At 47.2% G+C, this 461,373-nt stretch carries 407 protein-coding genes, 6 rRNA genes, 5 pseudogenes and 7 riboswitches (2 of these 425 cut by a window edge); of the genes and pseudogenes, 109 read left to right on the top strand and 309 right to left on the bottom strand.

Translation table 11 applies throughout. The annotated features are described in order from the left end of the window. Positions 1–209 carry the 5' end (the start) of an SF0329 family protein gene (locus tag ABTV53_RS03460; protein WP_433750646.1) on the bottom strand. It extends 361 nt beyond the left edge of the window, so 209 of the gene's 570 nt are visible here — the first part of the coding sequence; its start codon is at positions 207–209; the stop codon falls past the left edge of the window. A 298-nt stretch (positions 210–507) separates the two neighbouring features. Here ABTV53_RS03460 and ABTV53_RS03455 point away from each other — a divergent pair, with 298 nt between their 5' ends. Next, the gene (locus ABTV53_RS03455; protein ID WP_433750643.1) at positions 508–1,563 is read left to right on the top strand and encodes an ankyrin repeat domain-containing protein; all 1,056 of its coding nucleotides are present in this window, start codon (positions 508–510) and stop codon (positions 1,561–1,563) included. Positions 1,564–1,675: 112 nt separating this feature from the next. Here the strand turns inward: ABTV53_RS03455 and ABTV53_RS03450 are convergent, their stop codons facing one another. Next, the gene (locus ABTV53_RS03450) at positions 1,676–2,650 is read right to left on the bottom strand and encodes a tRNA dihydrouridine synthase (protein ID WP_433750640.1); all 975 of its coding nucleotides are present in this window, start codon (positions 2,648–2,650) and stop codon (positions 1,676–1,678) included. Positions 2,651–3,036: 386 nt separating this feature from the next. On the opposite strand from ABTV53_RS03450, the gene ABTV53_RS03445 reads away from it, so the two are divergent. Beyond that, entirely contained in the window at positions 3,037–3,243 is a 207-nt protein-coding gene (locus ABTV53_RS03445; RefSeq protein ID WP_433750637.1) for a DUF2536 family protein, read from the top strand. Between the two features lie 131 nt (positions 3,244–3,374). Here the strand turns inward: ABTV53_RS03445 and ABTV53_RS03440 are convergent, their stop codons facing one another. From ABTV53_RS03440 to ABTV53_RS03410, 7 genes are all read right to left on the bottom strand, one after another. Continuing rightward, on the bottom strand, positions 3,375–4,049 hold the full coding sequence (locus ABTV53_RS03440) for a hypothetical protein (RefSeq protein WP_433750634.1): 675 nt from the start codon (positions 4,047–4,049) through the stop codon (positions 3,375–3,377). A 78-nt stretch (positions 4,050–4,127) separates the two neighbouring features. Continuing rightward, complete coding sequence (locus ABTV53_RS03435) at positions 4,128–5,726, bottom strand: type I restriction-modification system subunit M (RefSeq protein WP_433750631.1); 1,599 nt, start codon at positions 5,724–5,726, stop codon at positions 4,128–4,130. A 39-nt stretch (positions 5,727–5,765) separates the two neighbouring features. After that, positions 5,766–6,380, bottom strand: coding sequence for a protein adenylyltransferase Fic (gene fic / locus ABTV53_RS03430; RefSeq protein WP_433750628.1), 615 nt, complete (start codon positions 6,378–6,380; stop codon positions 5,766–5,768). A gap of 15 nt (positions 6,381–6,395) precedes the next feature. Continuing rightward, positions 6,396–7,553 carry a restriction endonuclease subunit S gene (locus tag ABTV53_RS03425; protein ID WP_433750625.1) on the bottom strand — a complete coding sequence of 386 codons (1,158 nt, stop codon included), beginning with the start codon at positions 7,551–7,553 and terminating at the stop codon, positions 6,396–6,398. Continuing rightward, positions 7,550–8,554 (bottom strand): RhuM family protein, encoded by a 1,005-nt coding sequence (gene rhuM / locus ABTV53_RS03420; protein WP_433750623.1) that lies wholly within the window; start codon positions 8,552–8,554, stop codon positions 7,550–7,552. The genes ABTV53_RS03425 and rhuM overlap by 4 nt, the downstream gene beginning before the upstream one ends. A 42-nt stretch (positions 8,555–8,596) precedes the next feature. Then, positions 8,597–11,809: a type I restriction endonuclease subunit R gene (locus tag ABTV53_RS03415; protein WP_433750620.1), complete on the bottom strand. Its 3,213-nt coding sequence runs from the start codon at positions 11,807–11,809 to the stop codon at positions 8,597–8,599. Then, on the bottom strand, positions 11,806–12,315 hold the full coding sequence (locus ABTV53_RS03410; RefSeq protein WP_433750617.1) for a restriction endonuclease subunit M: 510 nt from the start codon (positions 12,313–12,315) through the stop codon (positions 11,806–11,808). The genes ABTV53_RS03415 and ABTV53_RS03410 overlap by 4 nt, the downstream gene beginning before the upstream one ends. Positions 12,316–12,796: 481 nt before the next feature. Here ABTV53_RS03410 and ABTV53_RS03405 point away from each other — a divergent pair, with 481 nt between their 5' ends. Together ABTV53_RS03405 and ABTV53_RS03400 are read left to right on the top strand one after the other, a co-directional pair. Next, on the top strand, positions 12,797–13,678 hold the full coding sequence (locus ABTV53_RS03405; RefSeq protein WP_433750614.1) for a GNAT family N-acetyltransferase: 882 nt from the start codon (positions 12,797–12,799) through the stop codon (positions 13,676–13,678). A 283-nt stretch (positions 13,679–13,961) separates the two neighbouring features. Next, entirely contained in the window at positions 13,962–15,728 is a 1,767-nt protein-coding gene (locus ABTV53_RS03400; RefSeq protein ID WP_433750611.1) for a leucine-rich repeat domain-containing protein, read from the top strand. A 142-nt stretch (positions 15,729–15,870) separates the two neighbouring features. Here ABTV53_RS03400 and ABTV53_RS03395 read toward each other — a convergent pair whose 3' ends face one another. Further along, complete coding sequence (locus tag ABTV53_RS03395) at positions 15,871–17,544, bottom strand: GTP-binding protein (protein WP_433750608.1); 1,674 nt, start codon at positions 17,542–17,544, stop codon at positions 15,871–15,873. Between the two features lies 1 nt (position 17,545). Then, positions 17,546–18,445, bottom strand: a complete 900-nt coding sequence (cysD, locus tag ABTV53_RS03390; RefSeq protein WP_253430176.1) for a sulfate adenylyltransferase subunit CysD — start codon at positions 18,443–18,445, stop codon at positions 17,546–17,548. A 219-nt stretch (positions 18,446–18,664) separates the two neighbouring features. On the opposite strand from cysD, the gene ABTV53_RS03385 reads away from it, so the two are divergent. Beyond that, positions 18,665–19,003 carry a hypothetical protein gene (locus ABTV53_RS03385; protein ID WP_433750605.1) on the top strand — a complete coding sequence of 113 codons (339 nt, stop codon included), beginning with the start codon at positions 18,665–18,667 and terminating at the stop codon, positions 19,001–19,003. A gap of 208 nt (positions 19,004–19,211) precedes the next feature. Here ABTV53_RS03385 and ABTV53_RS03380 read toward each other — a convergent pair whose 3' ends face one another. Then, complete coding sequence (locus tag ABTV53_RS03380) at positions 19,212–19,805, bottom strand: TetR/AcrR family transcriptional regulator (RefSeq protein WP_433750602.1); 594 nt, start codon at positions 19,803–19,805, stop codon at positions 19,212–19,214. Positions 19,806–19,955: 150 nt separating this feature from the next. Between ABTV53_RS03380 and ABTV53_RS03375 the strand changes: the two genes are divergently transcribed. Next, a complete protein-coding gene (locus ABTV53_RS03375) occupies positions 19,956–20,894 on the top strand; it encodes a ketopantoate reductase family protein (protein ID WP_433750599.1) in 939 nt (312 codons plus the stop codon). Between the two features lie 112 nt (positions 20,895–21,006). On the opposite strand, the gene rlmD is transcribed toward ABTV53_RS03375, so the two are convergent. Beyond that, a complete protein-coding gene (gene rlmD, locus ABTV53_RS03370; protein WP_433750596.1) occupies positions 21,007–22,776 on the bottom strand; it encodes a 23S rRNA (uracil(1939)-C(5))-methyltransferase RlmD in 1,770 nt (589 codons plus the stop codon). Positions 22,777–22,804: 28 nt separating this feature from the next. Beyond that, entirely contained in the window at positions 22,805–23,686 is an 882-nt protein-coding gene (locus tag ABTV53_RS03365; RefSeq protein ID WP_017690659.1) for a diacylglycerol kinase, read from the bottom strand. Between the two features lie 524 nt (positions 23,687–24,210). Between ABTV53_RS03365 and ABTV53_RS03360 the strand changes: the two genes are divergently transcribed. Continuing rightward, positions 24,211–24,927, top strand: coding sequence for an NPP1 family protein (locus ABTV53_RS03360; RefSeq protein ID WP_433750593.1), 717 nt, complete (start codon positions 24,211–24,213; stop codon positions 24,925–24,927). Between the two features lie 95 nt (positions 24,928–25,022). On the opposite strand, the gene ABTV53_RS03355 is transcribed toward ABTV53_RS03360, so the two are convergent. Next, positions 25,023–25,439 (bottom strand): DUF4395 domain-containing protein, encoded by a 417-nt coding sequence (locus ABTV53_RS03355; RefSeq protein ID WP_433750591.1) that lies wholly within the window; start codon positions 25,437–25,439, stop codon positions 25,023–25,025. Between the two features lie 79 nt (positions 25,440–25,518). Next, complete coding sequence (locus ABTV53_RS03350; protein ID WP_433750588.1) at positions 25,519–26,442, bottom strand: ketopantoate reductase family protein; 924 nt, start codon at positions 26,440–26,442, stop codon at positions 25,519–25,521. A gap of 168 nt (positions 26,443–26,610) precedes the next feature. Between ABTV53_RS03350 and ABTV53_RS03345 the strand changes: the two genes are divergently transcribed. Beyond that, positions 26,611–27,180 (top strand): TetR/AcrR family transcriptional regulator, encoded by a 570-nt coding sequence (locus tag ABTV53_RS03345; protein WP_433750585.1) that lies wholly within the window; start codon positions 26,611–26,613, stop codon positions 27,178–27,180. 147 nt (positions 27,181–27,327) lie between these two features. Here the strand turns inward: ABTV53_RS03345 and ABTV53_RS03340 are convergent, their stop codons facing one another. Beyond that, on the bottom strand, positions 27,328–28,113 hold the full coding sequence (locus ABTV53_RS03340; RefSeq protein WP_433750582.1) for a sirohydrochlorin chelatase: 786 nt from the start codon (positions 28,111–28,113) through the stop codon (positions 27,328–27,330). Between the two features lies 1 nt (position 28,114). Next, entirely contained in the window at positions 28,115–28,405 is a 291-nt protein-coding gene (locus tag ABTV53_RS03335) for a YerC/YecD family TrpR-related protein (protein ID WP_017690665.1), read from the bottom strand. 451 nt (positions 28,406–28,856) lie between these two features. Between ABTV53_RS03335 and ABTV53_RS03330 the strand changes: the two genes are divergently transcribed. After that, positions 28,857–29,492, top strand: a complete 636-nt coding sequence (locus ABTV53_RS03330) for a tyrosine protein kinase (protein ID WP_433750579.1) — start codon at positions 28,857–28,859, stop codon at positions 29,490–29,492. 133 nt (positions 29,493–29,625) lie between these two features. Further along, positions 29,626–30,714 carry a DNA alkylation repair protein gene (locus ABTV53_RS03325; RefSeq protein ID WP_433750576.1) on the top strand — a complete coding sequence of 363 codons (1,089 nt, stop codon included), beginning with the start codon at positions 29,626–29,628 and terminating at the stop codon, positions 30,712–30,714. 187 nt (positions 30,715–30,901) lie between these two features. On the opposite strand, the gene corA is transcribed toward ABTV53_RS03325, so the two are convergent. The 4 genes from corA to ABTV53_RS03305 all read right to left on the bottom strand — a co-directional run bounded on the left by corA (position 30,902) and on the right by ABTV53_RS03305 (position 35,225). Then, on the bottom strand, positions 30,902–31,861 hold the full coding sequence (corA, locus tag ABTV53_RS03320; RefSeq protein ID WP_433750573.1) for a magnesium/cobalt transporter CorA: 960 nt from the start codon (positions 31,859–31,861) through the stop codon (positions 30,902–30,904). Between the two features lie 351 nt (positions 31,862–32,212). Then, positions 32,213–33,202 (bottom strand): anion permease, encoded by a 990-nt coding sequence (locus ABTV53_RS03315; RefSeq protein ID WP_433750570.1) that lies wholly within the window; start codon positions 33,200–33,202, stop codon positions 32,213–32,215. 14 nt (positions 33,203–33,216) lie between these two features. Continuing rightward, complete coding sequence (locus tag ABTV53_RS03310) at positions 33,217–33,834, bottom strand: DUF47 domain-containing protein (RefSeq protein WP_062836231.1); 618 nt, start codon at positions 33,832–33,834, stop codon at positions 33,217–33,219. 317 nt (positions 33,835–34,151) lie between these two features. Then, entirely contained in the window at positions 34,152–35,225 is a 1,074-nt protein-coding gene (locus ABTV53_RS03305; RefSeq protein WP_433750568.1) for a DUF3048 domain-containing protein, read from the bottom strand. A 337-nt stretch (positions 35,226–35,562) separates the two neighbouring features. Here ABTV53_RS03305 and ABTV53_RS03300 point away from each other — a divergent pair, with 337 nt between their 5' ends. Beyond that, on the top strand, positions 35,563–36,102 hold the full coding sequence (locus ABTV53_RS03300) for a DoxX family protein (RefSeq protein ID WP_433750566.1): 540 nt from the start codon (positions 35,563–35,565) through the stop codon (positions 36,100–36,102). Between the two features lie 163 nt (positions 36,103–36,265). Beyond that, the gene (locus ABTV53_RS03295; protein WP_433750563.1) at positions 36,266–36,478 is read left to right on the top strand and encodes a hypothetical protein; all 213 of its coding nucleotides are present in this window, start codon (positions 36,266–36,268) and stop codon (positions 36,476–36,478) included. A 166-nt stretch (positions 36,479–36,644) separates the two neighbouring features. Here the strand turns inward: ABTV53_RS03295 and ABTV53_RS03290 are convergent, their stop codons facing one another. The 3 genes from ABTV53_RS03290 to ABTV53_RS03280 all read right to left on the bottom strand — a co-directional run bounded on the left by ABTV53_RS03290 (position 36,645) and on the right by ABTV53_RS03280 (position 38,858). After that, on the bottom strand, positions 36,645–37,430 hold the full coding sequence (locus ABTV53_RS03290; RefSeq protein ID WP_433750560.1) for a DODA-type extradiol aromatic ring-opening family dioxygenase: 786 nt from the start codon (positions 37,428–37,430) through the stop codon (positions 36,645–36,647). 103 nt (positions 37,431–37,533) lie between these two features. Beyond that, positions 37,534–38,364, bottom strand: a complete 831-nt coding sequence (locus ABTV53_RS03285) for an alpha/beta hydrolase (RefSeq protein WP_036606057.1) — start codon at positions 38,362–38,364, stop codon at positions 37,534–37,536. Positions 38,365–38,624: 260 nt separating this feature from the next. After that, positions 38,625–38,858, bottom strand: coding sequence for a hypothetical protein (locus tag ABTV53_RS03280; protein ID WP_433750557.1), 234 nt, complete (start codon positions 38,856–38,858; stop codon positions 38,625–38,627). Between the two features lie 412 nt (positions 38,859–39,270). On the opposite strand from ABTV53_RS03280, the gene ABTV53_RS03275 reads away from it, so the two are divergent. Further along, positions 39,271–40,083, top strand: coding sequence for a DUF1129 family protein (locus tag ABTV53_RS03275; RefSeq protein ID WP_433750555.1), 813 nt, complete (start codon positions 39,271–39,273; stop codon positions 40,081–40,083). A gap of 26 nt (positions 40,084–40,109) precedes the next feature. On the opposite strand, the gene ABTV53_RS03270 is transcribed toward ABTV53_RS03275, so the two are convergent. Together ABTV53_RS03270 and ABTV53_RS03265 are read right to left on the bottom strand one after the other, a co-directional pair. Continuing rightward, on the bottom strand, positions 40,110–41,015 hold the full coding sequence (locus ABTV53_RS03270; RefSeq protein ID WP_433750552.1) for an AraC family transcriptional regulator: 906 nt from the start codon (positions 41,013–41,015) through the stop codon (positions 40,110–40,112). 413 nt (positions 41,016–41,428) lie between these two features. Further along, entirely contained in the window at positions 41,429–44,614 is a 3,186-nt protein-coding gene (locus tag ABTV53_RS03265) for a stalk domain-containing protein (protein ID WP_433750549.1), read from the bottom strand. A 291-nt stretch (positions 44,615–44,905) separates the two neighbouring features. Between ABTV53_RS03265 and ABTV53_RS03260 the strand changes: the two genes are divergently transcribed. Next, a complete protein-coding gene (locus ABTV53_RS03260; RefSeq protein ID WP_433750546.1) occupies positions 44,906–45,877 on the top strand; it encodes a hypothetical protein in 972 nt (323 codons plus the stop codon). Positions 45,878–46,025: 148 nt separating this feature from the next. Here the strand turns inward: ABTV53_RS03260 and ABTV53_RS03255 are convergent, their stop codons facing one another. The 24 genes from ABTV53_RS03255 to ABTV53_RS03140 all read right to left on the bottom strand — a co-directional run bounded on the left by ABTV53_RS03255 (position 46,026) and on the right by ABTV53_RS03140 (position 73,422). Further along, entirely contained in the window at positions 46,026–46,628 is a 603-nt protein-coding gene (locus ABTV53_RS03255) for a GNAT family N-acetyltransferase (protein ID WP_433750544.1), read from the bottom strand. Continuing rightward, on the bottom strand, positions 46,628–47,920 hold the full coding sequence (ilvA, locus tag ABTV53_RS03250; protein WP_124118557.1) for a threonine ammonia-lyase IlvA: 1,293 nt from the start codon (positions 47,918–47,920) through the stop codon (positions 46,628–46,630). Before ilvA ends, ABTV53_RS03255 begins: the two co-directional genes overlap by 1 nt. Positions 47,921–47,984: 64 nt before the next feature. Then, positions 47,985–48,875, bottom strand: coding sequence for an alpha/beta fold hydrolase (locus ABTV53_RS03245; protein WP_433750541.1), 891 nt, complete (start codon positions 48,873–48,875; stop codon positions 47,985–47,987). A gap of 379 nt (positions 48,876–49,254) precedes the next feature. Continuing rightward, entirely contained in the window at positions 49,255–49,860 is a 606-nt protein-coding gene (locus tag ABTV53_RS03240; protein ID WP_433754033.1) for an alpha/beta hydrolase, read from the bottom strand. Between the two features lie 14 nt (positions 49,861–49,874). Continuing rightward, positions 49,875–50,825, bottom strand: coding sequence for a ring-cleaving dioxygenase (locus tag ABTV53_RS03235; protein ID WP_433750539.1), 951 nt, complete (start codon positions 50,823–50,825; stop codon positions 49,875–49,877). Positions 50,826–51,082: 257 nt separating this feature from the next. Then, positions 51,083–52,165, bottom strand: a complete 1,083-nt coding sequence (locus ABTV53_RS03230) for a hemolysin family protein (RefSeq protein ID WP_433750536.1) — start codon at positions 52,163–52,165, stop codon at positions 51,083–51,085. A 274-nt stretch (positions 52,166–52,439) separates the two neighbouring features. Beyond that, a complete protein-coding gene (locus ABTV53_RS03225; RefSeq protein WP_433750534.1) occupies positions 52,440–53,777 on the bottom strand; it encodes a hemolysin family protein in 1,338 nt (445 codons plus the stop codon). Between the two features lie 649 nt (positions 53,778–54,426). Beyond that, positions 54,427–55,692, bottom strand: coding sequence for a phosphoribosylamine--glycine ligase (gene purD, locus ABTV53_RS03220; RefSeq protein ID WP_433750531.1), 1,266 nt, complete (start codon positions 55,690–55,692; stop codon positions 54,427–54,429). Positions 55,693–55,821: 129 nt separating this feature from the next. After that, positions 55,822–57,369, bottom strand: a complete 1,548-nt coding sequence (gene purH / locus ABTV53_RS03215) for a bifunctional phosphoribosylaminoimidazolecarboxamide formyltransferase/IMP cyclohydrolase (RefSeq protein ID WP_433750529.1) — start codon at positions 57,367–57,369, stop codon at positions 55,822–55,824. Positions 57,370–57,701: 332 nt separating this feature from the next. Then, positions 57,702–58,319 carry a phosphoribosylglycinamide formyltransferase gene (gene purN / locus ABTV53_RS03210; RefSeq protein ID WP_433750526.1) on the bottom strand — a complete coding sequence of 206 codons (618 nt, stop codon included), beginning with the start codon at positions 58,317–58,319 and terminating at the stop codon, positions 57,702–57,704. Beyond that, positions 58,319–59,359, bottom strand: a complete 1,041-nt coding sequence (gene purM / locus ABTV53_RS03205; RefSeq protein ID WP_433750523.1) for a phosphoribosylformylglycinamidine cyclo-ligase — start codon at positions 59,357–59,359, stop codon at positions 58,319–58,321. Before purM ends, purN begins: the two co-directional genes overlap by 1 nt. Before the next feature lie 129 nt (positions 59,360–59,488). Next, positions 59,489–59,932, bottom strand: a complete 444-nt coding sequence (locus ABTV53_RS03200; RefSeq protein ID WP_433750520.1) for an immunity 26/phosphotriesterase HocA family protein — start codon at positions 59,930–59,932, stop codon at positions 59,489–59,491. Between the two features lie 3 nt (positions 59,933–59,935). Then, positions 59,936–61,414, bottom strand: a complete 1,479-nt coding sequence (gene purF, locus ABTV53_RS03195) for an amidophosphoribosyltransferase (RefSeq protein ID WP_339239482.1) — start codon at positions 61,412–61,414, stop codon at positions 59,936–59,938. Next, the gene (gene purL, locus ABTV53_RS03190; RefSeq protein WP_433750518.1) at positions 61,399–63,642 is read right to left on the bottom strand and encodes a phosphoribosylformylglycinamidine synthase subunit PurL; all 2,244 of its coding nucleotides are present in this window, start codon (positions 63,640–63,642) and stop codon (positions 61,399–61,401) included. Before purL ends, purF begins: the two co-directional genes overlap by 16 nt. Then, entirely contained in the window at positions 63,620–64,309 is a 690-nt protein-coding gene (gene purQ, locus ABTV53_RS03185) for a phosphoribosylformylglycinamidine synthase subunit PurQ (RefSeq protein ID WP_036606071.1), read from the bottom strand. The genes purL and purQ overlap by 23 nt, the downstream gene beginning before the upstream one ends. A gap of 4 nt (positions 64,310–64,313) precedes the next feature. Beyond that, on the bottom strand, positions 64,314–64,559 hold the full coding sequence (gene purS, locus ABTV53_RS03180; RefSeq protein WP_017690695.1) for a phosphoribosylformylglycinamidine synthase subunit PurS: 246 nt from the start codon (positions 64,557–64,559) through the stop codon (positions 64,314–64,316). A 594-nt stretch (positions 64,560–65,153) separates the two neighbouring features. After that, positions 65,154–66,026: a phosphoribosylaminoimidazolesuccinocarboxamide synthase gene (locus ABTV53_RS03175; protein WP_433750516.1), complete on the bottom strand. Its 873-nt coding sequence runs from the start codon at positions 66,024–66,026 to the stop codon at positions 65,154–65,156. Positions 66,027–66,411: 385 nt separating this feature from the next. Beyond that, positions 66,412–67,710 carry an adenylosuccinate lyase gene (gene purB / locus ABTV53_RS03170; RefSeq protein WP_347399897.1) on the bottom strand — a complete coding sequence of 433 codons (1,299 nt, stop codon included), beginning with the start codon at positions 67,708–67,710 and terminating at the stop codon, positions 66,412–66,414. Further along, the gene (gene purK / locus ABTV53_RS03165) at positions 67,707–68,909 is read right to left on the bottom strand and encodes a 5-(carboxyamino)imidazole ribonucleotide synthase (RefSeq protein WP_433750513.1); all 1,203 of its coding nucleotides are present in this window, start codon (positions 68,907–68,909) and stop codon (positions 67,707–67,709) included. Before purK ends, purB begins: the two co-directional genes overlap by 4 nt. Next, positions 68,906–69,391, bottom strand: coding sequence for a 5-(carboxyamino)imidazole ribonucleotide mutase (purE, locus tag ABTV53_RS03160; protein ID WP_433750510.1), 486 nt, complete (start codon positions 69,389–69,391; stop codon positions 68,906–68,908). Before purE ends, purK begins: the two co-directional genes overlap by 4 nt. Positions 69,392–69,584: 193 nt before the next feature. Next, positions 69,585–69,686: riboswitch (purine riboswitch) on the bottom strand. A 270-nt stretch (positions 69,687–69,956) separates the two neighbouring features. Beyond that, positions 69,957–70,391: a universal stress protein gene (locus ABTV53_RS03155; protein ID WP_076215141.1), complete on the bottom strand. Its 435-nt coding sequence runs from the start codon at positions 70,389–70,391 to the stop codon at positions 69,957–69,959. A gap of 206 nt (positions 70,392–70,597) precedes the next feature. Beyond that, positions 70,598–70,861 carry a DUF1294 domain-containing protein gene (locus ABTV53_RS03150; RefSeq protein WP_017690702.1) on the bottom strand — a complete coding sequence of 88 codons (264 nt, stop codon included), beginning with the start codon at positions 70,859–70,861 and terminating at the stop codon, positions 70,598–70,600. A 134-nt stretch (positions 70,862–70,995) separates the two neighbouring features. Beyond that, positions 70,996–71,133, bottom strand: a complete 138-nt coding sequence (locus tag ABTV53_RS03145) for a hypothetical protein (RefSeq protein ID WP_278296959.1) — start codon at positions 71,131–71,133, stop codon at positions 70,996–70,998. 159 nt (positions 71,134–71,292) lie between these two features. Then, a complete protein-coding gene (locus ABTV53_RS03140; RefSeq protein WP_433750506.1) occupies positions 71,293–73,422 on the bottom strand; it encodes a DNA topoisomerase III in 2,130 nt (709 codons plus the stop codon). 372 nt (positions 73,423–73,794) lie between these two features. Here ABTV53_RS03140 and ABTV53_RS03135 point away from each other — a divergent pair, with 372 nt between their 5' ends. Then, complete coding sequence (locus ABTV53_RS03135; protein ID WP_433750504.1) at positions 73,795–75,729, top strand: amidase family protein; 1,935 nt, start codon at positions 73,795–73,797, stop codon at positions 75,727–75,729. Between the two features lie 177 nt (positions 75,730–75,906). Here the strand turns inward: ABTV53_RS03135 and ABTV53_RS03130 are convergent, their stop codons facing one another. The 11 genes from ABTV53_RS03130 to ABTV53_RS03080 form a co-directional block, all read right to left on the bottom strand. Next, positions 75,907–76,911, bottom strand: a complete 1,005-nt coding sequence (locus ABTV53_RS03130) for a ketoacyl-ACP synthase III (protein ID WP_433750501.1) — start codon at positions 76,909–76,911, stop codon at positions 75,907–75,909. Between the two features lie 364 nt (positions 76,912–77,275). Next, positions 77,276–77,392, bottom strand: a 5S ribosomal RNA gene (gene rrf / locus ABTV53_RS03125). 74 nt (positions 77,393–77,466) lie between these two features. After that, a 23S ribosomal RNA gene (locus ABTV53_RS03120) occupies positions 77,467–80,517 on the bottom strand. A gap of 310 nt (positions 80,518–80,827) precedes the next feature. Then, positions 80,828–82,380, bottom strand: a 16S ribosomal RNA gene (locus ABTV53_RS03115). Together the 16S, 23S and 5S rRNA genes form the textbook arrangement of a ribosomal RNA operon. Before the next feature lie 783 nt (positions 82,381–83,163). Beyond that, complete coding sequence (locus ABTV53_RS03110) at positions 83,164–84,540, bottom strand: NCS2 family permease (protein WP_105602335.1); 1,377 nt, start codon at positions 84,538–84,540, stop codon at positions 83,164–83,166. A 172-nt stretch (positions 84,541–84,712) separates the two neighbouring features. Continuing rightward, positions 84,713–84,812, bottom strand: a riboswitch (purine riboswitch). A 404-nt stretch (positions 84,813–85,216) separates the two neighbouring features. Beyond that, positions 85,217–85,468, bottom strand: a complete 252-nt coding sequence (locus ABTV53_RS03105) for a hypothetical protein (RefSeq protein ID WP_433750497.1) — start codon at positions 85,466–85,468, stop codon at positions 85,217–85,219. A gap of 209 nt (positions 85,469–85,677) precedes the next feature. Continuing rightward, positions 85,678–87,216, bottom strand: a complete 1,539-nt coding sequence (guaA, locus tag ABTV53_RS03100) for a glutamine-hydrolyzing GMP synthase (protein WP_091039079.1) — start codon at positions 87,214–87,216, stop codon at positions 85,678–85,680. Positions 87,217–87,593: 377 nt separating this feature from the next. Then, positions 87,594–89,882, bottom strand: a complete 2,289-nt coding sequence (locus ABTV53_RS03095; RefSeq protein WP_433750494.1) for a transglutaminase-like domain-containing protein — start codon at positions 89,880–89,882, stop codon at positions 87,594–87,596. Beyond that, positions 89,869–91,134, bottom strand: a complete 1,266-nt coding sequence (locus tag ABTV53_RS03090; RefSeq protein ID WP_433750491.1) for a DUF58 domain-containing protein — start codon at positions 91,132–91,134, stop codon at positions 89,869–89,871. The genes ABTV53_RS03095 and ABTV53_RS03090 overlap by 14 nt, the downstream gene beginning before the upstream one ends. Further along, entirely contained in the window at positions 91,134–92,120 is a 987-nt protein-coding gene (locus tag ABTV53_RS03085; RefSeq protein WP_433750488.1) for an AAA family ATPase, read from the bottom strand. The genes ABTV53_RS03090 and ABTV53_RS03085 overlap by 1 nt, the downstream gene beginning before the upstream one ends. 102 nt (positions 92,121–92,222) lie before the next feature. Beyond that, entirely contained in the window at positions 92,223–93,524 is a 1,302-nt protein-coding gene (locus ABTV53_RS03080; protein WP_433750485.1) for a polysaccharide deacetylase family protein, read from the bottom strand. 240 nt (positions 93,525–93,764) lie between these two features. On the opposite strand from ABTV53_RS03080, the gene ABTV53_RS03075 reads away from it, so the two are divergent. The 6 genes from ABTV53_RS03075 to ABTV53_RS03050 all read left to right on the top strand — a co-directional run bounded on the left by ABTV53_RS03075 (position 93,765) and on the right by ABTV53_RS03050 (position 99,824). Then, positions 93,765–94,412, top strand: coding sequence for a DedA family protein (locus ABTV53_RS03075; protein ID WP_433750482.1), 648 nt, complete (start codon positions 93,765–93,767; stop codon positions 94,410–94,412). A gap of 133 nt (positions 94,413–94,545) precedes the next feature. Next, positions 94,546–96,060: a spore germination protein gene (locus ABTV53_RS03070; protein WP_433754031.1), complete on the top strand. Its 1,515-nt coding sequence runs from the start codon at positions 94,546–94,548 to the stop codon at positions 96,058–96,060. A 20-nt stretch (positions 96,061–96,080) separates the two neighbouring features. Beyond that, complete coding sequence (locus ABTV53_RS03065; RefSeq protein WP_433750480.1) at positions 96,081–97,283, top strand: Ger(x)C family spore germination protein; 1,203 nt, start codon at positions 96,081–96,083, stop codon at positions 97,281–97,283. A gap of 4 nt (positions 97,284–97,287) precedes the next feature. Then, positions 97,288–97,527: a hypothetical protein gene (locus ABTV53_RS03060; RefSeq protein WP_433750477.1), complete on the top strand. Its 240-nt coding sequence runs from the start codon at positions 97,288–97,290 to the stop codon at positions 97,525–97,527. Between the two features lie 20 nt (positions 97,528–97,547). Next, on the top strand, positions 97,548–98,672 hold the full coding sequence (locus tag ABTV53_RS03055; protein ID WP_433750475.1) for a GerAB/ArcD/ProY family transporter: 1,125 nt from the start codon (positions 97,548–97,550) through the stop codon (positions 98,670–98,672). 48 nt (positions 98,673–98,720) lie between these two features. Then, complete coding sequence (locus ABTV53_RS03050; RefSeq protein ID WP_433750472.1) at positions 98,721–99,824, top strand: GerAB/ArcD/ProY family transporter; 1,104 nt, start codon at positions 98,721–98,723, stop codon at positions 99,822–99,824. Between the two features lie 91 nt (positions 99,825–99,915). Here ABTV53_RS03050 and bcp read toward each other — a convergent pair whose 3' ends face one another. From bcp to ABTV53_RS03030, 4 genes are read right to left on the bottom strand one after another with little or no spacing between them, the layout of a single operon-like run. Beyond that, positions 99,916–100,380, bottom strand: a complete 465-nt coding sequence (bcp, locus tag ABTV53_RS03045; protein ID WP_433750470.1) for a thioredoxin-dependent thiol peroxidase — start codon at positions 100,378–100,380, stop codon at positions 99,916–99,918. A 46-nt stretch (positions 100,381–100,426) separates the two neighbouring features. Continuing rightward, positions 100,427–101,212: an ABC transporter permease gene (locus tag ABTV53_RS03040; protein ID WP_433750468.1), complete on the bottom strand. Its 786-nt coding sequence runs from the start codon at positions 101,210–101,212 to the stop codon at positions 100,427–100,429. 5 nt (positions 101,213–101,217) lie between these two features. Then, positions 101,218–102,012, bottom strand: coding sequence for an ABC transporter permease (locus ABTV53_RS03035; protein ID WP_433750466.1), 795 nt, complete (start codon positions 102,010–102,012; stop codon positions 101,218–101,220). Position 102,013: 1 nt separating this feature from the next. After that, positions 102,014–103,060 carry an ABC transporter ATP-binding protein gene (locus ABTV53_RS03030; protein WP_433750464.1) on the bottom strand — a complete coding sequence of 349 codons (1,047 nt, stop codon included), beginning with the start codon at positions 103,058–103,060 and terminating at the stop codon, positions 102,014–102,016. A 128-nt stretch (positions 103,061–103,188) separates the two neighbouring features. Between ABTV53_RS03030 and ABTV53_RS03025 the strand changes: the two genes are divergently transcribed. Together ABTV53_RS03025 and ABTV53_RS03020 are read left to right on the top strand one after the other, a co-directional pair. After that, a complete protein-coding gene (locus ABTV53_RS03025) occupies positions 103,189–104,232 on the top strand; it encodes an LCP family protein (RefSeq protein ID WP_433750462.1) in 1,044 nt (347 codons plus the stop codon). 131 nt (positions 104,233–104,363) lie between these two features. Beyond that, on the top strand, positions 104,364–105,683 hold the full coding sequence (locus ABTV53_RS03020; protein WP_433750459.1) for a glutamate-1-semialdehyde 2,1-aminomutase: 1,320 nt from the start codon (positions 104,364–104,366) through the stop codon (positions 105,681–105,683). A 175-nt stretch (positions 105,684–105,858) separates the two neighbouring features. Here ABTV53_RS03020 and ABTV53_RS03015 read toward each other — a convergent pair whose 3' ends face one another. Next, a complete protein-coding gene (locus ABTV53_RS03015) occupies positions 105,859–107,253 on the bottom strand; it encodes a PLP-dependent aminotransferase family protein (RefSeq protein ID WP_433750456.1) in 1,395 nt (464 codons plus the stop codon). 160 nt (positions 107,254–107,413) lie between these two features. On the opposite strand from ABTV53_RS03015, the gene ABTV53_RS03010 reads away from it, so the two are divergent. The 4 genes from ABTV53_RS03010 to ABTV53_RS02995 all read left to right on the top strand — a co-directional run bounded on the left by ABTV53_RS03010 (position 107,414) and on the right by ABTV53_RS02995 (position 112,231). Continuing rightward, positions 107,414–108,346 carry a DMT family transporter gene (locus ABTV53_RS03010; protein ID WP_433750453.1) on the top strand — a complete coding sequence of 311 codons (933 nt, stop codon included), beginning with the start codon at positions 107,414–107,416 and terminating at the stop codon, positions 108,344–108,346. Positions 108,347–108,520: 174 nt separating this feature from the next. Further along, a complete protein-coding gene (locus ABTV53_RS03005) occupies positions 108,521–109,627 on the top strand; it encodes a GerAB/ArcD/ProY family transporter (RefSeq protein WP_433750450.1) in 1,107 nt (368 codons plus the stop codon). After that, complete coding sequence (locus ABTV53_RS03000; RefSeq protein WP_433750447.1) at positions 109,608–111,077, top strand: spore germination protein; 1,470 nt, start codon at positions 109,608–109,610, stop codon at positions 111,075–111,077. The genes ABTV53_RS03005 and ABTV53_RS03000 overlap by 20 nt, the downstream gene beginning before the upstream one ends. Then, the gene (locus ABTV53_RS02995) at positions 111,074–112,231 is read left to right on the top strand and encodes a Ger(x)C family spore germination protein (RefSeq protein WP_433750444.1); all 1,158 of its coding nucleotides are present in this window, start codon (positions 111,074–111,076) and stop codon (positions 112,229–112,231) included. Before ABTV53_RS03000 ends, ABTV53_RS02995 begins: the two co-directional genes overlap by 4 nt. Before the next feature lie 90 nt (positions 112,232–112,321). Here the strand turns inward: ABTV53_RS02995 and ABTV53_RS02990 are convergent, their stop codons facing one another. From ABTV53_RS02990 to ABTV53_RS02925, 14 genes are all read right to left on the bottom strand, one after another. Further along, positions 112,322–112,738 (bottom strand): sensory rhodopsin transducer, encoded by a 417-nt coding sequence (locus ABTV53_RS02990; protein ID WP_433750441.1) that lies wholly within the window; start codon positions 112,736–112,738, stop codon positions 112,322–112,324. A 408-nt stretch (positions 112,739–113,146) separates the two neighbouring features. After that, positions 113,147–114,355 carry a rhamnogalacturonan acetylesterase gene (locus tag ABTV53_RS02985; RefSeq protein WP_433754029.1) on the bottom strand — a complete coding sequence of 403 codons (1,209 nt, stop codon included), beginning with the start codon at positions 114,353–114,355 and terminating at the stop codon, positions 113,147–113,149. Between the two features lie 111 nt (positions 114,356–114,466). After that, positions 114,467–115,306 carry a carbohydrate ABC transporter permease gene (locus ABTV53_RS02980; protein ID WP_253442366.1) on the bottom strand — a complete coding sequence of 280 codons (840 nt, stop codon included), beginning with the start codon at positions 115,304–115,306 and terminating at the stop codon, positions 114,467–114,469. A gap of 5 nt (positions 115,307–115,311) precedes the next feature. After that, positions 115,312–116,214 carry a carbohydrate ABC transporter permease gene (locus ABTV53_RS02975; protein ID WP_253429934.1) on the bottom strand — a complete coding sequence of 301 codons (903 nt, stop codon included), beginning with the start codon at positions 116,212–116,214 and terminating at the stop codon, positions 115,312–115,314. A gap of 139 nt (positions 116,215–116,353) precedes the next feature. Continuing rightward, positions 116,354–117,637 (bottom strand): ABC transporter substrate-binding protein, encoded by a 1,284-nt coding sequence (locus tag ABTV53_RS02970; protein ID WP_433750438.1) that lies wholly within the window; start codon positions 117,635–117,637, stop codon positions 116,354–116,356. A gap of 222 nt (positions 117,638–117,859) precedes the next feature. Continuing rightward, positions 117,860–119,413, bottom strand: coding sequence for a response regulator transcription factor (locus ABTV53_RS02965; RefSeq protein ID WP_433750436.1), 1,554 nt, complete (start codon positions 119,411–119,413; stop codon positions 117,860–117,862). Continuing rightward, complete coding sequence (locus ABTV53_RS02960; RefSeq protein ID WP_433750434.1) at positions 119,388–121,175, bottom strand: cache domain-containing sensor histidine kinase; 1,788 nt, start codon at positions 121,173–121,175, stop codon at positions 119,388–119,390. The genes ABTV53_RS02965 and ABTV53_RS02960 overlap by 26 nt, the downstream gene beginning before the upstream one ends. Positions 121,176–121,424: 249 nt before the next feature. Beyond that, complete coding sequence (locus ABTV53_RS02955) at positions 121,425–122,747, bottom strand: stalk domain-containing protein (protein ID WP_433750432.1); 1,323 nt, start codon at positions 122,745–122,747, stop codon at positions 121,425–121,427. 399 nt (positions 122,748–123,146) lie between these two features. Next, complete coding sequence (locus tag ABTV53_RS02950; protein WP_433750430.1) at positions 123,147–123,437, bottom strand: hypothetical protein; 291 nt, start codon at positions 123,435–123,437, stop codon at positions 123,147–123,149. Between the two features lie 268 nt (positions 123,438–123,705). After that, a complete protein-coding gene (locus ABTV53_RS02945) occupies positions 123,706–124,569 on the bottom strand; it encodes an inositol monophosphatase family protein (protein WP_433750427.1) in 864 nt (287 codons plus the stop codon). Between the two features lie 107 nt (positions 124,570–124,676). Then, a complete protein-coding gene (uvsE, locus tag ABTV53_RS02940) occupies positions 124,677–125,678 on the bottom strand; it encodes a UV DNA damage repair endonuclease UvsE (protein ID WP_433750425.1) in 1,002 nt (333 codons plus the stop codon). Between the two features lie 155 nt (positions 125,679–125,833). After that, positions 125,834–126,157: a hypothetical protein gene (locus tag ABTV53_RS02935; RefSeq protein ID WP_062837611.1), complete on the bottom strand. Its 324-nt coding sequence runs from the start codon at positions 126,155–126,157 to the stop codon at positions 125,834–125,836. A 30-nt stretch (positions 126,158–126,187) separates the two neighbouring features. After that, positions 126,188–127,288, bottom strand: a complete 1,101-nt coding sequence (locus tag ABTV53_RS02930; RefSeq protein ID WP_433750422.1) for a D-alanine--D-alanine ligase — start codon at positions 127,286–127,288, stop codon at positions 126,188–126,190. A gap of 158 nt (positions 127,289–127,446) precedes the next feature. After that, on the bottom strand, positions 127,447–128,466 hold the full coding sequence (locus ABTV53_RS02925) for an amidase domain-containing protein (protein WP_433750419.1): 1,020 nt from the start codon (positions 128,464–128,466) through the stop codon (positions 127,447–127,449). A gap of 362 nt (positions 128,467–128,828) precedes the next feature. Between ABTV53_RS02925 and acnA the strand changes: the two genes are divergently transcribed. After that, positions 128,829–131,543: an aconitate hydratase AcnA gene (gene acnA / locus ABTV53_RS02920; RefSeq protein WP_421885335.1), complete on the top strand. Its 2,715-nt coding sequence runs from the start codon at positions 128,829–128,831 to the stop codon at positions 131,541–131,543. Between the two features lie 139 nt (positions 131,544–131,682). Here the strand turns inward: acnA and ABTV53_RS02915 are convergent, their stop codons facing one another. The 5 genes from ABTV53_RS02915 to ABTV53_RS02895 all read right to left on the bottom strand — a co-directional run bounded on the left by ABTV53_RS02915 (position 131,683) and on the right by ABTV53_RS02895 (position 135,237). After that, entirely contained in the window at positions 131,683–131,892 is a 210-nt protein-coding gene (locus tag ABTV53_RS02915; RefSeq protein WP_433750415.1) for a hypothetical protein, read from the bottom strand. Positions 131,893–131,905: 13 nt separating this feature from the next. After that, positions 131,906–132,466 (bottom strand): VanZ family protein, encoded by a 561-nt coding sequence (locus ABTV53_RS02910; RefSeq protein ID WP_433750412.1) that lies wholly within the window; start codon positions 132,464–132,466, stop codon positions 131,906–131,908. 28 nt (positions 132,467–132,494) lie between these two features. After that, positions 132,495–133,358 (bottom strand): M15 family metallopeptidase, encoded by an 864-nt coding sequence (locus tag ABTV53_RS02905; protein WP_433750409.1) that lies wholly within the window; start codon positions 133,356–133,358, stop codon positions 132,495–132,497. Positions 133,359–133,457: 99 nt separating this feature from the next. Continuing rightward, the gene (locus ABTV53_RS02900) at positions 133,458–134,546 is read right to left on the bottom strand and encodes an ATP-binding protein (RefSeq protein WP_433750406.1); all 1,089 of its coding nucleotides are present in this window, start codon (positions 134,544–134,546) and stop codon (positions 133,458–133,460) included. After that, on the bottom strand, positions 134,539–135,237 hold the full coding sequence (locus ABTV53_RS02895) for a response regulator transcription factor (protein WP_433750403.1): 699 nt from the start codon (positions 135,235–135,237) through the stop codon (positions 134,539–134,541). Before ABTV53_RS02895 ends, ABTV53_RS02900 begins: the two co-directional genes overlap by 8 nt. A gap of 346 nt (positions 135,238–135,583) precedes the next feature. On the opposite strand from ABTV53_RS02895, the gene ABTV53_RS02890 reads away from it, so the two are divergent. From ABTV53_RS02890 to ABTV53_RS02875, 4 genes are all read left to right on the top strand, one after another. Further along, on the top strand, positions 135,584–136,534 hold the full coding sequence (locus ABTV53_RS02890; RefSeq protein ID WP_433750400.1) for a helix-turn-helix transcriptional regulator: 951 nt from the start codon (positions 135,584–135,586) through the stop codon (positions 136,532–136,534). Positions 136,535–136,607: 73 nt separating this feature from the next. After that, entirely contained in the window at positions 136,608–137,426 is an 819-nt protein-coding gene (locus tag ABTV53_RS02885) for a zinc ribbon domain-containing protein (protein WP_433750397.1), read from the top strand. Between the two features lie 488 nt (positions 137,427–137,914). Continuing rightward, positions 137,915–138,082: a hypothetical protein gene (locus tag ABTV53_RS02880; RefSeq protein ID WP_017690769.1), complete on the top strand. Its 168-nt coding sequence runs from the start codon at positions 137,915–137,917 to the stop codon at positions 138,080–138,082. Between the two features lie 179 nt (positions 138,083–138,261). Next, positions 138,262–138,951 (top strand): aspartate/glutamate racemase family protein, encoded by a 690-nt coding sequence (locus ABTV53_RS02875; protein ID WP_433750393.1) that lies wholly within the window; start codon positions 138,262–138,264, stop codon positions 138,949–138,951. A 531-nt stretch (positions 138,952–139,482) separates the two neighbouring features. Here ABTV53_RS02875 and thiC read toward each other — a convergent pair. Both thiC and ABTV53_RS02865 read right to left on the bottom strand, forming a co-directional pair. Next, positions 139,483–141,267, bottom strand: a complete 1,785-nt coding sequence (gene thiC, locus ABTV53_RS02870) for a phosphomethylpyrimidine synthase ThiC (protein ID WP_433754027.1) — start codon at positions 141,265–141,267, stop codon at positions 139,483–139,485. A 423-nt stretch (positions 141,268–141,690) separates the two neighbouring features. After that, a riboswitch (TPP riboswitch) is annotated at positions 141,691–141,804 on the bottom strand. A 148-nt stretch (positions 141,805–141,952) separates the two neighbouring features. Further along, entirely contained in the window at positions 141,953–142,696 is a 744-nt protein-coding gene (locus ABTV53_RS02865) for an IclR family transcriptional regulator (protein WP_076216717.1), read from the bottom strand. Positions 142,697–143,055: 359 nt separating this feature from the next. Between ABTV53_RS02865 and ABTV53_RS02860 the strand changes: the two genes are divergently transcribed. Next, positions 143,056–144,081: an alpha/beta hydrolase gene (locus ABTV53_RS02860; protein ID WP_433750390.1), complete on the top strand. Its 1,026-nt coding sequence runs from the start codon at positions 143,056–143,058 to the stop codon at positions 144,079–144,081. A 156-nt stretch (positions 144,082–144,237) separates the two neighbouring features. Next, positions 144,238–145,518, top strand: a complete 1,281-nt coding sequence (locus tag ABTV53_RS02855; RefSeq protein WP_433750388.1) for a Fe-Mn family superoxide dismutase — start codon at positions 144,238–144,240, stop codon at positions 145,516–145,518. A gap of 154 nt (positions 145,519–145,672) precedes the next feature. Here the strand turns inward: ABTV53_RS02855 and ABTV53_RS02850 are convergent, their stop codons facing one another. From ABTV53_RS02850 to ABTV53_RS02815, 8 genes are all read right to left on the bottom strand, one after another. Continuing rightward, positions 145,673–145,897, bottom strand: a complete 225-nt coding sequence (locus tag ABTV53_RS02850; protein WP_091039003.1) for a hypothetical protein — start codon at positions 145,895–145,897, stop codon at positions 145,673–145,675. A gap of 71 nt (positions 145,898–145,968) precedes the next feature. Continuing rightward, the gene (locus ABTV53_RS02845) at positions 145,969–146,823 is read right to left on the bottom strand and encodes a lipoate--protein ligase family protein (protein ID WP_433750384.1); all 855 of its coding nucleotides are present in this window, start codon (positions 146,821–146,823) and stop codon (positions 145,969–145,971) included. 190 nt (positions 146,824–147,013) lie between these two features. Further along, positions 147,014–147,607, bottom strand: a complete 594-nt coding sequence (gene folE, locus ABTV53_RS02840; RefSeq protein ID WP_062837627.1) for a GTP cyclohydrolase I FolE — start codon at positions 147,605–147,607, stop codon at positions 147,014–147,016. Between the two features lie 95 nt (positions 147,608–147,702). Continuing rightward, complete coding sequence (locus tag ABTV53_RS02835; RefSeq protein WP_017690778.1) at positions 147,703–147,966, bottom strand: YneF family protein; 264 nt, start codon at positions 147,964–147,966, stop codon at positions 147,703–147,705. 165 nt (positions 147,967–148,131) lie between these two features. Further along, a complete protein-coding gene (locus ABTV53_RS02830; protein WP_433750381.1) occupies positions 148,132–149,163 on the bottom strand; it encodes an HD domain-containing phosphohydrolase in 1,032 nt (343 codons plus the stop codon). Between the two features lie 20 nt (positions 149,164–149,183). Then, the gene (gene queG, locus ABTV53_RS02825) at positions 149,184–151,064 is read right to left on the bottom strand and encodes a tRNA epoxyqueuosine(34) reductase QueG (protein ID WP_433750379.1); all 1,881 of its coding nucleotides are present in this window, start codon (positions 151,062–151,064) and stop codon (positions 149,184–149,186) included. Positions 151,065–151,233: 169 nt separating this feature from the next. Then, entirely contained in the window at positions 151,234–151,818 is a 585-nt protein-coding gene (gene lepB / locus ABTV53_RS02820; RefSeq protein ID WP_433754025.1) for a signal peptidase I, read from the bottom strand. A gap of 346 nt (positions 151,819–152,164) precedes the next feature. Beyond that, positions 152,165–152,590, bottom strand: a complete 426-nt coding sequence (locus ABTV53_RS02815) for a GNAT family N-acetyltransferase (RefSeq protein WP_145326471.1) — start codon at positions 152,588–152,590, stop codon at positions 152,165–152,167. Between the two features lie 418 nt (positions 152,591–153,008). Between ABTV53_RS02815 and ABTV53_RS02810 the strand changes: the two genes are divergently transcribed. Next, positions 153,009–153,620: a superoxide dismutase gene (locus ABTV53_RS02810; RefSeq protein ID WP_150364015.1), complete on the top strand. Its 612-nt coding sequence runs from the start codon at positions 153,009–153,011 to the stop codon at positions 153,618–153,620. Between the two features lie 314 nt (positions 153,621–153,934). On the opposite strand, the gene mutY is transcribed toward ABTV53_RS02810, so the two are convergent. Next, the gene (mutY, locus tag ABTV53_RS02805; protein ID WP_433754023.1) at positions 153,935–155,296 is read right to left on the bottom strand and encodes an A/G-specific adenine glycosylase; all 1,362 of its coding nucleotides are present in this window, start codon (positions 155,294–155,296) and stop codon (positions 153,935–153,937) included. Between the two features lie 29 nt (positions 155,297–155,325). Then, a complete protein-coding gene (gene acpS / locus ABTV53_RS02800; protein WP_433750375.1) occupies positions 155,326–155,724 on the bottom strand; it encodes a holo-ACP synthase in 399 nt (132 codons plus the stop codon). A 194-nt stretch (positions 155,725–155,918) separates the two neighbouring features. Here acpS and ABTV53_RS02795 point away from each other — a divergent pair, with 194 nt between their 5' ends. Beyond that, positions 155,919–156,734 (top strand): alpha/beta hydrolase family protein, encoded by an 816-nt coding sequence (locus ABTV53_RS02795; RefSeq protein WP_433750372.1) that lies wholly within the window; start codon positions 155,919–155,921, stop codon positions 156,732–156,734. A gap of 125 nt (positions 156,735–156,859) precedes the next feature. On the opposite strand, the gene nadE is transcribed toward ABTV53_RS02795, so the two are convergent. The 3 genes from nadE to ABTV53_RS02780 all read right to left on the bottom strand — a co-directional run bounded on the left by nadE (position 156,860) and on the right by ABTV53_RS02780 (position 160,158). Next, positions 156,860–157,669 carry an ammonia-dependent NAD(+) synthetase gene (gene nadE / locus ABTV53_RS02790; RefSeq protein WP_433750369.1) on the bottom strand — a complete coding sequence of 270 codons (810 nt, stop codon included), beginning with the start codon at positions 157,667–157,669 and terminating at the stop codon, positions 156,860–156,862. 138 nt (positions 157,670–157,807) lie between these two features. Beyond that, positions 157,808–158,242, bottom strand: coding sequence for a BrxA/BrxB family bacilliredoxin (locus ABTV53_RS02785; protein WP_215079381.1), 435 nt, complete (start codon positions 158,240–158,242; stop codon positions 157,808–157,810). Between the two features lie 221 nt (positions 158,243–158,463). Then, the gene (locus ABTV53_RS02780) at positions 158,464–160,158 is read right to left on the bottom strand and encodes a two-component system sensor histidine kinase NtrB (RefSeq protein WP_433750365.1); all 1,695 of its coding nucleotides are present in this window, start codon (positions 160,156–160,158) and stop codon (positions 158,464–158,466) included. 195 nt (positions 160,159–160,353) lie between these two features. On the opposite strand from ABTV53_RS02780, the gene ABTV53_RS02775 reads away from it, so the two are divergent. Continuing rightward, the gene (locus ABTV53_RS02775) at positions 160,354–161,622 is read left to right on the top strand and encodes an NAD(P)/FAD-dependent oxidoreductase (RefSeq protein WP_433750362.1); all 1,269 of its coding nucleotides are present in this window, start codon (positions 160,354–160,356) and stop codon (positions 161,620–161,622) included. Between the two features lie 141 nt (positions 161,623–161,763). On the opposite strand, the gene ABTV53_RS02770 is transcribed toward ABTV53_RS02775, so the two are convergent. The 13 genes from ABTV53_RS02770 to ABTV53_RS02710 form a co-directional block, all read right to left on the bottom strand. Beyond that, positions 161,764–162,147 (bottom strand): hypothetical protein, encoded by a 384-nt coding sequence (locus tag ABTV53_RS02770; protein WP_433750359.1) that lies wholly within the window; start codon positions 162,145–162,147, stop codon positions 161,764–161,766. A 112-nt stretch (positions 162,148–162,259) separates the two neighbouring features. Then, complete coding sequence (locus ABTV53_RS02765) at positions 162,260–163,507, bottom strand: ABC transporter permease (protein ID WP_433750356.1); 1,248 nt, start codon at positions 163,505–163,507, stop codon at positions 162,260–162,262. A gap of 26 nt (positions 163,508–163,533) precedes the next feature. Continuing rightward, complete coding sequence (locus ABTV53_RS02760) at positions 163,534–164,265, bottom strand: ABC transporter ATP-binding protein (protein ID WP_433750353.1); 732 nt, start codon at positions 164,263–164,265, stop codon at positions 163,534–163,536. Between the two features lie 153 nt (positions 164,266–164,418). Further along, on the bottom strand, positions 164,419–164,826 hold the full coding sequence (locus ABTV53_RS02755; RefSeq protein ID WP_433750350.1) for a type II toxin-antitoxin system death-on-curing family toxin: 408 nt from the start codon (positions 164,824–164,826) through the stop codon (positions 164,419–164,421). Beyond that, positions 164,823–165,086, bottom strand: a complete 264-nt coding sequence (locus tag ABTV53_RS02750; RefSeq protein ID WP_091018775.1) for an AbrB/MazE/SpoVT family DNA-binding domain-containing protein — start codon at positions 165,084–165,086, stop codon at positions 164,823–164,825. Before ABTV53_RS02750 ends, ABTV53_RS02755 begins: the two co-directional genes overlap by 4 nt. Positions 165,087–165,235: 149 nt before the next feature. Further along, complete coding sequence (locus ABTV53_RS02745) at positions 165,236–166,273, bottom strand: hypothetical protein (RefSeq protein ID WP_433750347.1); 1,038 nt, start codon at positions 166,271–166,273, stop codon at positions 165,236–165,238. A gap of 49 nt (positions 166,274–166,322) precedes the next feature. Next, positions 166,323–167,672, bottom strand: a complete 1,350-nt coding sequence (locus ABTV53_RS02740) for a hypothetical protein (RefSeq protein ID WP_433750344.1) — start codon at positions 167,670–167,672, stop codon at positions 166,323–166,325. Between the two features lie 213 nt (positions 167,673–167,885). Continuing rightward, complete coding sequence (locus ABTV53_RS02735; RefSeq protein WP_433754021.1) at positions 167,886–168,758, bottom strand: MFS transporter; 873 nt, start codon at positions 168,756–168,758, stop codon at positions 167,886–167,888. A gap of 348 nt (positions 168,759–169,106) precedes the next feature. Continuing rightward, the gene (locus tag ABTV53_RS02730; RefSeq protein WP_433750341.1) at positions 169,107–169,961 is read right to left on the bottom strand and encodes a hypothetical protein; all 855 of its coding nucleotides are present in this window, start codon (positions 169,959–169,961) and stop codon (positions 169,107–169,109) included. Between the two features lie 140 nt (positions 169,962–170,101). After that, positions 170,102–171,412, bottom strand: coding sequence for a PIN domain-containing protein (locus tag ABTV53_RS02725; RefSeq protein WP_433750338.1), 1,311 nt, complete (start codon positions 171,410–171,412; stop codon positions 170,102–170,104). Positions 171,413–171,686: 274 nt separating this feature from the next. Continuing rightward, complete coding sequence (locus ABTV53_RS02720; protein ID WP_433750335.1) at positions 171,687–171,992, bottom strand: hypothetical protein; 306 nt, start codon at positions 171,990–171,992, stop codon at positions 171,687–171,689. 24 nt (positions 171,993–172,016) lie between these two features. Beyond that, on the bottom strand, positions 172,017–172,313 hold the full coding sequence (locus tag ABTV53_RS02715) for a hypothetical protein (RefSeq protein ID WP_433750333.1): 297 nt from the start codon (positions 172,311–172,313) through the stop codon (positions 172,017–172,019). Continuing rightward, positions 172,279–172,542: a hypothetical protein gene (locus ABTV53_RS02710; protein ID WP_433750331.1), complete on the bottom strand. Its 264-nt coding sequence runs from the start codon at positions 172,540–172,542 to the stop codon at positions 172,279–172,281. Before ABTV53_RS02710 ends, ABTV53_RS02715 begins: the two co-directional genes overlap by 35 nt. Positions 172,543–172,860: 318 nt before the next feature. Here ABTV53_RS02710 and ABTV53_RS02705 point away from each other — a divergent pair, with 318 nt between their 5' ends. Next, positions 172,861–173,322, top strand: a complete 462-nt coding sequence (locus tag ABTV53_RS02705) for a MarR family winged helix-turn-helix transcriptional regulator (protein ID WP_433750328.1) — start codon at positions 172,861–172,863, stop codon at positions 173,320–173,322. A 98-nt stretch (positions 173,323–173,420) separates the two neighbouring features. Here the strand turns inward: ABTV53_RS02705 and ABTV53_RS02700 are convergent, their stop codons facing one another. The 3 genes from ABTV53_RS02700 to ABTV53_RS02690 all read right to left on the bottom strand — a co-directional run bounded on the left by ABTV53_RS02700 (position 173,421) and on the right by ABTV53_RS02690 (position 176,029). After that, a complete protein-coding gene (locus ABTV53_RS02700; RefSeq protein ID WP_433754019.1) occupies positions 173,421–174,926 on the bottom strand; it encodes an MDR family MFS transporter in 1,506 nt (501 codons plus the stop codon). A gap of 35 nt (positions 174,927–174,961) precedes the next feature. After that, positions 174,962–175,534: a GNAT family N-acetyltransferase gene (locus tag ABTV53_RS02695; RefSeq protein ID WP_433750325.1), complete on the bottom strand. Its 573-nt coding sequence runs from the start codon at positions 175,532–175,534 to the stop codon at positions 174,962–174,964. Positions 175,535–175,732: 198 nt separating this feature from the next. Beyond that, a complete protein-coding gene (locus ABTV53_RS02690; RefSeq protein ID WP_339239393.1) occupies positions 175,733–176,029 on the bottom strand; it encodes a hypothetical protein in 297 nt (98 codons plus the stop codon). 185 nt (positions 176,030–176,214) lie between these two features. On the opposite strand from ABTV53_RS02690, the gene ABTV53_RS02685 reads away from it, so the two are divergent. Beyond that, entirely contained in the window at positions 176,215–176,712 is a 498-nt protein-coding gene (locus tag ABTV53_RS02685; RefSeq protein WP_433750321.1) for a GAF domain-containing protein, read from the top strand. A gap of 151 nt (positions 176,713–176,863) precedes the next feature. Here ABTV53_RS02685 and ABTV53_RS02680 read toward each other — a convergent pair whose 3' ends face one another. The 8 genes from ABTV53_RS02680 to ABTV53_RS02645 form a co-directional block, all read right to left on the bottom strand. Continuing rightward, a complete protein-coding gene (locus tag ABTV53_RS02680) occupies positions 176,864–177,676 on the bottom strand; it encodes a MerR family transcriptional regulator (protein WP_433750319.1) in 813 nt (270 codons plus the stop codon). Continuing rightward, on the bottom strand, positions 177,634–177,954 hold the full coding sequence (locus tag ABTV53_RS02675; protein ID WP_433750316.1) for a hypothetical protein: 321 nt from the start codon (positions 177,952–177,954) through the stop codon (positions 177,634–177,636). Before ABTV53_RS02675 ends, ABTV53_RS02680 begins: the two co-directional genes overlap by 43 nt. 92 nt (positions 177,955–178,046) lie before the next feature. Then, positions 178,047–179,471, bottom strand: a complete 1,425-nt coding sequence (locus tag ABTV53_RS02670; RefSeq protein WP_433750313.1) for an aldehyde dehydrogenase family protein — start codon at positions 179,469–179,471, stop codon at positions 178,047–178,049. A 177-nt stretch (positions 179,472–179,648) separates the two neighbouring features. Beyond that, positions 179,649–180,071 (bottom strand): universal stress protein, encoded by a 423-nt coding sequence (locus ABTV53_RS02665; protein ID WP_433750311.1) that lies wholly within the window; start codon positions 180,069–180,071, stop codon positions 179,649–179,651. Between the two features lie 18 nt (positions 180,072–180,089). Then, positions 180,090–181,310, bottom strand: coding sequence for an MFS transporter (locus ABTV53_RS02660; RefSeq protein ID WP_433750308.1), 1,221 nt, complete (start codon positions 181,308–181,310; stop codon positions 180,090–180,092). Between the two features lie 229 nt (positions 181,311–181,539). Continuing rightward, the gene (locus tag ABTV53_RS02655) at positions 181,540–181,992 is read right to left on the bottom strand and encodes a MerR family transcriptional regulator (protein ID WP_433750305.1); all 453 of its coding nucleotides are present in this window, start codon (positions 181,990–181,992) and stop codon (positions 181,540–181,542) included. Between the two features lie 191 nt (positions 181,993–182,183). Continuing rightward, positions 182,184–182,546: an SdpI family protein gene (locus tag ABTV53_RS02650; RefSeq protein ID WP_433750302.1), complete on the bottom strand. Its 363-nt coding sequence runs from the start codon at positions 182,544–182,546 to the stop codon at positions 182,184–182,186. 128 nt (positions 182,547–182,674) lie between these two features. Beyond that, a complete protein-coding gene (locus ABTV53_RS02645; RefSeq protein WP_433750299.1) occupies positions 182,675–185,026 on the bottom strand; it encodes a heavy metal translocating P-type ATPase in 2,352 nt (783 codons plus the stop codon). A 227-nt stretch (positions 185,027–185,253) separates the two neighbouring features. On the opposite strand from ABTV53_RS02645, the gene ABTV53_RS02640 reads away from it, so the two are divergent. Then, the gene (locus tag ABTV53_RS02640; protein ID WP_433750296.1) at positions 185,254–185,625 is read left to right on the top strand and encodes an ArsR/SmtB family transcription factor; all 372 of its coding nucleotides are present in this window, start codon (positions 185,254–185,256) and stop codon (positions 185,623–185,625) included. A gap of 142 nt (positions 185,626–185,767) precedes the next feature. Here the strand turns inward: ABTV53_RS02640 and ABTV53_RS02635 are convergent, their stop codons facing one another. The 10 genes from ABTV53_RS02635 to ABTV53_RS02590 form a co-directional block, all read right to left on the bottom strand. Continuing rightward, positions 185,768–186,928 (bottom strand): AI-2E family transporter, encoded by a 1,161-nt coding sequence (locus ABTV53_RS02635; RefSeq protein ID WP_433750293.1) that lies wholly within the window; start codon positions 186,926–186,928, stop codon positions 185,768–185,770. A 314-nt stretch (positions 186,929–187,242) separates the two neighbouring features. After that, complete coding sequence (locus tag ABTV53_RS02630) at positions 187,243–188,277, bottom strand: LLM class flavin-dependent oxidoreductase (RefSeq protein ID WP_421885455.1); 1,035 nt, start codon at positions 188,275–188,277, stop codon at positions 187,243–187,245. Between the two features lie 157 nt (positions 188,278–188,434). Beyond that, a complete protein-coding gene (locus tag ABTV53_RS02625) occupies positions 188,435–188,746 on the bottom strand; it encodes an ArsR/SmtB family transcription factor (protein WP_017690814.1) in 312 nt (103 codons plus the stop codon). A gap of 114 nt (positions 188,747–188,860) precedes the next feature. Further along, the gene (locus tag ABTV53_RS02620; RefSeq protein ID WP_433750289.1) at positions 188,861–189,442 is read right to left on the bottom strand and encodes an NAD(P)H-dependent oxidoreductase; all 582 of its coding nucleotides are present in this window, start codon (positions 189,440–189,442) and stop codon (positions 188,861–188,863) included. Between the two features lie 163 nt (positions 189,443–189,605). Next, the gene (locus ABTV53_RS02615) at positions 189,606–190,028 is read right to left on the bottom strand and encodes a MarR family winged helix-turn-helix transcriptional regulator (protein WP_433750287.1); all 423 of its coding nucleotides are present in this window, start codon (positions 190,026–190,028) and stop codon (positions 189,606–189,608) included. A 190-nt stretch (positions 190,029–190,218) separates the two neighbouring features. Further along, the gene (locus ABTV53_RS02610) at positions 190,219–190,896 is read right to left on the bottom strand and encodes an NAD(P)H-dependent oxidoreductase (RefSeq protein WP_433750284.1); all 678 of its coding nucleotides are present in this window, start codon (positions 190,894–190,896) and stop codon (positions 190,219–190,221) included. Positions 190,897–191,098: 202 nt separating this feature from the next. Then, positions 191,099–191,269 (bottom strand): hypothetical protein, encoded by a 171-nt coding sequence (locus ABTV53_RS02605; protein ID WP_421885471.1) that lies wholly within the window; start codon positions 191,267–191,269, stop codon positions 191,099–191,101. A gap of 71 nt (positions 191,270–191,340) precedes the next feature. Further along, complete coding sequence (locus ABTV53_RS02600) at positions 191,341–192,618, bottom strand: hypothetical protein (protein WP_433750280.1); 1,278 nt, start codon at positions 192,616–192,618, stop codon at positions 191,341–191,343. After that, complete coding sequence (locus ABTV53_RS02595; RefSeq protein WP_433750277.1) at positions 192,615–193,193, bottom strand: RNA polymerase sigma factor; 579 nt, start codon at positions 193,191–193,193, stop codon at positions 192,615–192,617. The genes ABTV53_RS02600 and ABTV53_RS02595 overlap by 4 nt, the downstream gene beginning before the upstream one ends. Before the next feature lie 177 nt (positions 193,194–193,370). Further along, positions 193,371–194,105, bottom strand: a complete 735-nt coding sequence (locus tag ABTV53_RS02590; RefSeq protein ID WP_433750274.1) for a class I SAM-dependent methyltransferase — start codon at positions 194,103–194,105, stop codon at positions 193,371–193,373. Positions 194,106–194,268: 163 nt separating this feature from the next. Here ABTV53_RS02590 and ABTV53_RS02585 point away from each other — a divergent pair, with 163 nt between their 5' ends. Beyond that, a complete protein-coding gene (locus ABTV53_RS02585; protein WP_433750271.1) occupies positions 194,269–195,624 on the top strand; it encodes an MATE family efflux transporter in 1,356 nt (451 codons plus the stop codon). A 153-nt stretch (positions 195,625–195,777) separates the two neighbouring features. On the opposite strand, the gene ABTV53_RS02580 is transcribed toward ABTV53_RS02585, so the two are convergent. The 10 genes from ABTV53_RS02580 to ABTV53_RS02535 form a co-directional block, all read right to left on the bottom strand. Next, the gene (locus ABTV53_RS02580) at positions 195,778–196,131 is read right to left on the bottom strand and encodes a FlxA-like family protein (RefSeq protein ID WP_433750269.1); all 354 of its coding nucleotides are present in this window, start codon (positions 196,129–196,131) and stop codon (positions 195,778–195,780) included. 261 nt (positions 196,132–196,392) lie between these two features. Beyond that, positions 196,393–196,509: ribosomal RNA gene (rrf, locus tag ABTV53_RS02575) — 5S ribosomal RNA — on the bottom strand. A 79-nt stretch (positions 196,510–196,588) separates the two neighbouring features. After that, a 23S ribosomal RNA gene (locus ABTV53_RS02570) occupies positions 196,589–199,516 on the bottom strand. 308 nt (positions 199,517–199,824) lie between these two features. Continuing rightward, a 16S ribosomal RNA gene (locus ABTV53_RS02565) occupies positions 199,825–201,377 on the bottom strand. Positions 201,378–201,913: 536 nt separating this feature from the next. Further along, entirely contained in the window at positions 201,914–203,134 is a 1,221-nt protein-coding gene (locus ABTV53_RS02560) for a TraB/GumN family protein (protein ID WP_433750266.1), read from the bottom strand. Between the two features lie 164 nt (positions 203,135–203,298). Further along, a complete protein-coding gene (locus tag ABTV53_RS02555) occupies positions 203,299–204,594 on the bottom strand; it encodes an ABC transporter permease (protein WP_433750263.1) in 1,296 nt (431 codons plus the stop codon). Next, positions 204,587–205,489, bottom strand: a complete 903-nt coding sequence (locus ABTV53_RS02550; RefSeq protein ID WP_433754018.1) for an ABC transporter ATP-binding protein — start codon at positions 205,487–205,489, stop codon at positions 204,587–204,589. Before ABTV53_RS02550 ends, ABTV53_RS02555 begins: the two co-directional genes overlap by 8 nt. A 19-nt stretch (positions 205,490–205,508) precedes the next feature. After that, on the bottom strand, positions 205,509–206,405 hold the full coding sequence (locus ABTV53_RS02545) for an ATP-binding cassette domain-containing protein (RefSeq protein ID WP_433750260.1): 897 nt from the start codon (positions 206,403–206,405) through the stop codon (positions 205,509–205,511). A gap of 15 nt (positions 206,406–206,420) precedes the next feature. Then, positions 206,421–206,810 carry a GntR family transcriptional regulator gene (locus ABTV53_RS02540; protein ID WP_036613231.1) on the bottom strand — a complete coding sequence of 130 codons (390 nt, stop codon included), beginning with the start codon at positions 206,808–206,810 and terminating at the stop codon, positions 206,421–206,423. Between the two features lie 89 nt (positions 206,811–206,899). After that, positions 206,900–207,613: a hypothetical protein gene (locus tag ABTV53_RS02535; protein WP_433750257.1), complete on the bottom strand. Its 714-nt coding sequence runs from the start codon at positions 207,611–207,613 to the stop codon at positions 206,900–206,902. 190 nt (positions 207,614–207,803) lie between these two features. On the opposite strand from ABTV53_RS02535, the gene ABTV53_RS02530 reads away from it, so the two are divergent. After that, a complete protein-coding gene (locus ABTV53_RS02530) occupies positions 207,804–208,109 on the top strand; it encodes a hypothetical protein (RefSeq protein ID WP_433750254.1) in 306 nt (101 codons plus the stop codon). A 110-nt stretch (positions 208,110–208,219) separates the two neighbouring features. Here the strand turns inward: ABTV53_RS02530 and ABTV53_RS02525 are convergent, their stop codons facing one another. The 9 genes from ABTV53_RS02525 to ABTV53_RS02485 all read right to left on the bottom strand — a co-directional run bounded on the left by ABTV53_RS02525 (position 208,220) and on the right by ABTV53_RS02485 (position 215,835). Further along, positions 208,220–208,591, bottom strand: coding sequence for a hypothetical protein (locus tag ABTV53_RS02525; protein ID WP_433750252.1), 372 nt, complete (start codon positions 208,589–208,591; stop codon positions 208,220–208,222). Positions 208,592–208,733: 142 nt separating this feature from the next. Then, the gene (locus ABTV53_RS02520; protein ID WP_433750249.1) at positions 208,734–209,198 is read right to left on the bottom strand and encodes a DUF420 domain-containing protein; all 465 of its coding nucleotides are present in this window, start codon (positions 209,196–209,198) and stop codon (positions 208,734–208,736) included. A 34-nt stretch (positions 209,199–209,232) separates the two neighbouring features. Continuing rightward, positions 209,233–210,156 carry a cytochrome c oxidase assembly factor CtaG gene (gene ctaG / locus ABTV53_RS02515; RefSeq protein WP_433750247.1) on the bottom strand — a complete coding sequence of 308 codons (924 nt, stop codon included), beginning with the start codon at positions 210,154–210,156 and terminating at the stop codon, positions 209,233–209,235. A 108-nt stretch (positions 210,157–210,264) separates the two neighbouring features. Then, complete coding sequence (locus ABTV53_RS02510; RefSeq protein WP_421893030.1) at positions 210,265–210,585, bottom strand: cytochrome C oxidase subunit IV family protein; 321 nt, start codon at positions 210,583–210,585, stop codon at positions 210,265–210,267. A gap of 3 nt (positions 210,586–210,588) precedes the next feature. Beyond that, the gene (locus tag ABTV53_RS02505) at positions 210,589–211,215 is read right to left on the bottom strand and encodes a cytochrome c oxidase subunit 3 (protein WP_047840264.1); all 627 of its coding nucleotides are present in this window, start codon (positions 211,213–211,215) and stop codon (positions 210,589–210,591) included. After that, complete coding sequence (ctaD, locus tag ABTV53_RS02500; RefSeq protein WP_422395265.1) at positions 211,212–213,062, bottom strand: cytochrome c oxidase subunit I; 1,851 nt, start codon at positions 213,060–213,062, stop codon at positions 211,212–211,214. Before ctaD ends, ABTV53_RS02505 begins: the two co-directional genes overlap by 4 nt. A 71-nt stretch (positions 213,063–213,133) precedes the next feature. Continuing rightward, complete coding sequence (coxB, locus tag ABTV53_RS02495) at positions 213,134–214,186, bottom strand: cytochrome c oxidase subunit II (RefSeq protein WP_047840266.1); 1,053 nt, start codon at positions 214,184–214,186, stop codon at positions 213,134–213,136. A gap of 565 nt (positions 214,187–214,751) precedes the next feature. Then, positions 214,752–215,513, bottom strand: coding sequence for a type I methionyl aminopeptidase (gene map / locus ABTV53_RS02490; protein ID WP_433750244.1), 762 nt, complete (start codon positions 215,511–215,513; stop codon positions 214,752–214,754). A 133-nt stretch (positions 215,514–215,646) separates the two neighbouring features. Then, entirely contained in the window at positions 215,647–215,835 is a 189-nt protein-coding gene (locus ABTV53_RS02485; protein WP_017690840.1) for a hypothetical protein, read from the bottom strand. Positions 215,836–216,234: 399 nt separating this feature from the next. On the opposite strand from ABTV53_RS02485, the gene ABTV53_RS02480 reads away from it, so the two are divergent. Together ABTV53_RS02480 and ABTV53_RS02475 are read left to right on the top strand one after the other, a co-directional pair. Next, the gene (locus ABTV53_RS02480; protein WP_433750241.1) at positions 216,235–216,510 is read left to right on the top strand and encodes a transposase; all 276 of its coding nucleotides are present in this window, start codon (positions 216,235–216,237) and stop codon (positions 216,508–216,510) included. A 195-nt stretch (positions 216,511–216,705) separates the two neighbouring features. Next, on the top strand, positions 216,706–217,044 hold the full coding sequence (locus tag ABTV53_RS02475; RefSeq protein ID WP_047840268.1) for a DUF4870 domain-containing protein: 339 nt from the start codon (positions 216,706–216,708) through the stop codon (positions 217,042–217,044). A gap of 95 nt (positions 217,045–217,139) precedes the next feature. Here ABTV53_RS02475 and ABTV53_RS02470 read toward each other — a convergent pair whose 3' ends face one another. The 3 genes from ABTV53_RS02470 to ABTV53_RS02460 all read right to left on the bottom strand — a co-directional run bounded on the left by ABTV53_RS02470 (position 217,140) and on the right by ABTV53_RS02460 (position 219,415). Next, positions 217,140–217,322: a DUF418 domain-containing protein gene (locus ABTV53_RS02470; RefSeq protein ID WP_433750239.1), complete on the bottom strand. Its 183-nt coding sequence runs from the start codon at positions 217,320–217,322 to the stop codon at positions 217,140–217,142. Positions 217,323–217,464: 142 nt separating this feature from the next. Further along, on the bottom strand, positions 217,465–218,826 hold the full coding sequence (locus ABTV53_RS02465) for a nucleobase:cation symporter-2 family protein (RefSeq protein ID WP_433750236.1): 1,362 nt from the start codon (positions 218,824–218,826) through the stop codon (positions 217,465–217,467). Position 218,827: 1 nt separating this feature from the next. Beyond that, a complete protein-coding gene (locus ABTV53_RS02460) occupies positions 218,828–219,415 on the bottom strand; it encodes a xanthine phosphoribosyltransferase (protein ID WP_036613196.1) in 588 nt (195 codons plus the stop codon). Positions 219,416–219,715: 300 nt separating this feature from the next. Then, a riboswitch (purine riboswitch) is annotated at positions 219,716–219,815 on the bottom strand. A gap of 271 nt (positions 219,816–220,086) precedes the next feature. Between ABTV53_RS02460 and mscL the strand changes: the two genes are divergently transcribed. Beyond that, on the top strand, positions 220,087–220,581 hold the full coding sequence (mscL, locus tag ABTV53_RS02455) for a large conductance mechanosensitive channel protein MscL (protein WP_433750233.1): 495 nt from the start codon (positions 220,087–220,089) through the stop codon (positions 220,579–220,581). A gap of 242 nt (positions 220,582–220,823) precedes the next feature. Here the strand turns inward: mscL and ABTV53_RS02450 are convergent, their stop codons facing one another. After that, the gene (locus ABTV53_RS02450) at positions 220,824–221,126 is read right to left on the bottom strand and encodes a hypothetical protein (protein ID WP_433750230.1); all 303 of its coding nucleotides are present in this window, start codon (positions 221,124–221,126) and stop codon (positions 220,824–220,826) included. Between the two features lie 79 nt (positions 221,127–221,205). Here ABTV53_RS02450 and ABTV53_RS02445 point away from each other — a divergent pair, with 79 nt between their 5' ends. Then, a complete protein-coding gene (locus ABTV53_RS02445; RefSeq protein WP_433750227.1) occupies positions 221,206–221,859 on the top strand; it encodes an NUDIX hydrolase in 654 nt (217 codons plus the stop codon). 283 nt (positions 221,860–222,142) lie between these two features. Here ABTV53_RS02445 and ABTV53_RS02440 read toward each other — a convergent pair whose 3' ends face one another. Continuing rightward, positions 222,143–222,943: a TrmB family transcriptional regulator gene (locus tag ABTV53_RS02440; protein WP_433754016.1), complete on the bottom strand. Its 801-nt coding sequence runs from the start codon at positions 222,941–222,943 to the stop codon at positions 222,143–222,145. A gap of 73 nt (positions 222,944–223,016) precedes the next feature. After that, positions 223,017–223,832 (bottom strand): zinc ribbon domain-containing protein, encoded by an 816-nt coding sequence (locus ABTV53_RS02435; RefSeq protein WP_433750224.1) that lies wholly within the window; start codon positions 223,830–223,832, stop codon positions 223,017–223,019. Between the two features lie 398 nt (positions 223,833–224,230). On the opposite strand from ABTV53_RS02435, the gene ABTV53_RS02430 reads away from it, so the two are divergent. Continuing rightward, on the top strand, positions 224,231–226,810 hold the full coding sequence (locus tag ABTV53_RS02430; RefSeq protein ID WP_433750222.1) for a UvrD-helicase domain-containing protein: 2,580 nt from the start codon (positions 224,231–224,233) through the stop codon (positions 226,808–226,810). A 94-nt stretch (positions 226,811–226,904) separates the two neighbouring features. Continuing rightward, positions 226,905–227,273, top strand: a complete 369-nt coding sequence (locus ABTV53_RS02425) for a hypothetical protein (RefSeq protein ID WP_433750219.1) — start codon at positions 226,905–226,907, stop codon at positions 227,271–227,273. A 91-nt stretch (positions 227,274–227,364) separates the two neighbouring features. Here ABTV53_RS02425 and ABTV53_RS02420 read toward each other — a convergent pair whose 3' ends face one another. After that, positions 227,365–228,435, bottom strand: a complete 1,071-nt coding sequence (locus ABTV53_RS02420) for a Gfo/Idh/MocA family protein (RefSeq protein ID WP_047840275.1) — start codon at positions 228,433–228,435, stop codon at positions 227,365–227,367. A gap of 47 nt (positions 228,436–228,482) precedes the next feature. Further along, the gene (locus tag ABTV53_RS02415; protein ID WP_421893069.1) at positions 228,483–228,959 is read right to left on the bottom strand and encodes a GNAT family N-acetyltransferase; all 477 of its coding nucleotides are present in this window, start codon (positions 228,957–228,959) and stop codon (positions 228,483–228,485) included. A gap of 210 nt (positions 228,960–229,169) precedes the next feature. Here ABTV53_RS02415 and ABTV53_RS02410 point away from each other — a divergent pair, with 210 nt between their 5' ends. Continuing rightward, positions 229,170–230,240: a copper amine oxidase N-terminal domain-containing protein gene (locus ABTV53_RS02410; protein ID WP_433750216.1), complete on the top strand. Its 1,071-nt coding sequence runs from the start codon at positions 229,170–229,172 to the stop codon at positions 230,238–230,240. A 642-nt stretch (positions 230,241–230,882) separates the two neighbouring features. Here the strand turns inward: ABTV53_RS02410 and ABTV53_RS02405 are convergent. From ABTV53_RS02405 to ABTV53_RS02355, 11 genes are all read right to left on the bottom strand, one after another. Further along, positions 230,883–231,284: a RidA family protein gene (locus ABTV53_RS02405; RefSeq protein ID WP_433750213.1), complete on the bottom strand. Its 402-nt coding sequence runs from the start codon at positions 231,282–231,284 to the stop codon at positions 230,883–230,885. Between the two features lie 234 nt (positions 231,285–231,518). Continuing rightward, a complete protein-coding gene (locus ABTV53_RS02400; protein ID WP_433750210.1) occupies positions 231,519–232,487 on the bottom strand; it encodes a D-alanyl-D-alanine carboxypeptidase family protein in 969 nt (322 codons plus the stop codon). A 276-nt stretch (positions 232,488–232,763) separates the two neighbouring features. Continuing rightward, the gene (locus tag ABTV53_RS02395) at positions 232,764–233,576 is read right to left on the bottom strand and encodes a hypothetical protein (RefSeq protein ID WP_433750208.1); all 813 of its coding nucleotides are present in this window, start codon (positions 233,574–233,576) and stop codon (positions 232,764–232,766) included. A gap of 46 nt (positions 233,577–233,622) precedes the next feature. Further along, positions 233,623–236,826 carry a DEAD/DEAH box helicase gene (locus tag ABTV53_RS02390; RefSeq protein ID WP_433750205.1) on the bottom strand — a complete coding sequence of 1,068 codons (3,204 nt, stop codon included), beginning with the start codon at positions 236,824–236,826 and terminating at the stop codon, positions 233,623–233,625. A gap of 202 nt (positions 236,827–237,028) precedes the next feature. Then, the gene (locus tag ABTV53_RS02385) at positions 237,029–237,463 is read right to left on the bottom strand and encodes a chemotaxis protein CheW (protein ID WP_433750203.1); all 435 of its coding nucleotides are present in this window, start codon (positions 237,461–237,463) and stop codon (positions 237,029–237,031) included. A gap of 612 nt (positions 237,464–238,075) precedes the next feature. Then, positions 238,076–239,023 carry an aminopeptidase gene (locus ABTV53_RS02380; protein ID WP_433750200.1) on the bottom strand — a complete coding sequence of 316 codons (948 nt, stop codon included), beginning with the start codon at positions 239,021–239,023 and terminating at the stop codon, positions 238,076–238,078. Between the two features lie 93 nt (positions 239,024–239,116). Next, positions 239,117–241,075, bottom strand: coding sequence for an alpha/beta fold hydrolase (locus tag ABTV53_RS02375; RefSeq protein ID WP_433750197.1), 1,959 nt, complete (start codon positions 241,073–241,075; stop codon positions 239,117–239,119). A 60-nt stretch (positions 241,076–241,135) separates the two neighbouring features. Beyond that, the gene (locus tag ABTV53_RS02370; protein WP_433750194.1) at positions 241,136–241,702 is read right to left on the bottom strand and encodes a TetR/AcrR family transcriptional regulator; all 567 of its coding nucleotides are present in this window, start codon (positions 241,700–241,702) and stop codon (positions 241,136–241,138) included. A gap of 363 nt (positions 241,703–242,065) precedes the next feature. Further along, a complete protein-coding gene (locus ABTV53_RS02365) occupies positions 242,066–243,364 on the bottom strand; it encodes an ABC transporter substrate-binding protein (RefSeq protein ID WP_433750191.1) in 1,299 nt (432 codons plus the stop codon). A 561-nt stretch (positions 243,365–243,925) separates the two neighbouring features. Continuing rightward, the gene (locus ABTV53_RS02360; RefSeq protein WP_253429649.1) at positions 243,926–244,762 is read right to left on the bottom strand and encodes a carbohydrate ABC transporter permease; all 837 of its coding nucleotides are present in this window, start codon (positions 244,760–244,762) and stop codon (positions 243,926–243,928) included. Beyond that, a complete protein-coding gene (locus ABTV53_RS02355) occupies positions 244,762–245,643 on the bottom strand; it encodes a carbohydrate ABC transporter permease (protein WP_036607341.1) in 882 nt (293 codons plus the stop codon). The genes ABTV53_RS02360 and ABTV53_RS02355 overlap by 1 nt, the downstream gene beginning before the upstream one ends. Before the next feature lie 143 nt (positions 245,644–245,786). Here ABTV53_RS02355 and ABTV53_RS02350 point away from each other — a divergent pair, with 143 nt between their 5' ends. Together ABTV53_RS02350 and ABTV53_RS02345 are read left to right on the top strand one after the other, a co-directional pair. Next, positions 245,787–247,616 (top strand): cache domain-containing sensor histidine kinase, encoded by a 1,830-nt coding sequence (locus ABTV53_RS02350; protein ID WP_433750187.1) that lies wholly within the window; start codon positions 245,787–245,789, stop codon positions 247,614–247,616. 5 nt (positions 247,617–247,621) lie between these two features. Then, positions 247,622–249,250: a response regulator transcription factor gene (locus ABTV53_RS02345; protein ID WP_433750184.1), complete on the top strand. Its 1,629-nt coding sequence runs from the start codon at positions 247,622–247,624 to the stop codon at positions 249,248–249,250. 119 nt (positions 249,251–249,369) lie between these two features. Here the strand turns inward: ABTV53_RS02345 and ABTV53_RS02340 are convergent, their stop codons facing one another. Further along, a complete protein-coding gene (locus ABTV53_RS02340; RefSeq protein ID WP_433750181.1) occupies positions 249,370–250,335 on the bottom strand; it encodes an arsenic resistance protein in 966 nt (321 codons plus the stop codon). 225 nt (positions 250,336–250,560) lie between these two features. Between ABTV53_RS02340 and ABTV53_RS02335 the strand changes: the two genes are divergently transcribed. Further along, positions 250,561–251,319 carry a tryptophan-rich sensory protein gene (locus ABTV53_RS02335; protein WP_433750178.1) on the top strand — a complete coding sequence of 253 codons (759 nt, stop codon included), beginning with the start codon at positions 250,561–250,563 and terminating at the stop codon, positions 251,317–251,319. Positions 251,320–251,426: 107 nt separating this feature from the next. Here ABTV53_RS02335 and ABTV53_RS02330 read toward each other — a convergent pair whose 3' ends face one another. From ABTV53_RS02330 to ABTV53_RS02315, 4 genes are all read right to left on the bottom strand, one after another. Continuing rightward, positions 251,427–251,801, bottom strand: coding sequence for a RidA family protein (locus tag ABTV53_RS02330; RefSeq protein WP_017690870.1), 375 nt, complete (start codon positions 251,799–251,801; stop codon positions 251,427–251,429). Between the two features lie 147 nt (positions 251,802–251,948). Beyond that, positions 251,949–252,629: an oxidoreductase gene (locus ABTV53_RS02325; protein ID WP_433750176.1), complete on the bottom strand. Its 681-nt coding sequence runs from the start codon at positions 252,627–252,629 to the stop codon at positions 251,949–251,951. A gap of 130 nt (positions 252,630–252,759) precedes the next feature. Further along, positions 252,760–253,917: an MFS transporter gene (locus ABTV53_RS02320; protein WP_433750174.1), complete on the bottom strand. Its 1,158-nt coding sequence runs from the start codon at positions 253,915–253,917 to the stop codon at positions 252,760–252,762. 208 nt (positions 253,918–254,125) lie between these two features. After that, positions 254,126–255,541 (bottom strand): sensor histidine kinase, encoded by a 1,416-nt coding sequence (locus ABTV53_RS02315; RefSeq protein WP_433750171.1) that lies wholly within the window; start codon positions 255,539–255,541, stop codon positions 254,126–254,128. A 266-nt stretch (positions 255,542–255,807) separates the two neighbouring features. Here ABTV53_RS02315 and ABTV53_RS02310 point away from each other — a divergent pair, with 266 nt between their 5' ends. Continuing rightward, on the top strand, positions 255,808–256,461 hold the full coding sequence (locus ABTV53_RS02310) for a phosphatase PAP2 family protein (protein ID WP_433750168.1): 654 nt from the start codon (positions 255,808–255,810) through the stop codon (positions 256,459–256,461). 4 nt (positions 256,462–256,465) lie between these two features. Here the strand turns inward: ABTV53_RS02310 and ABTV53_RS02305 are convergent, their stop codons facing one another. The 6 genes from ABTV53_RS02305 to ABTV53_RS02280 all read right to left on the bottom strand — a co-directional run bounded on the left by ABTV53_RS02305 (position 256,466) and on the right by ABTV53_RS02280 (position 261,459). Then, positions 256,466–257,977 carry an HD domain-containing phosphohydrolase gene (locus ABTV53_RS02305; RefSeq protein ID WP_433750165.1) on the bottom strand — a complete coding sequence of 504 codons (1,512 nt, stop codon included), beginning with the start codon at positions 257,975–257,977 and terminating at the stop codon, positions 256,466–256,468. Between the two features lie 191 nt (positions 257,978–258,168). Then, positions 258,169–259,152, bottom strand: a complete 984-nt coding sequence (locus tag ABTV53_RS02300; protein WP_433750162.1) for an anti-sigma factor domain-containing protein — start codon at positions 259,150–259,152, stop codon at positions 258,169–258,171. Continuing rightward, complete coding sequence (locus ABTV53_RS02295; protein ID WP_433750159.1) at positions 259,149–259,745, bottom strand: RNA polymerase sigma factor; 597 nt, start codon at positions 259,743–259,745, stop codon at positions 259,149–259,151. The genes ABTV53_RS02300 and ABTV53_RS02295 overlap by 4 nt, the downstream gene beginning before the upstream one ends. Before the next feature lie 889 nt (positions 259,746–260,634). Next, a complete protein-coding gene (locus tag ABTV53_RS02290; RefSeq protein ID WP_433750156.1) occupies positions 260,635–260,940 on the bottom strand; it encodes a hypothetical protein in 306 nt (101 codons plus the stop codon). A 263-nt stretch (positions 260,941–261,203) separates the two neighbouring features. Beyond that, complete coding sequence (locus tag ABTV53_RS02285; RefSeq protein WP_201028111.1) at positions 261,204–261,311, bottom strand: sporulation protein YjcZ; 108 nt, start codon at positions 261,309–261,311, stop codon at positions 261,204–261,206. Between the two features lie 43 nt (positions 261,312–261,354). Further along, positions 261,355–261,459 (bottom strand): hypothetical protein, encoded by a 105-nt coding sequence (locus tag ABTV53_RS02280; protein WP_017690880.1) that lies wholly within the window; start codon positions 261,457–261,459, stop codon positions 261,355–261,357. Between the two features lie 443 nt (positions 261,460–261,902). Here ABTV53_RS02280 and ABTV53_RS02275 point away from each other — a divergent pair, with 443 nt between their 5' ends. Next, positions 261,903–263,027 (top strand): PsbP-related protein, encoded by a 1,125-nt coding sequence (locus ABTV53_RS02275; protein ID WP_433750153.1) that lies wholly within the window; start codon positions 261,903–261,905, stop codon positions 263,025–263,027. Positions 263,028–263,119: 92 nt separating this feature from the next. On the opposite strand, the pseudogene ABTV53_RS02270 reads toward ABTV53_RS02275, so the two are convergent. Continuing rightward, a pseudogene (locus tag ABTV53_RS02270) lies at positions 263,120–263,299 on the bottom strand (thiamine-binding protein); the annotation flags it as partial. A gap of 239 nt (positions 263,300–263,538) precedes the next feature. On the opposite strand from ABTV53_RS02270, the gene ABTV53_RS02265 reads away from it, so the two are divergent. Further along, entirely contained in the window at positions 263,539–264,060 is a 522-nt protein-coding gene (locus ABTV53_RS02265) for a stalk domain-containing protein (protein WP_433754014.1), read from the top strand. A 137-nt stretch (positions 264,061–264,197) separates the two neighbouring features. Here ABTV53_RS02265 and ABTV53_RS02260 read toward each other — a convergent pair whose 3' ends face one another. Next, positions 264,198–264,524: an MTH1187 family thiamine-binding protein gene (locus ABTV53_RS02260; RefSeq protein ID WP_421893138.1), complete on the bottom strand. Its 327-nt coding sequence runs from the start codon at positions 264,522–264,524 to the stop codon at positions 264,198–264,200. Between the two features lie 774 nt (positions 264,525–265,298). On the opposite strand from ABTV53_RS02260, the gene ABTV53_RS02255 reads away from it, so the two are divergent. From ABTV53_RS02255 to ABTV53_RS02240, 4 genes are all read left to right on the top strand, one after another. Beyond that, the gene (locus ABTV53_RS02255) at positions 265,299–267,632 is read left to right on the top strand and encodes a ribonucleoside-diphosphate reductase subunit alpha (protein WP_433750150.1); all 2,334 of its coding nucleotides are present in this window, start codon (positions 265,299–265,301) and stop codon (positions 267,630–267,632) included. A gap of 238 nt (positions 267,633–267,870) precedes the next feature. After that, positions 267,871–268,902, top strand: a complete 1,032-nt coding sequence (locus ABTV53_RS02250) for a ribonucleotide-diphosphate reductase subunit beta (protein WP_105601435.1) — start codon at positions 267,871–267,873, stop codon at positions 268,900–268,902. A 601-nt stretch (positions 268,903–269,503) separates the two neighbouring features. Continuing rightward, on the top strand, positions 269,504–270,478 hold the full coding sequence (locus ABTV53_RS02245; RefSeq protein WP_433750147.1) for an SMI1/KNR4 family protein: 975 nt from the start codon (positions 269,504–269,506) through the stop codon (positions 270,476–270,478). A gap of 21 nt (positions 270,479–270,499) precedes the next feature. After that, complete coding sequence (locus ABTV53_RS02240; protein WP_433750144.1) at positions 270,500–271,537, top strand: phosphotransferase family protein; 1,038 nt, start codon at positions 270,500–270,502, stop codon at positions 271,535–271,537. A gap of 166 nt (positions 271,538–271,703) precedes the next feature. Here ABTV53_RS02240 and ABTV53_RS02235 read toward each other — a convergent pair whose 3' ends face one another. The 17 genes from ABTV53_RS02235 to ABTV53_RS02155 form a co-directional block, all read right to left on the bottom strand. Further along, a complete protein-coding gene (locus ABTV53_RS02235) occupies positions 271,704–273,515 on the bottom strand; it encodes a S9 family peptidase (RefSeq protein ID WP_433750141.1) in 1,812 nt (603 codons plus the stop codon). A gap of 125 nt (positions 273,516–273,640) precedes the next feature. After that, the gene (locus ABTV53_RS02230) at positions 273,641–274,396 is read right to left on the bottom strand and encodes a 4'-phosphopantetheinyl transferase family protein (RefSeq protein ID WP_433750138.1); all 756 of its coding nucleotides are present in this window, start codon (positions 274,394–274,396) and stop codon (positions 273,641–273,643) included. Between the two features lie 29 nt (positions 274,397–274,425). After that, positions 274,426–275,643, bottom strand: coding sequence for a M16 family metallopeptidase (locus ABTV53_RS02225; protein WP_433750135.1), 1,218 nt, complete (start codon positions 275,641–275,643; stop codon positions 274,426–274,428). Positions 275,644–275,661: 18 nt separating this feature from the next. Beyond that, on the bottom strand, positions 275,662–277,020 hold the full coding sequence (locus ABTV53_RS02220) for an insulinase family protein (RefSeq protein ID WP_433750132.1): 1,359 nt from the start codon (positions 277,018–277,020) through the stop codon (positions 275,662–275,664). Between the two features lie 24 nt (positions 277,021–277,044). Continuing rightward, a complete protein-coding gene (locus ABTV53_RS02215) occupies positions 277,045–278,022 on the bottom strand; it encodes a hypothetical protein (protein WP_421893162.1) in 978 nt (325 codons plus the stop codon). Then, positions 278,019–279,152 carry an arginase family protein gene (locus ABTV53_RS02210; RefSeq protein ID WP_433750130.1) on the bottom strand — a complete coding sequence of 378 codons (1,134 nt, stop codon included), beginning with the start codon at positions 279,150–279,152 and terminating at the stop codon, positions 278,019–278,021. The genes ABTV53_RS02215 and ABTV53_RS02210 overlap by 4 nt, the downstream gene beginning before the upstream one ends. A gap of 33 nt (positions 279,153–279,185) precedes the next feature. Then, positions 279,186–280,571, bottom strand: coding sequence for an MATE family efflux transporter (locus tag ABTV53_RS02205; RefSeq protein ID WP_421893168.1), 1,386 nt, complete (start codon positions 280,569–280,571; stop codon positions 279,186–279,188). A 13-nt stretch (positions 280,572–280,584) separates the two neighbouring features. Continuing rightward, positions 280,585–281,538, bottom strand: a complete 954-nt coding sequence (locus ABTV53_RS02200; RefSeq protein ID WP_433750127.1) for a hypothetical protein — start codon at positions 281,536–281,538, stop codon at positions 280,585–280,587. Then, entirely contained in the window at positions 281,531–282,688 is a 1,158-nt protein-coding gene (locus ABTV53_RS02195; RefSeq protein WP_433750125.1) for an acyl-CoA dehydrogenase family protein, read from the bottom strand. Before ABTV53_RS02195 ends, ABTV53_RS02200 begins: the two co-directional genes overlap by 8 nt. Next, complete coding sequence (locus ABTV53_RS02190; protein ID WP_421893177.1) at positions 282,688–283,422, bottom strand: hypothetical protein; 735 nt, start codon at positions 283,420–283,422, stop codon at positions 282,688–282,690. The genes ABTV53_RS02195 and ABTV53_RS02190 overlap by 1 nt, the downstream gene beginning before the upstream one ends. Before the next feature lie 25 nt (positions 283,423–283,447). Then, on the bottom strand, positions 283,448–284,395 hold the full coding sequence (locus ABTV53_RS02185) for a 3-oxoacyl-[acyl-carrier-protein] synthase III C-terminal domain-containing protein (RefSeq protein WP_421893180.1): 948 nt from the start codon (positions 284,393–284,395) through the stop codon (positions 283,448–283,450). 19 nt (positions 284,396–284,414) lie between these two features. Next, positions 284,415–285,170, bottom strand: a complete 756-nt coding sequence (locus tag ABTV53_RS02180; RefSeq protein ID WP_433750120.1) for a hypothetical protein — start codon at positions 285,168–285,170, stop codon at positions 284,415–284,417. A gap of 116 nt (positions 285,171–285,286) precedes the next feature. Continuing rightward, positions 285,287–285,547: an acyl carrier protein gene (locus ABTV53_RS02175; RefSeq protein ID WP_215074751.1), complete on the bottom strand. Its 261-nt coding sequence runs from the start codon at positions 285,545–285,547 to the stop codon at positions 285,287–285,289. A 15-nt stretch (positions 285,548–285,562) separates the two neighbouring features. Continuing rightward, positions 285,563–286,852 carry a diaminopimelate decarboxylase gene (gene lysA, locus ABTV53_RS02170; protein ID WP_433750117.1) on the bottom strand — a complete coding sequence of 430 codons (1,290 nt, stop codon included), beginning with the start codon at positions 286,850–286,852 and terminating at the stop codon, positions 285,563–285,565. Next, positions 286,853–288,247, bottom strand: a complete 1,395-nt coding sequence (locus ABTV53_RS02165) for an ATP-grasp domain-containing protein (RefSeq protein WP_433750115.1) — start codon at positions 288,245–288,247, stop codon at positions 286,853–286,855. Continuing rightward, positions 288,183–289,190, bottom strand: a complete 1,008-nt coding sequence (locus ABTV53_RS02160) for a 3-oxoacyl-[acyl-carrier-protein] synthase III C-terminal domain-containing protein (RefSeq protein WP_433750112.1) — start codon at positions 289,188–289,190, stop codon at positions 288,183–288,185. The genes ABTV53_RS02165 and ABTV53_RS02160 overlap by 65 nt, the downstream gene beginning before the upstream one ends. Positions 289,191–289,306: 116 nt before the next feature. Next, positions 289,307–289,528: a hypothetical protein gene (locus ABTV53_RS02155; RefSeq protein WP_433750109.1), complete on the bottom strand. Its 222-nt coding sequence runs from the start codon at positions 289,526–289,528 to the stop codon at positions 289,307–289,309. 188 nt (positions 289,529–289,716) lie between these two features. On the opposite strand from ABTV53_RS02155, the gene ABTV53_RS02150 reads away from it, so the two are divergent. Continuing rightward, positions 289,717–290,967: a helix-turn-helix domain-containing protein gene (locus ABTV53_RS02150; protein WP_433750107.1), complete on the top strand. Its 1,251-nt coding sequence runs from the start codon at positions 289,717–289,719 to the stop codon at positions 290,965–290,967. 25 nt (positions 290,968–290,992) lie between these two features. On the opposite strand, the gene ABTV53_RS02145 is transcribed toward ABTV53_RS02150, so the two are convergent. Together ABTV53_RS02145 and fosB are read right to left on the bottom strand one after the other, a co-directional pair. After that, positions 290,993–291,187 carry a hypothetical protein gene (locus tag ABTV53_RS02145; protein ID WP_433750104.1) on the bottom strand — a complete coding sequence of 65 codons (195 nt, stop codon included), beginning with the start codon at positions 291,185–291,187 and terminating at the stop codon, positions 290,993–290,995. A gap of 137 nt (positions 291,188–291,324) precedes the next feature. Beyond that, positions 291,325–291,744 (bottom strand): metallothiol transferase FosB, encoded by a 420-nt coding sequence (gene fosB, locus ABTV53_RS02140; RefSeq protein ID WP_433750103.1) that lies wholly within the window; start codon positions 291,742–291,744, stop codon positions 291,325–291,327. Between the two features lie 155 nt (positions 291,745–291,899). On the opposite strand from fosB, the gene ABTV53_RS02135 reads away from it, so the two are divergent. The 4 genes from ABTV53_RS02135 to ABTV53_RS02120 all read left to right on the top strand — a co-directional run bounded on the left by ABTV53_RS02135 (position 291,900) and on the right by ABTV53_RS02120 (position 297,547). Then, positions 291,900–292,799: a glucose 1-dehydrogenase gene (locus ABTV53_RS02135; RefSeq protein ID WP_433750101.1), complete on the top strand. Its 900-nt coding sequence runs from the start codon at positions 291,900–291,902 to the stop codon at positions 292,797–292,799. A gap of 124 nt (positions 292,800–292,923) precedes the next feature. After that, entirely contained in the window at positions 292,924–294,534 is a 1,611-nt protein-coding gene (locus ABTV53_RS02130) for a gamma-glutamyltransferase family protein (protein ID WP_433754012.1), read from the top strand. Positions 294,535–294,854: 320 nt separating this feature from the next. After that, positions 294,855–295,868, top strand: coding sequence for a BMP family lipoprotein (locus ABTV53_RS02125; protein WP_433750098.1), 1,014 nt, complete (start codon positions 294,855–294,857; stop codon positions 295,866–295,868). Between the two features lie 26 nt (positions 295,869–295,894). Next, positions 295,895–297,547 carry a methyl-accepting chemotaxis protein gene (locus tag ABTV53_RS02120; protein ID WP_433750095.1) on the top strand — a complete coding sequence of 551 codons (1,653 nt, stop codon included), beginning with the start codon at positions 295,895–295,897 and terminating at the stop codon, positions 297,545–297,547. A 358-nt stretch (positions 297,548–297,905) separates the two neighbouring features. Here the strand turns inward: ABTV53_RS02120 and ABTV53_RS02115 are convergent, their stop codons facing one another. From ABTV53_RS02115 to ABTV53_RS02070, 10 genes are all read right to left on the bottom strand, one after another. Further along, positions 297,906–299,600 carry an NAD(P)H-hydrate dehydratase gene (locus ABTV53_RS02115; RefSeq protein WP_433750092.1) on the bottom strand — a complete coding sequence of 565 codons (1,695 nt, stop codon included), beginning with the start codon at positions 299,598–299,600 and terminating at the stop codon, positions 297,906–297,908. A 198-nt stretch (positions 299,601–299,798) separates the two neighbouring features. Then, on the bottom strand, positions 299,799–300,431 hold the full coding sequence (locus tag ABTV53_RS02110) for an NAD(P)-dependent oxidoreductase (protein WP_433750089.1): 633 nt from the start codon (positions 300,429–300,431) through the stop codon (positions 299,799–299,801). 263 nt (positions 300,432–300,694) lie between these two features. Next, positions 300,695–302,452: an alpha/beta hydrolase family protein gene (locus ABTV53_RS02105; protein ID WP_433750086.1), complete on the bottom strand. Its 1,758-nt coding sequence runs from the start codon at positions 302,450–302,452 to the stop codon at positions 300,695–300,697. Next, on the bottom strand, positions 302,434–303,900 hold the full coding sequence (locus ABTV53_RS02100) for a tetratricopeptide repeat protein (protein ID WP_433750083.1): 1,467 nt from the start codon (positions 303,898–303,900) through the stop codon (positions 302,434–302,436). Before ABTV53_RS02100 ends, ABTV53_RS02105 begins: the two co-directional genes overlap by 19 nt. Beyond that, positions 303,897–304,697 carry a hypothetical protein gene (locus tag ABTV53_RS02095; RefSeq protein WP_433750080.1) on the bottom strand — a complete coding sequence of 267 codons (801 nt, stop codon included), beginning with the start codon at positions 304,695–304,697 and terminating at the stop codon, positions 303,897–303,899. The genes ABTV53_RS02100 and ABTV53_RS02095 overlap by 4 nt, the downstream gene beginning before the upstream one ends. After that, entirely contained in the window at positions 304,675–307,419 is a 2,745-nt protein-coding gene (locus tag ABTV53_RS02090; RefSeq protein ID WP_433750077.1) for a lanthionine synthetase LanC family protein, read from the bottom strand. Before ABTV53_RS02090 ends, ABTV53_RS02095 begins: the two co-directional genes overlap by 23 nt. 118 nt (positions 307,420–307,537) lie before the next feature. Next, the gene (locus ABTV53_RS02085) at positions 307,538–307,675 is read right to left on the bottom strand and encodes a hypothetical protein (protein WP_307540224.1); all 138 of its coding nucleotides are present in this window, start codon (positions 307,673–307,675) and stop codon (positions 307,538–307,540) included. A gap of 186 nt (positions 307,676–307,861) precedes the next feature. Further along, on the bottom strand, positions 307,862–309,133 hold the full coding sequence (locus ABTV53_RS02080) for an MFS transporter (RefSeq protein WP_433754010.1): 1,272 nt from the start codon (positions 309,131–309,133) through the stop codon (positions 307,862–307,864). After that, positions 309,123–309,500, bottom strand: coding sequence for a hypothetical protein (locus ABTV53_RS02075; RefSeq protein WP_433750074.1), 378 nt, complete (start codon positions 309,498–309,500; stop codon positions 309,123–309,125). Before ABTV53_RS02075 ends, ABTV53_RS02080 begins: the two co-directional genes overlap by 11 nt. Positions 309,501–309,657: 157 nt before the next feature. Further along, entirely contained in the window at positions 309,658–310,071 is a 414-nt protein-coding gene (locus ABTV53_RS02070) for a GNAT family N-acetyltransferase (protein ID WP_433750071.1), read from the bottom strand. Between the two features lie 111 nt (positions 310,072–310,182). Between ABTV53_RS02070 and ABTV53_RS02065 the strand changes: the two genes are divergently transcribed. Beyond that, positions 310,183–311,070: a hypothetical protein gene (locus ABTV53_RS02065; RefSeq protein WP_433750069.1), complete on the top strand. Its 888-nt coding sequence runs from the start codon at positions 310,183–310,185 to the stop codon at positions 311,068–311,070. Positions 311,071–311,817: 747 nt separating this feature from the next. Here the strand turns inward: ABTV53_RS02065 and ABTV53_RS02060 are convergent. Then, positions 311,818–314,529, bottom strand: a complete 2,712-nt coding sequence (locus ABTV53_RS02060; protein ID WP_433754009.1) for an S-layer homology domain-containing protein — start codon at positions 314,527–314,529, stop codon at positions 311,818–311,820. A 363-nt stretch (positions 314,530–314,892) separates the two neighbouring features. Here ABTV53_RS02060 and ABTV53_RS02055 point away from each other — a divergent pair, with 363 nt between their 5' ends. Then, positions 314,893–317,214 (top strand): helix-turn-helix domain-containing protein, encoded by a 2,322-nt coding sequence (locus tag ABTV53_RS02055; RefSeq protein WP_433750066.1) that lies wholly within the window; start codon positions 314,893–314,895, stop codon positions 317,212–317,214. Positions 317,215–317,462: 248 nt separating this feature from the next. Beyond that, on the top strand, positions 317,463–319,100 hold the full coding sequence (locus ABTV53_RS02050) for an extracellular solute-binding protein (protein WP_433750063.1): 1,638 nt from the start codon (positions 317,463–317,465) through the stop codon (positions 319,098–319,100). 28 nt (positions 319,101–319,128) lie between these two features. Here the strand turns inward: ABTV53_RS02050 and ABTV53_RS02045 are convergent, their stop codons facing one another. The 8 genes and pseudogenes from ABTV53_RS02045 to ABTV53_RS02010 all read right to left on the bottom strand — a co-directional run bounded on the left by ABTV53_RS02045 (position 319,129) and on the right by ABTV53_RS02010 (position 326,643). Next, a complete protein-coding gene (locus ABTV53_RS02045; protein WP_433750061.1) occupies positions 319,129–319,368 on the bottom strand; it encodes a YezD family protein in 240 nt (79 codons plus the stop codon). Between the two features lie 179 nt (positions 319,369–319,547). Then, positions 319,548–320,423, bottom strand: coding sequence for a sulfate ABC transporter permease subunit CysW (gene cysW, locus ABTV53_RS02040; protein WP_433750058.1), 876 nt, complete (start codon positions 320,421–320,423; stop codon positions 319,548–319,550). Positions 320,424–320,490: 67 nt separating this feature from the next. After that, positions 320,491–321,327: a sulfate ABC transporter permease subunit CysT gene (gene cysT / locus ABTV53_RS02035; protein ID WP_433750055.1), complete on the bottom strand. Its 837-nt coding sequence runs from the start codon at positions 321,325–321,327 to the stop codon at positions 320,491–320,493. 87 nt (positions 321,328–321,414) lie between these two features. Then, complete coding sequence (locus tag ABTV53_RS02030) at positions 321,415–322,494, bottom strand: sulfate ABC transporter substrate-binding protein (protein ID WP_433750052.1); 1,080 nt, start codon at positions 322,492–322,494, stop codon at positions 321,415–321,417. A gap of 441 nt (positions 322,495–322,935) precedes the next feature. After that, a pseudogene (locus tag ABTV53_RS02025) lies at positions 322,936–323,205 on the bottom strand (rhamnogalacturonan lyase); the annotation flags it as partial. A 119-nt stretch (positions 323,206–323,324) separates the two neighbouring features. Then, a pseudogene (locus ABTV53_RS02020) lies at positions 323,325–323,516 on the bottom strand (rhamnogalacturonan lyase); the annotation flags it as partial. A gap of 435 nt (positions 323,517–323,951) precedes the next feature. Next, complete coding sequence (locus ABTV53_RS02015; protein ID WP_433750049.1) at positions 323,952–325,346, bottom strand: helix-turn-helix domain-containing protein; 1,395 nt, start codon at positions 325,344–325,346, stop codon at positions 323,952–323,954. Positions 325,347–325,587: 241 nt separating this feature from the next. Beyond that, complete coding sequence (locus ABTV53_RS02010) at positions 325,588–326,643, bottom strand: lactonase family protein (RefSeq protein WP_433750046.1); 1,056 nt, start codon at positions 326,641–326,643, stop codon at positions 325,588–325,590. A gap of 235 nt (positions 326,644–326,878) precedes the next feature. On the opposite strand from ABTV53_RS02010, the gene ABTV53_RS02005 reads away from it, so the two are divergent. Together ABTV53_RS02005 and ABTV53_RS02000 are read left to right on the top strand one after the other, a co-directional pair. Beyond that, positions 326,879–327,739: an AraC family transcriptional regulator gene (locus ABTV53_RS02005; RefSeq protein WP_433750042.1), complete on the top strand. Its 861-nt coding sequence runs from the start codon at positions 326,879–326,881 to the stop codon at positions 327,737–327,739. A gap of 117 nt (positions 327,740–327,856) precedes the next feature. Continuing rightward, positions 327,857–328,540: an S-layer homology domain-containing protein gene (locus ABTV53_RS02000; RefSeq protein WP_433750040.1), complete on the top strand. Its 684-nt coding sequence runs from the start codon at positions 327,857–327,859 to the stop codon at positions 328,538–328,540. 132 nt (positions 328,541–328,672) lie between these two features. On the opposite strand, the gene ABTV53_RS01995 is transcribed toward ABTV53_RS02000, so the two are convergent. Both ABTV53_RS01995 and ABTV53_RS01990 read right to left on the bottom strand, forming a co-directional pair. Then, positions 328,673–329,299, bottom strand: a complete 627-nt coding sequence (locus ABTV53_RS01995) for a nitroreductase family protein (RefSeq protein WP_076215923.1) — start codon at positions 329,297–329,299, stop codon at positions 328,673–328,675. Positions 329,300–329,579: 280 nt separating this feature from the next. Further along, on the bottom strand, positions 329,580–330,044 hold the full coding sequence (locus tag ABTV53_RS01990; RefSeq protein ID WP_433750037.1) for an RrF2 family transcriptional regulator: 465 nt from the start codon (positions 330,042–330,044) through the stop codon (positions 329,580–329,582). A 429-nt stretch (positions 330,045–330,473) separates the two neighbouring features. Between ABTV53_RS01990 and ABTV53_RS01985 the strand changes: the two genes are divergently transcribed. Continuing rightward, positions 330,474–331,205: an MBL fold metallo-hydrolase gene (locus tag ABTV53_RS01985; RefSeq protein WP_433750035.1), complete on the top strand. Its 732-nt coding sequence runs from the start codon at positions 330,474–330,476 to the stop codon at positions 331,203–331,205. Further along, positions 331,202–331,777, top strand: a complete 576-nt coding sequence (locus ABTV53_RS01980; RefSeq protein WP_433750032.1) for a TetR/AcrR family transcriptional regulator — start codon at positions 331,202–331,204, stop codon at positions 331,775–331,777. Before ABTV53_RS01985 ends, ABTV53_RS01980 begins: the two co-directional genes overlap by 4 nt. A gap of 356 nt (positions 331,778–332,133) precedes the next feature. Here ABTV53_RS01980 and ABTV53_RS01975 read toward each other — a convergent pair whose 3' ends face one another. The 3 genes from ABTV53_RS01975 to ABTV53_RS01965 are packed head-to-tail and all read right to left on the bottom strand — an operon-like array spanning position 332,134 to position 335,895. After that, positions 332,134–333,264, bottom strand: a complete 1,131-nt coding sequence (locus tag ABTV53_RS01975) for a hypothetical protein (RefSeq protein ID WP_433750030.1) — start codon at positions 333,262–333,264, stop codon at positions 332,134–332,136. Between the two features lie 53 nt (positions 333,265–333,317). Beyond that, positions 333,318–334,760 (bottom strand): glycosyltransferase family 2 protein, encoded by a 1,443-nt coding sequence (locus tag ABTV53_RS01970; RefSeq protein WP_433750027.1) that lies wholly within the window; start codon positions 334,758–334,760, stop codon positions 333,318–333,320. Beyond that, on the bottom strand, positions 334,741–335,895 hold the full coding sequence (locus ABTV53_RS01965) for a HEAT repeat domain-containing protein (RefSeq protein ID WP_433750024.1): 1,155 nt from the start codon (positions 335,893–335,895) through the stop codon (positions 334,741–334,743). The genes ABTV53_RS01970 and ABTV53_RS01965 overlap by 20 nt, the downstream gene beginning before the upstream one ends. A gap of 217 nt (positions 335,896–336,112) precedes the next feature. Here ABTV53_RS01965 and ABTV53_RS01960 point away from each other — a divergent pair, with 217 nt between their 5' ends. Beyond that, positions 336,113–336,598: a CcdC family protein gene (locus ABTV53_RS01960; RefSeq protein WP_339298992.1), complete on the top strand. Its 486-nt coding sequence runs from the start codon at positions 336,113–336,115 to the stop codon at positions 336,596–336,598. A gap of 123 nt (positions 336,599–336,721) precedes the next feature. Here ABTV53_RS01960 and ABTV53_RS01955 read toward each other — a convergent pair whose 3' ends face one another. Continuing rightward, positions 336,722–337,735 carry an NADP-dependent oxidoreductase gene (locus ABTV53_RS01955; protein ID WP_433750021.1) on the bottom strand — a complete coding sequence of 338 codons (1,014 nt, stop codon included), beginning with the start codon at positions 337,733–337,735 and terminating at the stop codon, positions 336,722–336,724. A gap of 173 nt (positions 337,736–337,908) precedes the next feature. Further along, positions 337,909–338,655, bottom strand: coding sequence for a type I methionyl aminopeptidase (map, locus tag ABTV53_RS01950; RefSeq protein ID WP_433750018.1), 747 nt, complete (start codon positions 338,653–338,655; stop codon positions 337,909–337,911). Between the two features lie 207 nt (positions 338,656–338,862). Between map (ABTV53_RS01950) and ABTV53_RS01945 the strand changes: the two genes are divergently transcribed. Continuing rightward, the gene (locus tag ABTV53_RS01945) at positions 338,863–339,072 is read left to right on the top strand and encodes a hypothetical protein (RefSeq protein WP_433750016.1); all 210 of its coding nucleotides are present in this window, start codon (positions 338,863–338,865) and stop codon (positions 339,070–339,072) included. 215 nt (positions 339,073–339,287) lie between these two features. Here ABTV53_RS01945 and ABTV53_RS01940 read toward each other — a convergent pair whose 3' ends face one another. Both ABTV53_RS01940 and ABTV53_RS01935 read right to left on the bottom strand, forming a co-directional pair. Beyond that, on the bottom strand, positions 339,288–340,109 hold the full coding sequence (locus tag ABTV53_RS01940) for a serine/threonine protein kinase (protein WP_433750013.1): 822 nt from the start codon (positions 340,107–340,109) through the stop codon (positions 339,288–339,290). 136 nt (positions 340,110–340,245) lie between these two features. Beyond that, positions 340,246–340,932 carry a hypothetical protein gene (locus ABTV53_RS01935; protein ID WP_433750010.1) on the bottom strand — a complete coding sequence of 229 codons (687 nt, stop codon included), beginning with the start codon at positions 340,930–340,932 and terminating at the stop codon, positions 340,246–340,248. A 545-nt stretch (positions 340,933–341,477) separates the two neighbouring features. On the opposite strand from ABTV53_RS01935, the gene ABTV53_RS01930 reads away from it, so the two are divergent. Continuing rightward, positions 341,478–342,431 carry an L-lactate dehydrogenase gene (locus tag ABTV53_RS01930; RefSeq protein WP_433750008.1) on the top strand — a complete coding sequence of 318 codons (954 nt, stop codon included), beginning with the start codon at positions 341,478–341,480 and terminating at the stop codon, positions 342,429–342,431. A gap of 151 nt (positions 342,432–342,582) precedes the next feature. Here the strand turns inward: ABTV53_RS01930 and ABTV53_RS01925 are convergent, their stop codons facing one another. After that, positions 342,583–345,291, bottom strand: coding sequence for a PAS domain S-box protein (locus ABTV53_RS01925; protein WP_433750005.1), 2,709 nt, complete (start codon positions 345,289–345,291; stop codon positions 342,583–342,585). A gap of 376 nt (positions 345,292–345,667) precedes the next feature. Here ABTV53_RS01925 and ABTV53_RS01920 point away from each other — a divergent pair, with 376 nt between their 5' ends. Further along, positions 345,668–345,907, top strand: a complete 240-nt coding sequence (locus tag ABTV53_RS01920; RefSeq protein ID WP_433750002.1) for a hypothetical protein — start codon at positions 345,668–345,670, stop codon at positions 345,905–345,907. Positions 345,908–346,021: 114 nt separating this feature from the next. Here the strand turns inward: ABTV53_RS01920 and ABTV53_RS01915 are convergent, their stop codons facing one another. The 5 genes from ABTV53_RS01915 to ABTV53_RS01895 form a co-directional block, all read right to left on the bottom strand. Further along, positions 346,022–346,756: an ABC transporter permease gene (locus ABTV53_RS01915; protein WP_433750000.1), complete on the bottom strand. Its 735-nt coding sequence runs from the start codon at positions 346,754–346,756 to the stop codon at positions 346,022–346,024. A gap of 1 nt (position 346,757) precedes the next feature. Continuing rightward, on the bottom strand, positions 346,758–347,474 hold the full coding sequence (locus ABTV53_RS01910) for an ABC transporter permease (protein ID WP_433749998.1): 717 nt from the start codon (positions 347,472–347,474) through the stop codon (positions 346,758–346,760). Beyond that, positions 347,471–348,385, bottom strand: coding sequence for an ABC transporter ATP-binding protein (locus ABTV53_RS01905; RefSeq protein ID WP_433749996.1), 915 nt, complete (start codon positions 348,383–348,385; stop codon positions 347,471–347,473). Before ABTV53_RS01905 ends, ABTV53_RS01910 begins: the two co-directional genes overlap by 4 nt. Before the next feature lie 85 nt (positions 348,386–348,470). Beyond that, positions 348,471–350,006 (bottom strand): HAMP domain-containing sensor histidine kinase, encoded by a 1,536-nt coding sequence (locus tag ABTV53_RS01900; RefSeq protein WP_433749993.1) that lies wholly within the window; start codon positions 350,004–350,006, stop codon positions 348,471–348,473. 26 nt (positions 350,007–350,032) lie between these two features. Further along, positions 350,033–350,716: a response regulator transcription factor gene (locus ABTV53_RS01895; protein ID WP_433749990.1), complete on the bottom strand. Its 684-nt coding sequence runs from the start codon at positions 350,714–350,716 to the stop codon at positions 350,033–350,035. Between the two features lie 224 nt (positions 350,717–350,940). Between ABTV53_RS01895 and ABTV53_RS01890 the strand changes: the two genes are divergently transcribed. Further along, entirely contained in the window at positions 350,941–352,701 is a 1,761-nt protein-coding gene (locus ABTV53_RS01890) for an alpha-glycosidase (RefSeq protein WP_433749988.1), read from the top strand. 170 nt (positions 352,702–352,871) lie between these two features. On the opposite strand, the gene sdaAA is transcribed toward ABTV53_RS01890, so the two are convergent. From sdaAA to ABTV53_RS01760, 26 genes are all read right to left on the bottom strand, one after another. Continuing rightward, positions 352,872–353,849, bottom strand: a complete 978-nt coding sequence (gene sdaAA, locus ABTV53_RS01885; RefSeq protein WP_433749985.1) for an L-serine ammonia-lyase, iron-sulfur-dependent, subunit alpha — start codon at positions 353,847–353,849, stop codon at positions 352,872–352,874. Further along, positions 353,839–354,528 (bottom strand): L-serine ammonia-lyase, iron-sulfur-dependent subunit beta, encoded by a 690-nt coding sequence (gene sdaAB / locus ABTV53_RS01880; protein WP_433749983.1) that lies wholly within the window; start codon positions 354,526–354,528, stop codon positions 353,839–353,841. The genes sdaAA and sdaAB overlap by 11 nt, the downstream gene beginning before the upstream one ends. A gap of 113 nt (positions 354,529–354,641) precedes the next feature. Beyond that, positions 354,642–354,777, bottom strand: a riboswitch (glycine riboswitch). Between the two features lie 4 nt (positions 354,778–354,781). Beyond that, a riboswitch (glycine riboswitch) is annotated at positions 354,782–354,906 on the bottom strand. 169 nt (positions 354,907–355,075) lie between these two features. Next, on the bottom strand, positions 355,076–356,167 hold the full coding sequence (locus ABTV53_RS01875) for a LolA family protein (RefSeq protein WP_433749981.1): 1,092 nt from the start codon (positions 356,165–356,167) through the stop codon (positions 355,076–355,078). 1 nt (position 356,168) lies between these two features. Beyond that, on the bottom strand, positions 356,169–357,659 hold the full coding sequence (locus tag ABTV53_RS01870; RefSeq protein WP_433749978.1) for an ATP-binding protein: 1,491 nt from the start codon (positions 357,657–357,659) through the stop codon (positions 356,169–356,171). Then, on the bottom strand, positions 357,656–358,366 hold the full coding sequence (locus tag ABTV53_RS01865) for a response regulator transcription factor (protein ID WP_433749975.1): 711 nt from the start codon (positions 358,364–358,366) through the stop codon (positions 357,656–357,658). The genes ABTV53_RS01870 and ABTV53_RS01865 overlap by 4 nt, the downstream gene beginning before the upstream one ends. Positions 358,367–358,558: 192 nt before the next feature. Next, positions 358,559–359,575, bottom strand: a complete 1,017-nt coding sequence (locus tag ABTV53_RS01860) for a phosphotransferase enzyme family protein (protein ID WP_433754007.1) — start codon at positions 359,573–359,575, stop codon at positions 358,559–358,561. Between the two features lie 145 nt (positions 359,576–359,720). Then, positions 359,721–360,476, bottom strand: a complete 756-nt coding sequence (gene pstB / locus ABTV53_RS01855; RefSeq protein WP_433749972.1) for a phosphate ABC transporter ATP-binding protein PstB — start codon at positions 360,474–360,476, stop codon at positions 359,721–359,723. Positions 360,477–360,488: 12 nt separating this feature from the next. Continuing rightward, positions 360,489–361,376, bottom strand: coding sequence for a phosphate ABC transporter permease PstA (gene pstA / locus ABTV53_RS01850; RefSeq protein ID WP_091038374.1), 888 nt, complete (start codon positions 361,374–361,376; stop codon positions 360,489–360,491). A gap of 2 nt (positions 361,377–361,378) precedes the next feature. Next, positions 361,379–362,314 carry a phosphate ABC transporter permease subunit PstC gene (gene pstC / locus ABTV53_RS01845; protein WP_433749969.1) on the bottom strand — a complete coding sequence of 312 codons (936 nt, stop codon included), beginning with the start codon at positions 362,312–362,314 and terminating at the stop codon, positions 361,379–361,381. A 115-nt stretch (positions 362,315–362,429) separates the two neighbouring features. Continuing rightward, positions 362,430–363,350: a phosphate ABC transporter substrate-binding protein PstS family protein gene (locus ABTV53_RS01840; RefSeq protein WP_433749966.1), complete on the bottom strand. Its 921-nt coding sequence runs from the start codon at positions 363,348–363,350 to the stop codon at positions 362,430–362,432. Between the two features lie 566 nt (positions 363,351–363,916). Then, positions 363,917–365,209, bottom strand: coding sequence for an arsenic transporter (locus tag ABTV53_RS01835; protein ID WP_433749963.1), 1,293 nt, complete (start codon positions 365,207–365,209; stop codon positions 363,917–363,919). Positions 365,210–365,398: 189 nt separating this feature from the next. Beyond that, positions 365,399–367,489 (bottom strand): methyl-accepting chemotaxis protein, encoded by a 2,091-nt coding sequence (locus tag ABTV53_RS01830; protein WP_433749960.1) that lies wholly within the window; start codon positions 367,487–367,489, stop codon positions 365,399–365,401. A 173-nt stretch (positions 367,490–367,662) separates the two neighbouring features. Beyond that, the gene (locus ABTV53_RS01825) at positions 367,663–368,721 is read right to left on the bottom strand and encodes an EAL domain-containing protein (RefSeq protein WP_433749958.1); all 1,059 of its coding nucleotides are present in this window, start codon (positions 368,719–368,721) and stop codon (positions 367,663–367,665) included. Positions 368,722–368,937: 216 nt separating this feature from the next. Further along, on the bottom strand, positions 368,938–371,187 hold the full coding sequence (locus ABTV53_RS01820; RefSeq protein ID WP_433749955.1) for a bifunctional 2',3'-cyclic-nucleotide 2'-phosphodiesterase/3'-nucleotidase: 2,250 nt from the start codon (positions 371,185–371,187) through the stop codon (positions 368,938–368,940). Between the two features lie 476 nt (positions 371,188–371,663). After that, complete coding sequence (locus tag ABTV53_RS01815) at positions 371,664–372,080, bottom strand: pyridoxamine 5'-phosphate oxidase family protein (protein ID WP_278297177.1); 417 nt, start codon at positions 372,078–372,080, stop codon at positions 371,664–371,666. 678 nt (positions 372,081–372,758) lie between these two features. Further along, on the bottom strand, positions 372,759–373,217 hold the full coding sequence (locus ABTV53_RS01810) for an NUDIX domain-containing protein (RefSeq protein ID WP_433749952.1): 459 nt from the start codon (positions 373,215–373,217) through the stop codon (positions 372,759–372,761). Next, on the bottom strand, positions 373,214–374,011 hold the full coding sequence (locus tag ABTV53_RS01805) for a LamB/YcsF family protein (RefSeq protein WP_433749949.1): 798 nt from the start codon (positions 374,009–374,011) through the stop codon (positions 373,214–373,216). Before ABTV53_RS01805 ends, ABTV53_RS01810 begins: the two co-directional genes overlap by 4 nt. Then, the gene (locus tag ABTV53_RS01800; RefSeq protein ID WP_433749947.1) at positions 374,008–375,042 is read right to left on the bottom strand and encodes a biotin-dependent carboxyltransferase family protein; all 1,035 of its coding nucleotides are present in this window, start codon (positions 375,040–375,042) and stop codon (positions 374,008–374,010) included. The genes ABTV53_RS01805 and ABTV53_RS01800 overlap by 4 nt, the downstream gene beginning before the upstream one ends. Further along, entirely contained in the window at positions 375,039–375,755 is a 717-nt protein-coding gene (pxpB, locus tag ABTV53_RS01795; RefSeq protein ID WP_433749944.1) for a 5-oxoprolinase subunit PxpB, read from the bottom strand. The genes ABTV53_RS01800 and pxpB overlap by 4 nt, the downstream gene beginning before the upstream one ends. A 57-nt stretch (positions 375,756–375,812) precedes the next feature. After that, positions 375,813–376,406: a histidine phosphatase family protein gene (locus ABTV53_RS01790; RefSeq protein WP_433749941.1), complete on the bottom strand. Its 594-nt coding sequence runs from the start codon at positions 376,404–376,406 to the stop codon at positions 375,813–375,815. Next, a complete protein-coding gene (locus tag ABTV53_RS01785) occupies positions 376,403–376,993 on the bottom strand; it encodes a DUF1572 family protein (protein WP_433749938.1) in 591 nt (196 codons plus the stop codon). The genes ABTV53_RS01790 and ABTV53_RS01785 overlap by 4 nt, the downstream gene beginning before the upstream one ends. Before the next feature lie 71 nt (positions 376,994–377,064). After that, positions 377,065–377,394: a DUF952 domain-containing protein gene (locus tag ABTV53_RS01780; protein ID WP_091038169.1), complete on the bottom strand. Its 330-nt coding sequence runs from the start codon at positions 377,392–377,394 to the stop codon at positions 377,065–377,067. A gap of 51 nt (positions 377,395–377,445) precedes the next feature. After that, entirely contained in the window at positions 377,446–378,003 is a 558-nt protein-coding gene (locus tag ABTV53_RS01775) for a GNAT family N-acetyltransferase (protein WP_421893385.1), read from the bottom strand. Between the two features lie 27 nt (positions 378,004–378,030). After that, the gene (locus ABTV53_RS01770; RefSeq protein WP_433749935.1) at positions 378,031–378,438 is read right to left on the bottom strand and encodes a DUF2809 domain-containing protein; all 408 of its coding nucleotides are present in this window, start codon (positions 378,436–378,438) and stop codon (positions 378,031–378,033) included. Between the two features lie 4 nt (positions 378,439–378,442). After that, positions 378,443–378,994: a GrpB family protein gene (locus tag ABTV53_RS01765; protein ID WP_433749932.1), complete on the bottom strand. Its 552-nt coding sequence runs from the start codon at positions 378,992–378,994 to the stop codon at positions 378,443–378,445. Positions 378,995–379,380: 386 nt separating this feature from the next. Next, positions 379,381–380,487, bottom strand: a complete 1,107-nt coding sequence (locus tag ABTV53_RS01760) for an Ig-like domain-containing protein (protein ID WP_433749931.1) — start codon at positions 380,485–380,487, stop codon at positions 379,381–379,383. Positions 380,488–380,667: 180 nt separating this feature from the next. On the opposite strand from ABTV53_RS01760, the gene ABTV53_RS01755 reads away from it, so the two are divergent. From ABTV53_RS01755 to ABTV53_RS01745, 3 genes are read left to right on the top strand one after another with little or no spacing between them, the layout of a single operon-like run. Beyond that, the gene (locus tag ABTV53_RS01755) at positions 380,668–380,871 is read left to right on the top strand and encodes a hypothetical protein (RefSeq protein ID WP_433749928.1); all 204 of its coding nucleotides are present in this window, start codon (positions 380,668–380,670) and stop codon (positions 380,869–380,871) included. Positions 380,872–380,887: 16 nt separating this feature from the next. After that, complete coding sequence (locus ABTV53_RS01750; protein ID WP_433749926.1) at positions 380,888–381,124, top strand: hypothetical protein; 237 nt, start codon at positions 380,888–380,890, stop codon at positions 381,122–381,124. 44 nt (positions 381,125–381,168) lie between these two features. Next, positions 381,169–381,360 (top strand): hypothetical protein, encoded by a 192-nt coding sequence (locus ABTV53_RS01745; RefSeq protein WP_433749923.1) that lies wholly within the window; start codon positions 381,169–381,171, stop codon positions 381,358–381,360. A 67-nt stretch (positions 381,361–381,427) separates the two neighbouring features. Here the strand turns inward: ABTV53_RS01745 and serS are convergent, their stop codons facing one another. Continuing rightward, positions 381,428–382,726 (bottom strand): serine--tRNA ligase, encoded by a 1,299-nt coding sequence (gene serS / locus ABTV53_RS01740; protein WP_433749920.1) that lies wholly within the window; start codon positions 382,724–382,726, stop codon positions 381,428–381,430. A 413-nt stretch (positions 382,727–383,139) separates the two neighbouring features. On the opposite strand from serS, the gene ABTV53_RS01735 reads away from it, so the two are divergent. After that, complete coding sequence (locus tag ABTV53_RS01735; RefSeq protein ID WP_433749917.1) at positions 383,140–384,375, top strand: MFS transporter; 1,236 nt, start codon at positions 383,140–383,142, stop codon at positions 384,373–384,375. Between the two features lie 774 nt (positions 384,376–385,149). Here the strand turns inward: ABTV53_RS01735 and ABTV53_RS01730 are convergent. Beyond that, positions 385,150–386,439 carry a phospholipase D-like domain-containing protein gene (locus tag ABTV53_RS01730; RefSeq protein WP_433749914.1) on the bottom strand — a complete coding sequence of 430 codons (1,290 nt, stop codon included), beginning with the start codon at positions 386,437–386,439 and terminating at the stop codon, positions 385,150–385,152. Between the two features lie 405 nt (positions 386,440–386,844). Beyond that, positions 386,845–386,957: riboswitch (TPP riboswitch) on the top strand. Between the two features lie 221 nt (positions 386,958–387,178). Here ABTV53_RS01730 and ABTV53_RS01725 point away from each other — a divergent pair. The 5 genes from ABTV53_RS01725 (at position 387,179) to ABTV53_RS01705 (ending at position 391,352) form a co-directional block, all read left to right on the top strand. Continuing rightward, positions 387,179–388,219, top strand: coding sequence for an ABC transporter substrate-binding protein (locus ABTV53_RS01725; RefSeq protein WP_433749912.1), 1,041 nt, complete (start codon positions 387,179–387,181; stop codon positions 388,217–388,219). Positions 388,220–388,443: 224 nt separating this feature from the next. After that, positions 388,444–388,734: a thiamine-binding protein gene (locus ABTV53_RS01720; RefSeq protein WP_433749909.1), complete on the top strand. Its 291-nt coding sequence runs from the start codon at positions 388,444–388,446 to the stop codon at positions 388,732–388,734. Continuing rightward, entirely contained in the window at positions 388,734–389,492 is a 759-nt protein-coding gene (locus tag ABTV53_RS01715) for an ABC transporter permease (protein WP_433749906.1), read from the top strand. The genes ABTV53_RS01720 and ABTV53_RS01715 overlap by 1 nt, the downstream gene beginning before the upstream one ends. Positions 389,493–389,529: 37 nt before the next feature. After that, complete coding sequence (locus ABTV53_RS01710; RefSeq protein ID WP_433749903.1) at positions 389,530–390,438, top strand: ABC transporter ATP-binding protein; 909 nt, start codon at positions 389,530–389,532, stop codon at positions 390,436–390,438. A gap of 107 nt (positions 390,439–390,545) precedes the next feature. Beyond that, positions 390,546–391,352, top strand: coding sequence for a TatD family hydrolase (locus tag ABTV53_RS01705; protein WP_433749900.1), 807 nt, complete (start codon positions 390,546–390,548; stop codon positions 391,350–391,352). Here ABTV53_RS01705 and nfsA read toward each other — a convergent pair. From nfsA to ABTV53_RS01635, 14 genes are all read right to left on the bottom strand, one after another. Beyond that, positions 391,349–392,092 (bottom strand): oxygen-insensitive NADPH nitroreductase, encoded by a 744-nt coding sequence (nfsA, locus tag ABTV53_RS01700; RefSeq protein ID WP_433749898.1) that lies wholly within the window; start codon positions 392,090–392,092, stop codon positions 391,349–391,351. The two genes, ABTV53_RS01705 and nfsA, sit on opposite strands and share 4 nt — an antisense overlap. Then, entirely contained in the window at positions 392,085–392,684 is a 600-nt protein-coding gene (locus tag ABTV53_RS01695; protein ID WP_433749896.1) for a TetR family transcriptional regulator, read from the bottom strand. Before ABTV53_RS01695 ends, nfsA begins: the two co-directional genes overlap by 8 nt. Positions 392,685–392,851: 167 nt before the next feature. Next, positions 392,852–394,009 carry a YhgE/Pip domain-containing protein gene (locus tag ABTV53_RS01690; protein WP_433749893.1) on the bottom strand — a complete coding sequence of 386 codons (1,158 nt, stop codon included), beginning with the start codon at positions 394,007–394,009 and terminating at the stop codon, positions 392,852–392,854. Positions 394,010–394,295: 286 nt separating this feature from the next. Further along, entirely contained in the window at positions 394,296–396,773 is a 2,478-nt protein-coding gene (locus ABTV53_RS01685) for a heavy metal translocating P-type ATPase (protein ID WP_433754005.1), read from the bottom strand. Positions 396,774–397,000: 227 nt separating this feature from the next. Then, complete coding sequence (locus ABTV53_RS01680; RefSeq protein WP_017691004.1) at positions 397,001–397,201, bottom strand: copper ion binding protein; 201 nt, start codon at positions 397,199–397,201, stop codon at positions 397,001–397,003. Between the two features lie 58 nt (positions 397,202–397,259). Next, positions 397,260–397,658 (bottom strand): metal-sensitive transcriptional regulator, encoded by a 399-nt coding sequence (locus ABTV53_RS01675; RefSeq protein WP_433749891.1) that lies wholly within the window; start codon positions 397,656–397,658, stop codon positions 397,260–397,262. Between the two features lie 122 nt (positions 397,659–397,780). Further along, positions 397,781–398,272, bottom strand: a complete 492-nt coding sequence (locus ABTV53_RS01670; RefSeq protein WP_433749889.1) for a GNAT family N-acetyltransferase — start codon at positions 398,270–398,272, stop codon at positions 397,781–397,783. A gap of 123 nt (positions 398,273–398,395) precedes the next feature. After that, entirely contained in the window at positions 398,396–398,581 is a 186-nt protein-coding gene (locus ABTV53_RS01665; protein WP_017691007.1) for a hypothetical protein, read from the bottom strand. 482 nt (positions 398,582–399,063) lie between these two features. After that, on the bottom strand, positions 399,064–399,822 hold the full coding sequence (locus ABTV53_RS01660; RefSeq protein ID WP_433749886.1) for a nucleoside phosphorylase: 759 nt from the start codon (positions 399,820–399,822) through the stop codon (positions 399,064–399,066). A gap of 1 nt (position 399,823) precedes the next feature. Next, on the bottom strand, positions 399,824–400,495 hold the full coding sequence (locus ABTV53_RS01655; protein ID WP_210109989.1) for a sulfite oxidase-like oxidoreductase: 672 nt from the start codon (positions 400,493–400,495) through the stop codon (positions 399,824–399,826). Between the two features lie 46 nt (positions 400,496–400,541). Then, positions 400,542–401,465 carry an ABC transporter permease gene (locus tag ABTV53_RS01650; protein ID WP_076332630.1) on the bottom strand — a complete coding sequence of 308 codons (924 nt, stop codon included), beginning with the start codon at positions 401,463–401,465 and terminating at the stop codon, positions 400,542–400,544. Beyond that, positions 401,449–402,516, bottom strand: coding sequence for an ABC transporter permease (locus tag ABTV53_RS01645; protein ID WP_017691012.1), 1,068 nt, complete (start codon positions 402,514–402,516; stop codon positions 401,449–401,451). Before ABTV53_RS01645 ends, ABTV53_RS01650 begins: the two co-directional genes overlap by 17 nt. Beyond that, a complete protein-coding gene (locus ABTV53_RS01640; RefSeq protein WP_433749880.1) occupies positions 402,513–404,012 on the bottom strand; it encodes an ABC transporter ATP-binding protein in 1,500 nt (499 codons plus the stop codon). Before ABTV53_RS01640 ends, ABTV53_RS01645 begins: the two co-directional genes overlap by 4 nt. A 108-nt stretch (positions 404,013–404,120) precedes the next feature. Then, a complete protein-coding gene (locus ABTV53_RS01635; RefSeq protein WP_017691014.1) occupies positions 404,121–405,152 on the bottom strand; it encodes a BMP family lipoprotein in 1,032 nt (343 codons plus the stop codon). 278 nt (positions 405,153–405,430) lie between these two features. Between ABTV53_RS01635 and ABTV53_RS01630 the strand changes: the two genes are divergently transcribed. The 3 genes from ABTV53_RS01630 (at position 405,431) to ABTV53_RS01620 (ending at position 410,013) form a co-directional block, all read left to right on the top strand. After that, on the top strand, positions 405,431–406,852 hold the full coding sequence (locus tag ABTV53_RS01630; RefSeq protein ID WP_433749877.1) for a hypothetical protein: 1,422 nt from the start codon (positions 405,431–405,433) through the stop codon (positions 406,850–406,852). 241 nt (positions 406,853–407,093) lie between these two features. Next, positions 407,094–407,684: a DUF5317 domain-containing protein gene (locus tag ABTV53_RS01625; RefSeq protein WP_433754003.1), complete on the top strand. Its 591-nt coding sequence runs from the start codon at positions 407,094–407,096 to the stop codon at positions 407,682–407,684. 496 nt (positions 407,685–408,180) lie between these two features. Further along, complete coding sequence (locus ABTV53_RS01620; protein WP_433749874.1) at positions 408,181–410,013, top strand: bifunctional diguanylate cyclase/phosphohydrolase; 1,833 nt, start codon at positions 408,181–408,183, stop codon at positions 410,011–410,013. A gap of 136 nt (positions 410,014–410,149) precedes the next feature. On the opposite strand, the gene ABTV53_RS01615 is transcribed toward ABTV53_RS01620, so the two are convergent. After that, the gene (locus ABTV53_RS01615; protein ID WP_017691019.1) at positions 410,150–410,317 is read right to left on the bottom strand and encodes a hypothetical protein; all 168 of its coding nucleotides are present in this window, start codon (positions 410,315–410,317) and stop codon (positions 410,150–410,152) included. A 304-nt stretch (positions 410,318–410,621) separates the two neighbouring features. On the opposite strand from ABTV53_RS01615, the gene ABTV53_RS01610 reads away from it, so the two are divergent. From ABTV53_RS01610 to ABTV53_RS01595, 4 genes are all read left to right on the top strand, one after another. Continuing rightward, positions 410,622–411,452 carry a sensor histidine kinase gene (locus ABTV53_RS01610; RefSeq protein ID WP_433749871.1) on the top strand — a complete coding sequence of 277 codons (831 nt, stop codon included), beginning with the start codon at positions 410,622–410,624 and terminating at the stop codon, positions 411,450–411,452. A 1-nt stretch (position 411,453) separates the two neighbouring features. Continuing rightward, positions 411,454–412,110: a response regulator gene (locus tag ABTV53_RS01605; RefSeq protein ID WP_017691021.1), complete on the top strand. Its 657-nt coding sequence runs from the start codon at positions 411,454–411,456 to the stop codon at positions 412,108–412,110. A 253-nt stretch (positions 412,111–412,363) separates the two neighbouring features. Then, complete coding sequence (locus ABTV53_RS01600; protein ID WP_433749868.1) at positions 412,364–414,079, top strand: copper resistance CopC/CopD family protein; 1,716 nt, start codon at positions 412,364–412,366, stop codon at positions 414,077–414,079. 55 nt (positions 414,080–414,134) lie between these two features. Next, a complete protein-coding gene (locus tag ABTV53_RS01595; RefSeq protein ID WP_433749865.1) occupies positions 414,135–414,911 on the top strand; it encodes a YcnI family copper-binding membrane protein in 777 nt (258 codons plus the stop codon). Positions 414,912–415,053: 142 nt separating this feature from the next. Here the strand turns inward: ABTV53_RS01595 and ABTV53_RS01590 are convergent, their stop codons facing one another. The 8 genes from ABTV53_RS01590 to ABTV53_RS01555 form a co-directional block, all read right to left on the bottom strand. Next, complete coding sequence (locus ABTV53_RS01590; RefSeq protein ID WP_341131890.1) at positions 415,054–415,326, bottom strand: hypothetical protein; 273 nt, start codon at positions 415,324–415,326, stop codon at positions 415,054–415,056. A 51-nt stretch (positions 415,327–415,377) separates the two neighbouring features. Then, entirely contained in the window at positions 415,378–416,712 is a 1,335-nt protein-coding gene (locus tag ABTV53_RS01585) for a lipase family protein (protein WP_433749862.1), read from the bottom strand. 15 nt (positions 416,713–416,727) lie between these two features. After that, entirely contained in the window at positions 416,728–417,009 is a 282-nt protein-coding gene (locus ABTV53_RS01580) for a hypothetical protein (RefSeq protein ID WP_433749859.1), read from the bottom strand. Positions 417,010–417,390: 381 nt separating this feature from the next. Beyond that, a complete protein-coding gene (locus tag ABTV53_RS01575; protein WP_433749856.1) occupies positions 417,391–419,610 on the bottom strand; it encodes a peptidase domain-containing ABC transporter in 2,220 nt (739 codons plus the stop codon). Continuing rightward, on the bottom strand, positions 419,603–422,953 hold the full coding sequence (locus tag ABTV53_RS01570) for a type 2 lanthipeptide synthetase LanM family protein (protein ID WP_433749854.1): 3,351 nt from the start codon (positions 422,951–422,953) through the stop codon (positions 419,603–419,605). The genes ABTV53_RS01575 and ABTV53_RS01570 overlap by 8 nt, the downstream gene beginning before the upstream one ends. 101 nt (positions 422,954–423,054) lie before the next feature. Beyond that, entirely contained in the window at positions 423,055–423,237 is a 183-nt protein-coding gene (locus ABTV53_RS01565; RefSeq protein WP_433749851.1) for a type A2 lanthipeptide, read from the bottom strand. A gap of 278 nt (positions 423,238–423,515) precedes the next feature. Then, positions 423,516–424,898: a sensor histidine kinase gene (locus ABTV53_RS01560; RefSeq protein WP_433749848.1), complete on the bottom strand. Its 1,383-nt coding sequence runs from the start codon at positions 424,896–424,898 to the stop codon at positions 423,516–423,518. Next, a complete protein-coding gene (locus ABTV53_RS01555) occupies positions 424,898–425,611 on the bottom strand; it encodes a response regulator transcription factor (RefSeq protein WP_074093207.1) in 714 nt (237 codons plus the stop codon). Before ABTV53_RS01555 ends, ABTV53_RS01560 begins: the two co-directional genes overlap by 1 nt. A 156-nt stretch (positions 425,612–425,767) precedes the next feature. Here ABTV53_RS01555 and ABTV53_RS01550 point away from each other — a divergent pair, with 156 nt between their 5' ends. Genes ABTV53_RS01550 through ABTV53_RS01535 form a run of 4 tightly spaced genes read left to right on the top strand, consistent with a single transcriptional unit; the run spans position 425,768 to position 428,560 of the window. Continuing rightward, positions 425,768–426,685: an ABC transporter ATP-binding protein gene (locus ABTV53_RS01550; RefSeq protein WP_307543362.1), complete on the top strand. Its 918-nt coding sequence runs from the start codon at positions 425,768–425,770 to the stop codon at positions 426,683–426,685. Further along, on the top strand, positions 426,685–427,434 hold the full coding sequence (locus ABTV53_RS01545; protein ID WP_091038114.1) for an ABC transporter permease: 750 nt from the start codon (positions 426,685–426,687) through the stop codon (positions 427,432–427,434). Before ABTV53_RS01550 ends, ABTV53_RS01545 begins: the two co-directional genes overlap by 1 nt. A 12-nt stretch (positions 427,435–427,446) precedes the next feature. Then, complete coding sequence (locus ABTV53_RS01540; protein WP_433749845.1) at positions 427,447–428,178, top strand: ABC transporter permease; 732 nt, start codon at positions 427,447–427,449, stop codon at positions 428,176–428,178. A 28-nt stretch (positions 428,179–428,206) separates the two neighbouring features. Continuing rightward, a complete protein-coding gene (locus tag ABTV53_RS01535; RefSeq protein ID WP_091038110.1) occupies positions 428,207–428,560 on the top strand; it encodes a YxeA family protein in 354 nt (117 codons plus the stop codon). A gap of 85 nt (positions 428,561–428,645) precedes the next feature. On the opposite strand, the gene ABTV53_RS01530 is transcribed toward ABTV53_RS01535, so the two are convergent. Beyond that, positions 428,646–429,902: a DUF445 domain-containing protein gene (locus tag ABTV53_RS01530; protein ID WP_433749842.1), complete on the bottom strand. Its 1,257-nt coding sequence runs from the start codon at positions 429,900–429,902 to the stop codon at positions 428,646–428,648. Between the two features lie 332 nt (positions 429,903–430,234). On the opposite strand from ABTV53_RS01530, the gene ABTV53_RS01525 reads away from it, so the two are divergent. The 3 genes from ABTV53_RS01525 (at position 430,235) to ABTV53_RS01515 (ending at position 432,701) form a co-directional block, all read left to right on the top strand. Further along, entirely contained in the window at positions 430,235–431,062 is an 828-nt protein-coding gene (locus ABTV53_RS01525; RefSeq protein WP_433749839.1) for an aldo/keto reductase, read from the top strand. Positions 431,063–431,331: 269 nt separating this feature from the next. Then, complete coding sequence (locus ABTV53_RS01520; RefSeq protein ID WP_433749836.1) at positions 431,332–431,850, top strand: sigma-70 family RNA polymerase sigma factor; 519 nt, start codon at positions 431,332–431,334, stop codon at positions 431,848–431,850. Then, positions 431,847–432,701 carry a hypothetical protein gene (locus ABTV53_RS01515; RefSeq protein ID WP_433749833.1) on the top strand — a complete coding sequence of 285 codons (855 nt, stop codon included), beginning with the start codon at positions 431,847–431,849 and terminating at the stop codon, positions 432,699–432,701. Before ABTV53_RS01520 ends, ABTV53_RS01515 begins: the two co-directional genes overlap by 4 nt. A 79-nt stretch (positions 432,702–432,780) precedes the next feature. Here ABTV53_RS01515 and ABTV53_RS01510 read toward each other — a convergent pair whose 3' ends face one another. Continuing rightward, complete coding sequence (locus ABTV53_RS01510; protein WP_433749830.1) at positions 432,781–433,242, bottom strand: cupin domain-containing protein; 462 nt, start codon at positions 433,240–433,242, stop codon at positions 432,781–432,783. 200 nt (positions 433,243–433,442) lie between these two features. Between ABTV53_RS01510 and ABTV53_RS01505 the strand changes: the two genes are divergently transcribed. Beyond that, the gene (locus tag ABTV53_RS01505; RefSeq protein ID WP_433749827.1) at positions 433,443–434,294 is read left to right on the top strand and encodes an AraC family transcriptional regulator; all 852 of its coding nucleotides are present in this window, start codon (positions 433,443–433,445) and stop codon (positions 434,292–434,294) included. Between the two features lie 154 nt (positions 434,295–434,448). Here ABTV53_RS01505 and ABTV53_RS01500 read toward each other — a convergent pair whose 3' ends face one another. Beyond that, complete coding sequence (locus ABTV53_RS01500) at positions 434,449–436,062, bottom strand: glycoside hydrolase family 28 protein (protein WP_433749824.1); 1,614 nt, start codon at positions 436,060–436,062, stop codon at positions 434,449–434,451. A gap of 464 nt (positions 436,063–436,526) precedes the next feature. Here ABTV53_RS01500 and ABTV53_RS01495 point away from each other — a divergent pair, with 464 nt between their 5' ends. The 4 genes from ABTV53_RS01495 to ABTV53_RS01480 all read left to right on the top strand — a co-directional run bounded on the left by ABTV53_RS01495 (position 436,527) and on the right by ABTV53_RS01480 (position 439,854). Further along, positions 436,527–437,279 (top strand): amino acid ABC transporter ATP-binding protein, encoded by a 753-nt coding sequence (locus ABTV53_RS01495; protein WP_433749821.1) that lies wholly within the window; start codon positions 436,527–436,529, stop codon positions 437,277–437,279. Positions 437,280–437,318: 39 nt separating this feature from the next. Then, positions 437,319–438,155: a transporter substrate-binding domain-containing protein gene (locus ABTV53_RS01490; RefSeq protein WP_433749818.1), complete on the top strand. Its 837-nt coding sequence runs from the start codon at positions 437,319–437,321 to the stop codon at positions 438,153–438,155. 102 nt (positions 438,156–438,257) lie between these two features. After that, positions 438,258–438,980 (top strand): amino acid ABC transporter permease, encoded by a 723-nt coding sequence (locus ABTV53_RS01485; protein ID WP_433749815.1) that lies wholly within the window; start codon positions 438,258–438,260, stop codon positions 438,978–438,980. Between the two features lie 223 nt (positions 438,981–439,203). Then, entirely contained in the window at positions 439,204–439,854 is a 651-nt protein-coding gene (locus ABTV53_RS01480; RefSeq protein WP_433749812.1) for an amino acid ABC transporter permease, read from the top strand. 534 nt (positions 439,855–440,388) lie between these two features. Here the strand turns inward: ABTV53_RS01480 and ABTV53_RS01475 are convergent. The 9 genes from ABTV53_RS01475 to ABTV53_RS01435 all read right to left on the bottom strand — a co-directional run bounded on the left by ABTV53_RS01475 (position 440,389) and on the right by ABTV53_RS01435 (position 449,255). Continuing rightward, positions 440,389–441,726 (bottom strand): FAD-dependent oxidoreductase, encoded by a 1,338-nt coding sequence (locus ABTV53_RS01475; RefSeq protein ID WP_433754001.1) that lies wholly within the window; start codon positions 441,724–441,726, stop codon positions 440,389–440,391. Between the two features lie 73 nt (positions 441,727–441,799). Then, on the bottom strand, positions 441,800–442,654 hold the full coding sequence (locus tag ABTV53_RS01470; RefSeq protein WP_433749809.1) for a carbohydrate ABC transporter permease: 855 nt from the start codon (positions 442,652–442,654) through the stop codon (positions 441,800–441,802). Beyond that, positions 442,638–443,552 carry a carbohydrate ABC transporter permease gene (locus ABTV53_RS01465; protein ID WP_433749806.1) on the bottom strand — a complete coding sequence of 305 codons (915 nt, stop codon included), beginning with the start codon at positions 443,550–443,552 and terminating at the stop codon, positions 442,638–442,640. The genes ABTV53_RS01470 and ABTV53_RS01465 overlap by 17 nt, the downstream gene beginning before the upstream one ends. Positions 443,553–443,637: 85 nt before the next feature. Next, a complete protein-coding gene (locus ABTV53_RS01460) occupies positions 443,638–444,339 on the bottom strand; it encodes a hypothetical protein (protein WP_433749803.1) in 702 nt (233 codons plus the stop codon). A gap of 30 nt (positions 444,340–444,369) precedes the next feature. Then, positions 444,370–445,665 carry an ABC transporter substrate-binding protein gene (locus ABTV53_RS01455; protein ID WP_433749800.1) on the bottom strand — a complete coding sequence of 432 codons (1,296 nt, stop codon included), beginning with the start codon at positions 445,663–445,665 and terminating at the stop codon, positions 444,370–444,372. A 103-nt stretch (positions 445,666–445,768) separates the two neighbouring features. After that, positions 445,769–446,536 (bottom strand): response regulator transcription factor, encoded by a 768-nt coding sequence (locus ABTV53_RS01450; RefSeq protein ID WP_433749796.1) that lies wholly within the window; start codon positions 446,534–446,536, stop codon positions 445,769–445,771. Between the two features lie 5 nt (positions 446,537–446,541). Continuing rightward, positions 446,542–448,365, bottom strand: a complete 1,824-nt coding sequence (locus ABTV53_RS01445) for a sensor histidine kinase (protein WP_433749794.1) — start codon at positions 448,363–448,365, stop codon at positions 446,542–446,544. A 242-nt stretch (positions 448,366–448,607) separates the two neighbouring features. Beyond that, on the bottom strand, positions 448,608–448,796 hold the full coding sequence (locus ABTV53_RS01440) for a Spo0E family sporulation regulatory protein-aspartic acid phosphatase (RefSeq protein ID WP_433749791.1): 189 nt from the start codon (positions 448,794–448,796) through the stop codon (positions 448,608–448,610). Positions 448,797–448,985: 189 nt separating this feature from the next. Further along, a complete protein-coding gene (locus tag ABTV53_RS01435) occupies positions 448,986–449,255 on the bottom strand; it encodes a hypothetical protein (protein ID WP_433749788.1) in 270 nt (89 codons plus the stop codon). Between the two features lie 415 nt (positions 449,256–449,670). Here ABTV53_RS01435 and ABTV53_RS01430 point away from each other — a divergent pair, with 415 nt between their 5' ends. From ABTV53_RS01430 to ABTV53_RS01420, 3 genes are all read left to right on the top strand, one after another. After that, positions 449,671–450,456: a hypothetical protein gene (locus tag ABTV53_RS01430; protein ID WP_133386966.1), complete on the top strand. Its 786-nt coding sequence runs from the start codon at positions 449,671–449,673 to the stop codon at positions 450,454–450,456. A gap of 174 nt (positions 450,457–450,630) precedes the next feature. Then, positions 450,631–450,999: a PadR family transcriptional regulator gene (locus ABTV53_RS01425; protein WP_237177740.1), complete on the top strand. Its 369-nt coding sequence runs from the start codon at positions 450,631–450,633 to the stop codon at positions 450,997–450,999. Further along, entirely contained in the window at positions 450,965–451,846 is an 882-nt protein-coding gene (locus ABTV53_RS01420) for a permease prefix domain 1-containing protein (protein ID WP_433749785.1), read from the top strand. The genes ABTV53_RS01425 and ABTV53_RS01420 overlap by 35 nt, the downstream gene beginning before the upstream one ends. An 18-nt stretch (positions 451,847–451,864) precedes the next feature. Here the strand turns inward: ABTV53_RS01420 and ABTV53_RS01415 are convergent, their stop codons facing one another. The 4 genes from ABTV53_RS01415 to ABTV53_RS01400 form a co-directional block, all read right to left on the bottom strand. After that, positions 451,865–452,038: a Spo0E family sporulation regulatory protein-aspartic acid phosphatase gene (locus ABTV53_RS01415; RefSeq protein WP_433749783.1), complete on the bottom strand. Its 174-nt coding sequence runs from the start codon at positions 452,036–452,038 to the stop codon at positions 451,865–451,867. A gap of 405 nt (positions 452,039–452,443) precedes the next feature. Continuing rightward, positions 452,444–453,673, bottom strand: coding sequence for a transcriptional regulator (locus tag ABTV53_RS01410; protein ID WP_433749780.1), 1,230 nt, complete (start codon positions 453,671–453,673; stop codon positions 452,444–452,446). A gap of 156 nt (positions 453,674–453,829) precedes the next feature. Next, positions 453,830–455,206, bottom strand: coding sequence for a transcriptional regulator (locus ABTV53_RS01405; protein WP_433749777.1), 1,377 nt, complete (start codon positions 455,204–455,206; stop codon positions 453,830–453,832). Positions 455,207–455,459: 253 nt separating this feature from the next. Beyond that, a complete protein-coding gene (locus tag ABTV53_RS01400) occupies positions 455,460–456,845 on the bottom strand; it encodes a transcriptional regulator (protein ID WP_433749775.1) in 1,386 nt (461 codons plus the stop codon). A gap of 264 nt (positions 456,846–457,109) precedes the next feature. Between ABTV53_RS01400 and ABTV53_RS01395 the strand changes: the two are divergent. Beyond that, a pseudogene (locus ABTV53_RS01395) lies at positions 457,110–457,623 on the top strand (LLM class flavin-dependent oxidoreductase); the annotation flags it as partial. A gap of 64 nt (positions 457,624–457,687) precedes the next feature. Here ABTV53_RS01395 and ABTV53_RS01390 read toward each other — a convergent pair. After that, on the bottom strand, positions 457,688–458,266 hold the full coding sequence (locus ABTV53_RS01390; protein WP_433749772.1) for a TetR/AcrR family transcriptional regulator: 579 nt from the start codon (positions 458,264–458,266) through the stop codon (positions 457,688–457,690). 300 nt (positions 458,267–458,566) lie between these two features. Here ABTV53_RS01390 and ABTV53_RS01385 point away from each other — a divergent pair, with 300 nt between their 5' ends. Then, complete coding sequence (locus ABTV53_RS01385) at positions 458,567–459,775, top strand: MFS transporter (protein WP_433749769.1); 1,209 nt, start codon at positions 458,567–458,569, stop codon at positions 459,773–459,775. Between the two features lie 143 nt (positions 459,776–459,918). Here the strand turns inward: ABTV53_RS01385 and ABTV53_RS01380 are convergent, their stop codons facing one another. Further along, complete coding sequence (locus tag ABTV53_RS01380; protein ID WP_433749766.1) at positions 459,919–460,287, bottom strand: VOC family protein; 369 nt, start codon at positions 460,285–460,287, stop codon at positions 459,919–459,921. Positions 460,288–460,412: 125 nt separating this feature from the next. Continuing rightward, positions 460,413–461,373 (bottom strand): annotated as a pseudogene (locus ABTV53_RS01375) (alkene reductase) (it continues 22 nt past the right edge of the window).

Below are 461,373 nucleotides of genomic sequence, written 5' to 3'. Positions count from 1 at the left end.
TCGTTCTTGATCTCCTGCTCCGTCTGATACCACCGAACAGGGGTGGTCGTATCAATCATATTCAGTATGTTCTTTTTATCTACGGTAATGTAACAATTTCCTGATTTATCAGGTGAATAGCGATAGCTGGTAGCACGGTACTCCACTCGTCCAACCAACGCAGGACTAAGAAAACTCTCCAGTTGTTGCTTCAATTTGCTCCAGGACATAGATCCTCCTATTATCAAAAGCCTACCGCATACATTGCGGCGATCATTTTAACTGTTTCAATCAATCTCCAAAATCAACATTCACCTAAAGTATATCACAGCCAAGCAAAGCGAAGTCTCATAACGATTGTGATGCAGGGCCAATTACTTGTGCCTCAAATCAGAAGTTTAAAATCCAGTTATTGGTTTTAAAAACGTCTATGTGATAAACTTGCAGAAAATTATCTGCTTACTATTAAATCGTCATAGCCTACGATTGGAACATACGTTGTTATTCACAAAGGAGAGGAAGAGTGTAATGGCTACGAAGGAAGCAACCTTACCTGCTCATATGGAAAAACTCGTTAAAGATAATGATATCGCAACCGTAAAAGAGGTTTTCGAGCAATGCGAATGGGATGCCCGTGGGGGCTACAGCAAAGGTACGACCCTCAGCTTTCGTCAAATATCGGATGAATTGGTTCGCTGGCTGGTAGCGCAAGGGGCAGACATTAATGCACGTGACAAATATCAACGTACGCCTTTACATGCCCATGCCTCACACTGGTCAGGAAATGTACCCCTGTTCCTTGAATTAGGTGCGGATGTGGACGCTGTGGATTACCAAAATGAAACACCGTTACATGCAGCGGTCAATGGGTATAGAAGCAAAGTGGTTCAAGAGTTGGTAAACCAAGGCGCTACTATTAACGTAGAAAATAAACAGGGTAATACGCCATTAGCTAAGGGGTTAGTCAATTGTAGGAATAGCGATATAGTTAATCTGGCAGAGATTTCCGCAATTCTTCTGGATGCCGGAGCATCGGTCACCCCGGATATGAAAGAATCGGTGAAGCGGATCGGTAAGGATTTTGAATTCGTCCGTGAGAAGTTCAATAAGGACAAGGTCGATGAAGTTTCAGATGCGCTGATCAAACTGTACCCGTTATTTGATGTCGAGCCGGTAGTGAGTCGGATCATGCACGATGGGACTACCCCCATTCAGGTAAAGGCAACCACTTGGACCAAACAGCACCAAGAGCTGTGGGAATATCTCATTCCGGCTCAGGGCCACGCTCAAACGGTGCAGGGAGAGGTCATCCGCATCACAGGACGTGTGTCCCATGAAGTATTGGATAATGGCGGTGGAAACTGGGATGCGGAGTATCGCCAGATGCTGGATGCACTGATTCGTCACCTGGGCACTGGTGCGCCACTAGCTCCGGCACTGCTCCAAGAGGCAGCAGACTTGGTCAGCAGGCTTCGCAATGGATACGATTTTGATGCGCCCGCCAGATTATCGGAGTTGGCGGTGTTATGGGTGCTTGCCAATCCTCAACCGGTCGCGATGGAGAAGCCAGAGTATACGCGTTAAACAGCAAAGCAAAAAAAGAAGCGGAAGAGTTACCGCTTCTTTTTTGCTATTAAATCTACCTGAATCATACTCCGTATCCATGATTACAACGATTCATTTTCTTCGTCTTACTCTACTCCGCCTGTTCATTACTTTCAAACTCATCGAGCAATTCGCGTACTTTAGAAGTCGTTTTAGCGTTCATCAAGCTGTTTCTCAGCTCACTAGCACCGCGGAAGCCGCGAACATAGATTTTGAAAAAACGGGCCAGCGGGCTGAACGAACGCGGTTCAAGCTCGGAATATTGATCATGGAGATCCAGATGCAGCCGTAGCAGATCAAGCAATTCCTTACTGCTGTGTTCCTTCGGCTCCTTCTCAAAAGCAAACGGATTCTGGAAAATACCGCGTCCAATCATAATACCATCCACGCCATATTGCTCCACGAGTCTCAGGCCTGTTTCACGGTCAGGAATATCCCCATTAATGGTCAGCAGAGTATTAGGCGCTATCTCGTCACGAAGTTTTTTAATCTCAGGAATCAATTCCCAGTGAGCGTCTACTTTGCTCATTTCTTCTCTCGTTCGTAAGTGAATGGACAGATTCACGATGTCCTGTTGCAAAATATGGGTTAACCAGTCGCGCCATTCATCGACCTCCGTAAATCCGAGACGCGTTTTCACACTGACCGGCAGCCCCCCGGCTTTCGCCGCCTGAATAATCTCCGCCGCAAGGGCTGGTCGGCAGATCAAGCCGCTTCCTTTTCCATTCTCCGCAACATTCGCTACAGGACAGCCCATATTAATATCGATACCTTTAAAGCCTTCTTTCGCCATACCGATACTCATCTCACGAAAGAATTCCGGTTTATCTCCCCAGATATGAGCCACAATCGGCTGTTCATCCGCTGTAAACGTCAATCGTCCACGCACACTATGGTGCCCCTCCGGGTGACAATAACTCTCTGTGTTCGCAAACTCCGTAAAAAACACATCCGGTCTGCCCGCCTCACTAACGACATGCCGAAACACAACATCCGTCACATCTTCCATCGGTGCCAGTATAAAAAATGGGCGTGGTAACTCACGCCAAAAGTTTTCCTTTGTCATCTCAAAAGCTCCTCTATACATTCCAGGACAGTTTTTGTCCTCATTAATAGTTAAAATAGTAAAACTCGTAACTCATGAATCTGCTTTCCTATCGACTACATTAGCATTAACAGTTTTCGTTGCAATTCACATTATCGTGTCATTGCTTCTTCACTTATACCATGCAAATGTAACTTTGTTCAAACATCAGTATCTGTTATTGCTTACATTTAATCTTCAGATTATTGAAAGTTCGATGATTTTCGAATAACTCTTTCCCAATTTTATCACGTCTTCATATGACTTTCAGCCCGATTGCTCTTGCCGAACTGGAAAAGCTCCTCTAAAATGAAGCTCGACAGGCTTTTAACCTGCAAATCGAGATTTTAAGGAGGCCTGAATTATATATGGAAATTTCACTGGATATGATTAAAGACAAAGTCGAATGCTTACAGGCTTATGACTTTCATGAACTGGCGCGAGCGATTGAAGAACGAATTGAAATCAATAAGGCATTAATGCTACGTGTGAAGCAAGTCCAACATCAAGTAACCTTTGACCCTATTCGTACCAAAATGTTATATAGTGCAATTGTGCATTTTGCCGTAGATTGATGGAGTATAGGTAAGTCGATGGGAAGAGCAAAAACCGGATTGATCTATGCTCAATCCGGTTTTTGCTCTGTTTCGTGAATAAGTATTTTTTCAAACTGTGCATTATAAAATTGATTCACTTAACTCAATGTTTATAACATATCTTCTGCAGGGTCAACCCTGTACCAGTGCTCATCTGAATTTCGCTTACACTCTAATGCAGGAACCTTTTTTGTAACTTTGCGCTTAATACTGCCATCATTGTTGGGTCTATTTATCCATTCCACTGGTTTATTATAATATTTCATCTCCCCACCACATTCAGGACATTTATGCAAATGTATTTTCTCTAATGTCAATCTATTACCATACCCATTAATTGCAAAATTAAAAAGCAAGGGATGCCTCGTTTGAGTTTTGGCAATTCTTCTAAGACTAAGAAGTGTCACAAGTAAGATAATCAGAATTACAAATGGTATTAAGTACATTGAAAATTCAAAGCCTACTACTGGCCTCGTTGTTCCACTGAAAATATCTAAACTGTTTTTTACCATTTTAGCAATAATAGGGATCAAGCCTCCGATTGCTATGACAAAGCTAATCCACGTTAAAATAGCCATAGTAACTGGGCTTCGCCATACTGGTTCAGCCGTATATTTTGCCTCTTGTTTATAAGTGTTTGGTATATGGTTAATTATATCTCTTGCAGCAATTTGTGCCGGCCCATGAAAATTTACTTTATCCTTAAAATTGTTTTGATTATTATTTTTTTGGCTTTTCCCCATACTTACCTCACTTTGTTTTATTGGTTTAATCGTCCCACCCATGAACCACTAGCTTTCTGATATGTACGGTTAGAGAGACAAGAAATAATATACCTGCCCCTCTTTACCCGCCTCTTACATTTACATATGAATACCTAAGATTTTCAACTTTTCATTAATCTTAGCCTCAAGTTCAGCAATTTCTTTTCGATCTTGCTCTAACAGCTTATTCACTTCGGCAAGGTCAATCGTTTGTTCTTCCTCAAACGTATCTACGTAACGAGGAATATTTAAGTTATACTCATTGGCTCTGATTTCTTCAAGTGACGCCACATGAGCGTATTTATCGACATCTACACGATTTTGATAGGTTTCTATAATCTTATTAATGTTTTCATTCGTAAGTTTATTTTGATTCTTACCTTTTTCGAACTCATTGCTAGCATCTATAAATAAGATATCTTTTATTTTACGATTTTTCTTAAATACCAAGATAGTCGTAGGGATGGATACGCCGTAAAATAAGTTAGCTGGTAATCCTATGACGGCATCAAGATAGTTTTTATCGATTATATTTTGGCGAATAACGCCCTCAGCTGCTCCACGGAATAAGACACCATGCGGCAGTACAATTGCCATGGTTCCTGTATCGTTCAGATGATACAAACTGTGTAGAATAAAGGCATAATCCGCCTTCGTTCTGGGAGCAAGTTTACCATATTCCTTAAAACGCGGATCTTTAAGTTTAGTCTCACTATTTTCCCAATGAGCAGAATACGGCGGGTTCGCAACCACTGCATCAAAAGAACGCGGGTGATCAATGCCTTGTCGGTCTACTCCATCCGGCCAATCGCTTTCGAGGGTGTCGGCATTAGAAAGCGTCATATTGTTAAATGAAACACCGTGCATCATCAGGTTCATACGAGCCAAGTTGTAGGTTGTCGTATTTTTTTCCTGACCATAGAACTTGATTGCTCCCGGCCGATCCCCATCAGGCAACTCACCTTTTACCGTTAGCAGTAGTGAGCCTGATCCACATGTCGGGTCATAGACAGCGAATGTATTATCAGATGCTTGGGCACCATCGGTTACAATTTTAGCGAGCACTTTAGATACTTCATGAGGTGTGTAGAACTCTCCACCCTTTTTACCAGCGCTTGCTGCAAACTGACCAATCAAATACTCGTAGATTGCGCCAAGTATATCCTTGTTATCTTCGCCTTTGTAGCTGATCCCATCAACGAGCTTCACAATGCGGTTCAAGGATTTCGCCCGTTCATTGGTGGAAGAACCCAGACGTGAATCCCCAAGGTTAATATCGTTAAATACACCGCGAAAATCTTTCGCCGCTTCCTGATTTAATTCAGCATTTTTATTGAAGTTATCGAAAAGCGTCTGGTAATCACTTGGGATCACCATGCTATTCTCAATCTTGTGAACTAACGATTCCCATGTATCCAGCGGGGCAATTGCATAACCCAGACTTGAAGAAATATCCTCCAAATAATCCTTCAAATCCTCACCATTCGCTTGTTCCAGATAGGCTTTATTCACAGATTCACCTTCTGCAACATCAAGAATGTTATTTTCAACCAGATATTGCTCCTGATGCTCGGACAGATAACGATAGAACATAAAAGCTAAAATATAGTTTTTATATTCTGCTGCGTCCATGCTTCCCCGAAGCTCATTCGCCATCGCCCACAGTTTGGTTGTAATCGTTTGTAGATTGTTACTCATTTTTTACTTCCTCCCAGATATACAATCGCTCCATATGTATTACTCGTCATGGAGATCTTCTGTCTTATACACGTAGTACCCCTCGTAATGATAACTCGCATCGATGCCTTTCATATAAATCTCACGGTCATGAATTCGATCTGTCAGAGCTGCTTTAAGAAGCACCTTGATCTCGACATCCTTAATTGGACTTCTTTCCATCGCAAGCAGATAGTCCTCTTTATCCACCTTACTCCAATCGACAACTTGTCTGATTTCCTTTTTCAAAATATAATCGAGCCATATTCTTGCACTTCTCCCGTTACCCTCGCGAAAAGGATGAGCCACATTCATCTCAACATATTTTTCGATGATTTCTTCGTAGGTAGATTGCGGCATATTAGAAATATTATCCAATGCAGCTTCAAGGTACATCACAGGTGCGAACCGAAAACCACCCTTGGCTATGTTAACCTCACGTACTTTTCCAGCAAAATCATAAATGTCTTCAAACAGACACTTGTGAATATGGGATAATGCCTTAAATGTACCAACTTCTAATTTATCAAGCATGCCTGTCTCGAACATTTCCAGCGCTTTTTTCTTACTGAGCTTTTCTTCAACACGAGCAAGCTCCGCAGCATCAGTGATACCTAGCTTGTTTTCCATAGCCATAGCTTTAACCTCCGATCAAACAAACATTTGTTGAAGCAAGGCACTCTTTTGTTGTTGTAAATGTTCGAGCTTGCGTTGGTGCAGGGAGATTAGGGTGTCGAGATGAGTAAAAAAGATTCCGATTTTTCTTTGTTCATCATAAATAGGAAATTCAATTTGTAAATCCTTTACGATTGAGCCAGATAAATTTCCTTGTCCGCCTTGCAGATATTTATCAATGATTTTCTGCTTTTGTTTACGTAACCATTGCATAATAAATTGAGCATCATACCCTTCATCTGGCAGAATTGCTAAGATTGCTTGGTTAATTGCACCGCTTACTTTGGATATACTAACCTCTCCACTTGTTGCCCCATACAGCGCATAGAGAATAACGCCCATTTCTACAATCTTAGCTGACGAATTATTTAAACCAGTTTCGGAGATAGATAATTCAGTGCTTTCACTATTAATTTCAGCAGAACGAATGAATGGAATATCGCCGTCATAGTAATCATAGTTACCAACTGATGGCGTGCCACCAGAGTAAGACTTAGTAACTTCCCCCAACTTACGTTTTTCCCAAGCATTAGAAAATCCCGGGAAACGAATTTCAGGGACATCTTCACCATTTTTCGGGAACATTTTTTGAAGCATTCCAGCCTTCAGATTTTTAACGTTATTTAACTTACTCTGATGGCCGGAAATAAGAAGGTCGAGTTTTTCAAAAAAAATTCCAATTTGAGCTTGTTCTCTAAAAGATGGAATTGTAGCCGTTAGTGCTATCAGTTTATTAACTGCCAATCCCGGCTGTGCAGATTGACCTGAATATTGACCGAGATTCATCTTGCCTAAAAGATAGTATAGAAATCTTGTATCGTTGTTATGATTACCTTTAACGGCAATAGCATGTTCGGTAAAATAGGCTTTTCCTTGGGAGATATTCATGTTTCCGCAGAGTGCCCCCTGCCTTCCGATAAGTGCATATAATCCATTGTGATTATATGTGTTTGTGTACCCACGAAGTCCATTACCACCAAACACGGGGTAACTGCCTTTATCCTTAATCTCCTCTGATTTAATATTCTTTCCACTTTGAAATACATCACATAAATCCCCCAACCTACGCTTTTCCCAAGCTCCACTAAATCCAGGAAACCTTAATTTAGGTACATTTTCTTTTTGTTCACTCATTGCTGCTCTCCCTGTATCGTCTTAATGACTCGATCAAAGTCAGAAACTATTTTTTGATGTTTGTTAAATTCATTATACTCGCCAATAGCCTTTTCCTTCGCTGCTTTTTGTGAAATACGTCCATTCCCATCTAAAACTTCATAACGATTAAAGGTTAGAAATTCATCGATGCTTTTGGCAAAATCCTTCATACCTAATAAAACCTCATCTTCGAGCAAACGCTCTACATAGTCAAAATAAGCAGATACGTTACGCTCCAAACTTCGAATTTGCTTTTCGGATAAGTAATTTTTTGCAACAGTTACATCAGACTGTAAGATGCGCCCATCCGGAGAGTTCTTCCAAGATGTAAGTCCCATGTGCTCTTTATCTTTATCGGCGCTATCATAAACAATCTCAGCAGCCGTTTTGCCAGTGATTGCATAGTGAAACTTGTTCTGAACGGTAGCATAAAACCTCTTTGTAATCTCTGCATTCTTATCATAGTCGTAAGATATTTCAGCAAATATATCTGATATCTGCTGCCAGATCCGCCGTTCACTTGCGCGAATGGAGCGAACCGTTTCTATCAGTTCACGGAAATAATCCTTACCAAACGCATGCTCACCCTGCTTCATACGTTCAACATCAATTTTAAATCCCTTGAGCATGTAGTCTTTCAGAACATCCGTGGCCCAGATTCGGAACCTTGTTGCCTTTTGCGAATTAACACGGTAACCAATCGAAATAATAGCATCCAGATTATAATATTTTACTGGCTTGGTTTGGGTTTTCCCTTCTATTGCCCCGTGTTGAGTGGTATGTGCAATTTCTGCACATGCCACTTTCTCATCCAGTTCCTTTGTTTCAAAAATATTTTTCAAATGACGAGAGATAGACGTTCTATCCACATCAAACAATTCCGATAGTACCTTCTGCGTGGCCCAGATCGTATCGTCTTGAACAAGAACTTCTACTTTCTCATCCCCATCATACATTAGAAATTGGATTTCTTTCATCATGATCTCCCACCTATGCACATGATTAAACCATATAGACAGCTATTAACTTTCCACCAATGCATCTGCCAGTTCATAAATTGCGTCACGCAAACCATTGCGATATTTCATTTTAGGTAAGGACTGGACATGTTCATCATGAGCAAGTGTCGTGTAGTTCGCAGCGGCTTGAGCGATAATATCACGGATTTGCCCCGTGTCATCCAGATCCTGCAAGCCGTAGCGATGGCGGCTGAACAATTCCCGCATTTGGGCACTTGTAATAATATCCGTAATTCCCCACTTCACTCGGAAGTCCAGAAACCTCCGATCCAGACTGATGTTGCTCGCTTGCTGGATAACCTGCTCACTATCTCCCTTTAGATCGGCAGGATATTGGAAATCAGAACCTGCAGGAGGGAAGTATCCTTCAACGATAGCCGTAGCCGCATTCATAATCTTGGTAGCATAGTTACGATCATCCAGCCCATTGGCAAACTGATTGATTTTTTCTTGTGTCTCTTTGGCTTCCTGATCCTTTCCTTCGTGAACCTGGTTTAACAAATCCTCGACGAGATCGGTCAAATAATCATAATCGACTTTAATATCCTTCACATGTGTCATTCGCAGCTCGATCTGATACACAGGAATTTTCTTCTCTTTGGCGATATGTGACTTGAGTTCATTCGTTAATACCGTGGTCAGCATCACTTCCTGCTGCGCTGTCATACCCAGCTTCTCTAATAACTGCTCTGGATCATCATAGTCAAATCCGACCTGTTCGCCATCGACTTCCTCTGGATTATATTGTTTTAATTTGGCCATGCCTCGGTTATATTCACGGAGCAGGTCAAACATCTCTTCCTTCTTCTTCTCTGATGGAGGTAACTGTTGAAAATCAGTCGTCATGTCTCCTAACTTTTCAACCACCTCTTTGACCCCCGCAAATACTTCATCAAAAGGTTTAGCAATAATTTCTTCTTTCTCATTAAATTCACGCATTTGTTCATCTGATAAAATGGCTGAATCCTTATTCGCATATATCGCAAGTGCTTTATTCATCAGCTTTTCATTCTGAGCCGGCCAACGATAATTCACCACACGTCCAAATGGTTTCAGTTGCAAATCCGCTATCCGATTTGTTCTTGAATACGCTTGAATTAAGCCCGCACCTTTTAGAGTTCGATCTACATACAACGTGTTCAGCTCAGGTGCATCAAACCCCGTTAACAACTGATCAACAACGATAACGAGATCAAGATACTTCTTATCATCCGATGATCTATTCAGGCGTAAAGCAACGTCTTGGGTATAACCAGGAATGTTATCCATTCCAAAAGCTGTACCAAATTCAGCATTATACGCTGTAACAGCCCTGAACAAACCTTGATTGGCTGCAAGCATACCGTCATTATTGGTTGTATTCAGACTGAATGTCACAGCAACCTTGAGTGTTAGTCCACCATTTTTCTTATTTTCTTCATTTACACGTTGAAACTCATCAAAATACATCATGGCCATTGGCGGGCTAGCTTTCTTTCCACCCACACGAGTTGTGAATAAGGCATTATACCTCCCCTCATTCGAGCGATTACGCCAGTGCTTGAAAATGTCTTCGACTACCAATCGCACATGATCCGGATTTTCGTCATAGAAACTCGGTTCAACAGCATCATCCATATCCTCCTGGGAGAGATTGTTGATTTTCTCTTGAATTCGTTCCTCACTCCACTTGGGATAACGTTCCCTGTAGAAGGCCGGAAGATATTTTTCTTTCATTTGATTCTCGTCAATCGTGGTCTCAAAATCCACCTTGAAACCTAATACATTGCGATCAGCAATAGCCTCCCGAATCGTATATGCATGTAATAGCGGGCCAAAAACATCTTCTGTTCGAACTCCAGTTGTTGTCTCATCAAATATCGGTGTTCCGGTGTATCCTACCCACGCGGATCTCTTGAAAGCTTTTTGGATACTACTAAACGAGTCACCACCAGTTGAACGATGGGCTTCATCTACAATAAACACAATATATTTATCGGGAGCGGTGAAGGTTTTGCGTTTCACCAGCGTATCCAGCTTCTGAACAGAAGTCACAATGATACTATTGTCTTTACTCTTAAGCTTCCGACTCAAGTCAGTCGTGTTATCCGTGTTTAGAACGCTACCAAGCATGTCATCAGTTGCATCAGGATCATAGGCCCGATACTTTTCATTGGTCTGATCCGTTAGAGCAATGCGATCAACAACAAAAACAACCTTGTCCACTTTCGGCATCCGGCTTGCGAGCCATGCTGTCTTGAAGCTTGTAATCGTTTTACCTGCGCCAGTTGTGTGCCATATGTAACCAATCTTATTCGTGCCAAGCTCAAAGTCTGTACGTTTCAAGCCTTCAATTACATTCTGCGTTGCATACACTTGATATGGGCGCATGACTTTCAACATCTGTTTATTTTTTGTCCCGTCCAGAATCATATAATTTGTGGCCATCTGGTGTGCCATCGGGATCGAAAGCATCGAATCTGCAAACTCTTTCCAGTTCCGTACAATGGTATTGTCACTCTTACGCTGCCAGTTAAAAGCAAAGTCCTTATTGAATTGTTCCGATGTTGTGTTCGCCATATACTTTACATTGTTTGGAGTTATCGCTACCAGAATCTGCACCGTTGAAAAAATATCACGATATTGATTTTCATCTACGTATTGACTCATTTGATTAAGCGCCTCATTCACATCGCGTGTATCACGCTTTAGCTCAATCTGAATAATGGGGAGACCATTAATTAATAGCGTTGTGTCAAACCGCCTATGCTCTTTGCCCGCGATCACTGGGGGGCGCTCGATCTGATTCACCACTTGATATATTGTGTCTCCTGCTCCAATCTGCTTTTGATCAAATACAGTTAGGAATACATGACGCCCATCGTCCAGATCAATCTCAATCTGGGAAACTCCGTTCAAACCATACAAAAACTGCCCTGCTTCATAAGGAGTCTGAATATCAGATATTATTTTCTTAACCTGGTTAAATTCCACAACACTTAACGGATGTTCAAGCGTATTTTGATTGTGTTGTTCCAATATAGCCTTGAAATTTTGCCAAAGATGCTCTGTTGTTTTAATCGTTGGTTCATACTTCCATCGTTTTGTCTTCACAATATATTCTACACTAGATTCGTTGACAACACCGTCGCTTGTCCCATTCGGATATTCCGGTTGTGTGATGGTTCCACTCGTAAGGTACTGAATAAATTCACTCTCGAACTGATTCTCTTTCATTTATTGCTGACCTCCTCAATGCTACTTAATACCAAAAGCGTTTCCAACTTCGTTATTCGATTTTTTAAAGCTTCCAACCTCAATTGATTAAAATACAGTTCACCAATGACCTTCTGCTTATCCATCAGGGGCAAATGAAATAATTCAAGGTCTTTTACTTGCTTTAGTGTATATTTTAGAACCTGTGATCCCTGTAAACCCAATAGCAACTGCTTTCTTATAAATTTATCTTCATTAAGCAAGTAAGCAAGATATTTGGAGTCCACATTCTCACACGTTACTAGCTTAACGTAGTTTTGTGTGTATAGATAACCCTCGTGTTTTGCACTAACGATTGTAGATTTTCCCGATACCAAACTAAACACAAGATCGCCCTGACATAACGTGTTCAGCTGATCAAAGGTTCGTACTTGTTTCCGATCACCAGGATTAGAACTCATACCAACAAGATCATTTTCGATCTCGGATTGCCTGTAATACGTATACAGTGGTGCTTTATGGTCCATTGCCTCAGCAATCCTGAACTGCGGAGATCCAATTACAAACTGAGCGATACGATCCAATCTTATCATATGTATTCGTGCCTTTCTAAAATTAAGTTTTATTGAATGTGTATACTTTACCAAATTCAAATTAGAAAATCAATACTATAATTTCGTAATTTTTATAAATTACAATCACTACAAAAGGAGAAGCCTAACGGGATTTACAGAAACTTATAGAATTATCACATTAACAATCACCTATTGCGAGTCAGAAATGGAGGTCATTATATGCCAGCATCCATGGATAAAGCCAAGAACTTTATATATGCTAATGGTTTGCTCTGGGAGCAAGCGTTTTATCTAATTTTACTCTCAACATTTATGGACTGAATGGTTCATATCTTCAAGAGGGGTTCAGAAACGTTTGTCGAATAATATTTGGTAGAATTGTAAGTTAAATCACTTGTTAATCCTAGACTTATCGAAAGCCGAGGGGAATACCATGCAAGAATTAACATTTATAAAGAATTATAAAAACAATGAAGTACTGCGCAAGAGTTTTTTCGAGCTTGCTGCCAACACGTTTGAGATTGATTTTGAAAACTGGTACCAACACGGATGCTGGGGCGAAAACTACATCCCTTTTTCATTTGTGGACGGAGATCAGGTTATTGCCAACGCTTCCGTTAACATCCTTGAGCTCATCATTCACGGGGAGAAGAAAAAAGCGATTCAAATCGGCACAGTGATGACACATCCCGACTATCGAGGGAAAGGACTATCCACTCGTTTAATGAACAAAATTTTAGAGGAATACGACAACAAGTACGATCTCATGTACCTTTTTGCCAATGAATCGGTCCTTGATTTTTACCCCAAGTTTGGTTTTAAGCCGGTGGAAGAACATCTTTTTTCAATGGATTATACGGCAAAAAAATCACCCAAACCTGCGAACATTCGGAAACTCGATGTTGCTAACGCGGATGATTTACATCTTATTCAGAAATTTGCATTGGAAAGACTGCCTGTTTCGCAACATTTCGGAACCGCCCATACTCAAGGAATACTCATGTTTTATTGCCTGAATGTCTTTAGTAATAATATTAATTACTTGGAAAACGAAAACGTCATTGTAATTTATCAGAAAGAAGACAATCATATTGAGCTCTTCGACGTTGTTAGCTTAAACAAAATAAATATGAAAGATATCTTGGATAAGATTGCAGATGAGTATACGGAGACAATAACCTTCCATTTCACACCAGATGCAACAGAACATCTCGTTCTAAAAAGTACCCTCACCAATGAAGGTTTATTTGTAAGAAGCCCTGATGAGCATCTCTACCCGGTGCAAGTTAAACATCCGATTACTTCGATCGCTTAATGACTTATGTAATATCCCACCACCAGCTAAACTTTAAAAAGATCAAAGAGGAGCAAGATTTCCCTGCTCCTCTTCGTTATGTGAAACTTCTTTCTTTCATTAAACGTAAATTCACAAGGTATAATGAAAACAGATGCCCGTTCAGCATGATCTTATCACAATCATAACGAAGGAGGGGACATTCGTGGCCTTTATCCCGTTAAACTGTCCCAATTGCAACGGTAGAATTGAATACAAAGAGGGTGAAATTTCAAAGTGCCCCTATTGTGAAACAGAGCTTTTATTGAAGCAAAATCATGTCTATTACGTGGACCAGACCATTAATCATTACCATGGAACGCCCCCTAAAGCACCGCTGAAGCAGACCGCCTCATTAAAGGTAATGCTGATACTGATGTTTGTCCTAACTGGCGCGATCGGTACATATTTTTATTATAGCAACAGCTCCACCTATTCAAATACAGAAGCCAATCTGCCTGTGCGAAAGATGCCCGAAAGCGAGGTTCTGCTCTCATTTTTGCGAGATATCTTTGATAAAGGGTCCGCCTTGCCAACAGAGGAGGAATTAGCTCGTATTCGCTATTTAACCGTAGAGCATTCGGAGAATGATCAGTGGAAGTTTACATATAGCCTCTCCGATCCCTTCAGCGATGAACAGGCCGAGAAGATCACTTATGTGACTCAGGACAAGAAATTGAATAGCCAGCGGATTGATCAGCGAGATTTTGAAGCTTTTACGGGACTGACGGCATTGGACCTGACAAATACCTATGAAATCTCCCAGACGGATCAAACCACTTTGGCCCATATGTCCGGATTAAAAAGTTATGGAGGCGCTTTTAACGAATCTTTTAGCAAGTTTTCGGGCTACTTTGGCGACAAGTCTAACATTACGGAGCTTACCACTCAGCTTCGCAGCAATGAGGAATTGGCCTTGCTACTGGAGTTTCCTAATCTGAGTTCTTTATCCATTACCTATGTGGATGAGTCCGTAACGGATTTCTTTCTGTTGAATCAACTGCCACTCAAGTCCCTGTCGCTCACCTTTGTCGATGAACTCGGATGGTTATCGTCCATGACCGGGCTGTCATCCTTGTCTATACAGCACAGTGAAACCACTGACCTGCAGCCGTTGTACGCCTTGACCCAGCTTCAGGAGCTTCATTTGTCCTTTTTAACGAATGTAAAGTCCATCGACTTTGTGCAAAATATGCCTGCTCTTCAAACGCTTGATCTCGAAAACGTAAACTTCTCAAGCCTGGAGCCCTTGGCCGGCAAAAACTCCATTACTACACTACGTCTGGCTTCACTAAGTCAGCTTAGCTCGGTAAAAGCCATAAACAGTCTGCCCTCTCTGCGGGAATTAACGTTGTCCGGTTATTACGAGAAAGCAGAAGTGCTGACCTTACCTAATGTGGGGCGAGTGGAAATCCCAAGCTCTTTTCTCCCCGGGCTAAAGGCCCAGGCTGCAACCAGTCTGACGCTCCGTGGCGGAAGCGGTGAATTGAACTTGGCGGCGCTGGGGAAATTTCCGAAGCTGGAGCAACTATCGCTCTGGGAGATCGATGAAATAACCCGTTTTGGCGCATTGGATGGCTTGTCCCGTCTAGAGACCTTAAACATTTACGACTCGTCACTATATAAGGAGAGCGATGCTTTATTTCGTTTGAAGCAGGTGAAATCTCTGATGTGCTCCGAGTGTAGGCTGAACTTTGAGAAAAAAACGGCCGCGGAGAATAACGTGCTTGAACATCTGACCCTAGAGCAGCCATATTTCAGCATAAACAACACCTCAGTTACTGAAGTTGACCAGATGATGTCTTACTTTGCCAACATGTCCGCTCTGCGTTCCTTCACTCTGCAAGACAGCAATTTGGCTTCTCTCGAATTCATGAGCAACTGGCAGGCCATAGAAGAGCTTCATCTCGAGAACAATGCCATTTCCAATATCGAGACCCTAAGCCAGCTGCCTGATCTACAAAAGGTATATCTATCCGGTAATGCCGTACAAAACAAATCCGTGCTTGGTACGGGTGTGCATGTGTATTAATTACCGTTTGGGATGATGGGAGTTTTAGACTACTGTAGTTAGTGGATGGTATCGGAACAAAGACAAAAAGGGTTCCCCTTATGCAGTTCTTCCTGCATGGGGAACCCTTTCGGTGTTTTAAGTCAAGTCAGAAGCCTTTAATTTAAATGTCGTAGTTATTCGAAGGACTGTGATCGATAACGGATTGCACGACTCGTTTAACCACGGATTTCGCGGCATCCTGGATGGACATTCCGCCGATCTCGTCCGCGTTAACTTCGATAAATCCTTTGCCCCCGATGATCTCTCGAGCTGTCTCAAGTTCGCCCTCACTGATAGAATCATGGGATACCAGTGAGATCAGGCCGGCGTCGTTCAACACCTTTGCCATCTCCGCCGTGCCGCGGAGCGTTTCTCCACTGACGCTCTCAAGCAGCATCGTATGGTAACCGGATGACATTAGTCGCTTCTCCACTTCCTTGGCGAGAGCTACCGTATCCGAGCCAGCAAACCATACCGTGAGCGGAGATTGTCCTTTCTGCTGGGCGCGAACATCTCTCGTGATCCCCGTATCCAGCGTGGCAAATCGGCTTTCTCCCTTCAGAGCTTGATCGATGACTCCGCAAGCAGACGTCATGTTGGTGACACGATCAATGAGGATAAAACCTCCGATGCTCTTATTGTGTTCAAAGGAATCGAAGACGATCTGATCCGACAGCGTGAATTCACACTTGGCCAATTCGTTCTTAACAATTTGATCGGCCGGAACGGTATGGCCCGTGTTAATGTCAATTTTATGGGTAATCGCCGTTACAGTGCCTGGAAGAGTCTTCGTTCCGACCTTTACCCAATAATGCTTGCCCGGAGTCAGGACGGAATCGTCCATCCACAGGATTGTAGAAGCGAAGCTGTCAGCTTCTTGGACTTGATTGTCCATCGTGAGCACGCAACCACGCGAGACATCAACTTCGCGGTCCAGTTGTATCGTAACTGGTTGGCCAGCATAAGCCGAATCCTGAGCTTGGTCCGTCACCAAAATCCGCTTAACCTTGGCTTTCTCCCGACTTGGCAGAGTCATGAGTTCGTCTCCGACCGAAATCTTTCCAGCCTCGATCTGACCCTGGAACCCACGGAACGTATGGTCCGGTCTGCTTACACGCTGAACTGGCATCATGAAAGGCTTCGTATCATCGGTAGTATGAACATCTATACTTTCCAAATACGGCAATAATGCTAACCCCTCGTACCAGGGTGCATTCGGCGACTGGGTTGTAATGTTGTCCCCTTCCGTAGCGGACACGGGAATGACCTGAATGCTCTTGATTTGGAATTCGGCCGTCGTTTGGATGAACTCTTCCTTGATTGCCTCGAACGTCCTCTGATCGAAGCCGACCAGATCCATCTTGTTCACAGCCAATACGAGATGCTTGATCCCCATCAGGGCGCAGATCCGGGCATGGCGTTTGGTCTGGGTAATGATGCCTTTGGTAGCGTCCACCAGAATGATGGCTAGATCGGCAAAGGAAGCGCCTACAGCCATGTTGCGCGTATACTCTTCGTGTCCCGGTGTGTCCGCCACGATGAAGGAACGATGAGACGTAGTAAAATAACGATATGCCACATCAATGGTAATCCCCTGTTCGCGTTCGGCCAGCAAACCATCCAGGAGCAGCGAGTAGTCGATTTTGCCGCCTCGGCTTCCCAATCGACTATCGAGCTCAAGCGCGCGTTCTTGATCGGCAAACAGCAGCTTGGCCTCATAGAGCATATGTCCGATCAGCGTGGACTTGCCATCATCCACACTTCCGCAGGTAATGAATTTAAGTAGACTCTTCATGTTAGAAATAGCCCTCCCGTTTGCGTCGTTCCATGCTTCCCGCCGCTTCTTGATCGATAACCCGACTGGTCCGTTCGGAAGATAACGCACCCAATGTCTCCTCAATGATCTCATCCAGCGTAACAGCATCGGACTCGACTCCGCCCGTGAGCGGGTAACAACCCAACGTGCGGAAGCGAATCTTCTTCATCTCTACCTTCTCGCCAGGCTCAAGCTTTATCCGCTCGTCATCCACCATGATGATATGCCCGTCACGATTAACGATCGGTCTTACGTCGGCGGAGTAAAGCGGAACGATATCGATGTTCTCCCGACGAATGTATTGCCAGATATCCTTCTCAGTCCAGTTGGACAGCGGAAAGACTCGAATGCTCTCTCCCTTGTTGATTCGCGTGTTGAACAGCTTCCACATCTCCGGACGTTGGTTCTTCGGGTCCCACGAGTGATTCTTGTTCCGGAACGAGAAAATCCGCTCCTTCGCACGCGACTTCTCCTCATCACGTCTTCCGCCACCGAACGCAACCGTGAATCCGTATTTGTCCAATCCCTGCTTCAGGGCTGTGGTTTTCATAATGTCGGTATATGCGGAACCATGGTCGAAGGGGTTAATTCCTTGTTGAATAGCCTCTTCATTGGAGTGCACGATCATCTCGATACCAAATTCCTTCGCCTTTCGGTCGCGGAACTCAATCATTTCCTTGAATTTCCAGGTTGTATCGATATGCATGAATGGAAACGGCGGCTTCTCGGGGTAGAAAGCCTTTAGGGCCAAGTGCAACATGACCGAGCTGTCCTTGCCGACGGAATACAACATGACCGGTTTCTCGCACTCCGCTGCTACTTCTCTGATAATGTATATCGCTTCAGCCTCAAGTTGATCCAGATGTGTTAATTCTTGCATGGCAAGGCGGCCTCCTTTTTAATCCTCACTAAAACCATCGTATTTATAAACTTATCCTATCAGATTCCATCTTTATTGCAAAGTGGAAAAAAGTAAAATTTATGATGTCTATGATTGAATCGACAATATTCAGCATTGAGTAGCGGTTCCTCCTATAATAAAATCGCCTGAACGAATGATTTGTGCTGAGCTGCAAATGGAATCGGAGGGACATGGAACTTGAAAAAGCTGCCGCCTGTAAAGTACAGACAGCTAGATGGCTTGCCCAACCTAGAGGCCCTGAACATTTACGACTCTTCACTATATATGGAGAGCGATGCTTTATTTCGTTTGAAGCAGGTCAAATCTCTGATGTGCTCCGAGTGCAGGCTGAATTTTGAACAAAAATCGGCCGCTGAGAACGGCGTGATTGAACATTTGACCTTAGAGCAGCCATATTTCAGCATAAACAATACCTCTGTTACTGAAGTTGACCAAATGATGCCTTACTTTGCGAAACTGTCCGCCCTGCGTTCTTCACTCTGCAAGACAGCAATTTGGCTTCTCTCGAATTCATGAGCAACTGGCAGGCCATAGAAGAGCTTCATCTTGAGAACAATGCCATTTCCAATATCGAGACCCTAAGCCAGCTGCCTGATCTGCAAAGGTTTATCTATCTGGGATGATGGGGATTTTTAGACTACCATGGATGATATTAAAACAAAGACAAAAAAAGGGGTTCGAGAATATATAAATACTCGAACCCCTTCTGTTTATGTTTCGCTTTCTAACCAACATCGCTACACTCCAGAGCGTTGCGGATTGACGTGCCAAAGATATGATACGGTGTTATCCCCTTTGTAAATAGACTATCGATCAGCTTGATCAATTCTTCCGACGATAGATCTTTGTCTCTGTGTATCCAAAGGCGAAACATGGATATTAATGTTGATATGTAAAACTCAATGATGTATGGTGCCAAGACATCATCTGTTGAAAAATCCATAATTAATCGCTCAAAGGGAATTTCTCTTTTCAACCGTTCCACAAAATGAACAGAACCATAGTCGCCCAATACAGCTTTAAGAACTGAAATTTCCTCTGCATTTTCCAAGCATTGAAGTGCATCTTGGAAAGTATGTGTAGAAATCTCTCTTCCTGCCATTTCTTCCTTGATCGATTTCAACATACGCTCTTCAACGCAGTCCAACAGATCATAGATATCTGTAAAGTATTGATAAAATGTACTCCGATTATATCCTGATTGGTTAGCAATCTCTTGAATGGATATCTTTTCGATTGGTTTTCGGCAATATAAATCACAGAATACATGTATAAATGTCTGCCTTGTTTTTTCCGTAATTTCAGGTTGCTTATTCATGATTGACCTCCATTTTCTGTTCCACCCGAGTATCCGACAGATATTAAAAATCTGATGGTTGATGACCGTATAGTGAATCAATACAATAACATTATACAACACGTTGTTGGATCATCAACAAGGATGAATATGAATATATAGGAGGCTAAGATGAGAATTTTATTTTTCGGTAGAGGTGTAATATCGACCCAATATGCGTGGGCTTTTGAACAGGCAGGGCATATCGTTGAGTTTTACGTTAGGAAAGGGAGGAAAGAAACGTTCGGAAGTCATATCGCGCTTGAAATGTGGGACGCACGAAGAGGGAAACAATTCATCCAAGAAAGCTGGAAAATCAATCTGCATGAGGAGATAAGCCCAAATTATGATCTCATTATTGCGAGTGTCAACACCGAGCAACTTCCCGAAGCAGCAAGAATACTTTCGACTACTGCTGGTAACAACCCGATCCTAATATTCAATAATATCTGGCAGGATTTAAAATCATCGATATTGCCCCTGTCTATGAACAATGTTGTCTTCGGGTTTCCAGGAGCAGGAGGCGGCATTGAGGACAACAGGCTTAGGGGCGGCTTTTTAAAAATGATATTTCTGGAGAAACCACGGGCAGGCACGGAACAAATAAACAAGAAAGTCAAAGAACTATTTGAGAGCGCTCATTTTAAGATCAATGGAATAAAGGATATGCAAAGCTGGTTATGGAATCACTATGCCATGAATGCGGCGATGGAGACCGAGGTGTTAAAACGGGGAAGTTTCCCAGCACTCTTGAATCATCGTGACTCATTCGCAAATGTCGGCAAGAGTATGCGAGAAATGAAGCCTGTTCTTAAAGCAAGAGGTGCAAAGATGGACGCGATTACTCTACTGTTGACCAAGATCCCATCGGCACTTCTCGGCCTGCTGTTTAACAAGGTTATTTTTGCAAAGGGCAGCTTACCACGACTTTTCATTGAATATAATAATAGTACGTCCAGTTTTGCTGTACTTGAAGTTGTGAGAGAAGCCAAAAAGTTAGGTATACCTTTGCCACGTCTTACCTTGGCATTAGAAAACACTGAACAACACACAGCTATTAAAAACGGATAAACTGGCAAAACCCTTCGCTGAATGAATTACTTTGATTATAACAATTATAGCCCGAACTCTAGAAGCTTCGGGCTAAGTAGCTATTTAAACAGGTAAATGTGGCTTCAAGACACTACTCTCTCACTAACATCGCCACCGACTCCACATGCACCGTATGCGGGAACATATCCACTGGCGTCACCTCAACCGTCCGATATCCGCCATCCTCCAGCACACGGAGATCACGTGCCAGCGTACTCGGATTACAGCTCACATACACCACGCGCTCCGGCTTCATCTCCAGAATGGTGTCCAGCAAACGAGGATCACATCCCTTACGCGGTGGATCGACAACGATCACGTCTGCTTCGATGCCTTGTTCTTTCCAGCGTGGGATAACGTCCTCGGATGCGCCAACTTCGAACTTCACGTTACGCATCTCGTTCAGGAGCGCATTGCTGCGAGCATCCTCAATCGCTTCGGGAACGATCTCAACCCCATATACCTGATCCGCATGCTGCGCGAGGAAAAGAGAGATCGTACCTATGCCGCAATAGGCATCAATTACGGTTTCTTTGCCGCTCAGTCCGGCGTACTCTACCGTCTTCCCATACAGCACTTCCGTCTGCACCGGATTCACCTGATAGAACGAACGCGCCGAGATCGCAAACTGCACATCACCGATATAATCGTAGATTACATCACGGCCCCAGAGAACGCGGGTCTCATCGCCAAAGATGACGTTGGTCTGTTTTTTGTTCACATTCTGGCAGATACTCGCTACATGCGGAATCGCTTCACGGATACTGCCAATCCATTCATCTTTGTACGGAATATCTCGACCATTGGTGACCAGTACGAGCATCATCTCACCTGTACGGAAAGCCTTCTTCACGACAACGTGACGCAGCAATCCGCGACCTGTCTCTTCGTTATAGGCACTAATTCCAAAATGACTGCCGATCTCCTTCACCTTCGCAACCACTTCGTCATTGTGCTCATGCTGAATGAGGCAACTCTCCATATCGATGATGCGATGGCTTCCTTTAGCGTAAAAACCACCTACCAGACCACCCTCGGTAACGCCAATCGGCACCTGTGCCTTATTCCGATAGCGCCATGGCTCGTCCATACCCATCGTAGGCAGTACGCGAATACCCTGCTCCGTATCTTCTTCGTTCATGACACCTTCAAGGCGAAGTCGAATACGATTGCTACCGATCATTTGCACTTCAGAAGTAGCCAATTCAGTTGTCTGATTCGCCTCACCAACTGAAGCGTCATTCTGCACACGCTGTTCGGCGCCCTCTTTATCTTCCGGCACGTTGGATGCCAGCGTTTCTGCATCCTCCACCATCACGTTCAATTTGCCAATGCGCTGCAAATTATCTACGACCAACTGGCGTTTCCACGCAAGCTGTCCGGCATAGCTCATATGCTGGATTTGGCAGCCGCCGCACTGATCGTAGATCGGGCATGGCGCGGATACTCGATCCGGGCTTGCCTTCACGATCTCAAGCAGTTTGGCGTAGCCGTATTGCTTCTTGGTCTTCATTACACGCACACGCACAGTTTCACCTGGAAGCGCACCCTGCACAAAGAGCGTGTATCCATTCGCACGACCTACACCCTCACCGTCATGGTTCATGCCAATGATGTCGATGACGGTCTCTTCATTTTTGCTAACGGGCAGTCCTTCGATAGGTGCAGATTCCCGCGCTCTCCCTTTTGGACGAACGGCAGAAAGAGATGCGCCTTGTGGTCGCACCTCTTTTCCCTGCTGACGTGGTGATGGACGAGATGATTGACTTGGCTGACGGGACGCTGAAGCGTTCCCTTGCCCTTGAGAGGCAGCCGAATTCCGGCGGTTTTTTCCACGACCGCTGCGGTTCGTATTAGACAACGTACATTCACTTCTTTCTTTTTAATATTTAACGATACAACATCAGATGATGACGCAGGTTCGTAAACGTGGCTGGCAGCGTGCCGCCCAACTCTCCATCGAGGTTCAGCTGCACATAACCCGGCGACGTAACTTCCATATGACTCGTCTGGAAATGAACTACTTTCTTGTCGTTCAGATGCTCCCCACGCAGCGCAAGCGTTACGAGGCGGATCATGTCAGCCAGATTACATTTGCGGACACCGATCACATCGAACAGACCATCATCAATGGTTGCACCCGGAGCCAGTTTCTCGAAGCCCCCGACCGAATTGGTATTGGCGATAAGGAATAACATGAATTCATCATGAATCTCTTCCTGACCGTCGGCGCGAATAATCAGCTCCTGAGGAGACAGGCTCGCCATTTTCTCAATACCCTTCATATAATAGGCCAGTTGCCCAATCATCGTTTTCAGACGACTCGGTACTTCATAGGTCAGTTCAGTTAATGATCCGCCACCGGCGATGTTGATAAAATATTTATCATTCGCTTTGCCCAGATCGAGCGGACGAAGCTGCTGGTTAATGACCAGATCCACGTAATCTTCCCACTGTCTCGGAATGCCGAGTGCACGCGCAAAATCATTCGTTGTTCCCAAAGGAAACACACCCAGCGGCGGACGATTCTCCCGCTCGGCCATACCGTTGATGACTTCGTACAATGTGCCATCGCCGCCAGCAGCAATAATCATGTCATATCCGCGTTCAATCGCGAGTTCAGCTTCGCGGGTTGCATCACCTTCACCTGTTGTTGCATGACATGAAGCTTCAATACCACCTTGATCCAAACGCTGCAAAATATCAGCCAGACGTTTCTTCATTTCTTCCCGGCCTGAGGTCGGATTATATATTAAGCGAGCCTTTTTCATCTCATACGCCACCTATTCCACATTATCCATGAGTCTATACGACCTCATAATCTTACCTTGCATCAGTCCACAAAAGGGCAAAATTTTAACACAACAATGAACTTCCGTTCATTCTGCTCTAATCTTTCGTCTTACCTATATCTATGCATCAGGAATTCCGTCTCATTCCAAAGCCTTTAACTCCTATCATATCATCAAATGTAAAGATGTCCTAGCCTATAATCCATAAGTATATTTTTTCATATAGGTACCTACTAACCTATCCATTACCCAATAAACCTCACGCACCGATCCTGAATCTTCCCCACTGCCTTTTATGTAAAATAGTCTCATTATTCAACCATTCTGCCCGCTTGCACAGGAATTAGTCTTCGGTTTCGATACCTTCATATGATTATGACATGGATATACTACAAATTTACAAATCTTAAGATAAAAATATAAATAACATAAACCTTTTTCCAATATAGTTTTAGTGCACCCTCAACTTCGCACCACATCATACCCGTGAAGGAGAACTGTGAATGAAAAAAATCGTGTTAATGCTCCTGGTCTTTCTTATGGCATGTATTCCTTGGGTCACCCTTGTTGAAGCAGCAGCAATTAATCATGATCAAGTTATCGGATTTCAGGAAGTCTCCCCAGTCACCGTGACACAACAAGCAGCCAAGCGTTTTCAGCCTTTTCTGAAAGTCTATCATGGTTGCGTACCTTTCCCCGCAGTGGATCAACAGGGCAATACCAGTGCTGGCTTGAATACATCCGGGTCATCGAATGGAAACTGCAGCTCAAGTACAGGGCAGATCTACTCCCGCTCGGCATGGCACAATGGGGTGTGGGCTATCATGTACTCGTGGTACTTTCCCAAGGACTCCCCCTCCCCTGGACTCGGACATCGTCATGATTGGGAAGGTATCGTCGTGTGGGTCGATAATCCGGCAGCGGCCAATCCCCAAATCCTCTCCATCGCTTATTCCGGTCACGGACAGTTCACCAATGTCACACCGAGCAATACCAATACACAAGGCAATCATCCGCTAATTTCCTATAATAGTACCTGGCCACTGAACCATGAGCTCGGCGTCACTAGCGCTGTTGGTGGAACTCAGCCTTTGATCGGATGGGACGACCTGACTCCTGCAGCACGAAATGCGCTCAATACTACGGACTTTGGCAGTGCCAACGTACCTTTCAACGATAACAATTTCACGAACAATCTGAACAAGGCTTGGTTTAGATAAAAAAATCCCCTTCAAGCGAACAGCTCACTTGAGGGGGATTTCGTTATGAAGCTATCGTAGTATCCCAGATACCTGTATCACTTCTTCAGCCAACCTCAAAATCCGATTTTTCGTCCTGCACGCAGCTGTTTGTACCAGAAATACACGGTGCAGCCCACACAATAACCCAGCAGTGCCGTGCTTGCAGCCGCGAGAAGCATAACGGAGAATACATAACCTGCGGCTACCCAGCCAAGCGAGAACGAGATGAGTGCCAGAGTCAGGAAGAGCACAGCCAGAATATTGTTGAATCGCTGCAGTTCCACTGCCTGCGTCTCTGTCCCTTTACCAGTTAACACAGCTTTCCCAATCTGCATAAACAGATTAAGCTTGCCACCAGAAGCCAGCCCAACTACCTGAATGATCCACAGCACGCCCAGAACTACAATTGGATTGAACACAAACGAGAGTAAAACAAACAATACAATACCGACCTGATTCGCTTTCACATAGCGCATGGGCACTTCTCGCATCTGTATATCTCCTTATCCCTATTTTATTAGTTGGTTTTATTGTAGTCGGTATTGGGTCAATGAGCAAGAGTTCACTTCATTATAGGATAGTAAAATCTCTTTTCAGCACGTCCCAATGGGGAGTCGGGATGCCTGTTGTCTTTTTCCAATCGGTAAATGCATGATTTAACGCCTCAATCTCTCCAAAAGAACCCGCGACCAGCTTATGAAACGGAAGCACACTATAGATCTTCAACAGAAGGTACAACATCCGTTGATGCTTGCGAATCATTTTAGCCTGAATCTCCGGTATTATCGTTATGCCCATAGCCTCAAGAACGCTGAAACCCTCATCCATCGCCCCAATCATAAGTTGGATTTGTTTTCTGTTCCCGTCCAACTTGATCAACTCACGTTTCTCATTAAAGCTCACCGCATTAAGCATCAGAATCGGCACAATATGGCTTTTCAGCCAGGCATCAATATCACTCAGAACATTTAGCTTGTATTTCACATGTTGGAAAGCTTGATCCAGCAAAGGTTTAAAGTTTATATCACCGTCCAGACTGCCAATCACCATTTGTCCGCTGCCTCCACCGATCGATAACATGCGGTCCTTGTCCCGCCTTCCTCCACTCACCTGGAATCCAAACGCGACCTGTTTTGCCACCTTACTGTTTTCCTCCAAAAAGTTTTGCATGCTTCGTGCATCTGCATTGTTTCCCACAATCACAATATTGCTACTCTGATTCTCTGCCAGAATAGGTAACACAGAAGGAAAATCGTTATATTTCATGACAACAAAAATCAGATCATATTGGTCATTTATCTCCAACGTTCTGGCTACCCGAACCGGATCAACTGTCGTTTTGAATTGAAAAACATGCCGGATGACTACTCCATCCTTCTCCAGCTCCTCTGCCCGCTTCCCTCTAGCCAGAATAGTGACATCATTGCCGCCGCGCACGAGAATATGCACCAGTTGACTGCCCAAAACACCTGCCCCATACACTAATATCTTCATTGGTTATCCCTCTATTTCATATTTTATCAATATTCGTTGCTTTATGAACATTTGTTGATAAAATAAGAGTATCAAAGCATCTGCCGTGCTTCAATCGCTAAAATATCCGTTTTTGTTGAATAATCAACGAATGATTCCTTATTGTTGAACACCATCATAGGAGGGGCCATGGACAGACGAGTACTCAAGACACGAAAGGCGATAATCGAAGCTTTTGTGGGGTTACTGGAGGAACAGGATTTCGAGCAAATTACGATAAACGAAATTGCTGATCGGGCTAATGTAAACCGAGGAACCATCTATTTGCATTACGCAGACAAGTTTGATCTGTTAGATCAATGCATTGAGACCTATTTGCAACAGTTGTTGGATGCCTGTATGATGGAAAGCCCTACTCCAACAACCGTTACCGCCAAGGATGCACTTCTCCGGACCTTTCGTTATCTGGAACAGCATGCCACTACCTATACCACACTTCTAACTAAAAAAGGTATTCCAGCGTTCCGGAGTAAGTTGATGACATTGTTGGTCCAGGGAGTACAGGAGCAAATGGATGCCTGTGGAATCCAGGAAGGCATGAAAAAAGAGATTACCATACAGTTTCTTGCTTCCGCTGCAGTCGGTCTCCTGGAGTGGTGGATTATGAATTCCATGCCTTATCCGGCCGAGGAGATCGTTGACCAATTAATAAATTTACTGGAGCTACATCTGCAATTGCACGCACCCATTAATGGATAACCTAATCTTCGGTTAAGTGATCTACAACAAACATAAACCACGTCCTTCGACGTGGTTTGATTGTTTATGAAGCTATGGAGTTCAAATCAACTTATGACGACATTACTACGAGTGATGCGATCACACACCTATGCTAAAGCCAATACTTCAAGAAGAAGCTTTAACCTCATTATATCTCTCCAGCAAAATCTGGATCTGCCTCTCCAGCCACTGCCCAAGCAATGGATGTGGCAACAGTGTCTCACCGCTGTACACATAGTTCAATTCTTTCAGCCGATCCGGGATAACGTTCCTCGTGAAATAACCGGCACTCAAAAACAGCGGCGCCACAATGACTCGGTTCCCCCGCTCTTCGCTCCAGTACTTCACTTTGTCGTACACACTCTCCGGATTCAGCAACGCATAATCCGTATGGGCTACACCACTAACTTCCTGCACAAGCTCTGCAAGGGAAGAAATTCCAGCTTCCCAACGCTCGCGAAAACCATCATGAATACTCCCATGGCCTACAAGCAGAATCGTTTCCTCCTCCGGTTGCTGCGACAGCAATCGGACTTTGTCCCACACCATCACGGCAATATCCGGATCGTTATCCACTGGATAACCGAAGTGAACCCGAGCCTTCACATCGAACGGTTCCAGATCCGTTTCGCGATCAGGTGTTTCCTTTGCACCAATGGCATATTCAATCTCATCCACATGTGTACTCCCGGACGAAACAAATAGAGGTACAACCAGAATATCGGTTACGCCTTGTGCTTCCAGTCGGTCGATACCGTCCTGGATCAGGCGTCCTTCCACAAGTTCAAGAAAACCGGCTTCAACTGGTAATGGAACAGGCAGATTCAACCGGTAGATCGCGTCATCGACGGATTCCACCCAGGTCTGCTCCTGTGAACCGTGACTGATGATGAGTACACCCGGCTTCTTCATGTTAGCGTCCCAGGCGTTCCAGCGTCATTTTATAACCATCATTGCCATAATTCAGGCAGCGTTTCACACGTGAAATTGTAGCTGTACTCGCACCTGTCTCTGCTTCAATCTGGTTATACGTATTGCCTTTACCCAACATACGAGCCACTTCCAGCCGCTGGGACATGGATTGGATCTCGTTGACTGTGCAGAGGTCATCAAAGAAAACATAACATTCTTCAATATCTTTTAGCGTCAAAATAGCCTCGAATAGTTGTTCAATGCTTTTATCATTTAGCTTTTTCAGCTGCATTTCATCATCATCCCCTAGCGGTTACTGTGTACCTACATTGTACTCACCCTGAGTTGGTATTTCAAGCGTTACCGATTTCACGCACTACAGAATAAAAATACATGTTACCGCTTACAAAAGGTACTATTGTCCTCCCCTCGCGTACATCAGGCGAATTTACCGCGCTATTTCCCAGTTTTCACCTGTATATATCCGATTACCTATGTAGGATTTCAACCCTCCTAAATGTTACAATTTTGTGTCTAAACTTCATTTTACTCTTCGGGAACCTGCCATCATACATGCGCCCAAATCCGCAAATATCCCGTTTTCCGGGATACCCGCCTACGCCGTCTCTCCGCGAATGACATACAGTATATCAAAAGGGAGTTCCACTGCCGTATACGATGTACACTGTCATGAAACTTGTGGAACGCAATTCCGAAATCCAATAGAAGGAACGTGATCGTTCATGCCACAGCATTATTATCACCGCCGGCCAGCACAAGGGCACCGACCATCTTCTCATGCACATCGGCAGGCACATACTTCTGCCTATGTGCCGCCCGGTATGGTTCAGCGGTCTTTAAATGAAACTCAGATTCAACCGATGTACCCTGGAGTAGAGCCCCATTACCCGGGCTTCGGTGAAGTCGAAGCATCTGCAGTCGTACCCTATGGGCAAGGTGTGGCTGGCGGGAACTTATATGGAAGTGCAGCTCAGGTTGTTCCCCCAGCTCCCGTACCGGCGCCTGCTACTGGCAGTTCCGGCTTTTCATTAGCCAACATCGGTGAGTTAAAAGGAATGATCGACCGCTTCGGCGGCATTGATGGAATCATGAGTGGAATAGGCAAAATGCAGAAGGTCGTTGGTGGGATCCAGCAGATGGCTCCGATGATGAAACTTGTTATGGGCATTCTGCCGTTCGGAAAAGGAAAAAGTAATAACAGTGCGGCTGACGCAGACTATGAGGAATATACGCCGCCCCGGAGACGGAAGCACAAGCGGACGAATAAACAAACGAGTACTCCACGTCGCCGCAATACAACTCCAGTCCGCCGTAAATCCAATTCCACGAAGCGCCGTCCCAAAAGTCGCAAAGGTTAATTTCATCCAGGCACCCCCATTCAGAAGGTGGGTGCCTTAACACCGTTCATCGGTATACAAATAAATTTCAGGAACTTACGTTCTTATTTCTGTAAATTGAGGTATACTGGATAGTAACTAAAGGAGGCGGACCATGGAACTTTTCAAAGACAAATACACTCCCGCATTAATTAATCGGACCGGCGAACAGTTACGTCAATTCTACCCGAAGCTGGATACACAGCAATTTCACGAATTGGTGTTCGCCGAAGGCTGGGAACTGTTGGAATTCAAAGCGCGCATTCGCAGAATCACACTGGCCTTGACTGCAGTACTGCCGGACAATTATGAGGAAGCATTACATATTATCGAACAAGCCGCACCAACTATGAGAGGTGTTGAATATCTGTTTGTACCGGATTTTATCGAAGTGAACGGACTTGATCCAGAGGAATACGAGTTATCCATGAAGTATCTAACCCTCTTCACACCTTATTCCAGTTCCGAGTTCGCGGTACGCCCGTTTATTGAACATTATCCCATCCAAACGATGAAACATATGATGGCGTGGGCAGAGAGCGACAACGAGCATATCCGCAGACTTGCCAGTGAGGGCAGCCGGCCACGTTTGCCATGGGGCGCCAAACTTCAGAACTTTATCACTGATCCAACACCTGTACTTCCAATTCTGCACGCATTGAAACAGGACGAGTCCCTCTACGTTCGCAAAAGTGTCGCCAATCATCTGAATGACATCTCCAAGGACCACCCTGAACTGGTTATGGATCTGGCCACGACCTGGTACGGACAACATGTACACACAGACTGGATTGTCCGGCATGCCAGCAGGTCATTACTGAAGAAAGGACATCGCAAAGCACTAAGTCTTTTTGGTTATAACGAGCAGGATTCGATTCACATTGAGCAGCTTCAGCTTGCTCATGATACAGTCGCTATCGGCGAAGATCTTCATTTTTCATTTGATGTCGTTAATGAGAGCGGCGAGTCACAGATGCTGCGAATTGAATATGAGATGGGTTATATGAAGGCAAACGGCAAGCAGGCCCCCAAACGATTCAAATGCTCCGATAAAATGTACCCGACAGGCAGAACCAAGGTAGACACTAAACAATCTTTCAAAATTATAACAACGAGAAAATATTACGCCGGACTTCATACGCTAACGATTGTTGTGAATGGTAAAGCGGCAGCAACAACTTCTTTTGTCCTTGAAGTCGAGTAACAGGAAATCGTCGTAAGTTATACACAGCTCGTTTCAGCAAAAACTTATTCACATGTGGATAGATAATTTCTAGTACATCTACAGAAGAATCAGAAAGGCCACCTGGCAATCTTCTCCCGACAGTTATATTACTGCCCGAGATCTTTGCTCAGTGGCCTTTTTCATGAAGACCGAAACACCTGATGTTCTACTTGAACCATCCCCGCTTCACAAACCAGGCCACCATACTCCCGCCAAGCACAAACATTAACAGCAGCACTGCACCATACCCAAACTTCCATTGAAGCTCAGGCATATAGGCAAAGTTCATGCCATAAATACCTGCGATCAGCGTGAGCGGCATAAATACAGTCGTAATCACCGTGAGTGTCTTCATGATCTGATTCATCCGGTTGGAGTTCAGGGAAATATAACTGTCGCGCAGGTCGGCCGTCATCTCCCGATCAGCTTCAATCATGTCCGTCAGCTTCAATAAATGGTCATAGATATCGGTAAAATAAGCCGTATGTTCGCCTGTCCGCTGCACATGCTGGGAATTGATCACCCGATAGAGCAGATCCCGCATCGGTACGACGGTGCGTCTCAGCTTCAGCAATCGACTTCGCAGGTCAAACACCTGATTCATCAAATCTTCGACTGATTCTTGGCTGCCCCGGTTCTCCAGTTCAGCCAATTCATCCTCAATCGCAAATAAAGACGGAAAATAATGATCGACCAGCTTGTCCATCACCGTATAGGCTGCTGCCACGGGGCCTCGCGCCCAGATGGTTCGTTCATGTGCATGATGCAACAAGCGTTCCCACGCTTCATTCACTTCCTCCAATACGCCATGATGAAAAGACACTAGGAAGTTTGATCCGAGAAACAAGTCAACCTCCTCAGCTTCCAGCGTCTTGGGATTCAGTGCATGTAGTACAAGAAACTGCAGATTTTCATAATAATCAAGCTTTGGCCGTTGCAATACATGCATACAGTCCTCAATAGCTAAGGGGTGAAAATGAAAATATGTATCCAGCAAACGGCTTTCCTCTTCCGTTGGCTGGTTAAAATCCGCCCATACCCAGGCGTAATCGTTCAGATCCAGCTGTGTAAGTGGTACGTTCACGGAGACTTGATGTTCTCGTGTAATGGCGAGTGTACGAATCATAAATTAGACCACGTCCTTGTCCTGTATCTTTACGTCATTGTACAACTTTAACCATAGGCACGTCTCCCACGTATTCAAAATATCCACAGACGTGCATTCAAACTCGACAACAAAAAAAGCCAACCCTGTTGGCTTCTCTCATTTCCCTATCCACAGTTCCCTGTATCCACAGGAATATCTTCTTTTGGTTTATCATTCCACGGATGGCTATCCACATATCCAGCCTGTCCACACGTTCATGCACAGGCGTTTCTTGGTTTTGGTTGTATAATTGTCCACATATCCCGATATTCACATCGTTATGAACAGGTTGTCCGTTAACCCCGAATTCATCCGGGATAACTTCTCTCTCTAGAAAATAATCCAGTAGAGTAAACCCGCCAGTGCAGCAGTAATTGGAATCGTAATGAACCACGTAATGATGATCCGTCCAGCAAGTCCCCATTTCACAGCAGAGAATCGTTTCGCGGAACCCACACCCAGAATGGCTGATGTGATCGCGTGCGTTGTACTAACCGGAAGGTGAAGCAACGTTGCCGTGAAAATAACGGAAGCAGCTGACAGATCGGCAGCAAATCCGTTAATCGGTTCAATTTTAAAGATCTTGGTACCCATCGTTTTGATGATCTTCCAACCACCGATCGATGTACCCAGAGCCATTGCTGTTGCAGCAGAGATTTTAACCCACAGCGGAACATCCAGATTATCCTGCACACCTGCTGCCACGAGGGCAAAGGTAATGATACCCATGGCTTTCTGAGCATCATTGGTACCGTGCGTGAATGCTTGCAATGCTGCCGTGAAAATCTGTACCGTACGGAAACCTTTGTTCACGTTATGCGGACTGCGTTTGGCAAAAACATATTTTAGAATTATCATGACCACATAACCGATCACAAATGCGATCAGAGGGGATAACAACAACCCTCCGACGATATCCGTAAATCCACTCCATTTCAACTTATCCGATCCGGCACCTACGAATACCGCGCCTGCCAGGGCTCCAATAAGTGCGTGTGATGAGGAAGATGGAATACCAAACCACCATGTAACCAGGTTCCAGATAATGGCTGCGATCAAGGTGACTATGACGACCTCGATCCCGTTATCCAGCGTGGTGGGGTCGGTTACACTACCCCCAATCGTCTTCGCAACGCCTGTAAACATCATCGCACCGACAAAGTTCATTACCGCTGCCAAAAGGATCGCGCGACGCGGCGTCAGTGCCCGTGTCGATACTGAAGTGGCAATGGCATTGGCCGTGTCGTGAAAACCGTTGATGAAGTCAAACGCCAGTGCAAGGAAGACGACTATACCTAATACCCAAATCGTTGTTTCCATTATTCTCTGGCTCCTTAAGAATTACGCATGATGATGGATTCGAGCACATTCGCTACGTGTTCACAAGCATCCGTTGTTGTCTCAAGACGTTCGTAAATTTCCTTACGTTTGATCAATTCAATCGGATCAGGAACGGTAGCGAAAAGGTTCTTGATACACATGCGCAACACTTCATCGCCCTGATTTTCCAGATCATTCAATCGAATCGTGTACTCACGAATCGCCAGCAATTTTTTCTGAGACAGCAAATGAATGGCCTTCTGAATTTCGTAAGCCGATTGGCGCAAAATTTCAGCGAATTGAACGATATATTCGTCTGGGTCAGTCAGTTGGTACATATAGAAACGGGAAGCCGTAGCTTCGAGTCCGTCCAATACGTCATCAAGTGTCGTTGTCAGCTCCATAATATCATCGCGTTCGATCGGCGTGATAAACGTTTTGTTGAGTTCCGTAATGATTGTGTGAACATAGTCATCACATTGGGACTCGTACTTCTTCATTTCATTGGCAAAAAGAGTCACATCCTGAAGGTTGGAAACATGCTGGGAGAAATAATCTGCCGCTTGAACAACCGTATCTGCCATGTTCTCCAGTGTCTCAAAAAATATATCCTTCTTCTTCTTAAGCTTCATAGCTCTATCCCCTTTACGGAAAAAATTGCCGATAACCGATGAAACATGAAATGACAACCTTTGATATCTTATCATATTTGTTTCATGGTTTGTACAAAAGGTGTGATCCTTTTTTATATTCTTATCACATTAATCTGAAATGAATCTTAATTATTTGGAATATTGGTAAATTCAAGTTGAGATTTTACACTGCGTTTACAATTCGACATCAAAATACAGAATCGACACCATTCTGCTTTTCACGGCAAGGTAAAATATAATGCCTTTTTGAGGACAAAATAGATACATGTTCCATCTTTTTCTTTCCTTACATCCTTCTATTGGACAGCCAGCTTCACATGACTAGAAAATTCCGGTTGATTGGGAACAATGCTAATAAATGTTTTACCTGGCACAAGAGCCACTTCACTGCCATCCTGAACAAACCGCATAATATCCCCCTGCTTCTTCACCCACTGCCCACGTATCATCTTGCCCTTCTGGAACAACATGGCTTCCCCGCCTTGTTCCAAGTTAACGGACAACCGACCTACACTATCGAGCACCTTGTGATCTGCACCTGCCACAATGATGTTTGCTGCGCCAAGTTGAGTTCCATTATCCAGATCCTGATCTGCCTTGCCATTCACTATTCTCATATATCGTCCGCTAACTTCATCATAATCATACGTCACCCGGTAACTATCCAATAAATAATGGATATCAAATTGCTTCACTGCCTCTCCTGCGGATGTCGCGCCTTCTTCGTTATAGATGTATACGGGAGACTTGAAATCATGGCTATAACCCTTGATATCTGACCCTTCTCTCAGCTTGTCCGCTGAAGTATACAGATTATGTGGGGCTTTACGATCCGAGGAACGCCAGAAGTAAGGTCCACCATTCGATATTTCATCCATATGCTGCTTCTGCTGCCTTTGCAAAATGGAATACGCCTCCGGACTGCCTCCGGCATGAACAAGTACCCCATCATAACTCTCGCCGAGCTCAATCAGGTATGGGCGTATACTGCGAACTGGTCCAACCGTCTCAGCACCGCCTTCACTCTGGAAGATGGCTATGAAACGGGTAATGCCCCCCTCTGCGAGAACTTCAAGAATGATATCGGCTGAACTTAGACCCGATTGGGGGCGAGCTGCTGGTGCATTATTAATCATTACGGCGAGTGGTCGACGCGTAATCGCTTCATCTACAGGCAGACCCGTCAGAGGTGCTGTATAGAGAGACGTGTTGGATTCTTCCACGTTCTGTTCTTCTTGCACAGGTGCAGGTGTCGGTTCTGGCTGAAGTGGCATCTGGGTCGCCTCTTGATTTTGGCAGGCAACAAGACTCAATGAGAGAATAAAAAGGGATGCAGCCGATGCTGCTTTGTTCCATTTAAAAAGCTTCAATATAGGACCTCCTGGACGATATGGCCTGGTTCTAAGTTGTGATATATGTCTCATGTAGGCAACCATTTCACGTTTTTCTTTCCATTTAATCACACCCCATCCGATTTGTCTGCGCCCAGAAGACCTTGATACAGCGTGAATCCCACATTTGAAACAGCTTATCGAGCGAAAAATATGTCCTAAATGTGAACTTCTTAAACCTTACTTAAAATTTGAACTAGATTGTGATTTTAATCACAAACAAAACAACTTTAGGACTATACAATAAAGACATCAAAGGTGATCACTTAGAAAAACAAAAACAACACACACTAGATTCCATGAAGGAGTGGTTTATATGTTCAGCTTCAACCAATGGCTTAGAGAAAACAAAGTGGCAATGTGGATTTTGACAGTACTTCGGGTGTATATCGGTTACGATTGGATGACTCACGGATGGAGCAAATTGACTGGCGGATTCGAAGCTGGCGGGTTCCTTGCTGGGGCACTGGAAAAAACAACGGGTGATCATCCAGCAGTTCAAGCATGGTGGGGAACGTTCCTGGAGAAATTCGCAGTACCAAACGCAGGACTGTTCGACTTCGTTATCCCAATGGGTGAATTCCTTGTAGGTTTGGGTCTCATCCTTGGTTGCTTCACTACACTGGCAGCATTGATGGCTATGGTCATGAACTTCGCGTTCCTCTTCTCGGGAACAGTAAGCACGAATGCTCAACTGGTTCTGATGCAAATCTTCCTGGTTGTTGCTGGTGCAAATGCAGGTAAAATCGGTCTGGATCACTGGGTACTGCCTTACCTTCGCGGATTGATCACTCGTAACAAAGGTAATCACCCTAAAGACACACCAACGATTAGCCCAACTCAAAAAACAGCTTAAGCAACAGCAATCATTCATCAAATTTCCAGTCCTGCTCTCCATCCCCCGGAGAGCAGGACTTTTTGCTTTCCATGATTAGCCCGGCTGCCCCAGCCTAACTTGCCCTGCCACAGAAAACCGTATTATGATGAACATAAAGTTGAACTTCGAAGGAGTACACGACATGCCAACCCAGCGACGTCTTGAGACGGATGCGGACTTTCAGGAAGCCATGAATATGAAGCATAAGATCCGAGTTTTTAAAGATAATCACCAGATTGACTCCGGTGGCATCATTATCCGCTTTGACAGCAACACCGTAGTTGTACAATCCAGTGTCAGTGAACTCGCTTATCATTCGCGTACAGACTGTGAATTGTTCGAAATCCGCAAATAAAGATCTATTCATAAACACGTCCTCGTATTGAAAGAAGGTTCCTTTAGCCCATCAAGGGTGTACAGGAACCTTCTTTTGTTTATATATTGTAATTGTATACATTTACACACTTTATCCGTACCAAACTAGCTTCAAACACCATAATCAGGCTGTTGTCTGTTCCAAGTTACACGCCGTCTCCAAACTGCCAACAGTTCAAACTGAGCGTTCCATAAGGGTACGACTGGAATAGACGCTTCGCTGATCGGGACATATCCGCTGTACCCATGGCGTAGAACAAAGGTGCAAGGTGTTCTGTACCATACGACGGAACTGCCGTGCGTGCATGAGGGGCTTTTTTATCATATTGAAACAGTTCTCTTGTGTTCCACTGCTCCAAGCGCTCCCCGATCCAGCTATCAAATTCCACCGCCCACTCTTGCGGTTCATCCGTATTCCCGAGCAATCGCAAATTGTGAACCGTTCCACCACTGCCAATGATCAGCACATCATCATGACGCAGCTGTTCCAGCATTCGGCCAATATCATACTGTTCCTGCGGCGTACGCAGCGAGTCTACCGATACAGCGATCACAGGGATATTAGCCTCAGGATACATATGGAGCAACGGTACCCATACACCATGATCCAGACCACGGCCTCGAATCGGCTGATGTGCCAGGTTGCTGCGGGTGAACAAAGCACATATCTCGTTCGCTAAATCTGGCTGCCCGCATGCAGGGTATTCCATCGTATACATCGTAGAAGGAAATCCATAAAAATCATGCAAGGTCTGATGTGTATCATCCATCGTCACGGACGGTTCAGGACAATCCCAATGCGCCGTAAATACGACAATGGCTTTCGGAGCCGGCAGCCTGTCTCCAAGCTGGTTCAAGAAGTGAGTGTAGTCATTGCTCTCCACCGCCAGAGCGGGAGAACCATGCGCAATGAAAAGTGCGGGTAATGTCATTGCTGCCAACCTCCAGACACGGATAGAATGCTTACTCCTCTATTTTACCCTTAAGAAGGCGCTTTTCCAAGCTGACATCCCCAAACAGTTGTAATCCTGCCACTTATATCATCCAGTGCTGCCAATCCTGCTCAATCTTCTGACGTTCGCCCAGCCACTCTCTGGTACGCGTAATTAGCTGTTCCCGCTCTTTACCTGAAGAGAAGGTGTGATCGCCCTGGAAGATGATTTCCTTGTCACAACGACCCTCCTGACGCATCCAGAATACCTTTTGATACAGGAATGCGTAGTCTACAGGAATAATCTCATCTGACGTGCCATGCACGACGAGAACATCACCGCTAAATTTGACTGCTTCCTGGAATGGCTGTTGTTCAGCGAGAGACTCGAAGAAGGTTGGTGTGAATTTGTATCCGAGATAATCAGCCGCACCCAGTTTCACGCCTTCATCGTATACTTCCCGTCCCGTAATCTTCACGATATCATTGAATGGATAACCCACGGAAGACCACATCACCAGATTCTTGACACGTTTGTCGCGCACAGCCGTTAGTAATGCAACGGCACCACCCAGACTATGACCAATCAGCGTAACGCGTGTAGGATCTACATCACTGCAATTCACCGCGTAATCCAGCACCGAGCGGGTCTGCAGCACCATGGACTCCAGTCCCTCTGCTCCATACTCCCCACTGCTCTCTCCGCAACCGATATAATCGAAACGCAGGACCAGATAACCGTCTTCAGCCAGCTCACGGGCAGTCTTTACAAACAAACGGTCCACGCCGATCCGACTACCAACGAAGCCGTGGCAGATGACTGCCAGAGGTACGCGCTGCTGGCTCTTCTCCTCCTTGATATCTTTCACAACCGGATAATGAATCGTGGCTGTTAATTCTTCCTGTCCATGACGGATACTGATCTGACGTTCCATGCCGATTTCCCCTTTCCACGCTAGCCTGTTAAGTTCCATTTATTAAATATATATAATCCGATAAGTTTAGTGTGTATTAAGATGTTATTCATATATTATCATCCCGTAACCCGCAAGTCAACGTAAGTAGGAACCCTGTCTATATCGAATGCTAGTCTACATTTCATCGGATGATAAGCGCAAAAAAATGAGCCACGCTGATGACAGCTGGCCCGGATATCTTTTATCTTTTTGGATTCCAACCAAGGGTTGCAGGATCTCTATTCGTAGCTTCTGCGGAACATCTCGTGGGTCTCCACCCGTCCATTCCACTCATGCTCATGACCCGAATCACTATTGTCCCAGAAACTTCTTCCCTTCAAATTGCCATCTGTCATTTCTTCTGCATACTCCGTATCCTCCAGGTTCTCCTCAAAGGATACAACCTCGTCTACGACTCCACGGGAGTTGCTGTTCAGTAGCAGCTTCCGCGTCAATTCTGTTTGTTTATCCATAACAAGCACACTCCAATCTTGGATTTCTGTTGGAAATGCTACTATTGTGATGGAATTGGCTGCTCTTTATGCATACTTCACACAATCGTTAGATCTGGGAAGCGTGAGGGTATTTTTTCACATCAACGGGGGAAAATAAACGAACAAACACAGGCAGCATATGCCTCGGAATCCTTCTGCCGAAAGGAATGAATTCATGGAACATCTACTGGAATGGTTTCAACTTCACGGTAAACTGGTGCTGTTATGCACCTGTGTCATACTTGCCTGTGTCTGGCTATGGGTCCACCATGAGCAGCTTTTTTATAAGGAGTGACTTTGCGAAACGACAGCCCTTCCCGTATACTAAAATACCGTCAGGGTCTTCAGACAATTGGAAGATCAGAACGTGTGTAGACAGGGGGAGCAATCATTGGGGATTTCCTATAAGAAACTGAAAGAAATACAGAATCGGCAAATAACCGAGATGAGTCGAATGACACCTGAACATGTGAAACTGTATGACCAGATCAGCACCATTGCGCGTCATGCGCCAGCGGATGAGAGAACACAGGAAGAATGGATTCTTTCCGCAGGAAAAGCAATCGTACAGGCTCAGCGGGATAACAAACCCGCTCGCGAGTTATACGGACCTGATCTGGAACAAGACATCCATGCACAGCTCGGGATAACAGATACAGCACCGGAGAAGACGGCTGCCGTTGAGGTGGGCAAATCCAGCCCAACCCATGGTCATAGTCCAACAGCTTCATCGAAAAAGAAAACCAACGCTGTAGAACCACAACCAACCGAGAATCCTGAGCCTGTGAAACGGACACCAAAGTGGTATGCCATGATCGCTTGGGCGGCTTTGTCTTTTGTCATGTTGATTCAAGGATGTGCGGGATTGTTCGTGGGTTGGACTGGCGGAGATACGGAGCCGTTCCAACACATTAGTCTGTTTTCCCTGATTGTTGCAGCAGTTGGCGGGATTGCATTGGTGGAGATGCTTCGCCGCCTTGCTGAGCGACCAGACGATGAAGGAGCGGACAGAAACACCGTACCTAGGGTTAACCTTAAGGGAATCATCATCTACATTGTCATCGTGGTCCTTGTACTGTTTGTCGGGTATCCACTGCGTGATACACTTCCGGTATTTGCACTGGCTCCGTGGGTGAGTGCGGTGATTGGAGTTGTAGGGCTTGCAACGTTAAGGCCTTTATTTGGACAAAAGAAAACTGCATAATACGTTATATAGTCGATTAAGGGACTTCACGAACTCGTGAGGTCTTTTTCCATTTGGAGCTGATTCCGATGTTTGATTCCTTTGCCTGGTGTCTCCCCGAACTCCCGCTTGAACATCCGGATAAAATAGTTCACTTCCATGCCTACGGTCTCTGCCGCCTCTCGTACACTTGCCCGCGGGTGCTTGTCCAGCCATTCCGAAGCCTTCTGCAAACGTAATCGCTGCATATATTGATGTCCTGTCACACCATAATGCTGGTGAAATAATCGGTTGAGATGCTGCACCGAATAACCCACTGCGTCAGCAACATGCCTCAATAACAGGTCATCCTGATAATGTGTATGCATCAATGCCACTGCTCGGACAAGTGCATCCTTGCCTGGGTCGGACTCCCGATTCGAACGTGTTACAATCTCCTCCTGCACCATAGATGATACAATTCCTACACGACCGACATCCGATGGAATTTTCGATTGTGCTATATCCAAAATGAGCTGGTAGATCAAGGCAGAAGTATTCCACATCTCCGTTACTCCTTGATTCAGCCCCTGCCAGAGATCTGTTAACCGCGACCAGATGAGTTCAAAACCGGAGATAGGGTACGGCTCGTTCTGAAGTAAACCTGCGCATTGAAGTACCGATCCAGCCGATGCACCACCGATGCCGATATAACCCAGTTCTCCTTTGGATTTGGAATGAGGCACATACTCATGCGCAACCTCGGGTTCCACGATGAATAACTGCCCTGCTCCCATCGTCCACGTCCCTTTTCCCGGAAACCTGAACTGCCCTTCACCGCCGCGTGACAAAAACAACTGATACACCGGAAATCCATCCGGTCTATGCAGAACTTTCTCTTCCTGCGTGCCCACACAATACAGGTACAGCGGCAACCGGGAATCCGGCAGGCCCGTCAAACGAAATGCAAGCATTCCATCATTCCTTTCGGCTCAGTGGCTTCTACATAAAGTGAACTAAAGATATTTACACTGGCCACTCCGATGACAGAACAACCTTCCGATCGCTGTTATCCCCAGATTTTTTGGTTTTCCTTTTTTAAATGGTAAAATCCGGGGATAAAGGCGCACGCTTCGCTTCCTCAGGTTATTTTTGCCCTCTCCGTTTCGTGTAAATGTCTAGTTCGATCTATATAGCCAACTTCCCTTTACCTTTATTATCGATTATTTGTTTCCAATGTAACAATGGTCTAAGGAACCTTTTTGGCGACAAGATTTTCAAAAAGCAAGTTTGAGATTCACGCCAAACGATTATTGTTCATACATAATGAAAACACCCTTTCTGGATGGAAAGGGTGTTCGAGTTTGTTTCAGTGTAAATTTTTACTTCAGCTCTGTGGTGTTTGCACCTCACTTGCTGCTGGTGGATTGGTAGCAGGTGCAGGCTCCTGTGTAGACGTAGACTGAGCCTTTTCAAGCTTAAATGTACCAGATTGGCCTGAAAGTGCATTTTTGTTCGTTGTTGTATTTCCAGCAACTGAAAGAATATACACCTTGTACTCGCTTCCTTCCACCAGATTGGCTCCTGTTGAATCTATAGCTGTTGTAGTCAAAGTAACTTCAACCGCTGAAGGATTTCCAACTTGGTAACTAGTGTTAGAGGTTGCTGTAGTGACATCCAAACTATCTGTTCCTTTAACAATAAAGAGTCGGTATGCAGAAATGCCAGTTTCAGAAGATGGCTTAGTAAAGGTAAGCTTATAACTTGCCGAAGTTACTGTACTTGTATTTTGCAAATCCGTGATAGCAGCAGCCTGAACGGGTGCTGGTTGTGCATTGATAATAAATTCATTGGAAGCAGGTGATAGATTAGACGCGCGAGATGTACTATTAGACACTGACATAACAAATACTTTGTATTTCTGTCCAACGGTAATTGGGCTGTTGTTAATATCTCGGTATCCATCGTTCAGTACGATTGAAGTGCCCGCACTACTTGTATCCAAGTCAGTATAGTAATTAATACCAAGTGCCGTACTTGTAGTGAAACCACTTACCTGATTTGCGGGCACGATGAAAATGCGATATTTAGCAATTCCCGTTTCATTCGACGCTTTGGCAAAATTGATAGTTACATCGGAAGGGTTACTTGCCTGTTGCCCCTGATCTTTGACGGTTACATTCACACTACTCGGTGCTGCTACAGCGGAATTGGAATTCAGTGTAACTATACCGGAGGCTGACGATAATGCATTCGTCAGAGAAGCATTGTTATTCACGGCCATTACGTAAACACGATAGCCTACATCGTTACGAATCGAGTCACCATCCACTGTTTTCGAACCATTAGATAAGGTAATCGTCTGGTTATTTCCCGTTCTACTTACATACGTATAATTCGAGCTGTTCACCCCATTGGCTGCGTTCAGATTGAAGCTGCCTGCATTCGCATTTTTCACCACAAACACCCGATAATGATTCACATTTGTCTCATCTGCGGATTTATTAAATGTCACACGCAGATCACGTCCATCTCCATTATCCCCAATATCCGTTGCAGCCACATTACTCGGAGCCGTTATAGCCGCATTCTGTGTCAGCGTAATCTGTGAAGAGTAACCGGACAAAGCATTTTGACTGGAGTTTCCGTTGTTATTCACCGACAGCACGAACACCCGATAAGCAACGTTATTCGTAATGGTATAACCATTGGTATCTACCGCATAGTTTGGAAGCGTAACGGACTGGTTACCACCCGTTTTGTTCACCTGTGTATAGTTGTTCGACGCATTAGCTGCGCTCAGCGTGAAGCTGCCCACATTAGCGGAACGAACTACATATACACGGTAGGCAGAGATTCTGGATTCATCCGCAGCTTTGTTGAAAGAAACCCGCAGATCACGCCCATCACCGTAATCACTAATATCCGCAACAGCCAGGTTGCTAATAACTCCCGCGTTACCGTTCGTTGTCAGTCTCAGCACAGTGGATGAAGCTGACAGCGCATTGGTGTATCCATTTTGCTGATTGCCCACCGCCATCACAAAGATGCGATAATCTTGCAGATTCGTTACGTTATAACCACTTGTGTCCTTCATGGATGAAGGCAAAGTTGTTGTAATGTTGTTGCCTGTTTTGTTCACCGTATAGTACAGACTGGAGGACAGATTGCTTGCTGTCGTCAGATTGAAACTGCTGGCAACTGAGTTACGCACCACGAAGATGCGATAGTTCGCTACCTTGGACTCATCCGATGAACGGTTGAAGCTCACCTGAATATCACGACCATCTCCATAATCCGAGTTATCCTTCACCTGCGTAATTACTGGAGACGTTGCTGTGTTCACCGACAGCGTAAGTGAAGATGATGCTGCGGACAGCTTGCTGTCTGTTGTTGTATTTGTGCTAACGGACAAAATGTACACTACATACGCTGTACCGCTTTTAATCAATTCGCCAGACGTATCCCGTGTCGAAGAAGTCAGCTGGCTTTTCACTGCGGTGCTGTTTCCTTTGTATATGATCGTGGAGTTAGCACTGGACACTTTGTTCGCTGCAGCCAGGTTGAATGCAGAAGAGTCCTTCGCTTTAACAACAAATGCACGATAATACGTAATGTTCGATGTTGTGCTTGGCTGCGTGAAGTTAATCTCCAGATCGCGGCCATCGCCATAGTCACTAATATCTGCGGCACGCAGGCTTGTAACCGCCTGTACTGTGGATTTCACATTATTGAGCTTCAATGCTTGGGAAGACCAGTTCAATGCATTTTTATAATTATTGCTGCTGTTTCCAACAGTCAGTACATACAGACGATACGTTTCATTGCTGTTAAGCAGATCCCCGTTTACGTCACGCGTCTGTGCATTAAGTGTCAGTTTCGGGTTGCTGCCATTTGGTGTAACCGATGTATAGTTCGCAGAAGGTACGGCAGTTGCTGAGGACTCCGTGAAGCTATTCACATCGCGTGTTTTCACCAGCATAATCCGGTAAGCAGATACCGCCTTCTCTGAAGTTGGACGTGTAAAGCTCACGGTCAAGTCCCGACCATCTCCGTTACTTCCGGATACCGAACCGTAGATGTTCCATGCAGCATATTGTGTCTCATCCACTGGAGGCGTTGCCGTTGTCTTGATATCTACACGCTGATTGCGCGAGTTCCAGAATACTTTTTCTCCAAAAGCTTCACTGACAAAACGGATGGGAACCATCGTGTTGCCCTTAATCGTGTTTGCAGGTACATCCAGCGAGATCGCTTCCCCGTTGATGTATGCCGTTTTGGAACCGAGTGTCAATTTAACTTCCTGATCGTCGCGAGTTGCAACAATCGTTTTGGTTCTGTTGGTGTACTGTACCTTCGCATCCAATCCTTCAAAAATCGACCGAAGCGGAACCAGTACGCGTCCACCTTTCATCACAGGTGCCTGAGCAGATGATAACTCTGCATCATTAATATATATGCTGATTCTCGCAGCTGCATCCATAACCGACGTTGGAAGTGCGGACATCAGCATGGCCGATACAGCCAGCGCTGACATGACCTTCTTCACTTGTTTTCCTCCCGGTTTCCTCATATCCCATATCCCCATTCTCGCAATTAGTTAACATCGAAATAGATTCGCTGTTCTTTTCATTATTCCTGTATTTTCCTATGCACAACTAAGACGTTCCGATCAGCTCAAAAGTTTCCAGTTGTACAAAAAATATTTTCGCAGAAACATTCCTCTCTCTTCCACCCTCCAAAAGTTAAAAATAACAGAAGAATTTGTCACCATTCCGCAACCACATCCTGCCCCAATTGGGTTAATGTAAAGTAACTAGTGAACAACGCCTATCATTTTCTCAACTACGGGAGGTTCATATCTATGACATCATCGTTCCAATCTGCCAATCGTAAAAGCATGCGCACCTTCATTACAGCCACCGCCATCCTCATGCTGCTCCAAACAGCTGTAGCCCCATTATCCGTAGTCGCTGCTGCCGCATCTTCCAGTACAGATACCACCAAAGTCACGACAGCCAGTTCAACAACCATATATAAAACATTTCAGTCCATGCTCTACAAAAAGAACGGCTTACCTGCCGCGGATGCTTATCTCGAATCTCATATCCAAAAGGTAACAAAGCATCACGCCACCCTGATGGTGCTTCAATTGGAGAATGCTCGCCTGAAGGCGCTAAGTGCCATGACAGACCGCCTGCTCGTTCCTAACGTTCAGGACAAGATGATCAAGGCTTACAAGTTGAATGATAGCTTCACCAAACTTATGGAGCGTACCCAGGACTCCAATCTGCGTGCACTGTTAAAAGAAGCCCGTGACAGCGGCTACCGCCTTGTCATGCTCGAAGGCTCTCTCTATCCCATTATGAATTATGCGGCACTCGTGAAATATACCTCTGTCATTAAAGAGGATATCTCAAGCTACATCCATATCATGACAAAGGAAACGAAAAACTTGCCTGCGGATGATGGTGCTCTGGTCATTGGCTATCAGGAGATTCTCCTTCGAGCACTCAGTCAGGAAAGATTCCTGGAGCTGCATCCGAAATCGAATCGGGCCAAGCAGGTGCAGAATCTGTTGAACAGTTATACCCTGTATACCTTTTATGGGCTGAACAACACACCGCTGTTTGATTATGATACGAACAAAATGGTGCCGAACGCTCAAAGAGGATACAACGGCGTCTTGCAGCGCCTTGCATCCGTCGATAGTGAATTCCTTACCAAGTTGGATGCCTTTATGGACGTGGTTAAAGAATCGAAGTATGAGAAAACGGCTGCTGTCGAGAAATGGCTGGAACAGAATGTGCCGGCCAGCGACTATGCAAACTATTGAGTTGATCCACTCCCACGGTTAACATCCGGTTCAAATTCAGGCTAAGTTCGAACATATCGCCATACCAAAAACCGCCGCAGGATTCGCTCCTGTGGCGGTTTCTTCTTGCTTCTATCGTCAAAACTGACTAAAGCGTCAGCGCTCTGTACTATTGAATCGGTTTGACCATATGATTATACTCATGTCCTGCGATGACAATCACATCGTCTTTGACATATCCCTGCCGTTCATAGAGCATTAGCGCACGGCCGTTGTCCCGTTCTACAATCAGGGATACCTGCGAGTGCCCCAGATCTCTGCCCTGCTGCTCAAAAGCAGCCATCAGTGCCCGGCCGATGCCCTGCCCCTGATAAGCTTCACTTACCGAGAGAGTATCCAGATAATACTCACCCGGACGGGTCTCTTTGACCAATGCATACTTCTCTTCCCGGCTTCGTCCAGGTCGATCCAGAATTGGCTGGTCCAGACGATCCGCTTCTCCGCCATCATAGGCTACCAGAATCCCCGCGATCAGTCCATCCTGCTCCATTACCGTCACATGACGATAGCTAATCCGGTTGTCTTCCTGCACATAGAACTCCTGCAAAATCTGCATCGCCTTCTCATGATCCGCCTCACCCGCGAGCGAGTAAGCAATATCCCCTATCGCCTGAACCAACAATGGGATGACCTGATGTGCATCTTCTATGCGTGCTGGTCTGATCAGAGGAGAGGTCTCGTGGTGATCTAATTGCGTACTGGAATTATTCATCAGATTAACATGTTGAACAGATTCAAGTTTTTGTTCAGCTCGGTATAGGCGATACCTTTGCGGTTCATACGTTCAATAAGCGGTTGGTAATCTTCCTTGTACATCAGCTCAATGCCCACCAAGGCAGGGCCATTTTCCTTATCATGCTTTTTCGTATATTCAAACCGGGTGATATCATCATTCTTCCCTAGAACTTCCTCCAGGAATTCACGTAAAGCTCCTGCACGCTGCGGGAAATTAACCATGAAATAATACTTCAGACCTTCATAAATCAAGGAACGTTCCTTGATCTCCTGCATCCGGTCAATATCGTTGTTCCCGCCACTAATGACACAGACCACCGTCTTGCCCACGATTTGCTCACGATATTGCTCAAGCGCCGCAACAGCCAAGGAACCCGCAGGCTCGACAACGATCGCATTTTCATTATATAGCTCCAGAATAGTTGTGCAGGCTTTGCCTTCTGGCACTTTCACAATGTCATCAAGTATACTATTGCAGATATCAAAGGTAAGATCGCCAACCCGTTTCACCGCTGCGCCATCCACGAATTTATCAATATCATCCAGCGTTACAACCTGTTTGCGGAACATCGCCTCACTCATGGAAGCTGCCCCAAGTGGCTCAACTCCAATGATGCGTGTCTCCGGACTCACCGTCTTCATATAAGTTCCCACGCCGGCTGCCAGCCCTCCGCCACCAATCGTCACGAATACATAGTCGGCATTCTCATCAAGACTTTCCATGATTTCCATCGCTACCGTACCATTACCTGCAATAATCTTTGGTTGATCAAAAGGATGGATGAACGTCATGCCCTGTTCGTCACATGCACGCATCGCTTCTGCATAAGCATCATCATACGTATCCCCAATCAGCACCACTTCAACGTTGTCACCGCCAAAGCGACGCACCTGTTTCACCTTCTGGTTCGGCGTTGTACTCGGCATGAAGATTTTACCGTTAATTCCAAGGGCATTACAGCTAAAAGCGACACCCTGAGCATGGTTGCCCGCACTCGCACAGACAATACCCTTCTCCATCTCGGCTGGTGTCAGACTGCGAATCATATTATAGGCACCCCGAATTTTGAACGAACGCACCACTTGAAGGTCTTCCCTTTTCAGATACACATTACAGTTATATTTGGCCGATAATACAGCGTCCCGCTGCAACGGCGTTCTTACAATGACTTCACGCAGCACATGATGTGCGCGCACGATATCTTCCATGCCAACACTGGCACGGCCGGGATTTGTGGTTCCCGTTGGTTCTTGTTCAACTGGTTTCATTTTCTTCTCCACACTCCGCTTATATGGTCTAGCAATGTCGCGCACTGCTTTTCTTTGTATTGTATCACTTTTGTTGTGTTCTTGCGCCTGAGCTCACTTCATTTATCATTCGTACAATTTCATCAATAATGACCTGTGGATCTGTATACATAACCATATGACCGGATTGATCTGCCCCAATCCATCTCGCATTGGATAGCTCGCTCACCGTCTGGCGATGCGCCGTGATAAGAGCTGGCCTGATTTTCCCCTCTCCCTTACCCGGTTTTGTACCCGAGATCACGCTGATTTCCAGATCACCCAGAGCCGGAGGATGTTTCAGCAGCTCTGCCATGTCATCCAGAAATGTTTTGCTTTCCGCAAGCATCGTGCTGGCTGCCTGTACAGTGAAATCCTCCTTAAGGTGATCTGCCGCCACATCGTCAGGCTGAACACGTCCAGCTTTGCTGCCGAGCAACCGGTATAAGCCCGTTCTCGCCATGATTGGAATGAGGAAACCATTGAGGGCAAAACTCTTTTTGGCCGTGTTCGAAAAATACAATTCACAATGCTCGTCTGATGGATCTACCAGGATAATGCCACGTAATCGAGATAGATGTGCAGCTGCCGCAGCCCGTACGATCGGGCCACCCCAGCTATGGCCTACCAGAATGAATGGTCCCGGGCCCAGCGCTGTCAGCAGATCCCCAAGATCCCCTGCAATGCGGTCAAGGCTACGAGGAGCCGAGTCGACATCACTTCGTCCCGCCCCTGCCCTGTCATACACGACTGCGCGTACATGCTCCGCAATGGCAGGTGCAACCAGTCCCCAGTTCGATCTGGAGGCGCCCATACCGGACTCAAATACAACCGTCAGTTCTCCTGTTCCCCTGGACATATAATGTAGTTTGCGACCATCGCGGGTCTGAACAAACGCACTTGAACCAAACGTATGTGAGCTAGGGTTAGGATTCATGTTCCCCTCCTGATTACATGCATAGTCATCTATCGCCGAATCTAATTGAAAATGATTATCAATTACTTCATTATAGAATAATCCATGCTTTACGACAACCATGTTGCTCAGCAAGCACAGCAGTACTGTCACCTCTGTCACGTTTCAAGGATCATCCCTCGCCCCACCGTTCTGCTATGCCTCCTTTTTCCTTATGAAAAAGAAAACCCGATCCATAATCAGATCGGGTAACTGTCCCAGCCATATGCGGCTGGCCATCATATATATAAATATACAAAAACAGCCCGATTTCAATTTCCATCAGGGCTGTTTTTAACTGCTTTAGCTTCACGATACCTAGGATTAAACATACCGCTCATTCAATAAGGAAACACCCAATTTACGCCTGTGTCTTATACCAAGCTGCCGCGGCTTCTGCCTCGGTACGAGTTAACTGATGACCCTGACGCTCCCAATGCATGTTTACATCGGCACCTGCACCGCTGAGTAGCGAAGCAAGTTCCTCGGTTTCACGTCTTGGTACAATCGGATCGTTTTCGCCCGCACCAATGAACACAGGCAGACCCTTCAGATCCGGCAATTCCAGTCCACGCAGCGGTACCATCGGATGATGCAGAATTGCACCTTTGAATACATCCGCTTGATGGAAGATCAGGCTCGCCGCAATATTGGCACCATTAGAGTAACCCAGTGCATACACGTTGGACCGATCGAACCTGTATTCTGCCGCAGCTGCATCTACAAAAGATCCCAACTCTGCCGTACGAGCAATCAGATCTTCTTCATCAAAAATACCTTCGGCCAAGCGGCGGAAGAAACGGGGCATCCCGTTCTCCGATACGTTTCCCCGCACCCCAAGGATGCCAGCTCCTGGCGCTATCATCTCCGCAAGACCGATCAGATCGTTCTCGGTTCCGCCTGTGCCATGAAGCAACAGGATTGTTGGCGCATCCGGCTGAGCACCTGCTTTATAGATATGTTTCATTGTATTGGTTGTGGTCATGATTTGGACTCCCCTTTCCATTCACGCACTTCAATTCGTGGCAACAATTGTTCAATCTGCTCGCGTTGCGGTTCATACCATTCAGGCAACATCAGTTTCTCACCCATGCTCTCTGCGGGTTCATCCCGTGCAAATCCCGGAGGATCGGTAGCCAGTTCGAACAGTATGCCTCCCGGCTCCCGGAAATACACAGCGTTGAAGTATTGACGGTCAATGACTGGTGTTGGATGATACCCGGATTGTTCAAGATCCTGCTGAATTTGTTCATGCTCGGTATAATCTTTCGCACGCCATGCAATATGGTGAACTGTTCCGGCTCCGCCAATCCCGCGTTGGATGCCTGTAGACTGAATATCGATGATCTGACCGATATCGCCGCTTGCCTGAAGACGAAGGAGTCCGTTCTCCTCGCCGACCTGCTCCAGACCCAGTTTGCTCACCAATACGTCCATGGTTTTCTCAGGAACATGGCTGAACAATACGGCACCACCGAATCCTTTGATGGCCTGCTCTGGTGTCACACCATTGAACGCCCAGCTGCTTGGCTGACCTCCTTCGCGCTCAACCAGTTCAAGCAGCAGACCGCCTTTGTCGAAGAAACGGATGTACTGCTCACCGAATCTGGTTTTATTTTCATATGGAATATCGAAGGAAGCAAGACGTTCTTTCCAGAAAGGCAGGCTTCCCACCGGGACCGCATATACGGTAACTCCAGTCTGACCTGACCCAATGACACCTCTTCTTGAATTCTGCTGCGGGAAGAAGGTGATGATTGTGCCCGGTGCACCCTGCTCATTCCCGTAATACAAGTGATACACGTCCGGTGCATCAAAGTTAATTGTTTTTTTCACGAGTCTAAGCGCCAACACACCTGCGTAAAAATCGACGTTTTTCTGCGCATCGTCCACAAAAGCTGTAATATGATGAATTCCTGAAGTTTTAAACATAATCTCCACTCCCTTGGTTTTAGTAATATCATAAGTTAGATGTGCTTCTTTTATTTATTGTATTGATTTTCGGTTTTATCTTTAATTTAAGATTCTTTAAATTTATATTAATCCATTGGAATACATTAAGCAAGCTTTTATTTTAAAATCAAGATATCTTAACCAAAAAACAGGCCCCGATTACACCGGGAACCTGTTTATCGTTACTATAATTACATTGCTTCGCTAATTCTGTAATATCTTTTTATCACTGCTTCTTAAACCAATTTCATTCTTTTTGGTGGATTCACCAAATCTTTGTGCTCGTATTCATCCTTGATATCTCCGACAATCTCTTCAAGGATATCCTCCATCGTAACCATACCTACCGTAGCACCTGCCTCGTTTTTCACAGTTGCAATGTGTACACGGCTTTGCTGCATCTGGATCAGTACATCCTTGATTGGAGAGCGCTCGGAGAAACTCGGCGTATTATGAACAAATGTCTCCATATTGAAGGCTCTTCCCGCAGCCACACTCGTCAGCATTTCTTTCGTGTTAATGAATCCAACAAAATGATCCTGATCCCCATTCGCAATAACCGGGTATCGCGTGTATTCATGTCGATTCAGCGTTTCAATGATCTGATCAAGCGGCATTTCTTTATTCAACGTAACGATTTTATCTCTTGGAATCATGATCTCCTGAAGCAGACGTTCATCAAAAGCAAAAATGTTTTTCAGATAGTCCAGCTCCGTCTGGTTGATCTCGCCACTCTCATAGCTCTGTGCCATGATCAGCTTCAACTCTTCTTCCGAGTGAACGGTATCATGTCCGGCAGGTTTTACACCGAATATGCCAAGCAACAGACGTGCAGCTCCATTCAGCGCATAGATGAACGGATTCATGATTTTACCGAACCAGTACAATGGTGGTGCCAGCAACAGCGTCATTCTCTCTGCAAACTGAATCGCCAGTGTTTTCGGTGCCAATTCACCAATAACCACGTGCAGGAACGTAATGATCGCCAGAGCAATACCATAGGAAAGCACGGTAGACAATGCCGCTGGTACTTCCATTCGCTCAAAGAGCGGATGCAGCATCTTCTCAACGGTAGGTTCACCCAGGGCTCCCAATACCAGCGCCGTGATGGTAATCCCCAATTGACACGCAGACAGATAATAATCCAGGTTGTGTGCCACTTTTTTGGCCAGTACTGCCTTTTTGTTGCCTTCCGAGATCAATTGATCGATTCGGGACATCCGTACTTTAAGAATTGCAAATTCAGCTCCAACGAAAAAGGCTGTCAGACCTATAAATACGGCTACTAAAAATAAATTCAAGGCTATTATTCCGTCCAATGATTTCCCTCAGGTTGAGGGATTCACCTCCATTAAAATTTAAAATAAGGTTGCACGAGTGACGTTCCGGTGACGGATCGTTCTTCCGATCGCCATTGCCTCCAAATTTTCCTGATTGTTGTTTAAAATTGGTTTGCAAACGCGAACGCTACGCTTCTTCAGAATCGATTCCGTCCCCTACACTGTTACGTTGCCAGAACGCTTCAAATTCTGAGGGCAGTAGCCAAATAGGCAATCAAACCCTAGATTGCAGTCATGATCGAACCAACCAACATCACGCCAGATCGCTAGTAGCTTCCTCAACTTGAGCGCCGTTTACCCGCTCCAGAAGAACTTGCTTGATGTGATAATTTTCGGTATCAACAACGGTCCAGACATAATCACCGTGTTCTACCGTGTCACCTTTTTCCACACCTACACCCTTCTGGTACTGAATCCATCCGGCCACAGTATCCATCTCTTCATTTCCTTCAAACATAAGTCCGAACTGCCGCTCCACTTCATCCAAAAGCACCCGGCCGTTGATGAGATATTGATTCTCTCCGGTCTCCTGAATATCCGCAACCTCATCATCATCGAATTCATCACGAATCTCGCCCACAAGCTCCTCCAGAATATCCTCCATCGTAATGATTCCCGAGGTACCGCCATATTCATCCACGACCACGGCCATGTGTACACGTTCCTGCTGCATTTTAATCATCGCATCCTGAATACGTGTAACTTCGGAAACGAATGGGATCTCACGAACGAACTCCCGTAGTTGATACGATCTTGCGGCAACCATGTCAGGCAAAATCTTTTTCACATTCACAACGCCGATAATGCGGTCCTTGTCCCCGTCCTCGATGACAGGGTAACGTGAATAGTTATGTTCATCCAATATAGGAATAATATCGTCATAGGTCATATCCTGATCTAATGTCACCAGTTCCGTACGCGGGACCATGATGTCTTTGGCATCACGTTCATCGAACACAAATACATTTTCCAGATATGAAAGCTTGGTCTTGTTGTTCTCGTCCCCTTCATAACTCTGGTTCATGATGATTTTGATCTCGTCCTCCGAGTATGCTTGATCATGTTTGACAGGCTTTACACCGAATCCCCGCAGAAGAACACGTGAGGTTCCATTAAGCGCCCAAATGAACGGATACATAATTTTACCAAACCAGTATAGCGATGGGGAGAGCATCAACGTCAGTTTTTCCGAAAACTGAATCGCCAGCGTTTTGGGTGCCATCTCACCAACAACCACATGCAAGAACGTGACGAGGATAAAGGCGATCGCATAAGAAGCAATCGACGAGATTGAAGCAGGTACGTCTAAATAATTGAATACCGGATATAACAATCTCTCAACCGTCGGTTTTCCGAGTGCACCCAGTCCCAGTGCGGTGACCGTAATACCGAGCTGACAGGCTGACAGATAATAATCCAGGTCCGAGACAACTTTTTTGGCGAGTACAGCCTTTTTATTGCCTTCCGCGACCAGTTGATCCACTCTTGATGTACGAATTTTGACTACAGCAAACTCCGATGCTACGAAAAATGCAGTCAATGCAATCAAGATAATAAGTAAAGCGATATTCAATATGGTAATTATGTCCAATGATTTCCCCGGTTCTCAGGGATTCACCTCCAGAGATAGTTGCAGCGTGATCCGTTAACTATGTTAACCATTCATCCGCTGTTTGTCGTTCATCATGGCTTATGCCTTATATGAAATCGAATAATGATCCTATTTGTATATGTCGTACTGTTTGACCTTGTAAAACCAAAACAGGAATTCAAGATGAAGTCAGTGACTTGCAGAAACTTCTCCATTCAAATCGGGTTACCCCTCATGCTGTCAATTGTTCCTCGCTTAACTCCACCTAGATTCGCCATTTGGACAATTTACAATATCGCCTACCCAATAGATATCCACCTCCCCTCGTACTCATTCCTGTTTCCGATAAGTATACCATGTTTCACTCTCAACCATCCAGTTGCACGTTATGGTTTGGAACAAGCTTACAGTATATTGTTCACAAAATAGTCTTTATGTATGTTACGTACGTTCTATAATATGATTGTTATTTCCTCATAATGTGATATTCTTCACATGTTTAGTATAGTCCAATTTATAAAAATACTACCCGTTACTTTAGGGCATTAAACATGTGTGTTTACATAGCATACATCTATATACGCAGCAAAGAGCCCGCAGGATGCAAATACCTTTCCGGTACACATCTTTACGGGCTCATGTGTTCATTCTATACCAGTGCTTTAGCAGCTATATCCGTCCGCTGATGTTTGCCATCGAATCGGATACGCTCCGCCTCTGCATAGGCTTTGTTTCTAGCTTCGGCAATATCCGCACCAAGGCCAACTACGCCCAGAATCCGTCCACCATTCGTGACCCAGTCTCCTGCTTCATTACGAGCTGTACCTGCGTGGAATACCACGGCATCGTCTACCTGATCGAGTCCTTCAATGACTACACCTTTGGCATAAGGACCCGGATATCCACCTGAAGCAAGTACCACACATACAGCGGCTTCATCGCTCCATTCAATCTCAATATCGGCCAGCTTGCCATGAACAGTGGCCCAGAAGATCTCAAACAAATCACTCTTCAAACGTGGCAAAACCACTTGTGTTTCCGGATCACCGAAACGTGCGTTGAACTCAATCGTTCTGGGTTTGCCATCAGGCGAGATCATCAATCCGGCAAACAATACACCCTGGAATGGACGTCCCTCAGACACCATTGCTTTAGCCGTTGGTTTGATGATCGTTTCCACAGCCTTCTCAATAATGGATGCAGGGATATGAGGCAATGGTGAGTATGTACCCATACCGCCTGTGTTTGGCCCCTGATCATTGTCGAATACAGGTTTGTGATCTTGTGCTGCGGCCATCGGACGAACAGTCTCCCCATCGACAAAAGCCAGAATGGACATTTCCTGTCCTGCAAGGAATTCCTCGATGATCACTTTCGCTCCCGCTTCACCAAACACTTTATCCACCATGATGCTGCGAAGTGCCTGATCAGCCTCATCACGGGAATAAGCTACCGTCACACCTTTGCCCGCCGCCAGTCCATCTGCCTTGATGACAACAGGAATCGCTTGCTCATTCAGGTAGGCTTGAGCCTGTTTGTAGTCGTCGAATTTCTCATAGGCTGCCGTTGGAATGTTGTATTTGTGCAGCAGATCCTTCATGAACGTTTTACTTCCCTCAATCTCTGCTGCATTGCGACGAGGTCCGAATACCGGAATACCAGTGGAGTCAAATGCATCCACGATCCCATCCGCCAGTGGATCATCCGGACCAATAACCACTAATCCTACTTGAAGCTCTAAAGCAAGAGCCGTTAGTTTATCGAATTCATTCACCGCAATCGCATGACACTCAGCGAGCTGAGCAATACCTGCATTTCCCGGTGTACAGTGAATCTTGCCTACCTTTGGACTCTTCGCCAGCGCCCAGATGATTGCATGCTCCCGGCCACCGCCGCCTACTACCAGAATATCCATTCGCTCTGTTCCCCTCCGTGCATAAATGAATTTGTTACGCTACTGCGTGTTAAAAAAAACTAAAAAAGAGGGGGTGTACCATAAGTCATTAGCATGACAGGCGACACCCCTTATTAAACCTTTTTCGTTCTAGTGTTTGAAGTGACGAACGCCTGTGAAGACCATGGCAATTCCGTATTCATTCGCTACTTTGATGGACTCTTCATCTTTGATCGAACCACCAGGTTGAATTACCGCTGTAATTCCGGCTTTTGCTGCCAGTTCCAGCGTATCACCCATCGGGAAGAACGCATCGGAAGCCAGAATAGCGCCTTTTGCTTGCTCGCCTGCTTGCTCAATCGCAATTTTGGCTGCACCCACACGATTCATTTGTCCAGCGCCCACACCCACCGTCATATCATTTGAAGCCAGGACAATCGCGTTGGATTTCACGTGTTTAACTACTTTCCAGCCAAACAACAGCTGTTTCAGTTCTTCTTCGGATGGTGCACGATCTGTTACCACGTTCAGTTCGCTCGCTTCGATGGAATGTACATCGGACTGTTGCACGATCATACCACCGTCGATAGACGTTACCACGAATTGGCTCTCCCGTTTACGAGCAGCATTCAGTTCACCCGTTTTGAGCAAACGAATGTTTTTCTTCTTCGTCAGGATATCGAGTGCTTCTTGCGTAAAGTCAGGAGCAAGGACGATTTCCAGGAAAATCTCGCTCAATTTGCCCGCTGTATCGCTGTCGATAATGCGGTTCGCTGCCACAATGCCGCCAAAGATGGACGTTGGATCTGCAGCATATGCCTTGCTGTAAGCTTCATAGATACTTGCGCCAATGCCTACGCCGCATGGGTTCATATGTTTAACTGCGACAACCGCCGGTTCTTCAAATTCTTTGACAATCTGCAATGCTGCGTTCGCATCGTTGATGTTATTGTAAGACAACTCCTTGCCATGCAATTGCTCGGCTGTTGTCAACGTATCTTGAGCCGCCAGCGGTTTGCGGTAGAATGCCGCCTGCTGGTGTGGATTTTCGCCGTAACGCAAATCCTGGAGTTTTTCGTAAGTAACCGTCAGACGCTCTGGCAACGGATCACCGTTCAGGTTGGAGAGGTAGTCAGAAATAACTGCATCGTAAGCCGCTGTATGACGGAACACTTTTGCTGCAAGCCGTTTGCGTGTTTCGAGAGTGGTATCTCCATTGCTGCGAACTTCTTCAAGCACCTTGCCGTAATCTGCTGTGTCAACAACGACACTAACATAAGCATGGTTTTTGGCAGCGGAACGAAGCATGGTTGGACCACCGATATCGATGTTCTCGATCGCGTCCTCGTATGTTACGTCCGGCTTGGCGATGGTATCCTGGAAGGGATAAAGGTTTACGACAACGAGGTCGATGTACCCCAGTCCGTTCTCCTCCATCTGACGCTTGTGCTCTTCGCTGTCACGAACAGCCAGCAACCCACCATGAACTGCCGGATGCAATGTTTTGACACGTCCGTCCATAATTTCCGGAAATCCGGTCACATCCGAAATACCGATGACAGGTACGCCTTCCTTCGACAACAGACTGCTTGTACCTCCTGTCGAAATAATCTCCACACCCATTTGCGACAGCTCGCGGCAAAAGTCCACGATGCCTGTTTTATCCCATACGCTGACCAGCGCTCTTTTGATACTCACAATATGCTCCTCCTTTAATGTCCCATGGCTTCGCGTTTCCTGACGAAACACAGCCGATTTATTTCCCGAGAAATATCACAAAATGCGTACCAATATTCGACTTCTGTTATACAGTTGATAAATGGATTTTCACACTAAAACACTACGAGGCCAGAATAATCTTTCAATCGCTGTTATTCCTAGATTTTTTTGAACAATTTCTCAATGGTAAAAATCCAGTAATAGCCTATGCTTCCGAAGCAGCTTTCTTTCAGAAAGCTTTTAGGCGAGCGCTTCGCTTCTACAGCTTATTTCTGTCCTCTCCGTTAATGTGTGAAAAAGTTAAAACTATATCAAACCGGTTTGTTAACCGTGACGTGACGTCCGTCTAATTGAACCAGACCTTGCGCGAACCAGGATACCACTTCAGGGTATAACTGCTTTTCGGCTGCATGGATGGAGCGGCTGATTGACTCAGGCGTATCCTCTGGCAGAATGGGAACCGGATGCTGGGCAATAATCGGTCCGGTATCCATACCTCCGTCTACGAAATGCACAGTCACACCCGTCACTTTCACGCCATACTCCAGTGCCTGTCCAATCGCATCTTTACCTGCAAATGCCGGTAGCAAGGACGGGTGAATGTTAATCAACCTCCCTGCGTAACGATCCACCACAACCGAAGTTAACAATCTCATATATCCGGCAAGAACGACCAAGTCGATCTCTTTGGATTCAAGCACTTCCACGATCTCTGCCTCATAGGCTTCACGGGAAGCATAATTTTTCGGAGTAAACAGATGACAATCCACGCCTGCGTCCTGTGCCCGCTGCACAACACGTGCAGACGGTTTATCACATACGAGCAGATCAACGGATGCATTCAGCCCACCGTTCCGTACTGCATCGACCAATGACTGAAAGTTAGTCCCTTCACCCGAGGCAAATACAGCTATGCGGTAGTTCGCCATTAAACATCCGCTCCCGTGAAGGTTACTCGCGCATCTCCTTCAGTAACACGTCCAATGATGTACGCTTCTTCACCAGATGCTTTCAGTTGTTGCAGTGCTTCGGCTGCATCTGCTTCATTAACGACCAGTACAAGCCCAACACCCATATTAAAGGTGGTGAACATGTCACGGTTCGAGACAGATCCCTTTTCCTGCAACAGGTTGAAGATCGGCAGGATCGGCCAAGAGCCGTAATCAATATCCACATTCACGTTGCTCGGCAACATACGTGGAATATTCTCGATGAAGCCACCACCTGTAATGTGTGCCATACCTTTTACTTTTACCTTTTCGAGCAGGGACAACAGGGGTTTAACATAGATCTTCGTAGGTTCCAGCAGGGAATCCCCCAGCTTACCGCCCAGTTCCGCTACTTCATCATGCAGATTAAGTCCCGCATCTTCCAACAAAAGTCTGCGCACCAATGAGAATCCGTTACTGTGCACACCGCTCGAAGCCAATCCAATCACTGTGTCGCCAGGGGCGATGGTTGTACCGTTGATGATCTTCGCTTTGTCCACAATGCCTACCGTGAATCCGGCAATATCGTATTCGCCTTCACTGTACATGCCCGGCATCTCTGCTGTCTCGCCACCGATCAGCGCACAACCCGATTGATGACAGCCTTCAGCGATACCCGCAACAATAGATTCGATCTTCTCAGGGATAACTTTGTCACAAGCCAGATAGTCAAGGAAGAAGAGTGGTTCTGCACCCTGTACCACAATGTCGTTCACACACATGGCTACCGCGTCGATTCCAATCGTGTCATGACGATCCATCGCAAATGCAATTTTCAGCTTGGTGCCTACGCCATCCGTACCCGATACAAGCACTGGCTCATCGTATTTATCTTTGTTCAAACCGAACAGGGCACCGAATCCACCCAGATCTGTCATCACTTCCGGACGGAAGGTACGCTTCACGTGTTTTTTCATCCGTTCAACCGCTTCATTACCTGCCGCGATATCGACGCCGGCCTTTTTATATGCTTCGGACACAACCCTCACACCCTTCGTATCTTATAAAAATTGAACTAGAGTATTAACACTTACCACTTCGATGACAGAACAACCTTCCGATCGCTGTTATCCCCAGATTTTTTCGTGTTAATGTTAAGTCCAACTCACCTATCCTTGCTCCATCTCTAACAGATGGTTTTGTACCAATTCAAATCCGGCTACGCCGAGTGTATTAAACTGACTATACTCTTCTATCGGAAGGTTACGAATGTACTCATCACCGCAGTATAAATGTCCGGCACACTGAAACACTTTCAGCTTTTCCTTTTCGGGCGTCAAAGGTGTGTTACCCACAATCTTCCACGATCCTTTTCGGATATTGGCCGGAGAAGTAAATATGATGTTGGTTCTACGCTTTCCAAAGGAATAGAAGAGAAAATCGCCATCTTCCAAACTTACGGTTTCGTCACGCTGAATGCTCATCACGCCGAACGAAAATGTCTTTTTAAAACGGCCTTTAAGTGCGCATACCACCTGGCATACCGCAAATCGGCCATCCTTCATCGGAATCAGAAATATATCGCCTTCGTTATAACTCTTTCTCATCTGCATGGTTTAACAGCTGCAGCCGAATTTTTCTTCGCCACCAAAGTCGAGGCGGGTTGGGTAATCATTATCAAAACATGCGAGGCAAAGCCCGCCCTTGGGATCATCCTGATTATCTCCCTGAATGGATGCAATCAGTCCATCCGGACTGAGGAACGACAGAGAATCCGCATTAATTTCACGGCAGATCTCTTCCACCGACAGCTGTGAAGCGATCAATTCGCGGCTGTCCGGTGTATCGATGCCATAGAAACAAGGGTTTTTGAAAGGTGGCGATGTAATGCGTACATGAACTTCCGTTGCTCCTGCATCACGCAGCATGTTCACGATCCGCCGGGAGGTCGTTCCCCGTACAATCGAGTCGTCAATCATGACCACACGTTTGCCTTCTACAACACGACGCACTGCGCTCAGCTTCATCTTCACACCCTGCTCCCGCAATTCCTGGCTTGGCTGGATAAACGTACGTCCGGTGTATTTGTTCTTAATCATACCCATCTCATACGGAATGCCTGTCTGTTCAGCGTATCCAATGGCCGCCGAGATGCTGGAATCTGGTACCCCCGTAACCAAGTCCGCATCTACAAACGACTCGATCGCCATCCGGCTTCCCATCCGTTTACGGGCTGCATGCTGATTCGCACCATTCATATCACTATCTGGACGAGCAAAATAAATATATTCCATCGCACATAATGCCTTGCGGTGTTTGTGATGATCGAAGCGATCTTCGTGCAGACCATCTGCATCCAACACAAGCAGTTCACCGGGTTCAATATCACGAATTAACTCTGCGCCGATGGTTTCCAGTGCACAAGTCTCGGATGCAAACAGATACGCATCTCCCAGCTTACCCATCGTCAGCGGACGTAGTCCGTGTGGATCGGAAGCCACGAGCAACTTATCGTTGGTCATGATCAGAAACGCATAACCACCAACAATACGCTGGAATGCCTCTTTTGCTGCTTCCACAAGCCCTTTGGAGGAACGTGCAATCAGATGCGCAATAACCTCGGTATCACTTGTTGTTTGGAAAATGGAACCGCTCTGCTCCAGCTCACGCCGAATCGTTGGTGCATTTACAATGTTACCGTTAGTCGCTACTGCCAGATCGCCATCACGGTATTTAAACACCAATGGCTGTGCATTCGTCAGTTTACTGTCACCGCTTGTTGAATACCGGACATGCCCAATGGAAATATCTCCGGTTAACGTCTGCATCAGGTCTTTGGTGAATACTTCCTTCACCAGACCCATGCCACGATGATAGTTAAACTGGCTGCCATCACTCACACACATGCCTGCACTTTCTTCGCCCCGATGTTGCAGCGCATGCAGTCCATAATAGGAGAGCGAAGCCGCGTCAGGGTGTCTAAACACCCCGAACACGCCGCATTCTTCCTTCAATTTGTCGAGTCCTTCCTTGCCGGACCCTTCATTATAATAATCGCCTGTCCACAACGGTCCTGTCATCAGTTCATGAGACATGGAATCGCATCCTCCCAGACCTGAGCCAAACCTCCTACAGGTTCGCTCACGGCTGATGTTCCGTTCAGTTCAATCGTCAGGTTACTTCCTTCTACACGTCCAATCACAGCTACAGGTACACCGCGCTCACGTACAAATGCTTCAAGTTTACCCGCTTGCTCTGGCGTAGCCGACAACAAGATACGGGATTGGCTCTCACTGAACAGGGCGTGATCTGCACGCAGTGCAGTCTCCACATTCACCTGTGCGCCTACATTACCGCTGATACATGATTCTGCAAGTGCTACAGCCAGACCACCTTCAGACAAGTCATGCGCCGAGCGAACGAGACCGGATTGAATAGCTTCAAGCACCGTGCTGAGCAACGCTTTTTCAGTCTGCAAGTTCAGTTCTGGCGGACGACCTTCCGTCTGACCATGAACCGCGTATTGCAACTCGCTGCCGCCGAGTTCAGCTTTGGTTTCACCGAGGAGAATGATGACATCTCCTTCTGATTTGAATGCTTGTGTCGTGATATGATCCGTATCATGAACGAGACCTACCATACCGACCACTGGCGTTGGATAGATGGAGCCTTTGGCGTTTTCATTGTAAAGACTTACGTTACCACCGATGACCGGCGTATCCAGCACACGGCAAGCTTCTGCCATACCGTCTACCGCTTTCTCCATCTGCCAGAAAATATCCGGCTTCTCCGGGTTACCGAAGTTCAGGTTGTCCGTGATCGCCAGCGGCTCTGCACCGGAACATACAATGTTACGCGCAGCTTCACTCACGGCAATCCGTCCACCAACTTCAGGATCAAGGTACACATAACGTCCATTACAGTCCGTTGTCATTGCGAGACCTTTGCGTGTGCCACGAATCGTAACTACGGCTGCATCCGACCCTGGACGAACGGCAGTACTTGTACGCACCATGTAGTCGTATTGATCATACACCCATTTTTTACTCGCTACGGTTGGGGAAGCCAGCACTTGTTTCAGCGCTCCGCCGAGATCCGACAATTCGTCATAACGAAGCGTGTCGATGGAAGCACTAGCTTCATAGTATGCAGGTACAGAAGATGGTTTGTCATACACCGGACATTCGTCAACCAGTGCCGTTACTGGCATATCGCCAACCACTTCGCCGTGGTGAATCAATTTCAGACGACCGTCATCCGTTACTTTACCGACTTTGGCACAGATTACCCCCCAACGTTCAAAGATTTCCATCGCCTGCGCCTCATCCTTCGGCTCAACGACGAACAACATACGCTCCTGAGACTCGGACAACATCATCTCGTAAGGTGTCATGCCTTCTTCACGCTGTGGCACCTGATCCAGATAAAGTTCCAGACCGTTACCCGCTTTACTTGCCATCTCTGCACTCGAACATGTCAGACCCGCAGCACCCATATCCTGGATTCCGAGAACGATGCCCGTGTCGATCAATTCCAGACAGGATTCCATCACCAGTTTCTCCATGAATGGATCACCGACCTGAACCGCTGTCCGTTGGGACTCGGATTCTTCCGTCAGTTCAACGGATGCAAACGTTGCACCGTGGATACCGTCACGACCTGTTGGTGGCCCTACATAATACACCGGGTTACCTACACCTTTGGCTACGCCGCGCTGAATCTTGTCATGATCAATCAGACCCACACACATGGCGTTAACAAGTGGATTGCCTTCATAGCTCTCATCAAACATCACTTCACCTGCAACGGTTGGAATACCGATACAGTTCCCGTATCCAGCAATACCTGCTACAACATGTTCGAACAAATATTTAACACGATCGCTCTCCAGCTTACCGAAACGAAGAGAGTTCAGAAGCGCTACCGGTCTTGCACCCATGGAGAAAATATCACGGATAATGCCGCCCACACCTGTTGCCGCCCCTTGATAAGGTTCTACTGCGGAAGGGTGGTTATGGCTTTCAATTTTGAAAACAACGGCCTGATTGTCACCGATATCCACGATTCCGGCACCTTCACCCGGGCCCATCAGGACACGAGGGCCACTTGTCGGGAAACGACGCAAGAGCGGCTTGGAGTTTTTGTATGCGCAGTGCTCAGACCACATGACGCTGAATACACCGATTTCTGTGTAATTTGGCTTGCGGCCCATGAACTCACAGATCAGCTCATACTCGCTGTCAGACACGCCCATCTGTGCGTAAAGTTTATGTTCTGCGACCTGTTCTGCTGTCGGTTCCTTAGCGGATAGCTGCTGCGTCATGCCGATCCCTCCATGCTTTCAAAATAGATGTAAACATACGTTTGCCGTCTTCCGAACCAAACAGTGAATCTACTGCACGCTCTGGATGCGGCATCATGCCCACCACGTTGCCAGCCTCGTTACAGACTCCTGCAATATCACCCAGGGAACCGTTCGGGTTCGTGCCATACGTAAATACGATCTGGTTGTTCGCTTGCAGACTCGCGAGCGTCTCCTCGTCGCAATAATAGTTGCCTTCACCGTGAGCAATCGGAATGATGATCTCTTCGCCCGGTGCATAATCACGTGTAAATGGTGTATCTGCATTCGCCACTTTCAATACCGTATCGTGACAACGGAATTTCAGGGATGTGTTACGGATTAATGCACCTGGAAGCAATCCCGCTTCCGTCAGGATCTGGAATCCGTTGCAAATACCCAGAATATATTTACCTTGTTCAGCAGCTTTCGCTACCTCGTTCATTACTGGTGCAAAGCGCGAAATCGCTCCGCAGCGCAGGTAGTCTCCATATGAGAAACCACCCGGAACCAGAATACAGTCATAAGCCGATAGATCTGTAGCCGTGTGCCATACATAATCAACCTCTTGTCCAATCGCATCTTCCACTGCCTTGTAACAGTCGATGTCGCAGTTGGAGCCAGGGAACACAAGAACTGCAAATTTCATGAGATTAACCCTCCAATTCGTAGCGGTAATCTTCAACAACGGTGTTGGCCAGCAGCTTTTCACACATGACTTTCAATCGTTTCTCCGCTTCCGCACGATCTGTTGTATCCAGGTTGAGTTCCATGACTTTACCGATCCGTACACTTTCCACTTCGTTGAATCCCATGGAATGCAGGGCTCCTTGAACAGCTACGCCTTGCGGGTCGAGTACGCTTTGCTTAATAGTGACATATACGGTTGCTTTGATCATGATCCTTTTGTTCCTCCTCAGTAATGAACGGGATAAATGCTTTATGCTGTTAAAAAAAGTGACTTTGGTGCTTGCTCCGGGGCGGATTGTTCTTCCGGTCGCTTGTTGTCCCCAGGTTTTTTGATTGTTTTGAACCGCTGTGCGGTCAAAACCCGGGGACAAAGGCGAACGCTTCGCTCCTTTAAGAACAATTCCGCCCCTCCGCTAGTCCATGCGACGTTTTTTAAAGGCCCAAACCTTTTACGTTGCACGGTGTGTAATGGTCGAGACTGACCATTACGTGAAAACGGTGAATGGTCTTTACGTTACATGAGTAACTATACTGTTTTACTATTTATAGACTTCCTGTTTAATAGAAGTCTTTGTTCTTTAATTGCCTCACCCACCAGTTTGAACACTGGCGGAGGGAAAGATTTGAGCTAGAGAAGCGAAGCGTTCGCCTTTGCAACCGGAATGTTTCCTTTTGAAAAAAGGATTCCCATCCAAACATTCCGGGGGCAACAGCGATCGAAAGCCAAACTTTCCCATAGCCTCTCGCTCAAACGTTAGCTACCTCAAACTTTCCCGTAGCTCGCGCTCTAACGTTACACTTTATTATCTCGTTAAACGGTTATAAATATCGACGTATCTTGCGGTTGTTGCCTCAACTACCGCTTGTGGGAGTGGATCAGGTTTGCTGTTCTTGTCCCAATCCGTTCCAGCGAGATAGGTGCGCACTGGTTCTTTATCCATGCTGTCGATCTCGATGTCGAGTTCATAATTCTCTTTGGCCCAGAAGCGTGAAGCATCAGGGGTGAAGATTTCGTCAATCAGGATGACCTTGCCATCCACAATGCCGAACTCGAATTTGCAGTCTGCCAGAATGATGCCACGCTGATCACAGTAATCACGCGCGAATTCGTATAAGCGCAGGCTTTTTTCCTGAAGCTCCATTGCAAGTCCGTCGCCCACCAGTTCTTTCATGCGATCCATCGAGATATCCTCGTCGTGCCCTACATCATTTTTGGCTGCCGGGGTGAAGATGGGAACTTCGAGCTTGGCATTCTTGCGCAGTCCATCAGGCAGTTTAATGCCATTCACTTCACCGCTTGTCTCGTATTGTCTCCATCCACCACCAGTGATGTATCCACGCACGACACATTCGATATCAATGCGTTCTGCTTTGCGGGTTACCATGATGCGGTCTTTGAGCAATTCAGGGTCTGTGATGAGATCACCCAGTTGACTCACATCGGTATGAATCACGTGATTCTCCATCATGTTACCTGTCAGTTCGAACCAGAAACTGCTGAGTTTATTCAGTACGTTTCCTTTCTCGGGAACTGCCGGATCCAGCACATAATCAAATGCCGAGATTCGGTCGGTAACCACGATCAGAAAATGTTCACCCAAATCGTACAATTCACGTACTTTTCCTTTATATAACAGAGGTGCTTTAACGAGATCTGCCGCAGTGGACAGTGCCATGGGTTCACCTTCTTTCAGGAGATGTAAAATATAAGTTCAATTCCCCTTATCACGCGGGCCACTCCGAATGCAGAACAACCTTTCGATCGCTGTTATCCCCGGACTTTTCTGATTCCCTTTTCTCAAGGGGAAGATCCGGTGATAAAGGCGAACACTTCGTTTCTCCAGTTTTTTTCTGCCTTCTCCGTTCCAGCGTGAACACATAATCAACTTATACTTTAGTTAGTAAAACTTGTTCAAAGCTTGATAAAGGCGAGGCGTATGCTTCCGAAGTAGCTTTCTTTTTTTCAGAAAGCTTTTAGCTTTGCTTCTTCAGCTTATTTCTGTCTTCTACGTTCAAGTGCTGAACCATCATTCTGTGCTATAGCCTTATAGAAGTTATATATTAATCGTTCAAGCCGAGTTTTTTGAAGATCGTATCGACGTGCTTCAGGTGCCATGACGGGTTGAACGCATCTGCTATTTCTTCTTCGTTCAGCACTTCCGTGATTTCCGGTGTGGATTTCACGATATCCTGGAACTGACGTTGTTCTTCCCATGCTTGCATCGCACGGGGTTGAACGGTATCGTACGCTTGCTCGCGGCTGAAGCCTTTGTCGATCAGCTTGGTCATGATGCGACCAGAGAATGGTACTCCGTAGGTGCGCTCCATGTTACGTTTCATATTTTCAGGGAATACGGTCAGGTTCTTCACGATGTTACCAAAACGGTTGAGCATGTAGTTCAGCAGCATCGTTGCATCCGGCAGAATGATACGTTCTACAGAAGAGTGCGAGATATCGCGTTCATGCCAGAGCGTTACGTTCTCGTATGCAGATACCATATGTCCACGAATGACACGGGACAGGCCGGAGATGTTTTCACTGCCGATCGGGTTACGCTTGTGCGGCATCGCAGAAGATCCTTTTTGACCTTTGGCAAAAGCTTCTTCCACTTCACGGAATTCACTCTTCTGCAGTGCACGTACCTCTGTAGCAAACTTGTCCAAGGACGTTGCGATCAACGCCAGTGTAGCCATATACTCCGCGTGACGGTCACGTTGCAATGTTTGAGTCGAGATTGGCGCAGGTTTCGTGCCCAGCTTCTCGCAGACAAACTCTTCGACAAACGGATCGATGTTCGCGTATGTTCCTACTGCGCCTGAGATTTTGCCGTATTGTACATTGTCTGCTGCATGACGGAAACGCTCCAGGTTCCGTTTCATCTCTTCATGCCACAACGCCATTTTCAGTCCAAATGTTGTTGGCTCTGCATGTACCCCGTGTGTACGTCCCATCATTGGTGTGTGCTGATATGCCAGTGCTTTTTCACGAAGAATTTCAATGAAATTCACGATATCCTTTTCCAGAATCTCATTGGCTTGACGCAGTACATATCCCAGTGCCGTATCCACGACATCTGTGGAAGTCAGTCCGTAGTGCACCCATTTCCGCTCTGCGCCCAGACTTTCAGATACCGTACGTGTAAATGCGATAACGTCATGACGTGTTTCCTTTTCAATCTCATAGATGCGTTCGATATCAAAAGATGCGTTCTGACGAAGCAATGCTGCTTCTTCCTTAGGGATTACACCCAGTTCGGCCCACGCCTCACATGCACATATTTCAACTTCCAGCCACGATTGGAATTTGTTCTCTTCGGTCCAAATGGCTCTCATTTCGGGTCTGCTATAACGTTCAATCATGAATTTGTATTCCTCCAGAGATTAGTTTGTTCGATCCATTGCAATCCTTCTTCAACATCCTGACAAAGCAGATTCACATGCCCCATCTTACGTCCTGTTTTCGCTTCGGTTTTACCATATATGTGAAGCTTGGGAATCACTCCGAGTTCTATCGCTTCTGCATCAGGTTGCCCTGTTCTGGCGATAATGCCTTCCAGATGTTCTCCAAGCACATTGACCATGACGACCGGGCTCAATAACGAAGTGTCCCCAAGTGGTAATCCGCAGATCGCACGGATATGTTGTTCGAACTGAGAAGTCGCACAAGCTTCCATCGTATAGTGACCGGAATTATGTGGTCTTGGCGCCAGTTCGTTGACATACAGTCTTCCATCCGCCGCTACAAACAGTTCCACAGCAAGCAACCCGACAGCCTTCATTGATTCTGCCACCGCTGCTGCCAGCTTTTGCGCTTCAATCTGGATATCTGTGGCAACTCTAGCCGGTACAATGGAAGCATGCAAAATGTTATTTACATGAATGTTCTCCGCTGGCGGGAACGTTTTGATCTCCCCATTTGTACTGCGCGCGACGACGACCGAAATCTCGCATTCAAACTTGATGAATTGTTCCAGCACCAGTTCCGCACCTGTAGCTGCAAGCTCTTCGTACGCAGCCATAGCCTCATTCGCTTCCCGAATTACACGCTGGCCTTTGCCATCGTAGCCTCCAGTCACCGTCTTCAGTACACATGGCACGCCAAGTTCGCTTACAGCAGCAAGCATCGTATCCGCACTCGTGATCTCGCGATAAGGCGCGACTCTTACTCCAGCAGCTTCAATTGCACGCTTTTCTCGCAACCGATGTTGTGTGGTGTACAATAATGCACTTCCTTGCGGAACGTAAGACTCACGCTCCAGCAAACCAGCGACTTCTGCATCCACATTTTCGAATTCATACGTAATGACATCGCATTGTCGAGCCAGTTCAAGCGCAGCTTTGGCATCGTCATATCCTGCTTCAATCTGGCGAGCCACTTGACCACAAGGCGCATCCGAAGCGGGATCAAGAGTAACGAATCGGTACCCCATTGCCGTTCCTGCGAGCGTCATCATACGTCCGAGCTGTCCACCTCCAAGAATGCCGATGGTTGTTTTCCCGGGCAGCAAGACTTGCTGCATTTCACCTGTCGTATTGGATGGATTCTCTGCACTACTCATAGTTCTTCACTGCTTTCGAGTACTTCCTGTTTGATGCGCTCTCTGCGAGCTTCAGAGCGACGTTGGACATCCGGGTCAAAAGCACCGATCATTTGAGCTGCCAGCAATCCTGCATTGGTTGCCCCTGCTTTGCCAATCGCCACAGTTGCGACGGGGATACCACCAGGCATCTGAACAATGGACAACAAGGAATCGAGACCGTTCAATGCTTTGGATTGAACGGGAACGCCAATGACCGGAAGCATCGTTTTGGCTGCAACCATGCCTGGTAGATGTGCTGCCCCGCCTGCACCTGCAATGATCACCTTGAACCCTCGATCAATCGCTTGCTCTGCGTATTCAAACATCAAATCCGGTGTACGATGGGCGGAGACCACTTTTTTCTCATATCCAATTTCCAGTTCGTCCAACACCTCGCACGCATGCTTCATCGTTTCCCAATCCGACTTGCTGCCCATAATTACAGCGACTTGCAGTGCCATGAATACATCCAACTCCCGTCTGAGCTTTTTTGATTACATCTGATATGAAGGAACTCTTATTACGTGTGAAATGAAAAAATCCGCTACCCGCGAAAACATCACATTTTCTTCGGACACCGGACTCCAAGAAATACGTATCCCTCATTTGGGCATGCCAAAAGGGGGCTTGCTGTCCGCATCTGGTTACATGCGACTCTCAGCCGTATCTCCTCGTAGTCCGGAAATTTACGGTTCCCGGGTAGATACTTCCGGGCCCTATTCCCGGCGTTATACGAGCAAATATCTATCAAACTATCTTCGTTCTTTTTTTGTAATCTATTATTACACATTTCGTTCCTACTCGACCTTATTCTTACCTGATCGACACATCTAACATTCTAACAATCCCCTACAGCTAATGTCAACTTAAAGACGAACATTTAACATATTGACAAATATAATGTTCGGGAATTGCTTCATTAAATTCGGTTATCTATCCATTTCATCCCATAAAAGAAAGCCGGCTCCTCTTCAATCTCTCGAAGACAACCGGCTTCCTGCTTTCAGTGCTTGCACATTTCATCCATTATTTTACAACCAGTACCGGAACCTGAGCATGCTGCACCACATTGTGACTGACACTACCCAGGACAAATTCACGAATGCCGCCCAGTCCGCGGCTACCAATAATAATGATATCGGAATCATTTTCTTTGGCAAAATCAAGCAACACTTCCGCAGCAGCTCCTTGAATGAGATCCACATTGGCTGTTACACCAGCAGCCTGAATTCGTTCTTTCGCTTCATCTGTTGTCTGCACCGCCAGATTGTAGTAATCATTATTAAGGGAAGGTGGCAGTGGAGCCAACCCCTCACCAATGAATACACGCGGGAAATCAAAAGCATGAATGACATCCAATACTGCATTCGGGGACACTTTGGCTAGTTCAATTGCACGATCAAGTGCTTTATTTGAAGCTTTGGAACCATCATAAGCCACTAAAATTTTGGAAAATAACATGTGAATCCCGTCCCTTCCTTTATATGTAGAGCACGCGAAGCAAGCTTCGGTCTGACATGCAATAAACTAACAGCTAAATTAACAGAGCCATATAACTCCTTAAACGTTCAGGAGCCACCATGAACCATTTATAAGAATGAATTTACATATCAGACGAACCAACGAAACAACTTTCACTCAGCTTGAAGGAATGGTTACGCATGTGTTCATTGAATAAAGTAGCCATAGATTACTGCATTCAGGAACAACAACAACGGAATGCCAATGGTGAAGCTGGGATGTTTGGTTTTATGCCTTTTCCGATACATCGCGATCCAGACTCCCAAAGCACCGCCAATAAATGCAAGCAAAAATAACGTCCGTTCGGGTGTACGGTCACGACGCTGCTGTGCACGCCTCTTATCATCCGACATCACCAGATAACCAACTACATTAATAAATAAAAACCACAATATAAGTCCGGTTTGCATATAATTCTAGCGATCCCCCTGTCCCGGGACATCTCCCTGTCTCCATTATAATCCTCATCAGAGACATGTTCAACGCACCGGTAGGGAACCGCAGAATTGGGGAGGCACGCGTTAGATCGACAGTTTAGATAATTTTAGGACTCCTGCTTGGGAATACCGTTCAGACTGGGTACTCTTTTGGCTGCTTTGGCTGGACGAACATCGATGTTTTCTTCCCTAATGCTATCTTTGTTCTGCTGGTTATGGATCTTTTCGGGTTTATTGTGCGGCATATGGGTATCACCTCCTTGGCTTACGTTGCCTGAAAACAGAGGATCTTATACCCATCACATGTATGATTAGGTGTATACGCAGCAAACACTTTCCATAACGCCGGTTATTCGCAACTAGCGTTACATGATGATGCGATCTGCCCTAACTCAGAGCTTGCTCTACTCTCCCTTTTTCTCCATAGCCGCCTTCAACAGCTCTCCAAGGTTAGGCCCAATGGACTCCTGCTTCGCATATTGTTTCACGAGTTTTTGCTGATCGCGTTTGTTCACATGTTGTTTATCCTTATTCAATGTTTCTGTAATACCACAAGGTAGGCATTGCACGTATAGCCCTGCCTTGCCTTCTTTGATTTCCATCTTTTTGTGGCACTGCGCACAACGACGGTTGGACAATCTTTTCTCTGCCGAACGACGATACCCACAGTCCTCGGTAGGACATACAAGAAACTTGCCACGCTTGCCCTTCTTCTCCAGCAACCGTGCATTACAGTCCGGACAATGGCTATTGGACACATTATGTGGCTTGTACTCTGCTTTACTGCCTTTTACCGTGGACACCAGCTCTTTCGCCATTGAACGAATACCATCCAGGAATGGTCCCGGTTTTCCTTGCCCACGTGCAATTCGCTCCAATTCAGCCTCCCAACGAGCAGTCAGATCCGGTGTACGAAGCTGCGGAGCAGCCAGTTCAATTAACTGTTTCCCTTTGCCGGTTGGATGCATGCTGTTGCCTTGACGATCTATTGTATCGGAACTGACCAGCTTCTCAATAATATCCGCTCGTGTAGCCGGAGTGCCGAGTCCATGCTTCTCCATCTGGGAAAGCAAAGCGGCTTCGGTATACCGTTTGGGCGGCATCGTCCGTCCACTTTTAATATGGCAACGCTGAACCGTCACGGACTGTCCTTGCTGTACATCTGGCAAAAGCGCACGCTCATGGTCTGCTGCATCATCAGCCCGGTCATCGTCATCATCGCTGTAATCGCCGCCGTATACTTCACGCCATCCACTTTCTTTCACCGTTGTACCTTTGACATGGAAGGAGTCATTCCCCACCTGAACGGTGATTGCAACTGAGTCGTACTTCGCTGCCGGATAGAACAGACTGATAAAACGACGTACGATCAGATCGTACAATTTGCGTTCCTCGGGGTTCAATTGATTGAGAAGCACCGTTTGCTCTGTGGGGATAATGGCATGGTGATCGGTCACTTTGCTGTCATCCACAATACGTTTGGTGATGTTCAGATTTTTGCGTAGCAAAGGACGTGCCAAAGACGCATAAGGGCCAATGGCTATACTGTCCAGACGTTCTTTCAATGTAGCTGTCATGTCCGATGTCAGATACCGACTGTCCGTACGTGGGTACGTCACGAGTTTGTGCTGTTCATACAGACGTTGCAGGACATTCGATGTTTGCTTTGCAGAGAAACCATATTTCCGGTTGGCATCCCGTTGCAGTTCTGTCAGATCATATGCCAGCGGATGTGGCTCTACTTTCTCGCTTTTCTTCACCTGAGCAATCGTGCCCTTGCGCCCGTCTACCCGTATCTTCAACTCTTGCGTTTCTTGAGGGTCGAAAATTCGTGAATCTCCCCCAGCTGCCCGCCACACAGCCTGAAAACCTCCCAAATCTGCCGTTAACATCTCATACTCCTGTGAGCGGAAACCGTTAATTTCATTTTCCCTGTCCATAATCATGCCTAATGTTGGTGTCTGTACACGTCCAGCAGACAACTGCGCATTGAAACGAACGGTTAACGCACGCGTCACGTTCAGTCCAATCATCCAATCGGCCTCTGCCCGGCAACGTGCAGATTCATAGAGACGGTCGAACTGACTGCCTGGCTTCAGCGATGCAAATCCGTCTTTGATCGCCTTATCCGTCTGGGATGAAATCCACAGGCGTTTAAAAGGTTTTTTCCACCCCGCCATCTGCATGATCCAACGGGCCAGCAATTCTCCCTCACGTGCTGCATCCGTCGCAATGACCAGCTCGCCCACATCCTGACGCTTCATCAACTGCTGCACGGCTTTATATTGATGGTTGGTCTCTTTAAGTACCTTCAGTTTCGTACGCTCTGGCAGAATGGGCAGGTCCTCCAGATTCCATGTTGCATACTTCTTGTCGTAATCTTCCGGTTCAGCTAATCCAACCAGATGTCCAAGCGCCCAGGTAACGATATATTTCGGGCCTTCCAGATAACTTTTATGTTTTTCACGCGCACCCATGACTCTGGCTATTTCGCGTGCTACAGATGGTTTTTCTGCGAGTACCAATGTCTTCACTTCATATCTCTTCCTCTCTGGTAGAACATTATGTCTCTTTTATTCCTATCTTTTCATTATATCATTTCACACGAAAGGTATGCTCTGTCATCTCTATTTCCGAATCTCCTCGTATCCTGAAACCTCATGTTTAATCAACATATCAATTCTATGTGATATTTGTTGACATTAAAATATATAATAGTTTTTCTGAGTACATCTAAACAGAAGCATGAATAAGCATTAACACCGTACAGTATTGATGTATACGTTTTTTTGGATAAATATAAACATTGTAAGATTACCTGACATAACTATACAATGTGTCAAAAGCATAGAAACAGAATCGCTGCTAACACACATCAATGAGACACAGGAAGGGAGCGTGGATGCATGACTTATCATGGATCTGTATTGAAAAAAAGTGGGGCTTTGTTATTGGCAGGAGCTGTTGTTGCCACAACATGGGGAGGAACGGTGCCTTCGGCATCAGCCGCAACGGCAACGCCTACGAGTAAAACAACAGTAGCAGCTGTATCCAAAGGAAAAGCACCTGCTACACCGTCAGCATTTGTTCAGGCCATGGAAGAAGCGGCTACACTTGCAGGTGTCCCTTTTACCATGGACAAGCTCTCCGGTACAACCGTACAACGTAAAGATGCTGCGGTTGCCTTGCAACAATGGCTCAAGCTGGATTCGACCACCGAATCATTCAAGGATGTTCCGGATGAAGCCACTTTTGCAGGTGCTGTTGGTGCATTGAATACCGCAGGACTAATGAAGGGTTATACTGACTCCCTTTTCCTTCCAAACGCTGTACTTACCGAGAATGACCTATCCATACTGAAAGAACGCATTTATAACTACATAAAACCGTTTGTCCTGGAGGAAGCAACCATTATGGATCTTCAGGCCGCAATGACGCAAGGAAAACTGACATCAAAAGAACTGGTGCAGAAATATCTGGACCGTATTGAAAAATACGATGATCAAGGTGTAAGCATCAACGCGGTATTAACCTTGAACCCGGATGCCCTCCAAATTGCGGAGCAATTGGATGAAGAACGTGCAGCTCAAGGAGCTCGCGGACCTCTGCATGGCGTTCCGATTCTGGTGAAGGACAATTTCGATACCAATGACATGCCGACAACTGCTGGCTGTATCTGTCTGAAAGACTCTATTCCTGCTCACGATGCCGAACAAGTGAAGAAACTCAAAGCAGCTGGCGCCATTATTTTGGGCAAAACAAACCTGCATGAATTCGCATTTGGCATCACAACATCCAGCTCATTGGGCGGACAAACACTTAATCCTTACGCCCTGGACCACTATCCAGGTGGCTCAAGCGGTGGAACAGGTGCTGCCATTGCATCTAACTTTGCAGCAGCCGGCATGGGTACAGACACTGGCGGTTCGATCCGTATCCCTTCCAGCTTCAACAGCCTTGTGGGTATCCGCCCAACCATCGGACTGTCCAGCCGTGAAGGCATTATCCCATTGGCTTTGACACAGGATGTTGGTGGACCCATGGCTCGTACCGTAAGTGATGCCGCAATTATGCTGGATGCTACAGCCGGCTATGACAAAAAGGATGTCGCTACAGCTTACGCAGTTGGAAAAATCCCTTCCAGCTACACTGATTTCTTGGATGTAAACGGACTGAAAGGTGCACGCATCGGTGTGGCCACAGAACTCATTCCAAGCACCAAAGCTGAAGAAAAAGCGGTTGCTGACGTAATCAACACAGCTGTAGAAGAACTGAAGTCACTTGGCGCTACCGCAGTTCCAATTTCTATCCCGAACTTGGCTGAGATCAACAAATACCCAAGCCTTAGTGGATATGAATTCAAGTTCCAGCTGAATGATTATCTGGAGTCATTGGGTGCAGATGCTCCATATCACAGTCTGTCCGAGATCATCGCTTCCGGAGAGTTCGACAAATCCCAGGAGCAATCGATGAAAACGCGGGACGCACGCCAAACGTTGGAGACTACCGAATACAAGGATATCGTTCTCAAACGTACCCAAGTTACACGTGAGTCTCTGTTGAAAGTAATGGCAGACAATAACCTGGATGCCATCATCTATCCTACATCTACACAAGCAGCTGGCGTGATCGGCGAGGGTCAAACATCCGGTGGTAACAATCGTCTGAGTCCATTCTCCGGCTTCCCGGCAATTACTGTACCTGCTGGTTTTACAACCGATGGTTTGCCTGTAGGTATGGAATTCCTGGGTCGCGCCTTTGACGAAGGAACCTTGATTAAGCTGGCTTACAGCTACGAACAAGGTACACATCACCGCCAAGCGCCTAAGCTTACGCCGTAAAATATTTATGGGATTAAGCAATTCCGGTTAACAAAAAAAACAGATGTAATCTTATCACTTTTTTGAAACGAGTTAACCTACTAAAGAGACCACCCACTTCATGACTATATGAAGTGTGAGTGGTCTCTTTTATTTCCTCTATTTAATTTGGTGTTGTATACTCTCGTATGTTATCCATTACTGAATTTTATCTGGCACGCCCCATTTCAGGACCAGACCTGCGTAAGTCAGACCACCGCCAAAGCCAAAGAGAGCTACAGTCTGTCCTTCTTTCAATTTCCCTTCATCCACTGCAAGCTGTAAAGCAAGCGGAATGGAAGCAGCTGATGTGTTCCCACGATATTCGACACTGGTTAACGTACGTTCCAAAGGAACCGGACCACGTTCGCAAACAGCCTCAATCATTCGCATATTGGCACTATGCGGGACAAACCAGTCAATCTGTTCAGCACCTAATTCAGCTTTGGCTATAAGCTTATCCATTTGCTCTGGAATCGTCCGTACAGCCCACTTATAAACCTCTCGTCCATTCTGAACCAAACAACCTCCGCCCTGTAAAGGCACTCCATTCATCTCTGAAGACAGACCAGCCTTATAGAGATGCATACCTCCTTCTCCATGCGTACCGGATATGGCTGCCATAAAGTCACCTGCATCATGTGCAGATCTCTCCACCAGGAAGGCTCCAGCTCCGTCCCCAAACAGGACACAAGTCGTGCGGTCTGTGTAATCCGTAATTTTGGATAACGTCTCTGCTCCGATAACCAGTACTTTGCGGTACATGCCACTGGTCACCATACTGTCAGCAAGCTGTAACCCGTAGGTGAAACCTGCGCATGCCGCATTCAAATCAAGTACACCTGTGTGTGGGATCTTAAGGTTAGCCTGCACTCTGGATGCGGTACTTGGGAAAGCATATTCAGGTGTGCTGGTAGCTACAAGAATCATATCCACATCTTCTACACTTACTTTATAACGACGTATCATATCTTCTACAGCCTTCGTAGCCAGGTCAGATACAAATTGATCTTCAGCTGCAATTCGCCGTTCTCTCATGCCTGTACGTTGCACAATCCATTCGTCACTTGTCTCGACCAATTTCTCCAGATCAGCATTTGTTAATATTCGATCCGGTACATACGCCCCCATTGCCGTGATCGTTGCCTTTGATTGATGATTCATTTCGGCATTCACCTCATTTGGTTTTTCACTATTATAGCACTAAGTCTTAGTACTTGGTACTAATTTTTTTAAGATATTTATTATGAATATGATTTGTTTGTATTCCTATCTTAATCCTTCCATTCGTTTAAATAATGATTACCCTTAATCATGCGAACTTTAGCATGGAGTTATGCGGAGGTGCTTGAACCTCGTAGTCGACGTGAAAATTTCTACAATAGAACAATGCTTATTATTTTGGGGATATCAAAAAGCAACCTCTAATGAACCCAGGTTGTTTTAGACTTACACATATAATATAAATTAACGATCAAAACAAATAAAAAAAGACACACTCGAAATCATTCAAGTGTGTCTTTCAATTGCTTGGCGGCGTCCTACTCTCCCAGGACCCTGCGGTCCAAGTACCATCGGCGCTAGAGGGCTTAACGGTCGTGTTCGGGATGGGTACGTGTGGAACCCCTCCGCCATCGCCACCAAACGCGTAGCTTACATTTCAGAGTGTTGTTCTCTGAAAACTAGATTCGAAACGAAACATGCGAATTAAACTTGCTATTGGATAAGCCCTCGACCGATTAGTACTGGTCAGCTCCATGCATTGCTGCACTTCCACCCCCAGCCTATCTACCTCGTCGTCTTCAAGGGGTCTTACATACTGGGAAATCTCATCTTGAGGGGGGCTTCACGCTTAGATGCTTTCAGCGTTTATCCCGTCCGTACATAGCTACCCAGCGGTGCTCCTGGCGGAACAACTGGTACACCAGCGGTACGTCCATCCCGGTCCTCTCGTACTAAGGACAGCTCCTCTCAAATTTCCTACGCCCACGACAGATAGGGACCGAACTGTCTCACGACGTTCTGAACCCAGCTCGCGTACCGCTTTAATGGGCGAACAGCCCAACCCTTGGGACCTACTTCAGCCCCAGGATGCGATGAGCCGACATCGAGGTGCCAAACCTCCCCGTCGATGTGGACTCTTGGGGGAGATAAGCCTGTTATCCCCAGGGTAGCTTTTATCCGTTGAGCGATGGCCCTTCCATGCGGTACCACCGGATCACTAAGCCCGACTTTCGTCCCTGCTCGACTTGTAGGTCTCGCAGTCAAGCTCCCTTATGCCTTTGCACTCTTCGAATGATTTCCAACCATTCTGAGGGAACCTTTGGGCGCCTCCGTTACTCTTTAGGAGGCGACCGCCCCAGTCAAACTGCCCACCTGACACTGTCCCCGCACCGGATTACGGTACCAGGTTAGAACCTAGATACGATCAGGGTGGTATCCCAACGTTGCCTCCACACAAGCTGGCGCTCATGTCTCTCAGGCTCCCACCTATCCTGTACAGATCGTACCCAAATTCAATATCAAGCTGCAGTAAAGCTCCATGGGGTCTTTCCGTCTTGTCGCGGGTAACCTGCATCTTCACAGGTATTAAAATTTCACCGGATCTCTCGTTGAGACAGCGCCCAAGTCGTTACGCCATTCGTGCGGGTCAGAATTTACCTGACAAGGAATTTCGCTACCTTAGGACCGTTATAGTTACGGCCGCCGTTTACTGGGGCTTCGGTTCACAGCTTCGGGATTGCTCCCTAACCACTCCCCTTAACCTTCCAGCACCGGGCAGGCGTCAGCCCGTATACTTCGCCTTACGGCTTCGCACAGACCTGTGTTTTTGCTAAACAGTCGCTTGGGCCTTTTCACTGCGGCCCCCTCGTGCTATTCACACTACCGGGGCACCCCTTCTCCCGAAGTTACGGGGTCATTTTGCCGAGTTCCTTAACGAGAGTTCTTCCGCGCGCCTTAGAATACTCTTCTCGCCTACCTGTGTCGGTTTGCGGTACGGGCACCTTCACCTGGCTAGAGGCTTTTCTTGGCAGTGTGAGATCATGACCTTCGCTACTATAATTTTCGCTCCCCATCACAGCTCAGCCTTCATGATGTGCGGATTTGCCTACACATCAGCCTCACTGCTTAGACGGACATCCATCAGTCCGCGTCACTACCCTACTGCGTCCCCCCATTGCTCATAACGGCTTACGGTGGTACAGGAATTTCGACCTGTTGTCCTTCGACTACGCCTTTCGGCCTCGCCTTAGGTCCCGACTTACCCTGAGCGGACGAGCCTTCCTCAGGAACCCTTAGGCTTTCGGCGGATCAGATTCTCACTGATCTTTTCGTTACTCATACCGGCATTCTCACTTGTATAATGTCCAGCGCTCCTTACGGTACACCTTCAACCCTTATACAACGCTCCCCTACCCCTGGATCGACTTCACTCCAGCTTCGAAGCCCTGTGTTTATCCCCTGGGAAGCATTTGGTCATCCAAGAATAGAATCTCTTGTCAGACAAAAATGTCCTTGTGGACAACACGCCTCAAAGAAGCAGTGAAGTCGATCCAAGCCATAGCTTCGGTGGTGTGTTTAGCCCCGTTACATTTTCGGCGCAGAGTCACTCGACCAGTGAGCTATTACGCACTCTTTCAATGGTGGCTGCTTCTAAGCCAACATCCTGGTTGTCTGTGCAACTCCACATCCTTTCCCACTTAACACACACTTGGGGACCTTAGCTGATGGTCTGGGCTGTTTCCCTTTTGACAATGGATCTTAGCACTCACTGTCTGACTCCCGGAAGTAAGTCTATGGCATTCGGAGTTTGACTGAGCTTGGTAACCCTTGCGGGCCCCGCACCCAATCAGTGCTCTACCTCCACGACTCTGTTTTCCGAGGCTAGCCCTAAAGCTATTTCGGGGAGAACCAGCTATCTCCGAGTTCGATTGGAATTTCTCCGCTACCCCCACCTCATCCCCGCATTTTTCAACATGCGTGGGTTCGGGCCTCCAGTGCGTGTTACCGCACCTTCACCCTGGACAGGGGTAGATCACCCGGTTTCGGGTCTACGTCCACGTACTAACTCGCCCTATTCAGACTCGCTTTCGCTGCGGCTCCGGCTCTTCACCTTAACCTTGCACGGGAACGTAACTCGCCGGTTCATTCTACAAAAGGCACGCCATCACCCCTAAAACGGGCTCTGACTTTTTGTAAGCACACGGTTTCAGGTTCTATTTCACTCCCCTTCCGGGGTGCTTTTCACCTTTCCCTCACGGTACTGCTTCACTATCGGTCGCTAGGAAGTATTTAGCCTTGGCAGATGGTCCTGCCGGATTCATACGGGGTTTCACGTGCCCCGCACTACTCGGGATCCGTCTCGGAGGGAACAGACTTTCAACTACAGGGCTTTTACCTTCTTTGGCGGGCCTTTCCAGACCTCTTCGCTTAACCGGTTCCTTTGTAACTCCATGTGAGACGTCCCACAACCCCAGAGAGCAAGCTCTCTGGTTTGGGCTTCTCCGCGTTCGCTCGCCGCTACTGACGGAATCACTATTGTTTTCTCTTCCTCAGGGTACTTAGATGTTTCAGTTCCCCTGGTATGCCTCTACACAACCTATGTATTCAGTTGTGAGTAACTGGAAATTACCCCAGCTGGGTTTCCCCATTCGGACACCCCCGGATCAAAGCTTGCTTACAGCTCCCCGAGGCAGTTTCGTTGTTCGCCACGTCCTTCATCGGCTCCTAGCGCCTAGGCATCCTCCGTGTGCTCTTAGTAGCTTAACCATATTGCTCCGGTTTCGATTGCTCGCTTCCCTTGTTTTGGACTGCGTCCAAAGCCAAAAGTCGCTCCCACTCGATACCATCGCAAAAGCAATTAAGTACCAATTTATTAAACTTGTTATACACAAGTTCAGCTAAAAAGGAATATTCTAATTCGCGTTTGTTTCGTTTCGATATCTAGTTTTCAAAGAACAAGCTCCATGCAAAAGCAAGCTGTTTGAGAGTTTGAGCTCTCAAAACTGAGCAACGAGTGAGTGTTTTGCAGCTAAGCTGCATATTTGAATGTTTCCACTCGGGAAACGATTCTCCATAGAAAGGAGGTGATCCAGCCGCACCTTCCGATACGGCTACCTTGTTACGACTTCACCCCAATCATCTATCCCACCTTCGGCGGCTGGCTCCTTGCGGTTACCCCACCGACTTCGGGTGTTATAAACTCTCGTGGTGTGACGGGCGGTGTGTACAAGACCCGGGAACGTATTCACCGCGGCATGCTGATCCGCGATTACTAGCAATTCCGACTTCATGCAGGCGAGTTGCAGCCTGCAATCCGAACTGAGACCGGCTTTGTTGGGATTGGCTCCATCTCGCGATTTCGCAGCCCGTTGTACCGGCCATTGTAGTACGTGTGTAGCCCAGGTCATAAGGGGCATGATGATTTGACGTCATCCCCACCTTCCTCCGGTTTGTCACCGGCAGTCTATCTAGAGTGCCCACCCGAAGTGCTGGCAACTAAATATAAGGGTTGCGCTCGTTGCGGGACTTAACCCAACATCTCACGACACGAGCTGACGACAACCATGCACCACCTGTCTCCTCTGTCCCGAAGGAAAGGTACATCTCTGTACCGGTCAGAGGGATGTCAAGACCTGGTAAGGTTCTTCGCGTTGCTTCGAATTAAACCACATACTCCACTGCTTGTGCGGGTCCCCGTCAATTCCTTTGAGTTTCAGTCTTGCGACCGTACTCCCCAGGCGGAGTGCTTAATGTGTTAACTTCGGCACCAAGGGTATCGAAACCCCTAACACCTAGCACTCATCGTTTACGGCGTGGACTACCAGGGTATCTAATCCTGTTTGCTCCCCACGCTTTCGCGCCTCAGCGTCAGTTACAGCCCAGAGAGTCGCCTTCGCCACTGGTGTTCCTCCACATATCTACGCATTTCACCGCTACACGTGGAATTCCACTCTCCTCTTCTGCACTCAAGTCACCCAGTTTCCAGTGCGATCCGGGGTTGAGCCCCGGGATTAAACACCAGACTTAAATGACCGCCTGCGCGCGCTTTACGCCCAATAATTCCGGACAACGCTTGCCCCCTACGTATTACCGCGGCTGCTGGCACGTAGTTAGCCGGGGCTTTCTTCTCAGGTACCGTCACCTTGAGAGCAGTTACTCTCCCAAGCGTTCTTCCCTGGCAACAGAGCTTTACGATCCGAAAACCTTCATCACTCACGCGGCATTGCTCCGTCAGGCTTTCGCCCATTGCGGAAGATTCCCTACTGCTGCCTCCCGTAGGAGTCTGGGCCGTGTCTCAGTCCCAGTGTGGCCGATCACCCTCTCAGGTCGGCTACGCATCGTCGCCTTGGTGAGCCGTTACCCCACCAACTAGCTAATGCGCCGCAGGCCCATCCCCAAGTGACAGATTGCTCCGTCTTTCCAGTTCTCTTCAGGCGAAGAAAACAACTATTCGGTATTAGCTACCGTTTCCGGTAGTTGTCCCAAACTTGAGGGCAGGTTGCCTACGTGTTACTCACCCGTCCGCCGCTAAGTATCAAGGAAGCAAGCTTCCTATCAACTCCGCTCGACTTGCATGTATTAGGCATGCCGCCAGCGTTCGTCCTGAGCCAGGATCAAACTCTCCAATAAAGTATTGAAAAGAGCGATAAGCTCATTTTGAATCTGACGAGATTAAAATCTCATTTATGCTCCAGCCGATTCAAGCCAAGGCTTGTTTCAAACTTTCGCGTTCATTCTGCAAGCAGAATGTTTACTCACTCGTTGTTCAGTTTTCAAAGATCAAACTTGTTTCGTTACCGAATGTCGTTCTCTTCAGCAACTCTTATATAATATCATGTCCGAACCAACTTTGCAAGTTCTTTTTTTAAGTTTCTTTCGAAGCTTATTTCATTCGCTTGCCGCACCGTGTATCTCGTGTTTTTTTGGCCGGAAATAGAATATACCATGTACAGTTATGTAACGCAAGTCTTTTTTCTAAATACATTAATTCTTATAAAAACAAGCAATTACCTATAGCCAGCCAATGATACATATGCATAAGACTCCCATATGAGCTCTAATCAAATTGTAGAGAAACTCATTTTGCATAAGCGCCCTACTGACTCTGTTGATTACATTTATATCACGAAAAGCTCACTTCATCATCATCCGCCTATTGAAAGAAAGAACAGTATAGATACTTCTATTATAGAAACTTAATAACCCATGATTTCAATGGATAAACAACCAACAGATCATAGAACATTATATTCGTTCCTTCTATATAGAAGAAACACATTTTTGAGATTCATTTTACACAAGAAAGGAAAACAAAAAAGCGAAAGCTCCGGGTTTAGATCCCGTGGCTTCCGCTTCTTTCATATAAAAGGCTGCATACTTAACGCAGTATTCCTCATCCCAACTATTGTACGCTTACTCTCCGCCAATAAATACGTATCGGCAGACTACAATGAGCGCCAAGATCCACATAAGCCAGTGAATTTTCACTTTACGCTCTGTAACCAAGTTACTGAACACCGCCAGAATTACATAAGATACGATACCCGCGGAGATCCCGTTTGCGATTCCACCTGTGAAAGGCATCAATACAATCGTAAGGAACGCAGGGAAAGCTTGCAGGAAATCATCCCACTCGATGCTGCGCACTTGACTCATCATAAGCACACCCACGATGATCAAGGCCGGAGCCGTCGCAGCAGATGGAACAACCAGTGCAAGCGGAGCGATAAACAGGGCCAAGATGAACAGCAAACCTGTCGTTACCGAAGTCAGTCCTGTACGTCCACCCGCCTCAACGCCTGAAGCACTTTCAACGTATGCCGTAATGGTACTCGTACCCAGTGCAGCACCTGCGCTGACACCAACTGCATCGACGAGCATCGCTTTACCGATCGTTTTCTCGCCTTTTTTCTTATCCTTCATAATCCCCATACGTGTTGCCGTACCTACCATCGTACCGAACGTGTCGAACAATTCAACAAAGGTAAAGATGAAGATGATCTCAAACAATCCGAGACTGATGGCACCTTTCAAATCCAACTGTCCAACCGCCAGATCGCTGAAGTTAGGCAACCAGCTTGCACCTGAAAGACCACTCAGATTCGTAACACCCATTGGAATACCAATCAGCGTTGTTACTACGATTCCGATCAGCAGAGCGCCTTTGACGCGCATAACCATCAGTATAGCAATAAGGAGCAAACCAATCAGAGCCAGCAATGCATCGTGATGTGTTATAAAGTTGCCCAATGACAGATTAAAACTGCTACCTGGAATCGGCTGACTCAGATCTGCGTCTGGTGCAACATTAACGGTTACTGCCACGAGATTAGCAAGTTTGAAACCGATAATGGTAATAAAGAGACCGATACCTACCGTGATGGCCATTTTGATCGACTGCGGAACTGCAACAAGCAGCATTTGCCGAATCTTCGTCACGGTCAAAATAATAAACACGATACCGGAAAGGAATACTGCTCCGAGAGCAGCCTGCCAAGTAATCGCCCCATTGGAGCTTAGAACGACAGTCATGAAGTACGCATTCAATCCCATACCTGGTGCGAGCGCAATTGGAATATTCACGAACAATCCCATAATAATAGTCATTAATCCGGCGCCGACGGCTGTTGCAAAGAATACTGCATTATCCGACATCCCCGCTCCGGCTTGTCCCAGGAACAACGTATTTACGAAAAGAATGTAAGCCATTGTCATAAAGGTAGTAAGACCCGCAACAATCTCCGTTCTAACGTTTGTTCCGTTTTCTTTTAATTTAAAAAAACGATCCATAATTCACTAACTCCCCCTTAGAGATGTTGAAGCCATATTGAAAAACGACAAATGACCCTGATGAAGATTCTTCACCCAGGGTTCAGCTGACAAGGAGCGGCACGATGCCTCTGCTAAGAACAAAAAAAATTCTAATGTGCGTGATGTCCCCGCAATCATGTAGAATTCATGTGCTTAGCCTTCTCCTCTTCGTAGCCAGATCATTAGGGTGATCTCGTAGAGACTCTCAGGCCAATTCCCGAGATTATACGAATTAGTATGCGCTATTTGTTTGTTTCCCATCACTATTTTAGGAGGGCAGTATGTTTTTGTCAATGAGAAAAACGAATGTTAATATCAATATCCAATAATATCGTTCGTATTATTTAACAGATTGAACCAGTTCAGCGGTTTACAACCCAATTGTATGCGCTTTTTTCGGTGAAGCCTCCATGGAATATGTTCATTCTGTCAGACTGAAAGTTCAGCAGTTTAACATAATAAAAGCTAGCCTGATCAAAGGGCGAAAAGCGCTCTCATCAGGCTAGCTTATGTTTTTGATGCGTTTAAGCAATCCGTTGAATGATGATCTAGGAATAATGATGTCTCGTATTCCGAAGGCGTATACTCATTAGGTATATGGAGCAATTGGCGACATGTTCCGGAGCATTTTTTTACCGGATTAGTCCTATGTCAATTATATTTCTGTCTGCGGAGCATCCTGTATGTCTTGTTGTTCCTGATTCGTGTCCGTTGTTAAGTCAGAGGATAACTCCTGGTTGCTGGTCTGATCGGAAGAAGCATCCGCTGCCTCTAAGTTCACAAATGGAAAGTCCCCGGAACCGGAGGCCAGGTCTTGCATACCTGAACCGCATCCTGCCAGCATCACCATCAGAAACGCACTTCCAATGCCCATCTTCCATTTGCTCATATAGTCGGTTTTACGCATACATTCAATCTCCTTTCAGTAGCCATATAGCTCTTAGTATATAAATATTGTACAGGCTAGACCTGAAAGAATCATGAAGTGAACTTTAAAATGGGATGAAATTCTAGAGTTTATTCATACTGTACGCAATAAAAAAAGACTCCCTTCTATTTGCTAAACACGCAGATAAAAGAGAGTCATTTTTCAATTTATTGTTATAGTTATATATCCTATTCCCACTCGATCGTTGCAGGTGGTTTGGATGTTACGTCATACACGATACGGTTTACGTTGTCGACTTCATTAACGATCCGTACGGAGATTTTCTCCAGCACATCCCAAGGGATACGTGCCCAGTCCGCAGTCATACCGTCGATGGATGTTACAGCACGGATACCTACAGTGTAGGAATACGTACGCGCATCACCCATAACGCCAACACTCTTCATGTTAGGCAGGGCTGTGAAGTACTGCCAGATTTCGCGGTCGAGACCGGCTTTGGCAATCTCTTCACGCAGGATGTAGTCTGAATCACGAACAATTTTGAGTTTCTCTTCAGTAACCTCACCAAGAACACGGATCGCAAGACCCGGACCAGGGAACGGTTGACGGTGTACAATTTCGTCCGGCAGACCACATTCGGTACCCACTTTACGTACTTCATCCTTGAACAGCGTGCTCAGCGGCTCGATCAGTTTGAAGTTCATGTCCTCAGGCAGACCGCCCACGTTGTGGTGGGATTTGATGGTCTGTGCAGTCGCTGTACCACTTTCCACGATGTCCGTGTACAGTGTACCTTGCGCCAGGAATGCAAAATCATCGAACTGCTTGGACTCTTCGTCAAAGACGTAAATAAACTCGTTACCGATGATTTTACGTTTTTGTTCTGGATCATCCACGCCAGCCAGTTTGGACATGAAGCGCTCCTGTGCATCAATTTTGACCACTTTCATATCGAATTTGCCGACAAACGTCTCCATTACACTTTCAGCTTCACCTTTACGCAGCAGACCGTGGTCGATAAACATACATGTCAGTTGATCCCCAATGGCTTTGTGAAGCAATGCAGCTACAACGGAAGAATCCACACCGCCGCTGAGTGCACACAGTACTTTACTGTCTCCAACTTTTTCACGAATGTCTTTGATCGTGTCATCGATGAATGTCTCCATCGTCCAGTTGCCTTCGCAACCACAGATTTCGAACAAAAAGTTACGAATCATGTCGTTACCGCGAACAGAGTGACGTACCTCCGGATGGAACTGAACAGCATACAATTTGCGCTCATCGTTGCTCATGGCAGCGATTGGCGCACTTTCCGTGCCTGCATCCAGTTTGAAACCTGGAGGAAGTGTAACCACGTGGTCACCGTGACTCATCCATACCGTATGTTCCCCTTCAATACCTTTTGCCAGTGTAGATCCAGCAGCAAATTCAAGGTCTGCTTTACCATACTCACGCTTCTCGGAACGTTCTACTTTACCTTCGAGCTGTTGGGCCATAAGCTGCATCCCGTAGCAGATACCGAAGATTGGCAAGCCCAGGTCATAGACACCCGGGTCCACGTGTGGAGCATTCTCAGCGTATACGCTGGACGGCCCACCTGAAAATACGATTCCTTTTGGTGCCATTTCTGCGATCTTTTCCGCCGGTGTGTTATACGGCAAAAGCTCGCTGTATACGCCAAGATCCCGGATTCTTCTGGCGATTAACTGGTTGTATTGGCCCCCAAAGTCAAGGACAACCACAATCTCATTCTGCTTATTCATAACCGTGCCTCCCTCAATTCAATGAAACTAATTATACGCAACGACAAAACATACCGTCAAGGAAAGGCGAAACTCCTTTTTTCGACATATCAAAACAGGATTACCAAATGACTTCAAATATGAAATTCCGAATAGAAAAGCTTGACAGCAAGATGCCGGTTCAAGTGTATGATCGTGGAAAGACGCCTCGATCGCAGTACAGCGAAAAGCGTCTTATGTATGGCATGCAGCGATAAACCAAACACTGCATTTAAAGAACAATACGCCAGCCAATGGTGATCTTCATCTGCCCACAAGTGGCCAAGCTCTATTGGAAAGCGATAGCGATTGTATGCAGCTGATTCGCAGCTTTGGTGTAACGTTGTAACATCCATGTGTTACAACGCCTGCAACCGCCGGGCCAGACGAAGTGCCCGGCGCAGGAAGTCCAGACTGTCCGCGCGCAGCGGACGGTCTGGTCCGTACAGCAGCCGTTCCCAGTCGGCTGCAAACCGCGCGATGTCCGCGCCGTCCGCGCCTGCGGCCAAAGCCGGTGACGCTGCATATTCACGCAGCGTCATACCCGGCGGCCTCGGGCCGTACCGGCGCGCGAGCGCGGCCCAGACCGGAGCGGCGGCGCCCAGCAGCCGCTCGCGGTCCGGAAAGCTGCTGCGCGGCCACGCCAGCAGCAGCCTGATCTGCAGCGCGGGGCGTAGCCGCCGCATGCGAACCAGAGCAGCGGCGCCCAGCAGGGCCGCTGCCACAAAGGCTGCCGCGAGCCATGGCTCCGCGGCAATGGCCCGTGCGCGGGCGAGCAGCCATGCGCCCGCGTAACCCAATCCGCCGTTCATATACGGCGGAGTCTCCGCAACAGGCTGCGCCCCGGCGAGCGCTGCCACATCTTTGCCCGCGCCTTGCGCCATGGTGAAGCCTGGCGTAGCCTCAAACGGCATCCAGCCTGCACCTGGGAAATATACCTCCACCCAGGAATGTGCATCTCCTTGGGATATTATGTACTGACCAGGGACATCCGGGTCAGCTACTCCAGGCCCAAAGCCTTTAACCCAGCGTGCAGGGATTCCCTCCGCACGAAGTAACACAATCATAGCTGTGGAGAAATGATTGCAATATCCCTGCCGGGTAACGAATAGAAAATCGTCCACAAAATCTGCTCCTCGCGGTGGCATACGGGTATCCAACGTATACTCGGCATGAGCAGCCAGATAAGTCTTTATAGCTTGCACAGCGTCATATCGGGTCTCACTGCCTTGAATGATTTCCTTGGCAAGCGTCTGCACTCGACCGGGGAGTGATGTAGGCAATTGCAGATAGTCCCTCCGAATGGCTGCCGGATCTTTCCCTTTATTCGTTTCCTCAAGCAGACGTAACTGTTCAGGTGTTGCGACAGGAACCATGACGTCTGCCGAATAATGTTTAACTATCTTATCGTCCCCGGAGCTGGCGAGCCACAATGTTGCCGAATCGCGATTAGACAGCAAAGAAAACATGTTTTCCTGATTATCCTTGTTCTTATCCTGAAACGATACGTTGACCGGTATGCCCCCGGTAAAAAGTGGATTTGGTCCTTTCCACTCTCGCTGCATCGTGACAGTTTGGCGAATGCGACTCCAATAGGTTGGATTCTCCCATCCATCTGTGCGCAGCAATCCGGATGGACTTGCCGTTTCGAAGCTTTGACCCGGATCACTCCAAGTACTACCGTTATAATATGAACGGGTCTCCCCTCGCCAATACGTCACTTTTGGACTCTTTGCTATAAAAAAGATGGAATTCCCCGGCACCAACGGCGCTCCCATAGGCGCGTCCGCTGTGCTATATCCCGTGACCGCCGTTGCAGCAGGGATACTACTGTGCTGTGTATAACCTGCCCAGCGAGCTAGGCGTTCACCCATCTGCTCCAAAGATATGCGTTCCGGCTCAGGAATGGAAGCAAACTGGCCAGGTAACGCTGAGAGAAGCACCATACTTGTGGAAACAACGATAGTTACTGCACTCCAACGGCCATAGGGGCTGCCGCGATAACTCGGAGTCGTGACTCCTCCATTGAGACGCAGTAGCTGAAGCAGAGCCTGAATAAGAAAAGTCCATAGGACAGACCTTATTACAGAAGCATACACATCCAGCCCCGCAAAAGATTCAAGCAGTAGCAAATAGAGCAGTGTTGCACTGCCAAACAGCATAACGCTTCGACGTAACAATACGAGGATTTGCACAGAAGCCATGAGCATGCTCCAGCCGCACATCATGAACAAACCTCTCGTTTCTGTACTAATCGAGTGGAATCGCCAGTTATTTATAAACGTGTCCATATCCGCTAAAAGTATTCCCGGGTATGCAACCGCCCAACGGGCAGGATCACTTCCTCCGTACATCAGACATAAAGCAGTGATTGCAATGAATAATCGGATCAGTACTCCGGTGATCCATCCTGTACGAATCAACCCCGCGAGCAGCAATGCTCCCGTTAATCCCGCCATTACGGACAAGAATCGTTCACTGCCCTGCTGATCTGCTGACGTAACAGGATAGATCCACTCCAGAGACAGTATGAGTAAAATGGCCGAAATAAAAATTCGGTACAGGACAGGGACTGTAACATCCCCCTCATCGTTTACCTCCGTCACAGCATTCTGGTTCACAGCTTTATTACCATTACGCTCCCACATCAGTTACCTCCACCTTCCCCAATGAAGATAACGCAACGTCTGTAACCACGTGGATCGGCACCCCGCTGTGACGAAGCCGCTCCAAACTTAAGCTGTCATATCCCAATCCATTCATCAATCTATCCGTTGATCCTAATTGGTTCTGGTTCGCTTCAGTCAATTGCACCTCTACACGATAACCCGACCCGATTGCAGTTATGATCCATTCGGCCAGAACCTGATCCATCTTACCTGTGAGAACCACAATTCGCGACCCGCTCGCCAATCCATACAGCATCTCCGTTCGGATCGAAACAGACACTGATTGTGCTTGGGATATTCGTGCCCCCGCTAGCTTGTCCAGTCCATGATTCTCATCATCTGCATGGAACGGCCCATGTTGCCATTGATCTTGTGCATCATAGCTCTTATCGCCGCCTTCCATCCACAGATGATAAGGAATGTCATCCCGCTCAGCGGTATGAATCCAGCGGGCAGCTGCACGAACCACTCGTTCAAAAGCAGGTGCATCCATGTTCTCCCGCTGTTTTACGTCATAACCCGACGCGCCTTCATACACAAGGATGCCGAGCGAAGCCAGATCCGTGGTATCGGGCAGAAAGGTCTGAAGTTTTCCCGTTTTGGCTGTACTTTTCCAATGTACACGTCCCAGTGGGTCACCCTGCTGATATTCACGGAACTCAGGGCTGCGGTTTCCCTGGCTATTTCTTCGCTCCGACAGAGTCCCTTCGATCATCGCTGCAAATTCTACCGAATCCCCCTTCCCCCAAGCCGTTGCTTGAGGAACAACAATCAAGGGCGTACCTCCTGCGGTCTCTGCGGAAAGCGTATTCCAGCCAAACATATCACCCCAGTACAATCTGCCCGTATCCCATCTATAGACTCCTCTGCGTAAACCAGAACATTCATATTGATAGGTAAATTGTCGCCGTGTTCCCGGAAAAATCAATTTGCGATGAACACCTGCAGGTGAGTTCTCACACAGAACGATCCATAACAATGGAATACGGCAATCGAATTCCAGATCGACCAGAACCCGTACCCGCTCACCTGCCTCAATCCGGTTTGCGTGTATTTTCCGACGGATGTGAATACGCCGTGGTCTGAACCAATGGAGAAGCAGACCTCCTGTGAACATCAAGAAAGCTATAATGGATAGAAACAACGCCGCTTTGCCCCCATGCCACTGATACAAGGAAGCGAAAGCAACTACCAAGACAGCACTAACCATCCGTTGTCCCAGCGCAGTCATTACCTCCGTCCCCTTCCCTGTGACGCCATTTGTACAGGAACCGGGACCGATGACAACGCTTCTTCTATGACTTGTGCTTGCCCCCAAACCTCCGCTCTGTTTTGCGCCTTCAATTGAATTCGATGGGATAGAACCGGCACAGCCAACTCTTTCACATCATCCGGAATGACATAACTGCGTCCTTGAAGGTAGGCAAATGACTGTGCCGCAGCCATCCAGGCCAGTGTTCCACGCGGGCTAATGCCCAGTCTGACCGCCGGAAGGCTGCGAGAGGCTACAGCAACGGCCACAAGATACTGTTTGACGACCGGATCAACATGTACCTGTTTAACTTCACGTTGCATGGCTACGACTTCTTCAGCAAGCAGGACAGGGCGAAGTTCATCCAGTGCTTCTCTACCTTGCATGCGGCTTAGCAATTCCAATTCCTGTTCCGGATCGGGATACCCCAGTCCAATCCTCATGATAAATCGATCCAGCTGCGCTTCAGGCAGACGGTACGTACCCTCGAACTGTAACGGATTCTGTGTCGCCAGCAGAAAGAACGGACGTGGCAAGGCATAGGTTGTGCCATCAACCGTAATACGTCGTTCCTCCATTGCCTCCAGCAGGGCAGACTGCGTACGCGGTGAAGCACGATTTATTTCATCAGCCAGGACAACGTTGGACATAACAGGTCCGGGCCGAAACTTGAATTCAGCTGTATGTGGATGATAGATTGAAGTCCCCGTAACATCTGACGGCATGACATCGGACGTGAATTGAATTCGGCCCATCGAGCAGTCCAGTGCAGAAGCAACGGCACGAACCAGCATCGTTTTCCCGGTACCCGGCACATCTTCCAAAAGTACATGACCTCCACTGAGCATTGCAGTGAGGACATAACGAATCTCTGTTTTTTTGCCAATAATCACACTCTCAACACGCTTCATGACCCTGTTTAACAATTCAACAGCATGTTCATGTTCCATTCGGATATAAGACATTTCTCTGATCTCCTTCCGTTCATCAGCATTCCTGAACCATAGTAATCTATGATTCAGTGTTGCCCGGAAGTAGAGAGAATAGTCCTGCAAGAATGACTTTCTTCAGATCATTTTATACTTAAATATGCTGTTCATTGCCGAAATGGATCTGGAAGCACCCGCCTTCACCGTCCACTCTGCTTCATTACTGGTTAAGGAATTCACCCTCAACCCCATCTGCTCTAGTAACTCACGTAACGGAACCCAGATGGTTCCACCCTGACTCAGTACGGCTCCCGTTTCAGTTGTCCCTGTTGTTGTCAGTGTTCCGCTCACACTGTCTGCATGAATCGTTCTTTCCTTCCATACTGCTATGGCTGTCCTTGTTTCAGAGTCCCAGCGAGTGCTGCCCCCGAATTTTTTCATGAAAGTACGCAAAGGCACCATGATTCGCTGACCCTCCATGCGGAACTCGCCCGGCTGCAAGGTAGCTGCAGCCAATCCCACCTCTACCTTCAGCTTCTTGCTTGCAAGCCATAACGTCGCGTTCGCTTCTACATGCTCTGCAATCCAGGCCTTTCCCGGCGCCTTGCGGGCTTTATACTTACCAGCTGGATGTACACGGAATTGAACTGGTTGATCCGTACTCTTTATGGTGTCAAAACGATATCCATGATCACGATAATATTTGATAATACCCGGAAGTGCCTTTACCGTTTCAGCATGTGCCCCGCCGTCATGCATCAGGACAATAACCGAACGTGCTCCCGCAGGTACTTTGGTCGAATTGCTGAGGATCTCTTTGGCCGGAACACCTTTACGCTTGGAATCCCCACTATCGACGTTCCAGTCCATGACGGTGTATCCACCCAATTGCAGCAGATCAAAATAACTCTCGTCAAAATGCCCGTAGGTACCACCTGGTGCTCGCACCAAATTCGGACGGAAACCAGTTATACGCTCCAGTACTTCCTCTGTCTGCTTGATCTGTTTCCAGAACACTTTGAAATCACTGTACAACTGTTCGTATTGATGATTAAACGTATGATTGCCCAAAGCATGTCCATCCTCCACAAGCCCCCGGATTAACTCGGGATAACGCTCTGCCTGCTCACCCAGCACAAAAAATGTAGCCAAAACCTTCTCCTTGCGCAAAATATCCAATACTTCACGGGTATGCTTACCCGGTCCGTCGTCAAAACTCAGATAGACTACCTTTTCTTGAGTATTCTTATCTTTCTGGATCGGATCACCTGAGCCGGAAGCAGAAGATGCATCAGCCGTGCCTGCATATACAGCGAATGCACATAGCAATATCGCAATCCGCACGACAATGACAGACCATTGTCCAGATAACAACGTATGTATGGATGTTACGGATATTTCCCCTTTTTTCTTGATTCTCAATTCCGGTCTCTGTACCATTTACGAATCGACCTCCACCGTCTCTAGTAATTTGCTGATAGACTTCAGCAGATTTGTTAGAATTATATGGAGGCTACATTGAAAAAAGACGTGATTTTGTTTAATATTTTTTTACAATTTGCTATCTAGCCTGATTGATTCTTCGCTTCAGATTAGGTAGCATAATGGACAGGCAGAACGTATTAAAACACCTTGGAGAGTATCCATCCTCCCACCCCGTATTCAGGAGAGTGAAATCTATTGGAATTGCTTGAGAAGATCCAACATCTGTTTGGGTCCTACGGATACAGCGTATTGTTTTTGGGCTTGTTGCTTGAATTCATTGCACTTCCCTTTCCTGGTGAAACAACGATGGCTTACGCAGGTTTTCTCTCCTACAAGGGACATCTCGACTTCGGAGTCCTCACCATACTGGCTTTTCTGGGAACAACGATCGGCATGACAATCACTTATTTTATTGGAGCCAAAGCAGGACTGCCCTTTATAACAAGATATGGAAAATGGTTTCTGCTGAAGCAGGACAAGCTCGATAAAACGCAAAAGTGGTTCGCCAAGTATGGGAATGCCCTAATCTTCATCGGTTATTTCATTCCGGGTGTAAGGCATTTCACCGGATATTTTGCGGGTATAGCCGCTGTTCCCTTCCGCAAATTCGCTCTCTATGCCTATTCAGGCGCGCTGTTCTGGGTTGTACTGTTTCTGGGCATTGGCAAAATATTCGGCCCCCAGTGGAATGCCGTATTCCATCTGGCTCATCAATACGCAGCATATATCGTGGGGGGAATTGGCTTATTGCTTATCGTTGCTGTGCTTTACCGTTACCGCAAAGCATGGGCAGCAAGATCCGCCGTGTCCAAGCCAGCCCCTGTTCGACAAAGACAAAAGTAAATTCAGACAAACGTCCATCTATAATAAGCAGGCAAGGAGTTGCGAATAATCGCAGCTCCTTTTTTTTGTGATAATCCGAATTCATCCAGGTCATACTAACTTGAAAATATAGGATGTATAAGGAGGAGATATGATGAGTGCATCGGTACAGGACGATCAAGATCTGAAAAGAATCTCTCCAGATCTGAATGAAAATACTACATACTGCAGGCAAGTAATGGGACACAGTAATGACTTGATGATTCGTCCTCTGCAGTGTTTACATAGATGGCCTGCCGTCATGCTGTACATTGATGGAATGGTCGATGTACAAATTCTAAATCACTCTATCATGGAATCCTTATTACATAAACGTGATCTTCCTGATTTTTCAGCGGATGATGAACATCTGAGTTACCTCCAAAATGATGTTCTGATCGCAAGTGATGTCCTGATCGTCGATGATATGGATGAAGTGCTGAATGCCCTGCTATCGGGATCAGCTATCTTACTGCTTGAAGGATCTTTACAAGGATTAAAAATTGGCGCAGCAGGCTGGGAAGACCGATCCATCGGGGAACCCGTCTCCCAGACTGTCGTTCGGGGTCCGATGGAAGGCTTCAACGAAAACCTACGTACTAACACTTCATTAATTCGTAAACGAATCCGAGATCCTCATCTTTGGATCGAAGAAAAAGAGATAGGCCGAGTGACCAAGACCCGGGTGGCTGTACTCTATCTGGAACATGTCGTGGATCAGGAGATTGTGCAGGAACTAAGGCGAAGACTGGATGAGATTGATATCGATAGTATTCTCGAGGGAGGATACATTGAAGAGCTGGTTCAGGATAAAACAGGGACCATTTTTCCAACAGTATATAATAGCGAACGACCCGATACCGTGTCCGCGGCACTGCTGGAAGGCCGGGTTGCAATCATTGTCGACGGGACACCCTTTGTTTTAGTTGTTCCCGCCTTGTTTGTGCATTTCTTTCAGTCACCTGAGGATTATTATCAGCGAGCTGATATCAGTACACTGATTCGATTGATCCGATATCTGGCCTTTTTTATCGCACTGCTCTCTCCATCTTTTTATATTGCCATTACTACTTTCCATCAGGAGATGCTTCCTACCAACCTTCTAATCAGTTTGGCGGCTCAACGAGAAGGCGTACCTTTCCCTGCTTTTATTGAAGCCCTACTGATGGAGCTAACTTATGAGATTCTGCGAGAAGCGGGCATTCGGATACCGAAGACGGTCGGTCAGGCTGTGTCCATTGTGGGTACGCTTGTTATTGGTCAAGCCGCGGTAGATGCGGGGGTAGTATCTGCTGCAATGGTTATCATCGTATCCATCACTGCGATATCCAGTTATGTCATTCCGGAAAATGGGCTCTCCATCTCGGTACGCATGTTACGGTTCGTTCTGATGATCTTGGCCGCTGCCTTCGGATTCTATGGCATCCTGATTGTGCTGTTAATTACTGTAACCCACCTTTGCAGCTTGCGTTCTTTCGGGGTACCGTATATGTCTCCTTTAGCACCCTTTATACAGAAGGATCTCAAAGACACGATCTTTCGTGTACCTTGGACCCGTATGAAAACTCGTCCGGTCTCTACCAGAACAACAAATGAAGTTCGACAGTCCACCAAAAAAACGAACCGGTAATTCGGTAAGGAGCATACACCATGAATAGATGCTTATGCTTGATATTATCTTGTTTCATTCTGCTTACTCTCCTTACCGGTTGCTGGGACCGACAGGAATTGAATGAACTTGGCATTATGCTGGGTCTCGGTGTGGACAAAGATGGAGATATGATCAAAGTAAGTGCTCAGGTCGTTGTTCCAAATGAGGTATCTTCCAAGGCGGGGGGAGGGAAAGGTACACCGGTTACACAGTATGAAGCATCCGCTCACACTTTGTTCGAAGCCATTCAGAAATTAACGGAAACCAGCCCGCGCAGAATTTTCCTTGCACATATCCGGGTTCTGATATTTGGAGAAGAATACGCACGTAAGGAAGGAATATATGACGTTATCGAGGCCCTAATGCGTGAACCTACAGCAAGACCCGATTATTACGTCATGGTCGCCAAGAACACCACTGCTTCCATGGTGCTTAACGTACTTACACCTTTAGATAACATCCCAGCTGAAAAAATGTTTAACTCTCTCGATATATCTTCTAAGACCTGGTCTCCCACTACCACGGTAACCGGAGATGAGTTACTGGAGTTCATGATATCGCCTGGAATCCAGCCCGTCATTACAGGGGTAGAGATCCTCGGTTCCAGAGGCCAAAGTGGGAATAAAGAGAATATATCCACAATCCGATCACCAGCTCGCCTCAATACGACGGGACTAAGTGTATTCAGAAAAGATAAACTGATTGGTTGGTTAACGGAGGACGAATCCAAAGGCTACAATTATATCCGTGACAATGTAGAATCAACGATCAGCCATATGCCTTGTCGCAAGAAGGGGAACGTGACGTTTAAGGCTCTCCGTACAACAACGAAAAGAAAAGCTGAAGTCGTAAATGGTAAACCTGTTATCAACATTGATGTCAAGAATGTCTCATCCATCGGTGCAGTTGAATGCGGAATCAAGATTGGGTCAATGAAAGTTCTTAAAGAACTTGAAGCCGATAGTGAAGAAAGGTTAATTGAACTGATGCAGAACTCCGTCAATTCAGTAAAACGCAAATTCCATGTCGATATATTTGGTTTTGGACAGGAACTGTACCATGCAGATCCCAAGTTCTTCAAGAATATAGAAAATGAGTGGGACAAGCATTTTGAAGAACTGGATATCAAATACAAAGCCAATGTGCAGATTAAACGTGTAGGTACACTGGATGATTCATTCAGAAATGAAATGAAGGAGTGAGAGAATGATGCTGATTACACTTGCGGTTATCTTCGTAGCAGCTATTATTGGCTGGATTGATCTGCCTGGTCTCATCCACCGAAAAGAGTGGCGAGAAACAGCCGTATATAGTGTAATGCTTCTCACCGCTACGGTATTCGCCGTTATAGCTTCGAATCTGTGGGAGTTCCCTAGTCCACTCTATATCATCATGTGGATCTACGAACCTGTGAACCATATATTGGCACAACTTACTGGGACTTAGGAGAAAAAGGAGGGTATATCATGCTTGAAAAGGGACGGATCGGAACAAGACAATTATCGACCCTTACATTTATGTTGGTGGTTGGAGATATGATGCTGATCTACCCTTCCGTTATCACGTCCTATGCTAAGCAAGATGCCTGGATATGTGCTCTTATCGGCATTCCGCTCGGAATGGCTCTCATGGCCCTGATTATGAAATTGGGAAGTATGCATCCGGGAATGAATCTGGTACAGATTGCCCGAAGTATTTTGGGCTTTTGGCCGGGTACCTTTTTTTCCTGCTTCTACTTGTTTTTCTTCCTGATTGGTACATCTACACATACTCGGGAAGTTGGCGATTTCATGACTTCCCAGATCTTTCAGTATACTCCCATACGTGTCATCATTCTTATGTTTGTTATTGCTATAGGATGGGGTGTATACCATGGCCTGGAGACGATCGCAAGAACCAGTGAACTACTGATACCAATCGTCATTCTTTTCACATTGGTACTCGCAGTCTGTCTACTTCCACAGGTTGAAACCAGTAATCTGGAGCCAATAGCAGACACGGGTGTTGTCTCCTTTGCGCAGGGTATTCTGGTGAGTATCATTTATCCCATCGGCGAAACCATCCCCATTTTGATGATCCTGCCCTACGTCGCAAACAGTGCCCACCGTTTGCGTGACATTATCATTTCAGCAGGGCTCGGCAATCTGATCCTTGCTATTCTGGTTACCATATCCATGCTCGTCCTCGGTCCTTTCCTTACCCAACATAATATATACGCTTCGTTTGTCTTGTCTCAGAAGATTAGCATCGGCGGATTTTTCGAACGCATCGAGGTCATCATGGCCTGCTCATGGCTTATTGCTACCTACTTCAAAGCGATAATCTACTTATATGCCTTTATTGTTGGATGCGCAGAACTGTTCAAACTTAAGCATTTCAAGATGCTCATTCTACCATCAACACTGCTCGTTTATGGCATGGCCAATCTCGTCGCGCCCAGTCTGACATTTATTATCATCACCATCGTTCCGTACTGGGTAGATTGGGACACCACATTAGGTTTCATTCTTCCGGGTATGTTAGTTCTAATACAGTTAGTGAAGTCCCGGAGAAAATCCAACTCACCACCTCAACCAGCCACTGAAGGATAACTCTGGCAAGTTAATGTAACATTAATCCATGGGAAGGAGCAGAAGGACATGTTGATGAAGGAAAAACTCACAATTCGGCAGTTCACCTTGCTCACCTTCCTGGTTATGATTGGAGATATGGTTCTGATCTACCCTTCAGTCATTACTGCAGTAGGCAAACAGGACGCATGGTTCTGTTCTCTCATTGGTCTTCCAATCGGTCTTGGCATCATGTGGGTTCTATATACATTACATCGAACACATCCACAGTTGTCCCTTTTTGAAATATGTAACAAGTTACTCGGGACCTGGGCTGGTTCTGTGCTTTCAGTGGCCTATCTATTTTATTTCGCGATAGGTGCAGCCATATGTGTCCGTGAGGTCGGTGACTTCATGACGACCCAGATCTATCTACAGACCCCTATCCGGGTCATTATTCTAATGATCATTTCCTCCTTGGCCTGGGGGCTTATCCATGGTTTTCGTACGATAGGATTAAGCTCCGAGCTGTTAACCCCCATTGTTGTGGTGTTTATAGCTTTTCTCTTCCTGGGGCTTCTTCCTCAAGCCAAAAGCTCTAATCTTCTGCCTCACTTCGACATTCCCTGGATACATTTAGTAGAGTCTGTCATCCGCGGAGCATTTACTTCCTTTGGTGAACTTATTGTTCTTTCCGTATTTCTCCCCTATGTGAACTCCGGGCCTCATTTCAAACGGGATTTCTTGCTGGCTACCTTCTTTGGAGGATTACTATTAAGCTTGTTATTGCTGCTCTCGCTTATGGTGATGGGACCTACACTGACGCAGCACAGCATCTATATTTCATATGCCCTTTCGCAAAAAATTAATATCGGTAATTTCTTCGAACGAATTGAAGCATTCATGGGTATCGCCTGGTTGATCTCTACCTATTTTAAAAGTCTGCTGTATCTATTTGCTTTTGTGCTGGGTACAGCACAATTATTTCGATTAAAGACGTATAAGCCTCTCATATTGCCTTCTTCCCTGCTGTTATTTGCCCTGGGTGTCCTGATTGCTCCAAATGTTATTTTCTATACAGATACGATCATGCCTGTGTGGGTAGACTGGGATATCACCGTCAGCTTCATCATTCCCTTGTTCCTCTTGCTGGTATATCGCATTCGTTCACGCAAACATAAGCAACAGTTTTGAAGTACTGTCACCATATATGCAAAAGGCTGTGTTCACGGCAACTTCCGCGAGCACAGCCTTATATTGATGATTAATATTCTGCCGGGGCAGCCTATATGGCCTTCAGAGCCTCAAGTGCAGCATCGATATGTCCTTTGACCCGAACTTTGGACCAGTCCTTGATCAATTTCCCCTCTTCATCAATCAGAAAAGTGGAGCGAACCATGCCCATGTACTCCTTGCCATACATTTTCTTCAACTGCCATACACCGTATTGCTCGGCAACCTGATGTTCCTCATCTGATAACAGAATAAACGGCAGCCCATACTTGGCGATAAACTTGTCATGTTGTTTCATCGGATCGGTGCTGATTCCGAGAATGACAGTATTCAGCCCCTCAAATTCAGCATGTCGATCCCGGAAATCACAAGCCTGTTGTGTACAGGACGAGGTCATATCCTTGGGATAAAAATAAAGCAGCACCCGCTGTCCGCGGTAATCGGACAACTTGACCGGTTCTCCCGTACTGGACGGAAGCTCAAAATCGGGTGCCAATTCGCCTACAGTTAACGTCATGTCAGTTCCTCCCTCGTATCGCCCATGAATTGTGATCAGGGCGTTATTATGATCCTGCTCCGCGATATCGTTTCACACCATAATTCCACAGAAGCAAGCCCATAGAACCAAACACCAGTCCCATCACAGGTGTGAGGAGCGCCATGCGATGCATCTCGGACCTCTCCAGGAACAAGGCTGCCGGATAGATGCCTACAAAGGCAAACGGAATGACCCAGGTTAGCAGCACCTGAATGGCACGGTTATAGATCGTTACCGGGTAACGCCCATACCCTTGAATGTTATACATCAATGGCAGAATACCTGTTGGCGCGTCCGAATAAAAGGACAACGAAGTCAGGGTGGTATAGATGCCGGCATAGATCATGACTGAGCTCAGTGCCAAAATAATCAATGCAGGGATATGCCACCATTCCAGCATTAGTCCCATCTCTGCTCCGCTGAAGATCATGATGATCAGGCCGATAAACGAGCCCACGAGTGCAGGCGGGTCCACATTTTCAAGCAAGATTTGGAACAGGTTATGTGCAGGGCGTGTCAGGATACGATCCATCTCACCTTTGACGATGTACCGCTCGCTGAATCCCCACAGATTGATAAAACAACTAAAGATGCCATAGGGCACCATAAAATACCCATAAACAAAGAGTACTTCACTCTCACTCCAGCCGCCCAGGTTATCCGTGTGGCGGAAGACCACAAAGATAAAGATCAGGTTGGTTGCCTGGAACAGCAGATCCGATAGGATCTCCACCCAGAAATCAGCACGGTACGTGAGTCGTGTTTTCATGTAATTCTTCAAATATTCCCAGATCAGACCTATATAGTACATATCTGTTATCCTCCTTGCACGAACAGACGCTTGCGCGCCTTACGCCAGATCAAAACCATCGGAAGCAGTAACACGGCAAACCAGAACACCTGAATACCGAGTACATTCCAGATGGCGGTACCTTCCACTCTTCCAGTGAAAACGGAACCGGGCAGATACGTAATGGCCTGAAAAGGCAATACCTTCATCACCGCGGACATCCAGCTTGGATACAGGCTGATCGGGATGATTAGACCGGAGAACAAATCAACTACGACGCGTTTCATGCGCATCATGCCTTCATTGTTTTCCACAAAAAATGCCGCAAGTCCGGTGATCACATTAATCTGGGAATTAATGAGGAAACTGAAGAACAGCATGACGAGAAAGCCAATCCACGCCGATGGCGCCGTAGGCAGTTCAACCGGGAACAGCAGAATGGCGATGAGCATCCCCGGAATCATGAGGAGCAGGAAGCGGAATATGCCTTCACCAAGACCCTGCATCATTTTGACCATAACGTAATTGATCGGCCTGATGAATTGAATCGCAATGGAGCCATCCCGTATGTCTGCGGCAATCTCTCGGTCCAGGTTGTTAAAGTAAAAGGCACGTGCCATCCAGGATACAGCGATGTAGGTTGTCATCTGTGCTGCCGTGAAGCCGCCCAGTTCACCGCTGCTGCCATAAATGGCTTGCCAGGTAAAGTAATACACGCCGATATTCAGCGTATATATCAAAATGCCGGAGTAATAATTCACCCGGTATGCCAGCATCGTCAGAAAACGGATGCGCATAAAATCAATAAATGCACTATTCATCTTAGGATACACCCACCGCTTCTTTCCCTGCTCCCACAATCTCGGGACGCTCGGCGGAACCGGACTGGTAGATACTCCGCACAATCTCATCCGTGTTGATCTCGATAATCTGAATATCGGTAATATCAGCCTGTCCAACGACACGTCCGAGTACATCCGAGACATTCAGTTCCAGCGGAATCCATACAGATGCGGACAATTCATTCTCTACTGTCCAACGCACAGGCAACGCAGCAGTCCATTCCTGCATCTGACTGATGTTGTGAGCCGAGCCAAACTTGAAGCGGATTTCACGCTCCTTGCCCCACTGGGACTTCAGATGATCCAGACCTCCATCATAGATGATGTTGCCTGCATCAAGCATGATCACCCGGGAACACAGGGCCTCAATGTCCTGCAAATCGTGGGTGGTGAGCAGAATGGTCGTTCCATGCTCCTTGTTCATGTCTTTCAAGAAATCCCGAATTTCCGACTTCACCACAATATCCAAACCAATGGTTGGTTCATCCAGAAAAACAATACTCGGGTTGTGCAACAAGGCTGCCACTAACTCACAGCGCATGCGTTGACCGAGGCTCAGCTTCCGCACCGGACGACTTAGCAGATCCTGAAGCTGCAACCGCTCAACCAATTCATCGAGCCGTTTGCGGAAGTCTGTCTCTCCTACACGATATACTTTGCGCAATAAATGGAAGGATTCGATAACGCCAATATCCCACCACAATTGACTGCGCTGACCAAAAACAACACCAATATTCTGTACAAACTTCTCCCGTTCCTGATACGGAACATATCCACCAACCGATATTTGCCCTGAAGTAGGCACCAAAATGCCGGTTAACATCTTGATCGTTGTTGATTTACCGGCACCGTTCTCCCCGATATATCCGCATATTTCGCCCTGCGGAATCTGAAATGAAATATCATTTACAGCCAATACCTCCTGGTATTGACGTGCAAACAGGTCCTGGAACGCGCCCTTCAGCCCACCTCGGCTTTTCTGGACGCTAAACGACTTGCGCAAATCTTTGACATCAATCGCCAGCATGATTATACCTCACTTGGATTTTGTTGAAATTGCTTGTAGCCCAAAAAGAAATTATAATGGTATCAGTCAAAATTCAGCAATACCCGAACTCGTTTTTTATTTTATCTCAAATACAAAGGAGAGCTAGCATGACCAGAAAGACGAAGAGAACCATCTGGATTTCTCTTGCCGCCTTCGTGTTAATTATCGGAGGAGCAGCGGCATATTATTTCGGTTCTATTCTCAATCAGTTGAACGGTTTGGCTAAGGACGGTGACGAATCACCATTTGCAGGTATCGAGAATGTGGAGAAAGTAAATACGCCTGACCCTCCAAAATGGGAAGGTACCGAAACGGTAAATATTCTTGTGATGGGTGTCGATGCGCGCGGATTGAAAAAAGGTGAAGTGCCCCGCTCCGACAGCATGATGGTTGTATCGCTCGACCCACTTACCAAAAAAATCAATCTGTTCTCCATTCTTCGCGACACATACGTCGATATTGACGGGTATGGCAAGGAGCGGATCAATACCGCCATTACCCATGGCCCTAACGCTGCCATGCATGCTGCCGGCGACCTGCTCGGCATTCCTGTACAGTATTATGTGTATACGGATTTCCAGGGATTCATCAAATTGGTGGATGCCGTTGGCGGCGTCGATTTTGATGTGGAGAAGGACATGCACTATACAAGTAAAGCAGACAATAACGAATACGATATTGATCTCAAAAAAGGTTATCAGCATTTGGATGGCGAAACGGCCCTCATGTACGTTCGTTTCCGTCATGATGCCATGTCGGATTTCGCTCGTTCCGAGCGTCAGCGTGAATTGCTGAAAGCTGTAACGGCGAAAATGCAGTCAACCACTACCATTGCCAAACTGCCTGCCATTCTGGAACAGGTTAATCCTTATGTAGATACAAATCTGACACTCTCCGACATGTGGAAGCTGGGTGGGCTCGGATATCAGAGCAGCATGAACGGCAGTGAGCAGATTCCACCAATGAACCTGCTGAAAGAAGAACGCACAGCGGGCGGTGCGCAAGTATTGACGGTTACCAATGAAGAGAAATTGAAGCAGCATATTCAGGATATTATTCATCCGCCTGCTACAACAGATGATGGTACAAGCAGTACCGAAGATAAAACAGCCAGTGGTGACGATCAGAAGTCAGAACAACCGGCTCAGTAATCTAAACATGCAGAGGGCAGCCATTACGCTGCCCTCTCGTTGTGCCTGGCTGTACTTTTATGAGAAAATCATCATATCTTTCTGTGGCTTGTACCTTTATCATATTTTGAATTACGAAAGGAAGTTATCTTATGAAACCATCACGTTCCCGATCCGAACTTCTATACGCAGAAGCACTTGAACATATTGTAGGAGGTGTTAACAGCCCTTCACGCTCGTTCAAAGCCGTTGGTGGCGGTGCCCCTGTATTTATGAAAAAAGCCCAAGGTGCCCACTTCTGGGATGTCGATGACAATCGTTATATTGATTATCTGGCTGCTTACGGTCCGATTGTTACAGGACATGCTCACCCGCATATTACGAAGGCCATTACGGAAGCAGCAGCAAATGGCGTGCTGTACGGTACCCCAACAGAACTTGAGATCAAGCTGGCCAAAATGCTGAAGGAAGCCATTCCTTCCATGGATAAAGTTCGTTTTGTAAACTCCGGTACGGAAGCCGTAATGACCACGATTCGGGTCGCTCGTGCCTACACCAAACGCAACAAGATCGTAAAATTCGCCGGATGTTACCACGGCCACTCGGATCTGGTGCTTGTGGCTGCCGGTTCTGGCCCTTCTACGCTGGGTATCCCGGATAGTGCAGGCATTCCAACCAGTATTGCGCAAGAGGTCATCACCGTGCCTTACAACGATCTGGATAGCCTCAAAGCTGCACTGGAGCGTTGGGGTGACGATGTTGCCGCAGTCATGGTTGAACCAATCGTGGGTAACTTCGGTATGGTTATGCCGGAACCTGGCTTCCTGGAAGGTCTCTGTGCCATGACACGGGCTTACGGCTCGTTGGTTATCTATGACGAAGTCATTACGGCTTTCCGTTTCCATTACGGTTCTACACAGACATACCCCGGACTTGATAATCATGCGGAGATTGAACCCGATCTGACGGCTCTTGGTAAAATTATTGGTGGCGGCCTGCCAATCGGTGCTTACGGCGGACGCAAACATGTTATGGAGCAGGTTGCTCCACTCGGCCCGGCTTATCAGGCGGGAACGATGGCCGGTAACCCTGCATCCATCTCGGCTGGTATTGCATGTCTGGAGGTCCTGCAAGGCGCGGGTGTATACGAAGAGATGGAACGCCTTGCTATCGACCTCACGGCAGGTCTGCAAGCTTCTGCTGACCGTCATGGGATTGCACTGACAATCAACCGGATTCGCGGTGCATTCTCCACCCATTTCTGTGATCATCCGGTGACGAATTATGATCATGCCCAAGACACGGACGGAGAACGTTTTGCTTCCTTCTTCCGTCATATGCTGGACCGTGGCATTAACCTGGCTCCATCCAAATATGAGGCTTGGTTCCTGACCACGGCTCATACAGACGAAGATGTTCAGGCTACATTGGAAGCCGCAGAAGCTTCCTTCAAGGCGATGGCTCTGGAATAATACAATTACGTCCGTCTACAACATAGTGTATCTAGGATGAATGCTTGTTCGGTTCAAGTAACCGATCAACCATCATTCTAGATTGATGGATAACAACACACCTCAATAAGTGTCCGACAAGTGATCAACTTGTGTGGACACTTATTCGTGTTTTTTTGGATACAGTTGGTGAGAATTATCTCTGCCTGATCTGTAGTTTCAAAATTACCTCCCGGATCACCTGCATCCCTTCTTCGATTCGCTGCTTCGGCACATTGGAAATGTTCAGTCGCAGCATCTGATCCTCATGCACCTGATATGTCCCCTCCGGATAATACCGTTCTGTCGTATCTACGATGACTCCGCGCTTTTGAAGCCGGGACAGCAGAACACGAAGTGGAATATCACCCGCCAAAGGTAACACCGTATGCTCCCCTCCTGTTCGAGGAGCCTCCATAAATGGAGCAAAGTCCGGATACTTGTCCAGTTGCTCATGCACCGCGTGCATCCGGGCAGCATAACGGTTACGAATCACTTTTCTGTGATGAGCAAACATTCCGCTGTGCACATAGATCTCCAGAGCTGCTTGAGACAGGACGGAAGTGTCGATATCGAGCATTTTTTTGTATGCACCAAAAGATTCTAGAAGAGGTGAGGGCAGAACAGCTACACCAATACGCAAGCCTGGAAACAAAATTTTGGAGTAACTCTTCAGATATATGACCCGGCCTTCCGTATCATAAGACCATAACGGGTCCTGTTTCGTATTGTCCTCCAGATCAGCCAGATAATCGTCCTCCACCAGATAGACATCGTACCGCTGTGCAAGCCGGATCAGTTTCTTTTTCTCAGCAACAGTTAAGGATGTGCCAATCGGATTGTGAAAGCGCGGCATGACATAGAAAAACTTGATATCTTCCTCAGCGAACTGACGTTCAAGCGATGCCCAGTCCAGCCCATCCAGGGCACGTCTCACCCCGGCAATCGGCACATTCAATCCACTCAGTAGCGAGGGCATATTGTGATAGGTCGGAAGTTCAAGCAGTACTTTTCTCTTTTCATTGGGAAAAGGCATCAATGCAAGTACAGCCAGTGCCTGTTGCACACCTGATGTAATAAAGAACTGCTCTGTTCTCGCAAACACCTGATAATCCGCAAACTGCTTTTGCAACAGCAGAATGAGCGAAGGTAATCCCTGATTCGTGCCATACATGAATAACTCTGCCTGTTTCTTCTCCATCGCCTGATCCACACAATGACGAAAATCTGCATAAGGGAACACCCGCGGATCAGGGGCAGCGGAAGCAAAGTCCAACGCTCCCTGCCAGTCCATGTCCTGAGCACCTGTCCCGTTCTGTACGGCATAATAGCCGGATTGAGGTATGGCGTACACCAAATGCCTCTGTTCCAGCCACTCATATGCACGAATTGCTGTGCTTATACTGCATTGATATTGTTCAGCTACAACTCGAACGGCTGGAAGCCGGATGCCCTTATCTGCCCACTGGCGACGATCCTGCTGCTGCATCTGTTCCTGAATCCACTGCTTTAAGGCTTCGGCGATCACTTCGTATTTTCTCACTGCACCCATCCCTCTCCCACAACTGTACCGTTACAGTTTAACCTTTTATCTATTGTAGCACGAAGCACCTGGCAGTATATTGAATAAGGCCAGCACATACCTCGAACCTGACATGTTTGCAGGATAATTAAAGGTAATACGGTATGACTATTGTATTGGAGGAGCATTTATGAACACTCACACTCGGGGATACGCTTATATCGCAGCTGTATTGTACGCAGCTATTATCGGCCTATCTTTTTTATTTGTTAAAATGACTGTCACTGTTGCACATCCGATTGATGTGCTTGCCCACCGATTCGCGCTATCGCTGATTGTTGTCAGCATTCCTGTCATTTTGGGTTGGATCAAAATCCGATTGAGCCTTCGTGATCTATGGCGGATCATTCCACTAGGGCTTTTATCTCCCGTCTTATTTTTTGCTTTTCAAGCCTTTGGACTCGTATCTTCCAACTCATCAGAAGCCGGTATTATTCAGGCAATGGCGCCTGTGTTCACACTCGTTCTCGCTTCGATATTCTTGAAAGAACGCACATCCACGATGCAGAAGCTGTTCCTGCTTCTGTCTGTCGCTGGAGTTGTATTTATTTTCATGATGCAAGGAAGCGGCATGTCTATAGGTAACCTGAAGGGCATTGCATTATTGCTGTTATCCACGGTCTGTTTTGCAGGGTATGGTGTGCTTGCAAGACCATTAACCCAGAAGTATAAACCGATGGAATTAACCTGGGTCACACTGATGGTTGGCTGTATTGTATTTAACGCCGCTTCCCTGATCCGACATGCTTCCAGCGGTTCCATGATGGACTACATCAAGCCACTTGGAGATACATCCTATCTGGGTGCGCTCGCTTATCTGGCGATCCTCTCCACCATGATCTCCACCCTGCTCGCGAGCTATGCCCTGACTCATCTGGAGGCTTCGCAAATGAGTGTATTCAGCAATCTGTCCACGCTCATCTCCATCGTAGGAGGTGCATGGATATTGCATGAACCAGTGGGTAGCTACCACTATATTGGTGCATTGCTGATTATCGCCGGTGTTCTTGGTACCAATATGAGTGGTCGTAAACAGAGGCTGGTCAGTGAGATCAAAGCGTGAAAGAGATTCTTATCGAAGGGACCCGACAAGCCAGGAATGCTGCCCGGGAAACAATGCTAGAGGTACGAGAAGCCATGGATATTCAGTATTTTAAGCTCTAAGTGCCTGTATGAAGGACTTCAATCACGTTAACACTGCTGAGGACAGTCTATTGGGAAAAGGGGACACCTCAGCATGAAACGTACACAGCCATCTTTTTTGCAAGCCATGATGTTAATCATGTTATCCGTTGGTCTAGTCTGCCACGTTCTGATTATTCCTGCCCTGTTGTCTGCGGCTAAAAGGGATTCCTGGATCTCTGTTCTGTTGTCTACAGGACCCTACCTTGTATTTGCGCTCATGCTTGCCTATGTTTCTCGTTTTCTCCAGCATCAAACGCTGCATGATTGGCTAACTTCCCATCTTGGTAAGCCTCTTGGCTTGCTATTTCGGATCGGAAATAGTCTCTTTTTTCTGTCCGTCATCTATATCACCTTACACGATACCACCACTTGGGCCAAAACCAGTTACCTGACGGAAACTCCTACTTTGGTTACCAGCATTGCACTTATGTCGCTCTGTGCCTATGCGGCTTATAAAGGCATGCGTTCTTTGGCTTTCACAGCAGGATTGATCCTGCCCCTCGTTGTACTGCTTGGCTTCTATGTTGCGATTGTGAATACCCAATATAAGGATTACAGTCGTCTGCTTCCTGTCCTTGAACAGGGCTGGCATCCCGTGCTCCACGGTATGGTTTATAGTCTTGCAGGCATGTTTGAACTGCTATTCATCTGGTACATACAACCCCACCTCTCCAAACAGATTCGTGTATGGCAGTATCTGATGCTCGCACTCATTATTGTCGGTCTGACAATAGGTCCACTCATTGGTGCTATCGTCGAATTTAATCCTTTTGAGGCTGCCAAAATGCGATTTCCTGCCTTTGAGGAGTGGCGCATTGCCTCATTGGGCAAGTACATTGCACAAACTGACTTCTTTTCCATCTACCAGTGGCTCGCTGGCTCGTTTACCCGAATTAGTCTTGCTATGTATATTGTGGTAGAAATTTGGGATATTAAGAGCACATCCAAAAGAATCATCAGCTGTATCTCTTTAGCCGTTCTATTTATAATCTCTATGATGTACCGTCTAGACGATATTACATTCGAAAAGCTGCTTGTCGATTACATATTCCCGTTCAATCTCATCTATCTTAGCGGACTAGCAATAATTGCAACGACCGTCGCATTCATCAGCTCACGCCATCAGAGGAGGAAACATCATGGAGCATCCAACGATTGACACCACGTCCCATGAAACACTGCTTGCCTCTTTGAAAGAACAATTCAACCCCTGCGCGGATGTCGTTATTCAAACGTTTCCAGCAAAAAATGGAAATGGTTTGCCGATCATTGTGCTATATTGCGATGGTCTCAGTGATGCTAAACAAATCAATCAGTTTATCATTCCCCGACTCGAAGAGCATTCCCTGCTCGAAGAAGATTCGCACACGAAAGAACTTGGATTAACATTAAATCCAGTGGAAGACCTTCGAGATACGAAAAATTTAAATCTGTTGATTTTTAGCGGACAACTGTTGTTGATCTTCGGCAACGGCGATCAATCCTGCAGTTTGGATATTGCGAGCATACCAGGGCGCAACCCTGAAGAATCTGCCATCGAGTCTTCCATAAAAGGGCCTCGCGATGGATTTACCGAAGAGCTGAGTGTAAATATCGCACTCATTCGTAAACGGATGAAAACCTCTTCCATGTGCTATGAAAAATATGTTAAAGGTGGGCGAACTCAAACCTCTATTGGCCTATTGTATGTAAAAGACATTATAAATCCGGAGATCCTAAAAGAAGCACGTGAAAATATAGATAAAATTGAAGTTGACGGCATTATTGGGACTTCTGTTATGGAAGGAGCAGTTATGGGAGGCATTCGCAGTATCTTTCCTCTCACCGATAATACAGAGCGACCTGACTTTGTCGTGGACTCGCTCTTAAATGGGCGTTTTGCTGTTCTGATCGAAGGTTCACCTGTTGCGATCATCGCTCCAACTACACTGTTCAATCAGTTGAAATCACCGGAAGATGAGAACACTCCTTTCTTCATTGTGACTTTTGAACGCATCCTGCGGATTTCCGGTTTGCTGATTGCTTGCTTTTTTCCTGGATTCTATATCGGCCTCACCAGTTTTAATGTGGAGCAGATCCCTCTCCCGCTTCTGGCAACGATTGCTGGTACTCGTATGGGGCTGCCCATGCCTGTAACGCTGGAAGCCTTTTTAATGATTTTTATGTTCGAGCTATTCAATGAAGCTGGCCGCAGACTTCCTCGTGCTTTGGGCCAAACTGTCAGTGTGGTAGGCGGACTCATTATTGGAGATGCAGCTATACGTGCCGGGATTACTTCTCCTACTATCATTGTAACGGTAGCGATTTCAGTTATCTCCAGCTATATTCTAGTAAATACGGTGCTCAGTGGGGCTACTGCTCATGTTCGGATCGGAATGCTCATTATCTCTTCAATCCTTGGATTATTTGGATTTATGATCGGACTGTTCGCGCTGTTGGTGCACCTCGTATCGTTGGAGTGTTATGGCGTATCCTATCTGTCACCCGTATCTCCCTATATTCCCGGAGACTTCACTCAGGCCGTATCCATGCCCCCTTCGATGAAAAGAACCAAACGTCCAGCAGCACTTCATACCCAGGATTCCACCCGCCGGAGGAAGCGTCCGTGAAAAGATGGGTATCCATAAGTGGGCTTCTTATAAGCTGTTTGATCCTGCTAACGGGGTGCTGGGATTCCAAAGAGGTGCAAAGTATTAACTTCATCACAGCGATAGGGATTGACTATGTGGACAACCGATATATTGCGTATGCCCAGTTAATTGACTTCTCCAGTATCGCCAAGCAAGAAGGGCCGACTTCGCGGGAAGCAAGCGATATCTGGATTGGACGAGGTGAAGGCACAACCTTAAGTATGGCTATTAATAACCTCTATCAAACTTCACAGCAACAAACATTGTGGACCCATGTAAAGGCGATTGTTTTATCAAAAAATGCCCTGAGTGGGCGGCTGGAGGATGTGTTTAACACACTATTACATTCGGGTCAGATGAGATATACACCATGGATCTACGGCACGGAACAAAGCATACCCGATGTGCTTGCCCCCTCTGCCCTGTTGAACCAATCTACCCAGACCATTGAGCTATTTGAACCGATCAAGCTGTACAAGCAGCATTCTGCCTTCGAACCCATCCGTCTTCATCAGCTTCTTGACGGTATTCGTGAACCTGCTTCGGTTATCCTATTACCTTCTATTACCAATAAAAACCAAACCTGGTTCAATGGGGATGAAGCTCCCCCCTTGATTAAAACAGATGGATTTTTTGTCATTTCACAGGGCAGAAGTCAAGGGAAAGTGGCAGGGGAGGACGCAGATGGTACTCGATTCGTAAATTATAATCGTGTCTACCAGTACCCGCTGTACGTTTACAAGAATGGAGGCAAGACCCCTGATCTCACACTTCGCCTCCATAATCCGCATACGAAAATTTCATCAAGGAAAGAAGGAAATGGGGTCATTTTCGACCTGATCACTTCGGTAAAAGGTGTCATTGTCGAGGATAGCGGCTCCCACCAATCTCCTCGTACAATGGAGAAATCAGCCGAGAAACAGATCGAATCCGAAATTCGGACAACATTCGAAAAAAACAAATCACGGAAAATCGATTCCTATGGCCTCGCAGAACATCTGTATCGTCATGACCTTGCGATGTGGAAAGAACAGGTTCAGCAACGTGCTGATCCCATCAAACGATTCAAACTTGGCAAAGTGGAGGTTCGTGTAAAAATCCTTAATGCCAGCACATACAAATACACTGAGTAATACACAAAGAGGACCAGTCACCTGCAGTGTGAATGCAAGGTTGCTGGCCATTTTCTCTTCTACCTCTTGCTGGTTATCTTGCATTTCGTATCACGTCAGCGGATACGCCATGACACTCATCAAAGCCAATTCAGGCTGGGTCGTGTCCAAACGACTGTACTGGACGATAACCGGGATATTGCTCGAAACCGTAATCGCATAAGGTACGCCTTGCGGAATTGACTGCTCTCCGGAGCGAAGCGATGCAGTGCGAATATGCTTCGTCCTTCTCGCTGGCACTTCAGCGACAATACCTTCGAGTGGTTCTCTGTCTTCAAAGTAAATGGTGATGTGCAGCTCCGCATCCGTTGTACCCGTGTTTAATACACAGATGCTTTCGTGACTCTCCAGTGTGCCGCTGCTCTCCGGCGGGATGTAGCCATCAGGGATAACCCAGTAGGTATGACCTGTGGCTGCTGGAGCATTGTTACGGGCAGATGTGCCTGATTCTGTCTGGTCAGGTATCATTGAAATATATCCTCCTCTTTTGCGATTGTAATATTAGGTTAAAAATCCGTGGGCTCGCGGGGCAGTCGCTTCGGCGGACGGATCGGGCTATGGGCCACTGTTGGCTCGGGATTTCTTCGGCTCATTCGCGGGGGCAACCCTTAAAACCCGAGGGCTCGCAGAGCAGTCGCTTCGAAGGCCGGATCGGGCTGTGGACCGCTGTTGGCTCGGGATTTCTATTCAATTCCCCCTCAGCAGGGGAAATCCCGCTCCAAAGGCGGACGCTTCGCTCCCTCTACCCGATTCCGTCCTCCTCCGCTGCTACGCTCGCCATTAACTTTTAAAAAATTATTGCCTTCGCTATTCGCTGGGCAACTTTTGCTGGCTCGTTAACTTCGTTTAACTCGCTTAATAATTAAGGGCATGAACCTACCGCAGATACATCTGCAGCGGTTGCAATTGCAACTCGCGGATGGCTTCTGCCACCTGTTGGGCAAGGCGGCGAGCACCGCGTTCCTGAAAATGCGTGTTATCCTCCACGCCTGAGGGGAAGTTCACATACTCGCCTGGCAGTACCCACATAAAGTCGTCCTTGGTGGCTTCCACGCCTGCCTGCTCGAACAGCAGACGGCTGCGCTCAGCCAGATCGATCAGCGGGACCTCTTCCTCTTCCGCCAGCTCACGTACGGCGATGATATAATCGCCATGGGTATCGGTCAATGTGCTATCATCCGCGAAATAGCGACGATGCACCGGGGTGATGAGCACCGGACGAGCCTTGGCTTCACGGGCAGCATCGATATACTTTTTTAAATTTTCCTTATATGTTGTGAATGGATCGGTCCCACGCTCAGGGTCCGGCTTCTCATCGTTATGTCCAAATTGAATAAACAGAAAGTCTTCAGGCTTGATTCGCTCCAGAATGGCGCTGAGTCTGCCTTCATGAATAAAACTGCGGGAACTTCGGCCTGACTGGGCGTGATTATCCACTGCCACATCATGTTTGAACTGTGCTGGCAAGAGCTGGCCCCAACCGCAATACGGATATCCACTTTCCGGCTGATCCGTTACGGTAGAATCCCCGGCAAGAAATATAGTCATGGTCTGATTCGCAAGAGTGATCTCCAACGCATTAATTCTTGGCGCGGGACCGGAGAATGACAGGCGAAGTCTGCCGCCGCGAACAACGACCGAGAATCGCACCTCTGCAAACTGCCCAGGAAGTGTACAAATGGTTGGCAGTACAAGCCTGCCCTCACCAGCTTTCACGCGGGTCACTGTCTCAGCCAATTCGTCACCTGCAACAAGTAAAACTTGATAGGTTCCATCGGGAACATCCACGATGAAGGATGCTTTGAGCGGAATACAGAAGCCGGAATGCAATCGGGCAGACATGGTTGTCTGCCCCGTATTGTTATGATGTTGTCTCGTGCAATTCGGCTCATCGTCATCTCCGATGCGTTGTTTCTCATACACGAGGGAACCTGCTTCGAATCCGTATCCTCCACGTTCCTCATATGCGGTGGTTGCAGTTACTTTCAGATAATCCCCTGTCTCATCTGCTCTTTCCGAGTCCGGTCCAAAGTTAAACTTCCAGCTGGTCACGGACACTGCCTGGCCCTCTGCCGCTGCCTCCATGGCAACGGCCTGACTCTGACTACCCTGAGCTTTATTCAAAAGGAACAACCTCCTTGTTTAACATTCGTAAACGTTCATTCGGGCAAAGATGCAAAGAACAGTGAAGCCTGCTTATCCTTTCAATCCGCTGGTGCTCATTCCTTGAACAATTTGTTTCTGGAAGATGAAGAACACCGCTACAACCGGAACCAGACTGACGATGGACATGGCAAACATGGCGCCCCAGTTGGAAGCAGATTCGCTATCCAGGAACATTTTCAGTGCCATGGATACGGTATATTTTTCAGGTGAGTTCAGGTACAATACCGGACCGAGCAGATCCTCCCATCTCCAGTAGAAGGAGAAAATCGCTGCTGTTGCCAGAGATGACTTGATGAGCGGCATAATAATCTGGATATACAGTCTGAATTTGTTACATCCATCGATGGTTGCAGCCTCATCCAACTCCTTCGGAATCGTTCGAATGAACTGTACCATCAGGAAGATGAAGAATGGCATTCCGAAGAATGTAGGGACAACGATTGGAAGAATCGTATTCAGCCAACCCAGCTTCGTGAAGATAATGTATTGAGGAACCAATACCACGTCATGTGGCAGCATCAGCGTCAACATCATAATGGAGAACCAGAAGCTACGACCCTTGAAGCTAAGTCTGGCAAAACCAAAAGCGATCAGCGATGATGATATCACAGCACCGATGGTAGATATAACTACGATTACAAGTGAGTTGGTGATGTAATCCATGAACGGTCTTCCTGCTGTCCCTTTCCAACCATCCACATAGTTACTCCAGATCCACTCCGTTGGAAACAGGGTATCTGCGGTAACAAAGATCGTACGACTTTCCTTGAAGGAACTGAAGAGCATCCAGAGTACGGGATAGAGCATCAGGAGGGCAAGAGCTGCAACGAACAGGTGATACACGGGCCATTTTACATTTTTCCATACCATCATCGTTACTTCCCTCCTTCAGATTCGTAGAATACCCAGTACTTGGATGTCAGGAACACAGCTACCGTGAGTATTCCAATCATAATGAGCATGATCCAGGCCATTGCCGAAGCATAACCCATGTTGTTAAACATAAATGCCTGACGGAACAGATACAGGGAGTACAGCATGGTACCATCCATTGGACCGCCTTCGCCTTTGGAGATAATGTAAGCAGGTACGAAGGTCATGAATGCCCCAATCGTCTGCATGATCATATTGAACAGGACGATTGGACTAAGAAGCGGCAAGGTGATGCTGAAAAATTTCCGAACAGGATTCGCACCATCCACGCCTGCTGCCTCGTACATCTCAGGGGAGATATTTTTGAGACCAGCCAGGAAGATCAGCATCGACGAACCGAACTGCCACACAGACAGTGAGATAAGCATAACCAGGGACGCATTCGGGTCACCAAACCAGCTTATAGGACCAATCCCAATTGCCGTTAGAGCGCTGTTGATAACACCCTCATTACTGAAGAGGTTACGCCACATAATGGATACGGCTACACTACCACCGATAATGGATGGCAGGTAGTACAACGTCCGGTACGTTCCAATCATACGAGAGCCGGTGTTCAGTACCATCGCTACGAAGAGGGCAAAGATCAACCTTAACGGTACCCCAATGAATACATACAGAAACGTTACTTTGACCGAGTTCCAATATTTCGGGTCATCAAAAAACATTTTGGTGTAGTTATCGAGCCCAATCCACCGCGGAGATGTGAACAAGTTATAACTCGTGAACGACATATATAAGGACACAAACATGGGGATGAGTGTGAAGCCCAGGAATCCAATAATAAACGGGCTTATGAACGCATATCCAGTTAAGTTTCTACGTAACGACGAATACTGCCTCAATGGAACGAACCTCCTTCATGGATCAGCTTACTCCCTCATCCTTGCTTCGGTCATCTGGACGGGGAAAGGCCCTCGCATTCGCGAGTAGCCCCATTCCCGACCATCCCTGCAGTGGGACGAGCAAGCCATCATTCAACTGTTATTTATTGTTCGCAAGTACAGATTCGGCGTTCTTGCGGAATGTTTCTGCTGCCTGTTCAGGTGTGATTTTGCCAAAGTTCAACTCTTCAACCACATCTGCGAGAGCAGAGATTACTTCAGGTGAACCAACTGGTGGCGGAGAACTCATTGGTGAAGCCTTAGGCTCCATGGCTGCTACGAATTCAAAGACCTGTTTCGTGGCGTCACTCAGCTCAGGTGCGATGGCTTCTTTGATTGCTCCTGAGATTGGTACACCACGCTCCCCTTTGATCAGTTTGTTGGCTTCCACGTCATTCACCCAGAAATCAATGAATTTAGCCGCTTCTTCCTTCACTTTGGAGTTGGACGTTACACCCCAATACATACTTGGTTGCATATAAAGTCCTTTTTCCATATCCGGTCCTGGCATTGGAGCGATTTCGAGCGGACGGTTCGCTACCTGTTGCAAGGCTACGAACTGGTTGGACCATTGCCATACGCCAATTCCTTTTTCCTTCACGAGATCTGATTCCTCAATAATCCCTTTGGTTTGGTTGGCTACATCAGGTGTAGGAGCTGCGCCCTGTTCAATCATGCGGCGCATAAGACCGAAGAACTCTACAAACAATTGGTCATCATCATAACCAAGACCTGTGCCTTCCGCATTGTATAGCGACAATCCTTTGGTACGCAGGAAGTAGTGGAAAAAAATATCAGGAGCTACTCCTCCATCCAGATACAGTCCTTTTTCTGCGGTTTGTTTGCCCAATGCTTCATACGATTCCCAAGTCATATTGTCAGGGATTGCATCCACGCCTGCTTTTTTAAGCAACGCCGGATCATATTGGAATCCAAGAACGTTAACACCGGCAGGTACACCGTATTGTTTGCCATTAATTACACCTGTGCTAATGACATTCTCGGACACATCGTCCACTTTGATCTGGTTGCCCAGATAAGGAGCTAGATCTTCGAGCTGACCATTCTGTGCATATTGGCTGATGTAGGAAATATCCATCTGAACGATGTCAGGCAACTGATTTGCCGCTGCTTGTGGTGCGAGTTTTTTCCAGTAGTCATCAAATGAAGCATATTCCACATCGATTTTGACATTCGGGTTTTTCGATTTGTACAGGTCGATGACCTTCTGTGTATATTCATGCCGTGCATCCGAGCCCCACCAAGCGATCCGCAGGGTAACCGATCCATCCGATGCTCCCTGTTCGCTACCTCCACCTGAACTACACGCCGCTGTAAAAACGAGCAATGCAGCCATCATCAGGAATATTGCCTTTTTCACCATGCCAATCTCCCCTTTTATGTTGATATATAGTTGTGTGAACGAGTTATCCTTTTATTCCTGATAACGCTTTCACAAACTTGTTAATGTCATTTTCGCAAATGTACGACCAGAGTTGAATACACAAAACCGTCTTGTTGGTTCAAAAAACAGAGGAGGACAACAGCCGCCTCTCGGCACTGTACGCCCTCCCCAGACATGAGTCATACGATTGATAGCCCATTGTTATATGCCAATCCTGCGGAATTCCGTAGGTGTCATACCGGTCCACTTTTTGAACACCTGACTGAAATATTGCGAATTACCGCCGAATCCGAACAACTCAGCTAGTTCGAATACTTTTACATCCCCGCCTCTGCGAATATGATCACACGCCCGCTCGATGCGCAGACGATTGACGTAGTTGGAGAAATTCTCGCCTGTGACTTTTTTGAAAATCTTGCCCAGATAATCCGGATTCATATATAACATCTGATGGGCGACTCCATTGAGCGAGAGATCTGCCTCTCCATAATGACGATCCACGATATCCATCATCTTCTCCACGGCAGAAGACTGGCGGCTAATATGATTTTTGTAATACCCGGAAGTTAGACGGGCTGCACTGCTTGCAACAAAAGATTTTAATCCAGATAACGTATCGATATGAGGCAATTCCGCCATACGCTGGGTGAATTCCGTTGCCTCCTCAGGCGGACATACATGAACCATCGCCGAGTACAGCTGCACTACATAAGAGCGAGTCACGTCAATTCCCAGCTGCTGACGCGATAATAGATCAAACAGACGATCCACCTCTGCCGCGGTCTCCTCGGTATTGCCCGATTTGATCAACTGACACAGTTGCTCCGCATCCTGTTCCACATGCACGCCGTCACATTCTCCCGCCAGGACGAGATCATTCTTCGTAATCAGCTTGCCTTCACCGATAAAAAAGCGATGGTTCAGATACTGCAATGCCTCACGAAACAACCGCCGGGACTGGATCATTCGATCTGCTTCACTCAGCGCAGCGGTCACTTCCAATTTATATAGTCGGGTAAATGCAGCCCGAACTTCTTCAATGCTTTCTTTCAGTCCAGCCGGATCAGCTGAATCCGCGAGCAAAATCAGGAGTTTGCCTTCAATGGTTGTGCTTAACAGTACATGGGGGAGCAGATCACTGGCAATGTTTTTGATCGCAAATAAGTGACTGTAATCATGTTCATCTACAATTCGAAACAGGAGTAACCGAACTGCGTTCTCTTCAAGTTCCAGATCAAACAGCTTCTGATAATACTCCAGATCAACCGGACCATAGGTGCGGTTGGTCATGAACTCCAACAGAAATTGCTCCTTCACATGCGGAAGCACACGCTGCAATCGCTGTTTCATCTCACCGGCAACATGCTCCTTCACCTGGGCATCCTGATGTTCCTGCAACAGTTCAGTTAACGCATCATGGATCTGATTCTCATTGCAGGGTTTGAGCAAATAATGCTTCACACCATATTGCATCGCTCTGCGGGCATATTCGAACTCCTTGTAACCGGATAACATGATGAAACGTACACCCGGATATGCTTCAGATGCCTTCTCTATGAGTCCGAGACCATCCAGGCCCGGCATAGAAATATCCGTAATAATAATATCCGGTCTTGACTGCCCTATTTTGTCCAATGCTTCGATCCCATTCCTCGCTGTCCCCACCAATTCAGTACCTGCTGCGGCCCAATCGACCACTTGGGAAATCCCCTCCAGAATGACACGTTCATCATCTACGAGCATCACTTTGTACATCGTCATCGTCCTCTCTGATCCAAGGTATGCTGATCGATACTACAGTTCCTGATCCGGGCTTGCTGCTCATCACCATTTCACCTTCATCACCGAAGGTCAGTCTGATTCGTTCCTGGATGTTAGATAACCCAATGCCCTGTCCTCTTGTCTGAATACGCCCTTCGTGTAGTTGTTCGAGAAATTCCGAAGTCATCCCCGGACCGTCGTCCTCAACTTCAATCATCACCTTATCTCCATCTGTTCTCGCCCGAATACGGATCCGGCAGGGTTCAATACTTGGTTCAAGTGCATAATGTATGGCGTTCTCCACGAGTGGCTGTAACGTTAACTTGGGAATCCGGGCCGTTCCCACCTCAGGGGCAATCTCCATGTCAAAATCAAGTCTCTCCTCAAAACGAGTGCGCTGAATCGTAACGTAACTGCGGACAATGTCCAGCTCTCTTTCCAGCGTGATCCACTTCTCGGACATGTTCACAGAGCTGCGCAGCAGAAATCCGAGCGCCTCAACCATTTCCGAGATCTGTCGTTGCTTCTGTACTTTGGCCAGCCAATTAATCGACTCCAGCGTGTTGTATAGAAAATGTGGGTTAATCTGTGCCTGAAGCGCTTTCAACTCTGTTTCACGAATCACTAGTTGCTTGGCATAGTTCTCATCAATCAATTCACGTATCCGTTGAAGCATCATCTTGAAGGTGCGATGCAGCAGCCCCACCTCATTCTGTGGAGATATCGGAACATTGCCAAGGGCAGCCTCCTCCAGTTTATCCAGATCGCCTTTTTCGATGTTACGCATCTTTTTGATCAACTGCGCAATCGGGTGGGTTATACTGCGAGAGAATCTCGCTCCTATGATCAGCGCCGCCAGAAAAATCATAATGAAGATGACCGTTACCAACTGTTTGACAAACTTGATCTGTTTAAACATCTGGTCAAAAGGCGTCGTATATAGGTAAGTCCAGTCAGTGTAGGAAGAGTTGGCCCGGGCGACAAAATAACGACCATGCTCAAACATGGCAATGCCATAAGGTTGGGTCCGCTTCAGTTCGGACTCTATCTCCGCTTCACTGACTGCTGATTCTGTTGGATAGATCACTTCTTTTCCATCCGTAATCAGCAACTGGGAGTCCTCTGCCGGTTCTTGCATCTGATCCTGGACAATTCGGTCCAGGCGGACACGGATAATCAGCGTACCGAGTTTTTCCAACGTAAACGCCCCACCCGTAAAAGATTTCACCTGTCGGACGGATAAAAGCCTAGCTTGTTGATCCCCGCTGGTATGCCACACATTGGACCCCGAATATCGGTCTCCCAGTGCCACCAGTTCCTTCTGTTTTATCTCCGAAATTCCTTCCCGGTTCCCTGCAGCCATGACGTTATTATCATTATCGATAAATAGCATGGAATAGACGTATTTCTCAGACCCTGCATAAGCAACTAGCCGGTTAGTAATTTTTTTGCGCAGACCATTTTTCTCGTAACCTGTCTCGGCCTTTTCAAGTTGAAGCAGATATTGTTGAAGCGGCTCATCTGACATTACCTTGAAAGAGAGACTGGACATCTCGCGCAGTTGATTCTCAATGCCTACTGAAGACATATTGAGGACTTGCGAGGACTTCTCGTAGATTTGACGATCATAGATGCTGAACACATATCGGAGCACAGACGCATAAAACGTAAAGCTGATTAACATCAAAAGTCCGATGAGAAGAATCGTTTTGTGATGAATTGGCAGTGTTGTGAAAGCGTTCTTAATTTTGCTCATCCTAAGCGCTCCTTTGCCTTGCGAAGGGTGCTGTCGTGTTATGGTTTAATCGTTTTATTGTAAGTTATTTTCATATTTACACATCCATTGGTCATCTGACAAGATATATTTATGCAACATTTCAGGTCATTAGAGATGGTATACATCTGTGTCAGCAACTCAAAAAGAACACAAAATAGCCAGAATACCTTGAACAGATCAAGGCATTCTGGCTGTTGAATCACATCATGCTAAAGCATGAAACATATCTTACGGATTAACAAAAACAGTTTTCAGCTTCGCTACATATTGCACATCAAAGCCAAGTCCTTCAGCCACCATGGCAAGAGGGACATAGGTTTTGGACTCTTTGCCTACCTTATTCAGAAATGCAGGTGTATCCACGTTAACCGATGCTCCATTGACCTTCACAGCATTGGCACCAATCTTCACAGCAACCTTCCGGTCTCCATATGTAATGGTTGCGGTTGAAGTCTTGTTATCCCATGCCGTAGTGGCACCAACAGCGTTCACGATATCTTGAATCGCCACAAAGTTTTTGCCGTTACGGATAATTGGTTTGTACGGTGTATTCAAGGTTTTGCCACTCACGATAATATTCATTGGCTCACCTGTGGCAGGTGCAGTCAGCTTGGTGTAATCTCCCCAGATCGTTTTGGCAAATACTTCGGCAATGGCCGCATATCCGAATTGATTCGGGTGGAAATCACGATCTTTGATCATATGAGTCATCGTGCCTTCACCGCCAACAAACTCTTTGGCCACGTGTGCAACTTTGACATTGGTTCCTTGAGCAGAGAATTTAGCTGCGATTCCATCAATCGTCTGTGTGAAACCTTGGGATGCCTCCATCAGTTTGGCATAGAGTGCCTTGCCCGCTACTTCTGGCATCGGTTGATACTGGTCGGCGATGACAATTGTAGCGGTCGGATTAATTTCATGGATCGTATTAATCGTTGCACTAACATTGTCTGTATATGTTGCAAGTAATTCTTGTAACTTTGTTTGCAGTTCCTGATCACTCAGTTTGTCTGCTGTACCGAGAAGCTCCGATACATCATTTCCTCCAATGGTAATTGCAACCAAACTAGCCTGTGCTACACTCTCCCGGATTGCGGCAGTGTTGGATCCGATCTGTCCCGCTCTTGGATCAGGAAGGCTTGGTTGAATGGCTTCAGAAGTCAGCATTTTGCCATCCTTAATTGCAGTAGTGAAGTTTTTCAGGCCACTGGTTTTCAATCCGGCAATCCCGTAGTTGTCCACCTGTGTACGTCCATGCAGCAAACCTTGCTCCTGCAGACGTTCTACATAACCATAAGGCAATTCTTTTGTGTTGGGCTCATATCCTACCGTTATGGAGTCTCCCAATGTTACGATGCGGAACTCCTTCGTTACGGCTAATGCATCTTTCTTCGCAGTCAGCGAAGCCTCGTTAGTACCTGCTGGCAATACACCGGTTTTGGTGTTAGCCGCGTGTGCAGGCAATGCAGATGATGTGAAGAGCAGCATTCCTGCCAACATGCTTACCGTTAAACCGGCAGCAGTATTTTCCCATATACGTTTACGCTTCATTCAGGGTAACACTCCTTCTCGTGAATCTATAATAATTTACACTAATATACGTGTTCAAAAAGGTCGGTTTTCAGTACCGAGAAGATGGGATGAAGCTAGAAATGGAGTAGCGGAGCGTAGGAAAACTACGTGAGCAACGGACATTTCGGCTGAATTCCATATTCGATGCTGATGATGCCGTTAGGCATCCTTCGTAATCAAAAGCGGACTTTTTGAACAACCTCACTATTGTATAGTACACTGGTCATTCCAATGACATCGGTTCGTGTTACTCTATTCTATCATTTTAAAGTAGGTGTTGTCCTCTCCACTGAGAGCACACATGAAATAACAGGCTCCCTGAAGGGGAGCCTGTTATTGGTGAATTAGTGAATCACAGCTATAACGTTCAGTGATTAATTAAGATTGCGGCTTATTCGAGTCTTCAGCAATCAAATGACCCGTGTCGCTCTCCGGTTTGTTCCCGGTAGCTCGCTCCAGATACCGATCATAACGATCATCCAATTCGCATGCCATCTTCCGGTACTTTAACGTTTCCTCGACAATTGGATCACGTTCTGTCTGGATTCGTACTTCATATTTGGGAGGAATCAGCTGGCGTTCACGCTGATTGGTGTCGCCGGACTCTTCCATGTCCCCTTCCGTCAGCATATCACTGAGCCGTCGTTCCAGTTCTTTGGATTCATCCATTGTTCTCGCTCCTTTAATTAAAGTCATACATGCGTTACCTATACTATTGTACTTTCACTTCGTGTACAGAACCATCTTCCGATCGCTGTTATCCCCAGATTTCTTTGATTCCCTTTTCCAAGGTAGAAATCCGGTGATAAAGGCGTAGCATATGCTTACGAAGCAGCTTTCTTTCAGAAAGCTTTTAGCTCCGCTTCTTCAGATACTTTCTGTCCCCTCCGTTAATGTACAATTAAAAGTAATTAAAGCATGGATGAGTTAAACAAACTCACTCCAGACCGGTAGCCTTTGCTTCCTTCAACACACCTGTTAATGCATCATGGATTTTGCCATTGCTGGCAACCACATGACTCACAGACAGTTGATAAGGCGTTCCGATGGTATCTGTCACCTTGCCGCCGGATTCTTCAACCAACAGCGCACCTGCAGCAATATCCCAAGGTTTCAATCCAACTTCGGTGTAGGCGCTGAGACGTCCTGCGGCAACATACGCCAGATGAAGGGCGGCAGATCCGCCTGCACGCAAGTTACGAACTTGCGGAGCAAGAGCCTGCACAGCGGCCATATTCAGTGGCAACGCAAAGGTTGTGTCTGCCGGGAATCCAACCGCAATCAGGCTTTGAGCCAGAACCTGTTCACCAGATACAAGCATCCGGTTTCCGTGAACATATGCTCCTTTACCTTTTTCCGCAACAAACATTTCATCACGGGAAGGGTCGTAGATCACGCCGACAATGACTTCACCATTATGAGCCAATGCGATGGACACCGAATAAAACGGGAATCCGTGCACAAAGTTCGTCGTTCCGTCCACGGGATCAACAATCCAGAGGAACTCTTCTTCCTCGGCCTCTTTCAATGCTTTTGCCGAAGCTTCCGGTCCCGGTTCCACACCTTCTTCACCCAGAATGGCATGGTGAGGGAAATGCGTGAGAATGAGGCGGCGGATCATCTGCTCCGCTCCTTTATCCACTTCGGTCACCAGATCCTGGGGTGAATATTTGGTGCCAAGTTCAGCTACCGTCCCAAGACGGCTTTTGATCCATTCGCCAGCTTTGGAAGCTGCATTAATGGCAACGGCAGTATAGCTTTTGCTTGTCACGACATAAGGTATCTTTTCCTTCTCATTCAAAGCGTTCACTCTACTTTCTATATCAATCTACGAAAAGTTGAAATACTTGTTAAAAGTATACGCCCCACAGGTCGTAAAGTTTCTCGTTGCCCAAGCCCCTTTTGGCTCTACGGATGAATGATGACGGTAGACTCGTCTACCCACTCCACGCCCTCTTCGTGATAGAATGCCAGCTTCTGCATCAGTTGCACAAGAGCCTCATCCTTGCGTTTGGCCTCAATCATGACGTCAAGCCTCGGAGTATCTGCCGCGATATGACGCAAGAAGTCGAGTAAAGGCTCTACCTCCACACCATCGGCATGACCTCGCAGATCCTTCTCACTCTTTGGACTGGAGACATGGATTTTGGGTGGCAATGGCTGATCGGTCGGTGAATCTGCCTGGGCAAGCGGCGACTGCCAAGTCTTTAGAATATCAGGCCACAGATCCCATGGCTGTTCTCCTTCGTTGTTCACCCACTGGTGATGGATATCCAGTACCATGGGCAATCCCAAGCGCTGGCACACAGCCAATGTCTCGGGCGCATTGAACGTTTTGTCATCATTTTCGAGTGTGAGCCGCTCCTGAATGTCCCGATCCAGCTTCAAAAAGTTTTCTTCAAAACGAAGCGCCGCCGAAGGCTTGTCCCCGTATGCACCACCAATATGTATATTGTTCTTGGCAGTGGCATTCAGCCCCATGGCATCCAGCATTCGAACATGATGACGAAGGTCGCGAATCGAGTTGTGCAGAACTTGCTCGCGGGGGGTACTAAGTACGGTAAAATGATCCGGATGAAAGGACACACGCATCTGATTTTCCTTCACAAAATCACCAATGGCCGCAAAGTCCTGCTTCAGTGCCGGGAACGGGTCCCAGTCATTCAGGTCCTCGTGTGTTGCCAGTGGAATCAATTTGGAAGAGAAGCGATATACATGAATATGGCTACCCTTGTTGTGTCTGAGCAAACGTAATGTATTGTGCAGGTTCTCGGCTGCAATCCGTTCGAGTTTGCGGGTCGCTGCTTCCCTGTCATCGATTTTGTTAAAACTCGACATGGTCATGGTCCGGGAAGGCGAGGCGTTCTCTATAAGCACGGACATGGCCACGTAACCAAAGCGTACGAGCATGAATTTCTTCCTCTCTATTAGGGCGGAGAACCCGCACGGCATATTCAGCCGTCAGGATGTACCGTCACTGTATATAACCAAGTTTTACCCTAAAAGAGTGACCATAATCGTATTCTGGCAAATCAGTCCTTCCGACCAGCACTCACAGTCAACCATTACTCCTGTGCTTGCTCTCCAAAGAACATCTCATCCGCAAGGGCAGTCTGGATGCGTGATTCTTCCTCCGTCAATTTGCGGATGAGTTGCATCTCCACCTCAGTTACCTCTTGCCCCTGGAAGTTGATCTCTGCAATGGAAACCACGATCTTGACGATGGCTACAGCCACGTTATCCGGTGTGTATGCAATCACTTTCTGGCCGGTAGGAAATACCCGGAAGCCCTGTTTGACCATTTTGCCGCGTCCGTATTCAAGCAGTTCGAACAGCTCCTGCTCACTCTTGAACTTGCATACGGAATTGAATTCAGTCTGAAATCCCATGCATATCCCTCCTGATCTTGTGGTTGCAGGCTACGCCTGTACGCCGTTCTCGTAATTCAGTGCCTGCTTTCGGTTGTAACGCTCCAGTGCCAGCTCAATCATGCGATCCAGCAATTCGGCATACGATACACCTGTCTGACGCCAAAGAAGTGGATACATGCTGTATGGTGTGAAACCAGGCATGGTGTTGACTTCATTAATAAGCAATGCGCCGTCATTTTTCCGAATGAAGAAGTCCGCACGTGAAATGCCGTTACCTTCAATCGCACGGAACGCCTGCAGAGCTGCCTCGCGAATGCGATCTGCGGCCTCTGGATCCAGTGGAGCTGGAATCAGCATCTGTGATTGACCATCAATATACTTGGCTGCATAGTCATAATACTCACCGGAGGATACGATCTCGCCTGGAACGGAAGCCATTGGCTCGTCATTGCCGAGGACGCTGACCTCAACTTCGCGGGCTTCAACGAATTCTTCAATGACCACCTTCGTATCGTACCGAAGTGCGAACTCGACAGCTGTTTTCAGCTCATCACGGTTACGCGCTTTGGAGATGCCCACGCTGGAGCCCAGATTAGCCGGTTTGATAAAACAAGGATATCCCAGTTCATCTTCCACTTGTACAATCATTTCATGCTCTGTCTGTTTCCATTGTGTAGCGTTAAAATACGTAAAGGCACATTGGTCAATGCCAGCCTGTGCAAACAGCTTTTTCATGACCACTTTGTCCATACCGCCAGCCGATGCCAGTACACCTGCACCTACATATGGCATATCCGCCATCTCAAACATGCCCTGAATTGTACCATCTTCTCCAAATGTACCATGCAGCAGAGGGAACATCACGTCCAGCGCTTCCGCTCCGCCATACAAACGGCCAAACAGTGCGTTCAGCGCATCCTGCGTTCCTCCCGCCGATTGCTCCAGCTTCAAATCTTCAATCTGCGCAAACGGCGCATGCATGACAGGTCCTTTTTTCCACGTCCCCTGCTTGGAGATATAAAAAGGAACCAGTTCATACTTCTCGTAATCAAATGCGTTCGTTACAGCAAACGCCGTTTGCAGCGACACCTCATGCTCGCCTGATTTTCCGCCATAAACGACGCCTACTTTTAATTTATCCATACTCATGTGTACCCTCCGATTATCTGTGCCTGATGCTGCCATGCTAACATGCTTGCATGCTCAGCACCCTTGTTTTTCTGTTTGCGTTTTTCTGTTTGCGTATCTGGTCTTATTTTACACGGAACTGGATGTCTGCGTCACCGCATCCCGAAAATCTTTCGTCATCAAAACTCATCTGCAATATGAAAAAGACGGTATACCGTCCGCTCCGTCCAAGCGTAAGAATCCCGGTAATCCCAAAATCGGTGACGACTGCTAACCGTATGTGCGTTGACAAGCGGCATACCGCCCGCATCAAACGCAGTCACAACGGTGCTGTGCTGAAATCGTCCATCTCCATCCCAATCGTAGAGAATAACATCGCCGAGCATCAGCTGCTCAGGACGCTCCACTTCTGTCGCAGTCAGCCCCCAGCTGCTGCCTGACAAATAACGCTCCAGGCTATTGGAGACTGCCCAGCTGTAACTCCACATTTCGGAGCCGTTCACATACCCCTTATACCACCAGCCAGCTTCTCTTCTACCAGTATAGTGGATGGGTGCGCCCCCTGCAAAGAGACATTGGGACACGTAATTGGTGCAATCCACATCAAATTCCTCAAATGCCGGATTCCCCGCATTCCACCACCGATCTGCATAGGCAACCGCCAGATCTCTGCGATATGTCTGTTGACGTGAACTTCTGCCTTGACCAAGCACTTCCCGATTCAGCAGCGGCCGATTCATCGCCTGTACAAAATCAGCCTGTTGAAACGGTCGCCCTTCCCCGGCAGGGCGGCGCTCCGGCACTTCTCGCTCGACCCGTCCAATGATCCATCCACCACTCTGCCGCAAAAAGGTTAACCGCTCCCGCTCAATCCGGTCCTCCCGGTGGGTGATCCCGCTCTTCTCGTAGAACAGTCTGCTGTACAATTGTACATCCACCACCGCTTCTTCCTGTCCATCCATAAGCGTGCGCACAAGCTTGGCGCTGGTCTCGCTGCGAAGAGGCACGGCGCGCCGCTTACGATACCATTCGTCCAGCCTTGCCATACGCTCTCCCCGTTCCACCACGAAGTCAGGATCGGTAACGATCCGTTCGCTGGTCTGTGGACGGTAGTCGATCTCACAGCGATTGTACTGGTTCACGTAAGTATATAAGGCACTCTTCCATTCCCGTTCCAAGCCTATGTCCCCCTTTGGCATGAGTTCTGTCTGGAATATTTCATTGCGTAGTTAAACTCCTACTATTCATATGAGAGGGTCTTCGGTTGTATGTACACGGCTCAGGCGGGAGATCCGAAATTCGGCAAATACAGGTACAGGCGATATCTTGTTCCTGCCCGCTTCACGAAAACGCCTTCATCGGTTTAAAAGCTTGCTTGATCAGGCAAAAAGACCTTTACGTACGGAGGTGAAAACGGTATACTTAAAACTAAAGTCATGATTATGAAATTACGTTTCATCAGATGAAACTAACAAACAAGAACACGGAACGATGAAGGCCTGTTCTTCACCTAAATGAACGTTTTCTTCATCTCACCGACACATCCCAAGGAGGTACATGTATGTCAGCAAAGAATCATTTCTCCGCCGCTCGCAGTCTTGAGGTTGGAGGCAAGTCTTACCGCTACTACAGTCTCGATGCTCTTCAGGAAAACGGCCACGGCGATCTTTCCAGACTTCCTTTCTCCATTAAAGTGTTGCTTGAAGCAGCCATTCGTCAATTCGACGGACGTGCCATCACCGAAGAACACGTAAAACAACTGACCGGCTGGGCAGATGGCCGTGACAATAACAAGGAAATTCCATTCATCCCTGCACGTATCGTTCTGCAGGATTTCACCGGTGTACCGGTTGTCGTTGACCTCGCTGCAATGCGTGATACTGTGAAAAAAGCAGGCGGCGACCCGAAACAGATCAACCCGCTCGTACCGGTCGATCTCGTTATCGACCACTCCGTTATGGTTGATGCTTTTGGTACCAACGATGCACTTGATTACAATATCAAAGTCGAGTTCGAGCGTAATGAAGAGCGTTATCGCTTCTTGCGTTGGGCGCAAACGGCATTCAACAACTTCCGTGCAGTTCCACCATCCACAGGGATCGTTCACCAGGTTAACCTGGAGTATCTGGCTTCCGTGGCAGCAACAAAAACCGTTGACGGCGAGACCGTTGTATTCCCGGATTCCCTCGTAGGTACAGACTCCCACACCACCATGATCAACGGACTTGGCGTTGTTGGTTGGGGTGTTGGTGGAATCGAGGCCGAAGCAGGTATGCTGGGCCAACCGCTTTACTTTGTAACACCGGACGTTATCGGTTTCAAACTGACAGGCAGCCTGAGTGAAGGCGCAACAGCAACGGATCTGGCACTGACCGTTACCCAATTGCTTCGTAAAAAAGGCGTTGTTGGTAAATTCGTAGAGTTCTACGGACCAGGTCTTGCCAACATCGGTCTGGCTGACCGTGCAACAGTAGCCAACATGGCACCAGAGTACGGCGCAACGATCGGTTTCTTCCCTGTAGATAGCGAAACATTGAACTACCTGCGCAGTACTGGTCGTCCTGACGAACAGGTTGAATTGGTTGAAGCTTATTACAAAGCTCAAGGCATGTTCCGTACTTCCAGCACCGTTGACCCTGAATTCACAGATGTGATTGAACTGGATCTCGGCTCTGTTGTACCAAGTCTTGCAGGACCAAAACGTCCACAGGATCGCATCGAGCTGACACAAATGAAAGAAAGCTTCAATAGCATCATCCGCACACCTGTAGATAAAGGTGGTTACGGGCTGAGCGATGAGAAAATTGAGCAAACGGTACCTGTGACGCACCCTAACGGTTCCACCAGTGAACTGAAAGCTGGCGCTGTTGTGATCGCGGCGATCACAAGTTGTACGAACACTTCGAATCCAAGTGTTATGGTTGGAGCGGGACTGCTGGCGAAAAAAGCAGTTGAACGCGGCCTGACCAAACCAGGATATGTGAAAAGCAGTCTGACACCAGGTTCCCTTGTTGTTACCGAGTACCTGGAAAAAGCAGGTCTGATCACGTATCTCGACCAACTCGGATTCAACGTTGCCGGCTACGGCTGTGCGACTTGCATCGGTAACTCCGGCCCACTGCCGGACGAAGTGAGCGAAGCTATTGCTGAGAACGATATGACCGTAGCGGCTGTATTGTCCGGTAACCGTAACTTCGAAGGCCGTGTGCATGCACAAGTTAAGGCCAACTACCTGGCATCCCCACCACTCGTTGTGGCATATGCACTTGCAGGTACTGTGAATATTGACTTTGAAACCGATCCAATCGGTTATGATACGAACAATGAGCCTGTATTCCTGAAAGACCTCTGGCCTAGCTCCGAGGAAATCAAGGATACCATCGCTAGTTCCCTGAACGCTCAGATGTTCCGCAACAAGTACGAGAACGTATTTACAGCCAACGAGCGTTGGAATGCGATCTCTGTACCGGAAGGCGAATTGTACGAGTGGGACCCGAACTCCACGTACATTCAGAATCCTCCGTTCTTCCAGGAGCTTGGCGACAAGTTGAACGATATCGCAGATATCCGTTCTGCACGCGTTATGGCATTGCTTGCGGATTCCGTAACAACGGATCACATCTCGCCAGCAGGTAATATTGCCGTATCCAGCCCGGCTGGACTGTACCTGAAAGAGCATGGCGTAGAGCGCAAAGACTTCAACTCCTACGGTTCACGTCGTGGTAACCATGAAGTCATGATGCGTGGTACGTTTGCCAACATTCGTATTCGTAACCAGGTGGCTCCGGGCACCGAGGGCGGTATCACGAAGTACCTGCCAACGGACGAAGAAATGTCCATCTACGATGCTTCCATGAAGTATCAAGATGAAGGACAGAACCTGATCGTTATCGCTGGTAAAGAGTATGGTACAGGAAGCTCCCGTGACTGGGCGGCAAAAGGAACATTCCTGCTCGGCGTCAAAGCCGTTATCGCAGAAAGCTTCGAGCGGATTCACCGTAGTAACCTGGTCGGCATGGGCGTAATGCCATTGCAATTCCAGGAAGGTCATGGCTGGTCCAGCCTTGGTCTGAACGGACGTGAAACGTATGACATTACTGGCCTTAGCAATGATGTGAAGCCAGGACAAGAGTTGAAAGTAACCGTAACTCGTGAAGACGGTACACAGTTCGACTTCCCTGTTATCGCTCGTCTGGACAGCATGGTTGACGTGGATTACTACCATAACGGCGGTATCCTGCAAACTGTATTGCGTCAAATGATGAAAAAAGCTTAATGATATAAATCAATAATATGATGAAGTTATACAAAGAAGCTCCCCATTACGTGCAATCAGCACGTGGCGGGGAGCTTCTTTGGCTTTGCTTTTTATAATCGCGATACATTTAAAAATCAATTTTCAATCCAACTGACTGCTAATGCCCGATATGATGTGAAGCTTGATCCAACAGTTGAATCGTGCCCATGATCAGGAACAAACACGACAGAGCAATTAACGAGCCGCCAACCCATCTCGACATGATCACTCGCTCCTTAATCTGTTTTTCAGAAGCATCCGTTACCTTGTGTGGATACACGAGAAACATTAGCCCTGCGCAAATGAACAGTGCGGCCATTATAATCAAGTTCTTCCCCTCCTTACACGTGACTCTCCTTGGAATTATACTTTTTTGTCGTCACGCGGGATTTTCCTCCCACCAACACCTTTTTCAGACCGCTGACCATGGTAAAAACAATATATCCTATCAAGCCACCGAGCGTATTAAGCATTAGATCATCCACATCAAATATACCCATACCCGTCAACAACTGTGCCACCTCATAGCCCAAACTGAGCAGCAGGGACAGCAGGAACACCTTTACTCCAGAGAATAACTTGTTGCCCATCAACACGGGAATGAAGATACCCAACGGGATAAAGGCCAGTATATTGCCTACCAGATGGATTGCGGTACCTGGACGATGTAACGACAGGCTGTTCCAGTCTCGTGAGATTTCCTGAAATGGTGTCAGGTTGACGGTTCGCGTATGGATTAGATCCGGTTGTTGCAAGAATGCCATAAGTCGAACCTTCACGATGTCAAAGTCGACCAAGCTTCCTTTGAACAGGATCAGCTTTGTCAGCAGATATAAATAGATTATGAAAACGGCAATCCAAAGGAAGTAATGTTTGCTTTTCTTCTGGTTGTTCTGCTTCATGTTGTCTAGCCTCCCTTGCGTTGCCCTGTTATTTCTTTACGGTGACGATGACACCATCCATGTTATCACCCGATATTTCAGTTTGGCCTTGCTCAGGTATGTAAACGGTCGTATCTTGGGTGGCTCTATAGTAGCGAATATGATACGCCTCGCCCTCTACCTCCACATTAATGCTCTCTTTCTCTTTTAGCAAATCCAGATACTCTTCCAGCACCAGATTATTCTTATACATGACAGCACTGTGCGGCAGCCCTACATATCGAAAGTGCCATGGTTCATACTGTATACCCGTGATGCGCACTTTATCCTTCGGATAACGCAAAACAAATCCGTATTTCCATGCATTCTTCTCCAGCCAGGCCCCCTCTGGTGCTTCATTCATGGCAGCCAAGCTTGAACCGATATCCAGGGATAATCCGAGATTGTGCTCACTGTGTCCCGCAGGAAGTGCATAGTCTGAACCCTTTTCCTGGTATAGCTCGTCCTGCTTTTCAAAATCCCTGTACCCGCTGCTGACGAGAAAATATCGAACTCCCTCTTCGCCTGCTGCCTCCACCATCTTCTGAAACTCCTGCGCCACCTGCCGGGATAACATGATTTTCCGATCCATGATTCCATATCCACGAAGCAGCTCATCTTCATCCGCTATATATACAATATCGGATCTAACCCCCTCCTCTTGAACGGGGTATTGCTTATTAACCAGTAACAAGTTCCCCTTATGTACCTGATCCTGAATATTTCCCGTGACGGATACCGTATAACCTGCGGGATTTTCGCGCGTATTCTGAATCTCGATGGGCAACTCATCCTTCTGCTGAAGCCATCCTGGTGATTGTGTAACGATATATCCGATCAAAACGATACATATTAAAAATCCCCACTTTTTCATGCTTGTTCCTCCTTTTGCCTCATACATCAAGGATAGACAAAACAAGTTAAAGAAAAAGCAGGGCATTTTTAAAGTTTTTCTTAAATTTGACGTCGAACCTCAATGCAATATGGGCAAACGAACTTCAAATAACGTCCGCACCACATCACTCTGGGCCGAAATCTTCCCATCATGCTGTTCCACGATATTGCGGGCGATGAATAAGCCAAGGCCTGTCCCACCCTCCTGAGGAGTTCTGGCACGATCTCCGGTGTAATACATATCGAAGATATGGGGCAGTTCCTCTGCGCGAATATGTCCACCATAGTTAACCACCTGAATGATAACCTGTTCTGCATCGCGATATCCGTTAATATCTACGTACATGCCATCCTTGCCGTGCCGTGCAGCGTTAATGAGCAGATTCTCGAACACACGTGCCAGCAGCTCACCATCACCGGAGACCGTAAGGTCAGTGTCTATTTTCAACCGGGTGACTAGTTGGTTCTTTTCAAATACAGGATAGAGTTCTTCGTTCATCTGTTTCAGCAATTCACTAAGATCCAGCCACGTTTTGTTTATAGGTAACATGCCATAATTCATGCGGGTAATTTCGAACAAATCATCAATCAACTTCTCCAGACGCTGTGATTTGGTGAATGCAATCGATGTAAAATGCCGCACCTGTTCCTCTGTCAGCTGATCATCCTTCATCAGCAGATCCAGATAGCCCAGCACGGAGGTTAACGGTGTACGCAGATCATGCGCAAGGTTTACGATGAGCTGATCTTTGCTGTTCTCCGCAAAGTCACCTCGTTCCATCGCCTCCCGCAGCTTCTGGCTTGCCATATTCACACTCTCCGCAATCGAACCCAATTCATCCTTGGACGAGATCTGAACACGATGCTGAAAGTCTCCGTTCGCTAAGTGATTAATACCTGTGGAAATCTCTTTGAAATACGTGACATAGGATCTCGTAAACAAGTAGAAAAATAAAATCGCAAGCGGGATGAAAAGCAGCATAAAGACATATAAATCGCCAATACTTCTCATGATATTACGATATTCCGCCAGCGGATCTTCTCTCCTGACCCCTGCATAATACATCTGCAACAGCCTGTACACGATAAATGTTACGGCGCCAGAGGCAAGCATACTTAACCCTAACAACATAATCATGGTCGTGCGAAAACTTCTTCGTTTAGTCATTAAACGTATACCCCACGCCCCAGATGGTTTTGATAAACTTGTTCTTGTCCACATCTTCTCCGAGCTTCTTGCGCAGCGTCCGAATATGTACCATAACGGTATTGCCACTTTCGAAATAAGCCTCTCCCCATACCTTTTCAAAAATGCTTTCTGCGCTGAAGACCTGTTTCGGATTGCTCGCAAGCAGCACTAAAATATCAAATTCCTTCGGTGTTAACTCCAGCGGTTTACCGTAAAGCGTCACGCTATGCTGCTCCGGTACAATGACAAGTCCGCCCTTTTCCAGAATCGAGCGCTGAACCGCCGCTGTGGACTGGCTGAATTGCAATGAACGCCGCAATTGAGAATTCACGCGTGCTACAAGTTCCATCGGGTTAAACGGTTTGGTCATATAATCATCGGCACCCATCACGAGCCCCGTAATTTTATCCATGTCCGAGGTTTTGGCACTGAGGAATATGATTGGAAAATGATGCTGCTCCCGTATTTTGCGGGTCACCTCATAGCCGTCCATACCCGGCATCATGATGTCCAGTACGGCCAAATCAATGGCATGTGTCTGAATCGCCTGTAGTGCTGACTGTCCGTCAGATGCCTTGATGGTGTGATATCCTTCTTTTTGTAAATGTAAAGCAACCAGATCAGCGATCTCAACTTCATCGTCCGCAATCAGAATCGTAATTCGCTTCATTGCTTATTTCACTCCTATATGGGATGCTGGGCAATATAACACCTATGAATCTAACAGATAACTCCGGGTTTAACAATTGAAAAGCAATGTTATATAAGTTGGACTTTTCTTTTACACTTTAACGGAGAGGACAGAAAAAACCTGAAAAAACGAAGCGTTCGCCTAAAAGTTTTCTGCAAGAAAGCTACATCGGAACCATACGCTTATCACCGGATTTTCCCCTTTGCCAAAGGGAATCAAACAATCTGGGGATAACAGCGATTGGAAGGTTATTCTGTCATCGGATTGTTTCAGTGTAAATGTTGCCCAATTTATATAGACCCATAAATGAAAGGAATCCATACATATGAAACTGGAGCGTTTATTAGCCATCGTAGTGCTGTTAATCAATCGTGGACGAGTTCAGGCCAAAGACTTGGCAGATATGTTCGAAGTATCGATCCGTACCATCTATCGGGACATCGATACATTGGGTCAAGCAGGCATTCCGGTGGTGACGTATCAGGGCGCAAGCGGCGGAATTGGTTTGGCAGAGGGTTACCGTCTGGATCGAAACGTGTTAACAGACAAGGACCTCGCTTCCATCGTCACTGCACTGCGCAGTGTATCCACTTCCCATGCTAATGCGGCGCGTGAGCTTCTGGTCGAAAAACTCAGCAGTATCGTACCTGAATCCAAAAATGACGATTTCCAGGCCAATACCAATCGTTTCATCGTTGATTATTCAACCTGGACGCATCCCGAAGCGCTGAAAATCAAGCTTGAACTTATCGAACAGGGTATGGATCAACTACGCCCCGTAACCTTTACCTACTGCAGTGCGGAAGGTATCCAGACTCAAAGAACTGTCGACCCTCATACCATCGTACTCAAGAAACATTCCTGGTACCTTTATGCTTTTTGTCACGAGAGGAATCAATTTCGCATGTTCAAACTTGTGCGCATGCAAGATGTCACGCTTGCTAATGAGCACTTCGAGCGTAAAGTCATTAACCCGCAGGACAGACCCTGGCAACAGGAATGGACCCGTCCGGACAATCAAGCCAGGTTAACCTTGAAATTCCATGCTCGCGTCCGTCATATTGCGGAAGAATGGTTTGGGATCGAGAACGTTATTCCTGATGGAAATGGGTATTACATCAGCCAGGTTGCTTTTCCCGAGGATGCCTGGTTATATGGTTTCATTCTTGGCTTCGGCGCGGACGTTGAAGTATTGGAACCTCAGCATATTCGGGATGAAATCTGCCGTATCGCGGAGCACATTGTACAAAATTATACACCCCCGACTCAAACCTGACAGACAGCTGTCCAGTTCCTGCCCGTATACTTCAGATATATTCAATCTGTACATATACAAGGAGGAACCAATCATGAACGTCACTGTATGTCAAAGCTGCGGCATGCCGCTCACAACCCCTGCTCAATTCGGAACGGAAGCAGATGGAAGCACAACCCGTGAGTACTGTATCTATTGTTATAAAGAAGGCAAGTTTGAGCAGCCCGGTATTTCACTCGAAGGCATGACGGAGATGTGCACTGCCATTCTGAAGGACGAGGGCATGGATGAGGAATCCGCTCGTTCGATGCTGCGTAATCAGCTTCCTTTTTTGAAACGTTGGCGCACGAATACAACGGATCAACACGCAGGATCTCTTGCGGAAAACTCTACTGCTTCTGCTAATCCTGGTCAGGTAACAACAGATCATTCGTTCTCTGTCCAGCCCGTTCGTTATGTCACGCTCCCCGGCAAACGTCTTGCCGGCGTATCCGCCCGCACAACCAATGCCATTGAGATCAGTGGCAAAGGCTGTATTCAGGGACTTTGGAACAATTATTTTGCCTCAGAGCACCTCCCTGCACCCGAAGCTGCTCGTTATGGCTGCTACACGGATTACACCGATGGCATAACCGGAGAATACACCATACTGGTAGGGCATGAGGTCAGTATGAACGAATCATTGCCTGAAGGATTGGACAACATTATACTCCCTCCTGCAACTTACGCCGTATTCACTTCCAGAAAAGGGCCGATGGCAGAGGTTGTGAGCGAAGCTTGGGGAGCCGTGTGGGCATGGGACAAGCAAAGTGATCGTACGTTCACCGGGGATTTTGAGTTGTATGATGAACGTAGCTTGAATCCCGAAAGTGTACAAGTCGATATATACATCGCCGTTCGCCAAAGTAGATAAAGCTGACACTATACCACCTCAGACTGGATCAAAGTTTCCTCTCATCCTTCTGCATATCATGCAAGCTGCCGAGCTCAATCGGCAGTTTTTTGTTATATCCGGAACTACATTACCCCTAAACAACCCGACCATGGTACCAAGTTAGTTAGCATGCTTTACATCATTTAACCAGATAATATGCCTCATATGCGGGTACCATTGACTTCCTTAAAATTGGGACTATTCACATAACAACCGATTCGATCCTCCCATATCAAACCTTTCATATCAGGTCCTTTGTTCCTGAATTTATCTAAAAACGTTTACATCTCTTTAAAACCGGGTAAAATCACTACAATCCAACTGGAATTACGCCTTACACCCTTCTATTTCGTCTAACAAGTCATATGGACCTATAAGTGCATCAGGAAACATAAACAGTCGAAATACATAATCTGTATTACATCATATTAATTGCATATATAACATGCATTAAAGGAGGAACCAAGATGATCCGCATGCCTATTCAGCAAATGATCCCGTACCATCACCAATATCCGCGCAACACGGCGACCACTGCTCCTAAAAAGGAGAATGAGAACACTCAAGGTCTATCCTTTCATGAAATTTTACAGCAAAAAATGGCGAAGAAAAATGCTTCTCCTTCCCTTAGATAAAAAATGGACACCGAACCCTATTCGAGTCCGGTTATCGACCGTCTTTCCGCAGCTTGGCGGAAGGGCGGTTATTGGCGTTGAGCAATAAACGACTGTACAGTTCTCAGGCATGTTTCTATAATGGTTTAAATATCTACGAGATCCATGACATATACGAAATGTAAAAGGGGACTTAGCACATGATCACCATTGGTTGTTTTCACGCTCATTATTCCAACATCACCTTAATTGAAGAGGCGCTTGCTGCTTATGAAGTTGAATTGGTGCATTACGTCGATCCAGGTCTGGATCGCCTTAAACATGACGCTGACTTTTCCGATGTAGTTATTCGCGATAAAGTGGCCCAGACGCTCCGATGGATCGCCGAGTGTCATGCCGATGCCATTCTGGTCACGTGTACCCTCTTTGCGACAGTACTGGAGCAAGAAGCCACACAGGTCCCAGTGCCTGTGATTGGCATAGATGATCCGCTATTGCAGGAGATACGGCGAATAGCAGAGGATTACATAATCGTTTTCACCAACCCCGCAACCATTGAAGGAACGATGGCACGGGTGAATCAGGCGTTACAGCAAGCGGATGAGAATGGGCAACTATACGTTTCCCAGACACCTCAGACAGAAGCGGTGTGCATTCCGGGGACATTCGAGTTGATTATGCGTGGAGATAAGCACGGATATCACGAAGCAGCACGTGAAGGATTACAGCAGATTGCTGAGCAGTATCCGGGCAAAACGGTAGTGGCAGCTCAACTGTCCATGGCTCCCGCAGCTGCACAGGTTACAATAGATTGCGGTATTCCGATCCATAGCCCGCTGGCATTGCTTGCGGCGTATTTGGAGAAGAATTTGGGCGTGGCCCGACAGTAGTGGCTGATTTGGAGTGAAATATTACAATCGCTAAAATCATGTGAAAACTACTATATTGCTTCCTTTTGCAAAATAAAAATGCTCTCGAACAAGAGCATTTCAAATGGTATAATCACTTTGTACAGCCAATTTGTGGTGGGAAATAGGCTTGCCTCCAGTGGGAGGTGGTCCTATGAACTTCTCTTTTAACGACGTAATCGTGTTCGCGATGTTAATTATTGCGCTCCTGACATACATCGATCGTAAAAAGAAGTGACCCGCCACAGGTTGACGGCCTGACGGGTCACTTCATCTGAACTTGCTGCACTCGGAGGAATACCCACCGCAAATGCTGTGCAGGAGTAGCCATTGGCCTGGCTACTCTTATTGGTGTTTACTTACATTCATTTTATTAAACATCTGCTAGACAATCAACCATAATGCTGATAAAAAGTATCAGGAAGCTGATCAGTAAGATGAAGCAGACGACATAATAGCAGTATTCTCACCTTCAAACGATGTCAGACTGCCCAGCTTGCGCTGTACGGACACCTAGGAGCGTGTCCGATACTCCTCAGCCTTCGCCTGCATCCCTGCGGCTACAGCCTCATTCTCGGACAATCCTTTATCCGCCGCAAATGCACGAATGTCCTGCGTGATGCGCATGCTACAGAACTTTGGTCCGCACATGGAGCAGAAATGCGCCTCCTTGGCCCCTTCTGCCGGCAGCGTCTCATCATGGTAGGACAGCGCACGTTCAGGGTCCAATGACAGGTTGAACTGGTCACGCCAGCGGAACTCGAAGCGCGCCTTGGACAATGCGTCATCGCGGCGTTGAGCACGCGAATGACCTTTTGCCAGATCGGCAGCATGAGCTGCAATCTTGTAGGCGATAACCCCTTCCCGCACATCATCCTTGTTGGGCAGGCCCAGATGTTCTTTTGGTGTAACATAACAGAGCATGGACGTACCGAACCAGCCAATCATGGCCGCCCCAATTGCGGACGTAATGTGGTCGTATCCCGGTGCAATGTCGGTTGTCAGCGGCCCCAGCGTATAGAACGGTGCTTCCTGACATATCTCCATCTGTAGATCCACATTCTCCTTGATCTTGTGCATCGGCACGTGACCCGGGCCTTCAATCATTACCTGCACATCATGCTTCCATGCGATCTGCGTCAGTTCCCCGAGCGTAGCCAGTTCCGCCATCTGAGCTTCGTCATTGGCATCATAGATACTGCCTGGACGGAGTCCATCTCCCAGCGAGAACGCTACATCATACCTTTTCATAATCTCGCAGATTTCTTCAAAATGGGTGTACAAAAAATTCTCCTGATGATGCGCCAAGCACCATGCTGCCATAATGGACCCACCTCGGGACACAATGCCTGTCATCCGCTTGGCGGTCATGGGGATATAACGCAGCAGCACACCTGCATGAATCGTAAAGTAGTCCACGCCCTGCTCTGCCTGCTCAATGAGCGTGTCTCGGTACAACTCCCAGGTCAGCGCTTCCGCTTCGCCATTCACCTTCTCCAGCGCCTGATACAGCGGCACCGTACCGATCGGCACTGGGGAATTGCGGATGATCCATTCCCGGGTGGTATGAATGTTTTTGCCTGTGGACAGATCCATCACCGTATCCGATCCCCAGCGTACCGCCCAGGTCATCTTCTCGACCTCTTCCTCGATGGAGGAAGATACAGCGGAATTACCGATATTGGCATTGATCTTCACGTGAAAATGACGACCGATCAACATCGGCTCACTCTCCGGGTGATTGATGTTGGATGGCAGAATAGCCCGTCCACTCGCCAGCTCCTGCCGTACAAATTCCGGTTCCACCCCTTCACGGATAGCGGCATACTCCATCTCTGGTGTAATCAGGCCCTGCCGTGCATAATGCATCTGCGTGACACAGCGCCCAGCCTGAGCACGAAGCGGTTGTCCAAGAAATCCAGGGTATTCCTCTGCCCCGGCTCTCCGCCCTCCAGGCTTTAATCCGTTATCCTCGGGTTGAACGGCTCTGCCCTCATATGCTTCAACGTCACCGCGTTCCATAATCCAGTGATTTCGGAGCGCAGGCAATCCCTTCCGAATATCCATCTGGAATGCGGGATCGGTCATGGGGCCGCTCGTATCGTAGACACGCAGCGGTTCATTATGCTCCACCCCTTGGGGAGTATTTGTGTCATGAAGGGCTATTTCACGCTCCGGTACAGCAATGTCCGGCCGTGAGCCCTGAATGTAGACTTTGCGGCTGCCCGGAAAGGGCTGAACCCGTCCGGCCGCTCCTGTTTCCTTTTCCACCGACTGACCGTTATGTTCCTGTTCCATCCCTTGTTGTCCCGTTTGATTTCCTGTACTCATGTTCGCTCGTCTCCTCCTCAGTGTTGGTTCGCTTGGTTTGGTTGGTAGATCATTAGCTTGTTTACGTACCTATCCCAAATCATGCAGCACGCAGAGAAGAAAGAGCGATCCTACAGCAGACCAGCGGAGACATTATTCATGTACAGTTCACAACAGAACGGAGGCTGCCACAGATCATGGATCTATGGTGACTTCTCTCTCATCATCCAAACCCACTTTCGCAGGTTATTGAAAAAGAAATCAATGGAGTACGTGCTATATCGCCCGTTCACTGTATATAAAAAAAGCCGGTCCCTGAAGGAACCGACTTTAATGTCCATCACCAATAATGCACCTTCATGCAGCTCCTTATCGGAGTACTGCAAGGGTCACATCATCTGGTGGTTGTGGTCATATCGCCGATTACTTCCCTACGCTGGTATGATCCAGATCAGGTGCAAAGGGTCCGGAATCTCATGCGATTCCGTCTCAGTCCGGACAATTCGGACTCCCCCAGTAACGTTAACAAGTTGCAGCATACATAAGCCGCCGTTCATATTCAATGAAGCTGACCCCGCTGGGCCGTCCATTACAGAGTAGCGCAACCGGGACATAAAAACAACCTTTATATTCCAGATCACCAACTTAATTGGTGACAGACCTTACGTCAACATCAGGATAACATGAGCCCCATCTGCGTAGCAGCTTCCTTTAGCACAGGTGCGTATTCATGCAATGTCTCCTGCGAGAGTCGACTGACAGGCCCTGAAACCGAGAGGGCAGCTGCTATATTGCCTCTGCGATCCATAATCGGCACCGATACGGCGGCAGCTCCCGGCTCACGTTCCTCATAACTCGTCGCATATCCGTTATCCCGGATGTCTCCCATTTGCGCCAAATACACCGCCGGATCAATAAACACCGGCCATTCCGGCCCGTTCATCAGTTCTTCACGATCCTCGTCCGTGGCAAACGCCATCAAAACTTTGCTGGAGGCGCCCACAGACAACGGGAGTCTAACACCGACGGGAGCGACTCGGCGAATTGCCTGATCACTTTGCACAGCCTGAATCCGAATCCGTTCACTGCCATCACGCAGGTACAGACTCACGGTCTCCCCCAATCGATCTCTCAGCCGCTCCATCGCAGGCAGCAGCAGAATCGCCGGATCATCACTGCGGGACATATGGGCCGACAGCTCCCAGATTCGGATGCCAAGTCGGTATTTCTCTGTTGCCGCATCCCGGATGACAAACCCTCGATCCTCCAGCGTAGCCATCAGACGATGCACTGTACTTTTGTGCAAGCCGATCTGGCTGGCAATTTCGGTGAGTCCCAGATCACTGCGTGTGGTAAAACATAATAATATATCCAGCGCCCGTTCCACAGCCCGGACGGTTAACTTGCGGTCTTCCATGGCATGATGCCCTCCTCATGTTTCATCACATGAAACCTGGTTACATAAATTATATGAGAAACGGTCTCATCTGTAAACCCAAAAGAGCCAAGAACTGAATAGGCCAAGTTATAAATATTTCCTTTTTATAAGACTAAATCCCCTGTAATTTACACGCTAAGGGAATGTTACCCATATATCTTAAGAACTATATAACAATTGCGTAACAAATGTCCTCAATCAATTGACTTTGACTATACTGGAACATACGATAAAGATATATTACATTAAGATATCGCTCTGAAGCAGGCTCTGAAATTGACGCAATTCTCTTTTCATGTCGTTGTTATCTTCAACCGAACTTCAAAGGAGGGGCATTCATGTATCCAACATCCCAGAGCGAAGCCCCGCTGCAAACAAAAGTGTCCGATCTGCCCTCTTCCCTATCACCGAGGCTGATTCGGTTCAAACATATTATCGTAGCGTTGCTGCTCTCCGTTGTATTTTTTCTGCTGTTTTGTTTTATTGCACTGCATGGTTATATCGCATGGGTATTATCCAATCCCACGGTAGCGCCGGTCTTCTCCAATCCGATGCAGGCCAAGAACATGAAGTACGAAGACATCACGTTCCCTGCAGCAGATGGCAGCCGAACGATGCAGGGATGGTATATACCTGCTGACAATGCTGCAAGCAAGACGATTATTTTCAGTCACGGCTATGGTGCCAATCGTGAAGAAACATGGGTACCCATGTATGACCTGGCACACTATGCCCATCAACTTGGATTCAACGTGGTCATGTTCGATTATGGCTTCGCCTCCCAGGTGAACAAAGCTGTAGCCACAGGTGGCAAAGCGGAGTCACAACAATTGCTGGGTGCCATCCAGTTCGCCAAGCAGCGCGGTGCGCAGGAACTGGTTGTCTGGGGTTTTTCCATGGGTGCCGGTACGGCACTTCAAACTGGACTGATCACACAGGAAGTGGATGCAATGATTCTGGACAGTACGTTCCTGCTTGAGCCGGATACGCTGTACCACAACATTCATAACCAGATCGATCTGCCGCGTCAGCCTACACTGGAGATCATGAAGCTGTTGTTCCCTGTTCTGAATGGTACCGGACTACAACAGATTCCATACCAGGCAGTGAAAAAGGAAGATTATCCGTTCCCGATTTTCTTCATCCATGGTACGGAGGACGAGAAGGCGCCTTACCCGATCGCAGAGCAACTCGCGGCGAACCAGACTAATCCGTACTCGGATGTATGGATTGTCCAGGATGCGCACCATGAGCTGATCTTCCGGGAGCATCCAAAGGAATATCTGCGCCGTGTCTCAACGTTCCTGAGTCATGTAACAAAAACAAGCAGTGACGATGTGCAAAACACGAATAATGGAGAATAACCGAATTTCAGTCATCCTGATTTCCCGTTGATTCTTGAGCCCCTCAGGGGCTCTTTTTTTGCACTCATAGGACAACAGGCTCACGGAATATACTCTTGGGACGCATGAATAGACAGTCTGCATGCAATGAATTCATCTGAAGGAGGTTCAATATAGATGAACTGGTATGGATATGGTCACCTGCTGCCTCTGCGGATTTTGGAGGAAATACGTTTCTGGAAAGAGCAGGAGAAAGAACATACACTTGTCATTCGTGCTCTGGTTCCTGATCTGGAGCCTCCATATGTCAAGCTACTGGAAGAATGGGAAGCTACCTTTGCGAACAGTGAGCGAGTAGCGAATCAGCTTTTAAAACAACTATTGCCCGCAACCCATCCACCCGCTCCCTACATCGTTCGTTGTATCGATCAACTTGTGTCTGCAGCTCGGCAGCAATCGAGAGAGTTCATCAAACAGCTATATGCTCTGCTGGAGCAAAGTGCCGCGGTGCAAGCTGTTCCGCTTGCCAAAGTACTTATTCTGCATTTCATCCGCGAATCGGAGTATTTTCTGGGCGTATTGGAAACGCTTGGCCAACCTGGCATCTTGCGAGAAATGGATTCGGAGCCGTCACTTTTTCTGGAAAATGCGTTGCATACGTCAGGGTCAGAAAACATCCAGCGCCAAGCTTCAGAAGCTCCAACTTCTCCAGAGGGGAATGTAAATGCACCTGCGGCTTCAGCTCAGATCCAATCGGCAACCGTTCAACCGCCTTCTACCGGAACAACACAAGCCACACCCATATCTACAGCACCTCCTGTAAAAGAAAAGCCGGTTCCCATTGGAGGACACACACTTCCTCCCCTTCCCTATGCGTACAATGCACTGGAGCCACATATTGATGAGCTGACGATGCGTATCCATCATGACAAACACCATCAATCTTATGTGGACGGACTAAATGTAGCAGAGAAAAAGCTGGCGGAATCGCGAAAAAAGAATAATTTTGAACTCATCAAGCATTGGGAACGTGAACTCGCCTTCAACGGGGCAGGCCACTACCTGCATACGATCTTCTGGACCATTATGAATCCCGCTGGCGGCGGCAAACCTTCCGGTATGCTGGCGGAGCAGATCAAGCGGGATTTCGGAAGTTATGAAGCGTTTAAGAATCAATTCACGGAAGCTGCGAACAAAGTCGAAGGCAGTGGCTGGGCGATGCTTGTCTGGAGCCCGAGAGCACATCGTTTGGAGATTTTGCAGGCGGAAAAACACCAGAACCTGTCCCAGTCCGATATCGTACCGCTCCTGCCACTGGATGTGTGGGAACATGCCTACTATCTGAAGCATCAGAATGAACGCAAAAAGTATATCGAGGATTGGTGGAACGTTGTCTACTGGCCCGCTGTTGCTGAGCGTTACGAAACGGCACGCAAGTTGTTGTGGCCACCTTATTAAGCTTGAGCTTAGATGAACTAGAGGAAAAAGAGATATCTCCAGCCGAATGACTGAACGATATCTCTTTTTGGTGTAGACAAAAAAGCAAGCCTCTTGTAAAAAGAGACTTGCTTATATTTTGAGAGACTTCCTATTTCAAAATGCTCATGCTCCCTTAAGAAGCACAGCCCTCGCACGCTACATAGTTGTCGCCAACCTGTTTGCTAATAGCGATCAGGTCGCCCAGCTTGATATCAGCCTCATCTGTAAACTCCAGATCGGCAATACGAGCAACGATCAGTGCAGCAGCCTCTTCCTTGCTTGTTGCCATTTGGCTGAACTCAGACTTTTCGCCTGTAGATACAACCTCATATAAGTACGTATATCTCAACGTCTCCATCCTAACACTCTCCTTCCGAAATCACATCATATCATCTCTATTACCCAATTCCAAGTCCGTTTATCAAGAACTCAATCATAGCGCAGTTTCATCTGTTCAGCTGTCAGGCGTACTTCTTCAGAGCTAACGCTAAGCACTCGGTTGGTCTCTGCCAGCGGGTAGCGATCGCGCAGTGTTCGAACCAAAGCCGCAGTATATGCTGCCGCAGAAGGGACACCTGCCAGCTCCTTCAGACTTGCCATCGTGCCAGGCTGAACATCAGGATATCCTTCACTCGCCTCACCTGCTGCATGTTGATAGAATTGACGCACGTCTGCTGCCAGTTGATCTCCCTGACCTTCCACGATGATAAAAGCAGTAATAATGTACGCCTTCGCCTGCCTGCGCTGGGCAATACCACAGAACTTCAACCCACCTACACTGACATCATAATCCCCCGGGCAAAAAGCACCCTGAACCTCACCCGTTTGCGCCTGATTCGACCACGGCGTTAATGACTCGGCAATAATCGAAGCCATCTCCCGGAAATCATCATGGATATTGATGGCATGTCCGGGATTAGGAAGAATCAGCGACACATTAACTACCCCTGGGTTCAAGGGTACTGCCGCTCCACCGGAAGGCCGAACACAGACCGCTGTCCCTCGGCTTCTAATCTGTCCCATTGCTTCTACAGCATGTGGCAACCTGCGGTCACGCAGACCGGCTACAAAGGCATCTGGATGTCGCCATATATGTGCAACAGGCAGATGCCCTGCCCCAACTCGCCTGCACATGACTTCTTCCCATGCAAAGGCTTCGAGTACACTACTAGCTTGTCGCATGAGTGGCGTCTCCCAGATTTGCAGACGCAATGTAGCCTGTTTATCTGCCTGTAGTCCCTTTTCCGGCTGAACCGGTTGATCTGAATGGGAAGGTACACTCATCGTTCCATTACCTCCGGCTTAACGAATTCATATGTATCCAGTATATAGAAATGATAACGCCATATATAAATAAGCCGGTTCCCCTGGGAACACGGCTTATTATATCCTATCCTGCGGCTTCCGAAGCTCCTGCTTCCAAAACCACAAGGACCCTCATCCGACTTGTCCAATGAAGTGGACGTACCGAATTTTAATCTTTCACCAAAGACAAGAACTCTGCACGTTGTGCCGGATTCTCACGGAAAGAACCGCGTACAGCAGACGTTACCGTTTTGCTTCCCGGTTTCTTCACGCCGCGGGAACACATGCACAAGTGCTCGCCTTCCACCACGACCATAACGCCATGAGGCTCAACGGCCTCTGTCAGAATGTCAGCGATCTGTGAAGTAATACGTTCCTGAACTTGCAGGCGACGTGTTACCGCTTCGACCAGACGAGCCATTTTGCTCAAACCAACAATCTTGCCGCTTGGTACATACCCAATGTGCACCTTGCCGAAAAACGGCGCCATATGATGCTCACACTGACTGTAGTAGACAATATCCTTGACGATAACCAGTTCTTCATGATTCTCGTCAAACGTGACACCGAGCACATCGCGCGGGTCTACTTCATATCCACCAAAAATCTCTTCATACATTCGGGTCACACGTGCAGGCGTTTCAAGCAGCCCTTCACGTGTACTATCTTCTCCGATCAATTTCAGGATCTGCTCTACATGATACTCGATCTTTTCCCGATTGTCGGATACTTTTGAATTCATATAATCTTTAACGCCAGCCACTGCCGAACGCCTCCTTTCGAACCACTACTGTAAGAGGTTGTTCAAAAAATACAACCCAACTTTTTGAACACGCACTTAAGCAGTTATCCCTGCTATTATTTTCGGCGTCCCGAACTTTTACGCGCAGGATGCTGTTGCGGCTGAGGCATTTTCGCTCCTGGCTGCTGATTCTTCATCATCTGCTGGGCACGCTGCATTTGCTTGCCATTCAGGTTGTAGCCCATTTGCTTCGCCATTTTCTGAAGCATGTCCGGATTGCTTTGCATTTTCTCGAGTTGTTTACGCAAGTAGAACACCCCGATGAAAAATCCCCCGACCAGACCAACAATCAATGTGATAATCGGTATAACAATATCCATCTCTTAGACACCTCTGTATGCATTCTAAAAAGCCTGATAATCTGTGTCACTTCATGATGTTAAGCGCACATGTTGCAAACCTGACACAGACCGGATTTCCTGAAAGTATCATAGCATTTCCGCACGCCTTGAGCAAACGGATTTTCCAGTTGAACCGCACATAAGCTACGTCATGACGGCTTCAATGAAAACGGTTGTATGCTGAGCCAGATCGATTTCAACCACATCCAGGGAATAACGCGTACTTCCGCGCGCCACCCTGATTACAGGTCTGCCGGGCAATCCCCGATGTTGACGCACAATGACTCCAGTCTCTTTGGTGGACAGTCGTACCGCTGTACCATTGGGATACACGGATACACTCTTGTTGAACTCAATCAGAATGTCCCGATCCAGCTTTGTACCAGACAACGCCATCATCTCTTCACAGGCCTCATGTGGCATCAAACTGTCCTTGGATAAACCATTAATGAGATTATCATAGATATTAGCCACACTAACGATTCTCGCAAACAGATGAATGTCACTCCCCTTGATCCCTCTCGGCATGCCTGTACCATCTACATGCTCATGATGTTGCAGGGCTGTATGGGCGACCAACAGACTGAACTCTCGTTTGTTCTTAATTACTTCGAATCCACGCCATGTATGGTGCAGCGATGAATTCGCAGCAGAGCCACTGCCCGGAGGTTCCCCCACTTTGCCAATATCATGCAATAATGCCCCCACAGCAAGGTCCTTCAGTTGATTATAATTGAGTCCCATATTCAGTCCGATGACCGAAGACAACAAACATACATTCATCGCATGAACATACTGTGCATTGTCTTTGGTACGAATATCGGTGAGCTGCACTAACAGTTCACGCCCGTTCAGTACATCGTTCAGCAACTTATCTATACTGAGGGCAACCTTTTTCGGACTCCAGTCTTTCCCGGAGCGAATGGATTCGAGTGTGACACTCATTTCGTTAATTATTGCCCGTTTCGTGGTTTCATCCAGAATGTCTTCTGGTTCCACATCTTTATACGCTTCATCCTGGATGTATAACATGGTCACGCCAATACGCTTCAGCGTATTGACCATATATACGGTGAGCTGGACTCCCGCAGACAGCAAAACCGTGCCATTACTGGAATATACCGTCTTGCCCAGAAGCTCCCCCGCTTCCACGCTCTCCACGTTTACATACTTCATGAACGTCCCCCGCTCTTACGTTACGATCGCTGCTCCAATGCGAGCAATTGCTCCTTGGTTTGCAGACCGCCTACATAACCCACCAGGGTGCCGTCTTTACCGCTGATGCGGTGACAGGGAATAATAATCGGAATCGGATTCTTGCTAATGGCGTCCAGAACTGCACGAACAGCCTTGGGTCTGCCGATGGTTTCCGCAACCTGTTGGTGTGATGAGGCCTCTCCATAAGGTATATCGGACAGAACTTGCCATACTTGTAGCTGGAATGGTGTTCCAAGGCGATCAAGCTGCAAGTCGAACGTTTTTCTGTCCCCTGCAAAATACTGCTGTATCTGCTTTGCAGCTTCGCTGAGCTTATCTTCATTCTTCTCATATCGATACTCGCCAATCCATGTACGCGCCCATTGCTGCAGGTGAGCTTCGCGTACGTGAAAGGCGCCAAAATCAATGTGACACAGTCCTTCATCCGTCGCGCATAACGTAAGTGTACCAATCGGTGTCAGTACTTCATCGAAGTAGACGGGCTTGCCATGAAGACCTGTCACTGCTGAAGGCCTCCACGCTGCGGCTTCCGGTTTGGCAGGCTGTGCAGGTTGCTCACTACCCGGTTCACTCCCAGCTTCCATTTTCAAATCCTGTTGTAAAGCATGTAAGGCATTGTTCTCGTTGTTCTGTTCCTCTGGCTGCTTCTCACTCTCTTGCCCAGCCTGTGGCTGTTTGGGTAAGGCCTCGGACGAACGCAGTCGCTCCTCGGCCTTCTGCAGCATGCTTAGTACGTTCCCATCTTGTTCGTTAGCGGCAGCTTCCCCAATTGCTCTCATGGCGTCTTCTCCTCCAATTCTGCTTAACGCCCAGGCTGCGGTTCCCCGCAACTCGGGGCGCGGATCACGTTTTAATACTTCTGTAAGTTTGGGTACAGCACTTTTGTCTTTGAAATTGCCCAGGGCAATAACGGCGTTGCGTTGAATCGGCTTTTTGCCCCGCCAGGCGGCAGAACTCTGACCGAAACGTTCCTTGAATTCCCGGTTACCGATGTCCAGCAGCGGCAGCAGAAGCGGCTTCACAATCTCCGGATCGGGGTGAAACTCCGGATGGTGATCCCAGTTCTTGCCCCGGTTCTTCGGACAGACAATCTGACACGTGTCACAACCGTACAGACGGTTGCCTATTTTCAGCATAAATTCTTCATCCACGAACCCTTTCGTCTGGGTTACAAAAGAAATACAACGCTGTGAATTCAACTGCCCCGGCCCTACTAGTGCTCCTGTCGGGCAGGCATCGATACATTTCGTACATTCACCACAGTCTTCGGTCACAGGAGTGTCCGGTTGAAAAGGAATATTCGTCACCAGTTCCCCGAGGAAAATCCATGATCCGAATTTGGGTGATATTATGGCACAGTTCTTGGCGCTAAAACCAATCCCCGCACGCTGGGACACCGCACGATCCACCAGTGCTCCTGTGTCTACCATGCTTTCGATCATCGCTTCAGGTACACGTTCACGTATAAAGTTTACCAGCTTGTCCATCGCTGTACGCAGGACCTGATGATAATCCTGACCCCAAGCCGAACGGGCAAAAATACCGCGATACGCACCAGGCTCCGATTTCGGCGGATTTACCAACTTGGAAGGGTATGCCACAGCTATTGCAATAAGTGAAGCAGGCTCGCCATCTTTCAAGGCGGGGTGCACCCTTTTTTCAATATCCGGCTCTTCAAAGCCTGAAGCATACCCCTTATCCCGCGACTGCTCCAACAGCGACTTTAGGGAAACAAAGGGATCAGCAGAAGCAAATCCGATATCATCAATGCCCAGTCCGGGACCAGCTGCCTTGATCTCCTGTTTTAACTTCTCCCATACGGAGGCTGCCTGTGCTGCCCCGGTCTGTACGCTTGTCATTTCTCTTCCCTCTCTTCTTCCGACACGTATTCCGTAAATAGTGAACGCCCGCCTCACGGTAAGAGGACAGGCGTTAATTTTATATATGCCTTACATACTTGAATTTACACGGAACGAGTCTATATGTTTAACGCAAAATGCAGTCTGAAGTTGTTGTCCTGTCAGCATTTTACAATTTCTTCAATTCAGAAAACGGCCAGAAAATAAATTCAGCCTTGCCTACAATCTGATCGGATGTAATACTGCCAAACACTCGGCTATCCTTACTTTTGCCTTCATGACGATTATCCCCCATCACGAAGAAATGATCCGGCTCCAGTGTGATTGGGCCAAAATCCGGGTCCTGCACCTCAATATCGGTGTACGTTTCAGCTTGCCGCACGCCGTTCACATATAGATGGTGATCCTTGACTTCTATCGTATCCCCGGGAATTCCAACGATCCGTTTCACCAGAAAATCCTTCTTCTCTACACCTTCACTTGGGTCACGAAGTACGATTACATCTGATCGGGAAGGAGTACCCAGATGATATACAATTTTGTTGACGAAAAGGCGATCTCGCTCAACCAGTGTCGGCTGCATGGACTGTCCCTTGACCATTGACAGATTAAACACAAACAGGTTCAGCAGCATCATGATTACAAAAGCAACAACAATCGTTTTGACCCAGTCCCACAGCTCAATAACCCAAGATTTCCCCGGTTGTTCAGGCTTTGACGGTTCATTACGTTGCTCGGAAGTCACATGTTCCATTGAATGATTATTGGAATTCAAAGGGACACCTCATTTATGAATTAGTTGAGATAAACTTGTAAAATAGTGACCATACTCCCTTTCAGTCTACTTCATTTGGGAGAGTGAAACAATTGGTTATGAGCACCAATACCTTGGATAGCGTGAATACAGCCCGGATAGTCGCAGTGGTCTAAATAAAATTCGGAGACACCGAAGCATGTTCTGAAAATGAGGAAACCAGAGGAATATGACGTGAAGAACAATCATATAAATAGAAAGGCACATCCCTCACGTTATTACACGTTAAAGAGATATGCCTAATATGAAATGAACATCTTTTTTTATTTCTTTTTAAACATGCAAACTAAGCTTTAGACAAAATACTAAGATTCTGGAAAGCGCTCATAATCTGATTGGCACCGTAACCCATAGCTTCATATAGAGGCATGGCTACTTTGTTGTGCTCATCACCCGCCACCCATACTTGGCTGACTTTACGCTGCTGGAACCTTTGTTCCATAGCCTCGACAAGAGTTTTGCCGACTCCACGGCGACGATAGTCTGGATGTACCGCAATACGGTAGATGCAACCCTGGTTGTGATCAATCGTACCAATCAAAGCGCCGACGAGGTCTCCCTCTTCTTCCGCAACCATGATCAGGTCAGAATCCCATGACAATTGACGGGCAAACGGGCCCATCGTGTTCTCATAACACTCTTCCGATAGTGCAACCTGGAGAAGCTCCGTCATCTGGCTTGCATCACTCAACTGAAAGGAACGAACGTGCATGTCTTAAATCTCCCTTTTCGTTAGCTTAGATGAGGTTTTTTATAAAAAGGGATTCCTTTTTACCAAAAACCCAATGTTCATATAATGACAAAAAACGAGAAAATACCGCTTCTTCGTCAATTAAACCATACTTTTCTCCATAAAACACGCATTTTCTTTTGAAAGCGCTTAATTGTAACCGTTTACATACGAATATTAAACTTCACCTCCATTTAAACGCCTGAAAACACATAAATAGTTGCATAAAGGGTAAAATATGTTTGTTATCCCTGGCCCATCATTAGGTCAACGCCTCGGGGGACTTAATAAACAAAAATGTTGCTTAATTAGCCCGAATGCGGTTTAATAATAGTGGCAAGGGTATTATTACATATGTACCTGATTTCAAAAAACCTAAAATCTCAGGAGGTATTTCATTATGGCTTTTCAATTACCGGCACTTCCTTACGCTAACGACGCACTGGAACCACATATCGATGCACAAACGATGGAAATCCACCACGATCGCCATCACAATACTTATGTAACCAACTTGAACGCAGCTCTGGAAAGTGCTCCTGAACTGCAAGAAAAAAGTTTGGAAGATCTGATTGCTAACCTTGACAGCGTACCTGAAGGCATCCGTACAGCGGTTCGCAACAATGGTGGTGGACATGCTAACCACAGCTTGTTCTGGGAAATCATCGGACCTAATGGCGGCGGCGCTCCTACAGGCGATATCGCTGCAGCTATCGATAGCGAACTGGGTGGCTTTGATAAATTCAAAGAAGATTTCGCTAAAGCAGCTACAACTCGCTTCGGTTCCGGCTGGGCTTGGCTCGTAGTTGGCAAAGATGGCAAGTTGTCCATCACTAGCACACCTAACCAAGACAGCCCTCTCTTCGAAGGTCTGACTCCGGTTCTGGGTCTGGATGTATGGGAGCACGCTTACTACCTGAAATATCAAAACAAACGTCCTGATTACATCGGCGCTTTCTGGAATGTAATCAACTGGGATGAAGTGAACAAACGTTACGCTTCTGCAAAATAAGACTGTTAGTATGCAACAGTTAACATAAAAGAGAGCCTGATTCGGTCATCGTGACCGTGATCAGGCTCTCTTTTTGCTATAGTTTTAATTATAGTTAATGGGTGTTTTGTTTAACGAACCCAGGACACGCTATTGCTCCATATTTCATCATATCGCGAACCTAACGAATCACTAAGTAGCTATTTCCCAAAATACGGGCTTTGATGCGCACTTTTTGTTGATTTGGCTATGATAGCGTCACTCAGGTTCTTTAGAATTTATAATTGTGGTATATCCACATGATAAGACCTCTGGAGTTCGTTATCTCCCCCATTTCATTTCACTTGATCATACGCACCGGCAAAATAACTGCTGATCAGCTTCAGAAATATATTCGGGAATGCCATCTTGTCCATGTCTTCCGGACCGATCCAGCGGTAGGTCAAGCCATCGCCTTTACCTGTCAGTGTCGGAGTGCTCAGCGCCAGGTCACTAACATCAGATGGTGCCAACCTCTCTCCATCGTTAGGCGAGGTTGAGATGTTCTGCGCATCAGGCGTGCCTGGCTCCGATGAATGCATTGTGTCTGACTCAGGTGACACAGCTGATGATGAGGCTGTGCCCTCCCTTGTTGCCGCCTGTGCATCGTAGGCGGCTCTGGCTTCCGCTGCGATCAGCGGAAGCTCACTGCTCTGGTCCTGCTCCGTACACTTGTACACCTGCAGGCTCCAGACAATGTGGCTGAACACATGCTCCGCATGGGTAGCCAGCCCTTCCGGGCGGGCAGCGAAGCCTTCCGCCCACAGACTGCCGGCCAGCAATGCCATGGCCGGCTCATCCGCCAGCGGCGCCGCCTTCTTGCTGGCTGCGGCGGGCGCCGCGAGCACATGCGGCAGCTCCCACATCCGGGCCAGCAGGCCCGTGTCTGGGCGCTGGCGCACAAGCACTTGGCCGCGATGAGCACCGCGGCCCTCCACAATCGCGACCAGCCGCTGCTCAGGACGCGGCGGCTTCGCCTTGGTCTTGACCGGCAGCGTAAGCTCTCTTCCGGCGATGCGGCCGGAACATTGCTCCATGACCGGGCAAGTCAGGCAGTGCGGCGCTTTGGGTGTACACACCAGCGCACCAAGCTCCATCAGCGCCTGATTGAAATCACGCGCACGCCCTTCCGGAATTAGCTCTCCTGCGAGCTCTTCCATCAACACCCGGGTGCTGCCCTTCATAATGTCCTCATCGATGAGGAAGTATCGGGACAGTACCCGCATGACATTGCCATCTACCGCAGGCTGCGGCTGGTTAAAGGCAATGCTGAGAATGGCCCCGGCCGTGTAGGGGCCAACCCCTTTTAATGCAAAGACAGCCTGTTTATCCTGAGGCATCTCTCCTCCGTGCAGCTCCATGACTTGTCTCGCGGCTGCCTGAAGATTACGTGCACGGGAGTAATAACCGAGTCCCTCCCAATTTTTCAAGACGTCCTCTTCGGGTGCTTCCGCCAACGCCTGTACGGTCGGGAAATTCCCGATAAAACGATTAAAATACGGAATGACCGTATCTACCCGAGTCTGCTGAAGCATAATCTCCGATACCCATGTGAAATACGGATTGTTGTGGCGACGCCACGGCAAATCCCGTCGGTTAACCATATACCAGTCCAGCAAATTCACGCTGAAATGTTGTTTCTGTTCCTGTAAACCCATATTTCCGTCCTCTCCTATTGCCAAGCTAACTACTTTTCCATCTGCTCCACGATCGCAAAGGCCGCCGCCAATTCCGTCTGATGCGTAATACTCAAATGAATGTCATATTGCTTATCATATGGCAGCTGCAGACGTTCCCAGGCTTGACTGGACAGCGAAGCCACTGGACGTCCTGTCTCATCAGGCAGCACTTCAATGTCAGTGAAGCCGATGACACCACCAATCCCGCAGCCAAATGCCTTGGACACCGCTTCTTTCGCTGCAAATCGACCGGATACAAACTCCGTCATCCGCTTCCCTCGACGAACTGCGATCTCCCGCTCTGCTGGCGTTAAAATTCGTTTTATGAAAGCTTCCGCATGGCGACCGGACATCAGCTTGCGCATACGTCCAATCTCCAGCACATCATTACCAATGCCATATATCATCAACGCTTCACCCGCTTAATCTTTTATACTGTAAAGGTGTATAAAATCTCCATTCAATCACATGATCCGCAACGAATCCGAACACGTATTCTATTGTAGCAGGAGGGGCGTCCAGAAGCGAGTACCTATCGGCATTACCATATATGCTAAAATATGAATCAGGAACCGTCTGAAATTCTGAGGAGGTCTGAATCATGCCCATCACTTTTGAATTGCCCACTGACGTAGAAGCGATCATTCGCGGGGACTTTTTCCCTGCACAACAACCCGCTCAAGGTGTCATCATTCTGTCCCACGGATACAAGGGCTTCAAAGACTGGGGCATGTTCCCCTATGCAGCTTCACAGCTAAGCCAGACGCATCATGTATTGACCTTTAATTTCTCTCACAACGGTATCGGCGAATATCTGGAGCAATTCTCTGAACTTGAAAAGTTCGCAGTGAATACCTACAGCCGGGAGCTTGCTGATCTGGCCCTGGTACTGGAACATGTGGCTACACAACCTGAACTCACCGGACTTCCTGTATACCTGGTTGGCCATAGTCGCGGTGCGGGCGTAAGTCTCGTCTATGCACTGGATCATCCCGAGCAGGTGGCAGGTGTCATCTCCTGGAATGGCGTAACCAATCTGGATCTCTTCACAGCGGAGCAAAAAGAAGAAATGCGTACGCATGGTCGCAGCCATGTCGTTAACGGACGAACAGGCCAGCAGATGCCACTGGACGTGTCGATTCTGGAAGACCTGGACAAGCATCACGAACGTTACGCTATCATTGAACGCTTGGCTTCTTCACCTGTGCGAGTCGCACTCATTCAGGGAACAGAAGATCCTCAGCGTCTGCGGGACGGTTCTGCTGCACTTGTGCAAGCACGCCCTGATATTCCATGGCACCAGATACCTGAGGGAAACCACACCTTTAATACGGTACATCCATTTAAAGAAACCACTCCGCAACTGGAGCAAGCCATCACCCAAACCCTGCAACAGATCAAAGACTGGAATAGCTAACTCAACTTTAATATGGTAGTCACCTGGATTTTTGCGGTTTCTCGTTCCACAATGCAAAAAGAGTCACTGCGTGAGCAGCGACTCTTTTTGCATTCCCTATATAACGATCATGCTCATCACCCGTATTAGATACCCGGAATGGCATTGCGTTTGTGATGGGTGCGTGTATAGAACGCTTCGAGGCGCTCTTGTGCAACCGGATCGATCTGTTTTCCTTCCAGATAGTCGCTGTTCGCTTCATACGAAATTCCCAGCTCATCTTCGTCCGTCTGACCTTCCCATAGCCCTGCAGATGGTGCTTTGTCCAAAATAGCCTGTGGCACGTTCAGATATGCTGCCAGTTGGCGTACCTGACGTTTGTTCAGGGTGCTCAGTGGTGTGATATCCACAGCACCGTCGCCCCATTTGGTATAGAAGCCGGTAATGGCTTCGGAGGCATGATCCGTACCTACAACGAGCAGGTTCTCTTCAAATGAAAGTGCATATTGCATAACCATACGAGTTCTCGCCTTGACATTACCCTTGCCTTGGTGAGTCATATGACGTGGGCTGCCCAAGGATTTGAAACCTTGCTCCACTTCCAGCGCAATCTCGTTAACTGCATCTTCGATATTGGTTTCCACAACATGCTTCAGGTCGTATGCTTTGGCTACAGCGTAGCTGTGGTCGATATCGGATTGTTCGCCATAAGGTTGGAACACACCAAGTGTTCTGTACTCTTGGTTGTTCTCTTGCGTGAGCTCGTCTGTCGCTTTTTTGCAAAGCGCCGTAGCCACTGCACTGTCAATACCGCCGCTGATCGCAATCAGCAAACCCTTGGCACCCGCATTTTTCACATACGTCTTCAGAAAATCAACACGCTTGCGTACTTCCTCTTCTTCATTAATGCTTGGTTTAACCTTCAATTCAGCGATGATCTGTTGTTGCAAACTCATCGTTCACACACCCCGTTTCTAAATGAATGAAATTTGATGTCCAGCTTGAAAGGTCCGAATGGTTCAATAACCTTATCTATCCAAAATGAAACGCCCCGGCATCGGTGATCCGAAGGGCGGGGCGTTCTATGGAGCGAATTAACGGCAGTAACGGTCAAATGCACTTTTGAGATCAGCCGCAATTTCCTCTGCAGAACGGTCTTCCACTTGATGACGCTCGATAAAGTGAACGAGTTCTCCGTCTTTCATCAGAGCGATGGACGGTGAAGATGGAGGATACGGTGCAAAGAATTCACGTGCTTTTGCAGTTGCTTCTTTGTCCTGACCAGCAAATACAGTGTACAGGTGATCCGGTGTAATATCGTGCTGAAGTGCTTGGGACACACCTGGGCGACATTGACCTGCGGCACATCCGCAGACAGAGTTAATGACAACCAGCGCTGTTCCTTTTGCATCCGGCAGACTTGCTTCCACTTCTTCAGGAGTACGCAACTCCTGGATTCCTAGACGAGTTAACTCATCCCGCATGGGTTGAACCATATCTTTCATGTATTGATCAAATGACATCGACATTCGGTTTCACTCCTTATAAATGGTTGTTCTATGATCTCGATAGAATTAAAGGCGAATAACTTTCCAAAACAACGTTACATTCATATCGAACATTATGGATGGAATGATGTGCTATTCCTATTATACATCCATAAGCAATGAAAGCAAGATTCAGAAACCGCCTGCGGAAAGGCTTCTTCCATAATATTATGTCTCAATGTCTGGCAAAATATGCTGAATGACTAACGTTCAAATGCCACTTTGAAGGTGGTACCCTGGCCTTCCTCCGATTCCACCGTAATGGTTCCATTATGTCGTTCCACAATACTCAGGCACATGGACAATCCAAGTCCGGTTCCCTTGGCTTTTGTCGTGTAAAAAGGTTCAAACAGCTTTTCCTTTTTCACCCTGGGTATACCCGGTCCTGTATCACGTACACACAGTTCCACCTTATCATCCACGATCCGCGTCTCCAGCGTAAGCACCCCCTTCTCATTCATGGCTTCCATCCCGTTACGGGCCAGGTTCAACACCACCTGTTTGATTTCCTTTGAATTGAGATGCAGCTTCGGTACATTATGGGCAAGCATAAGCTCAATACTCTGACCACGCAGGTTCGCATCCGCCCATAACAATGGACTGAGTTCATGTATGATATCGTGCAGCTGGGATTCTTCTTTCTCGGCAATACGATTCTGAGCCAGAGACAAGAAATCATTAATGATACTGTTGGCCCGGTCCAGCTCTTCCAGAACGATCCGGTAATAGTGATCCAGAGAGTCCGGACTCTTTTCCTGCATGAGTTGAAGAAAGCCCCGCACAACCGCCATTGGATTACGCACCTCATGCGTAATGCTTGCAGCCATCTGCCCCACCAGACTGAGACGATCCACATTATCCAGTTCACTTCGCAACATCTCAAGCTCCGTGATGTCCTGAATGATTAACATGGCTCCCGTAACTTCTCTTGCAGGTTCTGTTGAGAACGCATACAGGGGCAACGTGCGGGACTGAAATACGTGAGCACCGTAACGAACGGTTAATCCATTAATCTCACCATGATTGACAGCTCTGCGAATGCTGTTATCCATCTTGTCCGCCTGACTTTGTTCAACAAATTGACTGGCTGGCTGTCCAATAAGATCAGGCGTGGAGGTACACGGTAACTGCTCTCTCGCGGTTTGCTCCATCATCTCATTGACAAACATGACTGTGCCCTCTTTATCAACGGTCGCAATCGAGAGAGGAACTGCGTTCAGAATCTGATGGAGTTTCTCCGTTTCGGCTATGTATCGGTGGTGGACTTCGGAGAGATGCTGCTCCAGCCCGCGATAGTGCTTTATCCGTTCCAGCCATAGCAGACTCAGACTACCCGCAACAATGGCTCCAGCGGTATATCCAAGTGCTGTAAGTATCATGTAGGTCGTGGAGTATGTGGATTCATTCTGGAAGGATACGATCCATAACAGACTCGTTACGACCCGTTCCATTGTAATCAGGATGATAAGGATCGCCATTTTGCGTGAAGGTGTATTATGCTTGAATCGTTTGGCAGACAACCATACAATAGGATAGAGAAGAATGCCCGTATGAAGGAGAAATCCGTACAGGTCATAGGGATGCGCAAACAGAAAATAGAAGAGAATATGTAGAATGGACAGCGTTACGCCTATAGCGGACTTACAATACAAAATAACAAGTATCACAGGTACGATGCTTAATGATATGGGTACGGCCACCGGGCTTGCATAGAGCGCAAACAGCAGACACAATAACATGCTCAGGGCACTTGTCACAGCAAAACTGGTATGGACGGTTCCGGCATGTTCCATTCTGCCAATAGCCCGCTTGGAGAGTAACAGTCGGAATAAGGGAATCAGAAATACCGCCGACCCTGCCAGCAGTACTTGTAAAAGCATGTCCTTTAATGCAAACACAATGCCATCTCCTCCTCAGCCTGCACATTCCCTCATGTATTTCTGATTAAAACATAGGCGACAGTATATTACAATATATCCCTTAAGACTGCACAATAGAACTGCTTATAACTCCATTATATTTCAGAAAAAGCCAGGAGTAGACACATTTTATGTAAAACAGACAAAATCAATGAAAAAAGAGGGTAATAACATATGTATGATGTCATTGTAATTGGTGGTGGATCTGCGGGCCTGATGGCTTGCGTTGCTGCTGCCGAGCATGGAGCCTCCGTACTTCTGCTGGATAAAGGAGATCAACTGGGTCGTAAACTCGGCATCTCTGGCGGAGGTCGATGCAATGTAACCAATGCCAAGGAAACGGATGAACTCATCCGACATATTCCGGGTAATGGACGCTTTTTATATAGTTCGTTTCAGAATCTGGACAACCAGGGAATCATGCGTTTCTTCGAGAATCTCGGAATTGCCCTGAAAGAAGAAGACAACGGCAGAATGTTCCCTGTAACCGATAAAGCGAAAACCGTTGTGGATGCGCTGGTAGGCAAAATTGTCTCCCTCGGCGTTGAGATTCGCACCAAAGAACCGGTCAAGGAAATTATTCAGAATGGTCAGCAGGTACAGGGTGTTAAATTGATATCCGGTAAAAGCATTCTTGGGCGCTCTGTCATCATCGCTACCGGAGGCAAGTCCGTACCCCAAACCGGTTCTACCGGAGACGGTTATCCTTGGGCTGAGGCTGCGGGCCACACGATAACGGAGTTATATCCGACCGAAGTGCCCATTGTGTCTGGAGAGAGTTGGATTCAGTCCAAAGAACTGCAAGGTTTGTCTTTGAGGGATATCGCTTTATCCGTGGTGGATGCCAAAGGAAAAACAGTCATCTCTCATCGCGGGGATATGATCTTCACGCATTTTGGAGTGTCTGGGCCGGTTGCATTGCGCTGCAGCCAATTTATCCGCAAGGTTCAGATGAAGTCTGGAAACCCACAGGTCATTATGAGCATTGATCTGTTCCCGGAGCTGTCCCCAGGTGCATTGGAAACACAGGTGCAACAGGTATTGGAACAAGAATCCCGCAAGGCTGTCAAAAACATCTTAAAAACATGGGTTCCTGAACGCATGATTCCCTTATTGATGAAACGGGCAGAGATCAGCGATGACCTCACGTTCCACCATTTCCCCAAAGGCATGTTAAGTAACTTGTGTGGGCTAATGAAAGCTTTTACCTTCCGTGCAGACGGAACGAGATCACTCAAGGAAGCCTTTGTTACTGGGGGAGGAATCCACTTAAAGGAGATATACCCAAAAACAATGGAATCCAAGCTGCTGCCAGGATTATTCTTTTGCGGTGAAGTTCTGGACATTCACGGCTACACCGGAGGGTATAATATCACCGCTGCATTCTCCACAGGATATACGGCTGGCATGCATGCGGCTGAATATAGACACGCTAAACTATAGTAGGTATTACACACTTTAAGCGCATCATGAATTGCTTCAGATGCCAAAAACCCCGATATCCACATCTGTGGACGATCGGGGTTTTTGGGCATTGTTCCATTTTGGAAAAATTGGCTCGAACTGCCCTTACTTGTAATGCTTCTATGCTTTCACACTGCCTGAGAATCCATCAGCCGAATCATCGTATGTCGGGTCATCGCTATAATTATGTCTTCCTTGCTCCGTCTGACTTCCCTGGTTTCCGCTCGCATAACTCTCATTCCAGTCTTCATTCACGAGATGAGCGGGAATCGATATATTCTGAAACTGATCCATTTCTTCCGTTTGCGCGGCAAATACGGCACTTCCTCCATGAGATTGTACAATCTCTACGGCAGACTGAGGATCTTGGCGATCTGTCGGGATGTACAATTCCAGCGGACCGGACTGATACGGCTTATATCCCAATTCCTCCAAGGTTGCCCTTGCGGCATTCAACGCTGAACCGTCTGAGAAGTGCACCTGTAGTTCGCTATTATCCATCATCGTCTCTTCCTCCTTGCTACAGCTAATCTCTCATCAACCATAGATGAGATTCTTCTTCTTTAGCATGGGCAGATATAGCGCACGATATGCTCTGACTTAGAAAGGAATTCCTTTAGGCCCGGGTCAGCCGAACCCATCCGGCAATAGATAACACACAGAGTCCAAAGGCCACCGCCCCTGCAGCTGTCAGAATACCGACGATCCAGCCGAGCCAGGCCAATCCCAGCGTGAATCCCATCAGAATACCAATCGGAACAAACAACATTCGAACCATCATAGAACCTGCAAGATGAAGCACCTCCGAATCATACGTTATGAGCTGAACATAGTCGGACGTTGCAAAAACGTCCCAGGAACGATAAAACATCACCGTCAACATGATGATTAGTAACGCACACACAATAATATTGACCGGAAAAGGTGGTAATGCCACCGCTGCGATGGATAGTCCGCCAAGCTGCAAGTACAATTTCATCGTAGCCGAGTCTCTGAAAAATGCCTTGAACGCAATCTCAGCTGTCCGATTTGCAATGGACCGATGACGTAACAGTTTACGTGGTTTGCGGAAGATTATGGATCGTGTTCGTGGAGCTTTCGGCTTGCTCACCGCCCGACTTAACATTAGAGCTGTAAGCTGCAGCCTGCTCCGCAGATCCTCCCGTACATCCCCTTCAAACGTTCCCTTCATTAACAGCCTCATCTGTCCAACGGTAATCAGAAGAAGCATGATAAGCACGATGCCAAAGATAATTTTCCACGTCTGTCCATGCATCCATGATGTCGCATGGATGGTCATATAACCTATGCCAATCACGAGAGGGACCATCCGAATCCAGCGTCGCCATCCTGTATAGCGAACCTTCGTGATATGTAGCGTTATGGCTTGAAATGAAGCTATTGTACCGAACCAGACAGCCATAAGTGCAATCTGGAGATTCGACATCTCATAGACACGGGACCACAGAGGAGCAGTTAGTGCCGTAACCAAGATCATCTTGCCCAGATGTTGCAAACAGGACCGGTACAGCCCTTGCCTCATTAGGGTGCGTATCCACAACGGCCTTGATTTCAGGAACAATACATCCGCTTCCTCCACAAATATCAGCACACCCCCGGTAAGCATGACCACGTCAATCAGCCCTGTCAGCACGGGGAGCGGTAATCCTGTCGCCCATACCGGCAGCGGTTTGGTCCACAGACTCGTGTACCACCCAATCAGATAGAGTAGACCCGGAACAAGCAGGTATACCCATACCGTCCAATCCACGACAAGTCTGAGATTTTTTATCTGTTCCCTGAAGTGCTCTTTGCGTCTTCGCCTGTATAAACGAAGTGGGGTATAACGCTGGGAAGTTTCCATCCTCTCTCTCACCTCTCTCTATCTATCTAAGACGTCAGCATATCGAAACAGTCAAACAAAGAGGCTTCCGGCAATCCTGCCGCTTCACGAATTTCATCCAATGTTCCCTCGGCAGCAGATCTGCCCGAAGCAATCAGAATAAATCGGTCGCAGATTCGTTCCGCGGTATCCAGTACATGCGTAGACATGAGCACACCCGCACCGCGGCGACGTTCGTCATCAAGTAATTTCAAAAAATCTTTGGTTGCACGAGGGTCCAGTCCGATGAACGGCTCGTCCACGATATAGATATCCGGCGAAGACAGAAATCCGATCATCAGCATCATTTTCTGCCGCATCCCCTTCGAAAAACTGGCTGGAAGATCATTCCGAACATGGTCCATGCCAAAACGAACCAACAGCTCCTCCGCTCTGGCGACAAAGACCTCTTCCTCCATTTCATACGCCGCTGCGGCTAGATCAAGATGTTCCCACAGGGTCATATATTCGTAAAAAACCGGTTGCTCAGGGATATAGGCATAGCGACCATCTCCCCCAATTGTCACTTCATATTTCGCATGTTCCAGCAGACCAAGCAGCGTTTTGATCGTGGTACTTTTGCCAGCGCCATTCGGTCCGATAATGCCTACCAGTTCTCCTCGCCCCACATTCATTCGAATATTGCGTATGGTCGATTGTCCCGGCTCGTATCCTGCCTCTGTAATATGTACGTCCAATATGGACTCCTGTATGGTTGTACCTTCATGCTCTATCTTCATATCGAACACTCCTGTTCTGATTCGGGGCTTGTTAGATCATCTCATTTTATTGTATAAGAGTTTTGTGTTGTTTGTTTGATCATTTTGAGCATTCTTATTTCGGCAAAAAAATAAAGCAATAAATCATAGTAATGTATGACTTATTGCTTAGTATTATATTTCATTTTCAGTAACACAGTATGTACGAATAATTGAGACTAATTGTTCAAATGTATACTTATGGTTCACCATATCAACAGTAAAGTCCTCAGCAAAAGTTTGATCCATTTTAAGATACACATTGTTATAACGCAGAAAGATTACTAATGCGGTAAAAGCCGTTCTTTTATTAGCATTATGAAAAGGATGATTTTGGCCCAAAGATTGAAAGATCGCGACAGATTTTTCATATATAGATGGGTAGGCTTCGTTGCCAAAAGCTGATGATTGTGCTCTTAAAATAGCAGATTCAAGCAGACCAGAATCTTTAACTCCAATCTGCTCTCCAGGACTGTAACGCTTAATCATAGCGACATTGATCGCAATAACCTCTTGTATGCTCAAATACCGGGTCATGCTCATCTATCCTTGAGACCTTTCAAGGTTTGATCGTATTCACCTATCACATCAGCTAATGTATCCATAAAATCACTACTGATCCCGTTAGGCAAATTGACTTTTGTAGACTTCTTAATAATAATCTCCCCGTTAGACTGATTTACCTCGATTTGAACCATATCGCCTTGTTCAAGACCTATTTGTTTGAAGGCATCCGTCATGGTTAATCCAAGACTATTACCAAATTTCGTTACTTTTCGTTCCATTTCACTCACCCTATTCATTCATTTCCCTCCTTAATTATATTATTCAACTGTTATAACAATTATACTAAAACTCTTGTACATTTGCATATTATTTCGAATTTTGAAAACAAAAAAGAAGCAGGGGTTCCGGAGCCCCTGCTTCTTCATATTACAGTGAAAATCTCATATTACCGATTTGTCTCCACCACAGATGTAGTTTCGCTCTCTGCATCCACGTTCAGACTCAGATCCAATGTTCCATCGCTTTCGCTTGCATAGCTGCTGTTTACGTTACGCTCGCTGTCTTTCACGCTGTTGCTGCGTTCAGATTGAGCCATTGTTGCACTCTCGCCTTCCGCATTCACGTTCAGACCCAGATCCAGTGCTCCGCGGCTTTCGTTCGCGAAATTACTGCTTGCGTTACGCTCACGGTCGTTCACGCTGTTGTTGCGTTCAGATTGAGCCATTGTTGCACTCTCGCCTTCCGCATTCACGTTCAGACCCAGATCCAGTGCTCCACGGCTTTCGTTCGCGAAATTACTGCTTGCGTTACGCTCGCTGTCTTTCACGCTGTTATTACGTTCAGATTGAGTCCATGTTGCACTCTCGCCTTCCGCTTTGGCGTTCAGACCCAGATCCAGTGCTCCGCGACTTTCGTTCGCGAAATTACTGCTTGCGTTACGCTCACGGTCGTTCACGCTGTTGTTGCGTTCAGTTTGAGTCATTGTTGTACTCTCACCTGCCGCTTTGGCGTTCAGACCCAGATCCAGTGCTCCGCGGCTTTCGCTCGCATAGCTGCTGTTTACATTCCGATCATCTCCGCCTCGTGAATAGTCGCTCATCGTTGTACCTTCTCCCGACACATTGGCATTCAAGCCAAGGCCCAGATTGCCAGAACTGCTACGCTCAGCAGTGTGGTCGGAAGAACGATCATTGTATCGGTTCGTGCTCTCTGAGGATAAGCCGGCATTGAGTCCAAGATCCAAATTCAATGCTCCGCTTGCACTGGAAGAACCTCCATGACTACCATGGTTACCGTAACCAGTGTCACGTTGTCCTGAAAGAAACGATCCCAGTTCCAGACGCAAACCTGCATTCAGATCCAGATTGCCACTGCTGTTATTGCTATAGCTATCTGCGTAAGTTGCCTGCGAAGCTCCCAGCAATCCAGCCACCAACGTACCCGACAATACCGACAATTTTACCCAACGATTCACTTTTTTCATGATTATATACACTCCTTCTCAATTTTGGTTGATTTAACGCCAATGTTGTCTATGAGAAAGAGGTATATTGCGGCGGCCGTCCCGGTGGTGCCTGTGACCATTGACTGAACCCATCCAGGCGTTCCATTCGGAAAGCAAAATCATAATCCGGCGTAACCAGACCTGTTGTTGCTCCCGGAAGTGCAGCTGCTGGAGAGGTTGCTCCACCTCCAGTTACACCTGATGCACCGGAGCTTGTCCCGGCGGAAGCATTCGCTGCTCCGGGAAAAGTTGCTGTAACAGACCAACTTGTTGGTCGTTCGGTGCGGGGCTGTAATGGAGATACCGCATCAGCATCTTCTTTTTTCAGATTGGTTTCCTGCTTACCCCGCACTTGTTCAGTGACAGATGATTTAGCAGCTGTCTGATCTACGAAAAATAACTCGTTATCAGGCAAATCTGCATTGACATCGGAATTCTGCGCCAGATCGGTTCCGTCCACAGGCAATGCCTGCGGGACAACAGGTTGTTCTGGACGTACTCCTGGTTCTGGGGTGACCTCAATCACGTTGCCCGTAACCTGAACCGCATCCTGCCCTTCCTCGTTGTTCTGTGATGAAACAGGATCTGTGAGTGCACTCGTATTGGAAGTTTCAACATTCGGTGTTTTGACCACCGCCTGTTGTTCCGGAGTGACTACAGGCCGTTCCGGCTTCACACTTGGAATCTCTACCTTTTCCTGATCAGGATTGAGTTCAGCGAATACATCTACAACTGGAACTTCTGCTTTCACAGATGGCAGCTGGACATTTCCCTTACTCAGATCCACAGAGGATGAGGAGATATTGACCGAAGTAACTTCAGGCCCATCCACCTTCACGGAAGGCAATTCAACCTTGCCCTGCCGAAGGTCCGTTTTCACAGCAGACGTCTCTGCCTTGATGACCTTGGGTACCTCTGCGGTAACGTCAGGCAAGGATGCTGTACCTTCGTTCAGGTTCACCTCACTGCTTGATACATCGGCTTTGATCAATGGCGTATCCGCCTGTACAGACGGCAGTTCGACGGTTCCCTTCTTCGTATCAGTTCCAGTCTCTGATGTTCCTGCCGATCCAAGCGGTGTATCTACTCTCAGCTCAGATACACTCAGCTTACCTGTCGATTCATTCGCTTTGATCGACGGAACTTCAACATCCAATAATGGTGTGGATACCGATACCGACGGAGTCAGGTTCAACCCGCCATCCGAATCGCGTGAAAGCAGATTTAGCGACAATCCGCTGGACGGTTTTTCAGAAGATATCTGAGCATCATCCGCATACACATGCGACGACCCAAACCCAAGCATCAAGGTCCCGGCAAGTATTGCAAGTGGTATGCTCCCAAGACGCACAATCGATTTTGGTAACTTTACATTCAAGTTGCTTCACCCCCTTTCCGCTACTGCGTTGGTGGGACAAGGCATATGAGTTTTCCCCTGGGAATAATTAGAATACAGGGATTTCTGCCTGTTCCTCATTAAACGTGAAGGCGTTTACTCAAACGCTTTGTAATCAAAAACTTAAAATTTGAAGTAAATTCAGATCAGCTTTTTCCCCCTTGCGTTTCATCAAATAAATCAAACCAAGCAAGGTCAGCAGAATGCCCGAACAGACAAAAGCGGCACTACTCCAAATGAGATGACCATGAATCCACCCACCACCGGGCCCATAATATTACTGGCTGTCATCACGCTGCCTACCGTTCCAAAGACCCTGCCGGTCATCGCCTCAGGTGTCTGCTCCTGTATCAGGATTTGGAAAGGTACAATCGCAAACCCAATTCCAACACCTGCCAAGGCAAAGAGGGATACTAACAGCAGATTGGCACCTAGCCCGGCATGCGGCCAAATTCCAACAATAACACCGGCTCCGCCGATCACCAGAACCATGAGTATGGTACCCAGACCCATTTTCAAAACATGCCCTGCATGCTTCCACTTCCGCACACTCATCGCTGCAATTAATGTACCTACACCACTGGCCGCTACGCACCATCCCAGCAGATCACTTGAAATTCCGGGAAGCTGTCTGAATAGCACCACGGTCTGTGAATCGGCAAATTGCAGAAAAAGTATGGCTGAAGCAAGCAAGATCAGAGACGTTCCTACCTGAGGGAGAGATGCGAGCATGCGGGTGCCCTCCTGTGTTTCCTTCCAAAAAGAGTTTTTGGGGCTGTTGTGAAGGCCCTCAGCTGTCTCTTCCTCTACCTCTGTTACGTTATAAATTGCAGATTGGATCACCCGAGTTCCCGGAATCCACAATAAAATGATGCCGGAGATCAGAAAAGACGCTGAATCCAGAACAAAATACCAGGTGATGCCAAAAGCGGCTACCAGCAGTCCACCAAGCGCTGGACCGATAATTTTGGACATCTGTTCAATGATCGAGCTGATGGATACAGCTTGCGCAAGCTGTTCGTGCGGTACAATTTCTTTGAGCTTTCCGTTTTTGGCAGGCGAAAAAATGACATCAAACAGGGATTTGAGGACAAGCAGTATGTAAACGTGCCAGATCTAATCAGCAAAAATCAATGCACCCACGATGAGAATCCGTGCACCATCGGATACAATCATCAGCCATTTTCGGTTCAGGCGGTCTGCAAGCGTGCCTGCGAATGGCCCTGTCAAAAGACTTGTGTGTCAGGCAGTACGATTCGCCAGACAGCTCAGGGCAACCAGGATGGTTGCATGGACGTTTGAGTTTAATTGGCATCGTCAATGCGTTTGAGAATCTTACATGTACACATCTCATTACCTCCATACCGAGTAAATTGAAAAGAAAAAGACGGCCTAAGCCGCCTGAATAATATCCATTTAATCATTTTCCCCTGAATTATATAGCCAATCATGGTGCTGAGGTGTATCATGATCCAAATCTTGCACATTTATAAATTCAGGCAGCATTGCCCTCACGCTCTCATCTTCTGAGCAACCGAAATAATAGAACAGTATTGTTTGCTCCTCTTTTGAGAATTGAGAAAAAAGAATTAGAGTATGCTCCGAATCCTTAGTTTTAAGATTAAGATTTCGAGAGTGCTTTTTAATCAGGTTTAACATGCAAACTATATTATTTAAATAATGAGCTATGCTAAACATAGGATCGTTTATAACTTTATTTACTCTAGAAATTAATTGTTCTTTGGTTTCGACATTAATTATCGCAGACATCATTGCTACATATTTACCATGAATAGCAGCCCTCCCACTTCCTGAATGAGAGGTTAGAGTTTGAATTATTGTATAGTGTAGATCTATCAACTTGAAAAATGTATTCTCAAAGCTCTGTTCTAGCATAATATTCTTCTGTCCTTCTAACTGATCCCCGTTTCGAGTCACCTCTTTTCTTTGCATCTCCAACTCTTTTCTTTGCAAAGATAACTCATATCTTTGTACATAAAGAGTATAAACCAATCCTCCGAAAGCGAATGCAGAAAACAACGCATTGACCGCTCCGAATGTATCTCCAAAAGTTCCCCTATCACTCCATTCATCAAAAAATGGATAAATCAACACGCCCGACAAAGCCCATATTATAAAAAAGGCTAGAAAAATTGATCGGAGTTTCCAAACAATAAAAGGTTTCTTCTTGTTCTCGTCCTTACTTGAGTCACCCTTTTCCAAGTCTTCTACGATAAATTTATTGTATAATTCATTAATCTTTTTTTTCATATGTATGACTCTCCTTTTATATGTTTGCTAGGAGGATTATACATAATCATCTAGATATTTACTATGAAATATTTCCAATGAGTTATTCATATCTATATAGACTGGTGAACTCAATACATAAAAAAAGAGCGACAATTTTGTCACTCGGTAATTACAATACTCGCGTCTTTAAAAGGAAATGCAGATTGGGCTAAATCATTCAGCACTTGAATCATTGAATCTGGAAACTTCTTTGTACCTTCAATATCCAGGCTGTAGTAGTGTGTTCCTCCCAAATCCATATTGAACTTATAATAAATCTTAATATCATTGCCATAAATAATTTTCATAAATCTCTTCAGAGAATTCCTGAAATTGGAATATTCTTCATCATCTATGCCATCTTCTAGACTCACCATAAAACTCAGTTTAAACTTAGGATCGATTCCTGGAAAATCCTCATTAATATGGATTGCCTCTAACACCGAATTATCTAATATTTTTACGTCTATGGATTTAGCATTATTTCTTTGGTTTGAAAGTTTAACTTCATCATCGTGTTTCTTTAATTCTTTAATGCCTTTTATGGCCCCGGTAACTTTATCATTATCTAAATATGAATCGTCCAACTTCAACCTTTTCTTTGCATACTCTAAAAATCTTTCAGAGTTATAAAGATAGAATTGCTTGCCTTTACATTCCTTTTTAAATTCATGGACTAGTTCAGGATGCGGGCCCTTTTTTTCTCCCTTAACCTTATAAACCCAGTCCTCTTTGCTGTCATCGGTTACCAGTATAACTGATTTTATGGAGTCTTCATCACGTGCTTTGTCCAGAATTTGTTGCCAATAAACAAGATCTCCATACTCATCTTTGTAAGTGACGCCGTTATGAAGAGTTGTCTCACCTTCCTTTTCTTTCAAATCCTTATATCCAGGAGGAATTTTCGCTTGATATCGAACGCTTCCAATTTCATAAAGCTCTTTTAATCTATCAGGAGTAAACGGAACTCCTACATTATTTCCAATTAAATGAGTTACTTTATTTTGAATTTCTAACAGGTCTGGTTGAGACTCATGCTGTTTTGACAGTTCCTCCTCTATATCTATTAGACATTGGTTCAGTATTCCTTCAATGCCTTCAGACTCTAGATTTGAATGCCTTAAACCTGCCAATTCATCAATTAGTTTACTAACAGATTCGTTACATTGTTCTTTGAACTTAGTGTATGCTTTCTTTTGATTATAAATCTCTTCGTGCAAATGTTTATGATACTCAAGAGCAACTTGGTGTGGTATCCAAATTCTTTCTTTGACATTTTCCATTATTTTGAGCATCGCTTCTCTTGAATCTTTTGGAAATCTATATAGATTAATAAGCATGTTGGCATCAAAAACAAACGTACACTCAGTCCATAATTCTTCAAACTCTCTCTCTGTCGGTGAGTAATATCCGGAAAATTCCTGTCGCATATATTAACCTCTTTCTGTACTAGATATCAAGAGGTGCATTTCGACAAAAAAAGTATAAATCCTTCTTTCAAAGAAAAAAGGGAGAACTCTTATCTCCTTTCCCCACAAACTGCACCCTTGACGATCCACGTCTAAGGACAATAGTCCCACAGCACAGCCGAGTCCAAGCGCGATAACGGGCACTAGGCACACCGGAGAGGGGTTAACCTCTCTATGTGCCTAGTGTATTGCTGTTTCACCGTCATTCGATTGCCAACATACCGTCAATTTACCGTCACTTTTCGGAGGGCCAAAGCATTCCACAATCCTTGAGTGTGTTGGCTATGCTTAGTAGCCCCTTGCTGATCCGTCTATCTACCGTTCTTTCACCCATGCCGCGCCCCTGAAAGAGTGCAACTGTATGTTTGCGGCGGGTCGATTTAATGTACTGGTGTGTAATGATATCCCGAGCCTCTTTATCCAAGATGGCATCAATGGCCGCATTCACCACGTCAACTTGATTTTCATAAGCAGTGTACGTGGCATGTTGATCTGGAGTCAATACTGTCACTTTACCAAAACTTCCATCGATGCAAGCCACTGGTGATAATCCACCGTCAGTAGCTCAACAACCCGATTGATTCATAAGTCGTTTGTTCTCAACATACAAGACGGTGCATTCATGCTGCCAATAAGCGACATCACGATTCAGTGATTCTACCTTCTCTTGTTGTATGTCCATATGAGAAGCAGACTCCCTATCTTGGTTGTACAATGCCTCTCTGTTGCTATCAGCCAAAGCTTTATACTTGTCCAGCTGGTGAAGCAGAGTACAGAACAATTCATAATCGGATTCATCGAATCGTTCCTTCGCCAGTGTATCCAATTTAGCTTGTACATCCTTTAATATCGGTGCTGTCATTTCCCCACCGCCTCAGACTGATGCAACTCCTTAGAATGGGTAGTGCGGCGGAAAGTGTGACAAATGTAATCTCCCATGGCGTTGTATTCCAGCGGATACCCACGAGGGTCAGGATTGCGAGCAGATGCAGCCAATCCCCCAGATTGGAAATGGCCTGTGCCAACATCAATGTTACAAAAGATCGGTTATTCTTCAGCGGTCGATGTCCTTCAAACGTTAATTGACTCAACCTCCTGCCAGAGACGGAGAAGAAGCGGCATCTGCAGGATGATTTTTCCCCAAGATGAATGATCAAATTTTAAATGCTAAAAATGCAAATCTTGTGACATATCGCATGTTTTTCGTAGAAATAGAAGTTTACAATTAAACCATGGCGACAACCTGAATCGTCGAACATAACAACCAACTTATATAAGTTGAAATAAACTTTTACATGAACAGCATAACGATGGGGATAACAGTGATTGGAAGGTTGTTCTGTCCTCGTAGTGGTAGGTTGTCTTTATCATTTCAACTTATAAAACTAATCTGAAAAGGCGGGATCAGCATGCTGGAATTAGAAGAAATCGGAACCGAACGTTCACTTCATCTGTACCGCACCTTGGCCCAGACATTCAAGAGCGTGAATGAACACGCTGTATCCGGAAGCAAAGTGCATGGCTTCAACCCCACCGCATACGGGGTGCTCGAAGTGTTATATATGAAAGGAGCACAGCCGATTCAACAGGTTGGCGCACAACTTCTGCTGCAAAGTGGGAATGTGACCTATGTGATTGATAAGCTGGAGCAAAAAGGATTGTTGCACCGCAAACATTGTCCGCAAGACAGACGGATCATCTTTGTGGAACTGACTGAAGAAGGGAAGCGTACGATGGATGACATCTATCCAGGCTATGCGTTAAAGATCGATCGGGCTGTAAGTGGACTGAGTGAGGAAGACAAGGAATTGCTGTCCGAACTCTTGGGAAGGCTTGCACATTCTGCAGACCGTTTATCAGCGAACAGCTAGACCATTCTTTGCACGCGTGCCATCAACAAAAATAACCGGATTTGCCTGACATCGGCGAATCCGGTTTTTCATATATTTTTCGTATATATATCTTCTTTTTATTTTGAGCCTTGTGGCTGCGGTGGAGCATCTGCATCTTCGGGTACGATTAAACGTTTGCGTAGAGCAAGCGTCGTTACCCATGAAACCAGTGCAATGACAAACATGATGACAAACAGGGAATGTAAGCTTCCTTCCAGCACGCTCCGCAGTAGCGCCCACTTGTCATCCGTTAGCGCTGCATCCGTGTGTGGTGCGAGCAGTTCGTTCAGATCACTCTCCGATATTCCTGCCTCCGCCAGATTCTGTTCACTCGATAACGTGGAGATCCGATAATTCAACCATGTCCCAAAAGCCGCTGCACCAATCGTCTGTCCCAATGTACGCATGAACGTGTGTAGTGCGGTAGAGGAACCACGTTCCTTATATCCTACGGATGACTGCGAAATAATGGTAAAGATCGTAAACGCAAATCCGAAGCCGAGACCATAAATAAAGGTCAAAATAAATAGCACAGCCTGCGGGGATGTCCCACCCACCAGAAAGAGTCCACCCGAACCGATCGCAATGCCGGTTAAACCAATCAATGCGGTCAACCGTGATCCAATTTTCATCAACAGGCGGCCTGCGAGCACACTACCAATGAGCCAACCGACTGACATCGGCGCGAGTAGCAATCCGGATTCCGTCGCATTTCCCCCCCGAACCCCCTGCACCCAGAGCGGCAAATAACTGGTCAGGCCGATCATCAGGGTACTGGTCAGCAGTCCGGCAATATTCGCCACACGGATGTCCCGAATTCGGAACAAATGTAGTGGAACCATAGGGGCCTGAGCTCTTTTTTCCACCACAAAAAATAAAATAATAAATAGAGCGGCAACCACACTCAGTCCAACAATCAACGGGGAACTCCATGCATAATACTGCCCACCTGCCGACAGGACAAATAACAATGCGGTAATGCCCACCGTGAAGGTCAGCGCACCGACATAGTCAATTTTGGCTGTACGTGGAGAGATATCTTCCTTCAGATAACGAAATACAAACCACATCGCGAGCAGACCAAATGGCACATTAAAACCAAAGATCCACTGCCAGCCAAGATTGTCTACAAAATAACCGCCAAGCAGCGGTCCCGCCAGAGAGGAAATGCCCCAAACGGAGCTGATCCAGCCCTGGATTTTGCCACGTTCTTCAATGGAGTAGATGTCCCCAATAATCGTAAATGTAACAGGAACCACCGCACCCGCACCAATCCCCTGAATAGCACGAAAAATAATCAATTGTTCCATGTTCTGCGACAGACAGCACAGGAGTGAACCCAGTAAAAATAAGGCACAGCCAATTAGAAATACAGGCTTTCGTCCATACAAGTCACTGATTTTACCGAAAATGGGCGTACTCACCGCCATCGTCAGCAGGTATGCGGTGAAAATCCAGCTCAGCAGCTGTACACTCCCCAACTCACTGACAATGGTCGGTCCTGCCGGACCAATGACGGTGCCTTCAATCGCTGACAGAAATGTCGCGAGTAACAGCCCCGTCAAGATGAAACTGCGCTTCAAACCTCCAGTTGCATTCACAAAAACCCTTCTCTCTTTTACTTACCTTTTTTACGAAGGAACTCATCATACAACATCGAATACATCACCATATCCTTGTATCCGGTAGATGTATGTTGTACCTGACGCAGCAGCCCTTCTCGCGTGAAGCCGCAGTTTGTTAGGAACTCGCCGGAAGGCAGATTACGCGGATCAACCAGCGCTTCAATTCGATTAAGCCCCATGGTCTCATACCCGAAGGGCAGCAATGCAGAGAAAGCCTCCGTCATATAACCGTGGCGCCAATAATCACGTCCCAGCTCATAACCGATCTCACCCCGGAATGCGCCTTCAAGCTGCCATGTGTTAAATCCACAGCTGCCGATGAGCTTACCTGTTTCTTTGAGTTCGATCCCCCAGCGGATCGCATCCTCTTCTCCTGCCATTTGGTTAAGAAGTCCAATCATGTCCGCCGCTTCGCTTGTCCCAATCATGGGTGCAAGATTCATGTAACGGGTCACCTCACGATCTGACCAGCATGCGAACATCTGGGCCGCATCCCGGCGACGCATTTTACGCAGACGAAGCCGCGCAGTCTCCATTTCGGGAATTCTTCCTTTGCATTTATACATATAAAGACACTCCGATCCGATCTATCTCCGCAGATCATAAGATTCACTAGTCATCTAATCATAACCTGAGCCGAATGGCAACTGTTCAGTCATGGACACACGTCAAAAAACCGGGCCAATGTCGCTCCCGGTCTTGTTGTCCGTATCGTTCCATTCAAGTTGGGATGAATCGCATCATCGTGCTTGTCCGATTGAATTTTAGGCTTTGGACGTTTTCTTGTCCTTCGCCAGCAATTCATCGCTAACTCGACCAAGTACGGTGGTGATTTCCTTGAATTCTTCAATACCAGTCCCGGTTAGGCTCCATTGGTCCCCGTGGGCGGTCAAGAAGTTTTCCTGCGTCAGGTGTTCAAGCTCCTGCTTGATCTCCCGCTCTCCAACGCGATATCCCCGTTCTTCCAATAGGGGCAGCGCCTCGCTAACGTTCAAATCCTGATTTTGGGCGAAATATAGTAGATGAATCCGTACAAATAGATTCTGTACCTCTGCATGCATAAGCCAAGCTCCTTCCCGGGTTGTAGCCCTCCGTGGTTGCTAAGTAATTACCCCATGCAAGAAGCAGAGAAACAGGAGGATTCTTCAGGTATTCCCTTCCCTTTCCGAAATCCTCCGCTTGACTAACCGCATCCTCTGCACTATCTTGAAAATAAGTACCATTTTGCTCGGGAGGGTGATTTACCATGTTTCAAGCTGTTTCCTATGAAGGAACACGAAGTGAGCAGCACACCGCCGTCCTGGGACAGTTAAGTGCTCTGATCCGCGATGAACCTAGTGCGATTGCCAATCTGGCGAACGCTGCTGCGCTGCTCAATGTATTTATGACCGACACCAATTGGGTCGGCTTCTATCTGTATGATGGAAAAGAACTGGTCCTCGGGCCATTCCAAGGACTGCCTGCCTGTATCCGAATTCCACTGGGACGTGGTGTATGCGGCACATCTGCTGCGGAAAAACGTACCCTTGTCGTTGACGATGTTCATGCCTTCCCAGGCCACATTGCCTGTGATGCAGCATCGAACAGTGAGATTGTCGTACCTATTATAAAAAATGGCGAACTGTACGGGGTGCTGGATATCGACAGCCCGATCAAAAACCGTTTTGACGACGAAGACCGCGTCTTCCTGGAAAAAGCCGTAAGCCTGCTCACAGAGCAGTTGGAAGCAAGCATACCCCTTTAGGAAATGATGAATACGGTGATCGGAGTCTCATCACACACGATGATGAAGAACCCGTAATAACAAAGAGCGCAGTCCTCTTAGAGGTCTGCGCTCTTTGTTATCCATTATGATTCACACCCATGTTCTTGCTCGCCCATGTTACTTTATGCATCTAGGATAAATCATGTTCCGCTTTAATCATCATCCCATCCCGCAGGAATTCAGCCAGCCTCGGGTGATAACCATCGTACATCTGACGGAAATTTTTGTGCTCAACATACAGATTGGCCAAATCACGATAGATCTCAGCAGTGGGTGTATAATAACCTTTGATCCATTCAAGATGCCTGTCAATAATCCGTTGCACTTTCGCACTACCGGGTTCCAATCCATCCTCAATGGCCTGTTGCAAGTCGAGATGGACCTGATCAATTTTCGCCTGGGAATCCAGATAATCTTCCTTTGACTTCAACTCCTGATTTTCAGGCAATATGGATGAATTGGAAGATTGGATGTCGGACCTCTGGACACCCTCTGTCCGCACACGATTCATATCATTATTGACTACAGGGTTAGAACCCGATTCATTCAGCAACTGGTGATGCCCCTTATTTACAAAACCAATATACAGCTCATGTTCATCAAGCTCATGTTCACCTTGCAAATAAGAGATCGTTTTGTCCAGTGTCTGGATCAATCCATGCAGACGGAGTGCCTTCTCCAGAATCTCAATGCGATGCTGCTGCATGATGCGAATGACATCCTGTGGATTGTCCCGGAGCATCGGTGCAATCTCATTCTCCTTCATGCCTACTTCCTTACAGAAAAGGATTTGCTGGAGTCTCAGCAATTCCTGCTTTTCATAATAGAGGTCCTCATCTAAACCCCCAAAGGCCGGATTCAGAAGACCCGTCTCTGCATACTGGCTCAGTTCGTTCAGACTTACGCCTGACATTCCCGATACGTCAACCATGGAATACGCCATTTGAATACACCTCCTGCCTGTCCTGCAACTACAGAGTTCAGGCTTAATTCATACTGCATTTTATTTGAATAATGAGAGAATATAAGACTTTCGGCAATGCTGTACCGCTTCATTCCGCTCGTGCTCTGGATGGGTACATCATGCTTCGGTGATATGAGCGGCGTTTGGTCAGTTATGTTGCGGTATGTTAAGTATGTTATACCCGTCTCATCAGATGTGAACCCGCAGTCAGTGAAGAATCCGTATGTATTTTTAAAAACTTTTTCATTGATCTTCATCTTAAAAAAACCTGTGCCATTATTCTGGCACAGGCGCTTCTGGTTATGTTTGTATTAGCATACAGTATATTGAGCAAAAGAATGGAAGCGAATCACCCTTTGTTAAACATGACAAACTTCAATTCCGTCATTTCTTCTACCGCATATTTTACTCCTTCACGTCCAATCCCACTTTGTTTCACCCCACCATAAGGCATGTGATCAACTCGGAACGTGGGAATATCATTAATCATCACTCCACCTGCTTCGATCTGATCGACAGCATGGAGGGCGGTATGAATATCGTTTGTAAATACGCCTGCCTGAAGTCCGTATATCGAATCATTAACATGTTCAATACCCTCTTCAACGGAATCCACCGTATTGATAACTACGATGGGTGCAAACACTTCCTGACAGGATACTTTGGCATCACGTGGAACGTTAACCAGCACCGTTGGTCGCAGAACGCCTCCTTCAGCTTGACCGCCTGCGACCACTTCAGCCCCGGCCTGTTTAGCTTCTTCAATCCAGCCGAGTGTACGCTGTACATCCTTGGAGCTAATCAGCGCAGAGACCACCGTATCCGGGCTCAGCGGGTCTCCAACCACCACTTGTTTAGCGGCTTCAGCGAAACGCCGGATGAATTCTTCCGAGATATCACGATGTACGTAAATTCGCTGTAGTGAGATACATACCTGTCCCTGATACGTGAAAGCACCCGTTACACAACGAGGAACCACTTTGTCCAGATCTGCGTCCTTATCCACGATCACCGCTGCATTCGACCCAAGCTCCAATGTCACACGTTTTAGTCCTGCTTTGCTACGAATGCTCGTGCCTACCGCTGGACTGCCTGTAAACGTAATGTGGGCAACACGAGGGTGTTCAACAAGCACATCCCCAATGGTTTTGCCGTCACCACTCACCACGTTCAGTGCACCATCCGGCAATCCGGCTTCCTGAAGCAGATTAGCGATGTAATAGGAGGACAGGGGTGTCTGCTCCGCAGGTTTGAGAACAATCGTATTGCCTGCTGCCAACGCTGGGCCTACCTTGTGGGCTACCAGGTTCATTGGAAAATTAAACGGCGTTATCGCTCCTATGACGCCTAGAGGTTGTCGCATCGTATAGCCGATTCGCCCTTCTCCACCTTTGGCTGCATCCATCGGAACCGTCTCTCCGGTCAGCCGCTTGGCTTCTTCGGCGGCAAAACGATACGTTTCCACCGTACGGTCAACCTCGGCCAGTGCTGCGGTAATCGGCTTCGCCGCTTCAAGCGCAATGATTCGCGCTGCTTCTTGCTTGCGTTCTTCAAGCATGGAGGACAACTTGTACAGGATATCTGCACGCTGATGTGCAGGCATCTGGCGCATTGCCTTCCCAGCCTGAACCGCAGCTGCAACAGCAGCCTCCGCTTCCTCGGCTGAAGCCGACGAGACTTCTGCCAGCGTTTCTCCGGAGTATGGTGCTTGAAGGGTTTTATAATCTACGGATTCGGTCGGATTGCCACCGATAAACAAATGTTGTTTTTTCATATGCTGCATCCTCCATCCAATCATGACTATAATAATATGACGATATACTACCTTATCTATTTATACACTATTTCCGTGCCGTCCACCCATTACGGTATTCGGCAATCATGGCTTGTAACGTGCCTGATAAGACATTGTTGCGACCTTGAGCCGCAGCGATACAAAGGATTCTAGCGCCTACTTCACCGTCAGGACGGGGCATTCAGCATGTTTTAACACCCCATGGCTGACACTGCCTATGATCATCTCTGCGAGCACGCCTTTCCCGCCTGTCCCCATCACGATCATTTCACAATCTCGTTCACGTGCCACACGGCAGATCTCATGAACGGGATCACCGGCAATTAGCAGTGTTTCATATGCCACATCGCGTCCAGACAACTGTCTGGTCACCGGTTCGATAATATGTTGCCCTTCTTCGGCAATCCGAGCCTCCAGATCAATACCCAAGGCAGGTTCATTCATAGAAATGGCAGGATTAACATGCACGATCAACAAACTTGCGGGTTGTTTCATATCCTCAGCAAGAGTCAGTGTTTGCTCCAAAGCCTGATGCGCATGATCCGAACCATCAACAGCAACCAATATACGTTTCAGCATTGCAATTCCTCCTCTGAATTAATGCGATGTAATGGCGGAATCAATATCCCGCAGGTGACGACGGCGTACCAGCAGTACCACGACACCAATCAGAACCATGAGTGCGCCAAAATAAAACGGCGTTTCCGGCAGGAACCATTCAGATAATTTACCTGCAAGCCATGGTGCAAGTGCACCACCCATGAAACGAACGAAGCTGTATGCAGCAGAAGCAACCGAACGCTCCACGGGTGCAGCTTCCATAACCGCTGTTGTAATCAATGTGTTGTTAATCCCAAGGAAAATCCCTGCCACAATGACTGCCACAATAACGGTAGTTGGTGAACCCATCACTGTACCAATGGCCATAACAACCAGATCCATCGCGAACAATGTAAGCATGACACTCATGGACGGAACCGATCCGAATCGGCGTTGTAATCTTGGTGCGACGAATACAGACGTAATCGCCAGCATCAGTCCCCAGCCAAAGAATACGTAACCCAACCCGTGCTCATCCAGATTCATGACATATGGTGAATAAGCCATCAAGGTAAAGAAACCAAAGTTATACAGGAAGGCGGTAATCGCCAATGTTTTCAGTGAAGGATAGCTTAATGCTTTGAACGGATCGGACAACGAACTGCGTGTTTTCGGTTTGGCCATCTTGGGCAGCATAAATGTAATACTGATAAACGCAATGGCCATCAGCACAGCCACGCCATAGAACGGGCCACGCCAAGAGATGGAACCCAGTTCACCACCAAGTAGCGGACCAACCGCAATCCCGAGACCAAGTGCTGCTTCGTACAAAATAATGGCCTTGGCTGTCCCTGATGTGGACAGTCCCACAATGGCAGATAACGCGGTTGCGATGAACAAGGCATTCCCCAGTCCCCAACCGCCACGGTAACCAACCAGTGCACCTACGGTGTCTGAGGTACCGCCGAGGAATGAGAAGATAATAATCAACAATATGCCGCTAAGCAGCGTCCATTTCACACCGATGCGGCTGGATACGACACCCGTAATCAGCATCGCTACCCCGGTTACAGCGTTATAGCTGGTAAATAGCAGTGACACCTGGCTTTTGGAAGCATGCAGCTGATCTGCAATTGCCGGCAGGATCGGGTCAACCAGACCGAGACCCATAAAGGATATGATACATGCAAAGGCGACCGCCCATACCGCTCTCGGTTGAGACAGCAAGCCCCCACGGGATGACGGCAATTCGTCCGGTAATGATGGCTCTCTTTTCATACGTAATTCCTCCTGTGAATGATTTATGTGGTGAAAATTTTCATTTGAAAATGACCGTGAAAACAATGAAAACATTTTATACATTTTCATAATTAGAGGTGACAAAACGGCACAAATGACACCGAAACATCCGGTGTTTGTACAGGATCGCCACAGGTACTATGGTGTCACACCATGTAGCTATGATGTGTATACAGTTTTGTTTATTAAACCCTAGATGCTAATATGGTTACCCGTCTTCCTCACTCTGCGGATCATGTGCCTGTAACTTCTGAATACCGCTCCGAACACGTTCACGCAGCTCTTCCAGTTCAGCCTGAACGGCATGTATGCTCTGAAGTTTCTGCTCGATCAGTTGCAACTGACCATCCAGCGTTGTTTCCATCGTGGTCAGCTTCTCAATCCGTTCTCTCACTTCGGTTGTCTGCTGGTAGTCAAAACGTTGTTCGTTCAAGGCATCTGCTGTTGCCACATAGGTATGTAACTCCTGAAGGGAGAATCCAAGTACCTCTTTGGCGCGAACCACCTTCTTCAGATAATCGATATCCTCCCGAGTGTACAACCGCGTCCCGCCATCTGTCCGCTGAGGTGAAGGCATGACCCCAATCTCTTCATAATACCGAATGGTTCGCTTGGTCAAACCACATTCCTTGGCTACGTCGTCGATTTTATATAAACTCATTTCCCCTACCTCTTCCATATGTCTATAACGTTATATAAATAATTATATATATAATTAACGTTAACGTCAACGTCAGATTTTTAACATGGATTCTTAGCGAGTCAAACATCGCCTTCCATTCTCTAATTTGAACACAAAAAGACCCGCTTTACACACGAGTCTTTCTCTCTACACGATTCATTCATTTTACCTTAGACGTTCTGCTCATCCTGTTGCTGTTGCTGTTGCGCCCGCTGCATTTGCTTCAACCGGCCTTCAACTCTGGTAAACAATCTGAACGTATAGAACCCTGTTGCCACCAGACTCAGCACCAAAGCTCGTACATCTGTCAGCCAAAAACCGATAATGCCGAATATCGTAATAATCACACCAAATTGCATCATCAGGTTGGCGCTATAACTTTGCGCTTCGTCCCACAACTCGGGATTACTCATTGCGCGCGGGGTCCGATACCCATATATCCCGTTAATCATTTTCGGTGGTTTTTTGAACACCATCAACCCCAGAATGAAATAACACACTCCGATAATGATCCCTACTACTGCTCCTGCCAAAACGTTCTCCCCTTCACTGTTGTCTTCGATAGACCTGCTTACACTGACACTACGATGACAGAATGACCTAAAAAATATAAAAACGGCTCTACGTATATACGAAGAGCCGCCTGGATCGTTTCGTAAAATTAGATATCCTTCACACGAAGTACACGCATGGCGTTCAAGACAGCAAGCACCGTGACACCCACATCGGAAAATACTGCTTCCCACATGGTAGCTATGCCAAACACACCGAGTAGCAGGAAGATCGCTTTAACCCCCAAAGCAAACGCGATATTTTGCCATACAATCATTCGTGTACGCTTCGCAATGCGGATTGCACTCGCTAGTTTCGACGGTTCATCGGTCATGATCACCACATCTGCCGCTTCAATCGCAGCATCCGAGCCGAGTCCACCCATCGCTACGCCCACGTCGGCGCGTGCCAGCACAGGTGTATCGTTAATGCCATCACCGACAAACACCATTTTCTCCTTCGGAGATTTGGCAGCTTCCAGTTGCTCCAGTCGTTCGACTTTATCCTGTGGCAACAATTCAGCGTAGACCTCATCCACACCCAGCTCGCGTCCTACCGCTTCACCCACGGCTTTGGCATCTCCTGTCAGCATGACCGTTTTGCGGATACCGAGCTTCTTCAGCGCCTGGATGGCAGCAGCTGCATCGTCCTTCACTTCATCGGCAATGATCAGATGACCAACATACGCGCCAGCTTCAGCAACGTGGACGATCGTTCCAGCCGTCTCTGGTGTGATGTAGGATATACCTGCCTGCTTCATTAATTTGGCGTTACCTGCCAGCACTTCCCGACCGTCCACGCTCACCTTGATCCCGTGTCCGGCAACTTCATCATAACCTTCCACACCTTGCGTGGGAATGGCTTTGGCCCAAGCTGCGCGAATGGATTCGGCAATCGGATGATTGGAATTGGCTTCAGCAATAGCTGCGAGCTTCATCAGTTCTTCTTCCGTGCGTCCCACTTCGGGACGAATGGCTGTTACTTTGAATACACCTTTGGTTAGTGTACCCGTTTTATCAAAAACAACGACTTTCACATCGTTCAATGCTTCAAGATAATTACTGCCTTTGACAAGAATCCCGTTACGTGAAGCTGCTCCGATACCACCAAAGAATCCAAGCGGAATAGAGACCACCAGCGCACAAGGGCATGAGATAACCAGGAAGACCAATGCTCGATAGATCCAATCGGCAAATGTTGCACCACTAAGTATCAACGGCGGAACAAATGCTATCACGGCTGCAAGGATCACAACAACCGGTGTGTAATAACGGGCAAATTTACTAATAAAATGTTCTGTTTTCGCTTTCCGGCTGCTCGCGTTCTGCACCAGGTCCAAAATCTTGGATACCGTTGATTCACCAAACGTTTTGGTAACTTCAATTGTCAGCAAGCCGTTCTTGTTCACAAATCCACTCAGTACATCACTTCCGGGCTCCAGCTCACGAGGTACCGATTCACCTGTCAGAGCAGAAGTGTCCACCATGGAACGCCCAGTTCTAACGATACCATCCAGCGGCACTCGCTCTCCTGCTTTCACGACAATACGATCACCAATCCGTACGTCTTCTGGAGATACACGCCGGGTCTCGTCACCCGAACCCGTCAGGATATTGGCGTAATCCGGCCGAATGTCCATGAGCGCTTGAATAGACTTGCGTGACCGATTAACCGCCATGCCTTGAAATAGCTCCCCGAGCTGATAGAAGAGCATGACCGCTACCCCTTCCGGATACTCTCCAATCGCAAAGGCACCCAAGGTAGCAACGGACATCAGGAAGTATTCATCGAATACCTGACCGCGGATGATGTTTTTGGACGCCTGGAGCACGATGTCTCCCCCGGCAATCAGATAAGCGAGCACATAGAGAGCAAATTGCGCCCAGCCATCCAGCGGCGACCAGATCGCAGCTGCGAGCAACACAGAACCGGCAGCAAGACGAGCAAGCAATACTTTCGTCTGTCCTGCACCATGTTCATGGGAGTGGCCTGCATGGGCATCATCATGGGAATGGCTGTGATCATGTCCAGCATGACTTCCGTGCTCATGCACATGACCATGTACGTGGCCCTCTGAGTCTCCGTCGTGATCATGAGTTTGCGAGTGTTTGCCATGTGAATGTGAGTGTCCATGATCATGTCCAGTATGTTCATGACTGTGGTTATGCGCACCAGTCGCACTCCCTGTATGGGTGTGCACATGACCGTTCACCTGTTTTCCTTTTTCCGAAATGCGAATATGCGGCTCCAGCCGAAGCACTTTGCGCTTTGCTTCATTCACTACCTGTTCATCCATGTCGGAAGTGGTGTGTAGCGATAATGTTTTGGTAACAAAATTGACAGAGCATTCGTTAATGCCCTTAATTTTTTTGACGCCATTTTCGATTTTTAATGCGCAGTTCGCACAATCCAGTCCATCAAGCAGCAGTTCTCTTTTCACCTGTTCCTGTCCGGTTCCCATGTGAATTCTCCCCTTTGCAGTACAAAAACAATGTTATCATCCAATTACTTTCAATATATGAGCACTCATTCATATGTTTGGTTACCCCTATTATATGCACGCCTAAACATGAGTGTCAACAATCGCTGTTGATTTTTCATACAGATTATGCTAATAGTAATCATTTCGCTTTAGGCGGGTTTTGGATATAATAGAGCTATAGTTGTTAACATAGGCGGTGATAGGAAATGGAACAACCGGTTAAAGCACCAAGCGAATGTGATGCAGCCTGCTCAGGTACTGAAGCGGATGTGCAGACGATTCGCACTTCACTCATAGATCGGGATACCTCTTCCGAGATGGCAGATTGGTTCAAGGCATTCAGCGACCCAACACGTCTACGTATTATTGATGCGCTGTTACAGAAGGAATTATGTGTTCATGACCTGACGGTTCTGCTCGACATGGGACAGTCGGCCATTTCACACCAGCTGCGTTCACTCCGCAACATGCGGATCGTCAAGCGGCGCAAGGAAGGCAAGACCGTGTACTACTCTCTGGATGATACTCATATTGAGCAGATTTTCCTGCAAACGCTCCAGCATATTAAACACAGCTAGGCAGCAGCCAAGCTTGTTCATGCAGAAGAACCCCCGTCTCTCGGCTGTATGCCGATGGACGGGGGTTCTTCTTGGTAAGGATACCGTTTTACAAAGTGACTAAATCTTCTGATTACCGATCCATTGGAGCTTGCCACTTCGGTTACAAAAGATTGTTCTTGTTTGGATCGTACAGGCCGGATCTGTCCTTGAACCAGTTGAAGATATGCGATACACATACTTTCAGCACCGCGTATCCTGGAACAGCGAGCAGAATACCCACGACCCCAAACAGATTACCCGAAGTCAGAATGACAAAGATAATCGTAATCGGATGAATCTTCAGCGTTTTGCCCATGATCTGTGGAGAGATGAATTTACCTTCAATTAACTGCACGATTGTCCATACGGCAACCATCTTCAGCAGCATCACTGGCGAAGTGACCAGAGCCACGATCAACGCAGGTGTAATCGCAATTGCAGGTCCCAGATATGGAACAACACTCGTGAACGACGCAATAATGGCGAGAATCAGTGCATAGTCCAGACCAATAATCATATAACCGATGTAGAGCAGGATACCGATGCAGAAGCTGACGATAATCTGTCCACGAATGAATGAACTGATCTGGTGATTGATGTCTTCCAGCACATGCATTGCACCCGTACGGCTCTTGATTGGCAGGAAAGACAGAATTTTCGCTGGCAGCTTCTTACCGTCTTTCAACAGATAGAACAGAATGAACGGAACCGTTACGATAGACAGCACGGTCTCCGTGAAAGCGCCGAGGAATCCGCCCAATTTGGTCCAGGTCGAGTTCAGAATTTCAGTAGCCTTTTGGGAGATTGTTCCCCACCAGTCCTGCGAATTCAGATTCACCGTCTCCTGAAACTGACTAAACAGTTGGCTTCCCGTGAGTTCCTCGAACTGGTGTTTTACCGTTTCGCTGTATGTTGGGAAATTTTCGATCAGCCCCATAATCTGGTTCCGTACAACCGGAATGACTGCCAGCACTACGACGGTCAGAATGCCTCCAATCGCAAGATACAGGATCAGAATGGACCAGCCGCGCTTGAGTTTCCATCTTTCCATCACATCCACAATTGGATTCAGCAGATAGTAAAGTATGCCTGACAGAATAATCGGTAGCACAATGGTTTTGATGAGTACTGCGAGCGGATGAAGAACAAAGGATACTTTGGTCAGAACCATGACGTTCAGTCCCACCAACAGCAGAATTAGCAGAAATAGCACAAACTTGTTGTTAAGAAAAAATCGCTTGAACCGCTCCGGCCAAACGCGGGGTTGCTCAGGTTGCTCCATAGGCGTGTCGTCCTCTCTTATGACCCTTAATCAAAACTTAACTATAAAGCTAGATAAATGCCCATACACACGAATAAAAAATACCTTGTACAAGCCAACATATGTATAACACTCTGGATTTATACGTATGGTGCTGATTAACCGTTTCAAATTAAACCGATAAAGTCATTTTACCCCAAAATGAGTCTTCTGCCCCACACGAATCCTTTGCAAATTCTCCCTATTAAAAAATAGGCTCGCCTCACTGGGAGACGAACCGTAAATTTGCATTTATACCTTACATTCAATCCATATTTTATGCTTAAAATTCAAGATTAGGCTTTTCCCGCCAATTGTGCGATTAACTCATAGGAATGCAGGCGTGCCTTATGGTCATAGATCATTGACGTAATAATCAGCTCATCTGCCTGCGTCTGCCGAATGAAGGATTCCAGCTGTCCACGTACGGTTTCCGGGGAACCATTAACGGCAGCCTTCAGCGTCTGCTCCACACCAGCCTTCTCACGGTCCGTCCATTTGCCTTCCATCTCTGCTGGAGGCTGTACCAATCCCGTTGTGCCGCGAATAATATTCAGGAACTGCTGTTGCATCGTTGTGCCCAGCCATGCTGCTTCCTCGTCTGTATCCGCAACAACAGCGTTAACCCCAACAATCACATGTGGTTCCTTCAAACTGTCAGATGGTTGGAAATTGTTTCGATACGTCTCCAGTGCAATCCGTGTGTAATCAGGCGAGAAGTGGCTGGCAAAAGCAAACGGCAATCCCAGCTGACCTGCCAGACGTGCACTGAAATCACTGGACCCCAGCAGATAGATTGGAATATTCAATCCTTCTCCGGGAACTGCGCGAACAGGTGCATGATAAGATGTCGCTGAAGCATCAAAGTATGCTCTAAGCTCTGCCAACAGTTCCGGGAAATCTTCCCCGCTGTTCAGATCTTTGCGCAGTGCCAGCGATGTACGACGGTCACTTCCGGGTGCACGACCCAGTCCCAGATCGATTCTGCCAGGATACAGGGACTCCAGAGTACCGAACTGTTCAGCGATAACAAGCGGTGCATGGTTAGGGAGCATGATGCCTCCTGAACCCAGACGAATCGTGTTGGTGCCACCAGCCAGATACCCAATAACGACCGAAGTTGCGGAAGAAGCAATACCCGGCATGTTGTGATGTTCAGCTACCCAGTAACGGTGATATCCCCAACGCTCAGCATGCTGTGCCAGATCCAGACTATTGCGCAAAGCATCAGCTGGTGTTGCACCTACAACGACGGGAGCCAAATCCAGGATGGAAAGCTTAACGTCATTGATGTGTTCTTTATGGGATGAAGCCGTATTTTCTGTAGTCATTATCGTTTAATCTCCTCGATGATTATATTTTTGTATATCCAGATATATAGATTAATTAAATCGAAATTGGATATGGTGTTGTTGATAAACTAGCCGTTTGCATCCGGACGGAATCCCTGCCTGCATGTGCATCCTAGCTTCCGTTCCGGCATCCGGCTTATAACTCGTTCTGCACGTACTCGGCAAACTGACGGATCGTCTCTTCGTTGCGCCGATAATACGTCCATTGTCCTCTGCGCTCGGAGAGCAGCAACCCTGCCTTGAGCATCGTCAGCAGATAACTGGATATAACCGACTGAGCCAGTCCAGCCTTCAGTTGAATCGTGCCAACACAGATACCGTTCTTGCCACCATCCGGATGCTGAGATAGTTCCAGCGGTGGAAAGTGTTGCTCCGGGTTTTTGAGCCACAACAAGATTTGCCTACGTGTCTCGTTTGATAGTGCTTTGAATATAAGTATAGGTTCCATGGGTACGATTATACCCCCTTTCAACCATTTTGCAAACACATGAACAAACAAACCGACTCATGATCGAGTCGGTCTGGAATCATATGGAATTCGGATCTGAAATCAACATCCATATTAGAATTTGGTTGTAACCGTTTGTTTAACCTGATCCAACATGGCTTGATATGCGGGTGCATCCAGATATCCAATACTGCCGAAGAGCAGATGATCTACTGCTTCAATGCCTACAAAATCGAAGATACCTACGTCTGAAGTTAATTTCAATCCAGCAGTCATGCCAATCTGATCATAAATTTCACTTGGTGTACCATGTGTGTTGATGATGAGTCCTTTTTTGCCTGTCAGCAATTTCTCAATTCCCGCTTCACCCGCTGCATATGCAAAACCATAGGCGAATACACGGTCAACATATCCTTTCATAATGGCAGGAAGACCTGTCCACCAGATCGGATAGATGAATGTAATAGCTTCTGCATTCGTAACAAACTCTTGCTCTGTCGCGATATCCTGTGGCGTCTGTCCTGCACGCATGGAAGCTGTATCGGCCTCTGTCAGTACGGGTTGGAATCCAAGCTTATACAAATCACGAACAACCACTTCGTGGCCTTGAGCTTCGAGAGCTTCTACAGCAGTATTGAGGATTGCGTTATTCAAGCTGTCTGTGTGCGGGTGAGCATATACGATAAGATGTTTCATAGTGTTAATCCCTCCAGGTTTGGTTTGAGTTAGCTTGCGAAAATGGGGTTGCATTGATACGCTACATACATAGATATCTATGTATGTGGTTAAAAAAATATTTAGTCTCCTCTGCCTTCACCCATTCCAATCTGGAAGGGTTGCAGACAGAAGAGTTCATTCATTATAACTTTCGGACAATAATGGACAGCAAGCTCTCCAATTGCTCCGCCTGTTCATCCGACAGGTCACTATAGATGATGTCATTAATCTGCTCTGACACCTGATGGAAGATCGGTTCGAGTCGCTTTCCCTGTTCGGTTAGGCGAATCATCGTCACCCGGCTATCTTCGGCACTCTTGCTACGTTCAACATATCCAAGCTTTTCCAGCTTGTTGACCAGTACCGTTACCGTGGGTTGCGTTCGTTGAATACGTTCAGCCAACATCTTGATCGACAGCGTCTCTTCCCGGTACAAAAACATCAATACATCCCCGTGAGAAGGTACAATGCCTGTCACTTCATGCTGTTCCAATTCGTGAACAATCCGCTTGTTAACATGGTCTCTGATTCTTGCAATCAGTGCAATTGCGTTGTATTTTGGCATGACCTCATTATACATAGATATCTATGTATTTTCAAGTACCTTTTTTATACACAGCAAAACAGCCCTTTCCATCCTTGTACCTGTGGAAAATATCGGGCTGTTTCGATCCTGCTTAGTTTTACTGATCCTGGGTTTTATAATGTAGATCTTAGATTATCATTTTTGGATTCATGTTGAATTCTTGCTGAATTCAGTTAATCCATTGCGTGATTTTCTCAACGGATTGTCGGGACTTCTCACGCTGGGGCTCCTCTACCCGATAACCGAAGGCTGCCATCATAGAGACGCCCCATGCGCCATTTTCCAGCAAGCCCTCTTCTTCCATAATACGGTGGACGTCCTCACGGCTGAAACCTTCGATTGGACAAGAATCAATCTCGATCTGAGCTGCCGCCGTCATCATGTTGCCGAGTGCAATATAAGTCTGTTTAGATGCCCAGTCAAATAATGATCGTGGGTTATCCAAAATTTTCTGGTTATTTTGGAACTTTCCATAAGCCTCACTTGTTAACTTAAATACGTCATCCGGCATTCCTTTGGTTTCCTTCAGCATGTACTCTGCATAGGGAGAATTATAACTGGCATCTGACCGGGCCAAAATAACAACAAAATGACTTGCTGTAGCCAATTGCTTTTGAGCACCAGAAGAGACTTCGGACAGACGCTTACGCAAGTTCGGATTTTGTACAATCAGAAACTTCCACGGTTCAAGTCCAATGGAACTTGGAGATAATCTGCCTGTTTCCAATATAAATTGGAAATCCTCATCCGAGATTTTGCGGGTATCATCAAAGATCTTCGTTGCATGCCGGAAATGATAAGCCTTTATGATGTCTTCTTTAGTCTTTGACTTTGCTGTGACTTCCATGAAGCTCCACGTCCTTTTTATATATTTTTATGTTGAATCGTCAGTATCCAGTTTTTGATTTGCTTAAGTATTAGTTTAGAATCTATATCCGAAAATGAAAAGTACGCACATTATTGTTTCTCAGTTTCTAAAAGTAAGTATTGTATCCTAACAAGGAAAATAGCCGCTGCAGGACATAAATCTTCTCCTAGACGGCATATTCTCACACATGAAGTTTATAATTGCTCCACCCATTCATTTTAGGAAATGACGGTATATCCTTCTTGTCGCAGCAATGCTGAGGTGACAGCTTCTCCACAAGCTCCTGAATTTTCTCATCCTGGCTTGCTGTTCCATTGTAACGGCAGGCTACCCCCGCCAGACATGAACTCAACAATATTTCATCCTTATCTCCTTATGCTCATTCCATCGTATGAAATAAATTGTAACATATAAGATCAAGCCCTATAACTCGCCTCTGGTGATCATCTTGATCCGTCCATCTTCCCTGTATTCAACCTGAAAAACATCCTTGCTCGACTCCAGTTCAAATGTGACCATGCCTGGATGATCAGGATTACGGTGAAGTTTGTATGCTTGAAGATCCATTTTAAATATTTGTTTAATGATCGGTTCCACTTTTCCTCTAAGAAGAGATTCATCTATATTATATAATTTCTGATAATAAGCCTCTATTTCCTCCCAGTCTGCAAAGTCTTGCTCATAGTGATTAGCATCCCCAACCGTGTAACCCAAGCCCTCTTTTCCTTCGGTCATCTGCACAAAATAGTTATTCTCAAAACTAAGAGATACCGTGTCTTTCCCAAGTTCATCATCCTTGGTTCGATGCACACTTACCAGATCAAGTGTGGTTTTTCCCGACAATGCTTCAACCGCTTTCTTGGCATCCGCCAGAGCAGTCACAGATACCTGATCAACACTTAACTCGCCTGAGATGGATACGGCTTGGTCCTGCTGCCATACAATCTCCCCATAACCAGTCTCATTCTCTAACGCTAATGTAGTATACGATATCGGCTCCAATTCGCCTTGCTTCATACTCACATAACGTTGAACGGATAAAGGTTTAAGTGTTGGAGTACTGCCTATACTTTGCAAAAGCGATGGAACCTGGCGCAGATAGCGGTGCTCCAACTCACTGGGCTGCATCTCACCTCTCATCTCCACTTCTCGCAGATTGCCTGTTGCCGCATCAAGCCATATCTGCGCGTACTCCTTCTCACTTTTTTTTCCAGCCTCTACATATATTCTGCCGGACACAGGCAAGTCTTCCACTTTTGTAATCCTCAGCTGTTTACCCAGATCGTCTCGCATCGTCGTGGCAACATTTCTTTTCATTTTGTCGGTTAACAGATCCGTGCTCAGATTATCGGATAACTGTAACGCTGTTGTCGGATAGACCTGCTCAATCACCGGCTTAACCAGCTGTCCATCATCCCAGATCCCTAGGAACAATCCCGCAGCAATAACCAACGCACCCATGCCTGCAACAAGAGGCCCTCTTCTAGTGCGACGTTTATGTGAAGCGTTGCCTACTTGTGATCTAAACGGCCTGGATGATCTGGAACTGTCCTCTGACCTATCTCCCTTGCTTCGTTCTTCCGACTTCTTCATCCACTCCACCAGTTGAAGCACATTCCGCTTGTGATCATCTGTAAAAAGAGACGATGCAAACGGTCCCTTCCGGATCTCCTTTTCCCATTGCTCATCCTTGTGTGTCATTGGCTTCGCTCCTCCCATTGTTTCCGTACCTTATCTTTCCCTCGGGAAAGTCTGGATTTCACTGTGCCTGAGCTAATTTTTAACATCTCTGCAATCTCACTTGTCGTGAGCTCATACTTTAGGTTGAGCAAAAGAATCTCCCGGAATTTCCTCGGCAACGCTAGAACAATATCCCAAATTTCATGGACATGCTCCTTACGTATCACTTCCATCTCGGCCGAAGGATGTGAAGTTTTCTCTTGGATCATTACTCGTTGTCCTGAATGCTCCCGCTCTGTCTCCATAGAAAGTGTCTCTCCCCACAGACTGCTACGAAAGAATCTGGATTTTCGATATGTAAACGTGGTGTTTCTAGTAATCGTCAACAGCCATGTTTTCAGTGAGCACTCACCGCGATATTGGGCGATCCCCGAGTATACTCGAATAAATACCTCCTGTGACAATTCATCTGCCTGTTCGGCACTTTTGGTCAGAAAATAAGCGTAATTCCACACATCATTTCCGTAGTCATCCATCATGCTGCTAAGTGTGTAATTGTCTATGGTCTGAGCCTGTGCCAGAAATTGATAGTCCAACTGTTGTTCACCTCACTTAATATGACTAAATCCACTGTGGTTTGGTTCCCTGTTTTGGACATTATTTCTTGTTATTGTAGCAAAATAAAAAAACAGCGTGTTCAACCTCGCTGAACACGCTGTTCGCTTTAAGCATTTTCCTCATTAGACATCTCGTCTAACAAGGCACTTTCTATATCATACTTTGATGGCTTTAATCATTAGAAACATGGGTCTTCGATTCTCGTCTCGCATGCCAGGAACCTGTTCAATCATTTCTGGTGATGGCTTGGATTCAGCTACCTTTTGAATGGCAAACCCGGCCTTAATGAGTTCATTCATATGTGTTGCCAGTGTACGATGATATTTAACCACATCCTGATTCAGAAAGTTTGCCACACGCTTCCCTTCATCGTGGTAATCATCCACGGGCCAGTGCAAGATCTCACCTTCAGGTCCGTAATGCCAATCCTGCGCAGCGCGAGCGGTGAAGATGGGATGTTCGGAGGATAGTACAAATGTGCCCCCTTCAACAAGACAATCGTTGATCTTAGCGTACAGCGTGTCTAAACGTTCAATATAATGCAAGGCAAGTGAACTGATCACAACATCAAATTGTCCAGCTGCAAATTCAATATCTTCAATCGCCAGCTTCTCGTACTGGATCTGTGGGTCATCCGTCATTTCACGAGCGCGCTGGAGCATATTTTCAGACAGATCTACTCCGATTACTGAACTGGCTTGTTGCTCGCGCGCATACCGACAGTGCCAACCAAAACCACATCCCAAATCCAGCACACGTTTGTCTTTCAAATCAGGCAAAAGGGTCTGCAGTTCATGCCATTCCCCAGCTGCCTCCAGTCCTTGAATAGAACGGGCCATCTTACTATAGCTATCAAAAAACTCAACTTCATCGTATTTATTTTGTTTCATGAAGCGATTCCTCCAGCCTAATAAATATCCACCCTACTTTACCACATAAACGATATTTAAACGCAAAAGTTGCCAAGAGAATTCAAGCCGTGTTATCATACAGAACGAACGTTCAGTATTATTTAATGCAGAATGAACATTCAGTTTACTAACGGAGGTCAATATGAATACGAAATGGACGCATCCACTGGAAGGACAATCTGTAGGTAAAGCTTTTATAAGTTACCTTATGCCTTCCGTATTGGGGATGCTGGTAGTTGCTTTTAATTTTATTATCGACGGCATTATGGTTGGGCACAAACTCGGCTCTACCCCGATGGCCGGAATCGGCATTGCTTCTCCTGTCTACACGCTTTTTGTTGCCATGTCGCTGTGGATTGGTATGGGCGGGGCAACCTTGTACTCCAACGCGATGGGTAGAAAAGATATCACATCAGCCAAACAAATTTTCACCAAATCCGTTATGCTCATTACACTTGTTACGATAGCCATTGGATATACTGCATATACGTTCAAAGAAAAGCTGGTATACTCCCTAGGTGCTAACGCTGAGACCTTCCCGTTTGCTTCAGACTACATGAATATCATGTTGTTGTTTGGGTTCGTCTTCACCATTGAGAATGCACTCTCTATTTTTGTACGAAACGATGGGAATCCCAACACATCCATGTACGCTCAGATTACCTTTGCTGTAGCCAATATCATTATTAACTATGTAACATTGTATGTACTCGAGTGGGGGGTCCACGGTGTAGCCATCGGTACAATCGTATCGGCATCTCTTGCACTGCTTGTCCTGTTCACTCACTTTTTCAAAAAAACAAATAATCTCACGTTCACCCGGTTCAAATGGAATAACAAACTGCTGGCCTCCCTGCTGCTCATTGGCTTCCCCAGCTTTCTGGCTGAACTTGGCATGTCAGTCTTCTCTGTCTCCCATAACATCTCGATGGACCGCATAGCGGGTACAGATGGCGTAGCATCCTTTACCGTGTTGAACTATATCCATGGTGTTGTACTATTAGCGTTCCTGGGCCTGGCGTCTGCTGCCCAACCTCTGGTTAGCTATTATCACGGTGCGAAAAGGTTTCAACGGGTACAACAAACGTTACGTTTAGCCACCAAAACAGCTCTGGCATGCGGTCTACTTTTATTACTAATTGTTCAAATCGGTGCACCTTATTTCGTTCAAATCTTTGGAAACTTCAGTAGCAGCGTAACAGATAATGCCGTATACGGACTACGCATATTTACATTTGCCTATGTGTTCATGGGTGTTAACTTTGTCATGAGTACCTATTTCCAATCTGTAGGTAATGCCAAAATGGCCATCTGGATTACCGCTGCGCGTGAGATGATCATTATGATTGCGTTGATTGCAATCCTGCCTTCCTTCTTTGGTGTCACGGGTGTGTGGCTTGCCGTACCGCTGTCCGAAATGCTGGTTCTCGCAACCATAGCGGTGTACTATAGCAAACGATCCCTTACGGATCGAATAAACGCGTTACAGGCTGAATAACATTAACAGATGTTATAGCGGTATCAGATAACAGATAAATGATACGAAGGTAGCATCCAGGTAGACCTCATAAATAATCTAACAGACAAAAAAACAAGCCCTGCACGATCAATATAGATCGTCAGGGCTTGTATTTATCCTACATTAGAGTAATTAGATGCGTATATCAAATCGACCATTGCTATCTGTTGTTGCATTCGCAATTTCCTTAGGGGTAACTACGCCCTTTCCATTGGATGGAGGTTGGGCAGGTGGTGCCTCCTTAGCAACGGTTGTACTGGCACCTTGGGAGCTTTGCTGTGCAATCTGTGACTCAATCTGCTTGATCTGCTGTTCAAGCTGTTTAGTCTTTGTCTCCTTGGTTTGCTCATCGCCCTTGCTAGATTGCACTTTCTCCAGTTGAGCTTCAAGTTTCGTCTTTTGTTTCTCCAAGCTACTTGAATTGTCCGAACTCGAAGATGTGGATATGTATGATGTTGTGGAGCTGGCTGCAGAAGATATATTCATTATGGTTCTCCTCCTCTTTACATGGCTTCACTATACCCTACCCCACTGAATCGTACGTTAAATTCAACTGAAAGGTTGCTGAACGAAGCCAATACTGGATTTCAAACAGGTGAAAATATATGTAGCAGTATTAATCCATCGTCAGTCTAATCATACAAGTGAAGATCTTGGTGCACTCTGATCTGTAAGTTAGTTGTTTCCCGGTGTAAAATGGTAACACAAAAAGACACACTCGATATCATCAAGTGTGTCTTCCTTATTGCTTGGCGGCGTCCTACTCTCCCAGGACCCTGCGGTCCAAGTACCATCGGCGCTAGAGGGCTTAACGGTCGTGTTCGGGATGGGTACGTGTGGAACCCCTCCGCCATCGCCACCAAACGCATAGCTTAGCTTACATTTCAGAGATCGTTCTCTGAAAACTAGATTCGAAACGAAAGTGTGCGAATTAAACTTGCAATTGGATAAGCCCTCGACCGATTAGTACTGGTCAGCTCCATGCATTGCTGCACTTCCACCCCCAGCCTATCTACCTCGTCGTCTTCAAGGGGTCTTACATACTGGGAAATCTCATCTTGAGGGGGGCTTCACGCTTAGATGCTTTCAGCGTTTATCCCGTCCGTACATAGCTACCCAGCGGTGCTCCTGGCGGAACAACTGGTACACCAGCGGTACGTCCATCCCGGTCCTCTCGTACTAAGGACAGCTCCTCTCAAATTTCCTACGCCCACGACAGATAGGGACCGAACTGTCTCACGACGTTCTGAACCCAGCTCGCGTACCGCTTTAATGGGCGAACAGCCCAACCCTTGGGACCTACTTCAGCCCCAGGATGCGATGAGCCGACATCGAGGTGCCAAACCTCCCCGTCGATGTGGACTCTTGGGGGAGATAAGCCTGTTATCCCCAGGGTAGCTTTTATCCGTTGAGCGATGGCCCTTCCATGCGGTACCACCGGATCACTAAGCCCGACTTTCGTCCCTGCTCGACTTGTAGGTCTCGCAGTCAAGCTCCCTTATGCCTTTGCACTCTTCGAATGATTTCCAACCATTCTGAGGGAACCTTTGGGCGCCTCCGTTACTCTTTAGGAGGCGACCGCCCCAGTCAAACTGCCCACCTGACACTGTCCCCGCACCGGATTACGGTACCAGGTTAGAACCTAGATACGATCAGGGTGGTATCCCAACGTTGCCTCCACGCAAGCTGGCGCTCACGCTTCAAAGGCTCCCACCTATCCTGTACAGATCGTACCCAAATTCAATATCAAGCTGCAGTAAAGCTCCATGGGGTCTTTCCGTCTTGTCGCGGGTAACCTGCATCTTCACAGGTATTAAAATTTCACCGGATCTCTCGTTGAGACAGCGCCCAAGTCGTTACGCCATTCGTGCGGGTCAGAATTTACCTGACAAGGAATTTCGCTACCTTAGGACCGTTATAGTTACGGCCGCCGTTTACTGGGGCTTCGGTTCACAGCTTCGGGATTGCTCCCTAACCACTCCCCTTAACCTTCCAGCACCGGGCAGGCGTCAGCCCGTATACTTCGCCTTACGGCTTCGCACAGACCTGTGTTTTTGCTAAACAGTCGCTTGGGCCTTTTCACTGCGGCCCCCTCGTGCTATTCACACTACCGGGGCACCCCTTCTCCCGAAGTTACGGGGTCATTTTGCCGAGTTCCTTAACGAGAGTTCTTCCGCGCGCCTTAGAATACTCTTCTCGCCTACCTGTGTCGGTTTGCGGTACGGGCACCTTCACCTGGCTAGAGGCTTTTCTTGGCAGTGTGAGATCATGACCTTCGCTACTATAATTTTCGCTCCCCATCACAGCTCAGCCTTACGATGTGCGGATTTGCCTACACATCAGCCTCACTGCTTAGACGGACATCCATCAGTCCGCGTCACTACCCTACTGCGTCCCCCCATTGCTCATAACGGCTTACGGTGGTACAGGAATTTCGACCTGTTGTCCTTCGACTACGCCTTTCGGCCTCGCCTTAGGTCCCGACTTACCCTGAGCGGACGAGCCTTCCTCAGGAACCCTTAGGCTTTCGGCGGATCAGATTCTCACTGATCTTTTCGTTACTCATACCGGCATTCTCACTTGTATAATGTCCAGCGCTCCTTACGGTACACCTTCAACCCTTATACAACGCTCCCCTACCCCTGATGCAAAGCATCAAGCCATAGCTTCGGTGGTGTGTTTAGCCCCGTTACATTTTCGGCGCAGAGTCACTCGACCAGTGAGCTATTACGCACTCTTTCAATGGTGGCTGCTTCTAAGCCAACATCCTGGTTGTCTGTGCAACTCCACATCCTTTCCCACTTAACACACACTTGGGGACCTTAGCTGATGGTCTGGGCTGTTTCCCTTTTGACAATGGATCTTAGCACTCACTGTCTGACTCCCGGAAGTAAGTCTATGGCATTCGGAGTTTGACTGAGCTTGGTAACCCTTGCGGGCCCCGCACCCAATCAGTGCTCTACCTCCACGACTCTGTTTTCCGAGGCTAGCCCTAAAGCTATTTCGGGGAGAACCAGCTATCTCCGAGTTCGATTGGAATTTCTCCGCTACCCCCACCTCATCCCCGCATTTTTCAACATGCGTGGGTTCGGGCCTCCAGTGCGTGTTACCGCACCTTCACCCTGGACAGGGGTAGATCACCCGGTTTCGGGTCTACGTCCACGTACTCATTCGCCCTATTCAGACTCGCTTTCGCTGCGGCTCCGGCTCTTCACCTTAACCTTGCACGGGAACGTAACTCGCCGGTTCATTCTACAAAAGGCACGCCATCACCCCTAAAACGGGCTCTGACTTTTTGTAAGCACACGGTTTCAGGTTCTATTTCACTCCCCTTCCGGGGTGCTTTTCACCTTTCCCTCACGGTACTGCTTCACTATCGGTCGCTAGGAAGTATTTAGCCTTGGCAGATGGTCCTGCCGGATTCATACGGGGTTTCACGTGCCCCGCACTACTCGGGATCCGTCTCGGAGGGAACAGACTTTCAACTACAGGGCTTTTACCTTCTTTGGCGGGCCTTTCCAGACCTCTTCGCTTAACCGGTTCCTTTGTAACTCCATGTGAGACGTCCCACAACCCCAGAGAGCAAGCTCTCTGGTTTGGGCTTCTCCGCGTTCGCTCGCCGCTACTGACGGAATCACTATTGTTTTCTCTTCCTCAGGGTACTTAGATGTTTCAGTTCCCCTGGTATGCCTCACACTAACCTATGTATTCAGTTAGGTGTAACTGGAAATTACCCCAGCTGGGTTTCCCCATTCGGACACCCCCGGATCAAAGCTTGCTTACAGCTCCCCGAGGCAGTTTCGTTGTTCGCCACGTCCTTCATCGGCTCCTAGCGCCTAGGCATCCTCCGTGTGCTCTTAGTAGCTTAACCATATTGCTCCGGTTTTGACTGCTCGCTTCCCTTGTTTTGCTTGCGCAAAGCCAAAAGTTGCTCCCATTCAATACCATCGCAAAAGCAATTTAACTACCGTTTTTATTGAAACTTGTTTGCACAAGTTCAGCTAAAAAGGAATGTTCTAATTCGCGTTTGTTTCGTTTCGATATCTAGTTTTCAAAGAACAAGCTCCATGCAAAAGCAAGCTTTTGAGAGTTTGAGCTCTCAAAACTGAGCAACGAGTGAGTGTTTTGCAGCTAAGCTGCATATTTGAATGTTTCCACTCGGGAAACGATTCTCCATAGAAAGGAGGTGATCCAGCCGCACCTTCCGATACGGCTACCTTGTTACGACTTCACCCCAATCATCTATCCCACCTTCGGCGGCTGGCTCCTTGCGGTTACCCCACCGACTTCGGGTGTTATAAACTCTCGTGGTGTGACGGGCGGTGTGTACAAGACCCGGGAACGTATTCACCGCGGCATGCTGATCCGCGATTACTAGCAATTCCGACTTCATGCAGGCGAGTTGCAGCCTGCAATCCGAACTGAGACCGGCTTTGTTGGGATTGGCTCCATCTCGCGATTTCGCAGCCCGTTGTACCGGCCATTGTAGTACGTGTGTAGCCCAGGTCATAAGGGGCATGATGATTTGACGTCATCCCCACCTTCCTCCGGTTTGTCACCGGCAGTCTATCTAGAGTGCCCACCCGAAGTGCTGGCAACTAAATATAAGGGTTGCGCTCGTTGCGGGACTTAACCCAACATCTCACGACACGAGCTGACGACAACCATGCACCACCTGTCTCCTCTGTCCCGAAGGAAAGATACATCTCTGTATCGGTCAGAGGGATGTCAAGACCTGGTAAGGTTCTTCGCGTTGCTTCGAATTAAACCACATACTCCACTGCTTGTGCGGGTCCCCGTCAATTCCTTTGAGTTTCAGTCTTGCGACCGTACTCCCCAGGCGGAGTGCTTAATGTGTTAACTTCGGCACCAAGGGTATCGAAACCCCTAACACCTAGCACTCATCGTTTACGGCGTGGACTACCAGGGTATCTAATCCTGTTTGCTCCCCACGCTTTCGCGCCTCAGCGTCAGTTACAGCCCAGAGAGTCGCCTTCGCCACTGGTGTTCCTCCACATATCTACGCATTTCACCGCTACACGTGGAATTCCACTCTCCTCTTCTGCACTCAAGTCACCCAGTTTCCAGTGCGATCCGGGGTTGAGCCCCGGGATTAAACACCAGACTTAAATGACCGCCTGCGCGCGCTTTACGCCCAATAATTCCGGACAACGCTTGCCCCCTACGTATTACCGCGGCTGCTGGCACGTAGTTAGCCGGGGCTTTCTTCTCAGGTACCGTCACCTTGAGAGCAGTTACTCTCCCAAGCGTTCTTCCCTGGCAACAGAGCTTTACGATCCGAAAACCTTCATCACTCACGCGGCATTGCTCCGTCAGGCTTTCGCCCATTGCGGAAGATTCCCTACTGCTGCCTCCCGTAGGAGTCTGGGCCGTGTCTCAGTCCCAGTGTGGCCGATCACCCTCTCAGGTCGGCTACGCATCGTCGCCTTGGTGAGCCGTTACCCCACCAACTAGCTAATGCGCCGCAGGCCCATCCCCAAGTGACAGATTGCTCCGTCTTTCCAGTTTCCTTCAGGCGAAGAAAACAACTATTCGGTATTAGCTACCGTTTCCGGTAGTTGTCCCAAACTTGAGGGCAGGTTGCCTACGTGTTACTCACCCGTCCGCCGCTAAGTATCAAGAAAGCAAGCTTCCTATCAACTCCGCTCGACTTGCATGTATTAGGCATGCCGCCAGCGTTCGTCCTGAGCCAGGATCAAACTCTCCAATAAAGTATTGAAAAGAGCGATAAGCTCATTTTGAATCTGACGAGATTAATATCTCATTTGTGCTCCAGCCGATTCAAGCCAAGGCTTGTTTCGAACTTTCGCGTTCATTCTGCAAGCAGAATGTTTACTCACTCGTTGTTCAGTTTTCAAAGATCAAACTTGTTTCGTTACCGAATGTCGTTCTCTTCAGCAACTCTTATATAATATCATGTCCGAACCAACTTTGCAAGCTCTTTTTTTAAGTTTCTTTTTTAAGCTTATTTTATTCGCTTGCCGCACCGTGTTTCTCGTGTTTTTTGGGCCGGAAATAGAATATACCATGCAGCACACGTACTTGTAAAGAGTTAATTTCTAAAAATATTAATTCTGCAATTTAACCATATAAGGACAATGAATCTACAATGAAATCACAGGTGCATTTGTATTATCATGTAACTGATCCTCTCGATTTAATCGGTCTTTCTTCTATATATAAGAAGATAACCCTCTCAACTCTCATATACGAGATGAGAAGGTTACCTTCTATAGTATATCTATATTTACTTGCGCTCTACTTTATATCCTTTATCCTCAAGCAGTTTCACGATGCCGTGATCGCCCAAGTAGTGTGCTGCGCCAACAACAATGAAATATTCCTCGCCTTTGCCGTTTTTCAAGTAACCATCGATTTTGTCCGCCATACCAATGTTACGATCAACCAGCATTGCTTTGTTATATTCCTCGTTAGTGGAGAAGCTGTTTGTCAGTTCAAGCAGTTGCTCGTCATTACCCGTTTTCCACATCTCAGCCATTTCTTTCACACTGTTATCCAACACATCGAAGTTTTCAATTGTCGCTTTCAGTGTTTCCTCTTGTGTTTCTTTGGAAAAGTCGTTAAACATGCCAAGTTGAGATTGATAACTCTCCAACTCAATAACTGGAAGTTTGCGCTCGATCGCTTTCTGGATGAAATACAGATCCACTCCTGCTGACGCTTCGTATCCTGCGGTTGTGGACTTCAAACTTGCAAGTGTACTCTCTACTACCCAAGGCTTAAATGCATCCAAAGCGTTAGACTCCAGACCATTTTTCTTCAATACATCACCCAGCTTAGTATACGTTTCACTGGAGATGTGATCTTTCAGTGTTGTACCATCCTGATACGAACCCAGACTCAGAACCAGCTTTTGCTGCTCTTCATCAGCGGCTTTGCTAATATCAATCTCTACCCCCAGATAGTCGGCTTCCGCAAAGGCTTCTTCAAACTCCGGACGCAAGGGATAGAAGCTCTCATCTGCAATATGCATGGACCCTACCAGATAGACCGTGTTGCCATTGCTTTCAACTTCCCACATGAATCCACGTCCACCGGTTTGCGCAGTTTCAGTTGCTCCCCCTTTGGATACCAACAGCACGGTGCGCGTTGCAGCCTCCCAGCGAACTTCATAACCTGCAGCATCACCAACGATGCGGATTGGTGCATACGTTACACCGTTAATCCGTGTAAGCTTGCTTTTGAGTGTAATCGTTTTGCCATCTACTACAGCCGTGATCGTATCATCTGTCGCAGTTGTTAGTTTCGCATCCATAGCATCCAGCGTAGTCCGAAGCGGAACCAATGTTGTGCCTTTATCCAGGATTGGCGCTCCTGTAGCATATTTCACAGCTTGGTCATTAACCTTGACAGATGTTTCTTGTGGAGAAGCCATAGCCGGTACTGCAGATGCGAGCAAACCTACCGAGATTGTAAGAGATAAGAGCATGCGTTTCCAATTCTTCATATTATGTAATCTCCTTTATTGAATATAGTTGCCACTCTAATTTTTAATAGAATGGACATCCTTAGATACTACGGTTAAAGATAGGAATTGGTGCCACTCCGAGAACGGAGCAGCACTTTATTATCCTACCTAGTCTATATCTATCCCTTCTTCAAACACTCATCCTAGATCTTATATGCCTTCATGGCTTTAAACAATTCCTTAAAGGTTGGACGTTTACCGTACATCAACACACCTGTGCGATAGATTTTGGCTGCAAGCCATCCGAAGATGATAATGGATACGATGAGAATCGCTAAGGACGTTAGAATCTCCCAAGTTGGCGCAACTCCTGCGCCGATTCGTACCAGAATCGCGGTCGGCGACGTGAATGGAATGAAGCTTGCGATTTTCAACAACAAAATGTTCGGCGTAGAAATACTGAAGATCGCAATATAGAAGGACACAAGCGACAACATCGTAATCGGCAGGACAGCCTGACCCAGTTCTTCCGTACGACTTACCATTGAGCCAATGGCAGCGAACAAGACGGCATACAGGAAGTAACCCAGAATGTAGAATATGAGTCCGTACACAATAACCGCAATATTCACATCACTCAGACTCATATTGAAATCACCTAACACTGCACGGTTATGCGGCAGCAAGATATTTCCGGCAACCACTGCTCCGAAGATCCCGATTTGCAGCATGCCCACCATGAAAATACCGATGATTTTACCAAACATCTGACTGAGCGGTGATACACTCGTAATCAGAATCTCCATAATACGCGAGCTCTTCTCCGCTGTGATCTCAGAGGCAATCATGTTGCCTGTCATCATCGTAGAGGTGAACAGCAGGATGATCAGCAAGTACACCACAATATAGTTAATCGGGCTCATTGCACCTTCAGACTCAGTACCTGCTCCGCTCTCATCTGTACTCAAACTTTGCTCGGTGAGCTTCACAGGTGTTGTAATCAATTCCTTCTGCTCCGCTGTGAGTACATCCTTCACAACCACATCCAGCTTCACACTCTGCAATGCCGCTTCAATGGATGCAATGATCTGAGGGGATACATCTCCTGCTGAATAGAGAATAGGCTGAGGGAACTCTTGTCCAGCAACGGCTTCAAACTTCAGATAGCCATCGATAAGCCCTGCTTCCGCATCCGCTGCAAGAGCCGCCTCATCTTTGTCTCCACTGGCAATGAATCGATAGGCCTGATCTCCTTGAGCCGCAGAGAAGCTCTCCAGTTTCTCGGAAACTTCAGGCTGCCCTGTACTCAAAAGACCAATATTTACAGGATTGCTGCTTGAAGCTCCACCAATGGAGCCCCCATTAAATAAGGTAATGAAATACGGGACATTGAGTCCGATTGAAATTAAAAGTGCTAGTACAATGGTCGTCACCATGAATGATTTCGTTTTAACTTTGTTTTTGAATGTAAAACCCGTAATCGTTCCCATTTTATTCATTCGACTCACCTACCTCACGAATAAAGATTTGGTTAAGCGTTGGTTCCTTCAGTTCAAAGTGTTCCACTGTCGTCTGAGTCATGGCTGTTCTCAGAATCTCTTGTGCCGCTTCCACCTGACTAATATGTATCAGGTAACCACGCTCATTCCGCTCGACTTTCGTCACACCAGACAACTGCTCGAGTCCTTCCACGTTACCAATCGTACCCAGGAATACCTGTTCACGCGGATACCGGCTCTTGATCTCCTTGATCTCTCCTTGTACCACCGTGTTGGAACGATGCAGAATAGTGATTTGACGACACAACTCTTCAACGTGCTCCATACGGTGTGTTGAGAACAGAATGGCCGTGCCTTCGTCACGTAATTCCTTGACGGTGGACTTGAGTAATTCCACGTTCACAGGATCCAGTCCACTGAACGCTTCATCCAGAATAAGAATCTGAGGTCTATGCACTACCGCTGCGATAAAGCCCATTTTCTGCTGATTACCTTTGGATAACTCCTCGATCTTCTTATCGTAATACTCAGGTACCTCAAACCGATTCAGCCAGTACTTAAGGCTCTGATCTGCGTCCTTACCATTCATGCCACGAAGTCGTGCCAGGTAATTAATCTGTTCGCTGACTTTCACCTTCGGGTACAATCCGCGTTCTTCCGGAAGATAACCCATAATCTGTTGCAGCTCCGTATTGTAGGGCTTGCCGTTGTACAGGATATTGCCTCCGTCAGGGTGAATCAGTCCGAGCACCATGCGCATTGTTGTTGTTTTACCTGCACCATTGGCTCCGAGCAATCCGTAAATCTCCCCCTCTTTTACATTGAGCGTGACTCCATTAACGGCTGTTTTGTCTGCATATTGCTTGACGACTTGCTTCAATTCCAATCGGTTCATCATTATCGTCTCCCTTCGGTTATTTCCACTGTACGGGTGCGTACCCTTCAATCCAGAACGCCAGCACTTCATCTAATTCCAGGTTGCGGATTTTCAATACTCGGTTATTCGAAAGCTCTAGCCTCTCCTGCGCTTCGCTGACCCGGGTTGTAATGACACGAACCAGCCCACCCTCTTCCAAAGCAGATTCCACAAGACCGGGGATACTCTCAGGCCTTAAATCGCCTTCATACCAAACTTCTTTCCACTGATCGAGCACCATATCTTTCTCGGCCATCCCCAGCGACTGACCACGGTGCATCAACACGATGTAATCCGCAAGCCTTTTGACTTCGTCCGCAATATGTGTGGCAATCAGAATCGTGGTGTCACCCCCCGCCATGAAGGTACGGAACTGCTCAACCATCACTTTCCAGGCAAAGGGGTCCAATCCTGATGAAGGCTCATCCAAAAGTAATAGTCTTGGGCGGGATGCAATTGCAGCTGCAATCTCAAATTTTCGCCGCTCTCCCTTGGACATCTTGTTCAGCTTTACATCAACAGGTACTTCCATATCATGAATCAGTTGGTCGAACAACTTCATATCCCAACGGGGGTACCAGTACGCCCGGAAATGGGCTGCTTCCTGTGCTGTTATCCGGTTTTCTTCCGAACCAGCGTTATCTGCCACAAAACCAATCTGTTGTCTCAGTTCGATGGGAAGAGGCCCATCATGCTCCTGACCAAACCATATAATCTGCCCAGCGTCTGGCAGCACCACTTGTTGCAGCATGTTAAGTAGTGTGCTTTTGCCTGAACCGTTGTGACCGAGAATAGCCACTACATACCCTTCCGGGATGGTGAGATCAATCGGGCCAATAACTCTGCGTTTTCGCATTTTGGATACGCCGTTCAACTGAGCTGCTATGGGTTCCACGTATGAATCACTCCCTTACTTCACGTAAATAGCCTTCAGGACTTCCCGGAACAGGCTTTCCATCTCTTCTTCCGTACAGCCTACCGATTTTCCGGACTGCACCGCTGCCTGCATCGCTTCCTGTGCGGCCTTTAATCTATAATTTTCTCTGTCGCCGGCTTCCACCTGGGCCACAAATGTACCTGTCCCCTGCTTCGTACGAAGCAAGCCTTCATTCTCCAGATCCTGATAGACCCGTCTAACCGTAATAACACTGCAATTCAGTGCTCCGGCGAACTCACGAATGGACGGCAAATGTGTTCCCTCCCCCAACTGACCCGTAATTATTAACGATCTTAACTGATTTTCAATTTGGTGATATAAAGGTTCAGCGCTATTTTCATTAATTTGAATGGGTATTTTCACATCTTGCACCTCGCCCTCCGGTACACTCCAGTCTGTTACCTGACCGTGCCGGTTTCCTCCTGTATTCGTACATAAGCTCAATTCTCATTTTAATTTAAATCCCGATGAATCAGCTTCTTCAGTGTCAAGCGACTAAACAGCCATAATCCCGCTACGCCAGCCACCAGAGAAATCCACATGATCGGGGAAAGCAGCCCCCATGATTTACTTCCATCCATTACCATCCGTAAACCATAACTGCCTGACATTCGAATCAGTAAGGATATGCCAATCGCGATGGGTATAAAAAGCGTACTGAGAAGCAAGTATTTTTTGCCACTGTTCAGAAACTCTCCGTAAATATACAATCCTGTTACCAAAAGTCCATAACCTGTACAGGTAAGGCTAAAGGCCAGATACTGATCCCATCGGAATCCTTCGGTATGAAGGTTAACTACATATAACGATCCGTAGAAAAAGATACCATTGTACGTAAACGCCATCAGAGACTGCTGTAGCCTGGACCACATCACCACTTGTTCAGGGATGGGAATTCTACGATAGTAGGCCAGCATCTGCGTATAAGAATCCTCGTGTATGTAACGGAAGGAGCGCCTGCAAAACATAAACCCTTGAAATGGCAACATAATCAAAAAGAAGGAATCCACTACTGGATTAATGAAATCTGTCTGTTGTTGTCCTACTAACATCACACCGCTCATGCTGCCAGTGTATATCATGAATATTGCAGACCATAACCATTGGAGCTTATCCTTACTCGTCTGGCTGCGGGTCAACCACCACGCCTGCTTCCATTCGTTCATATGCATGCCTGCCTTTCACTCATCTTGCTTACTGTGTTTACTGTATATATCAATATACACAGTATATAGACCGAATGCTCATCCCGTCAACCCCTAATTTTCCTGAATCAGGAAGACAGGATGGGATACAGGTCAAATTTACGTTAAAATAAAACACAGCACTGAACTCAGCGAAAGGGAGGTTATTGATATGACTTGGCTGATAGAGCCCGGAATAGTCTTCCTTATCATCATTGGTGTGATCTGGTTGCTCATCCGAAGTGACCGTCAGCGTCACCATCGCGACCAAAGCAGACACCCCTTCCGGCGTAGTAACAGTTATACCGACTCTACCTCAGGGTCCCCGGTCATTATAGGGGATGACTCTCATGAGCGACATCCCAGACATAGCTTTGATCACAGACACCCGGAAACCGAATCTTCTTCAAGCTCTCACCATCACACCAGTGACAGCAGTAGCAGCGACTCTGGAGGAGATAGTGGTGGCGGGGATTAAACATCATTCCCCAATCACAAAAGAAGGGCTGTACCCGTTATTGTGTAAACACAATTCGGGTACAGCCCTTTACCGTTCTCTAGCACCTGTTAGAAGAAGAGGCCTTACGATTAAATGAGGTTATAACCACTAGGCAGACTGCGGTTGGCGCGGATCGCACGAATCTCGGCCAAAGTCAGCCGCTCATTCGTGGAGATCAGAGATTCCACATCATTGCCACGGATCAGATCATCCAAATCTCTCAAGTTAGTGTTGCCGCGGAACACACGGAATCCACCCTGAAAGTTAGGTCGCGTAAACACCACGAGTGTTGCATTGGAACTTGTTGAGAAAAAGCGCAGGCTCTCCACCCCGTCCAAAATATTGTCCAGGTTACGAAGACCTGTGTTGCCACGATAAATGCGGCTTCTCCCCCTGTAGTTCTCTTCTGAATACACGGTAAGACGTGGATACGTTTGACTGACGTTGACTATTTTTTTCATTTTATTTCCCCCTCTCCAACTCATTCTATGAATGAATAAGAGAGGAAGAGTGGACCAATCATCTGCTAGATTCGTCCATTTTCATATTTTCAGAATATGATATTGACACATACACGATTAACCTGAGGTTGTGCCTCTATTTTTATACGCCGAGGATAACTTCCCATACCGGACGTGTATGACCACCAGGATATAAAATATATAGAAGAACATACACAACAACACCTGTTAGCGCTGAACCGAACCAGATCATGGACGTGAACTTGCCCCAGCGGCGATGTGTTCCGAACTTCTTTTTGAACCCCAGCACCAGTGTGGAGATGCCGAATATCGCTGCCACGGTAGCCAGGATAATATGAAAGATCAGAAATATCCGATAAAAGATCTCCAGTTCCGGGTCTCCGCCCCAAGCCGTATTACCCACGAACACCGTTCGCGACATATAGATTACAAAGAAGATTAGAGCTGCAATCGCACCTGCTACCATAGCGGACTGATGAGCCTCACGTTTACCCCGAATAATCAGTACCCATCCAATGCCCACCAGTACTGCACTAATCACAATGAAAGAAGTACTGATCGTTGGTAGCCAAAAATACATATCCATCGTGTGTTCCCCCTCTTGTCAGAACATTACTTCATTATTTGGCAGCCGGATTGAGCGGTCCCCCTGCGCCCCCAGCAGGATACGAATCATCATCATCTTCCTGCTTCTCTTTCCGATACCATTGGAAAAAGACATAAGCCAGCATGGAGGCAAAGATTCCTTCCTGAATAAACTTCATTACAATGCCACCGACCTGCTGATCTTCTTTCGCAGAAGACAGGAAGTTGAAGAACGCAGGCCCACCGAATGAGCGAAGTAACGCTGTAGAATCTCCAGATACACAATAGCGCATGGCTTCAGCCCATACTGCCGGGTTGCTGTACGTCTGATACAATGGCTCGGACGCAAAGATAATCAATCCACACGCAGGCGTAAGCAGCACCATATTCAGAAAAATAAAACCGATCTTGGATAACCCCGACGCTTGTCTACCCTCTGGCAACGGATTCAGCAATGTCCACCACATGAGCATCGAGGTGATGAACAGTGCAATATAATACAACCGGTGAACGGTAAAATTCAGCATGACATAATCATGTACAATCGGTAGGTGATACAGCGAGAAAAGCCCGTTGAAGATCACAGCCGCAACGATTGGATGAGCCAGGAACGATAGCTGGCGTGTTGGCAACCAGCGTACGATTCTGCGCCATACCCAGATCGGCAAACCTTTCATCATCAGCGGCGGAGCTACCAGATAGGAGAACGCCATGCTCACCATGTGGAAGCTAAACATCACGTGACCAAGCAGATTAAAGGGTCCAGCTTGAGCCAGATACAGGACAAACAGCCCTGTAATAAACATGATTTTCTGTGCAGCAGTCGCAGGTACTGCATCCTTTATCTGCTCGCTTAACGGTCCCACAAGCACCAGATAAGCCGCAGCAATAATCAGAAATAATGCCAATATAAGCGGACTCCATAAGTCGTTGAAGCTAAAATATTGCAACCCGAGCATACGGGAAACCTCCCCGTGACCTGATTTGGTTGTTGCCTTCATTCCTTTGTGAAGATTCTTTCGCTAAAAAGGGGAAAAGACGGCGGCAATGCGCCGCCGCCATCTCTTTTACCACCAGACCCAATAGAGTGCCATAATGATGCACGTAAAGGCTACGAAGAAGCCAAAGGCCATGAACAGAATCGGCATCAAATGCCCTTTGTCCTTCATGTGCATCCAATAACCCAATTGAACGAATACCTGAAGAATAGCCATGACGAGCAAAATAACAATCGTAAAGGTTGTGTTGACCCCTCCCGCAGAAGCAGCCGCAAACGCAATCAGCGTGAGAATAATGGAGAAGATAAACACCACGACGTGTTTCTGTGGCCCTTCCGTCCGGTGACGGTGTTTCACAGGCTGTTGATCTGTCTTATCCTGTGCCGACATGTGTTAGCCCACCTTTCCGAGAAGGTACACGACCGTAAAGATGAACACCCAGACCACGTCAATAAAGTGCCAGTACATTGCGGAGACGTATACTTTAGGTGCGGTTACGACCGTCAATCCTTTTTTGAACAGCTGACCGATAATGATTCCGATCCACACAATACCAAAAGCAACGTGGGCTCCGTGGAACCCGACCAGTGTATAGAATGCTGAACTGAATGCACTCGTGGTCATGCCAAACTCTTTATGTTTCACATACTCGTAGAACTCGTAAATTTCCAGTGCGAGAAATCCCATACCCAGTACTACCGTGATGCCAAGCCACAATGCCAGTGCATCCCGCTTGCCCTTATGCATGGCCTGAATGGCAAATACACTCGTCAAGCTACTGACCAAGAGAATGAACGTTGCAGCCGCCACGAGTGGCAAGTGGAACAATTCATTTGCCGTAGGTCCATCATTGGTTTGGCCACGAAGAGCCAGGAAGGTAGCAAAGAGTGTACCGAACAGTACCGTCTCGCCGCCAAGGAACAACCAGAAGGCGATAAGCTTGTTACGGCCTTCCAGCGTTGCTTTCTCCGGTTCATGCGGCAATTTGTCGTTCACCGGTTCGGCATGTGAGGTTGTCATGTTCTAGCCCCCTTCTCATCCTGATCCTCCGGTTCAATATGCCAGCCATGATCATCATAAAGTGAACGAAGTGCCATTGCGCCGAATGTGATTACGAGACCAATTATAACTACAATATAATTGTTAAAAATGACATTCATAAACGCATTTCCGAATTCATCCTTGCTGAACATCAAGCCAAGTCCGGCGATAAAGATACCTACTGACATTACAAACGGCAACGGCGTTGCTGAAGGCATATGAATCGAACCTACAGGTTCTGCCGGTGTCATCTCCGTATGTCCTGCCATCTTTTCCTTCCAATATGCATCAATTCCGCGTACCAGCGGCGTCTGCTTGAAGTTATATTCCGGCGGCGGCGATGGAATAGACCATTCCAGTGTACGGCCGTCTTCCCACGGATCATTCGGTGCGCCAGCTGGTTTTCTCGTTGTGATCACAATGTTCACGAGGAACATGATAACCCCAACACCCATCAGAAATGCACCGACGGAGCTGACCAGATTGAGCAGGTCAAAGTCCTGATTCGGCAAGTATGTAACGATCCGGCGCTGCATCCCCATCAGACCGAGGAAATGCTGTACAAAGAACGTTAATTGGAAACCAATCATAAATGTCCAGAATGTCCATTTACCCAGTGTTTCGCTGAGAATACGTCCGAACATCTTCGGCCACCAGTAATGTAATCCTGAGAACAATCCAAGTACGAGTCCCCCTACAATAACGTAGTGGAAATGGGCTACAACAAAGTACGTATCATGGAACTGGAAGTCTGCCGGAGCAGATGCCAGCATAACGCCTGTAACACCACCCATAACGAAGGTTGGAACGAATCCAACTGCGAACAGGTTTGCCGCTGTAAAGCGGATCTGTCCACCCCACATCGTAAAGAGCCAGTTAAAAATTTTGATCCCGGTAGGTACGGCAATCAACATCGTGGAGATGGAGAAAAGCGCGTTGGCTACATTACCCAAACCTGTTGTAAACATGTGATGCGCCCATACCATGAAGCCCAGGAAGGCAATCAGGATGGTGGCAAATACCATGGAGCTGTATCCGAACAACCGTTTACGCGAGAAGGTCGGAATAACCTCCGAGATAATACCAAATGCCGGCAAAATCAGAATGTATACCTCCGGGTGTCCGAAGATCCAGAAGATGTGCTGCCAGAGTACCGGGTTACCGCCACCTGCTACATCGAAGAAATTCGCTCCCAGTATACGGTCAAACGTCAAAAGTACAAGTCCTACCGTGATGGCAGGAAAAGCAAAAAGGATAATGGCAGATGTAATAAATGTCGTCCATGTAAACATCGGCATCCGCATGTAGGACATGCCTGGAGCACGCATTGTAATAATCGTTGCGAGAAAGTTAATGCCCCCGATGAGCGTTCCCAGACCCGCGATCTGAAGGCCGATGGTGTAGAAATCCACACCATGCGTTCCACTGTACTCACTGCCCGAGAGCGGCGTATATGAGGTCCATCCCGCATCCGGTGCTCCGCCCATAACCCAGCTCAGGTTCAGCAACAATCCACCAAACAGGAATGTCCAGAAACCAAGTGCGTTAAGAAACGGGAAAGCAACGTCCCGTGCCCCGATCTGCAAAGGCACGACAGCATTCATAATGGCAAAAATAAGTGGCATGACACCAAGGAAAATCATCGTTGTTCCATGCATTGTAATCAATTCGTTGAAGACCTGTGCCGATACAAAATCATTCATAGGCTTCATCAGTTGAATCCGAATCAAAATGGCTTCAATGCCGCCGATTCCAAAGAAAAATCCACCCGCAACCAAATAGAGAATGGCGATTTTTTTGTGATCGACGGTGGTAATCCAATCCATCAAGCCCCTGTACCTCTTGACGCTATGCGCATGAGCCAAGGTAGTGTACCCCCTTCTTCGTCCTTGCTGTTCTATTCATAGTCCAATTTGTAGTTGGCCAGATATTCGGCAATTCCGTCGATTTCTTCATCCGTCAACCCAAGATCTTTGGGGTTCGGCATGGTATTGCCCGGCTTCACGGATTGTGGATCATGGAGCCATTCTTTCATGTTATCCAGTACCGGACTACCTTCTTCCTGCCCCTCACGAGAGTTCAGCAAAATGCCTGCGACAGATTCCTTGCCGCCGATTCCTGTCAGGTTAGGTGCAACCGGTCCACCTTGGTCACCAACAGCGTGGCAAGAAAGGCAGTTTGTTTTGAACTTTTCGGCCAATTGAGTGTCTTCAGGAAGGACTGCGGGTGCTTTCATCTGGTTCACCCATCTGTCAAACGATTCCTGACTCACTGCTTTTACCTTAAACTCCATGAAAGCATGCGATCGGCCACATAATTCGGCACATTTACCGCGGTAAACGCCTTCATTCGGTGCAGAGAAACTGAACTTGTTAAGTGTTCCATCCGGGTTTGTGTCCATTTTGCCCGCAAGTGACGGCACCCAGAAGGAGTGAAGCACGTCAGCGGTTTTTAATTCGAATGCAATTTTTGTTCCGGTCGGGATGATGAGATCTTGAGCGGTGGTTACGTCATATTGAGGATAAGTGAATTCCCACCAGTACTGATGCGAGGTGACTTGGACCTTAAGTGCGTTTTTGTCATTGGACAGATCTTCGCCTTGGGCAAAAATCGTTTGGACCGTCGGTACTGCCAGAACAATAACCAGCAATAACGGAATGGCTGTCCATATTACTTCCAGCTTGAAATTACCTTCAACCTGTTCGGGCATCTCAGTCTGCCCGGCTCGTCTACGAAACCGGATCAGAACATAGGCCGCTATGGCAAATACAATGATGAGCACCACGATCATAATCGCGATGGATAACTTCATCAGATCATATTGGCCTTGCGCTACAGGACCCTGAGGTTTCATTACCGACAAGTCTTCCCGCCCGCATGCGGATAGCAGCAAAGAGAACACCGCCAGCAAGGGGAGAATTCGCTTTGCAACCTGCCACTGTTTCATCATTGATCTACCCCACTTTTTTACGTTTTCGTAGATTACCGTTGTCGTTCGGTAGAAAGGCAACAAAAGGTACGTTTCAGCACGATACGCATAATCCTCTTCATCATACAGAACGCTTACAAAAATAACGCTTCCAGTACTCCCGTGATTTCCTGCACAGGGCATGTCTGCGCATTCTTCCAATTCATTCTATATGCTTCAATCACTTATTAAATATAAGTTGAGGGTATGATTTTGTCAATCTTTGGACACATGTTCACAAATTGTTCACTTTATGTAAAAAACCGCTCTACAACTTGATTTGCAAACGATTTCAGTTAAAAATATTACACTCTACATTTGAAAATTTTTGCCAAATTTCGGTGATAAAACTCGATTTATTGGTGATTTTTCTCACATTGAAAACATGCGCTATTATGCAAAAGAAAGATCCACTTTTATGGAAACCCCCTTCCATATCGATTCAGAAAACATACCTATCGCTCCATACCGCTACATTCAAGCTCAAAACAGCATGGAGCATTTCGGAGAAAGTTCAACTCAAATCCTCTTCTTCACTGACTTCATCTCACGTGCCATCGGTCAGAATCAAGGGGCCATTCCCAGTAATCGCAACCGTATGCTCATACTGGACCCCCCAGCTGCCATCTACCGTCCTTACCGTCCATCCATCTTCATCCCACACAACGGCCCCGGAACTGCCTTTTGTAAAGATTGGTTCAATCGTAATGACCATTCCCTCGGTGAGCATCATGCCCGTTCTGCGTTTGCCATAAGGCAACACATTTGGAGGCTCATGAATATATTGACCAATCCCATGACCAATGAGAGGCTTCACAATTCCGTACCGATACAATCTGGCTGTTCGTTCAATGGCGCTCCCAATATCACCGAGTGTATTCCCTGGAACTGCCTGGGCAATCGCCCGCTCAAGTGCCCTCTCTGTGCGCCTCATCAGCTTGCGAATGGATCTGCTCGGTTCACCAATGCCATATGTCCAGGCCGAATCAGCAAGCCAGCCGTCTTTGTTCACCACCATATCGATGGTAACTACATCCCCGCTCGCCAGCTCCTCTTCCCCCGGAAATCCGTGGCAGACCACTTCATTGACAGAGGCACACGTCGCGTACGGATATCCTTTATACCCTTTTTGCTCCGGTGTGGCTCCTCGTGCTGCCAAAAACTCTTCCACCCGCTCATTAATCTCTGCTGTCGTGATCCCGGGGATCATCCACTGTTCAATATGCTGGTGACATCTTCGCAATATTCGTCCAGCTTCCCGCATGTAGCCAATCTCTTCTTTGGTTTTCAAAATAGGGTCCACATGCATTCATCCTTCCCGCTGTAGGTGTACTCCCATATATATGCAGCAGGAACGCAAAAAAAACCGCCTGCCGGAGCTTATCGCCCGAAAGACGGTTCTATTCATTATCGGAACAGTATAATCAGAGTTGTGTGTTGTTTCAGGACACGGAAGAATCCATCTTGACAAGCTCATGCTCAACCACAGAAGTCAATTCTTCCTCGTATCCACCCGTAATCCGGTATTTTCTCACGTACTCCTTCACGAATTTTTTTGGATCTTTAGGACGGAAAATCCGAGTCATTTCCCTCAAACTTTCTTTGACCTCATTGTGACCTTTCGTTGCCATTGTAATTCCCTCCCAAAACGTTGAAAGTGAATGCTCCGTTTAGAGAATGCCGAATAAGTCTTAAATGCCATCCATGAAGTTGTGTGCGCGGCTTAAAGCAAGCTTTAGGTCGGGAACCTCGCTAGAAAGCAAGTACCTGACACTATAAATACCCGATATGATTCGGAATGAATCATAATCTTATTGTAGCATATTCGGAAGTATCTTACGACTTGACGATTTCCTCTAATAAATATAACGGTTTTCATGCCCAAAAAGTTTAATTCCGAATCATATGTTATGAATGTCGCCATTCTATACGGAATTAATATATCCAGCATAACACTGAACTATTCGGGGGATATTATCACGGACAACCCATACAGTTAAATTACTGGTATCCAAAGGAGGCGTCGTCTCATGGACCGCAAAGAACAAGATATGCTGCCCCTTTCGCATGAAAAGGTGGAAGTAGACGGAGTTTACATCAATGAAGCTGGACGTGAGGAACATCTGCACCGGGGGCAACATTTCCCGGCCGATCCCGTTCTAGGCAAGTCGGAATGGAAACTGACCGAATATGCATATGATAATCACCACGAAGGACGAACCGATGAACGTTTGGTTCCCAAAGAAAACGACACCGATAAAAAAGGCAAGATCGACAGCCCACGCAGACAGTTTCAGGGTGGGTAGTGAATATTTTCGTTAAAAGTACCGAATTCTTCATCCGGACAGGGGCAGGTCATGCTGTAACTCAGCTGATCCTGTCCCTGTTTCATGTTTTTGACTGTTCTTTCACTTGATCCTAATAGGCAAATAAATTCACCGGTTCAGTTCTGTCCACCTCCCTCATAGCCTATATAAAAAGGACAAAGGAGGCTGGACCGGATGTCCCCCATGAAATCATCTAGCGGTCTGGATGAAAATATTGCCGGTATGCTCTGTTATCTGTTTACCTTCGTAGGAGGAATTGTCTTTCTCGCTGTGGAAAAGCGGAGCCGGTTTGTGCTATTCCATGCGCTGCAATCAGTAACGGTCTTTGGCATCATTATGGTCGGGCATGTATTGTCGGCTTTCCTTCCGTTGTTTGGCCCCCTCGTGGCATCGCTGTTATCCCTGCTTGGTGTGGTGGTCTGGCTTATTATGGTCGTCACCAGTCTACAGGGGAAATGGCTGAAGCTGCCGTGGGTTGGCGATTTTGCAGAGAAACAGTTACGTCATCTGTAACTTCAGGCATAAGGTATACGTGTTTAAAAAGAAAAGACGGTCCATTTCCGTTCAACCGGATGTGGATCGTCTTTGATTATAACGAGGGAAACGAGTCAACCTATAGCCCTTGTGTCATGAACACGTGGCTCAGAATGCTTTTTACGGATTGGAATGAAACTTAGATAGGTACCACATCTCCATACCCATTCCAGCGGCCCATACTGGAACCAGCGCATCCAGAGGAGCAACCCACCACATGATACCGATCCCCACAATAGAAGCAATGAATGGAACATTCATAACATAAACGGTGCATGTCATAAACCATTCATGCTGTATATCACCATCATTAACCTGATTCATTGTTTATCTTGTGAATCGTCTATTTATAACAGTTAACATAACAATCCTGCTGCATGATAGGTCTAATTCGGCTAATTAAGCTGACTTGCCCGTCTCTCCAAGGATGGCGTCTGCCTGTTGTTCAGCCATCTTGGCAGCTGTATCCTTGGTACCCAGACCGTTAAACAGCAGGTTCATGAAGATCGCCGTGAAACTGCCTGCAATGATACCATTACCGAGCATAATCTGAGCCCAGGCCGGTGCACCTGCGAACAATTCAGGCACAACAGTAACACCCAGGCCCATACCTACAGAACAAGCGATGACAAAAAGATTCTCATGTCTGTTCAGATCGACCTGACTGCCGATAATCCGGATGCCTGATGATACCACCATGCCGAACAAGGCCACCATGGCTCCGCCAAGTACTGCCCCTGGAACGAGCTGTGCGAGGGCTGCAATCTTTGGTACAAATCCAATGACCACCAGGATTCCACCAGCTACCACAATGACATCACGCGTCTTCACACGTGTCATCTGTACCAGTCCTACATTTTGCGAATACGTTGTATACGGGAATGAGTTGAAAATACCACCTAATACAATGGCTAGACCCTCTGCGCGATAACCGCGGGCCAGATCCCTGGAGGACAGGTCCTTGTCCAGGATTTTGCCCAGAGCCATAAATACACCTGTGGACTCGGCCACGCTGACAATCGCCACCAGAATCATCGTCAGAATAGGTACAATCTCAAATGTCGGTCTACCGAAGTAAAACGGCTGAACAACATGGAACCAACTCGCATCGCGAATAGGGGCGAAATTAACCTCACCCATAAATCCTGCTGCCACCGTACCAACGAGCAAACCAATCAGTACCGAGATGGAACGGATAAAACCTGTAGTGAATCGAGTCATTAAAATGATAAAGAGCAGCACGCCGAAACCGAGTAACAAGTTCACTCCGCTGCCGAAATCTTCTGACCCCTGACCGCCGCCCAGATCGTGGAAAGCAACCGGAATCAACGTTAGACCAATAATGGTCACAACGGAACCCGTTACCACTGGTGGAAAGAGCCGAATAAGCTTCCCAAAAATTCCGGAGAAGATCAATACGAACAACCCCGAGGCAATAATCGCTCCGTAAATGGCGGATACTCCACTGTTCATCCCGATGAGGATCATCGGAGACACGGCTTGGAATGCACAGCCGAGCATAACAGGCAGCCCTACGCCGAAATATTTATTTCCCCATACCTGAAGCAGTGTAGCCACACCACATGCGAGCAAGTCAATGGCAATGAGATAGGTTAGTTGTTCCTGTGTAAAACCCAATGCATTACTAACGATCAATGGGACAACGACGGCTCCTGCATACATCGCAAGCACATGCTGTAGTCCGAGGGAGAACGTTTTGATTGGATGCCGATGCCGTTGAAAAATACGTTCGCGTGCCATATTAGTTCGTGCCCTCCTCGTCCGCAAATGTAACCTGTCCATCCGACAGTGCCCCGATGCGAACCAGCGATTCCACACGGTATCCTGCTTCTTTCAGCAAGCGACCTCCCGGCTGGAATGCCTTTTCAATAACAATACCGATACCCACCACTTCTGCTCCAACCTGCTCCACAATGCGAGCCAGACCAAATGCTGCTTCACCATTCGCCAGAAAATCATCAATGATCAGCACGCGATCACCAGGCTTCATGAACTTCTTGGCAACGGTAATTTCATTGGTCTCCTGCTTCGTGAAGGAGTAGACCTTCTCCACCAGAATATCTTCTGTCAGAGTGAGCGACTTCTGCTTCCGTGCAAAGATCAGCGGCACGTTCAGCTCCAACGCGGTCATGATGCCTGGCGCAATCCCAGACGACTCAATCGTTAGCACACGTGTGATATTCTCACCTTCAAAGCGGCGAATGAATTCTTTACCTACTTCCTTCATCAGAACCGGGTCCATCTGGTGGTTCAGAAATGAATCCACTTTGAGTACTTGCTCGGACAGGACGATGCCTTCCTGTCTTACCTTGTCTTTTAACAATTGCATTGTAATTCTTCCCCCTGAATGCCCTCCGCACAGAAGCTCACATGCTCTTCCAATCGCATGGTAAAAAAGCAAAAAGTCCGCCTTTTCACACGCTGCGGAATAACCGGAGACGGGAAAGACGGACTTGTACGTATATGGACAAGCCGTATGGATGCTGCAAGTGTGCTGGATGGACAGAATAATAGAAGTTCAATCCTGTTGTGAGAAACTTCAAACAGTGGAATCGGAAACAGATAAAAGCCACATGAACCTGCTCTTCAGTCAAACTGCCTGAGAATGATCTCATGCCAACCATACAAAACATGGCAACATCTTTCCCGTAGTCCGATCATTCCGGTGATCGGGTAGAGACATGCAGGCCTATTCCTGCACATATACGAGTAACGGCATATTTAATTTTTTGGCTCCATGATTCGTTACAATGTATGATCGCGAACCTGAATGTAAAAGGTTATACATAACTGACAATGTTAGAAGTATACCGAATCGGCGGCGTGAAATAAAGAAGTATTTTCATGGAAGTTGCGGAAACTTGTCTTAATTTGCAAACAGGGGGTGATTGGATTCTATTTTTTATGTACAATATGAGAACGGAAGCGCGGATCTGAACGGAGAATGGATGGAACCGCGGCCTACATTTTCAATTGAATGATCAAAGGAGATATGCAGACATGAAAGGCGTACTTAAAGAATTTAAAGAATTTGCCGTGCGCGGCAACGTCATCGATCTGGCGGTCGGTGTCATTATCGGGGCTGCTTTTGGTAAAATCGTCACTTCCCTTGTAAATGATATCATTATGCCCCCGGTTGGAAAACTGATGGGTGGAATCGACTTCAGTCAGAAAATCATCAACCTGGATGGGGACATCAAAACAGCAAACGGACAGGACATCACCACACTCGCTCAAGCCAACGAAGCTGGGGCTACTGTGATTGCTTATGGACAGTTCATCAACGTCATGATTGATTTTCTTATCGTTGCCTTCTGTATCTTCATGCTTGTGAAGGGCATCAACTATCTCAAAAGCAAAGAACACAAAAAGCCCGAGCCGCAAAAAACGACCAAGGCTTGCAAGTATTGCCTATCTGAAATTCCGGCCGCGGCTACACGCTGCTCGCACTGTACTTCAGAGCTCGAAGCAGAAGGAACCAGCGCTCCGGCATAATCACGATAAACATTTAAAGACGCACCGAGTTGAATTACGGATATAAATCCTGATGCGGGGGACAACCTCATACTTGCTAGGATATATGTATGAAAAGCTAACCATATGGGCTTCATTAACAATGGGTTGCGCAGCTTAAAGGTTTGAAGGTTCCACCGTAAAGGTGGGGCCTTTTTCTATGCCTAACATACAGGTGTTACATGTGCTCCCCCATGAATGTCATTCGCAGCCATGCTCATGAACTAGAAACGACGTGGCAGCAAATGCTCCAGAATCGACTTCAGATCCTTATCTTCCTTGTAAACTTCTTCCCCGGTATCAAGCTCTGTTACGCGAATATAATCAAAGTTTGCCGAAGCATCCACTGGTTTGAACAACAATTGGGCCTCATCTTCCAAACGTACATTGAATCCCATATCCTTAAACATGCTGCTCAACTGACTGTTAGCCGGTTCCTGACCTTGCCCTACAAATATAAGTCCTCTAAGACTTTTACGCTCCTGAGGTTGCGGATAAATCACCTGAAAGTGTACAATGCATTCCATACGATCGTTCCCCTTTCGTTTAAAACATACTTTGTGAAATTTTGAACTTTAAAAACTGCTATATAAGGAGATACGTTTCATGACCCCAGAACGTTTCGACATTTATGACGATCAGCAACATTGGATCGGTACAGCCCTGCGCAGTGAGGTCCATGCCAAAGGATATTGGCACCGTTCATTCCACTGCTGGATCGTGCGTGACGAAGGCGAACAGCGACGGGTCCTTTTTCAGCGGCGGCGTGATATTAAGGATACCTTCCCCGGATGTTACGACATTACAGCAGCAGGTCATCTCACCGCAGGTGAACAACTGCAAGACGCCAGTCGTGAGCTGGAGGAAGAATTGGGTGTCCATGTATCTTTCGAGGCACTAACCTATCTACTCACGGCTACACAGCAGCTCCAAGGAGAGGTTCGTGGTGTTCCATTCATAGATCGGGAATTCAGTGCGGTCTATGGATTATGTCTGAACCAGCCGCTCGAAGCCTACGTTCTGCAGCCCAGCGAGGTGGATAGCCTGTATGAAGTGCCCCTGGATGATCTACTCGCTTTGTTCCGTAGTGAGATCGACGTTATTCAAGCTATCGGAGTTCAGACTCAGCCATCTAGCGATCATGCAGCTTATGAACCGGAACGTATCGTTCGCGAGATTCGGGCAACGGAATTTGTGCCCCACGGCACAGCTTATTATACCGACGTGCTGGAATCTCTGTATCACGTGCCCAAAGACTGATCATGTACAATCCTGTTCAACCCGATCCAGTTCAATCGAATGTTCATAGCTTCATTTTCTCAAAAATAGCATAACTTCATACCTTTAATATTGCCCTGACTGGAAACGGATGCTGTGACGAACATCACTGTCATATCTCTAACCAGCACAAACAGGCGTCTGCCTCTGGGGCAGCGCCTGCTTTATGTACATACGTATTCGTTTCATCAAGAAAGATGAAAGATACCTTTGTGCTTGCATGTTCACTCCATCACTTGTCGAATAGTCGCCGATCTGTCTGGCTTTATTCACCCTCTCCTGAAGGAGAAGTCCAATAACGCGCAGAGAGTTCTTCGTACCGGTGCCCATAGCGAGACTCCAGTTCCTCACCCATATCCTGTTCCAATTCATACAACACCAGTTCTTGCGCAAAATGATTCAGCAGCAGTCCAGTCATTACCGGATGCTCCGTCACCACTGCCTGTGTGGCGCATGATTCTCCGCGCATGCCTAACATGCACCAGCGGCGATCAACCACCAGGGAGAATTTCCTACCATTAACGGTGCCGTACAGAGGTAGTCCCGGCAAAGGGGCGGGCTGATCGAGCATGCCTTCGCCACCATCACACGACCATAACAGCCGCACCCCCCGAGCTTCAGCCTGCTGTAAGTCATGACGCAGCAACTCCGCCTCTTCACGCCAAACGTCTACGACAATCTCATGCTGAGCCTCGGCCAATTCACGGCTCAGATTCTCAAACACATTCTTGTCTCCTTCGATGTTATAGAAGACAGGCTTCTCCGGTTCACTCCTGGGCATGCTGCTCTGGACATAATTCAGTGAGGTACACATCTGATCGGAGATCATTCGTGTCATCTCCTCAGGCTTCAGCACACTATACTTCGCAGGCTCCCCCGGACTACACCGCAAGAACCCACGCTGTTCCAGCCGTTGCAGGGTCGCATATACATTGGAACGGGACACGCCCAGCCGCTTCGCAACCTCATATCCGGAAGCTGATCCCTGGCGGGCGAGTTCCACCATAATTTTAGATTCCATCTCGGTAAACCCGAGATGACGCAAATGATGCAGCAGTTGGTCCATATTCCCGTCCCCCCATGCTGTCAGCAACCCGCACTACCTCATACTGATGCGGCAGTGCTTCTACTGCATCAGATCAGATCTGTTCGGCACCACAGCGCGGGCACCACTTCGACCCTTTGGGCAGCTCGGCTGCACAAATCTGACAATTCACCATTTCGCGCGACACTTCGGTCTGTACGTCCACCGTGTTCACAATCGGATTGTTTTCTTTCCAGTAGCGGATGCGTTCGTCCAGTTCCTGCTGACGCTCACGTTCCCGTTGCATCTCTTCATCTCTGCGACGTTCCCACTCCGCATCGAACGCTTCCTTTTCTTCCTGGGTAAATTCCGTACTGTTAAATTCCGATTCCGTTTCCAGATCCGCTATGGACGGAATGACCGTATGGTACGGCTCATCTTTCTCCAGTTCCAATTCAGGCGGTGCATCGTAGAAGTCCGGCTCCGGAGTTTGAGTCTGAGCTACAGCTGCCTCCTGTCTCGCAGCTGTGGTTGCTCCTGCAACTCCAGCAGCACCCACTGTAGGTGCTGGTGTCTTGAATTCACCCAACTTGCGTCCACATTTAGGGCAGAAGTTGGCATCCAGGGAAGCAACGTGTCCACACTCGCACAACCGTTCGTTCTTGAGCTGTGCAATCTTGTTGCGCAGACCATCAATCTCGTCCTGCAATTCGTCGCACAGTTGCGACAGATCCACCATTTCTTTTTCCGCACGCGTCATATCCTGTGCCCGATAACCCTCATAGAAGATGCGACCCATATCTGTAAAATGGACTTCCTGTTCCTGTTGCAAGCCCACAATCTGGTTGTTCAGTTTCCCAATCTCAACGGCGTGCTGGGCACGCTCTGTTGCTTTGTTCGCTCCGTCTTTGATGCGCTGAAGCAGTTTCATGACCATTCCTCCTCTGTCCCGTCAAAACCAATATTATCATTTCAAATTTTAGAGGTTATTCAAAAAGACTGAAAACCCGACTTTTTGAACACATACTTGTAGTAAATTAGCATATTACATCTTTCATGCAAAATGCTCTGACATATAACTTATACGATATCATGCCAAAAAGTTGCGTAATCTCGTGCTGTTGCCCGTTTTATACCGATACTGGATGAAATCGGGGGCTTTCGTCAAGACCATACGTTCGGGTATAATGAAGCTTTGACCATACTTAACCGCCTGATTAGGCGACTAACTCTATCATACCAATTTACAATGTGATTGTGAAAAGGGCAAATGGTTTACTTTTAGCCGGGATAGTCCTATCCCTGAATGCATACAGAGGTGGATGAAACATGTTAAGTCCGAACTCAACGTTCTACCCCCGTCCGCTCGGGGTTACCCCGGCGGCGTCCCTGCCCCAGTCCCCGTCTGCTCCGCTGGAGACCAGTCGGCAACTCGTGGGCAATGAGCAACAGGATGCCTTTTATTTTCGTTCTCTGGAAGAAGCAGGCATCAAGTTAAACGCACCACAAATCTCCGCAGTTCGTCACGGCAGAGGACCTATTCTGACGCTCGCCGGAGCCGGTTGTGGCAAAACAACGGTACTCGCTGCAAGAGCCGGCTACCTCATAGAGGTCAGCGGTGTACATGCAGGCAGTATCCTGCTGGTGACGTTCACCAACAAGGCTGCTACCGAGATGAAAGACCGGATCGCCGCATTGCCAGGTATACGTCCGGCAGCTGCAAGAGCCGTGCAGGCTCGTACCTTCCACTCTTTTGCCCTGACATTGCTGCGTCATTACGGTGTGCAGGAAGAGATCTTTGGCGAGTCACGAGCGCAGCATACGGTACTGAAGATGCTTTTGCGTCAAAACGGCATGAGCGAAGCCTTCCAGCCGGAAAGTCTGCTGGCCATGCTGTCTGCATGGAAGATGCAAGGATCGGAAACGACCGATTTGCCTGAAAAATCGCAGGAAGAACGCGATGCCAAGCGTGTTCTGCTTGGTTACGAAGCCTGGAAGCAGGAGCGGGGCAAAATGGATTTTGATGATATTTTGCTGCGGGCAGCCGCGCTGCTTCGTGATCCTGCTGTCCTGGGGCCGCTTCAGAAGCGTTTTCAGTACATTATGGTCGATGAGTTCCAGGATACAAATCATCTTCAATATGAGATTGTGCAAAAACTGGCTTCCGCCCACCGCAACCTGATGGTTGTAGGAGATGATGACCAGACGATCTATACCTTTAACGGCGCACGCCAGGAATCGATTTTGGAATTCGATAAAGTATACCCCGGGGCACGCATTGTGACACTGGATATTAATTATCGCAGTGATGCACGCATTCTCGGACTTGGAAGCGAACTGGTCGCCCGCAATAAACGCAGACGTGACAAACGGCTGCGTGCTGCCGGAAACCGCGGAGATGCGCCGCGCTTCGCTACCCCTTCCAATGCGGAGGAAGAAGCCGCATGGGTCGTGAACCAGCTGTGCCAGCAGGTTGAAGAAGGGCAGCACACCTATCGGGATATTGCCATTCTTCACCGGACAGCCAGCAGCAGCCGGGCTGTATTTGAGCAGCTTGTGTTGAAAGATGTGCCTTTTGTACAGCATGGTGCTTCCCCGGTGTTCTACGACCAGTCTCTCATCAGACCCCTGATGGATCATCTGCGTCTGTCCCTTGATCCAAGATCCATGGATGCTCTTCCCAGTGCGCTGGGACCGCTCTACGTTTCACGGGATGCTGGCCTGGAATGGATACAGCGCTGCGAACAACAACAAGCCAAGAAATATCCGCTTATCCATCTGGTGAAATGGGACAAGCTGAAACCTTTCCAGCAGGAGCAGGTCAAAGAACGCATCAAGCTGATCAAATCACTGCACAAACTGAAGCCTATCATCGCCATTCAGGAGATGCGCAGGCAGTTCTACGACAAGTATATGGAAAGTGGTGATCCCAGCATCTTCACCCATTATAAGGAAACGATGCTGGAAACCCTGGATGAATTCGAAGCTGCCGTCAAAAAATTCGAAACGGTGGAAGAGTTCATCCAGTTCGCCGATGAGTTATCCCGCAGACACCGGGAGATGGAATCTCTACGCCGCGCACAGGACAGTGACGCAGTACAGTTGATGACCATTCACCGGGCCAAAGGACTGGAGTTCCCTTGTGTGTACTGGATCGGAGCCAGTGAGGGCATTGTGCCTCACAGTACAGCACTGCGACAGGATATCCCCGAAGATCAAAAGGCTGCGCTTGCTGTGCAGCAGACCGATGCGGAGCTGGACATGGCGCTGGAGGAAGAACGTCGGCTGGCCTACGTTGCCATCACACGGGCCAAGCAGTATTTGTATGTCACCTCACCCGCGAGCCATCATGGAAAGCCAGCGGATGTGTCCCGCTTCCTGCTTGAAGCCTTCGGCATGGAAGTTCCGGACAAACGCAAACCGCGTGAGGAGAGCCGGACCAGCAGCCCGACTTCATATGGCAAAGGCAATGGATCATATGCCCGTTCGGGATCGGGCGGCCGTTCCGAAGGTCGGGATGTAGCACAACGCCGTGCCATCAACCACAGTGACCGTCGTGACTTCGAGGTCCACAATGAACGGGATGAGGATCGCCTTGGAGAACGGCGTGGTAGTGGGGAAATTCGCAATCATAAGGCGTTCAGTACCACAGGTATAAGTCCGACTGCTGCAAGTTCCTCCATTTCAAAGTCACATACTTCTGATTCAGGCAATGCGGAGCGAACGGAGACTGTTGCGATCTGGAAATGCAGTTCGTCCACCTGTAAAGCGTGGTTAAGACAGAAACCGGCTGCGCCTTCAAAAGCAACCAAGAAGGCATCATCGGGCCCTCCCGCCTGTCCTCTGTGTTCAGGATCGATGGAGGCCGGCACTCGTCAGGTTCCCGTAACGGGGAGATTTGGGAAATAAACTAACACGAGCATAGTAGCTCGTTTCAGGGCGCTTTTTGCTGTTTATTAACAGTAGAAGCGTCTTTTTTCCATTTCAGAATGGGGGTTGGATTATGCAGGACGGTAAACAACATCTGTATGTATCAGTAACACATAATCTTATTGAGCAAAACAAGAACGAATCTACACCTTTTGAGGTGTTGGTGGATGACGAACAGTTAGGCCGATTGAAGGATCTGATGAAGGTATTGGAAGATGACGATGCCTATACTTTGCAACGGGCCCCGGTGCCCTATAAATCAGCAGATCATGATGAGGCGACAGAGCAATTTACGGATGGCATGACCTTGCTGTATACCTTTCTTTATGACCATGGCACACCGGATACCCGGCAGGCCATTGAGAGCATGAACGTGCTTCCAAGGCTGCAGGATACGGATTATGATGACCCTGGGTACGAGAATTCACCACTGAACAAATAACAGCAGGATGCCAAAAAGCATGCGCAGCCGCAGATCACGCGGAGGACGCATGCTTTTGTTATACGAGGGCCAACCGCAACATGAAACGGACTCAGTCCAGACGAATCTCCTGCCCTTTCTCAGCAGATTCGTAGATTCCGCACAGCATGCGCGTGGAAGCCACCCCATCCGCAATTGGGCTGATCGGCTCTGTCCCGTTCAGACAGCAATCCACAAAGTGGTCGATCTGGTTCTGGAATGCACTATGAATATGGAGACCCGTATTGTCCGTCTGGGGTTCAATATTCAGGATGGTGTTATTTTTCTCCGTGACGATGAGTGTCTCCGGCTCCAGTTCGAACCCACCACGCTCACCGTATAATTTCACTGAAGATTCATCTCCGCGTGCATGCAGGGTAAAGCTCACATCCACCGCCAATGAAGCCCCATTTTCAAACCGAATGAGTGCATTCGCCATATCTTCTACGTCATTCACAGCTGCGCTGTAGTCGGCTGCTTTGTAAAAAGAAAGATGTTCGATATGGGCACGATTGCCCAGCTTCCGATACGTATTACCACTGACCGAGACAGGCTTGGGCCTACCCATCAGATACCAGCATTGGTCGATAATATGTACGCCCAGGTCAATCAGAGGACCTCCGCCGGAACGGCTTTTGTCAGCGAACCAACCGCCTGGATTACCGTGACGCCGCAGAATGGAAGCTTTCGCATAATACAGTTCACCAAATTCCCCGGCATCAATGAATCTGCGCATCATCTGCATATTGTTATCATAACGACGCACAAATCCAACGATAAAGGTACGTCCGCTCTTCTTCACCGCTTCTTCAATCCGCAGCGCATCTTCCACATTGGTTGCCACCGGTTTCTCCAGTAACACATGCTTGCCTGCCTCCAGTGCAGCAATGGCGAATTCCGCGTGTGTATTGTTCCAGGTACATATACTGACAGCATCCACATGCGGGTCCTCCAGCATCTCCCGATAATCGGTGTACACGGATTGGGCATCATACTTCTGCGCCGCAGCCTTAGCCCGCTCTTCGTTCAGATCACAGATGGCATAGATGACGGCATCCTCGTTTTTGGCATAACACCTCATATGAAGATCCGATATGGATCCTGTACCGATCATTCCGATGTGTAACATTTGTTTTGTGCTCATCATCGTCCTCCCTTCCTTTTCCACAACTTCCAGAACATCATTATCGTCTAGTCTGCCCGCAGCATGCCTTCGTAAATACCCGGCGTTGAATTTTCAATCTTCACTGCACCCAATGTTCGGGCATAGAAATCCACAGGTCCCGCTGATCCGATAATGGCATAACCATACCCATCCGCCTTCATCGCATGCATACAGGCCAGTAACAGGGCTGTACCTACCCCTTTGCCCCGTGCATCCTGGCTCACGCCAGTCGGGCCGAAGAAGTTGCGATATGTCGCTTCGTAACAGGCAAAACCAATCATTTTCCCATGTTCAACCGCAATGTAACAGGACACGGGCTGACGTGCAAAAGCGACCTCACATTCATCCACCCAAGCCTGGCTAAAATGTGACCTCACCCAATCCAGTACAAGCTGCTTCTCTGGTGCAATGGCTCTTCGAATCACAATGGAAGATTCCTCCAATGATCGCAGTCCACTCTCTTGTTCCGGCAAACGATAGAGCGCTACCAACATATCACTCATCTAATCCGTTCCTCCTCGTACTTGAATTAACCTGATTCTGCTGCGGATAACCTGCAATACAAGCGATATTTCAAAACTAAACTAACATACCGTTTACATTCATTACATACCAACTGCAACACTGAGACGATTTGTCCCGTCTATTAACTTGAAGCGGCCCTAAGGAAGATTTTACCGCGACAGTCCAAAGATTAGAAGGGATGAATATTGATGAATAACAACATGAAAAAAGTAAGTGCTCTTATGGCCCTATCCATGGCACTCGGCGGTGGAGCCGCTTATGCAGCAACACTGGACAACACACAACCAGGCCATCAAACATCCGTTTCAGCAGATAGTAAGGCAGCTGATGCAATAAACGTATCCGTGAATGGTGCATCCATCTCCGATGGTTACTGGAACAAGGATGGCAAAGTAGCCATGATCCCGCTGCGCGATCTTACCGAAGCACTGGGTATTGAACTGAAATGGAATAAAGAAAATAAAACTGCAGAGCTGACACGAGGTGTACTGTGGACACAGGTAATCACAGGCAAGGATCAATATTCCGTCAATAAAATGCTGCTCACGCTGGGTACAGCGCCCGAAATCACAGGCGGCACATTGTATGTACCGGCTTCTTTTGCCGAAAAGGTACTGCATGGACAAGTGAACACAACAGGAAATCAGGTGACAATCTCCAGTGAAGAGGACGTAAAGACGGTTACTGAACGTGGTGTAATTACCAGAATCTCGAACCAGGATAAATATAAGTCCATCCAGATTGGCGGTGCAGGTACGGATGGTATCGTCCTCAATCTGAGCGATGAGACAAAATTCATCTCGGTTGAGGGGAAAGAGATTCCACTGACTGATCTGGCCATTGGCATGAACGTGGAAGCTGAGCATTCCCTGATCACTACCCGCAGTCTGCCACCACAAACGCCTACCTATAAAGTCACTGTACTGGATGACGCTACAGATTCTGAAACACAATTGAAAGAGGTTCTGGGTACAGCAGGTACCATTGAAAATGTAAATACTGCAGATGGCCTTATCTCGCAGATTGAGATTAAAGGTACACGATTAACGGAGACGGCTCCTGACCATGTCGTGCTGAACATCGCTAAAGACACACTGATCGTGAACCACGAAGGTGAAACGGTGAAAGCCGAAGAACTGACCAAAGGCGCTAAAATCATCGGCTTCTACAGTCCTATGCTGACACGTAGCCTGCCTCCGATCGGAACAGCTTGGAAAGTGGTTGTTGAAACACCAGCAGCAGAGCTGGAAGCGAAATAAGACGATTGGAAAAACGTCTGGCTGAAACACATGTTATATGTTGTTGCAGACGACCATGTGCATCGCTTAGCGCGAGGTCATGAGTGTGGAGCATCATAATGACCAGCCATCCGCATGTAGCTCCTGCCGCGCGGTGTAATGAGTGTGGCGCATCAAGAGCTCAGCCGTGCGGCCAGGCGGCGAAGTCAATTCAAAATAACCTTATCCGCTTGTCTTCTGACAAGCACGGTAAGGTTATTTTTTTGGGTTTGTTGGTTTTTAGTTTTTAGTTTTTAGTTTTTAGTTTTTAGTTTTTTTAGATCGTGTCTACAAACTTGCTCCAAAGCGAAGCGTACCTGAAACTTGTCCGGAGCAGACACGTGCGATGTGCGCTGCATACGAAATACGTTGCATACTGAATGTAAGAGCAAGCGGCGTTAACGCTAACGAATCTGAGGCGTCTTATTCAAGGATTTGAAGCACCCGCAGAAATCTAAGGAATCTGAGACACGCTATATCAGAATAAACAGCTGTTTACAGCGTTTTTATCAGAGGAATTCGAGAAATAACGTGTCTGGTGTTCTTTACATTTTAAGAAGAGGACCTGAGGGCCAAATAAGACGTCCTGTGTTCATTAGAAAATCCTCAGACCATTCGCCAGAATCACTCGGCTAGGACTTCATCTTCAACAATCGCTTCCACTTCAATCTCAACCATCAACAAGGGATCAATAAGTGCGCTAACTTCAACCATGGTGGCTACAGGTTGGATCTGTCCAAAAAATTCACCGTGCGCCTTGCCAACTTCCTCCCACCTGGAGATATCGGTCACAAACATTCGGGTTCTCACCACATGCGACATGTCAGCCCCCAGTTCTTTCAATGCATTCTCGATCGTCTGCAAAACGAACCTTGTCTGTGCATACGGATCACCTGCCCCAACGACTACACCATCTTGCATGGCGGTTGTACCCGCCACTTCGATTCGATTCCCTACACGGATGGCACGGCAATATCCCACCAATGGTTCCCATGGGGAACCGGTAAATACCTGCTGTCTGCTCATTCTCTCGTCCCTCGCTTTGGTTGTATTTCTCTAATTGGATTAAACATGAATTATATCAGTCCCCCATCATCTCAGACAATGGAATGAGGTTTAATTCTACCTTAATTCCATTAACATTTTTGCACAGAAAAAAATCCCCTGATTGACTGCCCATTGGTTAGATCAAGGACGGTTCATTCGGGGATTTATGAGAATTAGTATTAGTATCTTTTCTTTAAGGAGGAAGCATCCAGATTACAACTTGATATTAGCCTCATCGAAGTATTCTTCCAGAGTTAACCCACTCTTCGCCACATCCGGTGCCAAATCGGTACCGATGTACCGAATATGCCAAGGCTCATAGACGTAACCGGTTGTGTCTTCTTCACCTTGCAGATAACGGATGACATATCCGTATTCTGCAGCGTGTTCAGCCAACCACTGGCCTTCCTTCGATGTGCCGAATACCTCTTCCAGCACATTGCCCACACTTGGACTGGATACATCAATGGCAAGACCCGTCTGATGTTCGCTTCGGCCTGGCACAGAGCTTACACGATCTGTGTATTCTTGACCTTTGGTTTTGACATTGTTGTTGTAGATGGATACCTGACGGTGATATGAACGATAGCCGGACACCGCACGAAGCTCAATACCATCCGCCTTTGCACCTGCAAACAACTTCTCCAGTGCCTCAGCAGCTTCCTTGCGCATATGCCGCTTCTCGTGAGGTTCGTCGAAGGAGAACGGTACATTCGGCTCCACCAGATCGTCCGGCTCGTAACCGTCAGGCAGACTCCGTTGCTTGTTCACAATGACGGTCATAGACTCGGCATTGGTCACCACGGATTGTGCATCAATCGTCGTTTGCAGTGCACTGATACTGCGTTTCTCCAGTAATGGATCTTCCGCTGTCGCACCATTCCCATCCTCCGAAGAGCCCTGCTCTCCGCCAGCTGAAGCATTACCTGACTCGCTGCCTGTGCCTTCACCGCTGTTGCCAGAAGATGATGTGTCATCCCCGCCAGGATTATCGCCGCCCGTTCCTTTATCCTCCGTAAAATGAACCGTTGTGCCGTCTGACTCTTGTTGCGTGTTACCTGCTCCATTCGGATCCTTACTCTCCTCTGTGCCATTCTGGCACGCGGCAAGCAATGCTCCGCATATCATCAATGAGGACAACATAACCACCATACGGCGCTGTCTTCCTGTAGTTGATTTCATGTAAAAACTCCTATCCCAATAATATAAATGTTATATAGTTGTCTGCGTGCAGTGTTCCCTGCGACAGTATACCTTAATTGGGAGCGAAGCTCCACCGGTAAAGACGTCCTTTAGAAGAGATCCGAATGAACTTATACGGGCTGTAAAGCCTGTATGATCGTTTTTCGGACTTTTAGAGCACCATTCCCGTGCTGTACACAATAGAAATGAAAAGGGAAAATCATGCAATAAAACAAGCAGGGGTGATCTGAGATCTCCCCCGCTCTGATGGGTGCATCATTTGGTTGCAGGGCTGTCCGCCTTCTTCTGGACAGCCTGCCACATCCGCGCGGCTACACGCTCGCGGATCAAGTCCAGCCCTGCGGTGGCCGGCACGCCCGGCAGCAGCGCCGTCAGCTCCGGCAACGCCGGCGGCTTGCCCGGCTGCGTGAGGCGCACCTCAACGGCGCCAAAGCCCGGCCCCGGCTGGTGCATGGCGCCGTCTGCGGCTGCCTCGGCGATCCACTCGCCGACGGCCGCGCCGCCTTCGCCGCCCCGCACTTGCGGGCGGCCAGCCGTTTCCGCTGCGCGGCCGGTGGCGCCGGGATCATGGGCGAGTTCCTCCGCCCATGCCCCCAGCACGCCGGCGAGCAGCGCTTCGCGCGGCAGGCCGGCGTGCGCCAGCTGCAGCAGCGGCTCGGCCGCGAGGCGCGCGGCTACGGCGCGCTCAGCGGCCGCGGCATGCGCGCAGCCCAGGCGGCCGCAGGTGCATGCCACGGCCGCGCTGGCCGTTGCTGCGCCTGGCGAGCCCTCCGGCGCTTGCGCAGCCGGCAGCAGCCCGGCGAGCTCCTCGGGTGCCGGGCCGCCGCGCAGCAGGGCGTACAGCGTCAGCGGGCGCTTGCGCAGCTGAGCCAGCACAGCCTCGCGCTGGGCTTCGCTCAGTGGCGCTGATGTTCCCGTGACCGTGAACATGACTGCGGCCGATCCGGTCTTGCCCTCAGCAGCGGAAGCGGAAACGGAAACTTCCTGATCCGCATCCGCTGCTGTATCTACTTCTGCTGTCCATCCACCGGGGGACATATGCAGCTCGATCTTCCATTTTTCGCTCACAACAATCCCCCTTTCTCAACATCTATATTCCCCTGAATGTTCAAGGTCACAGCCACGTCTCACCCTGAAGAGAAATCAGGCCACGCAGCTCATCATCCGACATCTCGGTCAGCCAATTCTCGCCTGAACCAACGACCTGCTCGGAGAGTGCCTTCTTACTCTCAATCAGCTCATCAATCCGTTCCTCCAGTGTTCCCTGACAGATCAACTTATGCACTTGCACGTTGCGATTCTGCCCAATTCGGAATACACGGTCCGTCGCCTGATTTTCAACCGCAGGATTCCACCACCGGTCGTAGTGAACAACATGACTCGCCCGTGTCAGATTCAGACCTACTCCTCCGGCACGAAGAGACAGAACAAACAAGGACGGACCCTCTCCTTTTTGGAAAGTCTCTACCATCTCATCCCTTTGCGCCTTCGACACACCCCCATGCAGGAAATATGGCTCTTCCTCATATCGCTGTTTCAACCTCGATACCAACAGATCTCCCATAGCAACATACTGCGTGAAGATCAGGGCCGATTCCCCGTTATCCCGGATCGCGTCGAGCAATTCAAGCAATCGTTCCATCTTACCGGATGCCTCAGCCTTTCCGTGGTCTTTCCGATTGCTGTCCGCCAGCACCGGATGATCACAGATCTGCTTGAGCTTGGTCAGTGAGGACAGAACAATCCCCTTCCGGGCAATGCCATTTCTGCCGTCCAGACCACCCATCAGATCATCCACCACACGCTGGTACAACACCGTCTGCTCCGGCGTCAGAGAACAATAGGATTTCAGTTCAAGCTTCTCTGGCAGATCCTTGCGAATATCCGGATCACTTTTCAGCCTGCGCAGCATGAATGGAGATACCAGTCGATGAAGCTCACGCAAGGATGCTGCATTTTCTTCGGATGGTCCCAGCCCCGTATACCGCTGGCGGAACGATGAAGCTGTGCCCAGATACCCCGGATTGAGAAACTGGAATATCGACCAAAGTTCGCTCAATCGGTTCTCTACAGGCGTTCCCGTCATCGCAATACGATGAAGTGTAGACAGGCGCATCACACTTTGCGCTTGCTTGGTACGGTAGTTCTTAATATATTGTGCCTCATCCAGCACAACGGTGGACCAGTGCAATGAAGCCAGATCCAGGCCATCTCTGCCTGCCAGATGATAGGTCGTTAGGACAATGTCATGCGTCTGCGCTTCTGCCTGAAAATCATTCCCGTGTAGCCGTTGTCCGCCATGATGAATGTACAGCGACAGATCCGGGGCAAACCGCTTCAGCTCACGCTGCCAGTTTCCAAGCAGCGAGGTAGGACACACAATAAGTGCAGGCAGATGAACAGGCTGCTCATTCGTGTGCTGACCTCCCGGGAAAGAATCATCCGATCCATTCAACAGCTCATTCTCACGCGCTTCCTCTTCTGCTGCCTGGCGTTCCTCGTGTTTGCGGTCCAGCAGACAGGTAATGACCTGAATTGTCTTCCCAAGTCCCATATCGTCCGCGAGACATACGCCAAAGCCTAGCTCACGCATCGCCGATAACCATTGGTAGCCTCGTTCCTGATAGGGTCTTAGTTCACCATGCAATTCTGCCGGAACCTGACGGGGCTCAATGCTGCGAAGCACCTGTCCATCGAGCAGGAAAGCGAGCATTCCATCGGATTCGGCACCAAAGACGGAAAGGCCCTTCCATGCGGAATCCTCCCCTTCATCCGCTGCCAGATGCAGCCATTCGGAGAGAGGCATATATTGTTCTTCTTCTTTTTTCATATAACGAAGGACTTGGCGAATCTCTTTTGTGTCCACTTCAATCCATTCACCGCGGAACATGACATACGGGACCGTGGATTCAGCGAGCGCTGCCAGTTCCTCCGCCGTTACCGGTTTACCATCCAGCATAGGCTCCGCCTTGAAAGCAACCAATTGTTCCATGCCCAGTGCCGATGTGGCTCCAGGCAACCGCTCTGTTCCACGATTCAACATCTGCAGGCGGAGTCCCGCACGACGTTTCCCGGCACGACTCCATCTTGAAGGCATGAGAACGGTTATCCCGGCCTTCTGCAAACGTGGAACTGCATGCGTGAGAAATTCAAAGAAACCCTGCTGCTCCAGCTTAATTCCCTCCGGACGAGCGGTAAGCAGCGCCGTCTCCAGTTCAGGTGCCATTTCTGCTGCTTGCCCGAGTGCCATCAATAATTGCTCTGCCGCCGAGGTGTATAACACCTTCCCCCGGTCCAGATCTCGCTCCGGATGGGCCCAGATGGTCCGTGCAGGCAACCTCAGGCTTGGTTCCTGCTCACTGTCCACCCAAAAGCTTATTCCCCAGATCGTTTCATGTTCGCCCAGTGGAGGCTCCAAGCGGAGCACCAGCTTCAGTTGGCCTTCAGCAGGCGCCAACTCTTCTGCTCCCACGATTGGCATTGACGTTCCACCAACTTCTTGCAGCGTATGAATAAACGCTGTCATATCGTCCGTCGGCCCTTGCACCGTCACAGGACGGAACATCGAGATCAGACTGTTCCACCAGAGTTCGGCTACTGGCGAAGATCCGCGTCGATATGGGGTGCGGTAACGGGACAGTTCGCTGTCCATGCCCTCCAGTTCACTTGTCACTACAGCATGAATCATGCCACTCATGAATGAAAATAATACCGCAGCTCCTGCTTCTTCACGCGTATCCGGTTCCAATGAAGCATAAGCTCCAGGAGCAGAAAGTCCAATCGGAGGCATCGCTTCAGCAAGGTCGCGGAAGCGTTCGATGTCCTCCTCCTGCTGCAAGCGTGGCCGCCATACGCCTGTCAATGTCTCTTGCCCGGTCCGTCGCCGTGCTCCGGTCTTTGCTGCGAATTCAGCCGATGGAGCAATGGCTCCTCGCAACAGCAGCTCCTGTGTGAACTGCGCTGCTTTGATCCAGTAACGCATCTCTTCTCCAACCTGAATTCCGGCTGCATTTAACAAACGGTCATCCCATTGCAGCAGCAACCTGAAGGCATCCTTAGGCGAGACTGCCAATCCTTCCAATGTGCGCCCCAGCAGTTGACGCCGCTTCGTGTTCTTCGCTTCAGCCGTGTTCCTCAGCGGATTCGGCCAGCGCAGCTCCGCAAGACGCAGAGCGGCAGGCTGAAACAGACGACCCCCGTCGCCAAAATTCAACCTTCTTACCACGTGGCTCCATGCATCCACACGCGGTTCCGATGTTTCACCGGAAAAACAAAAAAATACGTCACCAAGCCATACTCCATACAGCGATTGCATCATTAAAGTCTCCCGTCATCCCTTCGCATTGTTACTCTCCATCATATACGAAAATGATCGGTTTTAAAAACCTTTGCCCACAAAAAGTGGTTATTTCAATCGTTATCGGCACAAAAAAATGTCCCTTCTCCCGAAAAGCGGATGAGGAACATTTGGGTCAACCGAAGGATAATACTGAATATTCAAAGAATTACGGATCGTTACCTTACGATGATCTGATCAAGCTGCCCAGCAATACATCCAGATTCAAAATGCCTGCACGATGATCTTCACAGAACCCGATTTTGTCAAAAACGCCAAGCATGAAACGGCGGTGTTCCTCAGCTGGTTCCTCGAAACGATCGTAACTTACGACAGAATCGACCATATCGACGATCAGCGGTACAAATCCTCCTTTGTAAGGCACCACAATAATACGTGTAGAAGAGGTATCCTCCTGATCCGACATGCCTAACAATACACGAAGACTTACCACCGAAACTACCTTACCGTACAGCGAAGCAAAACCTCTGATCTCTGGACTTCCAAACGGGACCGTTGTCACCTGCACCATTCTGATAATCTCATGAACTTCATCAATCCGTAGTGCAAAGATCTGGTCTCCTACCGAAAAATTAATATATTGCATTCCCTCGTCCATAGTTATCCCCATACCCTCTCATTCCGTATAATCAGACTACTTTCGTCTCATTAGATGTTACTTTGGTGTATCGGTTATTTTTGACCAAATGTTTAGGCTTCAGATCAATTTTGCCAACTTCAACAGACGTTGCATTACGGTTGCTGTCTCCGCTCTGCTCATTTGCCCTGCTGTGGAGGGTGGTGGAAATCAGTCGTTTTAATATTGAGCGTAAGTAACCTGACATCGGATTGAAAAATTATATTCAAAAAAAGACCAAAGATCAGCTTTATGCCGATTTTTGGTCTTTTTTATCCCCATATATTATGGATCTGTTTCTATGTTTTCAAATACTTGGAACAAAAAAGCGTTATTCCTGTGGATAACTTGTTTAATTACCCCAAAACGACTGTTTTATCGCATGAAAACGCGAGTTATACCTGATTTGTGGATAAGTTGTGCACATATTGCACACATGCTGTGGATATCTTTGGCGTTTCATGTGGATATTCATTAATTTAATGTGGACATGTTGTGTATTTGTTTGTAAATCTGACGTAAAATCTGAATTTCCGCTTCAGTTATCCATTACTGTGGACACGTTGTGGACACGCCCAATTTCCTTCGCTGTAGTTATTCGACCAATTCACCCTGACGCATGATCAGCTTGTCATCGATGTACACGTCCGGCTTTTGTACAACTGCATCAATATGAACACCCGCGGCAATCGTTCCACCAAATGTGTTATTGCTGCCAAAGGCCACATGAATTGTCCCGTACACCTTCTCATCTTCCAGCACCACACCTGTGATTCGTGCCTTGTTATTGGTACCGATCCCGAATTCGCCGAGAAAACGACCATCGCCCTCACCAAGCGTTTCCAGTAATTGAGCCCCATCTGGTCCTTCGGCTGACACCAACCGTCCTTCACTAACGGTTAATAACATCGGTTCACGGAGTGCCCCAATTCCAGCAACGGAACCATCTACAACAATACTGCCCTCGCCCTTGCCCTCAACGGGAGCAATATAGGCTTCTCCTGACGGCAAGTTGCCCGATTCACCAGGGTTCAAATACATACCTGTGCTTGGTACACCGTTACGATCTTCAATGGAAAAGGAAAGGCTATGGCCCTGCTTCTCTATTCGCACATGGCGACCTGCGGTTAATAGAGCTGTTACCTTCTCGGTCAACGCCTTTACTTGCGAATATTCAGCTGTAATGGCTCCGTTCATAAACATATCCTCTGTCATGCCGGGCATCGTTGCAACTCGGGTTCCTGAAGCAGCGGCTTGTTTGCGTGCCTGGGTATGTGTTAATGAATATCGCGTTACACACACGGCTACATCTGCTCGAATCATGGCTTCTGCAATCGGCGCAGGTGGCTCTTCTCCAGATCTGCTGCGTTCCTTCATGATTAACAGGACTGATTCTGCTCCAAGTGCTTTGCCTGCCTCATAGATGGATTCAGCCAGATCCCGTTTCATATCGTCTGCGATAACTACCAGATTCTCTCCGCTGCGCAGTCCGAGACATTCGGTTAGCACATTTTTACTGATTTCCACACGTTGCTTGCTCATACATTCATCTCTCCTGTCTTTGGTTCAGCTCTCAAAAGTCGACTTGACCCTTTCGACAATTGGCACGGGATTCCTGCATGTCCAAACCTGAACTCACCTTAAGGTATCGGCCCATTCGGCGAGGATTGCAGCTGTTTCCTTATACTGAAACGTCGGAAAGTAATGTCCATAGGATACATCTATCCGTTTGACCTGTGAGTTCATATCCTGGGGATAGTGATATTCCTGATCTTGATTGGCCCATACAACTAATACATTCTTGGCATAATGCTGACTTTCCATTTTCGCCCACAACGTTGATCTGGCTCCTTTCCTCTGACCCGAGTGGATCCACCGCAATAAGTCTGCATGTGCTCCTGCAATGCGAGGGGACTGGAGACTGGAGCGTATTCTCTTGCCCATGGTATCGGCCATAACACCGTTGTCGCCTACGCCGCTATGTGAACTGAACATTTGATTCCAACTTTTCTCCGATCTGCCACGCAGCAGGGAGCGCATCACCCCTCTTGGCAAACGGGAAATCCATCTCAGCACATTTGGATTCGAATTGTTAGCTACTGGCTGAAGCAACCCCAGCCGAATGTCTGTCCGCCCGCTACGCATCTGTGCCGCAGCTGCAATAGCAGCACCGATCGAATGCCCCACCAGCTTCACCGGACCTTCAAACTCACCAAGAGCCGTAAGCAGTGCATCCACCTGACCTTCAAACGCTTCATCTCCCTGATGCACCGGGGACCGTCCGAATCCGGCGAGATCGATTAACCATACCGGGTTCCCGGTCCGGTCCCTAAGCTGTTTTCCTAACGGTAACATCTCATCCGCAGATTGAAGCAAACCATGCACAATAATCCAAGGCTCTCCCTCTCCCTCTCCCTCCCAACCAAACATAGCCATATTTCCACTTCGTGACCGAATATAATCTGTCGGAAAACCATCAGGTAACGGCGTATACCGCAGACGATAGTCCAGATCGGCTGTAACCAGCGGAAGCTGTTCCCGGATATCCGGCCAGGATTGTCCCATACGTGTGAACAGAGCCTCCGTCTCTTCAACCTGGAATGACCTATTGGTAATAAAAGCAACCGACTCCGCTGGAACACCACTGATACGTGAACCACCTGACTTCATGATCCATTGAATCCATGGTAGTGGCACAGCCCCTTTGGGCTTGGGTACGTCCAATTGCTGCGCCAAGAGTTGCAGCAGTTCCTTCATATTGGGACTGTCTTCCTTCCGCGCCAACAGTGGATAAGTTCCTCCGACTGGAGCAGCTTCCCTGGATAGAAAAACAAGCGTCTGTGCAACAATGTCATTCTCCACAAGCGGTAACCAATAGGATGAACCTCCCGGCACTACCGGCATAAGTCCTTTCTGAATCGCCTGAATGAGCAGGCCAATCCCACCCGTTTGCTCGGTTTCACCTGTGGGACGTGGCCCAACCACTGTACTCGGATTTACAACGGATAAGGGATAGTGATGCTGTTCTGCATACTCGCGAATATGCAAATCGGCATGAAACTTCATCTCTTCATATGCACTTTCATTGTTATCCACATGCTCAACCTGTAGATAATTCCCCTGTTCATTCCGCTCTCCATAAGGACTCATATAACCAACAACGTGGATAAAGTGTCTCAATCCATGAGTACGGTGAATTTCCTGTGCTAGCTGTGCCACTTCTCTGGCCCCGTTCATGAATATCTGCTCGGCTACTTTTCGTTCCAAAGTGACGTCCATCGTTCCACCCGCATGGATGATCACATTTGCTTCAAGAGCACGCTCCCGGTCCGTTGCGGTAAGGCCAAGACCCGACATGGACAAATCACCTGTAATAAAGGTAATTCGGTCGAAATCCTTCACTCCATAAGCCTTCAGCACAGTTCTGGCTCGCTGTTCCGAACGAACCAGCAAGAGTAATTGAGCTTCTCCTTGCGTGAGCTGTTTGACCGTTTCTTTGCCGATAAAACCAGTGCTTCCTGTCATAAAAATGGTCGTACTTGCCATATCAGACTTGCTTATTACCTGATTCATGTTTGTTGTATGTACATTCATTCTGTTACGGCTCCTTTTAGTACTATACAGTACTATTTATATTCAAAAAAAGAGCTTCGATTAACGAAGCATCTGACAAAACGTACGTGCCGATTGTTCAATAATCCCAACATCACGAGCAGTTCCCGCTAGGATTAGTGAACCTTCCAATGCTGCAATAAACAACAAAGCGGCCGGTCCCGGTTCGATTCCCTTGCGAAATTCACCACGATCCAAACCTTGCTCAAACAACTTCTCCACCATAGGTCTAAGCTCACGAAAGAATCTGGATATGCTTTCCTTCACTTGGGGTGCACTGTCCGGTGTCTGCATATATAACGTAACAAAAGGGCAGCTCCCTTCGTAATTTCGTCCCTCAATACCTGCCGACAGCAATGCCATAAATGAGTAGATACGCTCCTCCACTCCTCGCTCACGCTGACTGAGCAGCAGATACAGTTCCGACTCATACTGGGCAATCCAGTATTGAACTACAGCCTGAAGCAGTTCCTCCTTGTTTTTAAAATGATAATAAATATTAGACTTGGATACCCCACTCACTCGCACGACTTCATCCATGCTGACGTAGCTGTACCCCTGACGCAGAAATAATTGTGCCGCCACTTCGACTGCCTTGGTCCGGTTCACTGGATTGGAACTCTTGGATTTGGCAGCTCCCGTGTTCATTTTTTGATTTGTCATATTTAGAACTATACAGTACTAGTCGATTGAAAACAAGTATTTCTGTTAACAAAAGATCCTCTTTCGCTCAAGCTACTCCTTACTTGTCCACATTTAGGTTATTATACACACAGGATATCCACATATAGTATTAAGTGTGTGTTAAATACGTCATGAGATCGTTAAACTGCTTTTGGGTTATCCACATTTCAGGGTTATTAACATCTATCGTTTTTCCAGCGAGTACTTTTTTGGTTCCTCGAAAAAACAAAAACAGGCCAACCAGAATAAGATTTCTGGCTAACCTGTGAATACAGTCCATAATCCGGATTATTTTTTCAGACTATCCCAGTTCTGTTGCAACGCATCTAGCAATGCGGCTTTATCCGATTTGCCTGCAACGTAAGCCTGAATCGTGCTGCCATACTCTTGTGGAACCCCTTCAGGGAAACGGTTAAAGTTCCAGCTGAGTGTTTTATTTTCCTGGCTATACTTCATGATCTCTGTGGCGAGGTCACCCAGATCCTCTTCGGATGCCGTGATGGAACTGAACGCCGGGATGAATTTGAATTCTTTGGTCATGTATTGTTTCCCGATATCCGAAGTTACGAGCCATTCCAAAAACTCTTTTGCTTCCGTTTTCACTTGAGAGTTCTTGTTCACAACCCAATAGTTTGGCACGCCCACAAACAATTTGTCATTGGGTTCATTGTTAATTGGCATTGGCAGGATACCCAGATTCAGATCGGGATCGATTCCATCGATCTGTACTTGAGTCCAGTTCCCTTGCTGCATCATCGCCGCTTCTCCACTCGCAAACAATGTAACTTGCGTATTGTAGTCGGTTGTCAGCGGGTTTTTGTTGCTGTATTTCAGCGTTAAGTCGAGCAAGTTAATCCAGTCGTTAAACACCTGATTACCAGGAATTTTCTCCTTGCTTTCGTTCAAACCCTGAATGAATTTCACCGGATCTGCCTGATTGGCAAATGCCACGTTTACGTTATGATTGCCCAGCACCCACCACTCCTGATATCCGTTCGAGAATGGCGTAATGCCTGCGGCTTGAAGTTTCTGTGCAGCTTGATCCAATTGTTCCAGTGTCGTTGGAATTTCGGTAATACCCGCTTTTTGGAAGAGGTCTTTGTTATAAATGAAACCATAACCCTCCAGCGCCAGCGGCTGTCCATATAGCTTGCCGTCTTTGGTCATTGGCTCTTTGGCTACTTCAAGCGCATCCTTGGCCCATGATTCTCCAGACAGATCTTCCAGATATTCAAGCCATGTATCCAATTCACGATAACCACCTACGTTGAAAATATCCGGTTGTTCGCCTGCGGCAAACTTGGCTTTCAATGCAGCACCGTAGTCACTGCCACCACCTACGGTTTGAATGTCCAGTTTAACGCCTGGATGGGAGGATTCGTACTCCGCTTTGAGACGATTAAGAGCTTCCGCAATTTCGACTTTGAATTGGAAGATTTTAATGGTTTTGTCCCCGGCAGCAGCCTCGCTACCACCTTGAGCATCCGTGTTGACCGGACTGCCACTCTTGTCCCCATTGCCACAACCCGCGAGCATTACCGAAAAAGCAATCAGCATAAGCAACGTCAACTTCGTCATTCTTTTCATACATACACTCTCCCTATAGTAGTTTCAGTATAACAGTTCCACTAATGAATATTTACACTGGCACTCCGATGACAGAATAACCTTCCCTTGAAGCGTGTTTTCATTCTAACGAACCGAGCGCACGTTATTTCGTCGATTTGGTCGAATTTTAAGGCTCAGACGCCGCTTTACACCCGAATAACGTTACTGAGGTTCGTTAAAATTTGTATTCCTTGATTATCCACCTATTAAGATGCGATGGATTCGTTAGCGCTTTGGACAGGGCCCATACCATCACTTCACTCTGCAGAAGAAATTTCTGGCTATACAAGCTTCTTTCTTGGTCATTTCTCTTTATCGGTCTTTTCTCTTCAGGAATCATGCCCAAGCTATGCGGGCGTGACTCCCCTTTGCACACCTCCATGCGAGGTGGGAGCAAAGGGATCAAGAATGCGTTGCAGGAGCGGAGCGTTCGCCTTTGAACCTCGGTGGCTTCCTTGCCCTAATCCATTCAGGCCACCGAGGAGCAACAGCGACCGAAAGCGCACCTTGATCCCGCCAGCGACCCTGCCCTCGCAACACTTACCCTTTAACTGATCCAGCGGTAATCCCCTGAATGATATACTTCTGCATCAGCAGGAAGAAGATAATGATTGGCATGATGCCCAGCACAAGTGCCGGCAAGGCCAGATCCCATTGCTTCGTATATTGTCCGAAGAGCGCAAAGGTTGCAATCGGGATCGTACGCAGGTTGGAGCTTTGCAGGATCAGGGACGGCAGCAGATAATCATTCCAGATCCAGAGTGTGTTCAGAATGATGACGGTCACATACATCGGTTTCATAAGTGGAAATACGATCCGGAAGAACACCCCGTAAGCAGAACTTCCATCCACCCGAGCCGCTTCCTCAATCTCCAGTGGGACGGATTTCACGAATCCGTGGAACAGGAAGACAGACATCGGTGCCCCGAAACCGAGATAACAGATGATAAGTCCCCCAAGGCTATCGATTAACCCGAGATTACTGGTTACCGTAACGAGTGGAATCATGATAGACTGGAACGGAATCACCATCGCGGCAATGAACATGCCGAACAAAATCCGGTTGAACCGGGTATCGCTGCGAACCATTCGGTACGCGGCCATGGAACTGATCAGCACAAGCAACAGATTGCTGACTACGGTAACGATAAGCGAGTTCATCAGCGCGGACGGGAAGTTAATTTTCTCCCAGGCGTTCGCATAGTTGCCCCATTGGAATACCTCCGGCCATGCAGCCGAATTGGTGAGCAGGTCACCAAAGGTTTTGACTGAATTGACAAACAGGAAGTAAAACGGAACCAGGAATAAAAGTCCAATGAGCACCATAATAATCTCGGTTAAAATGGTACTGAAGCGGTAATTTTTCGTCGTCTCCATTAGGCTTCTACCTCCTTGCTCTTCGTCAGACGTACCTGAATCATGGTGATGATGGCAACGATTACGAAGAACACGAGTGCTTTGGCGGTTCCGATGCCATATCTGTTATTCACAAAGGCTTCATTGTAAATATTAAGTGCAACCGACTCTGTTGATCCGAATGGTCCACCTTTGGTCAGTGACAGATTGAGATCAAACATTTTGAACGACCAGGAGATCGCCAGGAACAGACAGATCGTTACACCCGGCATAATGAGCGGAAGAATGATGCTCCGCAATACCTGCCATCGACTTGCGCCATCAATCTCGGCGGCTTCCAGCAGATCCGGGGATACATTCGTCAGAGATGAGATGTAGATGACCATCAGATATCCTGCGGTCTGCCATACAAACACAATCACGATTCCCCAGAAGGCGGTCGGTTCATCTCCTAGCCAAGGAAGGTTGAAGAAGGACCAGCCTGTTACATCGCCTACTGCTGAAAACCCTTTCACAAATATGAACTGCCAGATAAAGCCGAGCAACAACCCACCGATCACGTTAGGCATAAAAAAGATCGTACGCAGAATGTTTCTCGTCTTGAGCGGTTTGGTCAGGAAATAGGCCAGGAAAAAGCCAATCACATTGGTCAGTACCACACCAACTACGGTGAAGCGCACCGTAAACCAAAACGCCGTTTGGAACTTGGGATCATTCGCAAAAACATGCACGAAGTTATCGAACCCTACCCAATTAATGTTCTCGGATACCCCGTTCCAATCCGTGAAGGAATACACCATGCCAAGCAGGAAAGGGACCACGATGATGAGAATAAAAAACACGATGGAGGGACCCACGAACACGAGCTGCTGTAACAGCTGTGAAGATTTGCGATGCTTCATATCGTTCTCCCCTTCTATAGATGGATGAAATTGGTCTCTTTTTCTATTAAACCCCATTATCGCCGAGGGAAACACCGACCCTTGTGAACAGTTGGGGGTAAAATATTGTCCTCTCTTAACCTGCAACCAGAAGGGGTGTCCCGATGTCCAAGTACTACAGTATACGCACCAAATTGATTGCCTTTATGCTCATCGCTACCACACTTCCACTGCTTGCGTCGATCAGCATGACGTTTATCCAGACCAAGACGGCCCTGCGGGAACAAGCTGTTGAGGAAAATAAACGCCTGATCTACCAAGCGTCCACGAATCTCAATAACTATGTGGATAATGTGGCCAGAGCGTCGCTTGCTGTGTATAACGACCCGAACTTCCTTCGTAATCTGGCGAAGATTCCTGGGGATTATCGTGCAGTGGCCGAGGTGTATACTACTTTGCAGACAATTCGCGCTGCTGTGCCGGATGTGTTCCAGCTGTATTTGCACTCTTTTGCCGCCAATCAATCCACCTTAATTACGAACCCCTTTCCGAAGCGGGAGGAACGCAAACAGGCCTATTCCGGCTCCCTTCATGGAAATACAGGCGGTGATAGCCCGGATATCTGGGTGGAATCGGCCCATATGAGTCACACGTACGGATTCAAGGCTGCCTCCCCTGATGATCATGCAAGAACAGTCATTACTCTGCATCGGGTGATCAAGGATATTCCGTCCACCGAGCGTCTGGGTGTACTCGCCATTGATCTGAATATGAATACCATTGCAGCCATCTGTGGCAGGCTGTATGATCCGGCTAAGGAACAGATCTATGTTGTGGATGGTCAGAATCAGATCATTTACCAGGGACGTTCCGAGGTCAATCATACGGATGCACTGCGAGAGGAAACGGCTAGCGAACTGAATATCGCGCGATCTGGCGCAGGTTCAGCCCAGAATGTCGCAGGGCATTTTGAACAGGATCGTTCCATGTATGTATACCAGCAACTTGGCAGCACGTACGCTGACTGGACCATCGTCAAACAGATTCCGAATGAGACGTTATATGCCAGAGCGACCACACTTACGTGGAATAACGCGATGATTGCCATTGCAGCACTTGTATTGGTCATTGTTGCAACCTTATTCATCTCCATCCGAATCACCGGTCCACTCAAGCAACTCATGCGTTATATGAACCAGATCCAAGCCGGGCGTCTGCATGTGGATATCCATCTATCCAGCCGAGATGAATTTGGGGTGCTCGCTCGTCATTTCCGGGATATGATGGATACAGTAAATAATCTTATATTGCGGGAATATCGACTCGAAATCGCCAATAAGACGAATCAGCTCAAAGCGTTACAAGCGCAGATTCATCCGCATTTTCTATATAACACACTGCAATCGATCGGTACACTTGCCCTTCAACAGCAAGGACAACGGGCGTATACACTACTCTCTAGCCTGTCCAAAATGCTGCGCTACAGCATGCGGGATCAGACCTGCGTGACCTTACGCGAAGAGGCGGAGCATGCCCGATTATATCTGGAACTGCAGCAGGAGCGGTTTGGTGACCGCCTTGAGGTGGATTTGGATTTTGCCGAAGATACCTTGTCTGTCGAAATGCCAAGAATGACGTTACAACCTTTAATTGAGAACTATTTCAAACATGGGGCAGATATTCAGCCTGGCAAAGGTCACATCTCCCTATCCAGCCGCCGGATCAACGATCATTGGATTGAAATCGAACTGAATAATAACGGCCCCTCCATACCTGATGATAAATTACTGGAGATTCGGAGATGGCTTCATCCAAATCACACATCAACCGGGTTAGCCACGCAAGAATCCGATGAGTCCGAGTCCATCGGTCTACGAAATGTGATACGCCGACTTCAATTGAACTCACATCCCGGTCACTCAGCTACACTTGAGATCAGCAATCGGGAACCGAATGGTGTGAAGATCAGGGTTAAACTATACGCGGGAGAGTGAACAACATGAAGGCACTGCTTGTAGATGATGAAAAACATGTCCGCGATGCCATAAGGTTGCTTGGTCATTGGGAAGACTTTGGTATTGATACGTTACTTGAAGCAGCAGACGGGGAGGAAGCTATCGCCTCCATCACGGCACATCAGCCTCAGATTATTCTTAGTGACATGCGTATGCCGGGCAAAGACGGGATGGCATTACTTGAGTGGATATCGGCTCATGCCCCACACAGCAAGGTGCTGGTTATCAGCGGATATGATGATTTTGAACTTGTGAGGCATGCCATCAGGCATGGTGGCATGGACTACCTCCTGAAACCTGTGGAAGCAGATGAGCTGAATGCCTCTCTATTAAAGGCCGTTACCGCTTGGGAAGAGGAAGACGCCATTCGGATACAATCCACCAGGCAATCCATTGTCGTCAATCGAATGCGTCCCCACTACCAGGATCGTCTGCTTACCGAACTTGCCGTCGGAAGAGGCAGCAGCCCATCACACATGCAGCGATTGCAGGATGAGTTAAATCTCCCCCGTCTAATCCCTGTCTGTAGTGTCGCTGTCACCAGCCTGTCCCATCTGGATGCAGATTGTCTGGCAAAATACCGCAGTCAACCCGACCTGCTTGTATTCTCGGTACTCAATATCTGTGCCGAGATGTTATCCACACCAGACGAAGGCGTAATGTTTCGTCAGTTGGATCAACCGGACGAGCTTGTTCTGCTGCATTGGGGTCCATCCACTTCATTGGAACAGATTCTGGACAAGGTCAATCATGGATTGGAGCAGACGATTCAGCGCCGGCTTCATTATGGCATCTCCATCTGTGAGTCCTACCCTGGCGGAATCTCTGCAGCCTATCTGGAAGCAGGTTCAAGGCTGTGGAGACGTAATGCTGTGCAAACCAAACAGCGAATCCATGCTTCAGTTGAATCATCAAATGGGAATAAAATCAGGCGTTTAACCGCCAATGAAGAACCCCTGCGTATGGCAGCCATGAGCTGCCGGGCTTCCAGTGTATCTGCTGCGGTCGCGGAGTGGCTTGACCCGATTACTGATCTTGAAGTTGTCAGTGCTGAGCAGATCCAGCAATGGATCGATGAGCTGGAATGGATGCTGAACCGCTGGCTTGATGATACGGCAGGTTCGTCATTCAAAGAGGAAGAAGTGACGGAAGAACAGTCTATCCCCTTTGCCGAGTTACCTTTGGACGCTGAAGGACTGTTATCCTTCCCCCTGCTTCGTTCATTGTTGGAACAACGACTGCTTGCCGCAGGAAAGGCGCTCACCGCTCATCACCACGCCAATCCTGATCCCATGAGTGAGATTGCACGTTATATGGACGCCCATTATCAGGAGGACCTGTCCTTACAGCAGATTGCGGCGCGTTTCTATCTGAGCCGGGAATATATCTCCCGCAAATTCAAACAGCAATTTGGTCTGAACTGGTCGGAATATCTGGGCAAACTGCGGATCAACAACGCCAAGCTGTTACTGCAAAATCCTTCCCTGCGAGTCGCCAAAATCTCGGAGATGGTTGGATTCCAGGATGAAAAATATTTCAGCAAAGTGTTCAAAAAAATGGAGGGCATCTCGCCAGCAGAATATCGTAAAACAATATTGGAGGCCGGTATGTAACGAGTACCAGCTCCAGATAAAAGAGAGTACTCCCGGGATATCCAATCGGGAGTACTCTCTTTCATTTTACTTTTACAGAGAACCGCTTATTTCATGACGGTTGTTTATCTCTTTCTTTTCTAAGAATCCCGCAAAATCACCCCAGGTACAAGTCGAATGTAGATGAGCTCCCCTGCAAGCTCCACCATCGTCTGTGTAACAATAACAGCCGCAGCTATGGTTGCCCATTCCGGAGGGAGTGCCAGCGCAAGTGGCAGAACGACCAGCGAATTCCGTGTGGCTGAACTGAAAATCAACGCCCGCCCAGCGCCTGGATTCAATTGGAATCCATTGGCAATGATCCGAGATATCCAAGGCATAATGATTAGAAAAGCAACATAGATCGGGATCACGTTCACGATAATCGGCATATCATTGTAAACTTTGCCAATCTGGGAAGCGACAACCACGATCAGCGCGAGTGCCATCATTGGAACCGGTAGCCACGCCGTCGCATTCATGACCCGCTCACCGCTCGCTTTACCTCTTGTGAAAATTTGTGTAACGACAGCGAGCAACAGTGGAATCACGATCAGGAACAGAAAGGCCTTTACGAATGGCTCTACCTGCATGACCTGCGCTACCTCAGCACCCATCAATAGCCATAAATAAAACGGCAACAGGATCATTTGTACTACAAACAGAAGAGGTGTTGCGGCCAGCATCAGTTTCTCATTGCCCCTGCCGAGTTGTGTGAACACTATGACGTAATCAATACAGGGTGTTAACAGTACCAGATAGACTCCGATCAGAACGCCTGGTGATTGCGGAAAGACCAGTGTAAGCAACCATACGACTACAGGTACAACGATAAAATTAGCTACCAGTAACGCGCCCATAAATCGCAGGTTGGACCAGGACTCTTTTAATTGTAAAAAGGGAATCTGTACAAACATGCTATATAACAGAACGGCAAGAACCGGGGACACGGTGTAGTGTAGAACATTTCCCCATGTTGGATTACTCAGCCCTATTACTGCTCCTAAAAACAGTGCGACGACATAGAACCAGGTCTGCTGTGTCTCCATGGTTTCTCGCGTGAGCATTCTCTTCCTCCTCTTCTAATAGGACATCGTGGGCATGGACATATTTCTGCTTCGTTTCGCGTACATTGGGACAGAGTACCATTCCTTCGTAGCGGCAGAGCACAAGGATCTGAAAGATCAACTTGTGAATTTTTTGCGGCTGTTATTAGAATGGGCAAGAACTGGGTATATTCATTGTAGACTGACCCGTGGTTCATTCATTCGTTAAACCAAGGAGGAAACACAATGTCACGTAACAATCCGTACAAGTGGTTAAACGCCATTGGTTTTATCGCTGTAATCATCGTGAACTACCTTTCCAACGCTCTGCCAATCGGGGGCAGAACCAACAAGGAAGTATCGGATATGTATCCTGTGCTGCTCACACCTTCTGGCTATGCCTTCGCTATATGGGGTTTGATCTACTTGCTGCTTGCAGGGTTTGTGATCTATCAGTTCGTGCCTGCTTCGTGGAAAAGGGATTCCATCACCCGCCTCGGGTATTGGTTCCTGGCAAGCTGTGCCTTTAACGTAGCCTGGATTTTCGCTTTTCAAAACTTGCAGATCGGTCTCGCTTTACTGATTATTGTACTGCTTCTGTTGTCTCTGATCGTGTTGTATGTAAAAACACGTACCATTACTGTTCCGACGACTGCTGAAATCTGGCTTGTGAAACTGCCGTTCAGCATCTATCTGGGATGGGTTAGCGTGGCAACGATCATCAATGCTGCTGTGCTGTTATATAAAATCGGCTGGGATGGTTTTGGTCTCAGCGAACCGACCTGGACGATCATTATGCTGATTGTGGGTATGGTGCTGGCTGTACTTGTTAGCTTCCGTTATCGGGATAGTGTATATCCACTGGTATTCACATGGGCGTATATCGCCATCGCCCTTAAACAAAAGGATGTCACTTCCGTATATTATACGGCAATCATCATTGCGATCGTACTGGCAATCTACGCGATATGGCTGTTCTTCGCCCGTAATCAGGATCGCGATTGAGCGACTGCCATTCTAACGCAAAAACATAAAGCAAAAAGCCGATTCTGGTCATTTTCATTCGACCTGAAATCGGCTTTTTATATATAGCGGCGTGAATGAGGACTGTCCTATTTAAGGGCAATTACCTCAATCTCCACCAGTGCATCTTTTGGCAAACGGGCAACTTCCACTGCACTGCGTGCAGGATACGGCTGTTCAAAGAATGTACTATACACTTCATTCACAGGAACGAAGTCATTCATGTCCTTCAGGAACACCGTCGTTTTCACGATTTTATCCATGCTTGTGCCTGCTGCTTCAAGGATAGCCTTCACATTGCTCAGGGACAGACGTGTCTGCTCTTGTACATCTGCGCCGAACTCTCCTGTTTGGGGATTCAGACCAAGCTGTCCGGAAGTGTAGATGAAATCGCCCGCATCAACGGCTTGACTGTATGGACCAATGGCGCCTGGCGCCTGATCGGTAGAGATTGGTTTTTTCATGGACGAGTTCTCCTTCATGTTCGTTATCCTGCTGCCGCATGGAGTCAGGGTTCGAACTCATTTTTGTTGCTTATTATAACACGATCTACCTCAAGCGAGAAACGCTCCTCACTATCCACATGAAGTAAACGGCTCATTCAAAGGTTCTTAATCCCCGTCCGTGCCAAGGACATGAATGACCTCATTCGAATACACATGGTTTCCCTTGGCTTGCACCAGCGCAATGTTCTTCATGGCCTGTGCAATGGTTGCGGCGTGGACTGCCCGGTATTTGTCCGCTCTGCCTTTCATCCAGCGATCCAGAAACTTCATGGCATGGGCAGCCAACTGCTCACCGAACCGCTTCTCGTTTCGATCTCCCAGAATTAAGGAAGGACGGAAGATATGCAATGACGGAAAACCGATATCGGACAATGCATCCTCCATTTCCCCTTTGGTCCGACTGTAAAAGACCCGGGAACCTGCACTCGCTCCCATGGAGGAGATCACCAGCATCTGTGATACCTTATGTTGCTTCGCAATCGTAGCTGCACGAACCGGGTAATGATAATCCACCTGACGGAAATTGTCCTGACTGCCTGCTTTTTTGATCGTTGTACCCAAACAACAGTACAGGTCATCAATTCCATCGAATAAGTGGTCTTGGCTCTCCAGCTGTTCCCAGTCCACCACATGCTGTTCCAGTTTGGGATGTTGCAGCTCAAGCGGACGTCTAACCAGAACGCAAACCAGGCTGTATGCCGAGTGCTCCAGCAGCTTATGAACCAGCAATTCGCCTACAAGCCCGGTAGCTCCAATCACCATGGCTTTCCGTTCGAGACGGTTCAAAATACATCCCTCCACTTCGCCAACTTTTTTGATGTCTTACCAGATATATATGATCAATCTAATCATTTACAAGGTTGTTCTGTCATCGAAGTGCCAGTGTAAATATTCATTAGTTGAAATTATATCGTTCCTATTTTAACAGTACACGGCGTCCAAGGGTAAATGTAAGAATCAGCATCACGACACCAACCCCCACCTGAAATCCATAGGCAGAGATCCAGGCCAGCGCATCGGACCAGGTTTCCATCTTTTCATACAACCAGCCGCCCAACAACGGCCCAAGAAACGAAGTTACTCCGGTCAGAGCCGAATACACCGCGACAAACATCGGTCTTTCACTTTTGGGTGTGTCTCCAATCGTAAAGTTAAATGCCAGCTGATTGAATCCACCTACACCGATCCCAAGGAAGATATGAGATAGAAATAGTGCGATCAATACGGGCATGAAAGACATTAAACCCCACGACAAACAGGAGAGTGCAATGACTGGCAATGTCCAAAATAGCAGGGTTTTGTTGCTGAATCTCGCATTCAGATTGCCCCAGACATAGAAACCGGCCATCATAACCAGTGTCTGGACTACCGTGATCAGGGATACGGTCTGATAATTGATGTTCAATAGATCCAACATAACATAGGAATAGAGCGGAACAATCAAGGTCTGAATCAATAACCAGACAGCCAGGAACAGCGTTGCTTTCAGAAAAGAACGATCCTGGAACGGCTTGATGAACATCCGCCAGAAAACCTTTTCGGTAGAACGTTCAAAGGGAACGTCCGGATAGAAAAAATAGATGACTGTATTGGCAATGGCACAGATCCACACCGGAATAAACAGGATCAGAAAACCCATTTCTCCGGGGTAACGGTCCAAAATAATACCGCCTGCGAATAAGCATACGCTTCCAAGCGCATTCAGAATCGTATTTCGAATTCCAAAATAACGCCCTCTCACCTTGGCAGGTACGATGTCCCCAATCAGTGAAGTCCAGATCATACCGCCGATGGTATTTGATATAAAAGCAACCGTATACACGCCAATATATACGCTTACCCACCACTCTTTGGGGAATATAAACGGAATCAGTCCAGTTGCACTCCATAAGATGCGATGTGTGCCCACAAATAACAACAGCATGCGTTTTCGGCTGCGAATACGCTGCATCCAGTAGGCTGCTCCGATCTGGGCAATGTTCACAAACGTTGTAATCGCGAGCACAAAGCCGATATGTCTCGACCCGGCCCCAAGGTACAGCAGAAATCCTGTTAAAAACGGGCCTCCCAGCAAGGTCTGTAAAATAATTGCCGGTACACCCTCCCATGTTGCAATCGATAAATTAGTGCGTTGTGTCGAACCCTTGCGCCGTGGCTTGCTTACTGACGGGGGAGGGTTAACGTTGACCGTCTTCTGTATGGGGATACACTCCTTAGACCGGGTCTCAAAAGCCGGTCGATGCTAGTTGTCATCCCAAATTCTACTCACGGCGCGAAGGTTGTCAACTCATTTTTTCACGGTCCAACGGAAGATAGAGATGGAAGGTGCTTCCTTTACCTTCAGTGCTCTCAAGTTCAATCGATCCCCCCAGCAATCTCGCTAAATCCCGACTGATCGACAGGCCAAGTCCTGTACCACCAAATTTTCGACTAATCGACCCGTCAGCCTGCTGAAATGCTTCAAATATGGAATGATGCTTGTCCTCAGAAATACCAATGCCTGTGTCCTGAACGGAGAAAATAAGCCATCGATTCTGAATACCTGCATTCTTAATCTGCTTGGTGCTTACGGTCAGTGTGACCTTCCCCCGGTGAGTGAACTTGATGGCATTGGACATCAGATTCCGCAAAATCTGTTGAACCCGCTGGGGATCAGACCAGAGCGTCTCGGGCAGTCCCTGTTTTTTGTCCAGAACCAACTGAATACCTTTTTTCTCGGCAACAAGTTGAAAGTGGCTCATGGCATCTTCTGTAAGTTGTGCGACACTGATATCCTCCAGCACAATATCCAGCCGCCCCGCTTCTACTTTGGACAGATCCAGAATATCGTTAATTAGCGTGAGCAGTTCCTGCCCGGAGTGGTCGATCATATTAGCAAAACGTACAATATCCTCCTGATCCATCGTGTCGGCATTCTCGCTGATCATCTGGGCAAAGTTAATGACACTATTGAGCGGTGTACGCAGTTCATGGGACATATTGGCGAGAAATTCCGATTTGTACTGTGAGGCAATCATCAATTGTTTCGCTCGATCCTCCAGTACAATCTGTGCTTTTTGTAACTCTTCCTTTTGCACAGACAATAGCCGGTTCGTACTCTGGATCAGCAAAATTCGATTCTGTTCATTCTGGAAATCACGTAAAATAAATGCAAAAATAAGGCTTAATACAATGCCTGTAGGGAGTGTATAAGGCATAATATGTGAAAAGAAGTATGTAGCCGGGATCACACCAACGATAGCAATATTTATACTGTTGACCACATTGACGATAACTGTAACAAGGATTCCTTTAATCATCAGCCTGTAATTGCTGCGTCTCATCCATATATTCAGACCTGCACATATCACGCCCAAAATAGACATGTTAAGTACTGCCGCCAATGTAGCATCCGTGATGCCAAAAGTTAGCCTTGACAGCCCAATCCCAATCCCCACGATAATTACGCTATAGGGTTGTCTATATGTTAGAACGGCAACAATCAAAGGAACATAACGCAGATCAAAGACCACTTCGTCGGTGAGTTGAAACCCAAAAACCGTACTGATCCAACCTGCAAATATAAGGACAAGCACTGAACTGATCTGCTTCACTCGGGAAGAGGCACGTATTACGACATATTTATAGAACACACTAGCAAGATATGCAATGGTAATAAGCATTCCCATATTCAATACGAACATTTTTGAAAATTGCATTTACTCACTCCTGTTGTACCGACTTTACTGGCCAAAGTGCTTTCGTCCGTATGTGTCTCTATCATATCATGCCCATTGAAGCTTCGGCATTCCTTCTTCGTCAAAAAAATACACAAAAATACACAAATCAGGATTCAATTTGTGCGCTGGTCGTAGTAGAATATATTGTTGTTTAAATTTAAACTACTATAATAGATTGATGCAACTTATATAGTTATTTGTTGGGGTCATGCTCCTGGGAGCATGAATGAAAGGAGTAAGGTGTTGTGCAATTGTTAAAAAACAAATCCTATTGGCTGTCATTGAGTCTGATGCTGTCCTTGGCCGTTATGGGGCTGTTCTATGATATCCTTAATAGTCCGGAACGCGGGTTCGTAGTGCTTGATTCCTCGCTTGATCGGATCATCCCCTACGTGCCTGCCATGTCCATTCCATATTTGGGCTGGTACCCGTTTGTATTCGGTGTGCTCGCTTACCTGTGTGCTAAGGATCGACTGACGTATTACCGCGTCTTGTTATCCATGAATATCTGTGTCTGGATATGTTATCTGATCTACTTCAACTTTCAGACCATGGTACCGCGCCCGGAACTGACGGGTACAGGCCTGGGAGCATCTGTTCTCGGATGGCTCTATAGCCAGGATCGTCCTTATAATTGTTTTCCAAGTATTCATTCTCTCCACTCTTATCTGGTTATGCGTGCCGTTCTCTCGGTTCCAAGCATCCGTAAACCCATCAAGATTCTAGTGGCCGCCGGGGCAGCAACCATTATCGTATCCACGCTAATGATCAAACAACATGTGATCTATGACGCCTTGGGTGCAGTCATACTCGGCGAATGTGTTCTCACCATCATAACAGGCCTCGCTCTGCACCGGAGACGCAGAAAAGAATCGAAGTGGACAGAGGGGATCAACTGATCCCTCACTTCGATGTTTTCTGAAGATGCTGTTGTCGTCTCCATTCATCAATAAACAAACCTGCAAAATAGGGGTCCCATTGGGTCCCTTTTCCTTCTTCCAAAATCGTTAGCGCTTTCTCGTGACTCATCCCATTCCGATATGGTCGATCCGACGTCATGGCATCAAAGGCATCCGCTACCGCAATGATGCGGCCAAAAAGGGGAATATCATCACCAGCCATCCCATCCGGGTATCCTTTGCCATCATATCTCTCATGGTGAGACCGTACCCCCGGCAGAAAGTCCGCCATGGCATCAATAGGCTCGATCTGTAACAGAATGCTCTCTCCCTGCACGGGATGTGTGCGAATAATTGCGAATTCTTCATCGCTCAGTTTTCCATCCTTCAGCAGTACCTCGTCCGGTATGCCGATTTTCCCGATATCATGAAGCAGGGCTGATTTGTACAATAAATCGGCCTGTTCCTCATTCATTCCACTCAGCTTGCCAATCATCAGCGAATACTCTGCCACACGCATGGAATGCCCTGCCGTGTACTTATCTCGGGCGTCTAAAGCAGCAGCCAGCGTAGAAAAATAACTTTGCAACAGCTGTCGATTGCGTTCCTGTCTCATCTCCAGCCGATTAATCATCATATTGAACCCGGAGATCAATGCCGAGAATTCATCCGCATACAGATCGGGAGCTCTTCTGCCAAGATCCCCCTCCTGAATACGGTTCATCTCGTGCGTCAGTTCAGCAACCGGATCACGAACATCGCGAATCAACAGCCAGCTTCCCACCAGCGCAAACCCCGCGCCCAGGACAACGATGAGAATTCCCCACAGAATGTACTCTTTGGCAAATTCACTGTCCATATACTGAAGCCGGATATATGTAGCAAGGAAAAATAGAAATAGAGGAAATAAGCCAATCAGTGCCGTACTTAGCTGGAATTTACGTTGAATCGATACCAGAATGCGTCCTCCCAGTGACGGCTCCATCCCGTATTGGACTTTGCCTCGATGACGAATCTCAAGTAACAGAGGTCTAATCGCCCGTACTGTTAAGTAATACTCAATCAGTGCATGCATGATGGCAATCAGAAAGGCACACGCAGCAGCCACGACAATGTACAAGTAAGGGAATTCAAGCCACCCTGTGGATATCATCCATATTGTTAATCCGGCAGCCGGAAGTGAGAAGCCAAGCATGTGCGGACCCATGATCCGATATATGGTCTGTCCCGGGAAACGATGAATTTTCTCATACATGTGGTTCAATTCGTCTCTCTCATGATGCTCGGAAGTGAAAAATTGCCTTATGGGGCCAAGCTGCACCCACAGCGTAATTAATTCTGCCACCAGCATGAACAAGAGCGAAATCAGTACAATGAAGATGAGTCGAACAAATTGAATATTCGGTATTTGCAGAGTAGATACCATAACTACTGTACCGACAACAAAAACAGCTGCCAGTGAACCGATCAGATAATTGCGTATCAGGCGAAAGATAAATGAACGGTATGCTTCCAACTGAACCCCTCACTCTCTATATGCAACCAGTTCTCCCTTGAGACACGGGGAGATTAAGGGTATTGCGTTCTATTTGTTTATCGGTTGCTCCGACTAAAAAAATTAATAAATTCCAATGGGTAGGCACCAAAACTGGAGAACACAAAAAGGCTGCTCCACAACGGAGCAGCCTTTGGTGATATATCCTATATTTATCCTTTAATCTTGGCAGCCAGAATCATTGTACCGCGAGGCTCAACTCCCATTGCATCCGGTTCAAGCGTGATGGCCACCGTATCATAGTCGTTGGCCGAATCCAATGTGTAGTATACCGCTCCCGTCCCATCACGACTAAGGAAAGTACCCGCATTCTGAGGGGTATCCCCTTTGATCAACCAGACCTGAAAAGCCTCGTTTCCTTCCAGGTTTGGCAGGTTCTCAGCCTGCACAACCAGGTGAGTGCCTTTGCTGTCAATCACGATGGTTGCGAGACCCTGAGCTACAATGTCCTGCGTTGCAGGATTCAGCTTCACTGCCTCGCCAGTCTGCATGCCCTGTGCGGGCTTCAGAGCTGATGCCAGCTGCTCTTGCAGCTGCGCATTCTGCGCCTGTGCCTGCACCAGTTGCTCTTGCGTAGCCGACGAGCCCGCCGCTTGCTGCGTCAGCGAGTCGATCCGGCTCTGCAGCTGCGCCGTGTACACGCCAAGCAATAGCGCTGCTGCCGCAAGGCCTGCACTGGCTATGCGCCAGGCGCTGCTGATGCCTGCGCGCGCGTGCGCTTGTGGCTGCCATGGCTGTGCCTGGGCAGCCTCTTCCACCCGGGCCGCAGGCACCGCCGTTACCGGCGGCAAGCCTGGCCCGGGCTGCGCCGCACGTTCGTGCTGCGGCGCAAGGTCCTCCTGAAGCACCACAGGTGCTTCAGGCTCTGCAGGAGCAGCCGCCAGCTTCGCCTCGGCGCTCTCCTGCACATGTCCGAGCACGTTGCCCAGCACACGTGCTCGCATGCCTGGCGGCGGTGCTACAGGTTCCGCCGCAAGTGGCAGGAAGCCAGTCACTTCCTGCAATTCCCTCACCTCCTGGCGACAAGGTTCGCATGTTGCCATATGCGCTTCAAACGCCGCCACTTCCTCTGCTTCCAGTCCGCCCAGCACATACATCGGTGCCAGATCAGACCACTCCTCATGTCGTTCTATCATGGATGTATGCCCTCCCTTCCCGCGTCCGGATGCAATTCAGCATCGGCCAGCAACTTTTGGAGCTGTCGCATGGCAAGCCTGACACGGCTCTTTACTGTACCCAACGGAATCCCGAATCGGCTGGATACTTCCTGCTGGGTTAATCCAGCATAATAAATCGATTCTATAACTTGTTGCTGATCACCGTTCAATTGGGACAACGCCTCTTTAATTCGGCTACCTTCCCATTTACGCTGCACTTCTTCTTCCGTATTCGTATGCTCATCGGCATAGGCCGCCAGTGTCTCGTGTTCAACTGAAGTAGCCGCTGCCCCTTTCGATTTCCGCCTCAGCATGTCCACTGCTATGTTACGCGTGATCGCAAACATCCATGTGGTCAGCTTCCCCTGTGAGGCATCGTATCGTTCAGCATTATCCCAGACCCGCATAAAAAGCTCCTGAACGGTTTCTTCTGCCGTCATGGGATCGCCAACGATCCGATAGGCAAAAGAATACACCGCTCGCTCATAACGGTCATATAAAAGCTCCAGTGCGGAGGCATCACGTTCCGCGATCTGCCGCATTAACCTGCTGTCCTCCATCGATTCAGTCATGCGAGGGCCCCTTTCTGTTTCTTCCCTCTTATTATAACCTACGCAGAATCTTTTGAAGAGGATTACCCCAATGAAGAAATAGTTTGAAAAATTTTCTGTATCTTTTCAAACTAACCTTTCACTTTCTAGCTTAGAAACAGTCCGAAAACATATTGCTCTGGTCGCGCTTTCCTTTTTATTGCAGAAAATTACAACCTGTGGTATACTATAAAAGTTGTATTAAACAACCTCATATGATTTCTGTCTTCTTTAAACCCCGGAATATTTTCTTCATGCTGCGTCCGCAGCGAATTTAAAGCACAATTAACCTATGAAGATTGAAGAACCTGAATCACAATAACCCGGTAGTACAGAGTTTCACAAGATGTTCCCATTCACACTGGCGCGGTCATCGGAGCCGCAAGGACAAAAGAGAGGTAGGGCTTTTGTTGTTTTGGATATCACTTATTCTTGAGAAGATTGAAAACATACACAAGCACCCGGAATTGGGTTCCGGGTGCTTATTCATGTCTACATACACATTTCAGCACCATCAACAGACTGTCGGGACACCATTCATTCATGGAGCCAAAACCCCTGGCTTCTAAAGCAACTGTTTACGTTCACCAGACGCTAACGAATCCTGCACACCCTACAGATGCCCGATCCAGATAATAGGACATCTACGATTCCTTAAACTTTTGAAATGGCAGAAATTCATGGAATAGGGGCTGCGGAGTTCGTTAAAACACCATCCCAAAATAAAAAAAGGAACAACGCAGGATAATTCCCTACGCTGCCCCGCTCTGTATCATAGATCCGTTATGCCTCAACATGGAACTCCGTGTTTATTTAGAGCACCTATCGTAACGCTCCATGACCAGCAAATTCTCCTTGCATCCACAAATGCTTAGATAAACATTGTTTTGGAGATAATAACCAGCAGGATGAACAGCACAAGGATTGTGCCCATAGAACCCCAGCTTCCACCGCCATGACCATAGGATACTCCACAACCATGGTGATAACCATGCATCATCGGAGCTTGATTTGGCTGGTGTCCGTAACCGTAGCCCATCGGCATTGTTCCACAACCATATCCATACCCATGCATTTCATGACCTGTGTATTGGTATCCTTGCATATGATCATAACCTCCCATATGTCCGTATACATGCCCCTGTCCGTTCGGTGAGTTTGGTTTTACTTCGCTCATTGTTCATTCCTCCTTAACATTTGCCTACACCCCTAAGCTATGTATTTAGCCTACCTCTGGACCGGGCTATTGCCCTCCTTTTGACAAAATGGGCGTTTAGCCGTTAGGTAACCTTCCCTATTTTCGAACGATACGCCGCCCTTTCATTTCTTGAAATCCATCCAAATCTTCCGTTCACCGTAAGCTATCCACTCTCCCTGACTCTCCCCCATGCTTGTCCTCTAGAAAAAAACCCCACCGGTTGCCCGGCAGAGTTCGCCATATTATACCCAGAATGATTTAGTGATGATTACGAGAAGAATGAACAGAACCAGGATTGCTCCAGTTGATGTCCAGCCGCCGTATCCTACGCCTTCAACTACTTTGCTCATGCAGAACCCTCCTTTACGAATATATTAGGGTCCAAGCGGTGTATTAGATCAAGAATGCTTTAGAGATGATGACCAACAAGATAAAGAGAACCAAGATCGCTCCAGTCGATGTCCATGCGCCGCCGTATCCACCTACTACTCCACTCATGTAAACCCCTCCTTTGATTTGAGGTACAGTTCACTATATGCACCAATCACACATGGGACCGGGCTCAGGTCGAAAATGGGCTGTTTTTTCCACCGACTATTCGCTAATTGCACCTACATAAAAGGTCAGTTCTTAAGTCGGAATGTTATGTTCAAATATGTCTAAGTCATCCATAAATCTCACGGTTATATTCATCAAATGTATGTACTATCGTTCAAAATAAATACCCATACGGTATAGTATTAGCTTCTAACTTGTTAAATACAGATAAATTACCTTTTTAGTAATTATGAATACTGAAATCTTTATTTATGTTATTATTTTACTAATAAAGTAGAAAGGAGTTTCCATGCCCACCGCCTAAATTAGATTATTCCAAACGAAATGATGACCTCAGAAAAAATCCCAACCGATGGGAAGCACATTAGGAGAAATTAGACATAATGAAAAAACTTATTACGATTTTGGCATTAGCCACATTACTTAGTGCTTGTGGTAATTCAGAAACAAACACAACAACCAATAACCAAACGTCCGAAGCATCCAAGGCAACTGAAACTGTCTCAACAGAAGCAAAAGCTACGAAATACACTACATATAGTGGAGAAGGATTTTCTTTTGCCTATCCTGAATCCTGGAAAAGCGTCGATACAAGTCAAATGAACGTTCCGTCCATTAAAGCTGCTTTTTCAAACCAATCTTCATCAGCCACATTTGCAGATAATATGAATCTGGCGATTGAGGCCAACTCAACCGGTTCAATCAATCCTGAAGAATACGCCAATAATGTGGTTGATTATTACACACAAAACGGTTCAGGTATCGGCATTACCGATTATAAAAAAACCAGCTACACAAGCAAGCCTTATAAAGAATATAGTGCAGGTGTATTGGAAGGTACGTATAAGCACTCCTCGGATACAGCAGTTGTCCTTGTCCAATATCTGATTCCAACTAATACAGAACTTTATACCATGACGTTAACCTACGCTAAGGATACGTATAATCAGGATGAGATCAAAGATATCTTGGATTCCCTAAGCATTACTGTTCCTCTGGAGCAAACAGCAACAACGGCAACGACTGGAAATACATCTGCCACAGCATCAGCTGCGGATTTCTTTAATGAGTTAACTCCCTACATTACAGAAGACATAGCCTTTATGGAGCAGGCATCTTATGATTTCTTTGGCAAGCATAGCGATGTATTCCCTGCCAGCACGGCAGAACTCCGCAAAAAGGCGAAGGAGCTAGTTGACACCAATGTAACGACTCGTCATCTGAATAAAAATGTGGCTAACTATTATGATCAATTCGTACAAATCAGCGGTGAAGTGATTTCAGTTGAGGAAGATAACTCTCTCGGAGCAACTTTCTCTATCGTTCATGTCATGGACGATAACGGAAACGATATTATAGCGTTATATCCTGCAACGACCGGAGATCTGCTTGATGGTGATTATGCCACGGTTATCGGTGCGCCAATTACCAACTTCTCTTTTGAAAATGTTGGTGGTGGTTACACCAACGCTACTTTGATTGGAGCCTCATTGGTAGTTGCAGATTAAACAGTTAAATAAGCATTACAAAAAGGCCGGCTCTTTAAAAGACTGGTCTTTTTGACATTCGATTTAGGGATGTAGAGTATTTAAATTAGGAATTAATTAGGTCTTGCCTGAAGGGACGTCAGTTTATCCTGAACCGATTGTAACTTCTGTATACTTGAGGCATCCGGTTTATCACGACGGTCGTCAATTTTGACGGATGTGGGAACACGCTGAGCTCCTGACAAAAACGGCGCTTCATGCAGAGCCGCAATTGCTGTAAAGATCTTGTTAAGTGTGTCCAGTTATTATTGCTTAACTCCCTATTCATAATCTAAATGCATGATTAAAGAGTGCATTAATTTACATCTTCATTATATTTCCATGTTAATTGTTCAAATTATCTCTGCTTCAGCAAAATTTTGATTCGTAAGGAGCAAAAAAATAATAGTTTACACCCGTGTCAACGCTTTCTAATTAGGGTATTATTCTCAGGTATAACACATTTACATAGGAGTTGATGATCAAGGTGAAAATGAAAAAGGTTATTGTTGCTTTATCCATAGGGATGTTGGTTGGTTCTTCTACAATGGCTGTAGCTGCCACCTCCCAAAAAGTTCAAGCAACTTTGGCAAACTTTAAAATTATTGTTAACGGTCAGTCCAAAACTGTTACCTCGGATCAATTGCTTTATAAGGGCAATACGTATCTACAGCTTCGTGAAGCTGCCAAGATTCTTGGCTATGAAGCAAAATACACAAGTGCATCCCGTTCCATTGAGTTTTCTGCAAAGAGTCAATATCAAGCAGATTGGGTCAGCCTGATTGATTTATCCGCATCTAATGGATATCAAGTTGCTCTAAAAGGGGATTCGGCGGATGTTTACAACGTCTCAAAAAATCTAAAAACTATCTTAAGTATCAACGCCAATAGTCTTAAGGAAAACGAGGAAAAAATTGTGGCAGATCCATCGGGCAAAACGATTCGCTACAAAAAATTACAGGGTTCTTTAGTACTGAATCGTGGAGATCTAAAAAAAGCTGGGCTTATCCAATAGTTTATTTAAACAAAACAATCCTCACTGGAAGAAATTCAGCGAGGATTGTTTTGTTGTTCTTATTCCCCAAAAAGTAATAGTTACATTGCGAATAACTATGAAGAGTTTTCTCCTCATGAAGATCATTTGATTAATTTTTAATTAGGTCTTGCCTGAAGGGACGTCAGTTTATCCTGAACCGATTGTAACTTCTGTATACTTGAGGCATCCGGTTTATCACGACGGTCGTCAATTTTGACGGATGTGGAAACACGCTGAGCTCCTGACAAAAACGGTGCTTCATGCAGAGCCGCAATTGCTGTAAAGATCTCGTTAAGCGGTCCCTCAATAATGGTGCTCATGGAAGTTAACTGATATGTAATGCCCCGTTGATGTTCCAATACCTTTTGCATCTCTGCCACATAACTGCTTAGGCTCGTTGTACCCGTTCCGATTGGAATGACAGTCACTTCTGCTATTGCCATTTTTCTCCGCCTCCTCTGGGCCCCGTGAACAACCGCTGCCGCTTAATTTAGTCGATTTTTGACTACTTTTATTCTACCAGTTGAATACGTTACAATTCAAACTGACGTGAAGACGTCATTCAAATTGGTCAAAAATTTTTTTTGATAATTCTTCAAATCTTCCAGTCCTTTTCCTTTGCGGATTCCTGGCTTAAATGGTATACTCGGAATTACGTTTTACTGGTTCTGCCCACTTTACAAACACAATATGTTGGGTTACAGTATGTTGACAGCTACAAAATGTAGTAACACTAGATTTCTCCGCTTCTATTAGTCACCTTCTGCATTCTCGCGAAAAACAGGATGAAATCACCTCCAAAGGCACGTCCCTGTAGGTGTAAATCGCTTTCTCGAAACAGAGTTGACACGGAGGTTAACGGGGCTGCTTGGACTGCATCCGGTATCCTCAAACTACAGGCACATCTGCATATAGACAAAAGCTTACATAAGCACCCTTCTCTGTCGATTTTCTGAACCTCTAAGACAGTAAGGAAGCCAGAGCATCCATGGGCATTTTCAGCCGCGAGGCGGGAGAATGCTTTTTATATGAGCATGTTCTGCATTGTGCTGCTTTGTGCTCTCTAATTGAGCGATCTAAGACATGATCTGTCGCCGCCGTTTCAGTCCGCAAAATGCAATCCTATTTCTTTTTCTCACCGTAAGAAAGACACTCAATTCTTTATATAAAGAATTTCTCCAATTTATCTCTTAAACATGCGAAAGCGAGGAATATTCATGCCACAAGTTGTGACCAAGCCGAACAACCGCCAGCTTGCCTTTGATGATATGCGTATCTCGGTATATGCCGACCGTATTCTGGAAGGACTGGACATGCTCGACAAGGAACGTCTGGTACGCGGGGTAAACAGCAAGCTCCGCCGTGATGAAGTTACCGGAGACGAAATCAGCAACGCTTTTATGATGAGCGCACTGGAACTGGTAACCAAAGAGGAGCCTAACTGGAAATTTGCAGCGGCACGCTCCCTGCTCACTTCCCTGTACAAAAAAGCGGCTACCAACCGCAGATACAAGTCTTACCCGGACGAGCCTTATGGTGCATTTCACCCTCTTCTTGTAGATCTCGTGAAAAAAGGCATCTACCGTGAAGAATTGCTGGAATGTTACACCAAAGAACAGATTGATGAACTTGCGGAGTGCATTGACTACCGCAACGATCTGCTCTTCGATTACATCGGCTTGCTCACACTGGCAGAACGTTACCTCGCTCACGATTTTGACGGAAAAGTGATGGAGTTGCCTCAAGAGCGTTACATGGTTATTGCCATGTACCTGATGCATCAGGAGCCTGCTGAGAAACGTATGGATCTCGTCAAGGAAGCTTACTGGGCGATGAGCAACATGTATATGACAGCAGCTACACCTACGATGTCCAATGCCGGTAAAAAAGTAGCCGGACAGCTCTCAAGCTGCTTCATCGATACCGTAGACGACTCACTTGAAGGTATCTTCGATTCCAATACAGATGTAGCACGTCTGAGCAAAATGGGCGGCGGTATCGGCGTGTACCTCGGTAAAGTCAGAGCACGTGGATCGGATATCCGTGGTCACAAAAACACAAGTTCGGGTGTAATCCCTTGGATTCGCCAACTAAACAATACAGCGGTCAGCGTAGACCAGCTTGGTACACGTAAAGGTGCCATTGCTGTATATCTGGATGTCTTCCACAAAGACATTCTGGCCTTCCTCGATCTGAAGCTGAACAACGGTGACGAACGGATGCGTGCACATGACGTATTCCACGGGATCTGTCTGCCTGACTTGTTCATGGAGCGGGTAGCGAGCCGTGGCGAATGGAGCTTGTTCTGCCCGCACGAAACAAAGAAAGTGATGGGCTGGAAAGACGAGAACGGTCGTCCGCTCGGACTGGAAGATTTCTACGATGAGTCCTTTGGCCATGGTACGTTCCGTGAGAAATATGAAGAAGCGGTTAACCACCCGCTGTTGTCCCGTATTACCGTTCAGGCGATTGATATCATGAAACGTGTGATGAAATCCCAACTCGAAACGGGTACACCGTACATGTTCTACCGGGATACCGTTAACCGCGCGAACCCGAACCGTGCACACGGTATGGTCTACTCTTCCAACCTTTGTACCGAGATCATGCAGAACCAATCTGCCACTGTGGTAGAAAAGGAAGAACTCGTAACCAAAGATGGACAGACTCGCATCGTAATTTCCAAAGTACCTGGCGACTTCGTTGTCTGCAACCTGAACTCCATTCACTTGGCACGTGCCGTGCCTCACAATGTACTGGAGCGTCTGGTACCGATTCAGGTACGTATGCTGGACAATGTTATCGACATTAACAATATTGAAGTGCTGCAAGCCCAATACACCAACAGCCAATATCGTGCAGTCGGTCTGGGAACATTCGGACTTCACCATTTGCTTGCCCTCGAAGGCATTCGCTGGGAGTCCGATGAAGCGGTAACGTATAACGATAATCTGTACGAAAAAATTAACTACCTGCTCGTGAAAGCCAGCATGGAGCTGTCCAAGGAAAAAGGACATTATCCAAAATTCAAAGGTTCCGATTGGGAAAGTGGCCACTACTTCGACCAACGCGAGTACACGTCAGGTGAGCGCGTAGGTGAGTTCGTGACAACAGAACAGTGGAAAGAACTGCAAACCCAAGTGCAGCAAAACGGTGTCCGTAATGCTTGGATGTTCGCCATTGCACCAAACGGTTCCACGTCCATCATTGCCGGCTCTACAGCCAGCATTGACCCGCTCTATGAACTGTTGTCTTATGAAGAGAAAACAACATACAAGATTGCCAACCCGGCACCGGACCTGTCCGAAAAAACAATCTGGTATTACAAAACAGCATTCATGGTCGATCAACATGCTTCCATCAATATGGCTGCTGCACGTCAGCGCCACGTCGATCAGGGACAGAGTTTCAACCTGTATGTTCGTCCGGATATCAAAGCAACGGAATTCCTGGAATTGCACTTGCACGCCTGGAGAGCCGGCATGAAATCGACGTATTACGTTCGTAGCCGGGCATTAACCATTGAAGAATGCGATTCTTGCGCAAGCTAAGTTTTATCCGTGATAGAGAAGATTGACTAGATTCACGATGACCACCAGGGCATCCTGTTTTGATTGCAAAATGGCGTTGCCCTGGTTCTTTTTTGCCTAAAACACGATCACAGCATCGCAAGATGTTGATATAGATGCCACATTATACAACCCTAATATATAAAAGAATTAATGATTACACGATAACGAAGAGGACAGTCGTTATACAGTGTAAATTCATTCAAGGAGTGAACGGACGATGCAAGTACAGAAAATTTTCAACACCGAAGCCCCTAACCAGTCAACCCGTATTATTGAAGGTGAATGCTCCGGTATCCTGAACTGGAATGACATTCGCATGCCTCATATGTACAAATTGTACAAAGTACTGCTGCTCAACCACTGGATTGCAGACGAGATTCCAATGTCCAAAGATGCTTCCCAGTTTGCTCAACTGGATGAGGAAGAACAACGTACATTCAAAATCAACATCTCCCTGCTCGCGGTACTTGATTCCATGCAGACGATGTTTGTGGGTGACGTAAAACGTTACTTTACCGATTCTTCACTCGAAGCGATCTCGGCCATTATCGGACAGCAGGAAGTTGTTCATAACCAATCGTATTCCTACGTCCTCTCTTCCATCGTATCGGATCGGGAGCAAAAGGAAATTTTCGAATACTGGAAACATGATCCAGTCCTGCTTGACCGCAACCGTTTCATCGCTGATATCTATCAGAACTTCCGGGACGAGCCGTCTCCACAGACGTTCTTCCAGGCTATGGTAGCCGATCTGGTACTCGAAGGTATCTTCTTCTATAGTACGTTTGCCTTCTTCTACAACCTGGCCCGTGACCAGAAAATGATGGCAACCAGCCAGATGATCTCGTATATCCAGCGCGATGAAAACCAACACTGTTATTTCTTCGCTGAAGTATACAAACAGTTGCTGGTAGACTTCCCTGAACTGAACACACCTGAGAACATGGAGTATGTATACACAACAATTAATCGTGCGGTTGAGCTCGAAACCAACTGGGCACATTACACGCTCAGCAACGTACGCGGCATTGACCTGAACGAGTTGGAAGACTACATCAAGTACATCGCCAACAAACGTCTGCGTCTGATGGGTATGGAAAAAGCCTATGAAGGTGTGGATGTAAACTGCATGCCTTGGATCAAACCATTCTCTGATGAAGCACTGAATGCAACCAAAACCGACTTCTTCGAAGCCAAATCCCGTAACTACGGTAAAGTTGGCGACGATAACGGATTTGACGATTTGTAATAAAGATTCTCATAATGAATTAAACTGAAAATTATTTACACCGACACTACGATGACAGAACAACTTTCCAATCGCTGTTATCCCCAGATTTTTTTGATTCCCTTTCTCAAGGGAAAATCCGGTGATAAAGGCTAACGCTTCGCTTTTTCAAGTTATTTCTGTCTTCTCCGTTAATGTGTAAATGATTAGTTCAATTCATATCGTTTTAATCACATAGACTATAAATAAAAACAACACTCCCTGAACTGTGGCTATAATACCTAAGTTCAGGGAGTGTTTTTAATTAATATGTACAACATCATATCAGCATTGAACTATTATAATTTAATAGAGATATTTCTTAATCTAATAGATTCAAGAACTCGATGAATCCTCCGTTTCGAATATTATCCGTATTACTCAAGCTGTATAGGATAGTAAAGTTTAACTTCCAATATAATACTTAAACAAAGTTAAACACATTTTAAACTTATAAATTGAACTTAAAGTATACTTACACAGTATGCTACGAAGAGCTTGATTTATACACTCTCCAACCAACACACACTTATTATATAATGGGAAGAGATTCATACTCCTCCTGCGGAAGTGAGGCCTATTCATGGAAAAAGAACTGCTGGAACAAATCAACTTGTGGCATGAGCAGGACCAATTCAGTCTCATTATTGAACGTATCGAGCGTATCCCCGTCTCAGAACGGGATTATGATCTGACTGGTCAACTCGCCAGAGCCTATAACAATGATGCACGTTACCGCGAAGCCATTCAACAACTATTGTCTGTCGAGGAGCAAGGAGTAAACGACCCGCTTTGGCAATATCGCTTGGGGTACGCGTACTGTTATATCGCCGACTATGAACAAGCACTAATGGCGTTTGAGAGAGCTGACGAACTTCAGCCACATGATGAATCCACCCTTGAATTTTTAAGTCAGATTCGTCCCGAAGCGGACAAGATGGGTCGAGATCGCCAGCGTCATGAAAAGGAGCTTGCCACATTCGAGCAGAGCGGTATACAGAACCATCTAAGAGCTGCTTCAGGGCCTTATGATCCTGCGACATTCTGGAAGCAGAGTGATTATGCACGGGACAACCATGTATCGGCTCCCTTTGACGAAGCAGAAATTGTGTCTATTGAGCAAGAACTAGGTTACAAGCTGCCCGCTTCCTATATTCAACTGATGAATACGCAGAACGGCGGTATCCCTGCGCTCACTGTATTTCCCACCAAAGAAGCGACTTCCTGGGCTGAGGATCACATTGCCATTTCAAGCATTATGGGAATCGGACACGATAAAATATACGCACTCGCTGGTGAGATGGGAAGCCGGTTCATGATCGAAGATTGGGGATACCCCGACCTGGGGATCGTGATCTGTGATTGTCCATCCGCTGGTCATGATGTTGTTATGCTGGATTATCGTTTCTGTGGTCCTGAAGGCGAACCCTGTGTAGTCCATGTGGATCAGGAAAATGATTATGAGATTACATATCTTGCGCCGAATTTTGAAGCTTTCATCCGTGGATTGGTCGATGAGGATATATATGACCTATCTGACGAAGAGAATGAGGACTAAAATCCAGGAGGGTCCGGCCATATGACAACCCGTATCTATTTTGGTTCCAATCAACTTGGTGAAGTGGCCGCAGTTTCATTGCAGAATGCGCTGACTGAGCTTGACCTGGGAACCCTTGAAGATTATCGACGAACGGATAAAGGGGTTATGGGGCAGACATTGCTCATTCGCTCTTCCCGTGGAGAGTATATTCTGAAAGGCAATCCTTTATATACAGGACAGTTACAGGAAGAAAAGTTCTTTGTAGAACAACTGGCAAAACATACGTCCATTCCTGTCCCTGATCCCTATTTATTACAGGAAGATACCGAACTTCTGGGCTGGAGTTATGCCATCATGCCGCGCCTGCCCGGGAATCACCTGTATGATCCAGCATTTCAGGCTTCACTGTCACAGCAAGATCAGGAAGAGATCGCCTGCATGTTTGCTCATACTTTGGCTGAACTGCACCGCTGGAAGGTGCCTGATGCCGGGGAATATGACCCTGTAGCGCAGCAGATTGTTTCCTTTGCAGGCGATTATCTGGACTGGTTGTACGGAACCATTCGTCACTGGTTACATGATGCTGAACAGTACTCGGTGATTACGGATGAAGATGTTCAGTGGGTGGACGAACAATTCAAGAATGTTGAACCGGCATTTCGGTCCAAAGCTGTTCCGTGTTTTGTCATGGGAGACTTCAAGGTCGAGAATATTCTTATTCAAAATCTGGACGACCATTCTTCAGGGTGGCAGATTAGTGGTCTGTTTGATTTTACAACCGCCTATTTCGGAGACGGCACTGCCGACCTAACCAAAATATCCACCAGGTATGTTCGTGAGGGTCAACCAGAACTGGCCGCACAGTTCCTTCGCTGCTATCGGGATCTGGTCTGTGTAGCAGATGAGGAGAAATGCCAACACTTCCGTACACGTCTCAGCATGCACCTACTCTATCAACGTATCTTGTGGTGGGGCGAAGCCAAAGCGACAGGACAAGTAACATGGGCAGCCGACCTGCCTTTTGCACAGTGGGCTCAGCAGTCCATCGATACAATTCTCGCATTGCTGGATGAGTAGATTTGGACAGGTCGCTCAAGGATAGCGGCCTCCAAACTAATGTATGTATCGTTCCATATATGTCGCCCAACATCTGGACGCACGGATATAACCGCCAAAGATCATCCTTGATCTTTGGCGGTTTTTGTCACTCATTATATTTCAATCAACGATGAAATCCCTCAACTTAAGCTTGTGCGACGGGTGACTCCTGATGTTTCTGCAAAAACTCCAGCATCTTGCGGTACACAAGAATCTCGTTAGTCTTTCTGGAAAAGCCATGTCCCTCATCATCCAGAACGATGTATTCCACATCAAGTCCCTTAGACTGGAGCGCAGCCACGATCTGATCGGATTCGGCCTTCACGACCCTTGGATCATTGGCACCCTGAATGACCAGCATCGGGTTAACCATCTGATCGAGATACGTAATCGGTGAATCCTTCGTTAAGCGTTCACGATCACGGACCGGATCACCCAGCCAGTTATCCATCATCGGCTTCCAGTCTTCCGGTACGGATTCCAGGAATGTGAACAGGTTACTTGGCCCAAAAATATCGACCGCAGCCCGGAACAGCTCCGGATGGCGACCTGCCAATAACAGGGTCATATATCCCCCATAACTTCCACCTACTACAAACAACCGCTCTGGCGAGGTGATTCCCTGATCAAACAGCCAGTTGATCCCGGCAACACAGTCCAGCCTTGGACCCTCACCCCAATCACGCTCAACCATCTTGACGAATTCCGCACCATATCCGGTACTGCCCCGGAAGTTCGGTGCAAAGACATGATAGCCCTGAGCGAGCATCATCTGGAACATCGGTCGAAAAAACTTCGCTTCGGATGCTTGCGGCCCACCATGAGGCCAAAATACCGTGTAGCCATTGGCCTGCTCTGGCTTTGCTTTGAACAAGAGCGCTTCGATCTCCAGTCCGTCGTAGGAGTTATACTGAATAACGTCAGGGTACACGAGATCACTTGGGTCAAGTCCCGTTACCCGATTGGCCGTCAGCGGCTCCCAGGACTCAGCACCTGCCATTTTGCGATATATGTTATGCGGCTGGATTGCTCCACGTCCAAGGATATACACATTACCAGCCTTCGTAACGTTGACCTGCTCTATCGTATCCAGCGGCATCGCTATGCGCCGAGGCTCATCGGCATTTTTGCCCAATACGTACATACGATTCTCCGGCCCTGTAAGTGTCCAGAAATATAAGGTCTCGGAAGCCTGATGCCAGCGGATGAACTCCACATCTTCCCCTTCGATATGGCACACTAGACGGAATTCACGGGTATCGATGCGATATTCAGCCACATAGGAATATGCCGAGCCATCATTGGTAATGAACAGAAGGCGATTGTCATCTGCAAAAATCAGATCCGATACCTGACTATGACGTTCTGAGGCTGGCAGAATGACCATTTCTTCATTGTTACGATACAGATGCGCCGTCTGATACGTATTGGAGTACATTTTTAAAATAACATAACTCTTCTCGTCAGGACTTACAGCAAACAGGCTGCTCGTAACCTCTTCTCCACTGTATAACAGTTCATCTTCACCTGTCTCCAGATCGATGCGGCGTGAATTCAGATAGTTCGGATTACCCGCGCTGGTGACATAATAGAGACGTTGTCCATCCTCGGACAACTCAGAGAAATAACAACGATCATTCGGTTCTGCCGGAACCACTGGCAGCGGGACACCACCCTCGGGTGGAAGTGCATACAGATGATAGTTCTCATCTCCATCCCGATCAAACGCGGTAAGAAGATGACGTCCTTGCGGGTCTGCTTTGATAAATTGACTGCTCTGATTCAAGTACGTTAAAGGATACGGGTATCCTCCAGGCAAATCCATCGCCCAAATATTCGGCTGGCCGTTCAGGTTGCTGTCCATGAACAAACGTTTCTCATCTGCCGATACGGCAAAATGCGAAATACGGTACGTCTGGAAATATTGCTCGACATCCGGTTTGGGGAACTGAATCATGACAAACCTCCTTGGAATTGAACCAATGAATTTAACATTGGTAAATTAAGGTACCATTTGTCCATATTATAGGTAATGCCAATGTTTAGACAATAGATATGTGAGTTATAATTTTAAAATTATCCTTAGCTTTGTTTATTATCAGCAATATTCATCCAGCGTACAAGTGGCTTTGTCTTCCCTGTAGTGCATAAGGTGGCGGAATAATTCGGACCTACGTTCAAAGAATGCAAATTATAATGTTGCCCTTCCCGTTCCACAACGTGATGCCCATCTAACCCTCCTCCCATCGTATTCAGTTTTCGCCACTGTCCGGACAGGGATTGACCACACGCCTTAATCCAAGCCTCTTTTTGTGTGAGAACTTGCCAAACACGCCGGATCGTTACCTGCTCTTCCTCCCTGTGATCCAGTACATAACACTTCTCCTCTTCCGTCATAAATCGCCTGATTATTGCACTCATCCGCAACAACGGACGTACATGCTCAAGATCAATTCCCAGCTCTGTATGAGCCGCTAAAGCCAGTACACAACATCCTTCCGTATGAGAAAGGTTAAATTGTGGTCCGCTATGAACATGGGGTTTGCCTGAAGTCCCATATTCAATATGAATATCTGACGCTGATTGACTCATGTACATGGACAGTACTTCTCTCAGAAATGTGCGCGACATAACCAGCTTCTGAGCATCATGTATGGATTGTTTCTGTTTTCTCTGTACACGTTCAATCTCATCCTGGCTCAGTACACAGGTATCTATATCCAACCCTGACAAAAAATCCTCTCCCTTGTTCGGAAGAGGCTGCGTCCAGATATGTACTTCATTTGCCACAAAATGAACCGCAGCGGATTCCTGCCATCCTGTAACTGCAGGTTTCATAAGCTCACTCCTTTCCCTACTCTTCTTGCTCAACAAACAACGGACATCCTCAGATGCCCCGGTTTCGCTATACGTTTTAGTTGGATTCCGATCTCCTCATCCGTCAGTTTCATAGCACATTCGCTCATTTGCATGTAATCCAGCCCGATAACGCCATATTCAGAGATGTGCATGCAACGTTTTTTCAATGAATCCATATCTGCATAGTGATTACTGATCCACTTCATCCGAGCATAGTGTATATCTTCGGAAGAGAGCATCCGGTCCTGAATGCGACTGCATTCTTCCTTAACTCGTTGATGTAATTCAACGGGATCAACGGAATACCCACAGACATTGGAGAAAGCAAATTCCTGCCTGTAATAGTGATCCCAATGACTCCCCTTCCCGAGCAAACCTGACTTCACACTCTCTGTGAAGAATGTTGAAGTCTCTCCTAGAAGGGCTTCGATACCAATCATGGTTGCAACCTGAGTCTCCAATTGCGTAACCGGCCTTTCTTCCTTAAAGCCAAACCGGACAAGAGGTATTGACGATCCACCATTCATTTCCTTATACGTCTCGTCCTGTTCCTGCAACGGCTGAATGAATGGAGCAGGGGACATGATCTTGGCTTGAGTCATTGAATAATTCTCCAACCATTCGAATATCTCCGTTGGTTCAACAGGACCCACTACAGCGACAGACATTCGAGAAGCCGTATAATGACTTGTATAGGCATTATTCAGCCACTCTACGGTAATATCGGCAATACTCTCTGGTGTGCCTGCTACATCCAGAATGATTGGGTGGTCGTTACCATACATCATCTGTAACAATTGCTGGAGTGCAAGCCAGGAGGGTTGATCCTTGTACATCTCCAGTTCCTGATGAATCGCCGCCCGCTCATGTTCAATGTTTTTTTTCGTGAAGTAGGGAGTTGCAATCATATGCATAAAAAGTTGAAGGCTGCTCCTTAGATTGCCTGTACAAGCAAGTTGATACGTCGTTACATCATAACGCGTCAGCGCCGACGTTGAAGCCCCTTCGGCATGAAGAAGTGATTTGACCGACTGACCATCGGGATTGTAAAACATCATGTGTTCAAGAAAATGTGCCGTACCCGCAAGCGTAATATCGTGAATGGACCCATAGGGCACAGAACAGGATACAAACGTGTGATTATACTGGGGTTGTGGCAGTATAATCACGTTCAGGCCGTTGGATAAACGCTTGCAGACATAAGAATGCTCTGTTGTACTATTCATGATATTCACCTCCTGTAACTATGCGGAATATTCACTCTCAGGGTACAAAATCCATGTGACCTCTTTCCTCAACCTGGTAGCAACGAAAGCTACTTCTTCAGGAGTCACTCTCGCTATCTCTTCAAGGAATTGTGCAGTAGTCATCTGACTTCCGCTCAACATCTGATCCATATGATTTGTAATGACCTGATGTGGCAGATCGAATCCGACCTGAACATAATGCATCACATTCTGCACAGCGGTATATAACTCTCTCTCGGATACATCTCCGTCACAGATTCTCTTCCATTCCGTATCGATGCCTTCGAGGACATCTGTCACGTTAGCACTACTGGTGCCCGTTGTAATGTGAAGGGTTTCCCGAAAATCATCCAGTGTGGTGGTAACCTGATATACCAACTGGGAACGTTCACGTAATCCAACCTGCAACCGGGACGCGGGTGTCGCTCCAAATAAGGTATGCAATACAAACAGAGCCGGATATAAAGCAGATCCATATCGAATACCTGTACGATAAGTAACATTGATCTTGCACTGGTGAATGTCCAACAGTTCCATCATCATGGCTTCAGCCTCCTGCTGCTCGGCAGGATTACCTTGTCGTCCCACTACTTCTTCCTCTCCTGGATATTGTGTATTGATTGGATGTAGTTCTGATTCCCTCTCCGAACAACAGCGTTTGAACACTCCCCTGTTCCCACATTCAAATTGTTCCCAGATCAGGTCCCTAATTACTCCAGGATGAATATCGCCAAGAACATGAACATGGATCGGAATTTGGATCAATGCCTGATAGTGCCGAAACAACTCATGAGATATGACACAATGCCGTAGTTCATCCAGAGCCAATTGGCGATTCTGCCCTTCATATCCCATCCATTCCAGACAACGGCTCTGCACCACCTTGTCCCAATCCGTTCCATCATGCGCGATATGCTGTTCAGTCCAAGCCATTTCATCCTTTACTTTCATCTCTTCGAACATGCCATGATCATCAACCGCTGGGTCATACAACAAGCCTGCGAGTAATTGCAAAGCGCTATGTATGGTTTCCATCTGTGTTCCAGTTATTAACTTATCTGCTGTTATACGAGGTATGCGCAGCGTGATCGAGGCAATCTGAGTATCGCCTTTGTAATCAAAACGACAGGTCAGTTCTGCACCATACAGGGACCATAACTGTTGCTGAAGCAGCCTGTTCGAGGGAAAGCGCCGACAGCTGTTCATTAACAAACGAACGATCATGACAAATATTGCTGAGGGTATGGTTTGCTGTGTATTGATCAGATTGATCTGTACGTAATGATTGGCATATTGTTGTGTTGGCAGCATATGCACCGACAGATTGTTCCGCCTCTCAGTTGTAAAAGATTGCATCCCCACTCCTCCTCTCACCTCAATCTACGAACCGATATTATAGATTGCTCCACTGTCCGTGTTCAGACCAAGCTGTCCAAAACCATCAAGTGGCTTGGATATCCAATCCACCCGACTGTCCGCTTCAGCACCAATAGTTACTTCATCATCTCGCCAACGAATGACCTGCTGGTGATGCCTGTCCCAGAAACGCCACAATGCTGGCTGGCTTAACAGTTGCTCGCGAAATGGCTCATATATCCTATTAGCAGAAGCCTGAATATCCTGATCCAATACAACCGGTGGCAGGAAAACGATCTTGGAACGAAAATCCTCCGTGAGGGTCATAAAGTACACACATACCGGCTTCTGCGTTTTGGCTAAAATACGAAAAATACCACTTCGAGTGCGAATTTTCGAACTTAGAAAAGGCAGTTCAACAGCATGGTTATCCGTATTGAATCCGGTCTGTCCATCTACAAACAGACTGAATGATCCACCTTTTCGCAAATGGGAATACAACCTGATGCCAATCATCTCATCCTCTGCATTGAGCAGTTCCGCACCTGCATACTTGCGGATGGCCTCCCAACCGGACAGTTTCTTCTCTTGTTCCACTGTTTCCTGCTCGGCAATCAGATAGAATGGAAGCTTGGCAGACATATGACCTGCACGTATTTCCTGTCCGATCGTAATCATATTGTGCCTCACAAAACCATAATGCCAGGTTAATAATGCACCACCTTCACGCAATGTTGCCTGCAGATGTTCCCGCCCCTCTACCTCATCCCACTCCATAAACGAATAGGGGCTTTTCTTGTGTTCGTTAATCGTACGAAGAAATGCGAGATAGTCCATCCAGATGGACTCAGCAGACTGCTTCGGCTTGAGCGGAGCCATCTCCTTGATAATGTTCATTAGTGCATAAAAGGACCCCAAATGAATGCCATCCTTCCGCTCCTTATGAAGTTCATCTCTGACCTGTTCACGGTACATATCATATAAAGATCTAAAGTTCGTCATCTATGTGTCCCCTCCAAGGCTTGAGATACTCTAAGAGCACCCTTTCCGTGTCGCAGGTAATTTCGGTGCATGCCATCCATCATATACGTAAGCATTCGGAGGGCCATCTCATATTGCCCCGGAATGCATTCTTCCAATTCTGCTTCCTGCCCTTCCACCATATCAAAGCCCACATAGGGCAAGGAAGATTCCAGTGCTGCGATCACACAGTTTCGAGTGTTAAACCATGAGGGGCCTCCACTGATAGGAAAATCAACATAAGGGAAACTTCCAGGATCAAGGCAGTCCAGGTCAAACGATAAATAGGCCGCTTCCGCCTGAAACTTGTGCTGTACTTCAAGCAGAGCTGTCGTTACTCGTTCCGGGGTCATCTGTTCTGCAGGAATCTGAACCAATTTGGGATGTTTGTACATCTGATCTACAGAACGCAGGCCGCGCAGACCAATCTGCACAACTGCGGCGATACCGTCCTCCTTCAGTAGATGCCTTACAAAATTGGCATGATGCATCTCATCCTGATGAATGGCATCCACCCCACAATCATGGTGGGCATCGAACTGGACAAGTATGATTCTTGCATTGGATCGACTCAATATGGATTTCAGAACGGAATACGTAATGGAATGATCACCACCAATGCAGCACAGTAGCGCCTCTTCCCTTTCGGTATATACCAGAGCTGAGTTAAGACCCTGGGCGTAGGATAAATCCGTATCATCTGTTTGGCAAGTACCCAAATCCTGCATCATTACAGATTCAAGTAATCTCTGGCCACTGCCAATGTCATATAGTCCTGATGTGCGGGATTGCGTCAGAGCTGGATACATTACCTTTTTCCATGATTCGGCCCGAAGCGATTGCTCAAATCCCGCGACTTTTGATCCCTTCATACCTGAACCTCCGGAATAGGGGATACCCAGCATATAGAGATGCGGTGAATCTTGACCTACAAGAGGTTCAAATGAAAAAAAAGGGACATCCGTAGGGTTAACGCCATCTAGCTGGGGGACCGGACGTGTCTCCAACTCTGCAGCGGGTTCAATCTGATAGAACTGGCTGAACATCTCATCGGCTGCAATCAATGTATCACCGATGCGGCGTACCAGGTAGGCAGGTTCCGGAGCTTGCATAAAGAGACCTCCTTTATTTGATATGGGTTATATCTAGGTCGAATAACTCTGAGCAGCCAGACCCTCCTGCTCCTCCACGTCAGTTGATTTGTTCCCAGATGAATCTGTATAGTCCTTTTTGAACATCCTGATCACGGGTAAAATGCATAATAAACTCGCTGCATTAACAAAAGCAATGACACCGTAGAAGTATCCCACATGATCAAAGATTCGTGTCAGCCCCCAGCCTGCAACAATAATAAGCAGAAAATACGCAGCATTCATAAGCAGGGCCTGATAGCCGCGTCCGCTCTGTTCCATGGTAAGCAGCGTTGTCATCATAGGTCCCATGGTCAGATAGGAAAGGGCAACCACTGCCAGATATCGGGCCGCTTCTGCACGGGATACGGGGTCCGCAATCAGGAAAGCTGTCAGCGGTTCCCGCCATACCCAGATGGATACGGCAATTACGATATAAAGAATGAATGACTGTATCAGACCTCTGCGATAGCTTTCATATGCACGTGGTCGATGAGCCTCCTTGAGATTATGATTAATCATGATTCCAATAGCCGATCCAATAACAATTCCGGGCAGTATGGCCATCGTCTGAATTCGGTATCCAACTCCAAATCCAGCAACAACCCCTTCGCCAAAGCGACTGACGATTTTGTTGAAAAAGAAGGTACTCAAAAAGATAAGACAATACGAAATAAATACGGGAATACCTACCTGCTGAAGTGCAATGAGATGTTTCCACACCAATGTTATCCGTTCATACACAAATTCCTTCCGTAATATCAGTATCAGGAGGCTTATGAGTAAAGAGAGTGTAGAAGAAATAAGATTGGCGTACACAATTCCCTTCAATTCCATTCCAGCCACTGAAACGAACCAGTACACCAGCATAATGTTGAGCAATGCCGTACCTACGGAATTCCACGCTGCCGCTTGAGCCCGGCCCAACCCACGCAATGCGGCACCACCCACCGCTGCGAGCACAGCGGGTACACCCGCTGCCATCATGCCTGCTACATACATGGTAAACAAGGGCCTTACATCAATAGGAACAGCATAGAACCAGGAAAGAAGTGGTGACACGAGCATAACTACACCGCCAGCAACAATCGAAAAAATAGCTGCGCTGCCAAGCATATGTCCCAGTAGCGAGGTAAAAGCCCGAGAGCCCTCCCCTCTGCTCCGGGAGACAGCAACCTGAACCGACAATTGCATGGCTTCCACAAGCGCAATCATGATAAAGGAAATGGGAATATACAGTGATAGCACATATAACACGGTCTGACTGGTATGACCCATAAAAAAAACATTGACCAGCTGCGTCGTTACGTTAACTAAAGAAGCAAGCAGCATCGGGATTGCAGTGCGGATTAACAGCCGGTTAACCGATCCCGAAGTGTAATCCAGACCTTTCAAATTCAATCCCCTCCTCCATTCATGATGTCTTCACTTCCTGATGTAGTGTGAGACGACTTAGGACAGGCAGATGTACTACGTGTACACAGCACGCTGATAACAGCCGTTCGCCATCCCAGGATATCAATAGAACATGATCATCTACCTTGATGTTTCCGTTCTGTAATTGTACAGCGAGCTGTATCCACACATCGCCACTCTGGTAATCGATGGTCTCAGGTATATGGTAGACTGGCTTACTGAAGGACATGCCTGGCTTCAAATAAGAGATTATGTGTCTACGCAATCGGGATTGAAGAACAATATTCTCCGTCTGACCAGCACCCATGAACTCATCTATAATGGATATCATCTCTGAAGCCACAGCATTCCCTTCGATATCATCAACCGTTCTCTTTCCTATATAATTCACGGCAAGAGCACCGGACTGACCGTTTAACTCCAAGGCAACAGCCATATCGGACAGATCGTTGGGAGAGTTGTGCTCTTCAATCACACGTTGTTCGGACAGAACAAACATCCCCCGTTCCTTTCTCCCTAGTGTCCATGCCGCAACCTGCATGCCTTCCGTAGCAGCGAGTGGTCCCATATGGGAAAGTGCCAGTGGATAATTCACCTTCCAGGAAGGAGACTCCAGAATTCGGGCCAAAGGTGGATTCATGGCGTAACGTTCAGGATAGGTCTGGGCAAGAATCAGCAGATCCCAGTGCTCACTTGTACCCGAAGCCAAAGGTTCCATGACAACCATGGCAAGATCACCGGCAGTTATCTGTTGATCACCGGATCGCAAAGATCGGGTTCGCACAGTGAATCTGTCATAATAGTTCTCTTCCATATATATATGTGGAGATAAGTAATAGTAATCTTCCACATCGAGCATGTCTGTGGTGTACATGTGATCTTCGGCCGTAACCCAACAGATATGATTAACATAGACGGACATCGCGCGAGGGTTATTCAGCGTATCAGGCATGCTTCATTTTTCCATTGGCATAGGCTTGGAAAACGTTGATCTTCTGAATGGAGGTCGTTCCTTCCATGAATTCGAAGGCACGCGCATCCCGATACCATTTATTCAACAAAGGATGGTCAATCATGGAACCAGGTCCCATCAGGTCAAGCGCCAGTTCCGTGGCCTCCTCGGCCAATGCTCCGGCACGAATTTTACTCAAGGAAGCGAGATAGCCTTTCTGCACATCCGCATCAATCTCCGCCGCTGCGCTGCGAATCATGTTACGGAGTGAATGCAAGCGCATCTCCAGTCGCTCCAGCTCCATCTTCTCCCTCTCCGAGAAAACAGACCTCTGCTCCTTCACATAATCATATGCTGCCCGTGCCACGCCAAGCGCAAGTGCAGCGACACCAGGCCGCATGCGATGAAAGGTCTGAAGCGCACCCCATAATCCACGCTTGGTTGGACTGAGATGACGCCCGATGATATCTTCCTCAGCCAGCGGAAAACCATCGAACGTGAGGTGACTTAATTGCACACCTCTAACCCCCATCGTATCCAGAGGTGTAGCACTGAATCCCTGCACAGACGTGTCTACCAGCGCAATCTGGATGCCGAGAGGTGTACGATTGGTCTGAGCAAATACCAGTCCGATGCTGGCACGACTGCCATTACCAATATAGAACTTCTGTCCGTCAAGGTTCAGTCTGCCTTCTCCATTCCGCGAAATTCGTGTGCCAATTCCGGTAGCATCCGAGCCTTTTTCCGGTTCAGTAAGTGCGAAGAATGACCACGCAGGTCCCTTGAGAAAATGGGAATAGTACCTCTCCTTCTGCTTTGAATCAGCCAGGGCTGATATGATTACACTGGACATCGATGGACCCGGACTCCCGAGGAATACACCGGCATCTCCTGCCGACAGCTCCTCAATCGCGATAACTCTTTCCAGACAGGAAAGACCATAATATCGTTCCTGACCTACCGTAACGATCGGTTCACCGCCATATTCCGGCGGGATCATCATGCGATTGATGGTTCGCAGAGATGCCAGATGTGTAAACTCAGCTATACGCTCAGGTTCACGGTCAATGACCAGGCCAATATCACGTAATTCCGTGGCATATTGTTTCATTTCCTGCTCAAAAACAGCAATGGTGGATCGTGTAATCATCAGAAGGCCTCCTTCGGAATGAGCAGCATATTTTTGACCATTTGACCTACATACACGTAGGCCGAGATCGCATGGCGCAAATATCCAAACCCTCCTCCAAGACGCTGCAATTGGCGGAAGGCCTCATCCAGTTCTTGATGAACCCATGTACTTGTACGAGCCTCGGAAATGCCTGATTGCTCTAATACGAATTCATCCGACTGAATGGTCTCCGCCATATAGAGTACAGTCAAAACATCAGCAATCATACCCTTGACCAATTGATGCTGAAGAGTGGATTGCCCGCCTGAGTTGCGACTGGATAGATGATGACGCACTTGCTCCAACCCCGCGCTGCACAGTTCAGTACGGAAATAAAGCATACGGTTTCGGAGATCAGCTATATCGGCTGTTACTTCATCTTGTCTTTCAACACATGCCACATCTTCATTCCCAAGTTCCGATATTCGATAGAGTACCAGACCAGATGGCTCCAACATCCGATCTTCCACCCGATCCGCACGTACCTGTTTCCATTCGTAGATCCGGCCTGTCTCTGCATGACATATCCATGGCTCACTTTTCACGAGTTCAGGTGTCGCCAGTATTATCCCTCCTTGGCAAAGCAAGACGGGACGTGTATCCAAACGCAACATCGCTGCTTCCAGCAGATCTGTTACAGCCGGAACTGGACGACCTGCCGCCTCTGTACCCATCGGCACAGTGCCTACCGCATCAGAATTCAAGACTGACATATGCACTCCTCCTATTGACTCAAGATCAACAATCTCCATGCTCGATTAACGCAAAACCAAAAAAACTGCCCAGCCCAATGCTGACCAGTACGGACCTTTCGCCCTTATGCACCCATTCATTGTCTAGCCCGGAGCTTAGATTGATGAACGCATCCGTGGAGAAGGTATGTCCAATCTGCGGGATATTATCCAGGTAAATTTGTTTTTGATCCATGCCTGTACGCTTTGAAAATTCCTTCCAAGTAGTCCAATTCACATTGTGGGGAAAGATATGATCTACATCATGAAGTGTCAGGCCCTCTGCTGACAGCAGCTCTTCCATGCCTCGAATGATATGATCCACATACAGCTTGTTAAATGACGTCATCTCTTCCACTTCCGCATAGTATCCAGTATGAAACCTCGTATCCCGAAGAACATGCGCTGCCTGTAAGACGTGCTGACCATGATTTCTGGATAGAAGCATGGCAACAGCCGCGTCACCCAGAATCGTAGACTTTCGAATATATCTCCAGTCGGGAGGCATGAAATTAAACTGATCGGCACATACCAATAAAACATTACAAATATCAGGCTGTGTACGGGAGATTCGTTCAAGCCATTGAAGAGCGGCTATCGAGGACGCACAATTCATCTGTGAAATACTATAAAAGGGGATATGCTCAAGCCCATATTCACTCAGAGCCCGCTGCAAGGGCCTATAATCCCCTGGTGCTTGTACATGTGCAGAATGGGCATAGATCACAAGGTCAATGGCAGGCAAGGGTTGTCTGTCAACAAGCTGTCCGATCGCGCGAACGATAGAATGATCCAGGTGCTGACCTGGAGGGGTAACGGGAACACCGTTCAGACGATGATATTTGCGCAGCAACTGCAGCTCCCCTTTACCCAATCCCAAGGATTCGAGGATAACCTCGGGCTCTTCGATCTGATCAGGTAAATACACACCAATATTGACTATACCCAGCCCCATCACGTTTCCCTCCTCTCGATTACAACTCTTCGTACCCACCTGTATGAATGAGAAGTGCATAAATAAACTTGTCATCTGGTTCCAGATGCATCAGACATATGTATTCATCTGCGCACCGATCTTCAAGAAGTTGCTTCAGACCAAAGAATGGTGCAGCGCTCCAATGGGCAGGATCGTAACTCCCTTGCCAGCCTGTAGCATGAAACCATTCGGTACCGGACACTTCCTGCTCCAACAGCGGATGGACAAGAAGCCTGATCTGAGCCAGATTAACGGATACCTGAACGCAAAGCCTGTCCAGCAGCAATTCTGCTGTCTCGGCAATCGAACTCTCGGCATATTGTATTTCCACACCGACAAGGGATGAGCCGCCTTGTGCCAACCGATCCAGAACCAGAACAGCTCCCGTGTCGGGTACTGCAATCTCGCCAACTCCTTCCGTCTCGTAGGGGAGAGACGTCTGATCAAGCACAAGCAGCATGCCCCGATCGTAGTTGCCACTGTTCAGATAATGCTGGAGCATATGAAGTGCCGCGAACGGTGCCCCGAACCCCATATCGTTCACGGCAAAGCTCAGGAACCGTGCCTGATAACGGTCCAGCAGATAGTTGACGATGGAGATATCTGGACGAATATTGGGAAAATGATAGGCCAGCAGGAGAACATCCACGTCTCCCATGATCTGATCCAGTCCCGACTCTTCAAGCAGTAGTACACTCATATCATGATAGGCATTGTTATAACGACCCTCCAGCAGATGAAACCGGGGTACCACGGGGGACCCCGCCAACAAGTCACTGTGAAATCTTAACAACTCCGGATGTTCGAACGGAGGCTGCTTGTCCGTAAACAGCCTGACCTTCATGTCCCGGATGGTAACAGGCGCCGCCATCAGGCAGCAACGAGTTGCTTTTCGATATATACAGCTAGCGAACCCACTGTATTAAATACATCTGGCTCCAGTTCATCCGGGTCGATCTCAAGACCGTCAATACGGTCTTCCAACGTCATCAATAGTTCCAGAACAGACGTTGAATCCAGATGAAGTTCATCAAATAAGGATGTGTCCCATGTAACAGCCTGGTTCTCTTCCATATTCAGCACTTCGGCAAGGGCACCTTTGATTTCTTCAAGCAATACTGCGGTTGTCATGATCATCATCTCTCCTCATCTGTTGGTTACTGCGGAATGTGAAACAGGGATCAAACGCTGTTTGCCCAGTAGATCTTCGGGAGTATCCCTTTCCCGAATCAGATGGGCTTCTCCACCACTAACCATTACTTCAGCCGGACTTCCATGACTGAGAAAATGGGTCGGTGAAGCAGTAGGGCCGTAGGCACCGGAATGAAATACGCCGATTAAATCCCCTTGTTCAACGGGAGGCAGGTTTACTTTTTTGCCAATAACATCATTCGGGGTACACAAAGGGCCAGTGACATTAAACTCTGCAACCGGGGATTCTCCGTAACGTGACAAAGATGCAATCGGGAAATTGCGCTTCACATACGAGCCGATTCCGACCGCAGCCATATGACAATTCGTACCACCATCAGTCACGACAAACGTCTCCCCATACGATTCCTTGACATATAAGGCTCGGCTAACCAGTATCCCACTGGTTCCCACCAGATACCTTCCCAGTTCCATGAACAGTCTGATGTCAGGATGCTTTTCCTTAAATTGTTCGAACAAAGGGTTCAATTGTGCAGACAGGGCACTCACAGACAGCGGCTGTTCTCCCTCGTAATACGGAACTCCGAGACCACCGCCCACATCTACCATCTGCAGCCGAATACCCAGTTGCACCTCCAGCCGTTCGGCGAGCTCCAGAATGTGACGTGTGTTCTCCACAATAGGTTCCACGTCAAGCATACGGGTTCCCATGTATACATGCAGACCGATAATATTCACATGTGAGCATTCTTCCAATTGCTGGCGCCCCTGCATCACCGTATCCTCATCCATGCCAAACTGGCGTGGTTTGCCACCCATCGTGAGCCGTGATCCCTTCACGGCAAAAGAAGGATTGATTCTCAGGGCCACGGGGACAATCCGTCCCTCTTCAGCTGCAATGGCCTCAATACGGTTAAGCTCCTGAAACGATTCACAGACGATTGCGTAGATGCCATGACGAATGCATGCGGTTATCTCCGCGTCGGTCTTGCCTGGTCCGAGGAAGATTATACGCTCCGGCTTCGTACCCGCCTGTAGTGCGGTATGTAATTCGGCCATGGAACAGACCTCTGCCTGAGCTCCAAGCCCCTGAAGCAGGTGAACAATTGAAATATTGGGATTAGCCTTTAATGAGTAGAACAATTCCACCTTTGGAGTCAGCAGGCTGCGAAGTTCTTCATATACTCGCTCCAATACCTCAGCGTCATAGACGTATAATGGTGTACCGAATCGTGCAGCGATAGCCGAAATCGCAAGCCCTTGAATCTGATAATCTCCAGACATCTACTTCACCTCGTTTAGGAATGATAGCTTGGCTTCAACCGCAGCATCCGTCGCCCGTAGCTGCTCAGCCGAATGAGCAATAATGACACCATAGAGACGACCAGAGAACACACGATCTTCACCTTTGAAGGCCGCATTAACCGTTGCAAAATTGTTGATAAGTATTCCCTCGCCCTTCAGCGGATCAAATAACAGAGGACCAAGCGTTGACCTTAACTTTCCATAATCCAGGCGGTGATTCAAACGAAGTGTATATTTTTTGGCCAAAGCTAACATCCCCTCAGGAATCCACTGGTTCTGGATCTCAGTCTGATACGTGGACATGTTAAACCTTGCATTGATCTCCAGATTAGGCCACACACTTCCGTCCTCATCCAGAATCGCATCGATCCCGGCTACACCGTAGTATCCGTCCCGATGGAGCGCAGCACCTATTTGCAACGCTGCATCCCGAATTACCGCGATCTGCGAATCACCAAGATGTGGTGGCATGAGATGCCCCTGATGAACACCCTGTTCGACCAGGGATTCCTTCACACCAAGAAATTCAACCTCACCACTCCGATGAACTAAAATCTGATAATTCAGATCACATGTTTTGTTCATCCACTGCTCCAGCACATAATTCACGGCTCTTGTCCCATTTTTGCTTGCCTGTTTCTCCAGCAATTTCATGCATTTGTGGAAACGGGCTTCATCTGCAATAACGGTGATTCCCTTGCCCGAGACGCCCATCGAATCCTTCATGACAATACGCCCACCCTGTTCCAGCACGGATTGCATACGTTCAAATCCGGACGTAAGTTCCTCCAGAGAGTAACACTCACAGCCAGGAATCTGACGGATACCCAGTTCGGCATTAAGCCTTCGGGAGTAGCCCTTATCATTGACTTTGCGGAAAATGTCAGCCCGCGGTACAGCAAGGGGAATACCTGTGCGTTGGGATAGTTCTTCTTCCTGATCCGAGGCTCCGAAGGGAACCAGATAAGCCTGTATATCCTGTCTATCTGCCAGTTCACGCAGCCTGTCCAGCGTACGCTGACAATGCAGGATGTTAGCTGTAATGTTCATTCCCGGTTCATTATATTCAGTAGCAATTAAACGGGATCGACCAAAACCGATGGCCTGTGCATCTGCTATAAACCCGGAATCCGGCAGTTCCTTGAGCAATACGACATCCTGTTCACCTGCCAGGAAAATCCCCAGCTCCTCCATCCGGTTTACAACGTCAGCAGCCGAACCAACACTCAGGGAAGGCAACTTCAGTACCCCCTGCTCATTCCAGTATTCTTCGACTTCAAAATTGTTTATATAAATAAAAACAGCTTCATCATGACCTGTAAGCGCCCGCTTCAGCTTTCTCGAAAATCCGGTCAACAGTGCGGTCAATCTCATCACCTCGTTCTTCTGCGAACTGCATCACCGCCACGCTGAATGTTGCTCCCAGCCCAACCGTGACAAGCAAATAGTAGTCGTCCTTCTGCAAAAGCCCCTGATCTGAAATCTCTTTCAGATTGATATAGGGATCGGAACAGAAGCAGTGCCCGATTTCCCCCACATTGGATGTGTACACCCGCTCCATTGGATAGGACAATCGTGCAGCAACCTTTTTCCATGAAGACAGATTCACATTGTGCGGGACAATATAACGGATATCCTCCAACGTCAGGCCCGCCCCATCGATTGCCTCGTGAATGACATCACAGAGCTGGGGTGTATAGATTTCCTGAAATTCCTTGAGCGTCTCGGGATCACCTGTCAGCACGTTGCAGAATTGTCCAAGGGTTACGTTCGTAAGCCCCATCATCCTGCTTCCCGGCCCTGATTTACCAACCAGTACGGCTGCCGCAGCTTCGCCCATAACGGTTGTATTGGGGATGAGCTGTACAATGGGACTGAATGTTTTTTCACCTGTTACGATTAAAATATGATCATCCTCTTCCAAAGAGGGCAGCAATGTTGCAGCAACATCCAGCGCAATCAGACCTGAGGCACAGTTCTGCTGTGTCAGTGAAAACGCAATGGCATGATGCATACCGTAAGCCTGCTTCAGACCTTGCAATACCTTCATTGGAAAGGGGAAATTTTCCTGAATTGTGTGGCAATAAATGATATACTTGATGGAAGATGGAACAACCGTCGGACTGTTTACCACCTGGGCGAGCACACGTCCTAACAGCTTAGTCAGATCACCGTCTTTGTCTTGCGGAACCTGTTTCAGACCGTGAATTTTCTCCAACACTTTGGTCTGAGCTTGTTTGAGTCCCAGATGTTCGTTTAACTCCCGGACAGGAACGACGGACTTGGGAATGTATGACCATATTTGCTTGATATGCATCAGTTTAGGACACCTCGTTATACCTATCATACGGAGCACTCTCAATATAGGGAGAGAGCTTCATCCGAAGCTCTCATCTATTGGACTAACCATAATGCCATAGTAGATACAAGGGATTATGCACGAGCTGCTGCTGCACGGGCAGATACTGCGCGAGCTGCTGCTGCGCGAGCCGAGACAGCGCGAGCTGCCGCCGAACGAGCCGCTACTGCACGAGCTGCTACTGCACGAGCACTAACTTCACGTGTTTCGCCCAGCACGTTCACTTCCGATTGTACTGCTTCCAACTCTTTGTTCTTCAATTGTTCCAATGTAATGGGAGTCGCTTTAATGACCATTGATTTATTCCTCCTTTCGTCTTGGATACTATCATTCTATAATCTCCCAATTTGGATTTAAACTGTAAAAGGAGGTAAATGGATTTCTCGCACGCCTTACCCCTTGCTATTACCAACTCCAAGCATTCAATATACAACTCACATTTCACAACATAATTACAAACTAATTCAAGGGACGGTGAATGATCATGATCGGACCCAAAATTCGGGAAATCCGGGAGCAACTTGGACTGTCTCAGAAACAGCTGGCAGGTGAGGATATGACACGCTCATACATCAGTCTCATCGAAAAAGGCAGAGCCGTTCCCTCTCAGCGTATGTTGAAAATCATTGCTCGAAGACTCAATACACCAATGGAATACTTCTTGGGAGGAAGTGCGACAACGGACACCGATATTGGTGAAGCTGTCCTGGACAAAGCCAAAGCCTACTATGCTGAGCAGAATGATCCTGCCTGTATCCGTATGGCTCACAAAGTTCTGACTCTGACTGAAGATGCATTAGATCAAACGGAAGCCTATCTGCTCATCATGCGAAGCCACAATAGGCTTGGCGATTACCGCCAAGCTCTGGATGATGGGGAAACTGCCGCTTTTACAGTCACCCGAACAGGAGACCGGGAGCGCATTGTCGACTATTACCTGGAAATGGGAAGAGCTGCATTTCATGCAGAACTGTTTCACGCTGCCCGAAAATACTACGAACAGTCCTATACGTACAGCAGCAAACTCAAACATCTGCAAGATAAACATATCCGTTCGTTAACCTTTCTCGGAACAACCCATTTGCGGCTCGGTAACGTGGATAAGGGACTGGATTATTATCTGAAAGCTGAAAAAGAAGCCCAAATGACCGGGCAACCGGAGTTATATGGCGAGATTACGCTGGGTTTGGGCAAGGCCTATTATATGTCCGAGCAGGACGGACACTTGCTCTTAAGTTATGACTGGACCAAGAAATCGGTAGATTCATATAAACAGGCAAATAGTAAATCCTATGTACTTGCTCTTCACAATCTGGCTGTCATTCAACTTCATATGGGACAAAAAAAAGAAGCCCTTCCCTTGCTGGCAGAATGCGCCGATATCTACGACAAACGCAATCTGCCTCACAAGAAGGCTTCTATATTAGAGGAAATCAGCAAAATTTATCTCGAAGAACGGCAACCTTTACTGGCTGAAACAGCCATCAAGGAAGCCCTTCAACTGCTGGATCAACGAGATGAAGGCATGCTCCGTGCCAAACTATATCGTCTTCTCGGCATTGTATTTCATGAGAAAGACAACACCAATGAAGGCTATTACTTCCTTCGAATGAGTTACGATCTGCTTAAACGCATCCATGCAGATCGTGAGGCTGATATTAGCCACAAACTTCTATTGCTTAGCGGACAAGAACAGAAGATGAGCTATGACGAATATAAAGCCTATATCAAATAAAACGGCCTCCATCTTCTCCTAACAACTATTCAGGAATAGGATCATTCAGATCAAGCGGTTGCACCGTTATTTGCATATATGACGAGTGGCCCAAGGATATATGGGACTGAAGAGCTTCCCCTGAATTTTGAAGATGTCCATTGTACAATGAAAACAACATGACAATGGCCATAGACAACCCGCTCGCAACAATCCGAAGCTTGAATCTTTTATTATCCACGTCCATCTCTCCTTGTGCATATGGTTTGGCAGCCGAACATACCGTGTACACTCTAGCGAACCTAAGATGTATTGTACGGATAATTGCAATGACTTTAAATACGTTAATTACCATTTACCTCCACTTGCACATCCAACTCACGTATAAAAGGTCATATGTGCCTTATCTTCACGATAATAATCCAGACGTTGCTTCAACGTACCTGTATGCAGTTCAAACAAATGACCATCCGGATCGGTAAAATAAACGGATAATGCATCCCGCGAATCTCTTGACCTTCCGGGAAGAATGTCCGCCCCGGCTGCTCGCAGCTGCTGCACAGATGCGTCGAACTCCTCTTCTGTAACGGTAAATGCAATATGGGTATAGGTTCGTTCCGTATAGTTGCGAATAACATCCTCCTGATTCAGGGCGATCCACAGACCGGCAAGCTCGAAATAAGCCAGTTTGCGTCCTTTCACCTGAATTCGGGCACCGAGAGCCTGCTCATAAAAGGTAATGGCCCGCTCCAGATTGGATACGGAAAAGCACAAATGATTAATTCCCTGAATATTCATGTGGCTCCTGACACCTCCATCGATTTAAGGATCTATCCTTATTATGGTATATTCTGTGCAAAAAACAACCACTCTGCTGCTTCCTCCCGCACCTTCTTCTGGGCGAATGCATAGGTTATCCGTATCAATGAACGTTCGAGGAGGATGTAAAGCGAATGAATCCTGTCTATCCTTTTTACGGTGAGAAAACGGTATGCAAGGAGCAAAAGCTGGCATTTCCACCCCAGCATCAGGACCAGCAACCCGGTCTGGAAACTCTGATGGTGCCTGAACCGATTAGTGAAGATCCTGCCTATATCGGCAGCTGCAAACTCCAAGGTAAAGTTGCCATTATTACGGGTGGTGACAGTGGAATCGGCCGGGCGGCTGCCATCGCTTTTGCCAAGGAAGGTGCGGATATCGTCATTGCTTATCTATATGAACGGACAGATGCCGAAAGGACTCGTGAACGGATCGAAGAACTGGGACAGCGCTGTCTCTTAATCGAGATTGATCTTCGCTTAAAGAAAAACTGCGAAGCCGTCATCCGCTCGACGATGGAAACCTATGGGAAGATCGATATTCTGGTTAACAATCATGGCGTACAGTATGTGCAGCCAAGCATCGTTGATATTACAGAAGAACAGCTGTACCACACCTTTCAGACCAATGTGTTCGCCTATTTCTTTCTGATTCAGGCTGCTCTCCCCCATCTGTGCAGAGGCGCCTCCATTATCAATACGGCTTCCATTACGGCATACAAGGGCAACACCCAACTGATTGACTACTCTTCTACCAAAGGAGCCGTTGTATCACTGACTCGTGTACTCGCCCAATCGCTTGCTGCACAGGGAATTCGCGTGAACTCCGTCGCTCCCGGACCGATCTGGACACCTCTTATTCCTGCCAGCTTCTCTGCGGAAGATGTACAGGTATTTGGAACAGATACACCTATGGGTCGGGCTGGTCAGCCTTACGAACTGGCGGCAGCCTACGTTTATCTTGCTTCCCGCGATTCATCCTACGTCACAGGTGAATGCATTCATGTCAATGGCGGCGATATGGTAACGACTTAGGCTGATGTCAGGTTGGATTTGGCAGGTGTGGCAGGATATCGGTTGTCCGGTTGCGAAGAGGGTTAGGAGTATGATCCGGCGATGCCGGAACCTGACATCTTGCGACAAGGAGCTGAACAACCTGATGAACTTCGATCCACTCTACCAACCGTACCCCTCTTACCGCGTGCCTGTGTATGCGAAACAAGGCATGGTCGCCACGTCACAGCCACTGGCTGCACAAGCCGGGTTGGATGTTTTGAAAAGAGGCGGCAATGCCATCGATGCCGCCATTGCAACTGCGGCAGCACTCACCGTGCTGGAGCCTACGTCCAATGGCATTGGAGGCGATGCTTTTGCCCTCGTCTGGACTGAGGGCAAACTGCATGGCCTGAATGCCAGCGGCCCTGCGCCTCAGGGCATATCCATTGAGGCGCTTCAAGCGGCAGGCCATACGGAGATGCCGAAGCTTGGGGTTGTTCCGGTGACGGTGCCTGGCGCACCGGCAGGTTGGGCTGAGCTGAGCCGCCGGTTTGGGCGGCTCACGCTGGCGGAAGCGCTGGAACCGGCCATCCGCTATGCGGAGGAAGGTTATCCGCTTGCGCCTGGGCTGGCCCGCCACTGGGCAAGGGCAGCCGAGATCTATGCACGCCAGGGCGATGCGGAAGCAGGGCGTGCGTGGTTTGAGACATTTGCTCCAGGCGGGCGTGTTCCCGCCGCTGGAGAGATGTGGCGCTCGCCGGATCATGCGGCGACGTTGCGCCAGATTGGCGAGAGCGAAGCGCGAGACTTTTACGAAGGGGAACTGGCCGAACGCATTCATTCCTTTATGGCAGAGCACGATGGTTATCTGACCAAAGACGATCTGGCGGCATTCCGGCCGGAGTGGGTTGATCCCATCTCCGTCTCCTATCGCGGATACGATGTATGGGAGATTCCACCGAATGGACAAGGATTGATTGCTCTGGCGACGCTTAATCTGCTGAAAGGTTACGAATTCGAAGAGAAAGAATCTGTTCAGTCGTATCATCAGCAGCTCGAAGCCATGAAACTGGCATTTGCCGATGGGGAGAAATACATTACGGAAGAACGCAAAATGGGCGTATCGGCCGAGGAACTGCTATCTGAGGCATATGCGGAAGAACGGCGCAAACTCATTGGTGATACTGCACGTGCACCCGAGGCAGGTGATCCACGAGCAAGTGGAACGGTTTATCTGGCTACAGCGGACGGTGAAGGCAACATGGTTTCCTTTATCCAGAGTAACTATATGGGCTTCGGGTCTGGACTTGTTGTGCCGGGGACAGGCATTGCCCTGCAAAATCGTGGACACAACTTCTCACTGGACCCGAATCATGCAAACGCTCTGGAGCCTGGCAAACGCACATATCATACAATCATTCCGGGGTTCCTCACCCGTGGCAACGAAGCAGTCGGGCCATTCGGTGTTATGGGTGGTTTCATGCAGCCACAGGGTCATGTACAGGTGGTCATGAATACAATCGATTATCATCTGAACCCGCAGGCTGCACTGGATTCTCCGCGCTGGCAGTGGACGAAGGGCAAAACAATTCTCGTGGAACCGGGTTTCCCGCAGCACATTGCACAGGCACTCGCCCGCAAGGGACATGATATTCAAGTGGCGCTTGATCCATCCCAGTTTGGACGCGGTCAGATCATCTGGCGCAACCCGGACAATGGTGTATTTTGCGGGGGGACGGAAACCCGAGCGGATGGCTCGATTGCAGCTTGGTAAAACTGGTGAGATTCATTTATAAGGACAAGTAAGGATGTCACGATACGATCCGCTTCTCATATCTGCTAGTTCACTTCAAAGACACATGTGATCTCTGTTGTGTCTTTTTGTCTTTTTGGACTTTAAACATCAGTAAACAACAGACTGTAGTTATTCAATCCCCCTTTTAACCAGAAAAATGTAAAACTAATGTATAATTCATGAAATATTTTTATATTTACGTAAATTTTCACTACATATCATAAATCACAATGCCTCTCTGTCCGATATAGATAAAGGGAAATCAGCAAAAAGCGACTATAGAAATGAGGGTACCACACATGAAAACAAACAAGAGCAGACGCGCAGGTCTAGGTCTCACCCTAATGATGATCCTGACGGTACTGATCCTGGGGGCATGTTCAGCCAATAATACAACAACGTCAACAGACACAAGAACGAAGGTCGGGATCGTGCTTACCGAAGTGGGTCTGGGTGACCGTTCTTTTAATGATGCTGCTTTTGATGGGCTGGTTCAGGCCAGAGACGAGAAAAGCATTGTCTTTGACTATCGTGAACCGGGCGGGAATGGATCTTTTGAAGCTGCATTTGAGGAGTTGGCGGTTGCCAAATTCGACCTGATTATTGGTCTGAGTGATACGGTACAGCCCGACATGGAGAAGATCGCTGCCAAGTATCCGGATCAGCAATTCCTGTTGATTGACAGTCAGTCCGAATTGCCTAACATTGCCTCCATCTCATTCCGGGCGGAAGAAGGCAGTTATCTGGCAGGTGTGATTGCCGCTATGGCCACAACCGAAAATCATGTTGGCTTCCTTGGTGGAATGGAGATACCGGTCCTTCGTCATTTCGAGCAGGGGTTTAAGCAAGGTGTTCTGGCTGTCAAGCCGGATGCAACCGTTGATGTTGTCTACGCAGGGGACTTCGGTAATGCCGATCTGGGTGAACAACTGGCTACACAGATGATTCAGGACAAGGGCGCTGACGTGATCTACGTAGCCGCCGGTCTCACAGGCGTGGGTGCACTGACGGAGATTCAAAAATTAGGAAAGTACGCCATTGGTGTAGATACCGATCAATTCTTTTTGGCGGAAAAAGCCATTCTGACGTCCATGCTGAAAAATGTGGATGTCTCCATCTATAATGCCGTTAACACGTTTATTCAAAACAATCATAACTTCCCTCAAAAAGAAATCGTGGAGGGGCTGGCGGAGAACGCCGTGGGTCTGACTGCTCTACATAATATCACGCTCAGTGATGAACAACAGCAAACCTTCGAAGATCTGAAGGCAAAGATCTCTTCCGGTCAAATCAAAATTACGCTTGATCAATAACCCATCGGATACGAGGAGGTACGCACATGAAACTACAGGGAAAACTGATTTTTAATGCTCTAATTTCACTACTTCTATGCCTTGTGCTAGTTGCTTATATCATCATGCAACTGCTCAACATGAATGCCAAAAATCAAAATCTGGTACCTGCCATGCTCAAGGTTAGTGAACTGAACGCCAATCAGATTCAGACCCAGCAAGCGTTGGATGTCTACTCATTCTCCATGACAGCAGGAAACCAGGACGCCGTACTTCGCTTGCTGGATGAAGGTCAAACGATGATTCAGGAGCTTACGGACGGATTGCTCGAAACAGATCAGCAGTTACAACTTATACAGTCCATCGATACTAAATTACAAGCTCTCAACCAGGGAGCCACCGAAGCGATGAGCGCGATGAACAGTGCGGAAGCGAAACGTTACAGCACTCGGGTTCGGGGCATACAGAATGATATCTATTCGTTAGATGAGATGACTCGAGATCGTTATGATCAATACACCGTCGATTTGGAACATGACATTCAGCAAACGTGGCAAGCCGCCCTGGCAGGAGCCATCGTATTGCTCGTCGCCGTAATGTTGTTCAATATGTATACTTCACGTCAGATCGCCCGGCGTATTCGTACGCTCAAAGACGCTGCGGGACAAATTGCGGACGGTGACCTGACCGGACAATTACCGGAAGCCCGGGGCAAAGATGAACTCGATGACCTGAGTCGCTCCTTCGGGATCATGACCCATAATATCCGCGGCATTATTCAGTCGATTGGTGAAGCGGGTCATCGTGTCGATCTGATGGCGCAAGATATCGACCGCGGCAATGATACAGCCCAAGCGATCGTGCAGCAAGTATCCCGCACCACGGAGGAACTCTCGATTGGCAGTCAAAAGATTGCCGAGGATCTGAGTGAAACGGTGATGGTTGTGGACAAAATGCAGTCTACCTTCAATGGCAATCTGGAGGCCACTTCCCAATCGGTGATCGATGGTCGTGAAGTATTAGCTACCGTTGAGGAAGGCAATAAGGCTGTAGCAGAGCAACTCCGCCTGGCCGAAGTGAATCGCATGGCGATGTCCGAGGTAGAACAAACGGTGCAGGAACTGGAAGAAAGTGCGGTTCGAATCACTACGATGACGGCATACGTATCGGAGATTGCCAAACAAACGACCATGCTCTCGTTAAATGCCTCCATAGAGGCTGCTCGCGCTGGAGAAGCCGGACGTGGCTTCGCTGTTGTTGCGGGCGAGGTGAATAAACTCGCCGAACAATCTGCACAATCGGTCAAACATATCTATGCGGCTGTGGGCGAGATCACAACCTCCATGGACAAGGTGAAGCACTCTGTAGCGCAAAGCATGCAGCTATTCGGCGAACAGGAACAAGCCACCAGCCAGACTCGTGAATCCTTCTCTGCTATTCGTGAAAGTGTGGAGCGCATTAGTACGGGCATCCATCAGCTTGCTGAGGACATGCAACACTCCAATGAACTCAGTACACAGGTGCAACAGGCCATCGAAAGTATCAGTGCCATCACCGAGCAGTCGGCTGCCAGCAGTGAAGAGATTACCGCTTCCACGTCGGAACAACAACGTTCCTTCGCTGATGCAAGCATCAAGGTGAAGTCATTGCGTGATATCAGTGCAGAGATGCATCAGGAACTGCTGCGATTCCGGCTATAAGCAGGTTGTCGGGAGAATTCGGGCCAGACGTAGGCCGGATGTAGTTTAGATACAGGTGAGATGCAGATTATAGGCAGGTTACAGGCGATCAGTTAGCGTGAACATACAAACAAATAAAGGGGAGCCTCCGTCATGAATCATGACAGGGCTCCCCTTTTCAGTGACGGATTTCGGACATTTCCGACTTTATAAAAGGAATAATAAACTGCGGATAACAGCGATCGGAAAGTTGTTCTGACATTGGAGTATCCAGTGTAAATATTCTTTAGTTCAATTTATATAGATAACAAGACATCAGCGTTTCATCGTCATAGGCAGTAGCCTAAAATCACGAGCTTGTCCCATACCTGTCCCATTCTCACAATGCGTCGATGATGTCTCCGGCCAGTAGGGACGACGGGTCACCGCGCAGCAGGGCTGCTCGTTCGGCGGCCTGTCCGTGTAGATATACGCCGAACGTGGCGGCCTGCTCCGCGCTGAGCCCTTGGGCAAGCAGACCGGCGATGATGCCGGTCAATACGTCTCCGGCACCGCCAGTCGCCATGCCGGCGTGCCCGGTGGTGTTGATGTACGCCTCGCCGGATGGCGTTGCGATGACCGTTCGTGCTCCCTTGAGCACAAGGGTCACGCCCTGCTCGCGGGCGTATTGTGCAGCGTGTCCAATGCGGTCACGCTGCACCTCTTGGGTCGACATGCCCAGCAGTCGGCCCATCTCGCCAGGGTGCGGCGTCAGAATTGTCGCCGCACTTCGCTTGCCCCAGTCGCGAGGCCCATGTGGGCCAGCGTCTGCCAGCATGTTGAGAGCGTCCGCGTCGATGACGAGCGGACGATCCGCATGTTGCCACAGACGGCGCAGCCAATCTGTGTCGCCCTTGAAGCGACCGAGGCCCGGGCCGGTCGCGAGCACGTCGCGGCTCTCCGCGAGACGCAGCAAGGCGTCGGCGGAAGCCGCGTTCCATTCGCCGCTGTCGCCATCGGCGGCGGCAGCGAGCATGAGCTCGGGCACGGTGCCGATGACATGCGGCAGCAGTGCCGCGGGCAGCGCCCATGTGGCGAGCCCGCAGCCGGCGCGCAGCGAGGCTTTGGCCGAGAGCAGGCCAGCGCCGCTCATCGGCAGACTTCCTGCGGCCAGCAACACGTGGCCGTAGGTGCCCTTGTGGCCATCCGGTGCCCGGAGGCGGCCTGTGTCCACGCGCAGCGCACCGCGCAGCACCTCGTCCGTCAGCAGACGGACCGAGGGGCCATGCTCTGGCGCAAGCCGCGCGGGAATGCCGATGGCGCGCACCACAATGCGCCCCGCGGCAGAAGCGCCCGGGTACTGCACCAGCCCGCGCTTGAGCAGCGCGAGGCATACCGTCACCCGGGCTTGAATGCAGGGCTCGTACACCTCTCCGGTATCGGCGTCCAGCCCGCTTGGCACATCGGCGGACACGATCGGCTTGCCGCTGTCGTTCGCCGCCTTAATCAGCGCCGCGTAAGCTCCCCGCGGCGCCCCCCGCGAGCCGGTGCCCAGCAGCGCATCCACGATGCCTGTGCACCGGCTGAAGTCCACGGCTTCGCGCCCGTGGACAAGAGCAGGGATGCCGAGCTTCGCGGCGGCATCCCGTTGCACTGCGGCTTCGCCCCGCAGTGCCTCAGGGGCATCGGCGTAGACCAAGGTCACGCCAAGCCCTGCTTCAACCAAATGGCGCGCGGCCACCAGCCCATCGCCGCCATTATTGCCCTTGCCGATCAGCATGTACCACTGCTGATCTCCCGGGCGCTCCATCACCAGCGCCGGATCGGCGATGATGTCGCCACCATAACCTTGCCGATCGCCGGGCCCGGTGTGTGCCCACCGCGCATCGCCTTTACTGCTATAGCCCTTGCTGCTATAACCCAGCTGCCCTGAATCTGCAAGCCCGCCTGCTTCCTGCCCTTCCCGGCACAGCTTGATCACTTCCTCAGCTATGGCGCGGCCTGCATTCTCCATTAGACTTGCTGCCGGAATACCGAGCTGATGAATGGTATACTCGTCCACAGCTCTCATCTGTTCAGCGGTTACGATAAACAACGGTCATCCCTCCCGTCCAAGCTCATCTCATACCTAAAAGCAACAACTTCGCACCTGAAACCTGCATCCTATATGTGTATCGCTAACATTCTCTTTATCTCATCCAGTTGCCACCATGCATTTCATGCATCAACTGAAACTCTAATGAACGTGTATACGAGCCCTAGATTATTCAGCCCTCAGACCGTTTGTCTACGCTTAATAACCTACCGTAAACCGTGCCTGGATAAACTGCGGATCGTCCAGTTCATCCACCAAAGCCGCTGCAAAATCGCCAACGGAGATCGAGCTTTCCCCCATATCATCCGTAATCACCCGGTTCATGCCAACCCGGAACTGGCCAGTCCGACGTCCTGTTGTGATTGTCGCAGCAGGGCTCATGTAGGTCCAGTGAATACCTGATGCTTCAATCAGGTCATATGCATCTGCATGGGCTTTTGCCAGTGGCTTGACTTCTTCCGGGAATCCCGGCGTATCCATCAGCATATCACCGGAATCCGTCAGCAAACTTCCCGCTCCACCAACTACAACCAGACGTCCTGCTTTTGCCCGTCGCACACCCTCGATTAACGAACGTGTCACTTCCAGCATCTCTTCTTCTCCACCGAACTTCGGTCCATATGCACTCACAACCACTTCTTGACCCGCTGCAAAATCAGCCACCTGATCCGGGTTAAGCAAATCTCCCTGTTCTACACGCAAACGCTCATGAACCATATCAATCTTCGAAGGGTCACGCACCACCGCTGTCACTTCATGCCCACGATCCATCAGCTCCCACAGTATCGTCTTGCCAATCGCTCCAGTTGCTCCAAAAATGGCTACTTTCATACGAATTCCCTCTTTTCTGTAGATATCATCTCATCAACTTACCGTTATTTTAATACTTAATCCTATTGTTATATACCTTAAACGGCTCACGCCATCTTAAACCGGATGTGACATCTTGTAAACGTTAATGTTCATTCGCTTAACCTCTCCAACTATGCACCAGACCACGAACAACACTTCCCCAACCGCTTTTCCTTTCCATATTATTACCTTAAACATCGCCAAAAAAGCCGCATTTGCGGCTTAAACATCACGTATTTATCTTACGTGGATACTCTACTGCAAGTTAGAAAATCAACAGCCTTCTGCGCCCAGATTCGCTCCGAATAAGCCTCGTGCGCCATGTCCTGTACAATATGAAGCTCAATCCTGCCTTCAGCTCCAGACAACCGCTTGTTTTCCATAATGTCCCGATACAATCTTTCCGTCTGCTCTACAGGACATAATTGATCCTCTTGCCCATGAATAAATTGAATATCCACCTTACTGAGCCCGGATATATAAGCTGTTGGACTTCGATCCCGCAGGGCAGATGGATCATGCAACAGCTCCCCGATTTCCGTTTGCAAGAATGATCTCAGCTTCGCTCCTCCGCTTGCGTACAGTCTTTCCAGATCTGTAAACGGTGCACAGGCAACCACATTACTCCATAGCGCCGGACTTTTACCTGCTACCAGCAATGCAAGATAAGCCCCATAGCTCACCCCATAGAGAGATACGTTTGAATAGGAAGATAACCACTGCTCCCGCATGAATTGGATGACATCTGCATCCACGCCGCCCCAATCATTCTGAATGCGCATCCTGTAATTCGTGCCGAACCCTGAACTACCGGGATAGTTCAGCCCGATAACTCGCACTCCTGCCTGATATAATCCGCTGATAACCGGGCTAAAGCTGTCAAACAGGCAATTATGAGGCCCGCCATGAAGATAGATGACCACCCGTTCTGCACCCTCCGGGTGCATGTCCATGTACGGAATCATGTCATGCCCATAGGGAACCCATCCATAGATTACATCAGGTTCCTCGTCAGGATGCTTGCCAATTCTCTCATCTCGCTCAACCGGGAAACGGGTAATCGTACGCGTTTGTTCCGAAAACCGGTATATGCCCGGCACCGGAGGACGTATGATAGATTCATATTTTCCGATCAATCCCTGCCTGTCCCTGCTGAGCACAGCCTGTGTCAAGATTCCCGGATAATCATACAGCTCATACCTCTTCTCTCTGTCCAATGTATATTGAACATATTGCCATCTGCCAGAGGTTATCCCTTCACAGAGGACGAGCTGTTGATGTGGATCGAGTTGCATTCTAATCAGTTCAGAGAAGGGTTCGCTATCCCTTGAACATACATGTACCAACTCCTCTCCTTGCCTGATCCACCCGGGCTGGAATCCATGTTCAACAGGAATCGATACCGCTACCAGATCACCCTGCTTATCCATCACAGGGTAGACATACTCCGTATAGGGGATTTCGGATGATGGAAGGATGTCTTCGGAATACGAATACACTCTTCCGAAACCACCAACGTTTACGCCAACCTCTCGTGTGGATGCAGACCAGAATACAAATTGCGGGTTGTCCAGATCAGGAGTAACCCATCTCGCTTCATCCCTTTCGGGATCGTAAAGACCTATACGGACAGCTCCTGAACGATGTCTAATGGAAAATAGCAGAATGAATTGCTCCTCTTGCCAAGCGGCCTGCATCACAGGAAATGGAAACTTCATGAATAGGCTCTGAACAAGAATTGCTTGCTTCTCATTCTCGTATATATGAAGCCATTTCCCCGACTTGTCCTGTGTAATCAACAGAACACGGTTCCTGCCCATAAACTGAATATGCTGCGTGTGCTGATCTGACCCTGTCCCATGTTCAGAAAGGCTCTGCCGGCTATCCATACGGCCTGTATCATCAAGACTGCACCATTCGCATGTATTGTCATCATAGCCCAAGAGCATACTCGTTCGTTCCTTATTCACACTCATTCGTGTCAGGAATGGATAGCCCAACCGGATTTCCTCCTCTCATTCCAGTGCTTTAACTGCTCCCATCCCTCCAACTGCAATTCCAGTTGATTGATATACTGGTCCTGTGTGTATGCATCTAGGGGTGTAACGGTCCCCAGTCTGCCTAATGTTTCCCGAATCAACCTGATCTGTGGCAGACTGGCAGCCGGTAGCCCCATCATCAGTAGAAGGTACACCCGGGATGCCCGTTCCTCTGACCCTTGAGTAATCAGCGCGCCAGCAATTTCCACCGCACGGCCAAGCAGTTTGGAATGAATAGTGTTTGTCTTCATACGTAACAATTGAATCAACAGTTCATATTCCTGCTCCTGCTCACCAAGCTGTTGATGTAATACCATTTTTAATTGCAGCACATGCCCCAGCCAATCTGCGTACACATCAACACATCGCTTCTCCGCAGCCTGCAATGTCTTACCTGCCTCTTCATAGTGACCTGCCCGGAGCTGCAAGCCCGCAATGTTTAGTAACGTCTGAATCTGAAAAACTCGCTGATCGGGTCCCTCAGGAAGCTGGCGTATACGCTGGCCCGCCTGTTGCTCCAACGTAATTGCAAGTTCTACATTGCCCGCCTGCATCTCAATTAATGCTTCACCATTATCAAGCGCAGCCCATTTCCCGTTACGATACGTTTCCGTTAGTTCTTCATGCGCAAGGATTTCCCGAGCTTTCGAATAACAGTGTCGCGCATCGGCATAATGCTTCCCGTTTTTGGTCAACAGCTGCCCCAGCTCAAACCAGAGTACTGCCTGCTGTGTTAATGACAAACGTTGAAATAACGAATTATGGTCGAAAAAATGAAAACAGGACCTGTAGCGGGCCGAATCAGGCGATTTGGACAACAAAACCCAGGCCAGCCTATTGTAGAGCGCCAGTGCTGCCTCTTTCTCCTTGCCTTTATCCTTGCTTACCATCTGTAGCTGTTCTTCCAACAAACGTCGGGTCTGATCGGGCGTATCCCTGACAAGGGATACCGGAAGTTTGAGTATGTCCTCAGGATTACTCGCTAGGGTTGGATATCGATGAAAAAAAAGCACGACACTTACTCCCCTTAGCTTCTGTCGATACAGGATATAGTGGATGGCTCCTAGATCTGCAGGGTGAAGGTAGGAAGATACTTCAACCAGAACCCATTTCCTATTGCCAGGTGTCCACCCTGATCTTTGGAATCTCAATAACGCATTTTTACATGCTACAAGATCATCCATGGGTTTAACCGGACTTAATTGATAAATCAGCGGGAGAGTAGCATACGGATCATCAACCGCGATTTGGATAGCTTTATCCTGCCAATGCGTACTCAGTTTGTGAATTTCTTGCTTCACCGCATCCGATGTCCCTTCAACGACAAACAACCCGGGTTCATGACTCACACGAAACCATTTACTTCTCAGATCATGATAATCCGTACTTTCCAGTGAGACAGGCATCATGAAAGCTCACTCTCTTTCGTGATTCGGCATACGTGTATAAGTTCAGGCACCTGTTGTAAATTCAGCGTCGTCATCAATTGATAACTGCCCCGGTTGTTTGCATCCAGTGAAGCTTTAATCCGCTGATTCGGATCGGAACTGCACCGATGGAGACCATATGCAACAAGCCATCGGGCCCATCCTTGACGTTTCGCTTCTGGTATTGTGAATATATGAGCAAGGAGTACACTGCCAAATTCATCGCTTAACAGGCTGCCCCCAATCTTCCTTCCTTCCAATTCCACAAGGCCGGAACCTTTCAGCAGCTTGCCATATACACCCTGATAAATCTCTCCGATAGCTTGACGAGCAGCTTCCCAACCTGGACAGGTAGGATCACTGGCCTGAAGCAAGTGTGCAAGGGAATCCGCCTGCCCCTCCGCAGACATCCAAACCGCGTCTTCATCAGGCATAGCCGGCACGGGAACGTCCTTCAGCTTGCCGAAAAATCGATACCGATGGGCAAGAACATCTACCCGGTATCCAAACTTCTCCCACGGAAATGAGGCAGGAGCAGTTGCATATAGAGAGGACCATGTGATTTTATCCAAAACGGATGACATTCGATCTTCCCAATAAGAATTCGAATGCGCTTCACTCCATAAATCCAGTGTATACTGCCCTTTTCCCTGATCAATCATCATAAACGAAGATAGGGTTTCGTCGTTTCCAGGTTCAACTGCATAATAGCGATCACCCGGCTCCCCCGATTCGTGCTGGCATTGCGGCAGGATATCAAATATGGATGTTAGCATCATACGCTCTCCCCTCCCTGTTATAATCGAAACCTGAATAAACCAGTGGTTCGGATGCAACAGACGGATAAAACCGGCGTAGCAGGAATGCATAGATCCCCATATAACCGGTCATATAATCCGGGGAGAAGGACTCCATATCCTCCAGAGGCCACATCCATAAGTCTTCCTGTGGATCACTTCGCAATACATACAAGCTCTGTGTATACTCCGCCAGTTTGGTTTCATATCTCCCTGGGAACTTGCGGTTAGCCAAGAGTAGAAAATCGCCATTGCCTGCAATTCCGTGACACTGCCCAAAAGAAGCAAATACTGTTGCCTGTGCCACTGCATCCGCTGCTTGAAGTCCAAGTCTGGTACAGAGGGGATCTTGTAAAATATCAGCTGCTGCCATCAAAAATCGACCCATACCCGCCGATCCATTACACCAGTGCACCCAGAGTGTATCTGGTTTTTCCGGCGATGCGGGCCAGAGACTCACGCCATTCTGCCCTCCATGACTCGTACGATCAAGTGTATGTACAATTCGCTTCACAGCAGAATAATACACTTCCTTTCCTGTACACTCCGCCAAGGCAAGCAGATAATATCCGATACCTGCGATGCCATGAGAGAATCCAAGGGAATGATGACCTTTTTTGTCCGATTCATCTTTCACTTTCCACAAACTCAATGATTCGTCTGTCTGCTCTTCTTGTTCCAAAATATAGATACCCAGTTCCTCTGCTCTTGCCAGAAGTTCAGGGCGACCGCCATTACGGTATACTTCAAGCAACATCAATCCCAACCCCGCCGCTCCATGGCTAATATTGGTCTGCACTGGCTCATGCCGGGTGATTTCCAATGCCAGATCCTCTGCACGTCGAAGCAACGATGAATCATTTATTCGTTCAGCCGTCTCTGCCATTGCCCAGGGGACAGCGCCATATCCAAAGTATAATGCTACAGGTGTCTCATCAGGAACGTAAGGGTGATTCGTCAAAATCCATTCCAATACTTCACGCGCATATTGATGATATTTTCTGTTCTCTGTAATCTGACCAAGCTGATTAAAACCAAAGGTCATCCCTGTCCAGCCAAAGTTGAAATTCGCCGGATGAAACATCTTGCTCATGCTGTTTTCCGGGAACAGTTGCAAAGGGCTATTGAAATCAAGAGAAGTATACAGTGTGTTTACCATACGCTCAGCCTGACGGAGTACTTCCCTTGCCTCAATGCCTGATGTGTCCTTCTCTATTACATCCCTGCTTCCTCCTGAATTGACCTCTTGCTGCTCCAGCAATGTAACCAGTGTTTCACGAATTTCTGATAACTTCACATATCCGCCAGACATGATCTCGATGCCCAGACTTCCCAGGCCATGAAGCTGTGTATTGCTCTGATGATCCAGATAAGCTTGTGCAGCTTCCAGATGAGATTGCCGATATTTCAGATAGGGGTCGATGGATGAAGCCATGTAATAGAAGACGGCTCCCAGTGCATACAGGTCATCCCCATAACTGGAGCGCCTGCTGTGCTCACGCCCTCGTGGCACATAACCCGGAGTATGACCAGTCAATGGATCGGCATGGGTCTTATCACTTCTAACATAAGCCAGTTCAAGATCAATCAGGCGTACACTTCCGTCCGTCAGCACAACAATATTGTTGGGCGTCAGATCATTGATCACAATCCCTTTATCGTGACATTGCTGTACCATATCCAGAATATGTATACCCATCCGATGCATATCCGCCCGGTTGTAATCTACAGCTACATGTCTGCGATGGATATATTCACGCAAGCTGATACTTTCAAAATACTCCAGGATCAGGTAGCGGTTATTTTCAGTACTAAACAGATCAAGCGGCCTTGGGGTCACCCCCGTATCCTTCATCAAATCAAGTACCCGATATTCATTATCCAAATAGTTATGAGCAGAGCGCCCACCACCGTCTACACGCATACGGTAGACTGCTTCTTTCATGACAGCCTGTTCATACGATGTGCCAGAGATGAGAAATACTCCTCCCTTGCCGGATTTCTTGAGTACACGCCTTACACGAATGTTTCGTATACCAAACTCATTGTTATTGGAATCGGCATGACGAGAAGTCACCTGATTTTTCTCCATGGCTTGGATGCGCAGTAACTCCTCGGGTTCATTCACCCAATCCGGTTTGTACCTGCCAGGTGTTCTTCGATCCTCCTCCAGCTTACCTTCAGGATTCTGGATGGCATACACTTTTGCACCCGAGTAACAGTCATAATAGAAACGATCAATGAATGCACCATAACGATAAAATACACACTGGCTACCGAGGTATGCCCGATCTGTCGGAATAGCCGGTCCTTTCAGATCGCTTGTACATGAATGCATTAGCTCAAGTAACTTCAAGAATTGCTCTTCGTCTCGTGCATAGATGGTGACACACTTCCCCGTCTGAGGCAGAGGTATGGAACCGTTAGATGTTTCAATCAGTTTCAGCCCGTTGCTCACTACTTTCCATTGCACATCATTTTCTGTTAGAACAGGTGCAATACGTCGCAGCAATTCAGCGCCTTCCACAGGGATAACCGATAAATGGATTTTCCAGCCTTGTGCGGGAAGCCTTAATTCGTCCGGTCTAAAACAAATCCAATGGTCGTCATTCGACCATTGGATGGATTGGGGAAGTTCCCGGATTATATGTTCCAAAGCGTTCTCAAAGGCGTCCTTCTTGGGGGTTACGCTTGCGAATTTCAATGAGAATCACTCCTTTTTTGATAAAGTAAGAGGGGGAGGTACAATTATTTTAGTAATGCGAGAAAATCAAAGACTTATCTTTCAAATGATTCAGTGAATAGAGCGTGTAAAGAAGTTCCTAGTTCTCAACAACGATTGTTTGTGAGCTAGTCCAGCTGCACACTGTACACAAGCTTGTTTCCTCAAACATGTTGTTATCCTCTTCAACCTCTAGTGCCATCAAATCCTGTACAGATAAAATTTCCTTGTTTTCCATGATATATTACCTCCCATTTGTCTCCCCCTCTTATAAACCAAATTCTACATAAAATTTGATATTCCTTCTTTTTAATTGAATTATTTTACATAAATTATTTACTGTATCCATTTATTTCACCTGACTATGTCAAATTACTTGTTTCCTCAGGATAAAAAGAGGCGCAATATGACATCAAATTCCGCACTACATAGAGGTCGTTTGTTGCCTCGTACGCTTGCTCCGTTCTTCACGGAAAGGTCGGACAAACAGGCTTGCCATGCCCATACAAATAACAAATGTACCAATCCCCATGTACACCCATGAAGGGTTGTACGTTTCAATGAACCATCCTCCCAGTAACAAACCAAGCGGATTACTAATGCCACTCATCAAGACACCCATGCTGTTCATGACACGTCCTCTTTTTTCTTCCGGGGTGGATAAAAGAATGGAAGTAACCAATGGTACATTCACAAGAGCAAGTCCCATCATCAACAAAAATGAACATGCAATTGCGATATACAGGTTAGGAAACATCGGCATGAGCAGCAAACTTGTGCCTGAAATGAGATAACTGATCAAAAACCATTGAGCAAGCGAGAGTCGTTTGGCATATTTACCACTGAGCAGAGAGCCTGCAATACTGCCAGCGGCAAAGGCTGACTGAAGCAGACCGTAGCCTTGTGGTCCGGCTTGCAGCACCATATTGGCAAAAATCGGCGTGAAAATGTGCAGCGGCGCACCCGCAAAATTGATAATGGCTCCAAAGATAATGCAACAGGCCAATATTTTACGGGAAAACAGGAAAGTAATCCCCTGCATGCTATCTTTGACAAAACCTGAGACTCCTTTTTGTTTCACGACTTTGGTTACAGGGATGCGGATAAAGAAAATGGATATGGCGGATAACAGAAACGTAACTGCATAGATAAACAAGATGGACTGAACCGAGATGAGCGCAATCAATATCCCCCCCATGGCGTATCCAAGCAATTCAACCGTTTTGGAGGAAGAGTTCAGTAATGCATTGGCTGGAGCTAATTGCTTTGTAGGTTCTGGCAAAATTGCGGGGATGACTGTCTGGGTAGCGGGATTGAACAAAAAACCAAGGATGGCAATGAGCAGATTGGCCGCGTAAATATGCCAAGGGAGCATGGAACCTGTCATGAACAAAAGAGCCAGAAGACAGGCTATACCTGCGCGCAATATATCTGTCCAGATCAAAAGTTGTTTTTTCGGCAGACGATCGCTGATCGTAGCCAGGGGAATGCCCAAAAATGCATAAATCAAGTACGGCAACATCGGAATCAGTGCGGCAGCAAGTGCCGACTCCGTTAATTGGAGGATATACCACATCGTCGCCATAGAAAATAAAATCTGCCCTGCGCCAGAAACCAATCTGCCAACAAGAAGCACAACAAAAGAAGGCAGGCGCAATACCGCTCGATAGCTGTCACCACGAATCTCACTTTTCATCTTTTTCACGCACCTCTCCATCGTACGTAACAGATTCATCATCACTATTACGATGCAGACGCGCTACTAGACCTGAATCTCTAATGGTTTGTTGTATCTTGGCTTTTACCCGTTCCAGTTCGGCTGTATACTCGCGTATCTCGTTCAATAAGGTCTGATGGGTTCGTATGCCTTCCCTAATCAACATTGCAGTCGCGTCTGAACGGTTTTTGGCTAATTCAAGAAATACAAGCTGATCAATGATATCAATCTCTTCCTGACTTAGTCGAACGGAAACGACTCCCTTGGCTCCCGAAAGATTTTTGTTGGCCTGCTCCACAGATCGTTCCACCATCTGGTTAAACTGAGCTTTCTGGTCATTGTACATATTCATCTCCTCCATTCTTCACGAGTGTACGCGTATATCGTAATTTGTAAATCGTAAATTGGTTTTAATTTACATTATACCTGTAAATAAATGGTTGTAAAGCAAAAAACCTTTGGATCTCCAAAGGTTCGCCGAATATGTTTATTGAACTAGTTCACTACTCTCCCTGCCTCCACCACATGCCCTCCGATTTCGGGCTGGTGTATTCAAATCCGAATTGAGCATATAGCCGATCAGCCGGAACATCCGCCAGCAGACTGACCAAACCACAGGCAGGTACTGCTTCACGCAGATAATTCATAATCTCGCTCATGATCAGTTTTCCATACCCCATTCCCTGAACATCCGGGTGTACAGCAATATCGACAACCTGAAAGAAACAACCACCATCTCCAATCACTCGCCCCATGCCTACCAGCACATCTTCTTCACGCAGACATACGGCAAACAGGCTATTCGGTAATCCAATCTCCGCCCCTTCCCTGCTCATTGCACTAAGGCCGGCAATCTGCCGCAAGGCAAGATACTCCACCGCTGCGGGTGGTGTGTGTTCAATATTCACTTGATCCATGAATTGTGCCCCTTTCTGCTTGAATTCATCTACTTCCTGTGTAATAGTGAGAGAAAGCTTACGTGAAGCGTGTTTCATGATACGTGAAGTTGCTGCAAAGGAGGAACAAGTGTGTTTCAACGTTGGATTGAAGATCTAACATCGCGCCCAGGTGCTGTAGCTGTGCTGCTTGGCGTCGTGGCTGTGCTTCTGGGGATATACATATGGTCTGCCACTGAAGTTCGCCGCAGCCACGAAAGGCGAATGCGAAGGATACGAGATACATTATACATAAGTACAGGCCTCTTGGGACAACTTACCATTCAGGAAAATCGGAATGATGAACGGTCGGAACCCGAACATAACGATCTGATCACAGCAATGTTAGCCTGCAAAGCCGCATCTTACCTATCCCCTCAACTACAGGATCAGATCCGTGATTGCATCAAGGAACATGACCCTGCCAAACTCGGACTCATGCACAGAGCACTGGAACGAGAATGCAGCGTATTATCGGATGAACTCAGCCGGGATACGCATGCAGATCATTGGGGCACAGCCCTCTGGACCATCCTTCGGCCCCTGGCTGAACCAGCCGCACTGGGGGCTACAGGGTTTCTGGTTACTGATCTGGTATTAGGTCAACGGATGTTGGATGTGCCTGTAGACTCATGGGAGAGCATGTTGCCATGGATTCGCGCGGTTTCCCTAATGATCACCATAATATATGGTTACCTGCTCTGGGCCAGCCCACGCCGGGATACACCAGGTACAGTAACCAAAATGCTCTCCTTGCTGATCGCGCTATGCTCGTTGCTCCATCTGATTGGACTTGTTGCTGCTCCCTATGCCCTGGGATTACAGTTGATTTTGTTCAGTTCAGGCTTTGGTCTGACCGGAACAAGCTCTCGCAGTGATCGCCCCTATGCAGGACATACGGAGCTGGAACCAACGAAGCAAACCTCTACGGAGATGGAAGGGAATACACGTCGTACATATGGTACCAACACCGACGAATAACTAACGCATCCAGCCCATTTTTAAGGAACTCAGGACATCTTATATGACCTCTGCGTCCTCTTTCAACATTGTAAAGAACATCAGACACGCTATTTCCCAAAATCTATCGACAAAAACGCTATAAAAAGCCGTACATCCCAATATAACGTGTCTCAGATTCCTTAGATTTCTGTCGGTGCTTCAAATCCTTGAATAAGATGCCTCAGATTCGTTAGCACTCACTCCCTGCTCATGCTCTGTTCCAAGCGCGAATGAGCGAGCAACATTGGTTTTCTCCCGTACGAGGCAAGAATTTTTATTAGTAGTAGAGGAAAACAGGATGCTCCCCTTTGCTACGTTCTGGTCGCTTGCTCATACATGCATTATGCAGTATGCAGCACGTTCCTTACTCTGGGCTCGTTTCATGCACACCTCGGCTGTGAGTAGGTTGGGAGACACGCTCTAAATCATGCAAGACTATACGCAAAAAGGGCTGAAACTAATTGTAGTTTCAGCCCTTTTCTATATTACTGATTTTGTCTTGCGAAGAGTTAAACTATATAAAACGAACTTAATAATTACACAATAAACGGAGAGGGCAGAAATAACGTGAAGAAGCGAAGCGTTCGCCTTTATCCCCAGATTTTCCCCTTTGAAGCAGGGAATCAAAAAAATCTGGGGATAACAGTGATCGGAAGGTTATTCTGTCATCGAAGTGGCATGTGTAACAGTCTTGGGTTCACTTTATATAATGGATAATCACTTCACTTATTTGACTACAACATGTGCAATGATACGACCTTTTTCGTACGTGACCGTAACGTCATAACCATCTGCCGTTACACTGTCGAATTCACCTGTAATTCCATTCGCTGTGATTAACGTAATATCTTTGGAACCTTCGATCTTATAGTTGGACAAGTCCAGATTCAGGTTTCCTCCATCAATATAGAGCTTTCTGCCGACATTCAGTTGACTGTTGCCATCAGCGACTACCAATTCCAGCGTACCATTATCCATGGTGAAGTTTCTATTCAAGTTTAATGCTCCATCGACATTCACAACCACTGTTCCATTTTCCACATACAGATCACCTGTACCAAAAGCCGTTGCGGATTTGGCTACCAGTGTTCCTGCTTGCAGCAAGGTTCCGCCTGTGTAGTTATTTTTCCCTGTCAATGTCAGAGTTCCTGTTCCCTTTTTCGTGAGCATTCCACTACCAGTGATATCATTTCTCCACCAGTCTTCTGCATTAAACCGTCCTTTGGAAGCATCCATATCTACGGTTACATTGTTCAAGAATGCACCGTATCCATCTGAGGCTGTTACCAGATCAATTCTACCCCAGCCCTTGGATTCATCCAGTACAGGATATCCAGAGTCAATGGATGTTGTATACAATACTTGTCTGCGTTGCTCATCTGTTAGATACGGTTGACGCGTTTCTAGCAAAACTTCTGCTCCTTGCGGTACAACGGGAGCCAAACCTTTGGTTCCTGTTTGTGGCAGACCGTAAGTCATCTTCTCTCTATAGAAGGCTTTATTGGCATCATGATCTTCCCATTTGTGTTCATCGTAAGCACTCTTGAACGTGTAATCCTCTGTTACGGTGTGTGCATACTCATACAGACTCAACTTTTTTTCCTTGGCTGCAGCTCCAAATACTTCTCCTGCATTCTCATAGCCTTTCTCTAACACTTCTCTGTTATCAGCCTGATTAAGTGCATATGCAGCCATGGCTGTGGACTGTATTCTTCCGCCTATAACATCAAGTGGTGAGTGCATCCCTGCTACGATGCGATTCTCGCCCAACTGAGCTGCTCTCGTTAACAATTCAGAGAATCGTTCTGGTGTAGCGTATGCCAAAGGAAATACGGATAAGTAGGCTGCACTTGTATGTCCGCTCGGAAATCCGCCATCTTTTCCTCTTCCATCCTCAGCAATTCGTTTGACATAACTTAAGGCAGGAATAAGCTTTACATTGGTTTCGTATTGCTGGTAATGTTTTTCTCCGGTTGATTTGATGCCGCCCGAAGCCAGAGGTACTTCTTTTTTCTCACCTTCGCCCAAGGTTGCCCATACAGGTAGTCCTTTGCTGTCAACCACTTCTTTCACTTCTCCATTGGAATTCATTCTCCACGGTCTCGGGGAAGAGTAGAAATATTTAGAGGGATTAGATGAGGCAGGAATTTTGAATCGAACCAGATCAACCAAATTAACCAAGTCTGAAAGTTCCGTTTGTGCTTCCCAATCTCCAATACCTTGGCTTTCATCTTCCACTGTTTCTTCGGTCAATACCACATTCATCTCGTCCACCGTTCGTTCAACATTTGTCTTTGGCTTGATGATATCTACATACGTGTTAGCCAGCGGACCAAAGCCCTCCATCACGCTATAGATCTTATCTCTTTGGTCATCATAGTAGGCTGCCAAAGCCTCTTCACCCGTGCGGTTTTGCGTGACCTTTTCTACATATTTGATATTGGCTTCCCAAGTCGCTTTGTTTCGGATCTCTTCATTTGCATATGTTTTCTGATCAGTGACGGCTACGGTTGGATCATTCTTAAAGCCATCATAATATGGGGACGGTCCATCTCCATACTTTGCATTCTTTCCGTCAGCTCCAATTTTGGTTGCCGCTGTTCCGTCTCTCCAATCTGCTTGATTCATGGACCATACTTGATCAAAACCGTCCAAAATATTAATAAACGGATTGGTTTCCGCAATATTTTTCAAGGTGTCATCTCCAGCATTGGCTCCGTGCTTCACGGCAGACAAACGGGCTTCATCTGCTGGGGGATTAACATTCAGTACGGATGCGGTTCCTTTTGGCTTAGCTGGTTTGGCTGCTGTAGTAGCATCTGTTTCCACAGCCTTAACGAGCGCAGACACGGCTTCGGCACGAGTAATGGAATTAAGCGGTTTGAAGCTTCCGTCTGCATAACCAGAGATAATTTTCGCTGCTGCCGCTCCACCTACTGCGCCTTTGCTCCACGCCGCAATAGAAGATGAATCGCTAAATACATTTGCTGCTGTTTCATTTAACTCCAAATTCAAAATGCCAGCGATCACTTTAGCTGCTTCCTGACGGGTGATCGGATCTTGCGGCTTCATGGTGCCATCGGTGTATCCATCTATATATCCATTTGCATTTGCAATAGAAATGGCTTCGTAATACCATGCACTCTCAGACACATCGTTGAAGGTAATTTTAGCTTGTCCGGAATATCCAAAGGCACCGTTTACCAAATTCATAAATTCTGCTCTGGTAATATACGTATTCGGTTTAAATGAACGATCCAGGTAACCCCGAATTAATCCTTCATCACCCCATGCTTGAATATTTGCTTCCGCCCAGTGTCCCTTAATATCAGAGAACTGAATCTTCTGATCGGCTGCAAAACTCTTCTCTGCAAATGTCGGACCTGCCATAGACAACATTAGAAGTAATGCCAGTGACTTTTTAAGTGGTTTTCTCATGGCTTGCAAATACACGCTCCCATTATGGTAAATTATTTTTTTGCTCCTGCATCTGCAAATGAGTAAGAAAGTCTCTATACAGATGTCTGATCTGCCGTTACTGTAGCATTAGAGAGCGTTTCGCATCTATAGAACATATTCCGTTTTATATCAATATCGTACGTTCCGATGATTTCTGCCCTAAAAAACTAGAGTAGAACCTACTTTCGTTAATTATGATATGTTTTTATGTAAACGCTTTATTAAATGGATGTAAAATGTAAAGGGGGAATTTGTTAAATTTCGGTCAACATGATATCTAGTCCTCGGCCTGCTATATAATGATGAAGTTGTTTAGAAATAAAGAATGAAGGGGGATAAAGAATGCGTAAGCCATTTCAGTCTGTGAGATCCAAAATGGTTCTTTCCTACCTCGCTGTTGTTCTTGTCATTGCGCTTCTTTTCGGCTCTATTTTCTATCTCTTCTTCTCCCATCAATACAGCAAAGAGATCCGCATCAATAATCAATTGTCGCTGAAAAGCACGGTCAATACTATTGAGAGCTCCGTGATCCAGAAGGTGAATCAGGTCTATCTGTCCCTGGCACTCGGTAACGCTGCAAATATCAATTTAGATAGCTTACAAGGAAACCACAGCAAAATTCTGGACATCGAACAGTCCCTCAAAAATATGGTGCAAAATTATTCCGATCTCATTGAAGCCATTCATGTGTACGATACGAAGAACCACTTCATCGTCTCATCTGTATATGGTCTATTGCTCTATGAGGACACACCTTCGAGTATGGATCATACGACGGATTGGATTGCTGCGATGAAAGAGACTCCAGAAAGTTCCTTATGGATGAAGACTCGCATGGTTCCTCAGGATGCATATATCGAATCACGGGAACAGAGCAACATGAGTCCTCTCATTTCCTATGTCCATAGTTACCCGTTTCAATCAACAGGACAAGATAGCAAAGCCCTGATTGCGATTGACATCAAAGAGTCAGCGATTAGTCAGATCATTCAAAACATGCTCCCTGCTGACTATGCAAATACATTAATCATCGATCAGGATGGAACCGTCATCTCTGCCACAGACAAAACGTTGATAGGCACCTCCACGGAGGAGAATTTAACGCAGTCGCTGCTTTCTTTTCATTCATCAGAAGAGAGCTTTACGCCTGTATTTAACTATGACTCGCAAGTTGTAACTCAAGATCAATTTAAAGGAAATGCATGGAGAATCTACACAACCACGCCTAATGACAGCTTCTATTATAAGTTGGATAGCTTGAAGGAAATTTCAGTTCTTCTCGGCTTATTGGCTGTTGCGGTTGGGATCGCGATGTCGTCCATCTTCACGAGGGCCAACTATAGTCCTCTTAAGCGAATCCTGAATAACATCAAGAGCCGGATGGATAGCCCAACCAGCTTAAAGCAGGACGAATATCGGTTTATCGATACAACCATTAACAGTCTGTCCAATAAAGTCGATAGTCTGGAAGAAACACTCCAGGCCAATCATAAGATGATTAAACATAGTATCATGCTGAACATGTTAAATAACCGGTTTACACCCGAGGAGCTTACGCAGCAACTGCAATCTGTTCATATTTCAATGGCGTATACTCGCTTCCGCTGCATCGTCATTGACCCGGTCAATGAGAAGTGGAAGGATCTGCAGCCACGACAGTTGCAGCATACGTTGTACACGATGATCCAGCAACTGGAGTTGGCAGAATTGGAAGGAACTCAACTGCTGGCAGAGGAATTGCAGGATCACAAAATAGCAGTAATCATCTGTACCAACCAATCCGAAGAACCTCTCTCTGATCTCATTGTGGACTTTATTCACACGGAGGCAAGAACGAGATTCGGTCTGGATTTTGTCCTATCACTGGGCGGATGGGTAGAGCATTTCACGGAGATTCACACAAGCTATCATCAGGCGAATACCTTGATTCGATACAGCTATTTCTTTCCCGATCAGTCTGCCATTCAGGATCTTGATCTTCTGAACAGGGAAACCAGCAGCTTGGAAATTTCGGACTCATACCTCGTAAATTTGGAGAAGAAATTACAAACTCGGGATGTGCAAGGTGCGGTTCAGGCCATTCAGGAATTGGTCGCGACATTAAAGGAAGGCCCATATTCAGCCGAATACAGTCGGATCATATTATTAAAAACAGTATCTATTTACGCTGAATGTATTCATCAGGTACGTTGGCAGCCCGCCGAGGCGAATTCATTGAATTTGTACAAGCAATTTTCATTGTTCTACAATATCAACCGATACTCGGAATGGATGATTCATCTCGTGACCGAATTTGTGATGCATATGGAGAAGCGAAGTGAGGTACGAAGTGTAGATACCATCTCGGCGGTCAAAGCCTATATTCACGAGCACTTATCTGGCGATCTCACGCTGGATCATGTCTCAGAACAAGTATTCATCAGCCCTAAATATCTCAGTAAACTCTTCAAGGAAGAAACTGGGATTGGTTATTCCGAATATGTTACGAATCAGAGAATGGAACGCGCACGGGAACTCATGACACAGCGTGAAATTACGGTTGAGCAGGTCGCAAGTACGGTCGGTTACCGTACTCCTGCCTACTTCATTAAGAAGTTCAAAGAAATTCACGGCTGTACACCCAAAAACTTCATGCGCAGTTTAATGGAACAGGGATCTATATAGGTTCAATTAGGAATATTTACACGGGCACTCCGATGACAGAACAACCTTCCGATCGCTGTTATTCCCAGATTTCTTCGATCCCTTTTCTAAAAGGGGAAATCCGGGAATAAAGGCGAGGCATATGCTTACGATGCAGCTTTCTTTCAGAAAGCTTTTAGCTTCGCTTCTTCAGGTTCTTTCTGTCCTCTCCGTTATTGTGAATGTTAAATTGAAGCTATATAGAATTTAAAATTAGTAAAGGAGTTGCTATGAACCTCAACCTTTCAAGAAAGTTATGTCTATTGATTGCTACATCTATTCTTATAGGATTGATGAGCGGTTGTACCATTCTAAACACAGAAACAGCACAAGTGCAGCAGGACCATATAGCAAGCGCTGAGAAGAATACAGTACCACAGTATACGATATCCTGGACCATGCATCAGAATATCCCTGTTCCTGAAGACGCTGAAATGATTGCATATATTGAGGATCGATTTGTTGTCGATCTGGACGTGTGGAACCTTGAAAACAAGCGGTACGAGGAACTACTGGATCTAGAGCTTGCTCAAGGGAAAATACCCGATTTGTTCAGGATCAGGCAGCCGCATGATCTGCTTAAGTATCAAATGCAAGGGGTCTTAGCGGAAATCCCCCCGGATGTACTTGAACAATATGCGCCAAATATCGTACAGCGAATTCGCGATTATGATTCACGTTATTTAGAGTATGGAAAAATAAACGGCTCCTTGTATGGAATTCCGGCCATTAATCAGACCAACATCTATCGAACCCCTGTTGTATACCGAGAGGACTGGCTTAAGAAGCTTGGTCTGGACGTCCCGAAGACATTAGATGAATTTGAAACGGTTATGTATGCCTTTGCCAAAGATGATCCGGACGGAAATGGTAAACAAGATACGTATGGCCTATCCAGAGAGGGTTTAAATGTGGTTTTTGGCGCTTTTGGACAGTCCGTTTTCACCGAGCAGATGTATTTTAACGAAAAAAATAACCAACTGGTGATTGGCGCTTTGGAGCCTGAAATGAAAACAGCCCTGACTTATATGCAAAAGTGGTATCGGGACGGAATTATCGACCCTGAGTTCATAACTGGTGAAAACAAAGGTGGCTATAAACATCTATCCCATGCTTTTATTAATGAAAAAATTGGGATGACCTCAATGGGCAACTATTATCATTGGAATCAAGAGGGAGATTACAGTGTCCTCAATGAAAATGGACAAGAAACTCCGGTGGAACCCTCGTTCAATGTCAATGAGCTACTACAGAAGAACGCAACCGCAGAGGTTGTATTTGGTTCTCCAGTTATTGGTCCTGAAGGACATAGCGGTTCAAAAGGGAACAATCTGCTGATGAATTTTATTGCTATAGGTGCTGAGGCTGCGAAGGAGCCGGGAAAACTGGAGAGAATTTTGCAGATACTCGATTATGTAAGTGCCAACCCCAATCCGGTGGAGCAGATCAAAATGGAGTATGGCCTTCCAGGAAAACACTGGAATTGGAACGCTGATGCTTCAAATTCATTCCACTTACTTCCTCCATATAACCGAATGGAGAATTATACGAATAGGATCGGCTCAAGTATTGGCATGATGGTTCCAGGTACAATCTCGGACAACCGTGAAAAGTGGGCTGCATCTGCAGGGTTGACGGAGCATGGGATCTATAATCGTCTGGAGGTTGCAACCCCTGCCCTGATTCAATATTCATCTGAGCTGATTCGCATGAGAGACAGAGCGTACATCTCCATCATTACTGGCGATCAACCTGTGGGGTATTTCGATACCTTTGTGGAAGAATTCATGGACGCAGGCGGGCAGCAGGTGCTACTTGAAGCGAATGACTGGTATAAGGAGCATAAGGAAACAAGTCGCACGCAATAGGTAGGTCGTTGGGAAGCCACGTCACTCTCTATCCCTTCGCACTCGCATTCGATCCGCGTAGTGAACGGGCTGAACTGCTTCGTGGCGTGCTTCCGGATTTGGAGGCGCTGCCTGAAGGCGTGTTCTCAAAACGCTTGCGTTCGGTCCGCTCCATCTGCACAATCTGACCTTCGTGCACCACGATGTGCAAAGAACCAAACTCCATATCATTCAGCTGTCCGGCAATTCGGTCGAGCCATACCTCATCCACTTTTAACGGCTTAGCCATAGAGCTGCCTCCTCTTCTCGGGCTACTGCCCGCTATAGTCCTCAATGCATTGTCAACCAACCGATTTATAATTCATTCTTATCCAACCTATATACTTGGTTTATACATTAGCAGGGCTTCCAGTAGCTGTCAATCTGTATTTTCTTCTTAATCTTATTATGAAATTGATCTGCTTTGTATCACTTTTCCGAAACCGCTTTGTGTCCAAGCCAGCTCTTGAGCAGCAACGTGGCGAGAGCCAGAATAAGTAATAAAGACGCCACGGCAAATGAAGCCGAGAATTGATATTCGTTATACAAAATTTCCACATGCAGCGGTAGCGTATTCGTCTCTCCGCGGATATGTCCGGACACCACTGATACCGCTCCGAACTCGCCCATAGCACGGGCATTACACAGAATAATACCGTACAGCAGCCCCCATTTGATGTTGGGCAAGGTTACACTCCAGAAGATTCGCCACCCGGAAGCACCCAGCGTAACCGCTGCTTCCTCTTCCCGGGTTCCCTGGTCCTCCATGAGTGGAATTAACTCCCTCGCTACAAAGGGGAACGTAATAAACAGTGTCGCAATGACAATGCCTGGCAGCGCAAAAATGATTTTGATATTATGTTCGGACAGCCACGGCCCAAACCACCCATTCGAACCAAAGACCAATACAAAGATCAAGCCGCCCACCACAGGTGAGATCGAAAAGGGAAGATCAATCAGGGTGATCATAAGTCCCTTGCCTTTGAACTGGAACTTGGTAATGAACCATGCAGCGGCCACACCAAATATCGTATTCAGCGGCACCGTAATCGCCGCAACTAATAACGTGAGTTTCAGTGCAGACATGGCATCCGGCTCGGTAAGAGCGGCGATGTACACACCCCAGCCCTGTTTCAGGGCCTCCATAAGCACAATGACCAGTGGCAATATAAGCAGCCATAGGAGTACCAGGCTCGCCAGTCCAATCAACAACCATTTGACCCATGGAGCTTCCGTTGTTGCACGGTTTGTTCCGCGGCCAGCTCTTGCGGGTGGAACAGGGCTCAGTTGGACAGAACCCGCCATATGCTGCACCTCCTTTGGTTTGGGTGAGTGAAGTCTTCTAATGCCCTTTTTCCATCATGCTTTATCGTCATGCTCTGCCCGCCTTCCGGCTCCAACGTTGCAAGGAATTGATAATCAGTAGCAGGATGAAAGAGACTAAAAGTAGCAGCAAAGCTACAGCTGTAGCACCTGCATAATCGAACTGCTCCAGCTTGGCCATGATCAGCAAGGGGGCAATCTCCGTTTTCATCGGCATATTACCTGAGATAAATACAACGGAGCCGTATTCCCCAATGCCCCGGGCAAAGGCCAGAGCGAATCCGGTCAGCAGTGGCGGAATCAGATCCGGCAGCAAAATGGTACGGAATATTCGCCATCTTCCTGCGCCCAGTGTGGCAGCCGCTTCTTCCACCTCAGCCTCCAGCTCCTCCAACACCGGTTGCACCGTACGAACCACGAATGGAATGCCGATAAACATCAGCGCAAGCGTAATCCCGGCCTGTGAATAGGCGAGCTTAATGCCCAAAGGCTCTACAAACTGCCCAATCCAGCCATTGCCGGCATAGATCGCCGTAAGGGCAACCCCTGCTACCGCTGTTGGCAAGGCAAAAGGCAGATCAATGACTGCATCAAACAGCCTTTTACCAGGAAACTCATACCGAACAAGCACCCATGCCAGGAGTAACCCCAGCACGAGATTAATCAGGGCCGCTGCACCTGCGGTCAGAAAGCTGACCTGGAAGGAAGCCAGCACCCTGGGATTGGTCGCAACCTCAATCATGGTTGCCCACGTCAGCCCTGTTGAGTTAAATAACAGCGCCGCCAGTGGAATAAGTACAACCAGGCTCAGGTAGAGTACACTGTAACCCATCGTTAATCCGAATCCCGGCAATGGGCGTCTCCGCGCCACCATCACCTTGCTCATGCACGTTCATCCTCTCTGCCTTCAGCCGGTAAGGCTGGTTGGCCGCTTACAGCGCGATTGATCCGGTCTTCTATGAACAGCGCAATCTTAGCTGCCCGGAACATAGATCTGGTCGAAGATACCACCGTCATTGAAATGTTTGGCCTGAGTATCCCGCCATGTTCCAAATACATCTTTCAGCGTGAACAGTTTAAGCGCAGGGAACTGATCCTTGAATTTTTCCTCCACGCTATCCAGCGTTGGGCGGTAATAATTTTCAGCAGCAATCATCTGTCCTTCTTCACTGTACAAATATTTCAGGTAGGCATCGGCCACGTCGCGGCTTCCTTTTTTGTCTGCATTTTTGTCCACAATCGCAACCGGTGGTTCAGCCAAGATACTAACCGAAGGCACGACTATATCGAATTTGTCCGGACCCAACTCTTTTACAGATAAGAAAGCTTCATTCTCCCAGGCAAGCAGCACATCCCCAATGCCACGTTCAACAAACGTTGTCGTAGATCCGCGAGCCCCCGAATCCAGTACAGGCGCATGCTTAAACAATTCACCAACAAATGCCTTCGCTTTCTCTTCATCATTGTTATTGTGCTTAAGGGCATATCCCCATGCCGCCAGATAGTTCCAGCGTGCTCCGCCGGACGTTTTGGGATTCGGGGTGATGACTTGGGTATCCCCTTTGATCAGATCATCCCAGTCCTTGATGCCTTTGGGATTGCCTTTACGTACAAGGAATACAATCGTAGAGGTATACGGAGAGCTGTTATGCTCGTATTTATCCTGCCAGCCTTCGTTAATCAGACCTTTATCTTCAATCGCGTCAATGTCGTATCCCAATGCCAGCGTCACCACATCCGCATCCAATCCGTCAATGACAGAACGACTCTGTTTGCCCGATCCCCCGTGAGATTGCTTGATGGTTACTTCCTGACCTTTCTCTTTCAACCATTGCGCCGCAAATGCTTTGTTATATTGCTCATAGAGTTCGCGCGTTGGGTCGTAGGAAACATTTAGCAACTCGATGGCCTTGGCCCCTTCTTTTCCGCCTTCCGCTCCCCCCGATGTTCCTGCTGCACTGGACCCGCCGCTATCCGATCCGCATGCTGCCAGTACCCCTGTTAACACCAGTGCCAGACCAACCAGAATACCCTTGTGAATTCTCTTTTTCATGATTAACACTCCCCCCGATATAGACGATATAGATCTGCATGACTACCTCAGGCCGGCTGAACAGGATCGAACGCCCGTAAAAAAACAAGAAGACGGAGGAACCCCTGCGCACTTCTCCCCATAAAGTCATGTCGGCCCTAGGCCGTGCATGCTCCACCCGGAAAGGATGCGCTGCGGTGTTCCTCCGTCTATACGGTGAGAACGTATTCTGTTCAGATCATCATTTTTATTATTCCTACCTGTTTAGTAAGTTATATACGTATAATAAAGGCAGTCTATATACCTGTCAAACGTTTTTTCCGATTTTTACCGGATTTCTGGCCTATTGGTAAAAAAAAGAGGAACAACGAACCCGCGTCCGTTGTTCCCTTCAGCGAATCCCATGCTTCGCTGGCTATTGTAAACAGGAATGGAATTGGACTGCCGTGCCTGGTCCATTCCTCATCTGCCCTCATACCGGATATTGGGTACCGGTGGTGTGTTCATGCCTTCTCCCAGATAAAAGCCAGTGTGCGGCGGTTGATTGTAGGCTACATTTTGCCAAGCGATGCCAAGACGGTACACCGGATCATGCATCAGCGTGTAGATGCGTTTGTCGGTAACTGCTGTTGTGGTGTAGATCCGCAGCGCTGAGCTGTCATTCGTCCGCCACACAACCTCCTCTCTCCAGTCCCCGAACAGATCGGCCTGCAGGTTCGGCGTAGAGCTACTCCATCGGGCGTTGTCCCACCTGCAGGTACACTGAGCGGTATAGACAGATAGTTGTTGCCCCATACGTTCGCTGCCGCTGAAGCGGCCTGCTCCGTTCCACTGACTACAGCGCGATCTGTGTATTTGGAACTGCTTGTCCCGCTTGCATCCTGAAGGTTCGTGCTATTCGTTATGGGCGTAGCGTTCACCTTGGTTCCATCCCGATAGACGTTAAACGATACATTCGAACCTTCCGTACCCAAGAGACGCCAACTAACAAACACACCTGTCCCGGTCTTTACAGCAACCACACCGCGATCCAGATATTCCATCTGTCTAGCACCCGCTGCATGCGTTACTGGTGTGTTGCCCAGACCAAGCGAAGTAACCAGCAAGGCGGAACTCAGCAGGGATACTCCGGCTGTACGTAATATGTATTTCCACAATGATGATCGATTCCCCATAAACAATTGCCTCCCCAATTGTAGTGGTAAGCCCGATGCCCTTTTAGCGCCGTCTTTTATGTAAGCGCTTTAATATATTCATTTTAAATTAAACATATAATTCCATCTATAGGTCTAATTTAGTAATCGGAAGAACAGTTTGATGTAGATAATAAATTTTCATAAAAAACAGCACTCTCAATAAATTTGAGAATGCTGTTTAAACCCCTTGAATACACGATTTTCATGTACTACAACAATCAGCCACCACCCGCTCCATGTCCCATCAATGTATAGATTATAGGGTTCGTAACGATTACAACACTACACAGAATCAACAAAAGCGACACTTTTTTCTGCATTGATCCGCTGCACCTCACTTGATAATAATTTAAATTTTTGTTTTGCAACTGAATCAGCCTGATCCCTGTATTCCTCAAACAGGGTCATGCACGTAATAATATTCCGATCACTATTTATCTTAACTGAAAAATGCAAACCTTCTAAAATTAGATTAATTGCATCCTGACGATGTTTGGTAAGATTATATACTCCCAAATCACTTAAAAACTGTGCGTAACTCTCACCCATAATTGAATGATTGTACTCTCCAAACTCTGTCTTGTATGTGCGTAAGGGGATATAGTCAGAGAATCGATCCAAAATGGCATCAATGTTTACGCCAAATTTATTTGCAGCTTGTACTATATATCGAAGGGCCATGAAGATTTCGTCTTTGCGTCCCTCAACATAGTCTGCATAATCGGGAATAACCTCCACTTCACCTGACATCAAACGATAGAGATACGTATTCGCTACAGCCCACTCTTCAAACTGCTTCAATATACGACGAGATTCTTCGTCGTCCTCTTTTACCCATCTTTGTCCGTCAGCATATAACTTCACAAAGTCGAGTGCTCGGACATAGTCCCTGTGCTCCTCATATACAGTGGATTGGATTAACCAGGAGTACAATATATAAAAGTACAATGGTCGCTCCGTACGTTTCATCTCGTGATTCTTACGTTTACGGTTGTTATTTGCCTCATACTGTATCTGTGCTAAAAGCAGCATTTTGTGACAAAGCGCGTTAACCTTATTCCATTTATGAACAGCCATAAACACATGAATCAAATGTTTCAGCGCGTCCAATTGGTATCCCTCATCCAACCGGTCAACATAGGGCTCGAACAAGATAGCCGCCTTTAGATTTTCCTCCAGATTCTCTCCTTGTCCAATTAGAAACAACCGGTATTGACACATCGCAAGCCGTTCAGAATGCTGATATTTCTCAACTTCACTCACACTTTTATATAACAATGCCGCGGCAGACCGCTGATTTTGTTCAAATAATTGTTCAGCCATCTCAAATAATTCTGTCGCATAATCCAGGTCGTCTAGTAGACGATGAAGAATCTGCTCAATGCAGTCCAACCGATTCAATTCCGCACTTCGGAGAATAAACGGTCTGATCCGCCGCATGGAGACGGAATAAGCGAAACATTCTTCCACGTAGTCGGCAAAAAAATGATCCGCTGCCACGCCCATTCCTGATGAGATCGCAATCAATTGACTCACCGATATGGGACGATTCCCATGTAAAATACGACTAATTGTGCCTGTATTGATGCCAGATACTTCTGAGAATCGGGAGAGCGTCATGCTGTTCTTATCAATAAAGTGGGTTAATTTCTCCCGAATTGAATTTGCAGGTTCCAAGGAAAGCACCACCCTTCGTGCAACATCCAGATTTTAGGTTTAATCACTATATATTCTGATCATAATGAACGTTCGAACGATGGTCAATAAAAAAATGTGATAATTGCCACTATTTTCAAGTTATTCTTATGAAAACTAAAAAAGCTGAGAAACCATGTGTTCTCCCATGATTTCTCAGCTTGTAGACCTCTTTTTTAGATGTAATATTGCACTTACACTTCTCACTTCACCGAATTACCACTTATACTACAGGCGCAATACATACCGGGCGAGGCAGTTCCAGCTTGAACCCGTTATGCGTCAGACGTCCGTCTTCTTCGCTGATCTGGAAACCTACGAGGTTATTGCTATCCTGATTCGCCACGACCAGAATTCCACCTGGCAAAATATTAAAGTTACGCGGTGTCTGCCCAATCGTGGACGTCCACTCAACGGCTTCTAACTCACCGCTCTCCTGGTCAATGTGATAGAGTACGATGCTGTCATCTCCCCGATTGGATGCATACAGGAAACGTCCACATGGAGATACACGGATGTCCGCAGCGGTACCCTCGCCTTTATGCCCTTCTGGAAGTGTGGAAATGTGCTGCACCGTAGTGAACTCACCTCTGCGCTCATCGTATAGGAATGCCGTAACCGTGTTGTTCAATTCGTTAATTACATATGCCCACTTCGAGTTGGGATGGAACACAAGATGCCTTGGCCCTGCGCCTGGTGGCTGATCCATCTCACGATGGGTTACCAGACGTCCTTCTTCCAACCGATACACAATGATCTGATCCAGACCGAGGTCACATACGACAGCATACTGTCCAGACGGATCTGGTTGAATGGAGTGAGCATGTGGCCCTTCCTGGCGTTCCTCGTTGATTCCACTTCCCGTGTGCTCCACCCATGCACTCATCTCACCAAGCGTCCCCTGATCGCCTATCGGAAATACATTGACACTGCCGCTGCTATAGTTGGATGAGAACACCCACTGACCATCCTTGGAGACAGACACATAACATGGAGAAGCCCCGCGGGTCTGCTTTCGATCCATCAGGTGCAGTTCACTCGTAGCCGCATCTCTGCGATACACCAAGACCTCTCCCTCGTCCGTCTCACTCGCCACATACAGACAGTTACCATCCGGGCAGAGTGCCAGATAAGACGGATTATTCACGCCATCCATGTGATTGACGATCCGCATCTCTCCTGTATCCGCATTCAATGCACATAGAAATATTCCTGGTTCATCCGCTGACACATACGTACCTGTATAAAAAAGTGTTTCCTGAGTTGTGACTGGTTCCATATCTCAATCTCTCCCTTATCCTATATATTCACTGGTCTGATTCTTCCCACTCTTATATACTTACCCAATTCACGGGCAACTGCTTCACTTCCTGTAACGTGGCTTTCTATATTCAGAATAACTCCGCTCAGCGCTCTCATATCTGTCATTGACTCCCTTACCCCCGCTCACCATAATACAAAGTATGAGACCTAACAACAGACCACCCCTACAGCGTAAATCTGACGGATTTCGTATGCAAAAACTCATGGTGCTTCCAGACTCACTGCTGCAAGAAACCGCAGCTTATCCGGCCACGTCCGGATTATACGTTACCGATATCGGTTACTTTCACGAAGCGGAACATCATTATCGTGACCGTCCCGATGGTTGTGAATCACACATTCTGATGTACTGTGCCCAAGGCACAGGCTGGTATACGATGGATGGCAGCAAGACATATGATGTCAGTCCGGGAAATCTCGTCATATTGCCTGCACATACTCCCCATGTGTATGGTGCCAATGCAGCTGAACCATGGAGCATCTTCTGGATTCATCTACGCGGGGAACACGCTTTAACCTACATAGAACCATTATTAACTCATCATATTACTACCATGCCACCGGCCAAGGCTCAGAAATGGCTTGAGCTTTTTCATGAATGTTACGGCGCGTTAGAAACGGGTTACTCCATGCAGACGATGACATATGCCTCTCAGATTATCGGTTATATGCTCGGTATGCTCGCTTATGGACCGGAGACGACAGGAACAGATGGTGGGATTGTGAGCAGCAAACGTGCGGCAGAACAATCCGTTCAATACATGCTGGAGCACCTGGAGAACGGAATCACCCTCAAGGAACTGGCGGCTCATGCCCGGCTGTCTGTCCCTCATTACTCACAGTTGTTCAAGCAAGCGACCGGGCATTCACCCATCGATTATTTCCTGCGGCTCAAGATCCAGCATTCCTGCCGCTACCTGGATTTTACCGATTGGACCGTGAAGCAGATCAGTTCCGAGCTTGGATTCAAGGACCCGTACTACTTCTCCCGTCTGTTCAGCAAAATGATGGGACGTTCACCTACGGATTATCGAAATAAATCCAAAGGATAGATGACCTATCTATCCCATTGGCAAATTCCAGCAACCTTTTGAACAGTAGGGTCGTCTATAGGGGCAAATAACTTTTATATAAAGGGATCATCCCTGGAAAAGTGAGGCGAACCTATTATGATAAAAAATATACTGGCTACATTAACTGCGGGGGCTCTGCTCACGCTGTCTCTTAGTGCAGGCCCGATCAACGCTGCGCAGGCCCAATTCACGGATATTCAAGGTATCGCAGGAGCAGACCAAATCGAATCTCTCCATCAGGATGGATTCATCAAAGGTGTGAGCGACGGCTTGTTCAAACCTGAACTGGAGTTATATACCGCACAGGGCATTCAACTGATTGCGGACGGACTGAATCTGAATCTGGACACAATTCGTTTTATCAAAATGCCGGTACCAAGTGACTACTTCTCTGCTGTAAAAGATGGCGTGTGGTATAGTGACGCATTTATCCGCGCCCAATATAATGGCATTCAAATGTCACAGGATATCGATCCGTCCAAACCGCTCACTCGTGAACAATTCACCCTGTTCCTGATGCAAGGCATCGAGGCCAAAGGCGGTCTGCCGATGATTAATATCAAACCTGTGGACATTACCGACGAACAGGAACTTACGCCAGAGTATCAAGGTGCTATCCAACGTTCACTCGTTCTCAAAATCAATGAACTGGATGACAACGGAAACTTCAATCCCAAACAAACGATTACTCGTGCCGAAGCAGCTGTTATGATGTATAACGCAATCGAGTACATGGAGTCGTTCCATGCACCACAAATCCCGGAAACCCCTGAGAAGTAATCATTTCATGGTGGAAAGCAATATGCCAAACAGCCGCACCTTCCCTCAGCAGGAAAGTACGGCTGTTTGTATGATACCTATATCACTGATGCGATCATCAGATTGTAGCTTTATAACTTAGAAAGTTCTAACTTAGAAAGAACCTTTAACAACAACCTCAGACAACGGTAAACGTCCTGACGGGCGAGCTGGCTGTGCAGCTTTACCTACAGTAATCAATAACGTTGGCACAAATCGTGCAGGAATGTTAAATGTTTCGATCAGTTTTTGTGGATTATATCCACCGATTGGACATGTATCGTAACCCAGGGAGCGTGCAGCAAGCATAATGTTTTGGGAAGCAAAAGATGCATTGCGGATCGCTTCATCGCGAGCGATTTGCGGGCTTTGGTAAGCACCGTTGATCTGTCCAACCAATGCGTCACGAACCTCAGCAGTCAGTGCGCCTGCTTCAACAGCTTGATCGTAGATTACCGTGTTACGGTTCGCTTCCAAATCTCCGAGAACAGCAATGGTAACCGAACTTTCCACGATCTGACTTTGACCATAAGCAACTGGCAGCAATTTCGCTTTGTCTGCTTCAGATTCGATTACGAGGAATCTCCAGTGTTGCAGGTTCCATGAAGATGGTGCTTCCGCAGCTGCTGTCAAAATCGCATTGAGATCAGCTTCAGGCAATTCAAATCCTTTTTCGTACTTTTTGACAGCATGGCGTTCGCTAATAACGCGAAGTGTTTCATTTTTTTCAATGCCTGACATGTGTTCCACTCCCCAGAATTTAATTTGTTTATACTTCTTTACTTTCCGCAAGGTGATCTTGAAGAATACTCTACCAAGGATTTGCCTTCCGGAAATAACATCAGCGCAGACGATTTCTCCTCATCTGTGTTCACGTTATGCCCGGAATCGCTTTAAAACCATCGATGGATCTTTCACCGGAGCATAAGCCCACACCCTAACCAGTCGACCACATGAACCTTACTATCACGCCTGACTAAACCAAGGCCAGATCTCGAATGACCTTTGATTATGGAATCTGTCAGGACTTCTCTTTAGCAGGCAATCCATCTAGTGATAACTCACATGCATCCCCACGACCTATACGTTCTTTCACATCCTGGATGGATATACGATCAAAATAAGCGCTGAGTGCCTCTTCGCCACCATTATAAATGTTCCCCATCACATCCTGCATATTGGAAGATACCACGCACGATGAACCGGACTCCCCTGAGCACCAGTTGGGACCGAGTGAGCCACCAGCTACCAGTCTGTACAATTCTCCCAGCTTGATCTCTTCACTTGGACGGCTAAGCAAGTACCCACCATGAGCACCTTCCTTGGTCGTCAGGTAACCATGCTTGCGCAGAACACTAAGTACCTTGCGGACTCTGGCCGGGTGTGTACCCACACTTTGTGACAAATCTTCACTATTGGCCATACACTCATCTCTCATCGACAGAAAAACAAGACAATGTACCGCTATGGTAAATTCGCTGTTCATTACTTACTCCCTTCCCGGTTTACAACACCGATGAACTTCACCCAAGGTAAGTATAACTGTCATTATATGAATAACAGTTATGTTTGTCAACTTTCACCCAGGATGGAGATCAAACGTGATTTTTCCTGTTATACCAATACTTACAGCTTATCCAACCAATTAAGCTAGGTTTAACATCCCGTCTTCATTTTAATCCAAAAAGAACAAAAAAGTGAGCCTTTCGCTACGCGAAGGGCTCCAATAAGATAGACATATGAAAGGGCTTACGTGATTATTATAATCGGTAATCTTCAATTTGAAAACGCTTTTTTTGTAAAGTTCATCATTATTTAAATTTTTTTTATTGGAACGAAGTGAAAACCGGGTATTGCCAAAACTAATACCATTAGTTATTATACTAATATCATTAGTTTTAAGGAGGGTTTATCGATGCGCATCACCCGAGAAGTTGATGTCGTTCAAGTGACGTTTTTTCCAAGACTCTTCCCTGTGAACGTATACCTGGTTGAAGAGGAAGATGGATTAACCCTGATTGATGCCGGAATACCCTTCAGTCTTAAAGGGATTTTGGCAACTGCCCAGTCCCTTGGGAAGCCGATTACCAAGATCATTCTGACTCACGCGCATAGCGACCATATTGGTGCATTGGATCATCTCACAGAAGCACTGCCCCAAGCCGAGGTCTTCATCTCCAGACGGGATGCCCGGCTATTGGCGGGTGATACTTCCCTTCTTCCCGGTGAGCCTCAAACCCCGGTACGCGGCGGCGTGCCCAAGCCCAAAGCGGTGCACACCCAGCCAAACCGCTTGCTGGATGACGGTGACCAGATTGGGTCACTGGTCGCCATTGCCTCACCAGGACATACGCCGGGACATATGTCCTTCATGGATACGCGCAGCCGCGTGCTCATCGCTGGAGACGCGTACCAGCTGCACGGTGGCCTTGCCGTATCTGGCCGCATGCGCCCGCTCTTCCCGTTCCCCGCGCTGGCAACGTGGAACCGCGAAGCGGCTCTGGCCAGCGCGAAGCGCCTGGCGGAGCTGGAACCGTCCGTGCTGGCTGTAGGCCACGGACGGATGCTGCGCCAGCCCGCGGCCGCCATGCGCGCGGCAACCGCTGATGCACAGCAGCGGTTCGACCTTGCCGGAGGGCAACGATGAGCCCCCGGCAAGGGCTGGATCGCGGCGCTCTGCTCAGCGCTGCCGCCCAGCTTGCTGACAGCGACGGCTTTCAGGCGCTGACACTGGCCGCACTCGCCCAGCGGCTGGATGTGCGCTCGCCGTCACTCTACAACCACATCAGCGGACTTCCCGGGCTTCGCCAGGAAATGGCGCTGATGTCCGTACAACAGCTCAGCCGCGCATTAACCACGGCTACGGCTGACCGCACAGGCGACGATGCCATCCAGGCCATCGCTGCGGCATACATTGGCTTCGTCCGCGAGCACCCCGGGCTGTACGAAGCCTCATTTCATGCCCCGGACCGCGAGGAGCCACAGCTCGCCGCGGCCAGCACAGCTACGCTGGAGTTGCTGCTGCACAGCTTGCAGCCCTACCCGCTAACCGAAGCGGAAGCATTACACGCCGTTCGTGGTTTGCGCAGCCTCTGCCATGGTTTTGCCTCTATCGAGGCACAAGGCGGCTTCGGCATGGACTTTGACCCAGACGAAAGTCTGCGTCTGACCGTATCTGCCTTCCTCCAAGGACTAAAGCATCTTCACCAGGACAAGTAAACCACATGTTTCATCACGAAAAAGGCATTTCGGTTGCGAGATACCATGATTGGTGCCTCTGACTGGCCCTCACTACAGATTCATGTTCACACCTCGCCGCCTGCAGTGGGATGATTATTGTTGAGAATCTAGCTATAACTCCCATTGCTCATGGTGATGAGTGTCTGAAACATATGCGAGTTCTCCAGTCCCATTTCACTTGGCAATCTGGGCCATGCTTGATCCGCCCTCTCTCTCAACCACACTTTTGCCCTCACACCTACGCGCTTCTCTAATATGTACATCGCCCGTTCCTCTCCAAAGGTGGAATGGACTTTCTCTTCCCTCTTTCATCGAAACGGTTCTCGATAGCCTATCTACGGCCATTGCTGCCGTCCATCCTGCACTTCCTTCAAAATATGCTTCATTACTGGCACGTACACCTTCCAGTAGAACATGTCAGGAATATCTTTCCGATCTGGCGTAAGCTTGGACCGGACGACCTCCCATCCCCGGATTCGGCGCCAGAAGGAATAATGCTTCATCTCTCCGAATGACCCTGCCAAGTAATACGAGCGATTATAGTCTTCATATCGGACAAGTGCAGCAAATTCAGCAGGAATTCCTGCAGCCACCAGCTTCTGCTCGCCTGTCTCCGTCAAATCAGTCTTATACCAAGCCAATATGGAATCCCGCTGTTGCGGCAGAATGATATCAAACCAGCCACTGTAATGAATATCCTGGGTTATGCCGCTCCAATCGCTGCCTTTCTGTGTGAATGCAACCTGTACATTCCCTGTCTTTACATCCGGGCCTTTTTCCAACACTATGACCCGCCCATCTACATGAACTAGCAGAATACCCGCTCCGGAATAAGGCCATTTCTTCTTCTCCCGCTGCTCATAATTCGCCCGAACCCACCGGGGGACTTCTTGTATGCTTTGCAAAGTAGATACCGATTTCCCCTGCCATCCACTGCTGTCCACACCTAAGATGGGGTATAGCTGCTCCTTGGTCATCTTCGAAGCCGTATTTGCCAATGCACTGTATTCGGCGACAATCGTTACCCCTTTATACGCAGCCTCGCGGATTTTCTGCACATCATATATCGTTAATCCTTCATAGATTCCGTCTTGTTTCCGTTCACTCTTCCGTGCAGACAGACTGCTCCGATTCGCCGTCAGATAGATCAGATCCGTGTCCGTCACCTCATCAGGCAGCAATCGTTTCATCCGAGGAAGCCCGTCCTGAAGGTCATAGCCGTAATAATCCTCTTCATAGGAGTAGTATTCCCCTGTGTGCTGTACAATCTTCTGCTGATTCAGAAGCCAGACCAACCCCTTGTGCCCCTGATAGGACAAGTCCGGTCTGCTCTTGTCAATAATCATGATGTTCAGTGGAACGGGGGCCTGGGATTGCCACATAATCCAGGGGACAACCAGCACCACCGATACCACTGTACAACAAGCCAGCGTCCACATCGTGGCTGGCCTGTAACTTTTTTTCATGAAGCGTCTTCCTCCTTGCTCTGTTCCAAGGTAATACCAGGATTGCCGTTAGATTACCCCAATCCATTCCTGATCTCCTTCTCCTTTTCCTTCCTCAATCCCATAGCCTGCAAAATGCCAAACATACGGAATATATTGTTCAGCGGTCTGAACCAGAATGTCTCCGAACAAGCATACAATAACAGACGCGTCACCTCTCTGGACGTGTACGCTTTGCGTGAACACCATACTTCGAACATTACCATACCTGCGGACAACAGTGAACCGTAGAGCATCAGCAGTAGAGCAATAATGATGCATAGGTTAATATCCACCAACTGTAGCCCTATGCCTGAGATGAACAGCAAAATCGCTCCCAGCTCCATCACAGGTCCCAGCAATTCGATCAGAATAAAATACGGGATGGATACCATCCCCATCCAGCCATAGGTTGGATTAAAAATCATGCTCCGTTGGGCCCATAGACTGCTCGCAAGTTGCATATACCATCGGGTACGCTGTGCGCGCAGCTGACGCCATGTGTCCGGTACTTCTACCCTGCAGATCGGATCGGGAATATATATAATACGACCACGTTCCCGAGTTCGCTTCATATGTTTCTGCAACCGCATTACCAGTTCCATGTGAGCAACCTGGTCATTCCGCTTGTACCCACCAACTTCCATCACCCGGTTCTTTTTGAATACACCAAATACTTGGGCCGTAAATAAAAGCACATTAATATTGTAACGAACAAGTCCCACACCACCAATCAAAAAAGCACGCACGTATTCAATGGTCTGCATTACATACAACGTACTGCCCGTAAGTCGTGCGCTATTACCCGTTAAATCTGTATGTTCTGTATTTCTGGGAGCCATGAGATCTACTCGTCCACTACAAGCAACGACCTCTTCTCCTGGGAGAGCATCCATAACAGGTTTCATAATCTTCACCAATGCATCCCGTTCCAGAACTGTCCAGGGGCCAACAGAGGCGATATAAGGATATTGCGAGATATTCAGACCTGCATTCAGGGAGTCCATTCGTCCTCCATATTCCTTGTCGATTACAATCAGATGATGATGCAGCCTGGATTGGTAGACACATTTAATCTGAGCCGTCTCCATGCCGAGTCCCGAATAATGAACTTTACTCCGAATGGGCATCAGGTCATAGGTTTCCTTTAGACGCGTCATTGTCCCATCCTCTGATCCATCATTAATGATAATCACTTCATAGCGTGCATATTGAATATTTAGCAGACAGCTAATTCGCTGTACGATCGTATTCTCGCTATTACGCATCGGGACAAGCAGGGATACCGCAGGAGCCAGTTCTTCATCCAACATCTCATGATATTGCAACGGGTCCAGCTCCCTCTGGCGAATCAATGTGCGAGCGGCAGCAACTACCAGAACACTGCACATCACAATCGCTAACACCAGATAGATAAATATACCCTCGTAACATGCCAAAACAAAACTCCGCAGCATCTCAATCCATCTTTCGTCCATACTGCATCCTTTCCAGCGTTTCTTCCGCTATCTGCCTTGCATATCTATCCGGATGGTTTACAGCCGTCTCCCGGAGTTCTTCAAGTCCTTGCTCGTAACGGGATAGGGAGTTCGCCGCTTCCTGTCTGATCTGAAAAGAAGGATCACCCATCATTACCTTCAGGCGAGGAATAAAAGCATCCGCATGAACAGTGCCCATGAGCTGGGTCACTGTTAGTCTTTCAGAGCGTTGCCTTTCCTCACCAGATTCGTTCCATACCAGCAGTAACCCCTCCAGCATATCTTCACGACCTCTGCCCACTTGAGCCAATGCCTGATAAGAGCAAGTGCGCAGCTGCGCATCGTTCCCAAGAATGAGCTTCTCCAGTAGAGCAACAGCACCATCCGTCTGATCATCCCGAATACGAATGGCATGGACGATAGTAGACTGAACCTGATAAGGTACATCCTTGAAATGATCCTTCAGACGAGTCCAGGATGATTCGGCAAGCAGTAACAAAATTTGCAAATACTGCGAGTCGGATAATACATTTTGCTCCCGCATCAATTCCTTAACGATTCTGAAATAGCCATTTCTGGCATATATGCGCAAAATGATGAAGCGTTCAAGTAGGGTACATGAGCTAACCCGCAGCATATTCTCTAAACTGGGCAGAAACTCCACCATATGAAACTGTTCAATATATAATAACGTGTTCACTCGCTGGCTCCACTTTCCCGTCTTCAGTACCGACCGGTATGAACCTCCAAAGACTTGCCAGGATAACAGACGAATTCGCAGAATCTCATGCTCTGCCGGACCTTGAGCGAGCCGTTGCAATAACACCTGCTGCAACACGATCTTTTGATTTCCACTCATAGACAGTAATTCTACGCTAATTCCTCCATGATTAAGGTATCGTTGTACATCCGAGCCCTCTGCAAGTAATTGCTGCACTAGTGCTGTCTTAACCTTTTCCCTGCGTCTGCTGTTATATTTCAACCATAAGATATAACCGTAGATAACCAGCAAAAGAAACAGTACACTTGCACAGATCAAGCTGACCACATGTACTAACCAATCTGTATTACCTGCAAGCCACCCTGCATGATGTGAACCGATCAGCTTAATATCCATCCATAGTTGTCCAATCATTGCGTGATTTCCCCTTAATCGAATAAACGGCCTTACAACGGGCACAATAATACAAAATTTTCAAATACACCCTGTGAATACATATCGGGTATATGATACACTAAGCTTTCTATCGGCTTTCTGCGTTTGTGATATAATAGGAACTGAAAATTCCGGCAATTCGTACTGGGTTCCGGATCTCCGGATAACATATTATTCCAGAAAGAGGGAGTTCTACGTGGCTCAAATCAGTCCGTACTACCTGCAAATCGGAGCAACCGTGGGCATGCTCGTCATGGCACTGCTTGCCATCTTCATCCGCTTGAAAGCCAGTCACAGACCGGTGACCATTCGTAAAATCCTTATTCCTCCGCTCGGTATGAGCACAGGATTTCTCATGTTTGTTGTACCGGCAACACATGTTCCTCTACTCTGGGCATTCATTGCGTTTCTGGTGGGCTGGTTCCTCTTCTCCTATCCACTTATTCGCAGTACACGGTTTGAACGAGTAGGTGAAGAAATTTTCGCCACACGTTCTCGCAGCTTTGCATTCATTTTGCTTGGATTGCTGGCGGTACGCCTGATTCTGCATGAAGTCATCCAGCGATATGTAAGCATTCCGCAAACAGGCGGATTGTTCTTCCTGCTGGCTTTTGGCATGATTGTACGCTGGCGTGTATATATGTACAAACATTACAAAGAAGTGCTGGTCGCCGAACACTAGTCACCCTACATAGACCACGCACAGATTTACAGATAAAAAGACACGTTCTGCTGCACACTCGGTGTGCAGAACGTGTCTTTTCGTGTCCAACCTATTTGTACATGTAGACCATTCGATATCTATCTATTCAGGATCTGCAACCTTAACCAGTTGCTTGCCCAGATTATCTCCCGAGAAGAGACCCATGAATGCTTCCGGCGTCCGTTCGAACCCGTCCACAATGTTTTCTTCATACTGGATATGACCTTCCTTGATCCATTTCGCCAACTTGGCGCGGCCTTCCTTGAAGGATTTCGTATAGTCACCCAGCAGGAAACCTTTCATTAATGCTGTATTCGTTAACAGCAACGTCTGTGGTCGCATCCCGATATCCGGTTTCTCCAGATTATAGGATGAGATCTGACCGCATAACGGAATACGTGCATTCCGATTGATGTGGCGCAAGACTGCATCCGAGATGTCACCGCCCACATTGTCAAAATAGACATCCACGCCATCCGGGCAAGCCCGTTCAATGGCCGCTGACATATCCTTCTCCTTCTTGTAGTTCAACACCACGTCGAAGCCCAGCTTTTCTTTCAAATACGCGCATTTCTCATCAGAGCCTGCAATGCCAACCACGCGTGCCCCCACAATTTTACCAATCTGACCTGCAATCATGCCTACCGCTCCGGCTGCTCCCGATACAACGACCGTTTCGCCGTCCTTCGGTTTGCCGATGTCCTCCATACCGAAATAAGCCGTCAGCCCCGTCAGGCCCAGCGCACCCAGGTATGCCGTGATTGGTGCCTCTTCGGTATCAATCAGCGAAAGATCCGTTGTATTCACTGCGGCATATTGCTGCCAACCCCACATGCCGGATACGAGATCTCCTTTGCGCAGATTGGGTTCCGAAGATTCCACAACCTGTCCAATGGCTCCACCCTTGATCACTTCATTTAACGCGTACGGTGCAGCATAGGATTTTGTATCTTTCATGCGGCCCCGCATGTACGGATCGACCGACAAATATAATGTACGTACCAGAACTTGCCCAGCTTCCGGTTCAGGAAGAGGTGCATCAATGAAGTTGAAATTCTCTCTGGAAGGGGCACCTTCGGGACGAGACGCAAGTACGATCTGTTTATTTACAGACACCAAAATTACCTCCTTGTTGCCAAGTGGACGCAAGGTTAACCCTTGTCAGCTGAGATCACTTACCACTGGCTCTGTGTTATCACTTCTTATTAGTTTAAACCGAAACAGGCGGATCACAAACGTGGGCCGCCTCGAAATATGCAAATATCGTCACATTGTGCTGCTTTTGGCTATTATTGTGCTGTCAAAATCACTGGACCATCCGCCGTAATCGCAATCGTATGTTCATACTGGGCAGACAGACTTCCATCCATAGTACGCGCAGTCCATCCATCTGAATCCAGCTTACTTCGGAACGTACCAATATTCAGCATCGGTTCGATCGTAATAACCATACCTTCCTTGAGACGCGGACCCCGATGAGGCGGACCGTAGTGAGGGACCTGTGGTTCCTCATGCATCTTCTCACCAATGCCGTGTCCGATAAACTCACGCACGACCGATAGGCCTTCACCTTCTGCATACACTTGAATCGCATTGGAGATATCTCCGATCCGGTTGCCCACCACGGCAAGTTCAATGCCTTTGTACAGAGAGTTTTTGGTTACATCCAGCAGATGTTGTGCTTCCGGAGTTACTTCACCTACAGCATATGACCAGGCCGAATCCGCCAGCCAGCCATTCAGATTAACCACCATGTCGATGGTAACGATATCGCCGTCTTTCAGTGCATATTTTCCCGGGAACCCGTGACAGATCACATCATTAACCGACGCACATGTCGCATATTGGTATCCGTTATATCCCTTTTGTTCCGGCGTAGCGCCATTTTTCTTCATAAAAGCCTCTGCGAACTGGTCGATCTCCTGTGTCGTAATGCCTGGACGAATTATCTTTGCAATTTCTCTATGGCATGCGGCGAGAATTTCTCCGGCTTTTTTCATATATTCAATCTGTTCTTTGGTCTTCAATGTAATCATAATAACTACTCCTGTCCGTTAAAATCTTATCCTGTCCTCTATTGTAACGCTAAACGTTCAAAATAAAAAATTCCGTGCAATCAGCAACACCCTATTATACGCCAAGCTCTTGTCCAATGAATACAATTATCCATGAAAAACTCGAAACCCCTTCTGATCTGGCCACGTATATGGTTAAAACAGTTGAAGTCGAAAGGGTGAAAGCTCATGTTCAAAAAGATTATTGGCAAACTTATCGATTCCAAATCTTCATCTCACCGCAAACGTTACAGCTCCTCGTACAGGCGCTCATATAAACGTCACAGCAGTTCCTCAGGCAAGCGTTCCTACAAACGCTATTCTTCTTCAGATGTGAAATACCGGGACAGTCGCAGTGGCTCCGGGTATTACAAAAGCAGGAAATATAGCTCCAGCTAAGCGGCTCACACGACTGCTTTTAAAGAGCAATGATAACACCAGCTTATTAGACGCTACAATAAATGAATATGTAATAAAGGGGTGCTCTATTAGCCGTACTTACGGATAACAGAACACCCCTTTATTGTTTCTATAGCAAAGAGGAAAAAGACCCCTATAGATATCGTACGAAGAGGTCACGGATAACAAATATAGGTCCGCCTATAGAGCTTATTTCATTGTAATTTCAGCAACACATTCTCAATTTCTGCCTGTAACTCCGTCGCTCCGCCTTCATAACCTGGACGGAGTCCAAGGAGTCGCTCCAGCATCTGGTGCAATTCAGGCGTAAGCTTAAGTTCATCCTGCCAGCTGGCGGGTTCGCGGCCCTTCTCTGGCTCATAAGCCGAATACAGCATAAAGAGAAGAAAGTGGCCGATATCCTGCAGATCATGATCCGGTGTAGCCCGCTCATCTTCAGGCTCAGGGACTTCACGCATACGTCGCTTCAGCTCCGGCAACAACGGCTCCCCCAAGCGTCTCGCCAGGCCAAAGTCAATCAGATGCACCGTCCCTTCACGTAAAATAACATTGGGAATCCGCACATCTCCATGAATATATCCCTGCTCATGTACATGAGCCACCGGAGCCAGCAGTTGACCTGCCAATTCCAGACATTCCCGCTCCGTATATTGAAGACCTTGCTCAAATATGCAATCTTCCAGAGTCTGTCCACGAATATACTCGGTAACGATATAACTTCGTCTCCCGGATGTGAACACATCCAATAGATCAGGGATCGCCGGATGATGCAGACGTCTCATCACGTCCGCCTCCCGCTCCAACAGGTGCGCAGAGAGTCTGCCCTTGCTAGGTTTGGACTCCTTCAACGCCACTTCCCTGCCGTTCTGGTCATCTGTACACAGGTATGTCAGCCCATAGCTCCCCATACCCAGCAATTCCTGTATTGTATAACGCTCAGCAATGGTCGTGCCTTCCCGGCGAGGACGATCCGTCCATAATCCGAGCAATCTTTGCCAACTTCGTCGCAGCTCCACAGACCCTCCCACGCCAGCTTCCTGATCCACTCAGTCTTTAATCTATACTGAGCAGTTCGTTGCCAGTCTTCATGTTGTATGGAGCTTATTATATCAAGCCGATACTGTAAAATCACGATGGGTAAATGCCTGTTGCTCAAGCTTCCTTATGCTTCTTGGGCAGGAACCCAAACAACATACGCAGGGATACTCCTTTTGGTTTGCGTTTTCTTCCCTGGAAACTGCGCAGATTGGTTACGAGTTCACGATCCCGCTCTTCCTCCAGCTTCTCGTTCATCCATAGACGCTGTTTTTCCATCTGTTCCTGAAGCGCCATATGTGTCTCCGCCAGATGCTGAAGGGTCAACTCCAGTTCATCGACCCGCTGTTGCAGCAGCTGTACCCGGTCATCCTGCTGTTGTTCTACAGCACCATAAGTCACCTCACTTACCAGTTGCCCCAGACCTTCATAGGATCTCAGATTACCCATTATTTCAGGTTCTTCAGGGAGTATAGATGACATGACTGTCGCTGCACATTCCGTCTCTGACAGACCTTCAATTCCCACCACCTGTACATCTACTTCTACTGCAGCTACAGGTTCTTCTGGAGCCAATACAGTCACCACAGCATCAGCCAGGGGCAGATTATGCTCTCGGAGTTCGGTCATCAGGCGTTCAATGCACTCGATGTCGTCGGACTTGAATAGTCTGGATTTGTTGGCGGAACGTTCGAACCGGTATCCCTGCTCTTCCAGTGCCGCCGCATATTTACGAAGAGTACTGGCACCTATGCCCAGGCTCTTGGCCGTTTCCGTCGTTGCTCCTGCTTCTTCAATCATCATTAATTCCCTCCCGGAATGAAGTCTTTTGGGAATCAATTTCATAATACCTTTAGTGAGTTATGAAATTGATTCTTGGATAAGAACATTATGGCTTCAGCGTTCCTCTTTGGAACCGTCATCGGATCGGGGCAACCTGTCTTATGGATCAAGTATGCTAATCTTTTGCTTGTCCGTATGTATTCGTCAGCTTCCCGGCAGATCCCTTTGGCGGTTTTGTTCTGTTTCTGCGGATTCCTAAGAAGTTTTGTCAGGTATATGATTCGCACAAATAAACCCCAATCCGACAACGAGCATGAATGCTGTCATGTCGAATGATACAGATGCAAACGCCGTCAAATCATGTGAATATGAATTATTCATGTCAATTTTGTTAACTCCGTTACTCCAATACGCTCCCGCGATAGCGGATATCATTGCTGCACAGCTTTTCCATGTGTTATCTTATGTAACGTAGAAGTGCATTCCAGCATATAATAAAGGACTATACTTAACATAGGACGCATTAGTAACGGATAAATATCAATCTAAATGGGGGCTGAACGGCAGTGTTAGGCAAATCAGGCAAAGTAGCGGTGATCGGGGCAGGTCTTGTCGGTTCAAGTTGTGCGTATTCCATGATTAATCAATCGATATGCAGGGAAATAATGATGGTGGACCGTACGTATGACCGTGCTGTAGCACAGGCACTGGATTTTTCCCATTGTATGGACTTCACACATAACCGCACCAAAGTATATGCAGGAACGTACGCGGATTGCGGCAATATGGATGTTATTATCTTAACTGCCGGTGCGAATCCCAAGCCGGGACAGACACGGCTGGATATTTTGGAGGAAGCGGAGTCGATTGCCAAAGACATCGTAGTCCCCATCATGAACAGTGGATTTAACGGGATTTTTGTCGTCGCTGCCAATCCGGTTGACATAGTAACTTATATGGTATGGAAATTATCCGGCCTGCCGCGTGAACATGTCATCGGCACTGGGACCTCCATTGACTCTTCACGTCTCAAAACACTGCTGTCTGAGGTCTTCTCCATTGATCCACGCAGTGTGCATGGTTATGCTCTCGGGGAGCATGGAGAATCCCAGTTCGTGGCCTGGTCACATGTGACCATCGGCGGCAAACCAATTATGCACATTATGGATCAGCACAAGGAGCGCTTCAAACATCTGGATCTGGATGATATTGCACGCAAAACGAAAGATGCCGGCTGGGAGATCTTTACCCGTAAAGGCTCTACTCAATTCGGAATTGGCAACGCCCTCGCGCACATTACCCGTTCCATTCTCAATGATGAACACAAGATCATCGCCGTATCAGCTATTCTGGACGGAGAGTACGAGCAACACAACGTCTGCGTCGGCGTTCCTGCCATTATCGGTGGAGACGGCATTCAAGAGATTATCGAATTGAATCTGGATGAAGCGGAACGCCAGAAGTTCAATAACTCCTGTGAAATTCTAGCCGGTAATATCAATCGTCTGACTTTGGCCTAACTCATTCGTATAGAGCTCATTTCGTATACTTCGGCTCAACTACAAAAGCCTGTCAATGCAAACACGCCAATAACACTCCATCTGAGGAGGATTATTGGCGTGTTTGTGTTTATTTTTCACAGCTACATCGTTATCATTAAAAGGTCGTTGTTCAATTCGGTGCAAGTTGAGGTTCGTCCCTTGGCCCCCATTGCTGTAACACCCTCTTCAACTCACTCAGCATAACCGGTTTGCTAATAAAATCACGCATACCAATCTCCAGACAAGCTTCCTTATCTTCACGTTTGGCATTGCCTGTAACTGCGATAATTGGAGGTATGCGATCCTGTGGAATTAGGCGGTGTAACAGGTCAGTCGCCTTAAGCCCATCCATCACCGGCATATGAATATCCATCAGAACAATATCATAAGCATTCTGAGAGATGGCATCAATTGCCTCCACACCATTAGTACACACATCTGCCTGGTATCCGAGTTTCTCCAGATATTCTCGCAAAATCTTGCGGTTCACTGGATGATCCTCCGCCACCAGAATACGCATGGCGACCTTGTCACTCTGACGTGTACGATCATGATGGAACTGACTTGCTGTCTGTTCAGCTGAAGCATCTACACTCGCCGCCGGAACAGCAAATCGGAAGGTCGAACCTTCCCCTTCTATACTCTCGACACTGATACTGCCTCCCATGATCTCCACGAGTCGCTTGGAGATGACCAGTCCCAGTCCGGTACCACCATACTTCCGGTTAATCACCGGGTGTAGTTGAGAGAAGGACTGAAACAATTGATCCAGCTTGTCAGCCGGGATGCCAATCCCCGTGTCTTGCACCGCAAAATCAAGAACGCTGTCTTCAGGCTTTCTGCCCTTGATAATATCCACGGTAACATCAATGCTTCCCTGATCTGTGAACTTAAGCGCATTGCCAACCAAGTTCACCAGAATCTGCCGGATACGTATGGCGTCACCGACCATGAACTCAGGGATGCTTGGATTGAGACGATATCTGATCTCCAGATGTTTCTCATCTGCACGTGGTTTAAACAGTTCGGCAACCTGTTCCAGCATCTTGCGTAATGCAAATGGTTCATAAGCAAGTGCCATTTTCCCGGATTCCAGCTTACTGAAGTCCAAAATATCATTAAGGATATTCAGCAGAGCATCGCCGCTGTCTTGAATAATCTCGGCATATTCACGCTGTTCTTCCGATAAATCGGTACCAATCAACAATTCTGTCATCCCCACGATCCCGTTCATTGGGGTCCGGATCTCATGGCTAATCATCGACAGAAATTCTGACTTGGCCTGAGCTGCCAGCTCAGCTGTTTCTTTGGCACGTACAATTTCACGTTCGCCAGTCACATCATTGAACACAACCACCGCGCCCTGAATCTGTCCCTGTTCAATAATCGGCGTCACCTGATACTGCACCAGAAAGCTGCTGCCATCTTTACGCCAGAATACATCTTCCTTAATTGAACGTCTTTGCCCATCCAACACAGTCATGTGGATTGGGCACTCTTCTTGTGGGAAATGACTTCCGTCTGCACGGGTATGATGGATAATGGGATGTGAGTTTTTGCCGATGAATTCTTTCGCCTCATAACCGAACATTGATGCTGCTGCAGGATTCATAAACATGGTGATTCCATCTGCATCCAAACCATATATTCCTTCCGTAACCGTGTTGAGAATCAGCTCGTGTTGCTTGCTAAGCTCCTGAATCCGTTCCGTATATTCCTTGCGCTCGGTAATATCGGACACAATCCCATAGACGCCTACCATTTCCTTATCCACAATAATGGGTACATTCGTAACAGATACTTCAATCTTCCGACCACTTGAATTGACGATTTGGGTCTCATAATATTGTGGTTCGCCTTGTTTCACCATTTCAAAATAACGTTTGCCGTATTGCACTTCACATTTATCCAGATTGGATAAAAAAGATTGGCCAATAAGCTTATTGCGCGAAATATCCAACATTTGCACCAGTTTGCTATTCACTGAGCTGTATTTACCTTCCAGATTCAATGAATACACAGCTGCCGGGTTATGTTCGAACAACGATCTGTATCGTTGACGACTTTCTCGAAGACGTCGGTCCGCATCCTTATGCTGGGTAATATCCCTGCTGATGCTCACAATCTGGACACTCTTGCCAGACTCTCCAGCCACAGGCTTCGCCAATGTCTCCATCCAGATATAATGGCCCCTCTTGTGCAACACACGCATCTTGCAGCCATTGCCGATCTTGGAAAGATCCATAGGGTCCGGATAATCTCCCGGATAACAATAATCCTTGAAGGACTTTCCTATGACTTCATCCGGCTTATAACCCAGCAGGGTGTACACGGAAGGGGAAACGTATAACAACTCGCCATCCGTAGCACAAGTTGTAATCAAATCTTGTGCATGGTCAGCCAGCACCTGATATTTCTTCTGTGCCTCCTTAAGCTCACGTTGCACTTCCAGGATATCGGTTACATCTTTGGCAATGCCATAGATTCCTACGACTTCTTTTCCCTCCGTTATAGGCACATACGTTATCTCTGCATGTTTCAGGGAACCATCTTTATGATAAAAAGTAATCGAATTACTGACTGAACGTCCAGCCAATACCTCTTTAATGTATTGTTTGCGTGAATTTTCACTGTCCGGAGGACAGATCTCACTCTGCCTCATACGAATCAAGTCATCCAGTGTATACCCTGATATCCGCTCTACCGAGGGATTAGCATCAATATAGTTTCCATGGATGTCCATCACATAAATGCCATCCGGGTGGTTAAAAAACAATGACTGGTAAGAACTTCCCTCAGAAATAATCCGCTTCAGGGTTTCCGTTTTATTACTATCCAAGGCTTACCCCTCTTTTCTCAGCCAACATCTTCATTAACAGCAGGGATTAATTATCCCTTAATATAGAAATGCGCCTACCCTCGAAATAACCATGTAAGCCTGCCTAGAAACAGCTTTTTTTTATTTTACCAGATTCCCGTCTCATTTTGCTTATAATCTATGATTCAATTCACATGATGTGTCATGTAATACTTGGAAATTAATTAGTTCAAGTCAGTTGTTTCTGCCCGAATCACGCCTGTAGCAAAGTTTATCATAAAAAGAGAGATAATCCGCTCTTCCGAAGCCTCGGCGTAAAATTAACGATACATTTTGTATCAAAAAGGCTATAATCTTTAAAAAACGATTTTTCAATGACGGAGAGGATGAATGAATCATGCTGCCCAACAGAGTAAAAATTGCCTATGGCAAACTAAGAGGCTTGAGCATTTTTGGTAAAATACAGCCCTCAATGGGCCTGCTGCCACGAATCAGGAGCAAAGTATATCTAAATAAACGTGGGGATTTACAGGTGGGAAAGCGACTTAACATCATAGGTAAACCTTGGGGAACCCAGCTAACCGTGGTTAAAGGCGCACGCGCCAGCCAAAATCATTCGCGAGCTGACCATTCATGACGGTTGGGTCAGACATTAGAAAAAAAACCCCTCAAGCCTACATACAATAGAACTTTGCATGTTTTGCTTAAAGAGGATCTTGGTCTTACAATAACCAGGCTTATATCTAATTATTCAGATTTCTTTTTTGGCAAAATACATCATGCCGATTCCAATGAAAATAACTGCACTGCCTCCAACAACCGTCAACATCGTCATCAGTGGCACGTTGTAGGCTCCGAAACCTCCGCCGTCCACGGGTGTCATCAGAATCATAGGTTGTGCCCATGGATAATACGGCCCATATGTCGCCGAGTTTACAATGAGAATATTCGGTATGGTCAGTGCAAAATTCAGTGCGAGCGGTGCGGCAAAGCTGCTCCACACCAATGAAACGAACATCTGGAGGGCAGCCAGTGGTACACAGGCCAGCAACCCCAGCAGTAGTTTGCCCACCAGGAATCCCCAGGGTATCTGCATCGTAATGCCATGAATCAACCCTGCCAGCAGAATGGATATCAGCAACAATGCTTGCGTACACGCCAGAAGCATGAGTACAATCGTTAATTTGCCTGCATATACGCCTGATCGTGTGAGCGGTAAAACCAGCATCTGCTTCCACCCTCCACCTGCATGTTCGAAACGGCAGACAAAGGACGTAAACACGCCAGTCAGCATCGGTAACAATAGCAATCCGTGCAGGAAAACCATGGTGCCCATCAATACCTGCCAATTCCCTGATGGTGTGGACAACAATCCGATGAGCAGCGCAATGAGTGGACTCAGCAGAATCAGGAGCCATATGGGTGACTTGCCCATTTTCAATCGTTCAGCGGACAAAATTCGGAAGTACGTAGTCGCAAAGCTCATATCAGGCCACATCCTTCCGGCTAAAATGCACCATGCCCAGCAACAGGATTAATAACCCTAGACCTGCCCCCATGCCTGCATACAGGTATGGATTAGGCCCATTCCAGGCCATCTGTGCCCATGCGAGCGGAAAGATCGGTGAGATACTGAGTGAGAACATACCCGTTATCGCGAGAACGATGCCCAGGGTGACGGGAAGCGCCTGATTCTTGTTAACCATCGTAAGCCACAACTCCAGTGACAACACCGGAAGTGCACCAGCCAAAGGCAATAGCCCCAGCTTGATCGCATGTGTCCAAGGTATTTCGCTGGCATGGAATCCAAGGATCAGCCCCAGACCCACAATGCCTGCGGTTAGCAACAGGCAGGAGATCACCAGTAGCAGACAGGCAAGCAAGAACTTGGCCAGATACACGGCTGGCCGTGGAATCGGCATCGCAAGCAACTGTTTCCATGATCCCTGTTCATGCTCAACATTAGCAATCATGGAGCTGAGAATGGTTGCTCCCAACATGAGGGACAACGGCACAAAGACAACCACATTGCCCAACAATCCACCCCACAGGTTATCGGCATACTGCTCCTTCAGATAGTCCAGCCGTAAGCCAAAATTAAGCGCCTGCATCGCTGTTAATCCAAGAGGGGCCAGAAAGATGAGAAACCAAATTCCTTTCCCTCGAATCTTGAGCCAATCTGACGATAATGCACGCCCGGTCATATGGAAGCCCCCTCGCCAATGACCCGCATGAACAGATCTTCCAGCGACTGACGCTGTTCCTCTACACGATACACATCATGATCCTGCTCAATTAATCGGCGTACAAGCAGTGCCACTGAACTGTTATCCATATAAGGAAACGTTAACGCAGAACCTTGTTGCTGACCAAATTGTCCCTGTTCTCTCGCCAGCTTCATAGCCTCTTCTGGCTCGGAAACCGTTAACCGGATAGAGCTACCCGTCTGACTATGCAGACTTGCGATGGTATCTTGAAGCACCATCTTGCCGTCACGGATAATACCAACACGACTTGCCATCTGTTCGACTTCACTCAGCAAGTGGCTGGAAACCAGAACGGTAATGCCATGTTCCAAAGGCATGCGTTTGATCAGTTCCCGAATCTCCTGAATACCGGCAGGATCAAGCCCATTCGTTGGTTCGTCCAGAATCAGCAGTTCCGGTTCACCCAGCAAAGCGCTGGCAATACCCAGACGTTGCTTCATCCCAAGGGAATACCCCTTCACTGAACGTTTGGCATCCTTGGTCAGATCTACAATGGACAGCACTTCAGCAATTCTTGATTTCGGTACATTGATGATACGACGCAAAGTTTCCAGATTCTCTACTGCGTTCAGATGTCCGTAATAGGACGGGTATTCGACCAAGGAACCCACTCGTCTCAAAATATCCATGCGATCCTTGCGGATATCTTTGTCGAAGACACGGATCACGCCTTTGGTTGGTTTAATCAAGCCGAGAAGCATGCGAATCGTTGTTGTTTTACCGGCACCGTTGGGACCGAGGAAGCCGTAGATATCTCCCTTTTTAATATGCAGATCAAGTTCACGGACCGCTGCACGGTCCCGGTATGTTTTCCATAAATTCGCCGTTTGAATAATATTTTCACTCACTGTATGATCACCTCGGAACTATCGTAACCTTCCAAGGTTAAAGCCAAAGTAGTCTCCAGTTTAAGTTTAGTTTAAAAAAGCTGTTTTAGCGGTTTATTGTTTCCATGTTTCCCTTACCACTGTAGATATATGTCTGGACACCCGTATCGGAACTGTCTACCCGCTTGCGCAGACCCATCTCACGGATCAACAGGTCTACAATGGATAAGCCCAGACCTGTGCCTTTGGTGTCGGAGTCCTGTTGCATTCCCGGACCCCGATCCTGAATAACGATGGCCGTCTCACCCTGAATCTCCTGGGTTGATATCCCAATATATTTCCCGCTGGCGGCATGACGGATCACGTTCTGGAACAAATTATCAAGAATACGACGCATGCCCTGTTCATCCATATGCCAGATCAGCGGTTCCTCCGGGAGGTCAATATCAATATCGAATTGCTCTTTCTCCCAGACCGGGTACCAGGCCGCCGCCGTTTCCCTGACGATCCGCAGTATATCTTTCTCTTCCAGCTTCAGTGTATATTTCCCACTCGTGAGCAAATTGTAGGATAACATGTTGTCAATGAGCCCGCCGAGGTCCTCCATCTTCGCTTCCATACGATGTAATGAACGGTCACCTTGCTCGCTCAGCTCTTCCTTGTGCAAAGCATGCATATGTCCACGAATCACCGTTAGCGGGGTACGGAGATCGTGGGAAAGCCCCGCAATGAGACGTTTGCGCAATTGTTCTTCCTCGCGTTCACGGTGGCGGCTGTCGGACAGTTGATGCACCATCTGATTGAAGGATTCTTCCAGTTGACCAATCTCGTCTGATCGGCGGATATCTACCGGAAGCGGGAGGCCTTCCTTGCCGGTGGTCATCATGGCCGTCTGCAAACGAATAAGTCGTTTGCGAATGCGCGCGAAGAAGAGAATCGACATAAGAATGAAAATCATGAAGATGATAATCATGACAACGCCAAGATATAAAAGTTCCATTGGCCAGTTACTCTGATTCATTTGCAGAAGGGATCGCGGCACTTCAATGATCATGAAGCCCTGTCCTTTGTCCTGTTCAGCCCCGCCAATATATGCAACGACCGTCAGCGGATCGCGAAAGGAAGCCTCTTTCATGAATTGCACCGTATTGTTCACATTCCACAAGGCTGGAATTCGGGTCTCTGCGGTTTCCCCGGAATCCAGTGACCATCTCAATGTCGTGTCTGTCAGGCCATCCGGCGACGTGGATTCCAGCAGCGTTACATCTTCACCACCAAGAATAAAGACCGTATCACCGCTCGCATTCACACGGTACATGGAGGATTTGGGATACGATGCATGTAATTGCTCCAGCCGGTCCTTAATCTCTTCATCCGAAGCTCCATCCAGCTTCTCTGCTTCACGCGACCAGAGGTTACTGATTCGGGTAACGTCACCATAAGGTGCCGCTTGATTCGGATTCGTGTTATTCACTACGACAACATATAGAATGGATATGATCGGAAGAACGACGGGCACGAATAATACTGCCGCCAGAATCAGGATGATGTATCTGGACATCAAGGACCGTCCAAAGCGTAGCTTGCGCCGCCCGGATTGCTTTTGATCCATGCCTCGTTCTACCTTCCGTTCTTCCTTCATGATCTTCCTTTCTCTGAACCACCGGATCATGGCTTCTTCACACGATATCCCACACCGCGGACCGTCTGAATAACGACCGGATTGGCCGGATCAAGCTCCAGCTTTTCGCGCAGATGCCGAATATGTACCATCAAAGTTTTGTCCCCATCCAGATAGGGCTCGTTCCAGACGGCTTCATAGATCTGCTCTTTGGTTCGAATCATTCCCATATGTCTTAGCAGGTAGGCGAAGATATGGAACTGTTTTCCCGATAAAATAATCTCATCTCCCGTCTCCTCATTGACGATCCGGTTGTCCTTCTCATAGATGGAGAGATGATCCAGCTTCAGGGCAGCATCCGTGGATACCGCTGTTCCTGCCTTACGCAGTTGTACTTCAATCCGGGCAGCCAGTTCATCGGGGTGAAATGGTTTGGTCACATAGTCATCGGCAAAATCAAGACCGTGCAACTTGTCGTCAATGGACGTTCTGGCCGAGAGCATGACAATGGGCACGGCGGGATGTTCTTTTTTCAGTCGCTGGCCCACCGTAAATCCATCCAGCCCGGGCAGCATGACATCCAGAATAATGAGTGAGCAACCGACAGTAGCCTCCGCTGCACCTTCACCACTTCCGAGCCATATCACCTCATAACCGCGCTCCTCCAGATCGGCTCTGACCCATGTCGCAATTTCCGTATCATCTTCAATATATAACAGTTTGGTTTTCATCCGAATATTCGTTTCCTTTCTGTCCCCATTGGGTTAATGATATATCTGAGCATAATAATGATATAAGTTGCCTATAACAAATGAATTCATGTCTTGTTGAAATGTTGAAGTCTCTTCGTTCCCACGCATTCTAATTATAGCTTATCCATTCACTTGGGTAACGTCATATCCATCAAGTCTACCAAGTACATACCACTTCTACACCTGACGGGAGGAAATTCATTATGCTGCTGGAAGCCATCTATCATCAACCGAAACGGAACTGGGCCTATGCCTATGACCAAGATACAATTCATCTGCGTGTGCGTGCCAAAAAGAATGATCTGACCGAGGTACATGCCTTGACCGGGGATAAATATGCGTGGGATGCAACCAAAGCGCTGGTTCCCTTAACGAAGTTCACCTCTGACTCCATGTTCGATTATTACGAGGGAGAGGTGAAACCTCCCTACCACCGACTCAAGTACTCTTTTCTACTCAAAAGCGGCGACGAACAGATCTGGATGACCGAGACGGACTTCCAGGAAGAAGAACCGGACGATCCGGGTCGGATGTTCCAGTTCCCTTATATTCACGCTGGAGCTGTATTCACCCCCCCTGCTTGGGTTAAGGATGCAGTGTTCTATCAGATTTTTCCCGAACGATTCGCGAATGGCAACCCTGATATTAGTCCGGAAAAAGTGGAGCCGTGGGGTGGCGAGCCAACACCTTTCAATTTCTTCGGCGGTGACCTTCAGGGCGTGATAGACCATCTGGATTACATCAGTGATCTTGGCATTAATGCGATCTACTTCACACCCATCTTTGAAGCCACCACCAATCACAAATACGATACCGAAGACTACCTGCGGGTAGATCGGCACTTTGGTGACGCAGATACCGTGAAACGACTGGTCGAGCTGTGCCATACACGTGGAATTCGCGTACTACTGGATGCTGTGTTCAACCATTCCGGAAAGACATTTGCGCCGTTTGTGGATGTACAGAAGAACGGAGAACAATCCAAATACAAGGACTGGTTCCATGTACACGAATACCCGCTGGACGTGAAGGACGGCATTCCAACGTATGAGACCTTCGGATTTGAAGCGCACATGCCAAAGCTTAATACGGAGAATGCCGAGGTGAAGGCCTATCTGCTGGAGGTTGCCGAGTACTGGATCAAGGAAGTGGGTGCGGACGGATGGCGGCTGGATGTCGCAGACGAAGTGGATGATGCCTTCTGGCGTGATTTCCGCCGTGTAGTCAAAGCCGCCAATCCGGATGCCTATATTCTGGGCGAAGTATGGAATGAGTCCTCTGCCTGGCTGCAAGGCGACCAGTTCGATGCGTCCATGAACTATCCGTTTACCGATGCCGTGAATGCTTTCTTTGTAAAAAATACGATGCACGCCGAGCAGTTCGCCAACTCCATTGGTCGGCAGTTATCCCGCTATCCGCTTCAGGCCAGCGAAGTGGCGTTCAACCTGCTGGACAGCCACGATACCCCGCGGCTGCTCACGCTGTGTGAGGGTGACCAGCGCAAGATGAAGCTGGCTGCGCTATTCCAGTTCAGTTACATGGGCGCTCCGTGCATCTATTACGGAGACGAGATTGGCATGGACGGCGAACATGATCCGGGCTGCCGTAAATGCATGGAATGGGATGAAGTGAAGCAGGACCGTGAGCTGTTCGACTTTTATCAGAAACTGATCTCCCTGCGTCATGCTCATCCTGCCTTGCGTGCAGAAGGCACCGTTCGTTTCCTGCAGGCTCGCCCCGAGGGCGGCCAACTGGTATTTGAGCGGCAAAATGAGGAGGAACGCATTCTGATTCTTTTCAATCGCTCGGAAGAGACGGCTATTGTCGAGCTGGAGGCTGGTGACGAGGAATGGACTGAGCTGTTTGGCGGAAACCATCGTACCGCCAAGGAAGATGGCGTACTCTCTATAGAATTGCCGGCATATGGTTATGCCGTACTGAGTACGGATGTGAGTCAGGACTAGGCTCATCATACTCATACATCTGAAGTCATATACATGCGTTCCAGCTTCACATCATTTGGCGGCATTAAACAAGCGTCCTGCAGAGCCCGATTCGGGTTCGCGGACGCTTGTTTTTATATCGCCGTTATACACTATAATGTCACTGACAATATCTCAGTGGTCCTGTTCAGCTAAACCTGAGTATCCGTGTCCACTTGAGCATTGTCCGTCCCACTTGTAGTTGTGTCAGAATCCGCTGGCTTCGACTCCTGCTCAGGCTCGGCACGTTTTGCCTTCGGTTTAGCCAGCTTTTGCATCATTTTACGGCCCGTTGGTGTCTGGGCCAGTCCGCCTTGGGCCGTCTCCCGGTGGCGGCTCGGCATCGCACTGCCTACTTCCAGCATGACGTCGATAACTTCATCTGACGGAATGGCACTTCGCACTCCGGCCAGGGCCATGTCAGCCGCAGCCAGCGCTGTAACTGCACCCAGTCCGTTACGGACGATGCATGGAATTTCAACGAGGCCTGCGACCGGATCGCAGATAAGGCCCAGTGTATTTTTTAGCGCCAAACCAACGGCATGAACCACCTGTTCCGGTGTACCTCCACGCAGTTCAACCATGGCTCCCGCCGCCATGCCAATCGCGGAACCCACTTCCGCCTGACAACCACCTTCGGCCCCGGAGATAAATGAATTGTTCGCAATGACATAACCAATCGCTCCCGCACAGAACAAGCCGTTCACCAAGTGTTCGTCCGTCCAGCCAAACCGCTCCTGTGAGCTGATAAACACACCCGGGATAATGCCGCAGGAACCGGCTGTTGGTGTTGCTACAATGCGGCCCATGGAGGCATTCACTTCAGATACACACAGGGCGTACGCCATGGCAAGTGCGGAAGCATCTCCTGAGCAAGTCTCACCCTTGCGAATGTACTCGGCCATTTTTTTACCGTCTCCACCCGTTAATCCACTGCGTGATGTTGTATCTTCCGTTAACCCTTTACGTACCGCTTCCTTCATCACCTGATAATATTCAGACATCTGCTTCACAACATCCGCTTCCGGTGTATTGGTCTCCTGAACCTGCTCCTCAATCATCAGCTTAGCAATCGTTTTGGATTCCGCTGTACAGATCGTATTCAGCTCGTGTAAATGTTTAAATCGCATCCGAATCAACTCCTCTCTTCAAATCGATAACACGAATGTCCAGCACATGGTCCAGCTCCTTTAGACGCTTGAGCATATCAGGATTAGGCACGCCGTCCATCTCCATCGCAGTAAGTGCTTCGCCATCACGGGCTTTCCGATCCACTTGCATATACCCGATGTTAACCCCGGATGAACTGATCGTGGACGTTACCGATGCAAGCACCCCTGCTTTGTCTGCATGTCGCAGAACAAGTGTCGGAAACTCACCACTAATTTGAACACGAAAATCATTCATCGCATGCACCGATACACTACCACCACCAATGGATGCACCGATCAAGGAGCAGGCTCGTTCTCCATGCCACAATTCAATTTTGACGGTATTTGGATGAGGAGCAGGCAGGCCGCTTGTATAGAATTCAACCTCCATACCCGCTTCCTCTGCGTATTGCTCTGCATCGGGGATACGCGGATCGTCTGTAACATAATCCAGCAGACCACCGATCAGTGCCAGATCTGTTCCGTGCCCCTGATACGTATCAGCGAATGAACCGTAGAGCGTCAGCCGGGCACGTTCAGGCGTACAACCTAACCACTGACGAGCAATTCTTCCCAGCCTTGCTGCTCCAGCTGTATGTGAACTTGAAGGCCCCGTCATCGACGGCCCAATAATTGAGAAAACATCTTTAAATCGCACCTTGTAACCCTCCAATTGTATTCGTCATTTACATCCAGATTCCATGCCTTAATGTTCCTTTTTTACTGAATGATGACATCAAAAAAGGACAGAAGAAGACCCAAAGGCCCTCTCTCTGTCCTCGATACCTGAGAGTTTCACGATCAGCAGTGTCTCTCGACAAGGTGCATTGCCTGTGATTACAGACAAGGTCACCAGGCTCACTGATCATATACCCCTTGGGTGGCGCAGTTCGCGCACTCTCCAGAGCTGCGTCCAACGATGGTACATTTACCTGAGAGATTAACCACTGCGCCGGGTGCGCAGCAGCTTGCTCCTTCGGTGCCTGAACTCTAGCCATTTTGCTCGGCTAACCCAGGTCTCTCCCGCTCGTTATCATCCGCTGTATAGTAATATCCTGTTCGATCACTCGAACGTGTGTCTTCTGTTCAATTGAATTATATCTGGTACATATCTGGTACATATCTGGTACATATACTTACAGATTAATATGCTACACATTATATGTCAATAAAAGTGACGTATAATTATCATCTTTATCAACTCATTAGGAATGATTAGGCAGCTTCAATTCATTTATCCAAGCTTGAAGCTTCTCTTTCGTCCATCCTTCGTTTTCACCCATGACGGAGTACCGCAAGCCATTTTCACTCCATGATATGTTCCGAATGCTCTTCATATATGAACCCTCGGTGTTACGAACCTTAATCTTGGCTTCATCCGGCATTAGTGTATCGTCCACATTTTCTTCCGGCATCTTGAATACTGTCAGACTGACTTCTACCTTGTCGTCACGTACATAATACAATGTTACTTCATCTCTGCTCATCTCACCGCCCAATGTAGACATTTCGATCCGTGATCGTTCGAATTCTCCACTCATGTCCTGTAGGAACGGCTGTTCCAACGCTTTTTCCGCTTCCTTTAGGGTCACTTCGGAATTCTGCATCATATCGTTCAAGTCCTTCACATCGACCTCCTTAGGGATGTCAATTACGAAAGTATCCTTTGTGAATTCAGGGTCATACTGAATCGGATCATAGACCATTTCTGATTTCCCATCCCCATACGTGCTGTTTACTTTGACAATCATCCACGTTTTGGGATCTACCCAATACTCTGAAGATATGGAGAATGCGCCTTCTTCTTTTGGTGTCAATTCAATATGAATGACGTCCTGTCCATGAAGTTTCTCCTGTCCCATCATATTCACATCATGCGTAGTACGTAACCGCTCTAGTTGATCAACCAATATTTGCTTCTGGGTTTGATTAGGCTGTTGTGACACGGATGATGCATCCATGGAATATGCTGCTCCTGTTTCTTTTTCATAAAGGATGATCTCCTTTCCGTTATTAACTGCGTAACTGACATTGCCATTCTCGGATGTTTCCGTGCGCTTTCGTCCAGTTTCACCATCTACCCATTCCTTAATTTGCATGGTGTTAGTCAGCTTGTCGTCCGCCCATATCTTCATCACACCTTCCGCATAATATGAGGCAGGTTCTGTTTCTGCTGAGACAACCTTCTCAATCATATCGTCTCCTGACATAGCCAGCATATCCTTCTCCGCGCAACCTCCAAGCAGGGCGCCTGCAAGCAAAGCAGTACCCAGCATCATCCATCCTTTTTTCATCATCTTACCCATCCTCTCTGCGTTTACATTCTCCATGTTCAGGCAATCGGCATGCTGCCAGCGTTCCATATCCTTCGTATGACCACATGCGCATATCCCCTCCGTGCTTTATTGCAACCCGTTTGGCTATACTCAACCCCAATCCCGAACCACCTGCATACATCTTCTCCTCCTGATTCTGGTGTTGAACATAGGGTTCGAAGATACGAATGAGCTGTTCTTCAGGAATAGCAGGACCTTCGTTTTGTACTATGATCAATGTTGCTCCTGCCCTGTAGTTATCCAATTCAGCTCCAAGCGAAGGAATAATCCATTCAGGAAGCTCCCCATCTGAAGCAATAACCCCTAGTCCCATTACACCGTTCGTCCTTGTGTGGCGTAATGCATTATTGATCAGATTATCTGTCAGGCGCATCAGTTGTTCGGGATGAACTCGGTACAGTTGATCTGTGCGGACATCCATCTTCACGTCAATCTGCCCACGCTCGGCAAGTCCCTCATAGCTCCCAAGCAGCATATCGAAAAACTCCTCACCTTCCACCTCAACCATGGCCATCTCCGATTCACTGGAACCCAGCGCCGTATACATCTCAAGTTCACTAATCATCTGTTTCATCCGCTCCACATTCCCGAGCAACACATCCTGATATTCCTGCCTTTCAAGGCGTTCAATTTTACGATCACCGTTAAGAACTTCCGTATAGGCACTAATGGACATTAACGGTGTTTTCAGATCATGGGATAACGAGGCGATCATGAGCTCTTTTTCTTTTTGCTCCCGTTCCACATCAGCCCGAGTTTGTCTGATCTTGTTTTGCATTGCATCAAACTGTTGGAGCAATGTGCCCATTTCATCATGACGAACAGGTACCACATCTGGAGCAACCTCTCCCCGTGCAAAAGCATCCATTCGTTCTATGAGATATTTCATCGGCCGAAAGAGCTTTCTGGATAGAAGCCGCAGCACTGTTCCGTATAACAGGATAAAGAAAGCAGCAGCGAGACCCATGACCCAGGTTGTCCGCAAGGATATGCCTTCCAGCCAATCTCCACGCAGCATGACGATTTCGTAAATGCCAACCAACTCACCTTTTTCCCAAACGGGTTTTTTTAGCGAAAATGTGCGATGACGAATCTGTAAGTTGTACAAATTACGATACAGCTCCGCACCCCCAACGGTGTAAGCTCCAGCAGACCATGTACTCCCCCCCGATGTATACACCCGAATCCCTGTTGGTAAATACAGATCAAAGTTCACCCGACCATTCTCCAATTCGGAGAGTGCAGCGAAGGCATCAGGCGATTGCAGTCGGTACAGTCCCGGGTCAGATAAAGCCAGTTCAATAGGGGCTATCTGTCCGGACAACTCTACATATTCCGTTACAGCACGCTGATCATTGTAATAGTTATACAGGGAGTACAGCGCCCACCCAGCGACGACAGGCAGCAGCATTACAATGAGGAAGGCAAGCATTAACCAGTACTTCAGCTTCATTCCTCAGGCTCCCCCACGAACCGGTAGCCACTGCCCCACACCGTCTGAATCCAGCGTGGATGATGGGGCTCGTCACCAAGTTTGGCCCGAAGGCTCTTCACATGAACTGTGACTGTACTCGAGTTCCCCGCCTCTGGCTGACTCCAGACATGTTCATACAGTTCCGCCTTGGTAAACACCCGGCCCGGATGAGAGGCAAGCAGTATGAGCAAAGCCCATTCCTTGTTGGTTAGTGCCACATGTTCTCCATGAAGCTGTGCGCGCTGATTCAAATAATCGATCGATAACCCATCGTTATACTGCCGATCAGTCGAATCCGGCTCTACGCCCTGATATCTGCGGTACCTATTCAGATGAGATTTAATGCGAGCTGTAAGTTCCGTTAGACTGAAGGGCTTCGTAATATAATCGTCAGCTCCCAACCCAAGCCCCCTGACTTTGCTCTCTTCCTCGATTCGAGCACTCATCATGAGCAGCGGAACATCGCTGATCAGCCTGATGTTTTTGCATACCGTGAACCCATCCATTTCCGGCAGCATCAGATCCAACAAGACTAATTGATAGGTTCCCTCCCTAAAGTCTTCCCAGCTCTCCAAACCGCTTGATGCCCAAGTTACCCCATAACCCTCATGATGTAGATGATCTCTCAAAATACGGGCAATCTCCGGATCATCCTCCACCAGCAATATATTCTCGCTGTCTCTCATCGCTGCTTCATCCTCCCATGACTATATTGTAGCGAAGAAAAGTTGACTCTCCGCAGAGTTTATACTTTCTTCATAAATGTCCATTACGATCGTTATCTAATGCATGCAAAAAGAGCCCCCCGATTGTTCAGGACGCCCAGGTATTATTCACAATCTTAATCCTAAGTTATAGCTCCTAGAAAAGAAAACACCTCATAACTCATAGAAGATGCTCTTGTTCTGTACATAAGGTCTGCAATACTTGCTGCATAGCTTCGGCATGCGATCTTTCATCCATTCGTACCTCGACTCATTCGCCATCTGAAAGGCATAATAACCCAGTGTAAAGATCAACATGAACCCTTCCATTAATCGGATATCACGATCCGTAAGTGGCGCGATCTGTTTTGTATAACCTGATAAGAATATGTCACGTTCCTCCCGATTGAACATAAGCGCTGCCCCTCCGGCATCGAAAAGATAATAACCATACCCGTGTAGACAAAAATCAATCATGGAAATTCCTTGCTCCGTTATCAGCAGATTGTTGCGAGTAATATCCCCATGAATGATCCCCCATGTCCCCGCGTGCTGCGGGTATGTTTCTAACTGTTCATTAATGTTCTCAAACGTCTCACGAAGCAGATCAAAGTCTTCCGTTGTAAAAATCCCCAGTCGGACGCCTTCCTCTAGCTGCCCTAGCATGACCAAGTTCTCGTTGATATTTCCATATGCTGGCCGCACCTTTGTTCGATCTGTCTGATTCTGCACACGCCCATATTGATGAAGCATCTGCAGTTGTGCCCCAAGATCATAGATCTGCTCTGTTGTCAGGCGTCCTCCCTGCTGGATGTCTCTGCCCTCAATCCACTCCAGTACTGTACAGCAGATTTCTTTACCCTCTTCACTTTTCCATACCGTGACCCAATCTCCCGATATATTGCGTACCGGATGTTGAACGCGCAATGCTGTCGTTGCATTTAACTCATGAAGCAGGTTCATCTCTGCCTCCAGCGCAGGAGGCGTATGCTGAATGCCTGTCATACTTGCATATGCGGCTTGATGGATACGTAGCAGATACTTCTGCCCGCTTGCTTCATCAACGACATGATACGTCAGATTCTCATTGTGGCGAATATAAGATACGACAGGTTTCTCAATAGTGTAGTTCTGTATAATCTGAGCTGCCATATGGTCGTAAGACATCTGATCTGTAGCGATGATCAACATCTCCTTCAAAGTAATGTAAACGTTCTCCTATTACTAAATATCGTAGCATGGTTGCTTTATATACAGCAAATTCTTCCAAAATAAAATTAAAAAAGCACAACCCCCGAACAACCGTCCAGGCATTGTGCTTTCTTCCATGATCCAATTAACCGAAACGTCCCATAATGTATTCTTGCGTCAGACGATTGTCCGGGTTCGTGAAAATGTGCTCCGTATCCCCGTGCTCAATCATGCTTCCCAGATAAAAATAAGCGGTGTAATCTGAGATCCGTGCCGCCTGCTGCATATTATGGGTAACAATAACGATCCGCAGATCTTTCTTAAGCTCGGTAATCAATTCCTCAACCTTACCCGTAGACACCGGGTCAAGTGCAGATGCCGGCTCATCGAGCAGCAGAATCTGTGGTTCAACAGACAAAGCGCGAGCGATACATAGGCGCTGTTGTTGTCCACCCGAGAGAGACAGAGCTGACTCGTTCAGCCTGTCTTTCACTTCGTCCCAGAGCGCAGCACGACGCAAGCTTTTTTCCACAATTTCATCCAGTGCCTTCTTACTCTTCGTACCGCGGTAGCGGGGGCCAAACGCGATATTATTGTAGATGGACTTATGAAAAGGATTCGGCTTCTGCCACACCATGCCAATCTTCTGGCGAAGCTTGATTACATCGGTTCCAGGCTCATTCAGGTCGTTACCGTCCATCCAGATATGTCCCTCTGTACGGGAACCGGCAATTTCGTCGTTCATCCGGTTGAGTGATCGGAGGAACGTGGATTTACCGCAACCAGACGGCCCAATAAGAGCCGTTACACTCGCTTCGGGAAACGTCAGGCTAATCTGCTTGACCGCCTGGAAATGTCCATAATATATGCTTAACTGTTCCGTACCAAAAGGTATGGCCATGTTGGTTCCTCCTTATTTCGAAGCTGTCATGCGGCGGAATACAACCCGACCGATCCAGCGTGCACTTAGATTGAACGCCAGCACGAGAATGACAAGCACGGCGGATGCCCCTGCTGCCACTTCTTTGGAATCCGGCCCAATACCTTCACTATTCACTTTCCAGATATGGACAGCAAGTGTCTCTGCCGGACGGAAAGGATTAAGCGGGGATCTTGGACTCGTCGGATTCCAATCTGTAAAGTCCAGAGGTGGACTACTCATACCTGCGGTGAACATCAGCGCAGCTGCTTCACCAAAGATCCGGCCCGATGCCAGGATCGTACCCGTAATCAAGCTCGGCAATGCCACAGGTAGCAGAATGGAAGTGATAATCTTCCACTTGGACAGTCCAAGCGCCAGACCTGCTTCCTTCTGTTCCTTCGGAACGGCCCGGAAAGCCTGCTCCGTTGTCCGTACCATCAGTGGCAAGTTAAAGATCGCCAGAGCCAAGGCACCCGAGATCAGGGAGAAACCGAGACCAAATGTGTTTACAAGCAATAAGAGACCAAACAAACCAATAACGATGGACGGGAATGATGACAATACTTCAACGACCAGACGAATGAAGCTGGTAATCTTGCCTGGTTTGGCGTATTCCGCCATGTAAATCCCGCCGCCCCATCCGAGTGGAATGGTAACAATCAAGGTCAGAACAAGCAAGAATATGGAGTTGAAGAGCTGTGGACCAATCCCGCCACCACCCTTAAGCAACTGTGGTGCACTTGTCAGGAAGTTCCAGCTAATATGCCCAATGCCTCTATACATGATGAAACCAAGCAGACCGAGCAATAGAATAACAATGAACAGGGCCAATACAACAATAACGGATGTTGCAATTTTATCTACCGTCTTTGCCTTCATTTTCATACCCGGTTCCTCCTTTCAAGCAGGCGAACCAGAATGACGAAGACAAATGTCATCACCAGCAGGACAAGCGCCATACTCCACAGTGCATTGTTATGAACAGAACCCATCGTGGTGTTACCCATGCTGAGTGTAATTACACTTGTTAATGTTGAAGCTGATTCGAGCAAGGATGTTGGAACATGCGGCGCATTACCGATAACCATCTGCACAGCAAGAGCCTCACCAAATGCACGGGCCATCCCCAATACGACACCTGTCAACAAAGCTGGCAAAGTCGTTGGAATAATGACACGGTAGATGGTTTGCCAGCGAGTGGCACCCAGTGCGTAGGAGGATTCACGCAATCCTTTTGGCAAAGCGGACAATGCATCTGCCATAATACTTGTCACCGTAGGAAGAATCATTACCGCAAGAACCAGACATCCGGCTGCAATCCCGACGCCTGTTCCGCCAAAGATACTGCGCAGCAAGGGTACGATGACACTCAGACCGATAAATCCGTACACAACGGATGGAATTCCGGACAAGAGCTCAATCGCAGGCTGCAGGATCTTTTTCCCTTTACCCGGTACAATCTCTGTCATGAAGAGCGCTGCACACAAGCCAAGCGGGCTTGCGATTAATGCTGCAAGCAAGGTTGTAACGAAAGAACCTGTGATGAACGGCAATGCCCCGTAGAAAGCAGGTTCTCCAGTTGGATCCCACGTTTTCCCACCAAGAAACTCACTTATGCTTATTCCATTTTGGAAAAATGTCGATAGTCCCTTGGATGCTACAAAATAAACAATGGAAAACATGACAACGATCAGGAAAACGACACAAATCGACGTATAGATCCGTCCCGTCCACTCTTCCCAATAATGTTTCTCTTTTAAGGGCCGGCGCGGTTTCAACTTGTTATTCATTACCGTTCCCCCTTCGGTCTGTTCCATAACAACCATCCTTCTATAGTAGAATTAATGCAAAATATGGGATTATTTTAGAGCAAACCGCGTAAAGAGGCGGGACCTAAGTCCGCCTCTTTCGCTGTATGCGCAAGTTCAAAGATTACTCAATCACGTTACCTGCTGCATCGCGTTTTACTTTCATACCTGACATTGGAATGTATCCAAGTTCTGTCACGTCATTTTGTTGAATTTCGTCACTCAGAATGTAGTCCAGGAACGCTTTTGTTGCTGCATCCGGCTCACCTTTTGTGTACATGTGCTCGTAAGCCCATACTGGATAAGTTCCTGCTTCTACGTTCTCAACCGTTGCTTCTACACCTTCGTATTTCAGAACCTGCAAGCTATCATCCAGGTAGGACAGAGCCAGATAACCAATTGCGCCTGGAGTCTCTGACACGAGTTTCTTAACTGTACCTGAGGAATCTTCCTGGATCGAACCCTGAATATCTCCTACTTTTGTTCCCAGTGCAAATTTTTCGAATGTTGCACGCGTACCAGAACTGCTTGGACGGTTAACGATGACAATTGCTTGATCTGCACCGCCAACATCCTTCCAGTTCGTTACTTTACCGGAGAAAATGTCGATCAGTTGTTGCTTCGTCAAATCTTGTACACCTACATCTTTGTTGCTAACTGGCGCGATAGCTACAACAGCTACTTGATGATCCTTCAGTTCGCTTACTTTTGCAGCGTCATCGATTTTCTCTTCTGCAAATACGTCAGAGTTACCGATTGTAGCTTGTCCGTCGGATACTTGGGTCAAACCAGTACCACTACCGCCACCTTGCACTTGTACTGTTACGTTCTTATATTCATCAACTGCCATAAATTTTTGTCCAGCTTGCTCTACCAGAGGTTGCAGTGCTGTTGATCCAACGGCCAGAATGTTACCGCTAAGAGCAGCTTCTCCTGATCCATTGCTTGCGGCACCCTCTGTACCCGCGTCATTTTTCGATCCGCATGCTGCGAGTACCAGTACGAACGTTAAGGTCATCAAAATAAACGGCAACTTTTTAAACATGTTTTGTTTTCCTCCCCCAATGTAGTGATGGCGTTTTGTGAATTTGTTTGTTCACCATCAACTCTTTACTTATTGTAGTTTCGGTATGTCATCTTAAAATCAGTGTTTTGTAAACGCAATGTTAAAAATATCGGCTGTATATTGAAAATCATCTGAGACAAATTGCGCTGAAGTGGCGGCTTCAGGAACGGACGTTGTCTCAATCCGTATTGTGTCCAGATTTCCAAGAAAAAAATTTACTTATAGATATATAAAGTAGCTGATACCATGAGTGGCCGTTCCGGTTACGGATCATTCTTCTGAGACAAAGGCGAACGCTTCGCTTCTTCAGAATCGATTCCGTCCCCTTCACTACGATCGCGGTTTCCCTGTACTGTGCTGTGTCAGCGCTCGTTGGATCTCAAGCATTTCAATATCCTGCCTAGGAAATATGCAAAGAAGGCCAGCCCTACAATGGGCTGGCCTTATGTAAATGCTTAGGTGCTTAACACCAGCTGTGAGAGCAGCTTTTACATTTACAACAGAATTATCTTTCTTATGAATACTTAATGTAAAATCTAATTTTACTAACCCAGAATCCATAACCACAATGCCAACCCGGCTAGGGTAATTAACAATGTAGGAATCGTCAGGATGATGCCAGCCTTGAAATAATACCCCCATGTGATCTTCACACCTTTGCGGGATAACACATGCAGCCACAGCAAGGTGGCAAGAGACCCAATCGGAGTCATTTTGGGACCCAGATCGGAACCAATGACATTGGCATAGATCAATGCTTCTTGAATAATACCTTCGGTGTGCGCACCCTGGATGGCTAGCAGGTTAATCAAAACGGTCGGCAGGTTGTTCATCACCGAGGACAATACTGCCGCGATGATACCCATCCCGAGCGAAGCAGCCAGCAGACCATGCTCTGCTATGGCATCCAGCCAGCGACTCAGATGATCTGTTAATCCTGCATTACGCAGTCCATATACGACGACATACATACCCACCGAGAACACCACAATCGACCATGGTGCTTCCTTGATTACCCGTTTGAGGTCAACAGCCTCGCTCTTGCGTGCCAGTACAGCGAACAGCAAGGCCACGGAGCCAACGATAACCGATACGGGAATCGGGAGAAACTCACTGGATGCGTAAGCTACCAATAACAGTCCAAGCATGAACCAGGCGATTCGGAACATCCGTGGATCACGTATCGCTTCCTTCGGATCGCGTGCTGCGGAGATATCGTAGCGACGGGGTATGCTTTTGCGATAGAACAAAAACAGCATCCCCGTACTCGCTACGATCGAGAACAGATTCGGCACAACCATACGCACTGCATATTCCACAAATGTAATACCAAAGAAATCAGCCGATACAATGTTGACCAGATTGCTGACGACCAGCGGCAACGATGTGGTATCCGCGATAAATCCACTCGCCATCACAAAAGCCAGTACCATGCGCTCATCGAACTTCAACGCACGCACCATTGCGAGCACAATTGGCGTCAGAATGAGCGCTGCACCATCATTTGCGAACAAAGCAGACACTGCGGCCCCAAGCAAAATGGAGTATAAAAACAGTCTGCGACCGTCCCCTCCGGCCAGCCTTGCCATGTGAAGGGCAGCCCATTCGAAGAAACCCGTCTCGTCCAGAATTAGAGAAATCATAATAATGCCCACAAAGGCCAGCGTTGCATTCCATACAATGGATGCCACATCCGAAGCATCGTTCAAGCTCACAACCCCACACAATAGGGCGAGCAATGCACCACCCGAGGCAGTCCAACCGATGCCCAACCCACGAGGTTGCCAGATCACCAAGGTGATCGTTACTACAAAAATCAATATCGCTACGTATACCATAGTGCCTCCTGCTGTACCCTGTCTCGATATATTCTATCGTTCACTCCATCATTATATTGTAAGATTACACCGCATGATGCGCGGAAGAACCAGACGATATATTTATACAGGGCCGCAGGAGCAATGTCTATCTTTATTTTCTTCTATTCGAGAAAGTGTGTTAAATCATGGTCGACTACATCCCAGGATTTATTCTTTGCCCTTATCCTTCGGTGTATCCTCTACCATCTTGAACATACCAAGCAGTCCTTGTAATTGTTCTGCCATGCTATTCAAATGTGCCGAGGAGGATGCAATCTCTTCCACCGATGCCAGTTGTTCTTGCGAAGATGCAGACACGGATTCTGTATTCGCAGCCGATTCCTGGGTTACATTTGAAATATCGCTCATCGCCTTGGCAACGTGGGATGCACCACTCTCCAGTTGCTTCGTTGTTGCGGACAAGTCATCCAATGTATGAACAGCATCTTCCACCGCCTCCCGAATCTGAGCAAAGGATTGTCCTGACGTATTCACGGCCTGAATCCCTTCTCCTACCCGAGTCTGAGCCGCATTCATGGCGATTAGAGCGGCATCCATGTCCTGACGGATATTATGAACCACCTCACCGATCTGCGCTGCCGAGCTTCCCGATTCTTCTGCCAGTTTACGTACCTCACCGGCTACAACTGCAAACCCTCGACCCGCATCCCCCGCTCTTGCCGCTTCAATAGAAGCATTTAATGCGAGCAGGTTCGTTTGTTTGGAGATGGATGCAATGACGTCAACCATGCTACCAATTTCAACGGAACGAGCATTCAGAGATTGAACCACCGTTCCCAGCTGCTCCACCGTTTCCTGAATGCTGTTCATCTGTTCCACAGCCTGTCCAGCTGCCTCATTACCAGAAGAAGCTGCACCGGACGTATGCCGCATATTCGCCGTAATCGATTGCACACGCTCCGACATCATTCGAACATCTTCGGCCATTCGGCTCATCTGTCCCGATCCGTCTTTCACGCTGCTCACCTGCTGCTCTGCACCTTCAGCCAGTTCCTGAATGGCCTGTGTTGAATGTTCAATCGCTTTGGTCGTTTGTTCTGCACTGGCAGACAACTCTTGAGAAGAAGCTGATACCTGCTCTGTCGTTTCCTGCACACCCAGAATCATCATCCGCAGGTTATCCACCATACGTTCAAAATACTTCGCCAGTTCTCCGACTTCATCTTTACGTCCTGTTTCCATTTTCACAGTCAGGTCACCTTTACTTACCGCTCTGGCCGATTCCTGCAGTCGTTTGATCGGACGCAACATGGAGCGTGTGAACCAGATAATAAAGATGAGCGTAAGGAACGTGGCCACCAGAATCACTATCAATGTAATCATGCGAATATCCTTACTCGCATTAGTTATCTCACTCTTGAACATCGTTCCAGCTATTTTCCAACCCGTTGCTTCATTTGTATTAAAAATCATCATTTTCGGCTGCTCGTTAAATACGTAATCGAATTGTCCTTCTTGACCCTCATACATTTCATCCAGCGATCCGCTAGTTTCCTGTGTACCTGGCTCTACTACAGGAGAAACGACATAATTTTTGTTCGCATCCAAAATAATGACGTAGCCTTCTTTACCCACCTTAATGGATGCCTGCTCTTGCAGATCTGTCAAGTCCAGAGACAAGCCGACAACACCAGATTCGTCTTTTAATGTTTTGGAGATAAATACAACGGCAACGCCATCGGTATTCACGGACACAGCTGACACGACAGCAGTACCTGGTTTCTCCATCGCTAATTTATACCACTCCCGCTCCCTAGGATCATATGCATCTCCCCGTGTGCTACTTGCTTTTGCTTTACCTCGAACCATGACACCGTCCGTTGTTCCAACAAAAATGTTCATAGCATCCGGATGTAAACCCAGATACTGCTCCAGTTTCATTTGAATCTCTGTACTATCGTTTTCCCCTTTAATCAGGGTCGGATCAAGTGCATCCGCAAAATAATTAATGTCATGAATCTTGTAATTCACTTGGCTTTCTACAATGGCATTGGCAGTGCTCACACTTTGCTTGGCACTATCCACTAATTGTCCTTGTACGCCATCTTCAGCCATCGTTAGTGTGATCAAGCCGATTGCCAAGCTTGGCAGGAGCAGAACGGCCAGGAAGGAGACCAATAATTTGTTCCTTATATTCCAGACGAAACCTTTCTTTTTATTCTTCTTTTTATTCTGATTATGTTTTGGTTTGGCAGGCTTCGCTGCTTTCATTGGTTTATTATCCTGAGTTTCACTCATGTCTTTATCCCCCTCTAAATGTAAAAATGCCCTCTTTCTTTTATGTATGGAGCACTCTATAAGGCTTATCTATATATATCGGCTAAATGATCGGATTTATTTGAGAGAAAAATGTGCAGGCACGCCAAACAAGCCACCTCTGATCAGAAGTGACTTGTACAAGGTACAGGTTACTAATTATTCCATCTATTAGATGAAGTATTGGAGTACGGCTCACCTGGAGGTTGTGCCGATGGTTTACCAAAATAGTAGCCCTGTGCAAGCTCAATACCTATGGAACGACAGAATTCAAACTCTTCCATCCGTTCGATCCCCTCGGCAAGAACTTGCCCTCCAAATCGACTCGACATCTCAACAATATGAAGAATTTGCTGTTGTTTGGTCGGATCCTGATCACAACGGTCAATAAGACTTCGATCTATTTTGACAAAATCCGGTTCTAACCGATTCATCAACTCTATGGTCGAATATCCGGCGCCCACATCATCCAGTGCAACCGATATTCCACGGGAACGATATACCTCAAATATCTGCTGCAAGATGGGCATATGCTGAATCTGCTCTGTTTCCACGACTTCAAACACAAAATCTTTAGGGTCAAGCGAAAGACGTTCAATCGCTTCAAACGTATGTGTCAGACAATATTCGGGATTATATATGGAGGAAGGCAGGAAATTTACGAAGCGTTTGACACCATGCGGCAGAAAAAGGGCACTTGTCTCAATAGCAGTGATACGTGCCAATCGATCCAGAAAAGAATGTAGGCCGGTCTCACGCGCAACTTCAAATAATTCATAGGAACTGAAGGATTTTCCATTCTCAGCAGGACGAAGCAAAAACTCATACCCGACAATCTGCTCCGATGCATCAACGATGGGCTGCATATGACTGCTGAATTGATGCTCCATAATAATGGAAACAAGCTCCGCATGCTTGAAACGGGACTCCTGCATCGTTAGACTAATCCAGCTTTCTTCATTAGCCTGTTCGTATATAGGCATCATCTGAACAGTTAGGGAATCACGTAATGTTGGATACATCTCGCCGATCTCTTCGATTAAGCTCTGAACCGCCTCAGGATTCGAATAGTGCATCCACATCATGTCATCCGACGTCTCAATAAGTCTTCCCGGCGTTTGCAGCGCTTCCAGCAAAGCGGGGGAAATGGGACGCAGGTACAAGGTACCTTGGCCCTCTATAGGAAAGATTGGACTGCAGCCACTGCAATTCATGTAGGACCCCCTTGCCAATTTATGATTCCATGTCCATTAATGTTCACTTGTATATACCCAAAGTTTGTAAATATTATATCATGGGTCTCAAAATTAATCTCTACTGTTTTGATGACTTCCTGTATGACGGTTATTGAAAACAAATATATTCAAATTTGCAGAAAAAAAGACCGACAGTCTAATGACTGTCGGTCTCCTTCTCAGCTTATTAAACCTTTAAGAAGCGGAAATCACGATTTTCTGTCCAACTTTCAGGTTATGCACATTTGAAATTTTGTTAGCTGTCGCAAGCTTGCGCCAGTCCACACCATATTTCAAACCGATGCGGTACAGATTATCCCCTTTTTTCACTACATATACAACCTTGTTGTTGGTTGCCGGTTTCTCAGGTTGTGGCTTAGGCGTCGGTGTTGGCGTTGGTTTAGGCGTTGGAGCTGGCTCCACACCTGTCTCAGGCGTTGTTGTTGCTTCACCTGTCAGTTTCAAGCCGTACTCTGCGAAACCTTCATTGTTTGTACCGATGAATGACATCGCCGGGTTCGCTTCAACCAGATTTTTCGCATCCGGGGAAGAAGCAAACACAACTTCAAGATCGTTCAGCGCTGCTGCGGTTAACCCAGCAGATGGTTTGATTGGTGCCAGGGACCAGTTGCCGTCCGCTGCCGGATTAATGGTTTTATTCTCACGGATGTAGTCGATGATCACTTGACGGTTCTCATCCGGTGCAGCGAGAACGATCCGTTTGCCGTCCGGATTAGCCAGTTTGGATGAAGAAGCACGGTAGTTATTTGTCGCTACAATGAATTTTTGTGCTGGGTCAACCGGTTTGCCGTTAAAGCTCAGATCCTTGATTCGGCTTGCGGATGCATTAACAATCGTAGCTTTGCTATCGTATTTGGCTGGTTGGGTCACATCAATCTGATACGTTACACCATCGATAACATCGAAGTTGTACGTTGGGAAGTCATTGTTGATCAGTTGTTGTTGTCCACCTTTAGCCGGGTCGATCTGGTTGAACTGGCCTGCAGACCATTCCAGCCATTCTTTCAGTTCTGCACCGTTAACCATTACAGCATGTACCGTATTTGGATATACGTACAGGTCAGCAACGTTTTTGATCGCAATGGTGCCTTTAGGAATATTCGTGTAATACGAAGCGCCTGAACGTCCACCCGCTTTGAATGGTGCACCTGCGGACAATACAGGGATTTTCTCATATTCCGTACCTTGCATATGTTTTTCGACATACCATTTCTGTGCATTCGTTACGATCTGAATGGATGGGTCATCCTGAACCAGAGCAAAAAAGCTTTTGATAGGAGCAGTCGTTTCGCCCACCGGACCACGAACATATTCCAATGTACCTTCATGCTCTTCATGAACCGCATCAATGATGTCCTGATCCGCATCTACCAGTGGCTTTTTGCTCGCTGTGTCATAGATTGGGCGTGCTTCCGTTTTGGAATCTACCACTTTCCATTTGCCATCAACCAGTTCCAGATCGAGGTCGATGATACCAAGATGATCACCCCAGAACCCTGGCTCTACAGCAGGAACGCCATTAATTGTACCTTTCTCAAGGTCTACCCCTTTTTTGCCGGCAAAATCAGCACTCGGGAATACTTTGTGAGCATGTCCAAACAGAATGGCATTAATGCCTTCAACTTGGCTCAGATACAGTACGGAGTTCTCCATCAGATCCGTTTGAGGAATTTCCTCAAATCCGGAGTGAGGAATAGCTACAATAATGTCAGCACCTTCGGCCTTCATTTTCGGAATGAATTTTTTCGCGGTAGCAATAATATCCTTGGCGATTACTTTGCCTTCAAGGTTAGCGCTGTCCCACTGCATGATTTGTGGCGGCACAAATCCGATCACACCCACTTTGATCGTATGTTCTTTGCCAGTCTCATCCGTTACTTTTTTGTCCAAAATCTCATACGGTGTAAAATAGTTCTTGTCATTTGTCTCATCATCATCACCATCGTCTATATAAACATTAGCATTAATGTAAGGGAAGTTTGCTCCCTCCAGCGTCATGTCCAGGAAGTCCAGACCATAGTTGAATTCATGGTTGCCGATGTTACCTGCATCATAATCGAGCAGATTCATCGCTTTATATACAGGGTGAGTCTCACCCTTTTTCAGTGGATCAATTTTGGCAGCGTAGTCGCCAAGCGGATTCCCCTGAATCAGATCCCCGTTATCAAACAGCAGGCTATTCTTCGCCTCGTCACGGGCTTTCTTAATCAGTGTAGCTGTTTTGGCGAGGCCATACTGGTCTGTCTCTTTGTCGGAATAGTAGTCATAGTTAACCAGGTTGGTGTGAATATCTGTTGTCTCCATGATCCGCAGCTTAACTTTGGAAGCATCCGCAGCCGATACAGGTACTGGAAACACCGCAAGCACGTTTAATGCAACCAAAGCGGCAGTCAGGCTTGATAATACTTTTTTACTCGTTTTCAAAATAACCCCTCCCGGTTATGTACATTGAATCATGCATTAATGAGCAAACGAAGAGCGCAGAAAAAAGATAGATTTCATGGGTTGTGCGTACTGACGCTCTGATGACATGCATCGGAATTTCAGGTAAGTTTATCTCACATGAACATCTATTTATGTCTGTGCTTGTCGTTTACATTCCAAATCATAACGCAATGTTCAGTCATTGAAAAGCATTATTTTTTACATTACCCGCACATACATAGGAAAGTTTACATTATCATGCGTGATTTCGACATTTTTTTCAACATTTTAGTAGGTATATCGTACTTATTATCTTAAAAATACGTATATTACATGTGTCTTACATGTATAACCAATTTAGCGTTATTCATCCATACCAAAAACCGTGAAACCTTGATGGCTCTCACGGTTGGATTGAACTCTGCGCATATTTCGCATAAGGACGCTACTTTGCAGAGGTAATGTTCATAATCGGATTATTGTTCCCACACATGATGTTCATGATCTTTCCCAGTATATTCAATACGCGACGGGGTGATGTCCAGAATGACATAGTTTGGATCATTAGGTCCATCGAACCACGCCTTCAGTTCGTCGTTCCACACTTGCTCACGCAAGCCTTCGTTCTTTGTCACTTCACAGGTTCCTTCAATCTCAACGACTTCCTTGGAACCCCCAGCCTCATAACCAAGTAGCAGGCTAACATTCGGATTATTCTCCAGTTCCTCTACTTTGTGTGTACGGCGGTTCGTTGCCAGATGAATGTTCAGTCCATCGTTGAAAAGCGCCATATAGCGGGATTTCGGTTTACCATTCTCCACAGTGGAGAAACTGCAAAAAGGGTTGTTCTCCAATGCTTTTACAATGTTTTGTTCCAATTCAGTCTGGTTCATGGGAAGTGCTCCTTTCGGTTTTGGGGGATATTTGGGTGGACTCTTGTAGGCGGCCGTTCCGGGTACGGATCGTTCTTTGGATCGCTGTTATCTCACAATGATCCTGATCACTTCCTCATATGCATTGGATTAAAAACCGATTCACACTGGCACTACGATGACAGCACAACCTTCCAATCGCTGTTATCCCCAGATTTTTTTGATTCCCTTCTCTCAAAGGAAAAAATCCGTTGATAGCGTATGCTTCAGAAAGCTTTTAGGCGAGCGCTTCGCTTTTTCAGGTTTCTTCTGTCCTCTCCGTTATCGTATGAATGCTTAATTCCAAAGGATATTTGAGTGAAAATCCAAGATACATGCGAACGCTTCGCTTCCTCAGAATCGATTCCGTCCCCTCCACTACGTCTACCGTTCTCCCAAATTTGAGGAGTGGGTAAGCTAAAGTTCAAACAGATACCTGTACTTAACTTTGCAGGTTTCGTTTCTTTAGGTTATGTCCACTCCATTGTTGTGTATAAGTACAGTCAACTTACGTTAGGTTTAATAAGCCTGTACTTATAGTGTACCCACCTCACTTATGGTGAATCCCATGAACCTGTTTGCAAACGTGACAAAATTGGAAAAGTTCTTTATAAACATGTTTACATACAGGAGCTGGCACGAAATTTCTTCTTGGCAGATTTAATTCAAATCTCCAAGATAGATTGAGGAAGAGCCTGATTTAAGCAGCAACTCACCAATGGTTTTTGGATATAAACGAATCTGGGATAGCTCTTCAAGTGCAATCCATTCCACGGCGACTTGGTGGTCGTCTGGATTGGAGCCTTCAAAAATAGTTGCTGCCGGATCGATCAGGCTGCACGCAAAATAAAATTCAACCTGGTGGATGTCTGCATCCCACTCGGCGAATTCATGATTTTTTCCGATATATTCCCGGATATGTAACAGCTCTCCCACGTTCACAGCCTGACCAATCTCCTCCAGACATTCGCGCGCGACCGCATCCTTGAGTTCTTCACCTTTCTCCTGTCCGCCACCTGGAAATACATAAGCGGTACCATATTGGTCTTCCAGCCGGATGACCAGCAATCGTCCATCCTGCATAATGACGGCCTTCGCCGAGTTGCGTATGGGTTTCATTCTGTTGATCCACTCCCTGTTATTCCTAAATTATGCGCGGATAACTTAATGCCTTCCGATTCCAGCACACGACAAATTTCTTGAGCAAATGCGAGAGCATTCGCTCCGTCACCGTGAATACAGACCGTCTCTGCCTTAATGGAAACCAGCGTACCATCCATGGATACAACCACGCCGTCTTTCACCATCCGAAGCACTTGAGCAATCGCTTGACCCGATTCTTCAATGAGAGCTCCAGCTTGGCTGCGAGGCGTTAACTTTCCGTCCGCCCCATAGGTTCGATCCGCAAACACTTCGCTCACACTGCGCAGACCAATGCGATCCGCAACATGAATCAGCTCACTGCCCACCAGACCATACAAATACAGATCAGGCTGTACTTGGTAGATCGCCTCCACAATGGCTTCAGCAAGCTTTGCATCTTCTGCAGCCATATTGTATAAGGCACCGTGCGGTTTCACGTGATGCATTCGCCCCCCACTCGCACGGACAAAGGCATCCAGCGCACCGATCTGATACACCACCATGTCATATGCTTCCCGTGGCGTAATGTCCATTCGTCTTCTGCCAAACCCCTGCAAATCCGGTAACCCGGGGTGGGCGCCAATTGCCACCTGATGCTCCAATGCCTTCTCCACCGTGATCCGCATCGTAGCCGGGTCTCCTGCATGAAACCCGCAGGCAATATTGGCTGACGTAATGAAGGGCAGAATGGCTTCGTCCGATAACGTGCGATATATACCATAACTTTCGCCCAGATCACAATTGATATCCAAGGTTTTCGAGGTATTCATTGAGCGCCCTCCATTCCTGCCATTCTTCTGCGTATCAGCTTATCCATGAGCTGCATATTGGTCTCCTGTTCCATGTACAACTTCCGGGCTCGATCATGTGTAATCTGCGCAAAAGAAATTCGAGTTCCCAGCCTAGCCTGAGCCAGGATTGGCATATCCACCTGAGCTACCTGTGCTATCACAGGATAACCTCCAATCGTCTGATGGTCTGCCATCAAGATGATAGGCTGACCATCAGGTGGCACCTGCACCGTGCCATAGGTAATGGCTTCAGACAACCGATCGAGCGGCTGATCCAGCTCCAGTCTGGAGCCTTGCAAGCGATAGCCCATCCGATCTGATTGCGGAGAGATCACGTATGTTTCGGTATAGAATTGCTCCAGACTTTCTTGACTAAACAGCAAATTGTCCTTGCTCTGCATTACACGAATAACATATCTGCCATCATAATCAGGTCTTTCCCGCTCTGACAAGAACCACGCAGGCGCCAATAATCGGTGGTCCCGTTCATTTTCCTCTGCCTTCTTCTCCATACGTTGCATCCATACTCGCGCTTCAACCGAAGGTTCCCCCATAGGCAACAGATCCCCCACATGCAAAGCTCGCCCCTCCACACCGCCAAGACCTGTCTTGAGGTCTGTACTTCGACTGCCCATCACTTCAGGCACAGCTATTCCACCCGCAAACGCCAGATAACCGCGCAAGCCATGACGACATGAACCAAACTTCAGTACACTTCCAGCCCGCACCAACACAGGACGCCACAACGGTACAGGCAAATGATCCACGGTTGCCGTCAGATCGGCCCCACATAATGAGATAAGCTGACTCTCCTGAAATCGAAGCTCCGGCCCCGTCATCGTCATCTCCAGCACTGCCGCATGGCGGGAGTTGCCCACAAGCATATTGGCTGCTCTGGCTGCAAAGGTGTCCATGACCCCTCCAGGATGAATACCATACCGGCGATAACCGGTTCTGCCTTCATCCTGAACGGTAGATAACAGACCAGGGCGAATCACTTCAATACTCATCGTTCCCCCTCCATCCGCTTCAACGCCAGATAGTCCTGCATCGTAATCTGTTCAAATCGAACCCGATCACCTGCTGCCAGCAAACTCGGTACGTTCTCACCCGGCCGAAACAACCGGAGTGGCGTTCGTCCAATACATTGCCATCCTCCGGGTGTGTCCACCGGATAGATTCCTGTCTGTTTGCCACCGATTCCTACTGTACCGGCTTCAACTCGCAGCCTTGGCGTGGCCCGTCTGGGCGTAGCAATCTGTTCGGATAACCCGCCCAGATACGGAAAGCCTGGTGCGAATCCAATCATATGTACGAGATAATCCCCCGATGTGTGAATCGCAATAACGTCCGCTGAGGTCAGTCCATGCTCACTGGCAACATAGTCCAGATCAGGCCCCCATTCGCCACCATAACATACGGGAATCGTGACCGTTCTGGACTTGTCTTGTACGGATTCCTTCATTTGATTCAACTGTTGAAGCAGAATCCGGCATAACTCGGGGTACAGGGAGATGAACGGATCATAAAATACTGTAACTGACGTATATGAGGGCACCCATTCGATCATGGCTGGCAAAGTGCTTTTTTCCAGCAAAGCACATACAGACATCACTCTGCGCTGCACAACGTCAGACAATTGATCCCCGCACTGGATGATCACGGCTGTCTCACCCAGCGGAGACAAGATCTCCTCTGTCCATGCATACGTCAATTCGGTCATGCACCATCTCCCCTTTGTCCACAAAGTTTGCTAGCGCTTTAACGTCAGAGCATCCATCTATTGTGAATCCTTAGACGAATTCAAATGCACACTGCAATTGTACAGTTCACATTGCCATGTATCATCGTTCTTGGTAATCCGGGTAATGGATGTGTTGGACAGCTTCACGCTAACATCAAGCTCAGGCACCAGCCCTCGAAGTGTGTTACGCAGGACGGCTCCGTGACTGACAACGATCACTCTTCCATCAGGGTGCTGCTGTACAATATCCTCAAGCACCGCACTGCCTCGAACAGTCCCTGCATCTGCAAGCTCCCGCCCCAGATCCAGGGTGCTCCAGTCCGCTCCCCACTTGGCTAACCGTTCCTCTTCCGTCGTTCCTTCGACCTGTCCTCCGCCCATCTCGCGAAGTCTGGGGTCCAGATGAATCTCCTGAATGCCCAAGCGGTCACCGATGATGCGAGCCGTCTCACTTGCACGCTCCAAGTCACTGGCATAGATGGCATCCCATGATTCCTCAGCCAGTCTCGCGGCAAGTAAAACGGCCTGCTGCCTTCCATCCTGATCCAGCGGATTATCCGTCTGTCCCTGCGAACGTTTTTCCTTATTCCACGCGGTACTTCCATGGCGAATCAATGCAAATTGAGTCATTGTTGGTCCTCACCTTTTTCGATATGAAGTTCATCTTCTGTAAAATGTTTGCGTGCCTTCGGCTTGGCAAATTTGCCGCCATTATATTGATCTGAACCGTTTCTCGGAATGGAGAGACTATCCCAGGCTGTTTCTTTAAGCATTTTCGCGGCAAATACAATCTGCCCGACATGGTACGGATAATGCGCCAATTGCCGGATAATGGCCTCCATGACGGTGTGTCCTTCATTGCGAATGTATATGATATGAGACAATTGCTCCGGTGTAAATGAACGAATGGCTTCAAGCAGACAATTCCAGCCTTCCTCCCATTTGGCAAACAACTCTTCCCGGGAAGCAATATCATTCACGAACTCGGCATCTCGTTCACGCCACGGTTTCTCACCGTCTGTTGTCAGTACATCCGTCCAACGGGACAGCATATTGCCCCATAGATGTTTTACGATCACCGCAATGCTGTTCGCGTCTTCATTCCAGGATTGAAACAATTGCTCGGACTCCAGTTGTGCCATCGCTTTTTCCCCGAGCTGCTTGTAATACAGGAATTGCTTCTCCGCTGTCTCCAGAAAAACCTGATTCATATCCATCCGTTAACCACCCTTCGGAAAAGTAATATAGCCCTGATCACGTTCAGACCGATACATCACCGTTACCTACATTATTCAGGAAATGAGAACGTACCGTCTGCATTTGGTTCAAATGGAATGACTTTACGAACCGCATCCAGATTGAGCTCTCCATAGATATGTGGAAATAGTTCATTCAATTCGTACAGATCCTCATACACCAGTTCCGGCTTTAATGCCTTCTCATCAATACTAAGCAATAACAGATCGGTGCGGCCTGCATAGTATTGCCCGGCTACCCAAGGAATCTGCTCCTTGGTGGAACAATGAATGAATCCGTCCGTCTCCAGACTATCTGGTGCATACTCACTCCCTTTTGACACTTGCTCCCACAACGAACGGGAAATAATACTATAGATCATGGTTCCGCCTCCTTCAATTTCTGCGATGTACCCTATGTGTCATTGGAAGTATTATAGATCATCCCGGATACGGGAGTACACTTTTTGATCCGTGAATACCCCTTTGATCTTCAACTGTTTGCGTAGCAAACCTTCGTACGACATGCCCAGCTTCTCCATGACACGTGCAGAGCCTATGTTGCCTGCATTACATTTCCCCTCCAGCCGATTACAATCCAGTTCCCGAAAACAATAATCCACAATGGGTTGCATCGCTTCTGCCGCGAGACCCTTCCCCCATTGACTGCTTGCTATCGCGTATCCCAATTCAGCACTTTGCATGGGTTCGTTGAGATGAAAAATGCCACCTCTCCCGATCAAGGTCCCTGTTTCCTTCAGGACAAAAGCCCAGATATAGACCATTTTACGTTCATAATTATCCAGTACCCGCTGAATATATTGAATCGAATCCTCCACCGTCTCATGGCAGTTCCACAAGCTTTGCTGACTCACTCGCGGATCAGAAGCAAACGCATAATAATCTTCAAGATCATCCATCGCAAGACGTCTAAGCTTTAACCGTTGTGTTTCGAATTCGGGCGATTCGACAAAAAGTTTCTCTACATTCATCAGCGCACCTCCATGATTCACTTGAATTCAGGATCCAACCATCTTATTTCTCAGGAAATAACGATCTATCATCACCATGCACAGAATTCCGACCGTATATCGAATCAGATCAATCACCAGAAACCCATGTCCCAAAACAAGAGCACCCCATACGGTTGAGCGTATCTCAATCAGCCAAGGCGTCTGAATCAACTGTGAGAACTCAATCATCCAGCTGAATACACAGCTCAAACTCATCGCCCATACCAAGCTGCGACGAGGCCACACCATGCGTACCGCAAAATAAATCATGCCCGCCCATAATGCATCTCCGGAATGTTCATGCACCCAATCCGGCAATCGATCACCAAAGTGTCTGGAGGCGAGTCCTGCCGCCATTGTCATCATGACTGCGAAGAAATAGATCAGCCTGTCTTTCATAAATACGCTTTTCAATCAATCACACGCCTTCATCCAGCACTTGTAAAATAAATTGCGTTTTGGCAGCGGTATACGATTCCCTATCTTCCTTGTTCTCATCAGCAAGCTTCGTCTTCAGTGCGGCGTAAGCTTCCACCAGATCAGGGCGTTTTCTCAGCACATCCCGAAACCGCATTTGACGATTCCAACGTTCTTCTCCCGGACGCATCAGATGAAGGTGTACAGATCTCTTGCCATCCTTAACCTTCACCCAGAATCGTCTATAATCCCGACCATCCAGTTCAGGCGGAACGTAGTTCCAGCCCAACGGATTCAACTGATCGGCAATCCGATCCATGTCATCCCATGACTGTACCTCTGCCATCAGATCAATAATGGGTTTGGCGGGTAACCCCGGAATGGACGTGCTTCCGATATGTTCGAATGGATGGATATTAAACTGCTGTAAAAGGTATTTAAGTTGCCGTATCTCTTCCTGAGCCTGTGCGTCCCAGTTGGGGTTGGCCGGTGCAATCTCTACCGCCTCTGTCGCCCAGGCAGGCCAGTTTTCCGGTTGCAATGGATCTGTCATTCAGGTCTCTCCTCTTCACCATGACATTTTAAATGATAACCTTCTCTGTATTTTTCATAGGTGCGTTGCTTCATGCTCTCAATTGAAGTACTTCGTTGAAATGTAAGTGTGGAACTTAGGGATAAAAGAAGATATTTCAGGTAAGCCAGATCACTAGAGTTAGAGTCTGTGCTTATAATCGAAGCTTTCATAATCATCCCATCCAATCCCGTTATATTGTTGTTCAAGCAGAAGGCATTCCAGATACATATTTCTACATATCCAAAAAGGAGCGTATGTCTACGCCCCTGATTGTCTGATACCGTTAATCACATTGATGATATTTAACGTGATGATGTACTGAATTTATGTTTGGATTTATGCAAAGTGCTTCATTATATGAAGATTTATTTTACCGTAACAGGGATCGTCACTTTTTTATTGCCCCACTTGGCCGTGATAGACGTTTTCCCTTTGCCTACAGCCACGATCTTGCCATTTGTTACTGTCGCTACGCCCGGCTTTGTGCTGCTCCACACCGCACTGTTGGTCACAACAGTGGTTTTGCCCGTATCATACTGGGCCATCACACTCAGCGTTGTACTTCCCTGCGGGGACAAGACCAATTTTTTCTGACCTGTAATCAACTTTTTAAGTAAAGGTACAACGGTAACCTCTGCCTTTATTGTCTGATTTTGATAAGTTCCTGTCAAGGTAGCTTGTCCTTCTGTCAGTGTCTTGACTGCTCCATTTTTCACAATGGCTACATTTATATTGGAAGAGGTCCATATCACTTGTTTCGAAAGGTTGATCGTTTTGCCATTCGCGTAGGTCCCGATCACCTTCAACGCTTTGGACTTCTTGATGTTCAGCTGCATTGTGGCAGGTGTAACCTCAACTTTGGTAATCTCGTCCGTCACGGCAACCGGGACTTTCACGATCGTTGTTCCGTATTTTCCTTGAAGCAATACTCTGCCAGGCGTAACGCCTTTGATTTTACCGTTTTCCAGCACAGCCGAGCTACTTGATACCGACCATACAATCTCAGACGTCACATCTTCTTCCTTACCATTCGCACGGGTAATGCTTACTTTGGGAAGTGCACTTTCACTGCCTTTAACAAAATTGTAGGAGTTCGGTGATGCTTTGATGCTTTTAATCTTCTCCTGTACCTGCACAACCAACTGGGCTTTGGACCCGTCTACTTCTGCAAAAATGGTTGCTTCGCCTACGGCCACAGCCTTGACTTTGCCCTTCACCATCGTTGCAACTGCTGCATTACTGGTGGACCAAGTCACGCCTTCGGTAACATCCTGCTTGTTATCAAAACCTTCTACTGTCGCCATCACCTGAAGTGTAGCTGTTTCGGATACACTCATCTTCTGCGGACTGTTATTGGTTATTTCAATCGATGTCACGTCACCTGTAGCCGCCAAGGCCAAGGAAGGGGCAAGTAATGTTAATACCATAATAAGGGCAAGCGTGCCTCGAAGCGCCAGTTTGATTCTACTCATTTCTATCTCCATCTCCCATAATCCAATATTTTACTTCTATTATATTATATCGGATACGAATTGCATAAAGTTGAATAACGTAAGTGAGAGTCTTGGAACAATTCATAATTTTCATTGTATAATATGGGAAGGTCGCGTAATACTGTTTTAATAAACCTAAAAGATGGGGGTGGGATATGTATGATCGAAAAGAATTTGCTTGATATGGTTTCTCCTAAAAATAATCGTAAACGTATGAAAGCTATCATCACTTCGACATCCACCAAGATTCGTCCTGAAGACGAAATGGTTCTATTGATGAGAACAGCCCGCAATCGTTTCAAAAAAGCCCTTGAATCTGGACAAATTGAAATCATTAACGAGCGTGAATGGAAGCTGCGTTAAAGAATATAGGTGAACTATGGAACGTATTCAAACACCAGAAATGCAAGAAAGAATTAAATGGGCTAAACGAAAATTGAAGGAACTTGCAGCTGATGTGACCAAAAGTGATTTAAAAGAGTTCTATGTGATGGGTATTATTACTCCTATTCTTGATGAATTAGATGCAGATCCAGCCATTATTGTTGGAGGACATGCTGTTGAACTATACACTTCTGGAAGTTACAAGACAGCTGATGTTGATCTGGTCATTTAACACCCGAAGGCTACTGTTACGTAATTGGAATAGACGACCTTATTTTGGATCGATTGAGAGCCTCCGAGTACTGGACAGATGCCCGAAGTTTGGAATGGGCACGTTACCTGATTTACAGTCAATTTGATACGATTGATTTAACATACATGAGAAAAGTTGCAGCCGAGGAGGATCCCAAATTGGCAGCTCGACTTGAACAAGAGTACCAGTGGGTAACAGATCATATGTTTAATTAGAAGGAACCCCGGTCAAGGGGTTCCTTTTCTGATTCTTCTTCATTTCCTAAAACATTAAATAACCTCTCTAATTCACTTCATCCCGCTCAGGCAAAATCAAGCTCTCGGCCCCGCCCATATAGGGCCGCAGGGCTGCCGGAATGTGAATGCTTCCATCCTCCTGCTGATGATTCTCAAGCAACGGAATCAGGATACGCGGCGATGCCACCGCGGTATTATTCAGTGTGTGACAATAGGCCAACTTACCTTCGGCATCCAGGCAACGAATATTCGAACGGCGAGCCTGAAAATCATGCAGATTCGACGACGAATGAGTTTCTCCATAGGCAGCGCGGCTCGGCATCCAGGTCTCGATGTCGTACTGTTTGTACGTTTTCTGCGACATATCCCCGGTACATACGGCAACAACACGATACGGCAGTTCAAGTAATTGCAACAATTCCTCGGCATGTCCCGTAATCTCCTGCAACATGCGCTCCGATTCTTCCGCATCAGGGGCACAGAGGATGACCTGCTCGACTTTGGCAAACTGATGCACACGGTACAAACCGCGTACATCACGTCCGCCGGAGCCAACTTCACTGCGGAAACACGTCGATACCGCAGCCAGCTTCACCGGATCCTTCACATCAACAATCTCATCCGCATAATACGACACCAGCGGCACTTCAGAAGTTCCCACCAGCCACTTGTTCTCCCCTTCGAGCTCATAGACCTGATCTCGACCCGTTGGGAAGAATCCGGTGTTCACCAGCGCTTCCTCCCTGACCATCAGCGGAACCTCCATTGGCGTAAACCCGTGCTTCAACAACAGATCCAGTGCCAGTTGCTGTACCGCCCGATGTAATAACAGACCTGCGCCTTTCAATACGTAGCTTCGCGTACCGCCAATCTTAACGCCACGGGCAATATCGATCAGATCATGCAACTCCCCAAGCTCCACATGATCTTTGGTGGTATACTCGAACGTTGGCACCTCTCCCACACGTCGCAGCTCCACATTATCCGCATCCGATGTGCCTTTCGGGGTATCCGGGGATACGATATTGGGTACCAGCCATTGCAGCAGGGTTACTTCCTCCTGAACAGGGGCAAGCTTCGCTTCCACCTGTTCCAACTGTTCATTGATCTGTTTCACCTGAGCCCGCAAACCCTCGGCCTCTTCCCGATTACCGGCTTGCATGAGTCTGCCAATGTCCGCGGATAACGTATTGCGCAATCTGCGTCCTTCTTCAATTTCCTGCAAAAGCGCTCTGCGTTCCTCGTCCCGCTCCAGTAATGTGCGAATGTTAATCTTGATTTTTTTACCGTCTGCCGCCGCCTGAACCTCTTCTGCATGTACCCGAATCCACTTCATTTCCAACATGGTCATCGTCTCCTTTGGCTGTAAAAATACAAAGAGCGCCCTCATCCCTTGGGACGAGGAGCGCTCTGCTCGCGGTGCCACCCAACTTGCTGAATCAGGATATCCTGCTTCCAGCCTCTTGGTCCGCGATAACGGGCGGTTCCGGTTAACTTGGGGAATATCGCTCCCCTGGCGAAAACGCCTCCGAGTTGGATGCTCTTCAACGGCATGGTCCGATCTGTAATTGTTGTGTCTCAGTATATACGAAGACAGATCAAAATTGCAACCTCTGTTCCCTGTATAGATCGGGATGTCATGGCACACCTTGACATGCCCTGTTATGATAGAGCTTGTCTGCGCGATTTCATCTGCGTAGTGGTCCTCAATGCATATATACATGTGCACACTGCTTACATAATAAAAGGAGTTCATTCATGAAAAAATTACTTTGGATCGGTTGTCTCTCCTATTTCCTCATTGGACTAGCTCACGTTGTGCTTGGTTCCATTCTGCCGGTTGCACTTGAACATTACGGCAAAGATTATAGCCAGGGCGGGACGCTGATCTTTGCTCAATTTGCAGGATTCCTGGGTGGTGTATTGTTATCTCCATGGCTGAACAGACGCTTTGGTAAACGGGGAGGCCTGTTAATCGCCACAGCACTGCTCTGTATCGCAGAATTATCCTATATGCTGTTGCCACCATGGGGCTGGATGTTCGTCATTGCACCCGCAGCCGGCTTCGGATTCGGAATGGTTGAAGCTGTTATTGGTACCATTATCATTGCTGCAATCAAAGACAATACGGCCGTTGCCATGAGTCGACTGGAAGTATTATTCGGGATCGGGGCGATGGTCATGCCGCTCATGGCCAGCGGTCTGATTACTGCTGGATACTGGCGCCTTTCCTTTCTCGTTGTTGCGATCTGCGCAGCGCTGACTTTTGCATTCTGGGCGAAAGGATCATTTGGAGAGCTCGATAAGTTTCTGGAGCGACGGAGTTCTAATAACGGTTCAGTACATGCCCACACTGCTGGGACATCGGGTGAGATGCATCCCGCATCTGCAAGTACATCCAGTCCAACCTATCGTGGCCGTAACAGAACTCTTCTGGTATTATTCGTCCTGTTCTTCTTCCTATATGTTGGTACAGAGATGAGTCTTGCGAACTTCATGCCAGCGATCCTGATTGAGAAAATGAACATGAAGGAAGCCGGCGCAGCGCTTAGTGTCACCTGTTTCTGGATTGCCATGTCCGTGGGACGACTCTTCGCCGGTTATATCGCAGAGAAATTCCAATACCGCGTCTATGTCCTGTACAGTTGTCTCGCATCTGTTCTCTTGTTAATGGTATTCCCATTTACAAACCAAATCTGGTCTGCATTTCTCATTATCTTGTTGCTTGGACTCGCGATGTCAGGGATATTCTCCATTGCCCTCGTCTTCGCCAGTAAACTGCTGCCTGGAACAGAAGAATCCACACCCAGTATCTTGATCGCCTCAGGTGGGATTGGCGGTGCCATTCTGCCTTTGACGACGGGATGGAGTCTTGATCATCTGGCAGTTAATCAATCCGCATGGATGCTTGCCATCTTTGCAGTTGGCCTGCTTGTCATTAGCGTAATCACGTATCAATGGCAGAATAAATATACAGCGGAGTCTGCGACTTAACAGTTATGTGTCGATGCAGTCCAGAACCTGAGAATCAGAATTATTTATTAAAGAAATCGAGATGTGTCTACTGTCATGACTTGACAGTGGCCATTTTTTTGTAGCGTTACTCTGTTCTAACGAACCTAGCACAAGCTATTCATCTCCATTTCCGCATATTTGAAATCTAACGAATCCTAGAGACTTTATTGTAGGTAATTAGCTTCAAATCAAGGTCTCGTTGCAGTTTTTCGGCATAATAACGCTGCTGAGATTCGTTAGATTTTTCATTCCCCAAGAACCGGCCTAATAAGGTGTTCTCGATTCGTTAGCGCTATAATTACGGTGGATAGTGTCCTATCTTTGCCTCAGATCACCCTTTAATTAATAATGAGGATACGATCTATTCATTTGCACAAGATTGCCCAGGAAATACTTTAGGCCATCGGGATTACACACTTTTGTTAACAGCAGGCATTACATGCCCGTTGCTCTTGATGAATTTACCAAATACATATCGCACGAGTGGCCCCAGAATAGTCAATTGATATGGATGCCACATTTAATTGATCCGCGAGATATGCCGAGATCATTCCATACATGGACAGGATCAGTACCATGCCAATCACCATGTAAATGACATGGCGAGCACACCCAGAACCTTGTTGGACTTGTCAAAGGGCAAGGAAAAAGCAATCTTTCTCGCTTTAGGTCCAACAATGAAGGACTCCACCAGGAACGCAATGTTTTGATGAACCGGAGAAAAATTCAACCTCAAGAGAATGCGGGTCTTTCCTATAACATAAATTTCCAGATAAAAGACAGTTTGGATAAAGCTGTGATTGCCATTCGTTTGAAAACATAGCCTTTCTGATTCGTAGATTCTGCTGGATGCTCACCTTTAACCACACGCGTACTATGTGCACGCTTGATATCCATAGCCTCTGTTAGTTGGTTGGCGAATGCAGAACCGGAAATGACCACAGCGGATTCCGTATTTAGAAAGGCGGATCTGGGATCAAGATTATACGAACCAACCATGCTGAGGTAATCATCCATGACAAATGATTTACCGTGTATGGAATAAGGGCCTTGGTATTCATAAATGGCCAGACTTGTATCAAGCAACCGTTTCTTAGAGCTTAAGTATCCCGCGAAAGCCAAGGGGTTAGGGGTCTGCTGGATTGAATTGGTTAGCATGATCCATTCTGCTTCTGGATTCATCGACAGATGTACAGCTTTCTTCATTTTCTTGGTAGGGATGGCATATGGCGTCTGAAGGTACACTTTCGACTTTGCTTGATTGGCAAAATGAACAAATGCTCTCCACATGGTCGGGTCTTTATACAGCCTTTTGATTGGATTGTGAATGAAAGCGACGTGGTCGGAGTGAAGAGCTCCTTGAGCCCATTCCTTCGGCAACACTTTAACAAAGGGATCGCTCTGAGCCTGGGCTTTTTGATATAACTCAGCCAGTTGAGCCAGCTCTTTTAACCCCTGCGCATGATACTGACGTTTTGCATGTTTTTCTGGTTTGGTGAATGGATGGTTCCATAACCGATCTATATATTTTTTCATTTCAACAACCGTGCTGTTCGTATGATGGTTTGGATTGTAAACAAGGACATCCCGATCGAATACATAGTCTTTTGGGGGTTGTAATGCCATGTATTTATCACCAATATTTTGGCCGCCAATGATGCCATATGTGTTGTCGACAAGAAGGATCTTGTCATGCAGACGGTTATGCCATGTCCATGGCATAAATATCTTGAGTGGTTCATAATACCTTAACTCCACATTGGGGTGAGCTGCAATGGCATCTGGAATATCACGCAATTCTCCGCGCATGTTGTGAAATATCCCGTCTAAAATGATTCGAACATGAACACCCCGATCAGCTGCATCGAATAAAGCAGCAAAAAAGAGTTGAGATGTTTTTCCTTTTTGGATGGAGTAATAAGCCAGGTCGATACTTGTTTTCGCCTCTCGAATAGTCTGAATTCTCACCTGACCGGATTGAAAGCCGTCCTCCAAGAGCAATACGCGATCTGTCGTACTTCCTGCTGTTAACAATTTTTGCATATCCGAATTTCCAATAGTAGATGGAGACGGAACCAAAAATAAAAGATAAGCTGTGAAAAAAACGTAGACACCATAGGACAGAATAATTGCGAATATGGTTTTAAGGATCATGCAGTACGCCCCCATTTTTATGTAAAAAGTAATTATTTGTATAGCAGTACTATCTCCTTCTGTGTCTAAAATATGTTGTTTAAATGAATCAAGCGACTCCGGTCAAGGTCAAACGATAAAAGCTGATCACTGAACTAAGGGACGCAGCCCTTATGTGACAAGACATCAAACATCGGAGTTGATCTACGTATTGGTTGGAAGCCTTATAATCTTCATATGTGCCCCCATCCAGTTCCTGACTGGACATGCTTGGGCCTCTGGCCTATAATTACACCTAGTAATGCCCGTAACTTCATAGTTTCCCAGGGGAGTCGGAATTGGCCGGCTGAGAGTGTATCCCACCAAGATACTAACCCTTAGACCTGATCTGGATCATGCCAGCGTAGGAATCGGAGTATATCGAAATGGCACAGCCCTATAGCTGAACGCCACCTCTCTAACGCCTGCACGCGTCCCGGATTACGGGACGCTTTTTTAATGTTCTTTTATATAGCCAGAGAGCTAAAAAAAGTGACGTTATCCGGATCATAGCTGGTATAAATCTGTCGATTTATGCAAGAAGCTTGGATATGAAGCCAAGGAGTACCCCGTGCCACTCGGCCGGACATACCGAAGGAGAGAATTACAGATGAAATGGCGTAAAACGATGGGATTGTTGCTCTTATGCGTGCTTATGGTGACTGTAGCCGCATGTGGTGGCAAAGAAGCTGCCCCAGATGGGCAGAACAGCAACACAAATACGGAAAGCAGCAACGAAAGCGACACTGCCGCCCTGAAAGATATTAAAGTGGTGCTCGACTGGACACCGAATACGAATCATACCGGCCTGTATGCGGCTGTAGATCAAGGTTTTTACAAGGCTGCAGGCTTAAACGTAGAGATTGTACAACCAGGAGCCGGTGGCGCAGATACGATGGTCGCATCAAATGAAGTGCCTTTTGGCGTAAGTTATCAGGAGAGTGTTACTCAAGCCCGCACACAGGGTGTTCCTCTCGTATCCATTGCAGCAGTTATTCAGCATAATACATCCGGGTTCGCTGCTCCGGCAGATCGTAATATCAAGTCCCCGAAAGATTTTGAAGGTAAAACCTATGGCGGTTGGGGTTCCCCTGTGGAAGAAGCCGTGATGCAATCCATTATGGAAGGCGAAGGCGCGGATGTATCCAAAGTGAAAAACATTAACATGGGTGACGCCGACTTTTTCACCGCAGTGAAACGGGACATTGATTTTGCGTGGATTTTCTACGCCTGGACGGGTATTGAAGCCGAACTGCGCGGGGAACCGATCGACATGTTATATGTGAAGGATTATTCAGATGCACTGGATTATTACACACCTGTACTCGTAACAAACGAGCAGACGATTCAGAACGACCCTGAGCTGGTGAAAGCATTCCTGAAAGCCACCTCTGAAGGATATCAATACGCAATTGATCATCCTGAAGATGCTGCCAATATTCTGATCCAGGCCGTACCGGATCTGGACAAGGAATTGGTACTGGCAAGCCAGAAGTGGCTTAGTCCAAAGTACAAGGATGACGCCCCGCGCTGGGGAGAACAAAAGCAGGAAGTGTGGCAGAATTACACCGACTGGATGTTTAGCAAAAAACTGCTCGATGAACAGATCGATGTGAGTAAAGCATATACGAACGAGTTTTTACCCCAATAAAATTTCTCATATAAAACGAACTTAATATTTACACGAGGACGGAGAGGACAGAAATAACATGAAAAAGCGAAGCGGTCGCCTTTATCACCGGATTTTCCCTTTAGAGAAAGGGAATCAAAAAAATCTGGGGATAACAGCGATTGGAGGGTTATTCTGTCATCGAAGTGGCAAGTGTAACAGTCATTAGTTCATTTTATATTTTTCGAAAGGAAAAGTGATCTCTCATGGCAAGTACACTACTCAGCATTCAGGTTATTCCCAAAACGCCAAATGGCGAGAACTCTTATCCTTATGTAGATCGCGCCATTGAAGTTATTCAGCAATCTGGTCTGAAGTATCAGGTAAACGCGCTCGACACCACGATGGAGGGGGAACTGGAGGAACTGCTGGAGGTTGTCCGTAAAATGCACGAGGTACTCGTGGAGGCTGGCAGCCCAAGTATCATCTCCCAGATCAAGATCGCCCATAGCCCTGCTGGCCTCAGCATGGACACCCTGACGGAGAAGTATCGCTAATGCATACCTATTTCAAAAGTGTATGGCCGCCCATAGTGGCGGTTATTCTCTTTATAGCGATATGGCAGGGAGCCGTTTCCCTGTTCCATATTGAGAAATGGATGCTACCTGCACCGTCCGATATCGCCCGTGAAGCGGCAACCCAGGCCGAACGGCTTGGCATGCACGCTTCCGCAACCATTCAGTTAACGCTGATTGGATTCGCGGCTGGAACAGCGGTTGGATTACTGATTGCGATGGTGCTGCATTTGGTCCCTTTTCTCAAATCGGCCTTGTATCCTTTACTTATTCTCAGTCAAAATATCCCAACCATCGCGCTCGCGCCGCTCCTGTTAATCTGGTTCGGATTCGGGCTGTTGCCCAAGCTGATTACGATCATCCTGGTCTGTTTCTTCCCCGTTGCAGTGGCGGCCATGGACGGCTTGACCCGTACTGACGCGGCGATGATGAACTATATGCGCATGGCTGGTGCGAAACGTCATCATATCTTCTGGAAGCTCGAGCTACCACATGCCCTGCCATCCGTATTCTCCGGTGTCAAAATCGCCGCTACCTATAGCGTGATGGGTGCCATCATTGCCGAATGGATTGGTGCAGACAAGGGCATTGGTTATTATATGATGTTGCAAAAGTCGGCTTATCGCACGGATCGCTTATTCGTGGCAATCATGATTATTGTCGCGCTTAGCTTACTGCTCTTCCTGCTCATTGCCCTTCTGGAGAAGTTGCTCGTGCGCTGGCGGCCACAGAAGAAGTAGTAAAGAAGTAATCTGTATATTGGGAAGTGATGAACATATGAATCGGCAACAGGACGAACAAGTCCAGCCTGGACGAGGAGCACGCGCATTGGAACCAAAGCACGGTGAAAAACTTCACTCGGCTAATTCTGGGCTACCGACAACTACTACTCCTGCTCCGGTCCCGCCTGCACTGGACGTTGTTAATGTTCATGCATCATTCCGTGAACGACGGAGCAGGTTACCGGTGCTGAATGGCCTCTCCCTGACCGTGGAGCAAGGCGAGTTTGTTGCTATCGTTGGACCTTCTGGCTGTGGCAAAAGCACCCTGTTCCATATCATCGGCGGTCTGCTGAAACCTCAGGAAGGGCAAGTACTCATGAACGGTTATGATGTGACCGGCCAACGTGGCAAGATCAGTTATATGCCACAACAGCCTGCTCTTTTCCCGTGGCGCACCATCGAAGATAATGTATTGCTTGCTGGAGAAGTAGCTGCAAGCGCTCCCCCTCGGGCCGAAGCACTTGCGGAGGCTCGAAAGTGGTTAAGCAGCGTAGGTCTTGCAGGGTTCGAGCAAGCCTATCCTCATATGCTGTCGGGCGGAATGCAGCAGCGTGCTGCATTTTTGCGCGCCCTGCTCAGTCCGCAGGAACTCATGCTGCTGGACGAACCTTTCAGCGCGCTGGATGCACTGACACGTAGCGACATGCAGCGCTGGTTGCTCGATATCTGGGAACAGAACCGCCGATCGGTGCTGTTCATCACCCATAATATCGAAGAAGCATTGTTGCTTGCGGATCGGGTCTATGTGTTATCCAACCGACCTGCAACAGTGTTGCACGAGGTACATGTTCCTTTTGATCGCCCAAGACGAGAAGAAATTACGGAGGAATCCGCTTTTCTGGAGCGTAAACGGCAGATTGCACAGTGGATGAGAGAAGAACAACAGAAAGCCCGCCTATCTTGATAGTGCGGGCTTTCTGTTGTTATTATTTTCCTTTATTGGGTGATCCACCACAAGAAATTCTGCGTAACATAGTTAAAATATATAGGAACACAAGGAGGAATTCCCTCGTGCATTCTCAAGCTTTTGCACCATTAATTGATGCTCATATTCACTTGGATCAGTATACTCCTGACGAAAAACGCGAGATGTTGTTATCTTTCCCGTCTCAGCAGGTCGAGGCAGTCATAGCCGTGTCCATGAATCTTGCTTCTGCCCAGGCCAATCTGGAGCTTGCAAATCAATATCCACGCACCATTTATCCGGCCTTCGGTTTCCATCCGGAACAGGAACTGCCTTCCAATGCAGAAATGGACCTGTTCTTCCAATGGATCGAAAAGCATATGGGACTGGCTACGGCCATCGGAGAAGTCGGTCTTCCCTATTACAATCGACAGGAAGCTGAACAGGCAGGGCAGCACTTCGATCAGAGCGGGTATATTGAGTTGCTTGAACGTTTCATCCAGCTCGCCAAAAAGCACAACAAACCGCTTGTCCTTCATGCGGTATACGAAGATGCGGATATCGTCTGTGATTTGCTGGAGCAAAATCAGTTCCGACGTGCTCATTTTCACTGGTTCAAAGGGGCCCGCGATACTGTACGGCGTATGGCTGACAATGGCTATTTCATCTCTTTCACACCAGATATTCATTACGAAGAAGAGATTCGTGAACTCGCCCGGCAGTATCCATCGGAGCAAGTCATGGCCGAGACCGACGGACCTTGGCCCTTCGAAGGGCCATTTCAGGGACAAATGACACACCCGGCCATGATCAGACAGGTTATTCAGGCATGGAGTGAGATTACCGGCATGGGAACCGAGCGGGCCGCGCGTCTCTTTTATCAGAACACAAAGCGCTTCTACGGCTTAACTTAACGCTTCAAGAATCCTTTGCCTTCCAGGAACGGTCTTACTTGCAACCTTGTCGGCTCAGTCAGGCGCTTCGCCATCAGTTCGGACCATGGGGTCGTTCGCTCACCGTTGGTCCGTTCTTTCATGTACGCTGTCGTTGTCTCATCATACTGCTCAACACCTTTGAGGCTCTGTTCGGCATTATAGCGATTATGATGCAGAACTGCATTCAGCGGCAGGCGTGGGCGAATTCCCGTTTCCTGATCTGCAACACCAATACACATGCCGTACACTGGATATACGCCCTCCGGCAATCCCAACAGCTCAGCGACTTCTTCAATCCGGGTACGAAGCCCGCCGATATATACGATTCCGAAACCAAGCGACTCAGCTGCAAGAGCAGCATTCTGGGAAGCCAGTGCAGCATCAATCGTAGCTACCATGAAATTCTCGGTTGAATCGGCATACGATTCCTTCTCAGGAAGATGACGTTTCGCGGCATCACTCAGACGATTCAGATCAGCACACCATACGAGAAACACGGGACATTCATTAACGTAGGCCTGATTGCCTGCCAATTCAGCCAGCTTGGCTTTCTGCTCTATGTCCGTCACGGCAATTACGGTATATGCTTGTACACTGCTAGAAGAGGAGGCCATCTGCCCAGCCGCTACGATGGCTGCAAGCTGCTCTTCACTTACCGGGTCTGGCTTGAATTTGCGTACAGAGCGGTGTTTCATCATCAATTCAATAGTTTCATTCATGGCGGTTCACTCCCAATCCTCGAAGTACGAACTCAATCGTCTGCTCAGCGAGTTCGTCTGTATTCATATGCTGATAATCAAAGCCAAATCGTGAATTCTTGGCCCGTTTGTGCGCCAAAGCCACACCCATAACCTGAAGCATCGCATAAGATACGGACTCGATCTGGAACAACCCCTGGTCTTTTCCTTCTTGCAGCAGTTCCCTCACTCGGGTCCAGACAGGGTCCAGGAAACGAAATACGGTAGCTGTGCGATGTGTACGCAGTGTGATCTCCAGCTGTACAATATCGCTCATCTCCCGGTCCGTCATCGTGAACTTCACAACTTCACCAATAATTCGGCGGATACCTTCCACAGGCGAGGACATCGACTCTTCCGCCAGCGAGTTCATCATATGCCCCGGGAAGAAATGCTCAAATAATGCTTCGAACACCTTTTCTTTGCCGCCAAAATGATAAGACACCAGCGATACATTGGCACCTGCCTCATCACATATTTGACGAACACTCGTCCCGTCATACCCCTGCTGTGCAAAAAGCTTCTTGGCTGCAAGCAATATCCTCGTTTTGATATCCAACTCCGGTTCCGTCATTCCGTTCCGCTCCCTCTTGTCCGTTCATCTCATTCGCTCCAGCTCAAGGGCTGTAGTCATGTACTCTATCTGTCTATTATATTACACCAAGCACCCCGATGAAACTCATCGGGGTGCTTGTCCTAACTTGTCCTATCCTATGAAGCACTTACCATGCTTCTGCTATATTAGTTCGCGCGAGCCGGGCTTGGTGCCGCAGCTGGCATGCGTTGTTTTTTCAACAACGTCACAACCAGTGACAGAGCAACAGCAACCAACAGTACAATCACAATAGAGCCCGCAGCAGACTGAACTCCTGGGCCTCCCAACTGCACGCTCAGAATACCCTGAACGGCGTATGTTGCAGGCAGGTACTGCCCAATGCCGCTATAGAAACTGTTCAGCAATTCACGCGGTACCATTGCGCCGGAAGATACCAGTTGCAAGGACAGTGAGATGATGTTGAACAGACTTCCTGCTGGTCCAAAGCAGATCAGGAAGAACTGGGAGAAGAACATGAACGTGCACAGGAAGAGCGCCTGGAACAACCAGAATGCGACGAATCCTTGTGCAATCTGTCCTCCCAGTGCCACAATCAGTGAAGATCCCAGCAAGGAAACAACCAATGCAGAACCCACGTTAATGACTACTCTCGCGCCAAACAAAGTCAAGCGGGAATAGGTAGATGACAGCATACCCATGGCTGTCTGGAGGTTCATCCCCATGATCATGGCGCCTACATAGGAAGCCAGTACCATCATCATTGGTACCATCTGATTATTCATCCCGTTAACCGGGTTGATCGATGTTGTCGTTCCTTCCACTCGGGTAGCCAGGTTCGTAGCGGCTTCAGCAGCCTGATCCGCAGGCGCGCCTGAAGCGGTTAACACCGTCTGTACCCCTTGTGCTGTAGCTTGTTTGTTAATTGTGTTGGTCACACTTTGTGATACACCTTGCATCATGCTTTTAATCGTAACCGGGTTCGCTTCATTAATGGTGTATTTAATCTCGGCGGTGGAGCCGGCCGTTTGAAGCAATTCGTTAAATCCAGCCGGGATATCCAACACCATGTGTACTTGGTGATGATTCAGCTGGTCCAATGCTTCAGCCGCACTCAGATTGGATACGGTATGAAAAGGCAGTGTGCCTGCGAGTGAATCCGCTATTCCTTTGGACATTTCGCCGTCCTCATTCACAATCGCAACCGTCAATTCTTTCGTACGGTCATTTACTCCAGAATATGCGGTCATCCAGATTACGCTAAAGATCACTTGGAACATAAGTGCTGTTACGATCCCTACAATCACTGGCGGTTTTTTAAACAATGTACGTAAAGCCTGTAACATAAAAGGTGTCCTCCATTACTCAAATAGTTCTAATTTGATTTAAACAGTTGTTTGAATCAAACGATCGTTTAAATTTTATGTGAATATGTCCATATTGTCAACTCATTTTCGAAAAATTCAGAAAATATAAGCTTTATTCATGAATGCAATTGATCGTTTTCATGAAAGGGCGACTAAACAGTCTTTTTCTCAACAAAAAACACGGCCCGCCGCAGCGAACCGCGCATTTATTCATCCTCACTTCATTTACAATGAGGCGTTGAATATATCTTCAAACAAAGTTTGGTCAGTCATTTCTCTTCAGCTTCATGCGTTGCAGACGCAGCGAATTTAGTACAACCGACACGGAGCTGAACGCCATCGCCGCCCCTGCCAGCCACGGGGCCAAGAAGCCAACTGCCGCAATGGGAATACCAATAACGTTGTATCCGAGTGCCCAGAATAAGTTTTGTTTGATATTCCCCATCGTGCGCCGGCTCATCTCAATCGCATCTGCAATGCTGTTCAGATCACCACGCATCAAGGTAATATCCGCCGCTTCCATCGCTACATCCGTTCCTGTTCCAATGGCCATCCCAATGTCAGCAGTAGCGAGTGCCGGAGCATCATTAATGCCGTCACCTACCATCGCAACTTTCAGGCCACTCTCCTGAAGTTTCTTCACTTCCGCAGCTTTACCTTCGGGCAGAACCTCAGCCAGCACTTTACCTATCCCTGCCTGTTCCGCTACAGCGCGAGCAGTTCGCTCATTGTCTCCCGTGATCATGATCACATCAATCCCCATCGCCTGAAGACGACCGATCGCTTCACGAGAGGTATCCTTGATGGTGTCAGCCACTGCCACAATCCCTGCCCACTGACCATCTACCGCTACCAGCATCGCTGTACACCCCTGCTCTTCCAGTCGGTTCATCTGCTGAACGGTTTCCTCAGAGACATTCACCTGTGCATCCGCAAGCAATCGCCGTGTACCTACCAGAATTTCCTGCCCTTGTACTGAAGCTCGCACGCCGTATCCCGGTATGTTCTCGAACTTCTCTGTTGAGATCAACTCCAGACCTTTGGCACGGATACCTGCAACAATCGCTTCTGCCAGCGGATGCTCAGAACTCTGTTCAGCCGCTCCCACACGTTCAAGCAGATCGGATTCCGTCCAATTCTGAGCCGTGACAACATCGGTGAGGACCGGTTTACCTTGGGTTACTGTCCCTGTTTTGTCGAGTACTACGGTCTGAATCTGTTGTGCCGACTCCAGATGTTCGCCGCCCTTGAACAGAATGCCATATTCAGCCGCACGTCCTGATCCAGCCATGACAGAGGTCGGCGTTGCCAGCCCCAGTGCACATGGACAGGCAATGACAAGCACGGCAATCGCTTTTTCAAGGGAACCGGCGAAGTCACCCGGACTTGCAAACAGATACCAGATCAGGAATGTCAGTGCGGCAATACCCACGACAATGGGAACAAATATGCCTGATATGACATCTGCGATCCGCTGAATCGGTGCTTTGGAGCCCTGAGCTTGCTCTACCACTTTGATGATCTGGGACAAAGCCGTGTCCGATCCCACTCGGGTCGCACGCAGTCGTAATACCCCGTTTTTGTTCAACGTAGCACCTGTAACGGCATCTCCCGGCTTTTTATCCACGGGAAGGCTCTCTCCACTTAGCATGGATTCGTCCACAGAGGATTGCCCCTCTTCAACGATACCATCCACCGGGATACTGTCCCCTGGCTTCACCAGAACCAAGTCACCCACCGCAACATATGCGGCAGGAACCATAACTTCCTGTCCATCACGAATGACACGGGCTTCACGTGGAGCCAGTTCAATCAGGCTTTTGATCGCCTGTGATGAGCGGCCTTTCGCCACAGCTTCGAACCATTTTCCCAGTAAAATTAACGTAATCAGAATTGCACTTGTCTCATAATAGAGTTCTACCGAAGGCATTACGGCTGTGCTCGTTCCCATTGCCCCATGATCCATGGTTGTAGAAGGTAAGTATCCACTGGATAACGTCAGATACAGACTGTAGAAAAACGCTGCGCTGGTACCCAGTGCGACGAGAACGTCCATATTGGCACTACGGTTGCGTAGTGCTTTGTATGCTCCCACATAGAACTGCCATCCAATCACGAACTGTACTGGCGTTGCCAGAATCAGCTGGAACCAAGGGTTCATGAACAGATCTGGGACATAGATTCCGGATGTGAACGAGAAATGCCCGACCATTGCCCACAACAAAGGAATCGATAACAAAGCAGATATCATCCATTTCCACTTTTTGCGTTGCAGCTCACGTTCACGAACCGATGTGGTCTCTTCTTGCGTCATTTGCAGTTCAGCACCGTAGCCCATCTGCTTGATCTTGGCGGTAATATCCGAAGGTTTCAATGTGCCTGCGGCATATTCGATATGCCCTGTCTCCAGCGCCAGATTCACATTCGCCTGAGATACTCCCGGTAGTCGGGAAAGGCCTTTTTCAATCCGGGCAGAACAGGCAGCACACGTCATACCCGTGATGTTCAGATCAATCGATTCGGACACCGTACCGTAGCCAAGCGCCTCTACTTTATCCCGCAACGCATTCACGTTAGTTGCCTTCGGATCATAAGAAACGGTTGCCTGTTCAATCGCAAGGTTCACATTGGCCTCATGCACCCCTTCCATGCGGGACAATCCCTTCTCCACTCGTGTCGAACACGCAGCACAGGTCATGCCCGTGATGTGCAGTGTTGTTTTTAGTCCTGGTGCTTCTGCCATAGGCGGCACTGGTGTAGGTTCTGATGATGCATCCATTGGTTTATTCATTGAGTTATCCATCATGTCAGCTCCTTTCATGTCGATTCAAATTATTGTATGTTGCAATCTATTATACCCCCATGGGGTATTTATCAGACAGAAAATGAGGCTTAAACCTGACTCGTGGAAAAAAGGTCTCTTACCTCTTTTTCGCCCATGAGCATGTTCGGTTTAAGCCTGTGATCCCGTTAGACTACATCGTATCCTTGGTCTTCAATGGCAGCCTTGATCTGATCCACGTTCACCGTCTGCTCGTCATATTCCACCGCTACTGTTCCCGCTGCCAGATCAACCTTACCACTCGCACCGGTATTCTTCACAGCTTCTTCAACTGATTTCACGCAGTGATTGCAGGACATTCCCGTAACGTTCAACGTAACATTAGACATTGTAAATTCCTCCTCGGGTATATTAAAATGATAACTTAAATAGGTGAATTGACTCAGCTTACTTCATTAACTTCCGCATCGTAACCAGCAGTTCATCCACAACCTCATGTTCACCAGCCTGAATGCGCTCAACGATACAGCTCTTCATATGACCTTCAAGCAGAAGCTTGCCTACCGAGTTAAGAGCAGACTGAGCCGCCGCAATCTGCGTCAGCACATCATCACAGTACGTATCCTTCTCGATCAGTCCCTTGATCCCGCGAATCTGACCTTCCACACGGTTCAAACGAGAAACCAGATTACTCTTCATCTCCTGCGAATGGTGACTCTTGCGCACATGCTTCCCCTCACTGCCCTCGGCATGACAGAATGCCGCCTCTTGAACTGTAGCCAAAGCTTCCGTTGAATCAGACTTGGAGGATTGCAAAGGTTCCTCGGGATGGCTCTGATGTTCCATCTGAACACCCCTTTTCTTTCGTTCTTTTCTAAGAATAACATACCCCATGGGGGTATTCAAGAGTGTTTTGATATTTTAATTTAAAATGGATGTATCCTTCCTAATTAAATAGAGCGATGCTCTTACAAGGTATACTCCATCCTGCTGCTGCGGACGACCAGACCCATCTGTTCATAGAAAGCCTGTGCCCCAGAGTTAAAAGTCGAAACGGACAATTCCACGCTGTCTGCCTGAAGCTCTCTCCCTAGCTCGATGAATGCTTGTAGTAACTCTTTACCCGTTCCCTGGCCCCGATGCTTGGTATCCACTACAAGTTCATGGATGTACAACATCTTGCGATCCACCATCAATGGATTATCCTGAATTACACTTAACTGCGCGCTCCCGTATCCCAGAATCAAGCCCGTTTCCGAAGACTCGGCAACATATAGGTAACGCTTGTCCGTTTCCAGCAGTTCGGTGAACTCCTTTTCCTCCATTCTGGTCTCTAACGCTCTGTATAAATCCGGACGTGCCTCGACATGCATCTGGTGCAGCTCATCCATCAACAATGACACGCCAGAGTAGTCCCTGAGTTCTGCCTTTCGAATGCTAACATTCCCCTTCGTGCTCATCCCCATCACTCTTTCGTCTGCCGAATTTTACATTATTATACAATGAAAAAGCAGATACCATAAGGGTACCTGCCTCGCTAAATTTATTTTCATTCCATCAAGCCCGTAGGATGCTCATGTTGTTTATTTTTTCGAAGAAGCATTGCCTTCATTAAAAGCAACAGGTGATGGCTTCGCTGCCCATTCGTCCGCCTGCGGCTCAATATCTACTCCGCTTAAAATCTTCTTTTTCTCCATCAAGGAATCCCCGTCTTCATCCAGCTTGTTGCGAATTTCTGCCTCGTCCTGAGGTTGATTGTTCTGAGTCATCGTAGAGTCCTCCTTTTTTTCGTATTCATGTTCATGCTGATGTTCCTTTATATAACTTACCCATTTTCTGCATTATCATTCACAGCGAAGGATAGGCGTAAGAGCTAACGAATCGTACACACCTTATACGGGCAATTAGAGAAGGAGTGAAAATCTAAAGAATCTCAGACACGTTACTTCACGGTAATTCATCAAATGGATTGAAAACAGGCATTAATTCCGGTATTAACGTGCCAACGATTCGTTAGATTTTCACACTTGCGATTTCCGCCCGAATAAGACGTGCTGAGTTCGTTAGAATGATATACAATACGGATGGCTAAGCCCATATTCACCTACGACCTTAACTAAAACGTTCCATACACTTCCACGGTCATAAAAAAGGCATCCCGCTGGTCAAATTCATGACCTTACAGGATGCCTTCTTTTTACCTATAGTCCAATTCAGGCGGACGTTTAACCGATTTATATCCGGTTTCGTACTATACCTGATCCTGGCGAGCAAGCGCGGCGAGTGCGCGTAGCGCTGCATTAATCTCGCGCTCCACCGCTTGTCCAACCGCATCCGTATGCGGATCATACTCCGCAGCCAGATCACTGTCCGCGAATCCATCGATTGCGACAATCGCTCCGGCGCGAGCGCCACGCAAGGTACTAACAATATAGAGCGCAGCAATTTCCATTTCGGCCGCCAGTGCTCCAGCCTGCTTGTACTTGCGGTGTGGGATCTCTTCCACGCCTGAAAAGAACGCATCCAGCGTTACGGTGATACCCACGCCCACTTTGCCTGCAAATGTTGCAGCGTCCACGCTACCTTGCTCACGAGCAGCCTCGATCAACGCTTGTGTCACCCCAATGTCCGCTACCGCTGGGAAACCATCCGGCACCAGTTGGCGAGTCAACCCGTCCGTACGAACAGCAGCTGTACTCACAATCACACTGCCTGCCGGATAATCGGCTGTATATGATCCCGCTGTACCTACACGAATCAGAGTTGTTACACCCGCGCGAATCAATTCCTCGAAGCAGACAGCTGCTCCAGGTGAACCTACACCATGGCTGACCACAGCGATCTGTACCCCTTCATACAAACCAACAAACGTGCGATACTCCCGACTGAACGCCAGTTCTCTCGCCTGCTCCAGCTTGCGGGAAATCTTCTCCGCACGTGCCGGATCACCACATACGATGGCATATGCCGGCATGTCTTCCGAATGAATCTGCAAAATAGGCATCAACATATCAATCAAACTCCTTCTTCGTCCACTCGTCTTCCGGAATCGGCAGATCTTCACCCGAGAAGCGTTGCTCCTTGAACGGATCGGCAAAATGGTGGAACCCATTCACTTCCCAGAATCCGTTCCGATCTTCTGTCATAAACTCCAGACCACGTATCCACTTGGCACTCTTCCAGAAGTAGAGTTGGGGCACGACCATACGCAGCGGAAAACCATGTTTGGGCGTTAGTGGCTCGCCGTTATATTTGAATGCAAGCAGTACGTCATCATGCATCAATTCTTCAAGCGGTACATTCGTTTCATAATCATGATCCGCATGGATCATCACGTATTTCGCTTCCGGCTTAACCCCCAGAAGTTTCACAAAATCGGAGAAGCGAATCCCTTCCCACGGCGTATCGAATTTCGACCAGCGTGTGACACAGTGAATATCACTCACTGTGTTCACCTGAGGCATTGCCTGCAACTCGGCTAGGGAGAAGACCTTCTCTTCTTCCACTTCGCCGAATACCTTCAAGTCCCAGGTGGACAGGTCATATTCTGGCACTTCCCCTTCATGCAGAATCGGAAATTTCTCCGTCAACATCTGTCCCGGCGGCAAGCGATCTCCATAATCATTGCCCGCTTTGGGTGCCGGGGCTTTTCCTTTTTTCAAACGTTCAGCCTTGTTATGCAAGTGGAATTCCTCCTTCTTTTACTGCCTCTACATCGGCATTCAGGAATTAACGCGAGCTTCCGCCCGCTTTCAGTGCATCCTGTGCATAGGTACGGTCTTTGAAAAAGAACATTGCGACAAGCGTCACAATATACGGCAACATCAATGTGAAATGGGTTGGCAAGGAGAAACCTTGCAGACGAATACTCAATGCTTCCATGAAGCCGAACAGCACACTGGAGCCCATGACGCCCAGCGGATTCGCTTGTCCCAGCATCGTTGCCACCAGCGCGATAAAGCCACGACCAGCGGTCATACCTTCAGTAAACATTGTCACCTGACCGAGCGACAACTGTGCGCCAGCCAGAGCACACAACACGCCGCACATCAGAACGGCGCCATACTGGATGCCGCGCACCTTGATCCCGATGCTCTGTGCTGCAATCGGGTTCTCCCCGACGGAGCGCAGGCGGAAGCCGGATACACTTTTGAACAGATAGAATTGCAGTCCAATTACAAGCACAATGCCGAGATAGACCAAGGGACTATGTCCCGATAATACATCGCCCACCCACGGAATGTCTTTGATCAGCGGAATATCCCACTTGGGAAGTCCCACCATATCTTTGTCGTAGTATGCACCTTTTACATCAAATATCGCACGCAGTGCAAAGGTCGTCACCCCCGCAGCCAGGAAGTTGAGCGAGATCCCGACCACGATGGCGTTGGCCTTGAGATTAATACTTATAAAGGCAAAGAGCGCCGAGAATAACATCACAATTATAATGGAAAAGAGTACAGCCAGCAGCACATTGCCAAACAGATAATTGCCGACAATAGCGGAGAATGCACCGATCAAAACCAACCCTTCAAGACCCACGTTGAACAGACCGACACGGGAACATAAAGCCCCACCGAGCGCTGCAAGCAGGATTGGAGTCATAATCCGCAAGGTTGAGCCAAACATGGCTGCATCAAACAGTTGTTGCATTGGACTTTTTCTCCTTTCTCCGCTTCAGGAATGAATAACCGATCTGAGCTGATACAAATAACGTCAATACGGCCTGGATGACACTGCCGACTTCAAGCGGCACATCCGTATTCCGTTCCATCCCCATGGCACCTGTCTGTAACGCAGCCAGCAAAATAGCTGCTACAGCTGTACCGAGTGGATGCGAGCGGGCAAGCAGCGTGGCCATAATGCCGCTCCAGGCGTAACTTGCAGAAGATAGCGAGCCATCAAGGAAACGGTACTGTGTACCGAGCACTTCCCCCGCACCTGCAAGTCCAGCAAGTCCGCCACTGATGACCATGGACAGCATCATCATGCGAATGCGGCGAACACCGCCGTAGGTTGCAAAGGACGGGTTGCTGCCGAGCATGCGAATCTCGTAACCGGTCACCGTTTTATGTGTGAACCAGTAGATCAGAATAGCCGCTACGATGGCAATAATGAAGCCGGCATGCAGTCCCATGCCTTGGAACAACTTCGGCAGCCAGATACTCTGATCAATCATGGGTGTCTGAGCCATCGCTGCAGATCCAGTCCGATCCTTGAATGGATAGGAGACCATGTATCCGCCAAAATAAATGGCAATATAGTTAAGCAGCAAGGTTGTGATCAACAGATTCATGCCGAAACGAGCATCCAGCCAACCTGCAAACAGGGACCAGATTCCCCCGGCAACAATACCTGCTACAATCGCAGCAATACACACGAACCAGCCCGGGCCTGGCAGATAGAGCGCCGTAAGCGCGGCACTGAGCCCGCCAAGAATCATCTGGCCTTCGGCTCCCATATTGAAAAATCCGGCACGGAATGCCAACGCTACACCCAGTCCTGCCAAGATGATTGGTGTGGAACGAGCCAACGTATTGGTGAAGAAGTAAAAGTTGCCAAAGGCCCCTTTCCACATCTCCGCATACGTGTCCACCACATTACCGCCAACGATCAGAATCGCCACAGCCCCTGCAATCAGACCGATGAATACGGCAAGCAGCGGCTGTACGAGTCCGCGAAGTGTTTCTTTTACCCGATTCATATCCGCTCTTTCCCTCCTGCCATTAACAAGCTGATCTGTTCCTCAGTCGCTTCTTCTGCTCTCAGTTCTCCGGCAATTTCGCCTTCATACATGACAATAATCCGATCAGATAATTGCAAAATCTCCGACAACTCCGATGAAATGAGCAGAATGCCAGCGCCCTCACTGCGTTTGCGCAGCAATTCGGCATGAATCGTCTCCATAGCACCGATATCCACACCACGTGTTGGTTCGGCTGCAATCAGAAACGGTGTATCCTGTGCAAATTCGCGGGCAGCAATCAGCTTCTGCAAGTTTCCTCCGGACAGGAACTGTGCCTTGGTTTCCGCAGAACCTGTCTTGATGCTGAACTGTTGGATCCAACTCTCTACCATCGTTCTTGCTGCTTTGGCTTTGATAATGCCGCGTGACTGCAAGCGATGATGGTGTCCCATTAGCCCGTTCTCGCGAACGCTCGCATCCTTGGCCGCTCCCCACATGTAACGATCTTCCGGAATATGAGCAAGTCCATGCTCCCTTATTCTCCGTACAGGCCAGTTCGTTGTATCCTGCCCGGAGAGCAAGACACGACCACTATCCGCCTTACGGAGTCCCGCAATCACTTGAATCAATTCAGACTGGCCGTTACCAGAGATACCTGCTATGCCAACGACCTCACCTTTTCGAACCTCCATATGGATCTCCTTGAGCGCCGAACGATCCTTCGCTCCGGACAGATTAACCCCTTCCACCTGAAGCACGGCTTCGGCTGGAACCGATGGCTGCTTGTCCATACGCACAAGTTCACGACCAACCATCAGACGGGACAATTCCTCCACATGTGTATCCTTCGCTTCCAACGTACCTGTCACCTGACCATCCCGAAGTACCGTGATCCGGTCGGCTACATCCATGACTTCTTGCAGCTTGTGTGTGATCAGTACAAAGGTTTTGCCCAGCTTGGCGAGAGATTTCATATTCGCCAGCAGTTCCTTCACTTCAAGCGGTGTCAGTACCGCTGAAGGTTCGTCCAATATAATGATGTCTGCGCCCTGATGCAGCACCTTGAGAATTTCAACACGCTGCTGCATGCCAAGCGGGCACTCGGACACTTTTTTCCACGGGTCAACCGGCATGCCATATTGTTTGCCAAGCTCATTCACCTGGGCCGCTGCTTTTTTACGGTCAAATACACCTGCCGCTGCCGGTTCGCGTCCAATCACGATGTTCTCCGCCACCGTAAAGGAAGGGAACAGCATGAAATGCTGGTGCACCATACCGATGCCACTTGCCATCGCCTGGGACGGCGTAGCAAAGCTCACTTCACGTCCACGGACTTTGATTGTGCCTGTCGTAGGCTGTTCCATACCGTACAGCATACGCATCAAGGTTGTTTTACCGGCCCCGTTCTCACCTACAAGGGCATGAATCTCTCCCTCACGCAAATTAAAACGGATGTCACGATTAGCGGTGAAGCCGCCGTATTTCTTCGTAATGTGCTCCATCTCCAACAGCATATCTCGCGTTCGCTCCTCTCGGTCATTTAATAGCAGCAAAACCGGCTGCCTGATCGGGCAGCCGGCTGATCATTTCCATCACTCATTCATTGAAAAGAACATTCAAAACTATTGTTGCAATGGATCTTTGACTACGATTTTGCCGGATACGATATCATCTTTGATTGCTTTCACTTTGTCGATCACTTCTTGTCCAACAAAAGCATTCAGCGGAGATTCGCTATCACGCGTAACGTAAGTCAGGCCTACACCATCTTCTTTCAAACCGTAGTTTACTGCACCTGCTTTGAAGTTGCCTTCTACAAAATCTTTTACGGTCTCATAAGCAACGGTATCCGTTGATTTCAATTGAGACAATACAATATGTTCCGGGTCTTCCACGGTACGGTCCGTATCCTGACCTGAAGTGTAGAAGCCTTTTTCTTTCGCTGCTTCGAACACACCAAGATCACCTACAGCGGATGCGCCAGCGATGAAATCAGCGCCTTTGCCGAATTGTACCAATGCCAATTCTTTGGCTTTGGCCGGGTCATTGAATCCACCTACATAGTTCACGAGGAATTCTGCATCCGGATTCACGGATTCCAATCCAGCTTTGAAACCTTCTGTATATTTCTTGATCAATGGTACGTCCATTGCTGCGATCATGCCGACTTTGTCTGTTTTGGTGGATAATCCAGCAGCTGCACCGAGCAGGTACGCCCCTTCATATTCACGGAAACCAACGCTACGTACGTTAGGCAGATCCACTGTTGTATCTACAATCGCAAAGGACTTGTCCGGGTTTTCTGCAGCGACTTTCTTCAATGCATCCTCTGCCTGGAAAGTTGCTGTAATAATCAGATCATAATTCTCGGCAACCGCAGCACGCAGATTTTGTTCAAATGCTGCCGGATCTGTCGATTCAATCGTCTTGGTGTCTACTTTAAATTCTTCTCCTGCTTTTTTGAAACCTTCATCCATCTGTACAAAGAAAGGGTTAACCCCTATTTTTTCGGGAAGTACGAGGGCCATCCGAAGAGATTTCTCCGAATCACTGCCTTGGGCGGATTGTTCGTCTTTGGAAGCCGAATTCCCACAAGCTGCCAACAAAATAGCCAACATGATGATCGATAAGACGAACGATAAACCTCTTTTCATTTTAAAAATACCCCTTTTCAACATTCTTTTTTCTTATCCTAGCGGATACTGTCGATCCTTGTCAATAAATCTTTGAGCGTATACACTCAATTAGAATATATTTGATGATTTACTTTCTACCAAGCTTTGGAAACCGCTTTATAGCAAGCTTTTTTTCCGTTGACATCAAGCGCGTCTCCGTGCTAAAGTCAATCCAATTATTATATTCTGATAGGAATTGTCAGAATTATAACCCAAAAGCTGATCATTTTCCAACCCATTTTAAGGAGGCTATTCATTTGAAAAAAATCACCCAGATCACGTTGGCGGCCCTACTCGCCGCTCCGGTAACACTCGGCAGCCTAAGCTTGCCAGCTTCTGCTTCTGCAGCATCTGCAACTCCGGCTAAACCAACCACTTCACAAAGTGTCAAAGGACCGGTAGCTCAGGCGCCAGTCGCTTACACGGAAAGCGCAGCGGATTTTGCTCAATTCTTGCAAGCGAAATACAACATTCAATTGCCACAACAGATGACCAAAGGTGATTTCATTCAAGCCATTGCAGCCATCACGGAAGCAACTCAAGCAAGTGACAGTGAAGCCACAACTCCAGTCTTTACTGATCTGTCTTCTGGTGATTCTTCCTACGATGCTGCCGTATCCTTATTCAATAATGGGGTTCTTACGGGTACAGAAGTACGTGCCAAGGATCAGCTGAGCACTTATGCTGCCGTCTTCATCGCGGTGAAAGCAGCCGGATTCAAGGAACTCGCTTATACATATCCCACAGAGAAAACGGCCAAAGCACTTGCCAAAGTTGGCATTAGCCCGAACCGTGTTCAGGGACAAGCCGCACAGGAACTGGCTGCAGCGATTGATACAGGCCTGATTCCTGAGAGCCTCTACCCCGCTCTCCTTAAGGGTGGCGTAGCAAGTAAAGATTTGGCTAATACTTTGCTTGGACGCGTCCTGGTCAGTCAAGGGAACTACAAACATGAGATTGGGCGTTCCGGCGATGCGGACATCTACTCCAAACTGTATGCTGCATATCGCACAGCGGATCTGATTGAATCACCCGAGCTGAGAAAGATTGTGGATCAGGCCCTGCGAGATGATCTCGTAACAGGTTACAATCTGAAGGATAGCCGCTTTGACTCCAACTTTATCGATGAACTGACACTTACCTACGGTCACGATAATATCCAACATGCTGTACAGCTGGTTGGTTTACTGCGTAGCGAAGGCATTGACGCCGATGTACAATTCCAGCCGAAGACATCTGCCTTCATTTATTTGAAGGAATGGGGCGAGCCGAAGGAAACGCCAGACTATAAAGTGACACAGATCGAGAACGGCAACTATATTGCTTCTGCGAAGGAATATGATATTCAGTTCGAGTTCAACAATGTGGCAGACAAAGTCCGCTTTAATGATATTGTTCTGAAATATGCCAAGAAGAACAGTGACAGTACATCACCATTGATTCTCAGTTCCTGGTGGCAACCGCTATATTACTCACCAACGGCATTGGCCAACTATCCGGTCATTTCCAATAATAAGATTGCGCTTGGCCATTACTATGCTCAGTCCTTCTCCCTGAAGGAAAATGCCAAAACCATTCGGGAAGGTTTCCTGAAACTCGCTCCTGATGCGGACATTACGACATATGACTTCTGGGTGGACCAGCCTTTCTTCAATTATCTGAACGGTGGTTCCGAATAAAATAATCTCTATTTCAAACCGAATTAAAGCTCACTTTTTGCCATTATAAGTAACCGTCTTTACTGAACTTCACAGGGATTTCGACCCCCTGGTTCGTAAAGACGGTTTTTTGTTCAGCATTTTTCAAATTTCTTCTAAAAAATCATGTTTCTCATGCAGGAATTACCAATATCAGGTCGAATCCTTTATGTACACAAACACGCAATCCTATTGCACATCTCCGCACGAACAGGAGTTACTTATGGTATATGACGGTATTTTACTCGGCTTGATCGTTGGATTTTTTCGGGGCGGGTTGCGGCATGGGCTCAACCAGTTTGCAGCACTCAAGTTGCGAAGTGGCTGGATTTTCCCTGTATTGCTGCTAATCCAGTTCTTTATTTTCTATCTGCAGGAACGATTCGAATGGGTGGCATCCATTAATGGTTATCTCTTTGCTGCCGTCTACATTACAGGACTCGCATTTTTGTGGCTCAACAGGAACCATACCGGTTTCATGCTCATCTGGATTGGGGTGTTTCTCAATTTTGCCGTGATGGCTGTAAATGGTGGGCGCATGCCCGTTTCTGTAGAAGCTTCTGCTGTGTTGGGACCCTACTATGTAGACATGCTCCGGGAAGGCGGCGCCGTATCAAAGCATTTTATGATGGATGCTTCTACACATTTGACTTTTCTCGGTGATATCATCCCACTCTCCAGCCCTTATCCACGGACTCAAGTCATCAGCATCGGTGATGTGGTCATGAACGTCGGCATATTCCTTTTTATCCAGTACATGATGGTGAATCGGGACAAAAAGGCTGTGCAACCTGCTAAAACTCATCAGGCTTGATGAGTTTTAGCAGGTAGACTCCAAGGAAGGGAGGTCTTCTCCATGAAAAAATTTGAAGGTGTGAAATATTCCCGCATTGTCATCAACGCAATCATCGTGGCTTCTGTCGTTGTAGCATTAACTTCGGGATACAAGCTGGGCGGCTAGTATCCATACCGCCAAACAAGACAAACAGGCTCCTAGCGGCCTGTTTTTTCTTTCTGGATTTTTGGCAGGCAACTTGGTATGTTATACATCTATATAGTATATCCCTATACGAGAACACCAATTATATATTGAACTGAACATTTACACGAGAACGGAGAGGACAGAAATAACCTGAAGAAGCGAAGTGTTCGCCTTTATCCCGGGATTTTCCCTTTTGGAAAAGTAATCAAAAAATCTGGGGATAACAGCGATCGGAAGGTTGTTCTGTCATCGAAGTGTAAGTGTTAATACCCATCAGCTCAATTTATATACACATCAAGAGTAGACTAAACCAAGCAGGAGATTTTTTATGAACTTTATTCGTAACCTTATCCATAAGGCAGATCGAAGCAGTCTGTATGTTATTTTGCTTAGTTGTACCGGGATCGGTGTCTTTCTGTACATGAACAAGTGGTCTTACCTTCATCTAACCACGGCGGATTGGGTCATGGTCTATACCATGCTGGGTGCGGCGTTAATTCTGGATTATTTCACGTTTCAGATTCCACCCAAAGGCAATCAGCAATCCATGGATTCATCGGTATACCTTGCCTGCATCTTCATGTTTGGCGGAGCATTCAGTTTATCCGTACTGCTTCCTGTCTCCATCATCCTGTTAATCAAAGAGCGCAAGCTCACCTGGTGGAAACACATTGTCAATTTCAGCATCTACAGCCTCATGATTACGGGAGCAGCTGCCGTGTTTGAGTGGACTGGCGGGCAATCGGGAACTTTGGATGGCTATAATCTGCTTCCTTATTTTGCAGCGCTCGCAGCCTACTTCATCATCAACACGATCACACTTGGCTTATTCTTTCATTTCTCAACGAAGGATGCATTACAGCAGATGAAGCGGGCATTTGTTACCGAATCCCTGCTGGTATATTTATGTACGCTGATTTTGGCGCTTGTCCTGACGATTCTGGTTGTGCACAATGGCGTGCTCGGTCTGTTGTTGTATCTGAGTCTAAGTATTCTGCTCTCCCATGCATTCAAGCAGTTGTTTGTCATGTATCAGAGGATTGAGGAGAAGGCTAACACGGATCAACGCACAGGCCTGTTCAACCACAGTTATTTTGAAAGCATGCTGGAAAGTGAACTGTCTACCGCTCGTACGCAGGGAACACCACTCTGTCTGGGACTTATTGATATCGATGATTTCAAAAAGTATAACGATCGGTTTGGCCACCTCCAAGGTGACAGTCTGCTGGCTCTGCTGGGAGATTTTCTGATGCGAAAGACGGAAGGTACACCTGTTACTGCCTTTCGTTATGGAGGGGAAGAGTTCACTCTGCTCATGCCCGGCATGGAGTTGGACGAATCCTACAGGTTCATGAACAAGCTGCGCAAACAACTAAATGACACGCCGTTTGAAGGCGTTGAAGTGTTTCCGCACGGTTGTCTCTCCTTCTCGGGTGGCGTCGCCCCATATCAGGTGGATATGTATAACAAATCCCAACTCGTGGATCAGGCGGATAAAGCACTGTATTATGCGAAGAAACAGGGCAAGAACAACGTGCATCGTCACGGCAGCAATGATGGCATGGAACATGAGATTGACCTGGTACAGGACGTTCGTGACATCGAGCAGCAGCTTAATCTGTTCAGATACAAGGATATGGATACGTTTAAACATTCCAAACGGGTCTACAAATATGCACTCGATATCAGTGAATTGCTCGAACTGGACAATGCAGAAAAACGTCGTTTTGTGCTGGGAGCACTGATTCATGACATCGGTAAACTGGAGATTCCCTGGTCCATTCTGAACAAGAAGGACAAGCTCACCGCAGAAGAATGGGAAACGATCAAAGGACATGTCACCTGGGGTAAAAAAATGGTGATTACGAACGATCGCTTCGCTGATCTGATTCCGTACATTGAACTTCACCACGAGCGCTATGATGGCAAAGGCTATCCTTACGGCCTGAAGGGTAAAGAGATTCCCCGGCTCTGCCGGATGCTGACCGTCATTGACTCCTTTGATGCCATGACGACAGAGCGGCCGTATCAGGAGACCAAGAACGTGGAAGAAGCCATTCGGGAGCTGCGCGCATGTTCGGGTTCACAGTTCGATCCGGAGCTTGCCGAGTTATTCATTCGATATATTGAGAAACGAACCGCTCAGCAACAGTTACCGTAAGATGAACGAAGCTTCTGCTATATGTTCTTAAAAAGTCAAAGCGCTATCCCCGGTCTGATCGGAGATAGCGCCATTTTCATTTTCATCATGGAATGAATCGTACACCAGACAACTTCATTCTCGTGCAGATTCTACATTAAGATTTGGTATTCAGTTCATGTGAGGTCTGATGCAGCTCTTTAATCATCTGCTGCAAAAACATGTTGTCTTGGCGACTGATACCGTGCTGATTGTCTTGAACAAGCATCTGGTGAATGTTCTTTTTGAGCAATTCACTGCGACGTTCCAATACTTCTTGACTCATGTTGTTGCTTCACTCCTTAACATGTTTTGTAATGAATTCACGTTCTATATAAGTATAGAGGACCTTCTCCGATAGGGAAAACGGACTCAGCCTTCCTCAGCTGGTCACACCAACCCTCACCTAGCGTGACAACATTTCACCCCTTGTCGTTCTTAGATATCCTTCTAAATACTCCCTGATCCTCCCCAGCTTTCTCCAAAGACACAGACTAGGGTCTTGGACAAGCTTGCGTTATAATGGTCCCATCCCTGTATAAATAAAGTACCTCATTAAGCTAATCCTAGATCAAAGGAGTTCTGCTTTCATGTCATATAAACAAATAAAATGGATGATTCTGTTGATCCCCACATTTACGGTTGGCATCTGGGAATATATTCGCCATCAGTTTCTGATGCCGTACCTTTCGATGGACGCCGGTAACTGGTTAACGCCAGTCATCGTTTACCTCGTCAGCGTGACACTGCTCAGCCGATTATTCCACATGCTCGAAGGTGCCAGGGCTGCTCTGGAGCAGGAACGTGCAGCAAAAGCAGCCCTGGAAGCTCGTGACCAATTGGCACGGGAACTTCACGACGGCATAGCTCAATCTCTTTTCCTATTGTCAGTGAAGACGGATAAAGCAGGCCGTAGTCTGAGAGGGAGCGGGCATGAGCATGAGATCCAGGAGATTCAAAAAACCGTGCATGAAGTCAATACATATGTAAGGCAAGCCATTGCCCAGCTGCGTTTTGTTCCTTCCTCTACCGCAACACCTGAGATTATCTCACTGCATGCGCAGGTCGAAGTGCTCGTGAAGGAAACAGTACCTGGTGCACAGATTCATTGGGAACTCAGTGGTGTAACCTTGTCTGCCAAGGAACAAGTGGAACTGCTGGCCTGTATCCGGGAGGGTTTACTGAACGTACGCAAACATGCGCAGGCTACCCGCGTTCAGGTTCACGCGGAGGGTAACCCGATTGCCTGGTTTATTTATATTCAGGATAATGGGAATGGACTAAGTGAAGATCCTCTCCATCTAAAGGATCGGTACGGACTGCGAATTACGAAGGAACGCGCTGCAGAGATGGGTTGGTCGTTTACCCTCGATTCCAGACCGGGGCATACCCGAATGACAATTGGAAAGGAGCATGCTTAACATGGAACATGTACGTGTATTGGTTGTTGATGATCATGCGCATGCGCGTGAAGCAATCTGTAGCATTTTATCCGAGGATAGTCTGTTTGAAGTGATTGGTACAGCCTCAAATGGACAGGAAGCGTTGGAGCTAACCGGACAATGGATGCCTGACCTGATCCTGATGGACGTGCAGATGCCAGACATGGATGGGCTGGAAGCCACTCGACAGATCAAACTCCGTTTCCCCTATGTTATTGTTGTTATGGTCACGGTGTCTGATGATGTAACCTTTCTGTTCGAAGCACTCAAACAAGGTGCTCAAGGATACTTGCTCAAAAATCTAACGCCTTCTACCTGGCTTGAATACCTGCGTGCCATCGTCAGCGACGATGCACCACTCAGCAAGGAACTGGCCTACCGGATTTTGCAGGAGTTTCCCGCACCACGCAGTGAAGATGTGCAAGATAACCCGCTAACGGCGCGGGAACTTGAGATATTGCAATGGGTATCCGCAGGATATACCAATCGGGAGATCGCCGATCAACTCGGCATTTCAGACCAGACGGTGAAGAATCATTTGAAAAACATTTTGCAAAAGCTGCAGCTTGAAAATCGGGTACAACTCACCCGCTACGCCCTAGAGAGCGGGCTTGCAGGACGTAAACTTCGCAAATAGCGTAGCTTCGTAGCAATATGTGAATGGTAGCACGAACGTATCGCACACCAATATGAGATTTGTAACATAAGACGAGATGGGTGCTCTGCACCACACACATTCATGCTTTTGTCACAATTATGAAGACCAAATCGTTTTTTTATAGCCCAATGTAGTCATACGCAGTCATTTTGGACAAAGTTATAATGGGATAGATTTGTGTATAAAGGGCCAAAAATGACTACAAATCTATAACCTGAGGGTGATGATTTTTTTGATTTTGACAAGCTTTACCCTGAAATGGGGCAAACGGCACTGGGCATTGGTCACCAGCCTGTTGCTCGTGTGCTGCCTTGTTATGCCACAGTGGGCATCTGCCCACGCTTATATTGTTAAGGCTTCGCCAGGAGAGAACGAGAGACTCGTAACCGCTCCAGAGCGGCTGACGCTGGAGTTCAACGAGTCCTTGCAGACGGCCTTTTATGATATCAAAGTTACCGGTCCTGACGGAAATCAGGCAGACGATGGAAATGTACAGATTGATGCGGATCGCCCTCATATTCTGGAGACTGGCCTGCAGGCCGGACTCGGGAACGGCACTTATGCCGTCAACTGGAAAGCGGTATCTGCCGATGGGCACCCGATTCAAGGCGCCTATGTTTTCCATATCGGAGAACCGTCTGGTTCTCCTGCCGGACTCAGTGATCTCACATCCGGTTCCGGTTCTACAGGTGGGCCGCTGAAATGGATCGTATCCCTGACAGACTGGATTCAGTATCTCGGATTGTCTGTCATCCTGGGGACACTCGCATTCTTGCTGCTGCGAATCGCACCAACATCCATGACAAGAGAACCTATGGACGTTCCGGGTAGCTACAGATTGTTATGGATTAGCTATGCTGCCGCTTCCTTCGCCGCTCTGGTCAGCCTGCCATTGAACACGTTATATGAATCTGGCGTGGCTCTGAACGAACTTAGCTGGGGACTGATCGGAAGTGCGCTCAAGCTGACATCCTTTGGTCAGATCTGGATGTTACAGATACTTATTGTCATGCTGCTGGCCGTCACGATTCTCTCCGGATATGATCGCGATCGATCCCTCCGTGCTCGCATCTGGTCTTCTTACGGGTCACTCGTGCTTGTGCTTGGATGGCTGTTCACTCATGCCATGACGGGACATCCGGCTGCGGCGGATCAACGTGCTCTCGCGATTGCCATGGACTTCGTGCACCTGATCGGTGCCGCTTTCTGGATTGGTGCATTAACTGCGATGGCGATATGTCTGCCTCCACTGGCGGATAAGCTGCCTTCGAAGGTGCGAGGAGAAGTCTACTGGGTTGCTATTCGCAGGTTTACCGCTTGGGGAATTGGCGCCGTAGCCGCTCTGGTTGCTACAGGGATATACAGCAGTCTGATTATTCTACCAGAACCTGTGCTGACCTCCTTGTTCACTACAGCCTATGGTCTTGTCCTGATCGGCAAGATCGTCCTGCTGATTGTGATGGTTCTCTTCGCATGGCGTCATGCCAGATTGGCAAGAGCAGCAACAGGAAGCAGATTATCCGGCAGCCTGAAAGCCGAGCTCGCTACTGGTGCTGTGATTCTCGCTCTGGCTGCCGTGCTGACACATCTGTCTCCGGGACAACCAGCAGCGGTCGGACCGTTTCAGGAAACAAAGACTACAGAAGATGGCTCGTCGATCACACTTCAGGTGAGTCCCAATGTGACGGGAGAGAACCAATTCGAAGTGGACGTCAAACGTGCAGACGGCAGTACCGTTAATGATCTGGAACAGATCACCCTGTCACTCACACATCTGGACATGGATATGGGGATCTATGAGATTACCATTCCGAAAAATGACACCGGTGTGTACAAGGCCGAAGATTACATCTCCATGCCTGGACGTTGGAATATCAAGGTACATCTTCTGACCAAATCGCTGGATGCACTGGATGCCGAATTTGAGATCGACACCGCCAAGCCATAGTTACACAAGTTTATATTGCATCATATATGATAAGAACTGAGAGGGGTTATTTATTTTGAAGAAAACATCATGGATTTCCAAACTAACATCCACTATCGCAACAGGTACTGCAGCATTCATGTTATTCGCCGGATTCGCGAGCGCTCACGTTACCGTTAGCCCATCCGTTGCACAGACAAGCGCATGGCAGACGTACACGATTAAGATTCCATCCGAGAAAGAACTGCCTACAACCAAAATCACCATGAAAGTTCCGGAGGGTGTTGCATTCAAGCAATATCAACCACTGGCAGGCTGGAAAATCACCACAGAGAAGAACGATTCCAATGAAGTTACATCGATCACATGGGAAGTTGACGGCGATAACGAAGGTATTCTCGCAGGACAATTCCAGCAGTTCAACTTTGTAGTACAGAATCCTAAGGCTGAAGCCGAAGTGGCTTGGGATGCGTTCCAATACTACAGTGATGGTAGTATCGTAGAATGGACAGGCCAACCAAGTGACGCCAACCCGCACAGTATTACGACGATTAGTGAAGATCCGGCTGCTGCTGGTAATGCTGCGGCAGGTGGAGGTCATGCCAATGAAGGGCATGATAGTGCAGGTAATGAAGGCGCAACTGGAGATAATGCAGCTAACGACGATAGCAAAGCAAACGATGACACCACGCTGGGCGATGCACTCAATGACACCGTTACAGGTGAGCCAAACAACACGGATACAGACCCGGGTACATTGAAGCTTCAACAAGCAACGTTGATCGTATCCATCCTGGCCCTGATTCTGTCCTTCTTGGGAATCGCTCTGGCGACGCGTCGCAAAAAACGTTAAGAACGATTTGCAGCATACACTAACTTGAAATCGCAAAGAAGCCTATGGTATACGGGATCAACCCCGATGTACCATAGGCTTCTTTTGGTCTATTCATGCTGAATGCCATCCGCAATATGGCATCAGCCAAACCATTCTTTAGCTAGCGTTCCTGATCCGTCTGGATCATAATTTCGATATATTGCAGCAAGCTTTTCTTCTGCTGTTCGATGGATTGAATCCGTCTGGACAGGCCCGCAAAAAACTCTTCGATCTGCTGCCTTGTATAATCAGCAGACTGCCCTTTCCAATCGTTCAGGCGACTGTATAGCGCCCTCGCTTCCTGTTCATCGGCTTGCAGACGGGCAAGCAGCTGTGTCAGTTCTTTTTCCGCAATTCGAAGATCATTCAATTCCACCAGCAATTGTCCACCCACTTGCGTTCCCCTCCCCCATGTACGTGATAGCGACATTAACCAACCTGATTCCTAATTAAAATGAACCGGACTCTCGTCCGCCTGCCGGAAGGCATCTGCTTTCTCATCGATAAAGTTCAGGAACTGGCTGGTATGTTTCATATGCCATGTGCTAAGTTCTTGAATCGATGCGTCCAGTTGGGTGACAATGGGCTCCAGCCTGCGACTACGGCTTGTATGCAGGTATTGAGCCATGCGGCTTCGTACCTGATTCAGCTCAGCGTTGCATTGCTGTGCATTTTGCTTCCACCGGGAGGCTACACTTTTCAGTTCTTCTGGCGTTACCTGAATCAAGCCGGAAGCTCCTGCCCCAAGAGCCATACCGCCGCCAGACTTGGAACCTAACGGACCAAAGTTCTTGCCGAATGGTCCCATGTGATCCATAAGGCGCGGTGAATAGCGGATTCTCTCTCCCGTAATCGGATCGTACAGGTCATTGGATATGTAACCATTTTTGAAATCATATTGATCCAGACTGTGATAGTTTTCCCCACCAAATGAGTTCTTGGCCTTATCGATAATGCCCACTCCATCATTTGCATCCTCATAATTGGAATTAATGTAGAAGGTCGATCCTACATGCCGGTCATATCCTCCCAATGTTCCGCTGGCTACCAGATCACTGGGATTGGCATAGTTCACAACCTGCCCGTCAAACTCACCCGATTCAGCCCGGCGCCGCATTTCTGGCGTCAAATTACCCATTACCGATGGTGCACTGAACGTCACGGCTGGAATTCCTGTATAAGCAGATGCATATTGTGCATTTCCCCCGCCCAAGGAATGTCCGGTCATCGAGAAATTCAGATCCTTATGCTTGTTCTGCATGTGATTTGCGTAGTCTTCGGATTGATACATCTGATTGGCCCAGCCTGTAGGGGAAACGGTTTTTTCAATATCCTTTACACGATCACCCGTCCAGTTCTCCACGTCTCTTACCCTGTCACCAGCCCAATCCTCCACTTTGGATATGCCCGTGAAGTCTTTAACACCTTCGACCCCTTTGTCGAGCCAATCCGGCGTAAGATTATTGACAAAATTCCCGGCCTCCTGTTGGCCCTTACGAATCAATTCTCCGCCCCCAATGCGGCCATCCATGACAAAGTCAGGTACAGAGCGATCCAGAGACGCACTTCCTTCTGTACCACGATAAGCAATGACAGCTTCCTTGGTCTCGGGATTATAAAATGTTACAGCATCAAAACCGGAAAATTTGTTACTTTCCGTCCCCTCAAGGACCTCCCATCCGGGAAGTTCCGTTAATTTGTCTCCAGCCTTTTGATCCTGGTAGGCCAGATCAGACATCGTTTTATACGTTTCATCATCAATGTTGGACCCGTTACTCAATAACTACACCTCCTTTTATTTTTTGTATGGATCATGTCCCTTGGCCATCATCGCTTCTTCAATCTCAGGGCTAATGACCAGGTTCTTGGTTACCTTCTTTTTGTAGTCATACGAAATGCCAAAGCTCTGATCTTCATGATCTTTCACATGGCCTTTCAGCCCAATCTGGGACACTGCCATTTCCGGCAACAACTCTTTGCTTGTAATCACAACATCCAGTTCAAACTTCTGTTTGAAGTGCTGAATTACGGTTGTTTCAGCTTCTTGATATAGCGCTTCCTTCTCACTTGCATTCATGTTCTGACAACCTCCCAGAAATATAGTCAACACCATCATTAGTGTGAATAAACCCTTCAACCATCCTGCACGTTTAATACAGATCCCTCCTCTTGGTAGAATCGGGGCGTTCACTAGATGTGAAGTCCACCCTATTCATCTGTTACCTGCATCATAGTACAAAATCAACATGAGCCATATCGGCTAACAGGATCGTTTTCATGTAACTTTCTTCCTATATGATTCAAATAGGCCACTTTGGTGTACATTACCCACTTTCCTAATTCTTGCATCAGTTTTAGCTTCTCGGCTTTCCATATATAACAAAAAAGCATTCTCTTCAACACATATTGTGTAGAAAAGAATGCCCTTTGTCTTCCGTCAACATCATTCTCACTAGACTCATCCATACTGTCTGGCCCCGGTTTCGTCCAGTTGTTCACACACGAGATCATTGTAGGGTTTACACCGCCCAATCAATTCATCATGTGTTCCAGCATCAACGAGTTCACCTTGATCCAGTACATATATGGTGTCCGCGCTACGGATCGTACTTAGCCTGTGGGCAATGATAATCTGGGTACATTTCAACATGTTCAGATTATGGGCAATGGTCGCCTCTGTAACGGTATCCAAAGCACTGGTTGCCTCATCCAACAGAAGAACTTTGGGTCTACTCACCAATGCTCGTGCCAGAGCTACCCGTTGCTTCTGCCCTCCAGACAGATTCGATCCCGCCTCAGAGATCAGTGTATTATATTTCATTGGCATCTTCTCAATATCGGCATGAATATCAGCCAGCTTCGCTGCGATCACCACATCCTCCAGCGTTGAATCCGCTGCGTGCAGCCTAATGTTTTCATGAACAGTATTGTTAAAAACAAAGTTATCCTGAAGCACAATACTGATCTGGCTGCGAATATCCTGCTGTTCCAGTTCTTCTACATTCATCCCGTCAAAATAGATATTGCCCTGGGTAGGAGTGTACAGCCCTACCAGCAATTTTGCCAAGGTGCTCTTTCCTGATCCTGATTTGCCAACCAGAGCGACCCTTTGCCCTGCTTTGATTGCAATATTGATATTTTTAAGCACATCTTCACCATAGTCCGTATACCTGAAGCTGATCTGATCAATCGTAATATCCCCATTCAGCTTCACACCATGAAGGGGTGGCGTTGATTTTTTCTTGAATTTATTACTCTCCTCGGCTTGAATGACATCATAGATTCGATCCAGTAACGCATCCGCCATCACGAACTCATTGAGCATCAACGCAAGCGAGTTCAACGGCCCCAGAAACAACGCGGCAAGAGACTGGAATGAAACGAGCATGCCGAGGGTCATATTCCCCTGCATAATCTGATATAATCCCACCAGTAGAATGAGCATCGGAGTCATAAAGTTCAGCGTGTTGGTCACGGTATTCACTCTCGTCTGAAAAATCGCTTTTTCCTTGACTGTTGCGAGTTGACGCTTGAATAGCGCTCTCCATTTCTCCGCGGTACGCTCTTCAATTCCTAGTGATTTGATGGTCGAGATGCCTTCCAATACTTCCGTCATGAATGATCCAGCCAGACTTTGGGCGACAATCTGAGTTTGTGTCAGCTTCTTGAATCTGCTGCGTGTGTATACAAAAACAAGAATTTGTATCAGCCCTACACCAAGCAGTGTGAAAGCGATCAAACGGGACTGGATTATAATATATGTGAATGTAACAACAATTAAAAATAGATTGATCAGCGTAGAGATCATCTTCTGGGACAAAATTTCCCGAATCGTTGTGTTGCTATTAATTCGCAGCATCAGATCCCCACGTGAACGAATTTCGAAATATTGATAAGGCAGTCTGAGCATATGTGAGACAAAGTTTGTCGTCAGTTGGGAATCCAGCAATTCCTGAAGCCGTACAATGCACATATCCTTCATATAACTGAAGCCGATCTGAAACAGGGTTAACAGCACAATGCTAGTGATTAGGACAGGAAATAACGAGTAACCCTCCCCGCTAGTGGCCGCATCAATTGAAACTTGCATCAGGAACGGAAAAGCCACCGAAACCAATTGCAACCCCAGAGCAAGTAGAATGGTCCAACCAAAATATTTTTTGTTACTGCGAATCAAATCCTTGAAGTACGCCACTTTACTAATCTTTTTCTCGGACAAAGGTACAAAGCCCTCATCCGGATATACGAGCAAAAAAATACCTGAATATTTCTCCGCAAACTCCTGCGTACTGATAACCATCCTGCCCAAAGCCGGATCGACAATAATGTACTGACCACCCGTCTTGATCCGCTCAAGCACGACAAAATGGCTGTCTTCCCAGAAACAAATGACTGGCAAAAAGTCATTGTTAAGTGTTTCAACAGGCGCTTTTTTGGCTACCCCTTTCAAATGATAGGTCTGGGCAACCTCTTTCATTTTGAGCATGGAACTGCCATCCCGACCGTTCCCCAGCATCGCAAAACGTTCCTTCAGATCCGTGAAATCCGCTTCGTAGCCGTGATATGCGAGTAACATATGTAAGCAACTCGGACCACAATCATATTGATTCATTTGCAGTTTGACAGGGACTTTGCGTTGTCTCTTTCCGCGCAGACGGAATACAGGCCGTTCAGGCATAATGCTGCCCCATGTGGGGAGACTGTTCCATAGTATCCATCTGCTGCTGAGCGGACGCCATTTCCATAGCGTATGTCTGCGCCATATCCCTTACTTCCTTGCCTTTTGGTCCCTCCATCATAAGTACTGAAGGCAGGTCACGATTGTAAAGTCGGAGCAATTGATATCCAATGCCGGCAAGCCCTAGCATCAGTCCTGGGATTTGCTGACGACCTGGAATGCCACATCTCCAATGATGGTTATCATTTCTCACCTGTGTCACAATGTAATTTGCCATCTGAACTGAGTACTCCTTCAACTCTTCATCCTGCAAATATTCGGCTGCGAGCAGGAACAACTCCAGATTGCCCATATCCCCATGGCAGAGCGAATAGCTAACTTCTGTAAACCCTTCTTCCATCGTCTTGGCTAACGCTCTGCGGATATCCTTCTCAACCGTATCCATAGCTCCTAATGGCCTCAATTGCTGCGCTAATCCTATACGGGCGATCCCTAGACCAGGTGCGCCATTACACCAGTACATAACATAATGTTCTTCCGGCATGCTGCCATCGGTGAACCGCAGATCTTTCCAATTGTTCACTTCAGGACTGTAGAGGGCTTCCTCATACTTCAGTCCTTCCATACAGGTTTCAAGATAGGCTTTGTTGCCTGTAGCACTGTATAGACGGGCCAAACTCAGACAGATGCCTGCGTTCCCATGTGCAATGCCGCTAAGTGGCGTTTTATTAATCGCTGACGTCACCCAAGCCATACCTTGATCCATCGGCTGCGCAAGCTTCAGCAAACGATCTCCGCATCGCACAGCCACGCCCAGCGCTTTCTGCGATTGAAAGTTCATATACATGTCCACACAAGCCATCAATGTACCTGCACAACCTGAGATCACATCCAATTGCTGATCATTATCAATCATATCATCCAGGATATCGAGCAATTCCAGCGTATCCGGGTTAATCCCCGGTTCGGAACATACGTTGGCTTTATGAACCAGTAAATAGAGAAGTGATCCATAGCCAGTGAACAATGAGATGTTTCTATCGATTTTTTTACGAATCATTTCCCAGGCTGTTTGAATACACAGATGAACCATCTGCATATATTTGTGGTCACCTGTCTCCTGACTCAGATACAGATAGAAATAGGCAATGCCCGTTACCCCGTTATATAACCCCAACTCCGAAGATTTGTAGATTAACTTCTCGTCTGCGTCCATACCCATACTGATCCATGACACCGAAAGACCTTCATCTCCCATAATGGCAATATCCTTTATGTAATCCCCGATCCTTACGGCTTCATACAAATATTCTTCTTTCGTCATGGGTATTGGAAGTTCACTCAACTGTGCCGGTTGCACACTTGCGGTACTCTTCTCCATAGCGAATGAACGTTCCAGCACATACTTGGTCTGGAGTGTCCTTTCGGTAAATTCCCACTGCATGTCCATGTCTTTTGGGTTCATTGCCCGCACTTTATCCGCAGTCTGCGTTAAAATATCAGAGGAAAATACACCGGCAATGGCTTGGTTGTCGTGGTGGTGAAACAACATGTCCTGGCCGATACAGGTCTGGAACATAGGTACGTCTCCGTGCAATAGATCGTAGCATTCATATTTCACGAGCTTTTCACGCATACGATCCTGTCGTACAATCATCCACATCATGTCGAACAACAAGCTCTTATCCAGCCCGTTTCTGAGATATTTGGGATGGGAGCTGGCTTCAATCAGCGTAAAGTATGTAACAGTCGGACGAACGATCGTTCGTACAGCACAACCATAAAAGTAATTGCAAACGATGGAGATAAATGACTCCTTTTGCTCCATGATGGCGTTGTATACAAGATAGAATCCCTTCTTCAAACTTTGGATATATCGTTCAGGTTTGATGGGGGTCTGTTCATATGAAGGCAAATGACTGAACCGACTCACACTTACTTTGCTTCTTTGTATTCTCATAGTATCTGTATTCTTATCGTGAATTTCATACGTATTGAGTACCTGATCTACGTCCCCCGCAAGCCCACTTAGATCACTGTGATACAAGGCATTGGAGTCCAGCGTGGGCAGCATGCTCGTTTTTAACACAGAATCATTCAATATCGAAAGGGTCTTCTCCAGCGCCGTATAGTATTCCTTCTCCTCCGCATATTTGAAGGGCTGATTGTGAAGCAATGATTCCAGATCGACAAAGAATGGATGCTCACCTTGGGCAACGATGTTCTCCATATGCATGTCCGTTGCGTTAACGGCATACAGAATAGCAAGATACTGCCCCTGCCGTTCAAAAAAACGTTCCGCTGCCTCCAGACTGGTGACTTCCTCATACGGAATGAACTGCTGCCAGCCATATTCGGAGCGATCCAGCGATTTGGCAATCCGGAAAGGCAATCCAATTTGCTGTTCGTTAAACCATTGCAACAATCTGGAAAAAGCGGTGTCGATAGCCATGTTCCTTGGTTTGTACATGACATTGGCCCCTCCTGCAAATGTCAACCGCAATACACTGGCTCCTCCATTGTGGGAATCCCCGAGAAATATGATATCCTCCAGCTTATCCAGCTCGAAACCAAAAAAGGACTCCAGTTCACGACGATCTTTCGTCAGGCGTTCCAGAACACGCATCATATTCAGGCTGATCCGAAGAGTATGCTCAACAAGTCCTCGGGCAAGAACAGGATATTCCAGCAGTAAGGCGAGAATCTGTTCTCTGGACTGGATGTTCTGGCTCACAAAGTGCTGATACCGCTGCCGGGAATCCTCACCTCTCAATTCATCTTGTAATCTCGCTTTGTTTAACTCATAGATTAGTGTCTTGGCAGACATGTGGAAAACTTTATCCGAGACCGTCTTCAGAACAAGCCCTGTAACACGCCGTTTGTTCAACCAGTCATATCCTTCATTCAGGCCTTCGGTCATGATCTGAATGGATCGTTGAAGAAAGGGTTTGGAAAACTCAAAGAACGGAATTTCATCCGTATCGCCCTCAATAAAGTTTCCGATCTCCACATGCTCATTCTCAAGAAATGTTCTGCGGAGTTCCTGATGCCAGGTCATTTCAGCAAAGTCGTACATAAAACCTGCATCATTAAACATAGCTTGCACCGTATCCACATTCATGGATTCAGCCCGGAAGCGATTGGACAATTGCTCCTGGTCCTGAAAAAACTTGTCAAGCCATTGATGCATTCTTCCTGAATCCGTTTGCTCTACAGGCATGTCCACATTCGGAACGTTGGGAAGTTGTGCAGTATATCGTTGCACAAACTGTTTGTATTTCTCTGTTAAGTAGAGTGCGTCACTCCAGCGGGAGTCATGTAACCGCTCCTGTATGACCATCATTTCATCTCCCTTACATTGGATGGTTTGGTGTCCAAAATCTCACATAAAAAAATCAAGCACATAACTGAAATCAGCTATGTGCTTGAAGATGAGAGCAAAATTTAACAACAAGTAAGCCAGGAAGAAGGCGAAACCGAATTATAATGACATTCATGACTTACCGTACAGAATACACCGCCGCTAGCTTCAGCATCAATTACAGATACCGCCCCTGTAATGACCATAAGCTCGTCATCACTGATGTCCTCGATTGCTCGCAATGCTTCGAGATTGAATTGTTTCATTGAAAAAACCTCCATTCGAATTTTTTTATATGTATAGCTTATAAAAAGCTAAACACCAATGTTGAACTCAACCGCAGGATAATGTAAAATATTTAAATTATGTAATTATTTTCTATATATTTAGTCTAGCATAATTTGCTAGTTTTTGTAAATATATTTTCAGAATTTTTACCATCATTTGACACAAAAAATCTATTTTACTAGAATCACAACAAAATCGTGTTATTCCGTTGTTAAATGCATAAAATTTTAAAAGCCTGTCCAAGACAGGTGTTTTTCTAAGTAGCAGGCAACTGCAAAGCAGCTCTAAGGCCTTCCCCACTATCACTCTCAAGAATAAGCTTTCCCCGATGAGCCTTCGCAATCCTCGATACCATTGGAAGCCCCAGGCCATGTCCCTGACGGGAAGGCCGTACGCGCCCTGCCGCATAGGGGAGAACCACCACATCGTCCAGATACTCTTTTGGAATTCCTTTTCCATCATCTGACACCACAAATTCACAACATACATCCTCAGCTGCACGCATCGTTTCCAGCACAATTGCACACCCATCCGGGTTATGCGTGATACTGTTTTGTACCAAATTCGTTACTGCACGATACAATAATCGTTCATCCCCCATAACATGAAGACTCTCGTCCTGAACGTGAAGCGAGATTGGATAACGCTCATCCAGTCCATTATTCAAAAAATCCGACACAGCCTGCCTTGCTAGTACCGAGAGTCGAATCGACTTCAACTGTAGAGGCTGCATCTCATACTCCAGCATGGATACCAGGTTTAGATCACTGACCAGTGACCGCAGACGTTCTCCCTGGCGACGAATAATGGAGGCCTGCTGTTTGTGCTCGGCTGACAAATCCGATTGCTCCTCCAACTCACTCGCGTAACCCAGAATCATGGACAAGGGTGTCCGTATATCATGGGAAATGCCTGCGATCCAGTTGGATCGCGCTTCATCTCTCGCTTTTAGAGCATCATCCTTGTCCTGAAGCATACGGGATGTTGAATTGATGCTTTGTGACAGATCATTAAATATACCTTTGGTTTCGACGTGAACAGGCTCTTCCTTTGCCAATGCGTGAATGCCATGGATTAGCGGTCGAATACTACGGATCACCCGCGTTCCAATGAGTATGGATACTAGTAGAGCAAGAGCTACATTACACACCAACAATAGTATGATCCGAATAGGCAATGACTTGAGCCACTCTGCCAGAAAGTCAAACTGGTATTTTCCGTACGTATTCTTAGGGTAGCCTACGACCAATAATCCATCTTCACGTTCCCATACGTACACCGGGTATTCCTTAAGATAGTATCGCGAGAACTTCGCAACATCCGTCACGTCATAAGAGCGCGGGATTTCAGCCGGAAGCCGTTCGCTCCACTGTACCTTGCCCTGGGGATCGAGCAGCATCGCCCAAGCCTGATATGTATCCAGCAGTTGCATTCCATCGCTGTTTAGCGCATAGTCCCCCTGCTCGCCCTTACTCAGGCCACTGGCCATCTGTTTCACAACCGCACCGGGGGAAGGACCCTCATGAATTTCCTTGAAGATCAGCGAACCTAGCAGAATTAGATTGAACAATAACAGCACCACAGATACCAGAATGGTAGATCCGACGAACTTTCTTAGAATTCGAACAACGCCATCCATCACCTAGACTCCTGAGCCATCAGTTTGTAACCAAGGCCCCGAACGGTTAGCAAAAATACCGGTTTGGATGGGTCTTCCTCAATCTTCTCCCGGATTCGCCGAACATGCACCATCAGTGTATTTTCATAACCATAACTCTCGTCTCCCCATACGGCTTGACACAGGGCATCGCTGGTTACAATCCGGCCTTGATTCTCATACAACTTGATCAGTATGGCGTGCTCCTTAGCTGTCAATGGAAGCTCCCTGTCTGTCCCCTGTACAACAGCACTCTCCAGATCAATGGTTTGTTCACCTAAACGGAATACAGGCAATCTCTCCACCGTATTGGAGGCATATACCCGCTTCAGAATAGCCATCAGCCTGAGAATCAACTCTCTTGGCAGAAAGGGCTTGACCATATAATCATCCGCTCCCAGCCCCAGACCGAGCAAACGATCCTCATCTTCACCACGTGCCGATAGAAACAGAACAGGCATGTCCGAGAATGACCGGATCGAAGAGAGCAGAGAGAACCCATCCCCATCTGGAAGCATCACGTCCAGGATTGCTGCATCCGGCTTTTCAAGCCTGCATACTGCCAAGGCATTCACGAAGTTATCAGCCGTATAGACCCGAAAAAAACCTTCTTTACGTAAAAAACGTTCAATCATTTCCCGTATCTCAGGTTCATCATCTACGATCAATATTTTCTTATTCTTCAATAATTCCATTGATATCACCCTTTTTATTATACATCATAAAGGCATTCATCCGATATTTTCCATTTCCATTTAAGGTAATTGTAAGGTTATCTTCAGCCACGAGCAAGAAGCCTGATCTATATTTAGAGCAACTGAGATATTAGTGAAATGGAGTTGAGATCAATGATAAATTCTTCCCCCATCGTGGAAACGCATAACCTGTCCAAATCTTATGGCGGTACTAACCGCGTACACCAGGTTAATCTGGCAGTTGAGACGGGACAGATTTTTGGCTTCTTGGGTCCGAACGGAGCAGGCAAAACAACCACATTAAAAATGCTGTTGGGTTTGATCAAACCCACCGAAGGTACTGTGAAGGTGTTCGGCAAAGATCTGAATAAACATCGCCCTTCCATTCTGAATCAGACAGGTTCACTGATCGAATCCCCATCTTATTACGGCCACTTGACTGGACTTGAGAATATGAAAGTCATGCAGCGACTGCGGAACGTACCGAACAAAAATATTGATGAAGCTCTCAAAATTGTCCGGCTCGAAAATCAAAAACATAAGCAGGCCGATCAGTATTCCCTAGGGATGAAGCAACGACTAGGTATTGCCATGGCCCTGCTTGCCTTCCCAAGCCTGCTTATTCTGGATGAGCCTACAAACGGACTTGATCCGGCCGGAATCGGTGAGATCCGGGAATTAATCAAGTCCCTTCCGGGTCAATATGGCATAACAGTCCTGTTATCCAGCCACCTGTTGTCAGAGATCGAACAGATTGCTACCTCGGTCGGGATTATCAGTGATGGCAAGTTGCTGTTTCAGGGAACCATGCAGAGCCTTCAAGCCAATAACAAGACCACCATTCGTTTTCAGACAACAGACACGACAAGGGCAGAGAAAATCCTTTTGACTCAAGGCTACATGCCCACAGTTCATGGAAAACAGTTGGTGTTCAACTATCTTCGTGACGAGGAAGTCTCTCGGATGAACAAGGTGCTGGTAGAACACGATATCCCCGTGATCCGGATCGAGGAACACAAAAAAAGTCTGGAAGACATTTTCTTGGATCTGACCGGAAAGGAGCGGAGCCTGTAATGAAAGCTCTATCCCTGGAGTATTATAAAATCCGCCGCAAAAGGATCTGGGTCATGCTATCCCTTTTTCTGGCAGCAGAAATGATCTGGGCCTCCATGTCTATGAGTATCTCCATCTCCCGAAGTGCAGCCAATGCGAGTTGGGAAGCTTTGATCTTCAGCATCGCTTCCATGAACGGACTGTTCCTGCCCATTATATCGGCTATCGTTGTATCGCGCATATGTGACATGGAGCATAAGGGGAACACATGGAAGATGCTGATGACGACCAACATCGGACGTAATCATGTCTACACAGCCAAGTACATATGTGCGAACAGCCTGATTCTATATGGTATTCTTGCGCAAGCTGTGTTCATTGTCGGTTTCGGTCTATCCAAAAACATTTCCGGCCCACTACCATTCTCCCTGCTGGTGCAGTTCGTTATAGGCACACTGCTAACTACACTCGCGATAACCGCTCTTCAGCAATGGCTGTCTCTTACGGTACGCAATCAGGCTTTTGCGTTATGTCTGGGTATGCTGGGCGGATTCATTGGTACAACATCGGGGTTGTTTCCTGCAGGTGTACGTCACCTTTTCATATGGTCTTACTACATGGATCTGAATCCAGTCACTTACATTTACAGCGCAACTTCGGGTACCTATGTATCGGGTATGCTGCCTGTCGGGCTTTTCTTAGCCGCCTTGTTGATGGCTGCCATCTTCTATTTTGCAGGGAATATTCATGCTTCAAGAAAAGAGATTTGAGGAGGGAAACACATGCTGAGGAGCATTTCCGCCGAATGGCTTAAACTTCGGCATTCCCGGATCAGTCTGGTTCTGGCCATTCTGCCTATTATCAGCCTGCTTATCGGATGCTTTAACTTTTATTTCAATCAAGCGGCTTTACAAAACGGGTGGTACAGCCTGTGGACACAGGTCAGTTTATTTTACGGGGAATTCTTTCTACCTATCCTAATCGCTATCTGTTGTGCCTTTGTATGCCGCCTGGAACACAGTAATCGCAACTGGAATATGATTCTGGCTTCTCCGGTTTCGGTCACCAGCTTGTTTGTTGCCAAGTTGGTCATTGTCGGCATATTGATCTTCTCGGCCCAAACCTTCTTCATGCTCATGTACTGGGCAGCAGGCCAACTGTTCGTCATTCCAGGTCCGTTCCCGATGGAGACCGTCGTATGGAGCCTGCGAGGATGGTTTGCTTCTATCTCTATTGCTGCACTGCAACTAGGGTTGTCGATCCGGATAAGAAGCTTTGCGACGCCAATTGGCATCAGCCTTTGTGCAGTCTTTCTGGGACTAGGCATGTATGTGCTGAAAATCGGCATGTTATTCCCCTACTCCTTGTTAACTATAGGCATGGGCGTTCTGAGTCAAAAGGGACTGACATCCTCGGAGAATATCATCTTTCTGTTCATGAACAGTCTCTTTATCCTTCTGTTTGCTACCTGGTCGATCCGCCGCCTGAAATATAAAGACATCGCATCGTCCTAAATTACCGAGATCAAAGGAGGACAAGAACATGAAAAAAGCATTCACCATTCTCGCATTGGTACTTGTTATTCTAACTTGCCTGTGGCTCTTCTTCATGGACCCTGCTAAATTGACTCCCGATAACCCTGCCGGCAAAACAACCTACTATACCATTGTGAATCAGACTACAGTCAACAAAGATGACAATGGCAGATATGCTTATGAACTGATCGGCTATACAGACGAAGGAAAATCCAAAACACTCAGCTTCTCTACCAGTAAGCTACTCAAAAATGGGGCCTATCTGAAACTATATGTATCCACGCTGCGTGGTGTTACACACTGGGAAGAGGTCACAGCGGACGATCTGCCAGGGCAAGCCAAGCAGTTAACCTCTAAATAGAAAAAAGATGCGTATCTATATCTCCATTGATACTTGCATAACAAAAAGAGCCTTGCCCCATTACTTCAAGGGTGGCTCTTTTAGGTTATGCCAATGCCATCTGCAGCGCAGTCAGTGCAATCCCGATAACAAATCCGGTAACGGCTCCGTTGATCCGAATCCATTGCAGATCCTGTCCAACCTTATCCTCAATCATCGAAACCAAAGTGGCATTGTCCATTTTGTCCACATTTTCGCGTACCAGTTTACCGATTTTGGAATGGTTTTTCTCCAGCAGTGTTGTGACGCCATTTACGATCTTGGCATTCATGCCTGTCATCAACTCGTCATCTGCCCGCAAATCAACCAATACCCGCTCAATGGCAGGCAGTGCATACGTATCTACATACTGTCCATCTTCCATCGCGGCGAGCGCCTTGTCTCTCAGTTCGGTGAGTTTGTTCAGCACCGTTTCCTCTGCGTTCCAGCCCTCCAGCATATTGTTCTTCCAGCTGTTGACTCCATCTTGCATAGCCTCGCTCATCGCCAGACGAACTGTCTGGGTACGCACCATATCAAGCACTTTGTACCTTAGAGCACTGCCTTCACGTTTCATATCCTCTACCCGATCGAAGAGATATCCCTGCAAAATGCCACCCAGACGCTCCTCGTTCATATAACCCAGGAACGCGTTCATCGCAAACTGCATCAATCCGTTCATTTGAATGCCACTGATCGCTCTCATTCCACTTTCACCCAAAAACATCACCGTCTCGGGTTTAACCAGCCACTCTTCCGCTTGCTTCAGTCCATAGTCCAGTGCTTTGGCATCGTAACCCCGCTCTGTCATCTGATGGGCAGCCCGTTCCAGAATCGGACCCAGATCAAAGGCACCCGCCTGGGACTTGATCTCACGTGCTACGAGCGGAGCAATCTGCTCTAACGGCAGACCCGCCAGAATTCGTTTGCAGAGCGTATCAATCATGGTCTTGATTCCGTCATTATGAAGCTCACGCGTCAACGTATCGAGCACCGTCTCTGCTGCTTTGAAATCTGCAATTTTCTCCGTAATGCTGTCTTTGTTGAGCAAGTTATTCTCAACTGCAGAGACCAGACCTTCCGTCATTTTATCGCGATTTTTCGGCAGCAATGCCGTGTGTGGAATAGGAATGCCGAGCGGGTGACGGAACAGTGCGGTAACGGCGAACCAGTCCGCAAGTCCACCCACAAGTCCCGCTTCAAATGATCCTACCAGCAACTTGCCCACGGGAACGCCCTGGAACGGCAAGGATGCAGCAAATCCTGCTCCCATTACCACGAGAGACCAGGCAGCTGCTTTTTTGGTTTGTTTAGGTTTAGCCATTGTATTCTTGCTCCTTTATCGTTAATCGTACGGTCCGGTCTGTACCCGATTCCGCACTTCTTCGTTTCTTATGTAAATTCTCCATAGCAAAGTCTTGACTTCCATATTTCGTATACTTCATCTTATCACCCACAAGCATCAAAACCAAACCTCTGATTGGAGAAAAAGGATATTTGGAGCGTTTACTTCGCTATGTGGATCACTTCCTTTTCCAATACAAGGGGGATTTTAGTATAATCAATCAAGACGGCCCTTCGATATCGATTGGCTGCTGGACAGCAGGGTAATTACATAGTGGAACAATGAATCAATAAGAGGAGGAATTTCGGACCATGAAACACGTGCAGGACACAACCACGCTCTATAACGGAGTCAAAATGCCATGGCTGGGTTTTGGGGTATTCAAAGTTAAAGACGGAGACGAAGTCGTTCATGCTGTCAAAACAGCCATTCAAGCTGGTTATCGCAGCATCGACACAGCCAAAGCGTATAACAACGAAACAGGTGTCGCTCAAGGTATTCGTGAATCTGGAGTAGCTCGTGAGGATCTGTTCATTACCACTAAAGTATGGAATAGCGATCAGGGATATGAATCCACGCTAGCTGCTTTCGAAGCGAGCATGAAGCGACTCGAACTGGAGTATCTGGATCTCTATCTCATCCACTGGCCGGTTAAGGGCAAGTACAAAGATACATGGAGAGCGCTGGAGAAACTCCATAAAGAAGGACACATCCGTGCGATTGGTGTAAGCAATTTCCAGATTCACCATCTGGAAGACTTGATGATTGATGCCACGATCAAACCTGCAGTCAATCAGGTGGAACTTCATCCACTATTGATTCAATCGGAGCTTCGTGAGTACTGCAACAAACATCAGATTCAGATCGAAGCCTGGTCTCCGCTCGGACAAGGGCATCTGATGGATCATCCGTTGCTTCAGGATATCGCAGCCAAATACAGCAAGTCCCCCGCACAAGTGATTCTGCGCTGGGATCTGCAGAACGGCATCGTGACCATACCCAAATCCGTCACGCCTGAGCGTATTCGCGCGAACGCCGATCTCTACGATTTTGAGTTAACTTCGGAAGAAGTAGAGCAGATTAACGGCCTGAACGAGAACAAACGCTTTGGTTCCGATCCAGACAACTTTAACTTCTAATATAAGCAGATTAATTCGATTACACCCGCCTTCGATCTTAGAAGCGGGTGTTTTGGTATGTGATGTTATAGGCAATCTATTCGTTGTTAAGAATGAAGGCGAGGCTCGCTATCCTACACAGGTCGAAAGAAAAATTTTTTTGACCATTTAGAACTATTTTGTCTCCTCATCAGTCTAACGAGTGTCAAGCGAACTCAAGCACTTATATAGAATCCAGGCCTGGAACAAGCGGTGACTTGAATATTTAGGTTTATCAGGGGGGATCAGGAGTGATTAGACTGAACCATAGAAAGACAAAAGAAGAACAGTTCAGCGAAAAAATAACAGAGATTCAAAATAAATTATATCGACTGGCATACTGCTATGTTAAAAATGAACAAGAAGCGCTGGATATCGTATCCGAAGCGGTCTATAAAGGGTACATCGCTTATGGAAAGATGGAGTCCATGACTTATTTTGATTCCTGGATGTCACGAATTGTGATTAACACAGCAATAGACCATATTCGACGCAACCAGCGAGTGACCTATATGGAGGATCATATTCAGGAGTTTGTGGCTCCAGAGCGAGGGGCATCGTTGGAAGAAAAAATGGATCTATATGACGCACTGGACCGACTTATACCCGAGGAAAGAGCCTATATTATATTAAAATTCTTTGTGAATCTGCCTTTTCGAGAGATGGCTGAAGTGCTCTCCATACCGGAAAATACAGTTAAGTCCAAATTCTATCGTATTATCAAAAAATTAAAAATTTATTTGATTGAAGGAGAGGTTGAGAACGTATGACAGGAAAAGATCGTTACGATAATATTGAAATCCCTGCTCAACTTAGTGATGTTATTCATCATGCCCAGAAAAGAGCCACTGCTCGCAAAAGCTCCTCCCGTATCATTCGCTACGCTTCCATTCTGGCAGCATGTGCCGCTTTTCTGTTCATAGTCAACATTCCTACTGTCGCAAACGCCATGGTCAAAATACCGGTGGTCGGAACGATTGTTCAGGTACTTCAATTCGGCGATGGCGGCAAGATTACCGATGGAGTAACTGTGGGATCGGAAGCAACCGAAAATACGCTTAAAATAAATTTTAGCACCAACGAGCAAGATCAGACTAATGACGCACCCCATTATAATGTGGTACACAAAGAAGCACCGAATCGTATCCTCTTCACTTTTAGCGGTGCACGTTTCATGGATGTAGAGAAAGTCAAAGCCGACTTCATGACCCAGCCTTTAGTGAAAGATGTTTATGGCTCCATGATTTTAGACGACTCTTCCGTCGGATTCGTAGTTGTTTTAAACGAAGGGGTACAGTACGCCGTAACGGAATTCAAGAACCCTGGATACCTGGAAGTGAAACTGACTTCCGACGGCAAACCGGTCACACCTTGGAAGGTATACTCTCTCCGCACAGAATCAATGCCTTTTGGAGAATCGATGGGTATAATTAAAGAATCCTATCCGGATGAGGACATCTCTTTCCTCAAAACGTCCACTGGTGAGTTTACAGCAGTTATTGGAGAATATTCTACCGCTGAAGAAGCTGAACAGAAGCTCAAAGAACTCGCCGGGCAACCGGATTATCATGAGGAGTTTTATGTGGACAGCTGGATGAGTAACGAAAATCCAATGGATTAGTTATTATCAAAAGAAAAAAATCCCGATTCGGATGCGCGCTGAGCATCTCGAATCGGGATTTTATCGTTCATAGGCAACCCTATTCGCTTTTGGATACCAGCTTGAAATCATCAAAGTGGAAACCTGGCGCTACTACGCAAGTTACCAGTACAGGCTCATCGCCCAGCGGGCGCGCTGTCTGCCATACGCCGGCAGGAACGAGCACCTGTGGTGATTGTCCCGCAGCAATATCCATTCCCAGAACAAGAATTTCCTCGTTCTCCGGGTTCTCTCCGTTGCCGCCCAGCTTCAGTTCAACCGGACTGCCACTATGCCACAGCCAAAGTTCATCGGACAGAACGGTATGCCACTCAGATATTTCATGTGCGTGCAGCAGGAAATACGTGGAACTTGCCGAGAATCTTGGGCCGGAATAAGTATCCGGCAGAACCGACTGTGGAATCTGATAAGAAGCCTTCCATTCTTCCTTATACCAACCGCCTTCAACGTGAGGCTGCATATTGAGCGCAGCAACTAATGGCGATAATTCATGTGTCGTCATAACCTGTTTCCTTCCTTCTACATCATATTGGAGACACTCCTTAACCAGAGTTTCGCCTCTCTCCCCCTACTCTAAAACATCATTCAAGTTTTGTCACCTTGACAGCACACAATTTCCAATGATAGCGTTTACAAAAAGATGGATTTTCCGTTATGATATGGATATCGTTGTTAATCCGTGAAGCAGAGGGGAGCTGTACCATGAGTCTCATAGAAGATCGGATTGGACCCAAATATCGAATCGGTGAACATTCATTTACCATTGAACATATGCGCAGACATGATGGGAACGGTATGCCTCAGCCTCACGCTCATCCATTCTACGAACTGTATTACCTGCTTGAAGGTGAACGCATTTATTCCATGAATGGTCAGATCCTGTCTGCCCGCAAGGGTGATTTTATTCTGATTAACCCACACGATGTACATAGCACCTCCAAAGGAAGTATTCCTGGCTTCGAACGGATTTTAATCGGTTTTTCGCCTGCTTTTGCAACGGGGATGGAGCTTGGCATATGTGGTCTGCTGCCTTTTAATTGTTCAAGACTTCTTCGCCTGCCTGAAGCGGAACAGCCCGAGATGGAGCGTATATTGTGGCAGATGCTGCAAGAATGCAAAGAGCGACGCCCTCACTATGAGATTGCGGTCAGAAGTCTGCTTGCCCAACTTTTGATCCGTATTCATCGGGTGGAGGAGGATATTCGGCAGTCATGCCCCGGTCCTTTGCATCCGATGCAGGACAAAATCAGTGAAATCGTTACATACGTGAACAGCAACTACACCCAACCACTTACGCTGGAGGGTGCAGCCAATCGTTTTTATATCAGTCCATCCTATCTGAGCCGAATGTTCAGCCGGTTTACCGGGTTTCGGTTTAGCGAATATCTGCGTGTTGTTCGTGTCCGAGAGGCACAACGAAGATTGCTGTCGACACAAGAGCGTGTCCAGATGATTGCAGAGAAGGTAGGGTTTGAGCATACGGCTCATTTTAACAAAACATTCAAACAAGTCACCGGTACAACACCGCTGCGCTATCGCAAGGAACACCGGTAGATCTTCAGATCACATCATATAAAACCGAGTGGGTAGCCTTGCTCCAGAGATCACGTATTACTTATACCCGAAAGGCATCACGATCATTGGACCTATGGCTACGCCACTGCGGCTGAATTGGAACCACTTGTATAGACCCTTTTACATACACTTTTTACCTGCGGATGATCACACCACTTCGTACTTCAGGACCCACAGAGATCTGGCGACCGTCTGTGTCCGCATCACTTTCTCGGCACACAATGCCTGCGGATTCGTGTCCTGTCACCATCAGAAGTCGACCATCCGCCCCCTTGCCCTGAATGCGCTCCAACTCCGCCCCTTTGCACTGGTGCAAATGAATTAACGGTCCTTCGGTAATCCGGGCGTTCAGTTCTGTAATCCGCAGATGCTTCGCTTGGGCACATTGAATACCTGTGCGGGCTTCTACATGGTATCGTTCAATGACTACGCCATCCAAAGGCAATTCCGGCAACCCACTTATGAGCAACGCAGTGTCCGCACCGGCACAGACCACATCCGATATTCGAATATCCCGGAACACCGGCGTCTCCTCGCTAATCTCCTGAGACAAGTCACTGCCCCGGGCAGACCCTTCCTGATTCGCATAGAAAAAGGAAAACGAGATGGCTTCCATAATGATATCTTTCATATATATACGCTCGATCTGAATATCCTCAACTACCCCACCGCGTCCCCGTGCGCTTTTGAAGCGAAGTCCAATATCCGTGCCGATAAACGTACAATCCGACACTCTCACATGCCGCACACCACCAGACATTTCGCTACCTATGACGAAACCGCCATGACCATGATACACGGTGCACTCTCGAATGGTAATGTACTCCGAAGCAAGACCCAGTTCACGGCCTTCTTCATCCTTGCCTGATTTCAGACAGATCGCATCATCACCCACATCGAATACACTCTTCTCCACCACCACATGACGGCAGGATTCAATGTCCAGCCCATCTCCATTCTGTGAAAACCACGGATTACGCACACTCACGTTACGAATGGTTACATGCTCAGATGCCCAGGGGTGCAGATTCCATGCAGGCGAGTTCTGGAACGTTGGACCGTCCAGCAGTACCCGTGTACATCTGCGCAAGCTGACCATGTTAGGACGCAAAAAGTCTCTGGCTTGTTCATAGGCCGCAACATCACGTACCTGCTCCATATGCAAACGATTTGCAATGGTACCACCTTCAAGTGCAGAGGCGGAAGGCCACCAGATTTCTTCCTCCCCACCCGATTGCTCTACAACACCACCGGAAGCGACCAATTGGTTCCATTGTGAAGTCGTTATTTTGGAGCGTTTTACCGGACGCCACGCTTCACCGCCACCATCCCATATCCCCTCACCGGTAATCGCAATATCCTCCAGTTGATCACCATCGATCGGGGATTGGCAACGCACCACCTGCCAGCCTTCGAAGCTGGATGCAATTAATGGGTATTGATCAAAATTTCGGCTAAACGTAACCAGCGCCCCTGCTTCCACATGTAATTCGATACGGCTGCGCATTACAATCGGACCTGTGAGCCACACCCCGGCAGGGATAACGATTCTGCCTCCTCCTGCTTCAGCACATGAAGCGATGGCAAGTCTGAACATCTCCGTATTATCGGTTACGCCGTCTCCAACAGCTCCATAGTCTGTAAGCTGAAAATCCTGAGCAGGAATGACAGGCAAATTGGCTTCATAAGCTCGAACATCGGACTGGGCACCTGCTCCTGTCGACATTGGGGAGTGATATGTATTCATCGTGCAGAATCATCCTCTCTACCTGTAATGGAAATGGAACCGTTATGAGATCAACTTTTCGTTTCTACTTTCTTTAGTTTACTTTCAGACAGATACTTCCTAGCTCCATCATATCAATGGCCTGATGCACTAGGTTGAGCTTTTTTGCCATGTACAGTTAGAACTTGATGGAATTTGTTTTTTATGATCAGAGTCATAAATGAAACATCATTTCTAGTATACTCTATACATCTATTCCAATGGTTGGTAAACCACTAGGAGAATAGATTCAATTTTCTGTCAGGATTCGTCACAAGAGATTTGATAACATAACAGCTATATAACACAATTACTGCCCATAGCCCTAGAAAGTCTATTACTTATGTCATGTTTTATCACAAACCAATTGCCATTAGCAGGATGAGTATGTATGATTAAATAACTAGTTTCAATTTATTCCTTATTATTCCTTTTACAAACATTCGTTGCAGAAAGGATGGGGTCTACTCTTGATTGAATTTAGGGGTGTCCAAAAGCATTTCGGTCATTTTCATGTCCTCAAGGATATCCATCTTCACATCGAAGAAGGAGAGGTTGTCGTCATCATCGGACCTTCCGGCTCCGGCAAAAGCACGTTACTCCGCTGTATTAATCGCCTGGAGACCATTACCGAAGGCGAACTTGTTGTCAGTGGGGTCCCTCTACATCAGAAAAAGGTGGACATCAACCTCTTCCGCCGTGACATCGGTATGGTATTTCAACACTTCAATCTTTATCCTCACAAAAAAGTCATTGATAACATTACCCTTGCACCCATGAAGGTGCGCAAACAACCCAAAGAACAGGCAGCCGCAACAGCAATGAAGTATCTGACCCGGGTGGGCATTGCCGACAAAGCAGACAGTTATCCCTCCCAGTTGTCCGGTGGACAGCAACAACGGGTAGCCATCGCCAGAGGACTCGCTATGGAGCCCAAAATCATGCTTTTTGACGAACCTACCTCTGCGCTCGATCCCGAGATGATCGGAGAAGTCCTCGATGTTATGCGTTCCCTTGCCCATAATGGCATGACCATGGTCGTTGTTACCCATGAGATGGGTTTCGCCCGCGAAGTTGCGGACCGGGTCATCTTCATGGACGAAGGCCGAATTGTAGAAGAGGCCACCGCTGCTGAATTTTTTGACAACCCCAGAGAAGAACGAGCACAGCAATTCCTGAGCCGTCTGATTCATCATTGAGAATAATCCAATATTCCATTTTGAAAGGGGTCTTTATTCATGAAGAAATTATTGAAATGGCCATCATTTATGCTTGTCCTCATTTTCTCGCTGGTATTGTCAGGTTGTAGTACAGGTACAGATACACCTTCGGCGAGCGGTGGTGGTGGTGGTGACGCCGAGGCGAAAGGCACAATTGAGCGGATTAAGGAACGTGGCAAGCTCATCGCCGGCGTGAAATACGATACGAAGCTGTTTGGCTTGAAAGATCCTGCAAGTGGCAACGTTGAAGGATTCGATATTGATATCGCCAAGGCACTCGCCAAACAGATCCTTGGAGATGAGACAAAGGTCGAACTGAAAGAGGTTACTTCCAAGACGCGTATTCCCATGCTGCAAAACGGAGACATCGACATCATCATCGCCACCATGACAATTACGGATAAGCGTAAGGAACAGGTCGATTTCAGTGATGTTTATTTTGAAGCAGGACAGTCCCTGCTGGTGAAAAACGACAGTGCGATTACCGGCCTGGAAAGCCTCAGCGGAGTGAAAGTGCTCGCGGTGAAAGGCTCCACATCCGCTCAGAATATTCGCGAGAAAGCCCCGGACGCTGAGGTGCTTGAATTCGATAACTATCAGGATGCATTCACTGCTCTCAAAGCAGGTAAAGGCGAAGCGCTGACCACAGATAACATCATCCTCATCGGCATGCAACAGACGGATAACAGCTTCCAACTGGTCGGTGGCAATTTCACAAGCGAACCTTATGGAATGGCCATTCGCAAAGGCGACACTGCCTTCGTGGAAGAAGTCAACAAGCTGCTCAAAAGCATGAAAGACAGCGGGGAATATGACACACTACATGAGAAATGGCTGGGCTCCAAGCCCGAGTAACCCCGATTAATGATGAGCACGCGGCGAATTCGTCTGCTGGATGCGATGCATGAGCAGACGTAATCGCCGTTTCTACATCTGGAGAACGGAGGCTTTGCCTATATGGGCACATTGGATTTCAACGTACTGATGCGACACTCGGATCGTTTTCTGGAAGGATTCCTGAATACCATTCAAGTGAGCATTATAGCTCTCGGTGGCAGCTTTATCCTCGGCGCGATTCTGGCGATCTTTCGGATATCCCCTGTGAAACCGCTGAACTGGATTGGCACGGCTTTTGTGGAATTTATCCGAAACATTCCCCTGCTGTTGGTTGTGTTCTTCTTCTATCTTGGACTGCCGGCACTAGGCATTTCGCTGGACGGATTTGTCTCCGGTACTCTGGGTCTGACCATCTACACCGCCGCTTTCATTGCCGAAGCGATCCGAGCGGGCATTCAGACGGTGCCGCGTGGACAACTGGAAGCCGCAAGATCCTCCGGCTTGTCCTATGTACAGGCCATGAATCTGATCATTTTGCCCCAGGCTATCAAGATTGTGTTGCCGTCCATTGGCAACCAGTTTATCAACCTGGTCAAAAACTCATCCATTCTCGCCGTCGTTGCCGGGATGGATCTCATGTATTTTGCCGACTTGGTCAACTCGGATACGTTCCAGCCGCTAAGTGTGTACACCATTGTTGCGCTGTTCTATCTGGTGCTGACACTACCACTCAGCTTTCTGGTGCATTATATGGAGCGCAGGTTCGGACAGAGCGATGCAGAGGCGCGCAGTACCAAGGGCAAACCGAAGAAGAACAAACCAGCCGGTCAGGTCAGCATGTAACAGATTGACCCATACATGCTCAGATTTTTAGGGAGATATACTGGCTTGTCCATGTGGTTTAAATGAGTACTGGATCGTCTGTGTTTTGCTGGCATTGGTGATCATGTCACAGTGCATATTGTAATTCACTGCTACGGTGCTTGAGTTGCTTTATACACAGTCCATGCCCCATCTATTGATCTTAGATATTCCATTCCTGCACACAGAAGGAGGCTAATAAAATATGGACTTTAGCGGGGCCTATGCGTGGCCCAACCTTCGTTTTCTGCTTCAAGGATTCTTGATTACCCTACAGGTCGCAGGGCTATCCATTGTATTCAGCTTCATACTTGGCACCGTGCTGGGTACCGTCCGGTTTACTCGCATCCCCATTCTGTCACAGATCGTAGCGGTCATCGTGGATACGATTCGGAATCTGCCACTACTGCTCATCATTTTCTTCATCCACATCGTACTTCCGCAGCTCGGGATCAAAATGTCCGTCTTCTGGTCAACGGTCGTTGGACTAAGTCTATTTGAAGGCGCGATGATCGCCGAGATCGTACGTAGCGGTCTGAAGTCTGTTGAGCGCGGTCAGGTGGAAGCTGCCCGCTCCTCGGGCCTGAGCTACATGCAGACTCTCGGTGGCATCATCATGCCACAGGCGCTACGCCGCATGTCCCCGCCGATGGTCAGCCAGTTCATCTCACTCCTGAAGGATACTTCACTGGCGATCATCATCTCTCTGCCGGAACTGATGCACAACGTGCAGATCCTTGGCGGCCAAAGTTTCGATTACATTATCCCGGCTCTGCTGCTCGCAGCCGTATTGTATTTTGCCATCAACTACGCGCTGTCCATTGTCGCAAGGCGACTTGAGGCACGGATGAATTGATAATCGGAGCGAGTAAGGCATGAAAGAATACGAAACATGAAGGAACATCAAGAAACCGAGTCCTCGTGATTGATTAGATATGATTAGGCAAGAAGGAAAGACCAAATGGATGAAAAGAATGAGAACGCCCCAAAGACTCTAAACCCATCTATGCAGTGGATTTGGAGTCTTTGGGGCTACAGTTATGCTCATCAATTCACGAGCTTCCCACCCATTTCTAACGAACGGAGGGAAGCTTATTTAGCTATTTCTGGGATACTTTCTAATCTAACGAATCGTAGACGCTCTATTCTTCCGATTCACCCCGCTTTTACCCCCTATTTCAGAGTTTTGAGCAGAATAGCTTCACTGAGATTCGTTACATTTTTCATTTCAGCTTATAGCCCCATATTAGAAGTCTCAGGTTCGTTAAAACTAATGCCATCCGCGAATTAAATAAACATCCACGCCACGCCCACTATTAATGATTCACCCCGCTCCCACGACTAATACTTCGTTCAATCCGCCCAACTTCGCCCACAATCAGCTCATCCGCTAGATCGCTGCTCCGTTGTGACGTAATTCCTCCTGTAGTAGCTCGATCGGCAGTTCCACCGGGTCCAGCTTCATCTTCACGGTTAGTGCAGCCGCTGTCCCTGCCGCTTCCCCGGTAGCCATACAGCTTGGAGTCAGCCTTGTTGTTGCATGCGCCTCATGTGAGGTGGAGATACAGCGTCCTGCCGCCAACAGATTTCGGATATTGCGAGAGATCAGACAGCGATACGGAATATCATACGCCCCATCCCCCTCTATAAAGGCAGCCACCACACCTTGACCCGAGGGGTCATGAATATCAATCGGATAACCGCTTCTGGCAATCACATCGTCAAATTTTCGTCCTGCAACCACATCCGCCTGGGTCAAGGCATACTTCCCAATGATACGTCTCGATTCACGAATACCAATCTGCGGTGCTACTGCCGAGATCGAAGCCCGTTCGAACCCTGGGACATCACGCTGCAAAAATTCAGCGATCATCAGCACCTGCTTCCGGCCTTCCTGTTCAGCAAAGGTCAGATCCTCGGCATCTGTCGCATCGAGTCCCTGCACCCGGGTACAATTAATCAATACCTCATCCTCTGCCGGTCCGGTAAAAAATAATACCTGGTCGCGATTAATCGGCACACCCGCTTTTTTCCATTGGGAATAGAAGCCGCTCACCCCGGTTAACGGAATGCTGTCCAACTCTGCAAAAGGCGTTTTCACATAGAAATCCTCCGGGTGCTCTTGCATGTATTGCTTCACGCGTCCAAGATCCACACCACGCATGCGGAATTTCATGGTCATTGGCTGAGACTGGTTATCGCCATCTCTCCCCTTTGCCACCGAAGCACCCGCAAGATAAGCCAGATCCGCATCACCGCTTGCATCCACGAATACGTTCGCCTGGAACTCCTTTCGTCCGGACTTGTTGGTCACTCGCACCGCTTCCACCCGATCATCCCCAACGACCACTTCATCCACGAAGCTGTGCAATAACAGCCGGACACCAGCTTCCTGCAACATCTCTGCCGCAACCACCTGAAAGATCGCTGGGTGGTACGGCGTGACGGTATGCACAAATCCAACCGTATCGCGCAAATGCCCGGGGGAGCCGCCACGCGCCTGCAATCGTTCAACGATCTCCTGCGCAATGCCTTGAATGACCTGCTCCCCACGTTCCGTATGGAAAGTCATCCAGGGATAGACCATAGCGGCTGTGGACATCCCACCCACGAATCCGTATCGCTCCACCAGCACTGTGCGGACACCCTGTCGTCCAGCGGCAATGGCTGCCGCTATACCCGCTGGACCTCCGCCCACGATAACGACATCTGCCTCTTCCTTGTTCATGCCCATCCGTTCACGCAAATGTTGTCCCTCCTTCGGTTCTATTGCACGTATTGCACGTATTCCACTTCCCTTCTTACTCCTTCAGTCCCGTCATAGCAACCCCCTCAATGAAGCGCCGTTGTGCCAGGAAGAACACAATTAACAATGGCAAGGTCGCCATGACGGTGGCGCTCATCAGATATTGCCAGGCTGTGCCGACCTCATCTGTAAACAGGGATAATCCAAGCGGCAGCGTCATTAGATCACGCGAGTTAATGAAAATCAACGGATCGAAAAACTCATTCCAGATCGTCACAAACGTAAAGATCGTCAGCGTAGCCATACCCGGCTTGGCAATGGGCAGCATAATTCGCGCGTATATTCGGAATCGGTTGCAGCCGTCGATCATCGCCGCTTCCTCCAGTTCCGTTGGCACCGTAATAAAGAACTGCCGCATCACAAAGATGCCAAACACACCACCCGCGCCAAATATCGGCAATAATATCAGCGGAAGGTGGGTATCAATCCACCCCAGTTGCCGCATGAATAGAAACATCGGAATCGCTGTCACCTCATGGGGAATCATCATGGCACTCAGCAGGATTAGAAATACCACATTACGTCCCTTAAACGGAATTTTGGCAAATGCATAACCGGCGAGAGAAGCAAAAAACACCGTTCCCATCACAACCACCGCAGAAATGTAGATACTGTTCCAATAAAAACGATGAAATGGAATCAATCGAAAGACATCGATGTAGTTCTGAAATTGAAACGTATCCGGTATCCACTGCGGTGGATAGGTGAATATGCTCTGGGGCTCCTTCAATGATGTCGATATCATCCAGATAAATGGCACAATCATAATGATGGATATCAGCGTCAGCAACAAATACGTCCCCAGGGTACTTCCTATCTTTCGCCCCGAAGGACTAGGCATCGCCTTCATTGAATACCCACCTCTTTCGGAGCTGCCATTGCAGCAGCGTCAGAATTAGCACGATGAAGAACAGCACATATGCGAGAGCAGAAGCGTAACCAAACTGAAATAATTTGAATGCTTTTTCCCAAATATAATAAACCAATACCTTGGTGCTGTTACTCGGCCCGCCCTGTGTCATCACATAGATCTGCCCAAATACTTTGAGTGAACCAATCACGGTCATCACCACAGTCAAGAACACCGTTGGTGTGATCATAGGCAGTGTAACGTGAAAGAAGGTTCCCCTTCTGCCCGCACCGTCCAAGGTTGCTGCTTCGTACAGTGAACGCGGTACCTGCTGAATGGCTGCAATGAACAGCACCATATTCAGACCTACATTTTTCAGCACACTGGTCACAATCACCGCAGGCATTGCCAAATCCTGATTGTATAACCAGGCCGGACCCTTGATGCCCGCCATCAACAGAAGCTGATTAATCAATCCAGACTCTGTCGCATACATCAGCTTCCACACGATGGCCCACACGATTAACGAAGTCATGACCGGAACAAAGATCGCTGTTCGGAAAATGCCGATCCCCCGCAGATTTCTGGATAGCAGCAACGCGAGCAGCAGGGCGAGCACAATATTAAGCGGTACCAGCCCCGCTGTGAAATAAACCGTATTGGCGAGCACTTTCCAGAACATGGTGTCTGTCATAATATTCCGGTAATTCTCCAGCCCGATAAAATGATGCTCCCCCAGCAGCGGCCAATCGGTCAGGCTCATGTATAATGCGAGCCCCATCGGAAACAACAGCAGCAGGGTAAACCCAAGCACCATCGGCGATACAAACAGCCACCCCGCGATCTGGGCTTCTCTGGCGAGCGGCCCCCTTCTTTTGCGCTTGTGTGAATGGGTCACAATCAGGCCTCCCCCTTTATATCCCCTGAAGCTGGGGTTGTTCTGGCATCGGAGTGCAAGTGTAAATATCCTTTAGTTCAACGGATTAATCCGCACGGTTCAGACTGTCCACCGCATTGCGGAACCCGTTCACAGCCCTTCGCAGCTGTTCCTCCGTGTTGCCTGTCACAACTGCTCCAAGCATAATCGCTTTGACCCCGGTATCGCGCAGCACCCGAACATCCTCCGGTACCAGCTTACGCTGGGAAGGAACCAATACCGGTACCTGGGCTTGCAAGACCAGACGGCGATACTTGAGCACATCCGCGAAGCTGAGCGGTGTACCATATTCTTTTCCAGGCACAATGGATGCCTCCAGAGCGGTGAAGCCGAAGTAAGCTGCCGATGTTACGAGGGAAGCATCATATTCCTCATTGATCGCAAACGTTGGGTCCAGCCCCAAGTCATTCAACATGAAGGATGGCAAGTGATGTGCATAGATGGAATAGAAATCAAAACCCAGCCCGGAAAGCCCCTCCACATCCTCCCTTTGTGCTCCATCTATACTGCCAGAAGGTACAACCCCAAGCGGACCACCAAACTCACTTCGGATCGCCCGAAACACCTCGGCGTACATGTCCAATGGACCAAAATGATTCCCGCTGGCGCGATGACCGACATTATAATGCACCTTCAGTGCATCAGCGCCCTCTTCCATGGCTGCCCGTGCCAAAGCAATATCATTCTCAGGCAGGCTGACCACCAGCGACAGCGGTTTCCGTTCAAGTAATTCTTTGAATTTGCCCATTGTTCTCACCTCCGGTTTCGATCAAATGATTTAGGGTTGCAACACACTTTGGATCTCTTCCTGCATTTGTTTCAGGTTATCCTCAGCTGTCGCTGTCTTTGCAAAGAGTCGGTCAAACCCCTGCAATACTGCATTGTCGATATCCTGCCAACGGATATGACCGGGAATTAAGCGCGCTTTTGGCATTTCATCAATGACCGCCTGCACGATATGCTCTTTGCTCGGGTTATTCGGCTGAAGAATGAATGCATCTGAGTTCAGAACAGAGGTACGCGGAGGCACAAAGTAGGTGGCTGTCGCCTGAATCCCCTGCTCACTGGCAAAATACTTCAACAGCTTCTTCGTTTCCTCTGGATGTTTGCTGTCGTTGAACATGGCATATCCGGCCTGCCCCAGCATCGGCACACTGCCTTGAGAGCCGGAAGGCATAGGAGCGATGCTCCATTCAAAATCCGTAATTTCTCTTGCTTTGGAAACATAGCTGTAATTATCAAAGAACATGCCCACATTGCCCGCATCAAAGCTGACCTGTTCGCCCGCCTTGGGGTGTGATTCATCGGTGAACATCATGCGTTCCAGCAGTTCAAAGGTCTGCACGCCATAGGCATCGTTCCAGGTGAACGTTGTCATGCCTTCGTCGAATGGACCGCTTCCATTGGACCAGGAGTAGGAGGAAAGCACCGCCCAGGTCTTCCAGTCGCGAAAAAAGTTGGCGCCATAGACTCGATTGGTCGCATCCTTGCTGGTAATGGCTTTAGCGGACTCTTCGAACTGTTCCCATGTCCATTGTCCTTGGGTAGCAAGTGCATTTGGATCAGTCAGGCCGGCCTTGTCGAACAGCGCTTTATTGTAAAACATGACCACCGGAGGTGTAGAAAACGGCAGCCCCAGCAGCTGATCGCCATCACGGAACAAATCTAATGTACTTGGAATATAATCATCCAGCTTAAACTGTGTATCATCTTTGAACTCGGATACATCGGCCAGAATGTGGTTGGACTTGAATTGCGGCACCATTCGCTCCGATACCCAGGCGAGATCGGGAAGAGAGCCTCCGGCGGCAAGCACCGAAATTTTTTGCTGGTACTCTGCGAAAGGTACGGATTCCATCGTTACTTTGATGCCTGGATTTTCCTTTGTGAAGTCATCGATCAACTTGTTGTACACATCCATATGCGCCTGATTGCCCCACATCATGAACTTCAGCTCGACCTCTCCATTCTCCCCGCCTACACTGCCAGATTCACTGCCGGAATTGGAGCTTGTGCACGCGCTTGAAGCCATCATCATGAGTATAAACACCAGTATCAGTCCTGCTTTTTTCATGTAAATCCCCCTTATGGACGTCGTGGTATACATGTGCTACCAAAGTATAACGAAAGCATCGTTCCCCCTGAAATCACGTCAACTACAGAAATGGTATGGTTTTTCAAGAGATACTGAATCGGTCTCGATATTCTCCTGCGGTCCATCCTACCTGCTGCTTGAACACCAGCATGAAGTGTTTGGGGCTCTGATGCCCGGATAACCGTGCCACATCATAGATTTTGAGACCCGTGTTGATCAGCAACCACTTGGCTCGCTCCATACGTGCCTCCGTGATGTATTCGGAATAATTGATGCCTATTTCATTCTTGAACAACTGGCTTAAATAAGTAGGGTTCAAGTTAACAAGATCTGCTATCGTCTGAAGTCGCAGATCTCCATCGGGATGTTGCTTGATGTGCTCCTTCACATCTCGGATAATCTTCCGCGTATCTCCACCAGCGTGTTCTGTTTTCCCAGATGGCTCCGGGATCGAAAGGGTTGAAATACCGTATCTGCGATCCAGCAGCAATTGAATCTTTTGTATGCATAATGCCAGTTCATAACGATCGATTGGCTTCAACAGGTAGTTCAACACTCCAAACTCCATCGCTCTGCGTGCATATTCAAACTCGCCATAGCCGCTAATGATGAGCATTAGCAATTCAGGGTACATGTCTCTGGCTTTGCTTACCAAAGTTAATCCGTCCATTTCACGCATGCGGATATCCGTGATTAACACATCCGGCACCTCACATCTCAGAAAATCCAGCGCCTCGGTACCGTTCGACGCTTCGCCCGTTACCTGAAACTGAGAAGACACTTGTACGATCAGCTCCCTCAGTCCCTGACGGATGACCGTCTCATCCTCTACAAGCAATACTTTATACATGCGCTTCAATCCCCTTTCGGTAGAAGTTGAATGGATATCGTGATTACCAGTCCCTGCCCGGGACTTCCATCAATGCTTAGGCTGCCGCCTTCCCCATAGATGAGGCGGAGCCTCTGGGCGATATTGTTAAGCCCCAGACTATCCCCGGCATGGCAACGTAATGCCTCATTGGAAGGCTGTTTTGATATGGACTCATTTAACTCGTCAATCTTTGCCTGAGTCATACCCTTACCGTTGTCTCGCACGCTAATAAGCAGCTCATGATCAAATTTCAAGGCAGATACCCAGATTACTCCTCCATTTTCCTGCCCTTCAATGCCGTGGTAGACTGCATTCTCCACCAGCGGTTGCAGAACCAGCTTAGGAATCAAATACTCCGTTATTGCTTCTTCGATGTCATAGATAATCTCTAACTTGCCGTCGTAACGTACCTGCTGAATGCGTACATAGGATTGTACAAAAGCAAGTTCTTCCCCAAGTGGGACCATCCGGTCCACCTTATCAATCGTATAACGCAGCAGCTTGCCAAGCGCCGTCACCATGTCCGATACCTCAGCATGCTTCTGGCGAATGGCCATCATATTAATGGACTCCAGTGTGTTGTATATAAAATGGGGATTCATCTGGCTTTGTAACGCTGACAACTCTGCCTCCCGCTCTTGAATGCCCAGCAGAAACACCTCATTGAACAGTCGATGAATCTCTTCCATCATTCGGTTAAATCCCCGGCTAATCTGTCCGAATTCATCACTGCTAAAGTGTGCTACACGCTGGCTAAAATCTCCCTGTTCCACCCGAATCATGTGGTGCTTTAGTCGAATCAGTGGCCGGGTGATACGATAGGATAACAGAACCGCCAGAATCGCTATACCCGCCATACATAACACTGCGAACCATATTGTGAAGGTGAGCATCTCACCTGACTCCTTTTGAATCACGGCAATAGGTGTAAGACTGATCACCGAAAGCCCGGAATAGCTGGAATGGTGTTGTACATAGAGATAGGGCTGCCCATCCAGAACAACTTTTTGGTTTCCTGCATAGCTTGGAAGCTGTCCATGCATTAGCAGCTGGTCGTACGCAGACATTCCTCCGGTTGAGGTCCGCTCGAAGAGAAGACGCTGCTTGCTGTCGACAATCATCAGGCTTGCCTCTTGCTCAACATTCAGATTGGATAACAGTTGGCCGAAGGTCTCCAGACGGATGTCAATCAGAATGTAACCCAATCGTTGGAGCGTTCCCGGATCTCGAAGCACTCTGCCCACCGATATATACGATTCTTGCTGACCGCCCGTGTAATAGCCGGGGTCATGCGGAGGAAGCAGGCGCCATGTCCCTTCGGAGTCGTTAAGTTCTGCAAACCAGTCATCCTGTCTGCTGTCCCATACCGGTTTGACCGCCAGCGAATCGAGATTGGAGAACAAAATACCGCTGTTGCTGATCAGGTGAATCCCCCGAATCTCGGGCCGGTCATAAGCTTGACCAGAGGTGTAGAGCTTCATTTTCAGATAATCCTCAGACCTCGCCCATGTACCCGACCCCATTGACGCGTTGTATTTATCCAGAATGCCAAGCACCATCTGATCGTATAGCGGCAAGAGCGACAACCGCTCCAAGTCCTTCAGCATCCGATTCAGATTGGCGTTAATCTGACGAACCAGTTCAATGGTGAACTGCTCGGTCTTGCGATCCATCGTCTGCGAGAAATGCCTGTAGTTCATCACTCCCTGCAAGCTTAGCGGCAGTAACGTCAGCCCCAGAAACAACAGGAGCAACTTGGTGCGCAAGTTTACTTTTTTTCTAAAATAGCCTTGTACCTTGTCCATCATTTCCGTTTATCCCTCCCTCTCCCGACCATTGTATGAGCCCCCTTCACAGATCAATCTGGATATAACTGGGGTCATCATATCCAGTTTTAAGGATCATTCGCTATCCTGCCAACTCTGGAATGGGTACGGAATTTCAAGTTATTCGCATGAGTTTCAGGCTGAACGCAAAAAAGCCGACTGTATCGCTACAGTCGACTACGCTATTTCTATAGAACACTAATTAGACCAAAAAACCGACTGCATTATGCAATCGGTTGTCTGTTCCTGAGTTGGCTTTTATATTTGAATCGATAATATTCATTAATAAGCTCGTCTAGTACCATGGACTGTCGGAGGACTTTGTTGTCCTGCATGCCATGATTCTCCGCCAAACGACTCAACTCATGCCTATTTCGTTCGATTTTATCTTTGATCTGCTTCGGTTCATTCATAGCATGCACCCCCTCTTTGTATAACATTTTAGGATACATTGCCAAAAAATTAACATTATATTCCTTTGCAGAATAAAATGTTTATTTACAAAGGTTTTCAAAGAAATTCAACCTTTTTCATACTTATATGTTGAACTAAGATTAAATTGTTAATAAAAAAAAGTATTCGGGTCCCGAATACTTTTTTTCTTATTTATTTCGTAATGAATTTGCTAAATACAACATTAACATCCCTACAAATATCAATAATATTCCTTCAATTTTATACGACCAGATCTCTGAGTGTATAAAACTACCAAAGATATCAGAGGTATCAGACTTTACATTTTGGTATTCTGCAAGAACCAACATAGCTTTGTCCATACCCCAATCAGTACTTTGAGCAATAAACTGAAATCCAATAACAAATAATACAAGTGAACAGATAAGGGCTACTAAGGAAATCATTTTACTTTTCAAATTTAAATTCTCCTTTGATAATACAATATTGGAAATGGGAACTTCAAAACTCAATTAAAGTTAAATATCATCTCAGTCTATTTCATGTTACGTATAATCTCAACAAATTCTATTTTCCACGTGATATTATTGCGAGTCATCCTAAAAATTAGAGCGCCCGATTTGATAGCAAATATGCCAAAATCACCTCTCTAATTATTTTTTTTACATTATTATCACTATTTTCATTAAACTAACAAAAATAATATTATGCAAATAAACTTATCATCAAAACAGGAGGTGTTATTATCTAAAATTATTCTTCAAACAAGGCAAAATCATCATATAAGACTTAATTAAGTCTATCTAGTTCTAGCCTAAATTAACTTGAGGAATATTTAATCTGACTAAAAAACTAAAGGAGATGCTAATCAAAATGATAAGAAAACTGTTAATCCCTTTATTGTCTTTAACCGTTACTCTTGGAGGCGTTTTTTATTCTACCCCTACCGTTAAGGCATCCGATAATCCGGAAGTAGCTGCTAAATTAGTTGTACAAAAATTTTTCGATACTATGTCTGAAGGGAATTTCGCTGAAGCTACAGAGTTAGTTGTAGACTTGAGATACCCAAGTAAAGAGAAACAAATCGCAAAATACAAACACTACAATTCTGTAAGTGACTTTGAATCGATGAAAATCATTGATGCACATACAGAGAATGAATCGACAGTTGTTGTAACATTTCAGGGTAACGTTTCGGGAGTTGAATCCAAAAACGAACTATATGTTAAAGAGTCTGAAGATGAATGGAAATTGATTTTAGGTGATGATGATCCCGCTACTGTAGCGGCCTTAAATGTACCAGAATTCAGTACACATGCTATGGTTGATTACTATTCTTTTACTGGTTTTAATTATGGAAGAGCTCACTATACCATTAACTCTTTTTCTACACAGGGTAATGCTGTAAGTCTCATAGGTTGGCAATATGCTAGCAGTGATTACCATGCAGATGTTTCTTATCAAGTCGCTCAAGATTCTTTTATCGGATGGAAAACATTCGGAAATGCTTCTTCTGTTTACGGTAACTATACATCCGCTGCAGGTGATCGTTTCACAATTTCTTTAACAGGTGTTCCCAAAGGAAATGATTATCACATTCGCATTGTGAATTGGGCACCAGTATCCGTTGATGGTGCAGGGAATGTTTATACTAATTAGAATTCATTAATCTAAATTGCCCACTCGGCACCTTTATTTCTAGCAAAGGTTACGAGCAGGGCTTTTTTATGCTTTCGTTAAGAATAGATACAACTTTATAAAAGATATAATTGTTGACCTTGAATTACTTGCAAATATATGTTAATTTAACTACATAGAAATACATAGTAGGTGGTGTATGAGTTGAAGAATGAGATGATTAAAGGATATATTGATGGCATTGTGCTCTCCATCCTGAGTCAAAAAGATGCATACGGTTATGAAATATCTCAACACATTAATCAAGTAACCGATGGGGCATTTCTGCTCAAGGAAGGTACGCTGTATCCTGCATTAAAGAGGCTGGAAGCCAATACTTACATTGAAGGCTACTGGGGTGATCAAGAAGGTGGGCCTAGACGAAAATATTACAGGATAACAGATGAAGGCCAACTTCGACTTGAAGCGATCAAAACCTCATGGGAACAAAATACACATATCATCAATATTTTCTTAGGAGGAACGGCGAATGGACATTCAATCTTATTTAGACCAAGTGTTTAAGAGAACCTTTTTATCCAAGCGAGAGCGCGATGAATTGGCTGAAGAAATGGCTACTCATTTACACTCTTCCAAAGAGCATCATATCAATGAGGGATGCACTGAAGAACAAGCCACCACAAAAGCTATAGCGTCCTTTGGCGATCCTATCAGCATAAGAACTAAACTGACTCAAGAGACTTATGGTCTATCAAGTAAACTGATCCTACAGTTTATAACCATGAGCTTGATCCTGTATTTAAGCTCCCTGTTCACAGGAGTAGCTCTTCATTATTATGATGTTCATAACAGAGTGGTCGAACTTTTCCCAATAGCCTTCATTACACTATGTGCCTTGAGCAGTGCTTTGCTGCTAACTCGCAAAAACATTGATCGTTGGTGTCTATTGTCAGTTCCCATTTTATTTGGATTAGGATATTTGCAGGCATATCTGGGTCTTTTCAAAAATATGTTTGGTGCCCTCGATTCATTTACGCTTTTTGAGAATTTATTTTTCAGCGGCGCTTATGACTTTTCAGGGCGCAGTAGCTTCATGCTTATTGGTGGTCTGATCCTAGCTGTTCAAACACTCATTTTGTTTGTTATCAGCAAAAATATCTACATCTCTTTGACGCCCTTTGCCTTCTCTATTTTGTATACAGTTTCTCATATGGTCATTTTCGGATCATATTATCTGTTCTTTGGGGATCATTTTAGTTCATCTATCACCAATGGATACAATGTTTTTGCCGCCGGTAACATTCAACGCCTCTCAGATATCGGTGTGAAATTAGGTATGTGTCTTGTATTGTTTTTCACTTTAAGTTCATTGAAGAAGCTGATCTTTAAATCTAAGCTTCAAGCTGGATGAGTTGGAATGACATATTATTTACCTTTTCAGGTTCATTCTAAAGGAATATCGATTATATTCATTAATCAGCTCATCCAACGCCATCGATTGCTCAAGCACTTTCACATTCGGGATTCCATATTGATCTACCAAGCGACTCAACTCTTGCCGACCTTGCTCGATCTGGTCTTTCAAGATACTTAGTTCCCTCATGGCATGTACCCCTCTAGGACATTCTAGAAAAACATTTAATATGAGTAAGCTATTTAGTTTCGCTAATGACTACAAGTGCTTTTTAGAACATAATATGTTTTGCATAATATTGTAAAAACAAATCTTTAGAAAAGGCATTGCGCTCTGTCTAATCCCTTTTCAAAACACAAAACAGCCTACCTCAAAAGCAGATAGGCTGTTTGTTTTATTTAATATTTATCGTCTTAAATAATTGTGAATACGTCTCTTGCTGAGACAAACTAGCTTGCTGTCTATAAGTTCCGTATAGATCTACACACTTTACTAGCATGTGATCGTCTTGAATCTCTTATTTTTCAAGTGTTTTTCAATATAGGAACTTATATTGGACATTTTCTTCACCGTCCCTTCTTAGATATTTCATTATCAAAAAGTTGGTGTGCTTAACTTTTCTATTACATTTTTGTACTTTTTCATTTGTGATTCATTGGCTTCGCTCTTATACTCCCCATACAAATCTAAACATTTAATACACATCAGGTCATCTTTACTTGAAGAAGAGAGTTCTAAACACATGAGTAAGGCATCAATCCCAAGTAAGTAATTACGTTGTTTTATTTGATAATATCCCAATTCATAGTAAAAATCTTGATACCCGTGGTTTAACATTTGATCGTTATAACCACCTTTAAAGTGCATGTCTGTATTAAACAATTTGATCTGGTTCTTAAATCTATCTAAAGCAAAGTCAATGTTAAAAGAATACTGATTAGCTGCTTGCAAAATATTAACGAATCCAGCTAATATTTCTGATGGGTTGTTTTCGATATAATCCAAATAAGAATCGATTACATTTTCTTGACCAAGCATTAATTGGGAGGCATATTGATTCCCTTCCCCCCATACTCGGAACAAATCTATTATTTGTTGATCCTCTTGTGTAGGATTCCCAAGCTCAACTATTTCCAAGTATTTTTCTGTATACTTTAGGACATTTTCATATTCCTTACGGGCATCATAAACGCTTGCTATTAATAAGTGTGCATAGGCTACATATGTAAAAAGAGGATAGGCTGTTAGCCTTCTTTTATTTTTTCGCCTACGAGATTGAATTTTTAATTGGAATTCTGCTTTCCGTTCCAGTTCCCGTGCCCATGTGTCGACCTTGTCCCACAAATGTATCGTCATATACACGTTAGCCAAGTCTTTAATTGCATCCAATTGCACTTCTTCATTTAATTTATCAATATAAGGTTCGAACTTTACTGCTGCATTGAGATTGTCAAATTTACTCAGTGTTTTATGAAGCAAGAAAATGCGGTACTGGCAAAGGGCCAACCGCTCCGAGTGTTGATACTTCTCACTACCGGCCACACATTCATATATAATGAGTGCAGATTCATTGGTGCTTTTATTATAGAGACTCTCTGCCACATTAAATAACTCATCAATATAGGATTGATCATCTGTTACATGAGTAATGACTTGTTGTATAATATCTAGCTTACCAAGTTCAGCACAACGAAATAAATACGGTTCTAATCGCCTCCAATGGGGCGCAGATTCAATAAAACATTCAACTCCATACATTTCATAAAAGTACCCCTGTTCCAAACCCATTGCTGATGTGATTTGGTCTAGTTGATTCATTGACATAAGTCTGGTTCCTCTGATGATCGCACTTAACGTACCCACATTAATGTCAGTAATTTTCTGAAAATTGCTGTAGCTTATATCCCTTACTCTTCAAGTAATCTTCAATATAGGAACGTATATTGGACATTGTCTTCATCGTCCTCCCCAGATGTTATACTATCGAAAAGTTGGTACACTTAACTTATCTATTAGTTTTGTATACTGCTCTTCCTGGGTCTTACTAGCGAAATTTCTGTATATTCCGTACAAATCAATGCATTTGATACACATCATGTCATCGTTACTTGAGACACACCGTTGTAGACTAGTGATTAGATCATCAATCCCTTGATCAATCTGGTTTTTATTCAATCCATATTTTGCTAATTCGTAGAATAAGCGTATATATCTAAAATTTGATGCCTGTTCGTTATATGCTCCTTTTACTTTTACATATTTCTTTGTTCTAATCTCGTTTATCTGATTTTTGAATCTATTCAGTGTGTAGTCAATATTGTAAGAGTACTGATTGGCAGCTTGTATAATATATACGAATGCTGTTGAGATTTCCTCATGATTAGCATCTAGGTAATCCAGATAATTATTCAGGAACTCAAAATCACCTGATAGTATCTTGTACAAATATCGATTTCCCTCCGCCCAACCCTTGAACAGTCCTATTAGTTCTTGTTCTTCTCCAGTTGGATCTTTAACATTGTTCACTATATCCTCATAAATATCTGTGTACTCTAAAGCTTCTATATATTGCCTACATTCTCCAGATACATGTGCCTTGTGCAGAATGGCATAAGCTTTATAAGTGAAAAGAGGATAAAAAGCAACTCTAGGTTTCCTTTTCCTTCTTAAGGATTGAAGATGAATTTGTAAGTCAGTTCTTCGTATCGACTCCTCAGCCAACTCAAAAACCTTATCCCACAGATTCATTGTGCTATACAGGTTAGCTAAATCTTTAAGCGCATCCAGTTGCATTTCCTCATTCAATTTATCAATATAGGATTCAAACTTTACTGCGGCATTCATGTTAATGAGTTTATTCAGTGTTTTATGAAGCAGGAAAATACGGTACTGACAAAGGGCCAGCCGCTCCGAGTGTTGATATTTCTCACAGTCTGCCACACATTCATACAGAATAAGAGCTGCTTCTTTTAATCCTCTAGCAAAAAAGCTCTCAGCTACATCAAATAACTCTTCTATATATGATCGATCGTCCGTCACATGAGTGATAACTTGTTGTATACAATCCAGCTTACCAAGTTCTGCACACTCGTATAGGTATGGTTCCAAACGTCTCCAGTGGGGCGCAGATTCAATGAAGGACTCTACCCCGTAACTTTCATAAAAAAAACCTTTTTCTAATTCCATTACAGAAGTGATCTGATTCAGTTGGTTCATAGACATCGGCCTGCTGCCTTTAAGAATGGCACTTAATGTCCCAACGTTAATTCCAGTAATATCGGAAAAGTGCTGCAACTTGAGATCGTTATCTCTCATGTATTTCTCAATATATACTCTTACTTTACGTACCGATTCCACTTTCTCACCTCCGTCATTCGAATCACTTATAATTCAATTACATATAATAAATGTTATTTTAATCCTGTATTTTACATCGGTCAATCTATGAAAATACAAAAAAGCTTACTCTCGTTACTTGAAAGTAAACCTTTTTGAAAATTTAATATATCTTTTCTGTTATAGTCTTCCTTCTCCATGCGTTACAGACATTATTTGTGTAATAACATCACTATCCAAATTAACTAATTGATTTATATTAATAATCATTATGCTAAGCAAGATTACATAGAAGATCTTCTTTTTTTTCATAAGATTTCTGAACCTCCATCATGATAAGTTTGTACTGATGCTCGATTTCAGCCGTACCCATGTTTTTGTACTTCTCATACAGGGAAATACAATGAATGATATCTGTTTGATTGTTAAATCGTACAGACTCTCTCAGACAGTGCATAAGTTGCTTCAAACCCTCTGGATATTCATGGCGATTTAAGTGATAGAGAGAACGTTCCAACAAGAATGCTGCATAAATTTCATTTTTCATCTGCTCAGTGTACCCTTTTAAACAGTTAATTTCCGAGTTAATTCGATCGCTGAACCTATTCAAAATATCATCAATATTTTGATCAAACTTATTAGCTACCTCCAAAATATTAATTATCGCAGGTAAAATTTCCTCTTCATTTCTTTCAATAAATTCCACATATGCAGGTAAAACGTTTTGATCACCCATCATCAATTTATATAAGTAAGTATTGGCTTCCGCCCAACCAGCAAATTTATCAATAAAAATCTGATCCTCTTCATCCGGTTCAGAGACTTTAGCAAGCTTGGCATAGACTTCTGTATAGAGCAAAGCTTCTTCATAACGTCCCTGCTTCTCACATGCCGATGATTTAAGCAAATTGGAATAAGCTCTATATACGAATAAAGGATAGGCAGTAAGTCTATCGCTTTTATTTATTTTCTTCTTTGTATACGATTGTAAAATTTTTGTTTTCTGATCTAATTCTTCAGCCAGATCAAAAGCCTTGTCCCGATATCGAAGTGAAGCATACGTATTCGCCAAATCCTTAATCGCATCCAGTTGCCGTTCCTCATCCAGCCGATTAATATATGGTTCAAAATGTACGGCTGCACGAAGATTCTCATGCTGGTCCTGACCTAGAGACAACGTGAAGATGCGATACTGACACAGAGCCAGACGTTCCGAATGTTGATATTTCTCACACTCCGCCACACATTCGTACAACATCCGTGCAGCCTTCGTCTGTCCACGTTCAAGCATGCCTTCGGCCATTTCGAACAACTCCGAGATATACGAGCGATCATCCGTCACTTCCTGGATAACCTTATGAATACATTCCAGCTTGTCCAATTCAGCACAGCGTTGCAGGAATGGTTCCAGTCTCCTCCAATGAGGTGCCGATTCCACGAAACATTCAGCCCCATAAATCTCGTAGAAATACCCCTCTTCCAGCTTCATGCCTTGGGTAATCAGATCCAGTTGCGCCATAGCGATGGGCCGAGTCCCCTTAATAATTGCGCTAAGCGTTCCAGCGTTAACTCCCGATATATCGGCAAAATACTGCAGGGTGTACCCCTGTTTCCTGATGTAGTCCTCAATATATGAGCGTATCGTAGTTGTAGGTTCCATGTATCCCACCTCCACAATGAAAATCCATAATTTTGAATTTATATGATAAGCACAATTTTAATCCTAAATTTTACAGCGGTCAATAAAAATCGTGGCAATTCCCTTCACATTTATGCAAGGAGGCCTCGCTGTTCCTGCTTATAGAAAAAATCCATTAGAAGAATCCGTGAGAACGTGATACATTTAATTCAACTTACATATCCTACTATTTCAATGGGATTATACGACACAGATACTATCAATTCAGTTCGAGGAGAAGGTCAGATGAAATTTGCCTTGTTTAGTCTCATGATGAATCTGCCTAATGCCGTAACCGGGGAAGCTCTGACAACTCAGCAACCACACGCATTCGGTTACTAACCACCGTCACTGTTCTTAGTATACTTGATCCAGTCCGGGTTGCCGAGGATTATGCTACGTTGGATCAATTATCGGGCGGACGGCTGGAGCTGATCATCGGGAAAGGCAATGACCCTCGGCACTATCCGCTGTTTGGCATACGCGAAGAGGAACAATGGGACTCACTCGATGAACGCTATCATTTGCTAAGACGGCTGTGGTCTGAAGAGAATGTACCCTGGCAGGGAACGTATCGCCCTCCGCTTGATGGAGTGACCATGCCATATTATGAAGCGTTCCATGCCACCGCTGCCGCACAGCATAATCAGTCGCCCTTCACCGATATCTGGAGGATAACATTGCACGAGGTCCTGCGTTAATCGGCAGTCCGGAGCAGATCATTGAGAAAATTCTGGACTATCATGCCGCTTATGGACATGGGTGATTCCTACGAATCGCCCTCTTCCCTCTTCCTCCCACTTGTATCGTGACTATCCCTATATCTACTTGGACTGAATGCCTTCCAACAATGAACGGAGCATCAGATCTACAAACGCATCATCCATCGCTTCCCCCGTCACTAACATACGATAGAACACCGGCCCATAGATCAGATCGATGTATAATCCAATGTCTGTCCCACTCTTTAATTCGCCGCGCTCCACACCCTTCTCCAGAATTCCCCGAGCTTCACGTCGACGTGGTTGGATGTATCTTGTACGGTATTCTTCGGCAAGCCCTTCATCCGACTGCCCTTCCCCAATAATCTGTGTAATCACTTTTCCTTCCCGACTGGTCAAAAAACGAACCAGATTACTCGCATGTATGCGTATATCTTCCAATACCGAGCCTGTATCCGGTACGGGTAATCTTGCCGTTGCGGCAGACATATATCCGTCCATGATGACAGCGCCTTTGTTCGGCCACCATTTGTAGATGGTCGCTTTGCTCACCTGTGCACGTTCAGCAATCTTCTCGATCGTAACTGCCCCGAATCCGTGCTCCAACAACAACTCATAGGATGTTGTAAGAATGGCATTCTGGGTTTCCATGTTACGCGGACGTCCTCTTTTGGCAGTCATCTGGATACCTCCTGGATGTAAAAAATATATTTTATCATCAGTAATATTCATAAAAACGATACGTTCATTATACTAAAATGCATTGCGTACACACAATTCACTCTCCGCTCATTTTTATATCCTCATTTAAATTTTCATTAAAATATGTTTAGTCTATTTACAATACTAAACGTTTAGTTTATTATATGCTTTAATTAGTGAACACAACGTTTAGTAATTAACATTTTAAACAGCACCCGTTGATCTATCTGGAATATCGAATTTTCAATACGAATATGAAATCTGTGGAGGATGATTAAGATGGATATGAGACAACAAGTGAAGAAGGCACCTGTACCTGCCTGGATTATTTTTTTGCTGGCATCCGCTTGTGGATTGATCGTGGCAAACCTGTATTATGCTCAGACCGTTATCGGACCGATTAGCATGACCACGGGCCTTTCTTCTGCCGCTGCCGGATTGATTGTAACGTTGACACAGATTGGCTATGTCATTGGTTTGCTGTTTATCGTGCCGCTCAGTGACATTATTGAGAACCGGCGCCTCGTCGTGCTTTTCCTGATTGTACTGGTCGGCGCCCTGATTGCTGCGGCTTTCTCGCCTACAGCTGTTGTATTTCTGACTGCCTCTCTATTCATTGGTATAGGTTCTGTTGTCGCTCAGATTCTGGTGCCCTATGCAACATATCTTACTTCCGAGGAACAACGCGGACGGGTTGTTGGCAATGTAATGAGTGGTCTGTTGCTGGGCATCATGCTGGCTCGTCCTGTCGCGAGCTTTATCACCAGCCTCTTTGGCTGGCAGACGGTCTTTGTATTCTCCGCCATTGTCATAACACTTCTCATGCTGCTCCTATCACGTGCTCTTCCTGCTCGCCAGCCTGAACCCAACTTGAAATACGGGCAATTAATCGTGTCCTTGGGCACACTGTTCAGAACGATGCCGTTGCTGCGCCGCCGGGCGTTCTATCAGGCCAGTCTGTTTGGTGCTTTCAGCTTGTTCTGGACCACGGTTCCGCTCAGACTCGCTAACGATTTTGGCATGTCACAGCAAGGAATTGCCTGGTTCGCCCTCGCTGGTGTCGGAGGTGCTATTGCCGCTCCCATTGCCGGGAGACTGGCTGATCGCGGACTAACACGTATTCTGACGGGTGCTGCCATGGTGATCGCTGCTGCTTCGTTCGGTCTTGCTTATGTGTTCCAGAGCCACTCCACATTTGCATTGATCCTGCTTGTGATCGTGGCGATCACACTGGATATGGGTGTCTCGGGAAATCTGGTGCTGGGTCAACGCATCATTTACTCCTTAGGAAGTGAAGCGAGGGGGCGTGTGAATGGCATATTCATGTCGATCTTTTTTGTCGGCGGTGCGATTGGTTCATCCCTTGGAAGCTGGTCTTATGCTAACGGAGGCTGGAGTCTCACAACGCTGATTGGCCTGATCATGCCGCTGCTCGCTTTGGTGTATTACTTTACGGAAAAGAAAGCGGTAGTCGTCAGCAACGAATAGAATGAATATATCGCACTCTCCGAATAACGGAATAAGGGCAAAGCTAATCATCAAGATTAGCCTTGCCCTTATTGTGGTAGTAATCGCTTGGCTCTCTGTGACAGAGAAAGTTATCACTATGATTAAGATAGATACATTCGTTATCAGGCTTTACTGTGAAGGGTAACTTGGTACCCGTCTGGGTCGGCAAATGTAAAAGTTCGCCCGAATGGTCCATCTATGGGTGCAGATGTAATCTTAACGCCTGCCGCAGCAAGCTTGTCGTGAATGTCTTGCGTATCCGGGGCATGAAGCCACAGGGCGATACCAAGTCCTGGCTGAGTACCTGAACCGAGTTCGGTTCCTGGCAATAGGTCACGAAGAGCAAATGTAATAGGCTTGGTATCAAAGACCACCGCATGAGGTGGTCCCGCTTGTGAGCGTACCAGTCCAAGATAGGTCTGATAGAATTCGGCAGAGCTTTCAAGATTACTCACTTGAAGGGAAATGAAATCTGGTCCGATTACTGACATAATGTAATGTTCTCCTTTATATATGGGATTGTTTATATCTTCATCATACAAGGCCGCTCTTGCCAACAGTATGTCAGTAGTGTTCTTTCCTTTTTTCGATTTCTTCTCTTATTCAGTTTTCTCTTTCATACCAACACAGGCAGATGCGTATTCGCATCATACTCCACCAATGGCTCACCCGCTTGTAATTTCCGCACCAGATCAGGGTTTGCAATAAATGGTCTGCCGAACGCAGCCAAATCTATGCTTCCCTTATCAATCGCATGCTCTGCGGTCTGAACATCCAAATCCCCCACACCAATGATGATTCCATCCCACCGACTTCGAATTCGCTCGTGAAAGAACTGCCCACCATCCCATGCTTTTGCATAATGGTCTGTTGAGGGATGCAAGATCATAATTCCCGTCTCGCGGAACAAGTTCAGATACGCATCGATCATTGCAGCTTTGTCTGCCCATGCATAGGATGCATCATCATCCTTTTTCTCGGAGAATCGAACCGATATGCGATCCGCACTGATCTCTTTTTTCACAGCCACAATAAGATCCCGCAGGAACTGCAATCTGCCCGCTAGGTCCCCTCCGTATTCGTCTGTTCTGTGGTTGGTCTTCTCATTGATAAACTGGTCGATCAGATACCCATGCGCAACATGAAGCTCAATTCCGTCAAAACCTGCGAGAACCGCATTGCGGGCTGCCGCCTGAAAATGCTGAATTGTATCCGCTATATCCTGTGTACTCATCGCTTGAGGAACCTGATACGGCTTATGCAGCTTATGCACTCTTCCCTCTGCCGCAAGGCTGGAAGGTGCCACTGGATTGGTTCCGATCAGATCGAAGTGGGACAACCTGCCGACATGCCACAGCTGAGCAATAATGGTGCCGCCATGTCTGTGAACAGCATCCGTTACTCTTTCCAAGACGTCATCTGTTCATCTGTATATAAGCCGGGGATGCCGTAAGTGCCTTTGCCTGCCAGATTGGGGTTAATGCCCTCGGTAATGATCAGTCCCACACCATCCTGCGCACGCTGCTCATAATACGCCACCATCTCATCTGTCACCGTCCCCTCCTGATCATCAGCAA

The sequence above is a fragment of the Paenibacillus amylolyticus genome, assembly GCF_050990605.1.
Taxonomy (GTDB): Bacteria; Bacillota; Bacilli; order Paenibacillales; family Paenibacillaceae; genus Paenibacillus; species Paenibacillus amylolyticus_H.
This window is presented reverse-complemented; position numbering and strand designations above follow the sequence as displayed.

Excerpts from the sequence above, each read along its gene's own strand:
- ABTV53_RS03455 (WP_433750643.1), top strand. The coding sequence starts at position 508 with ATGGCTACGAAGGAAGCAACCTTACCTGCTCATATGGAAAAACTCGTT.
- ABTV53_RS03450 (WP_433750640.1), bottom strand. The coding sequence starts at position 2,650 with ATGACAAAGGAAAACTTTTGGCGTGAGTTACCACGCCCATTTTTTATA.
- ABTV53_RS03445 (WP_433750637.1), top strand. The coding sequence starts at position 3,037 with ATGGAAATTTCACTGGATATGATTAAAGACAAAGTCGAATGCTTACAG.
- ABTV53_RS03440 (WP_433750634.1), bottom strand. The coding sequence starts at position 4,049 with ATGGGTGGGACGATTAAACCAATAAAACAAAGTGAGGTAAGTATGGGG.
- ABTV53_RS03435 (WP_433750631.1), bottom strand. The coding sequence starts at position 5,726 with ATGAGTAACAATCTACAAACGATTACAACCAAACTGTGGGCGATGGCG.
- fic (WP_433750628.1), bottom strand. The coding sequence starts at position 6,380 with ATGGCTATGGAAAACAAGCTAGGTATCACTGATGCTGCGGAGCTTGCT.
- ABTV53_RS03425 (WP_433750625.1), bottom strand. The coding sequence starts at position 7,553 with ATGAGTGAACAAAAAGAAAATGTACCTAAATTAAGGTTTCCTGGATTT.
- rhuM (WP_433750623.1), bottom strand. The coding sequence starts at position 8,554 with ATGATGAAAGAAATCCAATTTCTAATGTATGATGGGGATGAGAAAGTA.
- ABTV53_RS03415 (WP_433750620.1), bottom strand. The coding sequence starts at position 11,809 with ATGAAAGAGAATCAGTTCGAGAGTGAATTTATTCAGTACCTTACGAGT.
- ABTV53_RS03410 (WP_433750617.1), bottom strand. The coding sequence starts at position 12,315 with ATGGACCATAAAGCACCACTGTATACGTATTACAGGCAATCCGAGATC.
- ABTV53_RS03405 (WP_433750614.1), top strand. The coding sequence starts at position 12,797 with ATGCAAGAATTAACATTTATAAAGAATTATAAAAACAATGAAGTACTG.
- ABTV53_RS03395 (WP_433750608.1), bottom strand. The coding sequence starts at position 17,544 with ATGAAGAGTCTACTTAAATTCATTACCTGCGGAAGTGTGGATGATGGC.
- cysD (WP_253430176.1), bottom strand. The coding sequence starts at position 18,445 with ATGCAAGAATTAACACATCTGGATCAACTTGAGGCTGAAGCGATATAC.
- ABTV53_RS03380 (WP_433750602.1), bottom strand. The coding sequence starts at position 19,805 with ATGAATAAGCAACCTGAAATTACGGAAAAAACAAGGCAGACATTTATA.
- ABTV53_RS03375 (WP_433750599.1), top strand. The coding sequence starts at position 19,956 with ATGAGAATTTTATTTTTCGGTAGAGGTGTAATATCGACCCAATATGCG.
- ABTV53_RS03365 (WP_017690659.1), bottom strand. The coding sequence starts at position 23,686 with ATGAAAAAGGCTCGCTTAATATATAATCCGACCTCAGGCCGGGAAGAA.
- ABTV53_RS03360 (WP_433750593.1), top strand. The coding sequence starts at position 24,211 with ATGAAAAAAATCGTGTTAATGCTCCTGGTCTTTCTTATGGCATGTATT.
- ABTV53_RS03355 (WP_433750591.1), bottom strand. The coding sequence starts at position 25,439 with ATGCGAGAAGTGCCCATGCGCTATGTGAAAGCGAATCAGGTCGGTATT.
- ABTV53_RS03350 (WP_433750588.1), bottom strand. The coding sequence starts at position 26,442 with ATGAAGATATTAGTGTATGGGGCAGGTGTTTTGGGCAGTCAACTGGTG.
- ABTV53_RS03345 (WP_433750585.1), top strand. The coding sequence starts at position 26,611 with ATGGACAGACGAGTACTCAAGACACGAAAGGCGATAATCGAAGCTTTT.
- ABTV53_RS03340 (WP_433750582.1), bottom strand. The coding sequence starts at position 28,113 with ATGAAGAAGCCGGGTGTACTCATCATCAGTCACGGTTCACAGGAGCAG.
- ABTV53_RS03335 (WP_017690665.1), bottom strand. The coding sequence starts at position 28,405 with ATGCAGCTGAAAAAGCTAAATGATAAAAGCATTGAACAACTATTCGAG.
- ABTV53_RS03330 (WP_433750579.1), top strand. The coding sequence starts at position 28,857 with ATGCCACAGCATTATTATCACCGCCGGCCAGCACAAGGGCACCGACCA.
- ABTV53_RS03325 (WP_433750576.1), top strand. The coding sequence starts at position 29,626 with ATGGAACTTTTCAAAGACAAATACACTCCCGCATTAATTAATCGGACC.
- corA (WP_433750573.1), bottom strand. The coding sequence starts at position 31,861 with ATGATTCGTACACTCGCCATTACACGAGAACATCAAGTCTCCGTGAAC.
- ABTV53_RS03315 (WP_433750570.1), bottom strand. The coding sequence starts at position 33,202 with ATGGAAACAACGATTTGGGTATTAGGTATAGTCGTCTTCCTTGCACTG.
- ABTV53_RS03310 (WP_062836231.1), bottom strand. The coding sequence starts at position 33,834 with ATGAAGCTTAAGAAGAAGAAGGATATATTTTTTGAGACACTGGAGAAC.
- ABTV53_RS03300 (WP_433750566.1), top strand. The coding sequence starts at position 35,563 with ATGTTCAGCTTCAACCAATGGCTTAGAGAAAACAAAGTGGCAATGTGG.
- ABTV53_RS03295 (WP_433750563.1), top strand. The coding sequence starts at position 36,266 with ATGCCAACCCAGCGACGTCTTGAGACGGATGCGGACTTTCAGGAAGCC.
- ABTV53_RS03290 (WP_433750560.1), bottom strand. The coding sequence starts at position 37,430 with ATGACATTACCCGCACTTTTCATTGCGCATGGTTCTCCCGCTCTGGCG.
- ABTV53_RS03285 (WP_036606057.1), bottom strand. The coding sequence starts at position 38,364 with ATGGAACGTCAGATCAGTATCCGTCATGGACAGGAAGAATTAACAGCC.
- ABTV53_RS03280 (WP_433750557.1), bottom strand. The coding sequence starts at position 38,858 with ATGGATAAACAAACAGAATTGACGCGGAAGCTGCTACTGAACAGCAAC.
- ABTV53_RS03270 (WP_433750552.1), bottom strand. The coding sequence starts at position 41,015 with ATGCTTGCATTTCGTTTGACGGGCCTGCCGGATTCCCGGTTGCCGCTG.
- ABTV53_RS03265 (WP_433750549.1), bottom strand. The coding sequence starts at position 44,614 with ATGAGGAAACCGGGAGGAAAACAAGTGAAGAAGGTCATGTCAGCGCTG.
- ABTV53_RS03260 (WP_433750546.1), top strand. The coding sequence starts at position 44,906 with ATGACATCATCGTTCCAATCTGCCAATCGTAAAAGCATGCGCACCTTC.
- ABTV53_RS03255 (WP_433750544.1), bottom strand. The coding sequence starts at position 46,628 with ATGAATAATTCCAGTACGCAATTAGATCACCACGAGACCTCTCCTCTG.
- ilvA (WP_124118557.1), bottom strand. The coding sequence starts at position 47,920 with ATGAAACCAGTTGAACAAGAACCAACGGGAACCACAAATCCCGGCCGT.
- ABTV53_RS03245 (WP_433750541.1), bottom strand. The coding sequence starts at position 48,875 with ATGAATCCTAACCCTAGCTCACATACGTTTGGTTCAAGTGCGTTTGTT.
- ABTV53_RS03240 (WP_433754033.1), bottom strand. The coding sequence starts at position 49,860 with ATGAAACATATCTATAAAGCAGGTGCTCAGCCGGATGCGCCAACAATC.
- ABTV53_RS03235 (WP_433750539.1), bottom strand. The coding sequence starts at position 50,825 with ATGTTTAAAACTTCAGGAATTCATCATATTACAGCTTTTGTGGACGAT.
- purD (WP_433750531.1), bottom strand. The coding sequence starts at position 55,692 with ATGGATATTCTGGTAGTAGGCGGCGGTGGCCGGGAGCATGCAATCATC.
- purN (WP_433750526.1), bottom strand. The coding sequence starts at position 58,319 with ATGGCGAACTACCGCATAGCTGTATTTGCCTCGGGTGAAGGGACTAAC.
- ABTV53_RS03200 (WP_433750520.1), bottom strand. The coding sequence starts at position 59,932 with ATGCAGATGAGAAAGAGTTATAACGAAGGCGATATATTTCTGATTCCG.
- purF (WP_339239482.1), bottom strand. The coding sequence starts at position 61,414 with ATGTCTCATGAACTGATGACAGGACCGTTGTGGACAGGCGATTATTAT.
- purL (WP_433750518.1), bottom strand. The coding sequence starts at position 63,642 with ATGACGCAGCAGCTATCCGCTAAGGAACCGACAGCAGAACAGGTCGCA.
- purQ (WP_036606071.1), bottom strand. The coding sequence starts at position 64,309 with ATGAAATTTGCAGTTCTTGTGTTCCCTGGCTCCAACTGCGACATCGAC.
- purS (WP_017690695.1), bottom strand. The coding sequence starts at position 64,559 with ATGATCAAAGCAACCGTATATGTCACTATTAAGCAAAGCGTACTCGAC.
- ABTV53_RS03175 (WP_433750516.1), bottom strand. The coding sequence starts at position 66,026 with ATGGCACTGTCCACTGCGGCAGATCTCGTTAAAGCACCTCTGTTATAT.
- purB (WP_347399897.1), bottom strand. The coding sequence starts at position 67,710 with ATGATTGAACGTTATAGCAGACCCGAAATGAGAGCCATTTGGACCGAA.
- purK (WP_433750513.1), bottom strand. The coding sequence starts at position 68,909 with ATGAGTAGTGCAGAGAATCCATCCAATACGACAGGTGAAATGCAGCAA.
- purE (WP_433750510.1), bottom strand. The coding sequence starts at position 69,391 with ATGGCACTGCAAGTCGCTGTAATTATGGGCAGCAAGTCGGATTGGGAA.
- ABTV53_RS03155 (WP_076215141.1), bottom strand. The coding sequence starts at position 70,391 with ATGTTATTTTCCAAAATTTTAGTGGCTTATGATGGTTCCAAAGCTTCA.
- ABTV53_RS03150 (WP_017690702.1), bottom strand. The coding sequence starts at position 70,861 with ATGCAAACCGGACTTATATTGTGGTTTTTATTTATTAATGTAGTTGGT.
- ABTV53_RS03145 (WP_278296959.1), bottom strand. The coding sequence starts at position 71,133 with ATGCCGCACAATAAACCCGAAAAGATCCATAACCAGCAGAACAAAGAT.
- ABTV53_RS03135 (WP_433750504.1), top strand. The coding sequence starts at position 73,795 with ATGACTTATCATGGATCTGTATTGAAAAAAAGTGGGGCTTTGTTATTG.
- ABTV53_RS03130 (WP_433750501.1), bottom strand. The coding sequence starts at position 76,911 with ATGAATCATCAATCAAAGGCAACGATCACGGCAATGGGGGCGTATGTA.
- ABTV53_RS03110 (WP_105602335.1), bottom strand. The coding sequence starts at position 84,540 with ATGGATCGTTTTTTTAAATTAAAAGAAAACGGAACAAACGTTAGAACG.
- ABTV53_RS03105 (WP_433750497.1), bottom strand. The coding sequence starts at position 85,468 with ATGCGTAAAACCGACTATATGAGCAAATGGAAGATGGGCATTGGAAGT.
- guaA (WP_091039079.1), bottom strand. The coding sequence starts at position 87,216 with ATGAATAAGCAGAATGAGATTGTGGTTGTCCTTGACTTTGGGGGCCAA.
- ABTV53_RS03095 (WP_433750494.1), bottom strand. The coding sequence starts at position 89,882 with ATGTGGGAGCGTAATGGTAATAAAGCTGTGAACCAGAATGCTGTGACG.
- ABTV53_RS03090 (WP_433750491.1), bottom strand. The coding sequence starts at position 91,134 with ATGACTGCGCTGGGACAACGGATGGTTAGTGCTGTCTTGGTAGTTGCT.
- ABTV53_RS03085 (WP_433750488.1), bottom strand. The coding sequence starts at position 92,120 with ATGTCTTATATCCGAATGGAACATGAACATGCTGTTGAATTGTTAAAC.
- ABTV53_RS03080 (WP_433750485.1), bottom strand. The coding sequence starts at position 93,524 with ATGGTACAGAGACCGGAATTGAGAATCAAGAAAAAAGGGGAAATATCC.
- ABTV53_RS03070 (WP_433754031.1), top strand. The coding sequence starts at position 94,546 with ATGAGTGCATCGGTACAGGACGATCAAGATCTGAAAAGAATCTCTCCA.
- ABTV53_RS03065 (WP_433750480.1), top strand. The coding sequence starts at position 96,081 with ATGAATAGATGCTTATGCTTGATATTATCTTGTTTCATTCTGCTTACT.
- ABTV53_RS03060 (WP_433750477.1), top strand. The coding sequence starts at position 97,288 with ATGATGCTGATTACACTTGCGGTTATCTTCGTAGCAGCTATTATTGGC.
- ABTV53_RS03055 (WP_433750475.1), top strand. The coding sequence starts at position 97,548 with ATGCTTGAAAAGGGACGGATCGGAACAAGACAATTATCGACCCTTACA.
- ABTV53_RS03050 (WP_433750472.1), top strand. The coding sequence starts at position 98,721 with ATGTTGATGAAGGAAAAACTCACAATTCGGCAGTTCACCTTGCTCACC.
- bcp (WP_433750470.1), bottom strand. The coding sequence starts at position 100,380 with ATGACGTTAACTGTAGGCGAATTGGCACCCGATTTTGAGCTTCCGTCC.
- ABTV53_RS03040 (WP_433750468.1), bottom strand. The coding sequence starts at position 101,212 with ATGTACTATATAGGTCTGATCTGGGAATATTTGAAGAATTACATGAAA.
- ABTV53_RS03035 (WP_433750466.1), bottom strand. The coding sequence starts at position 102,012 with ATGAATAGTGCATTTATTGATTTTATGCGCATCCGTTTTCTGACGATG.
- ABTV53_RS03030 (WP_433750464.1), bottom strand. The coding sequence starts at position 103,060 with ATGCTGGCGATTGATGTCAAAGATTTGCGCAAGTCGTTTAGCGTCCAG.
- ABTV53_RS03025 (WP_433750462.1), top strand. The coding sequence starts at position 103,189 with ATGACCAGAAAGACGAAGAGAACCATCTGGATTTCTCTTGCCGCCTTC.
- ABTV53_RS03020 (WP_433750459.1), top strand. The coding sequence starts at position 104,364 with ATGAAACCATCACGTTCCCGATCCGAACTTCTATACGCAGAAGCACTT.
- ABTV53_RS03015 (WP_433750456.1), bottom strand. The coding sequence starts at position 107,253 with ATGGGTGCAGTGAGAAAATACGAAGTGATCGCCGAAGCCTTAAAGCAG.
- ABTV53_RS03010 (WP_433750453.1), top strand. The coding sequence starts at position 107,414 with ATGAACACTCACACTCGGGGATACGCTTATATCGCAGCTGTATTGTAC.
- ABTV53_RS03005 (WP_433750450.1), top strand. The coding sequence starts at position 108,521 with ATGAAACGTACACAGCCATCTTTTTTGCAAGCCATGATGTTAATCATG.
- ABTV53_RS03000 (WP_433750447.1), top strand. The coding sequence starts at position 109,608 with ATGGAGCATCCAACGATTGACACCACGTCCCATGAAACACTGCTTGCC.
- ABTV53_RS02990 (WP_433750441.1), bottom strand. The coding sequence starts at position 112,738 with ATGATACCTGACCAGACAGAATCAGGCACATCTGCCCGTAACAATGCT.
- ABTV53_RS02985 (WP_433754029.1), bottom strand. The coding sequence starts at position 114,355 with ATGGAGGCAGCGGCAGAGGGCCAGGCAGTGTCCGTGACCAGCTGGAAG.
- ABTV53_RS02980 (WP_253442366.1), bottom strand. The coding sequence starts at position 115,306 with ATGGTATGGAAAAATGTAAAATGGCCCGTGTATCACCTGTTCGTTGCA.
- ABTV53_RS02970 (WP_433750438.1), bottom strand. The coding sequence starts at position 117,637 with ATGGTGAAAAAGGCAATATTCCTGATGATGGCTGCATTGCTCGTTTTT.
- ABTV53_RS02965 (WP_433750436.1), bottom strand. The coding sequence starts at position 119,413 with ATGTACAAAGTGATGCTCGTAGATGATGAACGTGTCATTCTGGAGGGG.
- ABTV53_RS02960 (WP_433750434.1), bottom strand. The coding sequence starts at position 121,175 with ATGAGCAAAATTAAGAACGCTTTCACAACACTGCCAATTCATCACAAA.
- ABTV53_RS02955 (WP_433750432.1), bottom strand. The coding sequence starts at position 122,747 with ATGAAGCGTAAACGTATATGGGAAAATACTGCTGCCGGTTTAACGGTA.
- ABTV53_RS02950 (WP_433750430.1), bottom strand. The coding sequence starts at position 123,437 with ATGGATGAATCCAAAGAACTGGAACGACGGCTCAGTGATATGCTGACG.
- uvsE (WP_433750425.1), bottom strand. The coding sequence starts at position 125,678 with ATGCTCGTACGCTTTGGTTACGTGGCCATGTCCGTGCTTATAGAGAAC.
- ABTV53_RS02935 (WP_062837611.1), bottom strand. The coding sequence starts at position 126,157 with ATGGGATTTCAGACTGAATTCAATTCCGTATGCAAGTTCAAGAGTGAG.
- ABTV53_RS02930 (WP_433750422.1), bottom strand. The coding sequence starts at position 127,288 with ATGAGTATGGATAAATTAAAAGTAGGCGTCGTTTATGGCGGAAAATCA.
- ABTV53_RS02925 (WP_433750419.1), bottom strand. The coding sequence starts at position 128,466 with ATGCCAAAGGGGGACATAGGCTTGGAACGGGAATGGAAGAGTGCCTTA.
- acnA (WP_421885335.1), top strand. The coding sequence starts at position 128,829 with ATGTCAGCAAAGAATCATTTCTCCGCCGCTCGCAGTCTTGAGGTTGGA.
- ABTV53_RS02910 (WP_433750412.1), bottom strand. The coding sequence starts at position 132,466 with ATGAAGCAGAACAACCAGAAGAAAAGCAAACATTACTTCCTTTGGATT.
- ABTV53_RS02905 (WP_433750409.1), bottom strand. The coding sequence starts at position 133,358 with ATGAAAAAGTGGGGATTTTTAATATGTATCGTTTTGATCGGATATATC.
- ABTV53_RS02900 (WP_433750406.1), bottom strand. The coding sequence starts at position 134,546 with ATGACTAAACGAAGAAGTTTTCGCACGACCATGATTATGTTGTTAGGG.
- ABTV53_RS02895 (WP_433750403.1), bottom strand. The coding sequence starts at position 135,237 with ATGAAGCGAATTACGATTCTGATTGCGGACGATGAAGTTGAGATCGCT.
- ABTV53_RS02890 (WP_433750400.1), top strand. The coding sequence starts at position 135,584 with ATGAAACTGGAGCGTTTATTAGCCATCGTAGTGCTGTTAATCAATCGT.
- ABTV53_RS02885 (WP_433750397.1), top strand. The coding sequence starts at position 136,608 with ATGAACGTCACTGTATGTCAAAGCTGCGGCATGCCGCTCACAACCCCT.
- ABTV53_RS02880 (WP_017690769.1), top strand. The coding sequence starts at position 137,915 with ATGATCCGCATGCCTATTCAGCAAATGATCCCGTACCATCACCAATAT.
- ABTV53_RS02875 (WP_433750393.1), top strand. The coding sequence starts at position 138,262 with ATGATCACCATTGGTTGTTTTCACGCTCATTATTCCAACATCACCTTA.
- thiC (WP_433754027.1), bottom strand. The coding sequence starts at position 141,267 with ATGGAACAGGAACATAACGGTCAGTCGGTGGAAAAGGAAACAGGAGCG.
- ABTV53_RS02865 (WP_076216717.1), bottom strand. The coding sequence starts at position 142,696 with ATGGAAGACCGCAAGTTAACCGTCCGGGCTGTGGAACGGGCGCTGGAT.
- ABTV53_RS02860 (WP_433750390.1), top strand. The coding sequence starts at position 143,056 with ATGTATCCAACATCCCAGAGCGAAGCCCCGCTGCAAACAAAAGTGTCC.
- ABTV53_RS02855 (WP_433750388.1), top strand. The coding sequence starts at position 144,238 with ATGAACTGGTATGGATATGGTCACCTGCTGCCTCTGCGGATTTTGGAG.
- ABTV53_RS02850 (WP_091039003.1), bottom strand. The coding sequence starts at position 145,897 with ATGGAGACGTTGAGATATACGTACTTATATGAGGTTGTATCTACAGGC.
- ABTV53_RS02845 (WP_433750384.1), bottom strand. The coding sequence starts at position 146,823 with ATGAGTGTACCTTCCCATTCAGATCAACCGGTTCAGCCGGAAAAGGGA.
- ABTV53_RS02835 (WP_017690778.1), bottom strand. The coding sequence starts at position 147,966 with ATGGATATTGTTATACCGATTATCACATTGATTGTTGGTCTGGTCGGG.
- ABTV53_RS02830 (WP_433750381.1), bottom strand. The coding sequence starts at position 149,163 with ATGAAGTATGTAAACGTGGAGAGCGTGGAAGCGGGGGAGCTTCTGGGC.
- queG (WP_433750379.1), bottom strand. The coding sequence starts at position 151,064 with ATGACAAGCGTACAGACCGGGGCAGCACAGGCAGCCTCCGTATGGGAG.
- lepB (WP_433754025.1), bottom strand. The coding sequence starts at position 151,818 with ATGGAACATGTGACTTCCGAGCAACGTAATGAACCGTCAAAGCCTGAA.
- ABTV53_RS02815 (WP_145326471.1), bottom strand. The coding sequence starts at position 152,590 with ATGCACGTTCGTTCCTTTCAGTTGAGTGATGCAAGCCAGATGACGGAG.
- ABTV53_RS02810 (WP_150364015.1), top strand. The coding sequence starts at position 153,009 with ATGGCTTTTCAATTACCGGCACTTCCTTACGCTAACGACGCACTGGAA.
- mutY (WP_433754023.1), bottom strand. The coding sequence starts at position 155,296 with ATGGGTTTACAGGAACAGAAACAACATTTCAGCGTGAATTTGCTGGAC.
- acpS (WP_433750375.1), bottom strand. The coding sequence starts at position 155,724 with ATGATATATGGCATTGGTAATGATGTGCTGGAGATTGGACGTATGCGC.
- ABTV53_RS02795 (WP_433750372.1), top strand. The coding sequence starts at position 155,919 with ATGCCCATCACTTTTGAATTGCCCACTGACGTAGAAGCGATCATTCGC.
- nadE (WP_433750369.1), bottom strand. The coding sequence starts at position 157,669 with ATGAGTTTGCAACAACAGATCATCGCTGAATTGAAGGTTAAACCAAGC.
- ABTV53_RS02785 (WP_215079381.1), bottom strand. The coding sequence starts at position 158,242 with ATGTCGATGTCATTTGATCAATACATGAAAGATATGGTTCAACCCATG.
- ABTV53_RS02775 (WP_433750362.1), top strand. The coding sequence starts at position 160,354 with ATGTATGATGTCATTGTAATTGGTGGTGGATCTGCGGGCCTGATGGCT.
- ABTV53_RS02770 (WP_433750359.1), bottom strand. The coding sequence starts at position 162,147 with ATGATGGATAATAGCGAACTACAGGTGCACTTCTCAGACGGTTCAGCG.
- ABTV53_RS02765 (WP_433750356.1), bottom strand. The coding sequence starts at position 163,507 with ATGGAAACTTCCCAGCGTTATACCCCACTTCGTTTATACAGGCGAAGA.
- ABTV53_RS02760 (WP_433750353.1), bottom strand. The coding sequence starts at position 164,265 with ATGAAGATAGAGCATGAAGGTACAACCATACAGGAGTCCATATTGGAC.
- ABTV53_RS02755 (WP_433750350.1), bottom strand. The coding sequence starts at position 164,826 with ATGAGCATGACCCGGTATTTGAGCATACAAGAGGTTATTGCGATCAAT.
- ABTV53_RS02750 (WP_091018775.1), bottom strand. The coding sequence starts at position 165,086 with ATGAATAGGGTGAGTGAAATGGAACGAAAAGTAACGAAATTTGGTAAT.
- ABTV53_RS02745 (WP_433750347.1), bottom strand. The coding sequence starts at position 166,273 with ATGAAAAAAGTGAATCGTTGGGTAAAATTGTCGGTATTGTCGGGTACG.
- ABTV53_RS02730 (WP_433750341.1), bottom strand. The coding sequence starts at position 169,961 with ATGAAAAAAAAGATTAATGAATTATACAATAAATTTATCGTAGAAGAC.
- ABTV53_RS02725 (WP_433750338.1), bottom strand. The coding sequence starts at position 171,412 with ATGCGACAGGAATTTTCCGGATATTACTCACCGACAGAGAGAGAGTTT.
- ABTV53_RS02715 (WP_433750333.1), bottom strand. The coding sequence starts at position 172,313 with ATGACAGCACCGATATTAAAGGATGTACAAGCTAAATTGGATACACTG.
- ABTV53_RS02705 (WP_433750328.1), top strand. The coding sequence starts at position 172,861 with ATGCTGGAATTAGAAGAAATCGGAACCGAACGTTCACTTCATCTGTAC.
- ABTV53_RS02695 (WP_433750325.1), bottom strand. The coding sequence starts at position 175,534 with ATGTATAAATGCAAAGGAAGAATTCCCGAAATGGAGACTGCGCGGCTT.
- ABTV53_RS02690 (WP_339239393.1), bottom strand. The coding sequence starts at position 176,029 with ATGCATGCAGAGGTACAGAATCTATTTGTACGGATTCATCTACTATAT.
- ABTV53_RS02685 (WP_433750321.1), top strand. The coding sequence starts at position 176,215 with ATGTTTCAAGCTGTTTCCTATGAAGGAACACGAAGTGAGCAGCACACC.
- ABTV53_RS02680 (WP_433750319.1), bottom strand. The coding sequence starts at position 177,676 with ATGGCGTATTCCATGGTTGACGTATCGGGAATGTCAGGCGTAAGTCTG.
- ABTV53_RS02675 (WP_433750316.1), bottom strand. The coding sequence starts at position 177,954 with ATGAAGATCAATGAAAAAGTTTTTAAAAATACATACGGATTCTTCACT.
- ABTV53_RS02670 (WP_433750313.1), bottom strand. The coding sequence starts at position 179,471 with ATGAAAAAACAACATTTGTTTATCGGTGGCAATCCGACCGAATCCGTA.
- ABTV53_RS02665 (WP_433750311.1), bottom strand. The coding sequence starts at position 180,071 with ATGCTGAAACGTATATTGGTTGCTGTTGATGGTTCGGATCATGCGCAT.
- ABTV53_RS02660 (WP_433750308.1), bottom strand. The coding sequence starts at position 181,310 with ATGAAAAGAGAGCCATCATTACCGGACGAATTGCCGTCATCCCGTGGG.
- ABTV53_RS02655 (WP_433750305.1), bottom strand. The coding sequence starts at position 181,992 with ATGAGTTTATATAAAATCGACGACGTAGCCAAGGAATGTGGTTTGACC.
- ABTV53_RS02645 (WP_433750299.1), bottom strand. The coding sequence starts at position 185,026 with ATGGGAACCGGACAGGAACAGGTGAAAAGAGAACTGCTGCTTGATGGA.
- ABTV53_RS02640 (WP_433750296.1), top strand. The coding sequence starts at position 185,254 with ATGGAACAACCGGTTAAAGCACCAAGCGAATGTGATGCAGCCTGCTCA.
- ABTV53_RS02635 (WP_433750293.1), bottom strand. The coding sequence starts at position 186,928 with ATGGAGCAACCTGAGCAACCCCGCGTTTGGCCGGAGCGGTTCAAGCGA.
- ABTV53_RS02630 (WP_421885455.1), bottom strand. The coding sequence starts at position 188,277 with ATGACTACAGAAAATACGGCTTCATCCCATAAAGAACACATCAATGAC.
- ABTV53_RS02625 (WP_017690814.1), bottom strand. The coding sequence starts at position 188,746 with ATGGAACCTATACTTATATTCAAAGCACTATCAAACGAGACACGTAGG.
- ABTV53_RS02620 (WP_433750289.1), bottom strand. The coding sequence starts at position 189,442 with ATGAAACATCTTATCGTATATGCTCACCCGCACACAGACAGCTTGAAT.
- ABTV53_RS02615 (WP_433750287.1), bottom strand. The coding sequence starts at position 190,028 with ATGCCAAAATACAACGCAATTGCACTGATTGCAAGAATCAGAGACCAT.
- ABTV53_RS02610 (WP_433750284.1), bottom strand. The coding sequence starts at position 190,896 with ATGGAAGTCACAGCAAAGTCAAAGACTAAAGAAGACATCATAAAGGCT.
- ABTV53_RS02600 (WP_433750280.1), bottom strand. The coding sequence starts at position 192,618 with ATGACACACAAGGATGAGCAATGGGAAAAGGAGATCCGGAAGGGACCG.
- ABTV53_RS02590 (WP_433750274.1), bottom strand. The coding sequence starts at position 194,105 with ATGAAACAAAATAAATACGATGAAGTTGAGTTTTTTGATAGCTATAGT.
- ABTV53_RS02585 (WP_433750271.1), top strand. The coding sequence starts at position 194,269 with ATGAATACGAAATGGACGCATCCACTGGAAGGACAATCTGTAGGTAAA.
- ABTV53_RS02580 (WP_433750269.1), bottom strand. The coding sequence starts at position 196,131 with ATGAATATATCTTCTGCAGCCAGCTCCACAACATCATACATATCCACA.
- ABTV53_RS02560 (WP_433750266.1), bottom strand. The coding sequence starts at position 203,134 with ATGAAGAATTGGAAACGCATGCTCTTATCTCTTACAATCTCGGTAGGT.
- ABTV53_RS02555 (WP_433750263.1), bottom strand. The coding sequence starts at position 204,594 with ATGAATAAAATGGGAACGATTACGGGTTTTACATTCAAAAACAAAGTT.
- ABTV53_RS02550 (WP_433754018.1), bottom strand. The coding sequence starts at position 205,489 with ATGAACCGATTGGAATTGAAGCAAGTCGTCAAGCAATATGCAGACAAA.
- ABTV53_RS02535 (WP_433750257.1), bottom strand. The coding sequence starts at position 207,613 with ATGAACGAATGGAAGCAGGCGTGGTGGTTGACCCGCAGCCAGACGAGT.
- ABTV53_RS02530 (WP_433750254.1), top strand. The coding sequence starts at position 207,804 with ATGACTTGGCTGATAGAGCCCGGAATAGTCTTCCTTATCATCATTGGT.
- ABTV53_RS02525 (WP_433750252.1), bottom strand. The coding sequence starts at position 208,591 with ATGAAAAAAATAGTCAACGTCAGTCAAACGTATCCACGTCTTACCGTG.
- ABTV53_RS02520 (WP_433750249.1), bottom strand. The coding sequence starts at position 209,198 with ATGGATATGTATTTTTGGCTACCAACGATCAGTACTTCTTTCATTGTG.
- ctaG (WP_433750247.1), bottom strand. The coding sequence starts at position 210,156 with ATGCTCGGGTTGCAATATTTTAGCTTCAACGACTTATGGAGTCCGCTT.
- ABTV53_RS02510 (WP_421893030.1), bottom strand. The coding sequence starts at position 210,585 with ATGTCGGCACAGGATAAGACAGATCAACAGCCTGTGAAACACCGTCAC.
- ABTV53_RS02505 (WP_047840264.1), bottom strand. The coding sequence starts at position 211,215 with ATGACAACCTCACATGCCGAACCGGTGAACGACAAATTGCCGCATGAA.
- ctaD (WP_422395265.1), bottom strand. The coding sequence starts at position 213,062 with ATGGATTGGATTACCACCGTCGATCACAAAAAAATCGCCATTCTCTAT.
- coxB (WP_047840266.1), bottom strand. The coding sequence starts at position 214,186 with ATGATGAAACAGTGGCAGGTTGCAAAGCGAATTCTCCCCTTGCTGGCG.
- map (WP_433750244.1), bottom strand. The coding sequence starts at position 215,513 with ATGCATGTGGACCCTATTTTGAAAACCAAAGAAGAGATTGGCTACATG.
- ABTV53_RS02485 (WP_017690840.1), bottom strand. The coding sequence starts at position 215,835 with ATGGCAACGAAAGGTCACAATGAGGTCAAAGAAAGTTTGAGGGAAATG.
- ABTV53_RS02480 (WP_433750241.1), top strand. The coding sequence starts at position 216,235 with ATGGACCGCAAAGAACAAGATATGCTGCCCCTTTCGCATGAAAAGGTG.
- ABTV53_RS02475 (WP_047840268.1), top strand. The coding sequence starts at position 216,706 with ATGTCCCCCATGAAATCATCTAGCGGTCTGGATGAAAATATTGCCGGT.
- ABTV53_RS02470 (WP_433750239.1), bottom strand. The coding sequence starts at position 217,322 with ATGTTCCATTCATTGCTTCTATTGTGGGGATCGGTATCATGTGGTGGG.
- ABTV53_RS02465 (WP_433750236.1), bottom strand. The coding sequence starts at position 218,826 with ATGGCACGCGAACGTATTTTTCAACGGCATCGGCATCCAATCAAAACG.
- ABTV53_RS02460 (WP_036613196.1), bottom strand. The coding sequence starts at position 219,415 with ATGCAATTGTTAAAAGACAAGGTAAGACAGGAAGGCATCGTCCTGTCC.
- mscL (WP_433750233.1), top strand. The coding sequence starts at position 220,087 with ATGAAAGGCGTACTTAAAGAATTTAAAGAATTTGCCGTGCGCGGCAAC.
- ABTV53_RS02450 (WP_433750230.1), bottom strand. The coding sequence starts at position 221,126 with ATGGAATGCATTGTACACTTTCAGGTGATTTATCCGCAACCTCAGGAG.
- ABTV53_RS02445 (WP_433750227.1), top strand. The coding sequence starts at position 221,206 with ATGACCCCAGAACGTTTCGACATTTATGACGATCAGCAACATTGGATC.
- ABTV53_RS02440 (WP_433754016.1), bottom strand. The coding sequence starts at position 222,943 with ATGGACCAACTGCTGCATCATTTGCGTCATCTCGGGTTTACCGAGATG.
- ABTV53_RS02435 (WP_433750224.1), bottom strand. The coding sequence starts at position 223,832 with ATGAAACTGCTTCAGCGCATCAAAGACGGAGCGAACAAAGCAACAGAG.
- ABTV53_RS02430 (WP_433750222.1), top strand. The coding sequence starts at position 224,231 with ATGTTAAGTCCGAACTCAACGTTCTACCCCCGTCCGCTCGGGGTTACC.
- ABTV53_RS02425 (WP_433750219.1), top strand. The coding sequence starts at position 226,905 with ATGCAGGACGGTAAACAACATCTGTATGTATCAGTAACACATAATCTT.
- ABTV53_RS02420 (WP_047840275.1), bottom strand. The coding sequence starts at position 228,435 with ATGAGCACAAAACAAATGTTACACATCGGAATGATCGGTACAGGATCC.
- ABTV53_RS02415 (WP_421893069.1), bottom strand. The coding sequence starts at position 228,959 with ATGAGTGATATGTTGGTAGCGCTCTATCGTTTGCCGGAACAAGAGAGT.
- ABTV53_RS02410 (WP_433750216.1), top strand. The coding sequence starts at position 229,170 with ATGAATAACAACATGAAAAAAGTAAGTGCTCTTATGGCCCTATCCATG.
- ABTV53_RS02405 (WP_433750213.1), bottom strand. The coding sequence starts at position 231,284 with ATGAGCAGACAGCAGGTATTTACCGGTTCCCCATGGGAACCATTGGTG.
- ABTV53_RS02400 (WP_433750210.1), bottom strand. The coding sequence starts at position 232,487 with ATGAAATCAACTACAGGAAGACAGCGCCGTATGGTGGTTATGTTGTCC.
- ABTV53_RS02390 (WP_433750205.1), bottom strand. The coding sequence starts at position 236,826 with ATGATGCAATCGCTGTATGGAGTATGGCTTGGTGACGTATTTTTTTGT.
- ABTV53_RS02385 (WP_433750203.1), bottom strand. The coding sequence starts at position 237,463 with ATGGACGAGGGAATGCAATATATTAATTTTTCGGTAGGAGACCAGATC.
- ABTV53_RS02380 (WP_433750200.1), bottom strand. The coding sequence starts at position 239,023 with ATGAGCAAGCAACGTGTGGAAATCAGTAAAAATGTGCTAACCGAATGT.
- ABTV53_RS02375 (WP_433750197.1), bottom strand. The coding sequence starts at position 241,075 with ATGAATGTACATACAACAAACATGAATCAGGTAATAAGCAAGTCTGAT.
- ABTV53_RS02365 (WP_433750191.1), bottom strand. The coding sequence starts at position 243,364 with ATGAAAAGAATGACGAAGTTGACGTTGCTTATGCTGATTGCTTTTTCG.
- ABTV53_RS02360 (WP_253429649.1), bottom strand. The coding sequence starts at position 244,762 with ATGGAGACGACGAAAAATTACCGCTTCAGTACCATTTTAACCGAGATT.
- ABTV53_RS02355 (WP_036607341.1), bottom strand. The coding sequence starts at position 245,643 with ATGAAGCATCGCAAATCTTCACAGCTGTTACAGCAGCTCGTGTTCGTG.
- ABTV53_RS02350 (WP_433750187.1), top strand. The coding sequence starts at position 245,787 with ATGTCCAAGTACTACAGTATACGCACCAAATTGATTGCCTTTATGCTC.
- ABTV53_RS02345 (WP_433750184.1), top strand. The coding sequence starts at position 247,622 with ATGAAGGCACTGCTTGTAGATGATGAAAAACATGTCCGCGATGCCATA.
- ABTV53_RS02340 (WP_433750181.1), bottom strand. The coding sequence starts at position 250,335 with ATGCTCACGCGAGAAACCATGGAGACACAGCAGACCTGGTTCTATGTC.
- ABTV53_RS02335 (WP_433750178.1), top strand. The coding sequence starts at position 250,561 with ATGTCACGTAACAATCCGTACAAGTGGTTAAACGCCATTGGTTTTATC.
- ABTV53_RS02330 (WP_017690870.1), bottom strand. The coding sequence starts at position 251,801 with ATGAAAAAACCAATCTCTACCGATCAGGCGCCAGGCGCCATTGGTCCA.
- ABTV53_RS02315 (WP_433750171.1), bottom strand. The coding sequence starts at position 255,541 with ATGCAATTTTCAAAAATGTTCGTATTGAATATGGGAATGCTTATTACC.
- ABTV53_RS02300 (WP_433750162.1), bottom strand. The coding sequence starts at position 259,152 with ATGATAGAACGACATGAGGAGTGGTCTGATCTGGCACCGATGTATGTG.
- ABTV53_RS02295 (WP_433750159.1), bottom strand. The coding sequence starts at position 259,745 with ATGACTGAATCGATGGAGGACAGCAGGTTAATGCGGCAGATCGCGGAA.
- ABTV53_RS02290 (WP_433750156.1), bottom strand. The coding sequence starts at position 260,940 with ATGAGCGAAGTAAAACCAAACTCACCGAACGGACAGGGGCATGTATAC.
- ABTV53_RS02285 (WP_201028111.1), bottom strand. The coding sequence starts at position 261,311 with ATGAGCAAAGTAGTTGAAGGCGTAGGATACGGCGGCTGGACATCAACT.
- ABTV53_RS02280 (WP_017690880.1), bottom strand. The coding sequence starts at position 261,459 with ATGAGTGGAGTAGTAGGTGGATACGGCGGCGCATGGACATCGACTGGA.
- ABTV53_RS02275 (WP_433750153.1), top strand. The coding sequence starts at position 261,903 with ATGAAAAAACTTATTACGATTTTGGCATTAGCCACATTACTTAGTGCT.
- ABTV53_RS02265 (WP_433754014.1), top strand. The coding sequence starts at position 263,539 with ATGAAAAAGGTTATTGTTGCTTTATCCATAGGGATGTTGGTTGGTTCT.
- ABTV53_RS02260 (WP_421893138.1), bottom strand. The coding sequence starts at position 264,524 with ATGGCAATAGCAGAAGTGACTGTCATTCCAATCGGAACGGGTACAACG.
- ABTV53_RS02255 (WP_433750150.1), top strand. The coding sequence starts at position 265,299 with ATGCCACAAGTTGTGACCAAGCCGAACAACCGCCAGCTTGCCTTTGAT.
- ABTV53_RS02250 (WP_105601435.1), top strand. The coding sequence starts at position 267,871 with ATGCAAGTACAGAAAATTTTCAACACCGAAGCCCCTAACCAGTCAACC.
- ABTV53_RS02245 (WP_433750147.1), top strand. The coding sequence starts at position 269,504 with ATGGAAAAAGAACTGCTGGAACAAATCAACTTGTGGCATGAGCAGGAC.
- ABTV53_RS02240 (WP_433750144.1), top strand. The coding sequence starts at position 270,500 with ATGACAACCCGTATCTATTTTGGTTCCAATCAACTTGGTGAAGTGGCC.
- ABTV53_RS02235 (WP_433750141.1), bottom strand. The coding sequence starts at position 273,515 with ATGATTCAGTTCCCCAAACCGGATGTCGAGCAATATTTCCAGACGTAC.
- ABTV53_RS02230 (WP_433750138.1), bottom strand. The coding sequence starts at position 274,396 with ATGAAACCTGCAGTTACAGGATGGCAGGAATCCGCTGCGGTTCATTTT.
- ABTV53_RS02225 (WP_433750135.1), bottom strand. The coding sequence starts at position 275,643 with ATGAATAGTACAACAGAGCATTCTTATGTCTGCAAGCGTTTATCCAAC.
- ABTV53_RS02220 (WP_433750132.1), bottom strand. The coding sequence starts at position 277,020 with ATGCAATCTTTTACAACTGAGAGGCGGAACAATCTGTCGGTGCATATG.
- ABTV53_RS02215 (WP_421893162.1), bottom strand. The coding sequence starts at position 278,022 with ATGACGAACTTTAGATCTTTATATGATATGTACCGTGAACAGGTCAGA.
- ABTV53_RS02210 (WP_433750130.1), bottom strand. The coding sequence starts at position 279,152 with ATGCAAGCTCCGGAACCTGCCTACCTGGTACGCCGCATCGGTGATACA.
- ABTV53_RS02200 (WP_433750127.1), bottom strand. The coding sequence starts at position 281,538 with ATGCCTGATACGCTGAATAACCCTCGCGCGATGTCCGTCTATGTTAAT.
- ABTV53_RS02195 (WP_433750125.1), bottom strand. The coding sequence starts at position 282,688 with ATGATTACACGATCCACCATTGCTGTTTTTGAGCAGGAAATGAAACAA.
- ABTV53_RS02190 (WP_421893177.1), bottom strand. The coding sequence starts at position 283,422 with ATGTCAGTCTTGAATTCTGATGCGGTAGGCACTGTGCCGATGGGTACA.
- ABTV53_RS02185 (WP_421893180.1), bottom strand. The coding sequence starts at position 284,395 with ATGGGGCTGGGTATAGTCAATATTGGTGTGTATTTACCTGATCAGATC.
- ABTV53_RS02175 (WP_215074751.1), bottom strand. The coding sequence starts at position 285,547 with ATGACAACCGCAGTATTGCTTGAAGAAATCAAAGGTGCCCTTGCCGAA.
- lysA (WP_433750117.1), bottom strand. The coding sequence starts at position 286,852 with ATGTCTGGAGATTATCAGATTCAAGGGCTTGCGATTTCGGCTATCGCT.
- ABTV53_RS02165 (WP_433750115.1), bottom strand. The coding sequence starts at position 288,247 with ATGAGATTGACCGCACTGTTGACCGGATTTTCGAGAAAGCTGAAGCGG.
- ABTV53_RS02160 (WP_433750112.1), bottom strand. The coding sequence starts at position 289,190 with ATGCATATCAAGCAAATATGGTCATACATTCCCAAGTCCGTCGTTCCT.
- ABTV53_RS02155 (WP_433750109.1), bottom strand. The coding sequence starts at position 289,528 with ATGGTCATTAAAGCGACTCCCATTACATTGGAACAATTGAAGAACAAA.
- ABTV53_RS02150 (WP_433750107.1), top strand. The coding sequence starts at position 289,717 with ATGATCGGACCCAAAATTCGGGAAATCCGGGAGCAACTTGGACTGTCT.
- fosB (WP_433750103.1), bottom strand. The coding sequence starts at position 291,744 with ATGAATATTCAGGGAATTAATCATTTGTGCTTTTCCGTATCCAATCTG.
- ABTV53_RS02135 (WP_433750101.1), top strand. The coding sequence starts at position 291,900 with ATGAATCCTGTCTATCCTTTTTACGGTGAGAAAACGGTATGCAAGGAG.
- ABTV53_RS02130 (WP_433754012.1), top strand. The coding sequence starts at position 292,924 with ATGAACTTCGATCCACTCTACCAACCGTACCCCTCTTACCGCGTGCCT.
- ABTV53_RS02125 (WP_433750098.1), top strand. The coding sequence starts at position 294,855 with ATGAAAACAAACAAGAGCAGACGCGCAGGTCTAGGTCTCACCCTAATG.
- ABTV53_RS02120 (WP_433750095.1), top strand. The coding sequence starts at position 295,895 with ATGAAACTACAGGGAAAACTGATTTTTAATGCTCTAATTTCACTACTT.
- ABTV53_RS02110 (WP_433750089.1), bottom strand. The coding sequence starts at position 300,431 with ATGAAAGTAGCCATTTTTGGAGCAACTGGAGCGATTGGCAAGACGATA.
- ABTV53_RS02100 (WP_433750083.1), bottom strand. The coding sequence starts at position 303,900 with ATGATGCCTGTCTCACTGGAAAGTACGGATTATCATGATCTGAGAAGT.
- ABTV53_RS02095 (WP_433750080.1), bottom strand. The coding sequence starts at position 304,697 with ATGATGCTAACATCCATATTTGATATCCTGCCGCAATGCCAGCACGAA.
- ABTV53_RS02085 (WP_307540224.1), bottom strand. The coding sequence starts at position 307,675 with ATGGAAAACAAGGAAATTTTATCTGTACAGGATTTGATGGCACTAGAG.
- ABTV53_RS02080 (WP_433754010.1), bottom strand. The coding sequence starts at position 309,133 with ATGAAAAGTGAGATTCGTGGTGACAGCTATCGAGCGGTATTGCGCCTG.
- ABTV53_RS02075 (WP_433750074.1), bottom strand. The coding sequence starts at position 309,500 with ATGTACAATGACCAGAAAGCTCAGTTTAACCAGATGGTGGAACGATCT.
- ABTV53_RS02070 (WP_433750071.1), bottom strand. The coding sequence starts at position 310,071 with ATGGATCAAGTGAATATTGAACACACACCACCCGCAGCGGTGGAGTAT.
- ABTV53_RS02060 (WP_433754009.1), bottom strand. The coding sequence starts at position 314,529 with ATGAGAAAACCACTTAAAAAGTCACTGGCATTACTTCTAATGTTGTCT.
- ABTV53_RS02055 (WP_433750066.1), top strand. The coding sequence starts at position 314,893 with ATGCGTAAGCCATTTCAGTCTGTGAGATCCAAAATGGTTCTTTCCTAC.
- ABTV53_RS02050 (WP_433750063.1), top strand. The coding sequence starts at position 317,463 with ATGAACCTCAACCTTTCAAGAAAGTTATGTCTATTGATTGCTACATCT.
- ABTV53_RS02045 (WP_433750061.1), bottom strand. The coding sequence starts at position 319,368 with ATGGCTAAGCCGTTAAAAGTGGATGAGGTATGGCTCGACCGAATTGCC.
- cysW (WP_433750058.1), bottom strand. The coding sequence starts at position 320,423 with ATGGCGGGTTCTGTCCAACTGAGCCCTGTTCCACCCGCAAGAGCTGGC.
- cysT (WP_433750055.1), bottom strand. The coding sequence starts at position 321,327 with ATGAGCAAGGTGATGGTGGCGCGGAGACGCCCATTGCCGGGATTCGGA.
- ABTV53_RS02030 (WP_433750052.1), bottom strand. The coding sequence starts at position 322,494 with ATGAAAAAGAGAATTCACAAGGGTATTCTGGTTGGTCTGGCACTGGTG.
- ABTV53_RS02010 (WP_433750046.1), bottom strand. The coding sequence starts at position 326,643 with ATGGAACCAGTCACAACTCAGGAAACACTTTTTTATACAGGTACGTAT.
- ABTV53_RS02005 (WP_433750042.1), top strand. The coding sequence starts at position 326,879 with ATGCAAAAACTCATGGTGCTTCCAGACTCACTGCTGCAAGAAACCGCA.
- ABTV53_RS02000 (WP_433750040.1), top strand. The coding sequence starts at position 327,857 with ATGATAAAAAATATACTGGCTACATTAACTGCGGGGGCTCTGCTCACG.
- ABTV53_RS01995 (WP_076215923.1), bottom strand. The coding sequence starts at position 329,299 with ATGTCAGGCATTGAAAAAAATGAAACACTTCGCGTTATTAGCGAACGC.
- ABTV53_RS01990 (WP_433750037.1), bottom strand. The coding sequence starts at position 330,044 with ATGAACAGCGAATTTACCATAGCGGTACATTGTCTTGTTTTTCTGTCG.
- ABTV53_RS01985 (WP_433750035.1), top strand. The coding sequence starts at position 330,474 with ATGCGCATCACCCGAGAAGTTGATGTCGTTCAAGTGACGTTTTTTCCA.
- ABTV53_RS01980 (WP_433750032.1), top strand. The coding sequence starts at position 331,202 with ATGAGCCCCCGGCAAGGGCTGGATCGCGGCGCTCTGCTCAGCGCTGCC.
- ABTV53_RS01975 (WP_433750030.1), bottom strand. The coding sequence starts at position 333,264 with ATGAAAAAAAGTTACAGGCCAGCCACGATGTGGACGCTGGCTTGTTGT.
- ABTV53_RS01970 (WP_433750027.1), bottom strand. The coding sequence starts at position 334,760 with ATGGACGAAAGATGGATTGAGATGCTGCGGAGTTTTGTTTTGGCATGT.
- ABTV53_RS01965 (WP_433750024.1), bottom strand. The coding sequence starts at position 335,895 with ATGATTGGACAACTATGGATGGATATTAAGCTGATCGGTTCACATCAT.
- map (WP_433750018.1), bottom strand. The coding sequence starts at position 338,655 with ATGATTACATTGAAGACCAAAGAACAGATTGAATATATGAAAAAAGCC.
- ABTV53_RS01945 (WP_433750016.1), top strand. The coding sequence starts at position 338,863 with ATGTTCAAAAAGATTATTGGCAAACTTATCGATTCCAAATCTTCATCT.
- ABTV53_RS01935 (WP_433750010.1), bottom strand. The coding sequence starts at position 340,932 with ATGATGATTGAAGAAGCAGGAGCAACGACGGAAACGGCCAAGAGCCTG.
- ABTV53_RS01920 (WP_433750002.1), top strand. The coding sequence starts at position 345,668 with ATGCTGCCCAACAGAGTAAAAATTGCCTATGGCAAACTAAGAGGCTTG.
- ABTV53_RS01915 (WP_433750000.1), bottom strand. The coding sequence starts at position 346,756 with ATGAGCTTTGCGACTACGTACTTCCGAATTTTGTCCGCTGAACGATTG.
- ABTV53_RS01910 (WP_433749998.1), bottom strand. The coding sequence starts at position 347,474 with ATGACCGGGCGTGCATTATCGTCAGATTGGCTCAAGATTCGAGGGAAA.
- ABTV53_RS01900 (WP_433749993.1), bottom strand. The coding sequence starts at position 350,006 with ATGAAGGAAGAACGGAAGGTAGAACGAGGCATGGATCAAAAGCAATCC.
- ABTV53_RS01895 (WP_433749990.1), bottom strand. The coding sequence starts at position 350,716 with ATGAAAACCAAACTGTTATATATTGAAGATGATACGGAAATTGCGACA.
- ABTV53_RS01890 (WP_433749988.1), top strand. The coding sequence starts at position 350,941 with ATGCTGCTGGAAGCCATCTATCATCAACCGAAACGGAACTGGGCCTAT.
- sdaAA (WP_433749985.1), bottom strand. The coding sequence starts at position 353,849 with ATGCGATTTAAACATTTACACGAGCTGAATACGATCTGTACAGCGGAA.
- ABTV53_RS01875 (WP_433749981.1), bottom strand. The coding sequence starts at position 356,167 with ATGATGAAAAAAGGATGGATGATGCTGGGTACTGCTTTGCTTGCAGGC.
- ABTV53_RS01870 (WP_433749978.1), bottom strand. The coding sequence starts at position 357,659 with ATGAAGCTGAAGTACTGGTTAATGCTTGCCTTCCTCATTGTAATGCTG.
- ABTV53_RS01865 (WP_433749975.1), bottom strand. The coding sequence starts at position 358,366 with ATGAGAGACAGCGAGAATATATTGCTGGTGGAGGATGATCCGGAGATT.
- ABTV53_RS01860 (WP_433754007.1), bottom strand. The coding sequence starts at position 359,575 with ATGTTGATCATCGCTACAGATCAGATGTCTTACGACCATATGGCAGCT.
- pstB (WP_433749972.1), bottom strand. The coding sequence starts at position 360,476 with ATGGCCATACCTTTTGGTACGGAACAGTTAAGCATATATTATGGACAT.
- pstA (WP_091038374.1), bottom strand. The coding sequence starts at position 361,376 with ATGAAGGCAAAGACGGTAGATAAAATTGCAACATCCGTTATTGTTGTA.
- pstC (WP_433749969.1), bottom strand. The coding sequence starts at position 362,314 with ATGGAACAGACCGAAGGGGGAACGGTAATGAATAACAAGTTGAAACCG.
- ABTV53_RS01840 (WP_433749966.1), bottom strand. The coding sequence starts at position 363,350 with ATGTTTAAAAAGTTGCCGTTTATTTTGATGACCTTAACGTTCGTACTG.
- ABTV53_RS01835 (WP_433749963.1), bottom strand. The coding sequence starts at position 365,209 with ATGGTATACGTAGCGATATTGATTTTTGTAGTAACGATCACCTTGGTG.
- ABTV53_RS01830 (WP_433749960.1), bottom strand. The coding sequence starts at position 367,489 with ATGAGTGAAACTCAGGATAATAAACCAATGAAAGCAGCGAAGCCTGCC.
- ABTV53_RS01825 (WP_433749958.1), bottom strand. The coding sequence starts at position 368,721 with ATGAATTGCAGTGGCTGCAGTCCAATCTTTCCTATAGAGGGCCAAGGT.
- ABTV53_RS01815 (WP_278297177.1), bottom strand. The coding sequence starts at position 372,080 with ATGAACCAGACTGAATTGGAACAAAACATTGTAAAAGCATTGGAGAAC.
- ABTV53_RS01810 (WP_433749952.1), bottom strand. The coding sequence starts at position 373,217 with ATGAAACCCATACGCAACTCGGCGAAGGCCGTCATTATGCAGGATGGA.
- ABTV53_RS01805 (WP_433749949.1), bottom strand. The coding sequence starts at position 374,011 with ATGAATACCTCGAAAACCTTGGATATCAATTGTGATCTGGGCGAAAGT.
- ABTV53_RS01800 (WP_433749947.1), bottom strand. The coding sequence starts at position 375,042 with ATGAGTATTGAAGTGATTCGCCCTGGTCTGTTATCTACCGTTCAGGAT.
- pxpB (WP_433749944.1), bottom strand. The coding sequence starts at position 375,755 with ATGACCGAATTGACGTATGCATGGACAGAGGAGATCTTGTCTCCGCTG.
- ABTV53_RS01790 (WP_433749941.1), bottom strand. The coding sequence starts at position 376,406 with ATGACTCAATTTGCATTGATTCGCCATGGAAGTACCGCGTGGAATAAG.
- ABTV53_RS01785 (WP_433749938.1), bottom strand. The coding sequence starts at position 376,993 with ATGGATATGAATCAGGTTTTTCTGGAGACAGCGGAGAAGCAATTCCTG.
- ABTV53_RS01780 (WP_091038169.1), bottom strand. The coding sequence starts at position 377,394 with ATGATCTATAGTATTATTTCCCGTTCGTTGTGGGAGCAAGTGTCAAAA.
- ABTV53_RS01775 (WP_421893385.1), bottom strand. The coding sequence starts at position 378,003 with ATGAATGTAGAGAAACTTTTTGTCGAATCGCCCGAATTCGAAACACAA.
- ABTV53_RS01765 (WP_433749932.1), bottom strand. The coding sequence starts at position 378,994 with ATGACAGATCCATTGCAACCGGAAAACTGGCCTGCCTGGGCGACAGAG.
- ABTV53_RS01760 (WP_433749931.1), bottom strand. The coding sequence starts at position 380,487 with ATGAGTAGAATCAAACTGGCGCTTCGAGGCACGCTTGCCCTTATTATG.
- ABTV53_RS01755 (WP_433749928.1), top strand. The coding sequence starts at position 380,668 with ATGATCGAAAAGAATTTGCTTGATATGGTTTCTCCTAAAAATAATCGT.
- ABTV53_RS01750 (WP_433749926.1), top strand. The coding sequence starts at position 380,888 with ATGGAACGTATTCAAACACCAGAAATGCAAGAAAGAATTAAATGGGCT.
- serS (WP_433749920.1), bottom strand. The coding sequence starts at position 382,726 with ATGTTGGAAATGAAGTGGATTCGGGTACATGCAGAAGAGGTTCAGGCG.
- ABTV53_RS01735 (WP_433749917.1), top strand. The coding sequence starts at position 383,140 with ATGAAAAAATTACTTTGGATCGGTTGTCTCTCCTATTTCCTCATTGGA.
- ABTV53_RS01730 (WP_433749914.1), bottom strand. The coding sequence starts at position 386,439 with ATGCAAAAATTGTTAACAGCAGGAAGTACGACAGATCGCGTATTGCTC.
- ABTV53_RS01725 (WP_433749912.1), top strand. The coding sequence starts at position 387,179 with ATGAAATGGCGTAAAACGATGGGATTGTTGCTCTTATGCGTGCTTATG.
- ABTV53_RS01720 (WP_433749909.1), top strand. The coding sequence starts at position 388,444 with ATGGCAAGTACACTACTCAGCATTCAGGTTATTCCCAAAACGCCAAAT.
- ABTV53_RS01715 (WP_433749906.1), top strand. The coding sequence starts at position 388,734 with ATGCATACCTATTTCAAAAGTGTATGGCCGCCCATAGTGGCGGTTATT.
- ABTV53_RS01710 (WP_433749903.1), top strand. The coding sequence starts at position 389,530 with ATGAATCGGCAACAGGACGAACAAGTCCAGCCTGGACGAGGAGCACGC.
- nfsA (WP_433749898.1), bottom strand. The coding sequence starts at position 392,092 with ATGAATGAAACTATTGAATTGATGATGAAACACCGCTCTGTACGCAAA.
- ABTV53_RS01695 (WP_433749896.1), bottom strand. The coding sequence starts at position 392,684 with ATGACGGAACCGGAGTTGGATATCAAAACGAGGATATTGCTTGCAGCC.
- ABTV53_RS01690 (WP_433749893.1), bottom strand. The coding sequence starts at position 394,009 with ATGTTACAGGCTTTACGTACATTGTTTAAAAAACCGCCAGTGATTGTA.
- ABTV53_RS01685 (WP_433754005.1), bottom strand. The coding sequence starts at position 396,773 with ATGGCAGAAGCACCAGGACTAAAAACAACACTGCACATCACGGGCATG.
- ABTV53_RS01680 (WP_017691004.1), bottom strand. The coding sequence starts at position 397,201 with ATGTCTAATGTTACGTTGAACGTTACGGGAATGTCCTGCAATCACTGC.
- ABTV53_RS01675 (WP_433749891.1), bottom strand. The coding sequence starts at position 397,658 with ATGGAACATCAGAGCCATCCCGAGGAACCTTTGCAATCCTCCAAGTCT.
- ABTV53_RS01670 (WP_433749889.1), bottom strand. The coding sequence starts at position 398,272 with ATGAGCACGAAGGGGAATGTTAGCATTCGAAAGGCAGAACTCAGGGAC.
- ABTV53_RS01665 (WP_017691007.1), bottom strand. The coding sequence starts at position 398,581 with ATGACTCAGAACAATCAACCTCAGGACGAGGCAGAAATTCGCAACAAG.
- ABTV53_RS01660 (WP_433749886.1), bottom strand. The coding sequence starts at position 399,822 with ATGTTGATGCCTATTTTGCAGATTCATTCGGAAGACATGCCGGCATAT.
- ABTV53_RS01650 (WP_076332630.1), bottom strand. The coding sequence starts at position 401,465 with ATGCAACAACTGTTTGATGCAGCCATGTTTGGCTCAACCTTGCGGATT.
- ABTV53_RS01645 (WP_017691012.1), bottom strand. The coding sequence starts at position 402,516 with ATGAATCGGGTAAAAGAAACACTTCGCGGACTCGTACAGCCGCTGCTT.
- ABTV53_RS01640 (WP_433749880.1), bottom strand. The coding sequence starts at position 404,012 with ATGCTGTTGGAGATGGAGCACATTACGAAGAAATACGGCGGCTTCACC.
- ABTV53_RS01635 (WP_017691014.1), bottom strand. The coding sequence starts at position 405,152 with ATGAAAAGAGGTTTATCGTTCGTCTTATCGATCATCATGTTGGCTATT.
- ABTV53_RS01625 (WP_433754003.1), top strand. The coding sequence starts at position 407,094 with ATGGTATATGACGGTATTTTACTCGGCTTGATCGTTGGATTTTTTCGG.
- ABTV53_RS01620 (WP_433749874.1), top strand. The coding sequence starts at position 408,181 with ATGAACTTTATTCGTAACCTTATCCATAAGGCAGATCGAAGCAGTCTG.
- ABTV53_RS01615 (WP_017691019.1), bottom strand. The coding sequence starts at position 410,317 with ATGAGTCAAGAAGTATTGGAACGTCGCAGTGAATTGCTCAAAAAGAAC.
- ABTV53_RS01610 (WP_433749871.1), top strand. The coding sequence starts at position 410,622 with ATGTCATATAAACAAATAAAATGGATGATTCTGTTGATCCCCACATTT.
- ABTV53_RS01605 (WP_017691021.1), top strand. The coding sequence starts at position 411,454 with ATGGAACATGTACGTGTATTGGTTGTTGATGATCATGCGCATGCGCGT.
- ABTV53_RS01580 (WP_433749859.1), bottom strand. The coding sequence starts at position 417,009 with ATGAATGCAAGTGAGAAGGAAGCGCTATATCAAGAAGCTGAAACAACC.
- ABTV53_RS01575 (WP_433749856.1), bottom strand. The coding sequence starts at position 419,610 with ATGCCTGAACGGCCTGTATTCCGTCTGCGCGGAAAGAGACAACGCAAA.
- ABTV53_RS01570 (WP_433749854.1), bottom strand. The coding sequence starts at position 422,953 with ATGATGGTCATACAGGAGCGGTTACATGACTCCCGCTGGAGTGACGCA.
- ABTV53_RS01565 (WP_433749851.1), bottom strand. The coding sequence starts at position 423,237 with ATGAAACAATTCAATCTCGAAGCATTGCGAGCAATCGAGGACATCAGT.
- ABTV53_RS01560 (WP_433749848.1), bottom strand. The coding sequence starts at position 424,898 with ATGGATGGCGTTGTTCGAATTCTAAGAAAGTTCGTCGGATCTACCATT.
- ABTV53_RS01555 (WP_074093207.1), bottom strand. The coding sequence starts at position 425,611 with ATGGAATTATTGAAGAATAAGAAAATATTGATCGTAGATGATGAACCT.
- ABTV53_RS01545 (WP_091038114.1), top strand. The coding sequence starts at position 426,685 with ATGAAAGCTCTATCCCTGGAGTATTATAAAATCCGCCGCAAAAGGATC.
- ABTV53_RS01540 (WP_433749845.1), top strand. The coding sequence starts at position 427,447 with ATGCTGAGGAGCATTTCCGCCGAATGGCTTAAACTTCGGCATTCCCGG.
- ABTV53_RS01535 (WP_091038110.1), top strand. The coding sequence starts at position 428,207 with ATGAAAAAAGCATTCACCATTCTCGCATTGGTACTTGTTATTCTAACT.
- ABTV53_RS01530 (WP_433749842.1), bottom strand. The coding sequence starts at position 429,902 with ATGGCTAAACCTAAACAAACCAAAAAAGCAGCTGCCTGGTCTCTCGTG.
- ABTV53_RS01525 (WP_433749839.1), top strand. The coding sequence starts at position 430,235 with ATGAAACACGTGCAGGACACAACCACGCTCTATAACGGAGTCAAAATG.
- ABTV53_RS01515 (WP_433749833.1), top strand. The coding sequence starts at position 431,847 with ATGACAGGAAAAGATCGTTACGATAATATTGAAATCCCTGCTCAACTT.
- ABTV53_RS01510 (WP_433749830.1), bottom strand. The coding sequence starts at position 433,242 with ATGACGACACATGAATTATCGCCATTAGTTGCTGCGCTCAATATGCAG.
- ABTV53_RS01505 (WP_433749827.1), top strand. The coding sequence starts at position 433,443 with ATGAGTCTCATAGAAGATCGGATTGGACCCAAATATCGAATCGGTGAA.
- ABTV53_RS01500 (WP_433749824.1), bottom strand. The coding sequence starts at position 436,062 with ATGAATACATATCACTCCCCAATGTCGACAGGAGCAGGTGCCCAGTCC.
- ABTV53_RS01490 (WP_433749818.1), top strand. The coding sequence starts at position 437,319 with ATGAAGAAATTATTGAAATGGCCATCATTTATGCTTGTCCTCATTTTC.
- ABTV53_RS01485 (WP_433749815.1), top strand. The coding sequence starts at position 438,258 with ATGGGCACATTGGATTTCAACGTACTGATGCGACACTCGGATCGTTTT.
- ABTV53_RS01480 (WP_433749812.1), top strand. The coding sequence starts at position 439,204 with ATGGACTTTAGCGGGGCCTATGCGTGGCCCAACCTTCGTTTTCTGCTT.
- ABTV53_RS01475 (WP_433754001.1), bottom strand. The coding sequence starts at position 441,726 with ATGAACAAGGAAGAGGCAGATGTCGTTATCGTGGGCGGAGGTCCAGCG.
- ABTV53_RS01470 (WP_433749809.1), bottom strand. The coding sequence starts at position 442,654 with ATGAAGGCGATGCCTAGTCCTTCGGGGCGAAAGATAGGAAGTACCCTG.
- ABTV53_RS01460 (WP_433749803.1), bottom strand. The coding sequence starts at position 444,339 with ATGGGCAAATTCAAAGAATTACTTGAACGGAAACCGCTGTCGCTGGTG.
- ABTV53_RS01455 (WP_433749800.1), bottom strand. The coding sequence starts at position 445,665 with ATGAAAAAAGCAGGACTGATACTGGTGTTTATACTCATGATGATGGCT.
- ABTV53_RS01450 (WP_433749796.1), bottom strand. The coding sequence starts at position 446,536 with ATGTATAAAGTATTGCTTGTAGAGGATGAGACGGTCATCCGTCAGGGA.
- ABTV53_RS01445 (WP_433749794.1), bottom strand. The coding sequence starts at position 448,365 with ATGATGGACAAGGTACAAGGCTATTTTAGAAAAAAAGTAAACTTGCGC.
- ABTV53_RS01440 (WP_433749791.1), bottom strand. The coding sequence starts at position 448,796 with ATGAATGAACCGAAGCAGATCAAAGATAAAATCGAACGAAATAGGCAT.
- ABTV53_RS01430 (WP_133386966.1), top strand. The coding sequence starts at position 449,671 with ATGATAAGAAAACTGTTAATCCCTTTATTGTCTTTAACCGTTACTCTT.
- ABTV53_RS01420 (WP_433749785.1), top strand. The coding sequence starts at position 450,965 with ATGGACATTCAATCTTATTTAGACCAAGTGTTTAAGAGAACCTTTTTA.
- ABTV53_RS01415 (WP_433749783.1), bottom strand. The coding sequence starts at position 452,038 with ATGAGGGAACTAAGTATCTTGAAAGACCAGATCGAGCAAGGTCGGCAA.
- ABTV53_RS01410 (WP_433749780.1), bottom strand. The coding sequence starts at position 453,673 with ATGTCAATGAATCAACTAGACCAAATCACATCAGCAATGGGTTTGGAA.
- ABTV53_RS01400 (WP_433749775.1), bottom strand. The coding sequence starts at position 456,845 with ATGGAACCTACAACTACGATACGCTCATATATTGAGGACTACATCAGG.
- ABTV53_RS01390 (WP_433749772.1), bottom strand. The coding sequence starts at position 458,266 with ATGACTGCCAAAAGAGGACGTCCGCGTAACATGGAAACCCAGAATGCC.
- ABTV53_RS01385 (WP_433749769.1), top strand. The coding sequence starts at position 458,567 with ATGGATATGAGACAACAAGTGAAGAAGGCACCTGTACCTGCCTGGATT.
- ABTV53_RS01380 (WP_433749766.1), bottom strand. The coding sequence starts at position 460,287 with ATGTCAGTAATCGGACCAGATTTCATTTCCCTTCAAGTGAGTAATCTT.